This window comes from Streptomyces sp. NPDC048295, from assembly GCF_040652135.1.
Lineage (GTDB): Bacteria > Actinomycetota > Actinomycetes > Streptomycetales > Streptomycetaceae > Streptomyces.
In genome coordinates this window covers 1-434,813 of record NZ_JBEZLL010000004.1, presented here as the reverse complement: position 1 = coordinate 434,813, position 434,813 = coordinate 1, and the positions used below count along the sequence as shown (strand labels likewise).

Below are 434,813 nucleotides of genomic sequence, written 5' to 3'. Positions count from 1 at the left end.
CAAGGAACGGACGCTTCCTTTGTACTCACCCTCTCGGGCTTTCCTCCGGGCTTTTCCCTTCGGTCTTGCGTTTCCGACTCTATCAGACTCTTTCGTGTCCGATTCCCGGTCGAAGCGGGTTGCGCTTTCCAGTTCTTCGCTTTCGCGTTTCCCTTTCCGGCGAGTCCGACTCTATCAGATCCTTTCGGGCCTGATTCCCAGTCAGCGGGGTTTGTCTTCCCGGCCGTTGGGCCGTTCCGACGTTTCAAACTCTAGCGGATTTTCCCGGCGACTCATAATCGAGTCTTCGAAATCAATTTCGGCATGCCGAAATTGCTCCGAGTGGGAGATCGTGCTGAGTTTTGGTTGCCGCATTCGCGGCGGGATCGGTTGTCGCAGAACCGTTCCGGCTCCGTGACAACTCGAAGAACCTTACGGACCGGTGGGGAGTGTGTCAACCCCGCCAGGTCAAGCCCTTTTCCCACGTGTCGGACGGGGGTTCAGTCCAGGTCGGTGAGGCGGCCGCCGGCGTCCGGCTGGGCGTGCTCCACACGGCGCAGGAGGCGGATCAGCATGTCGCCGAGACCTCCTCGCTCATCGGCCGTGAGGTCCTGGAGCAGGTCCTCCTCGAAGTCGGTGGCCATCCGCATGGCCTCCAGCCACTTCGTACGGCCCTCGTCGGTCAGCTCGACGATCACGCGCACCCGGTTGTTCTCGTCGCGGTCGCGCGTGACCAGACCCTCGCCCGCCATGCGGTCGATGCGGTGGGTCATCGCCGCCGGGGTGAGTCCCAGGCGCTTGGCCAGCTCTCCCGGGCCCAGGCGGTACGGGGAGCCGGCCAGGACCAGGGTCTTGAGGACTTCCCACTCGGCGTTGCTGATGCCGAGGGCGGCGAGCTGGCGTCCGTACGCCACGTTCATCCGGCGGTTCAGCCGGCCCAGGGCCGAGACGACCTGTTCGACCTGGGGGTCCAGGTCGCGGAATTCGCGCTGGTAGGCGGCGATCTGCTCGTCGAGGCCCGGCTCCTGCGGTCCGGGCTGCTCGGTGGTGTCAGGCATGGCGGGCAGTATGGCACGCCCTCCAAAGCCGTCGAAGTCCTTAGAGCTGAATTGTTGAGCTTCTAACTTTAGTGCTAAAGTCTTCGGGTTCGAGTCGTTCGGATGGCTCGGCATGTCGCTTCGAGACCTTGAGGTAGGTGAGTGTGACCAGGGAGATGGGTGCAGCACTGCGGCGGATCCAGCTGGGGAGCGCGCTGAGCGCGTTCGGGCTGGGGTTCACCGTTCCGTATCTGTACGTCTATGTGGCACAGGTACGTGATCTGGGTGCTGGCACCGCGGGAGTCGTACTGGCGGTCTTCGCCATGGCGGCGCTGGCCGTTCTGCCGTTCACGGGGCGGGCCATCGACCGGCGCGGGCCGCTGCCCGTGCTCGTCGTCGCCTCGGCCGTCGCTTCCCTGGGCGCCGTCGCCCTCGGCCTGTCGTCCGGCGTGACCGCCTCCGTGCTGTCGGCCGCGGTCCTCGGCGCGGGTACGGCGGTCATGCAGCCGGCGCTCGCCACCATGCTCGTCTGGTGCTCCAGCACGGCCACCCGCACGCGCGCCTTCGCCATGCAGTTCTTCCTGCAGAACCTCGGGCTCGGCATCGGCGGGCTCGTCGGCGGGCAGATCGTCGACACGAGCCGGCCGGAGACCTTCACCCTGCTGTTCCTCATCGAGGCCGCGATGTTCGTCGTGCTCGGTGTCATCGCCTCCACGGTGCGGCTGACCCGTACGCCGTCCTTCTCGGACGCCAGGCCCACCGACGGGTCCAAGGCGCCGGGCGGGCTGCGGACGCTGCTCTCGCACCGGGCCATGGTGCAGCTGTGCGTGCTGGGCTTCGTGCTGTTCTTCGCCTGCTACGGACAGTTCGAGTCCGGGCTCGCGGCGTACGGCACCGAGGCCGCCGGGATGCAGCCGTCGACGCTCGGGATCGCGCTGGCCGCGAACACCGCCGTCATCGTCGTCGCGCAGTTCGTCGTGCTGCGGTTCGTCGAGCGCCGCAGGCGCAGCCGGGTCATCGCCTCGGTCGGTCTGATCTGGGCCTTCGCCTGGATCGTGGCCGGATACGCGGGGCTCGGGCACGGCAGCCAGACCATGGCGACGGCCGCGATGATCTCCACGTACGCGCTGTTCGGACTCGGCGAGTCGATGCTGTCGCCGACCGTGGCCCCGCTGGTGGCCGATCTGGCACCGGAGTCGATGGTCGGGCAGTACAACTCCGCGTTCGCCCTGTGCAAGCAGCTCGCGCTGGCGGTCGGTCCGGCCGTGGGCGGGCCCATGGGGGCGACGCTGCACGGGCCGTACATCGTGACGTTCGTGCTGTTCTCGCTGGGCATCACGGCGCTGGCGCTGCGGCTCGGCCGCCGGCTCACCCCCGTGCAGGACCAGCCCTCGCTGGAGACGGTGCCCTCCCGGGTGGTGGCCGTGTCACTGCCGGAGGCCGAGGCCGGCTCCGCTGCCGCCACCGCTGCTGCCTCTGCTCGCTGAGCGGCCGGGCCCTGTCCCCCGCAGGGCCCTCACCGCGGCAGGGCGAATTCGCACCAGACCGCCTTGCCGCCGCCCGGTGTGCGACGGCTGCCCCAGGACGAGGCGATCGTCGCGACGATGGAGATGCCGCGGCCCGCTTCGTCCGCCGGGTCGGCCCGCCGGCGGCGCGGCAGGTGGTCGTCGCCGTCGGTCACCTCGATGATCAGCCGCCGGTCGGTACGGCGCAGCCCCAGGCGCATCGGCGGGGTGCCGTGCTTGAGGGAGTTCGCGACGAGTTCACCGGCGGCCAGGACGCCCAGGTCGCAGAGTTCGACCGGGAATCGCCACGAGGTCAGGACCCCCGTCGCGAAGGCGCGGGCGCGCGGGGCCGCCTCGATGCCGCCGAGCAGATCGAGCGAGGCGTTGTGGAACAGCTCCGCGTCCGGACCCGTGCGGGCGGGGTGCTGGACCACCAGCACGGCCACGTCGTCGTCGTGTTCCGCGGTGACACCGAGGGAACGGATCAGCCGGTCGCAGACCACCTGCGGTGAACCCTTGGCACCGGACAGGGCGCGTTCCAGTGCGGCGACACCTTCGTCGATGTCCTCGCTGCGCCGCTCCACCAGGCCGTCCGTGTACAGGACCGCGGTGGAGCCGGGCGGCAGCGGGATCGTGCCCGAGGTGTGGATCCAGCCGCCGGTGCCGAGCGGCGGTCCCGTCGGGTCCTCGGCGCGGTGGACCGTGCCGTCCTCGTCGGACACCAGGATCGGGAGGTGGCCGGCGGAGGAGTAGACGAGCCGGCCCTCGTTGGGGTCGTGGACCGCGTAGGCGCAGGTGGCGATCTGGCTGGCGTCGATCTCGGCGGCGAGACCGTCCAGGAGCTGAAGCACCTCGTGCGGCGGGAGGTCGAGGCGGGCGTAGGCGCGTACGGCCGTACGGAGCTGGCCCATGACGGCGGCGGCCCGCACCCCGCGTCCCATCACGTCCCCGATGACCAGGGCGGTGCGGCCCGCGCCGAGGGTGATGACGTCGTACCAGTCGCCGCCGACCGCGGCGTCGGTGCCGCCGGGCTGGTAGGTGGCGGCGATCCGGAGGTCGTCGGGCTGCTCCAGCTCCTGCGGGAGCAGGGAGCGCTGGAGGGTGACGGCCGTTTCACGGTGCCGGCGCTCGCTGGCCCGGAGCCGTTCGGCCGCTTCGGCATGGTCGGTGACGTCGGCGGCGTACACGAGCACGCCGCCTTCGCTCCCTCGGCCGCTCCCTCTGCCCTTGTTGTTCCCGCTCTGCTTCTTGAGGCCGCCCTTGCCGACCTCGCCTCCCTCTTCGTCGTCCCGGTGCACGGGAGTGCAGGTGACGGTGTACGAGTTGCCGCTGCGGACCTTGCGGGACTTGACCGTGCGGGGGGTGCCGCTGCGCAGGACCTGGTCCATGAGGGGCAGCAGGCTGAGTTCGTGGAGCTCCGGCATGGCCTCGGCTGCGGTGGCACCGGCCGGGCGGGGCCCGAAGGCGGCGGTGTAGGCGTCGTTGACGTACGCGATCCGGTGGTCGGGGCCGTACACCAGGGCCACCAGGGCGGGCAGCTGGCCCAGGATGTCCCGGGCGGAGAGATCGTCCGGGGTGGGGCCGCCCGGCCGGGTCCCGCCGCGCGAGTCGTCCCGGGAACCGCGGCTCGTCCCGCCGCGCGTGTCGCCGTCCGGCGGCCGGGGCCCGGCCTCGGGCTGTGCGTACTCGGCGCGGGCCGGGGGCACGGAACTGCGGTCGTCCCGTGCGGCGGCGCGGCGCTGCGTTCCGGGTAGGCGGGCGCTCCAGCGCGTGAAGTTCACGGAATTTCTGGCCTCGTGTGTCGGTCTGGTCCGCTCTTGCGGGCTGCTCACTGTCGGTCACTGCCGGCCGGGTCACTCTGTGCAGATGTGGGCCCACCTATGGTCACACGTCCAGTGTGGCGGACCGCACTGACTGTTGTCGGTACGGTCCTCCCCCCGGCGGACGCACGGGCGGGTCGACGGTCCGTCAGCCGCCGTTCGGCGGCCGTCCGTCGGGCCCGGAGGGAACGTCGGGCCCCGGCGCGTTGCCCGGGCCCGGCGGGCCGTTCGGACCGGGGCGCCCGCCGCCTGCGGCGAGCTCGAACTCGGCGCGCGGGTGTTCCAGCGAACCGAGGGAGACGATCTCGCGCTTGAAGAGCCCGGCAAGGGTCCATTCGGCAAGGACACGGGCCTTCCGGTTGAACGTCGGGACACGGCTGAGGTGGTACGTGCGGTGCATCAGCCAGGCCGGATATCCCTTGAGCTTACGGCCGTAGACATGGGCGACGCCCTTGTGGAGGCCGAGCGAGGCGACGGAGCCCGCGTAGCTGTGCCGGTACTCCTCCAGGGGCTTCCCGGCCATCGAGGCGAGGATGTTCTCGGCGAGGACCTTGGCCTGGCGCACCGCGTGCTGGGCGTTGGGCGCGGTCTCCCTGCCCGCCTCCTCGGCGGTGAGGTCGGGTACGGCCGCGGCGTCCCCGGCGGCCCAGGCGTGTTCGACGCCCTCGACGGTGAGCGCCGCCGTGCACCTGAGCCTGCCGCGTCCGTCGAGCGGCAGGTCGGTCGCGGCGAGGACCGGCGCGGGTCTGACCCCCGCGGTCCACACGAGGGTGCGGGTCGGGAACCTGGAGCCGTCGCTCAGGACGGCGATCCGGTCCTCGCAGGACTCCAGCCGGGTGTCGAGGCGTACGTCGATGTTGCGGCCGCGCAGCTCACGGATGGCGTAGGTGCCCATCTCCTCGCCGACCTCGGGAAGGATGCGGCCGGACGCCTCGACAAGGATCCATTTCAGGTCCTCGGCCTTGATGTTGTGGTAGTACCGCGAGGTGTAGCGGGCCATGTCCTCCAGCTCGGCGAGGGCTTCGACGCCCGCGTACCCGCCGCCGACGACGACGAAGGTGAGCGCGGCGTCGCGGATGGCGGGGTCGCGGGTGGCGGAGGCGATGTCCATCTGCTCGATGACGTGGTTGCGCAGGCCGATGGCCTCCTCGACGGTCTTGAAGCCGATGCCGTGGTCGGCGAGGCCGGGGACCGGGAGGGTGCGCGAGACGGAGCCGGGGGCGAGGACGAGTTCGTCGTACCGGATCTCGACCGCGCCGGTGCCGTCCTCCCCCGTGGCGAGGGTGGTGACGGTGGCGGTGCGCTTGGCGTGGTCGATGTGCTGCGCCTCGCCGATCACGATCCTGCAGTGCGCGAGGACGCGGCGGAGCGGGACGACGACATGGCGCGGCGAGATCGAGCCGGCGGCCGCTTCGGGCAGGAACGGCTGATACGTCATATAGGGCTCGGGTGTGACGACCACGATCTCGGCATCGCCGCTTCTGAGTCTCTGCTTCAGCTTCCGCTGGAGGCGCAGCGCTGTGTACATCCCGACGTAGCCACCACCGACGACGAGAATGCGTACGCCCGGCGGGGGTCCTGGGGGTGTTCCCCCGGATTCTGAAGCCATCACCACCCCATGACGCAACGTGCTCAAGGGTTTGTCCACAGGCTCGGCAAATTGTGTGACCGGAGGTTTTGGGCGGGGGGTTGCCGCGGGACTCGGCGGTGGTGCGCAAGCCGTGCAGGTCAGGGGTCGGGGTGGGGGCCGTGGGCGGGGGTCGAATCAGTGACCAACCGGTCCTTGCTCCGATCGGGGGGCGCTCCATGCGGAACTACCCCCTTCTGAATTGAGCCGGGCTCAACTATGTTCGTATGTCGCCGGGGTGTCGGGTGGGGACCATGATCCGCTCCCTGGCTCAAACGGCGGGAAGTCTCCGGGGGGAGACGTCATAACCGGGGGAACAGTTATGCACATTCAGGATTCTCATTGGCCGACCGCTGCCGCGGTTTCGTCCCATTCGTCCGATGGAACGGGACGAAACGGAGCGGTCGGCACGGTCGGAGCGGTCGGAGCGGTCGGAGCGTCGTCGACGAGCCCGGTCGCCACGGTCGCCACGGTCGGGGTGAACGGGACGAACGGCGCGAACGGCGCAGCCGGGACGGCCGGCGTGAACGGCCGTACGGCTCCGCTCCGCGTGGACGCGCAGCGCAATCTGGAACATGTCCTGCGGGCCGCGCGCGAGGTGTTCGGAGAGCTGGGATACGGGGCTCCGATGGAGGACGTGGCGCGTCGCGCCCGGGTCGGGGTCGGCACGGTGTACCGGCGGTTCCCGAGCAAGGACGTGCTGGTCCGGCGGATAGCCGAGGAGGAGACCTCCCGGCTGACGGACCAGGCCCGGACCGCGCTCGGCCAGGAGGACGAGCCGTGGTCGGCGCTGTCGCGCTTCCTGCGGACGTCCGTGGCCTCTGGCGCGGGGCGGCTGCTGCCGCCCCAGGTGCTGCGGGTCGGCGTCGATGTCGATTCCGATGGCAGCGGTGACGGCAGAGGCGATGGTTCGGCGGCGGCCGTGTCGGGCTCTGCATCGGGCTCTGCATCGGGCTCTGCATCGGTTTCGGGCAGTGGCCGGGACGAGGCCCGGGTGCCTCAGCAGCGCCAGGGCGCCGGCCAGGCCGACCTCCGGCCGGCCGACGAGCGGCTCGCCGCGGAGACCGGCGTCGAGGACGACGACGCGGGAGCCGGTGAGTTGCTGGAAGTGGTCGGCCGTCTGGTGGATCGTGCACGGGCAGCCGGTGAACTGCGCCGCGACGTGACGGTCGCGGACGTACTGCTGGTGATAGCGACGGCGGCACCTTCGCTGCCGGACGCCGCCCAGCAGGCCGCCGCTTCGAGTCGGCTCCTGGACATCCTGCTGGAGGGACTGCGCTCCCGGCCGGCCGCCTGAGCGGAGTCCGGAGTCTTTGGGGTCCGTGGGGTCTTTGGTCCGTGGGGCCTAAAGGCTCCGCGGGCCTGAGGGCTCGCAGGACCTGAGGGCTCGCAGGACCTGAGGGCTCGCAGGACCGGTAGACGGTCTGCGGGGTCCGTGGGGTTCGTGGGGTCTTTGGTCCGTGAGGCCTAAAGGCTCCGCGGGCCTGAGGGCCCGTAGGGCCTGAGGGCTCGCAGGACCGGTAGGACCTGACGGACCGGTAGGGCCCGCGGGATCTGTGGATCCCGGGGAATCCGCGAGATTTTCGGGATGCGTGGGCGCAGTGGCGTGTGATGCCGCTGCGCCTACGTGTTGCCTGCGCGCGGGTGTCTGGTCGACCCGCTGGGTCCACTTCCGTTCGCGTTGGTCGATGTGGCCCGTTTTGATGGGGTCTCGGTCGACCGCCCGTCATCGTTCTTCCGGCCGTCGGGTCCGGCGTCCGCGAACGTCTCGACCGCCGCCGAAACCCGTATCGCCCTCCGGCCGCAAGCCTGTAGCTCCCCAAACGCGTACCGCGGCTCCACCTCGGCCTCACAGAAGAGGCTGTCGAGCTTTCCCCGAATGAATGGCCGTTAGTACTCACATTCGGAAAAACGCCCCGGATGAGTGGTTGCGGAGGCTGAGGGTCCGTCGTGATTGCGCCATGTGGCACTCTTGCCCGATGTTCGGGTCCGACAGCGCATACGGGGGCTTCCGCGATGAGCGGTGACGGGCAGCAGGAAGAGTCGTTCGACGACGTCTCCGCCGTGGGCGGTGTCGCGGATGCCGATGGGCCTTCCGCCCGGCAGGTACCGAGTCAGGCCGGACGGGGCCGGTCGAGCGGTGCCGCCGAGGGCGGCACCCTACTGCCGGGTCCGTGGCCAGCACCGGCCGATCCCGGCCCCGGGGCCGACGCCGCGGTGCCGATGCAGCGGGAGGGCGGCAGCACCGGCGCCACCGATGCCTCGGGCAACGCACCCTCCGACGCCGAACTGATCCGGCAGATGCGGGACGGCGACGACCTCGCGTACGAGGAGCTCTTCCGGCGCCACTCCGCCGCGGTGCGGCGCTACGCGCGCAGCTGCTGCCGGGACGCCCACACGGCCGACGACCTGACGGCCGAGGTCTTCGCCCGCACCCTGCAGGCGGTACGCCGTGGCAAGGGGCCAGAGGAGGCCGTACGGGCCTACCTCATGACGGCCGTCCGCCACGTCGGCGCCGCCTGGACCAGGACCGCGAAGCGGGAGCAGCTGGTCGACGACTTCGCGGTGTTCGCCGCGCAGGCGGCCCGGACCTCCCAGGTGTCGGACGCGGACACGCTCGACCTCGGTGCCGATGTGCTGGCGATGCACGAGGCCGAGCAGTCGATGGCGATGGAGGCGTTCCGCAGCCTGCCGGAGCGCTGGCAGGCCGTGCTGTGGCACACCACCGTCGAGGAGGAGTCGCCCAGCGAGATCGCCCCGCTCTTCGGCCTGACCGCCAATGCCACGGCGGTACTGGCCAGCCGGGCTCGTGAGGGCCTCAAGCAGGCCTATCTGCAGGCGCATGTGAGCCAGGCGCTCACCGCGGGCGGCGACTGCGCGCGCTACGCCGACCGGCTCGGCGCGTACGCCCGTGGCGGGCTCCGGATGCGGGCCGAGCGCGGCCTGCGCGGACATCTGGAGGAGTGCTCGAAGTGCCGGCTCGCCGCGGGCGAGCTGGCTCATGTCAACGCCGGGATTCCCGCGCTGCTGCCGGTCGCCGTCATCGGCTGGTTCGCCGCCGGGTACGCGCTCAAGGCTGCCGGAGTCGTCGCCGGTGGCGCGGCGGGAGCCGCGGGTGCGGGTGCCGCCGCGGCGGCGTCCGGGGGCGGCTCCACCGGAGGTTCGGCCGGTGGTGCCGCGGCCTCGGAGGGGCTCGGCGCCCCGGCGAAGGCCGGTATCGCGGCGGCGGTCGTCGTGGCCGCGGCGGCCGGACTGGCCTGGGCTCTGGTCGGCGACGACCAGCCGAAGCCCGAGGCCAAGCATGTGGCGAAGCCGGCCGTCGTGGCGCCCCCGGCACCGACACCGCCGCCCGAGCCGAAGCCGGCCGCACCGAAGCCGTCCGCACCGAAGCCCGCGCCGCCGGCTCCGCCCGCGCCCCCGGCACCCACGCCGCCCCCCGAGCCCAAGCCAAAGCCCGAGCCCAAGCCGACGCCCACCCCGACACCGCCGCCGAAGCCCGCTCCCGAGCCGACGCCGCCCGCGCCGACGCCCAAGCCGGAACCGACGCCCACTCCGACACCGACCCCGCCGCCTCCCGCGCCGACCGTCTACCAGGTCAGCGAACTCCGCTACTCGCTCCTGGGCGACCACACCGAACCGGAGGTGGTGCTCGGCGAGAGCACCTGGGTCTGGCAGCGCTCCGGTGTGTCGGTCGGCGGCACGAGGTACGCGCACGGGGTCACCGTCAACAGCAACTCCTCGGTCACCATCCAGCTGAACAAGGAGTGCACGCGCTACGAGGCGATGGTCGGGATCGACGACATGACGATGGGGCTCGGCTCGGTACGCTTCTCCGTCTTCAACGGCGACGGGGCACGGCTGTGGCAGTCCCCCGTGATGAACGGCAACGACCCGGCCGTGCCGGTGGGCGTCGGTATCGCCGGCCAGGAGCGCATCCGGCTGGTGGTCGAGCGCGCCCGGCACGGTGGCGTCATGGCGCTCGCCGACTGGGCCAATTCGACGATCAGTTGCCGGTGATCCGGTCCGGGGTGAGGCCGGAGGTGAACCCCGGCGGTTCCGCGTGGGCCGGAGCGTCCGCGCGGATGAGGTCCGCGCATCCCGGCGGCTCCGGGAGCTCCTCGGTGATGCGGGTCAGGAGCTCGATGACGTCGTCGAGGGTCAGCGCGCGGCCCGCGGCGCGCTCGGCCTCGTACAGCTGAGGTCCCAGCTCCTCGCGCGCCTGCCGCTCGGCCTCCTCCACCTCGGCCTGTTGCGCCTCGGTCCTGGGGCCGAACGGGCGCCAGCCGTCCGCCGCCGCCAGGATCCGTACCGCGGCCCGGTGGTGGCCCACCTTCGGCAGCACGGACGCCACGCAGTCCGCCAGATGCCCGGTGACGAGCTCGGCGCACTGGGCGTCCCGTGCCCCGCGGAGTGCCGTCATCAGGCCCCGCACACCCGCCGCCGGACCGCGGTCGGGTCCCGGCTCGTGCACCGCGATCCGGGCGGCCAGCCCCTCGACCACGGCGCTGAAGTGCGACGGCGGGCTGCCCCGCCCGATCGCGTGCGCCGCCTCGGTGACCAACTGCCGTGCCCGGTCGATCTCCCCCCGCTCCAGGGCCGCCGTGGCGCGCAGGAAATGGATGTAGGCGCGGGCGTCGTGCACCTGGTAGCGGTCCGCCTCGCGCTCCGCCACGCCCAGGGTCCGCTCGAACTCCGCCATGTCACCGATCCGGTAGGCGAGATCCGCGAGGCGGGCCAGGAGGAACGGCGCCTCGGCATGCGCGCCGACCTCGCGGGACAGCAGCAGCGCCTCCTCGTACGCCGTCCGGGCCTGCGGGAACCGCCCGCGCATCACGCTCGCCTCCGCGGCCGCGCTCGCCACCTGCGCGCGGATCCAGCGGTCGCCGACGCGGCGGCTCAGCTCGCGCAGTTCCGCGAGATCGGCGTCGACCCCGGGCATGCCGCCCGGCATGTCGACGACCACGTGGGTACGGAACATCAGGGCGAGGCAGTACTCCCAGGCGCCGCCGTGGGTCCGGGCGTTGTCGGCCACCGAGTCGATCAGCGCGTGGGTCTCGGTGGTCGTCCGGGTCGCGAACAGGGCCATCGGCCAGAGCATGCCGGGGAAGCGGGCGGACTGCGGTCCCGAGGACCTGAACGCCTCGGCCACCCGGTCCATCACCGCCCGGTAGCGATCGTCACCGTGGACGGCCTCGGCGGGCCCGGCCTCCACGGCGAGGAAGTACCGCAGCATCTCCAGATGCATGCGCGGCCAGTAGCGGGGGTCGTCGGCGTCGGCCGGTTCCGGGCCCAGCGCCACGGCACGCTCGGCCCAGGTGAGGCCCTCGGAGCGGAAGTTGCGCAGCCACCAGAACCACCCCATGCCGAGAACCAGCCGTACCGCTTCCGCCTCGGACGGGCCGGTGACGACGGTCCGGTGGAGGGCGGCCCGGATGTTGTCGAGGTCCGTCTCCAGGCGTTCGATCCAGGGCAGCTGGTCGCCGGAGCGGATGCGGGGCTCGGCCCGCTCGACGAGCGCGAGGAAGTACGCGGTGTGCGCGCTCGCGGCGGCGGCACGCGTCTCCGGGACCTCGGCGGCGCGTTCGGCGGCGTACTCGTGGATGGTCTCCAGGAGGCGGTAGCGCATCTCGCCGGTGGCGGTCGGCGCCGCGACGACGAGGGACTTGTCGACGAGGGCGCCGATCAGGTCGGCCGTGGAGAGCCGGGCGGGGACGGGCCCGCGGGACACGGCTGCGACGGGGTCCGCTCCGGGCGTGATCACAGCGGGCGCTCCGGGCGTGACGGCCCCGGATGTTCCAGGTGCGAGGACTCCGGGCGCTCCACTCGTGACAACCCCCGGCGCTCCAGGCGTGACGGCCCCGGACGCTCCGCTCGTGACGGCCCCGGGCGTGACGACGGCTTCGGCGGCCCGCAGGTCCCAGCCGCCCGCGAAGACGGAGACCTGCCGCAGCGCCGTGCGTTCGTCCTCGTCCAGGAGGTCCCAGGACCAGTCGACGACGGCACGCAGCGTCTGCTGGCGCGGCAGTACGGTCCGGCTCCCGCCGGTCAGCAGGAGAAAGCGGTCGTCGAGCCGGTCCGCGATCTGGCGCGGGCCGAGCATCCGCAGCCGGGCGGCGGCGAGCTCGATGGCGAGCGGCTGCCCGTCGAGCCGCCGGCAGATCTCGGCCACGGCCTCCGCGTCGCGCCCGGCCTCCTGCCCGGGGTCGAAGTCGGGGCGTACGGTGCGGGCGCGCTCGGCGAACAGCCGGTGGGCGGGGTCGGCCGGGAGCGGGCCGACCGGGCGTACGGACTCGCCGGGCACGCCGAGGGGTTCGCGGCTGGTGGCGAGGATGCGCAGCTGCGGGCAGTGGGTGAGCAGGGTCTCGGCGAGGGTCGCGGCCGCCTCGATGACGTGCTCGCAGTTGTCCAGGATGAGCAGGAAGGGGCGGATGCGGGAGCAGTGCGCCAGGTGCTCGACGAGGAGGTCGGTCGGGTCGGTGCGCGGCGGCTGTCCGTCGCGGTTGCTGTCACGGAGGAGCGCGGTCTCGCGCAGCCCGAGGGCGGAGAGCACGGCTCCGGGTACGTCGACGGGGTCGTCCACGGAGGCGAGTTCGGCTATCCAGGCGTCCGGGTCGGCCGCGTGCCCGCCGCGCGCGGCGGCCTCCTCCGCCAGCCGGGTCTTTCCGGAGCCACCGGGGCCGGTGAGGGTGACCAGGCGGGAACGGGTCAGATCGGCGCGTATGGACCGCAGTTCCGGCTCGCGCCCGACGAACGAGGTCAGCCGGGGCCGCAGATTGCCGTGCCCGGCGGCGGGGCCGGACGCGTCGAGCGGACGCTGCGGGCGTATCGCCGCCGGCCCGGACGGCGGCTGCGGCGGGGCGAGCAGTTCCCCGTGCAGCGCGCTCAGTTCCGGCCCGGGATCGGCCCCCAGGCCCTCGGCGAGAGCGCGGCGGGCGTCCTCGTAGGCGGCCAGCGCATCGGCCTGACGGCCCTCGGCGCGCAGGGCGCGGATCAGCTGGGCGCGGAAGCGTTCGTCGTACGGGTGGGCGGTCGTCAGCTCCATGAGCTCGGGCACCAGGGTCCGGGGCCCCGCGTCCGGGCCCGCGCCGCCGTCCCGGCCCGTCGCCACGCACCGCAGGTCGGCCTCGATACGGCGTTCCAGCGCGGCCAGGCGGTGGCCTTCGGGGCGCAGGCCGTGGCCGTGGTCCCGGTCCGGCAGATCGGCGAGCGCGGGGCCGCGCCACAGGGCGAGCGCGGTACGGAGGGTACGTGCCGCAGTCGCGGGGTCGCCCGCGTCGAGCTCCTCGGCCCCCTGGCGGGAGAGCCGCTCGAACACGTACAGGTCGACCTCGTCGGGCCCGGCCGTCAGGCGGTAGCCCCCGTGGGTACTCGCGATCGCGTCCCTGCCCAGCACCCGGCGCAGCCGGCCCACCAGGGCCTGGAGAGCGGCGGGGGCGTCGTGCGGGGGGTCGGCGGCCCATACGTCGTCGACCAGATCGGCGACGGGGACGGCGCGTCCGGCGCGCAGCGCGAGGGCGGCGAGGAGAGCGCGCAGCCGGGTACCGCTCACGGGCAGGGCGGTGCCGTTCTCGTCTCGCGCCTCGGTGACGCCCAGGATCAGATACCGCACCGGGCCATTGTGTCCCGCGCCCGCGGCGAGCGCCCCACCTCTCGGCGCGCGCCGCAGCGGCCGTTGCGCCCCTACGCCTACCGTTGCAGCGTCCGCCTGGCCGGGACGACTCCGCCCGCGACCGCGCGCTGGCGGGGCGCCGCCGTGCCCGTCCAGCAGGTGCCGCGCCGCGACACGAGGCGGCGGAGCCAGAGCTCCGTGGAAGCCAGGTGCGCGAGGCCGTCCAGCGGGAGCGGTTCGCCCTCGGAGGCCGCGCGCAGGGCCTTGCGTACGACGCGGGCCTCGACCAGCCCCGCGTCGGCGAGCAGCGGGGCGTCGAAGAGGGCGATCAGCTCCGGGAGGGCGGCGCGCAGACCAGTGCGGGCGGTCGCGTTCGACGTGGCTAGGGAGGGCGTGCCCCAGCCGGGCGGCAGTTCGTGGACACCCGCGCCGGCGAGGACCCGGCGCAGAATCGCGGCGCGGGCGCCCGGCTGCACCCGGAGCGATTCGGGGAGCGCACGGGCGGCACGTACGACCTGGTTGTCGAGGTACGGGGCGTGCAACCGCTGGCTGCGGTTCTCGGCGGCCTGCTCCAGGATCCGGTGGTCGGCGGCGTACCGGGCCAGGGCCGCCCTGGCGCGGGCCTCGCCGGGGCGCTGGACGGAGACGGGGCGGACGGCCGCCTCCTGGAGCCGGACCGACACCTCGGCGAGCGCCTCCCCGGTGAGCCAGCGGGCGGCGGGTCCGGGCCGTGACCAGGCGAGGGCGGCCAGCGAGGCGTCGGCGGGGGTGTCGAGGTCGGGGGCGTTCCGGTTGGCGTCCGGCAGCCGGTCGGCCGCCGCCTCCAGGCCGGTGCGGTACGAGGTACGGGACAGGCGGCGGGCCACGCGGTAGACGGTCAGCGGCACGAACAGGGAGTGCGCGCTCGGGCCCTCCGCCCTGGCGAGCGCGGTGACCGGGCGCAGCAGATGGCGTCGGCGACGGTCCATCAGCAGGTCGGCCAGGCGGGCCGGGTGGGCGTCCAGGACCTGCCGGGCGCCGCCGCCGACGAAGTGGTCGGCGCTGCCCGCCGCGAGGCGCCGGCGGTGGCGCTCGGCGACGACGAGCGAGGGGGCGGGTTCGTCGGTGAGCGGGCCGCTGCCCAGGTCGGCGTAGGGCAGGGCCTCCTCCCCGGCCGCGACGACCACATGGTGCAGGCGCGGGTTGGCGGCGATGACACGGGCGCGTTCGAGTTCGTCCTCGTGTCCGTGCGCGGTGAGGTCGTTGAGGGTGACGGCGAGCAGCCGCTCCCCCGCTTCCACGCGGTGGCCGAGGAGGGTGCCGGGCAGACCCGGGAGTCCGGCGGCGAGCAGGGCGAGGGTGGCGGAGGCGCTGCCTCCGGACAGGTCGGCGCCGATGCCGGGGACCGGTGCGCCACGGGCGGCGCGCCGCTCGGCGGGGCCCATGCCGGGGACCGGGCCGGGGTCGGGCGGCAGGGTCTCGGGCGCGTGGCGCGGGGCCAGGAGTCTGGCGCGTACCGCTTCGACCAGTGCGTCGCGTACGCCGTCGACGGCGCTGACCGGGTCGAGCTGGGGTGCGGCGACGGCCAGGGAGGCCACCGCCTCGTAACCGGTGATCTCGCGCGAGCCCTCGCGGAGGATGAGCGCGTGGCCCGGCGGGATGCGCTTCACCCCGGCGTAGGGGGTGCCGTCGCGCAGCGCCTCCGGGGTCTCGGGGCAGGCGAGCAGGGCGGCCAGGTGGCCGATGTCCAGCTGGGCCTCGATGAGGTCGGCGAGCGGGAGCGCGGCGGTGGCATACGCCGTGCCGCCCGCCCAGGGTGTGTAGAAGACGGGGCGGGCACCGGCGAGGTCCCCGATGACGGTGATCCGGCGGCCGATCTGGACGACGGTCGTATAGCTGCCGGGCCAGGAGGTGAGGTGGCGCAGGGCGCCGCCGCGGGCGGCGAGGAGGCCGGAGCGCAGCTGTTCGTCGGTGGCGCTGCAGCAGCCGAGGACGGCCATCCGGGCGGTGGGCGCGCCCTCGGTGGTCTCGACCGTGGTGATCCGGATCTCGTCGGGACGCCAGTCGCCCACGGCCCAGAGCGGATCCGGGTCGCCCCACAGGAGTTGGGAGCCCACGGGGTGCATCGTGCGCCCCTCGTCGCCGGGGCCGACCGCGCCGGCCGTGCCGAAGCTCGCGGCGATACTGCTCCACCCCACCAACCAACGCATCGCCGCCTCCACAGGCTGTGGACAAAACGGCGCGGCAGGGCGGTAGCGGGAGAACTCCGGTAACGCGCGGCGCCGTTGCGAACATGCTGCCACGACAACGGCGCACAGGAGGGGCTGCGTAGGGCGCACGTCGGAAGGGCATGCGCCCCTGGCAAAGGCCGGGCGGGGTGGGAGGCCGGCAGGAGGCCGGACCTGGTGCGGGCGGCCGCGCGCCGGGCGGCCCCTGAGGCGGAACGGGGCCGCGCACGGACCGCACCGGATTCAGCGCTCGCCAACTGACCTAAGCACCGGGCGTGTTGGCTTCCCCGTACGAGCCGGATCAACCGGCCGAAATCCAGCCACCCGGGAATCGCCCGCGGGGCGTCCGGGAGCCGTCGGGGGGCGACTGCCGGACGGTCGGCGAGATGTCCGCGAGATGGACGGCCCAACCTCGGACGACCAACGACATTCGGCCATTTTCAAAGCAGGTGGCAACCACGCACCGATCAACTCACCGCATCAGAAGTCCGCTTTCGCCCCACTTGATTCCCTGGATCCTCCCGAATACCTCCTGGAACCCCGGGCGGCCGCGGCCGGCCCCCACCGGGACCGCCGACGCACAGTCCGGGAGGCGTCGTCCACCTCCCGGACCGGTCCGCCGCCTGCGGGGAATGAGGCGGCAGTGTCCCCCAGCCCACTGAGTTCTGTGCAGTGGGCCGACCCACGCAGCACCCATGGAAACGCCTCCGAAACGGCCGGACGAGAGCGCACGGCCGGGCGCACGGCCACACACGAGGAGCACGTACGGGGCTCCGCGCGCGGGTGCCGGCACCACGTACGAACAGGGCTTCCACGTGCTGTTCCCGTGCGCCGCCGAGCAGCTCCGCGGGCCCGGTCCACCCGGCTTCCGGACCGCGCGCGGACCACCTCCGGACGGCGCCCGGTCCGCGGCCGGTCCGCGCCCCGGCCGCCGTCCGCGTCGGCACGGACAACAATCCCGCCATACGGACGTCTGCCCCTTAACGGTAGGGATGCGGCGAACTACGCTGGGTTTACTGAGGTTCTCTGCAGGAGGCATATTCCTCGGGGCTCGGCCATATGCGTGTGCGGCCGGAGTGCCGGGGCCCGTCGCTGGGGAGGACACGGTACGAATGCCGCGCGCCGCAACGGTGACGCGGCGGCTGTCTGTGTGTCGAGGGGTGGCGCATGTCCAGGGAGCAACGCGGACCGAACGAGAAGCTCGGAACCGTTCTCGCCCTCGCGGGAATCAGCAATGCCGGGCTCGCCCGGCGGGTCAACGACCTCGGGGCGCAGCGCGGTCTGACACTTCGGTACGACAAGACCTCGGTGGCCCGGTGGGTCGCCAAGGGCATGGTGCCGCAGGGCGCCGCGCCCCATCTCATCGCCGCGGCGATCGGCGCCAAGCTCGGCCGGCCGGTCCCGCTGCACGAGATCGGGCTCGCGGACGCCGATCCGGCGCCGGAGGTCGGGCTGGCCTTCCCGCGCGACGTGGGCGAGGCGGTCCGCTCGGCGACCGAGCTCTACCGGCTGGATCTGGCCGGGCGGCGGGCGGGCGGCGGGGGGATCTGGCAGTCGCTCGCGGGCTCCTTCTCGGTGAGCGCCTACGCGACCCCCGCGTCCCGCTGGCTGATATCCCCCGCCGACGCGACGGTGGCACGGGACGCGACGGCGATCGGGGCGGCCGCCCTCGACACCCGGGGCGCACAGGGCGGTGCAGGGGCGCAGGGCCCGTCGGGCAGGGCGGCGAGGGCCACGGAGCCGGTGCCTGTCACTGCGCCGGCGTCCGGGGCGCAGCCGACACCCGGCGGCCGGGCCGCGCCGACCGCACAGGCGGCCCGGACCGCGCTCGGCACCCTGGGAGCACTGGGCGCCCGGCAGGCGCCCTCCATCCCCGCCCAGCCACGCCCCGAATCCGCGGCCCCGCCCGCCCCCGTCACCGCCCCCAGCGACATCTCCCCGCTGCGGGTGGGCCACAGCGACGTCTCCAAGCTGCGGGAGGCGGCCCAGGACGCCCGGCGCTGGGACTCCAAGTACGGCGGCGGGGACTGGCGCTCCTCCATGGTTCCGGAGTGTTTACGGGTGGACGCGGCACCGCTGCTGCTCGGTTCGTACAGCGACGAGGTCGGCCGGGCGCTCTTCGGCGCGGCCGCCGAGCTGACCAGGCTCGCCGGGTGGATGGCCTTCGACACCGGCCAGCAGGAGGCCGCTCAGCGCTACTACATCCAGGCGCTGAGACTCGCCCGGGCCGCGGCCGACGTGCCCCTCGGCGGCTATGTCCTCGCGTCGATGTCGCTGCAGGCCACCTACCGCGGCTTCGCCGACGAAGGGGTCGACCTCGCGCAGGCCGCCGTCGAACGCAACCGGGGCCTCGCCACGGCCCGCACCATGAGCTTCTTCCGCCTGGTGGAGGCCCGTGCCCACGCCAAGGCGAACGACGCGGCCGCCGCGGGCTCCGCGCTGAAGGCCGCCGAGGGCTGGCTGGAGCGCTCCAGGGACGGCGACGGGGACCCGTCCTGGCTGGGCTTCTACTCGTACGACAGGTTCGCGGCCGACGCGGCGGAGTGCCACCTCGACCTCAAGGCGCCCCGGCAGGTGCGGCGCTTCACCGAGCAGGCGCTCTCCAGGCCCACCGAGGAGTTCGTCCGCTCGCACGGGCTGAGGCTGGTGGTCTCGGCGGTGGCCGAGCTGGAGTCGGGCAATCTGGACGCCGCCTGCGCCGCGGGCACCCGGGCGGTGGAGGTGGCGGGCCGCATCTCCTCGGCGCGGACCACGGAGTACGTACGGGATCTGCTGCACCGGCTCGAACCGTACGGGCACGAGCCGCGCGTCGCCGAGCTGCGCGAGCGGGCCAGGCCGCTCCTGGTGGCGCCCGCGTAGACGGAATCCGACGTGCCGGGAGCCGGGCCGTAAAAATTCGGCGCCACGCTGGGCCGCACTGGTTTGAGTGCGTTGTCAGTGGGCCAGTGCACTATCGGGGTGGGAGGTGGCGTGATGATGACGCACGCGGCGTACGACTGCGACGTGCTGGTGATCGGCGGCGGGATCGTCGGTCTGTCGACGGCCTACGCGATCACGCGCACCGCTCCGGGCACCCGGGTGACGGTCCTGGAGAAGGAGCCCGGCCCGGCCCGGCACCAGACCGGACGCAACAGCGGAGTGATCCACAGCGGCATCTACTACCGCCCCGGCTCGCTCAAGGCCCGCTACGCGGTGCGCGGTGCCGCCGAGATGGTCGACTTCTGCGCCGAGCACGGCATCGCGCACGCGGTGACCGGCAAGCTGATCGTCGCGACCGAGCGGTCCGAGCTGCCCCGGCTGCACGCCCTGGTCCAGCGCGGCCGGCAGCACGGGCTGCCGGTGCGCGAGCTGGGCCCCGCCCAGATCACCGAGTACGAACCCCGGGTCGGCGGCCTCGCCGCGATCCGGGTCGGGTCGACCGGGGTGTGCGACTTCGCGGCGGTCGCGGCCCGCTTCGCCACCGAGGTGAGCGGCGCCGGCGGAGTGATCCGGTACGGGGCGGAGGTCACCGCGATCGACCGGCGCCCCTGGGGCGTGGCGGTGCGCACGGCGGACGGCGTGGTGGTGCGGGCCCGGGCTCTGGTCAACTGCGCGGGGCTGCACTGCGACCGGGTGGCGCGGCTCGCGGGCGACGACCCGGGGATGCGGATCGTTCCGTTCCGCGGGGAGTACTACGAGCTGGCGCGGCCCGAGCTGGTGCGCGGCCTGGTCTATCCGGTGCCCGATCCGGCGTTCCCGTTCCTGGGGGTCCATCTGACCCGGGGCCACGACGGCAGCGTCCACGTCGGGCCGAACGCGGTGCCGGCGCTGGCCCGCGAGGGGTACGGCTGGCCGGTCGTGCGCCCGCGCGAGCTGGCGGACACCCTGGCCTGGCCCGGCACCTGGCGGATCGCGCGCAGACACTGGCGGTACGGGGCGGGCGAGGTGCACCGCTCGCTGTCGAAGCACGCGTTCACCCAGGCCGTGCGGCGGCTGCTCCCCGAGGTCACGGAGGCCGATCTGAGACCGGCCCCGGCCGGGGTGAGGGCCCAGGCCGTGCTGCGGGACGGCACCCTGGTGGACGACTTCCTGATCCGCGAGGCCCCGCACACCGTCCACGTACTGAACGCGCCGTCGCCCGCCGCCACGGCCTCGCTGCCCATCGGGCGGGAGGTGGCACGCAGGGCGCTGCTCCGGGCACGGGAGACGGGGTGGAGGCCGCCCGCCGTAGAATCGGGGCATTGTGTCTGAGCCCATGAACCCCTCCGAGAGTCTCCCCGGGAAGTCCTCCGAGAACCTCTCCTCGCCCGCTGCCGGAAACACGTCCGCTGCCGGGAATCCGTCCGCTGCCGGGAGCACGCCCGCTGCCGGGATTCCGGATACCGCCGGGATTCCGGACGATCTGCGCGCCGCCTCCTTCGAGCGGCAGCGCCGGCTGCGCCAGGAGCCGCGCTTCCCGGGCGGGCCCGCCATCGACCCGGCCGGTTCGCACCACGAGCGCCGGATCCGCAGCTTCCAGCCGCGCCGCAGCCGTGTCACGCCCGGCCAGGAGGACGCCCTGCTGAGGCTCTGGCCGAAGTGGGGCCTGGACATCGACGGACAGCGCGTCCTCGATCTGCCCGAGCTCTTCGACGGACTCCCGGTCGTGCTGGAGATCGGCTTCGGGATGGGCGAGGCGACCGCGCAGATGGCCGCCGCCGACCCGGGCACGGGCATTCTCGCCGTCGATGTGCACACCCCCGGCCAGGGCAATCTGCTCGGTCTCGCCGACCGCAACGGCCTGTCCAACGTCCGGGTGGCCAACGGCGACGCGATCATCCTGCTGCGCGAGATGCTGAAGCCCGACTCGCTGGACGGACTGCGGGTGTACTTCCCCGACCCGTGGCCCAAGAAGCGCCACCACAAGCGGCGGCTGATCCAGCCGGAGTTCCTCGATCTGGTGGCACAACGGCTGAAGCCGGGCGCGGTGATCCACTGCGCGACCGACTGGGAGCCGTACGCCGAGCAGATGCTGGAGGTGCTGACCGCGCACCCCCTCTTCGAGAACACCGTGGCGGCCGGCGGCTACGCGCCCCGTCCCGCGTTCCGGCCGCTGACCCGGTTCGAGGGACAGGGCCTGGACAAGGGCCATGTCGTGCACGACCTGCTCTTCGCCCGCAGCTGAGACGCGGGCGCGGCCCGGGTGACCGTGGCCGGGGCGCGGGCGCCCCATGGTCAGGTGTCAGTGCCGCTGGTTAGGGTCATCGCGTGGTGTCCGACGGGTCTGTCCAGCAGCGGCAGTCACAGCCGGCCGTCCCGCTTCTCGAGGAGCAGCGGGTCGGCGAGATCCTGGCTGCCGTGCCGGAGCGCCGGCACTGGCGCTACCGGCCGCGCCGCGTCGGCATGGTGTGGCGCAGCCGGACGTTCCGCATCTCGGCCGTGTTCACGGTGCTCGCGCTCTGCGGTCTGGCGATCCTGGCCCTGGTCCGTGACCAGACGGGCACCCACGGCTTCCTCGTGGGCCTCGGTCTCGCCGTGCTGCCCGTGCCGCTGCTGATGACGGCGTTCCGCTGGCTGGACCGGGTCGATCCGGGGCCCTGGCGGAATGTGCTGTTCGCCTTCGCCTGGGGTGCGTTCGCCGCCGCCCTGGTCGCGATCCTCGCGAATTCCTTCGCCACCCGCTGGATAGCGACGGCCACCGCCGACCCGTCGAACGCCGACACCCTCGGTGCCACGGTCATAGCGCCGGTCGTCGAGGAGAGCGCCAAGGCCGCCGCGGTCCTGCTGATCTTCCTGTTCCGAAGACGGGAGTTCACCGGGATCGTCGACGGCGTCGTGATCGCCGGGATCACCGCGAGCGGCTTCGCCTTCACCGAGAACATCCTCTACCTCGGCAACGCCTTCGGGGAGGATCAGCAGATCGGCACCTCGGGCGTCGTGTCGGTGACGGCCGCGACGTTCTTCGTACGGGCGGTGATGTCACCGTTCGCGCACCCGCTCTTCACGGTGCTGACCGGCATAGGCTTCGGGCTCGCCGCGGCCGCTCCACGGCGCCGGCGCATCCGCCGGATCCTGCTGCCGCTGCTCGGACTCGTCCTGGCCATGGGCATGCATGCGCTGTGGAACGGTTCGGCGGTCTTCAGCCCCTACGGCTTCTACGCCGTGTACGGGGTGTTCATGGTCCCGGTCTTCGGCCTGGTGACCTGGCTGGCGATCTGGTCGCGCGTGCGGGAGCTGCGTACGCTCTCGGCCGAGCTGCCCGCCTACGCGGCGGCCGGCTGGCTGACCCCGGCGGAGCCGCTCGCCCTCTCCTCGATGCGGGCCCGCGGCCTGGCCCGCGACGCGGCCCGCCGACGGTACGCGGTCGAGGCCCGGGAAACCTGGCAGAGCCCGTACGGCCCCGCCCCCGCGCCCTCCGCCCGGGCCAGGGCCGCGGCGAAGGCCAACGGGAAGGCGGCGGCGCGGGCCGTCGCCGAGTACGAGTCGTTCGCGACCTCGCTGGCCTCGCTGCGTCTGCAGGCCCGCCGCGGTACGGCCGGCCCGGACTTCGGCGACCGGGAGCTGGAACTGCTGCACCACCTCTGGCAGCGCAGGGAAGTAGCGGCCCCCGCCCTGGCCTACGCGGCCCAGGCAACGGGCCGCCTGCGCCCCGCGTATCCGCCGCCCCCGTGGCCGGCCCCGGGACCGCACCCGCAGTACGGCGGCTACGGCTACGGCCCCGGCCCCGGCCCCGGCTACAACCCGTACCTGCTGCCGCGGCAGCAGCCACCGCAGTAGGCCCTGCCGTCAGGCGGACGCCTCGGTGAGCTCGGCCAGCTGCTGCTCGGTCAGCGAGAGGTCCGCGACGGCCACCAGCGCGGGCAGCTGCTCGACCGTACGGGCCGAGGCGATCGGGGCGACCACGGTCGGCCGGGAGGCGAGCCAGGCCAGGGCGACGGTCGCGATCTGCGCGTCGTGCTCCTGGGCGACCTTGTCCAGGGCGGCCAGGACCTTCTGTCCCCGCTCCGATTCCCGGTACTCGCTGACGCGCTCGGCCCGCGCGCTCTCCACCGTCACGCCCGGACGGTACTTGCCGGTGAGGAAGCCGGAGGCCAGGGCGAAGTACGGCACGGCGGCGAGCCCGGCGCGGGCGGCCGTGTCCTGGAGTTCGCCCTCGTACGTGTCGCGGGAGACCAGGTTGTAGTGCGGCTGCAGCGCGACGTAGCGGGCCAGCCCCTCGCGCTCCGAGAAGTCCAGGGAGGCCCGGAGCCGCTCGGGGCTGATGTTGGAGGCGGCGATCTCCCGGACCTTGCCCTCCTTCACCAGCTGGTCGAGGGCGGTGACGATGTCCTCGACCGGGACGGTCTCGTCGTCGAAGTGCGTGTAGTACAGGTCGATGTGGTCCGTGCCGAGCCGGCGCAGCGAGGCCTCGGCCGCGGCCCTGATGTTCGCGGCGGAGAGCCCCTTGTACGAGGGGTGGGCGCCGACCTTGGTGGCGATGACGATGTCGCGGCGGTTGGAGCGTGCCGCGAGCCACTTGCCGATGACGGTCTCCGACTCGCCGCCCTCGTTGCCCGGGACCCAGGCGGTGTAGGCGTCGGCGGTGTCGATGAAGTTGCCCCCGGCCGCGGTGTAGGCGTCCAGCACCGCGAACGACTGTGCCTCGTCGGCGGTCCAGCCGAAGACGTTGCCGCCGAGGGCGAGCGGGAATACCTGGAGGCCGGAGGCGCCCAGCCTGCGAAGAGAAGTCATGAGTGGATCAACGAAATCCGGTCCGCCCGCTATTCCGGATTCCGGCATTGCGGTGAGTCCTCAGGGCCCGCCATGACCGGATTGCGGCGCATCCGCCGTCGCGTGCACCCGCTCCTCCGTGCACCCGCTCTCCGTGCCCTCTCAGCAGACCGGCAGCCCTGACGTCGGGGGGTGAGCGTCAGGGCTGCCGGGGTTCATCGGGGCGGGCGTCGCCTCAGGGGTTGAGGCCCTTGCCGCGGAGCCAGGCCATCGGGTCGACGCCCGTGCCGCCGGCGGTGTGGACCTCCAGGTGGAGGTGCGGGCCGGTCACGTTGCCGGTCGCGCCGACCCGGCCGATCGTCTCGCCGGTGGTGACCTTCTGGCCGACGCTGACGCCGATCGAGGACTGGTGGCAGAACCACAGTTCCGTGCCGTCGTCGAGCTCCAGCACCGTGCGGTAGCCGTACGAACCGGACCAGCCCGCCGACTTGACCGTGCCGCCGTGGATGGCCTTGATCGGGGTGCCGGTCGGAGCCGCGAAGTCGAGACCGGTGTGGTAGCCGGAGGACCACATCGAACCGGCCTGGCCGAAGGTCGAGGTGATCGTGTACGAGGAGGTCGGGATGGCGTAGCTGGCGGCGAGCTTGGCGAGCCGCAGGGCCTCGGCCTTCTTCTTGGCCTCCTCCTCCGCCTTCTTCTTCTCGGCGGCGGCCTTGGCCTCGGCCTCGTCCTGCTGCTTCTTGGCCTCGGCGGCGGCCTTCTCCGCGGCTTCCTTCTCCTGGGCCGCCTTGGCCTCGGCGTCGGCGGCGTCCTGCTGCTGCTCGGCCTGCTGGAGGATGCGGGCGCGGAGCGCCTCGCCCGCGTCCGTCGTGCCCTGCTCGACCTCGGCGGTGGTGATGCCGGCGGTGGTGAGCGGGGCCTCGGCTGCCGCGACCTCCGCCTTGTCCGCCCCGGACCCGTCGGAGAACAGGGAGCCCACACCGGGAAGCGACTTGGCGTCGGGAAGGTTGTCCGTGATGGCGTCGGGCACGGAGATGGAGACCGGGGGCTTGCCCTGCGCGGTGGCCATGCCACCCGCGCCGACCGCCGCTATGACACCGACACCCAGCACCGTGGAGCTGCGGGCGAGCCCGTTGCGCTGCTTGGCGACGCGGTGCCTGCCGCGCACCGGGCGAACCGATTCCTCGGTGGGGTTCCACTCGTCCCAACCGCGTTCCGGCTCAACGCTGTTGCCGTCGGTGCGGAGGTCGCCGCCGAACTCTCCGGTGAACTCGGCACCGTAGCCGGTGCCGTAGTCGGGATCGAACCGGGACGGGGCCTCGGGGGCAGGCTTGTTGGACGCCACGGGGGCGCACTCCTTTCCTTCCTTCTCGCCTACCGGGTTAGCTGACGGGTTCGGAGCAGGAAGGTCTCCTACGGGCCCCTCCGTCTCTCACGAGACACAGGTGTCCGATTCACCCCATGTAGGTGGTTCCCCGGTTCCCTTGCGGAATTCGGCGCTCGCGCACGGTGCCGCCACTGACGACGGCTGGGACGACCGCGCTGCGTTATCGAACGTTAATAGACACCGGGGCCGTATTCCAAGCTGTTCCCACTGATCGTTCACGTCTTTGGCCTGGACTTTACGGGACACAAGCGGGTGCAATCGGACGAGTTGACCGCCCTTCAGTCACTACCCTGTTTCTGACGTTGCGTCAAACGTTATGCGGAGCGACTCCTTTCGATTACGCACGGTGGCATCGCGCGCTCCGCCCCTCGCGCCGTCTCCACGCGCCGTCCCCTCACCTCGCCCCCGACGCCTTCTCCGCGCCGACGATCCGCACGGTCCTGCGCCGGTCCGGCTGCCCCTGCGCGGGACGTACGACCGCGAGCAAGGCCATGTCGTCGGTCGTCTCGCCACCCGTGTGCAGGCGTACGTCATCGGTCAGCGCGGACAGCAGCTCCTCGGGCCCCGGGAAGATCCGCCCGCGCAGCCGGGCCGCCGGGTCGTAGAACACCCCCTCGGCGTTCCGTGCCTCGGAGAGCCCGTCCGTGTAGAGGAGCAGGGTCGTCCCGGCCGGCAGATCCCACTCGTCCGTCCGCTCCGGCCACACCCCCAGGGACATACCGAGCGGCAGCGCCGGCACGGAGGGCCTCAGCACCTCCAGCGCACCGTCCGGGTGCAGCAGGATCGGCTCGGGGTGACCGTGGTTGACGATCCGCACCCGGGACAGTCCGGACGGGATCTCGGCCAGCACGGCGGTGATGAAGCCTTCGAGCACGTCGAGCCCGCCCCGCCGCGCCTCCTCCCGGGCCAGCGCCCGCTCCAGCCGCCCCGCCACCCCCGCCAGCGAGGCCTCCTGCTCGGCCGCCTCGCGGAACGCCCCGATGACCACCGCCACCGTCTCCACCGTTTCGAGCCCCTTCCCCCGCACGTCCCCGACCACCAGCCGCACCCCCCACGGGGTGTCCGACACGGCGAACAGGTCACCGCCGACGAACTCGTCCGCCTGCGCCGCCTCGTACCGGGCCGCGACCTGCAGTCCGCCGATCCGGTCGGCCGGCTGCGGCAGCACCGCGCGCATGGCCGTCTCCGCGATGTACCGCGCCGAGGCCAGCTGCTCGTTGCTGCGCCGCACGACCCCGTTGATCACCACCGCGAGGACCGAGACCGTGGCCAGGGTGAGCAGCTCGATCAGCGGCACGGCCTCCGGCAACGTACTGCTGGACAGGCGCAGCGCGATGACGGCCAGCATCGAGGCGACAGCGGTGCGGATGGTGCTGGCCAGCGAGAAGAACGGGGCGGCGATCAGCGGAGCGGCCACGAACAACGGAATGGCGGTGAAGGGCTCCGGGGTGAGGGCGTCGAACACCAGCCCGCCGAGAATCATCAGGGCGGGCAGCGCGCGCACGAACTGCCGGGTACCGCTCCCGGCGTGCTTGCCGCGACGCTTCTCCCGCTTCCACACCTGTGGTCTCCTGCCCGGTACGCGCGCGGCTGCGGACGGTACCGCGCCCCACCCCAGGCTCACCGGCACGGACGGGGGCGGCGACTCCGCATCGGCCATTGGAGGGACGCGCGCGGCGCGGCGCGAAACGAATCAGGCCCGGCACGCGATATGCGTGCCGGGCCTGATTCTTCAAGTAGCGGGGACAGGATTTGAACCTGCGACCTCTGGGTTATGAGCCCAGCGAGCTACCGAGCTGCTCCACCCCGCGTCGGTGAACACAACTCTACGGCATCTCCGGCGCTCTTTTGACCACTCGGGTTCGCCGGGCCTTCACCCCGGCCCGTTCAGGACGGGTTCGTCCCGGAGATGCGCGGCGCGGAAGCGGCCTTCCCGTCGACCGCCGGCTGCTTCATCGGGTTCGCGCCGCGCTGCAGCGCGTGGAGGATCGCCAGCCCTTGGCCGACGACGCCCGCCGCCATCTCGTTGACGCCGTTGGTGCCGTTGAGGACGGTGAGGTCGGCGCCGGACATGCCCCGGGCTGCCGCGTCGGCCAGGGCGGGCAGGTTCTCCACGATGCGGTTGGCCGCGATGAGTTCCTGGTTGCCGTCACGCAGCGAGGCGGCGCGCGCACTGTTGGCGTCGGCCTGGGCCTGGGCGAGGGCCCGCTCCGTGTACGCGTTGCCGTCGGCCTCGAACTTCACCCGGTCACGGGCCGCCTCCGCCAGGGTGCGCTGCCGGTAGGCCTCGGCGTCCGCGGGGCGCCGGACCTCCGCCTCCAGCCGTTGCGCGGCGAGCGCGGCCTGCCGCTCGGCGAGTGCGGTCTGCTCCTCGATGACCTCGTGCGAGGCCCTGGCCTGGGCGAGCGGCCCGGCCTGGGCGGCGCGGGCGTTGGACTGCTCGGTCTCGGCCAGGAAGCCGGCCCGCTTGATCGCGGTGTCGCGTTCGTACTCCGCCTTGAGCGCGGCGGCCTGCTGCTCGCGCTGGCTGGCCTCCTGGTCGGCCTTGGCCTCGGCGATCCGGGCCTGGCTGGCGACCGCGGCGGCGTGCGGGGCGGCGAGGTTCTTGATGTAGCCGGTGGCGTCGTCGATCTCCTGGATCTGGAGGGCGTCCACGACGATGCCGAGCTTCTCCATCTCGCCGTGGCTGCCCGCGATGACCTCCTGGGAGACCCGGTTGCGCTCGCGGATGATCTGCTCCACGGTCAGCCCGCCGACGATGGAGCGCAGGTGCCCGGCGAAGATCCGCCCGACGAGCTCCTCCATCTGCTCCTGCTCGGTCAGGAAACGGCGGGCCGCGTTGGCGATGGACACGGCGTCGTCGCCGACCTTGAAGACGGCCACGGCCCGGACATTGAGGCGGATGCCCTGCTGCGTCACGCAGTCCTCGGTGATCTCCGCCTCGCGCAGTGCCAGGGAGAGCATGCGCGCCTTCTGCTTCACGGGGAGCACGAAACTGCCGTGCCCGGTGACGATCCGGAACTGGGTGTCCAGGGTCTGTCCCTTGGAACCGGATATGAGCATCGCCTCGTTGGGGGCGGGAACGTGCCAGAAGAACATCGGAAGACTCCTGCCGTACGTCCTGCTTCCATGGGTAGCTGCTCGGGCTCAGGACGGCAGACGTTCCACGATCACGCCGCGCGCCGAGACCGAGTCGACGACAACGACGCGCACGTCCCTGTCGATCGACGTCGCCGACCATGCGGTGTAGGCCTCGGACCCACCCCGCACGGCCACCAGTACTTCGCCCGGCCCATCGGACGGAATCGGCACGGTCACACGGCCGATCGCCCCGACCGGGCTTCGGGCGGACTCATCTGCCCTGTGCATGCACCACCGCCTCGATGTTTCCACGGTACTCCGCACCAAACGCCACAGAAGGGACCATAAAGCCCCTGAACGACAACAAGCGAGCGCACATATGTGGTGATATGACTGGTTTACCCGTCACCTGCCGTCGCGATGAACTCGCGCCGATCTAGGAGCGATCCGTGGACGACTACACGTTGCTCGACCTCTTCTGGACCATGCTCTGGTTCTTCCTCTGGATCATGTGGCTGTTCCTGCTGTTCAAGGTCATCACGGACATCTTCCGCAGCCACGACCTCGGTGGCTGGGGCAAGGCGGGCTGGCTGATCCTGACGCTGCTGCTGCCGTTCATCGGCGTGCTGGTGTACGTGATCGTGCGTGGCAAATCCATGAGCAAGCGGGACATCAAGGAGGCCCAGGATCGCGACGCCGCCTTCAAGGCGTACGTGCGCGAGGCCGCCGGCACCTCCGACGCGGGCGGCGGCGACGCCATGAAGAAGGGCAGCCACGTCGACGACCTGGCGAAGCTCGCCGAACTCAGGGACCGGGGCGCCATCACGGACGAGGAGTACCAGCGGGCGAAGACGAAGCTCCTCGTCTGACCGGCCCCGCCCCCCGCCCCGCCCTCGCGTGGCGCGTATCCCCCGCTCCGCCCGGACCGGCGGACTGGCAGGGCGCCAGGACCCCGAGGAGGCTTGAGACATCAGCCACGGCGGGGGGCCGAGGGGCACGGCCCCCATCTCGGAGCGCGAGGAGATGGCCCGGCCATGAACGGCACCACGCTCAAGGACCTGGACGCGATGCGGAGGGCGCTGCGCGGCCCCGTCATCGGCCCTCAGGACCCGGAGTACCGCCGGGCCCGCACCGTCTACAACGCCATGGTCGACCGGCGTCCGGCGGCGGTGGTGCGCTGCACCGACACGGCGGATGTCATGGCCGCGGTCGACTTCGTCCGGGACGAGGGTCTCGCGTTCGCGGTCCGCGGCGGCGGGCACAGCGGCGCGGGCCTGTGCCTGGTGGACGACGGCATCACCCTCGACCTCTCGCCGATGCGCTGGGCGCACATCGACCCCGGCGCACGGACCGCCACGGTCGGCGGCGGCACCACCCTCGGCGACCTCGACCACGCCGCCCACGCGTTCGGGCTGGCCACGCCCTCCGGAATCCTGTCGTCCACCGGCGTCGGCGGCCTCACCCTGGGCGGCGGCCACGGCCACCTCACCCGCAGATACGGCCTGACCATCGACAATCTGCTGGCCGCGGACGTGGTCCTGGCGGACGGCACCGCGGTGACGGCCGACGGCACCCGCCACCCCGACCTCTTCTGGGCGCTGCGCGGCGGCGGCGGGAACTTCGGCGTCGTCACCTCCTTCACCTTCCGGCTGCACCCGGTGGACACCGTGGGCGTCGCCCTCACCGTCTGGCCGGTCGACCGGATCAAGGACGTACTGCGCTGGTACCGCGACTTCCTGCCGCAGGCACCCGAGGACCTGAACGGCTTCTTCGCCGCGCTCACCGTGCCGCCCGGCCCGCCGTTCCCGGAGGAGATCCACGGCCAGACGATGTGCGGTGTGGTGTGGTGCTGGACGGGCGACCCCGAACTCCTCGAAGCCGCTCTCGGGCCCGCCGAGGACCCCGGCCCGCCCGCCTTCCGCTTCACGGCTCCGATGCCCTACACCGCCCTTCAGTCCATGTTCGACGAGCTGCTCCCCACCGGTCTCCAGTGGTACTGGCGCGGCAACTTCTTCGACCGGATCACCGACGACGCCATCGACGTACACGCGAAGTACGCCGGGAACCTCCCCACGACCCTGTCGACCACGCACCTGTACCCGGTCGACGCCGCCGCCCACCGGCCCGGCCCGGACGACACGGCCTGGGCCTACCGGGACGCGGTCTGGTCCGGCGTCATCGCGGGCATCGACCCGGACCCGGACAACGCCGGGAAGCTCAGGCAGTGGTGCGTCGACTACTGGGAGGAGCTGCACCCGCACTCCATGGGCGGTACGTACGTGAACTTCATCGGCGCGGGCGAGACCCCGGACCGGGTGCACGCCACCTACCGCGACCACTACGACCGCCTCGCGGCCGTCAAGCGGACCTACGACCCGCACAACTTCTTCCGCGCCAACCAGAACATCCAGCCGGCCGCCTGACCGGCGCGTACCGGGCGGGTCCGCGGCGACCACACCCCGGGAAGAGGCGTCCGCATCATCCGGTCGGCCGACCCGGCCGTCGTCCGTCGAGGGCCGGGAACGGAGCCCGCAGGCCGACCGGTGCGGGCCGGGTCCGATCCGAGGATGGACGCAGAGCGGGAAACGCAGCGCTTCCCGAACCTGCCGGGCCCCTGGCCGAACCCGAGGAGTCGTTCACCAGGACGAAGCTGTCGCGCGCGCCCGTGTCCTGACCGGTGCCCGCTTCCCCGCCGACTACGGCGGCGCCAGTCTCCCCCGCACGGGTGCAGCCGGCCTCCCCCGCGAACGACGAACGCCCCGACCGGGCAGAACCGGTCGGGGCGTTGTCGTGCGGGTCGCGGAGGCGGACTCCGCCCTCGCCAGGGGTAGGCCGTGTGGGACTCGAACCCACAACCAACGGATTAAAAGTCCGCTGCTCTGCCAATTGAGCTAACGGCCCTCGGCGAATCACCCCTGAGCATAGCCCGCCGGGGCCCGGCAGCCGATCGGGTATCGGTTACCGGGCCCCGGCACGGTGAATTCCCGGTCCGTCAGAGGGATTCGTCCGGGGCGATCGTGCCCTTGTGATCCGGTTTGAGGAACCAGTGCCTCGCCGACGCCAGCCACCATGTCGCCGCGAAGCCCAGGACCACCAGCACCGCGACCGGCGCGTAGTTGAACGTCTCCCAGGTGACCGGTGAGACCTGCGGCAGCATGAAGAGCACCGTGATGATCAGTACCCAGGCCACCGCCACGATGCCGACCGGCCGGGACCAGCGGCCCAGATGCCAGGGGCCCGGGGTGAAGTCGCCGCCCCGGAGCAGCCGGAGCAGCGTGGGGACGACGTAGGCGATGTAGAGCCCGATCACCGCGATCGAGGTCACCGCCGCGTACGCCGTGACGTTGATCAGGTACGGCAGCCCCAGCGCCAGGGCGCCGGCGGCGGCCAGCCAGACCGCGGCGACGGGGGTGCGGGTGCGTGGGCTGACCGTGTGCCAGACGCGCGAGAACGGCAGGGCCCCGTCCCGCGAGAAGGCGTAGATCATGCGGCTGTTGGCGGTCACGGACGCCATGCCGCAGAAGAGCTGCGCGCCGATCACGATCAGCAGCAGGAGCTTGCCGGTGGTGGCGCCGAGGGCGTCCAGGAGGATCTGCGCGGGCGGGGCGCCGGTCGGCGAGTTCAGCGCCCCGTCGTACGACTGGATGGCGAAGGTGAAGCCGAGGAGCAGGACGAAACCCGCGATCCAGGAGGTCCAGATCGAGCGGACGATGCCCTTCGGACCGGCCGTCGCCGCGTCGTGGGTCTCCTCCGTCATATGGGCGGAGGCGTCGTAGCCGGTGAAGGTGTACTGCGCCATCAGCAGCCCGATCATCACGACGTAGAAACCGCTGCCCCAGCCGGTGTTGTTCACGAACTCGGTGAGGACGAACGACGCCGACCGGTGCGAGTCCGGTACGAAGGTCAGGGCGCCGACGATGACGGCGACGCCGACGACGTGCCACCAGACGCTCACGCTGTTCAGGATCGCGACGATCCGCACCCCGAAGGTGTTGAGCAGACCGTGCAGCAGCAGGATCGCGGCGAAGAGCAGGATCGTACGGGTGGGGGTGACCCCGAAGCCGAACTGGAGATTCAGATACGCGCCCAGGAAGGACGCCGCCCCGAAGTCGATCCCGGCGGTGACGGCGACCTGGCCGAGGACGTTGAACCAGCCCGTGAACCAGGCCCAGGCCGCGGCCGAGCGCGGCGGGGCCAGCCGGTGGGCCCAGAAGTAGAGGCCGGCGGAGGTCGGGTACGCCGAACAGATCTCGGCCATCGCCAGGCCGACGAACAGCGTCATCAGGCCGACGCCGACCCAGCCCCAGGTGATGACGGCGGGGCCGCCGGTGTTCATGCCGAAGAGATAGAGCGTGAGGCAGCCGGAGAGCACCGAGATGATCGTGAACGAGACGGCGTAGTTGGAGAACGCGGACATGCGCCGGGCCAGCGTCTGCGTGTACCCGAGCTGCGCCAGACGCTCCTCGTCGGAGATGCCCGGTGGTGGTCGGTCCTCGCCTGTATCTGTTGTCATGGACCCAGCAATTCCCGTGTGCCGGGGCACACATGCGGTCGCCGTGGTCACGACTGGGAAAACCCGCCCCTGCGGGGCCCGGACACCGGAAAGCGGGCCCGCTCGTGAAGAGCGGGCCCGCTTTCCGCAGACCTTTCAGCGGACCTTCAGCAGGTCCTCACCGCGTTCAGCCGTTGCGCTTCCAGCGCGGCTTGTCGTCGCGGCGGCCGAAGGAACCGGTGCTGGTTCCGGAGCCCCGGTGGTCGTCGCGGCGGCCGGTCGGACGGTCGCCGCCACCGGAGCGGAAGCCGCCGGAGGGACGGTCGTCACGACGGTCGCGGTTGAACGGACGGTCGCTGCCGCCGGAGCGGAAGCCGCCCGACGGACGGTCGTCACGACGGTCGCGGTTGAACGACGGACGGTCGTTGTCACGGCGGTCGAAGGAGCGGCCACCACGGTCGTCACGACGGTCGTTGGAGCGGAAGCCGCCCGACGGACGGTCGTCACGACGGTCCCGGTTGAACGACGGACGGTCGTTGTCACGGCGGAAGCCACCGGACGGACGGTCGTCACGACGCTGGAAACCGCCACGGTCGCCACCGCGGTCGTCACGACGGTCGCGGTTGAACGACGGACGGTCGTCACGGCGGTCGCGGCTGAAGGACGGGCGGTCGTCACGACGCTGGAAACCACCGCGGTCGCCACCGCGGTCGTCACGACGGTCGTTGGAGCGGTAGCCACCGCGGTCGCCGCCACGGCTGTCCCGGCGGTCGAAGTTGCCCCGGTCGTCGCGACGGTCGTCACGGGCGGCGGGCTGCTCCGGCACGGAGACGGCGGCCTCGATCGCGGCCTCCGCCTCGGCGGCGACCTCGGCCACCGCGGCCTCGGGGTCGTCGCCCCGCTCGCGCGCGGCACGGGCGACGAGGCGGTCGGCCTCCTCGCGCAGCTCACCGGCGCGGCGCTGGACACGCTCCAGCTGCTTGGTCAGATCGGCGACCTCGCGCTCGGCCTGCTTGGCGGCGTTGTTCGCGGAGTCGGCCTGGACCTCGGTCAGCGAACGGGCACCGGTGATCTCGGCGACCTCCGGGTCGAACGCGCCAGCGCCGCCGACGATGTGACGCGAGGCGTCGACGCCCGCGTCCTCCATCAGCCGGAAGATCTGACGGCGCTGGTGCGGCAGCGCCAGCGAGACGACGACACCGGACTTGCCGGCGCGGGCGGTACGGCCCGAGCGGTGCAGGTAGTCCTTGTGGTCACCGGCCGGGTCCACGTTCAGCACCAGGTCGATGCCGTCGACGTGGATACCGCGGGCGGCGACGTCGGTCGCGACGAGCGCGTTGACGTAACCGTCCTTGAAGTCGGCGAGCACCCGGGTACGGGCACCCTGGGTCATGCCGCCGTGCAACGCGTCCGCCTTGACGCCCGCCTCGACGAGCTGCTCGGCGATGCGGTCGGCGCCCAGCTGGGTGCGGACGAAGATGATGGTGCGGCCCTTGCGGGCGGCGATGGCGGAGGTGACCGGCGCCTTGTCCTTCGGCTTCACGACGAGGACGTGGTGCGTCATGGTCGTGACGTTGCCCTGGGCGCTGTCGACCTCGTGGCTGACCGGGTTGTCCAGGTAGCGCTTGACCAGCGTGCCGATCTCGTTCTCCATCGTGGCGGAGAAGAGCATGCGCTGACCGCCGACCGGAACCTGGTCGAGCAGCTCGGTGACCTCGGGCAGGAAGCCCAGGTCGGACATCTGGTCGGCCTCGTCGAGAACGGCGACCTGGACGTTCTCCAGGGAGCAGGCGCCCCGGTTGATGATGTCGCGCAGCCGGCCCGGGGTGGCGACGAGGATGTCGACACCGCGCTCCAGCGCGTAGATCTGGTTGCCCATCGACGTACCGCCGCAGACGACCTTCATCTTCAGGCCGAGCACGTCGCCGTACGGCTGGAGCGCGTCCGCGACCTGCATCGCGAGCTCACGGGTCGGGGTGAGGATGACCGCGCGGGGCTTCTTCTTCTCGGTGTGACCGCCGGCCAGCGTGGCCAGGGTCGGCAGACCGAAGGAGAGGGTCTTGCCGGAGCCGGTACGGCCGCGGCCCAGGATGTCCTTGCCGGCCAGGGCGTCCGGGATGGTCGCGGCCTGGATCGGGAAGGGCGCCGTCACACCGTTCTGCGCGAGCTTGCGGACGATGCCCTCGGGCAGGCCCAGGTCGGCGAAGGTGATGGTCGGCTCGGCGTCCGCGTCCGCATCCGCGGAGTCGGAGTCGGTCTGCTCGGCCAGGGGGGCGTCGGCCTCGACGGAGTCGGCGGACTCGGCGACGACGGCCTCCGCGGCCTCGACGATCTCGTCGTTCTCGATGCTCTCGGGCATGACGGTGTGGTCAGAACTGGAAATTGACATGCGAAATGCGAAACCTTCCGGAGTCTCGGCACGCGCCCGTAACTCCGTGATTCGCAATTTCGACCGCCTCAATGCGGTCCAGCCACGGCAAGGGAGAGTACGCGCCACACGGCGCGCTTCTGTTTCGGCGCCGGGCAATGGGATCAAACGATCTACTACCATACGCACTCCTCCCCACATCGCGCAAACCGGCCCCTCCCCGGCCCCTCGCTACACCGGCCCCACCTGCGGCGACACCTCGGGCGTCCGCAGCGGAACCGACCGGGCCGACGCCCCCGCCACCTCGCTCCGCAGCTGCGGAGCGGGCGAGGCGGACGGCTGCGGCGCCGGGGGTCCGGACGGCTCCGGCTCGGGCTCGGGAGAGCTCGGCGGTCCGGAGGGCGGCGGCGTGGAAGGCGCCGGGGACTCGGGCTGCTGAGGCACCCCGGGCCCGGGGTGCGAGGCCGAGGGCGCCGGCGGCGCGGTGCCCCGGGGCGGCTCCGTCCCGCCCGGCTCCGCACCCGGGCGCACGCCACCGGGGGCGGCCGACGGCCCGGCGGAGTCGCCCGGCTCCGGCGATTCGACGGCCTCCCGCTCGGAGTGCGCCTCGGCCCGGCCGCCACCGGTGCGGACCCGGCCGGTGCCCGCCACGGTGCCGCCGTCCGGCCGGGCGGCGCTCCCCCCGTGCTCGGGCGACGACGACGGCTCCGGTTTCCCTTCGCCGTCGCCGACGCTCATGCAGCCGGTGGACGCGGCGACCGTCGCGGCGACGACGGCCGCCCATCGGACAGGGACGGACAGCTGGCGCACGAGAGGCACCTCCGGGGTACGGGGAAGGAGCGGAGCGGTACGGAAGAAGTGGGGGCACCGTGCCCAACTCCCGTTGCCCCGCCGGGGACACGCCCCGGTCTCCGGCCCGCACACCACCCGCACCCCCTGCACGCCCCGTCCGCACGCCGCCGGGCGGCCCCGGGGCGTGCCCGCGGGCACGCTCACCCGTAGCCGAGCGCGTGCAGCCTCGCGTCGTCGATACCGAAGTGGTGGGCGATCTCGTGGACGACCGTGATCTCGGTCTCCGCCACGACGTCCTCGCGGGACTCGCACATCCGCAGCGTCGGCCCGCGGTAGATGGTGATCCGGTCCGGCAGCACCCCCGCGTACCACTCGCCGCGATCGGTCAGCGGCGTGCCCTCGTACAGCCCGAGCAGCTCCGGATCGCCCGGGTCGGGCTCGTCCTCGACGAACACCGCGACGTTGTCCATCAGCCGCGTCAGCTCCGGCGGGATCCGGTCCAGCGCCTCGGCGACCAGTTCTTCGAACTCTTCGCGCGTCATCTCCAGCACCCCGCCATTGTCCCGTACTACCGCTCGCGGCGCCCCGGCCCGGACCGCCCGTCCGACCGCCTCCGCGAGGGTGCGCGCACCCTCGCCCCGCCCCCGCCGTAAACCGTTTTGGCGATAGCCGTCGGCATCCCATATGCTTCTCACGTCCCCGACGCGCTGGAAAGCGCGCAGGTGGGCCCTTAGCCCTCATCGTCTAGTGGCCCAGGACGCCGCCCTTTCAAGGCGGTAGCACGGGTTCGAATCCCGTTGGGGGCACGCTTTACCGTGTGCGAGACTCGTCTCGCACACTAGCTTGGTCCTGTGGAGCAGTTTGGAGTGCTCGCCACCCTGTCAAGGTGGAGGCCGCGGGTTCAAATCCCGTCAGGACCGCTGCAGCTTTCACGAGCTGCGTGGCTGGGTAGCTCAGTTGGTACGAGCGATCGCCTGAAAAGCGATAGGTCGCCGGTTCGATCCCGGCCCCAGCCACCACCCGAAGGCCCCGTCCGGTGGACGGGGCCTTCGTCGTGTCAGGCCTCTTCCCGGTCCGCCGAGTTCACACCGTCCCGGCCGCGCCACGCCCGTACCGCCAGGACCAGCAGCACCACCGCGACCACGGCCACCAGCGCCATGGCGTCCGGTACATGCTCACCGATGCGCTGGGCCCACTGCTCCACGGCGAACGAATCGTCCACGTCCAGCAGTCCGGGCAGCGCCGTCGTCCCGTCGTACGCGAGGAACAGCGCGCCGAGACCGATGAAGAAGAGCCCGGACAGCAGGGTCGTGGTGTGCAGCTCGAAGCGGCCGAGCCGGAAGGTGCGACCGCGCAGCCAGGCCCGGCGGCCCAGGTCGAAGCGTTCCCAGAGCAGCGCGAGCAGGAAGAGCGGGACCGCCATGCCCAGGGCGTAGACGGCGAGCAGCAGCCCGCCGTAGACCGGGCTGCCGCTGACCGCCGCCACCGTGAGAACGCTGCCGAGGATCGGGCCCGCGCAGAAGCCGGCCAGCCCGTAGACGGCGCCCAGCGCGTAGACCGATACGGCGGTGGTCGGTCGGATCCGGCCGCTGAGGGCGGCGATCCGGCGTGAGGCGAAGCCCAGACCGACGATCTGGGCGATGCCGAGCGCGATGATCAGCCAGCCCGCGCCGAGGACGAGCGCGTCGCGGTGGCGGTAGAAGAGCCGCCCGGCGTACGAGCCCGCGGCGCCGAGCGGGACCAGGGTGGTGGCCAGTCCGGCGTAGAAGATGCCGGTACGGGCCAGAAGGCGTGAGGCGGAGTCGATGGAGTAGGCGAAGAAGGCGGGCAGCAGCAGCGCGCTGCACGGGCTGACCAGGGCGAGCAGCCCGCCGAGGAAGGCCGCGAAGTAGCCGATGTCAGCGGTCATTTCGCGTCGTCCCCCGAGCCCTGGGAGCCCTTGCCGCTCTTGGCGTCCTCGGTGTTGCGGGCCTTCTCGGCCGCCGCCTCGACGGCCGCGGTGAAGGTCTCCATCGGCTGGGCGCCGGCGATCGGGCGGCCGTTGATCAGGAACGACGGGGTGGAGGTCGCGCCGATTCCGTACCCCTGTTCCTGGTCCTTGCCCACGGCGGCGGAGGCGGCGGCGCTGTCCGCGTCGCGGGCGAACCGGTCGAGGTCGGCGACCCCGGCCTGCTGGGCGAGCGCCTTCAGCCGGTCCTTGCCGAACCCCTTCTCCTTGACCCCCTCGGCGTACGCGGCGGCGTGGAACTGCCAGAAGCGGTCCTGCTGCCCGGCGGCCCACGCGGCGCGGGCGGCGGCCTCGGACTCGGCGCCGAAGATCGGGAAGTTGCGCCACTCGATGCGCAGGGTGCCGTTGTCGACGTACTTCTTGACCAGGGCGGGTTCGGTGTCGCGGGCGAACTTCCCGCAGTAGCCGCACTTGAAGTCGGCGTACTCGATCAGGACGACGGGCGCGTCGGCGCGGCCCTGCGCGAGCTTGTCGCCGGCGTCGCGGCGGGCGAGCTTCGCCAGCTCCGGATAGACGCCGGCGTCCGGGTCGGCGGTGACGTCGGCGACCGAGGAGGAGCCGGAGCCGGAGTGGTCGGGGGCGGTGGCCCGGTAGGAGACGAAGCCGAGGAGCGCGGCGGCGAGGACGACTCCGGCGCCGTAGACCAGGGGCTTCCGGTTCCTGGGCGAGGGCTTGCGTGCGGACGTGGACATGGACTCGGGCATGCGGGACTCCGTGCTGGTGAGGCGGAAGGAATAGGGAGCGGCCGGGTGGGGACGGCCGGCTACACCCTCAGCACGGAGAGCTCGACGGGAGTGGGAGCGGCAGGCGCGGGGGCGCGCAGTTTCAGCCGCACGGGTGGGTGGACCGGGCCCTGTCCGGTTGCGGCGGGCAGGCCCCACCCGGCGAGGCCGGGGGCCTGGTCGTACGCGGCACGGGCCCGGCCCGGGAGCGCGGGTGCGCCGTCGTGCTTCCTGGTCCTGCCGCAGCCCGGCGTCGGGGGCCGGTCGGAGTCCGTCGCCACCACCGGGGTGTCCGGGTCCGCCGCGGGGGCCGCGACGGCCGTCGCGGACGCGGTCGCGGTCGCGCTCTCGGCGGGGACGGTCCTCCCCGGCCCGCAGAACAGCCCCAGTACGACCGCGAGCACCGCCATCAGGCAGCACCACTGCGTACGGGACACGGCGACCGGCCTTTCCGGACAGGGGCAACGGGTGGTCAGCTGCCCGAAATGGTACGTGCTGTGATCCCGCGCCTCCGCGCGGTGCCCAGGGGGTGATCCGGACCGCACGAAATGTGTTCGCCCTTCCTCGGGCCCGGGTGAGATCCTGGGCTCCGTATGTCTACTTCCTTCGCTGATCTCCAGAACCGGCTCGGACAGATCTCGCTCCGCGACGCGCACCGGCTCGGCCGCCGTCTCGAAGGGGCGCGCCGCATCCGTAAGCCCGAGGCCCGGCAGTCCGTGCTGGACGAGATCGCCGCCGAGGCCGGAAAGGCGGCCGAGCGGCTTTCGCTGCGTGCCGCGCGGATGCCCGCCGTGTCGTACCCGGAACAGCTCCCGGTCAGTCAGAAGAAGGACGAGATCCTTGAGGCGATACGCGACCACCAGGTCGTGATCGTCGCCGGGGAGACCGGCTCCGGCAAGACCACGCAGATCCCGAAGATCTGCATGGAGCTGGGGCGCGGCGTCCGGGGCATGATCGGGCACACCCAGCCGCGCCGGATCGCGGCCCGTACGGTCGCCGAGCGTGTCGCGGACGAGCTGAAGACGCCGCTGGGCGAGGCGGTCGGCTGGAAGGTCCGTTTCACCGACCAGGTGAACCCCGAAGCGACGTTCGTCAAGCTGATGACGGACGGCATCCTGCTCGCCGAGATCCAGACGGACCGCGAGCTGCGCGCGTACGACACGATCATCATCGACGAGGCCCACGAGCGGTCGCTGAACATCGACTTCCTGCTCGGCTATCTGGCCAGGCTGCTGCCCGAGCGCCCGGACCTGAAGGTCGTCATCACCTCGGCGACGATCGACCCCGAGCGGTTCGCCCGCCATTTCGGCGAGGCGCCGATCGTCGAGGTCAGCGGGCGTACGTACCCGGTCGAGGTGCGGTACCGGCCGCTTCTGGAGGAGGAGGGCGACGACTCCGACCGCGACCAGATCACCGCGATCTGCGATGCCGTCGACGAGCTCCAGACCGAGGGTCCGGGCGACGTCCTGGTCTTCCTCTCCGGCGAGCGGGAGATCCGTGACACCGCGGACGCGCTGAACAAGCGCAATCTCCGCCACACCGAGGTGCTCCCGCTCTACGCCCGGCTCTCGCACGCCGAGCAGCACCGGGTCTTCCAGCGCCACACCGGCCGCCGGATCGTCCTGGCGACCAATGTCGCCGAGACCTCGCTGACCGTCCCCGGCATCAAGTACGTGATCGACCCGGGCAACGCCCGGATCTCCCGCTACAGCCACCGCACCAAGGTCCAGCGGCTGCCGATCGAGCGGATCTCGCAGGCCAGCGCCAACCAGCGCAAGGGCCGCTGCGGCCGTACGTCGGACGGCATCTGCATCCGGCTGTACTCCGAGGACGACTTCCTGACCCGTCCGGAGTTCACCGACCCGGAGATCCTCCGTACCAACCTCGCCTCCGTCATCCTCCAGATGACCGCGGCCGGCCTCGGCGACATCGAGAAGTTCCCCTTCATCGACCCGCCGGACCACCGCAACATCCGTGACGGCATCCAGCTCCTCCAGGAGCTCGGTGCGCTGGACCTGGAGGAGAAGTCCCCCCAGGAGGGGAAGAAGGGGAAGCGGCTCACCCAGCTCGGCCGCAAGCTCTCGCAGCTGCCGGTGGACCCGCGCCTGGCCCGCATGGTCATCGAGGCCGACCGCAACGGCTGTGTCCGCGAGGTCATGGTCATCGCGGCGGCGCTCTCCATCCAGGACCCGCGCGAGCGGCCCGCGGAGAAGCAGACGCAGGCCGACCAGCAGCACGCCCGCTTCAAGGACGAGACGTCCGACTTCCTGGCGTTCCTGAACCTGTGGCGGTACATCCGCGAGCAGCAGAAGGAGCGCGGCTCGTCCAGCTTCCGCCGGATGTGCAAGCAGGAGTATCTGAACTTCCTGCGCATCCGCGAATGGCAGGACATCTACGCGCAGCTGCGCACGGTCGCCAAGCAGATGGGCATCCAGCTCAATGAGGAGGACGCGCCGGAGCAGTCGGTGCACACCTCGCTGCTGGCCGGGCTGCTCTCGCACATCGGTCTGAAGGACACCGAGAAGAACGAGTACCTGGGCGCCCGCAGCGCCAAGTTCGCGATCTTCCCCGGATCGGCGCTCTTCAAGAAGCAGCCGCGGTTCGTGATGTCGGCCGAACTGGTCGAGACGTCCCGGCTGTGGGCGCGGGTCAACGCCAAGGTCGAGCCGGAGTGGATCGAGCCGCTGGCCCAGCATCTGCTGAAGCGCACCTACAGCGAGCCGCACTGGGAGAAGGACCAGGCGGCGGTGATGGCGTACGAACGGGTCACGCTCTACGGGGTGCCGATCGTCGCCCAGCGCAAGATCAATTTCGGCCGGATCGACGCCGAGGCCTCCCGCGACCTGTTCATCCGCAATGCCCTGGTCGAGGGTGACTGGCGGACCCACCACCAGTTCTTCCACGACAACCGCAAACTGCTCGGCGAGGTCGAGGAGCTGGAGCACCGCGCCCGGCGCCGCGACATCCTCGTGGACGACGAGACGCTCTTCGACTTCTACGACCGGCGCATCCCCGAGCACGTGGTCTCCGGGGCGCACTTCGACTCCTGGTGGAAGCACAAGCGCCGGGACGAGCCGGACGCGCTGGACTTCGAGCGCTCGATGCTCATCAACGAGAAGGCCGGGGCCGTCACCAAGGACGACTATCCGGACTCCTGGCGCCAGGGGAAGCTGAAGTTCAAGGTCACCTACCAGTTCGAGCCGGGTGCGGACGCCGACGGTGTGACCGTCCACGTCCCGCTCCAGGTGCTCAACCAGGTCACCCCCGAGGGCTTCGACTGGCAGATCCCCGGTCTGCGGGAGGAAGTGGTCACCGAGCTGATCCGCTCGCTGCCCAAGCCGATCCGCCGGCACTACGTCCCCGCGCCGAACTACGCGGACAAGTTCCTGGACCGGGCCGTTCCGCTGCAGGAGCCGCTGCCGGTCACGCTGGCCCGGGAGCTCCAGCGAATGGTCGGCGTCCCGGTCTCGGCCGACGACTTCGACCTGGGCCGCGTCCCGGACCATCTGAAGATCACGTTCCGGATCGTCGACGAGCGGCGCCGCAAGGTGGCCGAGGACAAGGACCTGGAGGCGCTGAAGCTCCAGCTGCGCCCGAAGGCCCGTCAGGCGCTCTCCAAGGCCGCCGCGGCCACCGCCGGGCCCTCGGGCGAGTCCATCGAGCGTTCGGGGCTCACGGACTGGACGATCGGCACGCTGAACCGCGTCTTCGAGACCCGCCGGGCCGGTCAGCCGGTCAAGGCGTACCCGGCGCTGGTGGACCAGGGCGGGACCGTCGCCGTACGGCTCTTCGACACCGAGGCCGAGCAGCAGCAGGCGATGTGGCTGGGCACCCGGAAGCTGATCATGCTGAACGTTCCGGTGAACCCGGCGAAATTCGCCTCCGACAAGCTGACGAACCAGCAGAAGCTGGCCCTGTCCCGCAATCCGCACGGCTCCATCCAGGCGCTGTTCGAGGACTGCGCGACGGCGGCCGCCGACCGGCTGATCGGCGCGCACGGCGGCCCTGCCTGGGACGAGGAGTCGTTCCGGAAGCTGTACGACAAGGTGCGCGCCGACCTGGTCGCCCTGACCGAGCACACGGTCAAGCAGGTCCAGCAGGTGCTGGCCGCCTGGCAGGCCTGCGAGCGGCGCCTGAAGGCCACCAACAGCCTGGTCCTGGTCGACAACGTCACCGACGCCCGGGACCAGCTCGCGGCCCTCGTCCCGCCGGACTTCGTCACGAGGACCGGACTGCGCAGGCTGCCCGACCTGATGCGCTATCTGGTCGCCGTGGACCGCCGGCTCCAGCAGATGCCGACGGCCGTCCAGCGCGACACCACACGCATGGAGAAGGTCCACGAGATGCAGGACGAGTACGCCTGGCTGCTCGAACAGATGCCGCAGGGCAGGCCCGTACCGCAGGAGGTGCTGGACATCCGCTGGATGATCGAGGAGCTCCGGGTCAGCTATTTCGCCCATGCGCTGGGGACGGCCTACCCGGTCTCCGACAAGCGGATCGTGAAGGCGATCGACGCGGCGGCGCCGTGAGAAACGGACCGTACGGACCGGACCGGACGGTCCGTTCATGCCCTGTCGGGCCGTGACGGGCCGCGACGGAGCCGCCACCTTCGGTGAGTTCGACCTGACCCTCTGACCTGCTGTACAGTCTGGTTTCGCAGCCAGCCGCAAGGCAAGCAGCGAAAACCTGGTCCTGTGGAGCAGTTTGGAGTGCTCGCCACCCTGTCAAGGTGGAGGCCGCGGGTTCAAATCCCGTCAGGACCGCAGTAACGAAAGCCCGGATCCTTCTGGATCCGGGCTTTCGCGCGTCTTGACTCCGGTGACCGCCGACGAGTAGTCAGACAGCAGAGGCCGTCCCTGTTCTCCCACTGCGGGGCGGCGGTCCACCGGGAGGTGGCGCGTATGGCGGCGTCCGCCGTGCACGAGACCCGCGCGCTCCTGCGCGCCCATCTGGCAGCCGCTTCCGGCCGCCGCCATCTCACCCGCCGCTGTCCGACCTGCCATCTGCTCCTGCGGCTCGCCATGGAGCCCGTGGCGGCCTGCCGGACCGATTCCGCCCCCGAACCGCCGGCCCTGCTTCCAGGGCGCCAGGACGGCCTCCTGGAGGCCGAGGACGAAAGTCCCCCGGAAGGGTGACCAATGGCGGGGCTTTCCGCTTCCCGGTGGTGGCAGGCTCGTATCCGACAGGGCTTGCGCGGTGTGACGGGAGTCACTGAACGAGTTTTACGAAGGGGTGACTTTACACCCTTCCTACAACTGGCGAATTTAATATGTGCAATTGCACCGCCCCCGCGAGAGCGTTCGAGAACCATTCCGATCACCCCGGTCCGGCCTTCCCGGGCAGTCCGGAACACTCTCGAACAGACCCGCTCAAGCCCGCACGGCACCCCGGCCACACCCGACCGGACGCGCGGTTTCCGGCACCTCCGGCGGCCGAGCCCGGCCCCCGGGGTCGCGTGGGCACCGGCACATGGGCACAAAAAAGATCGCGCTGGACCCGGCGGAGTCCAGCGCGATCGAATGACGCACCCGTATTGCACAGGTATGGCGCCCGTTGGGGCGGGCGCCCGTCATTTGGAGCCATGGGTGGGCGTGTACGGGTTGGGGGACCCGGAAGCCCGGTTGTTGCGGCGTGACAGGGGTGTGTCAGGCCTCGCTGCGCTGCTGCGGAATACCCGCAAGCAGTGCGCGGACCTCTGCCTCGCGGTACCGGCGATGTCCACCGAGCGTGCGGATGGACGTGAGCTTGCCTGCCTTGGCCCAGCGGGTAACCGTCTTCGGGTCCACGCGGAACATCGTGGCAACCTCAGCCGGGGTCAGCAGCGGCTCGGCATCAGGGGTGCGAGCGGTCATGAGCGGCCTCCTCGGGAGAACCGAACCATCTCGGTTCTTTCCTCTAAATTCTGCACCTTGACCCGCGTTGCCCGAAATGGCGGACGCGGGCCGAGTCGGTTATAGGACGAACGGCTTGTCCTCGGCACTACAACTACACCATCCGTCCAGCCACGTCGGCCAAACCGATGGAATTGCCCTCCCAGGTGTTCATCAGCGACGGAAGCCGATGGACCATGCCATAGCGGACAGTCACCCCGCCGTGACGATCAGTCACAGAGCGATCAGGAGCCATCAGACCCCCCATAGAGTGCAATGCTGAGCATTCCGCCCTTAGTTGGACGGACAGAACCCTCCCCGGGCTCCTTGTCCTATTTTGGCATGAGGGGTGGGGAAGGGCGCAAGGGCCCAGTTAGTGCTATCCATCACGCTTGAGGCAAAGGCCCGGTTCGGGACGTAGGTCCCGAGATCACAGGAGTACGCTTCCGCCTCTTCGTTCCCACATGTCACACAGGACACACGGAACAGACGCCGATATCGCCCCGTCAGTTCGCGAACTGACGATCCCTTACGGAACGCCAGCGCTCCGCCAGCCGCCCGTACGCCTCGCTCGCCCCCTCGGTGTCGCCCGCCTGGAGTGCCGCGATGCCCTCGGCCACATCGGCGGCCGACCGGTCCCCGGCGAGCTGCTTCGCGGGCAGCGCGTGCACCAGACCGCCGTAGTCCAGCTCGACCAGCGCACGCGGATGGAACTCCTCCAGCCAGCGCCCCACGTCCACCAGCCCCTCGGCCAGCCCGCCCCCGTCCACCGACTCCCGCAGCGTCTTCAGTCCCCGGGCCAGCCGGCGGCGGGCCTGGACCATCGGCGTCCGGTACCGCAGCACGGGCCCCGCACCGTTCTCGCCCGCCGCCACGTACTCCCGCTCCTCGTCGGAGAAGAGCACGAACCACCGCACCGGCACCTGCCACACCGAGGTACGGATCCACGGCCGGGCGTCCGGATTCCGCTCCGCCCACCGCTCGTGGTCCACCACCGCCTGCCCGAGCACCACCGGCGGCAGCACCGCGTCGAGCACCGGCGCCGGGAACATCTCCGTCAGCCCCTCCAGTGCCAGCCAGCCGCGCAGCCTGGTCCGCCACGGGCAGACGCACACCACCCCGTCGACCTCGGCGACGAACGCGTCCGCGCTCTCGTGCACCGGCACGACGGCCGGCGGGGTGGCCGCCAAGTCGGCCAGCGAACGGCGCAGTTCGTCCTGTGCCGTGGGCATCCGGGCACGCCCGGCGTACCGCGCCCAGTGGGCGCGTTCGGGCTCCGGGAAGGCGGCCAGCGGCTCGTACACCCGGAGATAGGACGCATAAGGGACGAGCACCGAAGACACCACCGACATGCAGCAGATCGTGTCACGCCCGTACTCCGCCGGGGGGTGATCCTGGGCACTGAAACGGATCTACGGCCGCGTAGGACTTACCCTCGTGCCCAGTCGGACCGGCCGTAGCGGCCGGTCCGCGGCCCTCCCCACCTTCAGGAGGGTCTTCGCCGCTTCGTACTTGGGAGTCACCACAGTGACCGATGTGACCGGCGCGCCTGTTGATGTACTGCACACCCTGTTCCGGTCGGAGCAGGGGGGCCACGAGCAAGTCGTGCTCTGCCAGGACCGTGCCAGCGGACTCAAGGCCGTCATCGCCATCCACTCCACCGCCCTGGGCCCGGCCCTGGGCGGCACCCGCTTCTATCCGTACGCCTCCGAGGAGGAGGCCGTCGCGGACGCGCTGAACCTCTCGCGCGGCATGTCGTACAAGAACGCCATGGCCGGTCTCGACCATGGCGGCGGCAAGGCCGTCATCATCGGCGACCCCGAGCAGATCAAGTCGGAGGAACTGCTGCTGGCCTACGGCCGGTTCGTGGCCTCGCTCGGCGGGCTGTACGTGACCGCCTGCGACGTCGGCACCTATGTCGCCGACATGGACACCGTCGCCCGCGAGTGCCGCTGGACCACCGGCCGCTCCCCCGAGAACGGCGGCGCCGGCGACTCCTCGGTCCTCACCGCGTTCGGTGTCTTCCAGGGCATGCGGGCCTCCGCGCAGCACGTCTGGGGCGACCCGACGCTACGTGGCCGAAAAGTGGGGGTCGCCGGAGTCGGCAAGGTCGGCCACTACCTCGTCGAGCATCTGCTCTCGGACGGCGCGGAGGTCGTGATCACCGATGTGCGGGAGGAGTCCGTACGCCGGATCACCGAGAAGCACCCCGGGATCGCCGTCGCCGCGGACACCGACGCGCTGATCCGTACCGAGGGCCTCGACATCTACGCCCCGTGCGCGCTCGGCGGCGCGCTGAACGACGAGAGCGTCGCGGTGCTCACGGCGAAGGTGGTGTGCGGTGCGGCCAACAACCAGCTCGCGCATCCCGGCGTGGAGAAGGACCTCGCGGACCGGGCGATCCTGTACGCGCCCGACTATGTGGTGAACGCAGGCGGTGTCATCCAGGTCGCCGACGAGCTGCACGGCTTCGACTTCGACCGGTGCAAGGCCAAGGCGTCGAAGATCTTCGACACCACGCTGGCCATATTCGCACGTGCGAAGGACGACGGCATTCCGCCGGCCGCCGCGGCCGACCGGATCGCCGAACAGCGGATGGCCGAAGCCCGCCGCCGCTGACGGTGGCGGACGCGTCACCCCGCGTCCGCACCACCGTGGACAGCCGACCCGCCGACCGGCGAGACAAGACTCACGCCGGTCGGCGGGTCGCATGCCAAGAAGAGGTTAAAATCGCAGTTGACCAGCGAGGACGGGGCTTCTCGCCGGTCTCCTTCCGGGGCGCGTGATGCGGGCGGCGTACCGTATGGCCGCGGAAGCAGGTACCGTTAAAGCCCTACGGGCACGGTCTCTCAGCCGAGAGTCCGTCCTGAAACATGAACGCGTGTCAAGACTCTGGGGCCGTCGAGCCCCGTCACCGAGGGGGTCGAGCCATGGGGCGCGGCCGGGCAAAGGCCAAGCAGACAAAGGTCGCCCGCCAGCTGAAGTACAGCAGCGGCGGGACTGACCTGTCGCGTCTGGCCAATGAGCTGGGCGCATCGCCTTCGAGTCAGCCACCGAACGCAGAGCCGTTCGAGGACGACGACGAGGAAGATGACCCGTACGCACAGTACGCGGATCTGTACAACGACGACGAGGACGAGGACGAGGACGACAAGTCCGGTCCGTCGTCACAGCGCCGCGGCGCTTGACCTCGCGCTGACACATCAACCCGGTCCGGGCCTGTCCCGGACCGGGTTCTGTGCTGCCCCGGCCCGGTCCGGCCGCCTGTGCGGGAGCCGGTTTCCCCGATGCCTTCCCCGGCCGCCGGACGTGCTGTGATCCCGGCGGCCGAGGAGGTGGCGGACACCGGGTTCGGCCCGGTGTGCCCGCCCGTGTCTATCGCGCGTACCCGCCGACGAGCTCCGCGCCCGAGGTGTGCGCCCCGCGCTCGGTGATCTCGCCCGCGACCCAGGACTCGACCCCGCGGTCGGCCAGCGTCGTCAGTGCCGCGTCCACGGACTCGGCCGGGACGATCGCGATCATGCCGACGCCCATGTTCAGCGTCTTCTCCAGCTCCAGCTGCTCGACCTGTCCCGTGCGGCCGACCAGGTCGAAGACCGCGCCGGGCGTCCAGGTGGAGCGGTCGACCCTGGCGTGCAGTCCGTCCGGGATGACCCGGGCCAGGTTGTTGGCCAGGCCGCCGCCGGTGATGTGGCTGAAGCCGTGCACCTCGGTCGTGCGGGTGAGCGCCAGGCAGTCCAGCGAGTAGATCCTGGTGGGCTCCAGGAGTTCCTCGCCGAGCGTGCGGCCGAACTCCTCGATCTGCCGGTCCAGCGACCAGCCGGCCCGGTCGAAGACCACGTGCCGGACGAGCGAGTACCCGTTGGAGTGAAGACCGGACGACGCCATGGCGATCACCACGTCACCCTTACGGATACGGTCCGGGCCCAGCAGCCGGTCGGCCTCGACCACACCCGTACCGGCGCCGGCGACATCGAAGTCGTCCGGGCCGAGGAGGCCGGGGTGCTCGGCGGTCTCGCCGCCGACCAGGGAGCAGCCCGCGAGGACGCAGCCCTCGGCGATGCCCTTCACGATGGCCGCGACACGCTCGGGGTGGACCTTGCCGACGCAGATGTAGTCGGTCATGAAGAGCGGCTCGGCACCGCAGACGACCAGGTCGTCGACGACCATCCCTACGAGGTCGTGGCCGATGGTGTCGTAGACGCCCATCTTGCGGGCGAGGTCGACCTTCGTGCCGACGCCGTCGGTGGCGGAGGCGAGCAGCGGACGCTCGTAGCGCTTGAGGGCCGAGGCGTCGAAGAGGCCGGCGAAACCGCCGAGGCCGCCGAGGCCCGCGACCTCGGGGCGCTGCGTCTTCTTCACCCACTCCTTCATCAGCTCGACGGCGCGGTCGCCGGCTTCGATGTCGACGCCTGCTGCCGCGTAGGAAGCACCTGTTGTCTCAGACATTGCCTGGGATCTTTCGTGTGGAAATACGGGGCTGGTGGCCAGAGGTGTGCGGCCGGGCCGTCACGGACGACGCAGTGCGTCGGACGCGGCGGTCGCCGCCGGGCCTGCCGCCAGCTCGGTCTCCAGCAGCTGCTTGCCGAGCAGCTCCGGGTCCGGGAGCTCCATCGGGTACTCGCCGTCGAAACAGGCGCGGCAGAGGTTCGGCTTGGCGATCGTCGTCGCCTCGACCATGGCGTCGAGCGAGATGTACGCGAGTGAGTCCGCGCCCATCGACGTGGAGATCTCGTCGACGGTCATGCCGTTGGCGATCAGCTCGGCGCGGGTCGCGAAGTCGATGCCGAAGAAGCAGGGCCACTTCACAGGCGGGGACGAGATCCGGATGTGGATCTCGGCGGCACCGGCCTCGCGGAGCATCCTGACCAGTGCGCGCTGGGTGTTGCCGCGGACGATCGAGTCGTCGACGACCACCAGGCGCTTGCCCTTGATGACTTCCTTGAGCGGGTTCAGCTTGAGGCGGATGCCCAGCTGCCGGATGGTCTGGGACGGCTGGATGAAGGTCCGGCCGACGTACGCGTTCTTCACCAGGCCGGCGCCGAACGGAATGCCGCTGGCCTCCGCGTAACCGATGGCGGCGGGGGTGCCGGACTCCGGGGTCGCTATGACCAGATCGGCCTCGACCGGGGCCTCGGCGGCCAGCTTCCGGCCCATCTCCACCCGGGAGAGGTAGACGTTGCGCCCGGCGATGTCGGTGTCGGGGCGGGCCAGGTAGACGTACTCGAAGACACAGCCCTTGGGCTTCGCTTCCGCGAACCGCGAGGTGCGCAGGCCGTTCTCGTCGATGGCGACGAGCTCGCCCGGCTCGATCTCGCGGACGAAGCTGGCACCGCAGATGTCGAGGGCGGCGGACTCGGACGCCACCACCCAGCCGCGCTCCAGCCGGCCGAGGACCAGCGGGCGGATGCCCTGCGGGTCACGGGCCGCGTAGAGGGTGTGCTCGTCCATGAAGACGAGGGAGAAGGCGCCCCTGACATCGGGGAGCACCTTCGCGGCGGCCTGCTCGATGGTGAGCGGCTTGCCGTCGTCGTCGGTCTGGCCGGCGAGCAGCGCGGTCACCAGGTCGGTGTCGTTCGTCGCGGCGACCTGGGTGGCGCGGCCGTCCTTGCGGGGAAGCTCTGCGACCATCTCGGCGAGCTGGGCCGTATTGACCAGATTGCCGTTGTGACCCAGGGCGATCGAGCCGTGCGCGGTCGCACGGAACGTCGGCTGCGCGTTCTCCCACACCGAGGCACCGGTGGTGGAGTAGCGGGCATGACCGACCGCGATATGGCCCTGGAGAGATCCCAGAGACGTTTCGTCGAAGACCTGCGAGACCAGTCCCATGTCCTTGAAGACCAGGATCTGGGACCCGTTGCTCACTGCGATGCCCGCGGACTCCTGTCCACGGTGCTGCAGGGCATACAGTCCGAAATAGGTGAGCTTGGCGACCTCTTCGCCCGGAGCCCAGACACCGAAGACGCCGCAAGCGTCCTGGGGGCCTTTCTCTCCGGGGAGCAGGTCGTGGTTGAGTCGTCCATCACCACGAGGCACGCCACCGAGTGTAGGCGAGATCGACCACTGGTCCGAATTCGGGATACCGGCCCGGACCACCGGGGAAGCGCTCCCAGGGGCGGTTCGGGGACCACTCCGGGCGGTTACGAGGAGTGATCATCCGCGGGTCGCTGCGGAGTCCGGATCGAGCCACAGGGCGGCGGCCGCCCGGATCAGCGCCCGGTTACCGTCGGATTCAGGCCATCTGGGCCGAGCGGTCCGCCGGGCCGGACGGTGGCGCTCGGTGAGGCGGTCGGCGGCCCGGCTCGGAGTCGGACCGAACGCGCGTTTCGTGGCGAGCCTCACACCGCGATGCCGGGGATGCGGCCCCGGGACCCCTCGGCCCGGCGTCGTCGGCCGGGGCGGAGGTCCGCAGTACGAGACCGCCGTTGACAGGCGCATGGCCGGTTGGCAGGCTCCTGCACCATGCAGCCGCAGCCTCTCGGTGACCGCTCGGTCACGCTCGTGGAGCGCCGGCACGTCGATCTGGGACGTGTCGCGAGCGCCATCTGTCGCCGCGCCTGATTCCGGCGCGCCCTCGGCTGCCCCCGCTTCCCCGGTCCACCGCCCGTCCGGCGGCCGATGCCGCTTCCGGCGCCCCGCCGCGCGCCGGTCTGCGTACGCGTACCCCTTCCTCCCCCTCCCACAGCCCTGCGCGCAGCCGCGCCGGCAGGCCGTAGCCACGGCCGTGTCCGGCGCCTGACCGGCCTGTCCGCCCCTCGCCGCCGCGCGCGGCCGAGCCCTGCCCTGGAGCAGCCATGTCTTCTCGCGATGCGAACAACAGTTCTGAAACCTCTCTGACCAGGCGGGCCTTCGGGACCGCCGTCGGCGCGACCGCCGCGACCGCCGCCGTCGGCCTCCCGGCCGCCTCCCCCGCCGCGGCCGCGTCCGCGGCCGACAGCGTCCGGGAACGGCCCTTCCGGGCTGCCCGCGGCAAGCACGCCCGGCGGCCCAACATCCTCTTCATCCTCGGCGACGACCTCGGCTGGGCCGACCTCTCCTCGTACGGGTCGCCGAACATCCGCACCCCCCACCTGGACCGGCTCGGGCGGGAGGGAGTGCGATTCACGGACGCCTACGCCGGGTCCGCCACCTGCTCCCCCACCAGATTCAGCCTCTACACCGGCCGCTATCCGGGCCGTACGAAGGGCGGGCTCGCCGAGCCCATCGCGGACCGGTCGGTGGGACTCGAACCCACCCACCCCACGCTCGCCTCGCTGCTGCGCGGCGCCGGATACGCCACCGCGCTGATCGGCAAGTGGCACTGCGGCTACCTGCCCGACTACAGCCCCACCCGGTCCGGCTGGGACGAGTTCTTCGGGAACTTCGGCGGGGCGCTGGAGTACTACTCCAAGCTCGGCCTCGGCGGCGAGTACGACCTGTACGAGGGCGACGCCGAGTACAAGGACCTGCGCTACTACACCCGGATCCTGACCGAGCGGGCGAGCGAGTACGTACAGCGCGACCACGAGCGGCCGTGGCTGCTCAACCTGAACTTCACCACCCCGCACTGGCCGTGGATCGCGGAGGGCGACACCGCCGAGAGCGCGGAGATCGTCCGCAGGATCAAGGAGGGCGGGCTCTCGGGGCTCTTCCACTCCGACGGCGGCTCGATCGAGAAGTACCGGCAGATGGTGGAGGACCTGGACCGTTCGGTCGGCGAGGTGCTGAAGGCGCTGAAGCGGTCCGGGCAGGAGGAGGACACGCTCGTCTTCTTCGCCAGCGACAACGGCGGCGAGCGCTTCTCGTACCAGTGGCCGCTCTCCGGCAACAAGAGCTCGCTCCAGGAGGGCGGCATCCGGGTTCCGGCAGTGCTGCGCTGGCCCGCCAGGATCGATCCGCACCAGGTGAGCGATCTGCCGGTGTTCTCGCCCGACTGGACGGCGACCCTGCTGGAGCTCGGCGGCGCCCGGCCCGACCCCGCCCATCCGCTGGACGGCATCAGCCTCGCCGGATATCTGCTGCGGGACGAGCGGCCCCGGGAGCGTGATCTGTTCTGGCGGGTGCGCGGGGAACGGGCGCTGCGCCGCGGCGACTGGAAGTACTACCGGGGCAGGAGCGGGAAGGACCAGCTGTTCCAGCTCGCCCACGACCAGCGCGAACAGGCCGACCGGGCGGCCGCCGAGCCGGAGCTGCTGGCCGAGCTGAGGGCGTCCTGGGAGCGGACCGACGCCGGACTGCTGCCGTACCCGACGGGGTCCTGAGCCATGGTCCGACGGGGTCCTGAGCCACGGCCCGACGGGGTCCTGAGCCACGGCCCACCGGGGTCCTGAGTCACGGCCCGACGCAGATCCTGGCTCTCAGGTGCCGGGTGCCGGAGCTCCTCCCCCTGTGCCCGGGTCACCTGCCGGGTGCTCGGGTCGCGTCACCTGCCGGGTGCCGGGGCCGTAGCGCCGAGTCCCTCGCCGTTCACCGCGGTGAGGGACAGCGTGCGGTGGTCGATCCGGTACGTCGTCCTCCCGTCCAGGACCGCCAGCAGGGCACGCTCCAGCTCCATCCGGGGGTCCGGGCACATCATCCTGGTGCCCTCGGCCGGTCCGAACGTGATGGTGGATCCGGTGACCGTCGCGGTGGAGCGGAACCGGTTGCAGCCGAGGGTGCCCCGTACCGAGCCGTCCTCGCCGAAGGTCAGCCGCGCCTTCTTCTCCGTACCCGCGGGCAGCGACGAGGCGGTCGAGCCGGAGACCAGGGAGGTGACGGTCCAGGTGGTGCCGGTGAGCGGGGCCGGGGGCTCCGAGGTCAGGGCGATGGAGTCGCCGGTCCTCGTGGTCAGGGTCAGGGTCCTGCCCGTGACGGCGGCGGTGAGTTCGCCGCTGAACGCGCGGGACATGGCCGTCTCGAACCGCTGGACGTCCTTCGCGCAGCCCTTCGCCGTGGTCGTGGTCCGCCGCACGGTGATCGTGTCGCCGTCCGTGCGGGTCTCGGCGGTGAAGCTGTTGCAGCCGAAGTTCCCCCTGGCTGCGCCCTCGGGGCCGATCACCACATGGGCGCCGTCCGGGGCTTCGGTCCGTTGCCCGCCGGACGTCACCGAGTCGACGTTCCAGTGGACGCCGGTGACGCGCGGGCCGGTCCGTACCGAACCGCTGCCGTCACCGGTCGTCGTCCCGTTCCCGCAGGCGGCAAGGGTGAGGGGGGCGAGGAGGGTCAGCGCTCCCACAGCCGTCCGTCGGTTCCGCATGGGCCGGTTCCGCTTCCGCGTGGACTGATTCCGCATGGCCCTGGGACGGTGCGGCTCGGCGTCCGGTTCCCGCTCACCCCATCAGGGGCAGCAGGGCGGCCAGGTCGGCCCGCTCCCCGCTCGCGGCGACCTTCGCCCCGTCGAGCGCCCGCGCCCACTCCGTGCGCCCGGTGGCGAGCCGGATCCAGGTGAGTGGGTCGGTCTCGACGACATTGGGCGGCGTTCCGCGGGTGTGCCGGGGGCCCGGCACGCACTGGACGACGGCGAACGGCGGGACCCGCACCTCGACCGAGCCGCCCGGCGCCTTCTCCGCGAGGGCGTCGGCGAGCAGCCGGGTGCAGGCGGCGAGGGCCTGCCGGTCGTACGGGATGTCGAGGCCGGCCGCCTCGTTCAGGTCGTCGGTGTGCACGACGAGTTCGACGGTACGGGTGACGAGGAAGTCGGCCAGTCGCATCACCCCGAGCCGCGTCGGCAGCAGCCGCTCGTCGCCGGCCCCGGGCACCAGCTCCTCGAACCGCCCCGCGACCTCCCCGTACAGCGCGTCCAGGTCGGAGCGGTCCACGGCGAGCGCTTTGGTGTCGTCCGCGATGCGCGCGGCCCGGTCCGCGGTCCTGAACGGCCACTCGACGAGTGTCAGGTCGGGCTTCTCCGCAGCGGGTTCCGGCAGCTCCAGATTCCGGGTGACGGCCGAGAGCGCCATGGTCAGGTGTACGGCCAGTTCACGCACGGTCCAGTCGCCGAGCCGGGTCGGCAGCGCGAGCTGTGCGGGCGTCAGGGTACGTACGGCTGCCCGGACATGGGCGAACTGTGCCAGGACCGCGGTGCGGGTCCTGGCCGGGTCGTAGCGGCGGGCACGTTTCTGGGACGGCGGCATGTCCGGGAGCCTAGGACACGGCGGACGGCCCCGGCGGTCTCAGGGGCGGGTCGCGAAGTCGGCCAGGCCGTCGGCGAGCAGGCCGAAACCCCGCTCGGCGAGCGCGACGGCGTCCGGTGCGACCACGTCCGCCGACTCCCCCGCCAGCAATCGCAGTTGGTTCACCTGGATGAGCGCGTTGCGGGTGCCGATCAGCTGGACGGCCACGACCCGGGCGATGGCCGGCTCCTCCCCCTCCTCGACCAGGGCTTCGGCGAGCAGGTCGAAGGAGCGCATGGAGAACGCGTGGGCCCGGGTGAGCAGCGCCGGGGTCTCCACGATCAGCCGGCGCACCCTGAGCACCACCGGCGCGTCACTCATCCCGACCGAGGGATCGCGGCGTTCGACGCAGGCCAGGAACTGCCCGCGCACGGCGGCCAGGACGGACTCGCCGGGGGCCCGGTCCCGCACCGCGCGCGCGACATCGCCGATGTGCTCCTCCATGGGAGCGAGGACCAGGTCCTCCTTGCCGGCGAAGTAGTTGAAGACAGTCATCTTCGACACCTCGGCCGCCTCCGCGATCTCGGCGACCGAGACCTTGTCGAAGCCGCGCTCGGCGAAGAGTTCGGTGGCCGCGGCCAGCAGGCGGTGCCGCGTCTGGAGCTTCTTGCGCTCGCGCAGGCTCATCCCCTCGGTCATGGCGTCACTGTACCAGGATGAATGTTAATCCCAGATTAATTCTTGACTCGGTACATTCTCTTGGGTCATGGTGGTGCCCGGCCGCGGCGGCCTCACGCCGCCCGGGAGGGGAGCTCCGCCATGTCAGCAGCCAGACCCGCAGTCATGACCGACCGTCAGCGCGTCATCGGACTCGTGCTCTGCATCGCCACGATCCTGCTGGCCGTGCTCGACACGAACATCGTCTCCGCGGCGACCGTGCCGATCGTCAGCGATCTCGACCCGGTGCACGGCGTCGACACGATCCCCTGGCTGATCGCCGCCTATCAGCTCGCCGCGACCGCGGCACTTCCGCTGTACGGGAAGCTCTGCGACGTACTCGGCGCCAAGAAGGTCTTCATCGGGGCCGTCGCCTCCTTCCTCGCCGGTTCGGCGCTGTGCGGAATGGCCGGCTCCATGGGCTGGCTGATCGCCGCCCGCGCGCTCCAGGGCATCGGCGGTGGTGGACTGATGAGCGTCACCATGGTCGTGCTGCGTGAGCTCGACGACCCCGAGAAGAAGGATGGCGGCAAGGGCGCCGGCGTCGGCGGGATCGTCGCGGGGGCGGGGATGGCGCTCGGGCCGTGGCTCGGCGGAGCCCTCGCCGACCATGCCGGCTGGCGGTGGATCTTCTACGTCAATCTTCCGGTCGGCCTCGCCGTCCTGGCCGCGGCGGTCCGGGTGCTGAAGCTGCCCGTCCACACCACCCGCCGCACGATCGACTTCCTTGGCGCCGGGCTCGCGGCCGCCTTCTCCACCATGCTGCTGCTGGTCACCGAGTGGGGAGGCAAGGATCACGCCTGGTCGTCCCCGCTGATCGTCGGCCTCCTCGTGGCGACCGTCGCCGCGCTCGCCCTCTTCGTACGCCGCCAGGCCACCGCGGCCGAACCGGTGCTGCCGCTCGGCCTGTTCAGGATCCGTGGGCTCCGCTACGGCTTCGCCGTCCAGGGCCTGGTCGGCGCGGCCATGATGGGCTCGATGGTCTACGTGATGATCTATCTCCAGGTCGTGCGGGGGATCGCCGCCTCGTCGGCCGGGCTCCATCTGGTCCCGATGGCGATCGGAATGGCGGCCGTCGGCCTGCTCTCCGACCGGCTCGCCGCGGCCGGCTGGTCGCAGAAGACCTTCGTCCTCAGCGGCACCGTCTGCGCGTCCGCCGCCCTGGCCCTGCTCGCCACGCTCTCCACCGGCACCAGCCTCTGGACGGTCCGCGCCGCGCTGCTGCTGATGGGGATCGGCTTCGGACAGCTCGTGGGCCAGCTGATCCAGCTGGTCCAGGACACCGCACCGGCCGGGCAGTTGGGTGTGGCCACGACCGCCATCCGGTTCTTCCAGACCCTCGGCGGCGCGCTGGGCGCCGCCCTCTTCGGCACCGTACTCAGCAGGGTCTACGCGGCCCGCGGCCCCGGCGGCACGACCAGCGGCATCGGCCGGCTGACCGGCCACGCCCACCAGCAGGCACTGGACGCCTTCGTCGCCTCGACGAACGCGGTCTTCCGGGCCGCGACCGGAGTGATGATCCTGGCGACGGTCCTGGCGACCCGGCTGCCCTCCCGGCGGGAACCGGAAGCGGCGGACGTGAATGCCGTCGAATTCACCACACCTCGGTCACGCACGCCGCTCCACCGATGAAACGGAATTCCGCCGGAATTCCGCACCCGGACCGTACGAGGACGGCCCCGCCCATGAACAGGGCGGGGCCATCCTCGTCAGGAACAGGTACGTCAGGCGAGCAGAGCCGGAATGGTCGCCTCGTGCGCCGTACGCAGCTCGCTCAGCGGAATGCTGAACTCGCCCTGGATCTCGATCTCCTCGCCGTCCACGACACCGATCCGGGCGACGGGCAGACCCCGCGCACCGCACATGTCGTTGAAGCGCAGTTCCTCGCTCCGCGGCACCGAGACGACCGCGCGCCCCGCCGACTCGGAGAAGAGGAACGTGAACGCGTCCAGACCGTCCGGCACGACCAGCCGGGCACCCTTCCCGCCGCGCAGGCAGGACTCGGTGACCGCCTGGACCAGACCGCCGTCGGAGAGGTCGTGCGCCGCGTCGATCATGCCGTCGCGGGAGGCCGAGATCAGGATCTCGCCGAGCAGCTTCTCGCGGCCCAGGTCCACCTCGGGCGGCATGCCGCCGAGGTGGTTGTGGACGACCTCGGACCAGGCCGAGCCGCCGAACTCCTCACGCGTGTCGCCCAGCAGGTAGAGGAGCTGGCCCTCTTCCGCGAAGGCGACCGGCGTACGCCGGTTGACGTCGTCGATCACACCGAGCACGGCCACGACCGGCGTCGGGTGGATCGCCGTCTCGCCGGTCTGGTTGTACAGCGAGACGTTGCCGCCGGTGACCGGGGTGCCCAGCTCCAGGCAGCCGTCCGCGAGACCACGGGTGGCCTCGGCGAACTGCCACATGACGTCCGGGTCCTCGGGCGAACCGAAGTTCAGGCAGTCCGAGATGGCCAGCGGCTTGGCGCCGGAGGCGGCGACGTTGCGGTACGACTCCGCCAGCGCGAGCTGCGCACCGGTGTACGGGTCGAGCTTGGCGTACCGGCCGTTGCCGTCGGTCGCCATGGCCACGCCCAGGTTCGACTTCTCGTCGATCCGGACCATGCCGGCGTCCTCGGGCATCGCGAGCACGGTGTTGCCCTGCACGAACCGGTCGTACTGGTCGGTGATCCAGGACTTCGACGCCTGGTTCGGCGAGGCGACCAGCTTGAGGACCTGCTCGCGCAGCTCCGCGCCGTTCGCCGGCCGGGCCAGCTTGCCCGCGTCGTCGGCCTGGAGCGCGTCCTGCCAGGACGGGCGGGCGAACGGACGGTGGTACGTCGGGCCCTCGTGGGCCACGGACCGCGGCGGCACGTCGACGATCTGCTCGCCGTGCCAGAAGATCTCCAGCTGGGAGCCCTCGGTCACCTCACCGATGACGGTGGCGATGACGTCCCACTTCTCGCAGATCTCCAGGAAGCGCCCGACGTGCTGCGGCTCGACGATCGCGCACATGCGCTCCTGCGACTCGCTCATGAGGATTTCCTCGGGCGAGAGGGAGGAGTCGCGCAGCGGCACGGTGTCCAGCTCGACGCGCATGCCGCCGGATCCGGCGGAGGCCAGCTCGGACGTGGCGCAGGAGAGCCCGGCGCCGCCGAGGTCCTGGATGCCCGCGACGAGCTTCTCCTTGAAGATCTCCAGGGTGCACTCGATGAGGAGCTTCTCCTGGAACGGGTCGCCGACCTGGACGGCCGGGCGCTTGGCCGGGCCGGTCGACTCGAAGGTCTCCGAGGCCAGCACGGAGACGCCGCCGATGCCGTCGCCACCGGTGCGGGCACCGTAGAGGATCACCTTGTTGCCGGGGCCGGAGGCCTTGGCCAGGTGGATGTCCTCGTGCTTCATCACGCCGATGCAGCCGGCGTTGACCAGCGGGTTGCCCTGGTAGCAGGCGTCGAAGACGACCTCGCCGCCGATGTTCGGCAGACCCAGGCAGTTGCCGTAGCCGCCGATGCCCGCGACGACGCCCGGCAGGACGCGCTTGGTGTCGGGGTGGTCGGCCGCACCGAAGCGCAGCGGGTCGACGACGGCGACCGGGCGGGCGCCCATGGCGAGGATGTCGCGGACGATGCCGCCGACGCCGGTGGCCGCGCCCTGGTAGGGCTCGATGTACGAGGGGTGGTTGTGCGACTCGACCTTGAAGGTGACCGCGTACCCCTGGCCGACGTCGACCACACCGGCGTTCTCGCCGATGCCGACGAGCATCGCGTCGTTGACGGGGACCTTCTCGCCGAACTGCTTGAGGTGGACCTTGCTGCTCTTGTACGAGCAGTGCTCGGACCACATCACGGAGTACATGGCGAGCTCGGCGCCGGTGGGACGGCGGCCCAGGATCTCGCGGATCCGGGCGTACTCGTCCTCCTTGAGGCCGAGCTCCTTCCAGGGCTGCGCGACGTCCGGGGTCTCGGCCGCGTGCTTGACCGTATCCAGGCTCATGCGTTGACCAGCTTCTTGATGATCGAGGTGAAGAAACCGAGACCGTCGGTGCGACCGGTTCCGATCAGCGGCTCGACGGCGTGCTCCGGGTGCGGCATCAGGCCGACGACATTGCCCGCGGCGTTGGTGATGCCGGCGATGTCGCGCAGCGAGCCGTTGGGGTTCATGTCCAGGTAGCGGAAGGCGACCCGGCCCTCCGCCTCCAGCTCGTCGAGCACGCGCTCGTCGGCGACGTAACGCCCGTCCATGTTCTTGAGCGGTACGGAGATCTCCTGGCCCGCGGAGTAGTCCGAGGTCCAGGCGGTCTCCGCGTTCTCGACGCGCAGCTTCTGGTCGCGGCAGATGAAGTGCAGGTGGTTGTTCCGCAGCATCGCGCCGGGCAGCAGATGCGCCTCGGTCAGGATCTGGAAACCGTTGCAGATGCCGAGGACCGGCATCCCCGCCTTCGCCTGCTCGATGACGGTCTCCATGACCGGCGAGAAGCGGGAGATGGCGCCGGCCCGCAGATAGTCGCCGTAGGAGAAGCCGCCCGCCAGGATGACCGCGTCGACCTGGTGCAGGTCCTTGTCGCGGTGCCACAGCGATACGGGTTCGGCGCCCGCGACCCGTACGGCCCTCAGGCTGTCCTGGTCGTCGAGCGTGCCGGGAAAGGTGACGACTCCGATACGAGCAGTCACTTCGACTCCTCGGCCTTCTCCACCTTCACGGTGAAGTCCTCGATGACGGTGTTGGCGAGGAAAGTCTCGGCCATCTCGTGAATACGGCTGAGGGCGGCGTCGTCGACCGGCCCCTCGACCTCCAGCTCGAAACGCTTTCCCTGACGTACGTCCGCGATTCCCTCGAAGCCGAGACGGGGCAGTGCACGCTGCACCGCCTGTCCCTGCGGGTCGAGGATCTCGGGCTTGAGCATGACGTCGACTACGACGCGTGCCACTGGCACTCCCGGTTTGGTGTGGTGCGGCTGTTTCTCCGGGGGGTTCCCCAGACCCCCGCAGGTCCCCTCAGCCTACCTGGCCAGAAATTCTACGCGGGTAGATATCGAGAACCCTTGATCACACCCAGATATCGGACGGGACAACGCACGGGGAAAGTCCTGCAAAAAAAATCCTCACCGGCAGCACACATAGAAGGCTGACACGCGGAGGTAATTGGGCGGGCTTCACCATACGGCTCCCACCGCTGTACAAATGATTACCGGGGAATGCAGCATTGACCCTAAACAGTCGGCAACCGTCGACGCCGTATCCGCCCGGCAGCCGGAAGGCCGGTATCGGCGCACATCGGACATGCCGATACCGCAGGAAAGGACCGATATCCGTGGCTCAACGCGTAGTGGTCACGCTCTCCGACGACATCGACGGGGGAGACGCGGCGGAAACGGTCAGCTTCGCCCTGGACGGGAAGTCGTACGAGATCGACCTCAACCCATCCAATGCAAAGAAACTGCGCAAGGCCCTCGCGCCGTACATGGCGGCAGGCCGAAAGCGGACGAACGTCGGCAAGCGCGGCAAGGCCCCCGTCTCGTACCGGCACACTTCGCTCGCACCCGACCCGGCGGCCGTGCGCGCCTGGGCCCGCTCGCACCGGATGGAGGTACCGGCCCGCGGCCGGATCCCCAAGAAGGTCTACGAGGCGTTCCGCGAAGCGAGTTGACCGGCCGGCCCGGTCCGGCCCCCGTCCGCACCGTCCGCCGGAGGCCGCCACGGACCCCTTCGGCGACACCCTGCGGGCACCGACTTGCGCTACACCCCTGCAGGTCGGCTAAAGTCTGGAGCACGCCGAGGGGCAAGGCCGAAAAGCCGAACCCCACGCAGCGTGCGGGTGTAGTTCAGTAGCAGAACATCCCCCTTCCAGGGGGAAGGCGCAGTGTGCAATTCCTGTCACCCGCTCTGCATCGCTCTTACCGACCACTCCGGTGGATCGGGTAGAGTAATGCTCGCACCGCCCGATGGATCTCCTCCCGGGGAGTACAATGAGCGGCAGCAATGCGGACGTGGCTCAGTTGGTAGAGCATCACCTTGCCAAGGTGAGGGTCGCGAGTTCGAATCTCGTCGTCCGCTCTTGATCGAAATGAAGGCCCTGGTCGATATCGACCAGGGCCTTCGTCGTGCTCTCCATCACATGACGTTTGTCATGAGCAGTGATGACAGCTCGCACTGATCCCGTCGCCGATCCCGCGGAAATCTGTAGGCATGACCAGCGACGACTTTCCAGGCAACCGCGCGGACCGGGCCGTGGCACCCGCCACAGCCGCTTCCGCGACCGTCTCCGCGGCCATCTCCGCATCCACTTCCGTCTCCGCGTCCGCGTCCGCGTCCGTCTCCGCTTCCGTCCCGACGTCCGGTGCGGTGATCGAGGCGGCCGGTGTCCGGCGGCGATATGCGGGCGGCTTCGGGGCCGTGGCCGGTGTCTCCTTCTCGGTGGCGCGCGGTGAGCTCTTCGCCCTGCTCGGTACGAACGGCGCCGGGAAGACCTCCACCGTCGAGCTGCTGGAGGGCCTGGCCAGGCCCGACGCCGGCACGGTCCGGGTGCTCGGGCACGACCCGTTCCGCGAGCGCGCCGCCGTCCGGCCGCGGATCGGGGTGATGCTCCAGGAGGGCGGCTTCCCGTCCGAGCTGACGGTCACCGAGACGGTACGGATGTGGGCGGGCTGCACCAGCGGCGCGCGCCCGACCGGTGAGGCACTGGAGCTGGTCGGGCTCGGCCACCGGGCGCGGGTGCGGGTCAAGCAGCTCTCCGGCGGCGAGCGGCGCCGTCTCGACCTGGCGCTGGCCCTGCTCGGCCGGCCCGAGGTGCTGTTCCTGGACGAGCCGACCACCGGGCTCGACGCCGAAGGGCGGCGGGACACCTGGGAGTTGGTGCGCGAGCTGCGGGACGGCGGCACCACCGTCCTGCTCACCACGCATTACCTGGAGGAGGCCGAGACGCTCGCCGACCGGCTGGCGATCATGCACCGGGGGCGGATAGTGACGGCGGGTACCACCGCCGAGGTGACGGCCGCCCGCCCCGCCCGCATCCGGTTCGAGCTGCCCCGGACAGTGCCGCCGGCCCGGCTTCCGCTGGGACTGCGGGCCGCCGCCGAGGATCACCGGATCGAGATACGCACCCACCGCTTGCAGGAGTCCCTGGACGAACTGCTCACCTGGGCAAGGGAGTCGGACGTCCGGCTGCTCGGCCTCGATGCCCGCTCGGCCTCGCTCGAAGAGGCATTTCTCGATATCGCGCAGAGCGCTTCGGAGTCCGAAAGGGTGGCTGCGTGATGACGACGACGACCACGACAACGACCACGACAACCGGCACAACCGGCGCGCCTGGTACGACGACTGGTACGACCGGCACGCGCACGGCGGCCGGCACGACGCTCCGGGGCCGGCTGACCGCCCTCGGGCGCGCCGAAGTCGCCCTGCTCGCCCGCAACCGGACTGCGGTGTTCGTCTCGCTGCTGATGCCCGCCGCCATGGTCCTGGCGATGAAGTCGACGCTGAAGCAGTCCGTTCTCGACGGGACCGGCCTGTCCGTCGCGGCGGCGGCGCTCACCGGTGGCATAGGCATCGTGCTGATGCAGGCCGTCTACATGAACCTGGTCTCGTCCTATGTGGCGCGGCGCGAGGACCTCGTCCTGAAGCGACTGCGTACCGGTGAGGTCACCGACCGGGAGATCCTCATCGGGACCGCCCTGCCGTCGGTCGCGCTGGCTCTGGCCCAGACCGTGGTGATCGTGGTGGCGGGGACGGCCTTCTTCGGCCTTGCCGCACCGCAGCGGCCCGAACTGCTCCTGGCGGGCCTGCTGCTGGGCGTGGTGCTGCTGGCGGCACTGGCCGCGGCCACCTCCGCGGTGACCCGCACCGTACAGACCTCGCAGCTCACCACCCTCCCGCTGTTCTTCATCTCGATGATGGGATCGGGGCTCTTCGTACCGCTGGAGATCATGCCCGACCCGATGGCATCCGTGTGCGAACTGCTGCCGGTGACCGGGGTGATGACGCTCGTGCGGACGGGCTGGCTGGGCGAGGCCGGCGGCTCCGACCTGCTCGTGGCCGCTCTGACCGGGCTGGCCTGGACCGGGTTCGCCGTGTTTGCTGTGCAGCGGTGGTTCCGCTGGGATCCGCGACGCTGAGGAGGGACGTGCCGTGTCGGTGCTCGTGCGGGGCTGGCGCCGCAGCTGGCAGAAGCGCAGCAAGTTGGAGCGGATCGACCTCTACTCGCGGCTGACCCTCTCGGTGATCCCCTGGCTCTTCACCCTGTCGTGGCAGCTGGCCCCCTTCAAGTCGGACATCCGCCATGAGCCGCTCCCGATCGCCCTGGGCGTGGCCCTGCTCCTCGTGAGCCTTGCTCAGTGCCTGCTGAGCAACCGCAACGTGGAGCCGTCGTACGCGCACTACCTGGGCACCGCCGTCTTCCCCCGGCGGCGGCAGCTGCCGCCCCTGGTGCTGCTGCTGGTGAACCTGGGGCTGCTGGTAACGATGGCCGCGGTGGACGGGATCGACAAAGCCGGGCTGCTCCTCATGATCACGAACGCACCGGTGGCGTTCGCGATAACCCAGACCCTGCTGGTGCCGGTCCGCACCTTCCTGATCCAGTCGTTCGCCATCACCGCGCTGAGTGTCTGCGCCTTCGCCGCGGTCGGAGTGCGGGACGGGACACTGGCCGGGGTGGTGCCGACCTCGCTCTTCGGCTGCGTGCTCGTCCTGATCTCCGTACGGCCCAGTGCCTGGAGCCTGGCCGTGATGTGGCAGGCCGAGGAGGCCCGGGATCTTCAGGCCCGGCTCGCGGTCGCCGAGGAACGGCTGCGGTTCGGACGGGACCTGCACGACGTGCTGGGCCGCAATCTCGCCGTGATCGCGCTCAAGAGCGAACTGGCCGTGGAGCTGGCCCAGCGCGGCAGACCGGAGGCGGTGGACCAGATGGTCGAGGTGCAGCGGATAGCCCGCACCTCGCAGCAGGAGGTGCGCGATGTCGTACGGGGATACCGGGAGGCCGATCTGAGTACGGAACTGGCCGGCGCCCGTGGGGTGTTGAGTGCGGCCGGGATCACGTGCGAGGTGACGGGCGACAGCGGCGACCGGCTGCCCGCGCCCGTGCAGTCGGCGCTCGGCTGGGTCGTGCGGGAGGCGGCGACCAATGTGCTGCGGCACGGCGACCCGCGCCACTGCACGATCCGGCTCAGAACCTCGGCGGAGGCGGCCGTGCTGCTGGTGGAGAACGACGGGGCGGCGGCCGCCACGGGAACGGACGGGAATTCCGGGGCGAGCGGCTCCGGGCTGGCCGGACTGCGGGAGCGGCTGCGTGTGGTCGACGGTTCGCTGGACGCGGGCCCGGAGGGGGACGGCCTGTTCCGGCTCACGGCGACGGTCCCGCTCGGCCCGGTGGCGTCCTCGCCCCGCCTTGAGAAGCCACCTGCCGCCCGGGATGCACCCGCCCTTCAGGAGGAACGACGATGACGACGACCGTACGGGTGCTGCTCGCCGACGACGAGCATCTGATCCGGGGCGCGCTGGCCGCGCTGCTGGCCCTGGAGGACGACCTCGTGGTGGTCGCGGAGGCTGCGACCGGCCCGGAGGCGCTGGCGATGGCGCGGGCCCACCGGCCCGATGTGGCGGTTCTCGATCTGGAGATGCCGGGCGCCGACGGTGTGAGTGTCGCCACATCGCTGCGGGCCGAACTGCCCGGCTGCCGGACGATGATCGTGACCAGCCACGGCCTGCCCGGACACCTCAAGCGGGCACTCGCGGCGGGCGTGCGGGCCTTCGTTCCGAAGACCGTCAGCGCCCGGCAGCTGGCCGGGATCATCCGCACCGTGCATGCCGGAAACCGTTACGTGGACCCGGAGTTGGCGGCCGACGCGATCTCCGCCGGGGACTCTCCGCTGACCGCGCGCGAGGCCGAGGTGCTGGAGCTGGCGGCGGACGGGGCACCCGTCGCGGAGATCGCGGAGCGGGCGTCGCTGTCGCAGGGAACGGTGCGGAATTACCTCTCCGCGGCCGCTTCGAAGCTCGGTGCGGAGAATCGCCATGCCGCGGTGCGTCTCGCACGGCAGCGCGGATGGGTATAGTGGTCCTCGCGCTTCGGCGCTTGCGGACGTAGCTCAGTTGGTAGAGCGCAACCTTGCCAAGGTTGAGGTCGCCAGTTCGAACCTGGTCGTCCGCTCGGTTCAGCAAGAAGCCCCCAGCCTTCCGGCCGGGGGCTTCTTCGTGTTCCTGCGGCGGGCCCTACTGCCAGGGCGTGCCGGTGAGGAGTTCGTACGCCTCCAGGTACTTCGCCCGGGTCGCGTCCACGATCTCCTGGGGCAGTGCCGGCGGCGGCTGCTCGCTCCTGCGGTCCCAGCCGGAGGCCGGCGAGGTCAGCCAGTCCCGGACGAACTGCTTGTCGTAGCTGGGCTGGGCCCGGCCGGGCTCCCAGGCCGCCGCGGGCCAGAAGCGCGAGGAGTCCGGCGTCAGCACCTCGTCCGCGATGATCAGCTCCTCGCCGCCGTCGGCCGTGGGCGCGAAGCCGAACTCGAACTTCGTGTCGGCGAGGATGATCCCGCGCTCGCGCGCGATGTCGCGTGCCCTGCTGTAGACGTCCAGCGTGGTGGCGCGCAGCAGGTCGGCGGTCTCCTCCCCGACCTGGCGGGCCACCTCCTCGAAGCTCACGTTCTCGTCGTGGTCACCGACGGCCGCCTTGGTGGCGGGGGTGAAGATCGGCGCCGGGAGCTCGGAGCCGTCGACGAGCCCCTCGGGCAGCGCGAGACCGCAGACCGTGCGGGACTCCTTGTACTCGACGAGACCGGAGCCGGTGAGGTAGCCGCGGGCGACGCACTCGACCGGGACCATCCGCAGCGACTTGCAGATCAGGGTGCGGCCGGCCCAGTCCGCGGGGGCGCCGGCGGGGAGCTCCGTGGACAGGACGTGGTTGGGCACCAGGTCGGCGAGCTGGTCGAACCACCACAGCGAGAGCCGGGTGAGCACGCGGCCCTTGTCCGGGATCTCGGTCGGCAGGACCCAGTCGTACGCGGACATGCGGTCACTGGCGACCATGACGAGGTCGCCCGCCTCGTTCCGGTACAGGTCGCGCACCTTGCCCGTGTGCAGGTGGGTGAGCCCCGGGACCTGCACTGGCTCGGGCTTTTCTACAAATCCGGACACGCTGCCTCCGCGTAGGTTGATCCAGGAGTCGTTCCGATTCTCCCGTATCGAGGTGCGGTGGAGTGGAGCGGGGGCGTCCGTGGCGCCGACTGCCGCGGGCCCAGGAGCGGTTCGGTCGCGGTGGCCGGGGCGGTCGACGGGGCGGTGGCCGGGGCGGTTCGGCACGGCGGCCCGGGTGCGGTTCAGTCGCGCTTGCAGATGCGGTCGAGGAGGTTGGCGGTGGCCCGCTGGATGCGGGTGTCCACATGGCCGGGGCGGTCCAGCGCCGGGGACCAGGCGAAGGTGCCGGAGGCGAAGACGATAGCCCCGGACGGGGCCCGGTACACGGATGTCTCCTGGTGGCGCTTGGCGCCTTCGCTGTCCAGATACGGGGAGTGGGCGAGCAGGATGCGACTCTCGTGCTCGGGGAGCACGGTGCGCGGGAAGTAGCGGTCGGCCTCGCCGGCGACCAGGCCGTCGAGCTCGTCGCCCTCGCCCGCGCCCGTCGCCTCCCAGAGCCAGTGCTCGGCGTTCCGTACGACCAGGGGGTGGGGGTCGGGGACCCGGCCCGCGTACTGGATCCCCAGGAGCTGCTGCTCGGGGCGGTCGATCTCGCGCCAGAGGGCGGGCTTCCCCGGGCCGTGCCGCTTGCGGCAGGTGAGCAGGCGGTCCGGGACGCCGGACGGCGACGGGGCGAGGCTGACCTGCCAGTACATGGTGTTGGCGGAGAGGAAGACCAGCGAGGTGCCGCCGTCGCGGGCGCGTTCGACCGTGCGGCGCATGGGCACCGACCAGTACTCGTCGTGGCCGGGGAAGACCAGGCCCCGGTAGCGGGCCGGATCGACGCGGCCCGCGTGCAGGTCGCGGGTGTCGGCGTACGCGATGTCGTAGCCGTAGCGCTCGGCCCAGCGGATGAAGTCGTAGGCGTGGCCGACGTGGAGGGGCAGACCGGCGCCCGCGTAGGGACGGTCGAAGGAGACGGTGACCGCGGCGTCCTCCTCGCCCAGGAGGCAGCCCTGCTCGTCCCACGCGTGGTACAGGCTGGCGCCGGTGCGGCCGTCCTCCGGATAGAGGTTGTACGCCTGCCAGGTGATGTCCGGCAGGACCAGCAGCAGATCGGCCGGCTGGTCGTCGCGGACCGTGAAGGGGATGTGGGAGCGGTAGCCGTCCATCGTGGTGAGCACGGCGACATACGCGCCGATCGACCAGTAGCTCGGGATCTGCAGCCGCCAGGACTGCCACCAGTGGTGGCAGGAGACCGTGCGGTCGGCGGTGAGCGGCGCGGGCTGCACGATGCCGGAGAGCCGGGGGCTCGTGGTGATCTGGGCGGCGCCGTCGCCCCCGTAGTGACCGATGCGGTAGATGTCCACGGAGAACTGCTGGGGCGGGTCCACGGTGATGTGGAAGTCGATCGCCTCGCCGGGGGCCGCGGCGCCCGTGGAGATGAAGCCCTTGATCTGGCGGTGCACGTCGTCGGCCGTGCGCGTGCCGCCGTCGGTGGAGCGGGCCAGGGCGGGGTCGGCGTACCAGGGAACGACCTGCCCGGTGTCGTCGAAGTAGTTCTCGCTGCCGCGCAGCCAGGGCAGGGGGCCCTGTCCGAAGGGGTCGGAGACGGCGTGCGCGAGGGCACCCGACTCCCATCGCCGAATGTGGTCCGCCCCCATACCGTTTCCCTCCCTCGAGTCCCCCGAGACAACAGTCGATGGTCGGTGGCCGACGGCCGGTCTCCGGTCGGTCTCCGGTGGTCGATCACCCGTGGTCATGCGTCATCAGCGCGCCGGCAGCGGTGCGCCGACTGTCAGCGTCGATCCACAGCACATCACATAACGCATGCAGTCCGTCACCGTTCGTCGCGAATTGACGTGAACGGAACGTACCGTTCCGGGTGTTCGATGTGACGGACGGGACCGGTGGGTCAGACGAGGCGCACGGGCTTGTCGGTGCGTACACCGATCGAGGCGAGCCAGGTGCACAGCGGTTCCGCGTCCCCGTCCTCCACCAGACTGAGGACGGGACTGCCCAGGTCCGCCCGGCGCTCGCCGTCGATGAGCAGCGCGGGGCCGTCGAGCCAGTCGAGGCCGGGCGCCGCGCCGGCCGTGTCCACCGCCGCGCAGCAGACCATCGCCGCGACGTGGTCGGCGAGAAGCTCCGTACCCGTACGGGGCGGCTGGAGCGGGAAGAGCGGGAGCGGGTCGGGGCCCCAGGGATCCTGGACGTCCCCGCCGGTGCCCGCGGCGGCCGGGGCGCTCGCCGGGCCGGACGCGCCACCGGTCCGGTGCTGCTGTGCCGCCTCCTCCTCGCGGGCCACCGCGGCGCTGATCCCGGCGGCGAGCTCCTCGCCGCCCCCGACCCGGCCCGCCAGATGTTCGACGACACGGGCCAGCGTGGGCACCCCCATGGCGGGCTCCGCCGGTGGGGCGGGCGGGGCGGCCATCGAGTCGAGGACGCGGTGCAGACGCGCGGCCTCGGTGCGCCACTTCCGGTCGACGACCTCGTCCGGGTACTGCTGCCAGTCGACCGGCGACCAGTCGGGACCCGGCCGGGCCGGGCCGCCGTGGAACAGCCGGGCCGCCAGCAGCGAAGCCGCCTCGTCGGCCGCGCCCGGCTCCTCCAGGAGGTCGCAGGCGGGGCGCTCGCCGAGCCGGGAGGCGAATCCGTCGGCGAGCCGGTCGCGCCGGGACAGCTCGGTGAGCGCGGACACCACGCCCGCGTCCAGCCGGGACGGCCAGCGGCCCATTCGCCAGGCGGGCAGGGCGACCCTGGTGAGCAGCCGGTCCCAGCCCGCGTAGGCGAGGCCGACCTGCTCCTGGGCGACGATCCGCAGCCCGTAGTCCACACCCTGCGCGCGGACCGACGCGGCGGCGGCGACGCTCCGCTCCATCTCCGCCGCATGGCTGCGACAACTGCGTAGCAGCAGCCGGGCGATCCATCCGACGAAGGCACGGGGCACTCCGCGCACCCCGGCCAGCGGTCCCGGCAGGGGTGCGGCGGCGTCGGCGACCACGCCGTCGAGCCCCCGTACGAAACGACGGGCCGCGGCTATGTCGGGGTGCGCGGACGGGCCCGTGCCCGCGACGACCGGGGCGAGCACCGCCCGTAGCTCCGCGACCCGCATCCACCACAGGAACGGCGATCCGATGACCAGCACCGGGGCCGCCTGGACGCGGCGGCGGGTCCGGGCCGCGGATTGCGCCGCCGGATCCGCGCCGGGGCCTGCCACGGGCTGCGCCGAGGGGTGGGTGCGGTCCTCGAGCCAGCTGTCGCAGTCGGGCGTCAGCGCTATGGCCGAGGGCGCGGGAACCCCCAGCCGGTCGGCGAGGTCCCTGACCAGGCGGTAGAGATCGGGGGCGGCCTTCTCGGGGAGCGGGACGGTCGGGCTGATCGCCGGTCTCGCCCGTACGATCGCGACGGCGACGGCCGCGGCGAGCAGGAGCACGACGACCGCGCAGGCCGACACGGCCCAGCGCGCCGCGTCCCAGCCGCTGCCCACGGCGAGGCCCTGGGCGCCCGCCACGAGCAGCACGACGGCCACCGCCGCCGGCAGGATCGCCACGGCTGTCGCCCTGCTGCGGATGCGCAGCAGAGCATGAGCCCGGGCACGCGCACTCGGCACACCCAGCTCCTCACTTGTACCGGTACCGGACACGGCCGGACGTCACCCCCTCTGCCCCCGCGGCGGTGTTGTTCACTCCCCCACTGTGGCACCCGTCACTGACATCGCAATGCCAGTGGGCCAAGTGCCGGAATGCTTGCGCCGCACCCTAGTTGGGGCCTCGGCGGGCGTCATCCGGATGGCTCAGCCGTCACTCGATGGAATGGCTTTGGGCAAAGGTGCTGACGCGCCGCCGTCCTTGAGGCAGCGGCGCGTCGGGGCAGGTCGGGGCGGATGGGCGAGAGTGAGGACGGGATGCGGATACGGGATAGCGGAGTCGGGAAACGGAGTCGGGCTTCGGAATTCGGAATTCGGACGGTCTCGGCCCACCGCGGCCGGTCCCAGCCCTCCGCGGCCCGTTCGACCACCGCAGCCGGTCTCAGCCCTCCGCAGCCCGTCCGACCACCGCAGCCGGTCTCAGCCCTCCGCAGCCCGTTCGACCACCGAGGCCCGTCCCACCCCTCCGCAGCCCGTCCGACCACCGAGGCCCGTCTCAGCCCTCCGCAGCCTTCCGGGCGATGTCCGTGCGGAGCTGCGAACCGTCGAGCCGGATCCGGGCCGCCGCCGCGTAGGCGCGCTCCCTGGCGCTCGCGAGGTCCTTGCCGGTCGCGGTCACGGACAGCACCCGGCCGCCCGCGCTGACGATCGTGTCGCCCTCCCGCCTGGTGCCCGCGTGCAGGACGTACGCGTGCGGGGCGTCCTGCGCCGCCACCTCGTCGAGCCCCTCGATCGGGTCGCCCGTGCGCGGCGTACCCGGGTAGTTGTGCGAGGCGATGACCACGGTCACCGCGGCCTCCTCGCGCCACTTGAGCGGGGGCAGTTCGTCGAGCGTGCCGTTGGCGGAGCCGAGCAGGACACCGGCCAGCGGGGTCTTCAGACGGGCCAGGACCACCTGGGTCTCGGGGTCACCGAAGCGGGCGTTGAACTCGATCACCCGGACGCCGCGCGAGGTGATCGCGAGGCCCGCGTACAGCAGCCCGGAGAACGGGGTGCCGCGGCGGCGGAGTTCGTCGACGGTCGGCTGGAGCACCGACTCCATGACCTCGTCGACCAGCTTGGGGTCGGCCCACGGGAGCGGGGAGTACGCGCCCATGCCGCCGGTGTTCGGGCCCTCGTCGCCGTCCAGGGCCCGCTTGAAGTCCTGCGCGGGCTGGAGCGGCAGCACGGTGGTGCCGTCCGTGATCGCGAAGAGGCTCACCTCGGGGCCGTCGAGGAACTCCTCGATGACCACGCGGTCGCAGGCCAGGGCGTGGGCCCGGGCCGCCTCGACGTCATCGGTGACGACGACGCCCTTGCCGGCGGCGAGGCCGTCGTCCTTGACGACGTACGGGGCGCCGAAGGCGTCGAGGGCGGCGTCGATCTCGGCCGGCGTGGTGCAGACGTAGCTACGGGCGGTCGGAACGCCGGCCCCGGCCATCACGTCCTTGGCGAACGCCTTGGAACCCTCCAGCTGGGCCGCCTCGCCGGAAGGGCCGAAGCAGGGGATGCCCGCGGCGCGCACGGAGTCGGCGACCCCGGCGACGAGCGGCGCCTCCGGGCCGACGACCACCAGTTCGGCGCCCAGGTCGGTCGCGAGGCGCGCGACGGCGTCGCCGTCGAGGGCGTCGACCGGGTGCAGTTCGGCCACCTCCGCGATACCGGCGTTGCCGGGAGCGCAGTACAGAGCGGTGACATCGGGGTCGAGGGACAGAGAGCGGCACAGGGCGTGTTCGCGGGCGCCGCCGCCGATGACGAGGACCTTCACGGGGTGCAGCCTAGCCGCCGGGGCGCGGCGCCCTTGACGGGACGCCGCTCCGTGGACACTCCGGGAAGCCGCGGCGGACGCCTCGGGCCGCCGGGCGCACCTCCGCGGTCGCCCGCTATTCGTTGGTGAACTCCTCGACGACCGTGGCGCCGAGCTCGCGCACGATCAGCTCGTGCCCGGAGAGCGCCGAGTCGACGAGGTCCGGGTCGTCGGCCTCGGGGGTGTCGTCCTCGGGGGCGACCGCACGCGGCGGCTCGGGCGCGGAGTACGACTGCGGTGCGGAGTAGGACTGCGGTGCGGGCTCCGCGGCGGAGGCGGCGCCCGACGACTGGTGACCCGGCTGTTGCTGGTGGCTCGGCTGCTGTTGCTGCGGAGAAGCGGCCGGCCGGGGTTCGTGGCTCTGCTGGGGCGCGGGGGCCTGGTACTGCTGCGCGGGCGGGGCGGCGGGGCGGCCGCCACCGGTCTGCGGAGGTGTGCTGGCGCCGCCCGAGGGGTCGACGACGGCCTCGATCTTCCACTGCGCGTTGAACCGCTCGGCGAGGGCCTGCCTCAGCACGTCCTCGCTGCCGCTGCTCGCGAAGTTGTCGCGGGCGCCCGCGTTGAGGAAGCCGATCTGCAGGGTGCTGCCGTCGAAGCCGGTGACCTGGGCGTTCTGGCTGAGCAGGATCCAGGTGAACCGGCGGCGGTTCTTCACTGCCTCCAGGATGTCCGGCCACATGTTCCGCACCTGGCCGGCGCCCTGGGCCATGCCCGGACCCGGCTCGGCGGCGGCCGGCCCCGGCCCCGGCCCCGGGGCCGGGGGCGCGGCCTGGGCGGGAGCGGCAGCCGGGGCGGCCTGCGGGACGGGCGACTGGCCCGGGGCGGAAGCGGTCGGCCAGCCGCCGGGACGCCGGCCCGATTCCGGCGCGGCCGCGGTGGGCCAGGCACCGGGACGCTGACCGCCCGCAGGAGCCGGGGCCTCGGCCGGCGGCTGCGGGGCGACGGGGGCCGCGGCCGGTGCCACGGCGGGGGCGGGGGCGGACGGCGGTGCCTGGACCGGCGCCGGCGTCTCGCCCCGTACCGCGGCTCGCGCGACGGCGGGTCCCGCACCGGGCTGCACGACGGGTGCCTGCGGTGCGACGGGCGCGGGTGCGTGGGCCAGGGCCTCGGGACCGGGTACATACCCCATGGCGGGCCCCGGACCGGTGGTCGCGAAGGAGGCGCCCCGCTCCAGCCGGTCGAGCCGGGCCTGCAGCGAACGCTCGTCGTCGAAGGCGGCGGGCAGCAGCACCCGGGCGCAGATCAGCTCGACCTGGAGGCGCGGCGAGGTCGCCCCGCGCATCTCCGTGAGCCCCTCGTTGACCAGGTCGGCGGCGCGGCTCAGCTCGGCGGCACCGAAGACGGATGCCTGGGCCTGCATCCGCTCGACGACATCGGCGGGGGCATCGATCAGCCCCTTCTCCCCGGCATCCGGCACGGCGGCCAGGATCACCAGGTCGCGCAGCCGCTCCAGAAGGTCCGCGACGAAGCGGCGCGGGTCGTTGCCGCCCTCGATCACCCGGTCCACGACCTCGAACGCCGCGGCCCCGTCGCCCGCGGCGAAGGCGTCCACGATCGAGTCGAGCAGCGAGCCGTCCGTATAACCGAGCAGCGAGGTCGCCATGGCGTATGTCACACCGTCGTCGCCCGCGCCGGCCAGCAGCTGGTCCATCACCGACATCGAGTCACGCACGGACCCGGCCCCGGCCCGCACGACGAGCGGCAGGACGCCGTCCTCGACGTGGCTCTTCTCCCTGCCGCAGACCTCGGCGAGGTAGTCGCGCAGCGTCCCCGGCGGCACGAGACGGAACGGGTAATGGTGGGTACGCGACCGGATCGTGCCGATGACCTTCTCGGGCTCGGTGGTCGCGAAGATGAACTTCAGATGCTCCGGCGGCTCCTCGACCACCTTCAGCAGGGCGTTGAACCCCGCCGACGTGACCATGTGCGCCTCATCGATGATGTAGATCTTGTAACGACTCGACGCGGGCCCGAAGAACGCCTTCTCCCGCAGATCACGGGCGTCGTCCACGCCACCGTGCGACGCGGCGTCGATCTCGATGACATCGATCGACCCCGGCCCGTTGCGCGCGAGGTCCCGGCAGGACTGGCACTCCCCGCACGGTGTGGGCGTCGGGCCCTGCTCGCAGTTCAGGCAGCGGGCCAGGATGCGCGCGCTGGTCGTCTTGCCGCAGCCGCGCGGACCACTGAACAGGTACGCGTGATTGACCCGGTTGTTCCGCAGCGCCTGCTGCAGCGGGTCGGTGACATGCTCCTGCCCGATGACCTCGGCGAACGACTCGGGGCGGTAGCGGCGGTAGAGCGCAAGGGACGACACACATACGAGGTTATCCGGGCGGACCGACAACCGGCCCCGGACCGTACGAAGCACCGCCCCGGAAACGCAAGGGCCCCCCACGCACCCGCCAGAGCCGACCTACCCTTGCTGCCTTCCGGCCCTGGGGGAGTTCAGTCAGATAGCGCCACGTGAGGGGCTGACGCCCACCTTAGCCGATCCCCACCCCCGCCGGTCCACTCCCCCACCCACCGGGGACCCCGCGAGGGAGCCCGCGAGAGACCCGCGAGAGGTCCGAAGGGGGTTCGGAGAGGGTCCGAGGGGAACGGGTTCGCGAGCACTCCTCAACGTCTTGTATTGTTTGCCGCGGAGGATTCGCCTAGTGGCCTAGGGCGCACGCTTGGAAAGCGTGTTGGGGGCAACCCCTCACGAGTTCGAATCTCGTATCCTCCGCCATTGCTCTCACCGGGCAATACGTCGAAGGGCCCCGCAGCTTGCTGCGGGGCCCTTCGACGTTGCGTGGTCTCAGTTCTGGTCTCAGTTACGCAGGGCGGACAGTCGTGGACACACACGGACAGGCTTCGTCCGCGCTCTGCCGCATCGGGTCCTGGACGGCCCGCATAGGGCTCCGAGGCAATGTGCACGGCCTCCAGCCCAAGTCGGCTCCCTGACCCGGGCAGCAGCAGAGGTCGACCACGGCCTCACTGTCAGAGGGACAAAATAGGATGCCCCGCGGAGGCTCCACGGCCCTGAGATCGCCACCCGGACACGAGCAAGGACACCCCCAACTGATGGCAGTGACCCAGCAGGAGATCGAGAACCGGTTGTGGGACGCCGCCGACGAGCTGCGCGTGGCGATGCCCGAAGCGCAGTACTCCTCGGTCGTCTTCCCTCTGATGTTCTGGAAGTATCTGTCGGATACCTGGGAGCACACCCACCAGACCTTCCTCAAGGAGAACGAGGACCTCGGCCTCTCAGCCGAGGAAGCCCACGAGGTCGAGTACAGCAACTACCAGACATTCAAGATTCCCTTCATCTTCCCTGGTACCGTCGCCGAGAGCCGCGCCTCTTGGTCATCCATCCTCGCCACCGTCGCCCAGCACGGCCTCGGCCAGCGGGTTCGCGCTTCTCTCCAGGCCATCGAGTCGGCCAACCCTGACAAGTTCTCCCGTCTGTTCGGGTCCATGACCTGGACCTCCGAAGCGGTGCTGCCAGGGGAGGTGCTGGCGTCGGTCATGCGGGCGATGGACCGCACTCCCAAGATGCACGAGGGCAACATGTCCCACGACGTGCTCGGTGGAGCGTACGAATACCTGCTCAAACGGTTCTCGGACGGATCCGGTACCCGTGCTGGCCAGTTCTTCACGCCGCGCGAGGTTGTCGAGCTGATCATCGAACTGCTGGGCCCCAAGAACCACGAGTCGGTGTACGACCCCACCTGCGGGTCAGGCGGCATGCTCATCGCCGCCGCAAACCTTCTGAAGGCCCACGGCGGGCGGGGATACACGCTCAGCCTGAACGGCCAGGAGGCGGTAACGGACACTGCTGGTGTGGCCCGCATGAACCTCTTCATGCACAACCTGACCGAGTTCAAGGTCGAGGTCGGCGACACCCTGAGGGACCCGCGCTTCAAGAAGCCGGACGGGTCCGTCAAGCAATTCGACATGATCGTCGCCAATCCGCCCTACAGCCTGAAGTGGAAGCCCTGGACCAACGACCCGCGCGCCATCGGAGGGGTTGCCCCACAGTCGTCGGCGGACTGGGCATTCGTGCAGCACATGATCGCCAGCATGGATCCGAAGAAGGGCCGCGCCGGCGTCGTCCTGCCGCATGGCGTCCTCTTTCGAGGCGGCCAGGAGGCAGCCATCCGTCGGCGCGTGCTGGACAATGACCTCCTGGAAGCCGTGATCGGGCTGCCTGCGAACCTCTTTTACAGCACAACGATTCCGACCTGCATCCTCGTGTTCCGTGTCCCCGGCACCAAGGCCCTGGAGCGACAGGACGGCGTGCTGTTCATCGACGCCTCGACACGGTTCACCAAAGCCAAGAACCGCAGCGTCCTCACGGATGTAAACATCAACGACGTCGTGACCACCTACCGCTCGGGCTCCGAGGCCGACGGAGGGGCTGGTCTCTCGGCGCGGTTCGTCACCACCACAGAGATCATGGCGAACGGGTACGACCTCAACATCGGCCGCTACATCAAGCAGGCCGCCGCCGAGCAGGAAGACCTCGGCACTCTCATCGACGCTTACAACATCGCCCGAGCCGAGCGTCAGAAGACCGAGCAGCGCATGCTCGCGGTCCTCTCTGCCGCAGGGATCGAGGGCTTCGATGAGTGACTGGCAGCAGATCAGCCTCGGCGACCTGGAGGCTCCTGTGCGCCACAAGGCAGCCGTTCCGCGGCAGGGATCGAGGGCTTCGATGAGTGACGGCTATCCGCTACGTCCGCTCGGGGAGGTGATGCGCCTCGACATCCAGCGCACACCGATGAAACCTGCAACTACCTACCGTCTAGCCGGGGTCCTGAATGCAGGAAAGGGGGTTATTGCCAAAGGCGAACTCGACGGCGGAGATACAGAGTACGCAGCAATGAACGTGCTGCGCGTTGACCAGGTCGTCATGCGAAAACTGACCGCCTGGGAAGGTCCGATCGCTGTAGTACCTGCCGAGTTCGATGGATTCGTCGTCAGCAACGAATTCCCGACGTTCACACTTGGCCCAGAACTGACGCCCGACTGGATGAGACACATCTGCGGCTCACCGCGACTGTGGGTAGAAATGAAGAACCGAGTGAGCGGGACAGTTCAACGGCGTAAGCGTCTCGCCCCAGAGCAACTATTGCAGATCCAACTGCCGATCCCACCCCGTGAAGTACAAGCGCAGATCGTCGAGATGCTCGACGCAGTCGACAGCCAGATCGCAGCACTCGAAGCCGAGTCTGCCGCCCTCATTAGGGTCCGTACGGGCATGGTCGGAAGGTCTTCCGATACCGAGCAGACACTCATTAGTAGCCTAGGAGTTGTGTCCCAGGGGCGAGGGCTTCCGAAGGAGATTCAGGGCAAGCGGACGGGGGACGTTTCTTGGTACAAGATTGCGGACATGACCGGCCCCGGGAACGAGTTCGGTTACACACTGGCTGACACGAGGCTCACGCTCTCAGAGGTAGCTGAGAACGGCGGGGTTGTGGCCGAGGCTGGCGCGGTGACATTTCCGAGGGTAGGGGGAGCAGTTCTCACCGAGAAGAAGCGGATCGTGGATACCCCTGGAGCGCTGGATGAAAACCACCTGATCATCACGCCCGGGGAAAAGACGAACTCGGAATACCTGCTGGCGGTCATGGAGAGCTTCGCGCTCTCGGAGCTGGTTCGTCCAGGCGCCGTGCCTTCGTTGAACATGGGCCTGATTCGTTCGACGCCACTTCCTTGGAGCTGGTCGGAGAATAAGTCCTTCGGGACTGCGCTAGGCGTGCTCCGAGCTGAATCTCGTGCGCTGGCAGCTGAGGCTGGCAACCTTCGTGCCACTCGGGCAGCCCTACTTTCAGGTCTGCTGGACCGCACCATCGACATCAAGTCCGCCAAGTTGGAGGTCTGAGCCGTGGCGAAGGGTGTTCGGGAGCGCGAGTTCCAGAACCTGATGATCCAGTGGTCCCTCCCCATGGGTTGGGGCTACACAGCGGCCAGGTCGCTGTCGCGCGAGACGACACAGACGGTGGTCGCCGGCCAGCTGCGAGACGCCATCGTGCGGCTCAACCCCGGGGTGATCGACGGATTCGACGTGGATGCCGTGGTCGAGGAGATCATCGCCACAGTCAACGCCGTAGGCGGCGGGCTGGTGCGAGCCAACGAGCAGGTCCTGGAACTGCTGCGTGGGCAGAAAGAGTTCCGGGGCGCCGACGGCGTGTGGCACGCCCTGAAGGTCATCGATTTCGAGCACCCGACCGCCAACACCCTGGTCGTGTCGGACGAGGTGACCATAACCATCCCCGGCAAGACCCCCCGCCGGTTCGATCTCGTGTACTGGGCCAATGGCCTGCCACTCGTTGTCGTAGAGGTGAAGTCACCGACCGCTAAGTCAGGGTGGGCCGACGCCGCACGCGAGATCAACGACGTGTACGCCACCGAATATCCGTGGTTCTTCACCCCCAATGTCTTCGCTGTCGCCTCCGACGGGCTGAAGCTGCGGTTCGGTGCCGCTGGTGCGCCCCTGAACCTGTGGCAGCCGTTCCGATCCACGGATGACGACGAGAACCTGTCCGGGCAGGCCGACGTGCAGCGCTCCGTCGAGCTGCTGCTCAACCCGGCCACGGTCCTGGACATGCTCGCCAACTTCGCCCTCTTCGACACCTCTGGAGGCGGGGCGGACAAGAAGTACCTCCCCCGCTACCCGCAGATGGAGGCCGCCCATCTGATCCACAGGCGGGTCCTGGCCGACGGTAAGAAGGGTCTGATCTGGCACCACCAAGGCAGCGGGAAGACCCTGCTGATGGTGTTCGCTGCTTCGCTGCTGCTGGCTGACACCCGCACCGAGTCGCCCACGATCATCTTGCTCTCGGACCGAACCCAGCTCGTGCGGCAAACCTCCGGGGTATTCACCTCCGCCATGGGCGACGCCTACTTCCACCAACCCTCCACCAGCAAGGAGTTGCGTTCCCTGCTGGCTGACGATGTGCGCGGCGTAATCTCCACGACTGTCCACAAGTTCGCCGACGCTGGCAAGAACCTGTCGACCCGCCGCAACATCATCGTGCTGGTCGATGAAGCACACCGCACCCAGTCATCCGAGGAGGAGTCCCTGGCGGGGCAGATGCGCGCAGCGTTGCCGCACGCGAAGTTCTTCGGCATGACCGGCACACCCATCAGGAACCTCGCCACCAACACCTTCGCTCTCTTCGGTGAGGAGACCGACCCGAACAGGGTGCTGCACCGGTATTCGGTGTCCCGGTCTCTCCAGGACGAGGCAACCGTTCCAGTCATGCTGGACCCGCACCCGGTCACCTTCGAGATGAACGATCGGGCCCTACAGGCCGAGTTCGACCAGTTCGCCGACGAATTCGACCTCGACGACCCCGACCGTGAAACCTTGTCCCGCAAGTTCGGGCGCCTCACCTCGGTGTTTGCCAACCCCGAACGCATCCACACGGTCTGCCAGGACATCGTGGACCACTACCTGGCCGGCACCTATCGCAACGGCCTCAAGGCGCAGGTCGTCGCCTACAACCGTGAGCTGGCCGTGGCATACACGGACAAGATCAACGAGCTGCTGGCCGGCTTCGAGGCGTCGCAGGTACTCGCCGAGGTCGGCAAGCACGATCGGATCACCGCAGAGGTGAATATCCACGTCTCGGACGCCAAGACCGAGGAAGCGGCCATGCGGCCCTACCGGCTCTCCGAGGTCGACGAGGAGGACCAGAAGCGGCGATTCCTCACTCCCGATGACCCACTGTGCTTCCTGGTCGTGACAGCCAAGCTGATGACTGGGTTCGATGCCCCCAACGAGGGCGTCCTCTACCTGGACAAGCCAATGAAGGCTCACAACCTGTTCCAGACGATCACCCGCCCGAACCGCACCTGGGTGTCCCCGGCCGGATTCGTGAAGACCACCGGCGTGGTCGTGGACTACATCAGCTTGGCCGAAGAGGTCCAGCGTGCGGTCGTCGACCCCACCTCGGAGGGGTCCGCCGGCAAGGGCGGTGGGTTCGTCACCGACCTGACCGACCTGGTCGCCGAGTTCCGCACCACCTTCGCCCGCATCGAAGACCTCCTCGCAGACGTGGACGGCCTCGACCTCACGGCCCACGGATACGAGTCCGTACGTGTCATCAACGGCTTCCTGGACGCCAACCCTGACGCCGCCGAGGTCTTCAGCAAGAACTACCGGCTTCTGGCCCGCCTGTACCCACTCATCAACACGGACAAGCGGGTCGCCAAGTACCAGGACGGGTTCGGGCTCTTCGGGTCTGCGTACACGACCCTGTTCAAGAAGTCTTCCGACGAGGAAAGGCAGGAGCGACTGGGCGAGCTGGGGCCAATGGTCCTGGAGATAATCAACGCCCACGTCCACTCCTTCTCGGTGGCCGCCTCTCAGGAAGAAGCCCTTGTCCTGGATGCCCAGGGCATCACGATCCTCAAGGAGCTGCTGGCCCTCGTCCGTCCCAAACCCGGCAAGGACGACAGCGAGGACAAGAGGCCGCCGTCTGCGGCGGAGATCCTGGACCACATCAAGGCCGCCCTCGAGAAAGGCGTCGAACCGGGGTCCGCGAAGTACACCGCCCTGGCAGAGCGGATCAGGCAGCTGCGGGACCGGATCATCCAGAACGCCCAGGATGCCCTGGAGTTCCTGGCCGAAGCACTCCGGGTCGCCAGTGCCATCGTGAACGTCGAGAAGCACCCCGACGAAGCCGTCGTACTGGACGACGACCACGTGGGTGTCCTGTCGCGGATCATCCACGACCACGCGCCGCCCGGCCTCACCGTCACGGAGCAGAACCTGGCCGAGGAGATCGACCAGGTAGTCAAGCGCACTCTCGCGCAGTCATGGGACAACGCTGAGGCCCGCAACCGCGGCGTCCGCCGTGCCACCGCCGCAGTCTTCCGCCGATACATGTTGAAGCCGGTGGGAGAGCCCTACGGCTCCACCGTCGCCTACGTCGAAGCCCACTATCTCGTCGACTGATGTACGCACTGAGGCCCGGCAACCTGTGGGCGGTTGCCGGGCCTCACTCGCGCGTGGGCCCGATGTACAACCCTGGCATCACCTGGCCGGCACTCCATTGATTCGCCTCGGCGGGCGGCAACCCGGGGCATTACCAGTCGTCAGTGTCCCCGTATTTCCCTGGATGCCGCGCGCGATCCACAGCCTGTGCACACGCTTCGGCGAAGGCCGCCCCGACGGCTGTCTTGTCCGTGCCTCGCACCTGGGCCTCAACCTCCTGCCCCGTACTGGGGCGTCGGGCCGTGCGCCAAACCGAGGCGCGGTCGGTGTAGCGGTTGGTCTCGAAGTCCCAGGCCAGCACCGACCACTGCTCTGGGACGGCGGTTGCCGCGCGTTCCCCACCGGGGAGGAAAAGAGCTCGGGCGTGGAAGACCACGGCTCGCTCCGGCATGCGATCTCGGATGGCGCTCGTGCCGCCGGGGCCCTGGTGCTCCCACCGCCAGCGGTCCCATTCCTCGACCTCGGCAGTATGGTCGGGCCAGTCCTCGCTCCACCGGGCGACGACCTCGTCGGCGTGTTCGCGGTAGAGGAAGGGAACGCGCCGCTCGCCGAGGCGGGCGACGTGGACCATCAGCTCGACGGGGACCGGACTCTGGCCAGCGTCCGGCGCGGCGCCTTCCACCGCTTGGTCCGTGCCCCACAGGAGGCCGCCGACCTTGGCGGCGGTGTCCTTGAGGACGCGGCTGGTCAGATGCTGGTAGCGGCGCCGCATCCGGGCGGACTTGCCGGGCTCCCAGCCCATGATGGAGTCAACGACCGCGTCAGAGACGCCGAGAATGAGCAGGACCGTCGCCGCAGTGTGGCGGGCGTCGTGAAGGCGGGCATCGCGGACGCCCGCCGCCTTTAGAAGCTCCTTCCACTTGTGGTAGTCGGTGTTCGGGTTCAGGGGCTCGCCGGTGGGTGAGGTGAATACGTACCCCTTCTCCGTCCACAGGTCACGGGCCCGGGCACGCTCGCGGGCCTGCTCCTCGCGGTGCTGCCGGAGGAGCTGGAGCAGCTCGTCAGGGGCGCCGATGGGGCGCTGGCCGGCGCGGGACTTGGCGTTCTTGGTCTCGCGGCGAGTGTTGATCTTCTGGGGGCAGAAGCCCGGCTTGCGTCCGCAGCGATCGCCGCAGCCGTGCTTGTAGCGGGGCCGCAGCCGGCCACGGCGTACGCGGATGACGCCGAGCGCGAAGTCGACGTCGTCCCACTGCATGCCGAGCACTTCGCCCTGGCGCAGGCCGAGGGCGAGCGCGATGACCCAGCGGGCGGTGTTGCGATGCTTGCTCGCTTCGGCGAGGAGGTGCTGGACTTCCTCGACCGTGTACGGCTCGACCTCTTCCTCTTCGATCTTGGGGGCTTTGGCTATGGAGGACGGATTCGAGTTGAGGTGCTGGCGGCGCACCGCCTCGTTCAGCGCCGTGCGGAGCGTGCGGTGGGTCTGGTGGGCGGTGCCGGCAGCGCTGCCGTTGTCCTGCATCTTCTTGTAGAAGCGCTCCAGGTGTTCGGGGTCGAGCTTCTCCAGGCGGTGGGCGCCGAGGCCGGGGATGAGGTGGTGGTAGACCGCCACCCGGTAGCCGTCGATCGTGTTTTCCGAGACGTGCGCGGCGGCGATGTTCTCGACCCAGTGGGTGAGCCAAGTCTTCACGGTCCACGACTGACCGGCCTTGCGGACGGCGCCCTTGTCGCGCTGGCGTTCCAGTTCGCGGACGACCTTGGTGACCTCGGAGCGGGCCTTGCGGCTGACGTGACGCCGGTCCGGAGTGCCGTCGTCCTTGACTCCGACGGTGACGCGGCCGTGCCAGCGGCCGTCCTTACCGAGGTAGATGGACGAGGCGCCGTTGGGCTGGCGGGTCTTGGGCGCGGAGGTTCGCGTCATGCGGCGGCCCCGAAGTCGGTCGCCGACAGACGGCGGGCGAGGAAGTCGTTCACCGCCTCTGCTGGGATGCGGCGCAAGCTTCCGATCTTGACGGAGGCGATCTCGCCAGAGGAGACGTACTCGTACAGCTTGGTGCGGCCGATGCCGATCCTGCGGGCGGCCTCGGCGACGGTGAGGGCGACCAGGGTCGTGTCGCCGGCGGATCGCCGCTCGGCCATCAGGGTGCGCAGGGCGTCTTCGGGAACGTCCAGGATCTGGGCTATCTGGGAAATGGGCAGGCCGGGCTGCGGCATGGGGTACTCCTCCCGCCGGCATCGCGGCGTCGCGGGAGCGGCAACTCCCGTCGGCCTGGCCGGTGGTGTCGTTCAGGGATGGATGGGTTGATGGATGATCGTCGGCGGCGGGGTCGCCGCACGTGAGGTTTCTCGGCGTTCGTAGCGCCGCGGGAGGGGCGGCGGCCGGCTATTCGCCGGTGGGTGGCTGCCCCTGGTTTCGCAGGTGCGCCCGGGACGGGTGCAGGCTCCTCTGCAGGGCTCGTTCTTCGAGCCGGAGGAGTTCGTCGACCTGCCCTCTCTGCTCGGGTCCCTTGTCCCCGTAGGCGTCGAGTTCCATCTGAATCTCGTGCAGGTGCATCTGGTTCCGGTCGATCGCCGCTCGCAGTTGGCGGTACTCCAGCGTCATCTGGACGTACTCATGGGCGAGTTGGCGGATGCGGGGCGTGGCCAGCTCGCCTGGCGGTCCGGTCAGGTCCTGCATGGTGAGGTCGAAGACCTTGCAGAAGCCGAGCGCCTCGTCGAGGTTGACCCTGCGACGGGGTTTGCCGCTCTCGATGCGCCAGATCGCCGACTGGTTGATCGGATGGCCGGCGGCGGCCATCTCCTCGGCGAGCTTCACCGTGCTCCAACCGCGGACCTCGCGTTCCAGCTTGATGCGTGTGGCGACGTGATCCTCCGGCACCGGACGACCGGGGCCGGCGCGCTCCGCGCCTTCCTCGCTGCTCACTCGCACCTCCCTTCACGCGACAACGGGTCCACTGGGGCCAGCGTCCACAACTAAACATCGTTGCGGAGTGAAATGCAAGGCGTTGCGTTGCCGAAAATCTCGGCTATGGTCGTGTTCCGCCGTGCAGCGGTGGACGGATCCGCACACGCAAGCGGCCCCGGTGCTACGAACACCGGGGCCGAAGTAGAGGCTCCACCACATAACCATCCATCCCTGAACGATCGAAACCGGAGGCCGGGGTTGCCGCCCCGTAATGGCCTGCCGGGTGAGGAGCTCTATGCCTCAGGGTACGACCCTGCCGACCCAGACGCCATCCCGCTTCAACGAGGGCCCCATGCCGATGGGGCCTCCGTTCAACATGGACGCCGAGTGCGCGGTCCTCGGCGCCTGCATGCACAAACCCGACATCATCGACGCGGTCCGGCCCATACTCGGGGACGACGCCTTCTACCGGCCCGCGCACGAGACCATCTGGCGCGCGCTCCTCACCCAGCACCGCGAGGACAGGCCGACCGACCCGATCGTCCTCACCGAACTGCTCCGGCAGCAAGGTGACCTGCAACGCGTGGGCGGTCCCGCCTATGTGTCCCAGCTCGCCAACGTGCCCTACGGCACCGGCAGCGCGGAGTACCACGCGGAGATCGTCCGCGAGAAGGCTGACCTGCGCCGCCTGGTGACCTCAGCCCTACGCACCCTCCAGCGGGCCCAGGAGCCCGGCGCGGATCCCGAGGCAATCCGCAGCGAGGTCGAAGCGGACGTACGCGCCGAACGCGAGCGCGCACTCGCCTCGGGACAGGGGCGCCTGTCGCGCTTCGCCACCGACGGGTGGTCGTTCGTCAAAGAGAGCGGCGCGGATACCGAGCCGCTGTGGGGCACCCGCGAGAAGACCGTCTGGGCCCCCGGCGAGAGCCTGATGATCGTCGGCGCGCCGGGCGTCGGCAAGACCACCCTGGCCCACCAGGTGATCTTCGCCCGCCTTGGCCTTCAGGAGACCGTCCTGGAGATGCCCGTCGCCCCCAGCCGACGCGTGCTCTACCTGGCGATGGACCGGCCCAAACAGATCGCCAAGGCCATGGCCCGCCGCGTCTTCCCCACCGACGAGAAGATCCTGCGCGAGCGGCTCGTGGTCTGGGAGGGGCCGCTGCCCGCCACTCTCGACAAGGAGCCCGACCTCCTCGCCGACCTTGCCGCCGCCCACCAGGCCGACACCATCGTGATCGACAGCCTCAAGGACGCGGTCAGCACGATGGTCGACGACAGTCTTGCGGTCGCCTTCCACAACGCCCGCATGCGCGCCCTGCGCAACGGCGTGGAGATCATGGAGCTGCACCACCAGCGCAAGGCCACCGCCGACGCACCGCGCGGCCAGCGCCCCAGCCTGGACCAGGTCTACGGCTCCACCTGGTTCACCGCCGGCGCGGGCAGCGTCCTGTTCGTCACCGGCCGCGCAGGCGATCCCGCGGTCACCCTGCACCACCTCAAGACTCCCACCGGTGAAGTCGGACCCCTCGACGTCACGCACGACCACGTACGCGGCACCACCATCGTCGACCCCACCAAGGACCCCGCCGTCCTGCTGCGCAACGCCCCCAACGGGCTGACCGCACGAGACCTGGCGACCATCCTCATCGGTGGCGGTGACCCCGAACGAGCCGACATCGAGAAGGCGCGACGCCACCTCAGCCGCCTCGTCGACAGCGGCCTGGCCACCAAGGCCGACGGCATCGCCGGAGGGGTCGGAGGCGGCCAGCAGGCCCGCTACTACGCCTCCGCCCGCCACCTCTCCTCCGTCGGCTGACCTCCCCGCCGACGCTCTTGAAGCGTTCACGAGGGCGTACACGCGGCCCCCACGCCCACGCACCCTCGCGAACCGCTCACAGCGCACACGCTCACCGTAAAACCGCAGGTAGAGCGATCACGCGAGCGTCCACGCCGTACACGCTCCCAAGCGATCACGCGCGGGGCCCCCTTTAGAAGGGGGCCCGCGTGAACGCCCCCCTCCGTGAACGCCGTGATCGTCTCCCCAGCCTTTCCTCGGAGTAGACCCGCACATGCCGCCCGCAATACCCGAAACACTCGCCGCCGCCTCGCTCCCGTACACCGACAGCCCGCTCCTGCCCGCAGCCGTCCTGGCCGTCGTCGCCGGCGCGCTGCTCGCGGGCCTGAGGGCCCGACGCGGCCGACACCTCCCCCGTGATCGGCAGCGGCGTCTCTCGGCTGCCGTCGTCACCGCCACCGTGGCGGCGCTCGTGTGCACCGCCTACAGCGCGGACACGAGCTGGCGGTTCGCCGCCCACTACCTCGACATGCGCAACACCGCCGAGCGCGCCGCGATGTTCGCCGCCGCTGAACTCGCCCTGTTCTCGATGGCCCTGATGGCCCGGCAGAACCTGCACGGGCCGAGGCAGGCGGCCGGTCTGCCCGGGGCCCTCGTCTGGGTGATCACCGCCATGCAGACCATTCCCGCCTACGCCGAGTCCGGCCCGATCGGCGGCACCGTACGCGCCTTCACCGGCCCGGTGATGGCAGCCGTGCTGTGGCACCTGGCCATGGGAATCGAGCTGCGCCAGCGGACCCCCGACGCTGCCTCCCTCGGACTCGCCGCCGTCCTCACGCGGCAGGCCCGCGAGCGGCTGCTCGCCCGCCTGGGGATCGTCGAGCAGGACCAGGGCGCCGCCGACATCGTCCGTGACCGGGCCACACAGCGAGCCGTCGCCCTGGCTGCCCACCTTGCCGAGATGACGCCCAGGCAGCGAACAGAACAGGCAGGTCGGCGCACCGTACGCCGCCTGTCCAAGGCCCTCGCCCGCTCCGGCATCGACGCCGACCCGCTCCGCAACGAGCAGCTGCTGCGCCAGCTCGCCACCCGCCGTCAAGCAGCCGCCCTGGCCACTATCGACCTGCCCGAGCGCTGGGCCCCGCCCGTCGGGCAGCCCGTCAACCTGCCCGCCGCGCAGCCCGGACCCTCTCGGGCAGAAGCCGACGGGCAGGCAGACCGCAACGAGCTGGCGGACTGCAACGGGCAGACAGACCGCGACAGGCGGGCAGAAGACCACGCCCGCCCGCACCCGTCAGATCTGGCCGACGGGGAACCCCACTCGGGCACCCGCCCGAATCCCACAGCCCGCTACGGCCCGAAAAACGCGGCCCGCCCGAGTCTGGCCACCTGCCCTCAGGAAGCAGTTCCGCGGCCCACGGGCAGCGCCTCACACGCACCGGCGCCCAAGCGCCACACGCCGAAGCCGAAGCGGTCCGGCCGCAAGTCCAGCGCCTCCGACGAAGTCATCCTCAAGTTCGCCCGCCGCGTGTACGAGGAGACCGGCAGCGTCGGACGGGACCGAGTGGAGGACGCCGTACGCGACGCCGGCTACAGCATCTCCAGCAACGACGCAGGCCGAGTCGTCCGCGAGTTCAAGTCCCGACTCGGAGCCACGCCAGGTTCCTGATCTCCGAAACCGCAACAACTCACCGCAGCGATGACCTGAGACGGAGATTCAGTGCACGTTCCCCACCACGAACCCGCCGTGTCCCAGCAGCAGCCGACCACCACCCCAGCAACAGGCGGAGCAAGTTGTCCCGGGAGCAATGCTCCCGGAGTTCCCGCCCCAGAGGTTGCGGGACCAGTCCTGCGCCAGGGGGCACCGGACCGGCAGGCTGCGGCCGAGGGCGGACCGCAGCCTGGAGAGGGACGGCAGGCCGAATCCCTTTCGCGGCGGCGTCAGCGCGCCCGCCAGCCGAAGCCCCGCAAGCGCCTGCACCAGCCCAGTTGCCGCATGAACGACGCCGAATACAAGCGCTTCACCGACGCAGCAGCTACGTGCCAGATGACCAATGCCGCCTTCCTCGCCTACGCCGTCGACAAGGCCGCCCGCGACCTGACCCGCACCGCCGCCGAGATCGCCACCGAACGGGAAGTCCTCAACGAGGTGTTCGCCGCCCGCCGACACCTGGGTCGCATCCACGGGCTGTTCAACCAGGTCGCCAAAGCCCTCAACTCCGGCGCCGACGCACCCCACCTCGACGCCACCGCCCAGGCCGTCCTGAGCGCGGCCCGCCGGATGGAGGATGCGGCCGATACCCTGCTCGCCCACCGGGACGGCGGTGCCCCGGCGTGATCCCCCGCATCCACAAGCGCGGCAGCGAGACGATCGGCCTGATCCGCTACCTGTACGGTCCCGGCACCCACGAAGAGCACACCGACCCGCACCTGGTGGCGGCTTTCGACCCGCTCACTCCCGACCCCGGCCGCGACCCGCAGGTCACCCACGGGCAGCTTCAGCGGCTGCTCGACCAGCCCGTCAACGTCCTGCCCGCCGGCCGGCGTCCCAAGAAGCACGTGTGGCACCTGTCCGTACGTGCCAGCCCCGAAGACCCGACGCTGTCGGACGACGACTGGGCAGCGGTCGCCCGCCGCATGGTCGCTGCCACCGGCATCGCCCCCGACGGCGACGATGCCGCCTGCCGGTGGGCGGCCGTCCGGCACGCCGACGACCACATCCACATCATCGCCACCCTGGTTCGCGACGACGGCCGACGGCCCCGCCTGCACAACGAAGCCCGCCGCGCCCAGACCGAGGCCCGCCTCATCGAAGCGGAATACGGCCTGCGCCGGATCACACCCGGCGATGGCACTGCCGCCAAGCGGCCCACCAGCGCCGAGCGCCACAAAGCCGAACGCCGCGGCCGGCAGCGCACCCCGCGCGAGGAACTGCGGGAGGCGGTCCGTCGCTCGGTGGCCGGTGCGGCGGGCGAGAAGGAGTTCTTCGACCGCCTCGGCGCGGCCGGCCTGCTCGTCCGGCACCGTATCGCGCCATCGGGCGACACCCTCGGCTACACCGTCGCCCTACCCGGCGACCGTAACGGCATAGGCGAGCCAGTCTTCTACTCCGGCTCCAAGCTCGCCCCGGACCTCTCCCTGCCCCGCATCCGCGAACGCTGGACCCAGAACCCGGACGACCCCACCCAGCAGCCTGCCTTGCCGTCGGTGACCGGGCCCGCGTCCGCACGTCGACGCACCACCGGCGCCGCCTGGCGGGCGTTGCTCATCATCGACCACGGTGACGACGGCATCATCGCCGCACAGATCGCCGCCACCGGCGAAGTCCTCGACGCCCTCGCCCAGACGTCCGCCGCCCATACCCGCCACGAACTCCAGGCAGCAGCCACCGCGTTCGAACGCGCCTCCCGTTCCCACGTCCGCGCCGTACGCGGCCACGACCACGCCCTGCGCCGAGCCGCCCGCGACCTCGTCCACAGCGGCCCGGCCCTCGGCCGAGGTGAAGACGGCGCCACCACCGCGATGGTCATCGACATGCTGGTCTTCCTGATCACCGCCACCGCGCACTGGTACGCCAGGAAACAGCACGCCCAGCAGGCCGAAGCCGCCCACCGAGCCGCCGCGCACCTTCGCGCCGCCTACCCGGCCGCCGCCGGCCACCCCATGGCCCTGCTCCACCAGCAGGGCAGCCGCCTGGCCCCCTCCTGGCAACACCACCACGCCACCGCCGTACGCCACGCCCTGCCCGAACAAGCCGACCGCATCCTGGCCGAACCCGGCTGGCCCGCCCTTGCAGCAACCCTCCAGGAAGCCCGAACCACCGGCCACAACCCCACCACCCTGCTCACCCAGGCAGCTGCCCTACGAGAACTGGACACGGCGGAACACATAAGCGACGTGCTCGTGTGGCGGCTGCGGCAGATGGCCGACCTCCCCGCTGATCCCCAGAATTCCCAGGACCGGCGCGCCAGCGGCGCCCGCGCCGTCTCCGCGCCAGGACACCCCGCCCACATGGGAACCAGGCCCGCGAACGGTTCCCCGCGACAGCGCTGAACCATAAAACCGAGCGGTACCGCTTGTCGCTGCCTCGCCATCATGGGCGGATGACGCGCAGCGATGCCGATCTGAACGCTCTCCTTCGCCGCCGTACCGCACTGCCGTGGTCAGCCCTTGGCAGGCAGCTCCCGAGCCGCGTAGTAAGCGTGTAGTGCGGCCTCGCTTCCGGAGCCCAGGGCGGTCATGATCCGTTGGAAGCGGGCGGAGCGGAGGTCGCCGGCCACGATGACGCGGGAGTGCTGGTCGGTGGGCGGGCAGTATCCGTCCGGGCCACGGGTCAGGTCTCCGTGTGGGGCGGTGGGCGCGTTTCCGATGCTGAGGTAGGCGGCATCCGCCGTGGTCGTCTGCCGTGCACCGTTCTGGCCCACCGCTTCCGCTGACACCGAGGCGCCTTCTCCGCGGTTCAGCGTCAGGTGCTCAACGGGGAGGAGCGTGACGCGGGGGTCTTCTCGGATCTCCTCGATCTTGTACGCGTCGGCGGCCGGGTACGCCACAAGCAGGCGGGTGTCGGTGGTCGGGTTGGCGCGCAGGAAGGTGCCGATCGGGCGGTCGCCGCCGAGGACGAGGAGGGTGCGGCCTTCGGCGTCATCCGCCTCGGCCTGCCAGAGCGGGGGCAAGGTCAGGCCGTCGGGGGCGGTGATCCAGGCGGCGTCGCGGGGCTGGAGGGGGCCGACGCCGGTGGCGACGATGACGTACGGGGCGGTGAGGCGGGTGCTGGCGTCGACCGTGGCGGTCACCTGGTCGTCATCGGCGCGGAGTTCGGTGACGTGTCGGCCGAGTTCGAGGCGGCACAGCTCCGTGCTCTTCAGTTCCGCGACGATGGAGTTGGCGAGCTCGGCGCCGCTGGTGTAGCCGCCGAGGACGTTGTTCAGGGCCGGGATCCGGTAGAGGTTGCGGCACAGCCGGTCCGGCTCGATCAGGATCGAGCGCATGCCGACGCTGGCGGCCATGCGGGCGGCGGCGCAGCCGGCCGGGCCGCCGCCGATGATGATCAGGTCGGTGTCGTACAGCGTTTCGGCCATGGGGCTATTCCAGCACCGGGGCCCCGGCGTACGCAGTGAGTTGGCCGATCACGTGGTCGCTGGTGACGAGTTGGCCGGTTCCGATCAGGCGGCGGGCGACGAGGAGGCCAGCGTCGTGGACGTCGAGTCCGGCGTCGCTGGCGCAGGCATCGGTGACGATCCAGGGCGCGTAGCCGTGTTCGAAGGCGTCGGCGGCGGACTTCAAGACGCAGCTCTCGGTGGCGATCCCGCAGAAGAAGAGGTCGGTCCAGCCAGCCCGGCGGATCAGTTCGGAAGCCTCCGGAGTGAGGAGCGTGTATCCGGTCTTGTCGACGACCGTGTGTGCGTGGGCGGCAGCCTCGGCGAGCTCGGGGACGATGTCGGTCTCGGGCGCTTTCTGGAGCCGGTGCCACTGGAAGAAGCGCTCGTAGGGGCTGTCCGGATAGTTGAAGTACCGGGTGAAGATCACGGGTCGGCCGGCGGCGGACCACTGGGCGACCAGCTCGGAGACCGCGGGCACGGCGTGGCGGCTGTGGTGGTTCACGAAGCCGTTCTGCATGTCGATCACGACCAGCGCGGCGCTGTTGATGTCCATCCGGTCTCTCCTGCCCAGGGTTCTCAGCCGACGCTCTCGCGCAGAGCGTCCTGTGCGGCGCGCAGCCGTTCGGCCAGCCCGCTGGTCTTCATAATGGCCTCCCGCATGAGGACGTGTTGCGCGGTCTCCTGGGCGCGGGCGGTGGTGAGCCGGGAGGTGGCGGCGCGCAGGAAGCGCCAGCCGTACTGCTCGGGCATGGAGGGGTCCTGGCTGTCCTCGATCATCTGCTGGACCTGGCGGGTGAAGCACCACAGGGCCTGGACGGTCAGCTCGCAGGCGACCAGCTCGTCGATGGTGAGGCCGCGCTCACGGGAGTGGGAGGCGTAGGCGACGCCGGACCAGCCGGCGTAGCCGGTGGAGACTCCCCGTACGCCGAAGGACACGATGTCCGGGTGGTCGAAGCCGGTGGCGAGGAGCGATGCCTCGACCGTGCCGTCCAGGGGCGCGGGCCCGCCCGGGGCTCCGCGGTCGACCAGGACCGAGGGTGTGGACAGCAGGCGCAGGGCGGTGTCGTAGGCGTCTCCGGTCCAGGGTGCGGAGGCAAGCCAGTAAAGGGAGAGGACGTACTCGGGGTTGGGGATGCGGTCGTGGTCCTCGTCCAGGAGGTCGCGGAGCTTGTTCCGTGCCCAGGGCAGGTCGGAGGCGTACGAGCGGTAGCGCCAGACGGCGAGGTCGGTGAGTGCGGGAGGCTCGTGCGGTTGGACGAGGTGAAAGACGGCGGCTCCGCACGCGAAGACGTGCAGAACGCAGTCCTGCGATTCGGGGTGGTCCACGCGGGCCGAGGAGGACTCCAGCCACTGGTCGTCCGCGCTCGGCGTCATGTGCGCGCGGAGCCGGCCAGCGCGCTCGACGCCGATGAAGACCGGCAGGAACTTGTGGGAGTCGACTCCGATCCGGCCTGTGACGGGTGGGCCAGCGCCGTTCGTTCCCAGGGCTGCCTCGAACCGGGCCTTCACGTCGTTCGATGCGCGGCCGAGCGCGGTGTCTAGGACGGCTTGAGATTCACCGCGAGGCTGGTAACTCGCCCCGCCACCTTCCCAGTTCGATACAGTCCGGTCGCTCACGCCCAGGTAGGCGGCGAAGTCCCGCAGGCTCATGCGCAGGGCGTCGCGTAACAGCCGGGCTTCCCGGCCGGACCATCGCTGCACCGTGACCACCGTCGTACCCCCTGTCCGTCACCCGGTGGAACGCCGAAACGCCCAGCGTAGCCAGCTGCGTTCAGCAGTGGTGCGGCATTGCTGCAGCACGCCTACGTCACACCCCGTCACCGACTTGCATCATGCTGAGTTCACCGAGCCGGAGAGGCGCCGGACGCGACCAGGCGGCCCTCCGCCCGATCTCTCCTGTACCACCACCTGAAGGAGCAAACGGCATGACCGACATCGTCAAACGCAACGCCCGCGCCATCCTCCTCGACGGCGACGAACTCGTCCTCATCAAGCGCACCAAGCCCGGGAGGGAGCCGTACTGGGTGTCGGTCGGCGGAGGGGTCGAGGAGGACGACGCGACCATCGAGGCAGCTCTGCACCGGGAGGTGTTCGAGGAGCTGGGCGGCAAGCTGGAGCGCGCCGAGCTCGTCCACCTGATCACCGACGAGCTGGAGTGCGGCGTCGGCGTGCAGCACATCTTCGCCGCGCGCCTGGAGTCGATGGACCTGACCGCGCGTACAGGGACGGAGTTCTCCAAGCCGGAGCGGGGCGGGTATGAGGTGGTCCGCGTGCCGTTCACCGTCGAGGCCGTCCGCGAGCTGAACCTGATGCCGCCGCAGCTCGCCGACTTCATCGCCGCGAACACGGACGCGATCGTCTCCGTCCTCGACACCCCGATCCGCGAGGCGTGAGCAATGGCGCAGGTCCCGGACTTCGTCAGCCTCAACGGCCCTGACAACGTGGGCAAGACGACCCACCTGGTGCGGCTGGCCGGGCGCTGGGCTGGCTTCCAGCCGCTGGGGTCGGTCCACGAGCACGACCCCGAGCCGTGGGCACGGGTGGCGGCCGGCGACTACGCCCGGTGGTGGTTCGAGACTTCCACGACCGTCGAGCTGACTGAGATGCTGCTCGCCGGCCACGCCAAGCGGGCCGCCGCCCGCGAGGCCGGCCGTACGGGGCTGCTGGACAGGGGCCTGCCCATGCTCCTCGCTGTGGCCACCGCGACCTGCGTGGTCAAGGACGGGCTGACGGTCGGCGAGGCGTTCACGACCGTGATGGGCATCGCCGGTTCGCGGGCCACCGTACCGGAGACCGCGTTCCTCCTGCTGCCGTCCCTCGACGCCGAACGCGGCTACGCCATCACGAGCGCCCGCGAGGGCCGCCCTTGGACCGGGGTGTACCCGGCCTATCAGAAGACGCTGCACGCGGTCCTGCTCCACCAGGTCGACCACGGCGCATACACCGCGGTCGTGGACTGCGAGGGCCTCTCGCTGGACGACGTCCACGCCGACGTACTCGGCCATGTCGGCCTTCCACGACTCACCGACGGGAGTCCCCGATGACCCAGAACTCTCCGCCCCTGGTCCTGCCACCTGGTCTGTCACGGGCCATAGCCACGCTCCAGGACAAGGACCGGCATCGCCTGGACGACACCGTCACCTGGCTCCACACCGTCAACGGACGCCTGTGGAACGCCGAGGACCGGGTGCGCGGCGCCTTACTCTCCGCCGCCCAGGTCGCCGACTGCAAGCGGGAGATCGATCAGCTCAACGCCGAACGCAACGCGCTCGCCGAGCGGGCCGACGAGGTCCTCGGCTCGCTGGCGGACGCGGGCCGCGCCGACGCGCCGCTGCACACCGAGACGCTCGCCTCCGTCGTCGACCGCTTGTCGGTCCTGACGCTGCGGATCTGGCACAGCGAGCGGGCGGCGGCCCAGGACGAGCTGGCCCGCCGGCGCGTCCCCGCCCTCCACGGCCAGCAGGAGGAGCTGTGCGCCGCCCTCGACGCGCTGGTCGCCGATGTCGTGGCCGGCCGCCGTCGGCTTCCCGTACCGGCCCGCTTCAAACTGTACGGTCGGGACGACGCCGCCCCGACGGAGGTCAAGCCGAGCCGGCACCTGCGCCGGGTTCTCGCCTTCGGTGGGCTGAGCGAGTGTGGCAAGAGCACCAGTGCCGAGTTCGTCCAGCGCACGTGTGGTGCCCAGCGTCTCAAGATCGGCTTTCTGTTGCGGCAGGCGGCCCACCGGGAGGGCCTCGCGGACCCGTACGCGCTCTCGGCCCACCGGCAGGCTGAACTGCTGCTCGGCGAGCTGAACCGCTTCGCGGACGCCCACATCGACATGAGGCTGTTCACCATCGAGTCCGTCCACGACGACGCCTCGATCGCCGCGCTCAAGCAGCTCATGGGCGACACGCTCCAGATCGTCTATCTGGATGCCTTCTTCGCTGTACGCGTCGAGCGGTCTGGCACTCCGGCCCAGGCCGTTGCCGCGAAGGACGAGATCAAGATGAGCCGCGGCGCCCACCAAGTCGCCGCGCTCGCCGACCACGTCATCGACAACACCGGCAGCATCGCCGCCCTCCGCGCCCGCCTCCGGCGCATCGCCGCCCCGCCCGTCGCCACAACACTGCGTGTGGCCACCCCGTACGGGCTGGGCCTGCCGGCCGCCGTCGCCTCGGCGACGGCCGACTTCACCGACGCGGTACGGGAGTACGGTCTCGGCGTCCGGCTCGTCGCCCTAACCGGAAGCCCCGGCGAGGGCAGCTGGATCGCTGGCTGGTCCGACCTGGACCTCCTCGTGATCGCCGAACACGAGGCCATCGGGCGGGTCCACGAGGCCCTGGAGCAGTACCGGACCGCCCTGGGCGGTGCGGCCTCCGTCGGCCCCACCCTCGTCACCCCTGGCGAACTGACCGCACGGCGCCTCACCCCGCGCCTGGCGTTCGTCCTCCACCAGCTCCAGCAGGGCAGCCCCGTCCTGCACACCGCACCCGGCCTCGAACTGCCGACCATCGGCCGAGACGAGCTCGCGTTCGCCGCCGTCCGCGAACTCCCGCAGGTCATGCTGACCATGCGCCGCCTGCGCGCCGACGCGGAGCCGACCACCCTGCGGCAGCTCTACAAGCACCTGGTGCTCGCCTGCCGCCTCCTCCTGCGCGAGCACAACCAGTGGGAGTCCGGTCCCGACCGGATCCTCGCAGCGGCCTCCCGCCTGCCGGGCCTGCCCGCTGTGTCGGTGCCTTTCCTGGCCGAGATTGCCAGTGCCTGGCGCGACGGCGACGCCGAGATCGTCCTCAAACCCGTCACCACGGCCGTCGATCAGCTCCTCACCTGGTACGCCTCCCAGCTCACCGCCTGAACGGCCTTCCTTTCCTTCCTCTTTCTCCGTCCGACAGGAGCTTCGCCATGCCCGAAACCATCGCCGCGCCCTCGTTCTCCGCCCGGATCGTCGAGCGCCTCAGCGTCGGAGCCACGAGCCGCCGCGAGCGCGTCATCCACTCCTTGGACGGCCTGGAGCACCCGGTCCACCCCGACACCCTGGCCCACACCGGGGCCGACCTATGGCGTCTGCTCCAGGAGCAGGTGCCGGACGGACTCGACTCCGTGGACTTCCTCCTCGGCCTGGACGCCGGCGGCATCCTGCCGACCGTCTCCCTCGCAAGCGCCGCCCACCTCCCGTACAAGATCGCCTGGAAGCTCCACCTCCCCCTCGACGGCGCGGTCCGCTTCAGCGAGCCCCACGCGATGCGCACCGACGTTTTCGCGTACGGCATCGCCCCTGGCCAGCGGATCGTCATCGTCGACGACGAGATCACCACCGGCCGGACCCTGGCCGACCTCACCTGCCGCCTCCGCGAGGCCGGCGCCGTCCCGCTGGCGGCGGCCTGCCTGGTGGAGGACACCACCCGCGGAGCCCGCGACCTGCTCACCGACCTCGGTCTGCCGCTGGTCTCGCTCACCACGATCGAGGGCGTGGCATGACCACGGTCGCCCCGGCGGGGATCCGGTTCCACCCCGGTTCCCTGGTCGTCCCTGCCGAGGCCGTCCACACCACCCCACTCGGGTACGACCGGGATGGCGTTCCCATCGGCGCACCGCTCCCGCTCGCCGCCTCCGCCGAGCTCGTCCAACGCCTGAGCGGGTGTGGTGAGGTCGTGGTGGCTTTCGAGGGGAAGCTCGGCGATACCCTCCTCGCGCTGTCGGGGGTGCGGGCGGTCCTCGACTGGCTGCGGCTGCGCTCGGTTCGCGTGGCCGTCCGGACAGTGGGTCCGTACGTGGGGCTGATCGCCCGCACCGGGCTGCTCACGCGGCCCCAGGCCACCGCGCCCAGCGGCTGGCGGGCCGTGATCGGCGACCGCGCGGGGGTTGAGGCACAGGGCTCGACGTCGGCGGTGAGCCTGGTGCTCGATCCGGCCGCCCCGCCCTGCTGGTTGACCGACGGCCGTGCCCACCCGGACCTGCCCGCCCGTCACTACCTGGCGATGGAGCGCCGCCTCGGCATCCGCCTGCCCGCAACGGCCCCCTTCGCTCCCGCCCTCGCGACCGGCCCGAACAACCTCGTGGAGGAACTACGCTCGGTGGGCTGGCTGGGCGACCTGAACATCGCCGCCATCACCGCCACCAGCTGGCCGGAGCGCAAGGACTACACCGCCCAGCGCTACATCACCCTGGCCGAGCACATCGCCGAGGCCCACCAGGCCCAGGCCCGGTTACTGCTCATTGGCGGCAACCCGGGCGACGGCCTCCGCATCACCGCAGAGGCGCCTCGACGCCACGTGCAGGTGCTCCGCCTCGACGGGATGCTGGCCGACCACCTCGCCGACCTCTTCCCGCACTGCCACCTGATCGTCGGCAACGACACCGGCCTCACCCACCTCGCCGCGATGGCGCGCGGCGGGGAGTGCAGCGGCCCGCCGGTCATCGGCCTGTACGCGCGCCACAGCCACAGCAAGTGGCGCACCGGCCTGCCGCACCATCACGCCGTCGCCACCGACCTGTCCAACCGCATGCACCAGGGCGACCTCTGCCCCGTCCGCGACGCCATCGCCCCGGACACGGACGTGCATATGGACGCCTTCCCGCCCGCTGCGCTGGCCCAGGTCGGCCTGGAACTCCTCGACGGGGTGAGGCCATGACCATCCGGCTTCCCATCCGGCTCGGTCCGGTACGGCGCTTCACCCGCAACCTGCTCTGCCCCGTCGACTTCCTCGGCCGCCCGCTGCTCCTGAAGTACACCCGCAATGCGACCGAGGCCCGCGAGGAGATCCGCGGCCATGCCCGCCTGGCCCGGCACTACCGCGTCCCTGCCCTCCACACCCACCTGCGCGTGCCGGGCGGGCACCTCCTCGCGTACGAACGCCTCCCCGGCGGCACCGACCAGGGCCTCCTGCTCGACCTCCTCAACACGGACCAGCCGAGCAGTGACCTCCACACATACATGGACCGGCTCACGACCGCATACCGCGAGGTCATCCTCGCGACAGCATGGCCGGCCGATCCGGCGCACGTCGTCCGCAAGCTGTACTGGGACCGCGCGGCACCCGGCGGCCGGCTCGACACGTACTACGCCGGCAAGGACTTCCTGATCGCCGACGGCCTCATCGACGTCCCGGTCTCCCGCCTCGACACCTACACCCTGAACATCAACGGACTCCGACACCACCTGGACTGGGCCGCCACCCTCCGCTGGCTCCGAGCCCACTTCGCCACGGCCGAGCCGGTCTGGGTGGCCCTCACCCAGGGCGATCCCACCGACGTCAATCTGGCCCACCCGCTCGCCTGGTTCGACTACGACACCGCCGGAATGAACAGCATCCCCGGCGAGTTCGCCAACTTCCTCTGGTACGCCTCCACCCTCGGCGGCTGGCTCGTCCCCACGTACAACCCGACCGCCTTCGCCGACCACCCCGCCACCTTCACCCACGTCCCGGCCAACACCCCCGAGCTCCGGCGAGCGGACATCGACCACACCACGAGCACCATCCACATCGGCTACGCCCCGCGCCTCTCGGCTCGCCGGCGAGTCGCCGTGACCGCGTACTGGAACCAGCTCGTGCAGCCGGTCGCCGACCGGCTCTGGCCGGGCGCGGACCTGAAGAATCTGCTCCGCCCCTACCTGGCCATGCGCATCCTCGGCGTCTACAACCTGGCCGACCTGGCTCCCGAGGACCGGCTCGTCCTCCTCGCCCGGCTCGCCGAGGCCGTGAGCCCCACGTTCGACCCGACCACCTACTTCTGCCCGCTGGAGTCGCCATGCCCGGCCCCTTGAACAGCCGCATCGCCCTGGTCACCGGAGCCACCGGCGGCCTCGGCTTGGCCATCGCCCGCCGCCTCGCAGCCGACGGCGCGAACGTCGCCCTTGCCCACTTCAACGACGACCAGGCCGCAGCCGAACTCACCGCCCACATCACCGACAGCGGCGGCACCGCCGTCCCCCTGGGAGCCGACCTCCGCGACACTGAGTCCGTACGCGCCCTCTGCCACCGAGCCCGAGACGCACTCGGCCCGATCGACATCCTGGTCAGTAACGCCGGTGCCTACCCCCGCCGGCCGTGGCCGGAGACGACGCCGACCCGCTGGGACGAGGCCCTGGCCACCAACCTGACCAGCCACTACCTCCTCGCCCACGAACTCACTCCCACCATGATGGCCGCCGGCTGGGGCCGGATCATCACCATCGGCTCCGTCCTCGCCACGGCGGGCCGCCACAACCTGTCCGGCTACATCAGCGCCAAGGCCGGCCTCGAAGGACTCACCCGCGCCCTCGCCCGCGAACTCGGCCCCGCCGGCATCACCGCGAACTGCGTCGCCCCCGGCTCCATCCGCGTCCCCGCCGAGGACACCGTCGTCGACGACCCGGAGGCCATGACCGCCCGGCAGCTCGCCCGCCAGTGCGTCCAGCGCCGAGGCCGCCCGGACGACGTCGCAGCCGCCGTCGCCTTCGTCGCCACCAACGACGCCGGCTTCATCACCGGCCAGACCCTGCGCGTCGACGGAGGCTGGATCCTTGGCTGACATCTGGCTCATGCGCCACGGCGCCTACGAAGGCCACCGCCCCGGCTACCACGCCCCGCACGAGGCCGCCCTCACGCAGGAGGGCCGCGACCAGGTACGCCGCTCCCTCCCCCTCCCCGAGGGCATCACCGCGATCGTCACCAGCCCGATCCCCCGTGCCCGTCAGACCGCCACCCTCGTCTCGCACCTAACGGGCCTGCCGATCGTTGCCATCTCCGGCCTTCTCGCCGAATGGCGCGCACCCAGCATCGTCCTCGGCCGCACCGCCGAGACCTACCCGCCGGCCTACCGCGCCTGGCGAGCCCGCCGCCTCGCCAACCCCTCCCTACGCTGCGAAGACGGCGAAAGCCTCACCGACCTCCACACCCGTGCCCGCCACTGCGCCGCCTTCCTCCACCACGCCGCCCAACGCCACGGCCCCCTCCTGGCCGTCTCCCACACCCTCCTCCTCGGCGTCCTCTCCCACCCCCAGGAAGGCCCCGCCGCATTCACCACCGCAGCGAAGGCGCCCTGGCAGTTCGCCGAGATCCGTCTCCTGCCCGCCCACCAACGTGGCCTGGTCCAGGGATTGGAGAAGGCCGTCTTGGAGAGTCTGCGATCGAGCTTTTCCACACACGTCGATGTGCTAGCCGAATGATCTGACACCGGGACGGGGACATGCCCTGCAACGCGGCCGCGGGCACGGGGACCGGCGGCTGACACCAGCGTGTAGCAGGGCGCGCGGGGCCGCACCACGAACGAGGCACGGGGTAACCGAAACGAACACCGGTTTCCGGGTGGCCCTACTCAGATGCCTTCCGAATGGGTGTCTACGGGGAGCATGCAGCTGGCTCCATACCTTTCGCGTCTGGATGGTGGTTGCTCCGGCCCGTCGACTGCGTTTTGCTGGGAGGCATGGCACAGTCCCTCACTCCTCAGGCTCTGGAACAGCAGCGTGGGTTCCGAGGTATGAGCGTGAAGGAGCTGGCCGAAGCCACTGGTGTCTCACCTGCGTCTGTACGCCGCTGGGAGGCCGGAACACAAGCGGTAAGCGACCGAGCTTTCGGGCGCCTACTGAAGGTGCTGCGCTGTGATGCGCAAGACTTGACTGCGGGCGAACGGGGGACTGAGACGCTGCAGGATCTGCGTCGTCGGGCGGGTATGAGTACCGCCGAGGTCGCTTCGCTGCTTCGCCGTAAACGAGCGTCGCAAGGTCTGCACATCAGCGCTGAGAAGATACGTGACCTTGAGCGTGGCCGCCCGGTACGGGGGCGGACTTGGCTGTCGCCCGAAACCCAAGGTCGAGTGGCACGGATGCTGGCACAGGTCTACGGAATTCCTGACCGCGTAGTCATTGATGCCTGGCGCCGCACGCGCCCGAACGACGCGGCCCCCGCGCTTCCAGCTCGTCGACCTCGCAACGCGTCCGAGAGAGCACTGACAACCTGGTGTGAGCTCAACGAGCGGCAGCGCAGCTACCTGACGTGCATCTTCCATCAGGATCAGGAAGCAGAAGAGGAACAGCGCCAGAGCCGCTATGCAGGGGAGGCCCAGCGGCCCGCTGCAGCGTGGCGACGGTTGACCTTGGCACTCAGTGCGCCAGCCGACCTTGTCGGCTTCACCCGCATCCAGGAGCGGCTCCGGGAGGCCGGCATTCACGATCCGGGGACCGGGTCCTCCGTGAGCGCACTGGACAGGCGGGGCCTGATCACGGTCTATCGGGATCGCCTGTACGTCGATGGACTGGGGGATGTTCCGCGTACGCGCGTAGAAATGACTCGGCACGGCCGAGCGGTCGCACGCGCAGCGCTCGGGGTTAATCCCGCTCCAGCACCGCCCGCAGCACTACTGTCGCCGTGGCTATGGAAAATCGTGGTTCGCGTCGCACGGGCAGGGACGCAAGGTGTGGACGGCAGCCTCGCTGGGCGGGGACCGCACTACCTTGCCGTGGGTCAGAGCCCCGACGGGCGCACACCCAGCCGCGGCTTCATTGTTCTGCGTCTCCCTGACGGAGCGGACCACGGACCGTACCGCTGGTTCCTCACCGATTCCGGCCAACGCCATATCAAGGACCACATCGATACCTACCGCTCTTTGTATCCAAGCGTCGACACTGATCCGATCGCACCAATGTTCACCTGATCACACGATGGAGTGAGACCGAAGCCCATTGTCAGTGCAGTGTCGTAGCCTCCCCACCGATGACGCGAAACGGAGACACGACCACGGTCCAGCAGACCCATGTCCTGCTGGAAATCGTCAAGGCATTCGCGGTGTGTGAACACGCGATGGCTGCCGGGGAGCTGACCAGCCCCCGGCGTCTGGACCGCCTCATGGAAGCCCACGGGATTCTGATGGCTGCGTGTGGCCCCGGCCACCACATCCCCTTCGACGAATTGATGGGCAGACTCATCGGTGAACGGGCGGGTTCCCTTGAGCGGCTGCTGCCCGAGTGGCTCAACACCGAGGAGCTCGCGGGCGTAAGGCTCTTGGAGAGCGACGGCGTCGCAACCGAGGACGGCTTCGACTTCCGGCACGAAGCTCAGCGTGTCATGCGCGCCGCGGAGAAAGTCGGGAAGTTCAGCGGCCAGGTCACCAAGCCCAAGTTGGATGACGAGTACAGCCAAGAGTCCGTCTTCAGCGCGATCAAGGGCCCCTTCTACGAGAGGCACCGCAGGACGCTGGTCGAGAACCCGACCGTGCCGAGGAAGGATCTGGCTACCCTCAACCTGCCTTCCCGGGCTAACGACTTCTACCACCCTATCGCTCAATACGCGCAGTACAGCGGCTGGTGGTGGCCCTGTCCGGCCTGCCAGTGGCCGATGAAGGTGACGACAGACCGATCCAGCGGGCGTATCCGCGGCCAAGTACGCTGCCTGTACCCCTGGCACGATGAGACAGGCGCGTCATACGAGTTCGTCGTGACCACTCGCCGGAAAACGGCTCCCGAGCTGCACCCGACGTTCGAGTGCCGAGTGCCGTCGGGCCGATTCGCCCCGCTGTGGACCGGTGCTGTTCCGCTCGTGCCGGAGGCCAGAGCGGTGGCGGAGACGGTAGCGCTGGTGCGACCGGTGTGGCGATACACCGTTGTGCCTGGGCTTCCCGAACTGGCTCTGCATTGGGCCGTGTCAGCCAGCCTAGACAGCACTCCCTGGACGTCGCATCTGTGGCCCAACGGGGATCAGTGTGACCTGTGGGTGACTCATGAGGACAACGATGAGCCGCGCTTCATGGCCGACTTCAAGGACTACACCTGGCCAAATCACCTGGTCAGCAAACTCGACATGGATGGCGGCGACCGGGGCGGAGCCGAGTATCTGGTGGTGCCCGACCATCGTAGGGAGCAGGTGGATCAGCTCAACGCGGTGTGCCGCAGACACGGGATGAAGGCAGCAATGACCGCGACGGACTACCTGGAGATGGTCGTCAAGCACGTCAAGAGAGGCCAGGCATGAGCGGGGACATGACAGGGACGGAGGCCGGCCTCGCCGGAGCGCTCGCGCTGGCAGCGCACTACTTCCCGCGCAAGGACGACGAGGGACATGTTCTGGCCGGCTTCGAGGAAGCCACGTTCTTCGCTCACCGCAAGCCGCAAGCCTGGTCGGAATGGCCGAACTTGCCCGCCGCCGAGCGGAACCTGATCCGCCAGGTGATGACCTTGATGGCCCAGGAATGGACGGACCCGAAGAAGCTCAGGACTTCAGTGCTCGCCATGCTCGGAGTGCTGTCGTCCGAGCCGGACATCGCAGACCGATCGGGAGGCTCGCTGCGTTTGCCGCCCGGAGACCCGCACCTGGCAGACGCAGCGATCCCCCGGATGGGAGGTGACTTCCTCGGATACGTGCAACGCGTCACCGGCCCCTTCTTCACCTTCGGTAAGCGCCCCAAGGCCCAGGCATTCGCCGGCCCCGGAAAACTGAAGACGAGGACTGCCTACCTGGGCCCGGAGCACGGCACAACCAGCCGGGAGATCCATATCCCGGCAACGCCGGGCTTCCTGGAAGCACCCGGACACGAAGTTCTGCCTCAGGTGCACACCCGCCCACAGCGCGACCGGGTCGCACCGACCGTGGATCAGCTGTTGGAGGTCGCCAAGACGCTCAGCGGGCAGGACAAGAGCGTCCGCTACCTGCACAAGGTGCTTAAGCGGTTCTTCAAGAGCATGAAGACGACGACGGGGACGCTGACCGAACTCGACCTGACTGCTGGCGATCTGCAGCTGCTGAACGCTCCCACAGGAAGCGGCAAGACCGTCCTGGTGAGGGTTCTGGCCTCCTGGGCTGCCCTGAACGACCGGCGCATCGCTCTCGCCGTCACAGACGTCCGGGCCACCTTGGAGATGGCCTGGGACATCAACAACGACCTAGCCTATCTCCACAAGATCAAACGTCTTACCGAGCGTGCTCACTGCACGCCGTTGATGTCCCCGTCAAGCATGCACCGGCGCGCCATGGATTACGCAGCCCTGGGCACCTCCACCCAGATCGACGAGTGGGACCGTCGCGCCAAAACGGACATCGGCCTTCTGTCGACAGGATGCGCGCAGCGGGCGCTGATGGACCCGCCCACCCTGTACCCCTACGGGGAAGAGAACTGCACCTCGCTGACCTCTGAGGCCACTGGCTCCAATCGGCTGACCTGCCCGTTCGCACCGACGTGCGGCAAGTTCCAGCAGTTCTATCGAGCCACCAACGCGGCCGTCATCGTCACCAACCATGCAAACCTGCTCGAAGGACGCACTCGCATCGGTGTCGTGCTGGACGGGCAGGAGTTCCGCGGTCAGGCGCGCGGCACCCGGGGCATGAGCGTCCTGGAGATGACCCTGCGCTCCTGCGATGCCCTGGTGATCGACGAGATCGACGCCTTCCAGACAGCAGCGATCAGCCGCTGCACTTCGGAAATCACTCTCGCCTCCCGGAAGAGGACAACCGCACTGCGGGAGATCGACTCCGACGCGAAGAACCTTCCCGTTGTCCACGAGATGGGGCTCGTCTCACCAGTCAGCCATGCCCGCATCATGGCCGAGATGCTGCTGCTGTGGCTCTGCTCCGGACGTGGGCTGAAGTTGAATCCCGGCAACGAAACGGACGGCCCCGACGGCGCCGGCCGCGACAACACCGGCTGGCGTCTGGCCCACTCACGGGACCGCGAGATCCTCCAGATCCTCTTTCCCGAAGCGACTGCGGCCGAGGACATCCCGCCCGAGCTGTTCGCCTTCCTCAACGAGATCATGCCTGCCCGCTGGTACGGCTCCGAGCCGGACGAGGAGGAGTTCGATCTCCCCGAAGGCGCGGACTGGGACGCCGTTCAGACCGCCCTGATGACGCTCACAGCGCAGCGCGGCCAGGACCATCTCACGGACACCCGCGACGAGATGCGCAAGCTTCTCCTCGGGCTCGTGCCCGACGCGCACCGGCAGGCTGCGGTGATCAACCTGCTGGTCACCCGGACGGTGCTGCGTGAACTCGACGGCGCACTCGACGAACTGCGCGCGCAGGCACAGACCCTGCGTTACCTGGACCTGGGCTCTGTCCGCAAGATCCTTGAGACCATGCGCAGCAGCACGGTGGCCACTCTGTACCCCCTGGCAATGCTGGGCCGCTCCATTCACGGCTATCAGGTCAAAGGCATGGACAACAAGGAGAAGGAAGCCGAGCTCCTCTCCCGGTCGTTCGGAGGTGATCCGCATACGTTCGTTTCCGAACTAGGCGGCCTCACATCGTTGTTGATGGCCGGCGTACAGCGACCAGTCATGGGGCTGTCGGCCACCGCCTACCTGCCACAGGCCGTGCAAGAGCACATCCACGCCCCGGTGCGATGGTGGCTGCCCGATACACGCCCCGAATCCATCGTCACCCTCGCAACCCCCGTACGCAGTGGCGCCGGCGACGCGATGCGCATCGGTGGTCTGCCGCCGGAACTGAAGCCCAAGGCCCTGCGAGATCTCGGGCGGGGTCTTTACGAGCAGCAGCTCGCCCGACGCCTGACCCACCTGGAGAAGCGGGAGCCGGAACGAGCTCGTGTCATTCTCACCGTCAACTCCTACGAGCAGGCCGCCCACCTCGCTTCCGGAGTGGCGCAAGCCGACGGTCTGAACCACCGAGTCTGCCTGCTCGTGAAGAAGGCAGAGAAACAGAACTACGAGGAGAACCTGCCTCCTCACGTGGACAGGATGGTCCGCGAGGAACTGAAGGATTTCCCCGACCGCGGGGAAATCCTGATTGCCCCCCTCGCTGTCATCGGACGAGGTCTGAACATCGTCGTGGGCACACGCTCCGCAGTCCGCGACATCTACCTCTGTGTCCGGCCCGTCCTGAGCATCGAGGACACCGACTGGATGCATGCGAGCGTCAACGCCGCTGGCGTCAACACCCTCCCGGTAGGCGGCAGCGATACTCCGCTGGCCGAGTTGCGCAGCGCCGGCGAAGCCTCCTGGAAGCAACTCTCCAAGATCCTCCGCTCCCCGGCCCGGTTCTCCAATATGGACCACGACCTGCGCAAAGAACTCGTCGCAGGAATGCTCGTCTTGCTTATCCAGCTCGCCGGCCGAGCCCGCCGCGGCGAAACCGACATGACCCTGCACATCGTGGACCACGCCATCCACGACCAGAAGTTCAGCTCCGACCTGGCGACGATCATCAAGCAGATCTATGCAGACTGGAACCCCGAGCAGCGCGCAATTATGAATGAGCTCTACGGTCAAGCACTTCAGGCATTCCTCACCTACGCAGGACTCGATCGCGAGATGCTCTGAACGAGCTACATCTGCCCCCGCCCTCCTCCGGTGCAGGCGGGGGCTGCTTTCCCTGTTCGGGAGAAAAGCCGAGAGAAGAGGTAAGACCGTCCATGGGGCGTCGCAGCACGCAGCGGGATCTCACCGCACACACCACATCGATCAAGTGCACCCCACAGCTCCTGGACGGCATGACCGCCCTGGTCTGGGACTTCGGTGACTACCACTCGCCAACGCGCAGAGCCTGGCGCGACCTGGGCAGCACGGCCACCCGTAACAGCAAGCGGATCGCTGGCGTACAGGACTCCGACCCCTTCCTGATTCCGTACTCCATCGCGGTCACCGTTCTCCAGCAGATCACCGACGGGTACGTGTACCTGGACAGAAACCTGGCGTTCATGGTGACGCTCAGCCCCGTGGAACCCGGCGTCCTCAAGAACGTCTTCACCTACCTGGAAGGGATCGTCCGCAGGATTCCTCTCGACGAGATCCCGTTCATGGACGAGCCCGCCCTGGCGAAACTGGTGGCCGGCGTCACGCCGCAGTCGCTCAGCCTCGCCGAGAACATCCTCGCCCAGCAGGACGGCAGGCCAGCCAGCCCTGACAGCTGGGCTTATCAGGCGGTGAAGTGGCATATCGCGAAGAAGCTGGCCGCTAAACCGCTCTTGGACACGGAAGTGGAACCGGTCCGTGAGCCGTACGAGACGAAGGACGGCGTGGCGAAGGAACGCATCGTCGACTGGCAGCCGTCCACCAACACCGCGGCCGTGCATTACCGACCCGACAGCGACGGCGATCTGATCGCATGGGATCACCCCATCGGCCCGCTGTTCGCCTCCCTGGCCCACCCCGTCAACATCAGTGAAGCTGCCACCGCCCGTCCCAAGGACCCCACGCGGGCGCAAGTCCAATACGCCATGTCCCGCGTCTCGGTGAAGATGGCCACCTACACCGCCGAGCCCAACCCCGTCCTGAACCTGAACGCACACATCCGCCGTGTCAACAACACCGTGGTCCACGCGCGCACTGCCTTGCTCGATCAAGGGACGCAGCGCCCCCTGCTGTCCCTCTCTCTGGACGGATGGGGCCTGCGCCAGGCGAACAAGCACGCGCTGGAGATCCTGGCAAAACTCGACGCCGACCGGACAGCGCTCACGACGTTGGAGGAACGCGTTGCCGACGAACGCCACCGCCTGAACCTCAGGGACGAAAACGGCAAGAGGATCGACATCCTCACACCCGCGCCCGGCACCATCCGGCCGACCATGCCCAAAACGGACTCCTTCGCCGTCGGTACCGGCGCCGGCATCTACCAGCTCTCTCTTCTCCAGGACCAGATCCGGCGCGCCTTCGGCGACGTCGTCTCTCTGCTCGAACTGAAGTCGAAAGGGAACGTCTTCGGCAAGCGGCACCACGAACCCGTCACCTCGACGCAGGAGAAGGAGAAGAAGAAGCGAAAGAGCGACGGGGATTACATCGACCTCATCGGCAATCCCTCGCCCGACAGCATCCGGCGCTCCATCGAAGCAGCCGGCTACACCAAACTCCGCATCCTGTGCCTCTGGTACCGGGACGAGACCCTCACGCGCATGATCCATGGTCTCGCCCACCCCTACGGCCTCGATCCGGAACGCATCGACCCCGACCCCAACGGAAAGGACACCACGCCCCTCGCGGAGGGCATCGAGGCAGTCTTCTGCAACGCCGAGACTCTGCTGAAGCACGGCCCTGGAAAGGAGAGGGCCTCGGACGCCGATGCCCTCATCAGCCAGTTCGCGGAACCGGACGTGCTCCTCGCGGCCTGGTGCGAGACGGAGCTCCCCGTCCGCGGAGAAGAGCACGAAGGCATGAAGCCCGCCGAGGTGAAATCCGCCCTCGCCGAGAATGACGCCAAACACCAGGTAGTACGGGAGCTCGCAAAGGCCGCAGTGCCGTCTCAGTTCTTGGTCGGCCGCACCTACGACCCGTTCACCAAGTCGTTCAGCATCGTCAAGAAGCCCGCTGCGGCGTTCGAAGACCACCGCGTCTACATGGGCCAGCTGGACTTGTACCGATCGTGCGGCGTGATCGACGACCGGTTCGAGCGTGCTCTCTACCCTGAAGACGACCCCTATCCGTTGCCCCGCATGGCCTTTGTGGGCATCCATATCCGCAAGCAGGCCACCGATCGCAAGTACAAGGGACAGCCCAAGAGGATCATCACCGTCACCGCGGTGATCCCGTCCCGCAAGGCCGGCGAGACCTGGCGCATGCTCGGTTGGAGCAACATCCACCCGCAGTGGGAGCACTACGCGCGGGCGCAGAGCAATTTCCATGCCTCCAACTACCCTCTGCACACGCAGGACGGCCAAGGTGAAATGCAGCGTTGGGCACAGGCCGGCGAGGACGTCCGTACCGCCCTCCAAGACCTCAGCGACGAGCTCGATGGGCTCCCGTACGCCCTGATGATCGACGGTCATGCCAGCCGCCGCGTGTGGCCGGGCCTGCATAACAACAAGCAGGGCCTCACCCCGGACCCGGACGACCCGCGCCTGTGGCTTCCGGGGAGTGGCCTGCCCGCTTCCTGGAACCCCGTCAGCATCATCCGCATGAATTGCGCACAGGCCGAGATGCCGCGACTCGTATCCGTCACCGAGAAGCTGAAGAACGGCACCACCAAGCCGCTCAAGACCTCCAGCGACCTCTACTACCCGGAAGAACGTCCCGAGGGGCATCCCTGGTTCCTGTTTACCGAGCCCCGCAACTACGGTAAGAAGCGCCACGGACAGTGGAAGACCCGATGGCGCGCGGATCCCGGCAAGGCGTCAAAGAACGCTGACGAGCGCAAGGAAAACGAACTCAACTCCCCCTGGTACAGCATGACCACGCGCGAAATCACTCCGATGTACACACGCAGCGGGTACGAGCGCGAAGCCCTCGCCGTCGCCGCAGCCCGACTCAGCCACCAGGCACTCTCGTGGTCCGACCGAACCCGCTACCCCGCGCCACTTCACGCCGCACTGCAAATGGACCTTGGTCACCCTCAATTCCGACGCTCCGAACCAAAAGACCAAGAGAGCATCGAGATCCTCAAGGAAGCCTGCGGCACCGACGCATAATCCGACGTCGGCCCAGCCGTCGAGATCCTGATCACGAATGACCATGCTGAATTGGAACTGCTGCTCCACGGACGCTGGCAGAATCGGTGCGCTGCTTCAGTCGAGACACGTACCAGTTCTGGTCGGACGACGGCAGGCCACGGAGCATGCCGGGCTGCAAGAACACGTCAGAAGCATCGCCGACATCGCGGAGCAAGCACTTTCAAGGCCCGGATCCCCCACTGGCCTGACGTGCTCCGAGGGCTCCTAAACGATCACCGAAGGCCGGAGCTGGCTGGTCTCAGTCCCGGTCTCATTCACCTCTGTTCAGGAGCGTTCGGACGGGGCTGTCCCAAACGATCCGCCGCAGGTCAGGACACCCATGACCTCCGCCGGACATCCATACGAACATTTGGACGTGTTGGGGGCAACCCCTCACGAGTTCGAAATCTCGTATCCTCCGCCATTGCTCTCACCGAGCAATACGTCGAAGGGCCCACCGTTTCGGTAGGGCCCTTCTTCGCTTCCTCAGGCCCCGTTGTCCTCGTTCTTGTCCACAGGCCCGGGTTCAGAAAGCCGAGGCACGCGGGCACGTCGCGCCGGTGCGGTGGGCTTCGTGGAGCGACGACAAGCCCGCCGAGGCCCAGATCGGCGGAGTCTCCCACCGCATCGTCGGCTTCTTCACCATCGACTGGTCCTCGGCGGACTCCCCGGTTCGACCTCGTGTAGTTCGTCTTCGGTGACCAGGGCGACGACCCCGCATCCCGCTTTTGTGGAAATACAGCCATGAGCGGCCAATTCAGCGCCCTATGGGGAAAGGTATCTGCATCCGCATGGCCTGAATCACACTCTTGTCGTCGATATCAGCGATTCCTACCGTCCTGTGCCATGGACTCAACGGCCTTCAACGTGATCAAGCGTCTCGATGACCCCCTGACCGTGCAGGTGCACTCATCACCCGAGCTCATCGTCGGAGTGGGGAAGGCGGCCGCAGCCATCGACCGCGAGCGGGCGAAGAGGAAGACCACGGGCGAAGGCCACGGCCCCCGCAAGGCGGACGTGTGTCACCTTCCCCGAACCGAGCGTGGCCTGCTACAGATAACTCCTTGGGACATCCTCGCGACGTTCGCACGCGCTACGACCTTGGCTCGACAGGGTCGGGGCAGAGGGCTGGCAGAGCATTGGCAGGGCCTGAAGTACTGCCGGGCCTTCGCCGCCGACCGACACGGAAGCCTGCGCCTCACTGAGGAAGGGAAGGCCCCCGAACTGTCCTATCGGGGTATGCAGGCGAGAGAGCTGGGCCGGGCGTTCGGGCTCGCTGTCGCGGAACGAACGCTGCGCGAGCGGTATCCGGACCACCTGATCAGCATCGTCGACACGGACACCGTGCTGCTCCCCGGCTTCGCGCGGACCAAGCCGGCCGCAACTCTCGGCGCGAGAGCGCGGCCGGACTTCCTGCTGGAGGCATGGCGCCCCGGGGAAGGATCGCGGGTCTTCGTGGTGACCGTGAACGGCAACCACCAGGCCGTGAAGCCGAAGACATCCGCAAGCTCTCGCACGACGTACAGACAACTGGACCGGGGCAGCGAGCGGGTGGAGCGATTCCATCTGGGACAGGGCAACGAAACCCCCGCGCTCATCACTTCGACCGAGTTCCTGGCGTCCGCCGGTGTGACCGTCCACGTCCTGCACGCGGAAGGGGACATCAGGCTCCCGGTACGGCCGTCGTCGGGTGCGTATTCAGCCGATGTGGCCATCGGACGCCGAGCCCTGCCGTACGTGAACTCGGTAGCCGACTCGACACAGGGCAGGGAGGACCGGCACAACTCCTTCCTGATCCCCGAGAAGGAGTTCTCGTGGTTCGGCCGAGTGATCGCCCGCGCCCATGCCGCCGGGCAGCTCTCGCTGGCCGGCGGCGGTGGAAAGGTTGGCCAATACTTGATCGACGACCAGGGCCGCAAGCACTTCAGTGAGACGACCTTCGCCGGGACTGCCAGTGTCCACGACGCGAAGGCCAGTTTTGCGGGGGAACCATACGTGGGCACTGACCAGGTCTTCCGTATCAACGGCACGCGAGTGGAGGCGTTTTCCGGCATGGCCGCGGATCTGTACGACCTGCTCGCGGACGGCAAGGTCGAGGAGTACCGCCGACGGGCATACGAGCGGCGCAAGGACTGGCCGAAGCCGGACGACATCGGCGACTGGGGAGCGAGTTCCTTCCGGCCGGACGGCACCGCACTGGCGATACGGGTGGTGCCGAAGAGGGCATCGTCCGGCGACCCGTCCCTCAGCTGACTCACATCCACTCGGGAGGCGACGGAGCCCGCAGAGATTCGCGGTGGGGTCAGGGGCTCAACCGAAAGCCTCTCGACGTAGCTGTCCCCGTACTGGTCTGCCCTGCTCCAGTCGCTGCCGAGCTGCCTGATCCTCGTCGGCGGTGGTTCTCGTCAGTACTCGGCCATATCGTCGTCCCCCAAAGGCCCCAACGGGCCGAGGCGACGGAGGACGGACACCAATATGCGGGCTGAGGAATCACACTTCGCCGACCTGGTGCAGGGGCGTGCCCAGCAGTTTCAGATCCCGCTCTACCAACGGACGTACTCCTGGACCGAGAAGCAGCTCGCCCAGATGTGGGGCGACATCCTGGACCAGTCCGAGCTCGTGGGCACGGACGTCGCGGCGAGTACGCACTTCCTCGGCTCAGTCGTGCTCGCCCCCTCCCCGCAGACCGACGCCACGTTCCCCCGCTGGCTCGTCGTCGACGGTCAGCAGCGAATGACCACCCTCTCGCTCGCCCTCGCGGCTATCCGTGACCATATCGCCGACACACAGCCGGACGAGGCGGAGCGCATCGACGAGGAATACCTCATCAACAAGCGCAAGAAGGGCGGGGACCACTTTCGTCTCCTGCCGACGCAGGCTGACCGGCCGCAGTACGCCGCGCACGTGCGTGCGGTGCGGTCGGAGCAGGTATCGGGAGACAGGATCGCGGGGGCCTACCGTTACTTCCGCCGCAAGCTCGTGGAACTCGCGGAGGCGGATGCCCCCGCGGCATCCCGGGACGCGCTACGGATCGAACAGGCCATCACGTCCCGGCTGTCGCTGGTCACTGTCACCGCGGAGCGCGGCGACAACGTTCACCGCATCTTCGAATCTCTCAACAACACCGGCCTGAAGCTCAGCCAGGCCGACCTGCTGCGCAACTACCTGTTCATGCGGCTGCCGACCCGCGGCGAGCAGGTGTACGAGAGCCATTGGCTGCCGCTGCAGAGCAGTCTGAGCAACAACGAGCTCGAACAGCTCATGTGGCTGCAGTTGGTGCTTGACGGAGACGACCGGGTACGTCGCCAGGACCTGTACACCGCGCAGCAACAGCGCTTCGAGCGCGGAGTGGCGACCGAAGTGCCCGCCGAGGCGGACATCGAGTCGTACGTCGAGGAGCTCCACCGGCGCAGCAAGCACTTCCGGAGGATCATCCGCCCCGAAGAGGAGCCCGACTCTCACCTCCGCGCGCACCTGAAGCGGTTGCAGGACTGGCAGGCGGTGGTGACCTATCCGGCGCTCATGGTGGTGCTCGACATGCACGACCGCAGAAACATCGATGCCGTCGAAGCAGCGCGCGCCATGGCGTACATCGAGAGCTTCCTTGTGCGGCGCACCATCTGCCGGGTCCCCACCGCCAACCTCAACAGGATCTTCCAGTCCGTGCCTGCGCAGCTTCCCCAGGCGCAAGGAGTGGCTGAAGGGCTGCACCAGCTGCTCTCCGCCGAGAACCGGTCCTGGCCCGACGACGAGGAACTGCGGGACAAGATCCGTTCCGCGCCGTTCTACCAATACGGTCGGCCGAACCAGCGCAGGCTCGTACTGCAGCGGATGGAGGAGAGCTACGACCACCCCGAGCCGGTCGACTTCGCATCGGCGCAGCTGACCATTGAGCACGTGATGCCGCAGTCACCCGGCGCAGAGTGGCTGCGGATGCTCGACGCGGACACCACGGAGGGTGAAAGCACGGAAGATCTGCACAAGCGGCTTCAGCACACACTCGGCAACCTGACGCTGACCGGCATCAACTCCGAGCTGTCGAACCACCCCTTCGAACGCAAGCAAGGACTCCTCGAGGGCAGCCATCTGGAAATGAACCGGCGTATCGCCGCCACGGAACGCTGGGGCGCCGAGGAGATCCTGGCGCGGGCCGACGACCTCGCCGACCGGGCCATCCGTATGTGGCCCGCACCTCTCAGGAATGCAGGACGCGCCGAGCGCAGCCGGGACTGGCGCCTCGCCCATCAGGTACTCGCCGCCCTTCCCCACGGCACTTGGACCTCCTACGGAGACCTCGCCGCCTTCATCGGCTCGGGGGCACAGGCCGTTGGCGTTCACCTGGCCAACACCGAGGGGGTGGCCAACGCCTACCGAGTCCTCAACGCCGACGGCAAGATCGCGGACGGCTTCCGGTGGACGGGATCGGACGGCGGAGACGTCCGCGCTCGGCTCAGCGCCGACGGCATCGACTTCACGGTCACCGGAGCTGCCGATTCAGCGCAACGCCTCAACGTGGATGACCTCTCCTTGCTCCTGGGCAAGGCAGAGGGTGAATTCACGGAGGAGGCTTCGTCGGCCGGGCCGGAGCAGACCGGTAAAGAGACCCGAGCCGCGCGGTTCCTTCACCAGCTCGTGGCGGACGACGTCCCGGCAACCGTCTCCGCCGTCCGCGAGCTCCTCGCCCGGTGGGAGAAGCTCGGAGGATGGATCGGCTACGGCGCCGGCGAAGTCACCACCAGCGCGTTTCTCATGCTGGGCCAAGCGGGAGCACCAGGTCGGGGCATCTGGCCGCTCACTCTGTATCCCGGTAGCGGGCGGGGCGGCGTAGCGGAGGTCGTCTTCGCACACATGGCGAACCGCGAGCCCTTCATCGACCGCGCGCAGCGCATGGAGCTGCTGAACCGGCTGAACGCGATGGACGGCGTTTCCCTCCCAGAGGGCAAGCTGGAGCTGCGGCCCAGCATCCGCCTGTCCGTACTGGAGGACGACGCGAATCGAGAGCGTCTCTACGCGACGCTGGCCTGGTTCCGGGATCGCTGGGAGGAACGGGACCTTGCCTGATGGGCCTCGCCCTCGGACGGACGAGCCCACGCCAGCCCGCTGAGTTCCCGCGGCCGGAAGTACCAGCGATCCAGGTCTCAGTTCTGGTCTCATTCGCCCTCGTCCGAGGACGTCCGTACATGACCACCACAGCCACTCCCCCGCAGGTCAGAACGCCTGCGGCCGTCCCCGGACCCCCGGGCGAACATTTGGAAAGCGTGTTGGGGGCAACCCCTCACGAGTTCGAATCTCGTATCCTCCGCCATTGCTCTCACCGGGCAATACGTCGAAGGGCCCCGCAGCTTGCTGCGGGGCCCTTCGACGTTCGTGGTCGTGAGTGACGGGTTCGAACCGTTTGCGGCCCGGACAGCGTTGCCCTTCCGGGCCTTTGGCGTTCTGCTCGCTGTCCAGCCGGGTACCGAAGGCCGTGGTCAGCCCCCCGAGGCGCAGGACCATGCAGCCGGCGAACCCCGTGCCGGCTACGAAGACAGCCTCGGATTGTCCTGTCCCTGAGCAGCTTTTCAGCATGAAGGCCGGCAGGGCGACGACCACGGACGCCAGTACGGCCGCAACGAGCCAGGTGATTCGCGTCGCAGCGGGCAGGTCACGGTCCGCCGCACGGACGTCGGACCGCCGCTCCGGGCCAGAAGCCCTCGACCAGCGGACCGGCCCATGACTCACCGGCCCATGACTCCCGTCCGGCTCCCGTCCGCGGCTCCTGTCAGATTCCTGTCAGATTCCTGTCAGGTTTCCCCAGGTGGGACAACCGGTGACGACACGTCCCCCTCTCTCAGGCGCGAGGGGCCCCTGGGATTCCTGGGGCGCTGAAGCACGACCAACGACGAGGAGACACCATCGTGAGACAGGTCTCACGCGCGCTGACGGCTGCCTTGGCGGCCGTGGCGCTGGCGACGGGTGCGCCGGCGCACGCGCAGCCGGCCGCCGATTCCATACCCGGCGCGCCGCCGGGCGCCTCCGGGGAGCGGCTGCCGGAGGGGTGGCGTATCGAGGGCGGGGAGCTGATCTGGAGCTCGCCCGAGCCCGTGGGCATGGGCGGCGCCCTGGTCGAGTTCCGCTCGGGGAAGCGGACCCTCGGCGTCCCGGAGCCCTCCCCCGACCAACGCACTTTCCGGCTCCGCCTCGACGGAGCGAGGGTCGGACCGGTGAGCGAACTCCAGGTGGTCGCCGGTTCGCGGCGACTGGACGACACAGGGGCTGACCAGGCACCCGGTCAGCGGCGCTCGTCGGCCGCGGCGGCGCCCCAGGACCCGTTCCCCGCCAACCCGGTCGACCCCGGTGTCGCCGGTAAGTACCGCACCAGCAGCGGTGAGTACGTCCTGAAATCGGTCAGGCTGCCGGGCTACGCCGAGCCCGTCGAGATGCGCGCCACGGTCGTCGGCCCGACGGACGCACCGGGGAAGCGGCCGCTGGCGCTCTTCCTCCACGGCCGCAACGCCACCTGCTACGAGCCCGGCAAGAACAACCCGAGCATGCAGTGGCCGTGCAAGCCGGGCAACAAGGAGGTCCCGAGCTACCGCGGCTTTCTGCACGACCAGAAGCGCCTGGCGTCCCAGGGCTATGTGACGGTGTCCATCTCCGCGAACGGTGTCAACGCGCAGGACGGCCGCACGGCCGACTCCGGGGCGCAGGCCCGTTCGTCTCTGGTGCGCCAGCACCTCGCCCGCTGGGCGGAGTGGGGCGCGAACCCCGCGAAGGCTCCCGAGGCCGTGCGCGCGACGGAGCCCGCGGACCTCTCGAAGGTGCTCCTGGTCGGCCACTCCCGGGGCGGCGAGGGCGTCAACCGGGCGGCCCTCGACAGCGTCTCCCCGCCGCCGCCCGCCGAGGACGGCTACCGGGGGCCGGTGGCCTGGCGGATCCGGGGCACCGTCCTGATCGGCCCCACCATCTTCGGCCAGAACCCCACGCCCGACGTGCCCTCCATGACCATTCTGCCGGGCTGTGACGGCGATGTGAGCGATCTTCAGGGCCAGATCTACGTCGACGGCACCCGGGGCATCGGCCGGGGCACGGCGCTGCACAGCGCGGTGTACATGGTCGGTGCCAACCACAACTTCTTCAACACGGAGTGGACGCCCGGCCAGGCCGAGGCCCCGGCCGCCGACGACTTCTGGGACGACAAGAACAACCCGGACCCGGTCTGCTCGGCACAGGCCAAGACCCGGCTGAGCGCCAAGCAGCAACAAACGGCGGGCACCACCTACATCGCCGCCGCCGCGCGCCTCTTCCTCGCGGGCGACGACCGGGTCCGCCCGCTGCTCGACGGCTCCGACCGGCGCGCGCCCTCGGCCGGCCCCGCCCGGGTGCTGACCCACGCCGTCGGCGGCAACCGCACCCCGGCGATCCGGCCCGACGGCCCGCTCTCGGTGACGAACGGGCGCGTGTGCCGGCAGATCACGACGAGCGCCACCCGGGCCTGCAGGCCGGACTCCGAACCCGGTAGGTCGCCGCACTTCGCGTCCTGGGCGGACACCACCAGTGAGCCGGGCCGCAACGCGGTCACGGCCCGCTGGACCAAGCCGGGCACCCCGGTCCGGCTGACGCCGGAGCGCGCCTTCTCGCTGGCGGGCTCCGACGCGCTCGCCCTGCGGGTGATGGTGCCCCCGAACACCCGGGGCACCCGGCTCGACGTCGCCCTCACCGACGCCTCCGGCAAGCGGGTGAGGCTCGGTCAGGTCACCGTCGACGGCCTTCCCGGCTCCGCAATGACGGCCGCACACTGGGCGCGTGAGGTCCGCGTCCCGCTGAAGGCCGCCGTCAGCGCCGGTGTCGACCTGAAGCGGACGCAGTCGCTGGAGCTCACCCCGCGCAGCACCTCCGGCGAGCTCTGGCTGATGGACGCCTGGGGCTGGCGCCCCGGCACCCCGGCGGTACACCCCGTCGCGCTCCCGCGCGTCGACATCGGCAGACTGACGGTCAAGGAGGGCGACTCCGGCACCCGCACCTACCGCGTGCCCGTCCGGGTCACCGGCAAGGGCACCGGCGTGATCAAGCTCGCCGTCCGCGACCCGGAGACCTACAAGTCCACCGTCCGCACCGTGACGGTGAAGGCCGGTGGCTCCGTGGACGTGCCGATCACGGTCACGGGCAACTCCCGCTTCAACTACGACCTCCGACACGAGGTCGCGGCCAAGGCCGTGCGCGGCACGGCGGTCGGCGGCGCCTTCGGGGGCGTGCTCGTCGAGAACGACGACCCCATGCCCACGGTCACCGTCACCCCGGTCGCCGACTCGGTCACCGAGGGCCAGAAGCTCACCTGGAAGGTGGAGCTCTCCCAGCCCGCCGACACCAGCATCGAGACGCGGTTCGACCTCCTGCCGGTGCGCGAGGGTACGGAGCTGTCCACGAAGGACGTCGACGAGGAATGGCTCTCCGAGCTCGGCGAGGCCGCCGACCCGGAGCGGCCCCTGTCCACGGACAGTCCCTCCCTCTGGGTGTCCGTCCCCAAGGGCAGGACGAGCACCGAAGTGTCCGTGCCCACGGTCACCGACGCGCTGACCGAGCCGGAGGAGTCCCTGCGGATGCAGGTGTACATCCTCAAGGGGGACGAGTGGATGGATGGCCCCCTCCTCACGGGGAAGGTCACGGACGCGCGCCAGGGCTGACGCCCAGGGTCCATGTCCCCGCTGACGGTGCCTGAGCGCACCACCTGGCCGATCGCCCCGGCCCCCGCCACGGGGCCGGGGCCATCGGCGTGAGGGGGCCGTGGAGGGGACGCGGAAACCCGATTCACCCTCGACGGCCGCTGCGGCTCCCCACGGGGCGACCGACAAGAACGGCGCCGGGACCGGACTCGACCACTCGGCCTTGTCCCTGGCCGTGCCCGGCGACCGGAAGACGACCGCCTGGCTCGACCTCGCGGCCCGGGGTGAGGCGGAGGTGGTGACGGCTCCGATGGTGACGGCTCCGGTGACGGCGGTCGAGGCGTACGACGGCGGAACCACCGAGCAGCGCTGGGGCTGGGTGCTCTCCGGGCTCAAGGCCACCGCCATGGAAAGGACGAGGCCCGCCGGGCCCGCCGCCACCTGGCCGATGCCAAGTCGCACGGCCACAAGCACGCGATCGACGCGGTGCTCGCCGTCATCGCGCGAGAGCAGAAGGGGCAGGTCGCTGTCTGCGCCCCGGACGGGACGACCTGGAGAGGCCGGTTCCGAGTCGATCGTCGTCAAGACGGCGTGAGCCGGCACTCGGTCTCGGTTCTGGACTCGCCCACCCCCGTCCACCACCTACGTATTGCCGTCGGCACGGCTCAGTGGCCACCGGTCGGTGGGTCGTCGCGGGTCCCGCGCCGGTTTTCCGCGAGCGCCTGTTCGAGCTGTTCCTGTGCTCGCCGTTCGATGCCTTCACTGTCGTGCAGCAGCTCGTCCGTCTCCGTCGCCGTGGGCCGGACAGGCGGCGAACTCTCGTCCGTGAGGCGTTCGTAGAGCCATGCGCAGGCCCGGCTTTCATCGGCGAAGGTCTCCAGTACCTCGCGTCTGCCGCGCTCGTGGACTCCCACGATCCACGCGCCCTCGCGCCGAGCCAGGTAGTAGCCCTCGCGCGAAGGATGGCCGCCCGGGCAGCCGGGGATCTCGTAGAGGGCATCGGGAACCCCGGCTGCCCGCAGTGCCTCGCACAGCTGGTGAAGGTTCACGGAATCGGTCTCCTGCTGTGCGAGGCGTGCGCCGGCCGCCGTGGCCGGGAAGCTAGGGGGTCGCGAGCCGCACCAGGGTCCCGTTGCGCACCAGGTCCAGCACGGAGGTGCGCGGAATGTTCGGGCAGTACGAGCTCGACGTCACGTACTGGACGCCCAGGCCGGGCTGCTCGAACGCCGGGGCGATCGGCCCCGCGCACACCTTGACGTCCCTGGTCACCCGGTACAGGTAGTAGTTGTACGGGTGGCGCGGATCGGCGGTGTTGAGGCTGGACGGCGGGATGCTCCGCTTCCCGTACTTGGTGCCGGCGGGTGCCAGGTAGCGGCCCGCCTCATTGCCGTAGCGGTCGACCTTCTGGCCCGCGTGCAGCACGAGTTCGGCGGCGATCGGCTGACCCTGGGGGTTCTTCGCGTAGCCGTCGGCGTCCGGGTAGCGCCAGTCGCCCTGGCCGGTGTCGGCAGCCGGGTCCCACCACCGGTTCAGGAACTGGACCGCGGTGAGGCGGCCGAGGCGCTCGTAGCCCTTGAGGGTGTTCGCCACCAGCCCATGGGTCGGCAGCTTCTTCGGGCCGAGCCGCCAGTCCTCGCAGAAGTAGTCCGAGCGCAGGGGGTACGGGATGGGGTCCGGTACCAGGCCCCGGCATACGTAGGGCCGGTGCGTGTCACTGGTGACCGTGGCGGCCGTCGTGGCCTGTGCCGCCTGGGCGGCCGGAGCGCCGAGGAACAGCGAGCCCAGCAGGGCGGCGGCAAGCCCGGCACACCGTCGTGATGATGTCACTACAACTCCTGGAGATCGTGTCTGGGGACGCCGTCACCGTGCGGGGTGGCACGGGAAGGGGACCGTGCGGACCAGCCCCGGAATGACGGATGACGACGTACGGAGATCACTCAAACCACAGGGGAGAGTGAGAGGTGGTGACGGCGCGGGTGATGCGCCCGAATGCGTGCGCGCCGCGCCCCAATGGGCGATGCCCGCCGGTGCCTCGCCGGGCACATTGCCGAAGGGCCCCTGAATTCGCCGTTCGCGGTGGGGTCCTTTCGGCATGTGGCTGCTCCGGGCCGGATCGGCAAGCGTCCTTCACCGTCGGCTCAGGCTCCGTCTGCCAAGTCCCGCACGGTGGAGGTCGGGGTGCACAGGACGGCGTCGAAGGCGTCGAGGACCGAGGTGCGCAGGTAGGTGCCCTGCAAGCGGGTGCGGTCCGGTCCGGTGTGCGGGCCCGTGGCAGCGATCGCCGGGCGCGCCCGGCGCAGATCGGCGACGGCGAGCCCGAGATCCGCGTCGGCGAAGGCGGCTTCCACGCTTCCCGGCTCGGGCGGTTGGAGCGCGGTGTTGTCGACCGTGAATCCGAAGGGCACCTTCTCGTCGCGACGCATGTCCGCCGTGTGTCCGGAGACGCTGGTCAGGCCGAGGGCGAGGTACTGGTCGCCGAGGCGGCGCCGGAGATGCTGCCCCATCGGCAGTCCGGTCAGCCGGCCGTCGAAGGAGATCGGGGTCGTATGGATGTGGGCGTTGTGGGCGGCCAGCACGATCCTGGTGCCGGGCTCGTACCGCTCGATGTGCCAGAGCAGGGACTCGGCCATGTAGAGGTCGCGGGCGGAGGTGTCGGCGATCAGGCCTTCCCCCGCGAACAGGGCGGCCATGGCGCGGAAGGTGTAGTCCCCGGCGCAGGCGCCTTCGAGGCGTCGCAGGGCGATGTCGTAGGTGTGCTGGTCGCTGCGGGAGACGTAGAGCGGTTCGACCGAGCGGAACCGGATCAGCAGGCGGGACAGCAGTGCGCTGAGTGCGTCCTGTTCGGCGACGGGCAGGCGTGCCCAGGCGGGGGCCGCGTCGGCCGCGGAGCCGCCGGCGAACGAGTCGGCGATCCGAGCGGCGGACTCCGCCAACGGCAGGGTCTCGGAATCGACTTGGCGCAGGTAGTCCGCCACCGGGCCGAGGGCGGGCAGCAGGGATCCGCCGGCGGCGGGGATGTCGATTCCGGCGAAGCGCACCGGCTGCGCGGCGCTGCGGTTGTGGCTGCGCATCCAGCGCAGCGGTTCGGCCACTCCCACCGGGATGGTCGAGGCGAGGTGCGCGGACAGATCGCCGTCGGCCCCCTCGCCCCGGGCCCAGGCCTCCAGGGGGAATCCCTCGCTGAAGCCGTACTCGAAGGCCAGGACGGTGAAGCCGCACCGTTCGACGAGGAACCGCAGGATGCGCTGTCGCAACCGGGCGAACTCGTCGATGAAATGGGAGTTCTCGCCGATCGCTACGACACGGGCGGCGCCGATGATGTCGCGCAACGGCTCCAGATCGTCCAGCGATGCCCGGCTGTCCAGGTGGGTGAGGGGGACGGCATGACGGCGAAGCCAGTCGGTGAACGGGGCGGGGTGGGGCGCGGGTGGCATGGTGCTGACTCGATTCCTGGTGCTGAGGTTCGTGGACCCGGACCTGACTCGCGATACCTGGTGCTGAGGTTCATGGGCCCGGACCGGACGGGTTGGGCCGCGGTGATGTCTCAGGGGCGTTCCGTGGCCCATTCGACGAATTGGACGACGACACCGTTGGGGTCGGTGATCTGGAAGAGCCGCTCCCCCCACGGCTCCTCGCACAGCGGCATGGTGATCTCCACGCCCTCGGCGCGCAGGCGCTTCTCCTCGGCCTCGATGCCGGTGATGGTGAAGGCGAGGATCAGGCCGGAGACGTGCTGGTCCCGCTGGGGGGACAGCAGCACATGGGTGCCGCGGGCGAGCAGGACGATGTCGGCCGCCGCGTCCGGGCGTGCCAGGGAGGCGAAACCGTCGGCCGCAGCCTGTTCGGTGTAGCCGAGGTGGGCGGTGAAGAACTTCTGGGACGCGGTGACGTCGTCGACGGTGAGCGAGACGGTCGTCGTGGTGATCTGCACAGCTGCTCTCCTCGGAGACTCGGCGACTCATGGGATCGGGCGCTCGGGTGCTGGGGCGGAAGCAGCCTTCACCCCAGCATGAAGAATTTACTACGAGGGTAGATTTACCCAGAGGGAATGTGAGTGTCAACATAAAAATACTACGAGGGTAAGATTGCGTCATGGATACCCACACCACGCCACCGGCCCCGATCCCGGACCCGCCGCTCGGTCTGCGCGAGGCGAAGAAGCAGGAGAGCCGGCAGCTCATCTCCGACGCCGCCACCCGTCTGTTCCTCGCCCAGGGCTTCGAGCAGACCACCGTCGCCGAGATCGCCGCCGCCGCCCGGGTGGCGAAGAAGACCGTCACCAACTACTTCCCGCGCAAGGAAGACCTGGCCCTGGACCGGCAGGACGCCTTCATCACCTCGCTGGCCGGTACGGTGTCCGGTCGCCTGCCGGGTGAGTCGGCGCTGGCCTCCCTGCGCCGTGCCTTCACCGAGGCTCTCGACGCCACCGACCCGGTCGCCGGATTCTCCGGCCCCGGCTTCGCCCGCATGATCGCCGACAGCCCCACCCTGACGACCCGGCTGCGCGACCTGCACGACCTGCGCGAAGCCGCCCTGGCGGAGACCCTCGCCGAGGCCACCGGCGCACCCCGCGACGACATCACCGTGTGCACCGCCGCCGGGCTCATCGGCACGGTCCACCGCGTCCTCTTCGACCGGATCCAGCAACTCACCCTCGCCGGCCGGAGCGCCGCACACATCCGCACCGAGGTCGCGGCAGCCGCCGAGCGCGCATTCGACCTGCTGGAACCCTCCCTCGCCGGTTACGCCACCGCCTGATCCGGCGGATGCGGTGCAGCGCGGGCCCGTGGCCCCCTCGGCCCATGAGCGTGCCGCGGCGGATCACCGTCGGCCCGGCACCCTCCCGACGGCCTCGCTACGATCGCCGGTCATGGACTGGGTCGAGCGTGCCGCGAAGCTGAGGCAATGGACCGGAAACGGAATACGGGCCCCGCACAAACCTCTGCTGCTCCTGTACGCCCTCGGCCGGTTCCAGGAGGACGCCGACGGCGAGTTGCGGTACAGCGCGGTGGAGGAGGATCTGAAGCGGCTGCTGGCCGAGTACGGGCCGGTCAACAGGACGACGCCCGCCTATCCCTTCCACCATCTGGTCAGCGACGGGGTGTGGGAAGTACGCACCGATCGCGGGCCCGGCAGCCCCGGCACCGGGGTGCTGGAGCTGCGGGCGGCGGGTGCGACGGGCCGGCTGGCACCGGAGCTGCGCGCCGCGCTGCGACGTGAGCCGTCGCTGCTCGGCCGGATCGCCGGGGTGCTGCTCGCCCAGCACTTCCCGCCGTCGCTCCACGGCGAGCTCCGCGAGGCGGTGGGCCTGGAGCAGGTGCCGGTGGAGTCCGAACCGCTTCCGGCCGGGCGGCGCCAACGGGACCGGCGGATGCGGGAGATGGTGCTGACCGCGTACGAGTACCAGTGCGCGTTCTGCGGTTACGACGGCAGGATCGGTGCGGTGCCCGTCGGGCTGGAGGCCGCGCACGTGCGCTGGTGGGCGTTCGACGGCCCGGACGACATCGACAACGGGCTGTGCCTGTGCGCACTGCACCACAAGCTGTTCGACAAGGGCGCCCTCGGTGTCGGCGAGGGCCACCGCATCCTGGTCTCGCAGAAGTTCGTCGGTCGGAGCCCGGCAGCCCGCGAGCACGTGACAGCGCTGGCGGGCCGCCCGTTGATCGGCCCGCAGCCGGGGACGGACCCGGTAGCGGAGCGCCACCGGTCCTGGCACACCGGTCAGGTCTTCCACGGCACCCCGCGACCCGCGTCCGGAACGTGATCGCCCGCCCCCGTGTTCCCGTCCCCGGGCGGCGGTCGTTATCGGACAGGCTCGCCCGGATCGCAGCGGGAGCGGCCGGGGCGGCGTAGAACTCATGGAGGCGGGCGAGGACAACGCACCGGGGGACGGGGAAGGCGAGAGGTGCTGTCGGACGAGACGTGGCGCGAACTACGGGGCCAAGGGACGATCCGCACCTTCCGTGAGCGCAGTGTGATGCTGAGGCAGGGGTCCGCCGGCACGCATCTGCTCGCCCTTACCGGCGGGCTCGCCAAGGTCGTGTGCCGGGAGCCGGGTGGAGTCGTGACCTGGTTGGCCTTCCGGGGGCCGGGCGATCTGCTGGGCGAGGTGTCCGTGTTCCATGGCACCTCGCGTACCGCGGAAGTGGTCGCGCTCACGCCCTGTACGGCCGTAGTACTGGAGGCGGAGCGGTTCCGCCGGTTCATCGAACAGCGCGGGCTCATCATGGACTTGATGCGCCAGGCGCTCTCCCGGCTGCGGGAGTCCGACGCACACCGCACCGAACTGCTGACCCTCCCGCTGGTCGCCCGGCTGGCGCGGGCCCTGCTGAGACTGGTCGAACTCACCGCGCCCGGAAGCGATTCGGATGTCGTTCGGCTGACCGGCCTGAGTCAGGAGGAGATCGCCCAGGCGACCGGGGTCACCCGCAACGCGGTCATCACCGGCCTGCAACGGCTGCGCGAGTCCGGGGCGGTCGAGACGGCCCGCAGAACGATCGTCATCAAGGACATGAAGACGCTGCGCGACTGGGCGATGACCGGCCCGGGAACCACTCCCGCGTCGCCGCTCCCGCCGCCCCCGGCCCCCTGAACGCGTCAACGTTGTGACGCGGGACACCCGTGAACCGCCCTGCGCTGTGCAGTCGGACGGACGGATCCGACGGAGTCTCGAATCAGCCGGCCTTCGGCTCCGTATCCGTCCCACCGCCCACAAGGAGCTCACGCATGTCCAGCCCGAGTCCTGTTCCCGCCCCGTACACCGAGAGCCGCACGTTGCCTCCCTACCGTGCGCTGTTCGCCGTCGACGCGAAGGACTTCACCGGTCTTCCCGCCGTGCAGCACGGTCCGGTGAGCCAGTTGATCCCCGAACTCGTCGACCAGGCGCTGGAGCGCGCCGGGCTGCACGATCTGCGCGACTCCAAGCGGTTTCCCGCCAACACCGGGGACGGCGTGGTGTTCGGCTTCGACCCGGCCCTGCTGCCCTTCGTCCTCTGGCCCTTCCTGGGTGTGCTGGACGACACCCTCGGTGCGTACAACAGGCAGTGTGTGGGCCCCCGCATCCGGCTCCGGGCCAGCGTCCACGTCGGACCGCTGCCGGACGCGGACGGTCCCGGCGACGGCAACGGCACCCCTCGCAACGACACCCACCGGCTGCTGGACTCCCGTCCCGTGAAGGCGATCCTGGCCGCGGCGAGCGAGGAGGTCACTCACCTGGCGGCGGTCATCTCCCAGCGCGTCTACGAGGACGTGGTGCTCGGCGCGTACACCGGACTGCACCCCGACCGCTGTGTGGAGGTCCCGGCCACCGTGGAGGGGAAGAACTTCTCGCAGCGGGCATGGCTGTACGTACCGTCGCCGTCCGGAAACCTCGTACAGGCCGGTGTGCGGCCGCGCGAGGAATCCGCGGCGCCGGCCGACACCGCCGCCGGCCGGGAACAGGAACCGGCGACCCCGCCCGGCACGCACTACAGCGGCAACACACAGCACGTGGGCGAGGGCGCCGCCGTGATGGGGAGCGTCGGACGGGACGTCTCGTACACCGGCGGCGCCACCACGTATCACGGCACCAACCAGCACTGGGGCGGCGGCGACAACGTCTCGGGCGACAAGCGGGTCGACGGCTCCGGGGACCACCGGTGAGCGCCGACCCGGGCACCACCGGCCCCGGCCCGGACGACGAGGCCCCCGAAAGCGGTCCCGGCCCGGGAAACTCCTACCGCGACAACCAGCAACGGGTGGACCAGGGCCTCGCGGTCATGGGCGGGATCGCGGGCGACGCCAACGTGTTCATCGGCGTCCAGCCCGACGAGGACATCAGCGAGCGCATCCCCAAACCCCGTCTGCGGGAGGGCCCTTACCCCGCGGAGGACGTGCGCGCCCGCCTGTACGGATTCGTCGAACCGCCGACCCATACCCGGTGCCGCAAGGTGCTGGACAGCCACCTCCTGCTGCTGCGGGCCGGGAGCGGCACGGGGGCGGGCACGGCCGCGTTCGCGCTGCTGGCGGAGCGGTACGGGGCCGACGGGGTCACCGGTCTGGACTCGCCCGACGGCCTGTCGCGGTGGCGCCCCAAGGAGCGGCGCGGCTATCTGCTCCAGGGCCTGTCCCCGGAGGCCGCCGGCGCACTCGGCGAAGTCGGACTCACTGCGCTGGCCGGCCAACTGCGCTCTACGGGCGCCCATCTGGTCGTCACCGTACGGATGGAGACCGCGCTGCCCGGCGACACGGTGCCCTGGCAGGTCACGCACCGCCCGCCACCGGCGGGCGAGGTGGCTGTGAAGCGCCTGCGCGCCATGGCCGAGGCGGGTGAACTCACCGCCGGTCAGGAGGCCGACGCCCTGAGGCACCTCGCCTCGCCGGACTTCACCGGTCAGCTGGACGCGCACCCACTGCCGGGGGACGGTGTCGCGGTGGCGGAGGGGCTGCGCGGCCTCGTCGTGGCGGGGAAGTCCGCCGCTTCCGTGCTGGACGACCTGCGCACCGGTAGCCCCGAGGCGGCCCGCAAGGCCCTCGCGGAGGCGCGCGACCGTGCGGATCTGATCTCGCTGATGGCGGCGATCTCGCTGCTGCCCGACCAGGACCGTACGGTCGTCGAGCGGTTCGGTGCGGTTCTGCGCCGCCGCATCGACGGCCGCGCCGGCCCGGTACCGGCCGCTGCCGGCGGGCCCGGGCCCGCCGAGGGGTCGTCGGCCCGGCACGGCGTACTCGGGCCTGCCTTCGAGGACCGGCTGGCGGCCGTCGGCGCACGCCTGCTGCCGACCCGATACGGAGCGGCGCAACGCTATCCGGTCCAGCCGGTCGACTTCTCGGGACGGCACCGGTCGGAGGCCCTGCTCCGGTCGCTGTGGCTGGAGTACGAAGGCATGGCGGAACTGCTGTGGAAGAGCCTGGACGAGGCGCCCCACCACCCCGGCGTCGAACTGGCGGCAGGTGAGGCGATCGGGAAAGTACTGGCGCATGCGACCGGGCCGGACACCCTGCGCCAGCTGTACCCCTTCGCTTCGTCGGACAAGCGCTGGCGCCGCCGCCTGGTGGCCAACGCGCTCGGCGAGATGGTCCAGCACCCCGCCCTCAGCGCAGCGGTACGGGAGCAGTTGCGGCAATGGAGCGGAGCCGCGCCCGTCGCTCTCCGCTGCACGGTGGCCGAGACCTGCGGGGGCAGTTATGGACTGGCCCGCCCCGCCGTCGCCTTGAGGCTCCTGGACACGGCGCTCGGCAGAGCGGACGAGAAACTGGGCGTCCCCCTGCGCACCGCGGTGTCCTTCGCGCTCAGTGTCCTTCTTTCCGAGGACGCCAATCACCCCCTCGTCCTCGACCTCCTGCGGAAGTGGCAGGACGCCGGTCCGGGCTCACCACGTCACGGTCTGGCCGTTCACGCCGTCGAATCGATGAGCAGGGATTCCTTCCCCCTGCCCGGGGCTCCGGGCGTACGGCGGGTGCGTCTCGCCGATCTGCTCGCGGTCCACCCCGAACGGGCCCGCGGCCTCGTGGTCGCGGGCCTGGACGACCCCGCCACCCACGCGACGGTGGCGGCGGGGCTGTTCCTGATCGAGGGCGATCCGGAGCTGCGGCGGCGGACCGCCTTCCCGCGCCTCCTCGCCGACCTCGCCGCGGTCGCCCGGAACCACCGCGGTGTCCTGCGCTTCGTCCTGCGTCACCACCGTGCCCGTACGGCCTCGACGGAAAGGCTCGCTTCATGACCGGCCCGCTCATCTCGCCGCTGGGCTCCTCGGCGTCCTGGCAGTTGTTCCGCCTTCGGTTCGGTGCCCCGGAGGGCCGGGCCCTGGTGTTCCTCGCGGACGGCGGAACGGACGCGATGGTGCCGCCCCGGGACGGTGACTACTGGGGCTATCCCCGACCCACCCGGCGCGAGGTACGTGAGGGGGAGTACTTCGACATCGTGTGGGTCTCGCTCGCGGAACGGCGGATCTCGGTCGATGTCCCGCGCCGGCCGCCGAAGCCCCCGGCCCGATACGGAGTCGCCTGGAGGATCAGCAACCCGGTCCTCGCGGCGCGGAACCGGATCACCGAGGCGCTGGCCCGGCAATTGGTCGTCGGCCACATCAACGAGAACGCCACGCTGCCAGGCACCCCCGACCCGTTGCGGACGCCGCCTCCCCACTTCGGTACGACCGAGGTGGAGCCGCCCGGCCTGCTGCGGGTGATCGAGGGCTACGGTCTCACGTACTGGTTCCTGGACCCGCCGGCCGCGCTGCTGCCTGCCTCCGGCGTCGGCGCGGGGCCGACGCTTCCGTCCGGCTTCGGCGAAGGCCACCGTGAGGCGTACCGCTTCTACCGGGAGGTCGTCGCGGGCGGCCCGGTCGGCCTGGCGGCCCTCTGGCTGCTGCACCGGCCGGAAGAGGCGAAGGACGTGCTCGACTGGACGGTGACCCATCGCGGTCTGCTCTCCGACCGGAACGACTGGGAACACACCCTCGCGGCGGCGCTCCAGTCGCTGACACCGGAGGACCGGAGCTTCGTCGGCGCCAACATGGCACGGGTGCTCAGCGACGTGGGCATCCCGCAGGGCGACGAGGTGTTGCGCCGGATCGGCCACACCGGTACGACGGGGAACGGCAACGGCCTGTACGAGGAGACCCGTTGACCCTTGCCTGCGCTTCGCCCACAGGCCTACCTCGGCCCATGTCCGGGCTGGTCACATCGTCGTCCCCGGGGAGAGCATGAGCCCCACCCCGTTCCTCCATGCTTGCCCGGTGCCCGGGATCAGTCATGGGAAGACGTGTCGACAACTGAAATGACGTGCCGTTCGGCTGGTGCGATCACTGCGCCGGAGTCTTCGTGGGCAGCCCCGCTCCTGGGTTGAGCCCGCGACTGGCGCACGCACCTGACCGTGCTCCGACGCAACATTGCCAGAGGCGCGCCGCGACTGCGTTCGCGCGGGGATGCACACATGCAGTCCCCGGTAGTCCGTCTCGGTACCGGGACTTCCAGCCGTCGCTGAATGTTCCGGGCCCGGAGGAGCTGCCGGGGGCCTGGCCAGAGCCGACGAGGGGGTCACTCGGTCGGCGAACGTCTCCGTCGACGGTGCGGCTCGCTCTGGTTTTCTGGTGTATTGACGATTCTCCTCCCAATTTCTCGTCGGTCAAGGGGTTTGGTACCTCTTTCTCGTGTATGCCCGGATCCGGATCCGGCTTCGGTCCGAGGGGGTGTGTGATCACCGTCACCCAGGTTCTTCGGGTCCGGTGTCGTCCGGATGCGGGGTGCCGGGCGTATGCCCGGTGAGACCGAGGAGATCCAGGAGTTGTTTGTTGACCGTCGAGGAGTTCGAAGAGTTCTACGCGCAGACGGCGGCCCGGCTGACCGGGCAGCTGTTTGTGATGCTCGGCGACCAGCACGAAGCGCAGGACGTGGTGCAGGAGGCTTTCGTCAAGGGCTGGAGCCGGCGGCGGCAGCTCGATCGTGACGGGCAGCCCGAGGCGTGGATCCGTACGGTCGCGTGGCGGCTGGCGGTGAGCCGGTGGCGGGTGCGGCGTCGTGCGGCGGATGCCTGGCAGCGCAGTGGTGCCCCGCCGCAGGTGGAGGCGCCCGGGCCGGAGTCGGTGGCGCTGGTGGAAGCGCTGCGGGAACTGCCGCCCAAGCAGCGGCGCACGCTGGCGCTGCACTACGTCTGCGATCTGACCGTCGAGCAGATCGCCGCGGAGACCAATCTGGCGGCCAGCACCGTCAAGACGCACCTGGCCCGGGGCCGGGCCACGCTCTCTCATCGTCTGCAGGATCCGCGTACCGAGGAGGGGCCCTGTGTCTGAAGCCCATGACCCGTTGAGGTCCCTGTTCAAGGAAGCCGCAGCCGCCGGGCAGTCCCGCGCGTGTTCCGCTCCGCCCTCGTACATCACCGAGCGCGGGGAGCGGGCGCGCAGGCGCCGGATCGTCGCGCTGGCCGTCGGGGCCTGTCTGGTCTTCTCGGGTACGGGCGCGGCCGTGGCCTCGCTGGTGCCGGACGGCACGGGCACGACCGTCCCCGCCACCACGCCCTCGCCCGTTCCCTCGCCCCGGCTCTCGCCCTCCCCCACCTCGCCGGGCTCACCGACCTCGCCGAGCTCCACGCCCTCCTCGCCGCGGACCACTCTGCCGCCGACGAGTTCCTCTTCCGAGACCCCGTCGACGCCGCCGCCGGTGTCACCGACGGCGCCCAGCGGGAGCATCACCTTCCCGCCTCCCTGACCGCCCCGGCCTCCTGACCGACCGGATCTGCCGCCCGTTCCCGACCGGGCCATTCGGTGTGCGCTGAACCGACGCTGGAGATTGTGCTGTGAGCCTTTCCACCCCCCAACGGCCGCGGCCGCCGCGCGAGCATCCGCCCCTCGGGGCCGGGTCCGCTCCCGGCGCGCCCCGCGACGCCCCGGCGCCGGGCAGGAGGCTCGTCGCCCGGCTGTCTCGGCGGATCGGGCCCGCCGACCGCGAAGTGCTCTGGCTCTACCTGCTGACCCGGGTGGGCATCTGGACCACCGCCTACTGCACCCGCTGGCTCTTCCCCGACCAGGACGGGACGCGTCACGCGGGCTCCTTCTTCTCGTCGTGGCAGCGGTGGGACTGGTGGCACTACCTGCACATAGCGCAGCAGGGCTACTTCCCGGACGGGTCCGGTCCCTGGACGCCCGACTGGGACAACAGGGAGGCCTTCTTCCCCGGCTTCCCGTTCCTGCTGCGGGCCGTGCACACCGTCGTGCCGAGCTGGGCGGCCGCCGGTGCGCTGATATCCCTCGTCGCGGGCGGCGTCGCCGTGCTGGCCCTGGCCCGTATCGCCCGGCTGCACCTGCCGCAGGCCGCCGGGCAGCGCGCGGCCCTGTTCTTCCTGCTCTCCCCGTGTGCGGTCTTCCTGGCCGCCGGTTACACCGAGGCGCTCTTCCTCGCCCTGGCCCTGCCCGCCTGGCTGGCCGCCCAGCGCCTCGACTGGCCGGTGGCGGCCGTACTGACGTGCCTGGCCACCACCGTCCGGGTCAGCGGCCTCTTCCTCGCGGCGGCGCTGACGGTGCACTTCCTGGTGACCACGCGCAGCCCCGCCCAGTGGCGCCGTCTGCCCTGGCTGGCGCTGCCCGCCCTGCCGCCGTTCCTCTACAGCTGGTACCTGCACGCGCACACCGCCGACTGGATGGCCTGGAAGCACGCCGAGGAACGCGGCTGGTACCGCGACTTCCACGCCCCCTGGGAAGCGTGGCGGAACACCTGGCACGCCGCCTTCGGGCACTCCCAGGCCACCGGCTACGCCCTGATGTGCCAGGCCGAACTCCTCACCATGCTGGTCGGCGTCGTCCTGTGCGGCCTGCTGCTGCGGCGGCGGCGCTGGGCGGAGGCCGCGTACATCGCGCTCAGCCTGTGGGCCCTGGGCACCTCGTACTGGTACACCTCCATTCCCCGCGCGACCCTCCTGTGGTGGCCGCTGTGGACCGGTCTCGCCGCCTGGAGCCTTCAAAGTCCCCGCGTCAGGACCGCGTACCTCGTCGTCGCCGCCCCGCTGATGACCGTCTTCGCCGTCACCTTCCTCTCCGGCCGCTGGGCCGGCTGACGACGCGCCGCCGAAGCACGGCCCGGCCGATCTCGCGTGCCGGGCCGGCGGCGGAACCCGCGGCCGGCCGCAACTCACCCTCCCGCCCGGTCCGGGTGGCACCGGGGCCCGGGCGGGTGCTTGCTGGTCCCGGGGTGTGCCGGGCCGTCGGCCGCCCCGGAGCCGCAGGAGGTGAGCGCCCGCCCATGGAGCCGCGACCGGAGACACCGCCGAAGGCGCGAGACCGGGCTCTGCGCACACCGCGGGCCGCGGGAACGGCCGGGGTCGTCTTCGCGCTGCTGCTCGCCGCCGCCATCGTCATGATCCGGCTGGCGATCCCGTTCGAGCAGGGCAGGGGCACCGGCGAGTGGCTCACCAACCCCGCGCGCCGCCGCGCGGTGCGCACCGCGCTCGAACTCGTCCCGTTCGCGGGCATCTCCTTCCTGTGGTTCATGGGCGCCGTACGCGCACGCATCGGGGACGCCGAGGACAAGTTCCTCGCGACGGTCCTCCTGGGCAGCGGCCTGGTCTTCGTGGCGACCCTCTTCGGGGCCGCGGCGGCGGCCGGGAGCCTGCTGGCCACGGCCGACGCGGCCGGGCCCGGACCCGGCAGTCAACTGTGGCTGCTCGGCGGGCACTTCACGTACGGCCTGCTGACCACCTACTCGATGCGCATGGCCGCGGTCTTCGTCTTCTCGACCTCCGCCATCGGGCACCGGCTCGGCGTGCTGCCGCGCCCGCTGACGGTTCTGGGCGCCCTCGTCGGCCTGACGCTGCTCTTCGTGTCGGGCAGCGTCGCCTGGTCCGAGCTGGCGTTCCCGCTGTGGGCCCTGGCCGTCGGCGTCCACATCCTCGTACGCGCCACCGCGAACCCGCCGGGCGGCCGGTGACCCCATAACTCCATCGGGCCGCCTGTGCTCGCGGATCCGGAGCGGCCCTCGCACGCTGAGGCGGGGGTACTACTGGAAGGGCGGCCCCTTGATGAGGCTTGTCGTCGATCTCAACCGGTGTCAGGGGTACGCACAGTGCGCCTTCCTGGCGCCCGATGTCTTCGCCATGCACGGCGAGGAATCCCTGCTGTACAACCCGCACGCCGAGGCGGCGCAGCGCGAGCAGGTGCTGCGTGCCGCCACCGCGTGTCCGGTGCGGGCCATCCTGGTGGAGGACTCGGACGGGGCATCGGACGGGGCGGGAGAGGAGCTGTCCCATGTCCGCTGACGGTGCTCTGGAGCAGCTGAGGCGCGAGGGGCGGATCGTGATCGTCGGCGCCTCCCTGGCGGGCCTGCGGGCCGCGGAGACACTGCGGAAGGAGGGCTTCACCGGTTCGCTCACGCTGATCGGCGACGAGCCCCACGAGCCGTACGACCGTCCGCCGCTCTCCAAGCAGGTGCTGCTGGGCCATGCCTCCGCCGACCGCACCGAACTGCCCAGGATGCGCGGGCTCGACGCCGAGTGGCGGCTCGGAGCCGCCGCCACCGGGCTGGACATGGCGGCCCGTCGGGTGCGGCTGGCCGACGGGGACGAGGTGGAGTACGACCGGCTGCTGATCGCCACCGGTGTACGCGCCCGGCCGTGGCCGCATCCGACGGAGGCCGAGCTGGACGGGGTCTTCGTGCTGCGCACCCGCGAGGACGCGGCCCGGCTCCAGCGGCGGCTGGCCGCGTCGCCGCGGCGGGTGCTCGTCATCGGCGCGGGCTTCACCGGCTCGGAGATCGCTTCGGCCTGCCGCGAGCGCGGGCTGCCGGTGACCGTCGCCGAACGCGGCGCGGCACCCCTCGTCGGCGCGCTCGGCGGGGTGATCGGGCAGGTGGCCGCGGAGCTGCAGCGCGAGCACGGGGTGGACCTGCGCTGCGGGATCATGGTCACCGGCCTGGAGGGCGACTCGGCGGGGCGGCTGCGGCGCGCCCATCTGTCCGACGGCACCACCCTCGACACCGATGTCGCCGTCGTCTCGCTCGGCGCGACCCGGAACACCGAGTGGCTGGCCGGGTCCGGGCTCGGCGCCGGCCCGCGCGGAATCGCCTGCGACGCGGGGTGCCGGGCCTTCGACGTCCGCGGCATCGTGACCGACGACGTCTTCGTGGCCGGTGACGTCGCCCGGTCCCCGCACGCGATCTTCGGGTACCAGTTCCTCTCCCTGGAGCACTGGGGCAACGCCGTCGCGCAGGCCGAGACCGCAGCGCACAACATGATCAGCAGCAGTTCCGAGCGCCGCCCGCATCTATGGGTGCCGGCCTTCTGGTCCTCCCAGTTCGGGGTCAACATCAAGTCGGTCGGCGTCCCCTCGCTGGGCGAGGAGGTCATCGTCGCCCAGGGCTCGCTCGCCGAGCACCGCTTCACCGGTGTGTACGGGTACCAGGGCCGGGTCATCGCCGCGGTCTCCTTCGACCAGACGAAGTGGCTGGAGTTCTACCAGCGGCAGATCGAATCGGCCGCCCCGTTCCCGCCCGAGTACTCCTCGGTGGACCGCCGCCCCGAAGGTCTGCGACCGGTCCCGGCCGACTTCCCGGACCCCTCCCTGCCCACCCATGGGCCGTCCGTCACGGTCAGCGGCTACTCACCGACCGACCAGCGGATCACCTTCACCCCCGCCCGGGCCTGACCTCCAGCAAGGACCCCGCCACCATGACGCAAGACACGCTCCTGCGGCAGATCATCGACTACTCCAACCGTGCCGACCCGTACCCGCTGTACGCCGAGCTCCGCAGGGAGCCGGTGCGCCAGGAGGGGGACGAGCTGTTCGTCGTCAGCACGTACTGGGAGATCAAGAGCCTGCTGCACGATCCCCGGATCAGCTCGGACGCCCGCAACCTCTCCCCCAGTGCCGCCGGCACCCTGCTCCAGGAGGAGGAGGCCTCGCCGCTGCCGCCCGCCTTCCTGCGGCTGGACCCTCCCGAGCACGACCGTCTGCGCCGGATGACGATGCGCCCCTTCGGACCGCCGGAAACGCCCCGGCGGGTCCACAACATGCGCGGCGAGCTGGCCCGCATCGTCGCCGACCTCATCGACGGCTTCGGGGACCGGAAGGAGGTCGACATCGTCGACGACTTCTCGTACCCCTTCCCCGTCACCGTGATCTGCCGGCTGCTGGGCATTCCGCGTGAGGACGAGGCGCTCTTCCACTCCTGGGCCGACACCATCGCCGCCGGCCTCGACCCGGACCCCGGCCAGGACCCCGGCGAGCGGCGCCGCGCCACCCAGCAGGCCCGCACCGAGCTCGGGGCGTACCTGTCCGGGCTCATCGACGAACGCAGCGGGGCACCCGGCGACGACATGCTGTCCGAGCTGGTCACCCAGCACGGCCCGGACGGGGGGATGACCCGGATGGAGGTGCTCAGCACCGCCGCCCTGCTCCTGATCGCCGGTCACGAGACGACGGTCAACCTCATCACCAACGGGATGCTCACCCTGCTGCGCAACCCCGAGGTCCTCGAACGGCTGCGCAACGACTCCCGGTTGGCCGTCCCGCTCGTGGAGGAGCTGCTGCGCTTCGAGCCACCCGTGCAGTTGCTCCCGCAGCGCACCACCCTCGCCGACATCGACATCGCGGGCGCCACCATCCCCAAGGGCGCCTCCCTCTGGCTCGTCCTGGCCTCCGGCAACCGGGACCCGAAGCGGTTCGACGATCCCGACCGCTTCGACCCCGACCGGCAGGACATCCAGCATCTCGGCTTCGGCAGCGGCATCCACAACTGCTTCGGCGCACCCCTGGCCCGGCTGGAGGCACAACTCGCCCTGACCGAACTCGCCCGCAGACTCGACGGCCCGCGCCTGGTGGAGGACCCGCCCCCGTACCGGCAGAACGCCGTGCTGCGCGGCCCCCGTCATCTGAACGTCGCCTTCGACGGACTCCGTCCACGTCCCTGAAGCCGGTCGGTCCGGACCGTGACGGGCGGATGCCGGCCATGAGAGGCGGACCCTGACCATGACTGCCGGACCCTGACCATGACGGGTGGATGCGGACCATGATGGGCGGATGCCGACGCACGAACCGGGCCGGCGCGACACCGGCCCCTCGCTGGAGCAGATCCTCGATCTGATCGCCCCCGGGATGCTCGATGTCGTCGTGGCCCCGCGCGGTACCACCGTGCCGGTGGCCGGTGTGGCGCTGCACGACCCCGGCGAGGAGCGGGACGACGGGACCTGGTCGGCGACCGGGCTGATCCTGCTCGTGGTCGGCGTGGAGGTCGCCTCGCCCGAGGCCGTCGATGTACTGCGCGCCGCCGACCGGGCCGGGGCCGCCGCCGTGGTGATGCGGCGGGGCGGCCGGGGCCCGCGGGCGGCGCTGGTGGAGGCGGCGGGCCGGGGGCGTACGGCGCTGCTGGCCCGGCGGCCGGGGCAGGGCTGGACGGAGGTGCTCGGCGGCCTGCGGACCGCTCTGGCGCACAGCGCCCCGGCCGGGGCCGACGGGGTGGCCGGGATGGCGGGGCTGCGGCTCGGCGATCTGTCCGGGCTGGCCAATACGGTGGCGGACCTGGTCGGCGGAGCCATCACCATCGAGGACCCGCAGTCACGGGTGCTGGCCTACTCACGCCTGGACCACGAACCCGATCCGATGCGCCGACTGACGATCCTGGGCCAGGAGGTCCCCCGCTGGCGGGTCGTCGAGCTCCGCGAGAGCGGCTTCTTCCAGACCCTGTGGAGCAGCGAGGACGTGGTGCGGCTGCCCGCCGACGCCCGGTACGCCGAACGGCTGGCCATCGCCGTGCGCCACGGGCCCGAGGTGCTCGGCTCCATCTGGGCCGCCGCCGACGGACGGCCGCTCGCCGAGGACGCGGCGGCCGCGCTGCGCACGGCGGCACGGGCCGCGGTGCCGCATCTGTCCCACCACCAGACCTGGGGCCGGGCCGCGGCCCGGGCCCGGGAAGACGCCGTGCACGCGCTCCTGAAGGGCGACGTCCGGGCCGCGCACGAGGCCGGGGTCGCGACGGACCGGCCGTACGCGGTGGTGGTCGCGGAGGCGTACGACGGACACGAAGGGCGCCACGGGTACGACGGGCGCCGCGAGTACGACGGGTACGACCGGTACGACGGGCGGGCCGGGTCCGCCGTCACCGCCGGGCAGCGGGTGCTGGATGTGCTCGCGCTGCAGGCCGCCGCGTACCGGCCGGGGTGTGTGACCGCGCGGTCCGGGCGGCGGCTGTACGTCCTGGTCCCGGCCGGGGACGGGGAGACCGGCCCGGCCCGCACCCTGCTGGCGACGGCGCGCTCGGTGCCGCGCAGCGTGGTCCTCGCGGGCGCGGGTCCGGTGGCGGCCGCGTTGTCGGGGCTGCCCGCCTCTCGGGAGACGGCCGAGCTGGTGGTGCGGGTGCTGCGGGAGCGGGCCGGGGGGAGGCCGGCCGGGGAGGTGGTGTCGGCGGTCGCGGCGTACGACGAGGTGGTCCCCGAGACGACGGTGCTCCGGCTGCTCGACCGGGTGGAGCCGGTGTGGGATTCGCTGTCGGGGCCGGTGCACGCGATGGTGGAGCACGACCGGGCGCACGGTTCGGCGTACGGCGATTCGGTCGCCGCCTACCTCGACGCCTCCTGCGACACGGGCACGGCCGCGCGGCGCCTCAATGTGCACCCCAACACCCTGCGGTACCGGCTGCGCCGGGCCCGGGAGCTGTTCGGCGTCGATCCGGCCGACCCCGCCATGCGGCTGCTCGCGGAGATCGGGCTACGGCTCGCGGCCCGCCGGCCGCCCGGGAACGTCGGGCGTTGACCGCTCGGGGCGCTGCCCGTCGACCGTTCGGGGCGCTGCCCGTCGACCGTTCGGGGCGCTGCCCGTTGATCCTTCGGCTGTCCTGCACGGCAAAGGAATCGGCCGAGCGTCGTCGTGTCGGTCGAAGACGCGCCGTCCCCTGCGCGCCGAAGCTGTTCGTACATGACGGCGTGGCAGACGGAGGGGTGTTGTGGTGGTTGGCATGACTTCAGGCTCGGCGGCCCGGCAGCGCGGTGACCGCCGTACTGCGGCACTGGCGCGTGCCGTCGAGGACGGGCTCCTCGGTCCGCATGCGCCCGTGATCGGTCTCCTCGACGTGGACGGTGTGCTGGCGGCGGTGGAGGCACTGAACGAGGCGTTCGAGGGGCCCGCCCCGGTACGGCACACGTTCGCCGCCAAGGCGTGCGGCCTGGTGCCGGTGCTGCGGCTGCTGGCGGACGCGGGGATGGGGTGCGAGGTCGCCTCGCCCGGAGAGCTGGAGCAGGCCCTCGCGGCCGGGTTCACGTACGACCGGCTGGTCTTCGACAGCCCCGCGAAGACGGTCCAGGAGCTGGAGTTCGCGCTCGCCCACGGCATCGCGATCAACCTGGACAACTTCCAGGAGATGGCCCGGGTGGACCGGCTGCTGGCCGGCCGGGAGGCCGCCGGACCCATCGGGCTCCGGGTGAACCCGCAGGTGGGGGCGGGCGCCATCGGCGCGATGAGCACCGCGACCGAGACCTCGAAGTTCGGCGTCGCACTGCGCGACCCGGGCGCCGAGGACGCGGTGATCGAGGCCTTCGAGCGCCGGCCCTGGCTCAACCGGCTGCACGCGCACGTCGGTTCCCAGGGCTGCCCGCTGCCGCTCATCGCCGAGGGCATCCGCGCGGCCTACGAGCTGGCCGAGCGGATCAACGCCCGCCTGGGCCACCCCCGGATCACCGGGATCGACATCGGCGGCGGCCTGCCCGTCAACTTCGCCGACGAGGACGACCGGCCCACGTACGCCGACTACGTGGCCGCACTCCGCGAAGCCGCGCCGGGTCTCTTCGACGGCCGCTACACCCTCGTCACCGAGTTCGGCCGCTCCCTGCTCGCCAAGAGCGGAACGATCGGCACGGTCGTCGAGTACACCAAGTCCGCCGGGGGGCGGCGGATCGCGGTCACGCACGCGGGGGCCCAGGTCGCCACCCGTACCGTGTTCATGCCCGGATCCTGGCCGCTGCGCGTCGGCGTCTTCGACGCCTCGGGCCGCCCCAAGCAGGGACCGGCCGAGGTCGTCGACATCGCGGGCCCCTGCTGCTTCGCCGGGGACCTCACCGCGAGTGCGCGCGAACTCCCCGCCGTCGAACCCGGCGACGTGGTCGCGCTGTACGACACCGGGGCGTACTACTTCTCCTCGCACTTCTCGTACAACTCACTGCCCCGGCCCGCGGTGTACGGCTACCGCACCGGCGCCGACGGGCAGGTGCGGTTCGCGCCGGTGCGCGAGGCGCAGAGCGTGCGCGGGGTGGTCGAGGAGAGCGGCCTCGCGCAGGCGGACAACCTGGTGGCGCTGAAACGTACGGAGTGAGTTCTCGTCCGGGGCTCCCCGTTCCGGTGCTTCTCCCTGGAGGCGCCTCTCCCCGCCGGTGCTTCTCCCTGGAGGGGCCCCTCGCCGCCGGGGCCCCTCGCTCAGGACCTTCGGCCGAAGAACTCGATCTCGGCCACGGCGAGTCGGCGGCCGGGGCCCGCTCCGTAGGTGGTGTCGGTAGTGAGCCGGGCCCTGACGATCTCCGATCCGCGCAGGTCGAAGGTCTGCTGGCCCGGCTGGTCCTTGACCCGCAACTCCTTGCTGACGCTGGTGCCGTCGGCGGAGGTGAGCAGGACGGTGATCCTGGCCGGGCGGGCCTGGGTGAGGAACTCGTCCATCTTGGTCGACGTACCCGAGAAGACGACCAGCTTCAGCACCCGTACGGGCTGCTCGAAGTCGCACTCCAGGTACTGGCCCACCCCGGTGTCGGCCCCGGCGGCCGAGGGCGCCCAGTAGCGGTTGTTGAAGCCGTCGAACGCCGCACCCGCCGGATGCCCCGGGGCTCTGCTGGAGGCCCGGAACCGGGTGGGGGGCACCGCCTCCGGCGTCCCCGTCTCGTCCTTGGCGAAGCCGAGCCAGCCGGACAGGTGCGGCAGGGCGAACCAGACCCCGCACGCCAGCACGATCAGCACGATCGGCAGCGCCAGACCGGGGCGGCGCCACAGCCGGCGCTTCGGCCGGGTGCCCGCGATGGGCGCCTGACGCGGTCGCCGCCGAAAGATCCGGCGCCACCAGGGAGGCCGGACATCGGGCGGCGGGCCCGGGTCCAGGAGCAGTGCGCAGCGGATGCACAGGGTGCGGTCCGGGGCGTTCTCCGTACGGCAGTTGGGGCAGCGGACCGGCGGAGCAGGGGCCGGGCCGGGGGGTGTGTTCGCCGGGCCGGGCGGTACGTCGGGCAGCGCCTCGGGCCCCGGGACCGGCTCGTCCGGGTCGTCGCCGGGGCGACGCGGGGCGGCGGTCGGGGCAACGGGGGGCGGCGGGGCGGGCTGCGGCGCGGGGGCGACCGGCGGAACGTGGGGAGCCCAATGTGCCCGAGGCGGCCGGATGGTGGAAGGCGCCGGGGTCCCGGCCTCCGGCTCCTCCCACTCCAGGAACGCCTGGCACGACGTACAGAACTGCGTCCCCGGCGCGTTGTTCTGCCCGCACGACTCGCAGATCACAGGACCTCCAGGTCGAAGCCCACATGCGCCGGGATCTCCGTACGGATCAGCTCCTCCAGCCGCACCCGGTCGACCTGGTACGGCTGCGCGGCCCGGACTCGGACCGTCACCCACGGCCGCGGGCCGCCCGGGAACCGGGTTTCCGGCGTCGTCGACCACGCCGTGCCGCCGCTCTCCACGATCTCCGGCTCGATCCCCGTCTCCAGGAACACCGCCTCCGAGAGACCGCGCCGGGTGCCCCGCCGGCTGTGCCGCTCGACCGCGCCGCGCACCGTCGCGCGCCGCTGCTCGACCGGGTGGTCCGCGCGGGTGTCGACGGCCACCCACTGGGCCAGCCAGGCCAGGAAGTCCTCGGGCGCACTGCGGGGGTCGAGGTGGGCGGGCAGATTGTCGATGGAGAGCAGGACCGGGGCGAGTACGTCGTCGAGCGCCGCGAGGAACCGGCGCAGGAAGTCCTGCTCCAGGTAGACCGCCGGGAGCTGTTCGATCAGCGGGTGCGGGGTCGGCAGGCCGGTCACGGCAGTGCGCATGGCGGTCAGGCCTCCCGTACCCGGAGCTGGTGCTCGTAGCTGAAGACCAGCGCGTGCCGGTCCAGCTCGATCTTGGTGGTGGGTTCGCCGCGCTGCCCGTTCACGGGGTCGGCGGGAAAGAGGCGTACGTCCTCCACCAGGTCCACGCCCGGCACCTGTTGCAGTACGGCGAACGCCTCGCCCGACTGGATCGGCCGGCCGAACGGCCAGCCGTCGCGGCCCGGTCCGCCGCTCAGCGGGTTGAAGTAGCTGTAGAGCGCGGTCAGCGCCTCCTCGCGCACCTGCTCCAGCACGACACCCCGGCGGGCCTGGACCGTGGCGACCACGGTGACCCCCTGGTAGAAGGGCCGCTCGACCACCAACCGGGCCCCGATGGGCCTTCGTTCGTCCAGATGGCCCGCGATCAGGGCGAGGGTCTGCTGCGGCGGGACCAGCTCGTCGAACTGGATCCGGCCCTGCTCGTCGCTGCGCCCGGCCGGTACGACGAGCAGCCGCACCCCGCCCGCCTCGACGTCCGAGTCCCCGCCGGCCGGGATGCACTGCACCCGGGCCGCGTCGGGTGCGACCTCCCGGGCGAGCAGTTCGTAGTCGTGCGGCACGACGGCCCGGCGCAGGGTCCGCAGTGTCATCGGCCCGCGCACCCGGGCGTTCTCCACCGTCTCGCCGTCGACCCCGCCGAGCGCGGGCCGGCGGTTCTCGACCCGGGCCACGTACGGGATGGCGCTGCGCAGCACCCGGAGCGTGGAGGTGGCCACATTGCCGCGCAGTCCGCCGCCGGTGCGGTACGAGCGCACGCGCACGGTGGCGCCCTTGGGCGGCACCTTGCCGTAGTGGCGGATGGAGCCGTCGCGCTCCCGTACCGCCGGCCCGAATTCGACCCGCCCCGAGTTGGGGTCGAGGGTGATGTGCCGGTCCTCGGGGCCGGAGTGCGCGAAGTCGTCGACCCGGGTCCACTCCGTGCCCTGCGGGCCTCCCTCGGGGTCCGCGACCTCGACGACGAAGTCGCCGGGGACGACCGGCGGGCGGCTCACCATGAAGATCTGGCCGGGTACGCCCTCGGCCGGGCCGAGCACCTCGTCGGTCACCGTCTCGGCGTGCACGGCGCCGACGGTCGCGCCGATCGTGAACGCGGTGATCCGGCGGACCACCGGGGGCGCCATGTAGGTGGGCTGCCCGGGGACGGCCTCCACCAGACGGCAGCGCAGCCAGCCGCCGGTGCGGCGTACGACGACGGCGGGCGTGTGGCCCTGGGGCAGGTGCAGGATCAGCTCTCCGGACCGGTTGAAGCCGCCCGTGTCGTCCTTCTCGATCTCGCAGGCCTTCCAGGCGCTGCCGTCCCACGCCTCCCAGACCAGCGGCGGCCGCAGCGGGTCCACGCCGACGCCCTCGACCGCGCAGTCCAGCCGCAGCGCGACGACCCCCGACGGTACGGCCGCGGACAGGCCCACGTAGAGGGCGTCGCCGGGCGCGGGCGTGGCGCCGAAGCAGGGCACGGACCGGCCGAGCGCCAGTTCCTCGGTACGGTCCAGGGCGTCGCCGGAGGTCGGCCAGGTGGCGAGGTGGGCGAACTCACAGGGCACTACGGACAGTTCGCCGACGGTGGTGAAGACCACCGCCTCCTCGGTCTCCGTGCGTACGGTCGCGACCTCCGTGCCCGCCCGCACCCGTACCGGTTCCGGCTGCGGCGCGGAGAGCCGGAACGTCACATCGGTGCGGGCGGCCGTGGGCTGGTGGAGCCGGACCCCGATCAGGTCGAGGAAGGTCAGATAGCTCTTCTCCGGGACCCGGTTCACCCGGTAGACGAGCTGGTCGACCATGGTCGCGAAGGCCTCGATGAGGGTCACGCCCGGGTCGGACACGTTGTGGTCGGACCACTCCGGGCAGCGCTGCTGGACGAGCCGTTTCGCCTCGTCGACCAGGCCCTGGAAGCGGCGGTCGTCCAGATACGGGCTGGGCAGCGTCACGCGCCGTCCACCTCCTCGTGCTGCGGGATCACATAGAACGGGAAGACCAGGTTCCGGGGGTCGTTGGCGCCCCGGACGGTGTAGCCGATGTCGATGTACAGGACGCCGTTGTCCACCTCGTCGAAGCGGACGACGACCTCGGTGACCTCGATCCGGGGCTCCCACCGGTCGAGCGCGAGGCGCACCTCGTACGCGAGCTGCCCGGCCGTGCCGGCGTCCGCCGGGGCGAACACGTAGTCGTTGACGGCGCAGCCGAACTCGGGCCGCATCGGCCGCTCGCCCGGTGACGTCGCCAGGATCAGCCGGATCGACTCCTCCAGCTCGTGCTCCCCGCGCACCAGGGCGATGGAACCGGTGGCGTCGGTGCGCGGCGGGAAGGCCCAGCCCGCGCCGATGAACTCCTGGCCCATGGACGCTCAGCCTCCGATCAGTACCGTCGGGCACCCGGACACGATGGGCGCGCCGCAGGCGGACCGGTCCCCGACGCGTGCGGCGGGCTGTCCGCCGATCAGCACCGTGGTGCTGCCGGGCGGCGTGATCACGGACGGGGCGTGCACCGCGGGCGGCGGCATCGCGCACAGGTGCGGGGTGCCGACCGTGGCGGCGGGGAGCCCGCCGATCAGCACGGTCGGGACGCCGGGGGGCCCGACCGTGCCGGGGTGTCCGGTGGGGTCACCGACCCGTGCGGCTGCCGCCGCGGCTGCTGACATGGAAGTCCGTTCCTCTCGATCGGCGCGTCCGCGCGGTCAGTTGATCCTCACCATGGGTGCGTTGATGGCGAGGGAGCCGCCGCCCTTGATGTCGGTGCGCTGTGTTCCGTTGACCGCGACCTGGGCGCCCCGGACGTCGACCGTGCCGCCGGTGGAGAGCTTGACCTCGCCGTTCCCGCCGTCGACGTTCACTCCGCTGCGGGACTTCAACGTGACGCTGTCGCCGCTGAGTTCGAGCGCCCCCTGCCCGCCGTCCAGCGCGACCCCGCGGGCCGCCTTGATGGACACCTGCTGCTTGGCCTCGATGTTCACGCTGCCGTCGCTGTTGATCACGATCACGGTGCCCCGGCGGTCCAGGTCGATCTTCAGCTTTCCGTCGCCGGTGAGCAGGCGTACGCCCTGCGGCCCGTTGGCCTCGTCGAGGATCTCCAGCTGGTCACCGCTCTTGGCGGCGACCGAACGCCGGTTGACGGCCCCGCTGGTCGGGTCGACCAGCGAGCCTCCCGGGGCGGAGGAGGAGGGCGTGCCCGAGGCGGGCGCTCCGGAGGCGGGTGTTCCCGAGGGGGATGTTCCTGAGGGGGATGTTCCTGAGGGGGACGACTCGCCGTTCCCGCCGCCACCACCACCGCCACCGCCACCGCCGCTGCCCTGCGACGGCCGGTCCTTCCCGTTGTACAGCCCGGCGAGGACGTACGGGCGGTCCAGGTGCCCGTGCTCGAATCCCACCAGCACCTCGTCCCCGACCTCGGGGATGAACGCCTCGCCGCCGCTCGTCCCGCCCGACTGGGCCGTGCGCGCCCAGTCGCTCGCGTACTCGTCCGACAGCCAGGGGAACCGCACCTTGACCCGGCCCGAGCCCTCCGGGTCCTGGGTGTCCGTGACCGTCCCGCTGACCAGCCCCACGCAGCGCGACCCGCCCGGGCCTCCAGCACCGGACCCGCCGGAACCCGGACCTCCGCCGGTCAGCCCGAACAGCGAACGCTCCTGCTGACCGGAGACGGTGAGCCAGGTCTCGTACCCGCGCACCGGGTCGAAGACATGCCGCGACGTCGTGACCGTGTACCGCCCCTCGAACGGCGCCCCCACCGCGTTGAGCGCCACCGCGCTGCCGGCCCGCACCTCCGGGTTCCCCCGGATCACCGCCTCCAGCTCCGCGAACGACCCGGCGATCCGCTCGGCCAGGGCCTTCGCCGCCTGGTCCACCTGGGCCTGCGCCCCGTACGCCGTGTCCGTGACCACGAAACGCGCCTCGCCGAACGGGGCGGACACCTCGGCCGCGCTCACCCCCAGCTCCAGGGTCGCCGACTTCCCGGCGGGCGCCCGCCCGACGAGCGGCTGCTTGGTCTTGACGTCCCAGCCGCGCACCTCGACCTCGGAGACCTGCTCGGCGGACGACACCCCGGCACGGCAGCGCAGCAGGTTGCTGCCCATCTCCAGGACCAGAGGATTACGGTCGGCGCGCGCCGAGCCGTCCGGTGCGCCGCTCGCCTCCGCGGGCCGGGTGATGTGCAGCTGTCCGTCGAGGACGTACGCCTGGGCGCCCGCCTCCTCCGCCAGGTCCCGGACGAACTCCCAGTCGGTGACGTTGGGCTGGGCGATGTGTTCGAGCACGGGACCGGCCACGTCGACCTTTCCCGGCTTCAGTCCGGCGCGCTGGGCGACCTGGGCGCAGATGTCGGCGAGCGTCATGTTCTGGTAGCTGGCCACCCGGCGGCCGCGGAACAGCCGGTGCGACTCGTCGAGCCCGCGTACGACGGTGAAGGTGCCGGTCTCGTCGAGCTCCACCTCCAGGGCGGTGACCACGCCCTTCAGCAGCGGTTTCGGTGCCGAGTCGCCGCCTGCCCGGGCCAGCAGCCTGATCTCGCTGCCGATCTTCAGCCCGGTCTGGCCCAGCAGGACCCGGTCCGGGTCGCGGAAGCGCAGCAGGAACAGGTCGGGCAGCGTCCGGCTGTCGTCGACGTACCCCTCGACCAGGGTGTTCACGAACTTCGGCGGCAGTGGACTGCCGCCGAGCTCCACCACCAGCGCCGTCGCGACGCCCGGCTGCGCCATCAGGACCGCCCTCCGTCCCGGCCCTCTTCGAGCCGGCCCAGCTCGTCGAGCGCGGGGAGCAGCAGCTGCCGTCCGGGGGCCAGCCGCATCGGGTCGTCGATCCCGTTCGCCTCCGCGATCACCCGCCAGGCGGCCGGGTCGCCGTACTCGCGCTGGGCGAGCGAGGGCAGCGAGTCCCCGGCGCCCAGCCGGTGCACCCGGCGGGCCGCGAGGGCGCCCGAGGTCGGGTTCTGGCCCGGGGTGTCGCCGCTGATCTCCTCCATCGTCACCTGGCAGACAGCCCGGATCGGCACGCCCGACGTGGTGAACAGGGTGTATTTCGCCTGCACTTGACTGACATAGCCGGGGAACCCGGTCAGGCCGCCCCAGTGGAAGACGACCCACGGCGGCGAGGAACGCTGTTGCTGCCGGGTCTCGTTGGTCGGCACGCAGCACGCGAAGAGCTGCTCCACGGAGGTCACCACGCGGGTGTCCTGGGTGTCGCTGGCGTCGAAGAACATCTCCACGGTGAGCTTGCTGGGCTGCGAGCCCTGGTACTCCGGCGGGCCGGAGCTCTTCGCGCCCTTCGCCGGACTCCGCTTCCAGGAGGCGGCCTTGGTGAGGCTGAGTTCCTTGGGGTTGAACTGGAAGTCGATCCGCCCGCACGGTCCGCCCGGGGTGAGGCCGCCGCCGGTCGGCGGGGTCCGCAGTTCCAGGTAGGCGTGCTCCAGCTTGGGCCTGGCCGAACCTCCCTTGCCGGCCTTCGCGGCCGATGCCCCCGACGTACCGGCGGCACTGAAGGCGATGGGACCCGCACCGCTCACGACGCTCAGCCCTCCATCACATAGCCGTGATGGGCGATCTCGATCGTCTCCATCGCGACCTTGGGCGATTCGGGGGTGAAGGAGGGGCCGGTCCAGCGGACGGGAACGACCTCCAGCAGCCCCCACTGGGCCACCTTCTGCCCGTCCCCGGTCCGCGCCTCGATGTGGGCCGTCTTGCGGCTGAACCCGGTCGTCATGGTGGCGAACCAGCGCGCCACCTTCTCGGTCTCCTTGGTGAGCGGCCGCGACAGCTTGACGTTCGAGTACTTCAGGCGGGTCGGCAGCTGCCACAGATGCCCGTTGTTGCCGCCCTCCTCCCGTGTTTCGAGCACCACTTCACAGCCCAGCCCGTCGCATGTGTTGAACGATCCGAGCTCGATGTCGTCGATCGTGACGACGAAGCAGACGCTGACGGCGGGATCGTTCTCCTGGGCGGTGGCCATGGCGCGTACCTCTCACTTCCCTTGTTGTCGCTGCCGTTCTCAGTGCCTGGTGTCTGCCTCGGTGCCTGATGTCGGACTCGGGGCTTGGTGTTGACCTCGGGGCTTGGTGTTGACCTCGGTGCCTGGTGCGTCGACTCAGTGCCTGGTGTTGATGAGGAATCCCGCCCGTTCGCGTTCCAGCCGCAGATCCGCCTTGAAGAGCCTGCTGAGCGGCGGGTACAGGGCGCGTACCAGCTCGTCGGTGACGACGGGCGCACCTCCTGGGGCGGCGCCGTGGCCGGGCGCGCCGGTCGCCGCGTGTTCCCCGGTCGCGGCTCCGGGTTCCGGTCGGGGCTCCGGCTCGGGTTCGGGCGCGGCCTCCTCGGGCGGGTCCGGTGGCGGTGGCTCCTCGGTCACGGTCTCGCGCTGGACGACGGGCGGCGCGTACGACGGGGGCGGCGACCCGAAGACGACGCTGCCGTCGGCCATCCGCTGTGCCACCCCGGCCGCCACGGCGACCGAACCGGCCGGGACGAAGGAGGACCCGGACGCCGAGGAGGCGGGGGCGCCGGACGGTGCGGTACGGCTACCGGATCCCGGCAGCGAACGGGGCACCGGCGGCCCCCCGGCCGCCTGCCGCTGAAGGGCGGGAAGCGGCGGAGAAGACGCGCCCGTCCCCTGCCCCGCGGTCGTGACGGCAGTACGTTGCAACGCCGCCGGTACGGAGGGGGTCGCCGCCGCCATCGACGACGTACCCGCCCCACCGGACGTCCAGCGCACCGGTACGGCATCGGCCAGGGAGACCGGTTCCGCACCCGGCACCGGAATCGGCCCCGTACCGGCCGGCGGGGACGGTGCCACCCCGTCCACTGCGGAACGCTGTACGGCCCCCGGCCCACCACCGCTCACGTTCTGCAGCGTCACGGGACGGTCGGCGAGCAGCGGCGCGACCGGCGCGGTGCTCGGGGGCGGCGCGAGGGGACCTTGCGGCGGCACGGCGGGAGTCCGCTGCACCGCGGGTGCGGGGCCCGTCGGTGCGGAGTCCGACGCGGCGGGGAGCAGGGGGGAGTCGCCGAGCAGCGGCGCGGTGGGCCCGCCGGAGCCGGGCTCCGCATCCGGGGCCATGGGCACCTGCGCGGCCCCGGAAACCTCGCCGCCCCCGCCGTCCCCGCTGTCCGCCGCACTCCGGGCAACCGGAATCCCGCCGGACACACCGGACTCCGCACCAGGACCCTCGACGGCGGCCTGTCGCTGCGCCGTTGGCGGCAGCGCGGACATGGGCGCGCCAAGACCGGGCGCACGCCGGGCCGGGCCGGGCGCGGGCGGCATCACCGATCGCTGAACGGGCGGAGCCGGGGCTGGATGCGGGTGCAGGTGCGCGTTCGGCGTCGTGGGCCCGGGCCCTGGCTCGTGCTCGGGCTCGGGCCCGGTCGAGGCTGATCCGGACGCCGCCACAAGGGGCTGCTCGCCCACCAGTTGGCGTACCGGCAACTCCGCCACGGCCGCCTCCCCGGCCGACGTCATCGCAGGTGCGTCACCCGGAACGACACGCTGCACGGGCAGGGACAGAGGCACGGACAAGGAGACGGGCCCGGCCCCGGCCGACAGCCCCGCCGAACGCTCCACGGACCGCTGCACCGGCGACGGACGGTCCGCGGTGACCGGGGCGGCCGGGGCGGTGATCCCGTGCACCAGCCCGGTGGGCGCGTCCGGGCTGACCAGATGGCCGAGGGGAGTCCCGAGCGAGGTGTCCTGCCGGGTGGAGAGCGACCCCTGGAATCCGGAGGGGTCGATGACCAGGCCCTGAGTCCCCAGGGTCCGCTGGATCGGCGGCAGTTCGGACAGATCGACCCGTTCGCGCAGCGGAGCAGGCGGAGCGGCGACGTTCTCCGCCCCCGCACTCGTCTCCGTGCGCCCGCCACCGCGCAGCCAGGACATCAGGCCCATGGATTTTCCCGCCCTCCCTGCGCTGTTCGCTACTGCCCGTTGAGGCGAGCGATCTGTGCGACGAACCTCAGTCGTTCCGGGTGCTCCAGGTCCAGCAGCTCATCGAGCGGCCAGTGGAAGTGATAGGCGAGGTACGCGACCTCCTCGTAGAGCAGGTCGGCCGCGTACGTCACGATTCCCCCAGGCGGCCACCGGCGAGATTCACCGCGAACTCCTCCTGGCAGGCCGGACAGGTGACGGCGGCGCGGGTGTGCCCCTCGGCGTTGATCCGCCGGTAGAAGTCCTGGAGGAAGGCCAGGTCGGAGGCGAAGAGGTCCTCGATGATGCCGGGGTGGATGTCGTCGATCGTGCCGATCCGGGTGACGACCCGGGCGATGAGCACGACCGAGAGGTACGCGGAGTTCTCCCGCACCCGGTCGTCCCGCAGCGGCACGAGTTCGTCGCGCGCGGTCGCGAGCCGCATGACGCCCGTATGGTGCACGACGCCCGCGTCGTCGACGTACCCGCGCGGCAGCTCGAAGGTGAACTCGGTACGCAGCGGCTCCCGTTGACCGGAGCGCCCGTTCCCACCGGCCGGGAGGCGCGCGTCCGGCCGCTCAGGGGCCTCCGCCGGAGCCGTACGCCGCATCAGTCGAGTTCCATGCTCTCGTAGGTGATCGCGAGCTTCTCCGTCAGGACCGAGGTGTCACCGGCCTTGAGGGTGCCGATCTCCAGGGACTTCGGCCAGGCGTTGATGAGCTTGTAGCGCTTGATGGCGATGCCCTCGTGGTCGTACACGATCACCGCCCCGTTGCGGCGGGCCGCGGTCATCCGGCCGAACCGGGAGTCCTTGATCCACCGTTCGAAGCTGTTGTCCTCGGTGAGGCCGCGGGTCACGGTCACCTCACCGGCCTTCGGCCTGCCCGGGAGCTTCTTGATGGCGTAGCGGCCGTCGGCGGTGTTCTGCTTCAGCTCGATGACGTCCTGTTCCATCTTCAGACCGCTGACCTCGGTGATCTGCTTGATGACGACGCTGTCGAATTCGAGGCCGAAGGAGGCCCCGACGGTGCTGTCGAGATCGGGAAGTGGCACAACAGGCTCCTTTACCGCTTTTACCGCTTGGTGGACCTCAGGACGGCCGCGCTGCCACGGCCCGGCGCCCGGCGGCGCTACTCGTCGACACCGCCGGTGCCCCCGGTCAGCTGGGAGAGGCGGAAGACGACGAACTCGGCCGGCCTGACCGGTGCCACCCCGATCTCGCAGATGACCTGACCTGCTTCGATGCTCTCCGGCGGGTTGGTCTCGCGGTCGCACTTGACGTAGAACGCCTCTTCCGGGGTGAGCCCGAACAGCGCCCCCTTGCGCCACTCGTTGACCAGGAATGCAGATACGGTGCGCCGGATACGGGCCCACAGGGCGTCGTCGTTCGGCTCGAAGACGACCCACTGCGTCCCGGCGAGGATCGACTCCTCCAGGTAGTTGAAGAGGCGCCGTACGTTCAGATAGCGCCAGGCGGGGTCGGAGGCCAGCGTGCGCGCGCCCCAGACCCGGATGCCGCGCCCGGGGAAGGAGCGGATGCAGTTCAGCCCGATCGGGTTGAGCAGATCGTGTTCGCCCTTGGTCAGCTGGGTCTGGAGAGCGACCGCCCCGCGCACGACCTCGTTGGCCGGGGCCTTGTGCACCCCGCGCGACTCGTCGTTGCGGGCCCAGACCCCGGCGATGTGGCCGCTCGGCGGGACGAGCCGGGCGCGCCCGGACGAGGGGTCGGCGACCCGGATCCAGGGGTAGTAGAGCGTGGCGTACTTGGAGTCGAAGTTGGCGCTGCCGGTGCGCCACGCGCGGATCTGCTGCGGGCTCAGTCCGGGCGGCGGGTCGAGAATGGCGACGCGGTCGCCCATCAACTCGCAGTGGGTGATCAGCCCCTGCTGCACGGCGACGACCGACTCCAGGTCCAGCAGCCCGCGTTCGTACGCGCTCATCAGGTCCGGCACGGCGATGGTCGTGACTTCTTCGACCGCTTCGAGCCCGCCGAGACCGGTCCGGCGGTCGGGGTCTCCGACGTACAGCTCGGGGGTCAGCGCACCTGCCCCGGGCGACGCGGGCGCGGCGGGGGCCAGGGTCACGCTCTGCGGCTCGGGTCTGGCCGGGGCGGCACCGCGGGCCGTCTCGCGTATCTCGATGAGCTCCGACTTCGCGTTGACCCGGGTGGCGACGTTCTCCTTGCTGCGCTTGGTCGTGACGCCCGGGTACGTCTCCGCGACCTGCCCGTCCCGCTTCACGATCAGCTGGAAGACGTCGGAGGGCGGATCGTCCCCCTCCGCCTCGGTCACCTCGACGGTGACCTCGCCCGTCACACCGGGGCGGGGCTTCACCGCGTACGGCCCGAGCTGCGTCTCCGAGCCCGCGGGAAGCTGGCCGGCGCTCGGTTCGTCGTCCCCTTCGGCCGGCGGTTCGCTGCCGTCACCGATACGCACCACATAGCAGACGCCCCCGCCGTTGGCGAAGAACCCGTACACGGCCGAGGCCAGATACGTACCGTCGACGAAGTCACCGAACGTGCCGGCGAACTGGCTCCAGTTGGTGATCAGCGTCGGCTCGTCGAACGGGCCCTTCTGGGCGAAGCCGACGAGGGCGGCGACCGAGGTGCCCACCCCTTCGATCGGCCGGGACCCGGACTCGATCTCTTCGACGTAGACGCCCGGGGACAGGTACGACGGCATGTGAGTCTCTCCTTGGCCGGGGAACGCCCGCAATTCTCGCGAGAGCGGCGATCACCGGGAACGGACACTCGGCCGCCCGCCCGTGCACCGGCCGCTGCCCGATCAGGCAATGCGCCGACGCCGTACGTACTGCCGGTAACTGCCCCGATCACGGCGCGCGCGCCCTGCGTACGGCGTCGGCACTGCCCACACCCTGGGACGTCGACGGAGCATATGCGCGCGGCCGGGAGGACGGATGAAGGCGGTTCCTGACAAGAACCCCGCCGCTGCTCACCCGTCTCCCGCTCACCCGGCTGTCTCCCGTACGACGGCGACGGCCGCGCCGGCGAGATTACCGGGCGACCGCCCCGTCCCCGATCGCCCCGTCCCTGATCGGCGCGGACTGGTCGGCTTGCAGCGGGCGGCGGGCAACAGGGCCGTCTCCCGCCTGGTCGCGCAGCGCTACACGGCCCCGGTGAAGCCGTCCCCCGCCCAGGCCCCCGGCTTCCGCAAGGTCAAATCCGATGTCGCGGCCAAGAGAATCCGCCTGTCCCACCACGCCCCCGCCGCCACCGAGTCGAAGTCGGCCCAGGACGCGGCCGTCGCGCCCCCCGACGACAAGGAGGCGCAGGGCAAGGCGGCCAACGCCGAAAAGATGAACGCCGCGAAGCCCGGTGAGTTCAACAAGCAGGCGTTCATCGACGCGGTGAACAAGGCCATCGACGCCCAGGCCCCGAAGAACCTCGACCAGGCCGACAAGTTCTCCAAGTCCGGCAAGGCCGATCAGATCAAGGGTGAGGTCGACGGCAAGGTCAAGGACGGCAAGGATTCCTCGGCCAAGGACATCGACACGGCGACGAAGGCCCCACCGGACACCTCGGCGGCCAAGGACAAGCCCGTCACCCCGATGACCCCCGACCAGCCGCCCGCCAACCCGGGCGCCCCCTCCGCCGCGGACGCGATCCCCGCCCAACAGCCCGCTGCCGTGACGGACTTCTCCGGGGGCCCGGCGGCCAACGACCAGGCGATGGCGGACGCGGAGGTCACCGAGGACCAGCTGGCCAAGGGCAACGAACCAGAATTCGACGAGGCCCTCTCGGCGAAGAAGACGGCGGAAACGGACTCCGCGAAGGCCCCCGCGAAGGGCAGGGCGGCCGAGGCCCAGCAGCTGAGCACCGCGAAGGCCGGGGCGGCCGCCTCCGGCGCCCAGGCCATGAACGCGCTGACCGCGACCCGGGCTTCGGCGGGCAAGCAGGTCGACGGCGGCAAGGGCGAGACGAAGTCGAAGGACGAGAAGAAGCGCGCCGAGGTCACGGCGAAGCTCCAGAAGGTCTACGACGGCACGAAGAAGGACGTCGAGACCACCCTCTCCGACCTGGACAAGAAGGTCGACACCGCCTTCACCCAGGGTGAGAAGGCGGCCCGTGACGCGTTCACCGCCGACCACAAGCGCCGTATGAAGAAGTACAAGGACAAGCGCTACTCGGGCATGTTCGGCCCCGCGAAGTGGGCCAAGGACAAGTTGATGGGCATGCCGAAGGAGGCCAACGACCTCTTCCAGGAGGCCCGGAAGCTCTACGTGGCGAAGATGCAGACCGTCATCTCGTCCGTCGCCGACATCATCGGCACCGAACTGGGCAAGGCCAAGGCCCGCATCGCCAAGGGCCGCACCGAACTCAAGGCCGAGGTCGACAAACTCCCCGCGGACCTGCGCGAGTTCGGCCAGGAGGCCGCCACCGACTTCGCGGGGAAGTTCGACGACCTCGAAGCCACGGTCAACGAGAAGTCCGAGCAGCTGGTCCAGGACCTCGCCACGAAGTACACGGCGGCGCTGAACAAGGTCGACGAGGAGATCAAGAAGCTCCAGGAGGCCAACAAGGGCCTGGTCGACAAGGCGAAGGACGCGATCGTCGGCGTCATCAAGACGATCAACGAACTGAAGAACCTTCTGCTCGGGATCCTGGCCAAGGCCGCCTCCGCGATCATGAAGATCATCAAGGACCCCATCGGGTTCCTGGGCAACCTGGTCAAGGCGGTCGGTGCCGGGCTCAACCTCTTCATCACCAACGTCGCCGAGCACCTCAAGACCGGCGTCGTGTCCTGGCTGCTGGGCACTGCGGTCAAGGCCGGGCTCGAACTCCCGCAGAGGTTCGACCTCAAGGGCATCATCCAGCTCATCGGCTCCCTCCTCGGCCTGACCTGGGCCAACATCCGCGCCCGCATCACCCGCAAGGGCATCCCCGACCAGGCCATGACCGCCGTCGAGTCCTCCGTTCCCGTCGCGAAGAAACTCGCCACCGAGGGCCCCGCCGGCGCCGTCAAGGAAATCGAGGCCGAAGCCGGCGACCTCAAGGCCACCATCCTCGAAAAACTCACCAGCTACCTGATCCCCACCGTCATCATCGCCGGGATCACCTGGATCATCTCCCTCCTCAACCCCGCCTCCGCCTTCGTCCGCGCGGTCAAGGGAATCATCGACATCGTCACGTTCATCGTGAACCAGGGCGCCCAGATAGTGGAGTTCGTCAACTCCGTCCTCGACGCCGTCATCGCCATCGCCAACGGCGGCGCAGCAGGCGTCCCCAAGATGGTCGAAGCCGCCCTCGCCACCAGCGTCCCGCTCCTGATCGGCTTCCTCGCCTCACTCCTCGGCATCGGCTCCCTCGCCAACAAGGTCAAAAGCGTCTTCCACGCCGTCGCCCGCCCCGTCAACCGCGCCATCGACAAAATCGTGGGCTTCATCGCCAAAAAAGGTAAAGCCCTCTGGAACAAGTCCAAAGAGAAGGACCACAAGACTAAGCCCGAGGGCGAAAAAAATCAAAGCCGCGAAAAGGATAGCCCCCAAAAGAAACAAGAAGATCTCAATCGAATAGTAGCCGCCCTAACGCCAAAAATTGCCAAGTATGTAGGATCAGGAAAGTCTCGTAAAGCCCTAGAAATAAGGCTAGGGATTTGGCGCCGCCAGTACCGCCTCGCAAGTCTGACGGTATCGCAGGACGGTTCGATCACCGCTAAGATCAACCCCTCGATCACTATAGGAAATATCAGCGTCAAGGATCGAGAATTAGCACTCCTCATCATTCCGGCCTTGGCGCAAGTTGAGCAGGAATATTTCGCTCACCTCTTGCTCACCGGAGATCGCGGCCCGGTTATAGCGAAGGCAATTTCTGGCTGGACAGGCGGGCAAGCAAACTCTCTCGCTAAACTCTCATCTTTCGAGAGAGCCATGGTCATGGCATACTTCCGCCCCGGCGCTAAAGTACTAGCAATCGAAAAGTCCGTTTCGATATTCACTCCGGACAGCCAACGAAGCAGTTCATCCGTAGGAGTGATCGGGAGAGTCAACTCTGTTGGCGCCTATGCCGCCAAGCAGAAAATGAACAAAAAGAGACAAATTGTCGACATATTGAGCGTATCGGATGACTTGCGAAGGAAGTCACAAAAGGCATATGGGACACCTCTGCCGGATCAAGACATAGCGAAATCCTTGAGCTCTTCAGAATTCAATGAAACGGTGCTGCGCAGTCGCGCCACACGAACCACAAAGACTGCACAGAAATCCCTAGAGGTATTCATACGTGCCATGAGGAGGAACCACAGACTCGTGCAGTCCGTGGAAACAGGGCGCATGCATGGTGTACCAAGTGCGACCACCATGAGGAACTCACTAGTTCAATCCGGTACCGTAACGGGGTTGGATCCGATCCTTGGGATGGATGGCAGCATGAATATCATGGCACCGCTCGCCCAGGACCCCGCTCAGCAACAGAAGCGCGAGGAGCGACTTGGCACCGTTCTCATCGAGATGGTCAAGTCTGCTCCCACAGCTGGACAATCACAGATTGCAGGACAGAGTTTAATCTCCTCAGTTCACATGCTGGTGGCGGATGGTTACAGTGTTAACCCGCTCGCAGAGCAGATCGAAAGGTATGCCGAGTCCAAAATATCTGGAGCTCCCCCCTCACAGATAGAACATGAATTCCGATTACTTAAGATCGGGATACGCGACATGCTAGAGAACACAAATAAGTGAACGATGTGGGTCATCGAATCAACCAACGGATCATCACATAGCTGAAGGTGACTAATGCGCCTCAACGTGATATTTCGAGACTCCATCGACCCTCAAACATTCGCCAGATTCGCCGAGGGTCAGCATTGGGTGTTCCAGGGTACTTATCCAGCCGCCGAATCGGCACCGGCAGAATGGGTCTGGGCTACGCCAGCGGGAGCTGGGCTGCACTTGATCGAAGACGAAGCACTGGACTTGATCTATCTCTCTGTCGAGAACTACTCCATCAAGGGGACCTCCCCGGACGCCGTGCGATCGACACTTAATTCAATTTCAAGAGAATTCGAAACAATATCCACCCAGGAGTTGATCGACCTCTACTATGCCGAGCCAGAATGGAATGCACGCGTTCTCACACTGATGATGATCGCTGCGGCAGCTGGCGAAGATTTCGCACCCGACATTTGCCAGGTCATCGAGCACGGAATCAGATTTCATCAGCCGGATGTCAGGAAGGCTGCTGCAATTGCCTCCATGTATGCTCCCTGGGCCGATCTCAAAGCAGCCATCTCAGCTGCAGCGAGCAACGATTCTGATGAACAGGTCCGAGATCTGGCATCGATGTCGCTACTAAATTTCAAATAGGGCCCACGAAGCAATTCTCTACCCATCCACGAAACCTGACAAATAGATCCAGGTAGAGACGTAGAACACGTCAAGTGACGGCGTGCATTGGGTCCTGGCAATTCTCACCATCAACGCACCTCCTCCTCAGTGTTGTGCATGCGGCCCCTTCAATCGAAATGGGAATACGAGGCTCGGAGCTACCGACCAAGCACATCCATCAAATGGTCGTCCAAGTCCGCCACGAAGTCCTCCCGGCGCCACGGTCGAAGCTCCTGGTGGGCCCTCCGTAAGCGGATCATTGGCACCCTCCCGCCCGTTGAAGCTGCCGCTGCGATGCACTCGTGCAGCAGATCGGCTGCCGCATGCGGCTCGCCGAGCCGGATTCTCGCCAGCGCTTGATCCGTTGTGACGATGACGCGTTGCACCTTTTGCCGAGGGGATCCGAGAGAGCCCACCGAGGCCGCAAACTGATCATGTGCGACGGCCGGATCACCCACGTGTAGCTGGCACACACCCTCGAAGCCGCGCAGGTACTCCGCAGAGAACGCGCCGGGCTGGGGGTCGTCGGGGAACTGCCGCTCCATGTCGTACCAGGCCAGTCCAAGTGCCGCGCCGGCTTGCCGGTCCTGGCCCGACCGAGCAGCGACTTCCGCCTGCAGTGCATGCGCTCGCGCACGGACCAGACGGCTTTCTCCACTGCTGGCAGCGCGGACCGCCTTCTCAACGAGCACATCCGCGTTCGCAATATCGGGCGACGCGTACAGGACAGTGAGAGCGTGGCTCAGGTACACCGAGGCCCGTCGCCAAGGCTGCCCCAAGCCGGCGGCTTCCCTGGTCGCCTCTTCATACAGAGCCCGGCTGGCGGCATCGTCACGCGTCTCGAACGCGAGGCGGCCTGCCAGCATCGCCGCCTCCACCCGCGTGCACCGCAAGTGCTCACGCACCGGCTCCGGCGATCCATCGGCCATCAACCGACGACACGCTTCCAACGCCGGAGCGAGCATCAACTGCAGACGTACGAACGGAAGGCTCCCTACCTGCGCATTGACGCCCGCGACAACGGAGGCAAGCCCAGCGACGGTCTCCGAGTCCAGGAGAGAGGAATCCGTGAGGATCTTCCCCAAACCCACACCAGCAGCCTCTGGTACCAGCAGCGTCAGCAGGCTGCCACTGTCATCCGTCATTGCTCGGACCAGCATGCTTCGCAGTTCCGCGATCCGAAGTTCGCTCTCCCCGAGCTGTCCCAACGCATCGAGGAACTGAGCGAAGTCCGAACCTTCTCCGAGCGCGCGGCTGCCACCGGGCGTAGTCGCGTACAGATGAGCAAGCAGCAGTTGGTAGCGCTCGTCCGGCATCGTCGGCGACCTCGACTCCCAGCGCGCAAGCGAGCGCTGGACACTCGCGATCTGCGGCAGCCTGGGCACGCCCAGACCCTGAGCGATCTGCGTCAGAGCCCGTGCCATGTCGGCCAGGGACAGGCCCCGCCGAACCCTCAGCCTCTTCAGCGCCGCGCCCGCGGTCGAGTTGTCCATTCCGTCATCGTGACGCAGACCGGCGCTAGACGGGGATGATCAGCCGCGGCTTCTCCTGCTCTGCTGTGTAGTTGATGGTCTGCCACGTACCCGATGACGGCTCAGTCGCGCGGGGAAACCCAATCGTCAGTGCGGACCGATCGACCATCCATCGGTTCCGTGCGTGGTACGCCTCGACGGACAGGCGGGGAGCTCCGAGTTCAACGATTTCCTTGATGCGGTTGCCTTTGCGGGCACGGGAGATGGCCTGCTGAGCCTCTTCCGGTTGCTGGGCAACTGTGCCCGGAACGACGATCGTGATGTCCACGGATGTACGGTCCGCCAGCCACAGCAAGGCCCATGAATCAATTCCCTTCGCACCACCGATGTAGAAGGCGCTGTGGGCGAATGCACCGAGGTACGTGGCGAAGAGCGTCATGTACTCGTCTCGCGGCCGGTGATCTGTGGACCGAGTGCCCGTAATCGCCACGGCGTGCATGATCAACTCCGTGTCATAGATTGTCGTCTCCCGTCAGACTCCCACGCTTGAGACTGTCAGTGCGTGGACACCTACAAGGCGAACAGCGATACGCGCGGATCCAGGATGCTTCCGGACCCTGACTACCTCTCGCAGGCCCAGCAGCGCGGCACACACTGCGTGTGGTGCGATGTCCTCCTGACCCCGCACACAGCGGTGAGCCTTGGCCCGAGGCGTAGGGGCGGTCGCTATTGCACGACGGTCTGGTTCCCCCGTTGTTGCAACGCCTGCGGGAAGCGAGCGGCATCATGAAGATCTGCTGTCGCTGCCAGGAAGTCACCACCGGCGAGGCCGAGGCAGTCGGCGACGGCTTCTCGATGAGCGGGGCACGGGCCAATGTCCACGCCCATCCGGCATGCGTCCCGTTCACGGTCTCTCGCGCAGATGGAGTTCCCCCGAGCTCGCCAGAGCGTGACTCAAGCGCACGTCGATCATGAGTGCTGCGGCCCGGCTGGGTTCCAATACCGCGTACCGCTCACCGGAGTGCAGGGCTGCAAGCAGCGAATGGCCCGAAGCACACCGGCTCTGCCACGGCGAACAGGTCATCCGCATCAGGCCCGACGAGACACCGGTCGAGTACCTGCGTTGCGCGTGCAGCTGCCACCGTGAAGGATGGCTGCCCTCGACCTGAAGAGGTGTTCTGCGACAACGAGGGTTGCGGAGTGTCGCAGGAGCTTGAACGATCGGCTCGCTGACGACCAATGAAGGTAGCGGCAGCACGCGGGGATGTCATGGACGCGTGCGAAAACGTCTCACCAGCGGTGGTCGGCAGATCTGTCACTGGTCCTCCATACTTCCTGGAACGGTGGCCGATGGCTGGCAGATCTCTACCTGGTCACGACCAGGTCAGTCGGAGGCCATCCGCTCCGATCGCGTAGGCGGCCGGTCCCTTCTTCGCGGCCACGCGGTGGATCTCATCCCTTGCCGCGTGGATTCGGCGCACCATTTCGGCAATCGGTAACTGCTGGTTGTCCAGGTAGAAGAGGACACCAGCCTCATCCACAAGCGGTTGCCGCTCATGGGCGCGGGTCTTGATCCGACCGTCCTTGCACAGTGGATGCCAACCGTGTTCGAGGCCGTACGCGATCCACGCCTCGTCAGGGATGTCCTGGGCATCGTCCGGGAACTCCTCGGCGATCAAGTGAATGCGCCATCCGAGCTCGACCAGCCGAGCCGGCACCGTCTTGCCGAGGTTGCGGTCCAGCAGGAACTCAGGCTGATTGGGCGGCTCGGAGAATGGCCTCGACCTCGTCACGCGACATGCCGAACTCGTCGCCGACGACCTCCAACGGCTCGCCCGCTCGCCAGAGGCCGACGATCGCATCCACCTGAACCTTGTTGGACGCGACCACCGGTGCTCCCCAGCCGAACCGTGGATCGATGATCACCGGGGCGACATCCGGATACTGCATCAGGCGCAGTCGCTGCGGGGTCCGCCCGTCGGCTTCCCAGGTGATGTAGCGCAAGTAGTCCTCGATGACTTCGCGGATCGGCCGTTGCCCATCGCGAGCCCGTGCCAGATCGCCTGCGTGGTCCACGAAGATTTCGACGCCGTCGGTCGCGATCCTGCGCGTGGCCAGCCCATAGGGTTCGCCGAACTCCCGCCGAACAGCTTCCGCTGCCTCGCGGATCTTGTGAAGGCTGAGCCCCAGATCCCGAAGCGCGTGCAAGACGTACGCCTCGACCACGGCGACGAAGGGGACCGACGGCCCGCCTCTCTTCTCGGCCTCGACAGCGTGGACCAGCGGCTCGCCGGCTGCCTTCTCGTGAAGCCAGCGGTACAGCGTTCTCTCGTTGATTCGAAGATGCCGTGCGGTCTCCAGCGGCGTCATGATCGGGTCCCGGAATTTGTTCACCATCAGCGGCACCTCCCTCAGGCCCAGCGTTACACATCGAGTGGCTCACCCCCAGACTCAAGCGGTTCAGGAACCGTACGTTTGGTCTGAATGCCACCGGACGGCTTTCTCCGTCCGGTCACCCGAGGGGGTGAAACCAGGGCCGGGACCAGCTGTCAGACGCCGCCCACCCGCACCGGCAGCGACTTCAGCCCGTTGATGAAGTTCGACACCAGGCGCCCCGGTGAACCCGCCGGTTCGAGCGACGCCGGAAGGACGCGGCACACCTCCTCGTACAGCACCCGCAGCTGCAAGCGCGCGAAGTGCGCGCCCAGGCAGACGTGCGGGCCGTCGCCGAAGGAGACGTGGGGGTTGGGGGTGCGGGTGAGGTCCAGGGTGAACGGGTCGGGGAAGACGCGTTCGTCGTGGTTGGCGGAGGCGTGGAGGACGACCACCTTGTCGCCGGTGCGGATACGGGTGCCCGCCAGCACCGTGTCCTCGCGGGCCGTGCGGCGGAAGGTCAGGACCGGGGGGTGGCGGCGGAGGAGTTCGTCGACGGCGGTCGCGAACCCCACCTCGCCGTTGCGCAGGCGGCGGTACGCCTCGGGGTTCTCCGCCAGGAGGTGCAGGCCGCCGGGGGCCGCGCTGCGTACGGTGTCGTTCCCGGCGATCACCAGCAGGAAGAAGAACATCTCCAGCTCGGGGGCGGTCAGTTCGGGGTCCGTGGCCAGGGACGTCATCACGTCGTCGGCGGGGTGGCGGCGTTTGTGGGCGGCCAGGGTGTGGGCGTAGTCGAACATGTCGCGCAGGGCTGACGGGGAGCGGGGGTCGAGCGGCTTGCCGTCCGGGCCCGGCGTCGGTGTTCCGGCCTCGTCGGGGTCCTGGTAGCCGATGACGCGTCGGGTCCAGTGGAGAAGGAGCGCGCGGTCGGTGTCCGGCACGCCGAGCAGGTCGGTGAGATTGAGCAGGGCGTAGTCGTCGGTGACCCGGGTGACGAGGTCGCAGGTGCCGTCGCCGGCCCGCGCCTCGGCCACCGCCCGGGTGAGCAGGGCGCGGGCGCGTTCGCGGACGACGGTGTCGAAGCGTTCGATGCGCTTCGGGGTGAAGGCGCGGCTGACGAGTACGCGCAGGCGCCGGTGGTGCGGTGGGTCCTGGTTGAGCATCATGCGGCGGATGAACGGGAGGTCGGCGGGGTCGGGGTCGCGGATCTGGGTGGCGCCCAGGTACGAGGAGTACGTCGAGGAGTCCTTCAGGACCCGGACCACGTCCTCGTGCCGGGTGACCGCCCAGAAGCCGGGGCCCGCCGGCCAGCCGAGCACCTCCGGCTCCTCCTGCCACGCCACGGGGTGGTGGTCGCGCAGGTGGCGGTAGTGGTCGTGGGGGATGCCTCGCCCGTACTGCCTGGGGTCGAAGACGTCCGGCACGGTCCCGGACCCGACCCCGGACCCGGTCGTCATGCTTCCGCGCCCTCGGCTTCCTCGGCGTCCGCCCTCAGGAAGTCCTCCATCACGCGGATCAGGTCGAGCGGAGTCTCGTCCATCGCGTAGTGGCCGCACGCCGGCAGCTCCACCAGTTCGGCCCGGGGGAACCAGCGCATCCAGGTGGCGCGCTGCAACTCGGCGGAGAGGGCCGGGTCCAGCGCGCCCACGACGGCGAGGGCGGGCACGGGCGAACCCTCGATCCGGTCGTGGAAGTCCTCACCCGCCCAGGAGTCCAGCCAGGCCCGGAACGCCTTGGCGTCGCTGCAGTCGACCGAGCGGCGCACCATGCGGTCCAGCCAGCCCGCCGGACGTCGGCCTCCGGTGGTGGTGTCGAGGATGACGCGACGGTTCTGCGGGGTGTGCGCCGCCCCGGCGAAGAGTTCCCACTGCTCGGGCGGGAGCGGAAGACCGGACGCGGGGACCGGCGACACCCCGACGATCCTGCGCACCCGCTCGGGCGCGGCAGCCAGTGTCCGCTGGATGACGGAGCCGCCCATCGAGTGGCCGATCAGCGAGAACCGCTCCCAGCCGAGCCGGTCGGCCAGCGCGAGCACGTCCTCGGCCCCCTCGGCCGTGGTGTACGAGCCGCCCGCGTCCCGCGCCTCGCCGTATCCGCGCAGGTCCACCACCGCGTACTGGAACGAATCGAGATCGAGGTCCGGCAGCACGGGGGCGTACGCGGAGCGGTCGGCGAGCCAGCCGTGCACCGCGATCACCTTGTGCGGGCCGTCGCCGTGCAGTTCGTGGGGCAGAACAGATGAAGCGGTCACACCGGCTCCCGTCAGCGAGTGGAGTGGCCGGTCGGTCACCGGCCGGCCCACGGACCACGGTCGCGCCAACTCCCGTCCCGCGCAAGGGACCGGACGGAGGACCGGGCTCGGTGGCGGGCTCAGTACCGGGCGGAGGGACGGGGCCGGGACACGAAGCCGCGAGACGGGGCCGGGGCCGGGGCTGGTGATCATTTTTGCGGTGCGGAGAGAGCGTACGGAAAGCGTGCGGAGGAAAATCGAAATAAGTTGTCGTCGGATGTCGAGCGCTCGCTCGCGGCGCCGACTGAAGGGTGACAGCGCGCCGACGGGGCGCGCGGGACCGAGAGGACACCCGAGATGAAGTACGTCGCGATGATCTACGGCAACCAGGCCAAGTGGGACTCCTTCCCCGCCGAGGCCTGGCCGGAGGCGATCGCCAAGCAGGATGCGTTCAACAAGAAGTACCAGGAGAGCGGGGAGCTGATCGGCGCCTACGGCCTGGCGGACGCTGCCAACGCCCAGCTCGTACGCCGCAAGGACGGCGCCCCGGCGGTCACCGACGGACCGTACCTGGAGACCAAGGAGTACATCGCCAGCTTCTACATGCTGGACTGCGAGAGCGAGGAGCGTGCCCAGCAGATCGCCGCAGACATGCCCTTCGCCGATGTGGAGCCGGTCGAGCTGTGGCCCGTACTGCACGAGTCCGCGGCGGACATGTGAGCGTGGCTCCCGGCGTCGAGGACCTGCTGCGCGAGCTGGCGCCGCAGGTCCTCGGCGCGCTGCTCCGCCGGTACGACGCCTTCGACGCGTGTGAGGACGCCGTACAGGAGTCCCTGCTCGCCGCGGCTCTCCAGTGGCCCTCCGAGGGGACGCCTGACAATCCGAGGGGCTGGCTGGTCACCGTCGCCTCGCGCAAGCTGGTGGACCAGGTGCGCAGTGAGCAGGCCCGGCGGAGCCGTGAGCACCGTATGGCCCTGGCCACCCCGCAGTCGGAACTGTTCAGCCGGGCCGCCGACGCCGAGCCGGAGGCCGACCGGGACGACTCCCTCGCGCTTCTGTTCCTCTGCTGCCACCCGGCGTTGTCCGCACCGAGCCGGATCGCCCTGACACTGCGCGCGGTCGGCGGCCTGACCACCGCTCAGGTCGCGGCGGCCTTCCTGGTGCCGGAGCCGACCATGGCCCAGCGCATCAGCCGGGCCAAGCAGACCGTCAAGGCCTCCGGCGCGCCGCTGCGCATGCCGGAGGCGGCGGACCGGGCCGAGCGGCTGGGCGAGGTCCTGCACGTGCTGTACCTGATCTTCAACGAGGGGTACACCACCACGGACGGCACCGACCTGACCGCGCCCGCCCTGTCGGCCGAGGCGATCCGGCTCGCCCGGCTGCTGCACCGCCTGCTGCCCGAGGACACGGAGACGGCCGGGCTGCTGGCACTGATGTTGCTCACCGATGCGCGCCGCCCCGCCCGCATCGGCCCGGACGGCGAGCTGGTACCGCTGGCGGAGCAGGACCGCGGCCGGTGGGACCACCGGCTCGTCGCCGAGGGGATCGAGCTGATCAGCCGGACCCTGCCGCGGGGGCAGGTCGGCCCGTACCAGCTGCAGGCCGCCATCGCCGCCGTCCACGCCGAGGCCGGGCATGTCGACGCCACGGACTGGCCGCAGATCCTCGCCCTGTACGAGCTGCTGGAGCACCTCGCGCCCAATCCGATGGTCACCCTCAACCGCGCGGTCGCCGTCGCCATGGTGCACGGTCCCGCCGCCGGACTCGACCTGCTCGCCACCCTGGAGCCCGTCAAACGCATGGCGCGCCATCATCGGCTGCTCTCCACCAGGGCCCACTTCCTGGAGCTGCTCGGCCGGTGCGCCGCTGCGGCGGAGGACTACCGCGAGGCCGCCCGGCGTACCACCAGCGCACCAGAACGCCGCCACCTCACCTCCCGAGCGGCACGCCTCGCATCGGCGCCCCCGGACCGCGTCGGCGGCACCACGTCGTACCGGCGCCCCACATCACACCAGTAACGCCACGCGGCCCCAGCAGCGCCGCCTCACGCCAGCAGCTCCAGATACGGGCCGAACTCCGACGCCAGGGTCAGCCGTCCCAGCTTCTGGTACTCGCGCTGGATCGCGTGGATCAGCGTCGGCATCGTCACCGGCTCGCCCGTGTCCGCCGCCAGGTACGCGGACGTCACCGCGACCGAGCGGATGTTGCCGCCCGCCAGCTCGAAGTTCTCCGCGCAGAAGGCGAGGTCCAGGTCCTCGCCCCGGGGGAGTACCGGGCCCAGGCAGCGCTCCCAGAGGACGAGGCGCTGTTCGGGGTCCGGGACCGGGAAGTCGATGACGAGGTCCAGACGGCGGGTGAACGCGTCGTCCAGGTTGGCCCGGAGGTTGGTGGCGAGGATGGCCAGGCCGTCGAAGGACTCCATGCGCTGGAGGAGGTACGCGCTCTCGACGTTCGCGTAGCGGTCGTGGGCGTCCTTCACGTCGGAGCGCTTGCCGAAGATCGCGTCCGCCTCGTCGAAGAGGAGGACTCCGTTCACGCCCGCCGCCTCCGAGAAGATGCGTTCCAGGTTCTTCTCCGTCTCGCCCACGTACTTGTCGATCACCGTCGCCAGGTCGACCGTGTAGAGGTCCAGGCCCAGGTCCGCTGCGATGACCTCCGCGGACATCGTCTTGCCGGTGCCCGAGTCGCCCGCGAAGAGGGCGGAGACGCCACGTCCCCGGCCGCCGCCGGGGCGCATGCCCCACTCCCCCAGGACCCGGTCGCGGTGTCTCGCACGGGCGGTGAGTTCGCGGAGCTGGGCGTGGGTGTCGGGCGGCAGGACGAGGTCGTCCCAGGTGACGGTGGGTTCGATACGGCGGGCCAGGCGGTCCAGGCCCGCCGCGTTCTGGGCGCGCGCGCCCTGGCGGACGTGGTCGGGGGTGAGGGTGCCGCCGTCCAGGTGGGTGGTCTGGGCGGCGCCCCGGGCGGCCCGGGTGATCTGCTCCGGGGTGAGGAGGAACGGCGAGAGCAGCCGGTCCACGTCGACGGTTTCGGGGACGGGGGCCTCGTACGCGTCGGTCCACAGGGCCGCTCTGGTCGAGGGTTCCACGCGTGGCGCGTGCAGGAGCAGGGGCGGGGCGGCGGACCAGGACGCGTCCCAGGGGGCCCGGCCCACCAGGATCGTGGGGACCGGGGTGCCGGTGAGCAGCCGGAGGAGCTCCGGGTGTTCGCGGGAGACCGCGTCGAGGGGGGCGCAGACCACGCCCGCGCCGGTCAGCCGGGCCTCGCGGACCAGGGAGCGGACCGCCTCGGCCGGTGTCGGATCCTCGGCGAGGCGTGCCAGGTCCAGGCCCAGCACCTGGTGGCCCGCACAGGTCAGCGCGGAGGCCGCGAGTGCGGTGCCCGCGCCGCCCTGGTCCTCGCGGAGGTAGGCCAGCGAGGCGCCGTGGGCGAGCGCCCCGGCGAGCGGGGCCGGGTCGCCGACGCCCGGGACGGCGCGCCAGGGGGCGAGGAGGTCGGCCAGCCGGGGGTCGGGGGTGTCGTCTCCCAGCAGGTGCGCGGTGACCCGGTCGGGGACGCGCAGTGCCCGGCTCAGGAAAGGCCGGTCCAGGTCCTCGACCAGGAGGAGGCGGCCCTCACGGAGCGGGGCGCGGGCCGACAGCCGGCCGCGCGCCACCTGGTCTGCGGGGGACAGCCCGCACAGGCCCAGCGCCAGGCCGATGGACGGACGGCGGCGGGTGACGTCGTCGTTCAGGTAGCCGTAGAACGCCTCGAAGCGGTCGTCGAGATCCGGTACGAGCGAGATGAGGAGGATCTCGACGTCGAGGTCGGTGAGGCCGAACTCGCCCGCCAGGGACGTCAGTCTGGACCGTTCCGCCGGCGCTTCGCCGGAGCCCGGTGCTTCGCCGGATTCCGGTACGGGGTACGGGAAGGCGCGGGCCTCGGTCTCGTCCAGCAGCCGGGCGACGTTCTCGTCCGTGAGGTAGAGGCCGCGGAAGGCGTCGTCCGGGTCCGGATCGGTGAGCTGCCGGGCCTCGACCGCCCGTCGGATGCGCTGCTCCACCGCCACCGCGCGGGCGAGGAGATAGCGCAGGTTCGGATCACCCGCGGTCGTCATTCGGCGCTGTCCTCCGTACGTGCCCTCCCGGTCCCGGGGCGGGTCTCCCCGGCACCCGTACCGGCCTCCCCGGTCCCGGTACCGGCCTCCCCGGCACCCGTACGGGCCTTCCGGGTTTCCGTGCGCGTGTCCCGGGCCTTCCGGGTCTCCGTGATGCGGAGGGACAGACCGCGTCGCCGTTCCGCGTCGGGGATGCGCGAGGCTGCGCCCCCGCCCGGCCGCCCCGGACGGCCGCCGTACACCGGGAGACCCCCGCGCCCCGGCATCGGTTCCGACACCGGCTCGGCCCCCTCGGGTACGTCCCCGAAGCGGGTCTGCAGCCCCTCGTCCCCGACCGGTGGCCCGACCACATAGCTCGGCGACGCCGTCACCGGCACGCTCACGACCAGGTCGAGCGAGGGTTTCAACTCCCCGCCCAGCGCGCTCCACACATCGGCGAACGAGCGGTCCTCCGGCGGCGGCAGCGCGATCGACATCGGTACGGGCGCCCCGATCTCGGCCAGGGTGCCCGCCAGCCGCTCCGGCGGCAGCGCCTCGTAACGCAGCAGACAGCCGAGCAGCGAGGAGAGCAGCCGGTGCTCGTCCTCCGGGCGCTTCGTCCATGCCGTGATCAGGTACGACAGCTTGAAGAACCGGGGCGGGCGGCGGCGCGCCACGATCGTGCCCCGCTCGTCGTAGTCGTTGTGCAGACCCCGCTCGCGCCTGCGCATGTCCTCGCGGATGTCGTAGAGGTACAGGTTGACCATGGGCGCGTTGACCTTCGCCGCCCACTCCCGGGTCGGGGCGTCGAAGACCACCGCGATCTGGCCGCCTCCGAGCACCTCCGCCCTGATCAGCGCCCTCAGTACATCGTCGACCTCGTGGATCACCCGATCACTCCCCTGCGATCACCGGCGCTCATGCGCGGCCCGCGAAGTCCGGCGGCTGGAGGTTCCGCTGCACCACCAGGACCGGTTTCTTCAGACGGTCGAGGTCGCGCGCGTCCGCCCTCAGCTCGCGCGGGCCCAGCTTGTCCTTGCGCAGGACCAGGACCTGCACCTCGAAAGTGCCGTCGCGGCCCACCGTGGCGGTCGCTCCCCCGGGGGTGATGCCGGTGTTCCACGTGAAACGTACCGTCGTGCCCGGCGGGTAGTCCTTGCCGCGGGCCAGCACCGGCTGGCCCGGCTTGGCCACCTGCGGGGTGACGGTCAGCGAGGGCTTCAGCACGCGCAGCCGGTCGGTGTCCTGGTTGTCGGCCTCGCGGCGGTCCGGCAGCGTGCCGCGCACGGTGGCCCTTACGTCCCCGGTGACCGCCGCACGGTACGTCGCGGTCTGGATCACCTCGATGCGGCCGCCGGCCGGGATGGTGCACGGTTTCGCCGCCGTGCAGCGGGTCAGGGCGGGCAGGCTGCGGTCCTCCCCCTTGGGGGGCTTCGGCCAGGCGGAACCGATGACCACACCGGTCGCCGGGTCCGGACCGGCGTTGGTGACGGTGAAGCGGGCGCGGGCCGGGCGGCCGGTGTACGTACGGTCCGGGCTGACGTCGACCTTCATCGCCACATCCGCCGAGGGCGGGACGGGGGCCTCCAGGACCTCGATCTGTGCCGTGTCCGTCCCCGTATTGCCCACCGAGTCGGTCGCCGAGCAGGTCACCGTGGTGCGGCCTACCGGGAAGAGAGAACCGGAGGCGGGGCTGCAGGTCGCCGGGAGCGTGCCGTCGGTGGCGTCCTCGGCGGTGGCGGTGTACGTCACGCGCGCGCCGTTCTTGTCCTTGGCCCGGACGGTCAGATCGTCCACGGTGACGACGGGTGCGTCGATGTCGTTCACGTCGATGTTGATCTGTTCCTGGAAGTCCGGGTCGGCGGCCGCGGCCGGCCCGATCGATTCCGCGCCCGGGACCTGGGTGCCCATCAGGAACTGGACGGTGCAGCTCAGCCGGGTCCCCTGGGGCGCGTCCGCGGACACGTCGATGTTCTCCGCGAAGTGCGCGGTGTCGCCGCTCGTGAGCTGCTGCGTGGGTGGGTCGAGGCTGACGGAGAGATGCGGATCGCAGTTGTCCAGGCGGTAGCTCACGTTGGTGGGGAGGTTGTTGAAGCCCTCGATGATGGCGTCGGTGACGCCGTCGCCGGGAATTCCGTTCAGCATGCGGCCGTTGGTGGCCTCGGCGATCCGCTTGGCCTGGTCGGGCTCGTGGTACGGGTCCTGGTAGGTGGGGCTGCTGTATCCGTCGCCGTTGAGCCCGTCACCGTTCTCGGTCGTCACGTCGACGGCGATGACCCGTACCCCCTTGTCCTGAAGCGCGATCACCGCTTCCTCGTAGGGGATCTTGTTGCTGGGGTTGTGGCTCGACGCGTCGCCCACCAGGACCACGACCGGGCTGGCGCCCTCGCGGAAAACCGTGCCGCCGTCCGCCCCGTTGGCCACTTTCCACAGCGCGTAGATCCAGTCCTCCGACGGACCCTTGCTCTTGTATCCGCGGGAGGTGTCCAGTTTGCCGACACCCTTCTGTACGTCTTCCAGGTTGGTCGTCAGCCCTTGGAGGACAGCGAACTCCGCCGTCGGGTCGTCCTTCTCGTCCCCGTAGGTGGCCACCGCGAAGCGGGAATCCGGCTGCTGTGCACGGACCTTCGCCGTGATGTACCTCAAGCCCGTCTGCACATCGCCGATCGGGTCGCCCATGCTGCCCGTGCCGTCCACCAGCAGGACCACGTCCGGCCTCGGCGGAATCGCCGGCGTACGCACCTGCTTGGCCACACCCGTGGAGCCGCCCGGGTCGACCGCGTCGGTGAACTCGGCGGGCGTGACCCAGGGTTCGGGCACCGCGACCTCCGGCGCACCGGTGGTGACGGCCGAACCGGGCGCGATGCCGGTGGCCACGAGGATCAGCGCGAGCGCCGGGACACGGAGCGCGGTGAGAGCGCGGCGCGGACCGGACGGCCGGGCCCGGGCCGATCCGTCCCGCCGCGACCGCGGCACCCGCCCGAGCGGCTGGAACCAGCGCACGGAAGTCCTCCCCACCCTCGCCCGATCGGCACACCGGACGTCAGGGTCCTGCACCGGCTGCGGACGCACAGCGGTGCGGGAGTCACATCCTCGGGAAGGCCCCGCTGCCCGAAAGGGCAGCCGGGGTCTAGCGAGGCGACGTGCGCAACCGCGCCGTGGACACCCGCGCGGGCCGGTTCAGATCAGCCCCTGCCGCATCGCGTACGCCACCGCGTGCGACCGGTTCCGCAACTGCAGCCGGGTCATCACCGAATGCAGCACGTTCTTTATGGTGCGCTCGGAGTAGGCCAGCTTCGTCGCGATGTCCGCGGTGTCGTACCCCTCCGCGACCAGCCGCAGCACATCCACCTCGCGCGCCGCGAGACCGGTGAAGTGCAGCCCGCGCGGGCCGAGCACCTGCCCCTGGAGGCGGCCCACCTCCTCAAGGAGCCTTCCCAGCAGGTCGGAGGGAAGATGACCCTCGCCCCGCGCCACCGTGCCTATGACCTGCACCAGATGTTCCGGGGTCGATTCGGAGCGCCTGACCACACCGGCGACACCGCACTCCGCGGCGCTCACCAGCTTCTGCTCGTCGATGTCCGTGGTGACCAGGACGGTGCGCGAGGCGCTGGTCCGCTGGATGTGACGCAGCATCGTCAGCACCGCTTCGTCGACCGTGTCCACGACGACGATCACGATGCGAGGGGAGTCGTCGCCCTCCCCCCACTCCGTCACACTGACTTCGGGGCGGGTACGTAACTGACTGGCCACGCCCGCTTGCGAGATCGGATCCTGGGCCCTTAATGCGACAGTGATGCGCTCCATGGCAATGCTCCCCCTGGGCAACAGCCGATGGCGTCACGTCGATCACAACCAACACGGCTGTTTTCGTATGCCTCACTCGTCTGAGGCGGTCAAAAGATGCCCGTGTTTCCTTACAGGGAAACAAAAAAGCCGATCCGGGCACGGAATCTGCCCGGAAGTGTTCCTTCACGGCCGATGTCGACCTTCAGTGGCGAACCTACGGTGCGCCGTATGAGTCTCACGGCAAGCCTCGACGATTCGTCCGTCACCGCCGCACCGGGCGAGCAGACGGCCATCCCCCTGCGGATCCTCAACTCCGGCAGCACCGTCGAGGAGTACCGCTTCGAGGTGATCGGCGCGTGTGCCGCCTGGTCGGCGGTAGAGCCGGCGACGCTGTCCCTGTATCCGGGCGACTCGCAGACGGTCTCCCTCATGCTGCGTCCGCCCCGGGACTCGACCGTGCTCGCCGGGGAGACGCCCTTCGGGATACGGGTGGTGCCCACCAGCGAACAGGGCGACACGGTGGTGCCCGAGGGGCGGGTGACCGTACTGCCCTTCACCGAGACCACCGCCGAACTCGTACCGCGCAGCTCGCACGGCGCCTGGCGCGGGCGGCACCGGCTCGCCGTCGACAACCGGGGGAACGCCCCGGTCACCGTACGGCTGGGAGCCCAGTCGGGTACGGAGCGGGCGCGCGTCTCGTTCGCGGCGGACACCTTGCGGATCGAGCCCGGACGGGCCGAGTTCGGGACGGTGCGGATCCGGCCCGCGAAGCGGGTGTGGCGGGGCATCCCGGTCACGCACCCCTTCCAGCTGGTCGCCACCCCGGACGTGGCCGAGGACCAGGCCCCGGTCGCACCGGTGGTCGTGGACGGCTCGTACCAGCAGGAGCCGATCCTGCCGCGCTGGCTCCCCCGGGCACTGATCACCGCGGCCGTGCTGCTGATCGCGCTGGTGGGGCTCTGGTACGCGCTGCTGCGCCCGGCCGTGAAGTCGGCGGCCAGGGAGGCGGTCACACCGGACGTGGTGCGGTCCGCGGCCGCGGCCGAGAAGAGCAAGGCGCCCGACAAGAGCGGCTCGGGGGGCGCGAGTTCGGGCGGTGCGAGTTCGGGCGGTGGCGACTCCTCCGGGGCGAACGGCGGCTCGCCGAAGCCCAGCCCGTCAGCGAGCCCCGGCACGGGCTCCGACGCGGGCGCCGCGGCCCCGACCAGTGCGCAGGTGCAGGTCAGGGACTCGGTGGGCGGCGGGTCGAACACCTCGACGGCCCTCCAGGTGCCCGCCGGGCACACCTTCCAGCTGACCGACATCGTGGTCCAGAACCCGCAGGGCGACGCGGGCACGCTCGTGGTCTCCTCGGGCCGGGACGCGCCCGTGCTCCGGCTGGCGCTGGAGAACTTCCGCGACTCCGACTACCACTTCGTCACGCCGATCCTGGTGCCCGCCAAGGGCAAGGTCACGATGACCGTCGACTGCCGGAAGGTGGGCAAGCCGGTGAACGCGCCCACGCCCTCGCGGTGCTCGGAGTCGCTGTTCCTCGGCGGCACGATGAAGACGGACACGGCGGACTGAGCGACGAACGGACAGGCGCGGCGGAGTGTGCGACGGTCGGAGCGGCGGACCGGACACGACCGGCGGACGGGCGCGACGGAAGGGCCGCGAGGCGCCATCCGCCGAAGGCCGGCCAGCCGCCGAAGGCCCGCCCGTTCGCCGAAGGCCCGACCGGCCGCAGGAGGCCCGGCCGTCGGCCGAGTGCCCGTCCGCCGAAAGCCCCGTCACTCGGGCGGAGCCTCTTCCTCCTCCTCGGCGCCCGACTCCGCCCGCTGCACGAAAGAGCCCTGCACATCGGCCGGTTGCTCGTCCTCGTCCTCCGTCGCGGCCCGCTGCACGGACGCCGCCGGGGCCGGGGCGGGAGCCGCGTCCGAAGCGGGAGCCGGAGCCGGGGACGGGTCCGCGAGCACCCGGTCGGCGTTCGCGACGGCCTCCCGCTCGAACCGGTCGGAGGGGTCGCTGACCCGGATCCCGCCCGGCGCCTCCGTGCCCTCCACCGGGCCGTTGCGCTGCTGGATCACATGGGTCAGCTCATGGGCCAGCGTGGTGCGGCCCTGCGGCGAGGACGGATCGTAGGCGTCCCGCTGGAAGACCACGTTGTTGCCGACCGTGTACGCGTGGGCGCCCACACCCTTCGCGGACTCGTGGGCGGCGGAGTCCGTGTGGATGCGTACGTCGGAGAAGTCCGCACCCATCCGCCCCTCCAGATCGGCCCGGGTCCCGGTGTCCAGGGGCTGCCCTCCGCCCGACGAGACCACATCGTGCACGGGGGAGCGCTCTTCCTCCTCCTTGCGCTGGAGCATCGACCCCACGGCGCTGTTGCCGACCGCCCGCTGGAGCACGCTCATTCCGCCGGCCCCGACCACATCGGCCCGCCCGGCCGCCGCCGCCCGGAAGAGGTGCGGGGTGTCCGCCGGCTCCCGGCCCTCGGACGCCCCCGACGCGTGCACGGGTTCGTCGTGCTCGTGCCCGTGTCCGTGATCCCGCTCGTGGTCGTGCTCCTGGTCCCATTCCTGTGCGTGCATCGTCATCTCCCCTGCCCGCATCTCCCTGCCCGCGCCCCGGTCGAAGGCGCGTCGTGATGGCCTCACCACTCCACCTTCACGACGCCCCGCTGCCCCGTCCAGCCCGGACTCCGCCGGCCGGGGGCAGCCGGTCCTGCCCCTTCGGGCACCCGGTCCGTCCGTACGGCAAACGGCTGCACCGGCGGGCAGTGGGGTGGCCGGGCCGCACCGCCGTCGGGATGATCAATGGCATGACCAAGAGCAACGAGGACCAGCCCGTCGCCGTGCGGATCGCCCAGGAGCCGGAGGCGGACGAGCTCCTCGGGCGCAGCCCGCTCGCCGCTCTGGTGGGCATGCTGCTGGACCAGCAGGTGCCGATGGAGTGGGCCTTCTCCGGCCCGTACTCCCTGGCGCAGCGCATGGGCGGGGACGACCTGGACGCACATGAGATCGCCGCCTACGACCCGGAGGCGTTCACCGAGCTGTTCACCACGAAGCCCGCCCTGCACCGTTACCCCGGCTCGATGGCCAAGCGGGTCCAGCAGTTGTGCCAGTACCTGGTGGCGGAGTACGACGGCGACGCGAGCGCGGTGTGGAGCGATGTGTCCGACGGGGCGGAGCTGCGGAAACGGCTGAACGCGCTGCCCGGCTTCGGCACCCAGAAGGCGCAGATCTTCCTGGCGCTGCTGGGCAAGCAGTTCGGGGTCCGGCCGACCGGCTGGCGAGAGGCGGCGGGGCCGTACGGCGAGGCCGGCTCGCACCGCTCGGTCGCCGACATCACGGGCCCGGAGTCGCTCGCCGAGGTCCGCGCGTACAAGCAGCACGCGAAGCAGGCGGCCAAGGCGGCCAAGCGCGCCGCCGAGCGGTAGCACCACCGAGCGGTAGCACCACCGGGCAGTCGCGCCGCCGGGCAGCAGCACCGCCGGGCACCAACGGCTCCGTGCGGCAGTCGTCCCCCGCGGCCCCGCGCGACAGCCGTCCCAGCGGCCCCGCTACCGCCGGCGGCGGGCCGTGCCGAAGAGCGACCGCGAGATCTCCCGGCCCAGCTGCGTCCCGACGGACCGGGCCAGCGACCGGAACATCCCGCTCTCCACCACCTGCTCGACCAGCGAGGCGTCTTTCTCCCCGGCCGCCTTCCCGGGACCGCGCGCCCGCTCCCCGCGCACCGCTTCCTCCACCGCCGCCCGGTCCGCGGCCTCCGCCTCGGCGGCCCGTCGCTCCGCCTCCTGACCGGCGCTCAGCTTCTCGTACGCCGACTCCCGGTCCACCGCCTGCGCGTAGCGCCCGTACAGCGAGGAGCCCCGCACGGCCGCGTCGAGCTCCGCCGCCGGGAACGGCCCCATCAGCGACTGCGGCGCCCGCAGCCGGGTCGCGGCGACCGGCGTCGGCGCGCCGTTCTCGCTCAGCACCGTGATCACGGCCTCGCCGATGCCCAGCCGGGTCAGCAGCTCCTCCAGGTCGTAGGGCGAGTCCGGGAACGTCTTCACCGTCGACCGCAACGCCTTCGCGTCGTCCGGGGTGAAGGCCCGCAGGGCGTGCTGCACCCGGTTCCCGAGCTGCGCCAGCACCTCCGCGGGCACATCGCGCGGCGTCTGCGTGACGAAGAAGATTCCCACGCCCTTGGAGCGGATCAGCCGCACGGTCCGGGTGATCGACTCCAGGAACGCCTTCGAGGCCCCGTCGAAGAGCAGATGCGCCTCGTCGAAGAAGAAGACGAGCTTCGGCCGGTCGAGGTCGCCGACCTCCGGCAGATCGTGGAAGAGGTCGGCGAGCAGCCACATCAGGAAGGTGGAGAAGAGCTGGGGCTTGTCCTGCACCGCCGCCAGTTCCAGTACGGAGACGAGCCCGCGCCCGTCCGGTGCCTGGCGCAGCAACTCGGCCGTGTCGAACTCCGGCTCACCGAAGAAGTCGCCCGCGCCCTGCTGCTCGAAGGCGGTGATCGACCGCAGGATCACCCCCGCGGTCGCCGTGGAGAGGCCGCCGATCTCCTTGAGTTCGGCCTTCCCGCTGTCCGAGACGAGGAACGCGACCACGGCCCGCAGGTCCTTGAGGTCCAGCAACTCCAGGCCCTTGGCGTCGGCGTAATGGAAGATCAGGCCGAGCGACTGTTCCTGCGTCCGGTTGAGCTGGAGGACCTTGGACAGGAGTACGGGTCCGAAGCTGGTGACCGTCGCGCGCAGCGGGATGCCGGGGCCGATGCCGCCGAGCGCGTAGAACTCGCACGGAAAACCCTCGGCCTCCCAGCTCTGCCCCACCTGCCCGGCCCGTGCGGTGACCCGGTCCCCCGGCGTGCCGGGGGCGGCGATGCCCGAGACATCGCCCTTGATGTCGGCGAGGAAGACGGGGACACCGCCCGCCGAGAGCTGTTCGGCGATCAGCTGGAGCGTCTTGGTCTTCCCGGTTCCGGTGGCACCCGCGACGAGTCCGTGCCGGTTGAGCATCGCCAGCGGAATCCGGATCTGCGCGTCCGGCAGGCAGTTGCCGTCCCAGAGCAGCGCGCCCAGATCGAGGGCGGCCCCGGAAACGGCGTATCCGGCGGCGATCTCCCGGGCCGGCTCCGGCAGAACACCGCCGCCGGTACGGCCGGCCGGGCCTCCGCCCGTGCGGCCGCTGTCCGTACCGCCGCTGCCCGTCAAGCTGTCCGTCAAGCTGTCGCTCGGATTGTCACTCGGGCTGTCACTCATCGGTGCCCCGTTCCGGAATGCCTGCGTTTATGGCGTTCTCGACAGCATCGCAGTCCCGCCCCATGGCTGCGCCCGGAGGCTCTTGCCCGGTAGGCTTTCCGTGTGATCTTCAAGCGCATCGGAAATGGGCGGCCATATCCCGACCACGGCCGGGAAAGCACCCGGCAGTGGGCGGATGTCGCGCCGCGCCCGGTCCGCCTCGATCAGCTGGTGACCACCAAGGGCAACCTGGACCTCGAAACCCTCCTCGCCGAGGATTCGACGTTCTACGGGGACCTGTTCGCGCACGTCGTGAAGTGGCAGGGCGACCTCTACCTGGAGGACGGACTGCACCGCGCGGTCCGCGCCGCGCTTCAGCAGCGCCAGGTGCTGCACGCCCGCGTGCTCGAACTCGGCTGACCGAAGCGTCTGTCCACGGAGCCGCGGTGCTTCCGGCCCCCAGGGACCGGCAGGACCGACGGGACCCCGCGAGGCCCAGGGCCCGTCCGGGGTTCGTTCGGGTGCATTCGCACTCGGACGGGTGCGATCCGTTGATCATTTAGTAGGCATCATCACCGGGTCGCACTACGCTGCGCCCATGAGCATGCTCACTCCCCCCGGCATGGGCGGAAAGTACCGCATCACAGGCGACAAGTACCCGCGGATGCGCCGCCCCCCGCGCCGCGGCAGACTCATCCTCGCTGCCACCGCTTCCGTGGTCGCCCTCGGGCTGGCCGGATGGGGCACGATGCAGCTCATCGACGTCTTCACCGGCGGCGACCGGAAGGCCAGCGCCGCCGACCAGAAGACGGACTGCCCCTCCGCGAAGCCGTCCGCGCCCGCGAAGGCGCTGCCGGCGCCCGCGAAGATCACCGTCAACGTCTACAACGCGACGCCGCGCAGCGGGCTCGCCAAGCAGGCCGCCGAAGAGCTGAAGAAGCGCGGCTTCACCATCGGCAAGGTGGGCAACGCCCCGGCCGCGTACGACAAGAAGGTCCCCGGGCCCGGGGTGCTGCTGGGCGCCCCTTCGGCCACGAACGGCTCGTTGCCGGTCCTGGGTACGCAGTTGGTGGGCGCCACCCCGAAGACCGACGCCCGCAGAACGGCGGACGTCGATCTGATTCTCGGTACGAAGTTCAAGACGTTCGACACGCCCCGGTCGGCGGCCGCGGCGCTCGCCGCCCTGACGAAGCCGGCGCCCGCGCCCTCGGCGTGCTGACGGCTGCCGGGACGTCCCGGCAGCCGTACGCGCAGGGCCCGCTCTAGTCGACCGTGCCGTACATCCGGTCGCCCGCGTCACCGAGGCCCGGGACGATGTAGCCGTTCTCGTTGAGCCGCTCGTCGACCGAGGCGGTGACGACGGTCACCGGCGTACCGGCGAGCTCGCGCTCCATCACCTCGACGCCCTCGGGCGCCGCGAGCAGCACGACGGCGGTGACATCGTCCGCACCGCGCTCGATCAGTTCCCTGATGGCCGCGACCAGCGTGCCGCCGGTGGCCAGCATCGGGTCCAGGACGTACACCTGGCGGCCCGAGAGGTCCTCCGGCATCCGGGTGGCGTACGTCTCCGCCTTGAGCGTCTCCTCGTTGCGGATCATGCCCAGGAAGCCGACCTCGGCGGTCGGCAGGAGCCGCACCATGCCGTCGAGCATGCCGAGGCCGGCCCGCAGGATCGGCACGACCAGCGGCCGCGGGTGCGACAGCTTCACACCGGTCGTCGGTGTGACCGGGGTCTCGATGTCGACCTGTTCGGTGCGCACATCCCGGGTGGCCTCGTAGGCGAGCAGGGTGACCAGCTCGTCGGCGAGCCGCCGGAAAGTCGGGGAGTCGGTGCGCTTGTCGCGCAGGGTGGTGAGCTTGTGCGCGACCAGTGGGTGGTCGACGACGTGGATCCGCATGGGTTCAACAGTAACCGTGCCTCCCGCACCCGTGCGCTGGCATCAACCGCATGTTCGGGGGGAAGGTGGGGGCAGACGATCCAGCCTTGGGGTGATGAGCCGATGCCGGACGGCGAAAAGCGGAAGCGGGACCAGCCGGTCCCGCAGGAAGCGGAGGTCCAGCAGGACCCGGAGGAGCGCGACGCGGCACGCCGAAGGCGGCGCGCCCAGTTCCTGCGCGAGCTGCACGAGGCGAAGGCGCTCCGCGACCGGGTGCAGCCCCGCCGCGCGAGGGCCGCCCGGATGCGCCAGGCCATGCGCATGCGCACCTTCCGCTGGTAGCCGGACGGCCCCCCGGCATCCCCCTGGTGGCGGCGTCCAGGAGAACTGATGGCCGACGCAACGGCCGAACTCCTCTCGCGGAGCCGTTGTTTCTGCCACGATTCCGATGGGCGGGACCCAGGACGGCCGGACCACCGGCCGTTCTCCCGCCGGACCGACACCCCTATGACCAGTGGGAGAGTCACGGTGTACTTCGCCGCACTGCTCGCGCGCACCGAAGACGGGTGGGAAGCGAGCGACACGGAACTCGACGATGTGGAGACCCTGTCCGACCTGACGGATCTGGCCCGTGATGCCTCGGTGGACGAGGACACGGTGCTCGTCTTCATCGAACAGGAGGACGCCTGGTTCGGCGTCGTCCGGGTGGACGGTGAGGACGACCCCCGCATCTTCGTCTCGGACGCCACCGCCGCCGCCCGTTCCTCGTACGGAGAGATCCTGCTCACCGACGAACTGCTCGGCCGCGAACCCGGGGCCGAGGACACGATCGCCGCCCTCGAAGAGCTCGTCGGCCTCGACGGCACGGAGGACGGCGATCCGGACACGACCCCCGACAACGACACAGCCACCGACGACGATGACGACGGACTCGACGCCGATGCCGACGCCGTACCGGCCGGCCCGCTCGGCGACACCCGGATCCTGGCCGATCTCGGGCTCCCCGAGGCCGAGCTGCTGATGCTGCGCTCGGACGCCATGGCGGAGATCGCGGACGCGCTGGGCGCGGCCGAGGTCCTGGAGGCCGTCCGTTAAGGTCCGCGGGTGAGCGAACCACCGCACCCGCAAGGACCGCAGGAACCGTACGACCCCGTGCGAGACCCGTGGCGGGCGCACATGCGCCACGCCCTGGCCGAGGCCGATCTGGCGGCGCCGGCCGGCGATGTGCCGGTCGGCGCCGTCGTGCTCGGCCCGGACGGCACCGTGCTCGCCACGGGCCACAACGAACGCGAGGCGACCGGTGACCCGACCGCCCACGCCGAGGTCCTGGCCCTGCGCAGGGCCGCGGCGGTCCTCGGGCGGTGGCGGCTGACCGGCTGCACCCTGGTCGTCACCCTGGAGCCCTGCACGATGTGCGCGGGCGCCCTGGTGCAGTCCCGCGTGGACCGGGTGGTCTACGGGGCCCGCGACGAGAAGGCCGGCGCGGCGGGGTCCCTCTGGGACGTCGTACGCGACCGCCGGCTCAACCACCGCCCCGAGGTCGTCCAGGGCGTCCTGGAGGACGTCTGCGCCGACCGCCTGACGGCCTTCTTCCGCACCCGCTGAGAACCGATTTCTGTCCACGGCCCGCGATGGTCTAAGCTCTCTCTCGGTAGCGTGTCCGAGCGGCCGAAGGAGCTCGCCTCGAAAGCGAGTGTGGGGAAACTCACCGAGGGTTCAAATCCCTCCGCTACCGCCATCGACGCCCTCCCGAACTGCGGAAACGCAGACCGGGAGGGCGTTCGTGTTTCCCAGGACCGCGTTTCCCAGGACCGCGCGGACCGCGCCATGCCGGAGTGGTCCGGAGGAGCCCTGCACACGACCGTGGCCCCGGCACGACGGACGTCGTGCCGGGGCCACGGTTCACCCACGCTCGGGTCGGGGGAAGCGGCATCGGGGGGACAAGCCGCTTCCCCCGGTGAGAACAGGGCCTCCGGTCCTCGTCGCGGTCAGGGGGGTGACCCGCGGCGGGGACCCCACAGTGGGGCCCGTTCCGAGCCCTTCGGATTCCTGCCGTGTCCGCCGGGCTCACCGTCCATCCTGCTCCTGCTCAGAGGCGGTGCGGGCGGGCAAAGGGCCTCGATCGCCGGGTCCTTGGTCCCTAAAGACCGTGTGAGTGGTCGGAAACCTCCCAGGGGTGCGGCCATACGTGTGGATAGACTCGCCGGACTGCACAAAGGATCGAAACAGGGGACCGAAGGGGAGGCGGGGGCTGTGGTGCAAGCGAAGAAGATAGTTCTCTACGTGATATTCGTCTTCGTGGCGTACACGATCATCACCTCCCCGGAGCGGGCGGCGGACCTCGTCCAGGTAGGGTTCGAGGGCGTTTCGAGTGCCGCACAGGGCGTCGGCGACTTCATGTCCGAGCTCGTGAAGTAGGAGTACACCGTGATCCGCCATCTGGTCCTGTTCAAGCTGAACGACGGCGTCGAGCGGGACGACCCGCGGGTCGTCGCCGGGGCGGAGGCCTTCCGGAAGCTGGAGGGGCAGATCCCCGAGCTGGAGTTCTGGGAGTGCGCCTGGAACATCACCGACCGGCCGATCGCGTACGACTTCGCCATCAATTCCGCCGTCGCCGACCAGGACGCCCTGAAGCGGTACATCGAGCACCCCGCCCATCAGGCCGCGGCCGGGCAGTGGCGTGAATTCGCCAGCTGGGTGATCGCCGACTACCCGTTCTGATCCGGACGGCATCCAAGCCCCTCACCATCACGGTGAGGGGCTTTTTTGGTGTTTAAACCAAGTTGACCCCAACACGGCGCTATACGGTGCTTGCACACAGTGGACATGTCTTGTGATGCTATGACCGCTTTTGACGGATGAGTTGACCGAAGTTGACTGCAAAGGGGTGGCCTCATCGTGCCGGCCAGTACAGCGCCTCAAGTGCCTCCCCAGTCCGTCCAGACCGAGGCGCCCGACAGTACGACGACACCCGCCAGGACCAGGGGCGCGGACACCCGGGCGCTCACCCAGGTCCTTTTCGGACAGCTCAAGAACCTGGAGCCGGGAACCCCCGAGCACGGCCGGGTGCGGGCCGCCCTCATCGAGGCGAACCTCCCGCTGGTCCGGTACGCCGCGGCGCGGTTCCGCAGCCGCAACGAGCCGATGGAGGACGTCGTCCAGGTCGGCACGATCGGCCTGATCAACGCCATCGACCGGTTCGACCCCGAACGCGGCGTCCAGTTCCCCACGTTCGCGATGCCCACCGTCGTCGGCGAGATCAAGCGGTACTTCCGGGACAACGTACGGACCGTCCACGTGCCCCGGCGGCTGCACGAGCTGTGGGTCCAGGTCACCGGCGCCACCGAGGACCTGACGACCGCCCACGGCCGCTCACCCACCACCGCGGAGATCGCCGAGCGGCTGAGGATCTCCGAGGACGAGGTGCTCGCCTGCATCGAGGCCGGCCGCTCGTACCACGCGACCTCGCTGGAGGCCGCCCAGGAGGGCGACGGGCTGCCCGGACTGCTGGACCGGCTCGGCTACGAGGACCCGGCGCTCGCCGGGGTCGAGCACCGCGACCTGGTCCGGCATCTGCTCGTACAGCTGCCCGAGCGCGAGCAGCGCATCCTTCTGCTGCGCTACTACAGCAACCTGACGCAGTCCCAGATCAGTGCCGAACTGGGTGTGTCCCAGATGCATGTGTCAAGGCTGTTGGCGCGAAGCTTCGCGCGACTCCGATCCGCAAACAGGATCGATGCCTAACCGGATCGGGTAGAGCGCTCGAAGTCCGTTTCGCGCGGCCCGAATGCCTCGCACCCCCTGTTAACTGCGCATACTCCACAAAGACTTGTCGACATGTCACTACAGCGTGTTGCCGACATGTGACATTCTGCGGAAACCGCGTTTGCCGTGGCCCCGCCTCCGGTATTCAGGTGGAGGCTGCGTTCCTCCGATGGTCGCGGCTCAACGCGACCGTCCGCGACCTCAAGGGGGTGGCATGTCCGCAGAACAGGGCAGCTCGAAGGTGCTCACGCTCACGAAGAGCGAACCCGCACCCGTCGTGCTCACCGGCTCGTCGGAAGCCATCGACACCCGCACTCTGTCCCGCTCCCTGTTCCTGCGGCTGGCCGCACTGGGGCCGGCACCAGGCCCCGAAGGAACGGACAGCCCGGAGCGTGCCTATGTACGGGACACGCTCATCGAGCTCAACCTCCCACTGGTGCGGTACGCCGCGGCACGGTTCCGCAGCCGCAACGAGCCGATGGAGGACATCGTCCAGGTCGGCACGATCGGCCTGATCAAGGCGATCGACCGGTTCGACTGCGAACGGGGCGTGGAGTTCCCGACGTTCGCGATGCCGACCGTCGTCGGCGAGATCAAGCGGTTCTTCCGCGACACCTCGTGGTCGGTGCGCGTCCCGCGCCGCCTCCAGGAGCTGCGGCTCGCGCTGACCAAGACCAGTGACGAGCTCGCGCAGAAGCTCGACCGCTCGCCGACCGTGCCCGAGCTGGCCAAGGCGCTCGGGGTCTCCGAGGAGGACGTGGTCGACGGGCTGGCCGTCGGCAACGCGTACACCGCCTCCTCGCTGGACTCCCCCTCGCCCGAGGACGACGGCGGAGAGGGCTCCCTCGCGGACCGGCTCGGCTACGAGGACTCGGCACTGGAGGGCGTCGAGTACCGCGAATCGCTCAAGCCGCTGCTGGCCAAGCTCCCGCCGCGCGAGCGTCAGATCATCATGCTGCGGTTCTTCGCGAACATGACCCAGTCGCAGATCGGCGAGGAGGTCGGCATCTCGCAGATGCACGTCTCGCGCCTGCTGACCCGTACGCTCGCCCAGCTCAGGGAAGGGCTCATCGCCGACTGACACCGTGGACTCCCGTACCGGAGCAAGAGGGTTCCGATTTGACGGACCGTCAGCCACACTGGCGCGATGCGACGTCAGATGCTCGGCTCGAACGGCCGCCGGGGCACCGTGATCGCCGCCTCGGCGGCCGTGCTGTGTCTGGGTGGGGTACTGGCCGCCTGCGGCGGCGGTGCGACGGACGAGGGCTATGTGGCGCTCGGCGCGGCGGGCACGGACCCCGGGAGAGCTCCGACGGGGGCCGTGGCGCCGTCGGGGAAGGTGACGCTGGTCCCGCTGGACCGGGGCGGGAGGAGCCACGCCCCGGGTGATGACGGAGGCCGTGGTTCCGGCGAGGGGCGCCACCCCGGCGGGAGCCGTGATCCCGGCGGTGGTGACGGCCGTGGCGGTGGAGGCCCGTCCCGTGGCTCCGGGGCCACGCCCGGCGCGACTCCCGGACCGTCCGGCCCGCACGCCGCACCCGGTACATCCGCCGCACCCGGCCCCACGGGCTCCACCGGGCCCGTGACCCCCTCGGCGCCCGGATCCGGCACACCCGCCGGGCCCGCCGCGCTGGCGGTGGGCGACCCCGTGCGGGCGGCGGCGGACGAGCGCTGGTGCGAGAAGGTGACCGTGGAGTTCCGGAACACCGGAGGATCACCGGCGCGGGCGGGAACCGTCACCTTCGCCACGCATGTGATCGGCGCGCTGGGGGTCGACTGGGCGACCATCGAGTCGACCGGGCCGCTGCCCGCGCCGATCGGCGCGGGAGCGGCGCGGACGGGGGCGTACACCGTCTGTGTGGACGCCTGGCGGGTGCCCCTGGGCATGCATGTCGAGACCCGGGACGTCACCGCCGTATTGAAGTGACAGATGGACTGGGGCCGTGTGCGGCGCCGGTCAGCCGAGCGCGAGCCAGCCGACCGCCGCGAGGACGACGACCACCACGACGACGGCGGCGATCACCCCGACCTTCGGTCCGGACGAGGCGGCCGGCTGCTGCCGGCGCTGCGGCTCGCCCTCGTCGACGAAGGCGCGGAACATCTGGGTGCTGCCGGCCGGGTCGTGGTTGCCCTCGGGGCCCTGCGGGGCGTGGGGGTTGTGTGCCATGGGCCAGGACCCTAGCGAACTCGGCCCTGCGGCCCAACCCCCGGGTCGGGGAAGGGCCGAGGCCGGGGCCGGGGACCGGCGGGCAAAGGGCCGGCGCACGGCGGTGGAGCGGAGGGCGGGCGGCCGGATCCCGGGAGCGTATAGGGGAGGAATCAGCTGTCCACTCACGTGAGTTGCGCGGTTCGAGGAAAGGCCCGCCCGTCAACTCACCGTTTCCGCACGGCATTTGTTCGACCGGTCGGCTCCGGAACCGTGTCCCGTGCACGCGGCGTACACGTCTCCTCACGCAGTCGCCGTCGCCCCCGGAGCGGAGTCCCACCCTTCTCGACTGTGGCGCGACACACACCCCGTACCACCCGCACCCCACACGCTGGGCCTTTGACCCGAGCCGTACGCAGCCTTTTGCTTTCCTTTACTTCTGCAAGCCCCATTTCGTTTGCCTGCAGCAACCAACGGCTTCTATGGTTGCCCTAAGCAACAAGATGAACCGGTGAGATGTCTGGGGGTCCCGTGGCCGCACGGAGTCAGTACGAAGAACTGGCCCGGCAGCTCAGTGCCGTCGGGGCCGTCAAACGAGGTCTCGCCCGGATCCTGCCCGCCGAATGTCCGGGCGGCTCCGCCGCCGTGCTGGCTCTTCTCAGGCAGCACGGCGAGATGCGGATCAGCCGACTGGCCGAGCTACTGGACGTCGATATGTCGGTGACCAGCCGTCATGTCGCCCATGTGGCCGAGCGTGGCTGGATCGAACGGTCCCCGGACCCGGCGGACAAGCGGTCCCGCATCCTGCGGCTGACCCCCGACGGACGTGACGTACTCGGAGACCTGAACCGGCGGACCACCGAGATGTTCGCCCACAACCTCTCCGACTGGTCGGACGACGAAGTCCGACAGCTGAACACGCTGTTGGCCCGGCTGCGCGACAGTTTCGCCTGTCGCGGGCCCAGCGCGTGCGGTCCCGGAAAGCACAGCGGCGACTGCCGTTCCCGGCATGCCGACAGCGACAACGACTCGCACACCCGTACACCCGTGTAACAGAAGCAAAGACAAGGACTTAAATGGCTACGACCACACCGACCGGTGTGCGGGGCGGCCACGCCAAGCACGGGGGATCCTCCGATCCCTCGTCCGGCGCGCCGATGACACACCGGCAGATCATGGAGGCACTGGCCGGGCTGATGCTCGGCATGTTCGTCGCGATCCTGTCGTCGACGGTCGTCTCGAACGCACTGCCCGAGATCATCTCCGACCTCGGCGGCGGCCAGAGCGCCTACACCTGGGTCGTCACGGCCTCGCTGCTGGCGATGACCGCCACCACTCCCTTGTGGGGCAAGCTCTCCGACCTGTTCAGCAAGAAGCTGCTGGTCCAGATAGCCCTCATCATCTACGTCGCCGGCTCGGTCGTCGCCGGTATGTCGACCAGCAGCGGCATGCTGATCGCCTGCCGTGTCGTCCAGGGCATCGGCGTCGGCGGTCTCTCCGCCCTCGCGCAGATCGTGATGGCGGCGATGATCGCCCCGCGCGAGCGCGGTCGCTACAGCGGGTACATCGGTGCGGTGTTCGCCGTCGCCACCGTCGGTGGTCCGCTGCTCGGCGGTGTCATCACCGACACCAGCTGGATGGGCTGGCGCTGGTGCTTCTACGTCGGTGTGCCGTTCGCCGTCATCGCGCTGATCGTGCTCCAGAAGACGCTGAAGCTCCCGGTCGTGAAGCGTCAGGTCAAGGTCGACTGGTGGGGCGCGTTCTTCATCAGCGCCGCCGTGTCGCTGCTGCTCGTCTGGGTGACCTTCGCGGGCGACAAGTACGACTGGCTGTCCTGGCAGACCGCCGTGATGGTCATCGGTTCCATCGCGCTCGCCGGGATCTTCATCGCCGTCGAGTCCAAGGCCAGCGAGCCGATCATCCCGCTGCGCCTCTTCCGTAACCGCACCATCACGCTGGCCTCGCTGGCCTCGCTGTTCGTCGGTATCGCGATGTTCGCGGGCACCGTCTTCTTCAGCCAGTACTTCCAGCTGGCGCGCGGCAAGTCACCGACGATGTCGGGCGTCATGACGATCCCGATGATCGCGGGTCTGTTCATCTCCTCGACCGTCTCCGGCCAGATCATCACCAAGACCGGCCGCTGGAAGGCCTGGCTGGTCAGCGGTGGCTTCCTGGTCACCGCCGGGCTCGGCCTGCTGGGCACCATCCGGTACGACACGGAGTACTGGCACATCGCGGTCTTCATGGCCGTCATGGGTCTCGGCATCGGCATGATGATGCAGAACCTGGTGCTCGCCACGCAGAACCAGGTCGCTCCGTCCGACCTCGGTTCGGCCAGCTCCGTCGTCACCTTCTTCCGTTCCCTCGGTGGTGCGATCGGCGTCTCGGCGCTGGGCGCCGTCATGGCGAACCGCGTCACCCACTACGTCAAGGACGGTCTCGCCGAGCTCGGCCCCAAGGGCGCTGCCATGGGGCACGGCGGCACCGGCGGCGGGGGCATCCCCGACCTGGACAAGCTGCCCGCGCCGTTCCGTACGGTCGTGGAGAGCGCCTACGGGCACGGTGTCGGCGATGTCTTCCTGTACGCGGCTCCGGCCGCGCTGATCGCCTTCCTGGTCACGATCTTCATCAAGGAGGTCGCCCTGAAGACCAACGCCGTGAGCGAGACCCCGGCCGCGGCCACCGAGGCGGTCGAGGCTCCGGCCGTCGTCGCCGAAGCCCCGGTCTCCCCGGCCACGGCCACCTCGGTCGACACCCTGGAGGCCCCGGTCGCCACCCTGCACGGCACGTCCGTGCACGGTGTGGTGCGCGGCGCCGAGGGCGCACCCGTCGCCCGTGCCGCCGTCACGCTGATCTCGCTGGCCGGCCGGCAGCTGGGGCGCTCCGTCGCCCAGGCCGACGGCAGCTACGGTCTGGACGCGCCGGGCTCCGGCTCCTACGTCCTGATCGCCTCCGCCGACGGCTTCCAGCCGCAGGCGTCCACGGTGGTCGTCACCGACGAGCCGCTCGCGTACGACATCCTGCTCTCCGGTACGAGCGGACTGGCCGGCGTCGTGCGGGCCGCGGAGTCCGCCGCACCGGTGGAGGACGCCATGGTCATCGTGACCGATGTGCGCGGCGATGTGCTGGCCACCGGCAAGTCCGGCGAGACCGGCGAGTTCACCTTCGGTGAGCTGGTGCCCGGTTCGGTGACCGTCGCGGTGAACGCCGCCGGGTTCCGTCCGCTGGCGCTGCCGGTGGAGATCGGCGGCCAGGGCGTCACCCGGGTCGAGGCCGCGCTGCAGTCCGGTGCGCTGGTCCAGGGCACCGTGCGAGCCGGTACCGCGCGGCGACCGCTGCCGGACGCCCGGGTCACACTGGTCGACGCGGCGGGCAATGTGGTCGCCACCTCGACGACCGGGGAGGACGGGGCGTACGCCTTCGCCGACCTGGACGCGGGCGAGTACTCGGTCATCGCGACCGGCTACCCGCCGGTGGCGAGCGCGCTGACCGTGGCGGGCCGCGGGGCCGACGGTCACGACATCGAGCTCGCCCACCCCGGCGAGTAGCCACAGACCCCTGGCGGGGCGGCGTCCCGAGCGGAGACGCTGTACCGGCAGGTGGAAATGGGCCCCGGTGGCGGGGACGGCAGGCAGGGGACGGCCTGCCGTCCCCGCCCCGGGGCCCGACTCATTGAGTCATGGAGCAAGGAGAGAGAACGGGATGGGACTTCGCGCACAGGTACGGACGCGGGACGGCTGGGCGGTCCAGCACGCGGTCGTGACGGTCACCGACATGACCGGCACGCAGGTGCTGCGGGCCGCCGCCGACGAGGACGGGGCGGTGCGGACCGACACCCGCCTGGAGGCCGGCGCGTACACGGTGATCGTCACGGCGGTCGGGTACGCCCCCGCCGCCTCCACCGCCCTCGTCACGGCGAGCGGGCGGGTCGAGGCCGGCACGGTGGTGCTGGCCCGCCAGGGCGGTGTGGAGCTGCCGCCGCCGGGTGCCTGGTCGCTGGACCCGGCGCACTCCTCGGTCGCCGCGGTCGCGCAGCACCTGGGCATCTCCAGCGTGCACGGCCGGTTCACCGAGTTCAGCGGCCGGATCGAGATCGCGGAGGAGGTCCACCGCTCGCGGGTCGACGCCGTCATCAGCGCGGCGAGCATCGAGACCGGCAACAGCATGCGCGACAAGCACCTGCGCTCGCCCGACTTCCTGGACTCGGACCGGTTCCCGGAGATCACGTACCGCTCGAACGGGCTGACCCCGGCCGGACCGGACCGCTGGCTGGTCCACGGCGAGCTGACGATGCACGGTGTCGTGCGGCCGGTCGACCTGAACCTGAGCTACCTCGGGACGGGCCCGGACCCGTGGGGCGGCGTACGTGCGGCGTTCAGCGCCACGGCGGAACTGCGCCGTGAGGACTTCGCCATGAACTACAACCAGGTGGTGCAGGCCGGCATCTCGGCGATCGGTACGACGCTGCGGGTGGAGCTCGACGTCCAGGCCGTGCAGGGTGAGTCCCTGCCGTCGTAGTCGCCGCGCGGGGTGAGCCCCTGCCGTCGTGGTCACCGCGCGCGGTGGGTCCCTGCCGTCGTGGTCTGCGGACATGGCACCCCTTGTCGCGACGAACACAGTGGTGGAACTCGACGAGTTGCCGGCCTTCGTACGGCCCAGGCACCGGGCGATCCTGCTGACCTCCCGGTCCGACGGCCGCCCTCGGGGTTCCCCGCTGACCCGCGGGGTCGACGACTCGGGCCGGATCGTCGTCCCGTCCTGCCCCGGGCGGGCCAGGACCCGCAACGCGAAGCGGGACGAGCGGGTCGGCGTGATCGTCCTGCCGGACGACATCGAGCAGGGGCAGCGCGGTGGGGGCCGGTGGCCACGGGCGGCTTCCCGGCCCGTCCGGCGTCCGACGGCTGACCAGGGACACCGCTGAGGGGTGACGCGGGGCACCTCGCCCCGCATCACCCCTCAGCGGTCCCGCATCGCCTCGATGCCCGCTATCAGCAGGTCCAGAGCGAAGGTGAAGTCCCGGTCGCGCATCTCCTCGACCGTGTCGCCGCCGCGGGCGTCCATCAGGTCCTGCGAGGACTCCACGATCTCCTTGAGCTGCGGCTGGCTCCGGATGGTGCCCAGCGCCTGCTGGAAGAACTCGTCCTGGCCGACCCCCGACTCCGCGCTGCGCTGTACGAAGTGGGCTTCGATGGTGCCGAATCCGTACACGAACTGGAAGACCGCGGAAAGCGCTCCCGTCTGCTGGTGCAGCGGCAGCCCCGTCGCCCGGACCACGTCCTGCGTGGCGTGCGAGAACAGCATGGAGTAGGGGCCCATGTTGAGGAAGTGGCCGGCCAGCGGCGAAACCCAGCGATGCCGGACCAGCAGTTCCCGGTAGGACGTGGCCAGGTCGCGCAGCCGGTCGTGCCAGTGCGCGTCCTCCTCGCGAGGAGGCGCGATCTCGCTGTAGACCGAGTCGAGGGCCAGCTCCAGCAGATCGTCCTTGGTGTCCACGTACCAGTAGAGGGACATCGCGGTGACGTCCAGCTCGGCGGCGAGCCGGCGCATGGAGAACTTGGCGAGGCCCTCGGCGTCCAGCAGCCGGACGGAAGCCGCGGTGATCCTTTCCCGGTCGAGACCTGTCGGCTGGTCCGTCCTGCGCGTGCGCGACGGTGTCCTGCTGTCCAGCCACACGCTGGTCCTGGCGGGGCTCTTCACACGGTCGGCCGCGGACACCATGGCACTCTCTCCTCGTCTTGCCTGCGGGACGGACCGGATGCGTACCCGAACGCACGGAGCGAATGCGTACGGTCCGGTGCGCCCCGCCTCGATGCTATGCCGCTGCCGCTGTCCCGGCCGAGTCGGCCGGAGCGGATTCCGCCCGCTCCGCACGGCGCAGAAGCACCGCTGCCAGCAATCCGCCGACCAGCACCGCGACCGCCCCGAAGAACTGGCTGGTCTCCAGTCCGGAGGCGAAGGCGTCCGTGATCCGTGCCCGCTCGCCGGCGTCGGTGGCGGAGGCGAGCGCGGCGGGCAGCGACGCCGCCCCGACGGCCGCCGGCACCAGCGCCGAGAACCGTGAGCCCAGCACCGCGCCGAGGACGGCGACCCCCAGGCCGTTGCCGAATTCGGCGAGCGTGCCGTTGACCCCGGCGCCCACGCCCGCCTTCGCCGGCGGGATTGCGCTCATGATCGCGTTGGCCATGGCGGGCATGGCGAGCGCGATGCCCGCGCCCATCACGACCAGGCCGAGCAGCATGCCGCCGTAACCGTCGCCGCCGAGCAGCGCGATCGCGGCGAGCCCCGCCGCCAGCAGGCTCATCCCGGCCGCGATGGTGACCGGCGTGCCCAGCTTGGGCACCAGCCTGGCGCCCAGTCCGGTGAGGTTGAGCGCGACGACGCTCAGCGCCAGCGGAGCCGTGCGCAGACCGGCCTCCAGCGGCCCGTAGCCGAGGACGAACTGGAGCTGCTGGGTGAGCAGGAAGAGCGAGCCGCCCATCCCGAAGGCGACCAGGACCGCGCCCGCGACCGCCCCGACGAACTTCTGGTTCCGGAAGAAGTGCATGTCCAGCATCGGGTACGGGATGTGCAGCTCCCACAGCACGAATCCGGTGAGGACGACGACCCCGACGAAGGCGATCAGCAGCACCCGGCCCGACGCCCAGCCGTGCTCCGGGCCGGAGATGATCGCGTACACCACAGAAGCCATGCCGATGGTGGAGAGCAGTGCGCCGAGCAGATCGGGGCGCTCGCCTCCGGCGTTCCTGGACTCCGGGACGAGCCGGGCCACGGCGACCAGTCCGAGCACCGCGACCGGGATGTTGATCAGGAAGATCGCGCCCCACCAGAAGTGGTCGAGCATCACTCCGCCGATCAGCGGCCCGACGGCGAAGCCGAGCGAGCTGACGGTCGACCAGATTCCGATCGCCTTGACCCGCTCGGTCTCGTCGAAGATCTGCACGACGACGGCCAGGGTCGTGGTCATCAGCAGCGCACCGCCGACGCCCATGCCCGCGCGGGCGGCGATCAGCTGTACGGACGTCTGGGCCAGTCCGGCAACCAGCGAGCCGATGCCGAACAGGGCGAGCCCGGCGATCAGCATCTTCTTGCGGCCGTAGCGGTCGGCGGAGCTGCCGGCCGTGAGAAGCAGACCCGACTGGACCAGCGAGTAGGCGTTGATCATCCACTGCACATCGGCGGTGGAGGCGTCCAGCTCCCGGGTGAGGGAGGGGATCGCGACATTGAGGACGGTGTTGTCGAGCAGCACGGTGAGCTGGGCGAGACAGATGACGCCGAGGATCAGCCAGCGTTGCGGATGGCTCGGCGACGAGAGGTCTTGCTGCTCGGCGGCGGTCGCCGTCATACGGACTCCTGATCCCTTATACGGTGTACGAGTAACTGGCGTTGTACACCGTAAGGCAAGTCCTGTACGGCGTACAACGCATTTCCGCTTCCGGCGCGGTACGGTGCTCGCCGCTGATCCGACAAGGGCTGGAGTGGTATGTCACTGCGTCGTCGTACGGTGGAAGTGCTGGTCGCGGCAGGGCTGTTGGGGACCGCGCTCGCGCCTCCCGCAGCGGCCGCCACGGAGGGGCAGGGGCGCGCGGTGCCGCTGCGCGTGGCCACGTACAACATCCATGCGGGTGCCGGCATGGACAATGTCTTCGATCTCGACCGGCAGACCGCCGAACTCCGCTCGCTGGACGCCGATGTGATCGGGCTCCAGGAGGTCGACGTCCACTGGGGCACCCGCAGCGAGTGGCGCGACCTGGCGGGCGAGCTGGCGCGGCGGCTGGACATGCGGGTGTCGTTCGCCCCGGTCTACAGCCTCGACCCGGAGACACCGGGGGCGCCGCGACGGGAGTTCGGGGTCGCGGTGCTGTCCAGGTACCGGATCGTGAGCGCCGAGAACCACGAGATCACCCGGCTCTCCACGCAGGTCCCGAACCCCGTTCCGGCCCCGGCGCCCGGCTTCGGCGAGGTGGTCGTACGGGTGAAGGGCCTGCCCGTGCACGTCTATGTGACGCATCTGGACTACCGCGCCGACCCGTCCGTACGCAGCGCCCAGGTCGCCGACACCCGCCGGATCATGGCCGAGGACAGGGAACCGGGAGCGGGCCGCGGGCCGGTGCGGCAGATCCTGCTCGGCGACTTCAACGCGGCGCCGTCCGCTCCCGAACTCGCCCCGCTGTGGCGGGAGCTGACGGACGTGGAGCCCGGCGGGCCCACCTTCCCGGCGCAGGATCCGGTGCAGCGGATCGACTACGTGGCGGTGTCGGGGGATTCCGTGCGGGTACGCGACGCGGCGGTGGCCGAGACACTCGCCTCGGACCACCGCCCGGTCGTCGCCGATCTGCTGCTGCGGCGCTGAGCCTCAGCCGCTCTTCTTCTGCTGGGTCAGGTCGTAGAAGGTGACGCTGCCGGCCGTGACCTCCTTGAAGTTCTCCTCCACCCAGGAGGAGATCTGCGAGGAGGTGCCGTTGCCGCCGCCCCCGCCCATGCCGCCCGCGATGAAGTAGTGGATCTTCCCGTCCTCGACGTACCGCTTGAACTGGGCGAGCGTCGGGGACGGGTCGCTCCCGTTGAAACCGCCGATCGCCATCACCGGTTCCTCGGTGGCGAGTTGGTAGCTCGCGGCGTTCTGGGAACCGATGGCGGCGGCGGCCCAGGTGTAGTGCCCGGCGTTCTCCTCCAGGAGCTTCTCGGCCTCGGCGCCGACGGACGCCCCGTCGAGGAGCCCGCCCATGCCGCCGCCCTGCTCGCCGCCGCCCCCGAAGCCTTCGCCCGTGCCGGGCATGGCGGGCATGGTGCCGGGCTGCTGCCCGTTCTGCGAGGTGCCGGGCCCGCCCGGCATCTGGCCCTGACCCTGGCCCTGGCCCTGGCCTGGCGGGGTGCCGGTCGGAGGCTGCCCCATGCCGCCGCCCTGCTGATTGCCCTGCTGGTTGCCCTGCCCGGGGGGACGCATTCCGCCACCGGGACCACCGCGTCCGCCGCCGCCCATGCCACCGGGGCCGCCCATGCCGCCCGAGGACGGGCCGGCCGTGACGATCGAGCCCTGGTGCCCGGTGTCCAGCGTGCTCGCGGCGTACGCGGACGGCCCGGCCAGCGACGCGGCGAGGCCTAGCCCCACGGCGACGAGCGCGAAGCGGCGCCCCAGCCGGGACACGAACAGCAGGCCCAGCGCACCGGCGAGCCCGGCGACCAGCACGGCCGTGCGCAGCCACGGCAGGTAGTCCGGGGTCCGCCCCAGCAGCACGTACGCCCAGTACGCCGTCACGGCGGCCGTGACGGCGAGCGTGGCACCCGCCCACCAGCGGGACCGTTCCTCCCACAGGACCATGGCGCCCATGCCGATCAGCGCCGCGACGTAGGGGGCCAGGGCCACCGTGTAGTACTGGTGGAAGATGCCGGCCATGAAGCTGAACACCGCCGCGGTCATCAGCAGCGAACTGCCCCAGGCGAGGAAGGCCGCCCGGGCCGTGTCGGTCCGCTCGGCCCGCCAGGTCAGCCAGACGCCCGCGGCCAGCAGGATCAGCGCGGCGGGCAGCAGCCAGGAGATCTGGCCGCCGATCTCGGAGTTGAACATCCGGCCGATGCCGGTCTCGCCCCACTGACCGCCCGAGCCTCCGCCCGGCCCCCCTCCGCCGCCGACGCTGCCGGTCTCGTCGCCGTTGATCCGGCCGAGCCCGTTGTAGCCGAAGGTCAGCTCCAGGAAGGAGTTGTTCTGCGAACCGCCGATGTACGGGCGCGACGAGGCGGGCCACAGTTCGACGATCGCGACCCACCAGCCGCCCGCGACGACCGTCACGAGGCCCGAGAGCGCGAGCTGGCCGAGCCGCTTGCGTACGGGGACCGGCGCGAACACCGCGTACAGCACGGCCAGCGGCGGCAGGATCAGGAACGCCTGAAGGGTCTTCGCCAGGAAGGCGAACCCGACCGCGACCCCCGCCCACACCAGCCACTTGGTGCGGCCGTGCTCCATCGCGCGCAGCACGCAGTAGACGGTGACGGTCATCAGCAGCGCCAGCAGCGCGTCCGGGTTGTTGAAGCGGAACATCAGCGCGGCCACCGGGGTGAGCGCGAACACCACCATGGCGATCAGCCCGGCCACGGCGTTGAACCGGCGGCGTACGCCCGCGTACAGCACCCCGGCCGTGGCCACCCCCATCAGTACCTGAGGCGCCAGGATCGCCCAGGAGTCGAGGCCGAGGACCCGTACCGACAGGGCCATCGGCCAGAGGGCGGCCGGGGGCTTGTCGACGGTGATGGCGTTGGCCGCGTCCAGCGAGCCGAAGAAGAAGGCCTTCCAGCTCCGGCTGCCCGCCTGGGCGGCGGCGGAGTAGAAGGAGTTGGCGTACCCGGAGGCGCTGAGATTCCACAGGTACGCGGCCCCGATGACCAGCAGCAGGGCGAGAAAGGCCGGCCGCGCCCAGCGCGGGTCCTCGGGCCTGCCCCGCCACACGCGGTGCGCCAGGGACCTGTTCGGGCGCCCGTGGGCCGGTGCGGTGGACGGCACGGGGGCCGGCGCACCCGGCGGGGCCGGGAGGTGGTCGGGATGCAGCGTGGTCATCGGGCGTTCCCCAGTTCGTGGTGGGTGTCGTCGGCGTGCCGGGCCGGTGGAGCGGCGGATTCGGCCCCGGGTGCCGCGGGGCCCCGGTCCTGGCGTTCCGGGAAGACCCAGGCGCGGAAGAGCAGGAAGCGCAGCACTGTCGCCGCGAGGTTGGCCGCGATCAGCACGGCGAGTTCCGTGGAGTGCGAGGGCGATCCGGAGGCCGCTCCCAGCGCGGCCAGCGAACCGCTGGTCAGCGCGAGACCGATGGCGAAGACCACCAGGCCCTGTGCCTGGTGGCGGACGGCCCCGCCCCGTCCGCGTACGCCGAAGGTGAGCCTCCGGTTGGCCGCCGTATTGGCGACCGCCGACACCAGCAGCGCGCCGCCGTTGGCGAGCTGCGGGCCGACGCCCAGCCGGAACAGCGAGTACAGGGCGAGGTAGCAGAGCGTGGAGAGGGCGCCGACGACGCAGAACCCGACGAGCTGCCGGGCCAGTCCGCCCGGCACCCCGCTCAGCGCCCGGTCGCGCGGATCGTCCCCGAAGGGCCGGGCCAGCCGGTCCAGCGGCAGCGCGCCGACCGCCAGCGCCCGCCCCACCCGCCACACACCTTTCAGGTCCTCGGTCGCCGTCCGCACGATGTGGACGGTGGAGTCGGGGTCGTCCACCCAGTCGACCGGCACCTCGTGGATGCGCAGCCCGGCGCGTTCGGCGAGCACCAGCAGCTCGGTGTCGAAGAACCACCCCGAGTCCTCCACCATCGGCAGCAGCCGCTCCGCGACCTCGCGCCGGATGGCCTTGAACCCGCACTGCGCGTCGCTGAACCGGGCCGCCAGCGAGGAGCGGAGGATGAGGTTGTAGGCGCGCGAGATGAACTCCCGCTTCGATCCGCGCACCACCCGCGCGCTGCGGGACAGCCGGGAGCCGATGGCCAGGTCGGAGTGGCCCGAGATGAGCGGCGCGACCAGCGGCAGCAGCGCGTTGAGGTCGGTGGACAGGTCGACGTCCATGTAGGCCAGCACCGGGGCGTCCGAGCCCGACCAGACGGTACGCAGCGCCCGCCCCCGGCCCTTCTCCTCCAGCCGGTGGGACCGCACCCGGGGCAGCCGGGCCGCGAGCCGGGCCGCCACCTGCGGTGTCCGGTCGGTGCTGGCGTTGTCCGCGACGGTGATCCGGAAGGCGTACGGGAAGGTGCGCGCCAGATGGTCGTGCAGGCGCAGCACACACGGTTCGAGGTCCTTCTCCTCGTTGTAGACGGGTACCACCACGTCGAGTACGGGCGCACCTGCCGCATCGGCCCCTCCGGCGAGAAGGTGGTCCCGGGCCGGCAGGGTGCTCCATGGAGTGTCGGTTCGCATGGGAACGACACTCGCCATCCCCGCTGTCACGCCGATGTGCTGAACCTGTCCCCATGCTGTGAGTACGGCGCGGCCGGGCGAAGGGCGGGCAGCCGGACCGCGAACACCGTGCGCCCCGGCACCGATTCGACCTCGACCCGGCCGCCGTGCGCGGCGACGACGGCCTGCACGATGGCGAGCCCGAGCCCGGTGGAGCCCGCGCTGCGGGAGCGTGAGGCGTCACCGCGCGCGAACCGCTCGAAGACGTGCGGCAGCAGCTCGGGCGGAATGCCGGGCCCGTCGTCCGCGACCTCCAGCACCACCCAGGGCATGGCGGCCGCGGACCGCACCCGGACGGTGACGGTGGTCCCCGGCGGGGTGTGGGTACGGGCGTTCGCCAGCAGATTGACCAGCACCTGATGGAGCCGGGTCGGATCGCCGAGCACGGTCGCGGGCTCGTCCGGCAGTTCCAGACGCCAGCGGTGGCCGCGCTCCCCGGCGGCTCGGGCATCGCTCACGGCGTCGACGACGACCGGCGAGAGGTCGGTGTTCTCCAGGCCGAGCGGGCGTCCGGCGTCCAGCCGGGCGAGCAGCAGCAGATCCTCCACCATGCCCGTCATCCGCTCCGCCTCGGACTCGATCCGCCCCAGGGCGTGCCGGGTGTCGGGGCCGGTCTCCTCGTGGCCGCGCCGGGTCAGTTCGGCGTATCCGCGGATCGAGGCGAGCGGGGTGCGCAGCTCGTGGCTGGCGTCCGCGACGAACTGCCGTACCCGCGTCTCGCTCTCCTGCCGCGCCTCCAGTGCCGAACCGACGTGGCCCAGCATCCGGTTGAGCGCCGCGCCCACCTGGCCGACCTCGGTCCGCGGATCGGCCTGGGCCTGCGGGACCCGTTCCAGGGGGGCCACCTCGCCGCTGTGCAGCGGGAGCTCGGAGACCAGGGTCGCGGTCGCGGCGACCCGGCGCAGCGGACGCAGCGCGACGCCGACGATGGCGGCGCCCGCGAGCCCGGCCGCGATCAGGCCGGCGCCGGTGACACAGACCTCGACAACGATCAGGGTGGTGAGCGCGGAACCCACCTCGGCGGCGGGGATGCCGACGAGGACGGTCGTCCCGTGCGAGTCCGTGACCGCCTCCACCCGGCTGGAGCCGAGCCCGGGCAGATCGACGGTGCGCGGGTCCTCCCCGACGGAGAGGCCGGCGGCCTCCAGCGCCCTGCTCTGGGCCGCGGTCATCGGCTGCCCGCTGTCCTCGGCCCCGGGCCCGGGCGTGGTGGTGGTCTCCACGACGACGCGCGAGTCGGTGACCGCGCCGTCCGTCACCACCGCCCCGAAGGCGCCGACGGGCAGCCCGCGCGCGTCCACGAAGGCCAGCGGGTCGAGGCTCTGCGGCACATCGCCGCCGGGCATCGGTCCCCCGCCGGGCGGCTTCGCGGCCCGTACGGCGATGGCGGCCAGCTGGTCGTCGAGCTTGCCGTACATGTAGCTGTGGAAGGCGATGGTGGTGACCGTCCCGATGACCGCGGCGACGACGGCGATCAGTGTGACCGCCGAGACCACCAGCCGGGTCCGCAGCGTCCACGGCCCCCGCCACCGGCTCCGGCGCCTACTCACCGGGCTTGATGAGGTACCCCGCCCCGCGCCGGGTGTGGATCATCGACGACCGTCCCGCGTCGATCTTCTTGCGCAGGTACGAGATGTACAGCTCGACGACGTTCGCCTGCCCGCCGAAGTCGTAGTTCCAGACCCGGTCGAGGATCTGCGCCTTGCTCAGCACCCGCCGCGGATTGCGCATCAGGAAGCGCAGCAGCTCGAACTCGGTCGCGGTGAGATGGATGGACGTCCCGCCCCGGCTCACCTCGTGGCTGTCCTCGTCGAGGACCAGATCGCCGACGACGAGCGTCGACTCGCCGCGCACGGCCGCCGTGCCGGACCGCCTGATCAGCCCGCGCAGCCGGGCCACGACCTCCTCCAGGCTGAACGGCTTGGTCACGTAGTCGTCGCCGCCTGCCGTGAGACCGGCGATCCGGTCCTCCACCGCGTCGCGCGCGGTCAGGAAGAGGACGGGGACCTCGGAGAGCTCCCGCCGCAGCCTGCCGAGCACGGCGAACCCGTCCGTGTCGGGGAGCATCACGTCGAGGATCACCGCGTCGGGCCGGAAGTCGCGCGCCATCCGCACGGCCCCGGCACCGTCCCCGGCGCTGCGCACCTCCCAGCCCTCGTAACGCAGCGCCATGGACAGCAGCTCGGCGAGCGGGGCCTCGTCGTCCACCACCAGCACACGGACGGGGGTGCGGTCCGCCCTCAGCAGTTCGGTACGCCCCTGGGGCGAGGTCGTCGTCGTCATGCCCCAACCCTGTGAGGCTCCCCTGAAAGCGTCCTTACCCGAATCTGTGAATTCCCTGAGAAAGCAGCAGGGCCCGCCGGACCGTCAGCCGACCTCGAACAAGGCGGCCGCGTTCTCGTAACAGACCGCCCGCAGCCAGTCGTCGCCCAGCTCCAGCCGTTCCAGCGCGTGCAGTTGGTGGGCGTAGGGATACGGGATGTTCGGGAAGTCGGTGCCCAGCAGGATCCGGTCCCCGAGCGCGGCGAGCCGCCCCCGCCCGGCGGGCGGGAACGGGGCGAAGTCCTCCGTGAAGTCCGTGAACGCCATCGTCGTGTCGAGCCGCACCCGGGGGTACGTCTCCGCCAGCGCCAGGAACTCCGCGTACTCCGGCATCCCCATGTGCGCCACGATCAACGGCAGCCGAGGGTGCCGGGCGAGCAGCCGGCCGACCGGTTCGGGGCCGGTGTGCTTGCCGGGCGCCGGTCCCGAACCGCAGTGCATCACCACCGGGATCCCGGCCTCCGCGAGCAGCCCCCAGACCGGCTCCAGGAGCGGGTCGTTGGCGTCGTACGCGCCGACCTGGAGGTGCGACTTGAAGACCCGCGCCCCCGCCTCCACGGCCTCGCGCACATACCGCTGGACGCCCTCCTCCGGGAAGAAGGTCGCGGTGTGCAGGCAGTCCGGCACCCGGCGCGCGAAGTCGGCCGCCCAGCCGTTCAGCCAGGCGGCCATCCCCGCCTTGTGCGGGTAGAGCATCGAGGTGAACCGGAGCACGCCGAACGAACGCAGCAGCGCCAGCCGTTCGTCCTCGTCGTGGCGGTACTCGATCGGCCACTCCATCCCGGTCAGCGGCCCCGCCGAGTCGAAGTAGGCCCAGACCTTGGCCAGCACCCGCTCCGGCATGAAGTGCGTATGGACATCGATGATCCCGGGCAGCCCCAGCCGCTCCCGGAACCGCACGACGTCGTCGGCGTCACCACTCATCCCACGCACCCCTCTCACCGTCCGGCCGGTCCGACGATCTCAGAACAGCCCGTCCTGCACGCCACCGCCCCCGATGTCGGCCAACGGCACCCCCACCCCGGCCCACGCGTCCGCCGCCACCAGCTCCCACCCGGTCATCAGCCGGGTGTCCAGCACCACGACCCCGCCGGCCGTCGCCAGATGCAGATCGGGCCCGGCCGCCGCCACCAGCCGCCCCGCGACCGCGCCCCCGGCCACCAGCTCCGTGACCGCCGAGGCCACCTCGACCACGCCGTCGAGCCCGAACAGCCCGGTGTGGTCGACCGCCTCGAACGGCAGCCGCTCCAGCGCCTCCGGCCACCCGGCCCCCTCCAGCGCCACGGCCCGCCCGTACAGCTCCGCCACCTCGGCCCCGCGCTCCGCCGCCCCCGGCAGCGCCCCGCGCACGGCCCGCTTCCTCGCGTACGGAATCCGGTCCGGCACCCCGAGCGCCGATCGCAGCAGCTCCTCGGTCCGCCGGCACGCCATCAACGGCCCCCGCCCCAGCCAGCTGAACACCACGGCCCCCTGCTCGCGCAGCCGCGCCGCCTTCCGCTCCTCGGCGGTGATCCCGACCTTCACCATCCCCGGCCCGAACCAGGCCAGATACACGCGGTACGTCCTCGGGTCGTCGGCGATCGTGTCGGCGGCCACCGAGTGCGCCCGGTCCAGCCGCGCGCACTCCGGACAGCGCGCGCCCGTGCTCCGCCCCGACACCACGGCCCCCACCGGACACACGTTCCCGCGCGCCCCGATACAGCGCCGCTCCCCCTCGGCCCGGAACCCGAACTCCGTCCCGTACTCCTGCGCACTCACCCGCACGGCCCCACCCCGCCGCCAGCCGAGCACGGGCGGGCCCTGCACGTCGGGCCACCGCAGCCCGGTGCACTGCCACCGCACAGCCATGAACGCCCTTCTGAGAGACACCGAGTCACCACACCGACTTCTCTGCCGTTCCACGCACGGACGGGTCAGAACGGTCTGTACGCCTCGGGGGATGTGCCGGGTGGCAGGGAGCGTGCCGGCACCACGTGCACGGGGCCGGACGCCGTCTCGCAGTACCGGCGGACGAGATCCCGAAACCGGTCGGACTCCAGGTCTGACGGAGGACCCTCGGGCCGGACGGGAATATCCATGACACGCAGGCTAGTGCGTCGCGGAGTCCGTCCCCACGCGACGCCATCCGGGCCCCCTCCCGGGAACCGGGCCGGGCGATGCCGGGTGATCAAATCGTTGCCGCACCGCGTACAACCGCGTACAGCCCTCTCCTGTCCCACAGTCAACCGCGACGGTGCGCCTACGCGTTCGGTCCGGGCTGCAGAGGAGAGGACGAGCTCGAAGATGGGGAAGACGATGTGGAAAGCGCTGGTGGCCGGTGGAGCCGCGGTCGTGTTCACAGGGGTGGCGGCGGTGCCGGCCGGGGCGGCGGAGGGCGGGGTCTCCTTCAGCCGGGTCTCGGTGAACGGCGGGAAGGCGATCGTGATCGGGGTCAAGGAGGAGGTCGAGGTGCATGCGACCTTCCGGATGACGACCGGACTCAGATACGACTCCGGGCCGGCGGTGTTCCCCTACCGGGGGAAGCCCGACACCGGGGACACCCTGCACAGCTCCGTCATCACCAGCGACTGCAAGGTCGTGGACAGGGCGAAGGGAATCTGTGACTTCGAGGAATGGCTGTACATCGACCCGCGGAACCTCGACTTCGGCAACGAGGACGCCGGCACCTGGCGAACCGCTGCTCGGGTCTTTCTCGCCGGCGATGCCCACGACACCGACGACAAGGACCTCCCGTTGCAGGTCAAGCGGGCCACACGCGTCACTGCCAACGCCTCGCCGGAACCGGTCGCGAAAGGGAAGACGATCACCGTGACCGGGCGGGTCACACGGGCGAACTGGGACACCCACACGTACCAGGGGTACGCGGGCCGGACGGTCAGCCTCCAGTTCAAGGCGGCGGGCGCCTCCTCGTACACGACGGTCAAGAAAGCGACGTCGAGCAGAACGGGGGCGCTCAAGACCACGGTGAAGGCCACCGGGCCGGGGACATGGCGGTGGACGTACTACGGGAACTCCACGTCCGGGGCGAAGTCGTCGACCGGGGATTACGTCGCCGTGCGGTAGGCGACGTGCGCGGCGCGGAACCCTGAGCGCGCTGCTTGGCCGGACCGGCGAAGCAGCGCGCTCGGTCACAGCCGGCTACGCCTTCCGGTTTCTCGGTCGTCCCGAGGTACCGAACACGCGTCGCGTCCGCCTCCGGCGAACTGTCGATCAGCGTGACGCGGGCGGGATGCTCTGCTCGTACTGGAAGACGTTGCCGGGGTCGTACTTCGCCTTGATCTGGCGCAGCCGCTCGAAGTGGCGTCTCCCCCAGTAGGCGGTCTCCCACTCCTGCATGCCGACGTTCGGCACGTTGACGTAGGCGCCGTCCACGAAGCTGCGCATCGCCTGGCTGAATTCGGCGGTCCAGGCCTGGCAGGTCGAGGTGAGCGGGTCGCAGACGCCTGGTGTCGTTGAAGGAGTCCCCCAGGCTGCGCCGATCTCGCCGTAGAAGATCGCGTCGCGGTGCACGAACGCGGTGCCGCCGCGGGGCTCCTTCTTGATCGCCCCGCCGAAGGCATCGACGAAGTAGTTGCTGTCCTCCGTGGGAGCGTTTCGCATGTAGTGGCCGATGACGTCGATCGCCTTCTTCGGGAACAGCTTCTTGGCGAACTGTGAGAAGAACTTCACGTTGGCGGGCTCCTGCGAGCGCGGGACCTGGGCTCCGGCAAAGATGGGGCCCCAGTTACCGACCTGCACCTTCACATCGGGCGTGCCGATCGACAGGATCGGGGCCAGCATCTCTCTGGCCTCTGCCGCCGTGCCCTCCGCGAGCCACGCGAACAGCAGGATCTGGGACTTGTGGATCTCGACTTCGGATCCGAGGCGGTTGTCGGCGAACGGTACCGTACGCTGCCATGCATCGAAGATCCCATGCAGGTCCGTAAGGCCGTCCCAGGTCGCCTGCACATAGGCGATGCGCTTGAGCGGGTGCACCTTGTAGGTGAGTTGCGTGACGATTCCGAAGTTGCCGTTTCCCGCCCCACGGAGCGCCCAGAGCAGGTCTGAGTGGTCCTTCAGGTCGGCATGGATCACCTCGGCGCAGTCGCGACCCGACGGGACGACGACCTCGGTCCCGATCAGGCTGTCACAGGCCATGCCGAGCCAGCGGTTGAGGGGGCCAAGGCCGCCGCCGACCGTCGCGCCGACCAAGCCGACGCTGCCCTCGCTTCCGGTCGTGACTGCGAGGTCCTGCTTGGCGAGCGCCGTCACCGCTTCCAACTGGGTCAGGCCGGCGCCGACCGTCGCGATACGAGCGTCGGTGTCGATGTGGACCGACTTGAGCTGGCTGACGTCGATCACGATGCCGTTGTCGATGTTCGACCAGCCTTCCAGGGCATGGCGGCCGCTGCGTACCCGCAGTGCGACGTTGTGCTGCCGCGCCCAGGTGAGGGCGTTCACCACGTCCTGGGTCTTCTGGGCGAAGACGATGACCAGCGGGTAGTGAGAGAACAGCTGGTCGTAGTCGATGCGATCATCCGTGTACGAGGCGTCACCGGGGCGGACGACGCGACCGGTCAGCTTCGCCGGCGGACATCCCGACGGCCCTTTGGTCGGGTCACTCGCGGCCAGAAGGCCCGAGGTGCTCGCGGCCGCGATGTCCGGCGCGCCTGCGGCCCTGAGGCCCGGGACGACGATCGCCCCGGCGCCGGCGGCCGCTGACGCCCTGAGCAGGTAGCGGCGGGAAAAATCGCTCAAGGTCCAGATCCTCTCGATCGGGCTACGCCGAGACGCGGCTGAGGGAGCCCTTACCCGCCAGCCGCCGGGCAGTCCTTTGTGGTCGACCCCCGCACGGTAATGGGGCGACCATGCGGTGTTTCCCGACACGCCAATCGAGGACGATGGCGACAGCCTGAAGGAGTAACTGCCTGCAGATCAGGAAGGATCTCGTCCACCCTCTGATCAGTGATCACGGTGTAGCCGTCCTGGTCATCGAGGACGACGGGTGGGTCTGCGAGCACAAGGTGATCGAGGACCCCGTGCCTGTGCCGCAGGACCGCGACCGTGGCCGGCGGTGTGCCCGGATTGCTGAGATCCGCAGGCGGGTGCGTCCATGCGTCACTGGGTCGAACACGGCCACCAGAACCCTCCTGGCGTGTACTGCTCGCCGCCGCCCCGGACCTGGCCGCCCACACGGTCCCCGTGCTGCCCCTGCGGGCGGAAAAGCGCCCGGTCGGCAACTGCACCACCTGCGCGGCGAACGAGTGCGGCGGACGCCCGAGCCTGAAGACGCCGGGCCCCTGCCGGTGCCCGACACAGATGACGCGGTGACGCAGAAACTCGCACCCCGGACACACGCGGCCCGGACCGCCCCGAATATCTCGCCCTTGGAGGCCGCAGTGAGTTCTGCCCTGCCCACCACTCACGTCGCCGTCATGGTCCCCGAGGCCATGGCCGCACCGAAGCTCAGCCGCTCCAAGATCTACGACCTGATCCGCCCGGGTGCCCTGCCCTGCTACACCGAAGGCCGTGCACGCCGCATCCCGCTCGGCTCCCTGCACGCGTACATGCGCAACAAGCTTGAGGAGACTGCCTGATGGCCAAGAGGCACGCCAACGGCGAAGGGACCATCACGAAGCGTGGACGGCCGCTGTCGGGCCGCCGCGTACGTCTCCCGGCCGGACGGCACCCGGACGCGAAAGATCGTCCACGGCAAGACCCGGGACGAGGTCAGCGACAAGCTCATCGAGATGCAGAGCAAGACCCGGCAGGGCATCCCCGCAGCCACGTCAGCCATATGCTGCGCCGTACGGAAGCGCTGCGAGCGTCGGCCATCAGCCCGGACCGTGCAGTACGTCCACGCGGCGCTCCGGTCCGCCTTCCAGCAGGCAGTCCGCGAGGAACTGATCGCCCGTAACGTCGCCAAGATCGTGGAAACCCCCACCGTGCAGCGTGAAGAAGTGCGTCCGCTGGACGCGGGTGGGGCCCGGCACCTCCTGAAAGCAGCCCGGGGCCACCGGCTCTATGCCCTGTGGCTGCTTCTTGTCTCCACGAGTCTCCGGCGCGGGGAAGTCCTCGGGCTCACGTGGTCGGACGTCGACCTGGCGGCCGGGCACCTCCGGGTCCGCCGGAACCTTCAGCGGATCAAGCGGGAACTTCTCTTCAGCACCCCCAAGACCGCCCGGTCCATCCGTACGGTCTCGCTCCCGAAGCGGTGTGTGGACGCTCTCCATGCCCACCGGGCCACGGAGAAGGAGCGGATGGTGGCCGGAGCGACTTGGAAGCCGCTGGACCACCAGCCGGCCGAGCTCATCCTCACGACGTCCACGGGACGGGCCACCGGCCCCCGCAGTCCGAACCGCATGCTCACGATCCTCTGCGCAAAGGCCAAGGTGCGGCGCGTCCGCGTCCACGACCTCCGCACACCTGCGCTTCACTGCCGCTCGCCCAGGGCGTGGACGCGCGGGTCATCATGGAGACGCTCGGACACAGCACCATCACGATGGCCCTCGACACCTATGCGCACGTCATGCAGACGACGTTGCGGACAGCTGCGGATCGGATGGACGACGCCCTGGGGCTGGATTCCATCGACCCGGACGGGGGACAGCAGTCCGAGAAAAATCCCGCCGCCTGATCGGTTGATCGGTTCGGCCGTAGCCGTTGATGTCACCCGCTGATGTCAGAAGGCCCCCGGGATGTTCCCGGGGGCCTTCTGATCTGTGTGCACTCGGCAGGATTCGAACCTGCAACCTTCTGATCCGTAGTCAGATGCTCTATCCGTTAAGCTACGAGTGCTTGTGCTTCCCGGTTTTTTTCTCCCCGGTCGGCGTTGCGAGAACAACATTACATGACCTGCGCCGTAGCGCGAAATCCATTAGCCGGACCCGCCCCGACCTGCGGAAACACCATGATCGGCGGTTGCGCGGGCGGGTCGCCGGGCGGTCGGCGGACGGGTCGGGTCCGCATGCGGCCGGAGCCCCTCGCCTGCGGGCGAGACCCGGGGTGCGCGTCAGCGGCCCCCCTCTCCACGGACGTTCACACGGTCGCCGCCGCGGCGCCGGAGGCGTCAACTCAGACGGTGACCGATTCACCCTGCGCAGGGGTGGGCGCGGGAGGCGCAGCGCAGGCTTCCGGCCATGACAGGGCGGACGGGAGAGAACCAGGAGGCGGGTGCGACGGGCGCGGCGCGCCGGCGGCGGCGCGGGTGGCGGCGTGGCGGGGGGCGTAAGGGAGCGGGGCCCGCAAACCCGCCGCGCGGGGTTGGCCGAACCACCCGGTCCATCGCTTTACGCGATCACGCGGATGCATTGCGCTACTGGGTGTCCCGGCTCCGTCGCGGCGCGCAACTGCGCGGCCCGACGCCGGTGCGTTCCAACAGCGTCGACCTGAGGGGAAGAACCTTGTCCACACCTCCTGCTCCGCTCCGGGTTGCCCTGGCCAACGGCAGCTTCGAACAGCCCGCCGTCACCGCTGTGGAGATCCTGCCGGACGCCTCGCAGACACAGGCGCCCAAGCGGGTCCCGGGCTGGCTCACCACCGCCTCCGACCACATGATCGAACTGTGGCACTCGGGCTTCAACGGAGTACCGGCAGCCGAAGGCGCCCAGTTCGCCGAGCTCAACGCCAATCAGGTCTCCACGCTCTACCAGGACCTGCCCACCACACCCGGTACGAAGCTGTACTGGCGGCTGTACCACCGCGGCCGCCAGGGGGACGACACCATGGCGCTGGACATCGGCGCGCCGGGCGCCGCGGTGCAGCAGAGACGCTTCACCGACGGCAACACCGCCTGGGGCTACTACACCGGCACCTACACCGTCCCGGCAGGCCAGACGCTGACACGCTTCGCCTTCCGCTCCGTCTCCGCCGCCGGCGGCAACCAGAGCATCGGGAACTTCCTGGACGGCATCTTCTTCGGCACCGCCCCCTACGTGGTGCTCACCAAGACCGCCGCTCCCACAGGGCCGCTGGAGGTGGGCGACGTCATCACCTACCGCATCAACGCCAGGAACGAGGGCGGCGGCTCGGCCGAGAACCTCGTCCTGACCGACGCCGTCCCGCAGGGCACGACGTATCTGCCCGGTTCCCTGCGCATCGTCGACGGCCCGAACGCGGGCGCGAAGACCGACGCACGGGACGCCGACCAGGCGTACTACGACGCCGGGGCCGGCCAGGTCGTCTTCAGGCTCGGCAACATCACCACCGCCGGGGAAGGCGGCAGTCTGCCGAACACCGAGCCCCTCCCGGCGGGGACCACGGCCGAGTACCGGGTCACCATCGACCGGGCCGCCGGTGGCGAGCAGATCAGGAACACCGCCACCGCCTCCTACGAGAACCGGCTCGGAGAGACCCCGGAGCCGCTGACGTCCACCTCCAACGAGCAGGTCACACAGGTCAACCCGGCCGCCGACCTGAGCGTGGTCAAGGCAGCCGACGCGACCACCGTCACCGTCGGCCAGACCGTGACCTACCGCGTCACCGTCCACAACGCCGGCCCGAACCGGGCCACCGGCGTCACCGTCACCGACCGGCTCCCGGACGGTCTCGCCTTCCTGTCCGCCGACGGCCCCGGAAGCTACGACCCGGCCACCGGACGGTGGACCGTGGGCGACCTGGCCGACGGTGCCGGAGCCACCCTCGTACTGCGGGCCAAGGCCACCGAAGCCGGCCCGGTCGACAACACCGCGACCGCCACCGCCAACGAAAAGGATCCCGACACCACCGACAACGCCGACACCGTCACCGTCTGCGTCGAGCCGGCGCCCTCCTGCTGCGACCCCTGCGCCGGCCGGAAGTAGCCGGGAACCGGCCGCCGGCCACCGGAGCGGCTCCGGAAACGACTCAGGGAGTTCAGCCGAAACGGGCTGAACTCCCTGGTCAGAGAGCGGAGGCGGAGGGATTTGAACCCTCGATGGGCTTTAAGACCCAAACCGCATTAGCAGTGCGGCGCCATAGACCGGACTAGGCGACGCCTCCATACACACCTCGCGCGAGCGCGAGTGCTGCGTGCAGATGATGACACAGCCGAGCGGTGCGTCACCAATCGATGCCTACGGTACTAGGCAGGCGGGCGCGAGGGCAAAGCGTCTGCGGTCGCGCAACGCCGTGGCGTGCGGAGCGTTAGTGATGGCGGAGGCGCCGCCCTCCCGTCCTTCCGTCCATTGCGCCGGCACTCCGCCGAGTGCACGAGCACAGGAGTCCGCATGCCGCGCCGCCTCGTCCTCACCGCCGTCGCGTCCCTCGCCGCGCTGTCCGCCGCCGCGCCGGCCGCGACCGCCGCCACCGGACTGCTCCCGCTGCCGCTGCCCGTGCTGCGGGACGACGCCCGCACCCGGCTGACGATCACGGTCTCCGGCTCGGGGAACTCCGCGGCCGAGGGCACCTTCGAGCTGCGGTGCGGACCGGCGGGCGGCAGTCACCCGGTGGCGGCGCGGGCCTGCGGCCGGCTGGACGAGCTGGCGGGCGAGGGCGCGGACCCGTTCGCCCCGGTGCCCGGGGACGCGCTGTGCACCCGGCAGTTCGGCGGCCCGGCAAGTGCCCGGGTCACCGGGACCTGGCAGGGACGGCGCGTCGACGCGGCCTTCAGCCGCACCGACGGCTGCGAGATCTCCCGCTGGAACACTCTGCGTCCGGTGCTCCCGAACGTCCGCTGACCTGGCCGACCCGGACGGAGTCGTACACCGTATGCACAGAACCTTGGTGAGAGCTCCCCCTCATCCGCAGCCTCTTGTCCCCTCGCTGCCTTTAGACTCCTCCAGTGACAGCCCGCGTCCCGAGGGGCAAGATGGGGCCCGCTGTCGGCAAGGTGCGGTAATCAGGGAGGAAGCGTCGTCGTGAGCAGCAGGCCATCCCGGGGCGCTGCTCGCCTCGCAGCCATACTCGATGCACTCCCCGACGGGCTGCTGCTCGTCAACTGCAACGGCACGGTCGTCAACGCCAACACCATCGCGCTCGAAATGTTCGAGACGCCGGGCACCGCGCTCGTCGGTCGCGGGCTCCTCGACCTGCTGCCCGAGTTCGACTCCAAGCTGATCCCGGGGTCGATGCGCCGTCCCGAGGCCGCCGACGACCGAGGACGTACGAAGCCGACCCGGATGACCGCGCGGCGGACCGACGGCACCGAGTACCCCGTCGAGGTCACCAGCGCCAGCCTGGAGGACGGGCAGGCCGCGTACAACGACTTCCAGAGCACCTACAGCGGCAGCTACACGGGTGACGAGCTGCTGATGCTCGTCGTGCGGGATCTGTCGGGCACCGTGGACACCGAGGCCGAACTGGCCCGTTCGCAGCGGCAGACCGAGATGATCCTGCGGGCGGCGGCCGAGGGCGTGGTCGGTACGGACACCGACGGCCGGGTCGTCCTGGTCAACCCCGCAGCCGCGCAGATCCTCGGCTTCCGCGCCAGCGATCTGGGCGGCCAGGAGCTGCATCCGCTGATCCTGCACTCGCGGGTGGAGGGCGAGCCGTTCCCGTACGAGGAGTCGCCGCTCGCCGACACCCTCAGGTCCGGGCGCAAGCACCGGGTGCGCGGCCAGGTCCTGTGGTCCAAGAGCGGCGCGCAGGTGCCGGTCGATCTGACCACCGCACCGGTCCGGGACGGCGACCAGCTGGTCGGCGCCGTCATGACGTTCACCGACCGCAGGCCGTACGAGGAGCTCGGTGCCCAGCACCGGGCCGAGATCGCCGAACTGACCGGGAGCCACACCGCCGAGCTCGCCGAACTGACGGAACGGCACAGCACGGAACTGGCCGACCGGACCGAGCGGTACGCGGCCGAGCTGGAGGCGCAGACCGACGTGCTGGCGGCGCTGACCGCCCGGCACACCCAGCTCACCGCCGTGCTCGGCGAATCGCTGCGCGGCCCGCTGGAGGAGCTGCGCGGCGAACTCTCCACGCTCGCCGCCGACCCGGCCGGGCAGCTGTGGCCCGAGGCGAACCAGATCCTGCACCACCTGGCCGCGGGCTACGCCCGGATGACCACCCTCGTCGACAACGTGCTCGGCTACCAGCGCCTGGACGCCGGTTCCGAGAAGCTGGTCAAGGCGAACGTGCTGCTGGACTCGGTCGTGACGGCCGGTATCGACGCGGCCGTCGAGCTGATCGGTCCCGGGCGCGCCCAGTTCGCCGTGCACGCGCCGCCGATCGAGGCCGAGGTGGACGCGGCCCGGCTGGTGACCGCACTCGCCCATCTGGTCGCGGACGTCGCCGGGGTCGACTCGACCGGCAAGGCCCGGGTGGTGCCGGGCGGCGGGTACGTCGACTCCACGGTCGTCGTCGCGGCGGCGCAGCGCGGCGAGGTCGTACGGATCGAGGTGCGCGGACCGTTCGCCGGGGGAGACCCGGTGCACGAGCCGATCGTGCGCGGGATCGTGCGGGCGCACGGCGGCGTGCTCCAGACGCACGAGGTGCCGGGGATGAGCGGCAGCGCGTATGTGCTCGAAGTGCCGTTGGGCGCGGGTTCGGGCACGGTGACGGCGCCCGCGTCCGAGCCGGAGCCGGAGGCCGGCGCGCAGCCCGCTCCCGGGCCCGGGGCGGCCGGGCAGCAGCCGGGCGGCGGTCGGCGGCGGGCCCGCCGGGCGTCCACGGACGCGTTCCTGGAGAGCCCGGTGGGCGGTTCCGGGGCCGGTGACGGGTCCGGTGACACGGCGGCGGCCGAGCCGACGGGGCGGCGGCGGGCGCGTCGTGAGCCCGGTGCGCAGGAAGAGCACACGGCGCCGGGGGCGCAGGACACACAGGGCGGCGGTTCGGGACGCAGGCGGGGGCGGCCGAGTCCGGCCGAGGCCGGGGTCCAGCTGCCCGAGCAGGCACAAGGACAGGGCGCCGGGCAGGCGTTGGCGCTGCCTGCGGCCGCGGCACCGTCCGAGGGGGCCGTGGTGACGGCTGCCGAGGGCGCGCAGGGCGGCGGTGGCCGGCCGCAGCTCGGCCGGGCCGTTCCGCCGCAGGGCGTTCCGGCCGAGGGGCCGATGCCGGTGCCCGCGGGCGGACACCGCGCGCGTCAGGGCGCCGAGAACCAGCTGGCCCTGCCGGCTCCCGCGTCCGCTCCGGCGGCCGGCTCCGAGCCGGGCCCGCAGCCCGGTGACGGCTCCGGACCCGCGCAGGCGGCTCAGCCCGCCGGGCGGCGGGCCCGGCGGGCGCTGGCGGCCGCCCAGGAGCGGACCGCCCAGGCCGAACCCGCAGGGCCCCGTACCGCCTTCGCGCTCCCGCCCGCGGAGGCCGACCGGTCCCCGGCCCCGGCTCCCGAGGCGCCGGCCGACGCGGACGCCGCGCTGCCGGGCCGCCATGACGCCGTACGCATCGCGCCCGGTGAGGACCACACACCGCCCCAGGCGCACCCCGTACCGACCGGCCGTCGCCGGGCCCGGCACTCCGAGGCGCCCGCCGTCCCGGACGAGCGGGCCGAGGAGCTGACCGACGACGAGGCGGACCGGCCCGCGGCCGGGCCGACGACGCACGCCACCGGCACCACGGCCGTCCCGGGCTCCCCGGAGAACGCGGAGGGCCACCCGCAGAGCGTCTCGCCCGTGGCGGACGCGCGCAGGCAGCCGCTGCCCGCGGAGGCGCCGATGCCCGGCGGTTCGTCGGACTCGACGCAGGGGCGCGCGTTCAGTGTGCGGACGCTCGGGCAGGGTGTGCCCTTCGCCCAGCACCTCGCGCACCAGCAGAACCAGACGCTCGGCGGTGCCGGGCGGCGCCGCAAGCTCGCCGCGCCGCCGGAGGGCGAGCGCACCGCTCAGGCCGCGCCGTCCCCGTCCGCCCCGGCGCAGGTCCCGGGCCAGCTGCGCTCCGCGCCGGAGGCCGAGGGGCGCGCGTACGCGATAGGGGCGCCCGACGAGGGCGCCGAGGGGCCGGAGCCGCTGGACGGTCCCGGTGGCGCGGTCGAGGTCGCCAACCGTCCGTCGCCGCGGCCGGTCGACGACGAACTGCCCCCGGAGCCGCTGGACAACCCGCGCCGGCTGCTCGTCTGGCCCGCGCCCGATGTCTCCACCCAGCAGGCGCTGAGCGACCGCGGCTACCGGCCGGTGATCGTGCACTCGCGCGAGGAGGTCGACGCACAGATCGCGGCGTTCCCCGCCGCCCTCTTCGTCGATCCGCTGACCGGGCCGATCACCCGCAAGGCCCTGCAGTCGCTGCGGCAGGCGGCGGTGGCGGCCGAGGTCCCGGTGCTGGTGACGGCCGGGCTCGGGCAGGCCTCGCGGGAAGCGGCGTACGGTGCCGACCCCGCCGTGCTCCTCAAGGCGCTCGCCCCGCGCGACAGCGAACAGCATCCGCCCCGGGTGCTGTTGATCGAGGAGCACGAGGAGATCGCGCTGGCACTGACGGAGACCCTGGAACGCCGCGGGATGCAGGTGGCGCGGGCCGCCACCGACAGCGAGGCGGTGTCGCTCGCCACCCGGATGCGGCCCAATCTGGTGGTGATGGACCTGATGCAGGTACGCCGCCGCCGGGCCGGGATCGTCGACTGGCTACGTGCGAACGGTCAGTTGAACCGGACCCCGCTGGTCGTCTACACCTCCGCCGACATGACCGGGTCGGAGCTGCCGAAGCTCGGCTCGGGCGAGACCGTTCTCTTCCTGGCCGAGCGGTCCACGAGCGAAGAGGTCCAGTCGCGCATCGTCGATCTGCTCGCGAAGATCGGGACGAACTGAGACGCGGGACGAACCGGTACGCGGAACACGAGGAGGGCGGTACGGGACGACTCCCGTACCGCCCTCCTCGTTCCCACCGGCCCCGGTTCAGAGCCGGGTGATGTCCAGCTCGCCCTCCGCGTACTGCCTGCGGATCACCTTCTTGTCGAACTTGCCGACGCTGGTCTTCGGCACGGCCGCGATGACCGTCCAGCGCTCCGGCAGCTGCCACTTGGCGATGCCGGACGTGGCGAGGAAGTCCTTCAGCGCCTCGTAGTCGGCGCTCGTACCGTCCTTGAGGACCACGGTCGCCAGCGGGCGCTCGCCCCACTTCTCGTCCGGGACGGCGACGACCGCCGCCTCGGCCACATCGGGGTGCGCCATCAGGGCGTTCTCCAGTTCGACGCTGGAGATCCACTCCCCGCCGGACTTGATGACGTCCTTGGCCCGGTCGGTGAGCGTGAGGAAGCCGTCCTCGCTGATCACACCGACGTCACCGGTCTTCAGCCAGCCGTCCTCGCTGAACTTGTCCTCGGGGCGCAGGGTCTCGCCGTCCCTGCCTCCGTAATAGGACCCGGCGATCCAGGGGCCGCGCACCTCCAGCTCACCGGCCGACTCGTTGTCCCACGGCAGGTGCTCGCCGCCGGGGCCGACCAGCCGCGCCTCCACGCCGGCCGGGAAACGGCCCTGGGTGATGCGGTAGGGCCATCCCTCCTCCTCGGTCAGTCCGGCGGGCGGGTGGGCGATGGTGCCGAGCGGCGAGGTCTCCGTCATGCCCCAGGCCTGGCAGAGCCGGACGCCGAGCTTGTCGTACGCCGCCATGAGGGAGGGCGGGCAGGCGGCGCCGCCGATGATGACGCGGGCCATGGAGCTGATGTCGCGCGGGTTGGCGGTGACCTCGGCGAGCAGTGCCTGCCAGATGGTGGGGACGGCGGCGGCGTGGGTCGGCCGCTCGCGCTCGATCATCTCGGCGAGCGGGGCGGGCTGCAGGAACCGGTCCGGCATGAGCATGCTGACACCGGACATGAACGCCGCGTGCGGCAGCCCCCAGGCGTTCACATGGAACTGGGGGACGACCACCAGCGTGGTGTCGTTGTCGGTCAAGGACATCGATTCGGCCATGGTGACCTGCATGGAGTGCAGGTAGATGGAGCGGTGGGAGTAGACGACGCCCTTGGGGTCGCCGGTGGTGCCGGAGGTGTAGCACATGACGGCGGCCCGGCGTTCGTCCAGTTCGGGCCAGTCGTAGTGGGCGGGCCCGCCGGCGATCAGCTCCTCGTACTCGTGCACCCGGGGCGTGGCCCCGTCGAGGAGCGAACGGTCGCCCGGACCGGTGACGATCACGTGCTCGACCGATGTCAGCCGGGGGAGGACCGGTGCGAGCAGCGGCAGCACGGAGCCGTTGACGATGAGGACCCTGTCGTCGGCGTGCCCGACGATCCAGGCCAGTTGCTCGGCCGGGAGGCGGAGGTTGAGCGTGTGGAGGACCGCGCCCATCGAGGGGATCGCGAGGTACGCCTCGACGTGCTCGGCGTTGTTCCACATGAGGGTGGCCACCCGCTGGTCGGCCTCGACACCCAGCTCGTCGCGGAGCGCGCCCGCGAGCCGCGTCGCCCGCCGGCCGATCTCGGCGAAGCTGCGCCGCTGCGGCTCGGATTCGCCGGTCCACGTCGTGACCTGCGACTTCCCGTGAATGGTCATCCCGTGCTTGAGGAGGCGGGTGACAGTCAGCGGTACGTCCTGCATGGTGCTCAGCACGGCGTCCTCCCGGTGGGCGCTACGCGGCAGTAAGGTTGGCCTGATTCTGCGCACATACCATGCGGTATGTCACTAGTTCCGGGGATACGAATCAGCCTCGGTCGGCAAAATCACGCCGGGTCGGCGTGGCCGGACCGCCGGGGGTCAGCGCACCGGAGCGAGCTCCGGGTCCTCCCTGAGCTTGCCGAGCGCCCGCGACACCGCGCTCTTCACCGTGCCGACGGAGACCCCGAGCACCTCGGCCGTCTGGGCCTCGCTCAGGTCCTCGTAGTAACGCAGGACGACCATCGCCCGCTGGCGGTCCGGCAGCTTCAGCACGGCACGCCACATCGCGTCGTGCAACGACTGCTGCTCGGCCGGATCGGGGCCGGGGACGGCCGCCTGCTCGGGCAGTTCGTCGCAGGCGAACTCGTCGACCTTGCGCTTGCGCCACTGCGAGGTCCGGGTGTTCAGCAGGGCCCGGCGGACATAGCCGTCGAGCGCCCGGTGGTCCTCGATCCGCTCCCAGGCGACATAGGTCTTGGTGAGCGCGGTCTGCAGCAGGTCCTCGGCATCGCTCGGGTTGGCGGTGAGCGAGCGCGCGGCGCGCAGCAGCACCGGCCCTCTGGCCCGGACGAAGGAGGAGAAGGACGGATACGGGTCGTACGGCGTCCGCGAGCCGTACGCGGGGCGCGCGCCGCGTGATCCGTGCTGGCCGGGTGAGCCGTGCCCCGTGGTGTGCAGGGTGTGCGACATGTGTCCCGGGTGCGGCGTGTGCGGCGCGTGTCCGGTGGTGGCGGCTCCCCCGGAGCTGCCCGTGCAGACTGGCGTGGTCATGGCTCCACGCTAGGAGCGGGCGCGGCTCCGGGGATCGGCCCCAGGTCCCGAAACCGCGTCCGCCTCAGGGTGTAGGGGTGGGGCCCGCTCCACCTCCTGTAGGTGGAGTCGTCGTCCTGGGGGCTCAGGGGCGCCCCTGACATGGCGCCCGGCCGGGGACGCCGCTCCCGGCCGGGCGCGCTCAGCCGTCGGTGCCGAGGATCAGACCCGAGGTGGGGACGCCGGTGCCCGCCGTGACCAGGGTCCTGGCCGCCCCGGGCACCTGGTTCACCGACGAGCCCCGGATCTGCCGGACCGCCTCCGCGATGCCGTTCATCCCGTGCAGATACGCCTCCCCCAGCTGGCCCCCGTGGGTGTTCAGGGGCAGCGCGTCCGCCTCGACGAAGCCGGCCGCCTCGCCCGGCGCGCAGAAGCCGAACTCCTCCAGCTGCATCAGGACGAACGGGGTGAAGTGGTCGTAGAGGATCCCCACGTCGATGTCGGAGGGGGCCAGGCCCGAGCTGCGCCAGAGCTGCCGGGCGACCACCCCCATCTCCGGCAGGCCGGTCAGGTCGTCACGGTAGAAGCTCGTCATCTGTTCCTGCGCCCGCCCGGCGCCCTGCGCGGCGGCCACGATCACGGCGGGCGTCCGCCGCAGGTCCCGGGCCCGCTCGGCGCTCGTGACGACGATCGCCTGTCCGCCGTCGGTCTCCTGGCAGCAGTCCAGCAGCCGCAGGGGTTCGACGATCCACCGCGACGCCGCGTGCTCGGCCAGGGTGATCGGCTTCCCGTAGAAGTACGCGGCGGGGTTCCGGGCGGCATGGCGCCGGTCGGTGACCGCGACATGGCCGAAGACGTCCGGCGTCAGCCCGTAGGCGTGCAGATAGCGCTGGGCCGCCATGGCGACCCAGGAGGCCGGGGTGAGCAGACCGAAGGGCAGGTTCCAGCCGAGCGCCGCGCCTTCCGCGGTGGGCTCCCGCTGCTGCACCCCGGAGCCGAATCTGCGCCCGGAGCGTTCGTTGAACGCGCGGTAGCAGACCACGACGTCGGCCACCCCGGCCGCCACGGCCAGGGCCGCCTGCTGGACGGTGGCACAGGCCGCCCCGCCGCCGTAGTGGACGCGGGAGAAGAACGACAGCTCGCCGATCCCGGCGGCCTGGGCGACGGTGATCTCCGGGCTGGTGTCCATGGTGAAGGTGACCAGGCCGTCCACGTCGGCGGGGGTCAGCCCGGCATCGTCGAGGGCGGCCCGCACCGCCTCGACGGCCAGTTTCAGCTCGCTGCGCCCGGAGTCCTTGGAGAACTCGGTCGCGCCGATGCCCACGACCGCCGCCCTGCCGCCGAGCGAATCGGCCCTGCGCACACTCATGCCGCCCCCTGCGAAACGCCCACGGTCACCGTGCCGGTGACATGCCGGCCCAGACCGTTGGACCCGACGACCTCCACCTCGGCCGTCCCGTCGTCCCCGACGGCGGTGACCGTGCCGCTCAGGACCATGGTGTCCCCGGGGTGGTTGGGCGCGCCCAGCCTGATCACGACCCTGCGGAGCACGGCCGAGGAGCCGAGGCGGTCGGTGACGTACCTCCCGACCAGGCCGTTGGTCGTCAGGATGTTCATGAAGATGTCCGGGGAGCCCTTCTCCCGGGCGAGCTCCGCGTCATGGTGCACGTCCTGGTAGTCCCGGGAGGCGATCGCGCCCGCCACGATCAGGGTGCGGGTCACCTCGATCTCCAGCGGCGCCAGCTCGTCACCGGCCTTCACCTTCACTCCGTTTCCTCCTTCACCAGCGACTCACCGAGTTCCTGGAGCACTTCGCCGCCGCAGCCCAGATAGGCGTCGAGCTGCCGGCCCCAGAGGAAGTGACGGTGCACGGGGTGGTCGAGGTCCGCGCCGGTGCCGCCGTGCAGATGCTGTCCGGTGTGCACCACCCGCTTCCCCGCCTCCGACGCCCACCAGGCCGCGGTGAGCGCCTGGGGCCCGTACGGCAGCCCCGTGTCATGGCGCCAGGCCGCCTCGTACGCGGTGACCCGGATCGCCTCGGTGTCCATGTGGGCGTCGGCGGCGCGCAGCAGGACGCCCTGCTTGGTGGAGAGCGGGCGCCCGAACTGCTCGCGGGTGTTCGCGTGGGCGACGGCGCGGGCCAGCGAGCCGGCGCACACCCCGGCCTGGAGCCCGGCGAACGCCGTCCGCCCCGCGGCCAGCACCGCCTCGTACGCGCCGGCGCCGCCGAGCCGCTCCCCGGGCGCCCCGTCCAGGACCAGCCGCGCCGCCGACCACGGCGCCGTGGTCTCCACCGGCTCGGTCAGCACACCGGGGCCGGCGGTCCGGACGATCCACAGCCGCCGTTCCCGGTCCGGGACGAGGACGAGGTCCGCGTCCCTCAGCCATGGCACGTACGGCACACCGCCGCTCAGCCGCCCGGCGTCGTCGGCCCGTATCCCGCCGCGGGCCGGAAAGGCCCCGGTGGCGACGGCGGTGCCGTCCCTCAACGGCGGCAGCAGCCGCTCCCGCTGTTCGTCCGTGCCGTGCCCGGCGACGGCCAGCAGCCCGTACAGGCAGCTCGCCGCGAACGGCACCTGCGCCGTCGTGCGCCCCTGCTCCTCCAGCAGGAGCACCAGACCGAGCAGCCCGGTCTCCTCGACGGCCGCGGTCAGCCCGGCCGCGCAGAGCTCCTTCCACAGCTCGGCGTCCGTCCCCGTGCCGGCCACGGCCAGCCGTTCGGGCGTCGACAGATCGCCGAAGATCCGCGCCGCGAGCCCCTGCGCCGCGGCCTGCTCCTCGGTGGGTGCGAAATCCATCTCAGCCCTCGCCTCCCCGGAAGACCGGAAGCTCCAACTCGTCGTCCGTACGCAGGAATTCCAGCCGCACCGGCATGCCTGTCCGGACCTTGTCGCACGGCACGCCGATGACGTTGCTGACCATCCGCACCCCCTCCGTCAGCTCGATCAGCGCCACTGCGTAGGGCCCGCCCGCGCCGTCGGCGCCGAAGGCGGGGAAGGGCGGGTGGTGCATCACCACATGGCTGAAGACGGTGCCCTCGCCGCTCGCCTCGACCGTGTCCCACTCCTGGCAGCCGCACGCGTTGCAGCCGGGCAGCCAGGGGAAGCGCAGCGTGGCGCAGTCGCCGCAGCGCTGGATCAGCAGCCGGTGCTCGGCGACGCCCTGCCAGAACCCGGCGTTGTCCCGGTTGATCACCGGCCTCGGGCGCAGCTTCCGGCCGCCGTCGCGCGCCGCCCGTTTCGGCGCCGCCGGGGCGTACTTGAGGATCCGGAAGCGGTGCGTCCCGGCGAGTTCCCCGTCCGCCCGGACATCCATGCGGGTGGTGACGAAATAGCCCGTGCCGAGCTTGGTGGTCTTGCGCTCCGATACGGATTCGATGACCGCGTCGAACGTGATCCGGTCCCCGGGCCGCAGCGGCCGCAGGTACTCCTGCTCGCAGTCGGTGGCGACCACCGAGGTGCAGCCCGCGCCGTCGAGCAGGCCGAAGAGTTCCTCGTACGCCGCGGAGCGGTCGGTGTGCCCCGACAGGCCGCCCATCGTCCACGCCTGGAGCATCGTCGGCGGGGCGATCGCCTCCGGCCCCGAGTACGCCGGGTTCGTGTCCCCCATCGCCTCGCACCAGTGTCTGATCATCGGCTCGTTGACCGGGTCCTTGCCGGTGCCCGCGGTGGCGGCCGCCCGCCCCTCGAACGCCTTGAGCCGCCCGTACAGCCCGTCCGGCTCCCCGGACGCCTGCCGCCGCTCCTCGGGTATCTGTCGCACCTCCGACGCCTCCCGCCCCTCGGGCCCTTTCCGCCCCTCCCGCACGGCCGTCACCGCCTGCCCCTCTTCATGCCGAGCCGCATCGTCGCGACGATCTCCCGCTGCACCTCGCTGACCCCGCCCCCGAAGGTGTTGATCTGCGCCGCCCGGTTCATCCGCTCCAGCTCCCCGTCCCCGAAGCAGCCGGGCGAACCGCCCCGGACCAGGGCCGCCTCCCCGGTGATCTCCTGGCACATCCGGTACACCTCGACGGCGCTCTCGGTCCCCGCGAACTTCACCCCGCTCGCCTCGCCCGGGGCCGGCGAACCCGCCCCGACATCCCCCACCAGGCGCCAGTTGAGCAGGCGCGTCGCCGCCAGCCGGGCATGCGCCTCGGCCAGCCGGGCGCGCACCCACGGCTCGTCGGCCGGGCGACCGCCCGTCACGGGGTCGGGGGTGCGGGCGTGGGCGAGGGCCGCGTCGTAGAAGTCCTCGGCCTGCATCCCGATCGCGGCGAGGGCCACCCGTTCGTGGTTCAGCTGGTTGGTGATCAGCCCCCAGCCGCCGTTCTCCGGACCCACCAGGTTGGTGGCGGGCACCCGGATCCCGTCGTAGTACGTGGCCGTCGTCGTGAGCCCGCCCACGGTCTCGATCGGCGTCCAGGAGAAGCCGGGGGCCTCGGTCGGGACGAGGACGATCGAGATGCCCTGATGCTTGGGCGCGTCCGGGTCCGTACGGCAGGCGAGCCAGATCCAGTCCGCGTTCTGGGCGTTGCTGGTGAAGATCTTCTGCCCGTCGATCACCCAGTGACCGCCGCCCTCGCCGCCATCCGGGCCCCGGGTGCCCCCGCTCTCCCGCACCGCCCTGGTGCGCATCGAGGCGAGATCCGTACCGGCCTCGGGTTCGCTGTAGCCGATGGCGAAGACGAGCTCGCCGCTGAGGATCCTGGGCAGGAAGTACGCCTTCTGTTCGTCGGTCCCGTACTTCATGAGCGTCGGGCCGACGGTGTTGAGGGTGACCATCGAGACGGGTGCGCCCGCCCGGTACGCCTCGTCGAAGAAGATGAACTGCTCGTCGGCACCGCGTCCCCGGCCGCCGTACTCGACGGGCCAGCCGAGCCCGAGCATCCCGTCGGCGCCGATCCTGCGCAGCACGCGCCGTTGCACGGCCGGATCCCCGTCCCCCGGGGCCGTGCCCGCCTCCCTCCCGGGCACCACCTCGCGGAAATACGTGCGGAGTTCGGCGCGCAGCTGTCGCTGGCGTTCCGTCTGGGCGAGGTGCACGGCGGCTGCCTCCCGGACACGGGGCTTACGGATCAGGATTTCTGACTGTCCGTCAGATACGGATCCCTGTCAAGGTCACCGACGCCCGGCCACATCCCCGCCCCCACACCTCCCGCAACGCGAAACGGCCCGCGCGAGGGCACCGAATGCCCTTGCGCGGACCGCTGTTCCCGCCGACCCTGGCCCGGCCCCCCGACCGGCCCATGACCGGCCACGGCTCACCAGAGGTTGGTGAAGTTCACCGCGACGTTGTCGCTGTGCTGGTCGATCACCGTGAACGCCGAGCCGTTCACCTGCGCGGAGTTGCTCTGGTTCGACGCCCCGGAGCCGGCGGCCTGCTGCTGGGACGTGGACGAGTTGCCGGTGTTGTTGCCGCCGACACCGCTGCCGACGACCGTCGCAACGGCCGCGTTCGATCCGTCGTTCGCGTACGAGCCGTTGTCGGCCTGGGCCACACCGCCGAAGAGCGCGGCGGCGAGGGGCAGGGCGGCAACAGCGGCGAGAGCGCGAGCGGTACGGATGCTTGCCATGTCAATTCCTCCAGGAACCGGAAGTACGGCTTGTCCGAGGCAGTTGGCCGACCGCCCCGGTGTTGGTCACGACGTCGCGAGACCAGAGTTGCCCGCCGATTCCCCGGTGAACCACCCGTGCGACCCGATTCCCCCGCAGGCGTGAGGAAGCGCCGGTAAACCTCTGCGCTCCCCAGAAGCCCCAGCTCACGCCCCGTACGCCCCCCGCACGGGACCGCCCGGCCACCCGAGCCCCCCACCGAGAGGGAAGAAGCGTTCCGGCACCCGGCCCGCCCGGACCACGCCCCCTTCCCCTTTTCGAACACCTGAACGAAAATGGAACCATGGCCATCACCGACCGGCGGACCGCCACCCTGGCCCTCGCCCACGCGCTCTCCGCAGCCGAGCGCGGGCTCCCCGTCATCCCGCTGACCGCCCGCAAGCTCCCCGCGCTGCCCTCTCCGCACCGGGACGACAAACACCGGTCCACCTGCCGGGGCGCGTGCGGCCTTCCCGGTCACGGCGTCCACGACGCCACCACCGACCCGGCCGCCGTACGTGCTCTCTTCGCCGCCGCCCCCTGGGCCACCGGCTACGGCATCGCCTGCGGGCGCCCCCCGCACCACCTCATCGGCATCGACCTGGACATCGACGCCGGCGGCAGCGACGACTCCGCCGCAGCGCTCCGGCGGCTGGCCCTGCACCACCTGTTCACGATCCCGCCGACCGTCGTGGTCCTCACCCCCAGCGGAGGGCGGCACATCTGGCTGACCGGCCCGCCCGGCGTCCCCGTACCGAACTCCGCGAGCCGCCTCGCTCCCGGAATCGACATCCGCGGCACCGGCGGCTATCTGGTGGGCCCCGGCTCGGTCACCGCGCACGGCCGCTACCGGGTCGCCCCGGGCACCGCCCACCTGCCTCCGGCGCCCTGCCCCCGCGCTCTCCTGCGCCTGCTCCTGCCTCCCGCGCGTCGCCCGGTCCGCCCGGGCCGGCCCGACCGGGGCCGCGGTCTGGTCCGCTTCGTGCTCGCGGCACGCGAGGGCGAGCGCAACGCCCGGCTCTTCTGGGCGGCCTGCCGCGCCTACGAACACGGCTACGGCGACGCCCTGGCCGACGCCCTCGCCCACGCCGCCGTCCGCACCGGCCTCACCGAGCACGAGGCGCGCGCCACGATCGCGTCGGCCGCCCGTCTCACCACAGCCGCACCGGACGAGCCCGGCGGCCCGCCCGGCAGCCCGTCCGGCGGATCAAGCCCCTAGCCGGCGGTGCTGAGTTCCCAGAACCGGAAGACGGTCGAGGTGTCCAGACAGTTCTGCAGACCCCGGACGTTGTCCTTGGCGACCGCGTACTGCTTGCCCTGCCAGAGCGGCAGGAGCGGCAGCTGACGCGCCACGATGTCCTGGAGCTTGATGAACGGCGTCCGGGTGTTCGAGCGGTCGGTCATGGACGAGGTCTGCGGGATGATCTGCTTGATGATGTCGTGGTTCTCGTAATTGTTCGACAGGACATTGCCCTCGCCGAAGAACGGCTGGGTGAAGTTGTCGGGGTCGGGATAGTCCGGCACCCATCCCTTCACGTAGACGCCGTACTTGCCCTCCGAGATGCCCTTCTCGTATTCGTTGAAGGGGACGGACCTCATGCTGGCGTCGAAGAGCCCGCTCTCGTTCAACTGGTCCGCGATGGTCTGGAGTTCGTCATCGGTGGCGGGGCCGTACCGGCTCGGCGTGGACCAGAGGGTGATGCGGACCTTGTCGGTGATTCCGGATTCCCTCAGGACTTCCTTCGCCTTCTGCGGCTGCGGGCTGTCCCCGTACGTATTGAAGAAGGAGTTGCCGTGCCCGGTGATGCCGACCGGGACGATCGAGTAGAGCGGAGTCGCCGTGGACTGGTAGACCTTGCTGACCAGGGCGTACCGGTCGATGAGGTAGGCCATCGCCTTGCGCACGGCGAGCTTGCCGACCACCGGGTCGGAAACGTTGAAGACCATGTGCTGGACTTCCGCGCTGCTGCCCTGGACGACGTCGAGGCCGTCCTTCTCGGCGGTGGGCGAGGTGTCCAGGGCGGCTATCGTCTTCGCGGTGAGACCGCGGTACGCGATATCGACGTCGCCCTTCTCCAGAGCGGTCTTGAGCGCCTGCTGGTCACCCTGGAAAAGCTTCATCGTCACACCGGAGTTCTTCACCTCGGCGGTGCCGTGATAGCCGGAATAGACCGAGAATTCGGCCTCCGACTTGTCTATGGAGTCCAGCTTATAAGGACCGGAGCCGACCGTTTTTCCGCCCTTGAGCAGACTGTCCTTGGGGTACACCCGGCGGTCCACGATGGAGCCGGCACCCGATGCGATCTTGCTGGGAAACGTCGCGTCGGGCACCTTGAGCCGGAACACGACGGTCTTGTCGTCCGGGGTGCTGATCGACGAGATGGTGGAGAGCAGCGGCGCGGGGCCCGCCGGGTCGTTGATCTTGATCGCCCGGTCGAAGGAGTACTTGACGTCCGCCGAGGTGAGGCTGTGGCCGTTGCTGAACTTCAGCCCGTCGCGCAGGGTGCAGGTATAGGTCTTGCTGCCGTCCGAGAATCCGCACTCGTCGGCGGCCTCCGGCACCGGTATGGAACCCCCGGGCGGGAAGCTCATCAGCGACTGGAAGACGTTGTTGAACAGCAGCCAGGAGCCCGGGTCGTACCCCGCGGCCGGATCCGTCGCCAGGATGCCGTCGGACATCCCGACGACCATCGTGTCCTTGCTCTCGAACGGCCAGATCTGGTCCTCGGAGCCGCAACCCGCCAACAGCACCGCCGCCAGTCCCCCGCAGATCAAGGTGGCCGACCGCTTCGTACGAACCTTCACAGAACGTGCCTCATACTCTCGGCCGGGAACGTGGGGGCCCCCGGACAACCGGATCAGGTCAGGAACAACTGCGAACGTCGCGGCCGTCCAGCACTGTCAGCCCGGCCGTGCGCGGTGGTGCGGTCCGACAGCCTGCCTGGACATGGTGTTCACCAGGGTTCTTCGTAGTGACGGACTACCAAATGGCAGTTGATGATCGATGGAGCGCAAATCATGATCGGTCTCGTGGTGCTTTGACAATCTAGTAGGAGGGGCCACCACGTGGTGCCACATCCCGCGACAAAAATCGTCACCCACAGCCCGTGTCACCGGCGTAAATGGCTGGTATCGATCCATGCCGATCGACCGGCCGTACCGGCCGTCACTACTGCACCGCTGGTCAGCGAACACCCCCCGGATAAACGGGACTTGGGTCACACCCGCTCGGGGCCCCCGATCTTCCCCAGTCCGTCCGGAACAGTGCGTACCGCAGCGCCACCCATACACGGACAACGCGCAGCGCAACGACCCTCGACCGGCATTCCGGTCGGGGGCGTTCATCTGCGGTGCGTGGTGGGAGTGGTCCTCCTGGACGATCTGGAGGCCAACGGAAACGCCCCTTCGCGGAAACGCCGAAGGGCCCGGTCTGCCGGGCCCTTCGGTTCTCTCGCCACCGCGCGCTGCGGGACTACTTCACGTCGACGAAGTCACCGGTGGCGTTGACGGCGGGAGTCGAGGCCGTACCGGCGAAGCTCCAGCGCCAGTAGCCGTCCTCCACCGCCTTGACCGTGGTCCTCAGCGTTCCGGTGCTGGACCCCTTCACCGTTTTGACGGTGGTGTATGCGCTGCTGTTCTTCTTCCGGAACTGGAGTCCGACCGACTGGGACGCGTAGCCCGCGTACTTACGGGTGTCCCAGTTGGCCCGGTCCAGCTTGCCCGTGACCGTGATGGTGCCGCCCTTCTTCACGGGCTCCGGGGAGGCGTTGACCGTCAGCCGCGACAGCCGCTGGAACCTGACCGAGGAGAACGTGTCCCTCTCCGTGAAGCTCCCGTCCTTGCCCCATGCGCCCGCGTAGACCCGCCAGTTCGTGGCGTTGGTGTTCCACAGGTATCCGGGATCGACCGTGATGGTGAGGGTGCAGATCGAGGTCGTGGCGTTCGCCGCCTTGCACTTGGCCCTCTCCGCGTCCGGGTGGAACCCGAAGCCATACAGGTTCGGGTTGCTGTCACGGCCCCGCCAGACGTAGGAAAGAGCGTCGTCGATACCCGAGGAGTGGGACGCGGTGACGGAGACCGTCACCTTCTTGGTGGCAGTGGTACCGAGCACGATCGGCTTTCCACCGTTGACAACGACCTTGCTGATCACCGGGTCGGCGTTCGCCCGCGTCAGCGCGGAGGAAGGGCTGCTCGCCTGAGAGACCGGCACGGCGAGGGCGGACAGGGCCAGGGCGCCGGAGACGGCGGCAACAGTGGCACGAACACGCATTTGTTCCCCAACTCTGCTCTGTGGGTCTGCTGACCCGACAGACCAGACCTGGGGCGAACGTGAAAGGTTGCACACGAAGTGAAATCTTCGCGAAGATCGATTCGAGACGGCCGGCACCCCGTTCCGCCCCGTGAGCCGGACCGACGGTCCCCGGCAGGCTCCGCCGCCCGCGACGGATCCGCCGAGTGCTTGCCGTACCGCTCCGCTCGGCACCGTGCGGGGGTCGGCAGAGGCCACCTCACCCGCATGCCCGGCCGCGGCTTCAGGACATGCCTCCGGCGAGGGCGCCCGGACTCCCGGATGGACGGGTCACCGTTCGCGGGTGCCGGACGGAGCGTGGCGAGCGTTGCGGAGCCGGGGAAAGCGGTGGGTCGAGGGGGCCTGCGTCCGGTGTCGACGACGTGGAGGGGCTAGCCGTCGACGGGCTCCGCGTACTCAAGGACGTGTTCGAGCCGCCCCCTGCCGAGTCCCCCGCTCTCCAGCTGCTCGGTCTCGACACAGGTGACATCGCCCGCGGTGAACACCCCGGTCACCCGGAAGCAGAAGTCGTGCTGCGGAGCATCCGGGAAGCGACGAGCCCGGACGGAGCCGACCTGTGGCTGTGCGGTCATGCGGTCAGTATGTCCACCGCCTCTCCACGAGCGTGCCCCGCCCGTGCCCGACGGACCGGGGAGTCACGGGGAGTCGCGGGGAGTCGCGGCCACCGGCGGGCAACGTGCATGGCGAAGGCCCCCGGCCGATGTTGCTGGTCGGGGGCCTTCAACCTGGGCGGTGGGTGTGGGATTTGAACCCACGGTGACATCGCTGCCACGACGGTTTTCAAGACCGTTCCCTTAGGCCGCTCGGGCAACCCACCCCTGCTCCGTCCACCTGTGACGGAGCGCCTACAGCGTACCGGTAGTCGGCCGTCGTCCGGATGCGCGGGAGGGCCCCGCGGGTGCGGGGCCCTCCCGGCACCGGGTGCTGTGGCCGATCGGCCGGTCAGTTGTCGCCGCTGCGCTCCCCGAGGGTGACCTCGGCCGTCGCCGTCCGGCCGTCGCGCTCGTAGGTCAGCGTCACGTGGTCGCCGGGCTTGTGGGTCCAGATCTCGCCGATCAGGGTCGGGCCGCTGTCGATCACGGTGTCGTTGAACTTCGTGATGACATCGCCCGCCCTGAGGCCCGCCCGGTCCGCGGGGCCGTCCTTCGACACGGCCTGCGTGCCGCCGGCGCCCCGGTCGGAGATGACCGCGCCGCCGGTCTTCTCGTCCATGGTGACCGTGGCGCCGATCACCGGGTAGACCGGCTTGCCGGTCTTGATCAGCTGCTGGGCGACGTTGGTCGCCTGGTTGATCGGGATCGCGAAGCCGAGGCCGATGGAGCCCGCCTGCGTCTGGCCGACACTGCTGCCGGTCGACTGGATGGCGGAGTTGATGCCGATGACCGCGCCGCGCGCATCGAGCAACGGACCGCCGGAGTTGCCCGGGTTGATCGAGGCGTCGGTCTGCAGGGCGCTCATGTACGAGTTGCTGCCGCCGGAACCGTCGCCGGAGGCGACCGGGCGGTTCTTCGCGCTGATGATGCCCGTGGTGACCGTGTTGGACAGGCCGAACGGGGCGCCGATCGCGATCGTGGAGTCACCGACCGCGACCTGGTCCGAATTGCCGAGGGCCAGCGGGGTGAGCCCCGACGGCGGGTTCTTCAGCTTCAGCACGGCGACGTCGTAGCCCTGCGCCCGGCCGACGACCTCGGCACCGTACTTCTTGCCGTCGGAGAACGTCGCCGTGAGCTGGCCGCTGTCCGCCGCGGAGGCCACCACGTGGTTGTTCGTGAGGATGTGGCCCTCCTTGTCGTACACGAAGCCGGTGCCCGTACCGCCCTCGCCGTCGCCGCCCTGCGCGTCGATCGTGACCACGCTGGGCAGCGCCTTGGCCGCCACGCCCGCGACCGTGCCGGGGTCGCGCTTGAGGTCCTGCGGGTTGACGGAGGCCGAGACCGTGGTCGAGCCGGAGGTGTTGCGGTCGGCCGCCCAGTAGCCGAGGGCGCCGCCGATGCCGCCGGCGACCAGCGCCGCGGCGGCCACCGCCGCCACCAGGCCGCCCATGCCCCGCTTGCGTCGCGGGGCGTCGGGACCGTACGGCTGGGGCGGGGGCGGGGCGCCCCAGACCGGACCGCCACCGCCGCCGCTCGCACCGTGGGAGGCGTACGCGGGCACTGCGGGGGGCGGCGGCCAGTTGGCCTCGGCGGCCGACTGGGGTCCGTGGGGCGCCTGGGGTGCGTGCGGAGTGTGCGGTGCGTGGGGAGGCGTCGCCGGGACGGAAGCCATGGGCGTGGTGGCCTGGGTCGTCGGTTCCTCCGCCGGGGCGGGGGCCGGCGCGGGCGCGCTCTCGGGAGACCCCTGAGGAGCGTCGGCCGGCACGGGAGGTACGGACGGAACGGACGGAGCGGCCTCGGCCGCAGTGCCCTCGTTGCCCTCGTTCTCTGTGCTCACAGCTCTTTACTCCTCGGTTCCACATCAATGTTCGGCAAGAGATCCGCTGTGCACGTGTCCGGTGACAGCTTTTCTCAAGGCCCGTCAGGCCACTGTAAGCAGGACCTGTGCATCCGCACACCAATCTTTACATCGGGCAAAACGATCCCCCGGTGCAAGACGCACCGCAGTACGCGGCGCAGTACGCGGCGCGGGGGCGGCACACGCACGGCGCAGGGGTACGCGGATCCGTCCCGCGACGAGTGCACAGTGGCCGCCCGGCGGTGACACGATGAATCGGTGACCCACGCACGACAGCAATCCACGCACCGTCCCGCCCAGGTCGTCGCACACCGGGGCGCCTCCGACGACGCCCCCGAGCACACCCTGGCCGCGTACCGGAAAGCGATCGAGGACGGCGCCGACGCCCTGGAGTGCGACGTACGGCTCACCGCCGACGGCCACCTCGTATGCGTACACGACCGCCGGGTGAACCGCACCTCCAACGGCCGCGGCGCCGTCTCCGCCCTGGAGCTCTCCGCGCTCGCCGCCCTCGACTTCGGCTCCTGGAAGGACCGCGAGGAGTCGGAGTCCCCGGACTGGGATCCGGTGCCGGGGGAGCTCACCTCCGTACTCACCCTGGAACGGCTGCTCGAACTCGTCGTCGAGACCCGGGCCGCCGGGCGCCCGCTCCAGCTGGCCATCGAGACCAAGCACCCCACCCGCTGGGCGGGCCAGGTGGAGGAGCGGCTGCTGCATCTGCTCAAACAGTTCGAGCTCGACGCCCCGCCGGCCGGCGGCCCGTCCCCGGTACGCATCATGAGCTTCTCGGCGCGCTCCCTGCACCGCGTCCAGGCAGCGGCCCCCACCCTGCCCACCGTGTATCTGATGCAGTTCGTCTCGCCACGGCTGCGCGACGGGCGGCTGCCGGCCGGGTCGCGGATCGCGGGGCCAGGGATGCGGATCGTACGCAACCACCCCGGATACATCGAACGGCTGCACCGCGCGGGGCACCGCGTCCATGTCTGGACGGTGAACGAACCGGAGGACGTCCAGCTCTGCGTCGATCTGGGGGTCGAAGCAATCATCACGAACCGCCCGAAACAGGTTCTGTCACAACTGGGACGCTCTTAACATCAGTTACACGGAGTGCACCGGCGCATTCGAACCGTATTCGATCGTTACGAGTGCGTCACCGGCAGTCCACTGGCCGGTTTCCGGTCCAGTCCAGGAGGGCATCCACTCCGTGGCGTGGGGCAAAGGAGGTCTCGGGGGTGGCGTTGGTGGTGGCACAGGAAGTGCCCACGTCGTCGAGCATGGCCGTTCCCCATGGCCCTGCGGGCGTGGGCCAGGCGCGGCACCGGATGCGCGAGCAGTTGCGCAGCCACGGGGTGTCGGATTCGGTCGTCGACGATGCTGTACTGATTCTTTCCGAACTGCTCAGCAACGCCTGCCGGCACGGCAGGCCGCTGGGCCGGCACACCGATGTGGGTGACGGCGACGTCCGCGCCGCATGGCGGGTCGACAGAAAGGGCGGGCTGACCGTCGAAGTGACGGACGGCGGCGGGCCGACCCGTCCGGTTCCGGCCACACCGTCGGTGACGGCGCGCGGCGGTCGCGGGCTCAACATCATCAACGCGCTCGCCGACGAGTGGGGCGTACGCGACAGCTCGTCCGGTGAAGTGACCGTCTGGGTCCTCGTCAACGAGGGGCACGGGACGGTGTCCGGGGTGCCGGGCAGACCAGCCTCACCGGCCGTTTCGAGATCGGCCGTTTCGAGATCGTCCGTGTCCGGGGCGGGCTTGTCCGGGGCGGGCGTGTCGCTCGACGGGCTCGGCTTCGCAGACGCCTTCGACGACGTGGGCTGACCTTCCGGCACGGACACCGGCAGCGGTGGCGGTGGCGGTGGTGGTGGCGGGATGACGGTCACGGTCACGGCATCGTCGGGGCATCGGGCATCTGCCATCAGCCTCGCCGGGGCATCGGGGCTTGTTCGCGCGGAACGGTGCGTTCCGCACTCCGTACCACCGGACGTGCGGGCGCATGTGTCCCACACGCGACAGGGGCGGCTAGGCTCGCGGCCCAGACCGCACTGTCGCAAACGGGAGAAAGCCCACCATGGCCAAGAAGCGCCCTCAGACCAAGGCCGGGAAGCAGCAACTCAAGGACGGCGAGATCCCGGTGGTCGGGGCTCGCGAGCCCTGCCCGTGCGGTTCGGGCCGCCGCTACAAGGCCTGCCACGGCCGCGCCGCCGCCCAGGCCGTGACCGAGCTCGTCCACCGCCCCTTCGAGGGTCTGGCCGGCGAGTGCGACTGGGTCGCGCTGCGCGAACTGGTGCCCGCCGCCACGGTCGAGCTGACGCTGAAGGGCGGGCTGCCCGAGGGCGTGCCCTCGGTGACGCTCGCGACCGTCCTGCCGATGGCCTGGCCGGCGCTGCGCCGCGACGACGGTTCGGTGCTGCTCGCCCTGCAGAACGACACCCCCTCCGGTGACCTCAGCCGGGACCTCGCGGACATCCTGCGGCGGGCGCTGGAAGCGGATCCCGGTTCGCCGGTGGCGGCGCAGCGTGTGCCGGCCGACGCTCCGCGGCTGCAGGACGTGCTCGACCCCGGCGCGGCGTTCGAGCCCGTCGTCCACTCCGGCTTCGAGTTCTGGGTCCCGGACGCGGAGAACGCCGCGCCCGAGGTGTCCGCCTCCCTGGAGCGCGCGAACGAGGCGGCGATCCCGACGACGCGGCTCACCGGTGTGGACGCCGCCTACTGGTGCGAGACCCCGGAGAAGAACCACCTGCGCTGGGTCATGCCGCACGCCGAGGAGCAGCTCCTGGACGCGCTCGCCCGGCTGCACGCCGCCGGCACCTCCTCGCTGGGCGAAGGCACCAGGCTGGTCGGCTCCTTCCGGGCGCACGGGCTGATGGTCCCGGTCTGGGACCTGCCGAGCGGGATGGGTGCCGAGGAGTGCGAAAAGCCCGCGGCCGAATTCGCGGAGCGGCTGGCCGGGGCGCTCGCCTCGGACGCACCGCTCACCGCGGAGGAACGGCGGGCGCGCGGCGGTCTCACCAACCGCCAGGTGACACTCAGCTGACAGTGACAACCCCCGGGCCCATCGGACCCATCGGGTGACTCGCGTCACAACTCGCAGTACTCGCAGGTAAATCCCTGTCCGAATACGCGAGATCGAATTTGCGAACGGCAGATCTCTTGTTACCGTTCTAGAAGCCCGGTCGCTGGTGCATCCCCCGTCGCCAGCGATCGGGCATCCTCATTTCCGGATACGGCGCACAGCGCGCAACGCGGCGCACGAGCCCGCGCACGAGCCCCTCGCCGGTACGCCCCCGCCTCATCGGGCACTGCGGGCCCATGACCGTCCCGCCGCCACCGGCACCCTGGCACGCACTCCGACCACCACCGGAGCCCCGACACCCGCCGCGTCGGCGAGCCGGGGCGGGACCCGACCGGCCCCGGACAGATGCCGGGACCCGGAAGATCTCCACGGAATATCCCGCCCTGAACTCACTCGAATGCATATTCGATAAATCGCCCCCGGGTGCTCCGGAAAGGCCACCAGAAAGCCTTCCGCCGCCGGACTTTGCAGCGGCAGGCTTTGCATTGCGCGAGATGGACCGGGATCGCACAAGGATCACATCCGGATCACCGCCGAAGCCCGGACCCGCCACCCGGATAACGAACTCCGGATATCGATCACCCGGCCAATCGCGTGAGCCCGTCCGTCGACTTCGCATGCGTTTCTGACGGTCCGCCGGAGATTCCGACGGAATGCGGGACCGGACGGCTCGCCCCATTGCTCCGATGGCGGGCACGCCGCGCGCCCGCCATCGCCCACCACCGTCCCGTCAATACGCCAGCCGGCTGCCGCCGTCCGGGGCGCCGCTGCTCGCCTCGACCAGCGCGTCCAGCACCACGCCCACGTCCGGCAGCCACGGCGCGGCGGCTGCCGCGGCCGGGCCGCCTCCGCGCGGACGCGGCCCGGGTTCCGGCGAAGGAGCCCGCTCCCAGCGCACCTGCCCCGCCCCCACCTCGGACGGCGGAAGGACGAGATAGCCGCCCTCGCCGTGGAAACGCAGCGAACTGGGCACCCAGTCCTGGGCGTACAGCAGCTCACCGAGCCGTTCGAGGTCGTACGGGGCGACCAGCAGGGACCACCGGGTGGGCGTCGCCACCACGGGTCCGAGCCGTACGCCCATCCGGTCCAGCTCGACGAGCGCCCGGGCAGCGGCCACGGCCGGCAGGCTCAGCGCGCACGGGGCGCGCCCACCGGTGGCCAGGAGGATCGGAGCGGTGGGCCGGTTGGCCCACCACCAGCGCACCATGCGCTCGTCGGTGGTCGCCGCGAGGAGACCGGGATCGAAGGGGTGTGCGCCGGGCACGGCGCACTCGGGATCGGGACAGGCGCAGCCACGGCCGCGGCCCCCGCGGCCTCCGGCCGCCTCCGATCCCACTCCGGGAAGCACGGGCCACTGCCATGCGGTGGCACAGGTCAGGGCCGCGTCGAGCCGGGCGGGCCTTCCCCTGCGCCGGAACCGGAGCCTGCGTCGCCTTCCGAGGATCTCGCGCATGAGCGCTCGTTCCTTTCCGTTGAACGCCGAGGGTCCACATCACACCACGTGTGAGTTGCTGTACGTGTGCATCACTTCACTGTGCGTACATGCTCTTCAAGTCTGCGGTACGGGTGGGTCGTCGGTACCGAGCATGGGCCTGGCCGGGTCGAGCGGTGCGAGACGGGTCCGGACGAGCGGGTCCGGACCAGCATGGCGAGGAGCGGCGCAGAGATCGCGCCTGCTGTCCCGAGGTGCAAACCCCGCCACTCGGGGGTGGGGGCGTGGCCGTCACAAGAGAGGACGTCCGGGCCGTCTGCCGGGTTCCAGGGCGATCAGAACTGCCCCTGGCCTTCATCGATTACGTACCCAGCATGCCCGAGATGACGCTCTCTCCAGGACTTCACCCCGAGAACACCCCCTGGCGAGCACGCCCAGTCGACCGCAAATACCCGTCGCAGGGTGCAATTTTTGGCCAACTTGACGGTCTCTTGGACACCATATTTACCGTGGGGACAATGCTGGACATCGCCTCACTTGTGCGTGTACATGTGGTGCACGTGTACATGCGGATGCACTGATAGCGGCGCAGAATGACATGGGGGTTTGCGATGCTATTCGACAGAAAGCACTGGTCGGAAAGCCGACGACCATGAGCGCCCCACACCTGCCGAAAGTGGCTGGAATCAATCCCACAGTTCCGGTTTCAGATCACACTGCCGGGTCCCTGCCCGAAGTGGCGTCCGCCCCGGGAGCCTTCATCCAGGACCGGCTCGCCGGCTGGGTCTCCGACCTCACCACGCTGCACGAGCTCACCGAGCGGCTGGCCGGAACCGGCACGCTCGACGACGCGCTCCATGAGTTCCTGGACGCCGGGGCCACCCTGGTCGGCGCCCGCCGCGGCCTTGTCGTCCTCGAACCGTCCGACCGCCGCGGCCCCGTCAGCACCACCGGCCTCGGGCTCGCCCACGCCGAACTCGGACTGATCGAGACGGTGCCGCGTACCGCCACCTCCTACGGCCGGATCCTGGAAGGGCTCCCGGACACCGAAGGCGCGCTGACCACCCCCGACCTGCCCGGCGACACCGGCCTGGACCCCCGCCGCCGCGAAGTCGCCGCCCGGCTCGGATACGCCGCCAGCTACGCCGTACCGATCACCGCCGAGGCGACCGGCAGGCTCGGCGCCGCCGTCTGGCTGTACGACGAACCCGCCGAACCACTGGAACGCCAGCGCCATCTCGCCGGCCTCTACACCGGGTACGCCGGTGAACACCTGGCCAGGCTGCTGGAGCTGGAGCGGGCCAGGGCCGATGTCGCCACCATCACGGAGGAGCTGCTGCCCAGCCGGCTGCCCCGGGTCGCCGGTGTACAGCTGGCCGCCCGCCACCGCCGGGCGCCGCGGGGCGGCGGCGACTGGTACGACGCGCTGGCGCTGCCGGAGGGGGCGCTCGGTCTCGCCGTGGGTTCGGTGAACGGCTCCGGGCCGAGCGCCCTGGCCGCCATGGGACGGCTGCGGGCCGGGCTACGGGCGTACGCGGTGATGGAGGGCGAGGACCCGGTCGCCGTGCTCTCCGATCTGGAACTGCTGCTGCGGCTCACCGAACCGGCCCGCACGGCGACCGCGCTGTTCGCCTACTGCGAGCCGGCCGAGCGCAAGATCCTGCTGGCCGGCGCGGGCCACACGCCGCCGCTCCTGATCGGCGACCGGCGGACCGAGTTCGTCGAGACCTCGGTCTCCGCGCCGCTGGGCATGCTCGCCTGCTGGGAGGCGCCCAGCGTGGAGATCACCCCGGCGCCCGGCGAGACCGTACTGCTCTGCACCGACGGACTGCTGCGCCGTACCGGCGACTCGACGGACCGGGCGTTCGCCCGGCTCCACTCCGCGGCCGCCTCCGTGCCCAAGGCGATGCGCCAGGACGCCGGAGCCGTGGCCGACCATGTGCTGCGCACCGTCCTGCCGGACGGACTCGACCGCGGCGAGGACGCGGAGGACGTGGTCGTCCTGGCCGCGCGTTTCGACTGACGCCCCGCGCGATTCCCGGGCCCGGCCGTGTAACAGGTCTTCCGGCCCTGTGCCCCCTTCCGTACGCCCGTACGATGGACGGGGTCCAGTGTCGTATCAAGGAGACAAATCGTGGCTGAGGAGCTCACCCCGGAGAACCCGGAGACCGAGGAAGAAGAAACGGTCAAGCAGCGGAAGAACGGCCTGTACCCGGGCGTCTCCGATGAACTCGCCGCGAACATGAAGTCCGGTTGGGCCGATACCGAGCTGCACGGCCTCGAACCGATCGCCCAGGCCGCGCACACGGCCGCCCGCCGCGCCGCACTCTCCGCGCGCTTCCCCGGTGAGCGGCTGGTCATCCCCGCGGGCAACCTGAAGACCCGCTCCAATGACACCGAGTACGCCTTCCGCGCCTCCACCGAGTACGCGTACCTCACCGGCGACCAGACCCAGGACGGCGTCCTCGTCCTGGAGCCGGCCGAGGACGGTCACGAGGCGACCATCCACCTGCTGCCGCGCTCCAACCGCGAGAACGGCGAGTTCTGGCTCGACGGCCAGGGCGAGCTGTGGGTCGGCCGCCGCCACTCCCTCGCCGAGGCCGAGCAGCTGCTGGGCATCCCGGCGAAGGACGTGCGCGAGCTCCCCGCCGCGCTGACCGAGGCCACCGGCCCGGTCCGCAACGTCCGCGGCCACGACGCCGGCATCGAGGCCGCACTGACCGACAAGGTCACCGCGGAGCGCGACGAGGAGCTGCGCGTCTTCCTCTCCGAGGCCCGCCTGGTCAAGGACGCCTTCGAGATCGCCGAGCTGGAGAAGGCCTGCGACGCCACCGCGCGCGGCTTCGAGGACGTCGTGAAGGTCCTCGACAGGGCCGAGGCGACGAGCGAGCGCTACATCGAGGGCACCTTCTTCCTCCGTGCCCGCATCGAGGGCAACGACATCGGCTACGGCTCGATCTGCGCGGCCGGCCCGCACGCCACCACCCTGCACTGGGTGCGCAACGACGGCCCGGTCCGCTCCGGCGAGCTGCTGCTGCTCGACGCCGGCGTGGAGACCAACGACCTCTACACCGCCGACGTGACCCGCACCCTTCCGATCAACGGCACGTTCACGCCGCTCCAGCGGAAGATCTACGACGCCGTGTACGAGGCCCAGGAGGCGGGCATCGCCGCCGTCAGGCCCGGTGCCGACTACCGCGACTTCCACGACGCCGCGCAGCGGGTGCTCACCGAGAAGCTCGTCGAGTGGGGCCTGCTGGGCGACCTGTCCGTGGACAAGGTCCTGGAGCTGGGACTCCAGCGCCGCTGGACGCTGCACGGCACCGGTCACATGCTCGGCATGGACGTCCACGACTGCGCCGCCGCGCGCACCGAGACGTACGTCAACGGAACGCTGGAGCCCGGTGTCTGCCTCACGGTCGAGCCCGGTCTGTACTTCCAGACCGACGACCTGACCGTGCCCGAGGAGTACCGGGGCATCGGCGTCCGGATCGAGGACGACATCCTCGTCACCGAGGACGGCAACCGGAACCTCTCCGACAAGCTGCCGCGTCGGGCCGACGAGGTCGAGGAGTGGATGGCCCGGCTCAAGGGCTGATCCGCAACGCGCCGGAGGGCGCTCTGCTCAGGACACCATGAGCAGGGCGTCCTTCCGCCATTTCAGGACCTTGTCGAAGCTGACGACGGCACCGCTGCCGGGGCGGTTGCCGAAGTGCACATGGTCGGCGAGCTGCTCGATCAGACACAGACCCCGCCCGTCCTCGGCCGTGAGCGGCGGGTACTGCTGGGGTCCGTACTGCCGCGCCGCGGCGCGAAGGGGGCCCCGGGCGGGAAACCCGGGGCCCGAGTCGGCGACCTCGATACGGCATTTCTCGCCGTCCAGGTAGGCGGTGACCCGGTACTGCCCGGAGGCGGCCCCGGGCAGCTCGTCCCACACGTCCCACGGGTCCTGCGGAGCGCCCTGGTCGGCCCAGTCGTCCCCGGCCCTGTGGTCACCGCCGTGCTCGACGGCATTCGCACAGGCCTCGCTGAGCGCGAGCGACAGATCGAAGGAGATGTCCGGGTCCACGCCCGCGGTCTCCATGGTGCCCAGCAGAAAGCGGCGGGCGAGCGGAACGCTCGCAGCCTCGCGCCGCAGTTGGAGGGACCACCAGATGCTCATGCTCCAGCCTCCTGGCCGCGGCTCGACATACCGATACCTATTGCCGCCCGGCGCCACGAGTAAGCACAGACCGGATGTGAGACCGCTCATTCGGCGGATACCAGCTCTCCGTACACCCGTGTATGCCCGGCCCGGCGGCCCCCTCGGACGAATGGCGACCTTCCGGACCTGCCGTACCGGGCCCGGGGGCTCGGTGCGATGATGGCCCCGCCATGTCTATGCCTGTCGCACGCGCCGGAGCCGGTCTGCGGCTCCTGAGGGCCGCGGTGTTCACCGCGGTCTGCGTCGCGCTGTCCGCGGCAGGTCACTCCCTGGCCTCCTGCGCGGCCGTCCCCTGGTGGACCCTGCTCGCGGGATTCCTGGGAATGCTCGCGGTGGTGGCGCCGTTCGCCGGACGCGAGCGCTCGCTGCCGTCCATCGCCGCCGCACTGGCCGGCGGACAGATCGCCCTGCACGCCCTGTTCGGCATGGGTACGCACGGCACCCCGGTGAACACCGTGGCGGGCGACGACTCGTTGATCCGGTTCGCGGCGAGCCTCGTGTGCGGGGCCGGGCCGGCGCAGCTGAGCGCCGCCGAGGCACACCGCATCGTCACCACCGCGGGCATCGACCCGGCGTCGGTGACGGCCGGCGGCCACCACCACGTGGCCGCCGCGTCCGGCACGGATCCGGCCGCCCTCGCCGCCCTGCTGCCCGACCTGCCCATGCTGCTCGGCCACCTGCTGGCCGCGGCGGCCACCGGCTGGCTGCTGCGGCGCGGCGAGGTCGCCCTGTTCCGGCTGGTCCGGCTGTCCGCGCACGGCGCCCAGCAGATCGCGGCCGGGGCCCGGCTGCGCGCGCTGCGCGCGGCACTCGCTCTCGTCGCCGCCCTGCGCGCCGGGCTTCCCGGCAACCCGACGACCGGGCCGCGCACCCTCCGTACGGCGGTCGACGCCCCGCCCCCCGCCACCGGGGACCCCCTGCAGCACCAGGTGATCAGGCGCGGTCCGCCGGCCGCGTACGCGCTCGCGGCCTGACGCGACACCCTCCACCCGGCGTACGGATCACTCCGTGCGCAGCCCGGTCGGCACATGCACGCCGTTCGAGGGGAAGAGGTGTCGTGATGCCGGCGCGCACCCGCGCGCCGGACCACCTTTCCTTCGTGCTTCGTGGAGTGATCCCTGTCATGAACGTTTCCCGCATCGCCCTCGCCGGCGGCGTCGCCGCGTCCACCGTCCTGCTCCTCGCCGGTACGGCCTCCGCACACGTCAGCGTGCAGCCGCAGGGCGAGGCCGCCAAGGGCGGTTACGCCACCGTCAACTTCAAGGTCCCCAACGAGCGCGACAACGCCTCGACGACCAAGGTCGAGGTCAACTTCCCGACCGACCACCCGCTGGCCTCCGTCATGCCGCAGGCCGTACCCGGCTGGGACATCGAGGTCACCAAGAGCAAGCTCGCCAAGCCGATGGAGATGCACGGCCAGAAGATCAACGAGGCCGTCTCCAAGGTCACCTGGACCGCCACCGGCGACAAGGACGGGCGTGGCATCCGCCCCGGCGACTTCCAGCAGTTCCCGCTCTCCATCGGCCAGCTCCCCGAGGACGCCGACCAGCTGGTGTTCAAGGCCATCCAGACGTACGACAACAAGGAAGTCGTCCGCTGGATCGAGGAGCAGAAGGCCGGCGCCGAGGAGCCCGAGAGCCCGGCGCCCGTCCTCGCACTGACCGCGCCGGCCACCGGCGAGCACGGCTCGGCCGCCGACGCCAAGGGCGCCGGCGCCGAGGCGGCGGACAAGCAGACGACGGCCGCCGCGGACACGTCCTCCAGCGACACCACGGCCCGCGTCCTCGGCATCGTCGGCATCGTCATCGGCGTGGCCGGGGTGGCCTTCGGTGTTCTCGCCGGCCGCCGACGCACCGCGTGAACCACAGCTCCACCCGTCCCACCGACCCTCAGGAACCAGTGCTCCATGCCTAAGAAAACGGTGCTGGCCGCGGCGTTCGTCGCCGCGGCCGCGCTCACCCTGTCCGCCTGCGGCAGCAGCGACGACAGCGCCAAGAAGCCCATCGCCGACGTATCGGTCGAGGCGAAGACCAAGGCGGCGACTGTCCTGGACCAGCCGTTCACCAAGCCGGATCTCGTCCTCACCGACACCCACGGCAAGAAGTACGACCTCCGGGAGCAGACCAAGGGCAAGCCGACCCTGATCTACTTCGGCTACACCAACTGCCCCGATGTCTGTCCGCTCATCATGAGCAACATCGCCATCGCCAAGAAGTCGCTGCCCAAGGCCGACCAGGAGAAGCTCCAGGTCGTCTTCGTGACCACGGACCCCGAGCGGGACACCCCGTCCTCGCTCGGCAGCTGGCTCAAGTCCCAGGACCCCTCCTTCATAGGCCTCACCGGCGACTTCCCGGCCATCCAGGCGGGCGCACGCCAGATCGGCATCGGCATCGACGCTCCGAAGAAGGAGAAGGACGGCACGGTCGTCTCGATGCACGGGTCCCAGGTCATCGCGTTCTCCCCGAAGACCGACAAGGGCTACCTCGTCTACAGCGAGGACACCTCCCCCGACGACTACACCAAGGACCTCCCCAAGATCCTCAAGGGGGAGAACCCGTGAACCGCCGCACCACCCTCGCCGGCGCCGTCGTCCTCACCGCGGGACTGACGCTGGCGGGTTGCTCGTCCTCGGACAGCAAGCCGGAGCTGAAGGTGACCGGCGCTTTCATGCCGCAGCCCGTCAGCGACATGGCGGCCGGGTTCCTCGTCGTCAAGAACAGCGGCGGGGCGTCCGACCGGCTCACCTCCGTCACCAGCACGCTCTCCGACGACGTCACGATCCACGAGACGAAGAACCAGACGATGCGCATGGTGACGTCCTTCGACGTGCCCGCGGGCGGCGAGCTGGATCTGCGGCGCGGTGGGAACCACATCATGTTCATGAAACTCAAGCAGCGGCCCAAGCAGGGCGAGAAGGTGTCCCTGGAGCTGCACTTCGAGAAGGCCGACCCGATAAAGGTCGACCTTCCCGTGAAGGAGACCACCTACAACCCGAAGAAGCAGTGAGGGACTGACTCGTCATGACAGCCACCGCCCCGCACTTCGGACCGCCCCCGCCCGCTCCCACGACACGCCGTCCACCCGCCGCGGCCGCGCTCCTCGCCGCCCTCGTCGGCCTGGTGTTCGGCGTGCTGCTGGGAGGCGCGGGCCCCGCGTCCGCGCATGCCGCACTGACCGGGAGCGATCCGCAGGACGGGGCGGTGGTCGCCACCGCCCCCAAGGAGGTCACGCTCACCTTCTCCGAGCAGGTCGCTCTCGGCGACGACTCCATCCGGATCCTGGACCCCGCCGGCAAACGCGCCGACACCGGCGCCGCACCGCGTGATCTGCAGAGCGGTTCCACCGTGAAGTACGGCGTATCGCTGCACTCCGGACTGCCCGACGGGACGTACACCGTCGCCTGGCAGGCCGTCTCGGCGGACAGTCACCCCGTGTCCGGCGCCTTCACCTTCTCCGTCGGTGCACCCTCGAAGACCGCCGTGGCGCTCCCGGAGGACCAGGCCGGCGGCGGCCTCGTCGGCACGCTGTACGACATCGCGCGCTACGCCGCGTACGCCGGTTTCATCCTGCTGGCCGGCGGCTCCGCCTTCGTACTGGCCTGCTGGCAGCGCGGTGCGGGAGCCCGTCCGCTCCAGCGCCTGGTGGCACGCGGCTGGATGACCCTCACCGTCGCCACCCTGGCCATGCTGCTCCTGCGCAACCCGTACACCGGATCCGGGAAGCTCGCGGACGCCTTCGATCTCGACGGGCTGAAGGCCGTGCTCGACACCAAGCCCGGCGCCGCACTGGTCTCCCGGCTGCTGCTGCTCGGCGCCTCCGCGCTCTTCGTCGCCGTGCTCTTCGGGGCCTACGCCAAGCGCGAGGACGAGCGCGAGAAGAGGGACCTCACCTTCGGACTGGCCATCGGCGGCACGGTGATCGCGGCCGGGATCGCCGGGACATGGGCGCTCGCCGAGCACGCCTCGACCGGGATCCAGCCCGGCATCGCCATGCCGGTCGACGTGCTCCACCTGCTGGCCGTCGCCGCCTGGCTCGGTGGTCTCACGGCCCTGCTGGTCGCCCTCTACCGGACCCCCGACATCGATGCGACGGCGGTGCGGCGCTTCTCCGGCATCGCGTTCGGCAGCGTGATCGTGCTCGCCGCGACCGGCGTCTACCAGTCCTGGCGCCAGGTCGGCACCTGGTCCGCGCTCACCGGCACCGGATACGGGCAGCTGCTGCTCGTGAAGGTGGGGCTGGTCGCCGTCCTGATCGTGATCGCCTGGTTCTCACGGCGCTGGACGGCTCGCCTGGTCACGGGCGGGGGCAGCGCGGCGACGGAGCCCGGGGACGAGGACGGAAAGCGGTCTTCCGCCAAGGCGCCCGAGAAGGCCGGGGACGACCCCGCGCGGGCGGCCCAACTCGCCCGGCAGCGGGCCGCCGTGGCCACCGCCGAGAAGAAGCGGATCCGCGACGCCGACCCCGACCGGTCCGGGCTGCGCCGGTCGGTGCTGGCCGAAGTGGGCGTCGCCGTGGCGCTGCTGGCGGTGACGACCGTACTGACCTCGACCGAGCCGGCGCGCACCGAGGAGGAAGCGGCCCGCGCGTCCACTGCGGTGGCCGCCCCCGCGAACGAAGGCCCGGTCAGCCTGAAGCTGCCCTTCGACACGGGCGGCGAGAAGGGGAAGGGAACGGTGCGGATGGAGATCACGCCCGCCCGTCCCGGCGCCAATGAACTCCACCTCTGGGTCGACGGTGCCGACGGAAAGGCCATGGACGTCCCCGAGGTGAAGGTCGCCTTCACCCTGGAGTCCAAGGACATCGGCCCGCTGCCCGTACTCCCCGCACGGCTGGCCGAGGGCCACTGGACCGCCGACGGCGTCCAGATCCCGATGGCGGGCAACTGGAAGGTCGCCGTGACCGTACGTACGTCGGACATCGATCAGACGACCATCGACAAGAACGTGAAGATCGGTTGAGCAGGATCGTGAGCGCAGACAACAGCAGCAAAGCATCCCGCGGCGGGGACGACGGTGTCCGCGGCAGCGCGGGCATCTCCCGGCGCCGGCTGATCGGCAGCGCGGGCGCGGCAGGTGCGACCGGGCTGGTGCTGGGCGCGGCGGGCGGCGCCACCGGCTACGCCGCGACCAGGCCCGTCGAGCCCACCGCACTGACCGCGGTCGGCTCCACCCGGGTGATGTTTCACGGGAAACATCAACCGGGGATCACCACTCCGCTTCAGGCACGCGGCCATCTCGTCGCCTTCGACCTGGTGCCCGGCGCCGGGCGCAAGGAGGCCATCGCCCTGATGCGCCGGTGGTCGGCCGCGGCCGGGCAGCTGATGGCCGGCGAGCCCGCCGGGAGCGGCGCGGCGGACGGACCGGACCACGACACCGGGATCGCGCTGGACGCCGGACCGTCCTCGCTGACCGTCACCTTCGGCTTCGGCCGGACCTTCTTCGAACGCACGGGCCTGACCGACCGCCGCCCGCCGGGGCTCGACCCGCTGCCGCCCTTCTCCTCCGACCACCTCGACGCCGAGCGCTCCAACGGTGACCTCTGGGTCCAGATCGGCGCGGACGACGCCCTCGTCGCCTTCCACGCACTGCGTGCCGTGCAGAAGGAGGCCGCCCCGGCGGCCAGGGTCCGCTGGCAGATGAACGGCTTCAACCGCGCCCCCGGCGCCACGGCCCAGCCGATGACCGCCCGCAATCTGATGGGCCAGGTCGACGGCACCAACAACCCGAAGCCGGCCGAGAGCGACTTCGAGCGACGCGTCTTCGTCCCGGGCGGAACCGAGGCGGCGTACGACTGGCTCGCGGGCGGCTCGTACGCGGTCGTGCGCCGGATCAGGATGCTGCTCGACGACTGGGAGAAGCTCCCGGTGGCACGGCAGGAGCAGGTCATAGGACGCCGGAAGAAGGACGGCGCACCGCTGAGCGGCGGCACCGAGACCACCGCGATGGACCTCGACCGGGCGGGCTCCGACGGCAAGCTCCTGATCCCGGATAACGCCCACGCCCGGATCTCGTCCCCCGAGAAGAACAGCGGTGCGGCCATGCTGCGGCGCCCCTTCTCGTACCACGACGGCATCTCGGCGGACGGCACCCCGGACGCCGGTCTGCTGTTCATCTGCTGGCAGGCGGATCCGCTGCGCGGGTTCGTTCCGGTGCAGCGGAAGCTGGACCGGGGCGACGCCCTGTCGCCGTTCATCCGGCACGAGGCGAGCGGCCTGTTCGCGGTACCGGGCGGCGCGTCGGACGGCGAGTACGTGGGGCAGCGGCTGCTGGAGTCCTGAGCCACCGGGGCGCATTAGGGTGACGGTATGTCCGCCACGCGCTACGCATATCTCGGCCCCGAAGGCACCTTCACCGAGGTCGCCCTCCGTACGCTCCCGGAAGCCGCCACCCGCGAACTCGTCCCGATGGTCTCCGTACCGGCGGCCCTGGACGCGGTACGCAGCGGGGCCGCCGCGGCGGCCCTCGTACCGATCGAGAACTCCGTCGAGGGCGGCATCACCGCGACGCTCGACGAGCTGACCACCGGCGAACCGCTGATGATCTACCGCGAGGTGCTGCTCTCCATCACCTTCGCGCTGCTGGTGCGGCCCGGCACGAAGCTGTCCGACATCAAGTCGGTCACCGCCCACCCGGCCGCGCAGCCGCAGGTGCGCAACTGGATGGCCGCCCATCTCCCGGACGCCGTGTGGGAGTCGGCGGCCTCCAACGCGGACGGGGCCCGGCTGGTCCAGGAAGGCCGGTACGACGCCGCCTTCGCAGGTGAGTTCGCGGCCGCCACCTACGGCCTCGAACCGCTGGTGACCGAGATCCATGACGCGGTGAACGCGCAGACCCGCTTCGTCCTGGTGGGCCGCCCGGCCCGGCCCGCGGCGCCGACGGGCGCGGACAAGACCTCGGTGGTGATCTGGCTGGGCGAGGACCACCCCGGTGCACTGCTCGAACTGCTCCAGGAGTTCGCCGTGCGCGGGGTGAACCTGATGCTGATCCAGTCGCGGCCGACGGGGGCCGGCATCGGGAACTACTGCTTCGCGGTGGACGCCGAGGGGCACATCGCGGACCGCCGGGTCGGCGAGGCGTTGATGGGGCTGAAGCGGATCTGCCCGAAGGTGCGGTTCCTGGGTTCCTACCCGCGGGCAGGGGTGGCGTTGCAGGACGTACGGCCGCTGCGCGCGGGCACGTCGGACACGGAGTTCACGGAGGCCTCCGACTGGCTGGCCAGGAACCTGGACGGCCGGGGCTGACGGACGGAGCCGGGGAGACCGGGCCCGCCGGAGGCTGACGAAGTCGGTCAGGAGCCGGGCCCGCCGGGAGTTTCCGGCCTCAGCGCACCCTCGCCGCTGGTCCTATCTCCCGATTTTCGGTATCCACAGAGTTATCCACAGGGATGGTTCTCGACCTGGGGACAAGTCGACACCCTCATGCGACATGGTCGACATATTGCTCCAGTCGGCCCAGATGCATCCACAGGCCGACAGGCCACCCGGGCCGGCCCGTCTCACTCCAATTCCATTGATCAACTCTTTAGGACGGTAAATTCCCACCCGAACGAGCGTCTGAAGCGGGTTTGAACCGGAAATCCGCGAGCCATCGGACGACTTCCGGAATGACCTCTTCCGGCATCCACAGGCCTTCCTCACAGCCTGTGGATAACTTTCGGAAGTCCGGGAGCCTGTGGACAAGTAACGGCCAACTGCCGCCCGAGGCACGGGGGATGCGTCAAGACGAGTGAAGCCATCTGCCCCATTTAGGCGAGTAGGCTCTTTTTATTGACGATCGAGATCCACCCCGGCCGCACAATCTCCCCCAGCATTACCAATTCAGGCAATTAGGGCAAAGTGACACGCTCGGCAATATCGGTTCGAGCGGAGTAAGTGCACACCGGTAGCCTGGAGGGGTGATTGACCTTCGCCTGCTCCGTGAGGACCCCGACCGTGTTCGCGCCTCCCAGCGCGCCCGTGGAGAGGACGTCGAGCTCGTCGACGCCCTTCTCTCCGCCGACGAGCGGCGCAGGTCGTCCGGTGTCCGCTTCGACGAACTCCGCTCCGAGCAGAAAGCGCTCGGCAAACTCATCCCCAAGGCCTCGCCCGACGAGCGCGCGGAGCTGCTCAAGCGGGCCGAGCAGCTGAAGGCCGACGTCAAGGCCGCCGACGCCGCGCAGGACGAGGCCGACGCCGAGGCCAAGAGCCTGATGCTCCGGATCGGCAACATCGTCCACGAGGACGTGCCGGTCGGCGGCGAGGAGGACTTCGTCGTCCTGGAGACGCACGGCACGATCCGTGACTTCGGGGCCGAGGGCTTCGAGCCCAAGGACCACCTGGAGCTCGGCGAAAAGCTCGGCGCCATCGACATGGAGCGCGGCGCCAAGGTCTCCGGCTCGCGCTTCTACTACCTGACGGGCGTCGGCGCGCTGCTGGAGCTGGCCCTGGTCAACGCGGCGATCGCCCAGGCCACCGAGGCCGGTTTCATCCCGATGCTGACGCCGGCGCTGGTCCGCCCGCGCGCGATGGAGGGCACCGGATTCCTCGGCCAGGCCGCGGAGAACGTGTACCACCTGGAGAAGGACGACTACTACCTGGTCGGCACCTCCGAGGTCCCGCTCGCCGCGTACCACATGGACGAGATCATCGACGCCGAGAAGCTGCCGCTGCGCTACGCGGGCTTCTCGCCCTGCTACCGCCGCGAGGCCGGTACGTACGGCAAGGACACCCGGGGCATCTTCCGGGTGCACCAGTTCGACAAGGTCGAGATGTTCTCGTACGTCGACCCGGCGGACGCCGAGGCGGAGCACCGCAGGCTCCTCGACTGGGAGAAGCAGTGGCTCACCGCTCTTGAGCTGCCGTTCCAGGTGATCGATGTCGCCACCGGCGACCTGGGCGCATCGGCCTCCCGGAAGTTCGACTGCGAGGCGTGGATCCCGACGCAGGGCAAGTACCGCGAGCTGACGTCCGCGTCGAACTGCAACAGCTTCCAGGCCCGCCGCCTGTCCGTCCGGATGCGTGACACCCGCGACGGCAAGAAGGTCCTCCAGCCGCTGTCGACGCTGAACGGCACGCTCTGCGCCGTACCGCGCACGATCGTGGCGATTCTGGAGAACCACCAGCTGGCCGACGGTTCGGTGCGGGTGCCCGAGGTGCTCCGGCCTTATCTGGGCGGGCGCGAGGTTCTGGAGCCGGTCGCCAAGTGACCTTTCCGTACAGGCTCGTCGCGACCGATCTCGACGGCACGCTGCTGCGTGGCGACGAGACGGTCTCCGAGCGCACCCGTGAGGCACTGGCCGGGGTCACCGCGGCCGGTGCCGCGCACATCATCGTCACCGGCCGGTCGGTCCCCTGGACCCGCCACATCCTGGACGACCTCGGCTACGAGGGGCTCGCCGTGTGCGGCCAGGGAGCGCAGGTCTACCACGCGGGCGAGCGCAAGCTGCTGACCTCGCTGACGCTGGACCGGCAGCTGGCCGGTCTCGCGCTGTCCAAGGTCGAGGCCGAGGTGGGTCCGCTGGCCGTGGCGGCGAGCCGCGACGGGCTCGACGGCGAGGTGATGGTCGGCCCCGGCTACCGGGTACAGGAAGGTCCGCTTCCGTACGTCTTCGTGGAGGACCCGGCCGAGCTGTGGTCCGCGCCCCTGAACAAGGTCTACCTCCAGCATCCCGACCTGGACGACGACGCACTGGCGAAGGCCGCACGCGCTGCCGTCGGCAATCTCGTGGACGTGGTCATGGCCGGTCCGGGAGTGGTGGAGATCCTGCCGCTGGGGCTGAGCAAGGCGACCGGGCTCTCGCTGGCCGCTCGCCGGCTGGGCATGAAGGCCGCGGACACCCTGGCCTTCGGCGACATGCCGAACGACATTCCGATGTTCGCCTGGGCGCGGCGGGGCGTGGCGATGGCCAACGCGCACGAGGACCTGAAGGCCGTGGCCCAGGAGATCACCGCGTCCAACGAGGACGACGGCATCGCTGTCGTGCTGGAGCGGCTGCTCCAGTCGTAGGAGTGCGGACACGGGGTCGCGTGCCGGTGCGCGGCCCTGGTGCTGCGGAGGATGCGCGGATCGAACGCGCGCGGGGTCAACGGCCCCGACGACGGCTTAGCAAGCCGCTGCCTTACCACTCGGCCAATCCTCCGGGTGGGCGGCCGCGCGATGCGCTGGGAAGCCGCCCCGGGCGTTCTGCTCCGAGCGGCACGGTGGAGTCGTCGGTGACTACTCCGGCGCCTGCTCGGGTCCGCCCTGCGGGGAACTCGACGGACTCGGACTCCTGGTCATCGTCGCGCTCCTCTCCCGGTCGGTGGCGTGCCTGTCGGCATGTGCTGTTCCTGTCGGCGTGCGCCGCACCGACCACTGTGCCGGGGGCGGCCCTTCGGCGCCACCCGTTTTCCGGGCGGTGCCGAAGGGCCGCGAACTCCTGCGGGATCAGCGCTGCCTGGTGTTGCGGCGGCTCAGATCCTTCAGTGTGCGGGCGAGTTCATCCATCCTGCCGTCGATACGGACGATGTCCTCGGACATGTGGCCCAGCCGCACGCTCATGGCTCCGACGACCTGATGCGTGACGTCCAGCCTCCGGTCGAGGCTGTCGAGCCGGTGCGACATCCGGTTGAGGACGGGGCCGAGCTCCTGGAGCGCGGCACCCACTCCGGCCAGGCAGCTCTCCACCCGGGTGACGCGGTGTTCGAGCGAGGCGTAGCCCGCGCGCAGGTCCTGCTCGGCGTCGAGCAGATAGGTACGGACGCATCGGGCGATGTCGCTGTCGCGAAGGAGCATCGCGATGTCGAGGACGGTCCTGCGGGTGTAGACCCTGAGCTGCGTCGCCGCCTGTGGATAACTTTCCGGCACCTCCCCTGCCCATAGCGACATCATGTCGCTATGGAAGGAGCGCAGGTCAACGCCGCGAAGAACGCGCATTCCGTTCTCCATCAGCTCGTCCTGATGGCGGTCGGTGAGCCTTCTGACGGCGACTGTGGATACTTCGAAGTACCGGGCCACATCCTCTGTGCGAAGGTGAATCCCGTCCGGGAGCATGACAAGGCTCTTGACCTTGTCGAGGACATCGACGCGCCCCATCTGCTCCAGGCGCAGCGCGCGCGATTCGAGCAGGGCGACTTCTGTGGGCATGGGCATGCCTTCCGATCGTGAACCGACGACGGGCAGCCCTGTCCCGGGCTGGAGGGGCGGAGGACGCTCACGGTTGCCACTCACTCAATGACCGACCCGGCGGGTACTCCCTCGCCGGCATCGGCAATCCCTGTTTCACGAAAGCCACGACGCCACAGATCCCAGTTGCCTCCACGCACCTTGCTCAACGAACCGATAACCGTACAGTTACGCGTACGACTGTCCGAAATGCGTCAACCCCCGTCCGAAGGACGAGGGTTGACGGGTACCGGAGCGGTCAGGAACGAACCGCTCGGGGGAAGCGGCCGGGAGGCGGGCCTCCGGTCACTCGTCGCCGGCCAGCTTCAGCGTGCGCAGCTTCTGGCCCGCGTACCAGGTCGCCACCACCGTGACCGCCGCCAGCAGGACCGTCGCGGTCGGCAGCCCGACGTCGGAGGTGATCGCGCCCGACCCGCCGACCTTCTCGGCGACCGCGAGGGACCACTGCTGGACGCTGAGCGTGCGCGCCCCGGGCACCAGGGTGCCGAACAGGGCCTCCCACACCAGCGCGTAGACGAGGCCGAAGACGACCGCGTGCCGGCTGACGGTGCCCAGCAGCAGGAACAGCGCGCTGTACGCGATCGAGGCGACCAGTGCCGCGATGGTGTAGGCCACCGCGATCTGCTGGCCGTTGCCGTTGAGGATCAGGCCCGCGATCAACGTGGGCAGCGCGGAGAAGACCATCGTCACGGCGATGGCGACGATCAGCTTGGTGAAGATGATCGTCGGCCGCTTCACCGGCTTGGCCAGCAGATAGACGATCGAGCCGTCGTCGATCTCGGGACCGATCGCCCCGGTTCCGGCGATCACTCCGATCAGCGGCACCATCGTGGCGATGGCGAAGCCGCCCAGCACGTCCGAGGCCACCTGGTCGTCGGACCCGGTGAGCACCCGTACCGCGAAGGCGATGACCACCAGCAGTGCGGGCAGGGCGAACAGGATGGCGGCCCGGCGCCGGCCGAGCAGGGCCCGGTAGGTGAGCCGGGCGACTGTGGGGTCGTACATGACGCTTCACAGCTCCTTTCAGGCCACTACTCAGGCCGCTACGAGATAGGAAAAGACCGATTCGAGGGACTCGTCGGACGGCGAAACGGTCAGAAGACGAATTCCGTGTTCCCGTGCGACCTTCGGCAGCAGCTCGGTGAAGCGTCCGAAGTCGACCGCCTGGATCCGCAGGGCCTGTTCGCCCAGGTCCACCTCGATGCCGGCCGTCGACGGGTCGGCGATCAGCGCGGCGGCGAGGGCGCGGTCGTCGCTGGAACGTACGAGATAGCGGTGCGGGCGGTCCGTCATCAGCCGGCGGATCCTGCGGAAGTCGCCGGACGCCGCGTGCCGTCCCGCCACGATCACCTCGATGTGGGAGGCGAGCTGCTCGACCTCTTCGAGGATGTGGGAGGAGAAGAGCACCGTACGGCCCTGCTCCCCCATCTGCCGCAGCAGTTCCATCAGCTGCATCCGCTGGCGCGGGTCCATGCCGTTGAACGGCTCGTCGAGCAGCAGCACCGACGGTTCGTGGACCAGCGCGGACGCCATCTTCACGCGCTGGCGCATGCCCTTGCTGTACGTCGAGATCTTGCGGTCCTGCGCGTACTCCATCTCGACCGTGGCCAGCGCCTTCCGCGCCTCCGCCTCGCCGAGTCCCTGGAGTTCGGCGTTGGCGACGACGAACTCGTAGCCGGTCAGGAAGTCGTACATCGCCTCCCGCTCCGGCACGATCCCGATCTCCCTGTACACGGCTTCGTTGCGCCAGATCGCCCGGCCGTCCAGCGTGACCGCGCCCGTCGACGGGGCGAGGAAGCCGGCCATCATGTTGATCAGCGTGGACTTTCCCGCACCGTTGGGGCCGAGCAGACCGGTGACACCCGGGCCCACCGTCATGCTCACGTCGTTGACGGCGACCACATTGCCGAACCAGCGCGAGGTGTGGTCGATCTCGATGGTGGTCACAGCCCGACCCTCCGGTAGCGGCGCATCAGTACGGCGTACGAGCCGGCGACGAGCGCGAGAACAACGATCAGATAGACCAGTCCGGCCCCGGCTCCCGGGCCTTCCCCTCCGGGGAAGGCCGAACTGGCCCCGAGGAACGCGGTCTGCACTCCGTCGATCAGCGTGATGGGGGAGAAGAGCCCCAGCCACTCGATGGCCCCGGAGGAGCCCGTCTGCCAGGCGATGGCCTGGACCGTGGAGACCGCGCCGTAGGTGATGGTCAGTACGGCGATCACCGCGGCGACGCCGAAGCCGCGGCGCGGTGTCAGCGCGGCCATCACCAGACCGAGTGCGGCGAAGAGCACCGAGAGCAGTGCCACCGATACCAGCCCCTGTCCGAATCCCTTGGTCTGGTCGGCGAAGTCGAACTTCCCGAGCAGCGCGCCCACATAGAGGATGAGGAGCGGTGTGCCGGTGAGAATGAAGAGCGCAGACGCCATGGCGGCCAGCTTGGCCAGGACGTAGTCGACCCGTTCGATCGGCCGCGAGAAGTACAGCGGCACACTCTTGAACCGCAGGTCCCTGGAGACCGACTGCGGTGCCTGTGCGGCGAGGAAGAGGCCGATCAGGGCCTGGAGATAGATCGCGAACGAGGTGTACTTGATCGGCAGGGCCGTCGTTCCGGGAGCGGCGATGGCGACGGCGACGATGATCGCCGCGACCATGCACATCACGCCGGAGAGCAGCATCGGCAGCACCTTGGACTTGGCGGAACGGCCGAGTCCGAACGCACCTCGCAGGGACTGCGAGTAGAGCGAGCGCCGCGCGTAGCCGCGGCCCAGCCGCGGGCCGTCGTAGGAGCGGTACCCGATGTTGTGGATGCGGGAGGTCTCGCTCCCGGCCACGGTCCCGGTCTCGGTACTCATCACGACCGCTCCCCTTCTGCTGTACTGCGTTCTGCGGACGCGGACGCGGGCACGGACGCGGGCGCGTTGTGCGCCACGGCTGCGGACGCAGGCACCCCGTCGGTACGGAAGACCTCGGCGATGTGGTGGCGCCGCTGTTCCATCCGTACGAGGCCCAGTCCGAGCCCCGCGACACTGTCGCGCACGATGTCGTACGTCTCCTCGCCGGTCGCCTCGACCAGCAGGATGTGGCCCGCGCCGGGCAGCCCCTGTGCGTCGAGCCCGTCCTGGCCGATGAACGTCACGCCGGCCCGGGTGAGGACCTGGCGCAGCGCGTCGGTGCCGTCCGGGTGGGTGTCGGTGTCGGTGACCTCGACCGCCAGGGTCGCGGTGGTCTGGGTGAAGTCGCTGGTGGAGCTGGAGCGCAGGAGTGTGCCGCCGTCGATGACGACGACATGGTCGCAGGTGCGCTCCAGCTCGCCCAGGAGGTGCGAGGTGACCAGGACCGAGATGCCGAAGTCGGTGTGGACGCGGCGGATCAGTCCGAGCATCTCGTCGCGGCCGACCGGGTCGAGGCCGTTGGTCGGCTCGTCGAGCAGGACCAGTTGCGGGTCGTGGACCAGCGCCTGCGCCAGCTTCACGCGCTGCTTCATGCCGGTCGAATATCCGCCGATGGGGCGGTAGCGCTCCTCGTAGAGGCCCACGTGCCGGAGCGTGTCGGCGGTGCGTTCGCGCGCCGCCGTCGGAGGCAGTCCGGACATCCGCGCCATGTGGACGACGAACTCGGTGGCCGAGACGTCCGGCGGCAGGCAGTCGTGCTCGGGCATGTAGCCGACCCGTTCCCGGATGGCGGCACCACTGGTGGCGACGTCGAGCCCGAGCACGGCGGCCCGGCCTTCGGTGGCGGGGGACAGACCCAGCAGGATCTTGATCAATGTGGACTTGCCGGCTCCGTTGGAACCCACCAGGCCGGTCACACCGGGGCCGATGTCCAAGGAGAGCCGGTCAAGTGCGGTCACCCGGGGGAACCGCTTGCTCAGGCTTTCGGTCGCGATCACAGTCACAGTCCGAAGGTAGTGGCGCGGGCCACATCAGTCGTCAGCCCTGGCGGCTGGATCGGCCTCCGACTCCAGATGTACGGACCCGTAGGGGGCCACCACGGGGTATGACATCCGCGACCGGCAAGGGGTCCGGCCGGGTTGTCCACAGGTCTCCGCACACCTCTTGACGTAGCCGTCGGACATTGTCACATTCATCAGTGTCACGTTACGGGCACGTACCGCACACGGCAGGGAACGGACGGTGGCATGGCTTCGGCGGTGAAGGACGAAAGGGCCCCGGATCTGCGGGGGTTCAGAGAAGTGCAGAGCCTCGCCTACGCCTGCGCGGAGGCGGTCGCGGGCCGGCTCCGGCCAGGGGTGACCGAGCGCGAGGCGGCCCGTATGCAGCGCGACTGGCTGCGTGAGCGCGGGGTGCGGGACTGGTTCCACCTCCCCTTCGCCTGGTTCGGGGACCGCACGGCATTCGCCGGCTTCAGGATTCCCCTGCAGTTCTTCCCGACCAACCGGAAGCTGGAGCCGGGGATGCCCTTCGTCCTCGACATGGCTCCGGTGTACAAGGGCTTCACGGCCGACATCGGCTACTCCGGCTGCCTGGGGCTCAACCCCCTGCACGACAAGCTGCTGGCCGACCTGGAGGCCCACCGCGAGCTGATACTGCGCGAGGTGCGCGAGCGGCGTTCCCTGCGCGAGATATACGAGGACGTCGACCGCCTGATGATCAGGCAGGGCTACGCCAACAGGCATCGCGCCTATCCCTTCGGTGTCATCGCCCACAAGGTCGACCGCGTTGCCGAACGCCGTTGGTCCCCCCACGTGTTCGGCTTCGGCACCCAGTCCCTCAAGGGGCTGATGAGCGACGCGCTGCACGGGCACCGGGACGGCTGGTCGCCGCTGTGGAGTCCGTACCGCTTCTCCGACCATCCGCCGCAGCCCGGCCTGTGGGCGGTCGAGCCGCATCTCGGATTCCGGGGAACGGGGGCCAAGTTCGAGGAGATCCTGGTGGTCACCGACTCCAAGGACCCCGAAGAGAGCGCCTTCTGGCTGGACGACGATCTGCCGCATGTGCGGCGCTGGGCCGAGGAAAGGGTGGCGGCATGAGTCTGCTGGATCTGCCGGGGGCGCGCGAGCGCCGGGTGCGTACGGGCGGAATCGAGCTGTGCGTCGCCGAGTTGGGCGAGGAGGGACGGCCGACGGTCGTCCTGGTGCACGGCTATCCGGACAGCAAGGAAGTCTGGACGGAGGTGGCGAGCCGACTGGCCGACCAGTGGCACGTCGTGCTGTACGACGTGCGCGGTCACGGCCGGTCCACGGCCCCGAAGCCGTTGCGCGGCGGCTTCACCCTGGAGAAGCTCACCGATGACTTCCTGGCCGTCGTCGACGCGGTGAGCCCGGACCGGCCGGTGCATCTCGTGGGGCACGACTGGGGTTCGGTGCAGTCCTGGGAGTTCGTCACGGTCAAGCGGACCGAGGGGCGGATCGCCTCGTTCACCTCGATGTCCGGCCCCTCGCTGGATCACTTCGGGCACTGGATCAAGCAGCGGATGACCCGGCCCACCCCGCGCCGGGTCGGCCAGCTGCTCGGCCAGGGCGCCAAGTCCTGGTACGTCTACATGCTGCATACGCCGGTCCTGCCCGAGCTCGCCTGGCGCGGCCCGCTGGGCAAGCGGTGGCCGCGGATGCTCCAGCGACTGGAGAAGGTACCGGCGGGCGACTACCCGACATCCTCGCTGCCCGACGACGCGGCGCACGGCGCCTGGCTCTACCGCGACAACGTCCGCGCCCGGCTGAGCCGGCCGCGGACCGACGCCTACGCGCATGTGCCGGTCCAGCTGATCACGCCGACCGGTGACATCTTCCTCTCGGAGAAGCTGTACGACCAGCTGGAGCTGTGGGCACCGCAGCTGGTACGCCGGTCACTGGACGGCAAGCACTGGGTGCCGCGCACCAGGCCGGACCAGCTCGCCGCCTGGATCGGCGAGTTCGTCGCCGCGAACGAGGCCGCGAGGGAGAACGGCGGCCCGGTGCAGGACACCGCCCCGACCGGGGCGTACGCGGACAGGTTCGGCGGGCGGCTGGTCCTGGTGACAGGCGCGGCAGGAGGCATCGGCCGGGCCACCGCCTTCGCGTTCGCCGAGGCGGGTGCCCGGGTGGTGGCCGTGGACCGGGACGCGGAGGGAGCGGCCAGGACGGCCGAGATGGCCCGGCTGATCGGCTCCCCGGCCGCCTGGGGCGAAGCGGTCGACGTCAGCGACGAACAGGCGATGGAGAAGCTCGCCGAGAAGGTCGCCGCCGAGTACGGAATCGTCGACGTCCTGGTCAACAACGCCGGGATCGGCCTGTCCGGCTCCTTCCTGGACACCACGAGCGAGGACTGGAAGAACGTCCTCGACGTCAATCTGTGGGGGGTCATCCACGGCTGCCGGATCTTCGGCAGGCAGATGGCCGAGCGCGGCCAGGGCGGCCATATCGTCAACACGGCTTCCGCCGCGGCCTATCAGCCGTCCCGGGCGCTGCCCGCGTACAGCACCTCCAAGGCGGCCGTGCTGATGCTCAGCGAATGTCTGCGGGCCGAGCTCGCCGAGCGGTCGATCGGGGTCAGCGCCATCTGCCCTGGCATCGTCAACACGAACATCACCGCGACGACGCGCTTCGCCGGTGCCGACGCCGCGGAGGAGAAGCGCCTGCGGAAGCGGACCAGCCGGCTGTACGGCCTGCGCAATTACCCCCCGGAGCGGGTCGCCGACGCGATCCTCAAGGCGGTGGTGCGCAACCAGGCCGTGGTGCCGGTGACCCCGGAGGCCCGCGGTGCCCGGCTGCTGTCCCGGTTCAGCCCCGGTGCGCTGCGCGGGATCGCCCGGCTGAAGCCGCCGCTGTGAGCGGCCCCGGGCGGTCGTCGGCGGCGGACCGGCAGGCCGCCGCCGAGTACCGGATCGAGGACCTGGCGCACGCGAGCGGGGCCACGGTCCGCACGATCCGCGCCTACCAGGACCGCGGCCTGCTGCCGACACCGGAGCGGCGCGGCCGGGCCAATGTGTACCGGGACACCCATCTCGCCCGGCTCCGGCAGATCGCCGATCTGCTGGACCGCGGTTACACCCTGGCCAGCATCAAGGAGCTCCTGGACGCCTGGGACACCGGCCGTGGGCTGGGCGGGGTGCTCGGGCTGGTCGCCGAGGTGCACGGCCCCTGGACGGACGAACAGGCCGACCGGATCACCCGGGACGAGCTGGATCTGAAGTTCGGCGGTACCTCGGACGACGAGGCGGTCGCCGAGGCGGTGGAGCTCGGTGTGCTCGAACCGGTCCCGGGCAGGGACGGGGAGTTCCTGGTACCGAGCCCCCAGGAGCTGGCCGTGGCGGTCGAGTTGCATGCGGCGGGTGTACCGCTGGGCGCAATCTCCGCTCATCTGCGGGAACTTCGCGGCCAGGTCGAGCAGATAGCCTCGCGCTTCCTGGAGTTCACCACCGAACACGTCTTCGCGCGCTATCTGGGCCATCGGCCGCCGACCGAATCGGACGCGGCCGAGGCAGCCGCCATGGTGCGCAGGCTGCGTCCGCTCGCCCAGCAGACCGTGGATGCCGAACTGGCCCGCGCGATGCGGACGTTCGCCACTCTCCACCTGCATCACCACCTCGGCGCCGACACCCCGTTCAGTGCGGATTCCCCGACACCCGCGTCCCAGAGGGTAGAACTCCCGCCGGAGACGATCCGGGCCGTTCAACAGCTGGTTGGCTCGGAGAACGTCTCGGCGTTCGTCGCGGCGGCGGCGGAACGTGAGGTACAGGCAAGGGCATTGGACTCACTCGTGTCATCTAGTATAAAACTGGGGCAAGTTGATCAAATCGGTTGATTTTGCGCTGACTTGTCCACAGAAACGCCAATTAGCTTGTGGATAAGTCAAACTGACTGTGGATCAAACCTGTGGACGAAAATTACTTCGACACATCGTGAGCAAAACCCGGATGCACCGGGGAGGTCCTCGCGGGCACCCTGGCCAGATGGATGAAAGACGCACCGTCAAGGTGTCCAAGTACCTCTCGAAACACCTGCGCCATCAGCCGGAACGGATCGGCATCACGCTCGATGCCAACGGCTGGGTGCCGATCGACACGCTGCTGCGCGCCACGGCCCGTAACAACTTCCCCCTCACCCGGGCCGAGCTCGACCATGTCGTCGCCGTCAACGACAAGCAGCGCTTCGCCGTCGAGAACGACCGGATCCGCGCGAGCCAGGGCCATACGGTCCCGGTGGACCTCGCCCTGCCGCCGTCCGAACCGCCCGCGTACCTCTACCACGGCACGGTGGGACACGCGCTGGACTCGATCCGGGGCGAGGGCCTGCGGCCCATGAACCGCACGCACGTCCACCTCTCGCCCGACCGCGAAACGGCGACCAGGGTCGGCGCCCGGCGCGGCCGCCCCGTCGTCCTGTCCGTGGACGCGGGCGCGATGCACCGCGCGGGCCACATCTTCTACGTCAGCGCCAACGGCGTCTGGCTCACCGCCGCCGTGCCACCCGAGTTCCTGCGTTTCCGCGACTGACCGGCGACCCCTGCCCGGAACCCTGCCCGGGCCCCGTGCCGCGCCCTGTCGCGCGCCCGTGCCCTGCTCCACCGGAAAATCGCACACACGCACGGACCGACCCAGGTGCTTTCCGGCCCCGTATGGTCGTATCCATGCGTCTGAGCACTGTGATTCTGCCGATCCACCGCTGGAGCGAGGGCCAGAAGCTCTGGCAGCGCGCCGAGGAACTGGGGTTCCACGCCGCGTACACCTACGACCACCTCGCCTGGCGGACCTTCCGCGACGGCCCCTGGTTCGGCGCCCTGCCGACCCTCGCCGCCGCCGCCACGGCGACCGAGCGCCTCCGCCTGGGCACCCTCGTCACCTCCCCCAACTTCCGGCACCCCGTCACGCTCGCCAAGGAACTCATCACGCTCGACGACGTCTCCGGCGGGCGCCTCACCCTCGGTATCGGCGCCGGCGGCAACGGTTTCGACGCCACGACCCTGCGCCGCCGCGACGAGGAGCCGTGGACGCCGCGCGAGCGGGCCGACCACTTCGACGAGTTCGTACCGCTGCTCGACCGGCTGCTCCGTGAGCCCTCGGTGACGTACGAGGGCACGTTCTACTCGGCGCACGAGGCCCGGAACATCCCCGGCTGCGTGCAGCGGCCCCGGCTGCCGTTCGCGGTGGCGGCGACCGGCCCGCGCGGGATGAAGCTCGCCGCCCGGTACGGCCAGGCCTGGGTCACCACGGGCGACCCGAAGCTGTACGAGACGGGGACCCCTGCGCAGTCCGTGGAGGCCATCCGGGGCCAGCTCGCCAAGCTGGACAATGCCTGCGAGTCCATCGGCCGGGATGCCACCGAGCTGGACAAGATCCTTCTCACCGGCTTCACCCCGGACCGCCCGCTGCAGTCCTTCGACGCCTTCGTCGACTTCGCCGGCACCCACTTCGCGCTCGGCTTCACCGAGATCGTCATCCACCTGCCGATCCCCGACTCCGACTTCGCGGCGGACGAGAAGGTCTTCGAGCGCATCGCCACCGAGGGTCTGGCCCAGCTCGGACGCTGACCAACCCGCCCCGGGAACCGCTGGCATATGCACCAGGCATGTTCGCCTGGTCAGGGGCGTGCATCCTCAGATGTGCGCCCCTCCGCACGCCCGTGCACCCTCGTGCGCGAGAATGGGCGGGTGACCTCAGCTATCGACTCGCCTTCGCCTGCCGCAATCCGGCTGATCGCCACCGACCTGGACGGCACCCTGCTCCGTGACGACAAGACGGTCTCCGACCGTACGGTCGCCGCGCTGGCCGCTGCTGAGGAGGCCGGTATCGAGGTCTTCTTCGTCACCGGACGCCCGGCACGCTGGATGGATGTCGTCAGCGACCATGTGCACGGCCACGGCCTGGCGATCTGCGCCAACGGCGCGGCGGTCGCTGACCTGCATGCCGGCGGCGAGCTGGTCGAGGTCCGGCCGCTGGAGCGCCCCATCGCCCTCGATGTGGTCCACTCGCTGCGCGCCGCCGCCCCCGGCACCACCTTCGCCGTCGAGCTGGCCACCGGCATCCACTACGAACCGGATTACCCGCCGTTCCACCTGGACCCGTGCGCCTCGGTCGCCGCAGCCGAGAAGCTGCTGCACGAGGAGGCGCCCGGCACCGGCGTCCCGGTGCTCAAGGTCCTCGCCCACCACGCCGAACTGACCCCGGACGACTTCCTCGAACTGGCCCGTACGACGGTCGCGGACCGGGCCTCCATCACCCGGTCCAGCCCCACGGCCCTGCTGGAGATCAGCGGTCCCGGGGTCTCCAAGGCCAGCACGCTGGAGCTCTGCTGCGCCGAGCGCGGCATCTCGCCCGCCGAGGTCGTCGCCTTCGGGGACATGCCCAACGACGTGGAGATGCTGAGCTGGGCGGGCACCTCGTACGCGATGGGCAACGCCCACCCGGCCGCGCTCGCCGCCGCCACCGGCCGGACCGGCACCAACGGCGAGGACGGCGTCGCGGTCGTCATCGAGCGGATCATCGCCGCGCGCCTGGCGTCCGGCGCCGGGCGCTGAGCCACTCCGGAGAAGGACAGCCGCCCGGCCCGTCTCCCCGGCCACCCTCAGAGGGGCGCCTCCCACACCACCGTCGTACCGCCTCCGTCCTCCCCGATCCCGGGGCCGAACCAGCTCGCGCCGCCGAGCGACTCCGCCCGGCGCGCCAGGTTCCGCAGCCCGCTGCGCCGGCCGCCCTCCGGGATGCCCACCCCGTCGTCGGCGACCGACAGCCGCACCGCGTCCCGCCCGTCGGGCAGGGTGACGGTCGCGTCGACGACCACGTCGATCAGCGACGCCTCGGCGTGCCGGAAGGCATTGGACAGCGCCTCCCGCAGCGCCGCGATCAGGTTCTTGCCGGTCAGCTCGCCGACCAGTGAGTCGACCGGGCCGAGGAAGCGGTGCGAGGGCTTGAAGCCCAGCGGGACCGCCGCCATGTTGATCTCGCGCAGGACGCGGGTGCGGAGCCCCGACGGCGCCTCGGCGGGTTCCTGCTGCAACGCGAAGATGGCGGTCCGGATCTCCTGGATGGTCACGTCCAGTTCGTCGACCGCCCGGCCCACCCCGGTCTGCACCTCGGGCACCACCGACCGGCGCTGGGCGCTTTCCAGCATCATCCCGGTGGCGAACAGCCGCTGGATGACCAAGTCGTGCAGATCGCGGGCGATCCGGTCCCGGTCCTCGTAGACCGCGAGCCGCTCCCGGTCCCGCTGTGCCTCGGCCATCATCAGCGCGAGGGCGGCCTGCGCGGCGAACTGGGTGGCGAGGGTCCGCTCCGCCTCCGTGAACGGTCTGCCGCCCCGGCCGCGGGGGGTGGCGAGCGCGCCGAGCACCCGCCCGCCGCTGTGCAGGGGCAGCAGCATGCTCGGTCCGTACCGATGGGCCAGACCGGTGACCATGCGGGGGTCGTTGGCCGAATCGTCCACGAAGACCGCATCGCCGCCCAGCAGCTTCGCCGCCACCGAGCTGTCGGGCCCGATGATCACCCCGAGCAAGGAGGAGGGGTCGTCCGCGGAGACGGCGACGATCTCCAGCCCGCCGTCCTCGGCGGGCAGCAGCACGATCCCGGCGGCGGCGTCGGCGAGCCGCCGGGCCTGTTCGGCGACGACGGAGAGCGCGTCGTCGGCGTCCCCGCCGGAGAGCAGGGCGGTCGTCACGGCCACCGATCCGTCGATCCACCGCTCTCGCTGGCGCGCCGCCTCGTACAGCCGGGCGTTGCCGATGGCGATCCCGGCCTCCGTGGCGAGCACCCGCACCATGTGCAGGTCGTAGTCGTTGAACTCGCCGCCCGCCTTCTCGGCGAGGTAGAGGTTTCCGAAGATCTCTCCTTGTACGCGGATCGGGACGCCGAGAAAGGTCCGCATCGGGGGGTGGCCGGGCGGGAAGCCGGCGAACCTCGGATCGGCCGTCAGATCGGCGAGCCGCACCGGGACCGGGTCATGGATCAGCGCGCCCAGCAGCCCCCGGTGCCCGTCGGGGCGGTGGCCGATCTCCTCCGCCACCTCGTCCGGCACCCCGTACGTGACGAAGTCGGAGAGCCCCTCGCCCTCCTCGTCGACGACGCCGATGGCGGCGTAGCGGGAGTGGGTGAGCTCGGCGGCCGTCTCACAGATCCGGTCGAGGGTGGAGTGCAGTTCCAGGCCCGCGCCGACGGAGCGCATGGCCTCCAGCAGCTGCGGGATGCGAGCGGTGATCTCGGTGGACAGGCCCTGCAGGCTGCGGGTCGCCTGGGTGGCGGCTTCGAGTGAGTCCTTCGGGTCCTGCTCCGGCATACCCCGAGAGTAGTTAGTCCGGATTAGGGAGGAAAGTCGGCTGCTGTGCCGCCCGTCACGACCTCGACGACAGCCGCGCCACCCGGCTCACCCCGACGACAGCCGCGCCACCCGGCTCACCCCCACGCGCCCACGGCTTCCTCCGGCACCCGCGCGATCTCCCGCGCACCCATCGCTCCGCCGGGCAGCCGCCCGGTCTCCCGCTCGCGCTCCAGCATCCGTCGCAAGGGGCCTTCCACGGCGGCGAGATCGGCGTACGGGCCGCGCTGCACGATCCGGCCGGCGTCCAGCACCAGCACCTCGTCGACGGCTTCGAGCCCTTCCAGACGGTGGGTGATCAGCACGGTCGTGCGCCCCTCGGTGGCGGCCAGCAGATCCGCCGTCAGGGCGTCCGCGGTCGCCAGGTCGAGATGCTCGGCGGGCTCGTCCAGGACGAGTACGGGAAAGTCGGCGAGGATCGCCCTGGCCAGGGCGAGGCGTTGGCGCTGTCCGCCGGAGAGGCGTGCGCCGTGCTCGCCGACGAGGGTGTCGAGCCCGTCGGGCAGTGCCTCGGCCCAGTCGAGCAGCCGGGCCCGGCCGAGAGCGGCGCGCAGTTCCTCGTCCGTCGCGCCGGTACGGGCCAGCCGCAGGTTCTCCCGGATGGAACTGTCGAAGACATGGGCGTCCTGGGCGCACAGCCCGACGTACCGCCGGACCGTGTCCCCTTCCAGCGCACCGGCCTCGACCCCGCCGATCCGGTACGTCCCCGCCCGCGCGTCCAGGAAGCGGACCAGGATCTGCGCGAGGGTCGTCTTCCCGGAGCCGGAGGGTCCGACGACGGCGATGCGCCGACCGGCCGTCAGCGTCAGGTCGACGGTGTCGAGAGCGTCCCGTTCCGCTCCCGGGTAGCGGGCCGACAGCCCCCGTACCTCCAGCGGGAAGGGCGATGCGGGTGCCTCGGCCGGGCTTCCGGGTTCGCTCACCGGCAGTGGCGCGTCCAGCACCTCGAACACCCGCTCCGCGCTCCGCTCGACCCGCCTGCGGTACTGCGCGGCGAGCGGCAGCCCTGTCACGGCCTCGAACGCGGCCAGCGGGGTCAGCACGACCACCGCGAGTTCCACGCCCGCGAGCCGCCCGTCGTGCACGGCGGGCAGGGCGACGAGTGCGGTGGCGACGACGGTGAGGCCGGCGATCAGGGTGATCAGGCCGGCGCCGAGTCCCGTGGCGGTGGCCGCGCGGGCGGCGATGCGGGTCAGCACACCGTCGGCCTCGCGGGTCCGTTCCGCGCGGGCGGGCAGGGCACCCGCGACGGTCAGTTCGGCGGTCCCGCCGAGCAGGTCGGTGATCCGGGTGGCCAGTTCGGCGCGGGCGGGGGCGAGCCGGCGTTCCGTGTGGCGGGAGCACGCGCTGCTGACCAGCGGCACTGCGACCCCGGCCAGCAGCAGACCGGCGGCGAGCACGACGCCTGCGGCCGGCAGCAGCCAGCCGATGAAACCGGCGGCCGCCGTTCCGACGACCACGGCGGTCCCGGCAGGCAGCATCCAGCGCAGCCAGTAGTCCTGCAGGGCGTCCACGTCGGCGACGAGCCGGGAGAGCAGGTCGCCGCGCCGGGTCCGGCGCAGTCCGGCGGGCGCGACGCGCTCCAGCCCCCGGTAGACCGCGACGCGCAGCTCGGCGAGCATCTTGAGCACCGCGTCGTGCGACACCAGGCGCTCGGCGTAGCGGAAGACGGCCCGCCCGAGTCCGAAGGCGCGGGTCGCGGTCACGGCGACCATCAGATAGAGCACCGGGGGCTGTTCGGAGGCGCGGGAGATCAGCCAGCCGGAGACGGCCATCAGCCCGACGGCCGAGCCCACGGCGAGGCTGCCCAGCAGCAGCGCCAGTGCCAGCCGGCCGCGCTGTGCGCCCGCGGCCTCCCGGACCCGTGCCAGGACCCGGCCGGAGCGGGCCGCGGTGTCCCGCAGCGCCTCGGGCTCTGGTGCCTCCTCGTTCCGGCCGGATCGGGCGCCCGCCGGGCGCGGCGCGGTCGAGGCCGCCCCGGTCCTCGCCGACGGCGGCGTCGTGGACGGTTCGAGGGTCACCACCCGGTCGGCCACCGAGAGCAGCGCCGGGCGGTGCACGACCAGCAGCACGGTCCGTCCCGCCGCCAGCCGCCGTACGGCCTCGACGATCCCCGCTTCCGTCTCGCCGTCCAGGCTCGCCGTCGGCTCGTCGAGCAGCAGCAGCGGGCGGTCGGCGAGGAAGGCCCGCGCGAGCGCCAGCCGCTGCCGCTGTCCGGCGGAGAGGCCGGCGCCGTCCTCTCCGATCAGCGTGTTCTCCCCGTCCGGGAGTTCGGCCACGAAGTCCTGCGCCCCGGCGTCCCGCAGCGCGGCCGTCACCGCGCCGTCGTCGGCGTCCGGCCGGGCCAGTCGCACGTTCTCCGCGATGGTGCCCGCGAAGAGATACGGGCGCTGCGGCACCCAGGCGATCCGCTCCCGCCACTTCTCGGGCGCGAGCGTCGCCAGATCGACGCCGCCGATCCGTATCCGGCCCTCGTCGGGTGCGGTGAAGCCGAGCACCACATCGAGCAGGGTGGACTTCCCGACGCCGCTGGGGCCGACCAGGGCCACGGTCTCCCCCTCGTCCACCACCAGCGAGGCCCCGTCCAGCGAGGGTTCGGTCCGGCCCTGGTGCCGTACGGTCACCCCTTCCAGCTCCAGCCGCAGCACACCGGGTACGTCCGCCGTGCCGGCCTGCCGGGGCTCGGTCTCCAGGACCGCGAAGATCTCCTCCGCGGCCGAGAGTCCCTCGGCGGCCGCGTGGTACTGCGCTCCGACCTGACGGATCGGCAGATAGGCCTCGGGCGCCAGGATCAGCACCACCAGGCCGGTATAGAGGTCGAGTTCGCCGTGGACCAGCCGCATGCCGATGGTGACGGCGACGAGGGCCACCGACAGCGTCGCCAGCAGTTCCAGGGCGAAGGACGACAGGAACGCGATCCGCAGGGTCCGCAGCGTGGCGCGGCGGTACTGCGAGGTGATCGTACGGATGGACTCGGCCTGCGCCTTGGCGCGGCCGAAGACCTTCAGCGTCGGCAGTCCGGCGACCACGTCGAGGAAGTGCCCGGAGAGCCGGGACAGCAGCCGCCACTGGCGGTCCATCCGGGACTGGGTGGCCCAGCCGATCAGGATCATGAAGAGCGGGATGAGCGGCAGCGTGACGACGATGATCGCCGCCGAGACCCAGTCCTCGGTGACGATCCTGGCGAGGACCGCCACCGGGACGACCACTGCGAGTCCGAGCTGCGGCAGATAGCGCGCGAAGTAGTCGTCGAGCGCGTCGACGCCACGGGTCGCGAGCGCCACCAGGGAGCCGGTGCGCTGTCCGCTCAGCCAGCCGGGGCCGAGCGCCGCGGCCCGCGCCAGCAGTCGGCCGCGGAGTTCGGACTTGACCGCCGCGCTGGCCCGGTACGCGGCCAGCTCGGTCAGCCAGGAGACCAGCGCCCGGCCGAGCGCGACCGCGGCGAGCAGGATCAGCGGGGTCCGCAGCCCGGAGACCGTCAGCCCGTCCTCGAAGCCGCCCACCACCACTTCGGCGATGAGCATGGCCTGGGCGATGACCAGCGCGGCGCCGACGACTCCGAGCGCCACCACGGCTGCCAGGAAGAGGCGGGTGGCGCGGGCGTAACGGAGCAGACGCGGGTCGATCGGTTTCACGTGAAACAGCCCCTAGCGAGCTCGGTCGTCGGATCGGGGTCCGCCCGGCGGATCAGGGTCGGCGTCGCGCACCGTCCGTGATCCGCCGGTCAGGTCCCGGCTGCGTTCAGTGCGCTTCGGCGATGTGCTGCGTACCGATGCGCTTGCGGAACACCCAGTACGTCCAGCCCTGGTACAGCAGGACGACGGGGGTGGCGATCCCCGCACACCAGGTCATGATCTTCAGTGTGTACGGGGTGGACGAGGCGTTGGTGACCGTGAGGCTCCAGGCGTCGTTCAGCGAGGACGGCATGACGTTCGGGAAGAGCGTCAGGAAGAGCATGGCGACCACGGCCGCGACGGTCACCCCGGAGAACGCGAACGACCAGCCCTCGCGTCCCGCCGCGATCGTGGCCACCGCGGCCACCAGTGCCACCACGGCGATGATCATCGCCAGCAGGCTCCAGCCGTCCCCGTTGTCGAGCTGGGTCCAGATCAGGAAGCCGAGCGCGAGCACCGCGGTGACGATCCCCAGCTTCAGCGCCAGTCTCCCGGCCCGCTCCCGGATGTCCCCGACCGTCTTGAGCCCCGCGAACACGGCACCGTGGAAGGTGAAGAGGGCGAGCGTGACCAGTCCGCCGAGGATGGCGTACGGGTTGAGCAGGTCCCAGAAGGTGCCCACGTACTCCATGTCGGCGTCGATCTTCACGCCGCGCACGATGTTCCCGAAGGCCACGCCCCAGAGCACGGCCGGGATCAGCGAGGTCCAGAAGATGGCGTGTTCCCAGTTGGTCTGCCACTTCTCACCGGAGCGCTTGGCCCGGTACTCGAAGGCGACCCCGCGCACGATCAGACAGACCAGGATGAGCAGCAGCGGCAGGTAGAAGCCGGAGAACAGGGTGGCGTACCACTCGGGGAAGGCGGCGAAGGTCGCGCCGCCCGCGGTGAGCAGCCACACCTCGTTGCCGTCCCAGACGGGCCCGATCGTGTTGATCAGGACCCGCCGTTCCTTGCGGTCGCGGGCCAGGAGTTTGGTGAGGACGCCGATCCCGAAGTCGAATCCTTCCAGGAAGAAGTAGCCGGTCCAGAGGACGGCGATGAGTACGAACCAGACGTTGTGGAGTTCCATCTCTCAGCTCCTCTGCTCTCAGTAGGAGAAGGCCATCGGCCGGTCGGCGTCGTCATGGTCGCCGCCGATCTTGGTGGGCGGGTTGAGGTCGGCCTCGGTGAGCTCCGGCGGACCTGCCTTGATGTACTTCACGAGCAGCTTGACCTCGATGACCGCGAGCACGGCGTAGAGCAGGGTGAAGCCGATCATCGAGGTCAGCACCTCGCCCTGCGAGACACTGGGGGAGACCGCGTCGCGGGTCTGGAGCACTCCGTAGACGACCCAGGGCTGGCGGCCCATCTCGGTGAAGATCCAGCCCCAGGAGTTGGCGATCAGCGGGAAGAGCAGCGTCCAGAGCGCGAGGATCCAGTAGCACTTGGCGAACTTCGGGCTGAGTGCCTTGTTCTTGAAGAGGACCAGGTTCGGCACTTCGTCCTCACCGGTGCGCAGTCCCGGCGGCAGCATGAACTTCTTCCGGGTCAGCCACAGCCCGAGGATGCCGAGGGCGAAGGAGGCCATCCCGAAGCCGATCATCCAGCGGAAGCTCCAGAACGCGACCGGGATGTTGGGCCGGTAGTCGCCGGGGCCGAACTTCTCCTGCTCGGCCTTGTTGATGTCGTTGATGCCGGGGACGTACGAGGTGAAGCTGTCGTCCGCGAGGAAGGACAGTATCCCCGGGATGGAGATCTCCACGGTGTTGTGGCCCTTGGCCACGTCGCCGACGGCGAAGACCGAGAACGGCGCACCCTCCTGGCCCTCCCAGAGGGCTTCGGCGGCGGCCATCTTCATCGGCTGCTGCTTGAACATGACCTTGCCCAGCTGGTCGCCGCTGATGGCGGTGAGCAGTCCGGCGATGACCACGGTGACCAGGCCGAGCCGCAGCGAGGTCCGCATCACCGGAATGTGCTTCTTGCGCGCCAGATGGAAGGCGGCGATGCCGACCATGAACGCGCCACCGACCAGGAAGGCCGCGGTGATGGTGTGGAAGAACTGGGCGAGCGCGGTGTTCTGGGTGAGCACGTGCCAGAAGTCGGTGAGCTCGGCGCGGCCGCGTTCCTTGTTGATCCGGTAGCCGACCGGGTGCTGCATCCAGGAGTTGGCCGCCAGGATGAAGTAGGCGGACAGGATGGTCCCGATCGAGACCATCCAGATGCAGGCGAGGTGGATCTTCTTCGGCAGCTTGTCCCAGCCGAAGATCCACAGCCCGATGAAGGTGGACTCGAAGAAGAACGCGATCAGTGCCTCGAACGCGAGCGGAGCACCGAAGATGTCACCGACGAACCGAGAGTAGTCGGACCAGTTCATGCCGAACTGGAACTCCTGGACGATGCCGGTGACGACGCCCATGGCGATGTTGATCAGGAAGAGCTTGCCCCAGAACTTCGTCGCTCTGAGGTACTTCTCGTTGTTCGTGCGGACCCAGGCGGTCTGCAGGCCGGCGGTGAGCGCGGCGAGAGAGATCGTCAGGGGGACGAACAGGAAGTGATAGACGGTAGTGATACCGAACTGCCATCGCGCCAGGGTTTCCGGCGCCAGAGCCAGCTCCACGTCGTCTTCTCCTTACGTCGCCGTAATCACATCGGCAGTTTGCCCTTTAAATCCGACCGATCACGGGAGGAACAGGACACGCTTGTGAACGCGTTCACATTCACAAGCATTATGACGCACAGACTTTCGGGACGTTCGGGCGGGGTACCCCTCTTGGGACGTTCCGATCAATCCACCCGAACCAGACGCCCCTGGAGCACCGCGGACCCCAGGGAACGAGAAGGCCCCGTACCTCGTCGACGAGGTACGGGGCCCGGATCCCCTGATCGCGCGGACGGACCGCGCGACCGCCCTACAGCTCCTTGCGGTACGACTCGGCCACCTTCAGGAACAGGTCGTTCGCCTCGTCCTCCCCGATCGTGACCCGCACACCCTCACCCACGAACGGCCTGACCACCACTCCGGCCCGCTCGCACGCCGCGGCGAAGTCCGCGGTGCGGTCCCCGAGCCGCATCCAGACGAAGTTCGCCTGGGAGTCCGGTACGGTCCACCCCTGACCGGCCAGCGCCCGCTGCACCCGCTGACGCTCGCACACCAGCGAGCCCACCCGCCCCAGGAGTTCGTCCTCGGCACGCAGTGAGGCGACCGCCGCGTCCTGCGCGAGCTGGCTGACCCCGAAGGGCACCGCCGTCTTGCGCAGCGCCGCCGCCACCGGCTCGTGCGCCACGGCGAAGCCGACCCGCAGCCCCGCCAGGCCGTACGCCTTGGAGAAGGTCCGCAGCACCGCCACATTGGGCCGGTCCCGGTAGATCTCGATGCCGTCCGGCACCTCGACGTCCCGGATGAACTCCCGGTACGCCTCGTCGAGCACCACGAGGACATCGCCCGGCACCCGGTCCAGGAACCGCTCCAGCTCGGCCCGGCGCACCACGGTGCCGGTCGGGTTGTTCGGGTTGCAGACGAAGATCATCCGGGTGCGGTCCGTGATCGCGTCCGCCATCGCGTCGAGATCGTGCACCTCGTCGGTCAGCGGCACCTTCACCGAGGTCGCACCGCTGATCTGCGTGATGATCGGGTACGCCTCGAAGGAGCGCCAGGCGTAGATGACCTCGTCACCCGGGCCCGAGGTGGCCTGGAGCAGCTGCTGCGCCACACCGACCGAGCCGGTCCCGGTGGCGAGGTGCGACAGAGGCACACCGAAACGCTCGGCCAGCTCGTTCATCAGGCCGGTGCAGGCCATGTCCGGGTAGCGGTTGAAGTTCCCGGCCGCGGCCAGGGCGGACTCCATCACCCCAGGCAGCGGCGGATAAGGATTCTCGTTGGAGGACAACTTGAACGCGACCGGTCCGCCGGCCGCGGCCGGCTTGCCCGGTACATAGGCGGGGACGCCGTCCAGCTCGGCGCGCAGCTTGGGGCTCGTCTCGCTCACCGCAGGTCCTCCTCGACCGTCTCTGTACACATCAATACTGCTCACCTTATGAGGATTGAGCGCCGCTGCGAATGGCCCCGGGCGCCCAATCGTCCGGTGCGACCGGGAATGGGGGGAGCGCTTCCCCTTACGGCGCGCGCCGGTGGCTCACTCCGTGGCGCGCGTCCCTCGAAAAGGTGAGATGAGACCTCTTCGAGACATCGACCATTTAGTAGGCCCATCGACTTCGGCACATGACACACTACGGTCAGGCCCATCAACATCCTTGGTTTTCAAGGCATTTGACCATTAACGATCATGCAAAAACGTGCCTGTCAACGAGTGAATATGCGACCGGGCCTACCGCCCCTCCGAGCCCTACTATCGGCTCGCCATGACAGCAGCAGGGAAGCACCAGGTGAGCCGGACGGACACACCCCGGCGCGGCGGCCGGCAGGGACGAGCGGGAATCCGGGATGTGGCCGCCGCCGCCGGAGTCTCCATCACGACCGTCTCCGACGCGCTCAACGGCAAGGGCAGGCTCCCGGACGCCACCCGCCGCCATGTCCGCGAGGTCGCAGAGCGCCTGGGCTACCGCCCTTCCGCCGCGGCCCGCACCCTCCGTACCGGCAAGTCCGGCCTCATCGGCCTGACCGTGACGACCTACGGGGACGAACCCTTCACCTTCACCGAATTCGCGTACTTCGCCGAGATGGCCAGAGCGGCCACCTCCGCCGCGCTCGCCCGCGGCTACGCCCTCGTCATCCTGCCCGCCACCTCACGCCACGACGTCTGGTCGAACGTCGCGCTCGACGGCACCGTCGTGATCGACCCCTCCGACCAGGACCCGGTCGTCACCGAGCTCGTGCGCCAGGGGCTGCCCGTCGTCTCGGACGGCCGCCCGGCCGGCACCCTCCCGGTCACCGCCTGGGTCGACAACGACCACCGGGCCGCCGTGCTCGACCTGCTCGACCATCTCGCCGCCGCCGGGGCCCGCCGCATCGGTCTGCTCACCGGCACCACCACCGACACGTACACCCGCCTCTCCACCAGCGCGTACCTCCACTGGTGCGAGCGCGTGGGCCAGGACCCGGTGTACGAGTCGTACCCCGCCCACGACCCGTGCGCGGGCGCGGTCGCCGCCGACCGGCTGCTCGCCCGCCCGGACCGGCCCGACGCCGTCTACGGGCTCTTCGACCCCAACGGCACCGATCTGCTGGCGGCGGCCCGCAGGTACGGCCTGCGCGTCCCGGAGGACCTGCTGCTGGTCTGCTGCAGCGAGTCCACCGTGTACGCGACGACCGAGCCCCCCATCACCACCCTCTCGCTCAAGCCGCGCAGAATCGGCACGGCAGTCGTCCAGCTCCTGATCGATGCCATCGAGGGCGTGGCTCAGGACGGACCGGTGGAGCAGGTCATACCGACCGAACTCATCGTGCGGACCTCCTCGCAACGCCGTCCACCCCGCACCACGGTCAGCGCGCCCCGTTCCCCGGCAGGGGATTGATCAGGCGATTTCGGACCAATCGGCTGGTGAACCCGACGTGCGTCCGGATTCACCACCCCTGGTGCGTCACACAGCACGATCCGCATTCCTATGATGGGCGCACGACACCGCGGACCGCCCCGACCAGCAGGGCCCGTCAGGTGTACGGCGGCGCGACGGTGGTGGAGGGGTCGATGACACAGGGGGCCGGTCAGGAACCCGTGGTGCGGACTGCGACGTTGCGCGACTTCCGCGTACCGCCCTATGCCCAGACCCCGGTGCCGCCATCACCACCGCACCCGGGCAACGCCGTGCCCGGCGGCGAGCCGCCGGAGGGGTACACCCCCACCGAGCGCGACCTTCCCGTGATCAACCGCGGCGACACCCTGCAGGTGACGGCCGTCCCCGACCCGCGGCCCGTACCGGACCAGGGCCTCGGACCGCTGTACGTGGTCGGCGACGTCCACGGCTACCTGGACGAGCTCCACGCCGCCCTCGCCGAGCAGGGCCTGATCGACGCCGACGGCAAGTGGTCGGCGGGCAATGCCCGGCTCTGGTTCCTCGGCGACTTCACCGACCGGGGCCCCGACGGCATCGGGGTCATCGACCTCGTGATGCGCCTGTCCGCCGAGGCCGCGGCCGCCGGGGGCTACTGCAAGGCCCTGATGGGCAATCACGAACTCCTGCTCCTGGGCGCCAAGCGGTTCAACGACACCCCGGTCAACTCCGGTGCGGGCACCGCCACGTTCCAGGCCGCCTGGCTGCTCAACGGCGGTCAGAAGAACGACATGGAGCGGCTCCAGGACGTCCACCTCCAGTGGATGTCCCGGCTCGACGCGATCGTCGAGGAGGACGGGCATCTGCTGATGCACTCCGACACGACGGCCTACCTCGAATACGGCACCACCATCGAGGACGTCAACGACACGGTGCACGCCATCCTCACGCGTAACGACGCCGATGAGTGCTGGGACCTCTTCCGCAAACTCACCAAGCGGTTCGCCTTCCGCGACGAATCGGGTCCGCAGGCCGTCCGGGAGCTGATGGCGGCCTACGGCGGACAGCGCATCGTCCATGGTCACAGCCCCATTCCGTACCTCCTCGGAGAGGTCGGTTCGGAGGACGGCGAGGACAGCTCCGGCCCCGTGGTCGAGGGTCCGCACGTGTACGCGGACGGGCTCGCCATCGCCATGGACGGCGGAGTGACCATGGCCGGAAAGCTGCTGGTCGTCCAACTGCCCCTGCATGACTGACGTTCTTCCGGGAAGACGCTCCCAGGAACTGAGCACGCCGAACACCGGGCCTATTTGCGGAAACCCCCTGTCACCCCGTGCCGTGAGCGCTCTACCATCGGCGTATCAGTAGCAGGCTCTCCTCCGTTTCCGCCCAACTGCCAGTCCTGAGCGGGCAGTCAGGCTCGACGGAGCATCGGGGGATGCACATGAACAGCGCTCCGCACCTGCTGGCCGAGGACCGACCCGAGTACGAGCGGATCCTCGACGACGCACTGCGCCATGCCCATGAACGACCAGATCTGGCCGCGGTCGGCGAGCGGCTCAACGCCGTACAGCTGCGCACCATGGCGCTGGACGCCACCGAGTTGATCACCTCCACGGCCGCCACCGAGTACAAGCACTATGTACAGGCCCGAGAGGAACTGCGCGGCCCCGCCGACGGGGAGGACCAGGACCCGGGCCCCGGGTTCACCGCCACCCGTCCGCATCAGTCGGGCGCCGGCATAGGAGCCGTGATCACGGTCCTGGCGCCGGTGCTCGCCGGTACCGCCGCGTTCATATTCCTGCTGGCCGGCTATCTGCTGAGACTGCTCGACCCGCCTCCTTCGTTCGCCTCCACCATGGTCTCCGCCGGCTGGTTCTTCGCGGCGGTCACGGCCGCAGCCATCCTGGCCGCCGCCGCCGGGCTGCTCATCACCGCGCTGCGCAACGGACCGGACTCGCAGCCCGTCGACGAGGAGGAGGACGAGCTGCCGGAGGACGTGGCACGGGCCAGGGAGGCGTGGCGTCATGCCCTGCTGGAGCGCGGCATACTGCCGTTCCTGCGGGACGCACTCGCCGACCCCGAGGCCGCTCCCGCCGCGCGCACCCCGCTGCCCTCGGCGAACCGCATCCCGAAGGTCGGCTACAGCCGGCCGGACTTCTCCAGCCCGGGCGACGGACCGGCGGCGGGCCCCCGCCCGACGTTCACCTCACCGGACTTCACCAGCCCCGACTTCGGCGGCCCCGAGCACGAACTGGACTGACCGGCTCCGCACGGCTCGACGGCGGGGCCGGTCGCCTCGACGGCGGAACCGGTCGCCCGGAAGCCGGAGCCTTTGGAGCGACCGCCCGGGCCCGTCCGGCCGTGATCCGCCGGACGGACCCGAGTCCCGGATCAGTCCGCGATCGGCAGATAGACCCGGTTGCCGGACGCCGCGAACTCCTTGGACTTCTCCGCCATGCCCGCCTCGATCTCCGTCTGCGAACCGCCGTGCTCACGCCGGATGTCCTGGGAGATCTTCATAGAACAGAATTTCGGTCCGCACATCGAGCAGAAGTGCGCCGTCTTCGCCGGCTCGGCAGGCAGCGTCTCGTCGTGGAACTCCCGCGCGGTGTCCGGGTCGAGAGCCAGATTGAACTGGTCCTCCCAGCGGAACTCGAAACGGGCGTCCGAGAGCGCGTCGTCCCAGTCCTGCGCCCCCGGGTGGCCCTTGGCGAGGTCCGCAGCATGCGCCGCGATCTTGTAGGTGATGACGCCGGTCTTCACATCGTCCCGGTTGGGCAGGCCGAGGTGCTCCTTCGGCGTGACGTAGCAGAGCATCGCCGTCCCCCACCACGCGATCATCGCCGCGCCGATGCCCGAGGTGATGTGGTCGTACGCCGGCGCGACATCGGTGGTCAGCGGGCCGAGCGTGTAGAACGGCGCCTCCTCGCAGATCTCCTGCTGGAGGTCGATGTTCTCCTTGATCTTGTGCATCGGGACATGGCCCGGGCCTTCGATCATGGTCTGTACGCCGAACCGCTTGGCGACCGCGTTCAGCTCGCCCAGCGTGCGCAGTTCGGCGAACTGCGCCTCGTCATTGGCGTCGGCGATCGATCCGGGACGCAGCCCGTCGCCCAGCGAGTACGTCACGTCGTAGCTCGCGAGAATCTCGCAGAGCTCCTCGAAGTGCTCGTACAGGAAGGACTCCTTGTGGTGCGCGAGGCACCACGCCGCCATGATCGAGCCGCCCCGGGAGACGATGCCGGTCTTGCGGCGGGCGGTCAGTGGCACGTACGGCAGGCGCACGCCGGCGTGGACCGTCATGTAGTCGACGCCCTGCTCGGCCTGCTCGATGACGGTGTCCTTGTAGATCTCCCAGGTGAGTTCCTCCGCCCGGCCGTCGACCTTTTCGAGGGCCTGGTAGAGCGGAACGGTGCCGATCGGCACGGGGGAGTTGCGCAGAACCCACTCACGGGTGGTGTGAATGTTGCGGCCGGTGGACAGATCCATGACGGTGTCGGCGCCCCAGCGCGTCGCCCACGTCATTTTTTCCACCTCCTCCTCGATGGAGGACGTCACCGCGGAGTTGCCGATGTTGGCATTGACCTTCACCAGGAACCGCTTGCCGATGATCATCGGCTCGGTCTCGGGGTGGTTGACGTTGGCGGGCAGCACGGCCCGGCCGGCCGCGATCTCCTCCCGCACCACCTCGGGCTCGACGTTCTCCCGGATCGCCACGTACTCCATCTCCGGGGTGATCTCGCCCCGGCGGGCGTACGCGAGCTGGGTCACCGGCTGCCCGTCGCGGCTGCGGCGCGGCAGGCGCGGGCGGCCGGGGAAGACCGCGTCGAGGTTGCGCAGCCCGCCGCGCGGCGAGGTGTGCTTGAGCCCGTCGTCCTCCGGACGGGCGGGGCGGCCCGGGTACTCCTCGGTGTCGCCGCGGGCGACGATCCAGTTCTCCCGCAGCGGTGCGAGACCGCGGCGGACATCGGTCCCGACGGCGGGATCGGTGTACGGACCCGACGTGTCGTACAGCGTCACGTCCTTGCCGTTGGTGAGGTGCACCTGACGGACCGGCACCCGGAGGTCCGGGCGCGAGCCCTGGACGTACCCCTTGTGCCAGCCGATGGACTTCCCGGCCTCGTCGCTCTGGTTCGAGGCAGGCGTGCGTGCGTCCGCTGTGGTCATGAGACCTACTCCCTACGCCGGCATTACCCGGTAACAGGTTCGGCGGTCGGCGCAGCCCTTCCCGTACGGACGTACGGATATCAGCGCCCTCTCAGCCCGGTGCTCCGAGCTCCCGCGTGTGCAAAGGTCCCTCCACGCTAGCGCCCCGTCCGGCGTGATGAACAGAGGGCCCGTCCCTTCTTGCGATGATCGGCCGGTGACGTCCCTCCATATCGACCACGAACCGCAGGGCCATCAGCAGGGCCATCAGCACGGCCACTCGCACAGCCACGGCCCTGCCGCACCCGTCTCCAAACATCTGCGCAAGGTCATCGCGGCCGTACTGATCCCGTTCGCCGCCGCCGTGCTCGTCGGCCTGGTGGCGCTCTGGCCGGGCGGTGCGCCGGCGCACGAGAGAACCGGCGTCGGATTCGACCGGCAGACCCAGCAGGGAAAGGTGGTGAGCATCGACATGGTGGACTGCAAGGAAGTGAACGCGGTCCAGACACCCCTGGGCGGAGACACCACACCGCCCTCGGGAAGCGGAAGAGGACCGTGCAGGAAGGCCACGGTCGAGGTGACGAGCGGTCACGACAAGGGCCGCACCTTCGTCGAGATCGTCCAGCCCGACTCCCCGCGCCAGTTGCGCCAGGGGCAGGGCGTGGTGGTGTCGTACGCACCGGACGCGCCCCACGATCTGCAGTACTCGGTGACGGACGCCAACCGGAAGTTCCCGATGGCTCTGCTGGCCGGGATCTTCGCCCTGGTCGTGGTCGCGGTGGGCCGCATGCGCGGGGTGATGGCACTGGTCGCGCTCGCGGTGTCGTTCGCCGTGCTGACCCTGTTCATCCTCCCGGCCGTTCTCCAGGGTTCGAATCCGCTGCTCGTCGCGGTGGTCGGGGCCAGCGCCATCATGCTGATCGCGCTCTACATGTGCCACGGCCTGACCGCCCGCACCTCGGTCGCGGTGATCGGCACGCTGATCTCACTGCTGCTGATCGGACTGCTCGGGTCGCTCTTCATCGGCTGGGCGAGCCTGACCGGCAACACCGATGACAGCACCGGCCTCATCCACGGCCTGTACCCGCACATCGACATGAGCGGTCTGCTGCTGGCCGGTGTCATCATCGGTTCGCTCGGGGTGCTCGACGACGTGACAGTGACCCAGACCTCGGCGGTCTGGGAACTGCACCAGGCGAACCCGACGTTGGGTGTGCGTGGCCTCTACCGGGCAGGGATCAGGATCGGACGCGACCACATCGCCTCGGTCGTCAATACGCTGGTGCTCGCATACGCGGGCGCCGCGCTGCCGTTGCTGCTGCTGTTCTCCATCGCGCAGAGCAGCGTGGGGACGGTGGCCAACAGCGAGCTGGTGGCGGAGGAGATCGTACGAACGCTGGTCGGCTCGATCGGACTGGTCGCCTCGGTGCCGGTGACGACGGTGCTCGCCGCGCTGGTCGTCTCCGCGGACCGCACAGGGCTCGGCGCGGAAGCCGGAGCTTCGGCACCCGTACGGGCCGGGAAAGGCCGTCGTCGTAGGACGAAGCCCTGATCGTCTCAGCCAGGTGAACAATTCACCCATTCGGCAGGTACCGTGTTCGACCGGCGAGCCGGTCGGCGGCGCCCGTTCCCGTCAGCCGGCGTTCTGTTCCTCGGCGAGGATCCGGCCCAGGGCGTCCTCCAGGTTGCCCTCGAAGTCACCCAACGTGCACTCCTGCCCCAGCGGCACAAGCTTGTCGGTCCGGTCGAGAAATGCCACAAGCGGCGCCGTACCGGCCCGGAAGAGGGCTCGGTCCTCGCCGACCTGAAGCCGGATGTGTACGTCGGAAAGTCCCTCGGGCTCAGTGGGTCCGATGTGCACATCACCGTCACCACTGGGGCTGTTGAGGCCGTCGAGCAGCAGCTCACGGCCGAATGCCCAGGTGACGGGGGCGTCACCTGGCAGATGGAAGGTCATCCGGATCGCATACGGATCGCAGACCTCGTACCGGAGCTCCACCGGGATCCGGAAAGAGAGTTCCTCGGAAACGAGGAAGCTCATCATGACCTCAGCTTGAACCGACTCGCGCATCGTTCAACCCCGCAGTAGATGAATCTGGCCAGGAATGATCCCCCGTGGCCCTATTGACGCCATCGTGGTGCACGCGATAGCAGATCACAAGGAGTGATTTTTCAGATACTGATAGAGAACACGAACGAACGCAAGAGGTTGGCCACTTCGCCACGTAGTTGTTCGACTGCGGGGAGCAACCGGTTCTCCTGCTCCAGGGGTACGGAAATCGCCATCGCGGCGGCGGTGAATCCGGCTGTGATCGGGATGGCCGCGCAGACCGTGCCCAGGGCGTACTCCTGCCGCTCGATGACAGGTTCCATCCGCCCGAGCGAACGCAGTCGTTCGAGGAGTGCCGCGCGGTCCTTCACCGAGTAGCGGGTCAGCGGACGCACAGGGTGACGGTCCAGGTGGTCCTCGCGGGCCTTCTCGTCGAGCTGGCTCAGCAGGCACTGGCCGATCGCATGGGCGTGCCCGGTCTCCCGGAAGGACGCCCATTCGTCGACGGCGGGATTGGCGGGGGTGTCGGCGACCGCGACGAGTTCGATCTCGCCCTCGCGGTAGACGGCGCAGTACACCGGTGCGCCGATGATGTCCCGCCAGCGGCCCAGCGACTCGGCCATCCTGCCGCGGCGATTCTGCAAGGTCCCCTCGCCGACCAGGCGTTCCGCCGCGGTTCCCATGAGGAAGACGCCGTTCTCCCGGCGCAGATAGCCCTCGTGCGTCAGGGTGCGCAGCAGATGGTAGGCCGTGGGAAGAGGAAGCCCCGCCTCCCTGGCCAGCTGCTTCGCGGGCGCCCCGTCGCGATGGGCGACCACGGCTTCCAGCAACCGCAGCGCTCGCTGCACCGAACCGATCAGCGTCGGGGCAGCAGTGCTCGATGCCGTGGTCAACAGTCACCCCCAGGCATGGTGACGGGTGGTCAGCCCGCCTGTGGGGGCCGCCCCCACGGGCTGCCGCACGGCTGGGGCCCGGAGACCGGACGCCGTACAAACCACTGGTCACTGTGGTGACAGTCTGTTAACTCCCAGGCGCTGGCAGCGAACTTCCACTGTATCGGCCGGGTCCGCGGGGGACGTCGTTTCGCCTTCCGCTTAGCTCACCTGGGCTAACGCCCCGGCCGGTCTCCGATCGTCCTACCAGTCGCCGCGCGAGGAGGACGACGACATGAACTTGCGTACGACGAAAATGAGCCCACCGACCAGGATCACGAAGACCAGGACCTTGAAGAGCACCTCGATCACGAACCCGAGCACGCTGACGATCAGGCCGCCGAACACGACGATCGCGATGACCGGCACCGCGATCCACTTCACCCACCAGGGCATACCGGCGAATATCTCCCGCACGGCCATCGTCCCTACCTCGTCTCCTTGAGTTCCTGCTTCGATGCCTTGAATTCCTGCTTCGATGCTAGAGGCGCGGAGGGGGCCGACGGGGGCCGCGCAGCCCTTGAAGTCCCCTGACCGACCCCTGAGGGATCCCTGAGACCGGCCCCCCGCCCCCAGGTGGACCGGCTCGGCTCTCCGGCGGACCGGCTCAGCTCTCCGGCGGGGAGAAGACCACCATGACCCGCAGATCCTCGGTGATGTGGTGGAACTTGTGGGCGACACCGGCCGGTACGTACACCACGCTTCCTCTGCCCACCTGCGTGGTTTCCATGCCGACCGTGATCGAGGCACGGCCGCTGACGACGAGGTAGACCTCGTCCTGGTTGTGCGGCTGCTGCGGGTCGAGCTCACCGGCGTCCAGCGCGTACAGGCCGACGGACATGTTCCGTTCCTTCACGAACTGCAGATACGCGCCGTCGTTGGCGGCCCGCTCCGCTTCCAGCTCGTCCAGTCTGAATGCCTTCATGGCCTGTGCGCCCCTTGCCTCTGTACTGCCGGTGTCCGCCACCGATCACGTCTGCCACGATCAGACACATGAAGAATTTCGTAGTCAAGACGATCGCCAACGCAGGTGCGCTGGCCGTGGCCATCTGGCTGATCCAGGACATCACGCTGACCGGTGGCAGCACCGGCCGCAAGGCGCTCACGCTGATCGTGGTCGCCCTGCTCTTCGGCCTGGTGAACTTCGTGGTCAAGCCGGTCGTGAAGCTGCTGACCCTGCCGCTCTTCATCCTCACGCTCGGGCTGATCACGCTGGTGGTCAACGCGCTCATGCTGCTGCTGACCTCGTGGCTGGCCGGGCTGTTCGACCTGAGCTTCCACGTCGAGGGCTTCTGGACCGCTGTCCTCGGCGGCCTGATCATCTCGATCGTGTCCTGGGCGCTGAACGTGGTCCTGCCCGACGAGGACTGATCCGAGGCCTGCTGAAACAGTGCGGGCAGGACCGGCGGCACACCGAAGAGAGAAGTGAGGGAACGGTATGAGCACCATGGGTGACGGAACCCGGGCGGTACGGGCCGGGCTGCCCGAACCGGAGCAGTTCGAGCCCACTCTGCCCGGTCCGGTCTTCGCCGCGCACTTCCATCTCTCCGGTGAACCGACCGGTCCGTACACCTACGGCCGGGACACCAATCCGACCTGGACCCATCTGGAGCGCGCCATCGGCGAGCTGGAGGCGCCGGGGGAGCCCGTCGAAACCACGGTCTTCGCCTCCGGGATGGCGGCGATATCGGCCGTGCTGCTGTCCCAGGCACGCACCGGCGACGTGGTGGTGCTGCCCGACGACGGCTATCAGGCCCTGCCGCTGGTGCGTGAGCAGCTGGAGGCGTACGGGGTCGAGGTGCGGACCGCGCCGACCGGCGGCGATGCCCAGCTGGCGGTCCTCGACGGTGCCAGGCTGCTGTGGATCGAGAGCCCGTCCAATCCGGGACTCGACGTCTGCGACATACGCCGGCTCGTCGAGGCGGCGCATTCGGCCGGCGCTCTGGTGGCCGTCGACAACACCCTCGCCACACCGCTCGGCCAACGCCCGCTGGAGCTGGGGGCCGACTTCTCGGTGGCCAGTGACACCAAGGGGATGACCGGACACGGGGACATCCTGCTCGGGCATGTGACCTGCCGCGATCCGGAGCCGGCAGCGGCAGTGCGGCGCTGGCGCAAGGTGGTCGGCGCCATTCCGGGCCCCATGGAGGCCTGGCTCGCACACCGCTCGCTGGCCACGCTGGAGCTGCGGATCGACCGGCAGTGCGCCACCGCCCTGACGCTGGCGGAGACGCTGGGCAAGCGGCCGGAGGTGACCGGGCTGCGGTACCCCGGGCTGCCCACCGACCCTTCGTATCCGAAGGCCGTACGACAGATGCGGCGCTTCGGCTCCGTGGTGTCGTTCGTACTGCCCGACCGTGAAAGGGCCGAGCGCTTCCTGACCGAGCTGCGGCTGGTCGAGGACGCGACGAGCTTCGGCGGTGTGCGCTCCACCGCCGAGCGCCGGGCCCGCTGGGGCGGTGACGCCGTGCCCGAGGGCTTCATCCGTTTCTCGGTCGGCGCGGAGAACCCGGCGGACCTGGTGGCCGATGTGGAACGGGCGCTGGACGCGGCACTGGGCTAGGCAGAGGCCGGACGGTCCGAGCCTCCCCCCTCGTGGCTCGGACCGCCCTGGTTCCTCCTGCGAAGAACCGCCCGAACAAGGCTAGTTGACTCTCCGTCAGTGTCCAATCACGGTAGCGACAGAGACCTATCGACATATTTATAGTTGTACGGGTCCGAAGCGTCGTGAGGGTAGGAGGGCAGGACATGGACCTGGCCCTGCTGCGCACGTTCGTCACGGTGCACCGGGCCGGCTCCTTCACCAGGGCCGCCGCCCTGCTCGGCCTGTCCCAGCCGGCGGTCACCTCTCAGATCCGGACGCTGGAGCGGCAGCTCGGCCGCCCGCTCTTCCTGCGCAGGGCCCGCGGCGTGACCCCGACGTCCATCGGCGACGAACTCGCGCACCGGGCGGCGCCCCATCTGGACGCGCTGATCGAGATCACCGAGACGGAGCTCGACGAGGAGTCGGGCGTACGGACCCTGCATCTGGCCGGACCGCCCGAGTTCATCTCGACGCGCGCCCTGCCCGCGCTCGCCCCTCTCGTCGGCCAGGGGCTGGCGCTGCGCAGCTCCTTCTTCACCGGAACCGAGGAAGTACTGGAGGGGCTGGCCGCCGGACACCACGACCTGGCCATCGCGACGGCCCGCCCGCGCGGCGGGCTGTTCTCCGCGACTCCGCTCTGCGACGAGGAACACGTGCTGGTCGCCGCGCCGCGCTGGGCCGGGCGCCTCGGGCCCGGGACCCTGCGGCGCAAGGGGCCCGTGGTGCTGGACCAGTTGCCGGTCGTGGAGGTCCACGAGAGCCTGCCGCTCGTCGTCCGTTACTGGGCCTCGGTCTTCGAGAGCCGGCCCGCCGTCGCGGGGGCCGTCATCGTGCCGGATCTCCGGGCGGTCCTGGAGTGCGCCGCGGCGGGCGCCGGACTCGCCGTGCTGCCGCGCTATCTGTGCGAGAGAGCTCTGGAGCGGGGCGAGGTGGTGGCGCTCCTGGACCCGCCCGTGCCTCCCCTGCGCACCTACTTCCTGGCCGTCCGGACCGGCACGCTCGCGCTGCCCCACATCGCGCGGGCGCACGAGTGGCTGCTGCGGGCCGCCGCCGACTGGTGAGCGCAGGACGGCCCGGCACCCGTCCGGTGTTTCAGAACCGGTTCCGCGGGCCACGCTCTTGCCATGACCGAACGTCCTGTGGTCAAGCGCACCGCACGTGCCATCCTGCTCGACGGCGACGACCTGATCCTCATCAAGCGCACCAAGCCCGGGGTGGATCCCTACTGGCTCACGCCCGGTGGCGGGGTCGAGCCCGAGGACGCGACCGTGGTCGACGCCCTGCACCGCGAGGTGGACGAGGAACTCGGCGCCAAGATCACCGACGTGGTCCCCTGCTTCGTCGACACCGTGGAGCACATCGAGGGCGGCGGGGTGAAGGGCGTGAAGGTCCAGCACTTCTTCGTCTGCCGGCTGGAGTCGATGGACCCGGCCCGGCGGCACGGGCCCGAGATCGACGATCCCTGCGGGGAGTACGACATCGTGCGGGTGCCGTTCAGCCGGATGGGGATCGCCGCCGTCCACCTGGTGCCGCTGTCGCTGCGGCACTACCTGGACGGCAACATCGAGGGCGTACGCGCGATGCACGCGCCCGACCTGGGCTGACCGCAACCGCTCCGGGCGTGACGGCGGCCGTGGTCTGGTGGCCGGGTCGTGGTCAGGTGGCCGGGTCGTGGTCAGGTGGCCGGGTCGTGGTCAAGCAGGCGGGCGGGCGGGTCGTGGCCAGGCGGGCCGGTCGTGAGCGGGCGGGCCGGGGTCGTGGTCAGGCGGGGCCGGTCGCGATCAGGTCCTCGATGGAGTCGTGACGGATGCGCTCGGCGGGCATGCCGGTGTCCCTGAGCGCGTCCACGCCACTGCGGATCATGCCGGGCGGGCCCGAGAGGTAGGCGTCGTACTCGTGCCATGGGCCGCGCTGCCGCACCGCCTCGGGCAGCAGTCCCCTCATCAGGCCCCTTCCCGTTTCCGGACCGGTGGCGACCACCGGCCGCACCGCGAGCCAGGGAAAGGTTTTCTGGAGCCGCATCATCGTGTCGATGTCGTACAGGTCGTGATCGCTGCGTGCCCCGTAGAAGACCTCCACGGGACGCCGGTCGCCATGCTCCGCGACGTCCTCGACGAGCGCCTTGATGGGGGCGATGCCGGTGCCCCCGCCTAGGCAGAGCAGGCCGTTGTGGGTGGAGTGGTCGACCGTCATCGAGCCCGTGGGCGGGCCGAGGCGCAGGACGTCCCCGGGCCGGGCCCGGTGCACCAGGGCGTTGGAGACCCAGCCGGCCGGGACCGCCTTGACGTGGAAGGTGAGCAGGCCGTCGGGGCGGGGGGCCGAGGCGAAGGAATAGTGCCGCCAGATCCGTGGCCACCACGAGGTCTCCACGGCCGCGTACTGGCCCGCGAGGAAGGGATAGGCCTGGTCGGGGCGGAGTGTGAGCACCGCTATGTCACGGGTCCTGAGGTCGTGGGACACCACCTCCGCGTGCCACAGAGCAGGGGCTCGCTGCTCGTCCTCGGCGGCCGCGTCGATCATGATCTGCGATATCGCGGTGTAGGCGCGCACCCAGGCCGCTTCGGTCTCAGCGTCCCAGGTGGTGGTCGCGTAGCGGCTCAGAGCGCCCATGAGCGCCTCCCCCACCGCCGGATAGTGCATGGGCAGCGTGCCGTACTTGCGGTGTCCCCGGCCCAGTTCGCCAAGGTACTCGGCCAGCGCACCCGGATCGTCCAGCCGGTCGGCCGCGGTGAGGATCGCGCGGAGGAGCCGGTCGCGCTGGACATCCATCGCGACCGGGAACAGGTCACGCAGTTCGGGGTGGCGTATGAAGAGCAGCGCGTAGAAGTACGAGGTCGCCCGGTCCGCGACGGGAGAGATCTCGGTCAGGGTGCGATGGATCAGGACCGCGTCGGCAGATCTGTGCGTTCCGTCTTCGGTCCACCCGGTGGCCGGAGCATCCATACTGTGCCTCGCCTCGTACGTCTCGTGGTCGCCTTACGCACCGGAACGGCCCGCGGTTGCTTGTCCGCGGACGCGATCGGGTCCTGCTGACGGTCGCCGGTCGGCCACTGCCCGCGGTACCCGGGCCCAGCATGCCTTGCGGGGGACCCGGGCGGGCCGTGAACCCATGACAGCCACCCCTGAGCGCATCCGTACCCGCCGGGACGGCAACTCACCTGCCGGTCCAGGCGGCGGAGGAGAGCGTGCTGTACTCCGAGCCCAGTACGCGCGATTACTCCCGTCGTCGGACGCCCGATCGCCCCGCTCCCGGCACCGTGTTTCACGTGAAACCACTCAAACGCTCCGCCCGCCGCAGCCTCCTCGTGGCGCATGTCGCGGTATCCGTCGGCTGGCTGGGACTGACCGTCGGACTGCTGGCCCTCGCCATCACGGCCTTCTCCACCGCGGACCCCGCCACCGCACGGGCCGCGACCCGCGCCATGAAGGTCTTCGGGGACTGGCTGATCGTGCCGGTCGCCCTGTTCTCGCTGTTCAGCGGTCTCGTTCTGGCGCTCGGTACGCCATGGGGGCTGGCCAGGCACCGATGGGTCTGGACGAAGTTCTGGCTCACCCTGATCACCGTGGCGCTGTCCGTCTTCTCCCTGCGGCCCGGCATCGACGAGGCCGCAACGCGTGGCACCGTCGATGCCGACCTGGTGGTCGCGCCGTCAGTGGCAACGGCGGCCTACCTCTTCATCACCGCGATATCGGTACTGAAGCCCTGGGGACCGACCCGGCGCGGCCATCGGCTGCGCCGCTCGGCCGGAGCCGGTAAAGGGGTGGACGAGCGAACACCGCGTCGGACAGCCTGACCTCCATGCCCAGCTCACTGCCCCGCTCGTCAGCCGAATTGCCTCTCCGGCGCCTCACCCAGAATGACCTGGTCGCCTGCGCCGATCTCTGCGAAGACCGTGGCTGGCCACGCGATGAGCACCGGTGGGGCCTGCTCCTCGCCGCCGGAACCGGCTACGGCGTGGACGATCCCGAGGGCAAGGGGCTGATGGCCAGTTGTGTGGTGACCTCCTACGGCCCGCGGCTGGCCGCCATCGGCATGCTGCTCGTCGCGGAGCGATACGCGCGGCGGGGGGTCGCGCGGCAGCTGATGAACCGGGTGATCGCCGAGTGCGGTGACACACCGCTCAGCCTCTACGCGACAGCCGCGGGGCAACCGCTCTACGAGCAGCTCGGCTTCTCGGCCGTGGGCCGCTCCCAGCGGGTCACCGGCTTCCTCCGGCCCGCCGACGACGGATCCGCCGTGGCCGTCCGCCCGGCCACGGCGGAGGATCTGCACGCCATGGTCCGGCTGGACACGGATGTCTTCGGTGGCGACCGGACCCATGTCCTCGCCCGGCTGCCCGCGTACGCGGACCACATCCGGGTCGCCCAGGACGAGGGACAACTCATCGGGTACGCGGCGGCCTGGCCGAGCGACGGGGCCCATGTGGTCGGCCCGCTGATCGCGCGCGACACCGCCACGGCTCAGGCACTCGTCGCCTCTCTCGCGGAGGCGACCGACCGGCCCCTGCGCGCGGACATCGACGCGCGCCACACCGAACTGCTCGGCTGGTTCGAGGAGCGCGGTCTGCGGCCCGGCTCCGTGACCACAGTGATGACCCATGGGATCTCGGACCTGCCTGGCGACTGGACCCGTCGCTACGCCCCGCTGACCGTGGCGACGGGCTGACCGCGGAGACCTGCGCGGCCCGAGGAGTGCGTCAGACGAGCTCCTTCACGGCGGACGACGCAAAGGCGTGATCCTGGTCGGGGGCGCCTCCGCCGACACCGATGGCGCCGATGAGCCGGCCGTCGCGGTGGACGGGAACGCCTCCGGCGATGAAGAGCAACGGCCGGTCGAGGGCCGTGGGCAGTGTGTGGAAGAGCCCGCCGGGCCGGACCGCGTCGACGAGGTCGGCCGTGGGAGCGTCGAGCTGGAGGGCCGTGTACGCCTTGCGGGTGCTGGTCTCGCCGGCGATGAGGACGGCCCGGTCGTCCCGGCGGAACGCCAGCAGGTGGCCGCCCGCGTCGAGGACGGTGACGGCAACCGCGATGCCTGCGACCTCGGCGGCGGCACGGGCCGCGTCGACGAGCGATTCGGCGTCCGCGGTCGTCAGCGGGGCGACGGCGAAAGTGGTGGTGCTCATGAGGGCTCCTTGGTGCGATGCGGCGCGGTGAGGCGGCGCGCTCTGCGGGAAGGGACGTCGGCGTGGGAGGGAATGTCGGCGTGGGAGGGGGATCTCAGCGCCGGGACGCGGGGGCGAGGGCGGGCTCAGGGGTATGCCGGGCAACGATCCGGCCGGTCGTGACCGTGCGGCGTTCCAGCACACCGGAGACGACCGCGAGGGCCAGGGCGGAGGCCGCCAGAGCCGCGCCGATCCAGTTGGGAGCGGTGTAGCCGAGGCCCGCCGAGATGGCGAGGCCACCCAGCCACGCCGAGAGCGCGTTACCGAGGTTGAAGGCACCGATATTGGCCGCGGAGGCGAGGGTCGGGGCTTCGGCCGCCTGGTCGAGCACCCGCTTCTGCAGCGGCGGCACGGTCGCGAACCCCAGGCCGCCGATGAGAGCGATGGTGACGGCCGCGGTGATCTTGTTGTGAGCGGTCAGGGTGAACAGGGCGAGGACCACGGCGAGGGCGCCCAGCGACACGTACAGCAGGGGCATCAGACGGCGGTCGGCGAACCTGCCGCCGATCAGATTGCCACCCACCATGCCCAGTCCGAGGAGGACCAGCAGCCAGGTGACGGACGACGCGGAGTATCCGGCGATCCCGGTCATCATCGGAGTGATGTAGGTGATCGCGGCGAAGACTCCGCCGAAGCCCAGGACGGTCATCGCCATGGCGAGCAGCACCTGCACATTGCGGAACGCGGCCAGCTCGTCGCGGAGCCGTACGCCCTCGTGCCGTGACTGTTCGGGGACGAGCCTGGCGACGCCGAGAAGGCCGATGACCCCGATCGCGGCGACGGCGAAGAACGTGGTCCGCCAGCCCGCGCTCTGTCCGATGTAGGTGCCCAGCGGTACACCGACGAGATTGGCCACGGTGAGGCCGGTGAACATCATGGCGATCGCCCCGGCCTTCTTCCGGGGAGCCACCAGGTCGGCCGCGACGACCGTTCCGATGCCGAAGAAGGCGCCATGGGCGAGTGAGGCGATCACCCGGCCGACGACCATGACGCCGAAGACCGGGGCAACCGCGGAGATCACATTGCCCACGACGAACAGGCCCATGAGCAGCATCAGCATGCGCTTGCGGGTGACCCGGGTGCCGAGGGCCGTCATCAGCGGGGCGCCGAGGACGACGCCGAGCGCGTACCCCGTGACGAGGAACCCCGCGGTCGGGATCGAGACCTGGAAGTCCGCGGCAACCTCGGGGAGCAACCCCATGATCACGAACTCGGTGGTCCCGATACCGAAAGCCCCGATGGCGAGGGCCAGGAGCGCGAGCGGCATGAATTTCACCTTCCCTGAAGATTGCGCCTGCACCTTATGAGCGTCCACAATAATTGCAGACGCCGATTAATTGCAAGCGCGGGCTATTGCGGTAGTCGCCTATCCTGGGGGCAAGCGGCTCCTACACGGAGGAGAGACCCCATGACAGCGACAGACCCCGCACTGACCGCCCTCTCCCAGGGCTGGTGCGCTCTCTCCTTGCTCCACGGAAAGATCGAGGCCCGCATCGAGCGGGCGCTGCAGTCCGGGCACGGGCTCAGCGTGCGGGAGTTCTCCCTGCTCGGCGTCCTGAGCAGGCAGCACAACGGCCCTGGTGGACATCTCCAGATGAAGCAGGTCGCGGATGCGGTCGTGCTCAGCCAGAGCGCCACCACCCGCCTGGTCACCCGCCTGGAGGACCGCGGGCTGCTGACGCGGTACCTCTGCGACACCGATCGCCGTGGCATCTACACCGATGTCACCGAGGCCGGCCTCGCCCTGCTGGCCGAGGCCCGGCCGACCAATGACAGCGCGCTGCGCGCCGCGTTGGACGAGGCCGCGAAGTCCCCCGAACTGGCCCCGCTGGTCAGGGCGGTCGAGGAGCTGAAGGCCCCCGTGCAGGTCGCCTGAGTCACCGCGTGGTCGCGAGCGGCCCGCGGGACAGGACTAGATCCCGCGCCGCCCGGACGATCTGCGTACCCTGCCGACCATGAGCGATCTGGAAATACGGCCGGCCGCCCTCGCCGACATCCCCGCGATCGTGGCCATGCTCGCCGACGATCCGCTGGGCGCACAGCGTGAGTCACCGGACGACCTGGCCCCGTACCACGCCGCCTTCCGGCGGTTGGTGGACGACCCGAACCAGCACCTGGTCGTCGCCGTGCGCGAGGGCCGCGTCGTCGGAACCCTGCAGCTGACCGTGATTCCCGGACTTTCCCGGCGCGGCTCGACCCGCTCGGTCATCGAGGGCGTACGCATCCATGCCGACGAACGCGGAAGCGGCCTCGGCACCCTGCTGATCGAGTGGGCTGTGGACGAATCCCGGCGCCAGGACTGCCAGTTGGTCCAGCTGACGTCCGATGCGACCCGGACCGATGCCCATCGCTTCTACGAGCGACTCGGCTTCACCGCCAGCCATGTGGGTTTCAAGCTCGCACTCTGATCACACTCCGGAGCCCGGAAGGGGGTCGTCCATGCACCGCATCAGTGACGAGCAACGCAGGATCAGGCTCGGCCGGCGCCATCTCCTGGCCCCGTCCCTGCGAACCGCTTCCCCGGTCTCCGTGGCCGATGCGGTCGTGGCGCTGCACGCGACCGATGCCGCCACCGTCTTCCTCTCCACCTGTGCCCGCCTGTCCGAGGCGGGCGTCGCCCCGGTGGAACAGGCCCTCTACGGGGACGTCTCGCTGGTCCGGCAGCTCTCCATGCGGAACACCCTGTTCGTCGTCTCGCGGGAACTCGCCCCCTTCGTCGACGCTTCGAACGCCCGGGCCGTAGCCGCCAAGGAACGCCGGACCTTCCTCAAGCACCTCACGGACGACGGGAACGGCCTGGACGAGCGCTGGCTCGCCGGTGCCGAACAGCAGACCCTGGCCGCTCTCGCCGACCGCGGTACCGCAACCGGCACCGAACTCTCCGCCGCCGTGGCCGCTCTGCGTACGAAGATCACCGTCTTCCCCGGCAAGAAGGCCGAGGGCGTGCAGGGCGTAGCCTCCCGTGTCATCCGGATCCTGGCGGCCGAAGGCCTCATCCGCCGGGACCGGCCACGCGGTTCCTGGACCTCCAGCCAGTTCCGCTGGACGTCCTCCGATCCCTGGCCGTCCGAGGACCCCGCACGGGCACGGGCCGAGCTGGCCCGGCGATGGCTCCGCTCCTACGGCCCGGCGACCGAGACCGATCTCAAGTGGTGGACGGGCTGGGGGCTGGGACCGACCCGCAAGGCACTGGCAGCCGTCGAGGCCGAGGAGGTCCGGCTGGACGACGGAGCCGTGGGGTGGGTGCTGCCGGAGGACATGGAGCCGGAACCGGCCCCGGAGCCCTGGGCCGCACTGCTTCCGGCTCTCGACCCCAGCGCCATGGGATGGTCCGATCGCGGATTCCATCTGCCGGGCGGGCACCGGGAGGCTCTCTTCGACCGGTCCGGCAACATCGGTCCGACCGTGTGGTGGAACGGGCGGATCGTGGGTGGCTGGGCCCAGCGGGCCGACGGCGAGCCGGTCTGGCGGCTGCTGTCCGACGTCGGCCGGGACGCCTCCGCCGCGATCGAAGCGGAAGCGTCCCGGTTCTCGCGATGGGTGGGTCAGGCACGGGTCACTCCGCGCTTCCGCACCCCGCTGGAACGGGAGCTGACGGCCTGAACCGGCCCGCCCCCTCCCGTTTCACGTGAAACGGGAGGATCAGGCTCCCAGGCCCCGCCATCCACCCTCGTCCACCCCGCCGGGAACGGCCGCAGCCGGGTCGTACGGCTCCCGTGTGAAGACGAACGAACCCAGATCGAGATGGTTCACGCTGCCGTCGCTGTTCCGGATCACGCGCAGCGTCTCCCCCGCGTAGTAGCCGTCGAGACCGGTCCAGGTGCCATCGGGCTGTGCGGTGAACCGGGCGCCGCGGCCGGCGCCCTGCAGGGGCGCCAGCTCCAGCCCGCCGCCCGAGGTCATCCGCAGGACATTCGGGCGCGTGCCCCAGTACCAGAGGCCGGTCAGCGCGAGAAGCCCGGCATCCACCTCCGGCAGCGGGCGCCAGGGCTCGGGGATGCGGGGCTCGGCCTCGGCCACGATGCTCACGAGGTCGGCGGCAAGCCCACCGATCAGCAGACCCGATGTCGTGTTGGTCAGCGCGACGGCCACCACGTCGTCCTCGACGTCGATCCACAGGGCGGCCAGGAATCCGGGCAGCGATCCCGTATGTCCGACGAGTGTGCGTCCGCCGATGTGCACCACCTGGAGGCCCAGACCGTAGACGAAGTGCCAGTCGCCGTGCTCTGCGGGTGCGGACGGCTCACGCATCTGCTCCACGGAGGCGGCGCAGAGAACCCGGTCGTCCCCCTCGGTCAGGAGGGTCGCAAAGCGCAGTAGATCGTCGTTGGTGGACCAGAGCTGGCCGGCCGGGGCCATCAGCCCGAGATCCTCGGCCGGTTCGGGCAGCATGACATCGGCCCAGGGATGCACGGCCCAGCCGCCCGCGTGCGGCGCCTGCGGGTGGAGGCTGGTGCGGTTCATGCCGAGCGGTTCGAGGATCTCGTGTCGCAGCACCTCCGCCCAGCTCGCCCCGCGCACCTTCTCGACCAGGGCGCCCAGCAGCGTGTAGCCGGGGTTCGAGTAGTGGTGCCGTTGCCCCGGACTGTGCATCCGCGTCTGCTCACCGAGCACATCGGCCAGCTCTGGCCGGAGCGTGCCCGGGGTCCGCTCCCACCAGGGCCCGGGCGCCTCGGCGCCGAGTCCCGCGCTGTGTCCCAGCAGTTGGTGGATCGTCACATCACCGACATCGGTGCCGGGCAGATGCTTCTCCAGCGGATCGTCCAGGTCGAGCAGGCCCTCGTCACGCAGGCGCAGGACCAGCACCGCGGTGAAGGTCTTGGTGAGGGACCCGATCCTGAACTGTGTGTCGTTGTCGGGAGCATGGCCGTCCACGCAACTGCGGGATCCGCTCCAGACGGTCCGCCCCTGCCGCTGCACCGCGGCGACGAGCGAGGGCGCGCGGCCTTCCGACTGCGCGGTGGCGATGCGGTGCAGCAGAGCACGCTGCGTCCCTGGAAGCAACTGTTCGGATGAGTAGGTCATGCTCACACAACTACCCGCAGAACCAGGCGGTGGCGACTCCATTTCACCGCCCGCGGGCCCACACCCACCCTCTGTTCTGCCGACGGTGAGGACCGGCCCGACCGGGACCGGCCGCCGCTACGGTCCGGTCTCATGACGACGATCACCACACACTCGGTCGCATACCGGCCGACGGCCTGACGATGACCGGGCACCTCCCGCTCCCCGCCGGTACCGGCCGCCGGGATGCAGGCCGCGGGCGTCGACCGGCGCCTGGTGGTCTACGGCGGGGCCCGGCACGCGTTTCACCACCCGTCGGTCGACCAGACCGTGCTTCCCGGCGTCGCCCACCTTCCTCAGCACGCACGGCGGGCCTGGCACGACGTCGGGATCTGCTCGCCGAGTGGCTGCCCGTGGCGGAGTGAGCCGGAGCGTCAGGACCGCCGTCGCCGTGACACGGCAGCGGAGAAGGCGACACGGAGCCCGAGGACCTGCAAGCCGTCAGGTCTGCGCCATGTCGACGAAGCGCGAGTAGTGGCCCTGGAAGGCCACCGTGATCGTCGCCGTCGGGCCGTTACGGTGCTTGGCCACGATCAGGTCGGCCTCACCGGCGCGGGGGGACTCCTTCTCGTACGCGTCCTCGCGGTGCAGCAGGATCACCATGTCGGCGTCCTGCTCGATGGATCCCGATTCACGCAGGTCGGAGACCATCGGCTTCTTGTCCGTGCGCTGTTCGGGGCCACGGTTCAGCTGGGAGAGCGCGATCACCGGGAGCTGCAGCTCCTTCGCCAGCAGCTTGAGGTTTCGGGACATGTCCGAGACTTCCTGCTGGCGGCTCTCGGCACGCTTCGAGCCGCCGGACTGCATCAGCTGGAGGTAGTCGATGACCACGAGTTTGAGGTCGTTGCGCTGCTTGAGACGGCGGCACTTCGCCCGGATCTCCATCATGGAGAGGTTCGGGGAGTCGTCGATGTAGAGCGGGGCGGCCGAGACATCCGGCATCCGGCGGGCCAGCCGCGTCCAGTCCTCGTCGGTCATGGTGCCGGAGCGCATGTGGTGCAGCGCCACCCGCGCCTCGGCGGAGAGCAGACGCATCGCGATCTCGTTGCGCCCCATTTCGAGGGAGAAGATCACACTGGGCAGGTTGCTCTTGATCGAACAGGCCCGGGCGAAGTCGAGAGCCAGCGTGGACTTACCCATGGCGGGGCGGGCCGCGATGACGACCATCTGGCCCGGGTGCAGGCCGTTCGTCAGAGCGTCGAGGTCGGTGAAGCCGGTCGGCACCCCGGTCATCTCGCCGCTGCGCGAGCCGATCGCCTCGATCTCGTCGAGCGCGCCCTCCATGATGTCGCCGAGCGGCAGGTAGTCCTCGCTGGTGCGCTGCTCGGTGACGGCGTAGATCTCGGCCTGCGCGGAGTTCACGATGTCGTCGACATCGCCGTCGGCCGCGTATCCCATCTGCGTGATCTTCGTGCCGGCTTCGACGAGCCGCCTCAGGACCGCCCGCTCGTGGACGATCTCCGCGTAGTACGAAGCGTTGGCCGCGGTCGGTACGGACTGGACGAGGGTGTGCAGATACGGTGCCCCGCCCACCTTGGTGATCTCGCCGCGCTTGACCAGCTCGGCCGCCACCGTGATCGGGTCGGCCGGCTCGCCCTTGGCGTAGAGGTCGAGGATCGCCTGGTAGACGGTCTCGTGCGCGGGACGGTAGAAGTCGTGGCCCTTGATGATCTCCACGACATCGGCGATGGCGTCCTTGGACAGGAGCATGCCGCCGAGTACCGACTGCTCGGCATCGAGGTCCTGGGGCGGCACCCGTTCGAAACCGGGGGAGCCGCCGTCCCATCCGCCGCCCTCCCTGCCGCGCTCGTGCTGCTCGCCGCGGTCCCGGCCTTCACCCCGACGCTGCCGGGAGACGGGCAGACGGTCACTGGGACCGGTATCGGCCCAGGGGTCGTCCAAAGGCTCGGGAATGCTCACCGGGCCACCTCCTCCCGTCCGCTCCGCGGACCTCGCCATGCCACTCTTTCTTACGGCACAGCACCGACAAACAAGACGCCCGACTCCGGTTCCGGCACGTCGAGTTCCGCGTGGTTCCGAGACGGGAACGGGGTGCGGGTGCCGGTCCACGGTAGGCCGCTCGGCACCGTCAGCCAATCTGGTTATCCACAGGGCATGTGGACGACCGACCAGATGCTGTGGAGAACTCCACAGAACCTGTGCACGGAACGGGGGACAGCACTGTGGACAAACTCATAGCGACTGGACCATCACTGCGCTGACCTGGCCTTTCCCCATCCACGGGCTGTGGGGGAGAAAAACTTTCCACCTCAGTTCAAGATCACGACAAACGACACACAGGAGAACGCCGGACCTTCGCAAATGTAAGGACTACTAAGCCATTGCATCCATTACCTGTGGAAGATTAGATTGACCCCCATGATCCAGGCCCCGGCACCACCGCCGCCCAGTCGCCGACGGCACGACCGCGAGATCATCTCGCTCGCCGTCCCTGCCTTCGGCGCACTCGTCGCCGAGCCGCTCTTCGTGATGGTCGACAGCGCCATCGTCGGCCATCTCGGCACCCCGCAACTGGCCGGCCTGGCCGTCGCAGCCGCCCTGCTGACCACCGCCGTCAGCATCTTCGTCTTCCTCGCGTACGCCACCACCGCGGCGGTGGCACGACGGGTCGGGGCGGGCGATCTGGCCTCCGCGATCCGGCAGGGCATGGACGGCATCTGGCTGGCGCTCCTGCTGGGCGTCGTCGTCATCGCCCTCGCTCTCCCCACGGCCCCCTGGCTGGTGGACGTCTTCGGAGCTTCCGACACGGCGGCCCCCTACGCGACCACGTATCTGAGGATCTCCAGCCTCGGCATCCCGGCCATGCTCGTGGTGATGGCCGCGACCGGTGTCCTCCGCGGCCTGCAGGACACCAGGACTCCGCTGTACGTCGCCGTCGGAGGCTTCGCGGCCAACGGAGCCCTCAACGCGGGACTGGTCTACGGCGCCGGTCTCGGTATCGCCGGATCGGCCTGGGGCACCGTGATCGCACAGGTCGCGATGGCCGCCGTCTATCTGATCGTGGTGGTACGGGGAGCGCGACGGCACGGCGCCTCACTGCGCCCCGACGCCGCGGGCATCAGGGCCAGCGCCCAGGCAGGCGTTCCCCTCCTGGTCCGTACCCTGTCGCTGCGCGCCGTCCTGCTGATCGCCACGGCCGTCGCCGCCCGCCTCGGCGACACCGAGATCGCCGCGCACCAGATCATCCTGTCGCTCTGGAGCCTGATGGCCTTCGCCCTCGATGCCATCGCCATCGCCGGCCAGGCGATCATCGGCCGCTACCTGGGAGCCGATGACGCCGGGGGCGCACGCGAGGCATGCCGCCGCATGGTGCAGTGGGGCATCGTTTCCGGGGTGGTGTTCGGGGCATTGATCGTCCTCGCCCGACCGCTGTTCGTGCCCTTGTTCACCGGCGACCGGTCCGTACAGGACGCCCTTGTCCCGGCGCTGCTGGTAGTCGCACTGTCCCAGCCGATCGCCGGCGTGGTCTTCGTCCTGGACGGAGTGCTGATGGGTGCCGGTGACGGCCCGTACCTGGCCTGGGCCATGCTCGTCACGCTCGCCGTCTTCGCCCCGGTCGCGCTGCTGGTGCCGGTGATCGGTGGTGGCCTGACGGCGCTGTGGTGGGCGATGACCCTGATGATGGCCGTCCGCCTGGTGACGCTCTGGCTGCGCACCCGCTCCGGTAAATGGATCGTCACCGGGGCCACGCGCTGAGCCACCGGCCGTTGCCGCGTTTCACGTGAAACCGGGCAACGGGGGACACGGCAGAAGGGGCAACAGAAGCGGCAACAGAAGGGCCACGAAACCCGGCCGGAACCGCACGGCCGGAAACGACGAAGGGCCGCACCCCGTGGGGTGCGGCCCTTCAGCTGCTCAGGTGAGCTGTGCCCTTAGGCAGCAACGACCTCGATGCCGAGGTTCGCAGCGACCTCGGGGTGCAGACGCACGGACACCTGGTGCCCGCCGAGCGTCTTGATCGGCGAGCCCAGCTCGACGCGACGCTTGTCGACGTCGGGGCCACCGGCGGCCTTGATCGCCGAGGCGATGTCGGCCGGGGTCACGGAGCCGAAGAGACGGCCGGCGTCGCCGGAGCGAACGGCCAGACGGACCTTCACGGCCTCGAGCTTGGTCTTGATCTCGTTGGCCTGCTCGATCGTGGCGATCTCGTGGATCTTGCGGGCGCGGCGGATCTGCGCCACGTCCTTCTCGCCACCCTTGGTCCAGCGGATGGCAAAGCCACGCGGAACCAGGTAGTTACGGGCGTACCCGTCCTTGACGTCGACGACGTCGCCCGCAGCACCGAGGCCGGAGACCTCGTGGGTGAGGATGATCTTCATGATTCGGTCACCCTTCCCTTATCGCGCGGTGGACGTGTAGGGCAGCAGCGCCATCTCACGGCTGTTCTTGACTGCCGTGGCGACGTCACGCTGGTGCTGCGTGCAGTTGCCGGTCACGCGGCGGGCACGGATCTTGCCGCGGTCGGAAATGAACTTCCGCAGCATGTTCGTGTCCTTGTAGTCCACGTACTGGGTCTTGTCCTTGCAGAACGCGCAGACCTTCTTCTTAGGCTTGCGCACAGGCGGCTTCGCCATGGTGTTTCTCCTGTGTGATCAAGAAGTGGGGGTACGAGCTTCCCTAGAAGGGGGGCTCGTCCGAGTAGCCGCCGCCGGAACCGCCGGAGCTTCCGCCCCAGCCGCCTCCGCCGCCCTGCTGGCCCCCGCCCTGCTGACCGCCGGACGGCGCACTCGTGGCCCACGGGTCGTCGGCGGGAGCGCCGCCACCACCCTGCTGGCCACCACCGGGACCGCCGCCCCAGTTGCCGCCGCCCTGCTGGCCGCCGCCGTATCCACCCTGGCCGCCCTGGCCACCGCGACCGGTGGTCTTGGTGACCTTGGCCGTGGCGTTCTTCAGGCTGGGGCCGACTTCCTCGACATCCAGCTCGTAGACCGTGCGCTTGACGCCCTCGCGGTCTTCGTACGACCGCTGCTTCAGCCGGCCCTGCACGACGACGCGCATGCCTCGCTGGAGCGACTCGGCGACGTTCTCCGCCGCCTGCCGCCAGACCGAGCAGGTGAGGAACAGGCCTTCGCCGTCCTTCCACTCATTGGTCTGCCGGTCGAAGATGCGGGGAGTGGACGCGACACGGAACTTCGCGACCGCCGCACCGGACGGGGTGAAGCGCAGCTCGGGGTCGTCGACGAGATTGCCGACGACCGTGATGACGGTCTCGCCTGCCATGGATGAACCTCTCGGCGGGGATTGCTTCTGGCTGCTTGCTGCTACTCGAACCCGATGACCACTGAGCTAGATGCTCAGTGGGACTCGGGACGGAGGACCTTGGTCCGGAGGACCGACTCGTTCAGGTTCATCTGGCGGTCGAGCTCCTTGACGACCGCAGGCTCGGCCTGCAGGTCGATGACCGAGTAGATGCCCTCGGGCTTCTTCTTGATCTCGTAAGCGAGACGACGACGGCCCCAGGTGTCGACCTTCTCGACCTTTCCGTTGCCCTCACGGACGACGGAGAGGAAGTTCTCGATCAGCGGGGAGACAGCGCGCTCCTCGAGATCGGGGTCGAGGATGACCATCACCTCGTAGTGACGCATGTGGAACCCACCTCCTTTGGACTCAGCGGCCACGGTCGTTCCGTGGCAGGAGGGTCGTGATGCGTGAGCATCGGTGTCTCCGAGTAGAACAGCCGCCACTGACAACGCCCTCCATCAGAGGGGGGTCGACGTGCTGGTCCGGGCAGACACCGGTGCAGACCGTACAGAGTACCCGCACACCCGCTTCCGGTTGAAATCCGGTGCTCAGGAGACGCAATCTGGACACATCGGGTGTGACCGGCGCCACCGCGCGCCCCATCTCCGCCAGGAGGTACTCCATGGCACAGGCAATACGACCCCGTCCCCCCGTCTCCCTTCTCGCCACGGACGGCAAGCCCCATCCCCGCCAGGAGGTCCTGGTGGCGGTGACGCTGATCCTCGGTGTGCTCGCCTTCGTGACGGCGATGTTCCACAACCTGCATCTGATCAGCTCGTGGGCCGGACTCATCGGGATCCTCACGGGTGCGTACGGGCAGTACATCTCGGTGACCACGCGTGAACGGTTCCCGCTGATCATCGGCATGGGCGCAGCCGCCATCGGCTTCTTCCTGGGCATGGCCCACGGCGGCCTCTTCGGCGGCGTGGTGGGCTGACGCACGGCGGACGGCAGGTGATCCGCGTCCGGTACAGGACGGACGGAACGGCGCGAGGACCCGCACAGGGACCTCGCGCCGTTCCCCGTGCCGGTGACCTCGCGCCGTTGCCCCGTACAAGGCCCGGAAACCCGGGGCGCGGCGGTGGCCCGGCGGCAAGGTCCCATAGGGCCAGACGGCGTGCTGGTCGGTCACAGTAGGCTTCGGCGCGAGAGCCGGAGCCCCTGGACCGATGGGGACACACCTGCCGAGGAGCGCCCCGCATGAGCCTGACCCTGAGGACCATCAGCCGAGAGCAGCATCTGGCATACATCCAGAGTCTGCCTGCGGCGAGTCACATGCAGGTCCCGGCATGGGCTGATGTGAAGGCGGAGTGGCGCTCCGAGAGCCTCGGCTGGTTCGACAAGAGCGGACAGCTCGTCGGCGCCGGCCTGGTGCTCTACCGGCAGCTCCCGAAGATCAAGCGCTATCTCGCCTATCTGCCCGAGGGCCCGGTCATCAACTGGTTCGCCCCGAACCTGGACGACTGGCTGCGGCCGATGCTGGCGCACCTCAAGCAGCAGGGCGCCTTCTCCGTGAAGATGGGCCCGCCGGTCATCATCCGTCGCTGGGACGCGCCCGCCATCAAGTCGGGCATCCAGGACCCGGAAGTGAAGCGTCTGCGCGACATCGAGGCCACCCACATCGAGCCGCGCGCCTTCGAAGTGGCGGACCGGCTGCGGAAGATGGGGTGGCAGCAGGGCGAGGACGGCGGCGCCGGTTTCGGTGACGTGCAGCCGCGCTACGTCTACCAGGTGCCGCTGGCGAATCGTTCGCTCGAAGACGTCCACAAGGGCTTCAACCAGCTGTGGCGACGCAACATCAAGAAGGCCGAGAAGGCCGGCGTCGAGGTCGTCCAGGGCAGCTACGCCGAGCTCGACGAGTGGCAGCGGCTGTACGAGATCACGGCGGAGCGCGACCACTTCCGGCCGCGTCCGCTGGGCTACTTCCAGCGCATGTGGACGGCCCTCAACACCGAGGACCCCAACCGGATGCGGCTGTACTTCGCCCGGCACGAGGGCGAGAACGTCGCGGCCGCGACCATGCTGATCGTCGGCGGGCACGTCTGGTACTCGTACGGCGCGTCCGCCAACCACAAGCGCGAGGTCCGGCCCTCGAACGCGATGCAGTGGCGGATGCTGCGCGACGCGTACGCCATGGGGGCCACCGTCTACGACCTGCGCGGCATCTCCGACTCGCTGGACGAGACCGACCACCTCTTCGGTCTGATCCAGTTCAAGGTCGGCACCGGCGGGCAGGCGGCGGAGTACCTCGGCGAGTGGGACTTCCCGCTCAACAAGCTGCTGCACAAGGCGCTCGACATCTACATGTCGCGCCGCTGATTCGCGTCGTCCGATACGCGTCGTCCCGGTGACGAAACCGGCTTCATTGGTTTCAATGGGGACTTCGGCTCCACACATCTCCCACACAGCAGCCACCAGAAGGGTTCCGGACCGGCCATGGCGCTCTCCCTCTACGTCGACACCGCGCGCTGGCGGGCGCACCAGAAATCCGTCCTCGACCAGTTCCCGGGCCTCGTCCCGGTCTGCAAGGGCAACGGATACGGCTTCGGCCACGAACGGCTGGCCGACGAGGCCATCCGCTTCGGCTCCGACATGCTCGCCGTCGGAACCACCTACGAGGCGGCCCGCATCAAGGACTGGTTCAGCGGCGACCTCCTGGTCCTCACCCCGTTCCGCCGGGGCGAGGAGCCGGTGCCGCTGCCCGACCGGGTCATCCGGTCCGTGTCCTCCGTGGACGGCGTGCACGCCCTGGTGGGCGCCCGGGTCGTCATCGAGTGCATGAGCTCGATGAAGCGCCACGGCGTCAAGGAGGAGGAGCTCGGACAGCTGCACGCGGCCATCGAGGACGTACGGCTCGAAGGCTTCGCCCTGCACCTTCCGCTGGACCGCACGGACGGCTCGGACGCGGTCGAGGAGGTCATCGGCTGGATGGACCGGCTGCGCGCGGCCCGGCTGCCGCTGCACACGATGTTCGTCAGCCATCTGCGCGCCGAGGAGCTGGGCCGGCTCCAGCAGCAGTTCCCGCAGACGCGTTTCCGTGCCCGCATCGGGACCCGCCTGTGGCTCGGCGACCACGAGGCGACGGAGTACCGGGGCGCAGTCCTGGACGTCACGCGGGTGGTCAAGGGCGACCGCTTCGGCTACCGGCAGCAGAAGGCCGCCTCGGACGGCTGGCTGGTGGTCGTCGCCGGTGGTACGTCGCACGGAGTAGGCCTGGAGGCCCCGAAGGCCCTGCACGGTGTGATGCCGCGCGCCAAGGGGGTCGCCCGCGCGGGCCTGGCCACCGTCAACCGCAATCTGTCGCCGTTCGTCTGGGCGGGCAAGCAGCGCTGGTTCGCCGAGCCGCCGCACATGCAGGTGTCGATCCTGTTCGTCCCGTCGGACGCCCAGGAGCCGAAGGTCGGCGACGAGCTGGTGGCCCATCTGCGCCACACGACCACCCAGTTCGACCGCCTCGTCGACCGCTAGGACGGCGCCGGGTCCCTCCGTACGGGAGGAACCCGGCCCTCAGTCGGCGACCGGGCCGCGCCCGGCGCCCCACTCCACCCGCGGTCCTTCCACCGCGGCGTGGGCGTGGTGCGGCGCATGCGCCGCCCGCCCCAGCACGAACGCGTCCGGGGCCCCGTCGAGCACCCCGCCGGACGGATCGTCCGACCCGTCGCGCCGAACGACGTCCCGCTCCGGCATGAGGATGTCCCGTACGACCACGGCACAGAGGTACAGCGTGCCCAGCAGGTGCAGGGCGATCGCCAGCTGGTACCCCTCCGTGGGCAGCCCCTGGTGCTTGTCCCCGCTGGTCGTGTACGCGAGATACATCCAGATCCCCAGGAAGTACATGACCTCGCACGCCTGCCAGATCAGGAAGTCGCGCCAGCGCGGCCGGGCCAGGGCGGCCAGGGGGATCAGCCACAGCACGTACTGCGGCGAGTAGACCTTGTTGACGAGGATGAACGCCGCGACGACGAGAAAGGCCAGCTGGGCGAAGCGGGGCCGGCGCGGCGCCATCAGGGTGAGCGCGCCGATGCCCGCGCACAGCAGGACCGTCGTCAGGGTCGAGACGGTGTTGACGGTCGAGACCTCGATGCTCTCGCCGGTGCGCTGGGTGATGATCAGCCAGAAGGAGCCGAAGTCGATGCCCCGTTCCTCGCTGAACGTGTAGAACTTCTTCCAGCCCTCGGGGGCGAGCGCCATCACCGGCAGATTCACCACCAGCCAGGACACCACCGCCCCGAGCGTCGCCCTGCCGAACTCCCGCCATGCGCCCGCCCGCCAGCACAGGACGAACACCGGCCCCAGCAGGAACACGGGATAGAGCTTGGCGGCCGTGGCGAGCCCGATGAGGACGCCGAACGCCAGCGCCCTTCCCCGGGACCACATGAGCATCGCGGCGGCCGTCAGCGCGACGGCCAGCAGGTCCCAGTTGATCGTGGCGGTGAGCGCGAAGGCCGGCGCGAGGGCGACCAGCAGCCCGTCCCAGGGGCGGCGCCGGTGCGTGCGGGCGACACAGACGGCGATGACCACGGCGCAGATCATCAGCATGCCCGCGTTGACCATCCAGTACATCTGCTCGCGGTGCTGGATGGAGCCGCCCGGCGTCAGCCAGGCGGCGACCTGCATGAACACGCCCGTCAGAACGGGGTACTCCAGGTACTGCATGTCGCCGGCCAGCCGGTCGAAGTACGGCACGAGGCCGTCGGAGAATCCACGTGCGGCGAAGAGATGCGGAATGTCCGAGTAGCAGGCGTGCGTGTACTGCGAGCCCGCGCCCCTGAACCAGGCCCAGTTGTAGCAGGGCAGCTTCTGCACCATGCCCAGCGCGAACATCCCGAGGGCCACCAGCGCGACGACGCCCACGGGGGTGAGCGCCGTGCTGCCGAGCCGGGTCCAGCGCCCCGACCGGCCGCCGATCAGCTCGCTGCCGGCCGCGGCGACCTCGTCCTGGTGCGTGGGCCGCACGACGGACCGTTCCTGGTGCTCGTGCACGCTCGTGTCTTCTGCGCTTGGCATGCCGCTCATCCTGCCGTACGGGGCTGTGGAAACGACGAGGGCCGCCGCACCGTGCGGTGCGGCGGCCCTCATGACCGGGTCGGCCCGGCGGGCCGTGCGGGCGCTATCCGGCCGGTCCGCCGAAGATTGCGCCGTTTCCGTTCCCGCCGTTCCCGTTCCCGCCGTTCCCGTTGCCGCCGTTCCCGTTCCCGCCGGTCGGTGGATCGGGGGTCGTCGACGGATCGGTGCCACCACCGGTGTCTCCGCCGTTCGCACCGGTGCTGGTCCCGCCGTTGTTGTGCTGGCAGTCCCAGTCCCACGTGTCGCAGGTCTCGGTGGGGGTGACGGGCGGCGACGGGGTCGTGGGCATCGAGGGCGACTTGTCCACCGACGTGGTCGGAGACGGGGTCGTCGGCGGGCTGGGCGTCGGCGTGGGGCTCTGCGCACCGCCGCCGTAGACCTTGTCCCCGATCGGTCCGGGCTCCGGGAAGGTCAGTACCGGCTTCCCCTTCAGCGCATCCGCCATGTAGTCGTGCCAGATCTGGGCCGGGAACGACGCACCGTGGATCGTCTTCTCACCACCCGTGCCGTACATCTTCTCGAACTTGCGGTTCTTGTTCGTCGCATCGTCGTCGAGTCGGTACATGCTGATGGCCGTGGACAGCTGCGGCGTGTAGCCGACGAACCAGGCCGACTTGTTGTCGTCCGTCGTACCGGTCTTGCCGGCGACGTCCCGGCCGGGGAGCTGGGCGGGGGTACCGGTCCCCTTCTCGACGACGTTCTTCAGGACGTCGGTGACGTTGTCGGCGATCGCGGCATCGAAGGCGCGCTTGCGGGCGTCCTTGTGCCGGTAGATCACCTCGCCCTCGTGCTTCACCTCGGAGACCGAGTACGGCTCGCGCTGCATACCGCTGTCGGCGAAGGTCGCGTACGCGCCGGCCATACGGATCGCGCTGGGCGAGGACGTGCCGATGGAGAACGACGGCACATGCGAGTCCGCCATCTGTTCGTCGTCCTTGAGCCCGGCGGCCATGGCGATGTCCTTCACCTTGTCGGTGCCGACGTCCATGCCGAGCTGCACGTACGGGGAGTTGGCGGACCACTGCATCGCCTCGCGAAGGGTGATGTTGCCCTTCGACTCATGGCCGTCGTTGGCCTGCAGCCACTCCTTGCCGTTCTCGTCGGTCCAGATCTCGCCGTTGTACTTCTTGATCTTCAGCTTGTCATCGGCGTTGTAGATGCTGAGCGGCGAGACCTTCGTACGGTCCGACGGGCCCTGGTCCTCCGGGAGCTCGGGGTTCCGCTTGCCGTACTCCATCGCCGCCGCCAGCACGAACGGCTTGAAGGTCGAACCGACCTGCGCACCGGTGGGGTCGGCGTTGTTGGTGAAGTGCTTGGTCGCGTCCTGGCCGCCGTAGATCGCCACGATGGCCCCGGTCTTGGGATCCACCGAGCCGCCGCCGAACTGGACGTGGGTGTCCGTCTCCGGCCGCTGCTTCGGCTTGATCTTGCTGTCGTAGACCTTCTTGACCGCGGCGTTGAGGTCGTTGACCTTCTTCTTGTTGAAGGTGGTGTGGATCTGGTAACCACCCTGGGCCAGCATCTCCGCCGTGACACCCTCGGTGTTGTTGGCGAGGAAGTACTTCTTGGCCAGGTCCACCAGGTATCCGGTCTGACCGCCCAGCTGGGCGTTCTTCTTCGGCTCGAGAGGGGCCGGGAACTTGGTGTACTTGTCCCGCTCCGCCTTCGCGAGACGCCCGTCCTTCACCTCTTCGTCGAGGATCCACCGCCAGCGCTTCTCGGCCCGCTCGGTGTTGAGCTTCGCCGTCGCCTGCTTGGGATCGACCTCGGGGGCGCCCGCCGGGTCGTAGTAGGACGCGCCCTTGAGGAGTGTGGCCAGGAAGGCGCACTCGCTCGGATTCAGGTCCACGGCGTCCTTGCCGTAGTACGTACGGGCCGCCGCCTGGATCCCCGAAGCGCCTCGCCCGTAGTACGAGACGTTGAGGTAGTCCGTGATGATCGCGTTCTTCTTCATCTTGTTGGTGACCTTGAGCGTGATGAAGAGTTCCTGGAACTTCCTGCTCAAGGTCTGTTCCTGGGAAAGGCGCGAGTTCTTCACGTACTGCTGGGTGATCGTCGAACCACCCTGGGTCTCACCACCGGTGGCCATGTTGAACAGCGCCCGGCCGATGCCCATGGGGTCGATGCCCCGGTCGTGCTCGAAGGACTTGTTCTCGGCGGAGATCACGGCGTTCCGCATGGCGTCGGGAATCTGCGCGTACGTGATGAGCTGGCGGTTCACCTCACCACCGGTGGCGACCATCTGCGAACCGTCGTCCCACAGGTAGACGTTGTTCTGCGCCTTTGCGGCCTCGTTCACATTGGGCAGGCCGACCATCGCGTACGCGATCCCGCCGATGCCCATCAGTATGCCGAGGAAGCCGATGCAGAGGCCGGAGAGCAGCTTCCACGACGGCACCCAGCGCCGAGCGCCGTACTTCCCGGCGCGCGGGTAGTCGATGAAGCGTTTCTTGGCAGGGCGCTGGCCGGCGCGGCCACGGCCCCTGCCGGGACCCTCCTGACCGCCGTCGCCACCGCCACCGCGGCGACGTCCACCGCCACCGCCGCCGCGGCCCGACGAGCCGCCGCGCTGGGCGGCTCGTCGGGCCGCCGCGCGTCCGCCGTACGGACTGTCCCCACCATTCGAATCAGAAGGTGATTCGGAAGTTACTCCGCGTGACGGAGCGGCTCGGCGTCCTGTGGACTGCTGGGCAGCTCGTCTGGCCGCTGCACGCCCGCCCCCTTGCGGTTGCGGCGTTTTGCGACGGTGCTCGCTCATCGAACGACTACTCCTCGGGCAGGCGAGAGCGCCTGGAAGCGGCAGTTGAGATCCGGTCCCCCGAATTACGGACCAGCCCTGCGACAGGCTCGTCCGCCATGCGTCCGGCTGGTCCGCGAAGGCTGACGCGCGCGGGCGTCACGCGGTTCCCGGTGGTCTGCATGCCGCACAGACTACGCACGGTCAAAACCCTCCTAGGACCGAACTTCACCTCAAACAACGCAAGTCGGTGCCTATGAATTCGCGATGTGACGCCGTTCACGATGGCCCCTCTTGTCGCATCGCGACGACCGATCTATCGTCGTGATGTATCGAGTCGATACATCAGCTCGGTACATCAGCCCGGCACAGAGCTCCGCAGGAGCCCTTGGACGTGCTCGAACGCACTCGGACGCACGCGGAGAAGGAGGAGGCGAAGTTGAGCAGACGCTCCGGCATCCTCGAATTCGCCGTTCTCGGCCTGCTCCGCGAGTCCCCGATGCACGGCTACGAGCTGCGCAAGCGTCTCAACACCTCGTTGGGAATCTTCCGTGCCTTCAGCTACGGCACCCTCTACCCCTGCCTCAAGACGCTGGTCGCCAACGGCTGGTTGATCGAGGAACCGGGGGCCGCCCCTGCCGACCTACCGCCCGCCACCGGCCGTGCCGTCGCCCCCGCCTCGTCGCTGGCCGGGCGCCGCGCCAAGATCGTCTACCGGCTGACGGCGGAAGGTAAGGAGCACTTCGAGGAGCTGCTCTCGCACACCGGCCCCGACTCCTGGGAGGACGAGCACTTCGCAGCCCGTTTCGCCTTCTTCGGGCAGACGGAGCACGAGGTGCGGATGCGAGTGCTGGAAGGCCGGCGCAGCCGGTTGGAGGAGCGGCTGGAGAAGATGCGGGCCTCTCTGGCCCGTACTCGCGAGCGCCTCGACGACTACACACTTGAGCTGCAGCGACATGGCATGGAGTCCGTGGAGCGCGAAGTGCGCTGGCTGAACGAGCTCATCGAGAGCGAGCGGTCGGGACGGGATCAGCGACGATCCTCGCCCGGGGGCGAAGCTCAGCAGAACACCGCAGGAGAGACGGGCGGCCTGCCCCGGCGCAGGGGTGACACCCCGCCGGATCCGTCCGACGACACCGCAAAGTGAGGTCCCCGCAGATCCGCGGGGCCTTCGGGAACATCCAAAACACACAGGGAGCAACCGGAATGGGTTCGGTTCGCGTAGCCATCGTCGGCGTGGGCAACTGCGCCGCCTCGCTGGTCCAGGGCGTCGAGTACTACAAGGACGCCGATCCGGCCGGCAGGGTGCCCGGTCTGATGCACGTCCAGTTCGGCGACTACCACGTGCGGGACGTCGAGTTCGTCGCCGCCTTCGACGTCGACGCGAAGAAGGTCGGTCTCGACCTCGCGGACGCCATCGGTGCCAGCGAGAACAACACCATCAAGCTCTGCGACGTGCCGAACTCCGGCGTCACCGTCCAGCGCGGCCACACCCACGACGGCCTCGGCAAGTACTACCGCCAGACCATCGAGGAGTCGGCCGAGGCCCCGGTCGACATCGTCCAGATCCTCAAGGACCGCAAGGTCGACGTTCTCATCTGCTACCTGCCCGTCGGCTCCGAGGTCGCTGCGAAGTTCTACGCGCAGTGCGCCATCGACGCCAAGGTCGCGTTCGTCAACGCTCTCCCGGTCTTCATCGCCGGCACCAAGGAGTGGGCGGACAAGTTCACCGAGGCCGGTGTCCCGATCGTCGGCGACGACATCAAGTCGCAGGTCGGCGCGACCATCACGCACCGTGTGATGGCGAAGCTCTTCGAGGACCGGGGTGTCATCCTGGACCGCACGATGCAGCTGAACGTCGGCGGCAACATGGACTTCAAGAACATGCTCGAGCGTGAGCGCCTGGAGTCCAAGAAGATCTCCAAGACGCAGGCCGTCACCTCCCAGATCCGGGACCGTGAGCTCGGCGAGAACAACGTTCACATCGGCCCGTCGGACTACGTCGCGTGGCTGGACGACCGCAAGTGGGCGTACGTGCGCCTCGAGGGCCGCGCCTTCGGTGACGTTCCGCTGAACCTGGAGTACAAGCTCGAGGTCTGGGACTCCCCGAACTCCGCCGGTGTCATCATCGACGCCCTGCGCGCCGCGAAGATCGCCAAGGACCGTGGCATCGGTGGCCCGATCCTCTCCGCGTCCTCGTACTTCATGAAGTCCCCGCCGGTCCAGTACTTCGACGACGAGGCCCGCGAGAACGTCGAGAAGTTCATCCGCGGCGAGGTCGCCAACTGACGCAGCCGGACACGGCACGTCCATGCGGCCGGGTGATGAGCGGCAACGCTCCGCCCCTTCCGCACCGTTGAGGGTCCCCGGGCAATCTGTCCGGGGACCCTCAACGTATGTGACTCTTGATCGCATGGCCGTCGTGGGTGATCTGCGCGTTCTTCTGCGCCTTCGGAACTTCCGTCGTCTGCTGGCCGTACGACTTCTCTCCCAGTCGGCCGACGGTGTCTTCCAGGTGGCGCTGGCGGCTCATGTCGTCTTCTCGCCGGAGAAGCAGGCTTCGGCAGGGGCCATCGCCTCCGCGATGGCGGTGCTGCTGCTGCCCTACTCGCTCATCGGCCCCTTTGCAGGCGTCCTGCTGGACCGCTGGCCGCGCCGCCAGGTCTTTCTGTACGGGAACCTGCTGCGCGCCGCGCTCGCCTGCTGCACGGCGCTCCTCATCCTCGGCTCCGTACCCGACTGGCTCTTCTACGCCTCGGCGCTGTGCGTCACCGCGGTCAACCGCTTCGTCCTGGCCGGCCTCTCGGCCGCGCTGCCGCGTGTCGTCGACAGCGACCGGCTGGTCCTGGCCAACTCGCTCTCACCGACCGCCGGAACGCTCGCGGCCACGGCGGGCGGCGGCCTCGCCTTCGTCGTACGGCTGCTGTTCGCGGACTCCGATGCCGCAGTGGTACTGCTGAGCGCGGCGCTCTATCTCGCTGCGGCGCTGGCCTCCCTGGCCCTCGCCACCGGACTCCTGGGGCCGGATCGGGACGGGGACCGGATCGAGCTGAGAAAGGCCCTGGCCACCACGGCACGGGGGCTGGTCGAAGGCTTGCGCCATCTGGCCGAACGGAAGCAGGCCACCCGGGTGCTGGCCGCCATGACCCTGATGCGTTTCTGCTATGGAGCGCTGACCGTGATGGTGTTGATGCTGTGCCGGTACGCCTGGACCGACAGCGAGTCCGAAGGCCTGGCCCTCCTCGGGCTGGCCGTGGCTGTCTCGGGTACGGGGTTCTTCGCCGCGGCCGTACTGACACCCTGGGCGGTGGGCCTGCTCGGCAGGTTCCGCTGGATGGCGGTGTGCGCGGCGGGGGCCGCCGTCCTCGAACCCGCGCTGGGGCTGTGGTTCGCCCTCGTACCAATGCTGGTCGCGGCGTTCGTCCTCGGGCTGGTCACCCAGGGGGCGAAGATCACGACCGACACGGTGGTGCAGACCGCGGTGGAGGACTCCTTCCGTGGCCGTGTCTTCTCCCTCTACGACGTGCTGTTCAACGTCGCTTTCGTAGGAGCCGCCGCGGTCTCCGCCCTGATGCTGCCTCCTGACGGGCGATCGGTCGCGGTGGTGATCGGGGTGGCGGTTCTCTACGCGGTCGTCGCAGTGCTGATGTTCCGGTGGGAGGGCACCGGAGAGGCTCGCTAGCGTCCCGGGCACGGCAGAGCGAAGGGCGCTGTTTCACGTGAAACAGCGCCCTTCGCCGGAGCGGATGAGGGGCGGGTCATGTTTCACGTGAAACATGACCCGCCCCTCCTGGCGGCAGACCGGCTCCAGCAGCCTCAGCCCTGCCCGGCCCACCACTCCTTGAGCTTCTCCACCGCCATGTCGTGCTCCATCGGCCCGTGCTCCAGGCGCAGCTCCAGCAGGAACGCGTACGCCTTGCCGATCACCGGCCCGGGGCCGACACCCAGGGTCTTCATGATCTCGTTGCCGTCCAGGTCGGGGCGGATGGCATCCAGCTCCTCCTGCTCCTGCAACTGCGCGATGCGCTCCTCGAGCCCGTCGTAGGTCCGCGAGAGGGCGGCGGCCTTGCGCTTGTTCCGTGTGGTGCAGTCCGAGCGGGTCAGCTTGTGCAGCCGCTCCAGCAGGGGGCCGGCGTCGCGCACATAGCGGCGGACCGCGGAGTCCGTCCACTCACCGTCGCCGTAGCCGTGGAAGCGCAGATGAAGCTCCACCAGCTTCGAGACGTCCTTGACCATGTCGTTGGAGTACTTGAGCGCGGTCATCCGCTTCTTGACCATCTTGGCGCCCACCACTTCATGGTGATGGAACGAGACGCGCCCGTCCTTCTCGAAGCGCCGCGTCCTCGGCTTCCCGATGTCATGAAGGAGAGCGGCAAGGCGCAGCACCAGATCGGGGCCGTCCTGCTCCAGGTCGATCGCCTGCTCCAGAACGGTCAGCGAATGCTCGTAGACGTCCTTGTGACGGTGATGCTCGTCACTTTCCAGACGCAGCGCGGGGAGCTCCGGCAGCACCTGCTGCGCCAGCCCGGTGTCGACGAGCAGCGCCAGACCCTTGCGGGGGTGGGTGGAGAGCAGCAGCTTGTTGAGCTCTTCCCTGACCCGCTCGGCGGAGACGATCTCGATGCGTCCGGCCATCTCCGTCATCGCGGAGACCACGTCCGGAGCGACGTCGAAGTCCAGCTGGGCCGCGAAGCGGGCGGCGCGCAGCATGCGCAGCGGATCGTCGGAGAACGAGTCCTCGGGTGTTCCGGGGGTGCGCAGTACGCGCTCCGCCAGGTCCTCGAGGCCACCGTGCGGATCGATGAATTCCTTCTGCGGGAGCGCGACAGCCATCGCGTTGACCGTGAAGTCACGGCGGACGAGGTCTTCCTCGATGGAGTCGCCGTAGGACACCTCGGGCTTGCGTGAGGTCCTGTCGTACGCCTCCGACCTGTATGTGGTGACCTCGATCTGGTAGCCGTCCTTCTGGGCACCCACGGTGCCGAAGGCGATCCCTACCTCCCACACCGAGTCGGCCCACGGCCGGACGATCTTCAGTACGGCCTCGGGGCGGGCGTCGGTCGTGAAGTCCAGGTCGTTCCCGAGCCGGCCCAGAAGCGCGTCCCGGACCGAGCCGCCGACCAGGGCGAGACTGAACCCGGCGTCCTGGAAACGGCGAGCGAGGTCGTCGGCGACCGGGGACACCCGCAGCAGTTCGCTGACTGCGCGGTGCTGCACCTGGGTCAGGGCACGGGAGCTGTCTTCATTGGCGTTCGACACAACAGAAAAGGGTACGTGCCCGGACCGGCCCGGTCGCCCTGGTTTCGTCCCGCCCTGCAAGACTCTTCCGATCATGTAGCAGGCTCCCCAGCACTTGGCACCCGCGCACATCGTTACCATGCGTGGACGCAACAACCGACAACCATCGACACCAGCTGACGACGACGAGGGACGGGTAGGGCGCGTGGCCGAGGCGGCAGACATTCAGAGGATCGATCCCTCTCCTGCCCGCCGGTGGCTGCGGCGCACATCAGCCCTGATCATCGGGGTGCCGCTCGTCGCGGCGCTGCTGGCCGGAACGACCGCTCCCGCGGCGCAGGCCGGCGGGACCGGCAAGGCCCCCACCGGGTCCGAGACCGTCGATGTGTCCCTGAACAGCCTGGCTCCCAGTGCGCCGGTCAAGGGGGACACCCTGACCGTCTCCGGCACCGTGACCAACAGGGGCAAGGACACGATCACGGAGGCCACGGTCGACCTGCGCGTGGGCCCGGAGCTCGTCAGCAGGACGGAGATCGACACCGCGGCCAAGCGCACCGGATACGTACCCGGCAGCGGCCCCGCCCCGCTCGGCGGCAAGTACACGGTGAAGTTCGCGAAGCTCCCTTCCGGGATCGGCCAGGACTTCACGCTGTCCGTCCCGGTCGACAAACTCGGGCTCGGCGACGACGGCGTCTACCAGCTCGGTGTCTCGCTGTCCGGGCAGACCTCCCGGGCCCCGTACGACCAGGTCCTGGGGATCGAGCGCACCTTCCTGCCCTGGCAGGAGGACGAGCGTGACTCCAGGACGAAGGTCACCTATCTCTGGCCGCTGATCGCATCGGCCCATGTCACCGCCGAGACGGGCACCGACGACCAGCAGACACCGGTGTTCGCGGACGACGACCTGGCCGCCGAGCTGGCGCCTGGCGGACGGCTCGAACAGTTGGTCTCACTGGGCAGCGAATTGCCGGTGACCTGGGTGATCGACCCGGACCTGCTGGCCAGTGTCGACGCGATGACGGGGAACTACCGCGTCAAGTCCGGCGACACCACCGTCGCCGGGAAGAACCAGGACGTCGCCAAGAAATGGCTCACCTCGCTCGAGGCCGCGGTCTCGGACGGGAAGGTCGTCGCGCTGCCGTTCGCCGACCCCGATCTGGCGTCCATCGCGCACCGCGGCAAGAACGTCTCCGGCACCCTCAGCCACCTGCAGACCGCCACCGAAGCGGCCGGGACGACGGTGCAGACCGTTCTCCACGTGAAGCCGTCGACCGACTTCGCGTGGCCCGTCGACGGGGCGCTCGACCCGTCGGTCGTCGATGTCGCCACCTCCGCCGGGGCCCACAAGGTGATCGCCCGCAGCGACAGCCTCCAGGAGACCGGCGGTCTGCAGTACACGCCGACCGCCGCCCGGCCGATCGGCGGCGGCACCACCGCGGTCGTCGCCGATGCCCGGCTCTCCACGGCCTTCCAGGGCGACATGTCGAAGGCGGGGAAATCCACCCTCGCCGTACAGAAGTTCCTCGCTCTGACTCTCGCCCTGACCGAACAGGACACGGACATCGAGCGGAGCATCGTCGTCGCTCCGCAGCGGATGCCCACCGTGGCCCAGGCCCAGTCGATGGCGCGTGCCCTGCACGGACTCGACGACGAGCGCTGGACACAGCCTCTCGGGCTGGTGGAAGCGGCCGCCGCGAAGCCGGACGCGGACGCGACGACCAGCGTCCCCAGGGCCTCCCAGTATCCGAAGAAGCTCCGCAGTCAGGAGCTGCCCACCCAGGCCTTCCAGGACATCAAGTCCACCCAGGTCTCGCTGAACAACTTCCAGGTCATCCTCACCCAGCCCGAGCGGGTGGTGACCCCCTTCGGCAATGCGCTCAACCGGTCCATGTCGACATCGTGGCGCGGCAGGCCGCTGGAGGCCCAGCAGTACCGGGACTCGGTCCGCAGCTATCTGCAGGACCTCGTCGGTGAGGTCCAGCTCATCTCGAAGTCGGACGTCACCCTGTCCGGCCGCAGCGCCACGATCCCGGTGACGGTGCAGAACAGGCTGCTGCAGGGCGTGGACCATCTCGTCCTCCGGCTGAAGTCGGAGAACGCGACGCGTCTCAAGCTGAACGACGGCGGGGCCGTGGCGGAGCAGCCGATCCGGATCGGTGCCGGCCACAGCCAGTCCGTGAAGTTCGACGCGGCGGCCAACGTCAACGGCCAGGTGCAGATGACGGCGCAGCTCTACACCGAGGACGGCACGCCGTACGGCGAGGAGATGACCTTCACCGTGAAGGTCTCCGAGCTCACGCCGACCGTGCTCCTGGTCATCGCGGGCGGGCTGCTGCTCCTGGTCCTCGCGGGCATCAGGATGTACACCCACCGCAAGCGCACCAACACGGGCGGCGCGCCCGGGGACGACGGCGGTGAACCCGAGCAGCCGAGTGACCCGACTCCGGACACCGGTCCGGAAAGCGGGGAGTCGCCTGCCTCGGGTGAGAAAGTGGAACGTTGAGCGATGTCTGTCGTGGCCGGTCGGCCGGGGACGATGAGGTGGGGTTTCGATGAACGCGCCGTACGACGGTGACCGCGGTCAGGGTGCGGGCGGAGCCGGGCCTTCCGGCGGGCCCCCGATGCCTCCGGGGCCGGGTCAGGGCCCGCAGGCGCCCGATCCGTACCTGCAGGACGCCTACGACCGCGATCCCTACCGCGCCCAGGATCTGTCCGTCCAGGACCCGGTGACCGAGGCGCTGTACGACCGTGCCGCGCACCCGCCGCCGCCCCCGGGCACCTACCAGCAGCCCCAGCCGCTCTACCAGCAGCCGCCCGCTGCCCAGTACCCGCCCGATCCCCGTCTCTGGGCACAGACCCCGCCCCCCGAGCCCGGCGGCCCGTTGCGGCACCTGCCGTACGGCGACAATCCGGCGTCCAGCCAGTTCGTCGGGGTGGACGACCTCGTCAGCCAGGCTTCCCGGGACGACGAGCAGCCGGACGCCTTCGCGCATCTCTTCCGGGACCAGGAGGGCCCGGCGGGATCCACCCCCGTCTCTCCGGAGCCCGAGCCGGCCCCGGCTCCCGAGCCGCCCAAGGCAGGCGGTCGGGCCTCCGGAATACTGAAGTCCAGCGCACTGATGGCGGCCGGCACGCTGGTGTCCCGCCTCACCGGATTCGTCCGCAGCCTCGTGATCACGGCCGCGCTCGGTGCGGCCCTGCTCGGCGACAGCTTCACCATCGCCTACACCCTGCCCACGATGATCTACATCCTCACCGTGGGCGGCGGCCTGAACTCGGTCTTCGTGCCTCAGCTCGTCCGTTCCATGAAGGACGACGAGGACGGCGGCGAGGCCTACGCCAACCGGCTGCTGACTCTCGTCATGGTCGCGCTCGGTGTGATCGTCGCGATCGCGGTCTTCGCCGCTCCGTTGCTGATCCGCATGATGTCGCCGACGATCGCCAACGACGTGGCGGCCAACAGCGTCGCCGTGACCTTCGCCCGGTACTGCCTGCCGACCATCTTCTTCATGGGCGTGCACGTCGTGATGGGCCAGATCCTGAACGCCCGCGGCAAGTTCGGCGCGATGATGTGGACCCCGGTCCTCAACAACATCGTCATGATCTTCACGTTCGGCATGTTCATCTGGGTCTACGGCACGTCCGCCGAGTCCCAGATGGGCGTCCAGACCATTCCGGCGGAGGGTGTCCGGCTCCTGGGCATCGGCACACTGCTCGGTCTGGTCGTGCAGGCCCTGGCCATGATCCCGTACCTGCGCGAAGCCGGTTTCCGTTTCCGCCCGCGCTTCGACTGGAAGGGGCACGGGCTCGGCAAGACAATCAAGCTGGCCAAGTGGACCGTCCTGTTCGTGCTGGCCAACCAGGCGGGCGTGCTCGTCGTCACGCAGCTCGCGACATCGGCGGGCAAGCTGTCCGGCAAGGACGGCACCGGCTTCCTCGCCTACTCCAATGCCCAGCTCATCTGGGGCATGCCGCAGGCGATCATCACCGTCTCCGTCATGGCGGCCCTGCTGCCCCGTATCTCCCGAGCCGCCCATGACGGCGACCCGGGCGCCGTACGCGACGACATCTCCCAGGGGCTGCGGAACTCCGCCGTCGCGATCGTGCCGGTGGCCTTCACCTTCCTCGCACTCGGCCTGCCGATGTGCACCCTCCTGTACGCCTCCGCGGGCACCGAGGCCGCCCGCTCCATGGGCTTCATCCTCATGGCCTTCGGTCTCGGCCTGATCCCGTACTCCGTGCAGTACGTCGTGCTGCGCGGCTTCTACGCGTACGAGGACACCCGCACGCCCTTCTACAACACGGTGATCGTCGCCGCGGTCAACGCGGCCGCCTCGGCCCTCTGCTACGTCGTTCTGCCCGCCCGCTGGGCGGTGGTCGGCATGGCCGCCTCGTACGGGCTCGCCTACGCCGTCGGCGTGGGCATCGCCTGGCGACGGCTGCGCAACCGTCTGGGCGGAGATCTGGACGGTTCCCATGTCGTGCGTACCTACGCCCGGCTGTGCCTGGCCGCGACCCCGGCAGCGGTGCTCGGTGGTGGCGTGGGCTTCGCTGTTCTCCAGGGCCTCGGCGAGGGCGCCTTCGGCTCACTCGCCGCTCTGATCTGCGGTGGGGCCGTGCTGCTGGGCGTCTTCTTCGTCGCCGCCAAGAAAATGCGGATCGAGGAGATCAACGGCATGGTCGGCATGGTCCGAGGGCGACTCGGACGCTGAGCATCATCGGCCGCACAACCATCACTGCCCCTTGCGTGTCGTGCATAACGCCGGAGTGTGGGCACAATTGGCGTGACTGTGCAGAGGCTGGCTGGCATCGCGCAACGGATGGGGAGGCAGGAACGACGGTGGCGGAACGTAGCACGGCTGCCGTCGACGTGGCCGACAACAGCGGTGATGAGCCGCTGGCCGCCAAGGCGGACGAGGCCACGACCGACGGGACGGCAGAAGCTCAGGACACCACAGGCACGAAGCCGCAGGACACGGATGGTGAGCGCATCGGTTCCGAGGCCACTCTGCCGACCCCTGATCTGCACAGCGGGCACAAACTCGCCAGACGCTACCAGCTGGAGGAGTGCGTCACCCGTCTGGACGGCTTCAGCAGCTGGCGAGCCGTCGACGAGAAGCTGCGCCGCGCGGTAGGCGTCCATCTGCTGCCGGCCGATCACCCGCGTGCCCGCTCCGTACTGGCTGCGGCCCGGTCCTCCGCACTGCTCGGTGACCCGCGCTTCGTGCAGGTGCTCGACGCGGTGGAGGAGGACGACCTCGTCTACGTCGTCCACGAATGGCTCCCCGATGCCACCGAGCTCACCTCCCTGCTGGCCTCGGGGCCGATGGACGCGCACGACGCGTACCAGCTCGTCAGCCAGGTCTCCCAGGCCATGGCGGCAGCACACCGAGAGGGCCTCGCCCACCTGAGGCTCACCCCGGGGGCGGTGCTGCGCAGCTCGACCGGGCAGTACAGGATCCGCGGCCTCGCGGTGAACGCAGCCCTGCGCGGCATCACCGCCGAGGGCCCGCAGCGGGCGGACACCGAGGCGATCGGGGCCCTGCTCTACGCCGCGCTGACGCAGCGCTGGCCGTACGAGAGCGACGCGTACGGACTGACCGGGCTGCCCAAGGGCGTGGGGCTGATCGCCCCCGACCAGGTGCGGGCCGGCGTCCACCGCGGTCTCGCCGAGCTCGCCATGCGCGCGCTCGCCAACGACGGCGCCACCGCCTCCCGGCAGGAACAGCCGTGCACCACGCCGGACGAGCTGGCCAAGGCCGTCGCCGCGATGCCCCGCATCCGTCCTCCGGAGCCCGCCTTCACGGCGCCGCCCGAGTACCAGCGCACCACCTACCAGCAGGGTTCCTACGGGCGTCCGCCGGCCGGGCCCGTCGCCGCGCAGCCCCCGATCGTCGTACCTCCGGCACCGCTTCAGAGCCGCACCGGCAAGGCCCTCAAGTGGGCCGTGTCCGCGCTGCTCATCGCCGCGCTGGGCCTCGGCAGCTGGCAGCTCGCCGAAACGCTGCTGGACCACAGCAAGAGTTCCGACCCCGGGGACAGCACACAGACCGACCCGGAGAACGGCGACGACAAGCCTCGGCGGCCGGCCGAGCCGCTGCACATCTCCGGAGCGACGGAGTTCATGCCCAGCGGCTCGGGCATCAAGCCGAACGAGGTGTCGAACACCATCGACGGGGATGCGAGCACGGCCTGGGTCACCCCGCGCTATGTGGGCTATGCGAACTTCGGCAACTACCCGAACCGCAGGGACGGCAGCGGCATAGTCGTCGATCTGGGCAGCGTCCAGGACGTCGCGGGCATCACGGCCAAGATGTACCGCAGTGGGCAGAAGGCCGAGGTGCTGGCGGCCGATCCGGGTGCCTCCGCCCCGTCGTCCCTCTCGGACTTCCCCCAGCGCCTCACCCCGCTCGCAACGGCGGGGAACGAGCTGAAGGAGACTCTCTCCAAGCCGGTGCGGACCCGCTACGTCCTGATCCATCTCACCGAACTGCCGTCGGACGGAACGGGTGGCTACCGGGGCGGGATCTCGGAGATCTCCGTACTCAAGTGACGCAGAGGCCGGCGGGGCATCCCCGCCGGCCTCCCGCACATCCGGTGCCACCGCACCGGATGTTCTCGTTCTCTCCTCGTACGTGCACCTTCCGCCCCCTGCCCCGGCCCGCTCGAATCGTGATAGACAGACGCACCTTGACGCAGCGAAAGGGAGGGAGGGGGAGGGAGGTGGCCGCCGAGCCGTCGGAACCACTCAGCGACTCAGACCTCCTCGCTCGCCATGTGGCCGGCGAACCGGACGCCTTCGGTGAGCTCGTACGGCGCCACCGCGACCGGCTGTGGGCCGTGGCGATACGGACCCTGGGCGACCGCGAGGAAGCCGCGGACGCCGTCCAGGACGCGCTTGTCTCCGCCTTCCGGGCCGCCCACACCTTCCGCGGCCAGTCCGCCGTCACCACCTGGCTGCACCGCATCACCGTCAACGCCTGCCTCGACCGGGTCCGCAAGGCGGCCACCCGCAGAACCGCGCCGGTCGACGACACCGAACGGTTCGAGCAGCTCCTCGAACCGCATGAATCCGCCGAGGCACCGGCGGAGCGCCAGGACCTCCACCGTGAACTCCTGGCCGCACTCGCCACTCTTCCCGCCGAGCAACGGGCCGCACTCGTCCTCGTGGACATGCAGGGCTACCCGGTGGCCGAGGCGGCACGCATCCTCGACGTACCGACGGGCACCGTGAAGAGCCGCTGTGCACGGGGCAGGGCCCGGCTGGCCCCTCTGCTCGCCCATCTCCGCAGCGAAGGCGCGAGAACCGACGGGACAGCCACGAAAGGGAACCGGACGCCGCGCGCATCCGTCCCACCGGCATCGGGGCCGAGAGATGCGGGCACAAGCGATCCCGCTGCAGTGAAGGGCGGAGGTGGGCGCACATGACATCAACGGCCGACACGACCCAGCATCCGGATGTCACGGAGATCTCCGACTTGACGGAGGGGCTGCTCCTGCCGTCACGTGCGACAGAGGTCCGTGACCACGTGGACGGCTGCGAACTCTGCGGTGAGGTCCATGCCTCTCTCACGGAGATCCGCGAGCTGCTCGGCGCCGTACCCATGCCACAGCGCATGCCGGACGATGTCGTGGACCGCATCGATGCCGCACTCGCCGCCGAAGCGGCCCTCGGCACCGAGGCACCATATGACTCGGTGCCCGTTTCACGGGACTCGGCGCATGTTTCACGTGAAACAGAACCAACGGCCCCACAGAAGCCGAGCGCGGAGCCCAACCCCTCGGACCGTCCCGCAGGGCGTCCCCGGGCAACCACAGGCCCCGGCCGCCGCACAGCCCGGCGCCGCCGCCGCACGGCCGTGCTCGGAGCCGCTCTCGGCGCAGCCGTGGTCGGCGTGAGTGTCCTCATCCTGCAGAGCGTCCAGCCATCCCAGGAATCCGCGAGCCTCAAGGCGGCGGACAGCAGGGCCGGCTCCGCGGAGGGCGGCAGCGCGGACTTCGCGGAGTCCACGCTCGAAGGCCAGGTGCAATCGCTCCTCACAGGCACCGGTGCAAAGCCGTCGAGGTCAGCAGATGGCATGGAGGCCGGGAAGCAGGCCCCGTCCGTCGATTCGCATTCGACGCCGAAGAACGCCTCGTCCGGGTCACCCCAGACGCCGCTGCGCGCACCCACCGTGCCGGTCCCGCCCTGTGTCGAGCAGGGCACCGGCCGCGACGCCCCGGCCCTCGCCATGGAAGAGGGCACGTACAAGGGCACGGACGCCTTCCTCGTCGTCCTTCCGCACCCGTCCGACGCGACCCGCGTACAGGCGTACGTCGTCGACGCGGCCTGTGTCCGGGAGAGCCCCTCGGACAAGGGCGAGCTCCTGCTGACCCGCACCTACGCGCGCCCCTGAGGACCACGCCGGACGCTGCCCCGGCACGGCGGGAATGCATCCCCCGTAGGATCCGTTGGGTGGGGTGAGAGTCGTTGAACCGACCCCAGTAGGCGTGGACAGTAGGCAGTCTGCAGAGACGAGGAAGAAACCCGTGAGCGACGTCCGTAATGTGATCATCATCGGCTCCGGCCCCGCGGGCTACACGGCCGCCCTTTACACCGCACGCGCCTCACTGAAGCCGCTGGTGTTCGAGGGTGCCGTCACCGCCGGTGGCGCGCTGATGAACACCACCGACGTAGAGAACTTCCCGGGCTTCCAGGACGGGATCATGGGCCCCGAGCTCATGGACAACATGCGGGCCCAGGCCGAACGCTTCGGCGCCGAACTCGTCCCCGACGACGTCATCTCCGTGGACCTCACCGGAGACATCAAGACGGTCACCGACACGGCCGGCACGGTGCACCGCGCCAAGGCCGTCATCGTGACGACCGGCTCCCAGCACCGCAAGCTCGGCCTGCCCAACGAGGACGCTCTCTCCGGACGCGGAGTCTCCTGGTGCGCCACCTGTGACGGCTTCTTCTTCAAGGACCAGGACATCGCCGTGGTCGGCGGTGGCGACACCGCAATGGAAGAGGCGACCTTCCTCTCCCGCTTCGCCAAGTCGGTCACCATCGTCCACCGCCGTGACACGCTGCGCGCCTCCAAGGCGATGCAGGAGCGCGCCTTCGCCGACCCGAAGATCAAGTTCGCCTGGGACAGCGAGGTCGCCGGGGTGCACGGCGACCAGAAGCTGTCCGGTCTGACCCTTCGGAACACCAAGACCGGCGAGACGTCCGAGCTCGCCGTGACCGGTCTGTTCATCGCAGTGGGCCACGACCCGCGCACCGAGCTCTTCAAGGGCCAGCTCGACCTCGACGACGAGGGCTACCTCAAGGTCGACGCTCCCTCGACGCGAACCAACCTGACCGGTGTCTTCGGCGCCGGTGACGTCGTCGACCACACCTACCGACAGGCCATCACCGCTGCCGGCACCGGCTGCTCGGCCGCACTCGACGCCGAGCGCTTCCTTGCCGCGCTCGCCGACGACGAGAAGGCCGCTGCGGCCGCCGTCTGACTCACGACTCTCACCCCACACACCCCAAGAAGTTAAGGAGGTCGCCGTGGCCGGCGTCCTGAAGAACGTGACCGACGACTCCTTCGACGAGGTCGTCCTGAAGAGCGGGAAGCCCGTACTGGTGGACTTCTGGGCTGCCTGGTGCGGCCCGTGCCGTCAGATCGCCCCCTCGCTGGAGGCCATCGCCGCCGAGCACGGCGACCAGATCGAGATCGTCAAGCTCAACATCGACGAGAACCCGGCCACGGCCGCCAAGTACGGCGTCATGTCCATCCCGACCCTGAACGTCTACAAGGGCGGCGAAGTCGCAAAGACCATCGTCGGCGCCAAGCCGAAGGCCGCGATCCTGCGCGACCTCGAAGACTTCCTCGGCTGAGCAGGACCGCAGCTCACTGTTTCACGTGAAACGGGCCCATCCCCGGGGGATGGGCCCGTTTCACGTTTCCATGGGCTCTCGGATCACAGCGGCCTCAGAGCCGGCTCCTTCTGCACTGCCCCCAGCAGCCGGTCCAGTGCCAGTTCGACATCTTCCTTCCAGGACAGCGTCGTACGCAGTTCCAGTCTCAGCCTCGGATGAACGGGATGTGGTCGTACGGTCTTGAAGCCGACCGCCAGAAGATGATCCGCGGGAAGCACACAGGCGGGCTCCTTCCACCGGGCATCACCGAACGCCTCGATCGCCTTGAACCCCCGGCGCAGCAGATCCTTGGCGACCGTCTGCACCATGACCCGGCCCAGCCCCTGCCCCTGGTGACCCGGCACGATCCAGGCCGTCATCAGCTGTACGGCATCAGAAGAGACCGGGCTGGTGGGAAACGCGGTCGAACGCGGCACATAGGCGGGCGGGGCATAGAGAACGAAGCCCACCGGCACATCGTCGACATAGACCACGCGGCCGCACGACCCCCACTCCAGGAGAACGGCCGAGATCCAGGCCTCTTTCTCCAGCCCGGGTGTTCCCGCCTTCACCGCAGCTTCCCCACTGACCGGATCAAGCTCCCAGAAGACACACGAGCGGCAGCGTCTGGGGAGATCAGAAAGGTTGTCCAGTGTGAGCGGTACGAGCCGACGCCCCATGAAGGCTGTTCCTCGCTTCCTTCGCCCGTCGCGTCGCATACGACAGTCAGTGCGCTCCGTTCGAGGAGCAGGCTGCCGGCGACCCCTCCGACAGCCCCAGCCCTACTGTCATCAGTCGGCTGTGGCTCACTGATCGCATGGCCCTCCCTACCGAGTGACTCAAGCCGGATGTGCCATACCAGAACGAATCGTATCCACCGCGGGATGAAGCCGACACCGAGAGGAAGCAAAGGGCGGGCTGTGTTCCGGTAACCACCGGAACACAGCCCGCCCCACAGCCTCATCGGCAGGGTCAGCCGTCGTCCTCAGCGGATTCCTCGGAAGGTTCCCGGTCCAGCACGCGCCCCTCACCCGGAGCCAGGCTGCCGAGAATGCGGTCCAGATCCTCCATCGACGCGAACTCGACGACGATCTTCCCCTTCTTCTGACCGAGGTCGACCTTCACCCTGGTCTCGAAGCGGTCCGAGAGCCGAGTGGCGAGGTCGGACAGCGCAGGCGACACCCGGCCACCGGCCCGGGGCCCCTTGGACTTGGCAGGGCTCTTGGGATCGGAGCCCATGAGGGTCACGATCTCTTCGACCGCGCGCACCGACAGCCCCTCGGCCACAATGCGATGAGCCAGCTTGTCCTGCTCCTCCGAGTCGTCCACGGACAGCAGCGCCCGCGCATGACCGGCGGACAGCACCCCGGCCGCCACCCTTCGCTGCACCGGGGCCGACAGCCTCAGCAGACGCAGCGTGTTCGACACCTGCGGCCGGGAACGCCCGATACGGTCGGCCAGCTGGTCATGCGTGCACTTGAAGTCCTTGAGGAGCTGGTCGTACGCAGCCGCCTCTTCCAGCGGGTTCAGCTGAGCCCGGTGAAGGTTCTCCAGGAGCGCGTCCAGGAGAAGCTTCTCGTCATCCGTGGCACGGACGATAGCCGGAATCCGCTCCAGCTCCACCTTCTGGCAAGCCCTCCAGCGCCGCTCGCCCATGATGAGCTCATAGCGCTCCGGCCCCACCTTCCGCACGACGACAGGCTGGAGAAGACCCACCTCCTTGATGGAGGTCACCAACTCCGCGAGCGCGTCCTCGTCGAACACCTCCCGCGGCTGGCGAGGGTTCGGCGTGATGAAGCCGAGAGGAATCTCGGCAAAATACGCCCCGGCAGGTCCCACCGATTCGGCGGCCGCTCTGGACTCCGCAACCGGCGCGCTCGGCTCCGGCACCACCGGAGTACCCGTGAGGCCGGCCACCTTTGCCGCAGCCACCCCCCGCTCCGCCGTCATCACGGAATCCGCCCCAGCAGAGGTCGATCCCACCCTCGTGGACGTCACCTGCTTCTCCTGCGGAGCGGCGGGGATCAGGGCACCCAGCCCACGCCCCAACCCTCTTCGACGCTCGCTCACTGAATCCCCTCCGAAATGCTCTGCTGGCTGTTCCCGCTGCCCGTCTGGGCATGCTGGGGCTCGTAGTGGACCCCGACACCCCTCAAGGCGATCTCACGCGCCGCTTCAAGGTACGACAGCGAGCCACTCGAACCCGGGTCGTAGGTCAGCACGGTCTGCCCATAACTGGGCGCCTCCGAAATCCGCACCGATCGCGGAATGTTCGTCCGCAGCACCTCCTTGCCGAAGTGGCTGCGCACCTCCTCCGCGACCTGCGAAGCAAGCCTGGTCCTGCCGTCGTACATGGTGAGCAGAATCGTCGACACATGAAGATCGGGATTGAGATGCCCCCGCACCAGATCCACATTGCGCAGTAGCTGCCCCAGCCCTTCCAGCGCGTAGTACTCGCACTGGATAGGAATCAGCACCTCGGCGCCGGCGACCAGGGCATTGACCGTCAGCAGCCCCAGCGAAGGCGGGCAGTCGATGAGGATGTAGTCCAGCGGCTGCTCATACGCCTGGATCGCTCGCTGCAGTCGACTCTCCCGCGCCACCAGCGACACCAGCTCGATCTCCGCACCGGCGAGATCGATGGTGGCGGGAGCGCAGAAGAGACCTTCGACGTCCGGTACGGGCTGGACCACCTCGGAGAGCGGCCTGCTGTCCACGAGGACGTCATAGATGGAGGGGACTTCGGCATGGTGGTCGATCCCCAGAGCCGTAGAGGCGTTCCCCTGCGGGTCGAGGTCGACCACCAGAACCCGTGCGCCATGAAGCGCGAGCGAGGCAGCAAGATTGACTGTCGTGGTCGTCTTGCCCACTCCGCCCTTCTGATTGGCCACCACCATGACGCGCGTCCGGTCAGGGCGGGGCAGACCCTCGCCGGCGCGGCCAAGGGCCTCAACCGCCAGCTGGGCCGCGCGACCGATGGGGGTGTCGTCCATCGGCGGTGGTGTTTCACGTGAAACACCCTCCCCCGCCGATTCGGTTCGGGGACCGGGGACCGGATCGGTCATCGGTCCCGCGATGTTGGCGTCGGACCGCAAGGATTCACTCTCCTCGACTTCAGGCTCGCAATGAACAGAGCCTGCCATGCTTTCGGGGTCGTGAACCAGCGAGGCCCGCTCTTCTGTGGATGAATCCACTTCTGTGGAGAACTCCGTAGCCCTAACGGGCCTGCGATGCCGCGGCGCGGCAGCCGTGCGGCCGCGGCCGATGATGCCGTGCAGCAGAGAGCGACGTTTCACGTGAAACACGATGCCCCTGCAGCCTAGCTACAGGGGCACGACACTCCGCACCGGGATGTACGGCTACATACCGGAAGAACGGCCGGCGGACGGCGCGTACCGCACGCAGCACTCTGCACCGCTGTACGGCCGGACGAATCCGGAGGTGTCAGCGACGGCGCCTCGTACGACTCGTCCTGGCAGCCTTGGCCCTCTTCGCGGCGAACCTCACACCGCCCGGACTCTCACCGACCACCACACGCACCACCGTGGACATCGGATCGACGACTCCCTCCCCGACGTGCAGCACCTCGGTCTCCACCACACCGAGCTTGCCCAGGGCCGCACGCGCCCCGGCGATCTCCTCCTCGGCGGTGTCCCCCTTGAGCGCCAGCATCTCTCCGTACGGGCGCAGCAGCGGAACGCCCCAACCGGCCAGCCGGTCCAACGGGGCCACCGCGCGAGCCGTCACCACATGCACCGGCTGAAGCGAGCCCAGCACCTCCTCGGCCCGGCCACGCACCACCGTCACATGGTCCAGGCCCAGCAGCTCCACGACTTCCTGGAGAAAATTCGTGCGCCGGAGCAGCGGCTCCAGCAGAGTGATCTTGAGATCCGGACGCACCAGTGCCAGCGGGATACCGGGAAGGCCCGCACCCGAACCCACATCGCAGACCGTGACCCCCTCGGGCACGACCTCGGAGAGCACCGCACAGTTCAGGAGGTGCCGCTCCCACAGCCGCGGCACCTCACGCGGGCCGATCAGCCCCCGCTTCACCCCGGCATCCGCCAGCAGCTCCGCGTAGCGGACAGCCTCCGGGAAGAACTCGCCGAAAACCGCCCGCGCCCCTTCGGGCGCCTGGGGAAGCTCTACTTCCTCCGTCACGGGAACCGTCCTTCCGTACCGCACTACCGCGCTGTGGGTGGCTGACTATCAGGCTGACAAAGATCGGCCCCGCCTGTGAACAGACGGGGCCGACAGAACTAAGGGTCCGGTCAGGCCGGGAGGACGACGACGAAGCGCTCCGGCTCCTCGCCCTCGGACTCGCTGCGCAGACCGGCGGCCGCTACCGCGTCGTGCACGACCTTGCGCTCGAACGGCGTCATCGGGGCCAGCTTCACCGGCTCGCCGGTGCTCTTGACCTCGTCCGCGGCCTTGGCGCCCAGCTCGGCGAGCTCCGCCCGCTTCTTGGCCCGGAAGCCCGCGATGTCCAGCATCAGCCGGCTGCGGTCCCCGGTCTCCCGGTGAACAGCGAGCCGCGTCAGCTCCTGGAGCGCCTCCAGCACCTCACCGTCGCGGCCCACAAGCTTCTGCAGATCACGTGCCGAGTCGCTGATGATCGAGACCGCGGCCCGGTCCGCCTCGACATCCATGTCGATGTCGCCGTCGAGGTCGGCGATGTCGAGCAGACCCTCGAGGTAGTCCGCTGCGATCTCGCCCTCCTGCTCAAGGCGGGTCAAGGTGTCGCTGCCCTCAGCGGCCGTGGAGGTGGTGCCTTCCGTCACGGATGGACTCCTTCTTACTTCTTGGACGGGTGCTTGGGCCGCTGCGGACCCTTGCGCTGTCCGGACTTGGCTTGGCGTGAGGAGCCGGACGCGGGCTTGCCCGCCGGCTTGGGCTGTGCGTCCTGCGCGTCCGACTTCTGCAGCGAGGTCTTGGAGCCGGATTCGGTGGAATCGGCGTCCTTGGCCCCTGCCTGCGCGGCACCGGTCTGGCGCTGGGCCTTGGTCTGGCGCTTGGGCTGCTGACGCCGCTGCGCGGCTCCGCCCTCGGCCTCGGCCGCAGCGGTATCGCTCTTGGCCACCGTGCCGTCCTCCTGGGCGGCGAGGCCCAGCTTGGCCAGTCCGGTGACGAACTTCCGCTCGATGTCATTGCGGTCCGGGCCCTTGGCCACGATCCGCTTGACGGTGTTGCGCCGGGTCCTGCCGCGAACCTCGCCATGAGTGGTGACGCTCTTCAGCAGACGTGTCAGGTACTGGTCCTGCGCCTTGCTGCCCGGGGTCGGGTTCTGGTTGATCACGTACATCTGCTGACCCATGGTCCAGACGTTGGTGGTCAGCCAGTAGACGAGCACACCGACGGGGAAGTTGATGCCCATGACGGCGAAGATCACCGGGAAGATGTACATCAGCATCTTCTGCTGCTGCATGTACGGCGTCTTGACCGTCAGGTCGACGTTCTTCGTCATCAGCTGGCGCTGGGTGAAGAACTGCGACGCGGACATCATCACGATCATGACCGCGGTGACGACCCGGACGTCGGTGAGAGAAGCACCGAGCGCCGCGACTTCCTCCGGGCTGTTCATGAATTTGGCGGCGAGCGGAGCACCGAAGATGTGTGCCTGACGGGCGCTGTCGAGCAGCGACTGGTCGATGACACCGATCTTCTTGTTCGAGGCGATGGCCGACAGCACGTGATACAGGGCGAAGAAGAACGGCGACTGCGCCAGGATGGGAAGGCACGAGGAGAGCGGGTTGGTGCCCGTCTCCTTGTACAGCTTCATCATCTCTTCGGACTGACGCTGCTTGTCGCTCTTGTAGCGCTCCTGGATCGCCTTCATCTTCGGCTGGAGCACCTGCATGTTGCGGGTCGACTTGATCTGCTTGACGAAAAGCGGGATCAGGCAGATCCGGATCAGCACCACCAGGGACACGATGGACAGGCCCCAGGCCCAGCCCGTGTCGGCCCCGAAGATCGCCCCGTACAACTTGTGGAACTGGACGATGACCCATGAGACGGGCCAGGTGATAAAGCTGAACAGACTGGCAATCGTGTCCACTAATCAGGCTCCTTGAGCATTGGGCGAAGTCTCTGCGGCCTGGTTCGGGGGTTCGGAGACCGATCCCCGGACAGGCGCATCAGCGGCGGAGTCCCCGCCCTTGCCACCGCGCATGGCATTACGCAGGAGCTCATGCCAACGCGGACGTTTGCGTGGTGGAACGTAATCCACGCCACCGGGTGACCACGGATTGCACCGCAGGATGCGCCAGGCCGTCAGCGCGGTTCCCTTGATCGCTCCGTGCCGGTCGATCGCCGTATATCCATAGTGGGAACACGACGGGTAGTAACGGCAGACAGGCCCGAGAAGTGGGCTGATCGTCCACTGATACAGCTTGATAAGAGCCAGCAGCGGGTACTTCATCGCGCGCCCCCTCCCAGCAGCCGCTGAAGAGCGGCGTCCAGGTCTCGGGCCAGCTGTTCATGGTCGGCGTCGCCCGCACCGGGCAGCGCTCGTACGACAACCAGGCTACCGGGGGGCAGCAGGGCAAGCCGTTCGCGGACCAGATGGCGAAGCTTCCGCTTCACCGCTGTGCGCACAACCGCTCCACCCACGGCTTTGCTGACAACGAAACCCGCACGCGGCGGGGGAGCATTCTCCCCAGTCACGTGCGGGTCCGTTGCACCGCTGCGTAGATGAACGACGAGTAGCGGGCGGCCGGCCCGGCGTCCTCGACGTACTGCGGTCGCGAAGTCCTCGCGCCGCCTCAGCCGATTCTCGGTAGGCAGCACGTCATGACCTGTAAGCGATCAGGCGGACAGGTTGGCGCGACCCTTGCCACGGCGGGACGCGAGAATCGCGCGGCCGGCACGGGTGCGCATACGCAGCCGGAACCCGTGGGTCTTCGCGCGGCGACGGTTGTTCGGCTGGAAGGTGCGCTTGCTCACTAGGGGGCTCCAGAAATGACTCGTGTGTTGGCGGGACATCGCCTGGCTGTCACCGTGCGCCCACGAGAGACTCGCGTAAACGCTCTAGTGCACCGCTTCACAATCACAGATCGTGATCTTTGCCCATCGGAGGCAGGCGGCAGCAGCCATCGACAACTCGACCTGGTCACGGTACGCGCGGCTACGCCATCCGGTCAAACCGGCTCCACAACGCCCCCCGCTGTGCACAGGCTGTGGACAACAACTTGAACCACGCGGGTCGCCCTGACTACCGTGGCTGAATTACCGGCCTTTTCTTCCTGCCTGCCGGTCCCCACCCATCCCGTCCCGAGAACCACACATTCGTGGGACCAGCGAGAGAGCGTGCCCTGTGGCTGACGTACCTGCCGATCTTGCCGCAGTGTGGCCACGAGTGCTGGAGCAACTCCTCGGGGAGGGCCAACAGGGCATCGAGCCGAAGGACAAGCAGTGGATCGAACGCTGCCAGCCGCTCGCCCTGGTCGCCGACACCGCGCTGCTCGCCGTTCCCAATGAGTGGGGCAAGCGCGTCCTGGAGGGCCGGCTCGCGCCGCTCATCAGCGAGGCACTGAGCCGTGAATGCGGCCGGCCGATCCGTATCGCGATCACCGTCGACGACTCCGCGGGCGAGCCTCCGAGCCCGCCCGCGCCTCCGATGCACCAGCCCCAGCAGCAGCACCGCTACCAGGGGCCGCAACACGACGAGCGGCAGCACAACGACGCGTACGACGGCTACGGGCACCGGCCCTCCGACGACGGCATGCCGACCGCCCGGCCGGCCTACCCCGACTACCAGCAGCAGCGCCCCGACCCCGGTGCGTGGCCGCGCACCCAGGAGGACCTCTCCTGGCAGCAGCCCCGGCTCGGCGGGTTCCAGGACCGCGAGGCCCCCGCGGAGCAGTGGCGCGAGCCCTACCCCGGCGGCCGCCCCCACCAGCCGCAGCACGACTACCGCCCGCAGCCGCCCGAGCGCCAGGGCTACGAGCAGCAGCGCCCCGAGCACCTCGACCTGCAGGAGCAACAGCCGCAGCACCGGCAGGGCGGCGCCGGCACCGGACGGCCCGGCGGCGCCTCCGGACCGATGGGCTCGCAGCCCGCTCCCACGCCCGGCCCCGGCGAGCCGGCGGCGCGGCTGAATCCGAAGTACCTCTTCGACACCTTCGTCATCGGCGCCTCCAACCGGTTCGCGCACGCCGCGGCGGTCGCGGTCGCCGAGGCCCCCGCCAAGGCGTACAACCCGCTCTTCATCTACGGGGAGTCCGGGCTCGGCAAGACCCATCTGCTGCACGCCATCGGGCACTACGCCCGCAGCCTCTACCCGGGCACCCGGGTGCGGTACGTGAGCTCCGAGGAGTTCACCAACGAGTTCATCAACTCGATCCGCGACGGCAAGGGCGACACCTTCCGCAAGCGCTACCGCGATGTGGACATCCTGCTCGTCGACGACATCCAGTTCCTCGCGAGCAAGGAGTCGACGCAGGAGGAGTTCTTCCACACCTTCAATACGCTGCACAACGCCAACAAGCAGATCGTGCTCTCCTCCGACCGGCCGCCCAAGCAGCTGGTGACCCTGGAGGACCGGTTGCGGAACCGTTTCGAGTGGGGCCTGACCACCGATGTCCAGCCGCCGGAGCTGGAGACGCGGATCGCGATCCTGCGCAAGAAAGCGGTGCAGGAGCAGCTCAACGCCCCGCCGGAGGTGCTGGAGTTCATCGCCTCCCGTATCTCCCGGAACATCAGGGAGCTGGAGGGGGCGCTGATCCGGGTCACGGCCTTCGCCAGCCTCAACCGTCAGCCGGTGGACCTCGGACTGACCGAGCACGTGCTGAAGGACCTGATCCCGGGCGGCGAGGACTCGGCTCCGGAGATCACGGCGACGGCCATCATGGCCTCGACCGCGGACTACTTCGGCCTCACGGTGGACGATCTCTGCGGAACCTCGCGCAGCCGCGTGCTGGTGACGGCCCGCCAGATCGCCATGTATCTCTGCCGGGAGCTCACCGATCTCTCCCTGCCCAAGATCGGTGCGCAGTTCGGCGGCCGTGACCATACGACGGTGATGCACGCGGACCGGAAGATCCGCGCGCTGATGGCGGAGCGCCGCTCCATCTACAACCAGGTCACCGAGCTCACCAACCGCATCAAGAACGGCTGACGGACCGCCGCCGCACGCGCCCCAGGGGCGCCCGAAGGACCTCACAGGGCTCCTCGGGCGCCCTTTTCCTTGCCTGGAAACCGCCTGGAGACCGCCCAGAGGCTGTCCGGAGACCGCCTGGAAGCAGTCCGGAGACCGTCCAGCTGCCGCCCGGAGGCCGCCTGGGGCCCCTCGTAACCCGCGCGCAGGCACCCGGAGGCCGTCCGAGGCCCCCTCGAAGACCCCTCGAAGACCCCCGCGGAAACCGCCCGAAGCCCGTCCGAGGCCTGCCCTCGCCCCCGCACCCAACACTTCGCCGCAGCCGCGGTGTTCGAATACCTGCCGCCGGCCGTCCGTTCTCCACAGATCTGGGGAGTTTTCCTCCTCCACAGCCTGGGGATCCGGAAGTTGTCCATATTGCTTCCACAGGGGCGACTGCCGATACTCCATCAGGCCAGGTCAAGCGCCTGGGGATTTGTGGTCAACAGTGATCCACAGCCTGTGGACAAAATATTTGTCCACAGGGGGCGGATGATGTTGTCCACCGGCAGCCCACAGCCCGAGCCGTGTTCTCCCCAGCTTCCCGTCGCTTCTCCACACCTCTGTCCACTGTTCGGCAACGCGGGACCGCCTTTCACCGCGCCGAGTGAAAGGCGTCACACCAAGAGGGTCGGTTGGGCTGTGGGGAACCTGGGTAAAGCTGGGGACAGCCCTGGGGAGAAACCCCCCTGTCCTGTGCATCGGGTGTGCAGAACTTTCCGGTGTCCACAGAAGCGCCGGGTTGTCCACCGGTGCCACCCACAGGGTCGGTGGACAAAAAACCGGACTTGACCTGCGGAAACGACGTTATCCACGGTTTCCACAGGCCCTACTACTACTGCCACATAGAGTTAGCCCGGAATCCGCTTCGAAGTGGGGCCTGTGCACAACTCGGCGCCGGAGCTCTCCGAACCTCTTGTCGCGACTTGACCCCGAGCAGCACCGAGTGTCGGTGCCGTACGTCAGACTGGTCCCCGGCGTCCTCCCTGCCTCGTCGGCGGGAGACGCGATCAGACGACGAAGGCCAGCAGGGCGAGCGAGCAACAGCAGGAGGCGGTTCCGGTGAAGATCCGGGTGGAGCGCGATGTACTCGCGGAGGCTGTGGCCTGGGTGGCCCGTAGCCTCCCGGCCCGTCCGCCGGCGCCCGTTCTTGCGGGCCTTCTGCTGAAGGCTGAGGACGGGGCCCTCAGCTTCTCCAGCTTCGACTACGAGGTCTCGGCCCGGGTCTCGGTGGACGCCGAGGTCGAGGAGGACGGCACGGTGCTGGTCTCCGGCCGGCTGCTCGCCGACATCTGCCGCGCCCTCCCCAACCGCCCGGTGGAGATTTCCACAGACGGTGTACGGGCGACCGTGGTCTGCGGCTCCTCGCGGTTCACACTCCACACCCTTCCTGTGGAGGAATACCCGTCGCTTCCCGAGATGCCGACCGCCACGGGCACCGTCCCCGGCGAGGTCTTCGCCTCGGCCGCCGCCCAGGTCGCCATCGCCGCGGGCCGTGACGACACGCTGCCGGTGCTGACCGGTGTGCGGATCGAGATCGAGGGCGACACCGTCACCCTGGCCTCGACCGACCGTTACCGCTTCGCGGTCCGCGAGTTCCTCTGGAAGCCGGAGAACCCGGACGCCTCGGCCGTCGCCCTGGTGCCCGCCAAGACGCTCCTGGACACCGCCAAGGCTCTGACCAGCGGTGACACGGTGACCCTGGCGCTCTCCGGCTCGGGTGCCGGTGAGGGGCTGATCGGTTTCGAGGGCGCGGGCCGGCGCACGACCACGCGACTGCTCGAAGGCGATCTGCCGAAGTACCGCACGCTCTTCCCCACGGAGTTCAACTCGGTCGCGGTCATCGAGACCGCCCCGTTCGTCGAGGCCGTCAAGCGCGTGGCTCTCGTCGCCGAGCGGAACACCCCGGTGCGGCTCAGCTTCGAGCAGGGCGTGCTGATCCTGGAGGCGGGTTCCAGCGACGATGCACAGGCTGTGGAGAGGGTCGACGCGGTGCTGGAGGGCGACGACATCTCGATCGCCTTCAACCCGACCTTCCTGCTGGACGGGCTGAGCGCGATCGACTCCCCGGTCGCCCAGCTCTCCTTCACGACGTCCACCAAGCCCGCGCTGCTCAGCGGCCGCCCGGCTGTGGACGCCGAGGCGGACGACGCCTACAAGTACCTGATCATGCCGGTCCGCCTCTCCGGCTGACCCGGTCATCGGTCCTGTCACGACGGATTCCGACGGGCACGCTCGACGCCGAGCATGCCCGTCGGTCCGTCCCCGGCCGGGCGTAGGCTCGTCCTTGGGTACGAATCGGCACAACGCTTAAGGAATCTCTGATGGAGCTCGGTCTCGTCGGCCTCGGCAAGATGGGCGGCAACATGCGCGAGCGCATCCGCCGCGCAGGCCACACCGTCATCGGTTACGACCGCAACCCGGACGTCTCCGATGTCCACAGCCTCGAAGAGCTTGTGGGCAAGCTGAAGGGTCCCCGGGTCGTCTGGGTGATGGTTCCGGCCGGAGCGCCGACCCAGGCCACCATCGACGAGCTCGCCGGTCTCCTCTCGCCCGGCGACATCGTCGTGGACGGCGGGAACTCCCGCTGGACCGACGACGAGAAGCACGCCGTCGAGCTGGGCATCAAGGGCATCGGTTTCGTGGACTGCGGTGTCTCCGGCGGTGTCTGGGGCCTGGAGAACGGCTACGCGCTGATGTACGGCGGCGACGCCGAGAACGTGGCGAAGGTCCAGCCGGTCTTCGACGCGCTGAAGCCCGAGGGCGACTTCGGCTCCGTGCACGCGGGCAAGGTCGGCGCCGGCCACTTCGCGAAGATGGTCCACAACGGCATCGAGTACGCCATGATGCAGGCCTACGCCGAGGGCTGGGAGCTCCTGGAGAAGGTCGACTCCGTCACTGATGTGCGCGAGGTCTTCCGCTCCTGGCAGGAAGGCACGGTCATCCGTTCCTGGCTGCTCGACCTGGCGGTCAACGCGCTGGACGACGACGAGCACCTCGACAAGCTCCGGGGCTACGCCGCCGACTCCGGCGAGGGCCGGTGGACGGTGGAGGCCGCGATCGACAACGCGGTGCCGCTGCCCGCGATCACCGCGTCGCTCTTCGCGCGTTTCGCCTCGCGCCAGGACGACTCCCCGCAGATGAAGATGATCGCCGCGCTGCGCAACCAGTTCGGTGGCCACGCGGTCGAGAACAAGAAGTAACCGCAACGGGAAGCGGGCCGGCCCCAGCCGACCGGCCCGCTCCACGAAGCACGGAGCAGGAAGCCGGGAAGGTCGGCGTACACCATGCATGTCACGCATCTCTCGCTGGCCGACTTCCGCTCGTACGCCCGGGTCGAGGTGCCTCTCGAACCGGGCGTCACCGCGTTCGTGGGGGCCAACGGCCAGGGCAAGACGAATCTGGTCGAGGCGGTCGGCTATCTCGCGACGCTCGGCAGCCACCGGGTCTCCTCCGATGCGCCGCTGGTGCGGATGGGAGCCGACCGGGCTGTCATCCGTGGCGCCGTGACGCAGGGAGAGCGTTCGCAGCTGATCGAGCTCGAACTCAACCCGGGCAAGGCCAACCGGGCGCGTATCAATAGATCGTCGCAGGTCAGGCCGCGTGACGTGCTGGGGATAGTGCGTACGGTGCTGTTCGCGCCGGAGGATCTGGCGCTGGTCAAGGGAGACCCCGGGGAGCGTCGGCGCTTTCTCGACGAGTTGGTCACGGCTCGTTCGCCGCGGATGGCGGGGGTGCGCTCGGACTACGAGCGGGTGCTGAAGCAGCGCAACACGCTGCTGAAGTCGGCGGCGATGGCGCGCCGGCACGGCGGCAGGTCGATGGACCTGTCCACGCTCGACGTGTGGGACCAGCATCTGGGCCGGGTGGGCGCGGAGCTGCTGGCGCAGCGGCTGGATCTGCTCGCGACCCTGCAGCCGCTGGCGGAGAAGGCGTACGCGGACGTCGCGCCGGGCGGCGGCCCGGTGGCGCTGGAGTACCGCAGCTCGGTCGGGGCCGGTGTGGAGTCGGCCGGTACCCGCGAGGAGCTGTACGAGCTGCTGATCGCCGCCCTGGCGGAGGTCCGCAAGCAGGAGATCGAGCGGGGTGTGACCCTGGTCGGTCCGCACCGCGACGATGTGCTGCTGGGGCTGCGCGGGATGCCGGCCAAGGGGTACGCGAGCCATGGCGAGTCCTGGTCGTACGCGTTGGCGCTGCGGCTTGCTTCGTACGATCTGCTGCGCAGCGAGGGCAACGAGCCGGTGCTGGTGCTGGACGACGTCTTCGCGGAGCTGGACGCGCGGCGCCGCGAGCGGCTGGCGGAGCTGGTGGCCCCGGCCGAGCAGGTGCTGGTGACGGCTGCCGTGGACGACGATGTTCCCGGTGTGCTGGCGGGGACGCGGTACGCGGTGTCCGCGGGTGAGGTGGAGCGGCTGTGAGCGGCCGCGGCCAGGGGCCCGGAGAGCCGTCGCGGGAACGTTCCGGCGCGGCGAGGGCTCCGGAGCCCTCGGGTGTCGATCTGGCGCGGGTGGCGTTGCGCGCGGCCAAGGAGCAGGCGCGGGCGCGTGGTGCCGCCGCGCAGCAGAAGAAGCAGGCCAGGCGGGGTGGCGGGCTGCGCTCCGGTGCGCGTGCCGATGGGCGCGATCCCCTGCCGCTGGGCTCTGCGATCAACCGTCTGATCACCGAGCGCGGCTGGGAGACGCCTGCGGCGGTGGGCGGGGTGATGGGGCGCTGGCCGCAGATCGTCGGTGAAGATCTGGCCAATCATTGTGTGCCGCTGCGGTACGACGAGGACCCGGACGAGCGGGTGCTGACGGTGCAGTGCGACTCGACGGCGTGGGCGACGCAGCTGCGGTTGCTGGCGCCTCAGCTGGTGGCCCGGCTGAACGCGGATCTGGGGCAGGGCACGGTCCGGTTCATCAAGGTGCTGGGGCCCGGTGGCCCGCAGCGCAGGTTCGGTCCGCTGCGGGCGCCGGGGAGCACGGGTCCGGGCGACACCTACGGCTGAGCTGGGCTTTTCCGTGATCTCGGGCTGCTGCACAGCCCTTTCCGGTCCGCTCCAACGCCCTCCTCCGGGCCGTTCCCGGGCTGTCCGCGGGCCGTTTCCGGGCCCTGTGGGGGCAGTGTCCGTCGGGTCCGTGTCGTACAGGTATGCGGTAGTTGAAACCACGGGCTGGGAATGGGGCGTCCCTCACGGTAGCTGGAGGTTGACAGGCCGAAGCGCTCAAGGCCCGCGTGAGCCTCCTGAGGGCCCTTCCTGAATATGGGGAGTCGTCAGCCGCTCATTCAGGGCGGCACATGCGTACTCAGGTACCGGCAAACCCCCATTCATGTCAGCGCTACCGGTAGACTGGGGGCAATCCCGCGTCCTTGCGGGATTCGTCGATACAAGCCGAACGACGCAGCCGCTCCCGTTTGCCCGGAGAACGGCCTGTGCTGTGCCAGAAAGGGCGCTTCGTGGCCGATTCCGGCAACCCCAACGAGAACATTCCGTCCACACCCGGTGAGAGCGCCGAGGCTGTCGCCGCGGGCGAGTCCGCCGGCAGCGGCGAGGTCACGGCCTCGTACGACGCCAGCGCGATCACCGTCCTCGAGGGTCTGGACGCGGTCCGCAAGCGACCTGGCATGTACATCGGTTCGACCGGTGAGCGCGGCCTCCACCACCTCGTGCAAGAGGTTGTCGACAACTCGGTCGACGAGGCCATGGCCGGACATGCGGACACCATCGACGTCACGATCCTCGCCGACGGCGGGGTGCGCGTGGTCGACAACGGCCGCGGTATCCCGGTCGGCATCGTGCCGTCCGAAGGCAAGCCGGCCGTCGAGGTCGTGCTCACCGTCCTGCACGCGGGCGGAAAGTTCGGCGGCGGCGGTTACGCCGTCTCCGGTGGTCTGCACGGCGTCGGTGTATCCGTCGTGAACGCCCTGTCCTCGCGGGTCGCCGTCGAGGTCAAGGCGGACGGCTACCGCTGGACCCAGGACTACAAGTTCGGCGTCCCGACGGCCCCGCTGGCCCGTAACGAGGCCACCGACGAGTCGGGCACATCCGTCACCTTCTGGGCCGACGGGGGCATCTTCGAGACCACCGAGTACTCCTTCGAGACCCTGTCGCGCCGCTTCCAGGAGATGGCGTTCCTCAACAAGGGCCTCACGATCAAGCTCACCGACGAGCGCGAGTCGGCGAAGGCGACGCTGGGCGCGGAGGTCGCCGAGGTGGCCGAGGTCGCCGAGGCCGAGCAGGTGCGCACGGTCACGTACCACTACGAGGGCGGCATCGTCGACTTCGTGAAGTACCTCAACTCCCGCAAGGGCGATGTCATCCACCAGTCGGTGATCGACATCGAGGCCGAGGACAAGGAGCGTCTCCTCTCGGCCGAGATCGCGATGCAGTGGAACACGCAGTACAGCGAGGGCGTCTACTCCTTCGCGAACACGATCCACACGCATGAGGGCGGTACCCACGAGGAGGGCTTCCGCGCCGCGCTGACCACGCTGGTCAACAAGTACGCGCGCGAGAAGAAGCTGCTGCGCGAGAAGGACGACAACCTCACGGGCGACGACATCCGCGAGGGTCTGACGGCGATCATCTCGGTGAAGCTGGGCGAGCCGCAGTTCGAGGGTCAGACGAAGACCAAGCTGGGCAACACGGAGGCGAAGACCTTCGTCCAGAAGGTCGTCCACGAGCAGCTCACGGACTGGTTCGACCGCAATCCGAACGAGGCGGCCGACATCATCCGCAAGGGCATCGCGGCGGCCACGGCCCGGGTCGCGGCCCGCAAGGCGCGTGACCTGACCCGTCGCAAGGGGCTCCTGGAGAGCGCCTCGCTGCCGGGCAAGCTGAGCGACTGCCAGTCCAACGACCCGACGAAGTGCGAGATCTTCATCGTCGAGGGTGACTCCGCCGGTGGTTCGGCGAAGTCCGGCCGCAATCCGATGTACCAGGCGATCCTGCCGATCCGGGGCAAGATCCTGAACGTCGAGAAGGCCCGGGTCGACAAGATCCTGCAGAACACCGAGGTCCAGGCGCTGATCTCGGCCTTCGGTACCGGGGTCCACGAGGACTTCGACATCGAGAAGCTGCGCTATCACAAGATCATCCTGATGGCGGACGCCGATGTCGACGGTCAGCACATCAACACCCTGCTGCTGACGTTCCTCTTCCGTTTCATGCGTCCGCTGGTCGAGGCCGGGCACGTCTACCTCTCCCGTCCGCCGCTCTACAAGATCAAGTGGGGCCGGGACGACTTCGAGTACGCGTACTCGGACCGCGAGCGCGACGCCCTGGTCGAGCTGGGCAAGCAGAACGGCAAGCGGATCAGGGAAGACTCGATCCAGCGCTTCAAGGGTCTCGGCGAGATGAACGCCGAGGAGCTGCGCGTCACCACGATGGACATCGACCACCGGGTCCTCGGCCAGGTCACGCTGGACGACGCGGCGCAGGCCGACGACCTCTTCTCGGTGCTGATGGGCGAGGACGTCGAGGCGCGGCGCTCGTTCATCCAGCGCAACGCCAAGGACGTCCGCTTCCTCGACATCTGAGTCGGCCGTACCAGCAAGCCGCCGCTCGAAAGGACTTTGACCAGCAATGGCCGACGAGAACAACCCTGTGACACCTGAAGAGGAGCCGGCCGCCGCCGGTGTGGGCATGCGTGTCGAGCCCGTGGGGCTCGAGACGGAGATGCAGCGCTCCTACCTCGACTACGCGATGTCCGTCATCGTCTCGCGTGCGCTGCCGGACGTACGGGACGGTCTCAAGCCCGTGCACCGCCGGGTGCTGTACGCGATGTACGACGGCGGCTACCGGCCCGAGAAGGGCTTCTACAAGTGCGCCCGTGTCGTCGGTGACGTCATGGGTACGTACCACCCGCACGGTGACTCGTCGATCTACGACGCACTGGTGCGTCTGGCGCAGCCGTGGTCGATGCGCATGCCGCTGGTGGACTCCAACGGCAACTTCGGTTCTCCGGGCAACGACCCGGCCGCGGCGATGCGGTACACCGAGTGCAAGATGATGCCGCTGTCCATGGAGATGGTCCGGGACATCGACGAGGAGACCGTCGACTTCCAGGACAACTACGACGGCCGCAACCAGGAGCCGACGGTTCTGCCGGCGCGCTTCCCGAACCTGCTGGTCAACGGTTCGGCGGGCATCGCGGTCGGTATGGCGACCAACATCCCGCCGCACAACCTGCGTGAGGTCGCGGCCGGTGCGCAGTGGTACCTGGAGCACCCGGAGGCCTCGCAGGAGGAGCTCCTGGAGGCACTGATCGAGCGGATCAAGGGCCCGGACTTCCCGACCGGCGCGCTGGTCGTGGGCCGCAAGGGCATCGAGGAGGCGTACCGCACCGGCCGCGGCTCGATCACGATGCGCGCGGTCGTCGCGGTCGAGGAGATCCAGAACCGGCAGTGCCTGGTCGTCACGGAGCTTCCGTACCAGACCAACCCCGACAACCTCGCGCAGAAGATCGCCGACCTGGTGAAGGACGGCAAGATCGGCGGGATCGCCGACGTCCGTGACGAGACCTCGTCGCGCACCGGTCAGCGTCTGGTCGTCGTGCTCAAGCGGGACGCGGTCGCCAAGGTCGTTCTGAACAACCTGTACAAGCACACCGATCTGCAGACCAACTTCGGCGCCAACATGCTGGCGCTGGTCGACGGTGTGCCGCGCACCCTCTCGATCGACGCGTTCATCCGGCACTGGGTGACGCACCAGATCGAGGTCATCGTCCGGCGTACGAAGTTCCGGCTGCGCAAGGCGGAGGAGCGGGCGCACATCCTGCGCGGTCTGCTCAAGGCGCTGGACGCGATCGACGAGGTCATCGCGCTCATCCGGCGCAGCCAGACGGTCGAGGTGGCGCGCGAGGGCCTGATGGGCCTCCTTGAGATCGACGAGATCCAGGCCAACGCGATTCTGGAGATGCAGCTGCGCCGGCTGGCCGCGCTGGAGCACCAGAAGATCACGGCCGAGCACGACGAGCTCCAGGCGAAGATCAACGAGTACAACGCGATCCTGGCGTCGCCGGAGCGGCAGCGGAAGATCGTCAGCGAGGAACTGGCGGCGATCGTCGAGAAGTTCGGCGATGACCGGCGTTCCAAGCTGGTGCCCTTCGACGGTGACATGTCCATCGAGGACCTGATCGCCGAGGAGGACATCGTCGTCACGATCTCGCGCGGCGGCTATGTGAAGCGCACGAAGACGGACGACTACCGCTCGCAGAAGCGCGGCGGCAAGGGCGTGCGCGGTACGAAGCTCAAGGAAGACGACATCGTCGACCACTTCTTCGTGTCGACGACGCACCACTGGCTGCTGTTCTTCACGAACAAGGGCCGGGTGTACCGGGCCAAGGCGTACGAGCTCCCGGACGCCGGCCGTGACGCCCGTGGTCAGCACGTCGCCAACCTGCTGGCCTTCCAGCCGGACGAGCGGATCGCCCAGATCCTGGCGATCCGCGACTACGAGGCCGCGCCCTATCTGATCCTGGCCACGAAGGGCGGTCTGGTGAAGAAGACCGCGCTGAAGGACTACGACTCGCCGCGATCCGGTGGTGTCATCGCGATCAACCTGCGCGAGACGGCGGACGGCGCCGACGGCACCGCCGACGAGCTGATCGGTGCGGAGCTGGTCTCGGCCGAGGACGATCTGCTGCTCATCAGTAAGAAGGCCCAGTCGATCAGGTTCACCGCGACGGACGATGCGCTGCGCCCGATGGGCCGTGCCACCTCGGGCGTGAAGGGCATGAGCTTCCGCGAGGGCGACGAACTGCTCTCGATGAATGTTGTCCGGCCGGGTACGTTCGTGTTCACTGCCACCGACGGCGGGTACGCGAAGCGGACTCCCGTCGACGAGTACCGGGTTCAGGGCCGTGGCGGTCTGGGCATCAAGGCTGCCAAGATCGTCGAGGACAGGGGCTCGCTGGTCGGTGCGCTGGTGGTCGAGGAGACGGACGAGATCCTCGCCATCACGCTCGGCGGTGGTGTGATTCGTACGCGAGTCAATGAAGTCAGGGAGACGGGCCGTGACACCATGGGCGTCCAACTGATCAATCTGGGCAAGCGCGATGCCGTCGTCGGTATTGCCCGTAACGCCGAAGCCGGTCGTGAGGCCGAAGAGGTCGAGGGGTCCGAGGACTCCGAGGCCGCGACGGCGGAGGGTGCCGAGAGCACGGTCGAGGGCAATGCCGAAGGCACGTCGCCTTCGGCCGGGGAGCACGAGGAGTAGAGCGTGAGTGGAGCCACGGGCGCCGGTTCGGCCGCTTCCGGAGCAGGAGCGAACGGTGCCCGTGGCCCCGCCACGGACTCCCAAGGGGGCATTGTGACGGACACCCGGGGGCCTCAGCCCCAGTACGAGGGCTACGCGACCGGGCCGTTGCCGGGTGAGCGCGAGCCCGCACAGAGCCAGGCGAGCGGGCCGTACCACCCGCCGCAGGCGTATCCCTCGCCCGCGGGCGAGGGCCAGGGCGGCCGGCCGCACGGCACACAGGGCGGCGCGCAGGCGGCCCGGCGGCCGCGGACGGGGGCGCGGACGACTCCGCGTACCCGCAAGGCACGGCTGCGGGTGGCCAAGGCCGACCCGTGGTCGGTGATGAAGGTGAGCTTCCTGCTCTCCATCGCGCTCGGCATCTGCACCGTGGTGGCGTCCGCGGTGCTGTGGATGGTGATGGACGCGATGGGCGTCTTCTCCACCGTGGGCGGGACGATCAGCGAGGCCACCGGTTCGAACGACAGCAACGGCTTCGATCTCCAGTCGTTCCTGTCGCTGCCGCGGGTTCTCATCTTCACCTCGGTCATCGCGGTGATCGATGTGGTCCTGGCGACCGCGCTGGCGACGCTGGGCTCCTTCATCTACAACCTGTCGGCGGGTTTCGTGGGCGGTATCGAGCTCACGCTGGCCGAGGACGAGTAGAGCGCCGGGTATCGATTTTGGGACTGGCCCCGACGTGCGCTAATCTTCAGAAGTCAGCGCAGCAGCGCGGCGGGGCTATAGCTCAGTTGGTTAGAGCGCATCCCTGATAAGGATGAGGCCACAGGTTCAAATCCTGTTAGCCCCACCAGCACGAAAGCCCCTCACCGGAAACGGTGGGGGGCTTTTGGCATCTACGGCCGGCATCAGCCGATCAACGGTTCTTCCAGAAGTTCCGCGAGCATCGTCACGGCTTCCCGTTCTCCATCGCTCACGACGTGGGTGCGGACATCCACGGTCATGCTGATCCGGCTGTGCCGGAGGATCGCCTGAGCGGCCTTCGGATGCACCTTCAAGAAGGGCGGCAGGGTTGCCGCAGGTGTGCCGGTCGAGCCGCACCGTGATCCGGCCGGACCCGGATCGTTTCACGAGCACATCGAAGCTCCTGGAGAAGCCCACGGGGCCGATCATCCCGCCACGCTCAGAGGAGAGGAGCGGGTCCCGGTCATCCGGCTTCACGATGCGCTCGAACCAGTAGGTCGGCCACTCACCGGGGGACGAGGTCCGCGAGGACACCGGGACGCCGTTGCGCTCCCTGCTCCTGGGGCGTGCCCAGCTTCTCGGCCGCCTCGCCAACTGGGCTTCGCCGTGACGGCCTACGGTGTGCACATGAACGAACGTTCCGGCAGAGTGCCGTCCGAGCTCTATCCGGAGCTGGTTGCCCCAGGCGGCCTGGGAGAAGCATTGGCTCGCGAGGCGGCTCGCCGGGGGTACGGTGCCGAGCCCATGGATCCCGTTGAGGGGTACGGTCCCGCGGTCGCTGCGTGCTGCGCACGTGGGGAGGCGCGGTTCGTCGTGTACGCCACCAATGAGGACGAACGCGAGTTCCGTTTCGAGATCTCCGCGGACTCCGGGTGGCCTTGGGGTGCCTTCGGCAGTACCGATGACCTCGCGGTGGTGGCCGCCGTCCTGCAGGCCTGGCGTGATGGGGCGTCGATCGGTCAACTGCGGCGCGAGTGGACGTTGCTCGCGGCGAGCCCGCTGGAGGCGGCACCTCCCGGGAGGGTGGTGTCGACCGCTTGGCGGCTGACTCTGGAGCGCTCGCGGGTGATCAGGCTGGGCGATGCCGAACTGGCCGAGGCCCTGTATGCGCAGCCGGCTCTGCGCGTCTTCTTCCCGTTTCCGTCGCACGGCGAGTTCAGCCTGCTCAGCAGCACCGCTGATCCGTTCTACGAGGAGGTTCCGCGTGTGGTTCCGGCTGGGCAGGGTCTGTGGAACGTGGTCACGGCTTGGTCGCGTTGGTCGCCGGGGATACCGTCACGCGTGCTCGGTTCCCGCCTCGGCGCTCGCGAGGCCGCGGCACTGGTGGCCGCGAACGTTCCTGCAGGAAGTGGCCCTGCCATCGAGGGAGGCTGGGCGCACCGGCCGGCCGCCGAGCCCCCGGTCATCGGTGACATCGACGGCTGACACCGACGGCACCGGTCACCGCCGGTCAGCAGCGGATGCCGAACCAGGATCTTCATGGGCGACGAGAGCGCCCACCGGCACCAGGCCGGGCCACGGACCGCCCTGATACGGATGGGGCCAGAGGTTCAAATCCTGTTGGCCCCACCAGTGCGAAAGCCCCACACCGCCTGCGGTGTGGGGCTTCGGCGTATCCGGCCGACGGTTGGGACGGGGGCGGGGCCCGTATGGCCTATGCGTGTGCGCGGGACGTACGTGTTGCGGGTGCGGCCGATGTGTGCGGCACGATCCGGCCGGAGCCGGTCGGGCCGTGGATCCGACCCGCCGCCAGGCGCCCGGGACCGTCGTGTGCCCGGGACTGTCGTATGCCCGGGACTGTCGTACGCCCGGAGCCGCCGGACATACGACAGTGCCGAGGAGGTGGTGGCCGGCGTCGGCTCCTGCGGACGGGAAGAGCCCCTGGACAGCACGGGGAAGCCCCCGTCCGGTGTGAACCGGCCCGGGGGCTCCGTACGTCAGTTGAGCGGCTCTCAGGGCGGAAGGAGGGACGCGTCCCCCGCCGGGGCCCCGTGGATGGTGCGGGCGGCGTTCCTGGAGTTCGTGATGTCCGTGGTGTCGACGGACAGATGGCGGGTCGCGGGTGAGGAGCCGTGTGCCTCGGCGCGGATGCGCTGCTTCATCGTGGGTGGCAGCGCCCGGTCGCGCGGAAGGGTCCATCGCACCGACGGGGTGGTCGCGGTTGCCGCGGTCGCACCCGTGTGCTCCTGGGGCGTGGTGGTCGGCTCCGTGACGCTCTGCTCCGTGGCCGCCGCCGGGGTGCTCATGAGCCCCAGCGCGGCGAGCAGTGCGAAGAAGGCGGTGACGAAGGCGGTCCAGATGTTCTTGGGCTTGAAGGTGCTCATGGCGCCCCTCGCTTTCGGGTGGTCCGGTTTGCTTACCTTTCTGATGATGTGGATGTGGCTCGCGATTTCATGGACCGACGCCACCGATCCGCCGATCTTCGGATGAACACCACTCGTATGGTTCAACCGGTCCCGACGGGCTTGTGACGGGCGGCGGATCACCGCCGGATCTCCAGGTCGGAGCGGTCCCGCGAAGGCCGCTCTTCTCCGGGCGCCAGTTGGGTTGCGGGCAGGTCACCGGTTGATATCGGCCGGTGTGTATAGTCGGGCGGCAGAAGTCCCCTACGTCAAGGAAAGACGAGGTCGCGCGGTGAAGAAGCTTCTCCTGGTCGCACTGGCCGCCATCGGCGGGCTCCTCGTGTACCGCCAGATCCAGGCGGATCGCGCCGAGCAGGATCTGTGGACGGAGGCGACTGACTCCGTGCCCGCAGGTTCGGGTGTGTGAGACAGAACAGTCTGATTGCGGGCCCCGGTCGCTGAGCGGCCGGGGCTTCGTGCTGTTGCGGGACCATGGCGCCCGTGCTCGTGGATTCGCTTCAGTAAATAAATACGTTGCTTGAGTAAAGCTTCCGGGTTCTGTTCGAGGGGGCACGGGCGAAGGTACGGAACCGCCGCCGTCGTGGCGCGGGCGCGGGGCATGGACCGGCGGGGTGCTGCTCGCCCTGGTGGCGGGCGCGACGCCGGCCGCCGACGCCCGCGGACAGTGCGCCAGAGCCAGAGGTGTCCGGAGGCGGTCCGAACGGCAGCCTGGTCATGGTCCTCGATTCGTCCGGCTCCATGGCGGACGACGACGGTACGGGGCGCACCCGGTCGGAGAGCGCCCGTGAAGCGGTCGGGACCGTCGTCGGCGGTCTTCCCGACGGGTATCCGACCGGACCTGCGGGTGTGCGGAGACCGGGCTCGTGCGGCCGGTGTCCGCGCTCGACCGGGCGGCCGCGAAGCGGTCCGTGGCGGCCGTACGGCCGCGGGGTGGCACACCCATCGGCCCTCTCGCTGCGGAAGGCGGCCCAGGGCCCTCCGCGGCCCTCCGGCGGCGCCGTCGGTACGGGCACGATCCTGCTGATCTCCGACGGCGAGGACACCTGCGGTGCGCCACCGCCCTGCGAGGTCGCCGAACCGAACGGCTCGGCAAGGAGGGCGTCGGGCTGCGGCTCGGCGTCGTGGGCTTCCAGGTGAAGGGCGCGGCCCGCGAGCCGCTCGAATGCGTAGCTGCGGCGGGCAACGGCCGCTCCTGCGACGCACCGGACGCCGATGCGCCGGCCAGGCAGCTGCGGCGGGCGTCCCAACTCTCCGTGGACGGCCACCGGTTCAGGGGCGAACGGATCGCGGGCATAGCGGCGGGTACGGGGGTGCTCGTGCTCGCGCCGGGGCAGTACCTCGACACCATCGGGCAGGGCGAGAAGCGGTACTGCGCCGTGGACCTGGACGCCGACTCGGCGGTGGACTTCTCCGCGACGGCGGTGTCGCAGCCCGGGGCCGCCGTCGACGCCCTCGATGCGATGCGTACCAGCATCGCGTACGGCACTGACAGTTCCTGCGGGTCGGAGACCGCGCGCTTCTCCCGGAAGGAGGGTGCGACTCCGCTGACCTCGGCGATCGCCCGTATCCCCACCGCGCGGGGCACCCACTCCTGCGACCGGGCGGGGCGGTACCGGCTGGTGGTGGAGCGGGAGAGCAAGAAGGGCTCCGGCGCAGCGCGTTGGCCGCTCGAACTGGTCCACGGGACGGAGGTGCCGTTGCCCGAGGACGTCGCGCCGGGCCAGTGCCGGTCGGAGTACGGCAAGAGCGGCAAGGACGCGGTGCCGCCCACCGGCGACCCTCGCGACGTACGCGGTGGCACCGAGCCGGCCGGCCCTGAGCACCGCGCTCCGCCGCGGCCAAGAAGGCGGACAAGAAGGGCAATTCGATCAAGGTCGAAGACAGCAGCGGTACGGGCGGGGCAGGATGGACCGGCATCGCGGCCGCTGCCGGGGCGGGCGCCGTGGTGGTGGTGCTCGCGGGGCTCGTGTTCGTACGCGGGCGTCGCGCGCGGGCCGCACAGACGACGAGGGGGAGCGCGTGATGAGGCAGCGCAACAGGGGCCGGGTGGCGCTGGCCGCGGTCGCGGCGATGTGCGCGGCGGCGGCGCTGCCGGGGCAGGCGTTCGCGGCCGGGGAGCCCGCCGCGTACACCTTCGATCCCGGGGCGAAGGAGATCAAGGGTGCGGAGGCCAGTACCGATGCGTCGGCGCTGACGCCCGGATCGGTCTACAAGAGCTCGATCAAGCCGGGCGAGAAGCTCTACTACCGCCTCGACCTCGACGCGAAGACGAACGCGTACGTCTCGGCGGTGGCCGTGCCCAGCGGCGGCGCGCTGGTCGCCTACGGGGACGGGATCACGGTCAGCATCCGCGACAGCACGGACCTCCAGTGCAGTTCGGACAACGCGCGGTTCGAGTCGGCGGAGTTCGCCCGTCCGATCGCCACGTACGCCTACCGGATCATGGAGAAGGACAGCAGCACCTGCCAGGAGGCCGGTGCCTACAACGTCCTGATCGAGCGGGAGAGCAAGGACACCTCGACGCCCGACGCGTGGGACCTGGAGCTGCGCTACGCGTCGGAGCCGCAGCTGAAATCGGCCGGCTCGATGCCGACCGACGCGCCGGAGGACTGGCCGTCCGCCTCGCCCGTGCCGCCCACCACGGCCCCGCAGAAGCGGTCGGGCGGCACCAGCTACTACGACGCGACCGGTCTGGAGACCGGCGAATGGCGTGAGAAGGACGGCATCAAGCCGGGGCAGACCCTCTACTACCGGGTGCCGGTGGACTGGGGCCAGCAGATCTACGCCACGGCGGACCTGAGCAACAACAACGCCTCGGACGATTTCATCGGCAACGCGCTCGCGCTCTCCCTCGACAACCCGGCGCACGGCCACGTCGACTCCGCGACACCGCTGTCGTATTCCGGGAGGCCCGCGTCCGTGTCGCTGGACCCGCTGCCCCCGGTGGCGTACGAGAACCGATACGACTCCAGCGGCAGCGCCGCCGCGATGCGGTTCGCCGGCTGGTACTACCTGTCGGTGACGCTCAGCCCGAAGGTCGCGAAGTCGTACGGCGACAAGGCGATTCCGCTGACCCTGAAGATCAAGGTCGAGGGGAAGGCCCGGAATTCGCCGTACACGGGGGACGCCGGGATCTTCTCGGTCACGCAGGACGACAGGGACATGGCGCGGAAGGGCCAGGCGGCCCCGCAGGCGGCCAGGAGCGACAGGATGAAGACGATCGGTATGGCCGGGATCGGCGCGGGCTCGGTGCTGGTGCTCGGGCTCGGGGTGTGGACGCTGCTGGCCCGGCGCCGCGCCGCGAGCACCGCCCCGGCGGGCCCGACCGCCGACGCGCAGCCGTACGGAGGACCGCCGCAGACCTGGTGACCGGGGGGGAATCCCGGGCCCGTACGGCAGGAGCCCGGGCGACCGGATTCAGCTCTGGGTCAGCGCCCAGATGCCCACCGCGAAACAGATCAGCGCCACCACCAGCACCGGGACCGCCACCTTCGGGGACGGTCCCGGACGCCTCTGCGGGGCGGGCGCCCCGGCGGCCGCCGGGGCGTGCGGGGATGCCCCCGCGCCGGGCGCGGCGGCGGGAGCCTGCGGCTGCCCGACGGTGTACGCGCGGGTGAGGGCGGGTTCGTGCTGCACGGCGGCCGTCGGGGCCTGCGAGGGATTCGGCGCGTGAGCGGGCGCGGCATAGGAGGAGGCCGCGTGCGGTGCGTCCGGCTGAGCCTGCTGGGGCGGCGGCGTGGGCTGCGGAGGCGGCGGGAGGTGGAAGCTGCCCGTCTCCGACATGGGGACCGGCGGCTGGGCGTACGGCTGCTGTACGGGCTGCTGGGCCTCCTGGACGCTCTGCGGGCTCTGCGGGCTCTGCGGGCTCTGGAGGTCCTGAACGGGGGCCGTGACCGGTCCGGTGGGGCCGAAACCGGCCGGCAGCGGCCCGATCTGGTCGAAGACCTCGACCGGCTCGTCCTCGGCCCCGGGCTCCGGCAGCATCTCCACCGCGGCCGTCAGTGCCTTGCGCGCACCCGTGGCCGTACGGAACCGGGCCTGCGGATCCGGCTGCAGCAGCCCCGCGAGGACCTGCCACAACGGCTCGGGTATCCCCTCCGGGGCGGACGGCGTGCCGTACGAGGCGAAGTGCTCGACGAGCGCCTGCGCGTCGGGCTTCCTGCCCTGGAGCAGATACAGCGCGACAAGACCGACCGCGAACAGGTCCGCGGGGAAGTCGGGCTCCGCGCCCATCATTTGTTCGGGGGCGAAGTAACCGGGCGTTCCCACCACGTAGTTGGTCTCGGTGAGACGCGGCTCCCCCTTGCGCATGGAGATCCCGAAGTCGGACAGCCGCAGATGCGGACGTCCGGTTCCGGTCGCCTCCATAAGGATGTTGGCCGGCTTGATGTCCCGGTGCACGACGCCCTCCGCGTGCACCGTGGACAGCCCGGACAGCAACTGGTCGAGGAGCGTGCAGACGAAACGGGGCGGCAACGGCCCGTAGTCGCCGATGACATGGGCCAGCGAACCGCCGCTCACCAGATCCATGGTGAACAGGACCTTGTCGTCGTCCGCGGCCCAACTGGCGGGCGCGAGCACATGCGGATGCTCGATCCGCAGTGCCTGCTCGCGGACGAAGCGCAGCAGCGTGTGCGCGTCGCTCTGCTGGAGGACCTTGGCCGCCACGTAGCGGCGGCGCCGGTGATCCCAGGCCCGCCAGACGGCGCCGACTCCACCACGTCCGATCGGATCGATCAGTTCGTACCGACCGGCGAAGACCTCACCCATTGCGCTGCGCCCGCTCCCAGTTCCTGTTTCGGCCCACGGTCGGCCTTCGGAGGTAGTGCCCGGCCCGATCCGAACGAGAGGTCCTAGCTCTGGTGCCCCTCGTAGTGCGCCACCGCGTCCGCGGTGCGACCCGCGCCGTACACCTTGAGGAACTCTGCCAGTTCCGGGTGGGTCGGGGCGAGGGAGTCGGCGGCATCGATGATGTCACCGGCGGCCGCGACCGACCGCAGCAGCGACTGGATCTCGCGGACCACGCGTCGGACGGTGGGGGCGCCGCCGGTGGTCGAGGTCTGGCCGGTGCCGGTGAGGACGGAGCCGCCCTGGGACTTCTTGATCTCTTCCATGCGGTCGGTGGCCTCACCCGCGCTGACGCTGCCGTCCGCGACCTGTCCGGCCAGCTCCTGGAGCGCCTGGACGCGCTGGACGACCGCGGGATTGCCGATCTTCGCCCGCTGGCCGCTCATCAGCTGGGAGAGCATGGGGGCGGACAGCCCGAGGACAGCGGCGAGCCGGGCCTGGTTCAGGCCGAGATCATCGATCAGCCGGCGGAAGAGCGCTCCGAGAGGCTCTCCGTACCAACTGCGCTGAAGCTCCCTGGCCCTTGCCGTTGCCTCTTGCTGCGCTGCGTCCATGGCGTCTCCCCTTCGCTGCGGCTTCGCTGCTGCGAACCTCGCCGAGCATCTTACGGAGAGTGGTCGCCTACCGGGAGACCCCATCTTTTTGCAGGATTCCGGGGAGTACCCGGTACTCTGGTCTGCGGCGGTGGCCAAGACGCTGAAGCGTCCGGAGCTGTCGTCTTTCGGGGCCTTAGCTCAGTTGGTAGAGCGCTGCCTTTGCAAGGCAGATGTCAGGAGTTCGAATCTCCTAGGCTCCACATGATGAACACCCTCTGACCTGCGAAAACGCGGTTTCGGAGGGTGTTTTTCCATGCCCGTCGGTGGGAGCGTCCGTGCCCGCCGGTCCTGGGGGATTCCTTGGCCCCCTGCGCCTTCCCCGGGCGGACCTCGTTCTCCACCCACTCGGCGACGGAGAGGCCGCCGAGAGCCGGCACGCACTCGAGCACCTCATGTGCCACCTGCGAGGGGCGCCGCCCGCCTGAACGATCACGCCCGGTGCGGTGTGCCGGATGCCGCGGCCGACCTGGAGACGGGCGCATGCCTGGGCACACACAAACCCCCTCCGGCCGGTACATACACGGTCGGAGGGGGTTTTACGTGCTGTCGTCGCCTGTTCGGCGGCGGTCGTCCGGGAGCCGGTTCAGCGGCGCTCGTCCGGTCCGGTGCCGTCCGGGCCCTCCGGGCCGTCGGTTTCCGACTCGTCCCGGTCGGCCCGGAAGTCGGGGTCGAGCGAGGTCGGGCCGCTGCCGTCGACCGAGGTCAGCGGGGCACGGTCGGAGACCTCCGTGGCGGCGGGCGGTTCGACCAGCCAGTCGGGGTTGGCCTGCTTGTCCCACCACCGCCAGGCGGCGTAGGCGCCGCCCGCCACGAGGCCGGCCACGACGAGCCCCTTGAACAGCCGCCCGGCCTTCGCCCGCCGTTCGTGCTTTCTGGCCAGCTGCCGGATCTCCGCCGCCGTGACCGTGCTGCGCAGTGCGGCCAGCGCGGCGGCGCTGCGGGCCGTGGCCTCCTCGGCCACGGGCTGGGCGACGGCCATCGCGTGCTCGACCCGAGGCACCGTGAAGTCCGCGGCGCTGCGGGCTGCCCGGCGGGTGTGGAGGGCGGCGCGCCGGCCGGCCTCGTCGACCTTGGGCGGCACATGGGTGAGGGCCAGTTCGATACGTGGTGCCAGATGCGCGTCGTACTGGACGCGGGCCTGCTGGGCCGCCTTGGACATCTTCGGCGCGAGCCGCGTGCGGGCTTCGTGCGCGAGATGTGCGGCCTGGTCCTTGGCCGTGTCGGCGTAGGGCGCCACCACTTCCGCGGCGTGCTGCACGCTGTCCTTCGCCGAGTCGGTTGCGGCGCGCACGCTGTCGATGCGGGTCACGGGATCCTCCTCCTTGGTGGCGGGTAGACACTCCGCCTTTCCACCCATTTCGAGATCATGCCCCCCGGAGCCCTGTACGGCATGCGGGGCGGGCATCCGGGTCATTCAGGTCATGAGTGACACCTGCGGGCAATGCGGTGCAAGGGGAGCTTGCCGACGACAATGCCACGGTTCGCTCCAGCCCGCGCCGCTGCGTCACGCACTTGGCCGCATTTGTTCCTGCGGGGAGCGGCACGGAAGCGGTGGCTCCGCGCCGAGCTCGCGACGGTGCGGAGGATGTGAGCGCCACGCGTTCGCCGACGGCGGCGGAACGGCCGGGACGCGACGTCCGTGCGAGGATCGTCGGACGTCACTGAAGACTTACGGAAGGCAGATCGTGGCCGAGCAGCTTTACGCCACCTTGAAGACCAACCAGGGCGACATCGAGATCCGGCTCCTGCCGAACCACGCCCCCAAGACGGTCAAGAACTTCGTGGAGCTCGCCAAGGGCGAGCGTGAGTGGACGCATCCCGAGACCGGTAAGAAGTCGACGGACAAGCTGTACGACGGCACCGTCTTCCACCGCGTCATCAGCGGCTTCATGATCCAGGGCGGCGACCCGCTGGGCAACGGCACCGGTGGCCCGGGGTACGAGTTCGCGGACGAGTTCCACCCCGACCTCAGCTTCAACAAGCCGTATCTGCTGGCCATGGCCAACGCGGGTCCGGGCACCAACGGCTCGCAGTTCTTCGTGACCGTTTCGCCGACCGCCTGGCTGACCGGCAAGCACACCATCTTCGGCGAGGTCACCGACGAGGCCAGCAAGAAGGTCGTGGACGCCATCGCCGCCAAGCCGACCAACGCCCGCACCGACCGCCCGGTGCAGGACGTCGTGATCGAGTCGGTCGTCGTCGAGACCCGTTGATCACCTGAGGTCATCGGTCGGTCACACGCTGATCGTCCGTTCGGGAACCAACCGCCCTGCCCGTCCGTACTGATACATAGCGGACGAGCAGGGCGGCGTTGTGCGTGCCCGTGTCCGTCATGACGAGGACCGAAGGGACCTGGAAGCGATGGGACCGATGGACCGGCAGCCGCCGGGAGGCACGGACCGGCCGGCCGCCGCGGACGGCTCGCTCAGCTGCTACCGCCACCCCGGTCGCGAGGCGAACATCCGCTGCACCCGCTGCGAGCGCCCGATCTGCCCCGAGTGCATGATCAGTGCCTCGGTCGGCTTCCAGTGCCCGGACTGCGTACGCCAGGGATCGGGTACGGGACACGGCCCGGCCGCCAGTCAGCCGCGCACCGTCGCGGGCGGCACCCTCACCGCCGATCCCCGCCTCGTCACCAAGATCCTGCTCGGCATCAATGTCGCGGTGTACCTGGCGGTGCTGGCGAGGGGCACCGCGCTGGTCGACGAGCTGATGATGCTCGGCCGTGCCACGACCCACTACGGCGGTCCGCTCGAAGGCGTCGCGGAGGGGCAGTGGTACCGACTGGTGACGTCGATGTTCCTGCACCAGGAGGTGTGGCACATCGCGTTCAACATGCTGGGGCTGTGGTGGCTCGGCGGTCCGCTGGAAGCGGCGCTCGGCCGCGCCCGCTATCTCACGCTCTACATGATCTCCGGCCTGGCCGGCAGTGCCCTCACCTACTGGCTCTCCGCGCCCGTGCAGGGCTCGCTCGGAGCCTCCGGGGCGATCTTCGGACTGCTGGGCGCCACCGCCGTCCTCATGCGCCGGCTCAACTACGACATGCGCCCGGTCTTCGCGCTGCTCGCGGTGAACCTGGTCATCACCTTCAACCCCTGGGGCGGAATCGCCTGGCAGGCACATGTCGGCGGCCTGATCGCGGGCACGCTGATCGCGATCGGCATGGTCCACGCACCCCGCGAGCGGCGCGCACTGGTGCAGTACGGCACCTGCGCCCTGGTCCTGGCGGCCGTGATCCTCGTGGTCGTCGCCAGAACGGCCGCGCTGACCTGAGCGGGCATTGCCCCCGGGGCGGTCGCCCACAGCCGTAGTTGTCCACAGCGGGTGCCGGATCTTGTGCATTCTGTGGGAACAACTGTGCCCCTTGTCGCTGAGCTGGGTTTTTCCAGCCAGGACAAGGGGCGTGCCATCCCCCGATGGGGGAGGCTGCAGTCACATCGGCGTCAACCGTCAGGGAGTTATCCACAGATCGTCTGACCTTTTCCCCCGCCTGTGGATAACGCTGTGGGTAACTCGGGGCAAGGCTTGCGGGACGGGGTCCCGCTGTGCACCTACGAGTGCCGCGGTACTACTTCCACTGAGTGGAGACACCGAAGCCGCCGGCGATGAAGCCGAAGCCGACGACGATGTTCCAGTTCCCCAGGTCCTTGATCGGCAGGTCACCGTCGGTCACATAGAAGACGACGATCCAGGCCAGACCGATCAGGAAGAGCGCCAGCATCACCGGCGCCACCCAGCTGCGGCTGGTCAGCTTTATGTTGGTTGCCTGCTTCGCCGGAGGGGGCGTGAAGTCGGCCTTCTTGCGGATACGTGACTTCGGCACGAGGAACTCTCCTGTCGATGCGCTGCGTGACCGCGCAGGGAACTGTGGCTGGCGCCGGGGCGGGCTCGAGGGGGAATGCTGCCTCCCACGGGCGTCCGTTAGCGTAGTGCTTCCCTGGCGCCGAAGGAGATAAGGGTACGTTGAGCAATTCTGCCGACTCCCCCCAAGGGCCCGTCCGGCGTACCTTCCGGAACCCGGCCCGTGTGCTCACCGCTGCCGTCTTCGCGCTCGCCGGGCTGATCTTCGTCACCAGCGCCAACACGGCCAAGGGCACCAACATCCGCACCGACTCCTCGCTGCTGAAGCTCTCCGACCTCATCCAGCAGCGCAGCAACAAGAACGCCCAGCTGGACGAGACCACCGCGGCCGTGCGCAAGGACATCGACGCCCTCGTCCGGCGGGACGACGGCAGCACCGAGGCGGAGGACGCCCGGCTCAAGGAGCTGGAGCGGGACGGCGGCACCACGAAGCTCACCGGCCGCTCGGTGAGCGTCACGCTCGACGACGCCCCGCCCAACGCCACCGCCAACCCCGGCTACCCCGACCCGCAACCCAATGACCTGGTCATCCACCAGCAGGACCTGCAGGCGGTCGTCAATGCCCTCTGGCAGGGCGGTGCCCGGGGCATCCAGGTCATGGACCAGCGGCTGATCTCCACCAGCGCGGTGCGCTGCGTCGGCAACACCCTGATCCTCCAGGGCCGGGTCTACTCCCCGCCGTACAAGATCACCGCGGTCGGCGACCCGGGCAAGCTCAAGCAGGCGCTCAACAACTCCCCGGCGATCAGCAACTACCTGCTGTACGTGAAGGCGTACGGGCTCGGCTGGAAAGTCGACGAGCACAAGGCGGTGACTCTTCCCGGCTACTCGGGCACAGTGGACCTCCACTATGCGGAGCCGGTGAAGCAGTAGCGAGCGGTTGTGGGGAGGCCGGCCAGGTGTCGGTGCGACTGATCGTCAGGACGCTCAGCGAACTCTTCATCACCGTCGGTGCCCTGATCGTGCTCTTTGTGGTGTACGTGCTGTTCTGGACCGGAGTGCAGGCGGCCGACGCCACCGAGGGGCAGATCGACTCCCTGCGCAGCCGGTGGGCACAGGGGGCGGTGTCCGCTCCGGGGCCGCAGGCCTCTCCGACGCCGAATCCGTCGAAGGCGTCGGGGGCATCGAAACCGTCGGGGTCCCCGGAAGAGCCTCCCGCCTCCGCCGCGTACCGGGACGGCAAGCCGTTCGCGATGCTGTACATACCTCGCTTCGGCAAGGGCTGGGAGTGGCCCGTCCTGGAGAACACCGAGGTCAGGACCTTGCAGAAGGGCCTCGGTCACTACACAGGGACCGCCCGCCTCGGTGCGACCGGCAATTTCGCGGTGGCCGGACACCGCCGTACCTACGGGGATCCGTTCAAGGACTTCCCGAAGCTGCGTCCGGGCGACGCGGTGGTGCTGACGGACGGGACGACGTGGTTCACGTACCGCATCGACAAGAAGCCCTACCGGACGGTGCCGAGCGACATCGGGGTCATCGACCCCGTACCCCGCAAGTCCGGCTTCGACGGGCCGGGCCGCTATCTGACGCTGACCACCTGCGACCCCGAATGGGGCAGCAGTCACCGGCTGATCGCCTGGGCGCACCTCGACGCGACCCAGCCCGTGACCAAAGGCAGGCCGGCAGCTTTCCACAGCTGACCCACGCTTCTGCCCCCGCCCTTTAGTCTGGTCCCGTACCGAATGGAGGGGACAGCATGTACGGCTGGATCTGGCGGCATCTGCCGGGCAACGCATGGGTGCGTGCGCTCATCTCGCTCGTGCTGGTGCTGGCCGTCGTCTACGCGCTTTTCCAGTACGTCTTCCCGTGGGCGGAGCCGCTGCTTCCGTTCGGTGATGTGACGGTGGACGGCTCGACCGGAACGGGGGGCGGCCAGTGAGTGCCCGCATTCTCGTCGTGGACAACTACGACAGCTTTGTCTTCAACCTCGTCCAGTACCTCTACCAGCTCGGCGCCGAATGCGAAGTGCTGCGCAACGACGAGGTGACCACGGCGCACGCCCAGGACGGCTTCGACGGCGTCCTGCTGTCGCCCGGTCCCGGCACCCCGGAGCAGGCGGGCGTCTGCGTCGAGATGGTGCGTCACTGCGCGGCGACGGGCGTCCCGGTCTTCGGGGTCTGCCTGGGCATGCAGTCGATGGCGGTGGCGTACGGCGGCGTGGTGGACCGTGCCCCGGAGCTGCTGCACGGCAAGACCTCGCCGGTGATCCATGAGGGAGCGGGGGTCTTCGCCGGCCTGCCGTCCCCGTTCACCGCGACCCGCTACCACTCGCTCGCCGCCGAACCGGACACCGTCCCGGCGGAGCTGGAGGTGACGGCGCGGACCGCCGACGGCATCATCATGGGGCTGCGCCACCGCGAACTGCCGGTGGAGGGTGTGCAGTTCCACCCGGAGTCGGTGCTGACCGAGTACGGGCACCTGATGCTGGCCAACTGGCTGGCACAGTGCGGTGACACGGGGGCCGTCGCGAGATCGGCGGGGCTCGCGCCGGTGGTGGGCAAGGCCGTCGCGTGACCGCACTCCGCCCCGAACACGACGCCGGACAGGACGGCCCGTACGAGCAAGGAGCGTACGAGGCCGCAGGCGCGTTCGAGGCGGCGGTCGACCGGCTGGCGGACCCGTTGAACGATCCGCTGCCGGGGCGGCACGCCTCGCCGTGGTTCAGGGCGGACAGCATCCCGGCCGAGGCGTCCGGGGCACAGGCGGAGCGTCCGGCACAGGTACAGGCACAGACGCAGGCGCCACAGGGGCCACAGAGCCCCGAGGAGGCTCCGCGGGAGTGGTATGACCCCGAGGGGTTCGAACGGGACTGGTACGGGCAGCAGGCGCCCGCTCCGGCCCCCGTACCGGCCCCTGTCCCGGAGCCCAGGGTGCGGCCCGCACCTCCTCCCCTGCCACCCGACGACCAGACGATCGGCCTGCGGACGGGCCTTGAGCCGGATCCGGCGGGCGGTGCGGAGGGATTCCGGGAATCCCGACCGGACGCGGAACCGGACTCCGAAGGCACCGATCCGGAACCGCGCACCGGAGGCCGCGCCGAACGTCGCCGCGCCGCCAAGGGGCGGGGCCGCCGCCGTGTCGAACAGCGGCCGGACACCGCGGCCCCGGCTGCCGCGCAGGCCGACAAGCCGATGTCACGCGTCGAGGCGCGGCGCGCGGCGCGCGCGGCCAAGGACAGTCCGGCCGTGGTGGCCAGCCGGGTCACCGGAGAGCTGTTCATCACGTTCGGTGTGCTGATGCTGCTGTTCGTCACGTACCAGCTGTGGTGGACGAATGTGCGCGCCGACCAGTACGCCGGCAAGGAGACGCACAAGATCCAGGACGACTGGGCGAAGGGCGACCGCAACCCCGGAGTGTTCGAAGCGGGGCAGGGGTTCGCCATCATCCACATCCCCAAACTGGACGTGGTCGCTCCGATCGCCGAGGGCATCAGCAAGGAGAAGGTCCTCGACCGGGGCATGGTCGGTCACTACGGAGAGGGCGCGCTCCGCACCGCGATGCCGTCGGCCAAGCAGGGCAATTTCGCCCTGGCCGGTCACCGCAACACGCACGGGGAGCCGTTCCGCTACATCAACCGGCTGAATCCCGGCGACCTGATCGTGGTCGAGACGCAGGACGCGTACTACACGTACAAGACGACGAAGACCCTGCCTCAGACCTCGCCGTCCAACGTCTCGGTGATCAATCCCGTTCCGCAGGGTTCCGGGTTCACCGGGCCGGGCCGATACATCACTCTGACGACCTGTACGCCGGAATTCACGAGTACGTACCGTTTGATCGTCTGGGGCAAGATGGTTGACGAACGACCGCGCAGCAAGGGGAAGCCCGACGCGCTCGTGGGCTGAATCATCATCACGACAGGGACGGGTGCGGTGACAGCGAGGACCGAGCACGAAGAGCGAACCGGAGAATCCGCGCCCCCGCCCCGGCGCCGGGGCCGCCATCCCGTCGCGACCGTGGTCAGTGTCTTCGGTGAACTGCTGATCACCGCGGGCCTGGTGCTGGGACTCTTCGTCGTCTACTCCCTCTGGTGGACGAATGTGCTCGCCGACCGCGAGGCCACCAAGCAGGGCCACACCGTCCGCGACCGCTGGGAAGGCGGACCGGGGGCGCTGGACACGAAGGACGGCATCGGCTTCCTGCACGTTCCGTCGATGAAGAACGGCGAGGTGCTGGTCAAGAAGGGCACCGACACCGAGAACCTCAACAACGGCATCGCTGGCTACTACACGGACCCGGTGAAGTCGGCCCTCCCGTGGGACGAGAAGGGCAACTTCACCCTGGCCGCGCACCGCGACGGGCACGGCGCCAAGTTCCACAACATCGACAAGGTGAAGACCGGGGACGCGGTCGTCTTCGAGACCAGGGACACCTGGTACGTCTACAAGGTCTTCAAGGAGCTTCCCGAGACGTCGAAGTACAACGTCGACGTTCTGCAGCCGGTACCGAAGGGATCGGGCACGAAGAAGCCCGGCCGCTACATCACGCTGACGACCTGCACGCCGGTCTACACGTCGAAGTACCGCTACATCGTGTGGGGCGAGCTGGTACGCACGGAGAAGGTGGACAAGGACCGCACGAAGCCGGCGGAGCTGCGCTAGCTGATCCGATGAGCCCGGCCCGAAGTCGCGACCAGTCCTCGCGACTTCGGGCCTTCTCCGTCCGGCTCCGGCTGTTTCAGGATCGGGAGCAGTACTCCGGCGCTCCACTTTTCCGGGTGAGCGCGGTCGACGAGGGTGATGCCACGGGTCCCGGAGATGGCGCGCGCGTCGGGTGCGACGGCGGTCGTGGCGACGAAGAGAACGACATCGGCCCGCGCTGGACCACGGAGGCGCCGAGGAGCTCGAGGGCGTCTCAAGGGCGTTGAGCATGGGGACGACGGTCTTGCCGAGGATATGTGCGACGTGGCGGTCGAAGCGCTCGCCGAGGGCATCGGTTTCCCCGTGGACGGAGATGTTCACGGGGAAAGTCCGTGCCGCGTACTCCGTGCCGAGCAGGTATGCACATACCTGACGTGCGACTTCGCTGTCCCGGACAAGCATGACGACGTCGAGTGCCGTACGTCGGGATCTGCAGTGGCGCGCACGGCGAAGGGCCCCGGTCGCCGTGTGGCGGCCGGGGCCCTTCGGGGATCGGATGGAGCCGGGGTCAGTTCCGGTGCGAGCCGGACGGGCCGCCGAAGATGTTGCCGTTTCCGCCGCCCGGCAAGGTCTGGACGTTGACCGCGCTGTTCTTGTCGACCTGCTGGCCGGTGTTGGGCTGGAAGGCGACGACCTTCGCGTTGTCGTCATTCGGCCCCTGCACCTGGCCGAGCTGCAGACCCGCCCCGGCCAGCAGGGCCTTCGCCTCCCCGAGGGTCTTGCCCTGCAGATCGGGAACCGTGGTCTGTTCCGGCTGCTGCGGGCCCTTGGAGACCTTCAGGACGATCTGGACGTCCTTCGCCTGCTTGCTCGGGCCGGCCGGGGTCTGGTCGATGACCGTACCCGCAGGTTCGCTCGAATCCACCTGCGTCTGGGAGATGTTGGTGAAACCGAGGGGGGAGAGCTGCGCCAGTGCCTGATCGACGGTCCGTCCGCGGACGTCCGGAAGATCCGGCATCGCCTGCTTGGCGACCGTGATCGTGACCTCGGAGTTCTTCTCGGCCTTCGAGTTGCCCTCGGGGTTCTGGTTGATGACCGTGCCTTCGGTCTTCTCGGACTCGACCGAGACGACCTTGACCGTAAAGCCCTTGTCCTCGAGGTTCTTGCGGGCGTTCTCCTCGGACTTCTCTATGACGTCCGGGACCTCGACCTTCGGGGCGCCGGTGGAGACGACGACCGTGACGGTCTCCTTCTTCGCCATCGTCTCGCCGACGTTCGGGGTCTGGCTGCAGATCATGCCCTTCGGCTGGTCCTCGCATGGTTCGCGCGAGCCGATCTTCAGGACGACGTCGGAATGCTCCGCGAGTTTCTGTGCTTCCTTCACGGTCGAGCCGACCATGTTCGGCACATCGACCTTGTTGTCGCTGTCGCTGCTGCTGAAGACCACTTTGCCGATCAGGATCGCGCCGATCAGCACCAGGACACCCGCGACGATCAGCAGGATCGTCGAGGTGTTGCTCTTCTTCTGGCGGCGGCGGTCCGGGCGGTCGTCGTAGCCGTAGCCGCCGTCGTCCGGGTTGACCGGGGGCAGCATGGAGGTGGGTGCGCCGTTCTGGTCGGCGGCGTGCAGTGCGGTGGTCGGCTGGTCGTTGCCGTATCCGTTGTAGCCGCCGTAACCGGCGGCACCCATCGACGCGGTGGCGGCGACCGGCTGGCCGTCGAGGCACGCCTCGATGTCGGCGCGCATCTCGTCGGCCGACTGGTAGCGGTAGTCGGGGTCCTTGACCAGGGCCTTCAACACGATCGCGTCCATTTCGGGCGTGATCTCGGGGTCGAAGTTGCTGGGCTTCTGCGGCTCTTCCCGTACGTGCTGGTAGGCGACCGCGACCGGTGAGTCCCCGATGAAGGGCGGCCGGACCGTCAGCAGCTCGTAGAGCAGACAGCCGGTCGAGTAGAGGTCGGAACGCGCGTCGACCTGTTCGCCCTTGGCCTGCTCCGGGGAGAGGTACTGGGCGGTGCCGATGACGGCCGCGGTCTGCGTCATCGTCATTCCGGAGTCGCCCATGGCGCGGGCGATGCCGAAGTCCATGACCTTGACCTGACCGGTGCGCGTCAGCATGACGTTCGCCGGTTTGATGTCGCGGTGGACGATGCCGGCGCGGTGCGAGTACTCCAGCGCCTGGAGGATGCCGACGGTCATCTCAAGGGTGCGCTCGGGCAGCAACTTGCGGCCGGAGTGCAGCAGTTCCCTGAGCGTCGACCCGTCGACGTACTCCATCACGATGTACGGGATGGAGACCCCGTCGACGTAGTCCTCGCCGGTGTCGTAGACGGCGACGATCGCCGGGTGGTTGAGCGAGGCGGCGGACTGGGCCTCACGGCGGAACCGGGCCTGGAAGGACGGATCGCGGGCCAGATCGGCCCGGAGCGTCTTCACGGCTACGGTGCGGCCGAGCCGGGTGTCGTGTGCGAGGTAGACCTCGGCCATGCCACCACGGCCGAGTACCGAGCCCAGCTCGTACCGGCCGCCGAGGCGACGCGGCTCTTCCATAACAGTTCCAGCCCTCTCCGTCAGTCCCGACCGCACCGGTGTGTGGTCCGGCGGTGTGCTGCTCGCGCATACGCTACCGGCCGCGCACTACCTGATCGGCCCGGAGTCCGGACCTGATACCTGACCGGTATCCCGATGTGCAGGTAGGGCACCCGATGTGATGGGCGTCACTTCTTGCTGTCGATGACCGCCTTCATCACGTCCCGCGCGATCGGGGCGGCCAGGCCGCCACCGGAGATGTCGTCGCGGTTGGCCTGGCTGTCCTCGACGACCACGGCGACGGCGACCGGGGAGCCGCTGTCGGTCTTCGCGTACGAGATGAACCAGGCGTACGGGTTCTCACTGTTGTTCAGGCCGTGCTGGGCGGTACCGGTCTTGCCGCCGACAGTGACGCCGTCGATGAGGGCGTTGGTTCCCGTGCCGTTCTTGACGACGGTCTCCATCATCTGCTGGAGCTTCTGCGCGTTCTCACCCGAGAGGGGCTGGCTGAACTGCTCCTTCTCGTGGGTGTAGATCACGTCGAGGTTGGGGGCCTGGCGCTGGGCGACCATGTACGGCTGCATCAGCTTGCCGTCGTTGGCGACGGCCGCGGCGACCATGGCCATCTGGAGCGGGGTGGCGCGGTTGGACGCCTGGCCGATGCCGGCCATGGCGTTCTGCGGCCGGTTGTCCTTGGGGTAGACGCTGGCGTCGGCGCGTACCGGGGTGAAGATCTCCTCGTTGAAGCCGAACTTGTTGGCCTCGTCGATCATCTTCTGGTTGCCGAGATCGTCACTGATCTTGCCGAAGACGGTGTTGCAGGACCACCGCAGCGCCTCCCGGAGCGAGGCGTTCTCGCACGGGATGTTGCCCTCGTTCTCGAGGTTGCCGGTGGTCAGCGGGAGCCGCCACGGCAGCGGGGAGTTCGTCTTGTCGTCGATGCCCTGGTACAGCCCGTTCTCCAGGGCCGCGGCGGCGGTGACGACCTTGAAGGTCGAGCCGGGCGGGTAGGTCTCGCGCAATGCCCGGTTGAGCATCGGCTTGTCCTTGTCCTTCAGGAGCTGCTGCCGGGCATCGGCGTCCTTGAGGGAGTTGCCCGCGAAGACCGAGGGGTCGTACGAGGGGGTGCTGACCAGGGCCAGGATGGCGCCGGTCTGCGGGTCGAGCGCGGCGACGGCGCCCTTCTTGTTGCCGAGCCCCTTGAAGGCGGCCTTCTGGGCGGCGCCGTTGAGGGTGGTGACGATGTTGCCGCCGGTCTTCTTGTCGCCGGTGAAGAGGGAGAGCGTACGGTCGAAGAACAGCTGGTCGCTGTTGCCGGTGAGGATTCCGTCCTCGATGCTCTCCAGCTGCGAGGCGTCGAACGCCTGCGAGGAGTAGCCGGTGACGGGGGCCCACATGGGGCCGTTCTTCCAGACCCGCTTGTACTTGAAGTCGCTGCCCTTGGTCTCGACGGACCCGGTGACGGGGTTTCCGTCGACGATGATGTTGCCGCGCTCGTGGGCGTACCGCTCGATCTGGACGCGGCGGTTGTGCTCGTTCGCGTTGAGCTCGTCGGCGCGGACGTACTGGAGCCAGTTGACACGGACCAGGAGAGCGAGGACGAGCAGCCCGCAGAAGACCGCAATCCTGCGCAGGGGCTTGTTCACGGTCGGACCACCTGGGTCATCTCGGCGTCGGGTGACGGGGCGGGGGCCGGCGCGGGGCGGCGCGCCGTGTCGCTGATCCGGAGCAGGATGCCGATCAGGGCCCAGTTGGCGATCACCGACGAACCGCCCGCCGCGACGAACGGCATGGTCATACCGGTCAGCGGAATGAGCCCCATGACACCGCCGGCGACGACGAAGACCTGAATGGCGAAGGAGCCGGAGAGCCCGATCGCGAGGAGCTTGCCGAAGGGGTCGCGGGCGGCGAGGGCGGTGCGGACACCGCGCTCGACGATCAGACCGTAGACGAGGAGGATCGCCATCATTCCGGCGAGGCCCAGTTCCTCACCGACCGTGGCGAGGATGAAGTCGGAGTTGGCGGCGAAGCCGATCAGGTCGGAGTTGCCCTGCCCGAGCCCGGTGCCGAGGGTGCCGCCGGAGCCGAAGGCCATCAGGGACTTGGCCATCTGCTCGCTGGCGGCCAGCTTGCCCCATCCGTCGAACGGGTCCAGCCAGGCGGTGACACGCTGCTGTACGTGGGGTTCGAAGGTGGCCACACCGACGGCGCCGGCCGCGGACATCAGCAGACCGAAGACGATCCAGCTGGTGCGTTCGGTGGCCACGTACAGCATCACGACGAACATGCCGAAGAACAGCAGGGACGAGCCCAGGTCGGTCTCGAAGACCAGGATCAGGATCGAGAAGGCCCACACCATGAGGATGGGGCCGAGGTCCCGGCCCCGGGGAAGATAGAGGCCCATGAAACGGCGGCTGGCCAGGGCCAGCGCGTCCCGCTTGACCATGAGGTAGCCGGCGAAGAACACCGCGATGATGATCTTTGCGAACTCTCCTGGCTGGATCGTGCCGACGCCGGGGATCTTGATCCAGATCTTGGCGCCGTTCACCGCGGGGAAGAACATCGGAAGGATCAGGAGGAACAGCGCCACCAGCATGGAGATGTAGGTGTAGCGCTGCAGGATGCGATGGTCCTTGAGGGCCAGCAGAACGATGACCAGCAGTGCGATGCCCGCTGCCGAGAACAGCAGCTGCTTCGAGGCGGCCGGCGCGAAGTTCTCGGTGGCCTGGAACCGTTCGGACTGGTCCAGACGCCAGATGATGGCCAGTCCCAGTCCGTTCAGCAGCGTCGCCAGCGGCAGCAGCAGCGGGTCCGCGTACGGAGCGAATCTGCGGACGGCGAGGTGGCCGATGCCGCCGAGCAGGGCGAGTCCGAGCCCGTATCCGAGCATGCCGGAGGGCAGCTTGCCGTTGAGGGCGAGCCCGACATTGGCGTAGGCGAACACCGAGATGGCGACGGCGAAGACCATCAGCATCAGTTCGGTGTTGCGGCGGCTCGGTGCGTCGATCGCGCCGATCGTGGTCGTATTGGTGACAACGCTCATGGTGCTGAAGGCCCCCTACGGCTTACTGCTTACCGCACTGCGGGACCAGCTTTTTCTCTTCCTCCGAGAGGCTGGGACCAGGAGCGGGAGTTTTGGTCGGCTTGGTCTTGTCGGCGTCGGACGTCTTGGCGCCGCTGGATGTCTTGGCGGCATCCGTACCCGGTGCCTGGGCCTCGTCGGCGCTGGCCTTCTCGGCGGCACGTCGTTCGGCGTTCTTCCTGCAGGCGGACGCCTGGACGGAGAGTTCGCCGATCTTCTCGCGGGCGGCGGCGATGTCGCCCTCGGCGATGGTGGCCTCGACCTGCTTGCGCTGGTAGGCCGGGAGGTACTTGAGTTCGATCTCGGGGTGGTCCTTCTCGACCTTCGAGAGCGAGACCCAGGCCAGGTCCTGGCTGATGCCGCGGAACAGCGCGACGTGTTCGTTCTTCGCGCCCACGTAGAACTGGTTCTGCGTCCAGCGGTAGCCGCCGTAGAGGCCGCCGCCGATGACGGCGAGCGCCAGCACGGAGTAGAGCGACCGCTTCAGCCACTTGCGGCCGCCGCCGGGCTTGACGAAGTCGTCGTCGGTGTAGGAGTCGAAGGAGCCGTCGGGCGTCGCGCCGTAGCCGACATCGTCGCCGCTTCCGGGCGGGCCGAAGCCTCCCGCGGGCGGCGGCACGGGGCGGCCGAGGCCGGCTGCCCGTCCGGCGGGGGTCTGCATGGCGGCCGTGCTCTCGGCCGCGGACATCTGCGCGGCCTGGTTCTCGGCGACCGCACCGACGATGACCGGGGTGTCGTTGAACTGCGAGGCCAGGGTGTCGTTGCTGTCGACGTCGAGGACGTCGGCGACGATGCAGGTGATGTTGTCGGGGCCGCCGCCGCGCAGGGCGAGCTGGATCAGCTCCTGGATGGTCTCCTGCGGGCCCTGGTAGCTGGCGAGCGTCTCTTCCATCGTCTGGTGGGAGACGACGCCGGACAGCCCGTCGGAGCAGATCAGATAGCGGTCGCCGACCCGGACCTCACGGATGGAGAGATCGGGTTCGACGTGGTCGCCACTGCCCAGTGCGCGCATCAGCAGGGCGCGCTGCGGGTGGGTGGTGGCCTCTTCCTCGGTGATCCGGCCCTCGTCGACCAGCCGCTGCACCCAGGTGTGGTCCTGGGTGATCTGGGTGAGTACGCCGTCGCGCAGCAGGTACGCGCGGGAGTCGCCGACGTGGACGAGGCCGAGGCGCTGGCCGGTCCAGAGCAGGGCGGTGAGCGTGGTGCCCATGCCCTCCAGCTGGGGGTCCTCCTCGACCATCATGCGCAGCTGGTCGTTGGCCCGCTGGACCGCCGTGCCGAGCGAGGTGAGGATGTCCGAGCCCGGGACGTCGTCGTCGAGCTGGACGAGCGTGGAGATCACCTCGGAGCTGGCGACCTCGCCGGCTGCCTGGCCGCCCATGCCGTCGGCGATGGCGAGAAGGCGCGGTCCGGCATAGCCGGAGTCCTCGTTGCCCTCCCGGATCATGCCCTTGTGCGATCCGGCGGCGAAGCGCAGGGAAAGACTCATGCGCACCTCTCCCGTCGGCTCGGGGTACAGCCGGTCTCGAGCCACACTGCCCACCCTCCGGTCGGGAGCCGGGCGGGGTCCGTTGCCCGGACCGCCGCGGCTCGCTCGCTCCGCTCGCTCATTGTCGTACTACTTCCGCAGCTCGATGACGGTCTTGCCGATCCGGATCGGCGCGCCCAGCGGAACAGGTGTCGGGGTGGTGAGCCGGGTCCGGTCGAGATACGTGCCGTTGGTGGACCCGAGATCCTCGACGATCCACTGGCCGTCACGGTCGGGGTAGATCCTGGCATGCCTGCTGGACGCGTAGTCGTCGTCCAGCACGATCGTTGAATCGTGCGCCCGGCCCAGCGTGATGGTCTGCCCCTGGAGCGCCACCGTGGTGCCGGTGAGGCTGCCCTCGGAGACGACCAGCTTCGTGGGTGCCCCCCGGCGCTGGCGACTCGGCTGCTGGCGTTGCTGCGGCGGTGCCGCAGCGTTCTGGCGTGCCTGTGGAGGCCGTGCGTCGTTCGCAGTGCGGCGTGAGCCGCGTTGCGTGACGCGCGTTCCGAACAGGTCACTGCGAATGACCTGGACGGCCACGATCACGAACAGCCACAGAACAGCCAGGAAACCTAGCCGCATGACCGTCAGGGTCAGCTCTGACATTGCCCCCGCTTCACCCTTCGGCTTGCCGGTAAACGATGGTGGTGCTGCCCACGACGATCCGCGAGCCGTCGCGGAGCGTAGCGCGGGTGGTGTGCTGCCCGTCTACCACGATGCCGTTGGTAGACCCGAGATCCTGGATCGTCGAGGGCGTTCCGGTCCGGATCTCACAGTGCCGACGGGATACGCCGGGGTCGTCGATCCGCACGTCGGCGTCGGTGCTGCGTCCCAGCACCAGCGTCGGGCGGGAGATCTGATGGCGGGTGCCGTTGATCTCGATCCAGCGTCGCACCTGCGCGTTCGGCAGGGGGCTGGGCCCGGCCGGCGGGTGCCGGTCGGTGCTGGATGCTCCGGGCCTTCCGGCGCCCGGCGGCGGGGCCGCGGGCATGGGAGGAGCGGAGCTGGGCGGGTAGCCGTAGCCGCCGCTGGGCTGCGCGGACCGGCCGGGGCCGGAGCCCGGTCCCGGGTAGGGAGGCTGGCCCTGCGGTCCTTGGCGGCCCTGGCCGTCCTGCTGTGACGAACTCGACGCCAGGGTGCGGCTGCGTACCCGGTAGAGCCCGGTGTCGAGGTCGTCGGCCTTCTCCAGGTGGACCTTGATGGGGCCCATGAAGGTGTACCGCTGCTGCTTGGCGTAGTCGCGGACCAGCCCGGAGAGTTCGTCGCCCAACTGGCCCGAGTACGGGCTGAGTCGCTCGTAGTCGGGGGTGCTGAGCTCGACGATGAAGTCGTTGGGGACGACGGTCCGCTCGCGGTTCCAGATCGTTGCGTTGTTGTCGCACTCGCGCTGGAGGGCTCCCGCGATCTCGACCGGCTGGACCTCGGACTTGAAGACCTTGGCGAAGGTGCCGTTGACCAGACCTTCGAGACGCTGCTCGAAACGCTTCATGACTCCCATGGGGCACCTCCTCCGTCGTTGTCGTCCCTGTACTGCTTACTGATCGTATCCACGCGTCGGGAAATCGGCTGGTTCCCCTTGTCTGCCCTGTGGATGAGTGTCACCTCTCACACGGATCGTAGAGGCGCCCTCCTCACAGTGTCCCGCACCCGGGGTGCACAGAGGAGGAGTGGGGGCGATCGCTCGGCGTTCCCGCTTCCCCTCAGTCGGTCGGTCAAACAACGGATGTGAATCCACCCTGTCCAGCGTGCTAATGTTCCGCATGTCGCCAGGCAATCGCACCAAGCGGTGAGAGAGTCTGGAAACACCACTCTTGCGCGAGTGGCGGAACGGCAGACGCGCTGGCTTCAGGTGCCAGTGTCCTTAGGGACGTGGGGGTTCAAATCCCCCCTCGCGCACAAGAAGGAAGCCCCACAGGCCAACGGTCTGTGGGGCTTCTTCGTTCCCGGCTCCGGGATTCCGACTCCAGGGCTCCCCAGGACTCCGGCTCGCGGGTTCCGGTTCCGGTCTTGCGGGTTCCGGTTCCGGTTCCGGTTCCAGCTCCGGCTCCGGGTCCGGTTCGGCGTTCTGATTCCAGATTCTGGTTTCTGGTTTCACGTGAAACGCCTGATTCCGGTTGTTCTGTGAGTTCTTGGGGCTTAGGGGTCGTACAAGCTGTAAGTGATGTACGGGTCTTGCAGGACCTATCGGGCCTATGGGGCTTCTTGTTGTGGCTCAGGGGTTGATCAGACCCTCGGTGTCTGTTGGGTGGGCGGAACGGTGTCGCCCGCCGAGTTGTAGCGCAGCAGGTAATCCGCGAACCGGGCGAGATCTTCCTCCGTCCAGTCCGCGAGGCGTTCCTGGTAGGCCATACGGCGGCTGGCCTGCGTGGAGGCGAGGGCCTGGGTTCCGGCCGTGGTGGGGTGCAGCACCTGGATCCGGTGGTCGTCGGGGTCCGGGTGACGTTCGACCAGTCCCAGTTTCTCCAGGGCTCCGATCTGCCGGCTGACCGTCGATTTGTCCAGCATGTAGTGCGCGGCCAGGTCGGTCGCGCGGCAGCCGTGCCGGTCCTCGATGTGCGCCAGCAGCGTGTACGAGACCAGGGGGAGCTCCGGGTGGAGGCGGGCCGCGGCGGCCCGTGCGCGGCGCGCGAAGGCGGTCAGTTCGCGCTGGATGACGTCCAGCGACTCTTCGCGTTCCTCGGGGGTGTCCGGCACTGTCTCGCCTTCCGTCTCGCGGACCTCGACTTTCAGTTGTATAGTACAACGAGTTAAGAGTTGTAAAAGCCAACTATTGGAGTGTTCCGCATGTCCGCAGGCCCGAGTGCCGCCACCGGCTCCACCGCCGCCGCTCTCCGCCATGTGCTGGGCCATTTCGTCACGCCGCTGCTGATGTGCATCGGCATGGGGCTCGCCTACCTCGGTGCCTTCCACGCCCCGGAGCCGCACGATCTGCGGGTGGATGTGGTCGGGTCGGGGCCGAGCGCGCAGGTGCTTGCGCAGACGCTGCAGGACAAGAGCGGTGGGGCGCTGAGCGTACGTACCGTTCCCGACCGGGCCGCGGCGGTGAACCACCTCGGGACACAGGCGAGTTACGGCGCCTACCTGCCGGGGAAGCACCCCGAACTGCTCGTGGCCAGTGCGTCCTCGGACACCAGCGCCACGGTGGTCGAGAAGGTGTTCACCAAGGTCGCCGCCGAAAAGGGGCACCCGCTGAAGGTGACGGACACGGCACCGACCGCGGACGGCGATCCGACCGGTCAGGGCATCTTCTTCCTGCTGGTCGCGGTGAGTATCGGTTCGTACGCATCGGTCGCGGTCATCGGTGGCGCCGGCGCCGTGCTGGCGCTGCGGATCAGGGCCGCGCTGGCTGTTGCCGCGTCGCTGGTGGTGAGCGTGATCGGGGTGGTGTTCGCGGGGCCGCTGTTCGGTCTCGTCGATCACGGGCTCGGCGGTCTGTGGGCGATGGCCTGGCTCTACTCGGCGGGCATCCTGCTGATCGGCGTCGGACTGCACACCTTCCTCAAGCGCTGGACGACGCTCGGCCTGATGGTGCTGTTCGTGATGCTCAACTTCACCAGCTCCGGCGGCATCTTCCGGCCTGAACTCCAGCCCGGCTTCTTCGCTTCGCTGCACTCCTTCTGGAACGGCGCGGGCTTCGTCGAGGGCGTACGCAGTCATGTGTACTTCGATGGATACGGGCTCGGCGGACATGTCCTGGTGCTCGCGCTCTGGTTCGTGGCAGGCCTGGCCGTGCTGGGTCTGGCGGGGCTGTCCGAGTCGAAGCGGCGGAAGGCCGCGGCGCCGGTGGCAGAGGCCGGCACCGACGCCGGTTCCGTCGAGGGCGGTGGAGCCCACGGGCCGAAGCACGCCGCCCGGACCGGGGTCGGAGCCCGGATCGGGGCGGATGCCGAGGAGGAGATCGAGGAAGAGATGGAAGAGACCGTCGGCGTCTGACTGTCGGCGTCCAGCCGTCCAGCCGTCCAGTCAGCCAGCTGTCCAGCCGTCCAGTCCCAGCTGTTTGGCTGTCTGCTGCCCAGCCGTGTGACCAGGGCGGATCGATGCCCGCAGGCCGCCAAGGCGTTGTCCACAGGCCGCCGAGCGAGTTTTCCACAGGGGCAGACGGCTTTCGGCGGACGACGGTACCTTCGTCGCAATTGATCTGCGACAGGCGTCGGGCCGGGAGCGCAGGGCGAGGGCGGGGGAGGCTGCGCGCCATGGGTGACATCGAAGCGACAGTGCCGGTTCAGCGGGCTGTGACGGGTGATCCGCGTATTCCGGTCGTGCCCGGATTCGCACGGAGGGCAGCCGTGGCGGGCGGGGGCGCGACGCGGTCGCCGAGGGCGGCGGGCAAGGCGCTTCGGGAGCGGGTGCCCAGGGCCTCGCACACCGTCCTGGACCTTCCGGTGGGGCGGCCCGATGCGGTGCGGGCGGTCGAGGAGTCGAGCCGGGGCAGAGTGCCCTCGCTCGCCCCGATCCGGGTGGGACGGATGGCGGCCACGCCCTTCGCCTTTCTGCGCGGCTCGGCCGGGCTGATGGCCCATGACCTGGTGGGCACCCCGGTCAGCGGGGTGGGCGCCCAGCTCTGCGGCGATGCGCACGCGGCCAATTTCGGGCTCTACGGCGATGCGCGGGGCAGCCTGGTCATCGATCTGAACGACTTCGACGAGACCGTGTTCGGCCCGTGGGAGTGGGACCTCAAGCGGCTGGCCACCTCGCTGGTGCTCGCGGGGCGCGAGGCCGGGGCGGACGAGGAGACCTGCCGGCGGGGTGCGTACGACACGGTGGGCGCGTACCGGCGGACGATGCGGCTGCTGGCCAAGCTGCCCGCCCTCGACGCCTGGAACGCCATCGCGGACGAGGAACTGGTCTCGCACACGGATGCGCGGGATCTCCTCGGCACGCTGGAGCGGGTCTCGGAGAAGGCCCGCAACAACACCAGCGCCCGGTTCGCGGCCAAGTCCACCGAGGGCTCCGGGGACGGCGGACGCCGTTTCATCGACGCGCCGCCGGTACTGCGCCGGGTGCCGGACGAGGAGGCCGCGGCGGTCGCGGCGGGACTCGGCGACTATCTGGGCACGATCTCGGAGGACCGGGTTCCGCTACTCGCCCGGTACGCGATACACGACGTGGCGTTCCGGGTGGTCGGCACCGGGAGCGTCGGCACCCGGTCGTACGTGGTGCTTCTGCTCGATCACCGCGGTGAGCCCTTGGTGCTGCAGGTGAAGGAGGCGCGGCCCTCCGTGCTGGCGCCGTATCTGCCGACGGTCGGCTTCGATGTGCCGGAGGTGGCGCACGAGGGGCGCCGGGTGGTGCTCGGGCAGAAGCGGATGCAGGTCGTCAGTGACATCCTGCTGGGCTGGGCGACGGTGGACGGACGCCCGTTCCAGGTACGGCAGTTCAGGAACCGCAAGGGCAGTGTGGACCCGGCGGCGCTGGCAGCCGATCAGGTCGACGACTACGGCCGGATGACCGGTGCGCTGCTGGCGCGGGCCCATGCGCACAGCGCGGATCCGCGACTGATCGCGGGATACTGCGGCAAGAACGAGGAACTGGACGAGGCGGTGGCGGCGTTCGCGGTGACCTACGCGGACCGTACGGAGGCGGACCACGCGGAGTTGGTGCGGGCCATCGGTTCGGGGCGGATAGCCGCCGAACTGGGCGTCTGAGGGGGCGCCGGGCCGACCGCGGGTCCTCGGGAGGCGGGCCGTGGCCATACGCTGGACGGGTGACCCACGAAGCCGCCGGGGTGCCGACCACCCGGAACGACGATGACCGGCAGGACAACGACCGGCAGGACAACGGCCGTCAGCGCGAGCAGCATGCCCGAAGCGAGCAGCACGAGCAGTACGGGCCGGGCGAGCCGCTCGAGCAGCAAGGCCGGACGGCCGGTGACGCACCGGTGAGCGGTGACGTGCCTGAGAACGGTGCTGGTGGGGGCGCGGGCGGTCGTGCTGAGGGGGAGCGGCCCGAGGCCCGGCTCGCGAGGGCGGTCCGGGTGGCGGAGCAGGCGCTGATCGAGTTCGAGATCGCGGTGGAGACCTTCCGGGTCGAGGTCGAGAACTTCTCCCGGCTGCATCACCAGAAGCTCGGGCCCATGTACACCCGCCTCGACGAGCTCGATGCGCAGATCGCGGAGGCCCGGGCCGCCAGGACGGGTGATCCGGAGGACATCCGCAAGGCGCAGGAGGCCCGGGCGATCGTCATGCCGATGCCGGGTGTCGACGAGTTGTTCCACGACTGGATGGACTCCGAAGGGCTGTCCCCCGAGGCCGCGGCGATGCTGACCGAGCAGCCGGTCCGGCCGCCCAAGCGGGTCCGGCCGACCGAGGAGGCGCGCAAGCTCTACCGTGACCTGGCCCGCCAGGCCCACCCGGACCTGGCGCAGGACGAGACGGAGCGGGCCCGCCGGGACGAGTTCATCGCCCGGGTGAACGCCGCTTACGGGCGGGGGGACGAGGCGCTCCTGATGGAGCTGGCGCAGGAGTGGGCGGCGGGTCCGGTGGCCCCGGAGACGGAGCTCAGCGAGAGCGAGGAGCTCTACGCCCGGCTGAACTGGCTGACCCAGCGCAAGGAACTGCTCACGGTGCTCGCCCAGGAGCTGGAGGAGAGCGCGATCGGGGCCATGCTGCGGATGGCGCCGGACGATCCGGACCGGCTGCTCGGCGAGATCGCCGAGCAGCTGCTGGGCGAGGTCGCGCAGCGCGAGGCAGAGCTGGCGGGCCTGGTGCAGTAGCGTTCCGGGTGACTCAGGAGCGTACGTACGAGAGAAGGCATGACCCATGAATTTCGCACCGCTGCCCTCGGTGGATGTCGCGGCGGTTCCGTCGGACGGCTTTGTGCTGGACGTCCGGGAGGACAACGAATGGGCGGCCGGCCATGTCGAGGGCGCTCTTCACATTCCGATGAGCGACTTCGTGGCCCGCTTCGGTGAGCTGACCGAGGCCGCCGACGACGGCCGGCGCGTGCACGTGATGTGCCGGGTCGGTGGCCGGTCCGCCCAGGTCACCCAGTACCTGGTGCAGCAGGGCATCGACGCCGTGAACATCGACGGCGGGATGCTGGCCTGGGACGGTGCCGGACGCCCGATGGTCACGGACAACGGCACCCCGGCCTTCGTGCTCTGAGCCGGACGGCCGCTCTGCCGGGGGTTTGATCGCTGCCCGCGACCGCCGTTCGTGGCCGGTGTCAGCCGAGGAGGTGTGCGGCCAGCAGGTCGCCCAGTACCTCCTCGTGTGCCGCCGCCGGGCCGAGGGACAGCTCGATCTGCTTCGCCCAGGCGTGGAAGCGGTGCAGCGGGTAGTCCGTGTCCGCCCCGAAACCGCCGTGAAGGTGCTGTGCTGTCTGCACGACCCGGCGGACGCCGTCCGACGCCCAGATCTTCGCCACGGCGATGTCGCCCTCGGCGGGAAGTTTCCCGTCGGCGCCGGTGGAGATCCGCCAGGCCGCCTGCCAGAGCGTGACTTCCATGGCCCGTAGGTCGATGTACCGGTCGGCGGCCTGTACCGCGACGGACTGGAACGTCGCCACCGGGAAGCCGAACTGCTCGCGCTTGCCGGTGTATTCGCTCGTCATGGCGAGCACGGCCTCGCCCAGGCCCAGTGCGAGCGCGCAGGTCCCGGTGGTGAGGAGGGCGCGCAGCCACTCCCAGGCCCCGGCGTCGGCGATCAGTGCGCGGTCGTCGATCCGCACCGATTCCAGCCGGACCTCCGCGAACCGTTCACCGCTGGTGGAGACCTGCTCGGCCAGGGTGACGCCGTCCTGGGCGGGCTGGATCAGGGCGATGACCGCCCGGCCCCCGTCCGTATGGGCCGGTATCGCGATCCAGTCCGCTGCCTGCGCCCACGGCACCGCCGACTGCACCCCGTCGAGCACCCAGCCGGCAATGTCCCCGTCGCGGTCCGCCGGGACGGTTCCGGCTGTCGCTTCCAGGCGGGCGGCGACGGCCAGTTCGGCCGGATCGTGACCGGAACGTCCGTTGGCCCCGACGGTGAGGACCAGCTCGCCCCGGCCGGTCCGGGGCAGCAGTTCGGCGGCCAACTGCCGGTCGCCGTAACGCTGGAGTGCCATCGCGACCGCGCATGTCTCCAGCAACGGCACTCTCGCGAGCACCTTGGCGGACTCGCGCAACACCAGGCAGAGCGCGACGAGATCGAGCCCGGCCCCGCCGTGTTCCGGCGAGAGTGTCAGGCTCAGCAGATCGCTTGAGGCGAGCCCGGCCCACAGCGGGCGGTCGATGTCCTCGGCCACCGCGCCCGGCACGAGAGCGGGGCTGGGAACCCCGTCCGGTACGACTCCCGAGAAGACTGCTCGCGCTGCCTCCACGGCTGCCTGCTGTTCCTCGGTGAAGGTGAAGTCCACTGTCCTGGCCTCCCGCTGACCGATGCCCCATGCCTGAATCTGACGGGTCGTCAAGATAGAACAGGTTCTACAAGAAGGGAACAGCGGAGGAGCGGGAGACGGGCAGACCGAGGGGCAGAGGTGGCGGGGTGGTGCGCTCAGCGGTCGAAGTCGAGCTCAACCTCCGGGGTCGCGGGATGTGACTGGCACGCCAGCACATAACCCGCATCCGTCTCTTCGGGCTCCAGCGCGAAGTTGCGGTCCATCCGCACCTCGCCCGAGACCAGGAACGCCCGGCAGGTCCCGCACACCCCGCCCTTGCAGGCATACGGAGCATCGGCGCGGCTGCGCAGCACGGTCTCCAGCAGCGATTCGCCCTCCTCCACCGGCCAGGTGCCGGAACGGCCGTCCAGAGTGGCGGTGAGTCGGCTGTGGGCGGGCGATTCGACTCGGGGGCGGGCGGATGTGTCCGGGCCGTCGTCCACATGGAAGATCTCCTGGTGGATACGGGCACGGTCGACGCCCAGTCCGCGCAGCGCCCGGTCCGCGGCCTGGACCAGTCCGAAGGGTCCGCAGAGGTACCAGCCGTCCACCTCGGTCACCGGAAGCAGCGCGGGCAGCAGCTCTGTGAGACGGTCCCGGTCCAGGCGGCCGGAAGGGAGACCTGCCTGCTGTTCCTCCCGGGAGAGCGCCGTGACCAGCTGGAAGCGGTCCGGGTAGCGGTCCTTGAGGTCGGCGACCTCGTCCAGGAACATCGTCGAAAGCGCTGTCCGGTCGCTGCGGATCAGACAGAAATGGGCATCGGGCTCCTGCGCCAGCAGCGTGGCCGCGATGGACAGGACCGGTGTGATCCCGCTGCCACCGACGATCGCCGCGAAGTGTCCGGCACGGGGCGCCAGCACGAAGCGGCCCATCGGAGGCATCGCCTCGACCAGGTCACCGACGGCGAGCTCCTTCAGCGCGTACGTGGAGAACGCGCCGCCGTCGACGAGCCGGATGCCCACACGCAGCACCGGATCGTTCTGTTCCGCGGCGGTGACCGGGGAGCAGATCGAGTACGAGCGGCGGATCTCCTCGCCGCCGACCGTGTACCGCACATTGAGGTGCTGGCCGGGCTGGTGGCGGAAGGTCTCGCGCAACTCGGGCGGCACGGCGAGGGTGACGGCCACCGAATCGTCCGTGAGCCGTTCGATCGTGCGGACCCGGAGCGGATGGAACATCTACAACTCCTTGAAGTGGTCGAACGGTTCGCGGCACGTCACGCAGCGGCGCAGTGCCTTGCACGCGGTGGAGGAGAACCGGCTCAGCAGCTCCGTATCGGTCGAGCCGCAGTGCGGGCAGCGCACCGAGAGTGTGAGCGGCACCGGACCGTTCGCGGGGACCGTGGCATCGTGGGGACGCGGGGGCGCTATGCCGAACTCGGCCAGCTTGCGCCGCCCCTCCGCGCTGATGTCGTCCGTGGACCAGGCCGGTGAGAGCACGGTGACCACGGAGACCTCCGGTATGCCGTGGTCGTGCAGCACCCGCTCGATGTCGGCGGACATGGCCTCGATCGCGGGGCAGCCGGTGTAGGTCGGGGTGAGCCGCACGGTGACCTTGCCGGGGGCGAGAACATCCACACCCCGGACCACCCCCAGCTCGTCCAGGGTCAGCACCGGCAGTTCGGGATCGGGTACGGAGCCCGCGAGGCGGTGCAGCTCCTCTTCCAGGAGTGTCCCGGTCACCATGACGCCCCCGGGTGGCTGCGATGCAGATGCTGCATCTCGGCGATCATGCGGCCGAAGGGCTCGGTGTGGATGCCCTGGCGTCCCGCGCCCGCCGTCCACGCCCCGGACTGCGGGCCGGCCGGCAGTGTCAGCGTGGCCCGCTCCAGCACTGCCGGGACGGACTCCAGCCAGCCGCTCCGCAGCGACTGCCAGTCGACCTCCACCCCTTCGACGGGTTCGAACAGCTCACCGGTGAAACGCCACAGGGCGTCCACGGCGCTCTGCATCCGGTCGTGGCTCTCGTCCGTGCCGTCGCCGAGCCGCAGGGTCCAGTGCTCCGCGTGGTCCTGGTGGTACGCGACCTCCTTGACGGCTTTCGCCGCCAGCCCGGCGAACGGGCTCTCGCCCGATGCCAGCTGCTCGTACAGCAGCCGCTGGTAGGAGGAGAAGTACAGCTGGCGGGCGATGGTGTGGGCGAAGTCGCCGTTCGGCTGCTCGACCAGCTGGACGTTGCGGAAGGCGCGCTCCTCGCGCAGATACGCCAGCTCGTCCTCGTCGCCGGCCAGGGAGAGGAGCACCCGGGCCTGTCCCAGCAGGTCCAGGGCGATGTTGGCCAGGGCCACTTCTTCTTCCAGCACGGGCGCATGGCCCGCCCACTCCCCCAGCCGGTGCGAGAGCACCAGCGCGTCGTCGCCCAGGGCGAGGGCCGCGGTCACAGGTGCTTCACCCCTTCCGGGATCTCGTAGAACGTCGGATGCCGGTACGGCTTGTCGCCGGCCGGTTCGAAGAAGGAGTCCTTCTCGTCCGGAGAGGAAGCCGTGACCTGGGCGGACGGGACCACCCAGATGGAGACGCCCTCGGAGCGGCGCGTGTACAGATCGCGCGCGTTGCGCAGGGCCATCTCCGCGTCCGGGGCGTGCAGGCTGCCCGCGTGGGTGTGGGAAAGGCCGCGGCGCGAACGCACGAACACCTCCCACAGTGGCCATTCGGTCGAGCTGCTCATGCTGTCGCCTCCCCGTTCCTCGCTGCTGTGTGTGGTGCCGCGTGCCTTTGTGCCGCGGTGTGCTTCTCGGCGTAGGCAGCCGCCGCGTCCCGGACCCAGGCGCCTTCCTCGTGCGCCTGGCGGCGCTGGGTGAGGCGCTGCTCGTTGCACGGGCCGTTGCCCTTGAGGACCTCCTGGAACTCCTTCCAGTCGATCGCCCCGAAGTCGTGCTGTCCGCGCTCCTCGTTCCACCGGATGTCCGGGTCGGGGAGGGTGAGCCCCAGCGCCTCGGCCTGCGGGACACAGATGTCCACGAAGCGCTGCCGCAGCTCGTCGTTGGAGTGGCGCTTGATCTTCCATGCCATCGACTGCGCGGAGTGGGCGGACGCGTCGTCCGGAGGGCCGAACATCATCAGGGACGGCCACCACCAGCGGTTCACCGCGTCCTGCGCCATCTCGTGCTGCTCCGGGGTGCCGCGGCTGAGGGTGAGCAGCAGCTCGTATCCCTGGCGCTGGTGGAAGGACTCCTCCTTGCAGATGCGGACCATCGCCCGGGCGTACGGGCCGTAGGAGCAGCGGCACAGCGGCACCTGGTTGGTGATCGCGGCGCCGTCCACGAGCCAGCCGATCGCGCCGACGTCCGCCCAGGTCAGCGTCGGGTAATTGAAGATCGATGAATACCTCTGGCGGCCCGCGTGCAGCTTGTCGAGCAGCTCCTCGCGGCCGGTGCCGAGCGTTTCCGCCGCGCTGTAGAGATAGAGCCCGTGGCCCGCTTCGTCCTGCACCTTGGCCATCAGGATCGCCTTGCGGCGCAGCGAGGGCGCACGCGAGATCCAGTTGGCCTCCGGCTGCATGCCGATGATCTCGGAGTGGGCATGCTGGGCCATTTGCCTGACCAGCGAGGCACGGTACGCATCGGGCATCCAGTCGCGTGGCTCGATGCGCTCGTCCGCTGCCACCGCGGCGTCGAACACCGCCTCCAGGGCCTTGTCCGCCCCTTCGGGCCTGTCCGCTCCCGCCTGCGCTGTCTGGTCCGCAGTCACTGCCGCCATCCCGGGCTCCCTACCGACCGATCGTTCGGTTCAATGTCTTCAATGGTGAGTCGACGGCCCGTAGGGTGTCAACCCTGTGGATAACTGACCGGGGATCGACGGGGATCGGGGCGGGATGGATTCGTACGGCGACAGGGGTGCCGACAGCGGGGGCGGAAGTTCCGAGCCGGGGCCCGACCAGCGTGCACAAGTGGCTTTCGACGCTGGTCAGGCGCAGGAATCGGGATTTCGTGAATCGGATTCCCGGGAATCGGAGCCTCGCGAATCGGAGCCGCCTCAGGGATCGGAGCCGCCTCGCGATTCAGGGCCCCGTGCCGGAATAGCCGCCCTGTCGCTTCCGTACCAGATCGTCGCCGCAGTCGCGCTGTCCGTCATCGGGCTGGTCGCCTGTGGGCAACTGGCCATGGTGTTTCTGCACGTCGCCCCGTCCAACACCATGACCAAGCAGCACGGCGAAGCGGTCGACGACTGGATCTATCCCGAGTTCGAGCAGAACTGGAAGCTCTTCGCCCCGAATCCGCTCCAGCAGAACATCGCCATCCACGTACGGGCCGAGATAGCCGGCCCCGACGGGCGCCGCACCACTGCCTGGATGAGCCTTTCCGGCGAGGACGGCAAGGCGATACGCGGCAGTCTTCTCCCCAGCCACGTCCATCAGAACGAACTTCGCCGCGGCTGGGACTTCTACCTCGGCTCCCACGACAACGAGAACCGGGCCATCGGCCTTCGCGGGGAGCTCTCCGAGCGCTACATCCGCCGGATCGCGATGCTGCGCCTGGGCGAACACGACTACGGCGGCACCGTCGAGCGCATCCAGATCCGATCCGAGACGCGGTCCGTCGCGGCGCCCGCATGGAGCCAGGAGAAGATCAGTACGAGGCCGTCCTACCGGGTGCTGCCGTGGTGGACGGTGACCGCGGCGGATCTTCCCGCCGGCGCCGAGGGGGCGGACAAGTGAGTGCACCTGCCCTCGACCGCAAGATCGAGCCAAAGATCGACCAAAAGATCGCCCGCTCCGTCCAGCGCATCACCTCCACACCCTTCGGCCGGTATCAGAGTGCCGTCATCCGCATCGGTTTCTCGGCCACCTACCTGTTCTTCCTGCTGCGCGAATTTCCGCACCGCCACGAGATGTACGGCCCCGACGCCCCCTGGCGCTGGGACATGGCGCAGCAGCTCATATCCGGGAACCAGGCGTTCACCGCGCTGATGTGGTCGGACAACACGGTCTGGTTCGAGGTCGTGTACGCGGTCGCGCTGATCTCCGCGGCGCTGCTGATGGTCGGCTGGCACACCCGGGCCATGTCGGTCCTCTTCATGGCCGGGGTGCTCTCCCTGCAGAACCGCAGCATCTTCATGGGCGACGGCGGCGACAACGTCATCCATCTCATGGCGATCTATCTGATGCTCACGCGCTGCGGGCGGGTCTGGTCGTTGGACGCCCGGCGCGCGGCGCGACAGGCGCGTGCGGGAGCGGGCGATTCCGGTCACCCGGCGAGGGGGACCGTGGCCGGCACGGTCCTCTGGGCGGTGCTCGGCCTGGTGCTGATCGTGGCCAGTGCGACCGACGGGCTCGGCGGCACCTGGTGGCTGCCGACCCTTCTCTGGATCCTCTGGGTCGGCGAGGGCGCCTGGTGGGCTGTGAACCGTTACGCACCGCACAGCGAATCCCGCACCCTGCTCGATGTCATCGCCAACCTCGCCCACAACGCGACCCTCGTCGTGATCATGGCCGAGGTCTGTCTGATCTACGCCACCGCGGGGTGGTACAAGATCCAGGGTTCGCGGTGGCAGGACGGCACGGCGCTGTACTACCCGCTCAAGCTCGACTACTTCACGCCCTGGCCCTGGCTGTCGGACATCCTCGCCTCCAGCGGTGTCATGGTGATGCTGATCACGTACGGCACGGTCGTGGTCCAGGTCGCGTTTCCCTTCACCCTGTTCAACCGGCGGGTCAAGAACGTGCTGCTCGTCGCCATGATGTGTGAGCACGCCGGTATCGCTCTGCTGCTCGGACTGCCCTTCTTCTCCATGGCGATGATCGCCGCCGACTCCGTCTTCCTGCCGACCGTCTTCCTGGTGTGGCTCGGCGGCCGGGTGACCCGCGTCCGGGGACGGCTGTTCCCGGGCCGGGGCACAGTGCCCGGGCAGCGGCGTGGCACCCATGACGAGGAGGTCCCGCAGCACAGCGGCGACGAGGGCCATACGCTCGTCGGGTGAGCAGCAGCAGTGAGAGTGGCAGTACGCGCAGCACGGGCAGCGCAGGCAGCAGCGGCGTGGCGTCGTCGGCCGGGGAGTCCGGTCGGCCGGAGGAGACCGGGCGTTCCGCGGAGCCGTTGCAGTACGACGACGGCTTCGGGACGGAGATCGGCGTCGGGCCCCACCCGCTGCCGTGGCCCGAGGGCGAGCGGTACGACCCCGAGCTGCTCGCCCACGGCGACCGGCGCAACGTGGGCGACGCCTACCGGTACTGGACCCGGGAGGCGATCGTCGCCGATCTGGATCTGCGGCGGCACGACTTCCACGTCGCGGTCGAGAACTGGGGCCACGACTTCAACATCGGCTCCGTGGTGCGCACGGCGAACGCCTTCCTCGCCAAGGAGATCCATATCGTGGGGCGGCGGCGCTGGAACCGGCGCGGCGCGATGGTCACCGACCGGTACCAGCACGTGCGGCACCACCCCGACACGGAGTCGCTGACCGCGTGGGCGGAGGCGGAGGGCCTGCCGATCATCGGGATCGACAATCTGCCGGGGGCGGTGCCCCTGGAGCGGACCGAGCTGCCGCGGCGCTGTGTACTGCTCTTCGGGCAGGAAGGGCCCGGGCTCACCGAGGAGGCCCGTAAGCACGCGGTGATGGTGTGCTCCATCGCGCAGTTCGGTTCGACGCGGTCGATCAACGCGGGCGCCGCGGCCGCCGTCGCCATGCACGCGTGGGTGCAGCGGTACGCGGAGATCCCTGATCCGGCCTGATCCGAACGAAATCCTGGACGCCCGGTCCGGGGGGCGGGGCTTCGCCCCCCGGACCCTGGCCGGATCATGCCTGGCGGCGTACTTCCACCATGCGGAAGCGGTTGGACACAAAGGCTCCGTCGCACAATGCCGCGTTCGCCGCCGGGTTGCCGCCCGAGCCGTGGAAATCGGAGAAGGCGGCGGTCTGGTTGACGTACACCCCGCCGGTCAGGTTCAGCGACAGCTGCGCCGATTCGTCCAGGCAGACGTCTTCCACCGCGCTCTCCACCTCGGGTGAGGTGGTGTACGCGCCGACCGTCATCGCGCCCTTGTCGCGGACCGTGCGGCGGAGCAGCTCGACGGCATCGGCCGTCGAGTCGACCGCCACCGCGAAGGCGACCGGGCCGAAGCACTCCGACAGGTAGTGCTCCTCGTCGTCCGGCTTGGTGGCGTCCAGCTTGACGACGACGGGAGTGCGGACCACGGCGTCGGGGAACTCCGGGTTGGCCACCTCACGGGACGGCAGGACGACCTCGCCCAGATCCGCGGCTGCCTCCAGGCGGGCCTTCACATCGGGGTTGACGAGTGCGCCGAGCAGGGCGTTCGCCCGGCTGTCGTCGCCCAGCAGACCGCTGACCGCGGCGGCGATGTCGGCGACCACTTCGTCGTACGTCTTGTCGCCGGCGTCGGTGGTGATGCCGTCCCGGGGGATCAGCAGGTTCTGCGGGGTCGTGCACATCTGGCCGCTGTACAGGGAGAGGGAGAACGCCAGGTTGGACAGCATGCCGCGGTAGTCGTCCGTGGAGTCGAGGACGATCGTGTTGACCCCGGCCTTCTCCGTGTAGACCTGGGCCTGGCGGGCGTTGGTCTCCAGCCAGTCACCGAAGGCGGTGGACCCGGTGTAGTCGATGATCTTGACCTCGGGGCGGAGCGCGAGGGTCTTCGCGATGCCTTCGCCCGGTCGCTCGGCGGCCAGGGCGACCAGGTCGGGGTCGAAGCCCGCCTCGGCGAGCACCTCGCGGGCCAGCTGAACCGTGAGCGCGAGCGGAAGCACGGCGCGGGGGTGCGGCTTCACCAGGACGGGGTTGCCGGTGGCCAGGGAGGCGAAGAGGCCGGGGTAGCCGTTCCACGTGGGGAAGGTGTTGCAGCCGATCAGGAGCGAGATGCCGCGTGGTGCCGCGGTGAACGACTTCTGCAGCCGGAGCGGGTCGCGCTTGCCCTGCGGCTTGGACCAGTCGGCGCTCCGCGGCGTACGGATCTGCTCCTCGTACGCGTACGCCACGGCCTCCAGGCCGCGGTCCTGGGCGTGCGGGCCGCCCGCCTGGAACGCCATCATGAAGGCCTGGCCGCTGGTGTGCATCACGGCGTGAGCGAACTCGTGGGTCCTGGCACTGATCCGCGCGAGGATCTCCAGACAGACCAGAGCCCTGGTCTCGGGGCCCGCCGCACGCCAGGCAGGCATGGCCGCGCGCATGGCCGGAAGCAGGACGTCCAGGTCGGCGTGCGGATACTCGACGCCGAGCTCCGGGCCGTACGGCGAGACCTCCCCGCCCGTCCAGCCGTCGGTGCCGGGCTGGCCGAGGTCGAGCCGGGTGTTCAGCACGGCGTCGAACGCGGCCTTGCCCTCGGCGGCGCCCAGGCTGCCCGGGGCGCCGCCCTCGCCGTATGCCTTCGGGTGCTCGGGGTGCGGGGACCAGTAGGCGCGCGTACGGATCGCGTCGAGGGCCTGGTCGAGCGTGGGACGGTGCTTCTCGGACAACAGATGCGGGGAGAGCTCGGCGGCCATGACGGACCAACTCCTCATCGAGCTGGGCAGGGACGGGCGGACAGAGTTAGAGTAACCGAACGATCGGTCGGGACAAGGGGGCCCGCCAAACCTGTGGACAACTCGTAGGGGAGGATCGCGGACATGACCACGGCCAAGCGGGACACGTACACCCCGGAGACTCTGCTCACCGTTGCCGTCCGTGTCTTCAACGAGCGCGGCTACGACGGCACGTCCATGGAGCACCTCTCCAAGGCGGCAGGCATCTCGAAGTCGTCCATCTACCACCACGTCGCGGGCAAGGAGGAGCTCCTGCGCCGTGCGGTCAGCCGGGCGCTGGACGGGCTCTTCGGGATTCTCGACGAGCCGGGGGCGACGCAGGGGCGTGCGATCGAGCGGGTCGAGTACGTCACCCGTCGCACCGTCGACGTACTGATAGCCGAACTGCCCTACGTCACGCTGTTGCTGCGCGTGCGGGGCAATACGAAGACCGAGCGCTGGGCCATGGAGCGGCGGCGCGAGTTCGACCAGCGGGTGACCGATCTGCTCAAGGCGGCGGTCGCGGAGGGTGACCTCCGCTCCGACGTCGACATACGGCTGGTGACCCGGCTGCTCTTCGGAATGGTCAACTCCCTGGTGGAGTGGTACCGGCCGCTGCCCGACGGTGGGGTCGACGGGCAACGGCTGGCGGACACGCTCGTCCGTGTGGCCTTCGAGGGGATGCGGTCCAGCCGCTGAGCCGCTGAGCCGATGGGTCGATGGGTCGCCGAGTCGTCGGCCGGTGGCCGGGCAGTCGTCAGGTGAGCTCGGTGGGCCTGTCCGGGCCCTGGGCCAGGTCTGTCTCCTCGAACACCAGGAGCGTGCGGGTGGAGAGGACCTCGGGAATGGACTGGATCCGCGTCAGGACCAGTTCGCGCAGCGACCTGTTGTCCCGGGTGTGCACCAGCAGCAGTACATCGAAGTCGCCGCTGACCAGCGCGATATGAGTCGCACCCGGCAGGGCCTGGAGCTGTTCGCGCACCGTGCGCCAGGAATTCTGGACGATCTTGAGAGTGATGTAGGCGGAGGCCCCCTGTCCCGCCCGCTCGTGGTCCACGCGCGCGCTGAAGCCGCGGATCACGCCGTCGTCGATGAGCCGGTTGATCCGGGCATAGGCGTTGGCCCGGGACACATGGACGCGGTCGGCCACCGAACGTATCGAGGCGCGGCCGTCCGTCTGGAGCAGTCGCAGGATGCGGCGGTCGATGGCGTCGAGCGGGCGCGCGGGCGGAACCTGGCCGGCGTCCTCGCCCCCGTCGGCCATTTGTTCAGCTGACATGTGCCCCCGCCTCCCTGTCCTGGACGACCTGCCTCTATCCCAGGCTGTGGAGAACCGTTTGTCCACAGGCTGAAGGCGCCTGTAGCCAAAATGCGCTCGCGACCGAACAATCGGTAGGTGAGGGGCACCACACTCGTGCCTCGGACAGCGCTCGACATTTCGATGTATTTCGACACCCCTCGGCATCGGACGATCCCTGATGCCGACAGACGCCGCTCGAAACCCCTCGATGCCAGGAGGTGCTTGTCATGACGGTCCAAGAGCTGCCCGGCGCGGCTGCTTACCGGCCCACGCCGCCCCCGGCCTGGAAGCCGCTCACCGATCCCGCGCCGCTGCTCCCGGACCCCGAGCCGTACCGCGTGCTCGGTACGGACGCCGCGGCCGACGCCGATCCCGAGCTGCTGCTGAGGCTCTACGCGGAGCTGGTCCGCGGCCGGAGGTACAACGCGCAGGCCACCGCCCTCACCAAGCAGGGCCGGCTCGCCGTCTACCCGTCGAGCACGGGGCAGGAGGCCTGCGAGATAGCGGCCGCCCTGGTGCTGGAGGACCGGGACTGGCTCTTCCCCAGCTACCGGGACACCCTTGCCGCGGTGGCGCGCGGACTGGACCCGGTCGAGGCGCTGACGCTGCTGCGCGGTGACCGGCACACCGGTTACGACCCGCGCGAACACCGCATCGCACCGCTCTGCACCCCCCTCGCCACCCAGTTGCCGCACGCCGTCGGGCTGGCACACGCGGCGCGCCTCAAGGGCGACGACGTGGTGGCGCTCGCCATGGTCGGTGACGGCGGGACCAGCGAGGGCGATTTCCACGAGGCGCTGAATTTCGCGGCCGTCTGGCGTGCCCCGGTCGTTTTCCTCGTGCAGAACAACGGCTTCGCGATCTCCGTACCGCTGGCGAAGCAGACCGCCGCGCCGTCCCTGGCGCACAAGGCCGTGGGGTACGGGATGCCGGGCCGGCTGGTGGACGGAAACGACGCGGCCGCGATGCACCAGGTTCTCGGCGAGGCGGTGGCGCGGGCCCGGAGCGGCGGCGGACCGACGCTCGTCGAGGCGGTGACGTACCGCATGGACGCCCATACGAACGCCGACGACGCCACTCGTTACCGCGTCGACAGCGAGGTCGAGGCCTGGCGCGCGCACGACCCGATCCGGCTTCTGGAGCGCGAGCTGACCGGGCGGGGTCTGCTCGGTGACGACGGGATCGAAGAGGCACGCCAGGCCGCGGAGCGGATGGCAGCCGCGCTGCGCGAGCGGATGAACGCCGATCCGGTGCTGGACCCGATGGATCTGTTCTCCCATGTCTATACGGAGCAGACCGCACAACTGCGGGAGCAGGCGGCCCGGTTGCGTGTCGAGCTGGAAGCCGAGCAGGACCAGCAGGATCAGCACGGCCATGACGACGGGGAGGACGGGCGATGACCACCGCAGCGGCGACAGCCGGGGAGCGGGCGGTGAAGGCCAAGCCCGCCACGATGGCGCAGGCACTCGGGCGGGCGCTGCGCGACTCGATGGCGCAGGACCCGACGGTGCACGTCCTCGGTGAGGACGTCGGCACGCTCGGCGGGGTCTTCCGGATCACCGACGGTCTGGCGAAGGAGTTCGGCGAGGACCGCTGTACGGACACGCCGCTGGCCGAGGCGGGCATCCTCGGGGCGGCCGTGGGCATGGCGATGTACGGACTGCGGCCCGTGGTGGAGATGCAGTTCGACGCCTTCGCCTATCCGGCGTTCGAGCAGCTCATCAGCCATGTCGCGAAGATGCGGAACCGGACGGCCGGCGCCATGCCGCTGCCGATCACGGTCCGGGTGCCGTACGGCGGCGGGATCGGCGGGGTCGAGCACCACAGCGACTCCTCGGAGGCGTACTACATGGCGACGCCCGGCCTCCATGTCGTCACGCCCGCCACGGTCGAGGACGCGTACGGGCTGCTGAGGGCCTCGATCGCTTCCGACGATCCGGTGGTGTTCCTGGAGCCGAAGCGGCTCTACTGGTCGAAGGCGGACTGGTCGCCCGATGCGCCGGTGGCGGTGGAGCCGATAGGCCGGGCGGTCGTCCGCCGGACGGGCCGCAGCGCGACGCTGATCACGTACGGGCCGTCGCTGCCGGTCTGCATGGAGGCGGCGGAAGCGGCCGTCGAGGAGGGCTGGGACCTGGAGGTCGTGGACCTGCGCTCGCTGGTGCCGTTCGACGACGAGACCGTTGCCGCTTCCGTACGGCGTACCGGGCGTGCGGTCGTCGTCCACGAGTCCTCCGGTTTCGGCGGTCCGGGCGGTGAGATCGCGGCCCGGGTCACCGAGCGCTGCTTCCACCACCTGGAGGCGCCGGTGCTGCGGGTCTCGGGGTTCGACATTCCGTATCCGCCGCCGATGCAGGAGAAGCACCATCTGCCGGGCGTGGACCGGGTGCTGGACGCGGTCGCCCGCCTGCAGTGGGAGGCGGAGAGCTGATGCCCCAGGTACTCGAATTCAAGCTGCCGGACCTCGGCGAGGGGCTCACCGAGGCGGAGATCGTGCGCTGGCTGGTGGAGGTCGGCGATGTCGTCGCCATCGACCAGCCGGTCGTCGAGGTCGAGACGGCCAAGGCGATGGTCGAGGTGCCGTGCCCCTACGGGGGCGTGGTGACCGCGCGGTTCGGCGAAGAGGGCTCGGAACTGCCGGTCGGGGCCCCTCTGCTGACGGTGGCGGTCGCGGTGGGGTCGGACGACGAGGGGGCCGGGTCTGATTCCGGTTCCAGGTCCGGTTCCAGGTCCGGGGCTGGCTCGGTTTCCGGCGCTGGTTCCGGGGCCGTTTCCGGGTCCGCCTCAGGTTCAGGATCTGGTTCAGATTCCGGTTCCGGGGCCGGCGAGGTGGAGTCGTCCGGCAATGTGCTGGTCGGGTACGGGACGGGCGCACCGGTGGCGCGCCGTCGTCGGGTCCGTCCTGCTGCCGTGACGGCAGCTGTTCCCGCGCGGGTGGCTGTGGCTCCGACGCCGGCGCCCGATCCCGTGCCGGATGCGGCGACGGGGCCGGTGGCGGTCGTCTCCCCGCTGGTACGGAAGCTGGCGCGGCAGCATGAGCTCGATCTGCGACAGCTGGTGGGCTCGGGTCCGGACGGGCTGATCCTGCGGGCCGATGTCGAATCCGCGATCAGGGCGCTGGCCGAGGCGACGGCGGCTCCCCGACCGGTTTCGGCACCGTTGCCGGAGGTGGCGGTGGAGCCGGTTTCCGGGGCGGTGCCGGCGGGACCGGCCGCACAGCGGATTCCGTTGCGCGGTGTACGGGGCGCGGTCGCCGACAAGCTGGCTCGCAGCCGACGGGAGATCCCGGACGCCACGTGCTGGGTCGATGCCGATGCCACCGAGCTGATGGCGGCCAGGTCCGCGATGAACGGCGTCGGTGGTACGACCGGCGGGCCCAAGATTTCGGTGCTGGCCCTGCTGGCGCGTATCTGCACCGCGGCGCTGGCCCGGTTCCCCGAGCTCAACTCCACGGTGGACCTGGAAGCGCGGGAGATCGTGCGGTTGCCGGAGGTTCATCTCGGGTTCGCGGCGCAGACCGAGCGGGGCCTGGTCGTCCCCGTCGTGCGGGACGCGCAGGCCAGGAACGCAGAATCGATCGCGGCCGAGACAGCCCGGTTGACCGAGGCGGCGCGGGCCGGGCGGCTGACCCCGGCGGAGCTGACCGGTGGCACGTTCACGCTGAACAACTACGGGGTGTTCGGAGTCGATGGATCGACCCCGATCATCAACCACCCCGAGGCGGCGATGCTGGGCGTCGGCCGGATCGTGCCGAAGCCCTGGGTGCACCAGGGGGAGCTGGCCGTACGACAGGTGGTCCAGCTCTCGCTGACCTTCGATCACCGGGTCTGCGACGGCGGCACGGCGGGCGGCTTCCTGCGCTACATAGCCGACTGTGTGGAACAACCGGCGGTGCTGCTGCGCACGTTGTAGGCGGTACGGCAGGCGCGGCAGGCGCGGCAGGCGCGGCAGGCGCGGCAGGCGCGGCAGGCGCGGCAGGCGCGGCAGGCGCGGCAGGCACGGCAGGCACGGCAGGTAAGGCGGGCGGCGGGTACGGCGGGAGCGCCCGTGGGCTCCTGTTCGCCTGCCCCACCCGATCCTCCCGATCGGCTCGACCAGTTCGATCGCCGACCGGGAGGATCAACGGGATTCCGCGGCCCGCATACTCGGATGCATGACCGTGTATGACGCCATCATCCTTGCCGGAGGGGCTGCCAAGCGGCTCGGCGGTGCCGACAAGCCCGGGATCCGGGTCGGTGGCCGTGCGCTGCTCGACCGGGTCCTCGCGGCCTGCGCCGACGCCTCGACGACGGTGGTGGTGGGCGGGCGCCGGGGCACCGTAAGGCCGGTGATCTGGACGCGCGAAGAGCCCCGGGGCAGCGGTCCGTTGGCCGCGCTCGACGCGGGGGTCCGGCGGACTGCGGCGGACCGGGTCCTCGTGCTCTCCGCCGACCTGCCGTTCCTCGGTCCGGGCGCCGTCGGAGCGCTTCTGGACGCAGCTGGGGAAGGACAGCGGGACGGGGCCCTGTGCATCGATCAGCAGGGTCGCGACCAGCCTCTCGTCGCCGCCTACCGTGCCGAACCGCTGCGCCGTGAGCTCGCGCTGCTCGCCGCCGAGCACGGCGGTCTGTCCGGGCTCCCCCTGCGCCTGCTGACGCAGGAACTGGACCTTGCCCGGGTGGAGGCCGACCCGCTCGCCTCCTTCGACTGCGACACCTGGGAGGACATCGCGTCGGCCCGGGCCCGTATCAGAGAGCATGGGGCCGTGCTGGATGAATGGATCACCGCAGTCAAGAACGAACTCGGCATCGACCTCGACGTCGACACTGGCGTGCTGCTCGATCTCGCCCGTGACGCCGCCCATGGTGTCGCCCGGCCCGCCGCGCCGCTGACGACCTTCCTCGTCGGGTACGCGGCGGCCAAGGCGAGCAGCGAAGAAGGGGGTGACGGAGCTACGGCGGTGGCCGAGGCCGCCCGCAAGGCTGCCGCGCTCGCCCTTCGTTGGGCGGACGAGAACGAGACGCAATGACCGCGCGTAGTGATGGGTCCGATCGGCCCCCGGGCGCGGACATCGCGTCGATGGACATCGGGCCGTCCCCGGCCGAGGGTTCTTCCCCGGCCGCCAGCCTTTCCGGAGCTGCCGGTTCTCCCCCGGCTGGCGGTTCTTCCCCGGCCGTCGGTTCTCCTGCGGCTGGCGGTTCTTCCTCGGGCGGCGGGTCACTCCCAGGGAGCGACCGTACGCAAAGCGGGGAGCGAAGCCGGACCTCGGTGGACCGGGCCGTTGAGCAGGCCCTCGCGCTGGTCGGAGGTCAATCGTCCGGTGCACCGCACTCCCCGGATCAGCCGCACTCCGCAGATCAGCCGCATTCCCCGGATCAGCCGCACTCCGCAGATCAGCCGCACTCCGCAGATCAGCCGCACTCCCCGGATCAGCCGCACTCCGTAGACCAGCCGCACTCCACCAGGCGGCCTCGTCCTGGGGACGAACGCGCTGAACCTGCGGCGGCACCCCGTTCGCTGCCCCCGGACCGGGACGCCGGCGCGGCCGATGCGCATGGCCGTGGCGGGCGCCGGCAGGAGCACCGGCAGAGGCACTCGGCCTCGGTCCCCTGGCGGGAAGCGCGGGCGCTCGCCGTCCGGGCGGGACAGGCCATCGAGGTCCGAGCAGGCAGACTCCCGCTCGACCGGGCGCTCGGGCATGTACTCGCCGAGCCGCTCGTCGCCCTCACCGATCTGCCGTCCTTCAACACCTCTGCCATGGACGGCTGGGTCGTCTCGGGACCGGGTCCGTGGAACATCCGCGAGGTCGCCGGGGCCGGAGACGAGAAGCGGGCCGGTGCCGGCCCGGGCAGGGACCTGGGCATCCTCGCCGGGCGGAGCACCGCCGCCCCGCTGCGCGACGGAGATGCCGTACGGATCGCCACCGGCGCCCGTGTTCCGGCGGAAGGCGATGCCGTGATCCGCAGCGAACACGCGCACGTGGACGAGGCCAGGAGGCTTCTTCACGCGAAGCAGCAGGTGCTGCCCGGGCAGGACATCAGGTCCCGTGGCCAGGAGTGCCGTGCCGGCGATCGGCTCATGCCCGCCGGAACGCTGGTGACGCCCGCCGTTCTGGGGCTGGCAGCCGCGGCCGGGTACGACGCACTCGTCGTGGTGCCTCGTCCCCGCGTCGACGTCCTCGTGCTCGGTGACGAGCTGCTGACCGGCGGTCTGCCGCACGACGGGCTGATCCGTGACGCGCTCGGCCCGATGATCGGTCCCTGGCTGCGCGCGCTGGGCGCCGAGGTATCGGCCCCGCAGCGCCTCGGCGACGACGCGGCGGCCCTGCGGCGCGTGCTCACGACGTCCGAGGCCGATCTGGTCATCACCACGGGCGGTACGGCTGCGGGCCCGGTGGACCACGTCCACCCGGTCCTCGCCGAGATCGGGGCCGAGCTGCTCGTCGACGGGGTCGCTGTCCGCCCCGGCCACCCGATGCTGCTGGCCAGGCTCAGGAAAGAGGACGCAGCGGCGGTGCCATCCGGCAGCCGGGGTGGGGCGCGGGGCGGGGAACCGTATCTCGTCGGATTGCCCGGCAATCCCCTGGCCGCCGTCTCCGGGCTCCTCACCCTCGCCGAGCCCCTGCTCCGGGGCCTGTCCGGCCGGGCGCCGGAGGCGCCGTACCGGGCCGTCGTGCGCGACGAGGTGCACGGGCATCCGCGTGACGCCCGGCTGGTCCCCGTCGTCCACCGGGCGGGCGGAAGGAGCGGCGGACCGGGAAGCGGGTGCGGCGGCGGAGGGGCGGGAACCGGGAGCGGCGCCGAGCACGTCGTACCGCTGCAATACAACGGTCCGGCGATGCTTCGCGGGGTCGCCGCTGCCGACGGGCTGGCCGTCGTACCGCCGGGCGGGGTACGGTCCGGCACCGAGGTGGAGATCCTCGATCTACCGTGGGCCTCGGCGATGCCGTGGACGGAAGGGTGTTTCACGTGAAACTTCCCGGCCACGATGCGATGGCCAGGCGCGCCGACGAGCACGTCGTACCCACCCGGGTACTGCTCCCGCGCAGAGTTGTCGACGGACCGGCACGGCAGGTCGCCAAGCGGCTGCTGATGGCGCTTCTGGTACTTGCCGCGACGGTGCTGATCGTCTGGCTGGACCGCGGCGGGTACCACGACGCCGCCGACAACAAGGTCGACCTGCTGGACGCGGTGTACTACGCGACCGTCACCCTCTCCACCACCGGCTACGGCGACATCACCCCGTACGGGGACACCGCCCGGCTCACCAATGTGGTGCTCGTGACACCACTGCGGGTGCTCTTCCTGATCATCCTGGTCGGCACCACTCTCGAGGTCCTTACGGAACGGACCCGGGAGGACTTTCGGCTGAAGCGTTGGAGAACCAACTTGCGTGATCACACCGTTGTCGTCGGCTTCGGGACGAAGGGCCGCTCGGCCATCCAGACCCTGTGTGCCACCGGCCTGAAGAAGGAACAGATCGTCATCGTCGACCCGGCGACGAAGGTGATCGAGATCGCCAACGCCGAGGGCTTCGTCGGTGTGGTCGGTGATGCGACGCGCAGCGAGGTGCTGTTGCGGGCGGAGCTCCAGAAGGCGCGGCAGATCATCATCGCCACCCAGCGGGATGACACGGCGGTACTGGTGGCGCTGACGGCCCGGCAGCTCAACCGTGGCGCGAAGATCGTCGCGGCGGTGCGCGAGGAGGAGAACGCCCCCTTGCTCCGGCAGTCCGGCGCCGACGCGGTGATCACCAGCGCCAGTGCGGCGGGCCGGCTGCTGGGTCTCTCCGTGCTCAGCCCCAGCGCGGGCACGGTGATGGAGGACCTGATCCAGCAGGGCAGCGGGCTCGATCTCGTCGAACGCCCGGTGATAAAGGCGGAGGTGGGCAAGAGCGTCCGGGAGACCGATGACCTCGTGGTCAGCGTGTTGCGGGGGCATCGGCTGCTGGGTTACGACGATCCTGCGGCCAGCCCGCTGCAGTTGACGGACCGGTTGATCACCATCGTGCGCGCCTCGAACGAGTCGCCGCTGGACGGCCCGCACTCAAGCGCACCGCGCCCACTCGACTGATCCGGCCGGCCCGCGTGCGGCCGGCCTCGGCAACGTACCGCCGGTTTCGGCGATGTACGGTCGGCCCGGTCGACGTACGGTCGGCCTGGTCAACGTGGGACCGGCCCGGTCGACGTACGGTCAGCCCGGTCGACGTGGGACCGGCCGTCCGTGTGGCGCCGTTCGCGGTACTTCACCTGCCGCGGAGTAGCCTCGCCGCCATGTATGCGATCACGATCCCTGAACCCGGCGGTCCCGAGGCGCTCGTCTGGGCCGAGGTGCCCGATCCGGTGGCCGGCGAGGGCGAGGTCCTCGTCGATGTCGTGTCCAGCGCGGTCAATCGCGCCGATGTGCTGCAACGGCAGGGGTTCTACAACCCGCCGCCCGGCGCGTCCCCGTACCCCGGCCTGGAGTGCTCGGGCCGTGTCTCGGCGATCGGTCCGGGTGTCACCGGCTGGGCGGTCGGCGACGAGGTGTGTGCGCTGCTCGCGGGCGGCGGATACGCGGAGAAGGTCGCCGTGCCCGCCGGGCAGCTGCTGCCCGTACCGGACGGCATCGACACGGCTCTGGCGGCGGCGCTCCCCGAGGTTACGGCCACGGTCTGGTCCAACGTCTTCATGGTGGCCCATCTGCGCCCCGGCGAGACGCTGTTGGTGCACGGCGGGTCCAGTGGCATCGGCACGATGGCGATCCAGCTCGCCAAGGCCGTGGGCGCGCGGGTCGCGGTCACCGCCGGGGGACCGGAGAAGCTGGCGCGCTGCGCGGAGCTCGGGGCCGACATCCTGATCGACTACCGGGAGCAGGACTTCGTCCAGGAGCTGCGCAAGGCGACCGACGGGGTCGGCGCGGACGTCATCCTCGACATCGTCGGCGCGAAGTACCTGGACCGGAACGTGCAGGCGCTCGCCGTCAACGGCAGGCTGGCCGTCATCGGCCTTCAGGGCGGCGTCAAGGGCGAGCTGAATCTGGGTGCCCTGCTGAACAAGCGGGCCGCCGTCACCGCGACCTCGCTGCGCGGCCGCCCGCTCGCCGAGAAGGCCGCCATCGTCGCCGCCGTGCGCGAGCACGTCTGGCCGCTGGTTGCGGACGGTGTCGTACGGCCGGTCGTGGACCGCACGGTGCCGATGCCGGACGCCGCCGAGGCCCACCGGGTACTGGAGTCCAGCGCGCACATCGGAAAGGTGCTGCTGCGGGCCCCCGCCGTCTGACGCCGGCTCGGCCCGGCCGGCTCGGGGCTGCGGGCGCCGTGGTCTGGCGTCGGTCCGGTCCGGGCTTGTGGGCGTCTGTGGTCTGGCGCTGGTCCGGTCCGGCTCGGGCCTGCGGCCCCTGCGGCCCTGCGGTCCGGCGTCGGCCCGGTCCGGGCTTGCGGGCGCCTATGGTCTGACGCTGGCCGGGCCCGCTCGGCCTGGCCGCCTGGCCGCCCGGCCGCCCGCTCGGCCTGGCCCGCCCACCCGGCCTGGACTGGCCCACCCGGCTCACCCGGCCCGGCCCACCCGGCCCGGGCTGACGGGCCCCGCAGCCTGACCCCGGCCCAGGCCCGCCCCAGGCCCCTGCTTCCTCCGCCCCACCGCACGAAAAGGCCCGGCGCACCGGTCATGGACCATGTGCGCCGGGCCTTGGTGCCGCCCGCTGTCGGGGGGCGTACGTATGGCGTACGTATGGCGTACGTATGAGGGATCAGGAACCAGGGATATCGGAGGCGCAGGGGCCGAGGGCTACAGGTAAGGGCCCGACCTGAGGGCCCCGTGCGGGTCCCCGCTGCCGTCCTCGTCCTCGTGGCCGCTGCCCGGCGGAAGGGCGCGGCGCATCTGCTCCAACTGGGCCCGGGCCGCCATCTGCTGGGCGAACAGCGCCGTCTGGATGCCGTGGAACAGGCCCTCCAGCCAGCCCACCAACTGGGCCTGGGCGATCCTGAGTTCCGCCTCGGAGGGCACCGACTCGTCGGTGAACGGCAGGGAGAGCCGCTCCAGCTCCTCCACCAGCTCCGGCGCGAGGCCGTCCTCCAGCTCCTTCACGGAGCTGGCGTGGATCTCCTTGAGCCTGACCCGGCTCGCCTCGTCGAGAGGAGCCGCCCTGACCTCCTCCAGGAGTTGCTTGATCATGCTGCCGATGCGCATGACCTTCGCGGGCTGCTCGACCATCTCCGTCACCGGGACCTCACGCGATTCGTCGTCAGTGCCACCGCCGCCGATCGCCATGCCGTCCTGCCCCACCACGAGGACTTGGGGGTGCTCCTGCGACCGTTCATTCCTCGGCATCTCCATGGCGCCATTGTCTCGCACACCTGCCGTACAACACCGTGGTGCCCCCGCAAACGGTTGATCCACCGTCCACGGGGGCACCAAGTCAGCCGGTCAGCCCACCGGCCGCACCACCTCTGCGGCCTCCGGGATCACCCGGCCCTGCGCGCCAGCGCGAGGCGGGAGCGGGTGAGCGCCGTGGCGAGCAGACCGGCCAGCAGCGGCACGCCCACCACGAGCAGGCCGAGGGTGGCCCAGGGCAGCACGATCGGCGTGTACGCCGACTCCGTGGGCTGCGTCCGCATCATCTCCAGCGCCTGGCGCAGATCGACCATCCGCAGGGCCACCGCCGGCACCAGTCCGGCCAGCGTGCCGAGCACCACACCCGTGAGCGCCACCACCACGCACTGGAAGCCGGACAGCTTCCGCCGTACGCCCGGGGGTGCGCCGACCGCGCTGAGCGTGTTGAGGTCGGCCTCCGCGTCCGCCTTGGCCAGGCCCGTCGTGATCGCGGCGGCGCCCAGCGTCACCATTCCGGCGAACAGGGTCAGGATCAGCAGCATGGAGTTGTCGGTGCGGCCGGGGCCGGAGTCGGACTGTGCCCAGATGCCGCCGCCGGCCTGCTCGATCGCGCCGTAGGTCCGCTGCTCCTCGGCGTCCGTGGGCGCGTGGGTGACCGCGTACACGCTTCCGCTCGCCTGGGTGTGCAGGCCGAGCCGTTCCGCGGTCCGCTGCGGCAGGATCATGTTGATCCCGGGGGTGGCGGCGTACTTCTCGGGTGCCACGTACACCTTCAGGCTGTCCGTGCTGGTGCGGGCCTTGCCCGGGTGCAGCTTCCGGCCCTGCTTGTCCTTGTCGCTGTAGTGGTGGACGGCCTTGATGGTGACTTCGCCGTTCTTCGCGAACACCGGGTTGAGCAGTACCGGTGTGCCCGCTGCCAGCGCCTTGGCGGCGGCGGGGTCGTCGAGCTTCACATAGGTGCTGAGCATGGCTTCGTCCGCCACGACGATGCCGTGTTCACCGGCGTTGAAGACGCCGGACGTCATGATGCCGACGAGGCAGGCGGGGGAACGCATCAGCTTCTTGTGCTCGTCGGCGGTGAGCCGCGCGGCGAGTTCCTTGGCGCCCTTGCCGGTGAGCGGGCAGGAGGCTGCCTTTCCGGCGGGCTTGACCAGCTCGACCGAGCCGCAGGCGTTCTCCGCGTCGCCGTAGACGTTGCAGTCGCTGCCCGCCCATACGTGCCGGAAGTCGGCGTGCCCGCCGGTGACGGCCATGTTCCGCTCGACGGCGGCCCGTGCCTGCGGGAGCCGGGCGGCAGTCTTGTCGTCGAAGGCGGAGATGACGACGGTCCCCTCGTTCAGGGAGGGAACGTAGTTGTACTCCGCCTCGGCCATGGCGCTGGACATGTACGTGGCGATGGCGACCGAACCGGCGACCGCCGCCATGACGGCCGCGACCGCGGGTGCGGTACGGCCGCGGTTGCGGGCCGCGTCACGCAGCGCCAGCCGGGGCGAGAGCGGCAGCCTGCTGCTGAGCCGCCCGAGGAAGCCGACGATCACCGGGATGCAGGCGAGCAGTCCGAGCTCGGCGGTCACCGAGCCTCCGGCGACCAGCGCCGAGTCCCCGGCGGTGCCGCCGTAGACGGCGACGGCGCATCCGATGGCCAGTACACAGGCGCCCAGAACGGGCAGCACCCGCGAGGAGCACCGGACGCCGCGGCGTCCGGTGAGCGACTCCAGCACCGACTGCCGGCTCGCCACGATCGCCGGGGCGAACGCCGCCAGCAGCCCCGTGATCAGGCCGATGACCGCGATGACCAGCAGTTCCGTGGGATTGAGGGCAAGCGAGACGAAGCGGTTCCCGGCCCACTGCTCGATCATGGGGCGGAACACCGCGGTGGCTGCCAGCCCGACCGCCACACCGGCCACGGCCCCGACGCCGCCGAGCACCAGGCCGCCGCCGAGCACCACGGCCCGGACATGACGCCGGTCCCCGCCGCAGGTGCCGAGGAGGCCGAGCTGACGGCGGGAGCGGCGCGCGCCGACGGCGAAGGCCGGTCCGGCGAGCAGCACGATCTCCAGGACCGCCATGGCGACCACGGTGACCAGCGCCGCGCTCATCTTCCCGGAGCTGTCCGGGTACTCCTCGACACCCTTCCTGGCCAGCGGGACCTCGGAGTCCGGAGGCGGGTCCAGGACGACCTGACGGGACTTGACGAGGACGCCCGACTCATTGGCCGCCATGACGTCCGGCCAGGTCACCCCCACTCCCTCGGGACCCTTGACCAGCCACTGCTGGGAGCCGGTGTTCGGCGGCAGCACCTTCTTGTCCTGGTCGGCCCTGGCCTGCCACGGGGCGATGACCGCTCCCGGATCGGCGTACAGAGCCTCGGAGCTCAGCTGGTCCGGCTGCTCGACCACGCCGGTGATCGTGTACTTCTTGCCGAAGTTGCGCACGGTGGTGGTCGAACCGACGTGCAGGCCGGTGGACTTCAGGAACGGCTCGGTGGCCGCCACCTCGTCCTTGCCGTGCGGGAAGGCACCGCGTACGAGGTCGATCTTGCCGCGGGCCAGCTCGTCCGAGGTCCGGAATTCGTAGATCTCGGTGTTGGCGATGCCGTAACCGGTGGTGATCCCGGCCGGGACGGACTGGATGCTGATCGCCCGCGAGCCCTTGGGGAACGTGGTGCTGATGTCGATCGGCGGGGCGTCCTCGTCGATCGGCGCGTTCTCGTCGACCCGGTCGTACCTCTGCCCGTCGGGCAGCTGCTGGATGGGGCCGATCTGCTCGTCGCTGAAGAGCGCGTCGGCGGAGCCCATCGAGGCCGTCAGCTCTTCGGCCGTGGTCGGTGTCACGCTGCGGTACGTCACGTCGAGGGCGGTGACGCCGAGGACGGGTACGGCGATCATCGCGACCACCAGTGCGCTGCGGCCCTTGAACCGCATCGCGTCGCGCCGGGCTATCCGCAGGGCGGCGCGCCAGCCGGTGAAGAGGCTCACTTGGCGGCCTCGGGGGCGAGCAGCGATTCCGCGTCGGCGTGGCCGGTGAGCGTCTGGTCGACGACCGAACCGTCCCGGAGGAACACGACCCGGTCCGCCCAGGCCGCGTACCGCGGCTCGTGCGTCACCATCACACCGGCGGCGCCCTGGTCGCAGCGGCTGCGCAGCAGCGCGAGGACCTGCTCGCCGGTCTCGGAGTCGAGAGCTCCGGTCGGTTCGTCGGCGAGCACCAGGCGCCGGTCCCCCACCAGCGCACGGGCGATGGCGACGCGCTGCTGCTGGCCGCCGGACATCTCGTCCGGGAACCGGTCGGCGATCTCCAGGAGCTTCATCTCCTCCAGCGCCGCCCTGGCCTCCTTGCGGGCCTTGCGGACGGAGACGCCGTCGAGTTCGCGCGGCAGGGCGATGTTCTCGGCGGCGGTGAGGGCGGGGATCAGGTTGTAGTCCTGGAAGACATAGCCGACGCTGCGGCGGCGCAGGGCGGCGACGCCCTTGCGGCCGAGCCCGGCTATGTCCTGGCCCTCGATGACGACCTGGCCGCTGGTCGCGGTGTCGAGACCGCCCGCGATGGTCAGCAGGGTCGACTTGCCGGAGCCGGACGGGCCCATCACGGCGATGAGTTCACCGGCGTACACGGACAGGTCGATGCCGCGCAGGGCGTGCACCTCGGCGATGCCGGAGCCGTGGGTGCGGGTGAGCGCCCGGAGTTCGAGGACCGGCGCACCGGCCGGTGTCGCGGATCGGGACGGGACGTGCGAGGACATGGTGAGTGGTTCCCCCTCGGAACGGGTGTGGAGTTACGGGCCCGCGGCCCTGCGGTCCGTGGCGGGGCGGGCCTTCTGGTCTGTGGCCGTGCGGCCCTGGTCCGTGGCCAGGTGGACCTTCTGGTCCGTGGCCGTGCGGCCCTGCGGTCCGTGGCCGTGCGGCCCTGAGTCCCCGAGGCCCTGAGCTTTCGCGTTCAGCGCCGGCTGCGCGGGCGGGCGATACGGGACATGACGCGGCCGGTCGTACGGGCCTCGGGTTCCGGCTCCGTGGCGGCGGCGTCGGCGAGGCGGACCAGCCGGGTCTCGCAGTGGTCCAGCCAGCGGGCCTCGGCCTCCGCCTGGAAGATCAGCTGCTCCAGTACGAGCAGCCAGGCGACCTCGTCGCGGTTGGCCGGGACGTCGCTGAGCGACTGCGCCTTGAGGCGGGTGTAGTCCTGCATCGCCTTGAGGGTGTGGTGGCGCTGGGACTGGATGACGGCACGGATGTCGACCCCGGGGGCGCCTACCGCCATGGCGAGCTTGATGGCCAGTTCGTCGCGGGGCGGGTTGCTGCGGTCGACCGGCGTCTCGAACCAGTTCCGCAGCTCGGCGCGTCCGTCGTCGGTGATCGCGTAGAGAGCGTGCCCCTGGTCGTCCTCGTCGTCCTGCACGACCAGGCCGTCGCGCTCCAGCCGGCTGAGCGTCGTGTACACCTGGCCGACGTTGAGCGGCCAGGTGGAGCCGGTGCGCGACTCGAATTCGGTGCGGAGCTGGGAGCCGTACCGGGGCCCCCGTTCCAGAAGGGCCAGCAGCCCGTGGCGGATCGACATACCCAGTATGTATACCGAGTATGTTCCTCGATGCAAGTCTCCGCCGGGCCCACGGGTGGGGTGGGGCCCCGGTTCGTCAAGAGTCCGTGGGAGGTGTGCGAGCGGCTCAGTCCGCCCGGCGCATGCGGAATGCCAGGAAGCCCAGCCCCAGTCCTATCAGCGCGATTCCCGCGCCCAGTGATACCCGCTTCACCCGCTGTACGGTCGACCCGTCCAGAGCCTGCTGCGGGAGCCGGTCGCTTCCGGAGGAGGTGTTCGCCTCGGGTATCGCGGCAGGCGCCGGCCCCGGATCGGTTGGCGCGGGGGGCGCGTCGGGCTCTGGGAGCGAGCTGTCCACGTGCGCGAACTCCCACGGCGAGAGCTGCCGCCCGGGCCGCAACCGCCCCTCCCCGGCCTCACGCCCGGCGAGCGGGGGCTGCACCTCGGTACCCGGCGGCTCCTCGTCGGAGCCGGAGGAGGGGTCCGGCAGGGGTGTACGGGACGGCGACGGCGACGACGTGGGCGAGGCCGACGCCGGGTCGGCGGGGGAGCCGGAGGCCGGGACAGTGGGGTGCGGAGAGCCTGGAGGCGCTGGGGCGGCGGATGCGCCGTCCGGGGGAACGGCCGTCGGTATGGACGAGGGTTCGGCCGAAGGAGTGGCCGGGTCCGCGGCCGACGGGTCGGCACCCGGAACACCGGAAGGCCGGGCGGTGGCTCCGGCCGAGGTGCGCGAGGGCGGCGTCACCGGGGAGCTCAGCGGCCCTGTCGACCGACCGGACGCCCCCTGTCCGGCCTGCGCCTCTCCCGCCGCGGCCCCCAGTGCCGCCCCCGCCGTCAATATGAGGCAGGCCACACACCTTGTGGGCCGTGAAGGGAGATGTCCTGAAGCCATGGACATACCGTCACATGTGATGGTATGTCCGGCATCTCGAATCCATGCTCAGCTGTATCCGGTGCCGGCACCGGCGCATGAGCGGGACGTGCGAATGTGCTCCGGGAACGCTTGGCCACTGCTCGGGTCGGAGTTTCTGATTCCGACCCGAGCCGGGCGGCATGGATTCGCGCGTGAAAGCATTCCGGGGTACCGGCGGAATACCGGTTGAAATCGGTGGGCCGATGAAGGTATCTGTTCCCCGGCCCTCCGGAGCCCCGGAGGTGCTATGTCGACCTAGATATAGGGGTTGGTGATGGAGCGATCGTTGCACATTTCGAGCGAATCGCTTCCCTCCATCAGGTTGACTTCGACGTAGACATACTTCAGGCCTCTGGTGTCCGTGGCTGATGTCGTCCACGTGTGCGAGGAGCCCTTGCCGTCGTACAGGTGATGCATGGTCCAGTTGTGCGACTTCAAGTTGCGGTCGACCGTGGTCAGTCGGATGGCCACGTGGTGCCCGTCAGCGGCGGTGTCCGTGACTGTGAGGTTCACGTTCTTGATGGTGTTGGCGTTGACGAACTCCCACGAGCCCTTGCCCTTGGCGCCGGAAACGCTGCACGACGCCCCGACAGGTTCTGCTGCTGCCGGTGATGCGGCAACAGGGATGGCAACCGCTGCGGTGACACATGCAGCGGTGAGGCCGAGCAGATTCCTGCGTACGCGCATTCCTTTTACATTGATCATTGCCATGTGGGCAACGTACGTAATTTATTCATGTCGAAGTAGTCGATTTCGAGTCGTTTCGACTGCTTGCGTTCAGGAAAGCGACCTTGAGCCGGGACGGACGATGACAGACCGGCTCTCGGTGAAAATCCTCTGTGATGCTAGGCCGGGTCGCCCGTCGCGATGCGGAGTTCGAAGTGGGCGCCGGTCTTGGGCACGGCGGTGCCCGGAGTGGGGAACTGGTCGATGACCTGGTCCTCCGCGTAGGTGTTGCCCGGTACCTTGATCGGCTTGATGGTCCAGCCCGCCTTGTCCGCACACGCCCGCGCGGACAGGATGTCCTTGTAGAGGAAGTTGGGGGCGTCGACCTTGTTCGGGTCGTCGTTGTCCTCCATGGCGTCGGTGCACTTCTCGGTGTCCATCGTCCGGTTCCGCTCCGGATCCTTGTGCTCGCTCGCGGCCGGGGACTCGTTCGCGGTCGTGCCGCCCTTGTCGTTGTCCTTCAGCGCGAGCACCGTGATCAGGCCGCCGATCGCGATCAGCGCGACCACGATCGAGCCCACGATCACCGGCATGCTCCGCTTGGAGCCGCCTCCGCCCGAGCCGGAGTGCGACTGGGTCTGCGTCTGCGGCGAGACCGTGTAGGGCGGCGGGGTCTGCTGCGGCACCGGGGCCTGGCTCTGGTACGCCGGGGCCGACTGCGGGTAGCCGTACGAGGGGGCCGGGGTCGCCGGTCCGTACGGGCCCGGCTGGGCGCCCGACTGGTACGGGCCCGGCTGGTACGGCGTCTGGACGCTCTGGGGTATTCCGCCGGACTGGTCGACCGGCGGGAAGACCGTCGCGCCGACGCCCGAGCCGCTGTTCGCCGGGTTGCCGCCGCCCGCGACGATCACCGGCGCGCCCGTGGTGCCGCTCGCGGCCAGCACGCGGGCGATCTCGTCCTGCATCGCCGCCGCGCTGGGGAAACGTTCGTTCGGGTTCTTCTTCAGCGCGCGGGCGACCAGCGCGTCCATCGCCGGGGTGATCGACCGGTTGATGGTGGAGGGCGCGACCGGCTCCTCCTGGACGTGCGCGTACGCGATGGCCAGCGGGGAGTCCGCGTCGAAGGGGATCCGCCCGGTCAGAAGCTGGAAGAGCATGATGCCGACCGAGTACAGGTCGGAGCGGGCGTCCACGCCGCGGCCCAGGGCCTGCTCGGGGGAGAGGTACTGCGGGGTGCCGACGACCATGCCGGTCTGCGTCATCGACGTGACGCCCGACTGCATGGCGCGGGCGATGCCGAAGTCCATGACCTTCACGACACCGCGCTTGGTCACCATCACGTTGCCGGGCTTGATGTCGCGGTGGACCAGACCCATCTCGTGGCTGGTGTCCAGCGCCGCCAGCACGTCGGCCGTCACCTTCAGCGCCCGGTCGGCCGGCATCGCGCCGTGGTTCTGGATGTCCGCCTGGAGCACGGAGCCCAGCGGCTGCCCCTCCACGTACTCCATGACGATGTACGGCATCAGCGCGCCGCCGAGCTCGTCCTCGCCGGTGTCGAAGACCGAGACGATGTTGGTGTGCTGCAGTTTGGCGACGGCCTGCGCCTCGCGCCGGAACCGCTCGCGGAAGGACTGTTCGCGCCCCAGCTCCGTGTGCAATGTCTTGATCGCGACCTGGCGGTCCAGGGCGGTGTCGTACGCCAGGTATACGGACGCCATCCCGCCCTCGCCGAGCAGGTCGCGAAGCTGGTAGCGCCCGCCGGCGACCGAACCGCCCGCGTAGCGACCCTGAGCGCCGTGTGCGCCGTCCTGGCTCATGACTTGCTTCCCCCTCGGCGCGCGACTCACGCGATCATCCCTATTACGCGCCAAGTCTGCCCGAGGGGTACGACACGTCAAGCCAGGTGCCCGTTCCGTGACCCTACGCACAAGAAGCGTCTCGGAAGCGTTACAGGACCCGCATGAAATTTGCGTGGACGGCACGCCGGGCGGTTGGATGACCGGTCCCTCTCGGAAACGGTGCGTCCGAAAGAGGCTGTAGCGTGACGTGGCAATGCAGCTAGACACCGTGAGAACCCGCGGACGCGCGGACAGATACGACGGCGAGGACTGATGGCACCCGATTCCGAAGCAAACGGCGGCGGAGTTTCGGATGGCACCGACTCCTGGGGCATCGGCGGTGTTGTCGGTGACGGGCGTTACCGGATGACCCACCGCCTCGGCCGGGGCGGCATGGCGGAGGTTTTCGCGGCCGAGGACGTCCGGCTCGGACGTACCGTCGCGGTGAAGCTCCTGCGCTCCGATCTCGCCGAGGACCCCGTCTCCAAGGCCCGGTTCACGCGCGAGGCGCAGTCGGTCGCCGGGCTCAACCACCACGCGATCGTCGCCGTGTACGACTCCGGCGAGGACATCGTGGGCGGGGCGACCGTCCCCTATATCGTGATGGAGCTGGTCGAGGGCCGCACCATCCGCGACCTGCTGATCAGCGCCGAGCCCCCGCCTCCCGAGCAGGCCCTGATCATCGTCTCCGGCGTGCTCGAAGCACTGGCGTACTCGCACCAGCACGGCATCGTGCACCGCGACATCAAGCCGGCCAACGTGATCATCACCAACTCCGGCGCGGTCAAGGTGATGGACTTCGGCATCGCCCGCGCGCTGCACGGCGCGCAGTCGACGATGACCCAGACCGGCATGGTCATGGGCACGCCGCAGTACCTCTCGCCCGAGCAGGCGCTCGGCAAGGCCGTCGACCACCGCTCCGACCTCTACGCCACCGGCTGCCTGCTGTACGAACTCCTGGCGCTGCGGCCCCCGTTCACGGGCGAGACGCCGCTGTCGGTCGTGTACCAGCATGTCCAGGACATTCCGGTCCCGCCGTCCGAGGTCCTGGGCGCGGTGCCGCCGGAGCTGGACGGGCTGGTCATGCGCTCCCTCGCGAAGGACCCGGACGACCGGTTCCAGAGCGCCGAGGAGATGCGCGGCCTGGTCCAGTACAGCCTTCAGATGCTTCAGGTGCAGGGCGGCCACACCGGTACGTGGAACACCGGCCCGGTCGCGGTGCACGAGGGCGGGCACACCCCGGCCATGGGCGTCGCCGGGGCCACGATGGCGATGGGGCACCCGCCGCACGGGGACACCTCGCAGGGCCCGATCCTGCCGCCGATGAACCCCGACGACGGCGGTTACGAGGGCGGGAACAACGGCGGTGGCGGCCGCGGCAAGCTGTGGCTGTTCGTCGTGCTCGCGCTGATCGCCATCGGGGCGGGCGTCGCCATCGCGGTCAACGCCGCGAACGACACCGGCTCGAAGCCCGAGAAGAAGCCCGACAAGGTCTCCAGTTCGCCGTCGCCGGAGAAGAGTCCGTCCGGGCCGACCGACGACCAGAGCGATCAGACCCAGGAGCCGGAGAACTCCTCCGGCAACCAGCAGGACACCTGGCCGTCGCGGACCCACTCCCCGTCGACCACCCCGACCCAGCCGACGGAACCGGCGACGAACCAGCCCTCCACCCCGGCGACCGGCGGCACCACGGACAACGGCGGTACGGGTACCGACAACGGCGGCACCACGGACAACGGCGGTACGGGTACCGACAACGGCGGCACCACCGACAACGGCGGTACGGGCACGGACAACGGCGGCACCACCGACAACGGCGGTACGGGTACCGACAACGGCGGCGCCGCCACCACCGGTACGTCCGCGGCGGCCGGGACCGGTACGGGCACCATTCCGTGACCCGGAGCTGACCCGGAGCTGACCCGGAGCTGACCGGGGCCGACCCGGCAGCACCCCGGCCGTTCACGAGCGGAATCAGCCCGTGAACGCCTCGCACACCGTCTCGTACTCGCGCGTCCACCAGACCGCCAGGGCCGACACCGCAGGGAACTGCGGGTCGGCCCTTTGGTCGTCCAGGCAGTACCGCCAGCGCAGTATCCAGAAGTCGTTGAGCCGCTCCCACCACACCCGGTGCACCGCGGCGGCCAGTTCCGCCGCCCCCGCCCCGGCCGCCCGCCGGTAGGCCCGCGCGTACGCCCGTACCTTCTCCAGCTCCAGCTTCCCGGCCGGCAGCACGAAGAAGATCGCCGCGGCCCGTACCGCCTCCTCCGCCCGCGGCTGGACCCCCAGCCGGTCCCAGTCGAGGATCGCGACCGGGTCGCCGCCCCGGTACAGGACGTTCAGCGGGTGGAAGTCGCCGTGCACCCAGCCGGTGGCCGGAGCGCCGGGTGTGGGGGGTCTGCGGGCGGCGTGCTGTTCCAGCAGGGTGCGCCGCTCCAGGAGGCGGTGCTCGGCCAGCTCGTCGAAGGCGTCCCGGGGGCGGCGCCGGCGCGCGGCCGTCAGCAGGTCGTCGATCAGCGCGAAGGTGTCGGCGGGGTCGGGGCTCCGGTACCCGACGGACCCGGCGGGCCGGTGTGCGGGCCCGGTGCCCGACCCCATGACCTGTTCGAGCCCGGTGTGCACGGCCCCGAGCAGCGCCCCGAGCCGCTCCGACTGGGCGGTGCTGAGCTGGGCGCCCGCCCGGTGCAGCCCGTCCACCCACGGGTGCAGGGCGTAGCACCGGCCGCCGATCTCGGTGACCGTGTCGCCCTCGGTGTCCTGCACGGGCGGGGCGACGGGCACGCCCAGCGACTGGAGCCGCTGGGTGGCGCGGTGCTGGCGGACGATCGTGGCGCGGTCGCCGGTGGAGTCGTCGAGATGGTGCTTGAGGAAGTAGGAGCCGCGGGTGGTCGATACGCGGTAGCCGTGGTTGAGCAGGCCCTTGGTGATGGGCTTGCAGCTCAGGGGCTCACCGGCGTCCGGATAGCGGCGCAGCACCTCGTTCACCGGAGGCACGGGCGGCCGGGGCACGGACGGCCGGGGCACGGACGGGAGGAGCACCTTGTCCACCGGCGACATGGGTGGGAGGAGCACCCTGTCCACCGGCGACATGGGTGGAGCGGGTACGGACGGGAACAGCACCTCGCCGGCCGATGGAACGGGCGGAAGGGTGACAAATGAGCGCGGCACTCACCAGATGTTAGATCACGCTGTGTGGCCGATCGGCTGACTTGCGTCGAAGCCCAGAGTGTGCACAGAGACGAAGTGCGGTTCGAGCCTGAGGTACGCCGGATCGAAGGGCTCGCCGTTCACCCGCGCGGGACCGTCGCCGAACAGTTCGCGCTGGCCGGGCTCCGGGTGCACGATCTCGGCGGTGCCGGTGAACTGCACCGCCCACAGATCCCCGTCGCCCCCCGGACCGGCGCCGCCCGGACCGGCGGTGCTGAAGTTGTCCGCGCCGTACGCCACGACCGTGCCGTCGCACGCGTTGTGGTACCCGAAACCGCTGTGCATCCGCAGGACCACGCGACCGTCGATCACGACATGGCGGGCCACCGACAGAAACGGGAGGGCCCGCATGCTCGTCGCCAGCCGGCCGTACCGGACGCGGGCGAGCAGCTCGATCGCCTGGAGTTCCTCGGAGGACATGACCTCCACTCTCCGTCACCCCGGAGGTCACAGAAAGAGGCCGCGGCCCCGGTTGCTCCGGGACCAAAGTCCCGAAGACCGCCGGGGCACGCGGCCCCTTCGTCCCCGTTCCCGCGCCGTCCCGGCCGGCCCGGTGCGGCGCCTCAGCGCTTCTCCGCCTGCAGCCTGGCCACGTACGCGGCGGCCTGCGAACGCCGCTCCATGCCCAGCTTGGAGAGCAGGCTGGAGACGTAGTTCTTGATCGTCTTCTCGGCGAGGTGCAGCCGCTCGCCGATCACCCGGTTCGTCAGCCCCTCGCCGATCAGGTCGAGGATCTTGCGCTCCTGCTCGGTGAGGCCGGAGAGCTTGTCCTCGTCCCGGCCCTTCTTGCCGTCGCGCAGCCGCTCCAGCACCCGGGCGGTCGCCACCGGGTCCAGCAGCGACTTCCCGGCCGCCACGTCGCGCACCGCGCTCAGCAGTTCGTTGCCCCGGATCGCCTTCAGCACGTAACCGGACGCACCGGCCATGATCGCGTCGAAGAGCGCCTCGTCGTCGGCGTACGAGGTGAGCATCAGGCATTTGATGTTCTCGTCCCCCGAGCGGACCTCCCGGCAGACCTCCACCCCGCTCCCGTCCGGCAGCCGGACGTCGAGGACCGCCACATCGGGCCGGGTCGCGGGGATACGGACCAGGGCGTCCGCCGCGGTGCCGGCCTCGCCGACGACCTCGATGTCGTCCTCGGACGAGAGCAATTCATGGACTCCGCGTCGGACGACTTCGTGGTCGTCCAACAGAAAAACGGTGATTTTTCCTTGTTCGCGCACAAAACGCAGTCTCACACACTCGCCTCTTCCCTGCCGCCGAACGGCGGGATAACGTGCCGTTGTTCCGGCGGCCTGCGAGGCTGTTACCAGTGCTGTGACCAGCGAGAGTTCCCGACTTTTTCGATTTACTTGGAAATCCAAGCAAAATCGCAGGTCAGATAGGGTTTCGCAGTTATGCGGCGTACTGGGTAACGTGCTTTTGGCAGGGCGCTCGCCGGGGCACCTGTCACGCCTGTTCCCGGACCGAGCGGCACCCACCCCGTGCACGGGTGCGGACACAGGCGAGCCGCACTGGCTTCCCGGCAGACCCCGGGGGCCGGACCGACGGAGGAGCACGCACGTGACCGTGGAGAGCACTGCCGCGCGCAAACCGCGACGCAGCAGCAAGCGGACCAGCGCCGTGAAAACGACCGCGAAGACGCCACAGAGTTCCGAGCCCGAGCTCGTACAGCTGCTGACGCCCGAGGGCGAGCGCGTGGAGCATCCGGACTATTCGATCGACCTGACCGCGGACGAGCTGCGCGGTCTGTACCGGGACATGGTCCTGACCCGCCGCTTCGACGCCGAGGCCACCGCCCTCCAGCGTCAGGGCGAGCTGGGCCTGTGGGCCTCGCTGCTCGGCCAGGAGGCCGCCCAGATCGGCTCCGGCCGGGCGCTGCGCGACGACGACTACGTCTTCCCGACGTACCGCGAGCACGGCGTCGCCTGGTGCCGGGGGGTCGATCCGACCAATCTGCTCGGGATGTTCCGTGGCGTGAACCACGGCGGCTGGGACCCGAACAGCAACAACTTCCACCTGTACACGATCGTCATCGGCTCGCAGACCCTGCACGCCACCGGCTACGCCATGGGCGTCGCCAAGGACGGCGCCGACTCGGCCGTGATCGCGTACTTCGGCGACGGCGCCTCCAGCCAGGGAGACGTCGCCGAGTCCTTCACCTTCTCCGCGGTCTACAACGCCCCGGTCGTCTTCTTCTGCCAGAACAACCAGTGGGCGATCTCCGAGCCGACCGAGAAGCAGACCCGCGTCCCGCTCTACCAGCGGGCGCAGGGCTTCGGCTTCCCCGGTGTCCGGGTCGACGGCAACGACGTACTCGCCTGCCTGGCCGTCACCAGGTCGGCGCTGGAGCGGGCCCGCCGGGGCGAGGGGCCCACCCTCGTCGAGGCGTTCACCTACCGGATGGGCGCGCACACCACCTCCGACGACCCGACGAAGTACCGGGCGGACGAGGAGCGGGCCTCCTGGGAGGCCAAGGACCCGATCCAGCGGCTGCGCGCGTACCTGGAGAAGGAGGGCGCCGCCGACGAGGCGTTCTTCACCGCGCTGGACGAGGAGAGCGAGACCCTCGGCAAGCGGGTCCGCGAGGCGGTACGGGCGATGCCCGACCCCGACCCGATCGCGATCTTCGACAACGTCTACGCCGACGGGAACCCCCTCGTCGACGAGGAGCGCGCCCAGTTCGCCGCCTACCAGGCATCGTTCGCAGACACCGCCGAGGAGAGCAAGTAGCCATGGCCATGGAAAAGATGTCCATTGCGAAGGCTCTCAACGAGTCGCTGCGCAAGGCCCTCGACACCGACCCCAAGGTCCTCATCATGGGTGAGGACGTCGGCAAGCTCGGCGGCGTCTTCCGGATCACCGACGGGCTCCAGAAGGACTTCGGCGAGGACCGGGTGATCGACACCCCGCTCGCCGAGTCCGGCATCGTCGGCACGGCGATCGGCCTGGCCCTGCGCGGCTACCGGCCCGTCGTGGAGATCCAGTTCGACGGCTTCGTCTTCCCCGCGTACGACCAGATCGTCACGCAGCTCGCCAAGATGCACGCCCGCGCGCTCGGCAAGATCAAGCTGCCGGTCGTCATCCGGATCCCGTACGGCGGCGGCATCGGCGCCGTCGAGCACCACAGCGAGTCGCCCGAGGCGCTGTTCGCGCACGTCGCGGGGTTGAAGGTGGTCTCGCCGTCGAACGCGAGCGACGCCTACTGGATGATGCAGCAGGCCGTCCAGAGCGACGACCCGGTCATCTTCTTCGAGCCGAAGCGCCGCTACTGGGACAAGGGCGAGGTCGAGACCGACTCCATTCCCGGCCCGCTGCACAAGGCCTCGGTGGCCCGCACCGGCACCGACCTCACCCTGGTCGCGTACGGCCCGATGGTGAAGGTCTGCCTGGAGGCCGCCGCGGCGGCCGAGGAGGAGGGCAAGTCGATCGAGGTCCTGGACCTGCGCTCGATGTCCCCGATCGACTTCGACGCCATCCAGACCTCGGTCGAGAAGACCGGCCGGCTCGTCGTCGTCCACGAGGCGCCGGTGTTCTACGGCTCCGGGGCCGAGATCGCCGCCCGGATCACCGAGCGCTGCTTCTACCACCTGGAAGCACCGGTGCTGCGGGTCGGCGGCTACCACGCCCCGTACCCGCCGGCGCGTCTGGAGGACGAGTACCTGCCGGGTCTCGACCGTGTGCTCGACGCCGTCGACCGCTCGCTGGCGTACTGAGGACTGGGACGTGACAACGATGACCGACACTTCCAACGCTGCTCGCTTCCGTGAGTTCAAGATGCCCGACGTGGGCGAGGGACTCACCGAGGCCGAGATCCTCAAGTGGTACGTCCAGCCCGGCGACACCGTCACCGACGGCCAGGTCGTCTGCGAGGTCGAGACGGCGAAGGCGGCCGTGGAGCTGCCGATCCCGTTCGACGGGGTGGTGCACGAGCTGCGCTTCCCCGAGGGCACGACCGTCGACGTCGGCCAGGTGATCATCGCGGTGGACGTGGCACCGGGCAGCGGTGACGCGGCCCCGGCGCCGGTCGCCGTGCCGGTCGCGGAACCGTCGGAGCCGGAGGCCCCCAAGGGACGCCAGCCGGTCCTGGTCGGGTACGGCGTCTCCGAGAGCTCGACCAAGCGGCGCGCCCGCAAGGGTGCGGCGGCTTCCGTACCGGCCGCCGCGGCGGCGATCCAGGGTGAGATGAACGGCCACGCCACAGTGGTCCCGGAGAGCCGCCCGCTGGCCAAGCCGCCGGTCCGCAAGCTGGCCAAGGACCTGGGCATCGACCTGGCCACGGTCGTCCCGACCGGCAAGGACGGGATCATCACCCGCGAGGACGTGCGCGCGGCTGCCGCGCCCGTACCGGCACAGGCTCCGGCGCCCGTCGCCGCCGCCCCGCTGGCGGCCGAGGCCGTTCCTGAAACCCCGGCTCCGGCCGTGGTCACCACGGTGGGCGCCCGCGAGACCCGTATCCCGGTCAAGGGCGTACGGAAGGCCATCGCCCAGGCGATGGTCGGCAGCGCCTTCACGGCCCCGCACGTCACCGAGTTCGTCACCGTCGACGTGACGCGCACGATGAAGCTGGTGGCGGAGCTCAAGGAGGACAAGGACATGGCGGGGGTGCGGGTCAACCCGCTCCTGATCATCGCCAAGGCCCTCCTGGTCGCGATCAAGCGGAACCCGGAGGTCAACGCCGCCTGGGACGAGGCCAACCAGGAGATCGTCCAGAAGCACTACGTGAACCTGGGCATCGCCGCCGCCACCCCGCGCGGTCTGATCGTGCCGAACATCAAGGACGCGCACGACAAGACCCTGCCCCAGCTCGCCGCCGCACTGGGCGAGCTGGTCTCCACGGCACGGGACGGCAAGACCTCCCCGGCCGCGATGGCGGGCGGCACGGTGACCATCACCAACGTCGGTGTCTTCGGCGTCGACACGGGCACGCCGATCCTGAACCCCGGCGAGTCCGCGATCCTCGCGGTCGGCGCGATCAAGCTCCAGCCGTGGGTCCACAAGGGCAAGGTGAAGCCCCGTCAGGTCACCACGCTGGCCCTGTCGTTCGACCACCGCCTGGTCGACGGCGAGCTCGGCTCCAAGGTCCTGGCGGACGTCGCCGCGATCCTGGAACAGCCGAAGCGCCTGATCACCTGGGCGTAGCTGTACGAGATGGGCCCGCGCGAAGTTCGCGCGGGCCCATCGGCATGTCCGGCTTCTGCCGCAGGGCGAGTTCGGCGAACACCGTCTTGCCGACGGTGCGCGGCTCGACGCCCCAGCGGTCCGCGAGCCGCGCGACGATCAGGAGCCCGCGGCCGTAGCACTCGTCGTCCCCGGCCTCGCGCAGACCGGGCAGCCGCTCACCGCGTGCGTCGCTCACCGCGATACGGAGCGTGGTCGCGGTGAGCGTGAGGTGGACGCGGAAGAGGCGGTCCTCGATGGCGCCGTGCAGCAGTGCGTTGGTCGCCAACTCGCTGACCAGGAGCGACGCGTCGCCGGCCAGCTCCGGATGGCCCCATTGGAGGACGAGCCGGGCGGCGCGATGACGGCACAGGGAAACGCTGCGCGCGGTGGGGGTGTAGTCGAGCCGGTCCTCGCGGAGGACGGGTTCGGGGACGGAGATCTGTTCGGCTGCGGTCATGGACGCGTGCCTCCGTGGGATGCGGGCGGTGGCGATGCCGCGCCTGCGGGGCGCCGGTTCCGGCGCGGGGCAGGGCGGTGCACTTCCGCCATTTCGGCTCCGCTGCGTGAGCGGTGGAGAGCCGAACGTAGCGCTTCGTATATCCAGGGCTCAAGGCTCCGGGAGATATATTCCCCATACGAGCTACTGGCCCCGAGGCTGCGGCGCTTGCTGCGACACTTGGGGTTCGCAGGGATGGGAGGTCCGCATGCAGGCAATGGGCAAGAGGGCGAATGGCAACCGAGTCTCCACTGTTCTCGGTCGGCGCCTGGGTGGGGAGCTTCAAGTCCTGCGGGTTGCAGCGGGCATGACTCAACGTCAGGCAGCAGAATCGCTCAGCGCGACTCCGACGAAGATCGTGAAGATGGAGAGCGGGTGGGTTCCGATGCGGGACCCGGACATCGCGGCGCTCTGCACCCTGTACGGAGTCAGCGAGGCGCGGATTCTGGCCCACTTGCTGGAGCTGGCGAAGACTGATCGCGAGAGACGTAAGGTCAAGGGGTGGTGGAACGAGACCCCGACTCTCGCGACGCAGGTGGAGTACATCGCGATGGAGGATGCCGCCGTCAAAGTGCGGCAGTGGCAGATGGCTCTCATCCCCGGCCTGTTTCAGACCGCTGAGTACACGCGAGCCATGGGCGTGGCTGACATGTCGTGGAACGACATCGACAGGATCGAGGATGTTGTCGCAGGCAGAATGAAGCGCCAGGCCAGGTTGCACGGCGACGCACCCCTGCGGATCCACGCTGTCATCTGGGAAGCCGCGTTTCGTCAACTGATGGGCGGGCCTGCGGTGATGGCACGCCAGCTTGAGCATTTGTGCGGCTTGGCTGAACTTCCGAATGTGCACATTCAGGTGTTGCCGTTCCGTGCCGGTGGCCATCCCTGCATCGGCGGCCCGTTCAACGTTCTGTCATTCGGGGAGGACGAGGCGGTGGATGTCGTGCACATGGACACCCCGCGGTCCACCATCTGGGTCGAAGACGCGGACGAGAGCCAGGTGTTTGTCAGCCTTTTCGACCAGGCTTCCCGAATGAGCCTGTCGCCCTACGACTCGATCCAGTTCATCGACAGCATTGCGAAGGAGATGAGCAAGTGACTGTGTTCCGCTTCTCCAAGTCCAGCTACAGCGCGACGTCCAGTGAGTGCGTCGAAGTAGCCTGCAATGTCCCCCACACCATCGCCGTCCGCGACTCCAAGCGTCCCGACAGCCCCGTCATCGTCCTCGGCCCCGCCGCCTGGGACGCCTTCCGGGCCGGGCTGGTCCGGTCGTCGGGCTGACCCGGGCCGTCCGGCCGGAGCCTGTCGCGAAGGCCGCTGTTCACCGGCCCTCGGGCTGTGTTTCCCTGCCGCAGTGAAGAGCGAGAGCGCGTCCGGCGCGGATGTACCCCCTGGTGTCCGACAGCGGACTGACCGCGACCTCGGCGACTGTGCTCGGGTGCTGGCAGAGGTCCATGAGCACGACGGCTATCCGGTGAACTGGCCCGACTCCCCGGGCGCATGGCTCACACCGTCATCGCTCATCGCCTCATGGGTGGCGGAACTGGACGGCCGTGTGGCCGGTCATGTCGGTCTGTCCCGGAGCGGCGCGGGAGACGCGGCTCCCGGGCTCTGGAGCGCTCGTGCGGGGGTGAGTACCGACGCGACCGCCGTGGTCAACCGACTGTTCGTCGCCCCGTGGGCCCGCGGCCACGGGATCGGTGCCCTGCTGATGGGGCGGGCTGTCGCGGAAGCACGGGATCACGGCCTGCATCCGGTGCTCGACGTGCTGGCTTCGGACACTGCGGCAGCAGCTCTGTACGAGCGGCTGGGCTGGCAGCTGCTGGCCACGGTCGAACAGCAGTGGAGCCCGGAGCAGAAGGTGACCGTCCGGTGCTATGCGGCGGCGGCCCGGTCCGCGCGTGCGCAGCCGCCGGCATACCCGGCCTCTTGTCGGACACCGCCACTACGTTGACGCGAGGATCTCGCTTCGACCTCTGGAGAGGGCACATGTACGACGAACGGCTCGCCGCGTTTTCCGCCGAGCGGCTGGACGGCCGTCCGATACCCGACGATCTGCGTGTGCTGCTGGTGGCGCAGTGGGGAGGCCGCACCGACTTCACCCGCCTTCTCGACCTCGACTTCTTCGAGGCGGGAGAGGTCCACCCGCTCCTGGACACCAGTTACCTGAGCGAAAAGGAACTCGCGGACCCGGAGATGCAGGCCGTCAATGCCGGAGCCGCGGAGATGGCCAAGTACGTCAAGCTCGTGGCGAAGGGGGGAAAGGGGTGGATCGGCTACTGGCTGCACCCCGACGAACCTGCGGATCGTGCCTGGCACCTCGTCGAGCTGGACACCGAGTTCAGCTTCTGGGGCCTGTCGGGCCTCACTCTGACCGAGGGGGTCGCCGCCGAGCGGGCCGGCTACCAGGACGAGCCCGACGAGCGAATCGCGTTCACACGACTGGCCGCCGAACTCGCCGGGCTCGGCCTGCCGCTGAGCACCGAGGACTACGACGCCCTCGATGACACCGAGTACACGGTGGACCCGGAGGAACTCATGGAGGAGCTGACCGAAGCCGAACGAGAGAAGCGCGGTCTTCGCTGAGCGGGGAGATGCCGGCCGTCGGCGTCCGGAAGGGCGCTCGGAATTGCGGGCCCGAAAAATAGGAACTGGCTGGCGAAGACCCGCTGTTAGGGTGACCGAATGGCATCGGTCAAGAAGTTCCAGGTCACGTTCGACTGCGCAGAGCCCGAGCGCGTCGCCCGCTTTTGGTGCGAGGTGTTGGGGTACGTCGTGACGCTGCCTTCCGAGGGACAGGGATCATGGGCTGTGTGCACCGATCCCACGGGTGAGGGCCCGCGCATGTATTTCCAGCAGGTTCCCGAGGGCAAGGTCGCCAAGAACAAGGTGCATCTCGACGTGCGGGCAGGCACCGGGCTCGTGGGTGCGGAGCGGCTGGCCGTGCTCGAGGCCGAACGCGATCGGCTGGTGGCGCTCGGGGCGGTGTGCACGAAGGTGCTGTATGCCGACGAGGAGAACGAGTCGTGCATCAACATGCAGGACGTCGAGGGCAACGAGTTCTGTCTCGACTGAGCATGCTCTCCGGTACGGCGAGAGGGGGCCCGCGTGATGCGGGCCCCCTCTTTGTGCGTGCTGCTGTGAAGCGAGTGGGCTACTTCTTGAAGGAGTAGTCCATGATCTTCTTCATGTCCGCCGAGCGGTTGGTCGCGTTGGTGGAGGCGAGCACCGTGCCGACGATCGTCTTGCTGCCGCGGGTCGCGGCGAAGACCAGGCAGTACTTGGCCGTCGGACCGGAACCGGTCTTGATGCCGATGGCGCCGCTGTAGCTGCTGAGCATGGTGTTGGTGTTGGACCACGACATGTAGCGGTAGCCGCCGGACTTCGTGGTGACCTTCTGCTTGGTCGACTTGGTCTTGACGACCGTGCGGAAGGTGGAGCTCTTCATCGCGCTGCTGGCGAGCTTCGTCAGGTCGCGCGGCGTCGAGTAGTTGGAGCCGTTCCCTATGCCGTCGAACGAGTCGAAGTGGGTGTTCTTCAGCCCGAGGGACTTGGCCTGGGCGTTCATCTTGCCGACGAACGACTTCACGCGGGCCGCGCGGGTGGAACCGGAGCCGAACTTGTCGGCCAGCGCGTAGGCGGCGTCGCAGCCGGACGGCAGCATCAGGCCGTACAGCAGCTGGCGGACCGTGACCTTGTCGCCCACGATCAGGCGGGCCGACGAGGCGCCCTTGGAGACGATGTAGTCGCTGTACGCCTTCTGGATCGTGACCTTGGAATCCAGGTTCAGGTTCTTCTGCGCCAGCACCACCTTGGCCGTCATGATCTTGGTGGTGGAGCCGGTGGAACGACGGGTGTCCGCGGCCTTGGAGAACAGGGTCTTCGCGGAGCCGTTGTTCATCGTGAAACCGCCGGCGGCGGTGATCTTCGGGGTGGCGAGCGTGGCGGCCTGTGCGGTGGAGGCGAAGACGCTGCCCGCGATGACGGCACCGGCCGTGAGGGCCACGGTGGCCGTGGCGGTGGCGCGGCTTATGCCCTTAATGCCGATTTTCAACTTGAATACTCCAAATGCCCCTGGAATGCGGCCACATGAAGGTGCCGCTCGGTGGTGAGACTCATGAGCCTGCCGGATGGATGTGCTGATTCCTGAGGCAATTCAGGGATACGGGTGATTCCTGCCACGGCCGGGTGAAGCGGGGCGGGGCGGAAGGCGTGCGTTCCGTATCGCGGACTCGTTCGCCATGTACGCATCTTGTATCTATGCTGTGTGCATGCCTGCCGCACCCCCAGCCGTGAAGCCTGTCGCGAAGTCGTCCGTGAAGTCCGCCGTCAAGCAGCCGCCAGCCGCCGAGCGCGTCTACACCCACATCAAGGAGGCGGTCCTGCACCGCCGCTACGAGGGCGGCACCCTCCTGACCGAAGGAGACCTCGCGGAGGCCGTCGGCGTCTCCCGTACGCCGGTGCGCGAGGCGCTGCTGCGGCTGGAGGTCGAGGGGCTGATCAAGCTCTACCCGAAGAAGGGCGCCCTCGTCCTCGCCGTCTCCGCCCAGGAGATCGCGGATGTGGTGGAGACCCGGCTGCTGGTCGAGGAGTTCGCGGCCCGCAAGGCCGTGCCCGCCTCCGCGCAGCTGATCGGCCGGCTCGAAGAGCTCCTGGAGGAGCAGCGGCAGCTGGCCGAGGCCGGGGACCTGGCGGAGGTGTCCGTGAAGGACCGCTGCTTCCACGCCGAGATCGTGCGCAACGCGGGCAACGACATCCTCTCGCGCCTCTACGACCAGCTGCGCGACCGGCAGTTGCGGATGGGTGTCGCCGTGATGGAGGCGCACCCGGGGAGGATCGCCGCCAACATCACCGAGCACGGCGAGCTGCTGGAGGCGATCAGGGCCGGGGACGCGGAGGGGGCCGCGCAGGTCGTGCGGCGCCATGTCAGCCGGGTCAAGGTGCTGGTCAGGGGTGAGGACCGGTGAGCTCTGCCGCCGCTCCCACCCTGTCCCTGCCCGGCGATCCACCCGGTGGCCGGCGTGCCGCGTGGGTCTGGGGCATCGGGGTCGCCGTCTACTTCGTCGCGATCATCTTCCGCACCAGCCTGGGTGTCGCCGGGCTGGACGCCGCCGACCGGTTCCACGTCAACGCCTCCGCGCTCTCCACGTTCTCCATCCTCCAGCTGCTCGTCTACGCGGGCATGCAGATACCCGTCGGCCTGATGGTCGACCGGCTGGGCACCAAGAAGGTCCTCACCCTCGGGGCCGTGCTGTTCACCCTCGGGCAGCTCGGCTTCGCGCTCTCCCCCTCGTACGGCATGGCGCTGGCGTCCAGGGCGCTGCTCGGCTGCGGGGACGCGATGACGTTCATCAGCGTGCTGCGGCTCGGCGCCCGCTGGTTCCCGGCCCGGCGCGGCCCGCTGATCGGCCAGGTCGCGGCGCTCTTCGGGATGGCGGGCAACCTCGTCTCGACGCTCTTCATCGCGCGGGCCCTGCACGGATTCGGCTGGACCAACACGTTCGTCGGCAGCTCCGCCGCCGGGGTCGTCGTCCTCGTTCTGCTGCTGCTCTTCCTGAAGGACCACCCCGAGGGCCACGAGCCCCCGCCCGCGGAGCACGCGGGCGCCGCCTATGTGCGCAAGCAGATCGCCGCGGCCTGGCGGGAGCCCGGCACCCGGCTCGGCATGTGGGTGCACTTCACCACGCAGTTCCCGGCCATGGTGTTCCTGCTGCTGTGGGGGCTGCCGTTCCTGGTGGAGGCGCAGGGGCTCAGCCGGTCCACCGCCGGTGAGCTGCTCACCCTGGTGGTGCTCTCCAACATGGCCTTCGGGCTGGTCTACGGACAGATCATCGCCCGCCACCACGCGGCCCGCGCCCCGCTGGCCCTCGGCACGGTCCTGGTGACGGCGCTGCTCTGGGCGTCGGCCATCTTCTACCCCGGCGACCACACGCCGATGTGGCTGCTGATCGTGCTGTGCGTGGTGCTCGGCGCCTGCGGCCCGGCCTCGATGATCGGCTTCGACTTCGCACGGCCGGCCAACCCGCCGGAGCGGCAGGGCACCGCGTCCGGCATCGTGAACATGGGCGGCTTCATCGCCTCGATGACCACGCTGTTCGCCGTCGGTGTGCTGCTGGACGCGACCGGCGACAACTACCGGATCGCGTTCGCCTCGGTCTTCGTGCTGGAGGCGCTCGGCGTCGTACAGATCCTGCGACTGCACTCCAGGGCCACGCACCGCGAGCGGAACCACCATGTGGTCAGCCGCGTGGAGGCCGTGCACGTACCCGTGTGACCGCTCGTCGTGCCGGATCGGCGGCGCGCCCGTCCCTCGTGCGACGGGCGCCGCCGATCATGACGTCACGGCGCTGAGCCGTCACACCGTCATGCCGTCACACCGTCACGGCTCACGGCGTCACGGCGAAGTTCTGCAGGATCGCCGTCGCCAGGTCCTCGTCGCCCTCGACCTTGACCCGCTCGGCGACCGCGGACGCGCGCACCCGCCCGCAGGCGAGGAGGAAGTACGTCTCCCAGTCCATCGCCAGCGTCACCACGGGCCCCAGCGACGGCGAACCGTCCACCGAACCCCGGCCCTCCGCGTCGACCCTGACGGTGCGCAGGAACTCCAGCGGCCCGTGCACATCGAGCACGATCGCCGAATTCGTCGGCGCTCCCGCGTCCTTGGCGACCACCTTCGGTAGCGCCTCCAGCAGGATGTCCCGCACGATCGTGGCGCCGGGGGAGTCCAGATTGCCGGGCTGCCCCAGCGTCGCCCGCAGGTCCTGCTCGTGCACCCAGACGTCGAAGGCGCGCATCCGCAGCGCCAGTTCGAGGGTCTGCTCGGCACCGAGCGGCGCCCGGACCATGGTCTCGGGATCACGTGTCTCGTTGCGCAGCTGACGCGCCCGGCGAATGATCGTGTACTCCAGCTCGGAGGTCATCTCCGGCGCGGTGTGGTGCCGCCGCACATCGACCTGCATCTCCATGTAACGGGCGAAGTCGCTCTGCACGTGGTAGAGATCGCGGGGCAGGGAGTGGATCGGGCGCGGGTCGCCGAGCTGCTCGGACTCCATGCCGATGACGTGCGAGACGATGTCACGCACCGACCAGGCGGGGCATGGCGTACGGCGGTTCCACTCTCCCTCGGCGAGCGGCTTCACCAGCTCCGCTATCGACTCGATGGAGTGGGTCCAGGCATCGGCGTAGGTCTGGAGGCTGGGATGGACGGTCACGGGACCCCTCGTGCGGTTCTGCGGTGCATGGGCTGGAGAGCTGGGCGCGGGCGGCGGTCTGCGGGCGGCGGTCTGCGTGGGAGGTTCGGTCGCTAAGTTACGCTGCGAGCAGGCACCCCGGCAGTGCTTTCGTGTGACGATCGTAGGCCCGTGTTGACGGCTCGAATGCCAGGACGGTGGTAGTGTGCGCGCCTCCCTCATCCAGATCGCAGTAGACCCGGACGAATCCGTCAGTGCCCGGAGAGAGCGTGCGGCTTCCCTGATCGCGGGCCGGCGAGGCGCTGATCTGGTGGTCCTTCCCGAGCTCTGGCCGGTCGGCGCGTTCGCCTACGACTCCTTCGCGGACGAGGCCGAACCGCTCCAGGGGCCCACCCACGACATCATGGCGAAGGCCGCGGCCGACGCCGGGGTCTGGCTGCACGCGGGCTCCTTCGTCGAGCGCGCCGCCGACGGCACCTTCTACAACACCTCGCTCGTCTTCACGCCCGAGGGCGAGCGGGCCGCCGCGTACCGCAAGATCCACCGCTTCGGCTTCGACCAGGGCGAGGCGGTCATGATGGGCGCCGGCGAGGAGCTGGTCACGGTCGCCCTGCCGCAGACCACGCTGGGCCTCGCGACCTGCTACGACCTGCGTTTCCCGGAGATGTTCCGCGGCCTGGTCGAGGCGGGCGCCGACACGCTGATCGTCTCGGCGGGCTGGCCCGAGCGGCGCCGCGCCCACTGGACGCTGCTGGCGCAGGCCCGCGCCGTCGAGAACCAGTCGTACGTCCTGGCCGTCGGCTCCGCGGGCACCCATGGCGGAGTCCAGCAGGCCGGGCACAGCATCGTGGTCGACCCGTGGGGCGAGGTGCTCGCGGAGGCGGGCGCGGACGAGGAGGTGCTCGACGTGGAGTTCGACCCGGCGAAGGTGGCGGCGACCCGCGAGCAGTTCCCGGCCCTCAAGGACCGCCGCCTGGGACTGGCCCCGCCCGGGCTCCGGTAGGACCGCTTCGTTTCACGTGAAACCGGGGCGGATCAGTCCTCGCGCTCCTTGTCCGCGAGCACGATGACACAGACCGACACGGCGATGAGCAGTGCCGTGTCGGCGTCCTCCCGCACGACGTCGATGCCGTAGGTGTCCCGGACGGTCAGCCAGCGCCTAGAGATCTGGGCCAGCAGTTCCCCGTCGTACTCGATGGCGAACTCGCGGTCCAGGATCTTGCCGCTGACATCGAGTTCGGTGCCGTCGACCAGTGTGACCCGGTAGTGGTTGCGCAGCAGCGACAGCCGCTTGCGCTTGATCCTGGCGAGCTGTTCGCCGTCGCGCTCGATGAGCATCGTGTCGCGCAGGCTGAGCAGCTTCTGCCGGATCTCGACCAGGATCCGGCCCCGCGCGTCCTTCAGCTCGAAGGTGTCCCGCAGCCGCATGGCCTTGCCGTCGACGAGGAACACCTTGCGGCCGTCCGCGTCCTCGATCCAGTAGTCGTCACCGACGGAGAAGAGTCGTTCACGCACCAGGAATCTCATGGCTCACAGGTTCCCCGAGGTCCCTGCGGAATGCGTGGACGCCACGGTGATGTTGACTGTTCACATGGCAACACGTGCGCGCGTCAGGGCCCCCGAGCTGATCGGCAAGGGCGGCTGGCTCAATACAGGCGACCAGCAGTACACCCTCGCTGACCTGCGAGGACGCATTGTGGTCCTGGATTTCTGGACCTTTTGCTGTGTGAACTGTCTGCATGTCCTCGATGAGCTGCGCGAGCTGGAGGAGAAGCACCGCGACACCCTGGTGATCATCGGGGTGCACTCGCCGAAGTTCGTCCACGAGGCCGAGCACCAGGCCGTCGTCGACGCCGTCGAGCGGTACGAGGTCCACCACCCGGTCCTCGACGACCCGGAACTGGCGACCTGGAAGCAGTACGCCGTACGGGCCTGGCCCACGCTCGTCGTCATCGACCCCGAGGGCTATGTCGTCGCCCAGCACGCCGGCGAGGGCCATGCGCACGCGATCGCGAAGCTGGTCGAGGAGCTGGAGGCCGAGCACGCGGCGAAGGGCACGCTGCGCCGCGGCGACGGCCCCTATGTCGCGCCGGAGCCGGTCGCCACACATCTGCGCTTCCCCGGCAAGGCGCTGCTCCTGCCGGACGGCGGCTTCCTCGTCTCCGACACCACCCGCCACCGCCTGGTCGAGCTCGACCGTGACGGCGAGACGGTGCGCCGTCACTTCGGCACGGGGGACAGGGGCTTCGCCGACGGCGGTCCCGACGGGGCCCGGTTCTCCGAGCCGCAGGGGCTCGCCGTGCTGCCCGACGGCCGGATCGCGGTCGCCGACACGGTCAACCACGCCATCCGCGCCCTCGACCTCGCCACCGGGGAGACGACGACGCTCGCCGGCACCGGCCGCCAGTGGTGGCAGGGCTCGCCGACCTCCGGGCCGGCCCGCGAGGTCGACCTCTCCTCCCCCTGGGACGTGGCCTGGTTCGCCGGCCGGCTGTGGATCGCCATGGCGGGGGTGCACCAGCTGTGGACGTACGACCCCGCGACGCGGACCGTCGACGTCGCGGCGGGCACCACCAACGAGGGCCTGGTCGACGGACCGGCGGCCGAGGCGTGGTTCGCCCAGCCGTCCGGGCTCGCCGCCTCCGCCGACGGGGAGCGGCTCTGGGTCGCCGACTCGGAGACGTCCTCCCTGCGCCACGTCGAGCGCGACGGGGACGGCTTCGCCGTCCGTACGGCCGTCGGCACCGGGCTCTTCGACTTCGGGCACCGTGACGGCGCCGCCGGACAGGCCCTGTTCCAGCACCCGCTGGGGGTGGCCGCGCTGCCCGACGGGTCCGTCGCCGTCTGCGACACGTACAACCACGCGCTGCGGCGTTACGACCCCGCGAGCGGCGAGGTCACCACGCTGGCCACGGATCTGCGCGAGCCCAGCGACGCCGTACTGGTCGACGGAGATCTCGTGGTCGTCGAGTCCGCCCGGCACCGGCTGACCCGGCTGCGGCTGCCCGAGGAGGCCGTACGCGTCGCCGACCGGGCGCACCGCACACAGCGCGCGGCCACCGAGATCGCCCCGGGCACGCTCCGGCTCGATGTGGTCTTCCAGGCACCGGCCGGGCAGAAGCTGGACACCCGGTACGGCCCCTCGACCCGGCTGCTGGTCTCGGCGACCCCGCCGGAGCTGCTGGTGGAGGGCGCGGGGCCGGGGACGGACCTGTTCCGTGACCTGGTCCTGGCCGAGGACGTCACCGAGGGCGTCCTGCATGTGTCGGCGATGGCGGCGTCCTGCGACGACGACCCGGCGAACGAGTACCCGGCCTGCCATGTCCACCAGCAGGACTGGGGCGTCCCCGTCCGCGTGGACGCGGCGGGAACGGCCCGGCTGCCGCTGGTGCTGGCGGGAATGGACGAGCAGGGCTGAGAGGCGGTCGGGCCCGGTCGCGCGACCGGGCCCGGAGCGGCTCACCCGTCGTCGGTGAGCCGGCGGACCGCTTCCTCGTACCGCTTGCGGTACTCCGGCTCGGCCGTCACCCGCAGCAGCGCCTGGAGGGCCTGCACCGCGCCCTCGTCGTAACCGGCGCTCTCCGCCTCCCCGGCCGCCCGGTCCAGCAGCCGGATCCCGTCGTTCTCCTCGCCCAGCGCCAGACGGGCCTCGCCGCTGGTGGTCAGCAGCAGCACCCGGCGGGCGATCTCCTCGTGCTCGGGCCCCAGGTCGAGCGCCGTCCGGGCGGATTCGAGGGCTTCGTGCGGCCGGTGCGCGGCCAGTTGCATCCGGGCGAGGTGCTGGAGCGCCAGCATCTCGGTGTGCGCGTCCTGCGCCTCACGGGCCAGCGCGACAGCCCGCCCGCATCCCTCCAGAGCGGTGTCGAGTTCCCCCTGCTCGGTCTGGACGACGGCGAGGTTGATCAGCGCGGTCGCCTCGCCGAGCCGGTCGCCGGCCTGCCGGGCCAGGCCGGGCGAGCGCTCCAGCAGGGCGACGGCCTCGGCGGCCCTGCCCTCCTCGGCCAGCACCCAGCCCAGCAGGTTGATCACCCTTGACTCGGCGTACGCGTCGCCGAGGGCGCGGGCCGAGTCCAGCGCCAGTTCCAGCAGCGGGGCCCAGTTGTCCCGCACCCGCCACACCACCCGCGGCCACTGGAGCAGGATGATCCGCCACGCCCGGTCGTGGAATCCGGCGGTCCGGGCGGCGTCGGCGGCCAGCGCCAGATCGTCGCGTTCGGCCGCCAGCCAGTGCATCGCCGTCGCCCGGTCGACGAAGTCCCGTACGGCGACCGGGCGGTGGTAGTCCTCCGGCAGGACGAAGCAGGGCTCGCCGCCGGGCTCGGCCGTGTCGGCGGCGGCCAGCGCGGTGGCGATGTAGTGGTCGAGGACCCCGATGAGTGCCTCGGACCCGCTCCCGGGGTCCATGCCGTGGGCGTAGAGGCGCACCAGATCGTGCAGCACCCAGCGTCCGGGCGCCGTCTCGGTGACGAGATGGGCGGCGGCGAGCTGTTCCAGCGCCGCCGTGGCGACGACCGGGTCGGTGCCGGCGAGCGCGGCGGCCGTGTACGGGTCGAAGTGGCTGCCGGGGTGGTGGCCGAGCCGGGCGAGCTGGTGGACGGCGTCCTGCGGCAGCTGCTGCACGGTCAGCCGCAGCGCGGCCGAGACACCGGTGTCGTCCACGTCGAGGTACGTCAGCCGGCTGCGTTCGTCGGCGAGTTCATCGGCGAGACCGGCCAGTGTCCACGTCGGGCGCCCGGCCAGCCGGGCCGCGGTGACCCGCAGCGCGAGCGGCAGTCCTCCGCAGAGTTCGGCGAGCCGACGGGCCGCGACCGGTTCGGCGAGCACCCGGTCCTCGCCGAGCACACCGGCCAGCAGGGCCGTGCCGTCCGGCGGTTCGAGGACGTCGAGCGGTACGGGCCGGGCCGCGTCCGAGGCGATGAGGCCCTCCAGCCGGTGCCTGCTGGTGACCAGCGTGACGCAGTCGGTTCCGCCCGGCAGCAGCGGCCGGACGGTGGCGGAGTGGCGGGCGTTGTCGAGTACGACGAGCAGGCGGCGCCGGTCGGTCAGGGAGCGGAAGAGCGCGGCCGCGGCCGCGACGGACTCCGGGACGCGGCGGGGCGCGACGCCGAGCGCCAGCAGGAACTCGCGCAGGACCTCGATGAGGGCGGGCTCGCCGGTGTCGCTGAACCCGCGCAGATCGGCGAAGAGCCGCCCGTCCGGGAAGGCGGCGGGGGTGCGGTGCGCCCATTGCAGGGCCAGCGCGGTCTTGCCCACGCCGGCCGGTCCGGTGACCAGGCAGACGGGTGCCTCGCCTGCCGCGGCCCGGGTGAGCGCGGCCAGCTCGGCGGTCCGCCCCTGGAAGCCGCGGGGTGCGCGGGGCAGCAGATCGGTGGGGTGCGGCTCGCCGGCCAGGGACGGCACGGGGAGGGGGCGGGGCGGCGCGCCGGTCGTGCCGCCGCCCGTTCCGCCGGTCGTACCGTTGCCCGTTCCGCCGGTCGTACCGTTGCCCGTTCCGCCGGTCGGGGCGGCCGGTCGCGCCGCGGATCCGTCGTCCGTTCCGGTCCGCGGGTCCGCCACCGGACGGGCCGGGGGCACGGTCCCGTTGCCGGAGCCGCCCCGGCCGCCGTTTCCGTCACCGCCGCCGGTCCGGACCGGGCCACGGGCCGTGGCCCCCTGTCCGTCGGGTGCGTTCCGTCCGCCCTCCCGCCCGGCGTCCGGCCCGGGGTCGCCGCGCAGGATCAGCGCGTACGCGTCGGCGAGCTCATGTCCGGGATCGATCCCCAGCTCGTCGGCGAGCAGCCGCCGCGTGCGGTGGAACCAGTCCAGCGCCTCCGACTGACGCCCCGCCCGGTACAGCGCCGTCATCAGCGCCGCCGCCAGCGACTCCCGCATCGGATGCGCGACGGCCTCCGCCCGCAGCACCGACGCCGCCCGGTTGTGCTCCCCCAGCGCCGCGTAGGCGTGTGCCAGTTGCTCGACGGTCGCCAGCCGCGACTCCTCCAGCGAGTGGGCGGCGGCCTGGAGCGGCCGTCCGGTGAACGCGCCGCTGAGCGCCGGCCCCTGCCACAGGGACAGGGCCTCCTTGAGCATCAGCACCGCGTCGACGGGGTTGCGCTGCCCCCGCGCCAGTGTCAGCAGTTCCTCGAAGCGCTGCGCGTCCAGCAGGGTCTCCGGCAGCCGCAGCACATAGGCGTCGCCGAGGGTGACCAGCTCCACCCCGTACGCCTCCGCGTCCGCGCCCACCAGCAGGGCGCGCAGCCGGGACACATGGCCCTGGATGACGCTGCGGGCGTGCAGCGGCGGGGTGTCGTCCCAGAGCGAGTCCGTCAGCCTGGCGATGGAGACGGGGGTGTTGGCGGACAGCAGCAGCGCGGCGAGCAGGCTGCGGCGCTTGGCGGGGCCGAGCGGCAGTGGCCCGGTGAACGTGTCGACGGAGACGGTGCCGAGCAGCCGGAACTCCACGAGCGGCTTCCCTTCCGGGCGGGATGCGCCCGGGGGGCGGGCACGGGAAAGTCCCAGGATATCGGGGGTGCCGGGGCGCCGACGACGGGTTGTGCCCGATCGGCGGGGTGCGCGCGCAGCGGCCGCCGGACGACGGCGGGCCGGCGTTTCCGGAGCGTCTCGCGCACCGGAACGCCGACCCGCCGACGGCCCCGCGGCAGGCGGGGTCAGCCCGCCAGGAACGCCGTCAGCGCGTTGGCCAGCAGATACGGGTCGTCCGCCCCGCACAGCTCACGGGCGCTGTGCATCGAGAGGATCGCCACACCGATGTCCACGGTCTGGATCCCGTGCCGGGCGGCGGTGATCGGGCCGATCGTGGTGCCGCACGGCATCGAGTTGTTGGAGACGAACGTCTGCCACGGCACGCCCGCCTTCTGGCATGCCGCCGCGAACACGGCCCGGCCGCTGCCGTCGGTCGCGTACCGCATGTTGACGTTGGTCTTGAGGATCGGTCCGCCGTTGGCCACCGGGTGGTGGGTCGGGTCGTGGCGCTCGGCGTAGTTGGGGTGGACCGCGTGACCGGTGTCGGAGGAGAGGCAGATGGTTCCGGCGAAGGCCCGGGCGCGGTCCTCGTACGTACCGCCGCGCGCGAAGACCGAACGCTCCAGGACCGTGCCGAGCAGTGGCCCGTCGGCGCCGGTGTCGGACTGCGAGCCGTTCTCCTCGTGGTCGAAGGCGGCCATGACCGGGATGTACGGAAGCTCCTCGTCCGGCTGTCCGGCGACGGCGCCGAGCGCGGCGGTCGCCGCGTGCACGGAGAGCAGGTTGTCCATCCGGGGCCCGGCCAGCAGCTCACGGTCCCGGCCCAGGTAGGCGGGCGGCTCGACGGCGTGCGGCATCAGGTCCCAGCCGGTCACGTCCTCCGCGTCGACGCCGGCTTCCTCGGCGACGAACCGGATCAGGTCGCCCTCCTCGACGTCCCCGAGGCCCCAGATCGGCTGCATGTGCTTCTGCCGGTCGAGCTTGAGCCCGTCGGGGTTGGCCGACCGGTCCAGATGCACGGCCAGCTGCGGTACGCGCAGCAGCGGGCGGTCGATGTTCACCAGCCGGTGGCTGCCGTCGCGCAGGGAGATCCGGCCGGCCAGGCCGAGGTCACGGTCGAGCCAGGTGTTGAGCAGCGTCCCGCCGTAGATCTCCACGGCGACCTGCCGCCAGCCGTACGCCCCGGTGTCGGGCAGCGGCTTGACCCGCAGGTTCGGGGAGTCGGTGTGCGCGCCGACGATCCGGAACGGGGTGTGCGCCTCGGCGCCCTCCGGCACGTACCAGGCGACGATCGCACCGCCGCGCAGGACGTACCTGCCCCCGGCGGTCCCGTCCCAGGCCGCGGTCTCCTCGACCTGCCGGAACCCGGCCTTCTCCAGCCGGGCGGCCGCGGTGGCCACGGCGTGGTACGGGGAGGGGGAGGCCATCAGGAAGGCCATCAGGTCGTCGGTGTGACCGCGGTCGAAGCGGAGGGAGGAACTCATGTTCCTCACTGTAACGAGACCGGGCCGGGTGGCTTGACCGCCGTCGGGCGGGGGCGTCCGCTCAGCTTCCCGGGATCGCCGCCGAGGGCTTCTCGCCGCTCTGGGCCTGCTGCGCGCGCTCCGCGAACATGGCCGCGAACGCCTTGACCTCCTTGTCGGGGACCGCTGCCCTGCCCGTGGTGCCGGTGCTGATGCCCAGGACGGTCGTCCCGACCCGGATCTGCGCGATCGTGGCCGGACCGCCCATGGTACCGACCGCCGCGCGGCTGGCCTCGCGCTCGGCGCCCGGGCTGGCGAGGTCCACCTTCTCGGCGTCCTGGCCGACCCGGTCCCCGCCGTACCACTCGGCCAGGATGTCGTAGGCGGCGTCCGCGGCCTTCTCGTCCTTGTAGGCGAGGGCCCAGAAATTGAGCGTGGTCATGTCCGCCTTGCGAGAGAAGGCCGAGACGCCCCAGGACGTGACCGGGTCGCAGGCCGTTTTCCGCTGCTCCTTCGTCCTGGCCGCGCAGACCGACGGCGGGTACTCGGCAATTGGCTTCTGGGCCTCCGGCTTCATGTGGTTCCGCCAGCCCGGGACGGCTTTCGCGTCCGGCAGCACCGAGGCGACCTGCCCGTTGTCGAGCTCCGCAGCCCCGGTGTCCCCACCTCCGCCCCCGCAGCCCGCGAGCAGCAGCACCGCCGTCCCGGCCGCCAGCAGCCCCTGAACCGCTCGTGTACCCGCGAAACCCTTGGAACCCATGAGTGAACCCGCCCCCTCCGGCTTGCTGGACAGCCGATCCTAAAGAAGGCCGGTGCGGCGGGACGGGCCAGGTCTACAGGCGGTCGATGGCGGTCAGGTCGATGTCGATGTCGTACGGGACGGAGAGCTTCAGCCGGTCGTGGTGGACGCCGGTGGAGACGTACTTCTTGTTGACCGGGTCCAGTGCGTACGTCCAGACCACGGGCCGGCCACTCGTGGACATCTCGACGAGCCAGAAATTCTGGATGCCGGCCCCGGCGTACTTGTGCGGCTTGGTGTCGCGGTCCCGGGCCTCGGAATCGGGCGAGACGACCTCGACGGCGAGCCGGACATCGGCGGCCTGGTAGCGGGTCTGGAGCTGGTCCCCGTCCGCTTCGGCCGTCACCACGACGAGGTCGGGTTCCGGTGCGTTGCGCTTGCCGAGGACGACGGCCATTTCGCGGCGTACCCGCAGATCTTCCGGGACGTTGCCGCGCAGTCCCTGTTCCAGCAAATACATCGCCAGCGTGTGGAACTTCCGCTGCGGACTCACGAAAACCAGACTCCCGTCGATCAGCTCTGTGTGCGGCGGGAGGCCGTGAAGAGTGAACAGGTCGTCCACGGTGTAGCCGTCCGACGGCGGGACCGGCCACTTGGAACCGTCCGGCTGGCGGTGCGACGCTTCGGGCAGTGCCTCGGCGGTCATGGTTCCTCCCATGGACGAGATTCTGAGCCCTGCGGCCAGCGTACCCAGCCGATACGACAGCACCGTCACCCGAAAGCGTGTCCGGGTGACGGTGCGTGTCGACGATCTTGAAGGGGAGCCTAGAACGCGGCCTCGTCCAGCTCCATCAGCGAGTTGTCGACGGACTCGGCGAGCGCGCGCTCGGCCGAGACGCCCGGCAGGACGTTCGCGGCGAAGAACTTCGCGGCGGCGATCTTGCCCTGGTAGAAGGCGACGTCCTTCGCGGAGGCGTCTCGCAGCTTCTCCGCCGCGACGGCCGCGCCCTTGAGGAGCAGATAGCCGACGACGACATCGCCGGAGGCCATCAGGAGGCGGGTGGTGTTGAGGCCCACCTTGTAGATGTTCTTGACGTCCTCGCCGGTCGCGGTGAGGTCGGTGATCATCGTGCCGACGATCGCCTCCAGGTCCACGGCCGCCTTGGCGAGCGAGTCCAGCGCGCCGGCCAGCTCCTCGTTGCCCTGGGCGCCGGAGAGGAACTTCTTGATCTCCTCGGAGAGGGCGTTCAGCGAGGCGCCCTGGTCGCGGACGATCTTCCGGAAGAAGAAGTCCTGGCCCTGGATCGCCGTCGTGCCCTCGTACAGCGTGTCGATCTTGGCATCACGGATGTACTGCTCGATCGGGTACTCCTGGAGGTACCCGGAGCCGCCGAAGGTCTGGAGCGACTGCGCCAGCTGCTCGTAGGACTTCTCGGAGCCGTAGCCCTTCACGATCGGGAGCAGCAGGTCGTTGAGGCCGTGCAGCGCCTTCGCGTCCTCGCCCGCGGCCTCCTTCTCCTGGATCGCGTCCTGGACGGTGGCGGTGTACAGCACCAGGGAGCGCATGCCCTCCGCGTACGCCTTCTGCGTCATGAGGGAGCGGCGCACGTCGGGGTGGTGCGTGATGGTGACCTTGGGAGCGGTCTTGTCCATGAACTGCGACAGGTCGGTGCCCTGCACGCGCTCCTTGGCGTACTCCAGTGCGTTCAGGTAGCCGGTCGACAGGGTGGCGATGGCCTTCGTGCCGACCATCATGCGGGCGAACTCGATGATGCGGAACATCTGGCGGATGCCGTCGTGCCTGTCGCCGATCAGCCAGCCCTTGGCGGGGTGCTGGTCGCCGAAGGTCATCTCGCAGGTGTTGGACGCCTTGAGGCCCATCTTGTGCTCGACGTTCGTCGCGTACACGCCGTTGCGCTCGCCCAGCTCGCCGGTGGTCCAGTCGAAGTGGAACTTCGGGACCATGAAGAGCGAGAGGCCCTTGGTGCCGGGGCCGGCGCCCTCGGGGCGGGCCAGCACGTAGTGGATGATGTTCTCGGACATGTCGTGCTCGCCCGAGGTGATGAAGCGCTTCACGCCCTCGATGTGCCAGGAGCCGTCCTCCTGCTCGACGGCCTTCGTGCGGCCCGCGCCGACATCGGAACCGGCGTCCGGCTCGGTCAGCACCATCGTCGAGCCCCACTGCTTCTCGACGGCGATCTCGGCGATCTTCTTCTGCGCCTCGTTGCCCTCCTCGAAGAGGATGCCGGCGAACGCCGGGCCGGAGGAGTACATCCACACGGCCGGGTTCGAGCCGAGCAGCAGCTCCGCGTAGCCCCAGATCAGGGAGCGCGGCGAGGTGGTGCCGCCGATCTCCTCGGGCAGGCCCAGGCGCCAGTACTCGGAGTCCATGAAGGCCTGGTACGACTTCTTGAAGGCCGCCGGGACCGGCGCGGTGTTGGTCTCCGGGTCGAAGACCGGCGGGTTGCGGTCGGCGTCCGCGAAGGAGTCGGCCAGCTCGTTCTCCGCGAGGCGGTTGACCTCGTCGAGGATGCTCTTCGCCGTCTCGACGTCCATCTCGGCGAACGGGCCGGTGCCGTACGTCTTGTCGCGCCCGAGGACCTCGAAGAGGTTGAACTCGATGTCGCGGAGATTCGACTTGTAGTGCCCCATGGAAGGCTCCGTAATCAATAGCAGTGGCGCGCAGTGCCCCGGGACGGGGTGTGGGCCGGGCGGGCGACGAGCTGGCGGTGCGTATATCAGCTGACCTCCATGATGATGCTACCCGTCAGTAATAAGGCGCAACCCCTCAAGGCCCCGATGTGTCCGATTACTCTTTGCGCTATGTACGGCTACGACCAGAACCCGGGTGCACAGCAGCAGATGGGTGGCGGCTACGGCGAGCAGCCGCTGTATCCCGAACCCTCGCCGCCGTCCCTGGGTGACGCGGTACGGGCGTTCACCACCGGCTCGCTGTCCGCCGAGGACTTCCAGCAGATCTTCGCGACGTCGAAGGTGTACTGCCCGCGCGGTGACAACCCCGGGTTCCTGGCGCTGCACAACACCCAGCAGCCGGTGATCCCGATGTTCACCACGCTCAAGGAGCTGCGGCGGTACGCGGGCAAGGAGTCCAAGTACTTCGTGATCACCGGGGCCGAGGTGATCGACCTGCTGCCGACCGGCTACGGCTTCGTCCTCGACATGGAGGGCGAGCACCGCATGGTCTTCGACGCGAAGGCCGTGGAGCAGATGGTCGACTTCGCGATGCGCCGCATGTACGGCTGAGATCCGATCCTTCGCAAGGGGCCCGCACCGCTCGGTGCGGGCCCCTTGCGTTGCTCCGGACGGCTGAGGGAATGGATCCCCCCTTGCAAGATGTTCACCATTCAACTAAATTGAAGGCAGAACGATCCCGGAGGTGGCTTCCATGCCCGCAGTGACTGTCGAAAACCCGCTGACCCTGCCCAAGGTCGCCGCCAAGGGCGACGCAGCGGACCGTCCCGTGCTCGCCGTCACCACGGCGCCGAGCGGATTCGAGGGCGAGGGCTTCCCGGTTCGCCGCGCGTTCGCCGGGATCAACTACAAGTACCTCGACCCGTTCATCATGATGGACCAGATGGGCGAGGTGGAGTACGCGGCCGGTGAGCCGAAGGGCACCCCCTGGCACCCGCACCGCGGCTTCGAGACGGTCACGTACCTGATCGACGGAACCTTCGTCCACCAGGACTCCAACGGTGGCGGCGGCACCATCCGCAACGGCGACACCCAGTGGATGACCGCCGGCTCCGGCCTCCTGCACATCGAGGCCCCGCCGGAGTCCCTCGTGATGTCGGGCGGCCTCTTCCACGGCCTCCAGCTCTGGGTGAACCTGCCCAAGGCCGACAAGATGATGGACCCCCGCTACCAGGACATCCGCGGCGGCCAGGTCCAGCTCCTCGCCTCCCCGGACGGCGGCGCGCTGCTCCGCGTCATCGCCGGTGAGCTCGACGGGCACGAGGGCCCCGGCATCACCCACACCCCGATCACGATGATCCACGCCACCGTGCGCCCCGGCGCCGAGGTGACCCTGCCGTGGCGCGAGGACTTCAACGGCCTCGCGTACGTGCTGGCCGGCCGCGGCACCGTCGGCGCGGAGCGCCGCCCCGTCCACATGGGGCAGACCGCGGTCTTCGGCGCCGGTTCCGCGCTGACCGTCCGGGCGGACGAGAAGCAGGACGGGAACGCCCCGGACCTGGAGGTCGTGCTGCTCGGCGGCCGTCCGATCCGTGAGCCGATGGCGCACTACGGACCGTTCGTGATGAACAGCCAGGCCGAACTGAAGCAGGCCTTCGAGGACTTCCAGGCCGGACGCCTCGGCACCGTGCCCGCCGTCCACGGGATGTGACCGCCGCCGTCGTATGACGGACCGTCACCCGTACGGCCGCGCAAGCGGGACACGGCTCCCGCGCCGTGATCGGGTGGGAGGGTGCAGACCGACAAGCCCCTCCTGCCCGACGGCGCGCGCCGTGTCGCCGCCTGGTGCGGTGTGGTCCTCCTCGTCACCGGGGTCGCCGCAGTCGCCATCTGGCTGTGCATCGCCCTCAAGACCGCGGTCACCCCGGTGCTGCTCGCGCTGCTCGGTACGGCGCTGCTCGGTCCCGTCCACCGGTGGCTGACCGGCCGCGGGCTGAAGCGCTCGCTCGCCGCGGGGCTCACCTGTGTGCTGCTCGTGGCGGTGGTCGGCGGCGCCGGGTACATCGTCGTCACCGCGCTCGTCGACACCGGTGACCAGATCGTCCGGTCGCTCAAGGACACCGCGCAGTGGGTCGTCGACCACTTCGGGATCGGCAAGAACACGAGCGTGGACGACCTGGCGGCCAACGCCCAGAAGCTCGTCGAGAAGTTCGGCGCGAGCGCCGCGGGCGGGCTGCTCTCCGGACTCAGCCTGATCGGCTCGCTCATCGCCACCAGCGTCCTCGCCCTGCTGCTGACCTTCTTCTTCCTGCGCGACTCCGACCGGGCCGCGCAGCTCGCCCACTCGATCGCCCCGCGCGGGACCGGGGAGCTGGTCGAGGCGATGGGGCGGCGGGCCTTCGAGGCCGTCGAGGGCTTCATGCGGGGCACCACGTTCATCGCGCTGATCGACGCCGTCTGCATCACCGTCGGGCTGCTGATCCTGCGCGTTCCCGGTGCGGTGGGGCTCGGTGCGCTGGTCTTCGTCGGTGCCTACATCCCGTACCTGGGGGCCTTCATCTCGGGCGCCGTCGCGGTGCTGGTCGCGCTCGCCGACCGGGGGTTCGTGATCGCGCTCTGGGCGCTGGGGGTGGTGCTCGCCGTGCAGGTGCTGGAGGGCCATGTGCTGCAGCCGCTGATCCAGAGCCGTACGGTGCAGATGCACCCCGCCATGATCATGATCGCGATCACCGCGGGCGCCAGTGTGGCCGGGCTGCTGGGCATGCTGCTCGCGGTCCCGATCTGCGCGGCCGCCTTCGGCGTGCTCGGCGAACTGCGCGGTGACCGCCCGGGGCCGACGCCCGGGGTCGAGCCGCCGGGCGCCGCGTCGGGGGCCTGAGGGCCGGTTCAGGCCGCGGGGACGTCTTCCGTTCCGGCCTCGGCCCGCTCCGGCCCCTGTGTCTCGTCGGGCCCCTGTGCCCCCTGTGCCCTCTGCGCCTCCTCCGGCCCCTGTGCCCCCTCGGGCCCCGCCTCGTTCAGCTCGAACCAGATCGACTTCCCCGCGCCCCGCGGATCCACCCCCCACGCGTCGGCGAGCATCTCCATCAGCACCAGGCCCCGGCCGCTGGAGGCCATCTCCCCGGGGCGCCGCTTGTGCGGCAGCTCGTCGCTGCCGTCCGAAACCTCCACGCGCAGCAGCCGCTCGCCCTGCTCCCCCGTCGCCTGGGCGAGCATCAGCGCGTCCCCGTCCGTGTGGACGAGGACGTTGGTGGCCATCTCGGAGATCATCAGCACCGCCGCGTCGACCTGCTCCGGATCCGCCCAGTCGTGCAGCAGGTCCCGCAACTGCTGCCGGGCCGAGGCGATCCGCTCCGGCTGGGCCTGCGCGATGGTCAGCGCGATGCGCCGCGCCGCCGGGCGGCGCACGGTCCCTCCGTCGCACCGGAGCAGCAGCAGCGCGATGTCGTCCTCCCTGCGGTCCGCCAGCGGCCCCGTCGTGTAGTGGGACGTCGGCCCGTGCACGGCCTGGACGAGGGCGTCGGCGAGCTTCTCCAGGTCGGTGGTGTGCTCCTCCAGGACGGGCCGCAGCCGGTCCCAGCCGGAGAACATGTCGTGGCCACCGGTCTCGATCAGCCCGTCCGTGCAGAGCATGATCGTTTCGCCTGGTTCCAGGGTGAGCCGGCTCGTCGGATAGTCGGCGTCCTCCTCGACGCCGAGCGGCAGTCCGCCCTCGGTCTGACGGATCATCGCGGTCCCGTCGGCGGTGGTCACCACGGGGTCGGGGTGGCCGGCCCGCGCGATGTCCAGGGTGCCGCTCTCCGGGTCGACCTCCGCGTACAGGCAGGTGGCGAAGCGCGGTCCGGTCGCCTCCCCGTCCTCGTACGCGTCCGTCAGCCCGGAGAGGAAGCGCGAGGCGCGCGAGAGCACCGCGTCCGGGCGGTGCCCCTCGGAGGCGTACGCGCGCAGGGCGATCCGCAGCTGTCCCATCAGCCCGGCGGCCCGCACGTCGTGGCCCTGGACGTCGCCGATGACGAGGGCGATGCGGCCGTTGGGGAGCGGGATCATGTCGTACCAGTCGCCGCCGACCTGGAGGCCGCCGCCGGTCGGGATGTAGCGGGCGGCGACCGTCATCCCCGGGATGTCGGGGCCGAGCGTCGGCATCATCGAGCGCTGGAGCCCCAGCGACAGCTCCCGTTCGGTCTCGGCGACCCCGGCCCGGGTCAGCGCCTGCGCGAGCATCCGCGCCACGGTCGTCAGTACGGACCGCTCGTCCGGCGAGAACGACACCGGGTGCTTGAAGCCCGCCATCCAGGCGCCCATGGTGTGCCCCGCGACGGTCAGCGGCAGGAAGGCCCAGGACCGGCGGCCGAAACCGCTGGCGAGCGGCCAGGTGACCGGGTAGCGGCGGCTGTAGTCGTCGGGCGACGGCAGATAGATCGCCCGCCCCGTCCGTACCACCTCGGCGGCCGGGTAGTCGGTCTCCAGCGGCATGTCGGTGAACGGGTCCTCGTCGCCCACGCTGTGCCCGTGGTGCCCGATGACCGTCAGCCGCTCGCCCGAGACGCCGAAGACCGCCAGGCCGTCCGGCGAGAAGCCCGGCATGGAGAGCGAGGCGGCGACCCGCAGCACCTCCGTGGTCGACCGGGCCTCGGCCAGCGCCCGGCCCGCGTCCAGCAGGAAGGCCTCGCGGGAGCGGCGCCAGTCCCCGGTGATGGGGGTGTGCGCCCCGGTGGTGCCGGGCTGCGGCTCGGCCACCTCCTGGAGGGTGCCGACCAGTACGTAGTTCGCGCGGTCCGCCGGATCGGCCGGGAGCGGCTTGGAGCGGCTGCGCACGATGCGCAGTACCCGGCCGTTCCCGTCCACGATCCGCAGCCGGGCCTCGGCGAGGGTGCCCTCGGCGCGCGCCAGGTTCACCACCCCGTAGATCTCGTTCCAGTCGACGGGGTGGAAACGGGAACGCACCGCGGACTCGCGGAAGACACCGGCCGCGGCGGGCAGCTCCAGGAGCCGGGCCGCCTCCGCATCGAGCGTGACGGTCCCGGCTGCGTTGTCCCAGCGCCACAGACCGGTCGCGGTCGCGGCCAGGATGTCCTCGGTGCGCATTGCCCCACTTTAAGAAGATCTGCTCCGTGAACGCCACCGAGGGGTGGCCTCTCCGGCCTCCGGATGATCTTGAAATGTCAATGTCAATGATTCGGTGCGGGTGCGGGCGGTAGCCTGGGGAGGCTGAATCCACCCCGAACCGCGAAGACTGGATGAACGACGATGCATCGGTACAGGTCCCACACCTGCGGCGAGCTCCGCGCCTCTGACGTCGGCACCGACGTCCGGCTGAGCGGCTGGCTGCACAATCGCCGAGACCTGGGCGGCATCCTCTTCATCGATCTGCGCGACCACTACGGTCTGGTGCAGCTCGTCGCCCGCCCGGGCACCCCCGGCAACGAGGCGCTGGCGAAGCTCACCAAGGAGACCGTCGTACGGATCGACGGCAAGGTCTCCGCGCGCGGCGCCGACAACGTGAACCCGGAGCTCCCGACCGGCGAGATCGAGATCGAGGTCACCGAGGTCGAGGTGCTGGGCGAGGCCGCCCCGCTGCCCTTCACGATCAACACCGAGGACGGGGTCAACGAGGAGCGGCGCCTGGAGTACCGCTTCCTCGACCTGCGCCGCGAGCGCATGCACCGCAACATCATGCTGCGCTCGGCGGTCATCGCCGCCATCCGCGCCAAGATGGTGGCCCTCGGTTTCAACGAGATGGCGACCCCGATCCTCACCGCGACCTCCCCCGAGGGCGCCCGTGACTTCGTCGTCCCGTCCCGTCTGAACCCGGGCAAGTTCTACGCCCTGCCGCAGGCCCCGCAGCAGTTCAAGCAGCTGCTGATGATCTCCGGCTTCGACCGCTACTTCCAGATCGCGCCGTGCTTCCGCGACGAGGACGCCCGCGCGGACCGTTCGCCCGGCGAGTTCTACCAGCTCGACGTCGAGATGTCCTTCGTCGAGCAGGAGGACGTCTTCCGGCCGATCGAGAAGCTGATGACCGAGCTCTTCGAGGAGTTCGGCAACGGCCGCCACGTCACCTCGCCGTTCCCGCGCATCCCGTTCCGCGAGTCGATGCTGAAGTACGGCAACGACAAGCCCGACCTGCGCGCCAAGCTGGAACTGGTCGACATCTCCGACGTCTTCGCCGACTCGGAGTTCAAGGCCTTCGCCGGCAAGCACGTCCGCGCCCTCCCGGTCCCGGACACCGCCGGCCAGTCCCGGAAGTTCTTCGACGGCCTCGGCGACTACGCCGTCCAGCACGGCGCCAAGGGCCTGGCCTGGGTCCGCGTCGGCGAGGACGGCACCCTGGCGGGCCCGATCGCCAAGTTCCTCACCGAGACGGACGTCAAGACCCTCACCGAGCGTCTCTCCCTCGTCCCCGGCCACGCCGTCTTCTTCGGCGCGGGCGAGTTCGACGAGGTCTCCAAGATCATGTCCGCCGTCCGCGTCGAGGCCGCCAAGCGCGCCGGCCACTTCGAGGAGGGCGTCTTCCGGTTCTGCTGGGTCGTCGACTTCCCGATGTACGAGAAGGACGAGGACACCGGGAAGATCGACTTCTCCCACAACCCCTTCTCGATGCCCCAGGGCGGCCTGAAGGACCTGGAGGAGAAGGACCCGCTGGACATCCTCGCCTGGCAGTACGACATCGTCTGCAACGGCATCGAGCTGTCCTCCGGCGCCATCCGCAACCACGAGCCCGAGCTGATGCTCAAGGCCTTCGAGATCGCCGGTTACGACCGCGAGACCGTCGAGCACGAGTTCGCGGGCATGCTCCGCGCCTTCCGTCTCGGCGCCCCGCCGCACGGCGGCATCGCCCCGGGCGTCGACCGCATCGTGATGCTGCTGGCAGACGAGCCCAACATCCGCGAGACCATCGCCTTCCCGCTCAACGGCAACGCCCAGGACCTGATGATGGGCGCCCCGACGGAGCTGGACGAGACCCGTCTGCGCGAGCTGAACATCCAGCTCCGCAAGCCGGTGGCGACGGCCAAGGAGAAGGCCGACGCCAAGGACTCCGTGGCGAGGGACACCGGCGCGAAGTAGGAGCGACCGGCCATCGGGGCGCGGCCCGAGCGCCACCGGTTCCGCTCCGGTTCCACGTGAAACATCCCCCGGCCGACCCCGGCCGGGGGATGTTTCATGTCCGGGGCCCGCTCAGGTCGCGTTCAGGGCCACCGTCGGATGGAGACGGGAGGCACGGATCGCCGGGTAGAGGCCCGCGACCACGCCGATCAGGAGGGTGGCGGCCAGGCCGCCCGCCAGGGACCAGGGCGGGACCACCGCCGTCCACCCCTGGAACCACGCGAATCCGTAGGTGGTCGCCGCGCCCAGCAGCGCGCCCGTCGCCCCGCCCAGCGCCGACAGCAGCAGCGACTCGGTGAGGAACTGGAGCCGGATCGCTCCCCGGGTCGCGCCCAGCGCGCGGCGCAGGCCGATCTCCTGGCGGCGCTCCAGGACGGAGATGACCATGGTGTTGGCGACGCCCACACCGCCGACCAGGAGGGCCACCGCGCCCAGGCCGAGCATCAGGGTGGTCAGGCCCTCGTCCGTGGCGGCCTTGGCGGCCAGCGCGTCCGAGGGCCGGGAGACCTTGATGCCCAGCTCGTCGCCGGGGCTGATGGTGCGGGCCAGGATCGCCCGTACGTCCGCCACCGAGGCGTCCGTGGAGCGCTCGAAGACGGTGGTGGGGTGTCCGTCGAAGCCGAAGTAGCGTTCGGCGGTGGGGAATCCGACCATGGCCACCCGGTCCAGGTTGGGGACCAGCTCGATCGGTTCGAGGATGCCGACGACGGCCACGCGGGTGTCGTTCATCATGATCGTCTCACCGGTGCGGGTGATGCCGAGGCGCTCCGCGGCCACCGCGCCGAGCACCGTCGTCGGGAGGCGTTCGCCGGCCGGGGTCAGCCAGGTGCCCCTGCCGACCTCGCCGCCGAGCGCGGAGAGCAGGTCGGCGCGGACCGCCTGGGCGGTGACGCCCGCGGTCCGCTCCTCGGGGACCACGTCGCTGCGGCGGATGCGGGCGTCGACGTCGGCGCTGGCCGTGGCGTGCCGTACCGGGCCGATGCGCTCGACCATCGCGACCGCGTTCCTGGGCAGCTTGATCTCGTTCCCCATGGCGTCCTTGCCCGCCTCGGCGGTGAGCAGATTGGTGCCGAGGCGGTCGAGACGGGCCATCAGGTCCGCACGGCTCGACTCGGACAGCCCGACGACCGCGACCACGGTCGCGATGCCGATGGCGATGCCGAGCGCCGAGAGCACCACACGCGCACGCCGCGCGCGCAGGCCGACCGAGCCGACGCGCAGGACGTCACGGGGGGAGAGGCGGGCGGGCCTGAGATCGTTCTTCATGAACCGGCCTTCCGCGTCCGTGGGCCGAGGCGCTCGCCGGAGCGCGTGTCCGAGACGATCTCGCCGTCCCTGAAGCGGACCCGGCGCGGCAGCGAGTCCGCGATCTCGTGATCGTGGGTGATCACGCAGACGGTGGTGCCGGCCGCGTTCAGCTCGTGCAGCAGCTCCATGACGATCCCGCCGGACGCGGTGTCCAGCGCCCCGGTCGGCTCGTCGGCCAGCAGCAGCCGGGGCTGGCCCACCAGGGCGCGGGCGATGGCCACGCGCTGCTTCTCGCCGCCGGACAGCTCGTTCGGCGTGTGCGAGCCGCGGTGCTCCAGCCGCACCCCGGCGAGCGCCTCCCTCGCACGGGCACGCCGTTCCTTGGGCGGGACGCCCGCGTACAGCAGCCCGTCGGCGACGTTGTCCACCGCGTCGCGCCCGGCCGCCAGGTGGAAGTGCTGGAAGACGAAGCCGATGTGGCGGGCGCGCAGTGCGGAGAGCCGGGCGTCGGAGAGCTCGGACACGTCGTACCCGGCGATCCGGACGGTGCCGGTGGTGGGCCTGTCGAGGGTGCCCATGATGTTGAGCATCGTGGACTTGCCGGAGCCGGACGGGCCGACGACGGCGAGGAGCTCGCCCTCCTCGACGGTGAGGCTCACCGAGCGCAGGGCGTGGACGCCGCCGGGATACGACTTGCCGGCGTCCCGCAGTTCGATGACCGGGACCGTGGTCATGACTTCGCCACTCCGACCTTCAGACCCTCGCGCACATCCGGTCCGGAGACCTCGATCTGCCCGTCGGCGGTCATGCCCGTCTCCACCCGCACCATCCTCGACGTGGCGCCCTCGACGACCTGGAGGCCGTAGCCGCCGTTCTCGCCGCGCAGCGCGACGACCGCCTCGACGGGGACCGCGAGGACCCCCTTGTGCGCCTCGCTGACGAACTTCACGCTCGCCGATGCCCTGGTGTCCTCGCCGGAGGCGGCGCCCGGCCCGCCGTCCAGGACGACCTCGACGGTGATGCCGTCCTCGGAGCCCGCCCCGCCCCCGGCCGCGGACGCCTCGGGGCGCACCGTCCCGGAGACATGGCCGGCGACGGTCTTCCCGCTCGGCAGGGTGACCTCGACCTTGGTGCCCCGTGAGGTGAGCGCGCCGTCGCTCTGGTCGAGCTGCGCCCGTACGACGGGTCTGGTGGAGGCGACCGTCAGGACCGGCCCGTCCGGGCCGACCTGGTCGGCGAGCGCCGCGTCGGCGGAGACCACCTTGACCGGGCCGGGCTGGAAGACGACGTCGCCCTTGCCGACCCTGCCGGTGGGCTCGCGGTTGAGGGACTTCTGCCACTGCTTGACGGCGGCCGCGGTGTCCTCGTCGTACCGGACGTCGACGTAGAGCCGCGATCCGTACCCCAGGTCGCGCAGATTGCGCTCCAGCTGGAGCACGTCGCTGCCCCGGTCGCCGGGCTTCATCTCGCGGAACATCGGGACCGGCCCGTAGAGGAGGGTGACGGGCTTGTCGTTCAGCTCGTACAGCGCCTGCCCCATGGTCAGCGTCTTCCCTTCGGGAGCGGCGACCGTGACGGTGCCCTCGACGGCGGACTTGACAGCGCGGCGCTGCGCGAAGTCGAGCCTGCCGTCGACCGTCCTGGACTGCACGAGGTCGGTGCGTACGACGGCCGCGGTGGCGGGCGGCAGGTCGCCGCCCTTCCCCGAGGCGCCCGCGTCCCCGTCGCCGCCGAGGAACAGGACGCCCCCGGTGACGGCGGCGGCGACGGTCACCGCGCCGAGCGCGAGGAGTGCGGTGCGGTGCTTCACTGCATGCCGTCCAGACCGTCGAGCAGCTTCGACCTGCACGCCTCGCGGGCCTTCTTGTACGTCGACGAGTTCGAGTCGATGACCGGGGACGCCGGGTTCGGGTCGCCGCCCGGCTGGGCGTTGCCGCCGCTCATGGTCGGGTTGGTGAACCGGGAGACGCCGTTGTCCCGCATGCACTTGGCGTGCGCGAGCATCGACTCGTAGGCCTTCTGCTCGTCGCGTTCGGGCTCGGCCGCCATGGCGGCCCGCAGCTCGGTCACGCAGGCACCGTTCCTGCCGCCCTTGATGCCCTCGTTGCGGCCCGGCTGGGAGCCGATCTCGTTGACCTTGTCCCAGTCGAGGTAGCCGCTGAGCGTGGGGTCGGGGAAGTCCTTGTAGCCGCCCTTGGCGCGCATGCACTGGACGTACTTCATCTGGGCGTCGTAGAAGGCGCTCTTCGCCGCGGGCGGGGCGCTCGGCCCGCCCGCGTCCTTCGTGGCGCCGGCCGACGGCGTCCGCGGCACGTCGGCGATCGCGTCGTCCTTCTTCGTGCTGCTCCCTCCGTCGTCCCCGCCGCAGCCGACGGCCAGGGCGAGTACGGGCAGGGCCACGAGGGCGGCCGTGCGCAGCCCGGCGGTGGCGGGGCGGGTCGTGCGGTGTTTCGTCCTGAGGAAGGTCATGCGCCGCACGCTCGCCGCCACAGATGATGGCCCGTACATGACCACATGATGGGAACGTAACAATGCCCCCGCCTGCGCATCCGCCCCCGTGCACAGCCGACGGGAACGGTCCGGACATGCCCATAATCGGCCCCATGCCGCATGTGTTGCTCATCGAGGACGACGCGTCCGTACGGGACGGGATGGAGCTCGTGCTGCGCCGGCACGGGTACGGCGTGGACACCGCCGCCACCGGCGAGCAGGCCCTCGCCCTGCTGGCCGGGGAGCGGGGCGCCCGGGTCGAGCTGGCCGTGCTCGACCTGATGCTGCCCGGCATGGACGGCTTCGAGGTGTGCCGCCGCATCCGCGCCCGCTCGGCGACCCTGCCGGTCATCATGCTGACCGCGCGCGGCGACGACCAGGACATCGTGACGGGCCTGGAGGCGGGCGCCGACGACTACGTCGTCAAGCCCGTCACCGCCCCCGTCCTGGAGGCCCGCATCCGGGCCGCGCTGCGGCGCGCGGAACCGTCCGTACCGGCGCAGGGGGCCGGCCCCGACCTCGCCGGGCTGGTGATCGACCGCGCCGGACTGACCGTCACCAAGCACGGCACCCCGATTCCGCTGCCGCCCACCGAGCTGCGGCTGCTGCTGGAGCTCTCGGCCTCCCCCTGCCAGGTCTTCAGCCGCGAACAGCTCCTGGAATCCGTCTGGGACCACACCTTCCTGGGCGACTCCCGGCTGGTGGACGCGGCGGTCGGCCGGCTGCGCGCCAAGCTGGAGGACATACCGTCCAGGCCCCGCTACGTCCAGACGGTGCGGGGCTTCGGCTACCGCTTCGGACCGCTGTGAGCCGTACGGATCGCGCCGGGCGCCCCGCCGCCCCGAGGAGACGCTCGCTGCGCCTCGTCGGCGGGCTGCGCACCCGGCTCGTCGTCACCTTCGTCGTCGTCGCCCTCATCAGCGCGGTGACCGCGACCGCCCTCGCCTACCGGGACGCCCGCACCGCCGTCCTCCAGCGGACCCAGAACGCGGCCGTGAACGACCTGCGGGAGCGGGTCGGCGCGGTGGCCGCCGACTTCGACCTGCCGCCCGACCAGCGCTCGCTGGCCCGGTTCGCGGCGAAGGTGTCCGAGGGCATCGGCGGGAACATCGTGGTCGTCCGCTACCAGGACCTGTCCGCCGTCTCCGACTCGCTCGCCGACACCACGTCCCGGATCACCGTCGAGCTGCGCACCGCCGTCATGACCGGCGGCGCCGCCGAGTTCCAGCGGGTGCGGTGGCGGGGCGAGCCCTATCTGGTCGTCGGCATGCCCGTGACGTACGCCGACGGGGACCGCAGCACCTCCGGGCTGGAGGTCTACGCGATCTCCGACCTGCGGGCCGAGCGCGACGACACGGCCGCGCTGCTGGACTCCGTACGGACGGGCATCGTGCCGGTGGTGCTGCTGGCCGCCGTCCTCGCGCTGCTGGCCGCGGGGACGGTCCTGCGGCCGGTACGGAAGCTGGGCCGGGCCACCCGCGAACTGGCGGCCGGGGACCTCGGCAGCCGGGTCGCCGTCACCGGGCACGACGAACTCGCCGACCTGGCAAGGACGTTCAACGAGACCGCGGACGCGCTCCAGGAGTCCGACGCGGGTCTGCGCGAGCAGGAGGCGAAGGCGCGCCGCTTCGTGGCGGACGTGTCGCACGAACTGCGCACACCCCTCGCGGCGATGACGATGGTCGCGACGGTGCTGGAGGAGGACGCCGACCAGCTGCCGCCGGACGCGGCGCGCGCGGCCCGTACCGTCGGCGCGGAGACGGCCCGGCTGTCCCGGCTGGTCGAGGAGCTGATGGAGATCTCCCGCTTCGACGCCGGGGCGGCCCGGCTGAACGCGGCGGAGACCGATCTCGCCGGCACCGTACGGGCGTCCCTGGCGCTGCGCGGCTGGACGGACCGGGTACGGACGGAGCTCGACGAGGGCGTACGGGCGGTGGTCGACCGGCGCCGGATCGACGTGATCGTTGCGAACCTGGTGGGCAACGCGCTGCGGCACGGCGCCCCGCCGGTCACCGTGACCCTCACGACGGCCCCCGCGGTGGACGGCGTACGGGTGGTGCTGTCCGTCGCCGACCACGGCCCGGGGCTGCCGCCGGAGGCGGGGGAGCGGGTCTTCGACCGGTTCTACAAGGCGGACACGGCCCGCACGCGCGGTGCGGCCGACGACAGCGGACAGGGCAGCGGCCTGGGCATGGCGATCGCGCTGGAGAACGCCCGCCTGCACGGCGGCACGATCGACGCGGCGGACGGGCCGGATCGCGGCGCGGTCTTCACCCTGCGGCTGCCCCTGCGACGTACGGGAGAGGACACGGAGTGAAGCTCCGACAGGGCATCGCGGTCGCCGCACTGGGCGCCGTTCTCGCGGGCTGCGGGGTCCAGCCGACCGGGGTGATAGGCGCGGGCGAGCCCGCGTCCGGGCTGACGCGCGGCATGCGGCTGTACTACGCGTCGGCCGGCGGGCTGCGCGCGGTACCGCTGATCGACCAGGAGGCCGACGACCTCAACGACGTGCTGAAGCTGCTCGGCGCGGGGACGCCGCCCGCCGATCAGGGCGGGCTCACCTCCCTCGTCCACCTCGGCGGCTACTCGGCGACCGGCTCGGGCACCCGGGTCACGGTGCGGCTGGAGGGTTTCTACGGGGAGTCGGGACGCGACCAGGCCACCGGTCAGCTGGTGTGCACGCTGGCGCGCGCCCAGTCCGTATTCGAACCGAAGGTCAGGACCGACGACGTCGAGGTCACCCTGCGCCCGTCCGAGGGCCCCGCGATGGGCCCCTACCGGTGCGCGGAGTTCCTCGACGGGTGAGCTGTGCGTTGCTGTGAGGTGCGGGCCCCCGTTCGGCAAGTTCGGCCTGGCCACCGCGTACACCCGCGGCAAGATGCTCGCCAACGTGGCCAACACCGTGGTCGAGCAGAACCAGTTCTATCTG

General features: G+C 70.2%; 359 protein-coding genes, 18 tRNA genes, 1 other RNA gene, 5 pseudogenes and 2 riboswitches. Of the genes and pseudogenes, 204 read left to right on the top strand and 179 right to left on the bottom strand.

Annotation, left to right across the window (positions count from 1 at the left end; translation table 11 throughout):
- Positions 1-479 precede the first annotated feature (479 nt).
- Positions 480-1,037, bottom strand: a complete 558-nt coding sequence (locus tag AB0D53_RS08545) for a MarR family transcriptional regulator (RefSeq protein ID WP_093549590.1) — start codon at positions 1,035-1,037, stop codon at positions 480-482.
- A gap of 155 nt (positions 1,038-1,192) precedes the next feature.
- Here AB0D53_RS08545 and AB0D53_RS08540 point away from each other — a divergent pair, with 155 nt between their 5' ends.
- Positions 1,193-2,503, top strand: a complete 1,311-nt coding sequence (locus AB0D53_RS08540; protein WP_362442039.1) for an MFS transporter — start codon at positions 1,193-1,195, stop codon at positions 2,501-2,503.
- Positions 2,504-2,532: 29 nt separating this feature from the next.
- On the opposite strand, the gene AB0D53_RS08535 is transcribed toward AB0D53_RS08540, so the two are convergent.
- On the bottom strand, positions 2,533-4,302 hold the full coding sequence (locus tag AB0D53_RS08535; protein ID WP_362441955.1) for a SpoIIE family protein phosphatase: 1,770 nt from the start codon (positions 4,300-4,302) through the stop codon (positions 2,533-2,535).
- A 187-nt stretch (positions 4,303-4,489) separates the two neighbouring features.
- Entirely contained in the window at positions 4,490-5,950 is a 1,461-nt protein-coding gene (locus AB0D53_RS08530; protein ID WP_362441952.1) for an FAD-dependent oxidoreductase, read from the bottom strand.
- A gap of 340 nt (positions 5,951-6,290) precedes the next feature.
- On the opposite strand from AB0D53_RS08530, the gene AB0D53_RS08525 reads away from it, so the two are divergent.
- Both AB0D53_RS08525 and AB0D53_RS08520 read left to right on the top strand, forming a co-directional pair.
- Complete coding sequence (locus AB0D53_RS08525; protein ID WP_362441949.1) at positions 6,291-7,265, top strand: helix-turn-helix domain-containing protein; 975 nt, start codon at positions 6,291-6,293, stop codon at positions 7,263-7,265.
- A gap of 719 nt (positions 7,266-7,984) precedes the next feature.
- Positions 7,985-9,985, top strand: coding sequence for a sigma-70 family RNA polymerase sigma factor (locus AB0D53_RS08520; RefSeq protein WP_362441945.1), 2,001 nt, complete (start codon positions 7,985-7,987; stop codon positions 9,983-9,985).
- Here AB0D53_RS08520 and AB0D53_RS08515 read toward each other — a convergent pair.
- The gene (locus tag AB0D53_RS08515; RefSeq protein WP_362441942.1) at positions 9,972-13,577 is read right to left on the bottom strand and encodes a BTAD domain-containing putative transcriptional regulator; all 3,606 of its coding nucleotides are present in this window, start codon (positions 13,575-13,577) and stop codon (positions 9,972-9,974) included. The two genes, AB0D53_RS08520 and AB0D53_RS08515, sit on opposite strands and share 14 nt — an antisense overlap.
- Before the next feature lie 77 nt (positions 13,578-13,654).
- Positions 13,655-15,766 (bottom strand): asparagine synthase-related protein, encoded by a 2,112-nt coding sequence (locus AB0D53_RS08510; protein WP_362441939.1) that lies wholly within the window; start codon positions 15,764-15,766, stop codon positions 13,655-13,657.
- Positions 15,767-16,951: 1,185 nt separating this feature from the next.
- On the opposite strand from AB0D53_RS08510, the gene AB0D53_RS08505 reads away from it, so the two are divergent.
- The 4 genes from AB0D53_RS08505 to AB0D53_RS08490 all read left to right on the top strand — a co-directional run bounded on the left by AB0D53_RS08505 (position 16,952) and on the right by AB0D53_RS08490 (position 22,519).
- Complete coding sequence (locus AB0D53_RS08505) at positions 16,952-18,643, top strand: sporulation protein (RefSeq protein WP_362441936.1); 1,692 nt, start codon at positions 16,952-16,954, stop codon at positions 18,641-18,643.
- A 114-nt stretch (positions 18,644-18,757) separates the two neighbouring features.
- Positions 18,758-20,014, top strand: a complete 1,257-nt coding sequence (lhgO, locus tag AB0D53_RS08500) for an L-2-hydroxyglutarate oxidase (protein ID WP_362441933.1) — start codon at positions 18,758-18,760, stop codon at positions 20,012-20,014.
- 4 nt (positions 20,015-20,018) lie between these two features.
- Positions 20,019-20,927, top strand: a complete 909-nt coding sequence (gene trmB / locus AB0D53_RS08495) for a tRNA (guanosine(46)-N7)-methyltransferase TrmB (protein WP_362442035.1) — start codon at positions 20,019-20,021, stop codon at positions 20,925-20,927.
- An 86-nt stretch (positions 20,928-21,013) separates the two neighbouring features.
- Entirely contained in the window at positions 21,014-22,519 is a 1,506-nt protein-coding gene (locus AB0D53_RS08490) for a PrsW family intramembrane metalloprotease (protein ID WP_362442031.1), read from the top strand.
- A 9-nt stretch (positions 22,520-22,528) separates the two neighbouring features.
- Here AB0D53_RS08490 and AB0D53_RS08485 read toward each other — a convergent pair whose 3' ends face one another.
- The 6 genes from AB0D53_RS08485 to AB0D53_RS08460 all read right to left on the bottom strand — a co-directional run bounded on the left by AB0D53_RS08485 (position 22,529) and on the right by AB0D53_RS08460 (position 28,157).
- The gene (locus AB0D53_RS08485; RefSeq protein WP_362441930.1) at positions 22,529-23,473 is read right to left on the bottom strand and encodes an aldo/keto reductase; all 945 of its coding nucleotides are present in this window, start codon (positions 23,471-23,473) and stop codon (positions 22,529-22,531) included.
- A 214-nt stretch (positions 23,474-23,687) separates the two neighbouring features.
- A complete protein-coding gene (locus AB0D53_RS08480; RefSeq protein ID WP_362441927.1) occupies positions 23,688-24,797 on the bottom strand; it encodes a M23 family metallopeptidase in 1,110 nt (369 codons plus the stop codon).
- 11 nt (positions 24,798-24,808) lie between these two features.
- Positions 24,809-24,961, bottom strand: a riboswitch (cyclic di-AMP (ydaO/yuaA leader).
- Between the two features lie 272 nt (positions 24,962-25,233).
- Positions 25,234-26,400, bottom strand: a complete 1,167-nt coding sequence (locus AB0D53_RS08475; RefSeq protein ID WP_362441923.1) for a PP2C family protein-serine/threonine phosphatase — start codon at positions 26,398-26,400, stop codon at positions 25,234-25,236.
- A 176-nt stretch (positions 26,401-26,576) separates the two neighbouring features.
- A tRNA-Met gene (locus AB0D53_RS08470) sits at positions 26,577-26,650 on the bottom strand.
- Positions 26,651-26,726: 76 nt separating this feature from the next.
- Positions 26,727-27,938: an SPFH domain-containing protein gene (locus AB0D53_RS08465; RefSeq protein ID WP_362441920.1), complete on the bottom strand. Its 1,212-nt coding sequence runs from the start codon at positions 27,936-27,938 to the stop codon at positions 26,727-26,729.
- Between the two features lie 48 nt (positions 27,939-27,986).
- On the bottom strand, positions 27,987-28,157 hold the full coding sequence (locus AB0D53_RS08460; protein ID WP_362441917.1) for a hypothetical protein: 171 nt from the start codon (positions 28,155-28,157) through the stop codon (positions 27,987-27,989).
- Between the two features lie 212 nt (positions 28,158-28,369).
- On the opposite strand from AB0D53_RS08460, the gene AB0D53_RS08455 reads away from it, so the two are divergent.
- Both AB0D53_RS08455 and AB0D53_RS08450 read left to right on the top strand, forming a co-directional pair.
- Positions 28,370-28,789, top strand: a complete 420-nt coding sequence (locus AB0D53_RS08455; RefSeq protein ID WP_362441914.1) for an SHOCT domain-containing protein — start codon at positions 28,370-28,372, stop codon at positions 28,787-28,789.
- A gap of 165 nt (positions 28,790-28,954) precedes the next feature.
- Positions 28,955-30,343, top strand: coding sequence for an FAD-binding oxidoreductase (locus AB0D53_RS08450; protein ID WP_362441911.1), 1,389 nt, complete (start codon positions 28,955-28,957; stop codon positions 30,341-30,343).
- Between the two features lie 405 nt (positions 30,344-30,748).
- Here the strand turns inward: AB0D53_RS08450 and AB0D53_RS08445 are convergent.
- From AB0D53_RS08445 to AB0D53_RS08425, 5 genes are all read right to left on the bottom strand, one after another.
- Positions 30,749-30,821: transfer RNA gene (locus AB0D53_RS08445), tRNA-Lys, on the bottom strand.
- A 91-nt stretch (positions 30,822-30,912) separates the two neighbouring features.
- Entirely contained in the window at positions 30,913-32,433 is a 1,521-nt protein-coding gene (locus tag AB0D53_RS08440) for an amino acid permease (protein ID WP_362441908.1), read from the bottom strand.
- A gap of 166 nt (positions 32,434-32,599) precedes the next feature.
- Positions 32,600-34,771, bottom strand: coding sequence for a DEAD/DEAH box helicase (locus AB0D53_RS08435; protein WP_362441905.1), 2,172 nt, complete (start codon positions 34,769-34,771; stop codon positions 32,600-32,602).
- A 240-nt stretch (positions 34,772-35,011) separates the two neighbouring features.
- Positions 35,012-35,590: a hypothetical protein gene (locus AB0D53_RS08430; protein WP_362441902.1), complete on the bottom strand. Its 579-nt coding sequence runs from the start codon at positions 35,588-35,590 to the stop codon at positions 35,012-35,014.
- Between the two features lie 182 nt (positions 35,591-35,772).
- On the bottom strand, positions 35,773-36,123 hold the full coding sequence (locus AB0D53_RS08425) for a metallopeptidase family protein (RefSeq protein ID WP_206433537.1): 351 nt from the start codon (positions 36,121-36,123) through the stop codon (positions 35,773-35,775).
- 182 nt (positions 36,124-36,305) lie between these two features.
- Between AB0D53_RS08425 and AB0D53_RS08420 the strand changes: the two genes are divergently transcribed.
- The 3 genes from AB0D53_RS08420 (at position 36,306) to AB0D53_RS08410 (ending at position 36,591) form a co-directional block, all read left to right on the top strand.
- A tRNA-Glu gene (locus AB0D53_RS08420) sits at positions 36,306-36,378 on the top strand.
- Positions 36,379-36,417: 39 nt separating this feature from the next.
- Positions 36,418-36,492 (top strand) — tRNA-Asp (locus AB0D53_RS08415).
- A gap of 22 nt (positions 36,493-36,514) precedes the next feature.
- Positions 36,515-36,591 (top strand) — tRNA-Phe (locus AB0D53_RS08410).
- A 38-nt stretch (positions 36,592-36,629) separates the two neighbouring features.
- Here AB0D53_RS08410 and AB0D53_RS08405 read toward each other — a convergent pair.
- The 3 genes from AB0D53_RS08405 to AB0D53_RS08395 all read right to left on the bottom strand — a co-directional run bounded on the left by AB0D53_RS08405 (position 36,630) and on the right by AB0D53_RS08395 (position 38,739).
- Positions 36,630-37,481, bottom strand: coding sequence for a cytochrome c biogenesis CcdA family protein (locus AB0D53_RS08405; RefSeq protein WP_362441899.1), 852 nt, complete (start codon positions 37,479-37,481; stop codon positions 36,630-36,632).
- Positions 37,478-38,272: a DsbA family protein gene (locus AB0D53_RS08400; protein ID WP_362442028.1), complete on the bottom strand. Its 795-nt coding sequence runs from the start codon at positions 38,270-38,272 to the stop codon at positions 37,478-37,480. Before AB0D53_RS08400 ends, AB0D53_RS08405 begins: the two co-directional genes overlap by 4 nt.
- Before the next feature lie 71 nt (positions 38,273-38,343).
- A complete protein-coding gene (locus tag AB0D53_RS08395) occupies positions 38,344-38,739 on the bottom strand; it encodes a hypothetical protein (RefSeq protein ID WP_362441896.1) in 396 nt (131 codons plus the stop codon).
- A 156-nt stretch (positions 38,740-38,895) separates the two neighbouring features.
- Here AB0D53_RS08395 and hrpA point away from each other — a divergent pair, with 156 nt between their 5' ends.
- From hrpA to AB0D53_RS08380, 3 genes are all read left to right on the top strand, one after another.
- On the top strand, positions 38,896-42,831 hold the full coding sequence (gene hrpA, locus AB0D53_RS08390; RefSeq protein ID WP_362441893.1) for an ATP-dependent RNA helicase HrpA: 3,936 nt from the start codon (positions 38,896-38,898) through the stop codon (positions 42,829-42,831).
- Positions 42,832-42,990: 159 nt separating this feature from the next.
- A tRNA-Asp gene (locus AB0D53_RS08385) sits at positions 42,991-43,065 on the top strand.
- A gap of 138 nt (positions 43,066-43,203) precedes the next feature.
- Positions 43,204-43,437 (top strand): DUF6274 family protein, encoded by a 234-nt coding sequence (locus AB0D53_RS08380; RefSeq protein WP_362441890.1) that lies wholly within the window; start codon positions 43,204-43,206, stop codon positions 43,435-43,437.
- Between the two features lie 510 nt (positions 43,438-43,947).
- Here the strand turns inward: AB0D53_RS08380 and bldC are convergent.
- Positions 43,948-44,154 carry a developmental transcriptional regulator BldC gene (bldC, locus tag AB0D53_RS08375; RefSeq protein WP_003949541.1) on the bottom strand — a complete coding sequence of 69 codons (207 nt, stop codon included), beginning with the start codon at positions 44,152-44,154 and terminating at the stop codon, positions 43,948-43,950.
- A 524-nt stretch (positions 44,155-44,678) separates the two neighbouring features.
- A complete protein-coding gene (locus AB0D53_RS08370; RefSeq protein WP_362441887.1) occupies positions 44,679-45,524 on the bottom strand; it encodes a hypothetical protein in 846 nt (281 codons plus the stop codon).
- Between the two features lie 175 nt (positions 45,525-45,699).
- On the opposite strand from AB0D53_RS08370, the gene AB0D53_RS08365 reads away from it, so the two are divergent.
- Positions 45,700-46,791, top strand: a complete 1,092-nt coding sequence (locus AB0D53_RS08365; protein ID WP_362441884.1) for a Glu/Leu/Phe/Val dehydrogenase dimerization domain-containing protein — start codon at positions 45,700-45,702, stop codon at positions 46,789-46,791.
- A gap of 311 nt (positions 46,792-47,102) precedes the next feature.
- A complete protein-coding gene (locus AB0D53_RS08360; RefSeq protein WP_072488579.1) occupies positions 47,103-47,360 on the top strand; it encodes a DUF3073 domain-containing protein in 258 nt (85 codons plus the stop codon).
- A 187-nt stretch (positions 47,361-47,547) separates the two neighbouring features.
- Here AB0D53_RS08360 and purM read toward each other — a convergent pair whose 3' ends face one another.
- On the bottom strand, positions 47,548-48,621 hold the full coding sequence (gene purM / locus AB0D53_RS08355; protein ID WP_362441882.1) for a phosphoribosylformylglycinamidine cyclo-ligase: 1,074 nt from the start codon (positions 48,619-48,621) through the stop codon (positions 47,548-47,550).
- A 60-nt stretch (positions 48,622-48,681) separates the two neighbouring features.
- Entirely contained in the window at positions 48,682-50,208 is a 1,527-nt protein-coding gene (gene purF, locus AB0D53_RS08350; protein ID WP_362441879.1) for an amidophosphoribosyltransferase, read from the bottom strand.
- A 426-nt stretch (positions 50,209-50,634) separates the two neighbouring features.
- Between purF and AB0D53_RS08345 the strand changes: the two genes are divergently transcribed.
- Positions 50,635-50,733 carry a putative leader peptide gene (locus AB0D53_RS08345; RefSeq protein WP_362441875.1) on the top strand — a complete coding sequence of 33 codons (99 nt, stop codon included), beginning with the start codon at positions 50,635-50,637 and terminating at the stop codon, positions 50,731-50,733.
- A 233-nt stretch (positions 50,734-50,966) separates the two neighbouring features.
- The gene (locus AB0D53_RS08340) at positions 50,967-52,412 is read left to right on the top strand and encodes a sulfatase-like hydrolase/transferase (RefSeq protein ID WP_362441872.1); all 1,446 of its coding nucleotides are present in this window, start codon (positions 50,967-50,969) and stop codon (positions 52,410-52,412) included.
- Between the two features lie 161 nt (positions 52,413-52,573).
- Here the strand turns inward: AB0D53_RS08340 and AB0D53_RS08335 are convergent, their stop codons facing one another.
- The 3 genes from AB0D53_RS08335 to AB0D53_RS08325 form a co-directional block, all read right to left on the bottom strand.
- The gene (locus AB0D53_RS08335) at positions 52,574-53,386 is read right to left on the bottom strand and encodes an META domain-containing protein (RefSeq protein WP_362441869.1); all 813 of its coding nucleotides are present in this window, start codon (positions 53,384-53,386) and stop codon (positions 52,574-52,576) included.
- A 73-nt stretch (positions 53,387-53,459) separates the two neighbouring features.
- Positions 53,460-54,260 (bottom strand): sterol carrier family protein, encoded by an 801-nt coding sequence (locus AB0D53_RS08330; protein WP_362441866.1) that lies wholly within the window; start codon positions 54,258-54,260, stop codon positions 53,460-53,462.
- Positions 54,261-54,299: 39 nt separating this feature from the next.
- The gene (locus AB0D53_RS08325; RefSeq protein WP_362441862.1) at positions 54,300-54,938 is read right to left on the bottom strand and encodes a helix-turn-helix domain-containing protein; all 639 of its coding nucleotides are present in this window, start codon (positions 54,936-54,938) and stop codon (positions 54,300-54,302) included.
- 120 nt (positions 54,939-55,058) lie between these two features.
- Between AB0D53_RS08325 and AB0D53_RS08320 the strand changes: the two genes are divergently transcribed.
- On the top strand, positions 55,059-56,588 hold the full coding sequence (locus AB0D53_RS08320) for an MFS transporter (RefSeq protein ID WP_362441859.1): 1,530 nt from the start codon (positions 55,059-55,061) through the stop codon (positions 56,586-56,588).
- 92 nt (positions 56,589-56,680) lie between these two features.
- On the opposite strand, the gene purL is transcribed toward AB0D53_RS08320, so the two are convergent.
- The 3 genes from purL to purS are packed head-to-tail and all read right to left on the bottom strand — an operon-like array spanning position 56,681 to position 59,864.
- On the bottom strand, positions 56,681-58,930 hold the full coding sequence (purL, locus tag AB0D53_RS08315) for a phosphoribosylformylglycinamidine synthase subunit PurL (RefSeq protein WP_362441856.1): 2,250 nt from the start codon (positions 58,928-58,930) through the stop codon (positions 56,681-56,683).
- Positions 58,927-59,607, bottom strand: coding sequence for a phosphoribosylformylglycinamidine synthase subunit PurQ (gene purQ, locus AB0D53_RS08310; protein ID WP_362441853.1), 681 nt, complete (start codon positions 59,605-59,607; stop codon positions 58,927-58,929). Before purQ ends, purL begins: the two co-directional genes overlap by 4 nt.
- The gene (gene purS / locus AB0D53_RS08305) at positions 59,604-59,864 is read right to left on the bottom strand and encodes a phosphoribosylformylglycinamidine synthase subunit PurS (protein WP_176729353.1); all 261 of its coding nucleotides are present in this window, start codon (positions 59,862-59,864) and stop codon (positions 59,604-59,606) included. Before purS ends, purQ begins: the two co-directional genes overlap by 4 nt.
- A gap of 383 nt (positions 59,865-60,247) precedes the next feature.
- Here purS and AB0D53_RS08300 point away from each other — a divergent pair, with 383 nt between their 5' ends.
- The 8 genes from AB0D53_RS08300 (at position 60,248) to AB0D53_RS08265 (ending at position 65,077) form a co-directional block, all read left to right on the top strand.
- Positions 60,248-60,583, top strand: a complete 336-nt coding sequence (locus AB0D53_RS08300; protein WP_329814903.1) for an Lsr2 family protein — start codon at positions 60,248-60,250, stop codon at positions 60,581-60,583.
- 164 nt (positions 60,584-60,747) lie between these two features.
- Positions 60,748-60,819, top strand: a tRNA-Gly gene (locus AB0D53_RS08295).
- A 98-nt stretch (positions 60,820-60,917) separates the two neighbouring features.
- A tRNA-Gly gene (locus AB0D53_RS08290) sits at positions 60,918-60,990 on the top strand.
- Positions 60,991-61,122: 132 nt separating this feature from the next.
- Positions 61,123-62,190 (top strand): ABC transporter ATP-binding protein, encoded by a 1,068-nt coding sequence (locus AB0D53_RS08285; RefSeq protein ID WP_362441849.1) that lies wholly within the window; start codon positions 61,123-61,125, stop codon positions 62,188-62,190.
- Positions 62,190-63,047 carry an ABC transporter permease gene (locus AB0D53_RS08280; RefSeq protein ID WP_362441845.1) on the top strand — a complete coding sequence of 286 codons (858 nt, stop codon included), beginning with the start codon at positions 62,190-62,192 and terminating at the stop codon, positions 63,045-63,047. Before AB0D53_RS08285 ends, AB0D53_RS08280 begins: the two co-directional genes overlap by 1 nt.
- Before the next feature lie 19 nt (positions 63,048-63,066).
- Complete coding sequence (locus AB0D53_RS08275) at positions 63,067-64,371, top strand: histidine kinase (protein ID WP_362442025.1); 1,305 nt, start codon at positions 63,067-63,069, stop codon at positions 64,369-64,371.
- Positions 64,368-64,982 carry a response regulator transcription factor gene (locus AB0D53_RS08270; protein ID WP_362441842.1) on the top strand — a complete coding sequence of 205 codons (615 nt, stop codon included), beginning with the start codon at positions 64,368-64,370 and terminating at the stop codon, positions 64,980-64,982. Before AB0D53_RS08275 ends, AB0D53_RS08270 begins: the two co-directional genes overlap by 4 nt.
- Positions 64,983-65,004: 22 nt before the next feature.
- Positions 65,005-65,077 (top strand) — tRNA-Gly (locus AB0D53_RS08265).
- 62 nt (positions 65,078-65,139) lie between these two features.
- On the opposite strand, the gene AB0D53_RS08260 is transcribed toward AB0D53_RS08265, so the two are convergent.
- From AB0D53_RS08260 to ffs, 6 genes are all read right to left on the bottom strand, one after another.
- Positions 65,140-66,054: a phosphoribosylaminoimidazolesuccinocarboxamide synthase gene (locus AB0D53_RS08260; RefSeq protein ID WP_362441839.1), complete on the bottom strand. Its 915-nt coding sequence runs from the start codon at positions 66,052-66,054 to the stop codon at positions 65,140-65,142.
- A gap of 182 nt (positions 66,055-66,236) precedes the next feature.
- Complete coding sequence (locus AB0D53_RS08255; protein WP_362441836.1) at positions 66,237-67,697, bottom strand: N,N-dimethylformamidase beta subunit family domain-containing protein; 1,461 nt, start codon at positions 67,695-67,697, stop codon at positions 66,237-66,239.
- Between the two features lie 251 nt (positions 67,698-67,948).
- The gene (locus AB0D53_RS08250; protein ID WP_362441833.1) at positions 67,949-69,679 is read right to left on the bottom strand and encodes a hypothetical protein; all 1,731 of its coding nucleotides are present in this window, start codon (positions 69,677-69,679) and stop codon (positions 67,949-67,951) included.
- A gap of 499 nt (positions 69,680-70,178) precedes the next feature.
- Positions 70,179-71,429 carry a phosphoribosylamine--glycine ligase gene (gene purD, locus AB0D53_RS08245; RefSeq protein WP_362441830.1) on the bottom strand — a complete coding sequence of 417 codons (1,251 nt, stop codon included), beginning with the start codon at positions 71,427-71,429 and terminating at the stop codon, positions 70,179-70,181.
- 115 nt (positions 71,430-71,544) lie between these two features.
- Positions 71,545-73,785: a DNA polymerase III subunit gamma and tau gene (locus tag AB0D53_RS08240; RefSeq protein WP_362441827.1), complete on the bottom strand. Its 2,241-nt coding sequence runs from the start codon at positions 73,783-73,785 to the stop codon at positions 71,545-71,547.
- A gap of 65 nt (positions 73,786-73,850) precedes the next feature.
- An RNA gene (gene ffs / locus AB0D53_RS08235) (signal recognition particle sRNA small type) lies at positions 73,851-73,947 on the bottom strand.
- Between the two features lie 164 nt (positions 73,948-74,111).
- On the opposite strand from ffs, the gene AB0D53_RS08230 reads away from it, so the two are divergent.
- The 4 genes from AB0D53_RS08230 to AB0D53_RS08215 all read left to right on the top strand — a co-directional run bounded on the left by AB0D53_RS08230 (position 74,112) and on the right by AB0D53_RS08215 (position 80,418).
- Positions 74,112-74,199 (top strand) — tRNA-Ser (locus tag AB0D53_RS08230).
- Between the two features lie 335 nt (positions 74,200-74,534).
- Positions 74,535-76,085 (top strand): N-6 DNA methylase, encoded by a 1,551-nt coding sequence (locus tag AB0D53_RS08225; protein WP_362441824.1) that lies wholly within the window; start codon positions 74,535-74,537, stop codon positions 76,083-76,085.
- Positions 76,078-77,337 carry a restriction endonuclease subunit S gene (locus AB0D53_RS08220; protein WP_362441821.1) on the top strand — a complete coding sequence of 420 codons (1,260 nt, stop codon included), beginning with the start codon at positions 76,078-76,080 and terminating at the stop codon, positions 77,335-77,337. The genes AB0D53_RS08225 and AB0D53_RS08220 overlap by 8 nt, the downstream gene beginning before the upstream one ends.
- Positions 77,338-77,340: 3 nt before the next feature.
- Positions 77,341-80,418, top strand: a complete 3,078-nt coding sequence (locus AB0D53_RS08215) for an HsdR family type I site-specific deoxyribonuclease (protein WP_362441818.1) — start codon at positions 77,341-77,343, stop codon at positions 80,416-80,418.
- A gap of 130 nt (positions 80,419-80,548) precedes the next feature.
- On the opposite strand, the gene AB0D53_RS08210 is transcribed toward AB0D53_RS08215, so the two are convergent.
- The 3 genes from AB0D53_RS08210 to AB0D53_RS08200 all read right to left on the bottom strand — a co-directional run bounded on the left by AB0D53_RS08210 (position 80,549) and on the right by AB0D53_RS08200 (position 83,317).
- Positions 80,549-82,315 carry a tyrosine-type recombinase/integrase gene (locus AB0D53_RS08210; RefSeq protein WP_362441815.1) on the bottom strand — a complete coding sequence of 589 codons (1,767 nt, stop codon included), beginning with the start codon at positions 82,313-82,315 and terminating at the stop codon, positions 80,549-80,551.
- Positions 82,312-82,608: a helix-turn-helix domain-containing protein gene (locus AB0D53_RS08205; RefSeq protein WP_362441812.1), complete on the bottom strand. Its 297-nt coding sequence runs from the start codon at positions 82,606-82,608 to the stop codon at positions 82,312-82,314. The genes AB0D53_RS08210 and AB0D53_RS08205 overlap by 4 nt, the downstream gene beginning before the upstream one ends.
- Before the next feature lie 169 nt (positions 82,609-82,777).
- A complete protein-coding gene (locus AB0D53_RS08200; protein WP_362441809.1) occupies positions 82,778-83,317 on the bottom strand; it encodes a helix-turn-helix transcriptional regulator in 540 nt (179 codons plus the stop codon).
- A 277-nt stretch (positions 83,318-83,594) separates the two neighbouring features.
- On the opposite strand from AB0D53_RS08200, the gene AB0D53_RS08195 reads away from it, so the two are divergent.
- The 4 genes from AB0D53_RS08195 to AB0D53_RS08180 all read left to right on the top strand — a co-directional run bounded on the left by AB0D53_RS08195 (position 83,595) and on the right by AB0D53_RS08180 (position 89,147).
- On the top strand, positions 83,595-85,115 hold the full coding sequence (locus AB0D53_RS08195; RefSeq protein ID WP_362441806.1) for a DnaB-like helicase N-terminal domain-containing protein: 1,521 nt from the start codon (positions 83,595-83,597) through the stop codon (positions 85,113-85,115).
- 253 nt (positions 85,116-85,368) lie between these two features.
- Positions 85,369-86,763, top strand: coding sequence for a hypothetical protein (locus AB0D53_RS08190; protein ID WP_362441803.1), 1,395 nt, complete (start codon positions 85,369-85,371; stop codon positions 86,761-86,763).
- Between the two features lie 327 nt (positions 86,764-87,090).
- Entirely contained in the window at positions 87,091-87,432 is a 342-nt protein-coding gene (locus AB0D53_RS08185) for a plasmid mobilization relaxosome protein MobC (protein ID WP_362441800.1), read from the top strand.
- A complete protein-coding gene (locus tag AB0D53_RS08180; protein WP_362441797.1) occupies positions 87,429-89,147 on the top strand; it encodes a mobilization protein in 1,719 nt (572 codons plus the stop codon). Before AB0D53_RS08185 ends, AB0D53_RS08180 begins: the two co-directional genes overlap by 4 nt.
- Before the next feature lie 110 nt (positions 89,148-89,257).
- Here the strand turns inward: AB0D53_RS08180 and AB0D53_RS08175 are convergent, their stop codons facing one another.
- From AB0D53_RS08175 to AB0D53_RS08165, 3 genes are read right to left on the bottom strand one after another with little or no spacing between them, the layout of a single operon-like run.
- A complete protein-coding gene (locus tag AB0D53_RS08175; RefSeq protein WP_362441794.1) occupies positions 89,258-90,172 on the bottom strand; it encodes an FAD-dependent oxidoreductase in 915 nt (304 codons plus the stop codon).
- A 4-nt stretch (positions 90,173-90,176) separates the two neighbouring features.
- On the bottom strand, positions 90,177-90,746 hold the full coding sequence (locus AB0D53_RS08170) for an isochorismatase family cysteine hydrolase (protein ID WP_362441791.1): 570 nt from the start codon (positions 90,744-90,746) through the stop codon (positions 90,177-90,179).
- 23 nt (positions 90,747-90,769) lie between these two features.
- Positions 90,770-91,843: a hypothetical protein gene (locus AB0D53_RS08165; RefSeq protein ID WP_362441788.1), complete on the bottom strand. Its 1,074-nt coding sequence runs from the start codon at positions 91,841-91,843 to the stop codon at positions 90,770-90,772.
- Between the two features lie 275 nt (positions 91,844-92,118).
- Here AB0D53_RS08165 and AB0D53_RS08160 point away from each other — a divergent pair, with 275 nt between their 5' ends.
- The 16 genes from AB0D53_RS08160 to AB0D53_RS08085 all read left to right on the top strand — a co-directional run bounded on the left by AB0D53_RS08160 (position 92,119) and on the right by AB0D53_RS08085 (position 117,757).
- Positions 92,119-92,586, top strand: a complete 468-nt coding sequence (locus tag AB0D53_RS08160) for an NUDIX domain-containing protein (RefSeq protein ID WP_362441785.1) — start codon at positions 92,119-92,121, stop codon at positions 92,584-92,586.
- A gap of 3 nt (positions 92,587-92,589) precedes the next feature.
- Entirely contained in the window at positions 92,590-93,237 is a 648-nt protein-coding gene (locus AB0D53_RS08155) for a hypothetical protein (protein WP_362441782.1), read from the top strand.
- The gene (locus tag AB0D53_RS08150) at positions 93,234-95,033 is read left to right on the top strand and encodes a DUF4254 domain-containing protein (RefSeq protein WP_362441779.1); all 1,800 of its coding nucleotides are present in this window, start codon (positions 93,234-93,236) and stop codon (positions 95,031-95,033) included. Before AB0D53_RS08155 ends, AB0D53_RS08150 begins: the two co-directional genes overlap by 4 nt.
- 47 nt (positions 95,034-95,080) lie before the next feature.
- A complete protein-coding gene (locus AB0D53_RS08145; protein WP_362441776.1) occupies positions 95,081-95,656 on the top strand; it encodes a phosphoribosyltransferase family protein in 576 nt (191 codons plus the stop codon).
- Positions 95,653-96,810: a glycosyltransferase family 9 protein gene (locus AB0D53_RS08140; protein WP_362441773.1), complete on the top strand. Its 1,158-nt coding sequence runs from the start codon at positions 95,653-95,655 to the stop codon at positions 96,808-96,810. The genes AB0D53_RS08145 and AB0D53_RS08140 overlap by 4 nt, the downstream gene beginning before the upstream one ends.
- Positions 96,807-97,943, top strand: coding sequence for a hypothetical protein (locus AB0D53_RS08135; protein WP_362441770.1), 1,137 nt, complete (start codon positions 96,807-96,809; stop codon positions 97,941-97,943). The genes AB0D53_RS08140 and AB0D53_RS08135 overlap by 4 nt, the downstream gene beginning before the upstream one ends.
- Positions 97,928-98,689, top strand: coding sequence for an SDR family oxidoreductase (locus tag AB0D53_RS08130; protein ID WP_362441767.1), 762 nt, complete (start codon positions 97,928-97,930; stop codon positions 98,687-98,689). The genes AB0D53_RS08135 and AB0D53_RS08130 overlap by 16 nt, the downstream gene beginning before the upstream one ends.
- Positions 98,682-99,326 (top strand): histidine phosphatase family protein, encoded by a 645-nt coding sequence (locus AB0D53_RS08125; protein ID WP_362441764.1) that lies wholly within the window; start codon positions 98,682-98,684, stop codon positions 99,324-99,326. Before AB0D53_RS08130 ends, AB0D53_RS08125 begins: the two co-directional genes overlap by 8 nt.
- A gap of 257 nt (positions 99,327-99,583) precedes the next feature.
- Positions 99,584-100,810 (top strand): helix-turn-helix transcriptional regulator, encoded by a 1,227-nt coding sequence (locus AB0D53_RS08120; protein WP_362441761.1) that lies wholly within the window; start codon positions 99,584-99,586, stop codon positions 100,808-100,810.
- Positions 100,811-100,869: 59 nt separating this feature from the next.
- Positions 100,870-102,123 (top strand): hypothetical protein, encoded by a 1,254-nt coding sequence (locus AB0D53_RS08115; RefSeq protein WP_362441758.1) that lies wholly within the window; start codon positions 100,870-100,872, stop codon positions 102,121-102,123.
- Positions 102,120-105,422: a hypothetical protein gene (locus tag AB0D53_RS08110; RefSeq protein WP_362441755.1), complete on the top strand. Its 3,303-nt coding sequence runs from the start codon at positions 102,120-102,122 to the stop codon at positions 105,420-105,422. Before AB0D53_RS08115 ends, AB0D53_RS08110 begins: the two co-directional genes overlap by 4 nt.
- A 92-nt stretch (positions 105,423-105,514) precedes the next feature.
- Positions 105,515-108,499, top strand: a complete 2,985-nt coding sequence (locus AB0D53_RS08105) for an RNaseH domain-containing protein (protein WP_362441752.1) — start codon at positions 105,515-105,517, stop codon at positions 108,497-108,499.
- Between the two features lie 765 nt (positions 108,500-109,264).
- Positions 109,265-110,773 (top strand): hypothetical protein, encoded by a 1,509-nt coding sequence (locus AB0D53_RS08100; protein ID WP_362441749.1) that lies wholly within the window; start codon positions 109,265-109,267, stop codon positions 110,771-110,773.
- Between the two features lie 222 nt (positions 110,774-110,995).
- Positions 110,996-113,581: a DUF262 domain-containing protein gene (locus AB0D53_RS08095; protein WP_362441746.1), complete on the top strand. Its 2,586-nt coding sequence runs from the start codon at positions 110,996-110,998 to the stop codon at positions 113,579-113,581.
- Positions 113,582-114,417: 836 nt separating this feature from the next.
- Complete coding sequence (locus AB0D53_RS08090; protein ID WP_362441743.1) at positions 114,418-117,183, top strand: hypothetical protein; 2,766 nt, start codon at positions 114,418-114,420, stop codon at positions 117,181-117,183.
- A 100-nt stretch (positions 117,184-117,283) separates the two neighbouring features.
- Positions 117,284-117,757 (top strand): hypothetical protein, encoded by a 474-nt coding sequence (locus AB0D53_RS08085; protein ID WP_362441740.1) that lies wholly within the window; start codon positions 117,284-117,286, stop codon positions 117,755-117,757.
- Positions 117,758-117,827: 70 nt separating this feature from the next.
- Here the strand turns inward: AB0D53_RS08085 and AB0D53_RS08080 are convergent, their stop codons facing one another.
- The 4 genes from AB0D53_RS08080 to AB0D53_RS08065 all read right to left on the bottom strand — a co-directional run bounded on the left by AB0D53_RS08080 (position 117,828) and on the right by AB0D53_RS08065 (position 121,093).
- Positions 117,828-118,211 (bottom strand): hypothetical protein, encoded by a 384-nt coding sequence (locus AB0D53_RS08080; protein ID WP_362441737.1) that lies wholly within the window; start codon positions 118,209-118,211, stop codon positions 117,828-117,830.
- 52 nt (positions 118,212-118,263) lie between these two features.
- Positions 118,264-118,989 (bottom strand): TNT domain-containing protein, encoded by a 726-nt coding sequence (locus AB0D53_RS08075; RefSeq protein ID WP_362441734.1) that lies wholly within the window; start codon positions 118,987-118,989, stop codon positions 118,264-118,266.
- Positions 118,990-119,300: 311 nt separating this feature from the next.
- Positions 119,301-120,596, bottom strand: a complete 1,296-nt coding sequence (locus AB0D53_RS08070) for an erythromycin esterase family protein (RefSeq protein ID WP_362441731.1) — start codon at positions 120,594-120,596, stop codon at positions 119,301-119,303.
- A 110-nt stretch (positions 120,597-120,706) separates the two neighbouring features.
- The gene (locus tag AB0D53_RS08065; RefSeq protein ID WP_362441728.1) at positions 120,707-121,093 is read right to left on the bottom strand and encodes a VOC family protein; all 387 of its coding nucleotides are present in this window, start codon (positions 121,091-121,093) and stop codon (positions 120,707-120,709) included.
- 161 nt (positions 121,094-121,254) lie between these two features.
- Between AB0D53_RS08065 and AB0D53_RS08060 the strand changes: the two genes are divergently transcribed.
- From AB0D53_RS08060 to AB0D53_RS07990, 15 genes are all read left to right on the top strand, one after another.
- Positions 121,255-121,920 (top strand): TetR/AcrR family transcriptional regulator, encoded by a 666-nt coding sequence (locus AB0D53_RS08060; protein WP_362441725.1) that lies wholly within the window; start codon positions 121,255-121,257, stop codon positions 121,918-121,920.
- A gap of 112 nt (positions 121,921-122,032) precedes the next feature.
- Positions 122,033-122,926, top strand: a complete 894-nt coding sequence (locus AB0D53_RS08055; protein WP_362441722.1) for a phosphorothioated DNA-binding restriction endonuclease — start codon at positions 122,033-122,035, stop codon at positions 122,924-122,926.
- Positions 122,927-123,067: 141 nt separating this feature from the next.
- The gene (locus AB0D53_RS08050; protein WP_362441719.1) at positions 123,068-123,754 is read left to right on the top strand and encodes a Crp/Fnr family transcriptional regulator; all 687 of its coding nucleotides are present in this window, start codon (positions 123,068-123,070) and stop codon (positions 123,752-123,754) included.
- 134 nt (positions 123,755-123,888) lie between these two features.
- Positions 123,889-124,803 carry a hypothetical protein gene (locus AB0D53_RS08045; protein WP_362441716.1) on the top strand — a complete coding sequence of 305 codons (915 nt, stop codon included), beginning with the start codon at positions 123,889-123,891 and terminating at the stop codon, positions 124,801-124,803.
- On the top strand, positions 124,800-126,863 hold the full coding sequence (locus tag AB0D53_RS08040; protein ID WP_362441713.1) for a hypothetical protein: 2,064 nt from the start codon (positions 124,800-124,802) through the stop codon (positions 126,861-126,863). Before AB0D53_RS08045 ends, AB0D53_RS08040 begins: the two co-directional genes overlap by 4 nt.
- Complete coding sequence (locus tag AB0D53_RS08035) at positions 126,860-127,768, top strand: hypothetical protein (protein ID WP_362441710.1); 909 nt, start codon at positions 126,860-126,862, stop codon at positions 127,766-127,768. The genes AB0D53_RS08040 and AB0D53_RS08035 overlap by 4 nt, the downstream gene beginning before the upstream one ends.
- Positions 127,769-128,432: 664 nt before the next feature.
- Positions 128,433-128,930, top strand: a complete 498-nt coding sequence (locus AB0D53_RS08030) for a SigE family RNA polymerase sigma factor (RefSeq protein ID WP_362441707.1) — start codon at positions 128,433-128,435, stop codon at positions 128,928-128,930.
- Positions 128,923-129,345: a hypothetical protein gene (locus tag AB0D53_RS08025; protein ID WP_362441704.1), complete on the top strand. Its 423-nt coding sequence runs from the start codon at positions 128,923-128,925 to the stop codon at positions 129,343-129,345. The genes AB0D53_RS08030 and AB0D53_RS08025 overlap by 8 nt, the downstream gene beginning before the upstream one ends.
- A 208-nt stretch (positions 129,346-129,553) precedes the next feature.
- Positions 129,554-130,687 carry a mannosyltransferase family protein gene (locus AB0D53_RS08020; RefSeq protein ID WP_362442022.1) on the top strand — a complete coding sequence of 378 codons (1,134 nt, stop codon included), beginning with the start codon at positions 129,554-129,556 and terminating at the stop codon, positions 130,685-130,687.
- Between the two features lie 185 nt (positions 130,688-130,872).
- Positions 130,873-131,556 carry a hypothetical protein gene (locus tag AB0D53_RS08015; protein WP_362441701.1) on the top strand — a complete coding sequence of 228 codons (684 nt, stop codon included), beginning with the start codon at positions 130,873-130,875 and terminating at the stop codon, positions 131,554-131,556.
- Between the two features lie 91 nt (positions 131,557-131,647).
- Positions 131,648-131,884, top strand: a complete 237-nt coding sequence (locus AB0D53_RS08010; RefSeq protein ID WP_362441698.1) for a ferredoxin — start codon at positions 131,648-131,650, stop codon at positions 131,882-131,884.
- Complete coding sequence (locus tag AB0D53_RS08005; protein WP_362441695.1) at positions 131,874-133,268, top strand: FAD-dependent oxidoreductase; 1,395 nt, start codon at positions 131,874-131,876, stop codon at positions 133,266-133,268. The genes AB0D53_RS08010 and AB0D53_RS08005 overlap by 11 nt, the downstream gene beginning before the upstream one ends.
- A 23-nt stretch (positions 133,269-133,291) precedes the next feature.
- Positions 133,292-134,533 (top strand): cytochrome P450, encoded by a 1,242-nt coding sequence (locus AB0D53_RS08000; protein ID WP_362441692.1) that lies wholly within the window; start codon positions 133,292-133,294, stop codon positions 134,531-134,533.
- Between the two features lie 109 nt (positions 134,534-134,642).
- Positions 134,643-136,370 (top strand): helix-turn-helix domain-containing protein, encoded by a 1,728-nt coding sequence (locus tag AB0D53_RS07995; RefSeq protein WP_362441689.1) that lies wholly within the window; start codon positions 134,643-134,645, stop codon positions 136,368-136,370.
- A gap of 202 nt (positions 136,371-136,572) precedes the next feature.
- Positions 136,573-137,922, top strand: a complete 1,350-nt coding sequence (locus AB0D53_RS07990) for a diaminopimelate decarboxylase (protein WP_362441686.1) — start codon at positions 136,573-136,575, stop codon at positions 137,920-137,922.
- Positions 137,923-138,023: 101 nt separating this feature from the next.
- Here the strand turns inward: AB0D53_RS07990 and AB0D53_RS07985 are convergent, their stop codons facing one another.
- The 13 genes from AB0D53_RS07985 to AB0D53_RS07925 all read right to left on the bottom strand — a co-directional run bounded on the left by AB0D53_RS07985 (position 138,024) and on the right by AB0D53_RS07925 (position 150,209).
- Complete coding sequence (locus tag AB0D53_RS07985) at positions 138,024-139,082, bottom strand: discoidin domain-containing protein (RefSeq protein ID WP_362441683.1); 1,059 nt, start codon at positions 139,080-139,082, stop codon at positions 138,024-138,026.
- Positions 139,079-139,612, bottom strand: coding sequence for a phage tail protein (locus tag AB0D53_RS07980; RefSeq protein WP_362441680.1), 534 nt, complete (start codon positions 139,610-139,612; stop codon positions 139,079-139,081). The genes AB0D53_RS07985 and AB0D53_RS07980 overlap by 4 nt, the downstream gene beginning before the upstream one ends.
- 5 nt (positions 139,613-139,617) lie before the next feature.
- Positions 139,618-141,576, bottom strand: coding sequence for a putative baseplate assembly protein (locus AB0D53_RS07975; RefSeq protein WP_362441677.1), 1,959 nt, complete (start codon positions 141,574-141,576; stop codon positions 139,618-139,620).
- Positions 141,573-141,986 (bottom strand): GPW/gp25 family protein, encoded by a 414-nt coding sequence (locus AB0D53_RS07970; protein ID WP_072488546.1) that lies wholly within the window; start codon positions 141,984-141,986, stop codon positions 141,573-141,575. The genes AB0D53_RS07975 and AB0D53_RS07970 overlap by 4 nt, the downstream gene beginning before the upstream one ends.
- A gap of 6 nt (positions 141,987-141,992) precedes the next feature.
- Positions 141,993-142,286: a PAAR domain-containing protein gene (locus AB0D53_RS07965; protein ID WP_329814858.1), complete on the bottom strand. Its 294-nt coding sequence runs from the start codon at positions 142,284-142,286 to the stop codon at positions 141,993-141,995.
- 36 nt (positions 142,287-142,322) lie between these two features.
- Complete coding sequence (locus AB0D53_RS07960) at positions 142,323-144,338, bottom strand: VgrG-related protein (RefSeq protein WP_362441672.1); 2,016 nt, start codon at positions 144,336-144,338, stop codon at positions 142,323-142,325.
- Positions 144,338-145,123, bottom strand: coding sequence for a peptidase M23 (locus tag AB0D53_RS07955; protein ID WP_362442018.1), 786 nt, complete (start codon positions 145,121-145,123; stop codon positions 144,338-144,340). The genes AB0D53_RS07960 and AB0D53_RS07955 overlap by 1 nt, the downstream gene beginning before the upstream one ends.
- A gap of 23 nt (positions 145,124-145,146) precedes the next feature.
- Positions 145,147-145,584: a phage tail protein gene (locus AB0D53_RS07950; protein ID WP_072488542.1), complete on the bottom strand. Its 438-nt coding sequence runs from the start codon at positions 145,582-145,584 to the stop codon at positions 145,147-145,149.
- A gap of 135 nt (positions 145,585-145,719) precedes the next feature.
- Complete coding sequence (locus AB0D53_RS07945) at positions 145,720-147,510, bottom strand: hypothetical protein (RefSeq protein ID WP_362441669.1); 1,791 nt, start codon at positions 147,508-147,510, stop codon at positions 145,720-145,722.
- 29 nt (positions 147,511-147,539) lie between these two features.
- The gene (locus AB0D53_RS07940) at positions 147,540-147,683 is read right to left on the bottom strand and encodes a DUF6760 family protein (protein WP_093896703.1); all 144 of its coding nucleotides are present in this window, start codon (positions 147,681-147,683) and stop codon (positions 147,540-147,542) included.
- A complete protein-coding gene (locus AB0D53_RS07935) occupies positions 147,680-148,138 on the bottom strand; it encodes a hypothetical protein (protein WP_329814854.1) in 459 nt (152 codons plus the stop codon). Before AB0D53_RS07935 ends, AB0D53_RS07940 begins: the two co-directional genes overlap by 4 nt.
- Positions 148,138-148,581, bottom strand: a complete 444-nt coding sequence (locus AB0D53_RS07930; RefSeq protein WP_072488539.1) for a phage tail protein — start codon at positions 148,579-148,581, stop codon at positions 148,138-148,140. The genes AB0D53_RS07935 and AB0D53_RS07930 overlap by 1 nt, the downstream gene beginning before the upstream one ends.
- Positions 148,582-148,658: 77 nt before the next feature.
- Positions 148,659-150,209 (bottom strand): phage tail sheath family protein, encoded by a 1,551-nt coding sequence (locus AB0D53_RS07925; protein WP_362441665.1) that lies wholly within the window; start codon positions 150,207-150,209, stop codon positions 148,659-148,661.
- Positions 150,210-150,444: 235 nt separating this feature from the next.
- Between AB0D53_RS07925 and AB0D53_RS07920 the strand changes: the two genes are divergently transcribed.
- Together AB0D53_RS07920 and AB0D53_RS07915 are read left to right on the top strand one after the other, a co-directional pair.
- Positions 150,445-154,221 carry a hypothetical protein gene (locus tag AB0D53_RS07920; RefSeq protein ID WP_362441662.1) on the top strand — a complete coding sequence of 1,259 codons (3,777 nt, stop codon included), beginning with the start codon at positions 150,445-150,447 and terminating at the stop codon, positions 154,219-154,221.
- A 54-nt stretch (positions 154,222-154,275) separates the two neighbouring features.
- Positions 154,276-154,845, top strand: coding sequence for a hypothetical protein (locus AB0D53_RS07915; protein WP_362441659.1), 570 nt, complete (start codon positions 154,276-154,278; stop codon positions 154,843-154,845).
- Between the two features lie 179 nt (positions 154,846-155,024).
- On the opposite strand, the gene AB0D53_RS07910 is transcribed toward AB0D53_RS07915, so the two are convergent.
- The 6 genes from AB0D53_RS07910 to AB0D53_RS07885 form a co-directional block, all read right to left on the bottom strand.
- Positions 155,025-156,359, bottom strand: coding sequence for a hypothetical protein (locus tag AB0D53_RS07910; RefSeq protein WP_362441656.1), 1,335 nt, complete (start codon positions 156,357-156,359; stop codon positions 155,025-155,027).
- A gap of 25 nt (positions 156,360-156,384) precedes the next feature.
- Entirely contained in the window at positions 156,385-156,777 is a 393-nt protein-coding gene (locus tag AB0D53_RS07905) for a hypothetical protein (RefSeq protein WP_362441653.1), read from the bottom strand.
- Positions 156,778-157,711: 934 nt separating this feature from the next.
- Positions 157,712-158,131, bottom strand: a complete 420-nt coding sequence (locus AB0D53_RS07900; RefSeq protein WP_362441650.1) for a toxin-antitoxin system, toxin component, PIN family protein — start codon at positions 158,129-158,131, stop codon at positions 157,712-157,714.
- Complete coding sequence (locus AB0D53_RS07895; protein ID WP_362441647.1) at positions 158,088-158,735, bottom strand: DUF433 domain-containing protein; 648 nt, start codon at positions 158,733-158,735, stop codon at positions 158,088-158,090. Before AB0D53_RS07895 ends, AB0D53_RS07900 begins: the two co-directional genes overlap by 44 nt.
- Before the next feature lie 152 nt (positions 158,736-158,887).
- On the bottom strand, positions 158,888-160,168 hold the full coding sequence (locus tag AB0D53_RS07890; protein ID WP_362441644.1) for a cytochrome P450: 1,281 nt from the start codon (positions 160,166-160,168) through the stop codon (positions 158,888-158,890).
- Positions 160,165-160,962, bottom strand: coding sequence for an alpha/beta hydrolase (locus AB0D53_RS07885; protein ID WP_362441640.1), 798 nt, complete (start codon positions 160,960-160,962; stop codon positions 160,165-160,167). Before AB0D53_RS07885 ends, AB0D53_RS07890 begins: the two co-directional genes overlap by 4 nt.
- A 336-nt stretch (positions 160,963-161,298) precedes the next feature.
- Between AB0D53_RS07885 and AB0D53_RS07880 the strand changes: the two genes are divergently transcribed.
- Together AB0D53_RS07880 and AB0D53_RS07875 are read left to right on the top strand one after the other, a co-directional pair.
- Positions 161,299-161,661, top strand: coding sequence for a YciI family protein (locus AB0D53_RS07880; protein ID WP_362441637.1), 363 nt, complete (start codon positions 161,299-161,301; stop codon positions 161,659-161,661).
- 2 nt (positions 161,662-161,663) lie between these two features.
- On the top strand, positions 161,664-162,959 hold the full coding sequence (locus AB0D53_RS07875; protein ID WP_362441634.1) for a DUF6596 domain-containing protein: 1,296 nt from the start codon (positions 161,664-161,666) through the stop codon (positions 162,957-162,959).
- Between the two features lie 26 nt (positions 162,960-162,985).
- Here the strand turns inward: AB0D53_RS07875 and AB0D53_RS07870 are convergent, their stop codons facing one another.
- The 4 genes from AB0D53_RS07870 to AB0D53_RS07855 all read right to left on the bottom strand — a co-directional run bounded on the left by AB0D53_RS07870 (position 162,986) and on the right by AB0D53_RS07855 (position 168,823).
- Positions 162,986-165,037, bottom strand: coding sequence for an ATP-binding protein (locus AB0D53_RS07870; RefSeq protein ID WP_362441631.1), 2,052 nt, complete (start codon positions 165,035-165,037; stop codon positions 162,986-162,988).
- Positions 165,034-165,906 carry a DUF4255 domain-containing protein gene (locus AB0D53_RS07865; RefSeq protein WP_362441628.1) on the bottom strand — a complete coding sequence of 291 codons (873 nt, stop codon included), beginning with the start codon at positions 165,904-165,906 and terminating at the stop codon, positions 165,034-165,036. Before AB0D53_RS07865 ends, AB0D53_RS07870 begins: the two co-directional genes overlap by 4 nt.
- 28 nt (positions 165,907-165,934) lie before the next feature.
- Positions 165,935-168,019 carry a VWA domain-containing protein gene (locus AB0D53_RS07860; protein ID WP_362441625.1) on the bottom strand — a complete coding sequence of 695 codons (2,085 nt, stop codon included), beginning with the start codon at positions 168,017-168,019 and terminating at the stop codon, positions 165,935-165,937.
- A 177-nt stretch (positions 168,020-168,196) separates the two neighbouring features.
- The gene (locus tag AB0D53_RS07855) at positions 168,197-168,823 is read right to left on the bottom strand and encodes a response regulator transcription factor (protein WP_362441622.1); all 627 of its coding nucleotides are present in this window, start codon (positions 168,821-168,823) and stop codon (positions 168,197-168,199) included.
- Between the two features lie 210 nt (positions 168,824-169,033).
- Here AB0D53_RS07855 and AB0D53_RS07850 point away from each other — a divergent pair, with 210 nt between their 5' ends.
- On the top strand, positions 169,034-170,371 hold the full coding sequence (locus tag AB0D53_RS07850; RefSeq protein WP_362441619.1) for a hypothetical protein: 1,338 nt from the start codon (positions 169,034-169,036) through the stop codon (positions 170,369-170,371).
- A 203-nt stretch (positions 170,372-170,574) separates the two neighbouring features.
- Here AB0D53_RS07850 and AB0D53_RS07845 read toward each other — a convergent pair whose 3' ends face one another.
- Positions 170,575-171,381 (bottom strand): DUF4157 domain-containing protein, encoded by an 807-nt coding sequence (locus AB0D53_RS07845; RefSeq protein WP_362442015.1) that lies wholly within the window; start codon positions 171,379-171,381, stop codon positions 170,575-170,577.
- Between the two features lie 224 nt (positions 171,382-171,605).
- Between AB0D53_RS07845 and AB0D53_RS07840 the strand changes: the two genes are divergently transcribed.
- Entirely contained in the window at positions 171,606-172,223 is a 618-nt protein-coding gene (locus AB0D53_RS07840; RefSeq protein ID WP_362441616.1) for an HhH-GPD-type base excision DNA repair protein, read from the top strand.
- Positions 172,224-172,346: 123 nt separating this feature from the next.
- Here the strand turns inward: AB0D53_RS07840 and AB0D53_RS07835 are convergent, their stop codons facing one another.
- A complete protein-coding gene (locus AB0D53_RS07835; protein WP_362441614.1) occupies positions 172,347-174,038 on the bottom strand; it encodes a helicase HerA-like domain-containing protein in 1,692 nt (563 codons plus the stop codon).
- Positions 174,039-174,140: 102 nt separating this feature from the next.
- Between AB0D53_RS07835 and AB0D53_RS07830 the strand changes: the two genes are divergently transcribed.
- Positions 174,141-174,437, top strand: coding sequence for a type II toxin-antitoxin system VapB family antitoxin (locus tag AB0D53_RS07830; protein WP_072488263.1), 297 nt, complete (start codon positions 174,141-174,143; stop codon positions 174,435-174,437).
- Positions 174,438-174,639: 202 nt separating this feature from the next.
- A complete protein-coding gene (locus AB0D53_RS07825; RefSeq protein WP_362442012.1) occupies positions 174,640-175,236 on the top strand; it encodes a LytR C-terminal domain-containing protein in 597 nt (198 codons plus the stop codon).
- Between the two features lie 43 nt (positions 175,237-175,279).
- Here the strand turns inward: AB0D53_RS07825 and upp are convergent, their stop codons facing one another.
- Positions 175,280-175,915 carry a uracil phosphoribosyltransferase gene (upp, locus tag AB0D53_RS07820; RefSeq protein WP_189546299.1) on the bottom strand — a complete coding sequence of 212 codons (636 nt, stop codon included), beginning with the start codon at positions 175,913-175,915 and terminating at the stop codon, positions 175,280-175,282.
- Positions 175,916-176,017: 102 nt separating this feature from the next.
- Here upp and AB0D53_RS07815 point away from each other — a divergent pair, with 102 nt between their 5' ends.
- From AB0D53_RS07815 to AB0D53_RS07775, 9 genes are all read left to right on the top strand, one after another.
- Positions 176,018-176,236, top strand: coding sequence for a hypothetical protein (locus tag AB0D53_RS07815; RefSeq protein ID WP_362441611.1), 219 nt, complete (start codon positions 176,018-176,020; stop codon positions 176,234-176,236).
- A 186-nt stretch (positions 176,237-176,422) separates the two neighbouring features.
- Entirely contained in the window at positions 176,423-176,989 is a 567-nt protein-coding gene (locus AB0D53_RS07810; protein ID WP_362442009.1) for a hypothetical protein, read from the top strand.
- Positions 176,990-177,070: 81 nt separating this feature from the next.
- Complete coding sequence (gene tadA, locus AB0D53_RS07805) at positions 177,071-177,499, top strand: tRNA adenosine(34) deaminase TadA (RefSeq protein ID WP_362442006.1); 429 nt, start codon at positions 177,071-177,073, stop codon at positions 177,497-177,499.
- Between the two features lie 45 nt (positions 177,500-177,544).
- Positions 177,545-177,632: transfer RNA gene (locus tag AB0D53_RS07800), tRNA-Ser, on the top strand.
- 452 nt (positions 177,633-178,084) lie between these two features.
- Positions 178,085-178,312, top strand: coding sequence for a hypothetical protein (locus AB0D53_RS07795; RefSeq protein WP_329820496.1), 228 nt, complete (start codon positions 178,085-178,087; stop codon positions 178,310-178,312).
- A 9-nt stretch (positions 178,313-178,321) separates the two neighbouring features.
- A complete protein-coding gene (locus AB0D53_RS07790; RefSeq protein WP_072488257.1) occupies positions 178,322-178,615 on the top strand; it encodes a Dabb family protein in 294 nt (97 codons plus the stop codon).
- Positions 178,616-178,792: 177 nt separating this feature from the next.
- Positions 178,793-179,638: an RNA polymerase sigma factor SigF gene (locus AB0D53_RS07785; protein WP_329819948.1), complete on the top strand. Its 846-nt coding sequence runs from the start codon at positions 178,793-178,795 to the stop codon at positions 179,636-179,638.
- A gap of 235 nt (positions 179,639-179,873) precedes the next feature.
- Positions 179,874-180,740, top strand: coding sequence for an RNA polymerase sigma factor SigF (locus AB0D53_RS07780; protein ID WP_329819949.1), 867 nt, complete (start codon positions 179,874-179,876; stop codon positions 180,738-180,740).
- Between the two features lie 66 nt (positions 180,741-180,806).
- On the top strand, positions 180,807-181,586 hold the full coding sequence (locus tag AB0D53_RS07775) for a hypothetical protein (protein WP_362441606.1): 780 nt from the start codon (positions 180,807-180,809) through the stop codon (positions 181,584-181,586).
- Between the two features lie 30 nt (positions 181,587-181,616).
- Here the strand turns inward: AB0D53_RS07775 and AB0D53_RS07770 are convergent, their stop codons facing one another.
- On the bottom strand, positions 181,617-181,826 hold the full coding sequence (locus AB0D53_RS07770; protein WP_329819951.1) for a hypothetical protein: 210 nt from the start codon (positions 181,824-181,826) through the stop codon (positions 181,617-181,619).
- A 510-nt stretch (positions 181,827-182,336) separates the two neighbouring features.
- On the opposite strand from AB0D53_RS07770, the gene AB0D53_RS07765 reads away from it, so the two are divergent.
- The 4 genes and pseudogenes from AB0D53_RS07765 to AB0D53_RS07750 form a co-directional block, all read left to right on the top strand.
- The gene (locus tag AB0D53_RS07765; protein WP_362441603.1) at positions 182,337-182,858 is read left to right on the top strand and encodes a MarR family winged helix-turn-helix transcriptional regulator; all 522 of its coding nucleotides are present in this window, start codon (positions 182,337-182,339) and stop codon (positions 182,856-182,858) included.
- 23 nt (positions 182,859-182,881) lie between these two features.
- A complete protein-coding gene (locus tag AB0D53_RS07760) occupies positions 182,882-185,353 on the top strand; it encodes a DHA2 family efflux MFS transporter permease subunit (RefSeq protein ID WP_362441600.1) in 2,472 nt (823 codons plus the stop codon).
- A gap of 154 nt (positions 185,354-185,507) precedes the next feature.
- On the top strand, positions 185,508-186,323 hold the full coding sequence (locus tag AB0D53_RS07755; protein ID WP_362441597.1) for a YceI family protein: 816 nt from the start codon (positions 185,508-185,510) through the stop codon (positions 186,321-186,323).
- 73 nt (positions 186,324-186,396) lie between these two features.
- Positions 186,397-186,636: pseudogene (locus tag AB0D53_RS07750) on the top strand (pyridoxamine 5'-phosphate oxidase family protein); the annotation flags it as partial.
- A 125-nt stretch (positions 186,637-186,761) separates the two neighbouring features.
- On the opposite strand, the gene AB0D53_RS07745 reads toward AB0D53_RS07750, so the two are convergent.
- The gene (locus tag AB0D53_RS07745; protein WP_362441594.1) at positions 186,762-187,523 is read right to left on the bottom strand and encodes a TetR/AcrR family transcriptional regulator C-terminal domain-containing protein; all 762 of its coding nucleotides are present in this window, start codon (positions 187,521-187,523) and stop codon (positions 186,762-186,764) included.
- 94 nt (positions 187,524-187,617) lie between these two features.
- The gene (locus tag AB0D53_RS07740; protein ID WP_362441591.1) at positions 187,618-189,147 is read right to left on the bottom strand and encodes an MFS transporter; all 1,530 of its coding nucleotides are present in this window, start codon (positions 189,145-189,147) and stop codon (positions 187,618-187,620) included.
- A gap of 138 nt (positions 189,148-189,285) precedes the next feature.
- Here AB0D53_RS07740 and AB0D53_RS07735 point away from each other — a divergent pair, with 138 nt between their 5' ends.
- Positions 189,286-190,155, top strand: a complete 870-nt coding sequence (locus tag AB0D53_RS07735) for an endonuclease/exonuclease/phosphatase family protein (protein WP_362441588.1) — start codon at positions 189,286-189,288, stop codon at positions 190,153-190,155.
- Between the two features lie 3 nt (positions 190,156-190,158).
- Here AB0D53_RS07735 and AB0D53_RS07730 read toward each other — a convergent pair whose 3' ends face one another.
- The 6 genes from AB0D53_RS07730 to AB0D53_RS07705 form a co-directional block, all read right to left on the bottom strand.
- Positions 190,159-192,354, bottom strand: coding sequence for a glycosyltransferase family 39 protein (locus AB0D53_RS07730; protein WP_362441585.1), 2,196 nt, complete (start codon positions 192,352-192,354; stop codon positions 190,159-190,161).
- Positions 192,351-193,691, bottom strand: a complete 1,341-nt coding sequence (locus AB0D53_RS07725) for a bifunctional glycosyltransferase family 2/GtrA family protein (protein ID WP_362441582.1) — start codon at positions 193,689-193,691, stop codon at positions 192,351-192,353. Before AB0D53_RS07725 ends, AB0D53_RS07730 begins: the two co-directional genes overlap by 4 nt.
- Before the next feature lie 26 nt (positions 193,692-193,717).
- Complete coding sequence (locus AB0D53_RS07720) at positions 193,718-195,280, bottom strand: ATP-binding protein (protein ID WP_362441579.1); 1,563 nt, start codon at positions 195,278-195,280, stop codon at positions 193,718-193,720.
- The gene (locus AB0D53_RS07715) at positions 195,273-196,013 is read right to left on the bottom strand and encodes a response regulator transcription factor (RefSeq protein WP_362441576.1); all 741 of its coding nucleotides are present in this window, start codon (positions 196,011-196,013) and stop codon (positions 195,273-195,275) included. Before AB0D53_RS07715 ends, AB0D53_RS07720 begins: the two co-directional genes overlap by 8 nt.
- 84 nt (positions 196,014-196,097) lie before the next feature.
- Complete coding sequence (locus AB0D53_RS07710; RefSeq protein WP_329819963.1) at positions 196,098-196,976, bottom strand: amidohydrolase family protein; 879 nt, start codon at positions 196,974-196,976, stop codon at positions 196,098-196,100.
- A 39-nt stretch (positions 196,977-197,015) separates the two neighbouring features.
- A complete protein-coding gene (locus tag AB0D53_RS07705; RefSeq protein WP_362441572.1) occupies positions 197,016-197,900 on the bottom strand; it encodes a DUF2797 domain-containing protein in 885 nt (294 codons plus the stop codon).
- Positions 197,901-198,335: 435 nt separating this feature from the next.
- On the opposite strand from AB0D53_RS07705, the gene AB0D53_RS07700 reads away from it, so the two are divergent.
- On the top strand, positions 198,336-199,115 hold the full coding sequence (locus AB0D53_RS07700) for a hypothetical protein (RefSeq protein WP_362441569.1): 780 nt from the start codon (positions 198,336-198,338) through the stop codon (positions 199,113-199,115).
- Between the two features lie 147 nt (positions 199,116-199,262).
- Here AB0D53_RS07700 and AB0D53_RS07695 read toward each other — a convergent pair whose 3' ends face one another.
- Positions 199,263-200,918 (bottom strand): FAD-binding oxidoreductase, encoded by a 1,656-nt coding sequence (locus AB0D53_RS07695; RefSeq protein WP_362441566.1) that lies wholly within the window; start codon positions 200,916-200,918, stop codon positions 199,263-199,265.
- 273 nt (positions 200,919-201,191) lie between these two features.
- Here AB0D53_RS07695 and AB0D53_RS07690 point away from each other — a divergent pair.
- The 4 genes and pseudogenes from AB0D53_RS07690 to AB0D53_RS07675 form a co-directional block, all read left to right on the top strand.
- Positions 201,192-201,344 (top strand): annotated as a pseudogene (locus AB0D53_RS07690) (DNA primase); the annotation flags it as partial.
- 86 nt (positions 201,345-201,430) lie between these two features.
- The gene (locus AB0D53_RS07685; protein ID WP_362441563.1) at positions 201,431-201,628 is read left to right on the top strand and encodes a helix-turn-helix domain-containing protein; all 198 of its coding nucleotides are present in this window, start codon (positions 201,431-201,433) and stop codon (positions 201,626-201,628) included.
- 153 nt (positions 201,629-201,781) lie between these two features.
- Positions 201,782-202,396, top strand: a pseudogene (locus AB0D53_RS07680) (tyrosine-type recombinase/integrase); the annotation flags it as partial.
- A 107-nt stretch (positions 202,397-202,503) separates the two neighbouring features.
- Positions 202,504-202,668 carry a hypothetical protein gene (locus tag AB0D53_RS07675; RefSeq protein ID WP_362442042.1) on the top strand — a complete coding sequence of 55 codons (165 nt, stop codon included), beginning with the start codon at positions 202,504-202,506 and terminating at the stop codon, positions 202,666-202,668.
- A gap of 88 nt (positions 202,669-202,756) precedes the next feature.
- Here the strand turns inward: AB0D53_RS07675 and AB0D53_RS07670 are convergent.
- Positions 202,757-202,829: transfer RNA gene (locus tag AB0D53_RS07670), tRNA-Arg, on the bottom strand.
- A gap of 605 nt (positions 202,830-203,434) precedes the next feature.
- Between AB0D53_RS07670 and AB0D53_RS07665 the strand changes: the two genes are divergently transcribed.
- Positions 203,435-204,832, top strand: a complete 1,398-nt coding sequence (locus AB0D53_RS07665; RefSeq protein ID WP_362441560.1) for a hypothetical protein — start codon at positions 203,435-203,437, stop codon at positions 204,830-204,832.
- A gap of 87 nt (positions 204,833-204,919) precedes the next feature.
- Here AB0D53_RS07665 and AB0D53_RS07660 read toward each other — a convergent pair.
- Positions 204,920-205,010 (bottom strand) — tRNA-Ser (locus AB0D53_RS07660).
- 227 nt (positions 205,011-205,237) lie between these two features.
- On the opposite strand from AB0D53_RS07660, the gene AB0D53_RS07655 reads away from it, so the two are divergent.
- Together AB0D53_RS07655 and AB0D53_RS07650 are read left to right on the top strand one after the other, a co-directional pair.
- Positions 205,238-205,687, top strand: coding sequence for an SSI family serine proteinase inhibitor (locus AB0D53_RS07655; RefSeq protein WP_362441557.1), 450 nt, complete (start codon positions 205,238-205,240; stop codon positions 205,685-205,687).
- Positions 205,688-205,867: 180 nt separating this feature from the next.
- On the top strand, positions 205,868-209,680 hold the full coding sequence (locus tag AB0D53_RS07650) for a PAS domain-containing protein (protein WP_362441554.1): 3,813 nt from the start codon (positions 205,868-205,870) through the stop codon (positions 209,678-209,680).
- Between the two features lie 87 nt (positions 209,681-209,767).
- Here AB0D53_RS07650 and AB0D53_RS07645 read toward each other — a convergent pair whose 3' ends face one another.
- The 8 genes from AB0D53_RS07645 to AB0D53_RS07610 form a co-directional block, all read right to left on the bottom strand.
- Positions 209,768-211,417 (bottom strand): long-chain fatty acid--CoA ligase, encoded by a 1,650-nt coding sequence (locus tag AB0D53_RS07645; protein WP_362441551.1) that lies wholly within the window; start codon positions 211,415-211,417, stop codon positions 209,768-209,770.
- Positions 211,418-211,561: 144 nt separating this feature from the next.
- Positions 211,562-212,233: a SigE family RNA polymerase sigma factor gene (locus tag AB0D53_RS07640; RefSeq protein ID WP_362441548.1), complete on the bottom strand. Its 672-nt coding sequence runs from the start codon at positions 212,231-212,233 to the stop codon at positions 211,562-211,564.
- A 181-nt stretch (positions 212,234-212,414) separates the two neighbouring features.
- On the bottom strand, positions 212,415-213,581 hold the full coding sequence (locus AB0D53_RS07635; RefSeq protein ID WP_362441545.1) for a lipid-transfer protein: 1,167 nt from the start codon (positions 213,579-213,581) through the stop codon (positions 212,415-212,417).
- Positions 213,578-213,973, bottom strand: coding sequence for a MaoC family dehydratase (locus AB0D53_RS07630; RefSeq protein ID WP_362442003.1), 396 nt, complete (start codon positions 213,971-213,973; stop codon positions 213,578-213,580). Before AB0D53_RS07630 ends, AB0D53_RS07635 begins: the two co-directional genes overlap by 4 nt.
- A gap of 2 nt (positions 213,974-213,975) precedes the next feature.
- Positions 213,976-215,010 carry an acyl-CoA dehydrogenase family protein gene (locus tag AB0D53_RS07625; protein WP_362441542.1) on the bottom strand — a complete coding sequence of 345 codons (1,035 nt, stop codon included), beginning with the start codon at positions 215,008-215,010 and terminating at the stop codon, positions 213,976-213,978.
- 1 nt (position 215,011) lies between these two features.
- Positions 215,012-215,974: an OB-fold domain-containing protein gene (locus AB0D53_RS07620; protein ID WP_362441539.1), complete on the bottom strand. Its 963-nt coding sequence runs from the start codon at positions 215,972-215,974 to the stop codon at positions 215,012-215,014.
- Between the two features lie 50 nt (positions 215,975-216,024).
- The gene (locus tag AB0D53_RS07615; RefSeq protein ID WP_362441536.1) at positions 216,025-217,236 is read right to left on the bottom strand and encodes an acyl-CoA dehydrogenase family protein; all 1,212 of its coding nucleotides are present in this window, start codon (positions 217,234-217,236) and stop codon (positions 216,025-216,027) included.
- Positions 217,237-217,454: 218 nt separating this feature from the next.
- Complete coding sequence (locus tag AB0D53_RS07610; protein WP_362441533.1) at positions 217,455-217,766, bottom strand: hypothetical protein; 312 nt, start codon at positions 217,764-217,766, stop codon at positions 217,455-217,457.
- A 323-nt stretch (positions 217,767-218,089) separates the two neighbouring features.
- Between AB0D53_RS07610 and AB0D53_RS07605 the strand changes: the two genes are divergently transcribed.
- Positions 218,090-219,004 carry a bifunctional DNA primase/polymerase gene (locus tag AB0D53_RS07605; RefSeq protein ID WP_362441530.1) on the top strand — a complete coding sequence of 305 codons (915 nt, stop codon included), beginning with the start codon at positions 218,090-218,092 and terminating at the stop codon, positions 219,002-219,004.
- Here AB0D53_RS07605 and AB0D53_RS07600 read toward each other — a convergent pair.
- The 5 genes from AB0D53_RS07600 to AB0D53_RS07580 all read right to left on the bottom strand — a co-directional run bounded on the left by AB0D53_RS07600 (position 219,001) and on the right by AB0D53_RS07580 (position 224,524).
- On the bottom strand, positions 219,001-220,590 hold the full coding sequence (locus AB0D53_RS07600) for an ABC transporter substrate-binding protein (protein ID WP_362441527.1): 1,590 nt from the start codon (positions 220,588-220,590) through the stop codon (positions 219,001-219,003). The two genes, AB0D53_RS07605 and AB0D53_RS07600, sit on opposite strands and share 4 nt — an antisense overlap.
- 667 nt (positions 220,591-221,257) lie before the next feature.
- On the bottom strand, positions 221,258-222,055 hold the full coding sequence (locus tag AB0D53_RS07595; protein ID WP_362441524.1) for a DUF5707 domain-containing protein: 798 nt from the start codon (positions 222,053-222,055) through the stop codon (positions 221,258-221,260).
- Between the two features lie 410 nt (positions 222,056-222,465).
- Entirely contained in the window at positions 222,466-222,666 is a 201-nt protein-coding gene (locus AB0D53_RS07590) for a hypothetical protein (protein WP_362441521.1), read from the bottom strand.
- 158 nt (positions 222,667-222,824) lie between these two features.
- Positions 222,825-222,911 (bottom strand) — tRNA-Ser (locus tag AB0D53_RS07585).
- Between the two features lie 125 nt (positions 222,912-223,036).
- Complete coding sequence (locus AB0D53_RS07580; RefSeq protein ID WP_362441518.1) at positions 223,037-224,524, bottom strand: trypsin-like peptidase domain-containing protein; 1,488 nt, start codon at positions 224,522-224,524, stop codon at positions 223,037-223,039.
- A gap of 279 nt (positions 224,525-224,803) precedes the next feature.
- Here AB0D53_RS07580 and AB0D53_RS07575 point away from each other — a divergent pair, with 279 nt between their 5' ends.
- From AB0D53_RS07575 to AB0D53_RS07565, 3 genes are all read left to right on the top strand, one after another.
- Positions 224,804-225,637, top strand: a complete 834-nt coding sequence (locus AB0D53_RS07575; protein WP_362441515.1) for a glycerophosphodiester phosphodiesterase — start codon at positions 224,804-224,806, stop codon at positions 225,635-225,637.
- Between the two features lie 53 nt (positions 225,638-225,690).
- A complete protein-coding gene (locus AB0D53_RS07570) occupies positions 225,691-226,371 on the top strand; it encodes an ATP-binding protein (protein ID WP_362441512.1) in 681 nt (226 codons plus the stop codon).
- Positions 226,372-226,621: 250 nt separating this feature from the next.
- On the top strand, positions 226,622-227,587 hold the full coding sequence (locus tag AB0D53_RS07565) for a DUF5926 family protein (protein WP_362441509.1): 966 nt from the start codon (positions 226,622-226,624) through the stop codon (positions 227,585-227,587).
- 769 nt (positions 227,588-228,356) lie between these two features.
- Here AB0D53_RS07565 and AB0D53_RS07560 read toward each other — a convergent pair.
- Positions 228,357-229,079: a bifunctional DNA primase/polymerase gene (locus tag AB0D53_RS07560; RefSeq protein ID WP_362441507.1), complete on the bottom strand. Its 723-nt coding sequence runs from the start codon at positions 229,077-229,079 to the stop codon at positions 228,357-228,359.
- 631 nt (positions 229,080-229,710) lie between these two features.
- Between AB0D53_RS07560 and AB0D53_RS07555 the strand changes: the two genes are divergently transcribed.
- The gene (locus AB0D53_RS07555) at positions 229,711-231,081 is read left to right on the top strand and encodes a PP2C family protein-serine/threonine phosphatase (RefSeq protein ID WP_362441504.1); all 1,371 of its coding nucleotides are present in this window, start codon (positions 229,711-229,713) and stop codon (positions 231,079-231,081) included.
- A 111-nt stretch (positions 231,082-231,192) separates the two neighbouring features.
- Complete coding sequence (locus AB0D53_RS07550) at positions 231,193-232,656, top strand: aminopeptidase P family protein (RefSeq protein WP_362441501.1); 1,464 nt, start codon at positions 231,193-231,195, stop codon at positions 232,654-232,656.
- A 27-nt stretch (positions 232,657-232,683) separates the two neighbouring features.
- On the opposite strand, the gene AB0D53_RS07545 is transcribed toward AB0D53_RS07550, so the two are convergent.
- On the bottom strand, positions 232,684-233,220 hold the full coding sequence (locus AB0D53_RS07545) for an ATP-binding protein (RefSeq protein WP_362441498.1): 537 nt from the start codon (positions 233,218-233,220) through the stop codon (positions 232,684-232,686).
- A 212-nt stretch (positions 233,221-233,432) separates the two neighbouring features.
- Between AB0D53_RS07545 and AB0D53_RS07540 the strand changes: the two genes are divergently transcribed.
- The 9 genes from AB0D53_RS07540 to AB0D53_RS07500 all read left to right on the top strand — a co-directional run bounded on the left by AB0D53_RS07540 (position 233,433) and on the right by AB0D53_RS07500 (position 243,245).
- Positions 233,433-234,236: a hypothetical protein gene (locus AB0D53_RS07540; protein WP_362441495.1), complete on the top strand. Its 804-nt coding sequence runs from the start codon at positions 233,433-233,435 to the stop codon at positions 234,234-234,236.
- A gap of 149 nt (positions 234,237-234,385) precedes the next feature.
- Positions 234,386-235,123: a YcnI family protein gene (locus AB0D53_RS07535; RefSeq protein WP_362441493.1), complete on the top strand. Its 738-nt coding sequence runs from the start codon at positions 234,386-234,388 to the stop codon at positions 235,121-235,123.
- 45 nt (positions 235,124-235,168) lie between these two features.
- The gene (locus AB0D53_RS07530; RefSeq protein ID WP_362441491.1) at positions 235,169-235,822 is read left to right on the top strand and encodes an SCO family protein; all 654 of its coding nucleotides are present in this window, start codon (positions 235,169-235,171) and stop codon (positions 235,820-235,822) included.
- Positions 235,819-236,268, top strand: coding sequence for a copper chaperone PCu(A)C (locus tag AB0D53_RS07525; RefSeq protein ID WP_362441488.1), 450 nt, complete (start codon positions 235,819-235,821; stop codon positions 236,266-236,268). Before AB0D53_RS07530 ends, AB0D53_RS07525 begins: the two co-directional genes overlap by 4 nt.
- Before the next feature lie 14 nt (positions 236,269-236,282).
- Positions 236,283-238,220 carry a copper resistance protein CopC gene (locus AB0D53_RS07520; RefSeq protein WP_362441485.1) on the top strand — a complete coding sequence of 646 codons (1,938 nt, stop codon included), beginning with the start codon at positions 236,283-236,285 and terminating at the stop codon, positions 238,218-238,220.
- Positions 238,221-238,294: 74 nt separating this feature from the next.
- Positions 238,295-239,539: an iron uptake transporter deferrochelatase/peroxidase subunit gene (efeB, locus tag AB0D53_RS07515; protein WP_362442000.1), complete on the top strand. Its 1,245-nt coding sequence runs from the start codon at positions 238,295-238,297 to the stop codon at positions 239,537-239,539.
- 27 nt (positions 239,540-239,566) lie between these two features.
- Complete coding sequence (pheA, locus tag AB0D53_RS07510; RefSeq protein ID WP_362441482.1) at positions 239,567-240,502, top strand: prephenate dehydratase; 936 nt, start codon at positions 239,567-239,569, stop codon at positions 240,500-240,502.
- 653 nt (positions 240,503-241,155) lie between these two features.
- The gene (gene serS, locus AB0D53_RS07505) at positions 241,156-242,445 is read left to right on the top strand and encodes a serine--tRNA ligase (RefSeq protein WP_362441479.1); all 1,290 of its coding nucleotides are present in this window, start codon (positions 241,156-241,158) and stop codon (positions 242,443-242,445) included.
- Positions 242,442-243,245 (top strand): HAD family hydrolase, encoded by an 804-nt coding sequence (locus tag AB0D53_RS07500; protein WP_362441476.1) that lies wholly within the window; start codon positions 242,442-242,444, stop codon positions 243,243-243,245. Before serS ends, AB0D53_RS07500 begins: the two co-directional genes overlap by 4 nt.
- Positions 243,246-243,290: 45 nt before the next feature.
- On the opposite strand, the gene AB0D53_RS07495 is transcribed toward AB0D53_RS07500, so the two are convergent.
- The 6 genes and pseudogenes from AB0D53_RS07495 to AB0D53_RS07470 form a co-directional block, all read right to left on the bottom strand.
- Positions 243,291-243,378, bottom strand: a tRNA-Ser gene (locus AB0D53_RS07495).
- A 287-nt stretch (positions 243,379-243,665) separates the two neighbouring features.
- Positions 243,666-244,364, bottom strand: a complete 699-nt coding sequence (locus tag AB0D53_RS07490) for a hypothetical protein (protein ID WP_362441997.1) — start codon at positions 244,362-244,364, stop codon at positions 243,666-243,668.
- Between the two features lie 324 nt (positions 244,365-244,688).
- Positions 244,689-245,408, bottom strand: coding sequence for an ABC transporter permease (locus tag AB0D53_RS07485; protein WP_329820018.1), 720 nt, complete (start codon positions 245,406-245,408; stop codon positions 244,689-244,691).
- Between the two features lie 30 nt (positions 245,409-245,438).
- Positions 245,439-246,350: an ABC transporter ATP-binding protein gene (locus tag AB0D53_RS07480; protein ID WP_362441994.1), complete on the bottom strand. Its 912-nt coding sequence runs from the start codon at positions 246,348-246,350 to the stop codon at positions 245,439-245,441.
- Entirely contained in the window at positions 246,347-247,255 is a 909-nt protein-coding gene (locus AB0D53_RS07475; RefSeq protein ID WP_362441472.1) for an ABC transporter permease, read from the bottom strand. Before AB0D53_RS07475 ends, AB0D53_RS07480 begins: the two co-directional genes overlap by 4 nt.
- Positions 247,248-248,253, bottom strand: a pseudogene (locus AB0D53_RS07470) (ABC transporter ATP-binding protein); the annotation flags it as partial. The pseudogene AB0D53_RS07470 and the gene AB0D53_RS07475, both read right to left, overlap by 8 nt.
- A gap of 288 nt (positions 248,254-248,541) precedes the next feature.
- Between AB0D53_RS07470 and AB0D53_RS07465 the strand changes: the two are divergent.
- From AB0D53_RS07465 to AB0D53_RS07440, 6 genes are all read left to right on the top strand, one after another.
- Complete coding sequence (locus AB0D53_RS07465; RefSeq protein ID WP_362441469.1) at positions 248,542-249,393, top strand: M24 family metallopeptidase; 852 nt, start codon at positions 248,542-248,544, stop codon at positions 249,391-249,393.
- Positions 249,394-249,398: 5 nt separating this feature from the next.
- A complete protein-coding gene (locus tag AB0D53_RS07460; RefSeq protein ID WP_362441991.1) occupies positions 249,399-251,171 on the top strand; it encodes an SDR family oxidoreductase in 1,773 nt (590 codons plus the stop codon).
- Positions 251,168-252,145 carry a MerR family transcriptional regulator gene (locus AB0D53_RS07455; RefSeq protein ID WP_362441466.1) on the top strand — a complete coding sequence of 326 codons (978 nt, stop codon included), beginning with the start codon at positions 251,168-251,170 and terminating at the stop codon, positions 252,143-252,145. Before AB0D53_RS07460 ends, AB0D53_RS07455 begins: the two co-directional genes overlap by 4 nt.
- A gap of 148 nt (positions 252,146-252,293) precedes the next feature.
- On the top strand, positions 252,294-252,836 hold the full coding sequence (locus AB0D53_RS07450; RefSeq protein ID WP_362441462.1) for an RNA 2'-phosphotransferase: 543 nt from the start codon (positions 252,294-252,296) through the stop codon (positions 252,834-252,836).
- 122 nt (positions 252,837-252,958) lie between these two features.
- The gene (locus AB0D53_RS07445) at positions 252,959-253,870 is read left to right on the top strand and encodes an LLM class flavin-dependent oxidoreductase (RefSeq protein WP_362441459.1); all 912 of its coding nucleotides are present in this window, start codon (positions 252,959-252,961) and stop codon (positions 253,868-253,870) included.
- A 120-nt stretch (positions 253,871-253,990) separates the two neighbouring features.
- Complete coding sequence (locus AB0D53_RS07440; protein ID WP_362441456.1) at positions 253,991-254,857, top strand: Cof-type HAD-IIB family hydrolase; 867 nt, start codon at positions 253,991-253,993, stop codon at positions 254,855-254,857.
- Between the two features lie 47 nt (positions 254,858-254,904).
- On the opposite strand, the gene AB0D53_RS07435 is transcribed toward AB0D53_RS07440, so the two are convergent.
- The 5 genes from AB0D53_RS07435 to hisC form a co-directional block, all read right to left on the bottom strand.
- On the bottom strand, positions 254,905-256,608 hold the full coding sequence (locus AB0D53_RS07435) for a GAF domain-containing protein (RefSeq protein ID WP_362441453.1): 1,704 nt from the start codon (positions 256,606-256,608) through the stop codon (positions 254,905-254,907).
- Positions 256,609-256,724: 116 nt separating this feature from the next.
- Positions 256,725-260,282, bottom strand: a complete 3,558-nt coding sequence (gene cydD, locus AB0D53_RS07430; RefSeq protein WP_362441450.1) for a thiol reductant ABC exporter subunit CydD — start codon at positions 260,280-260,282, stop codon at positions 256,725-256,727.
- A 106-nt stretch (positions 260,283-260,388) separates the two neighbouring features.
- Positions 260,389-261,390: a cytochrome d ubiquinol oxidase subunit II gene (gene cydB / locus AB0D53_RS07425; RefSeq protein WP_362441447.1), complete on the bottom strand. Its 1,002-nt coding sequence runs from the start codon at positions 261,388-261,390 to the stop codon at positions 260,389-260,391.
- A gap of 18 nt (positions 261,391-261,408) precedes the next feature.
- The gene (locus tag AB0D53_RS07420; protein ID WP_362441444.1) at positions 261,409-262,917 is read right to left on the bottom strand and encodes a cytochrome ubiquinol oxidase subunit I; all 1,509 of its coding nucleotides are present in this window, start codon (positions 262,915-262,917) and stop codon (positions 261,409-261,411) included.
- A gap of 292 nt (positions 262,918-263,209) precedes the next feature.
- Positions 263,210-264,286: a histidinol-phosphate transaminase gene (gene hisC / locus AB0D53_RS07415; RefSeq protein ID WP_362441441.1), complete on the bottom strand. Its 1,077-nt coding sequence runs from the start codon at positions 264,284-264,286 to the stop codon at positions 263,210-263,212.
- Positions 264,287-264,659: 373 nt separating this feature from the next.
- Between hisC and AB0D53_RS07410 the strand changes: the two genes are divergently transcribed.
- From AB0D53_RS07410 to AB0D53_RS07400, 3 genes are all read left to right on the top strand, one after another.
- Entirely contained in the window at positions 264,660-265,772 is a 1,113-nt protein-coding gene (locus AB0D53_RS07410; RefSeq protein WP_072488202.1) for a LacI family DNA-binding transcriptional regulator, read from the top strand.
- A 173-nt stretch (positions 265,773-265,945) separates the two neighbouring features.
- The gene (locus tag AB0D53_RS07405; protein WP_362441437.1) at positions 265,946-267,004 is read left to right on the top strand and encodes a metallophosphoesterase; all 1,059 of its coding nucleotides are present in this window, start codon (positions 265,946-265,948) and stop codon (positions 267,002-267,004) included.
- Between the two features lie 182 nt (positions 267,005-267,186).
- Complete coding sequence (locus tag AB0D53_RS07400) at positions 267,187-268,011, top strand: hypothetical protein (protein ID WP_362441434.1); 825 nt, start codon at positions 267,187-267,189, stop codon at positions 268,009-268,011.
- A gap of 131 nt (positions 268,012-268,142) precedes the next feature.
- Here the strand turns inward: AB0D53_RS07400 and thiC are convergent, their stop codons facing one another.
- The gene (gene thiC / locus AB0D53_RS07395; protein ID WP_362441431.1) at positions 268,143-269,918 is read right to left on the bottom strand and encodes a phosphomethylpyrimidine synthase ThiC; all 1,776 of its coding nucleotides are present in this window, start codon (positions 269,916-269,918) and stop codon (positions 268,143-268,145) included.
- Positions 269,911-270,044: riboswitch (TPP riboswitch) on the bottom strand. (Overlaps the previous gene by 8 nt.)
- Before the next feature lie 70 nt (positions 270,045-270,114).
- Between thiC and AB0D53_RS07390 the strand changes: the two genes are divergently transcribed.
- Positions 270,115-271,449, top strand: a complete 1,335-nt coding sequence (locus tag AB0D53_RS07390; protein ID WP_362441428.1) for a YibE/F family protein — start codon at positions 270,115-270,117, stop codon at positions 271,447-271,449.
- Positions 271,450-271,530: 81 nt separating this feature from the next.
- On the opposite strand, the gene AB0D53_RS07385 is transcribed toward AB0D53_RS07390, so the two are convergent.
- The 4 genes from AB0D53_RS07385 to AB0D53_RS07370 all read right to left on the bottom strand — a co-directional run bounded on the left by AB0D53_RS07385 (position 271,531) and on the right by AB0D53_RS07370 (position 273,804).
- On the bottom strand, positions 271,531-271,968 hold the full coding sequence (locus tag AB0D53_RS07385) for an SsgA family sporulation/cell division regulator (protein ID WP_072488197.1): 438 nt from the start codon (positions 271,966-271,968) through the stop codon (positions 271,531-271,533).
- Positions 271,969-272,069: 101 nt separating this feature from the next.
- Positions 272,070-272,840, bottom strand: coding sequence for a helix-turn-helix domain-containing protein (locus AB0D53_RS07380; RefSeq protein WP_362441425.1), 771 nt, complete (start codon positions 272,838-272,840; stop codon positions 272,070-272,072).
- Between the two features lie 243 nt (positions 272,841-273,083).
- Positions 273,084-273,296, bottom strand: coding sequence for a DUF5326 family protein (locus AB0D53_RS07375; RefSeq protein ID WP_362441988.1), 213 nt, complete (start codon positions 273,294-273,296; stop codon positions 273,084-273,086).
- A 190-nt stretch (positions 273,297-273,486) separates the two neighbouring features.
- Positions 273,487-273,804, bottom strand: a complete 318-nt coding sequence (locus AB0D53_RS07370) for a cupin domain-containing protein (RefSeq protein ID WP_072488196.1) — start codon at positions 273,802-273,804, stop codon at positions 273,487-273,489.
- A 68-nt stretch (positions 273,805-273,872) separates the two neighbouring features.
- Here AB0D53_RS07370 and AB0D53_RS07365 point away from each other — a divergent pair, with 68 nt between their 5' ends.
- From AB0D53_RS07365 to AB0D53_RS07350, 4 genes are all read left to right on the top strand, one after another.
- Positions 273,873-274,250, top strand: a complete 378-nt coding sequence (locus tag AB0D53_RS07365; protein ID WP_362441421.1) for a phage holin family protein — start codon at positions 273,873-273,875, stop codon at positions 274,248-274,250.
- 67 nt (positions 274,251-274,317) lie between these two features.
- Complete coding sequence (locus tag AB0D53_RS07360) at positions 274,318-275,442, top strand: cystathionine gamma-lyase (protein WP_362441417.1); 1,125 nt, start codon at positions 274,318-274,320, stop codon at positions 275,440-275,442.
- Positions 275,443-275,627: 185 nt separating this feature from the next.
- Positions 275,628-276,524 carry a LysR family transcriptional regulator gene (locus AB0D53_RS07355; protein WP_362441414.1) on the top strand — a complete coding sequence of 299 codons (897 nt, stop codon included), beginning with the start codon at positions 275,628-275,630 and terminating at the stop codon, positions 276,522-276,524.
- 63 nt (positions 276,525-276,587) lie between these two features.
- Positions 276,588-277,067, top strand: coding sequence for an NUDIX hydrolase (locus AB0D53_RS07350; protein ID WP_329820042.1), 480 nt, complete (start codon positions 276,588-276,590; stop codon positions 277,065-277,067).
- Between the two features lie 157 nt (positions 277,068-277,224).
- Here AB0D53_RS07350 and AB0D53_RS07345 read toward each other — a convergent pair whose 3' ends face one another.
- Positions 277,225-278,406 (bottom strand): globin domain-containing protein, encoded by a 1,182-nt coding sequence (locus tag AB0D53_RS07345; protein WP_362441410.1) that lies wholly within the window; start codon positions 278,404-278,406, stop codon positions 277,225-277,227.
- A gap of 323 nt (positions 278,407-278,729) precedes the next feature.
- Here AB0D53_RS07345 and AB0D53_RS07340 point away from each other — a divergent pair, with 323 nt between their 5' ends.
- Together AB0D53_RS07340 and AB0D53_RS07335 are read left to right on the top strand one after the other, a co-directional pair.
- A complete protein-coding gene (locus AB0D53_RS07340; RefSeq protein ID WP_362441407.1) occupies positions 278,730-279,257 on the top strand; it encodes a DUF2269 domain-containing protein in 528 nt (175 codons plus the stop codon).
- Positions 279,258-279,262: 5 nt separating this feature from the next.
- Positions 279,263-280,129 carry a GNAT family N-acetyltransferase gene (locus AB0D53_RS07335; RefSeq protein WP_362441404.1) on the top strand — a complete coding sequence of 289 codons (867 nt, stop codon included), beginning with the start codon at positions 279,263-279,265 and terminating at the stop codon, positions 280,127-280,129.
- Between the two features lie 31 nt (positions 280,130-280,160).
- On the opposite strand, the gene AB0D53_RS07330 is transcribed toward AB0D53_RS07335, so the two are convergent.
- Both AB0D53_RS07330 and AB0D53_RS07325 read right to left on the bottom strand, forming a co-directional pair.
- Positions 280,161-280,586, bottom strand: coding sequence for a heme-binding protein (locus AB0D53_RS07330; protein WP_362441401.1), 426 nt, complete (start codon positions 280,584-280,586; stop codon positions 280,161-280,163).
- 94 nt (positions 280,587-280,680) lie between these two features.
- A complete protein-coding gene (locus tag AB0D53_RS07325) occupies positions 280,681-281,892 on the bottom strand; it encodes an MFS transporter (RefSeq protein WP_362441398.1) in 1,212 nt (403 codons plus the stop codon).
- A 141-nt stretch (positions 281,893-282,033) separates the two neighbouring features.
- On the opposite strand from AB0D53_RS07325, the gene AB0D53_RS07320 reads away from it, so the two are divergent.
- The 3 genes from AB0D53_RS07320 (at position 282,034) to AB0D53_RS07310 (ending at position 284,228) form a co-directional block, all read left to right on the top strand.
- Positions 282,034-282,501 (top strand): MarR family transcriptional regulator, encoded by a 468-nt coding sequence (locus AB0D53_RS07320; RefSeq protein WP_362441393.1) that lies wholly within the window; start codon positions 282,034-282,036, stop codon positions 282,499-282,501.
- 79 nt (positions 282,502-282,580) lie between these two features.
- Positions 282,581-283,033, top strand: coding sequence for a GNAT family N-acetyltransferase (locus AB0D53_RS07315; RefSeq protein WP_362441390.1), 453 nt, complete (start codon positions 282,581-282,583; stop codon positions 283,031-283,033).
- Positions 283,034-283,064: 31 nt separating this feature from the next.
- The gene (locus tag AB0D53_RS07310) at positions 283,065-284,228 is read left to right on the top strand and encodes a winged helix DNA-binding domain-containing protein (protein WP_362441387.1); all 1,164 of its coding nucleotides are present in this window, start codon (positions 283,065-283,067) and stop codon (positions 284,226-284,228) included.
- Between the two features lie 39 nt (positions 284,229-284,267).
- Here AB0D53_RS07310 and AB0D53_RS07305 read toward each other — a convergent pair whose 3' ends face one another.
- A complete protein-coding gene (locus tag AB0D53_RS07305) occupies positions 284,268-285,650 on the bottom strand; it encodes a serine hydrolase domain-containing protein (protein WP_362441384.1) in 1,383 nt (460 codons plus the stop codon).
- 216 nt (positions 285,651-285,866) lie between these two features.
- On the opposite strand from AB0D53_RS07305, the pseudogene AB0D53_RS07300 reads away from it, so the two are divergent.
- Positions 285,867-286,054, top strand: a pseudogene (locus tag AB0D53_RS07300) (dienelactone hydrolase family protein); the annotation flags it as partial.
- Between the two features lie 76 nt (positions 286,055-286,130).
- Here AB0D53_RS07300 and dnaB read toward each other — a convergent pair.
- The gene (gene dnaB, locus AB0D53_RS07295) at positions 286,131-287,591 is read right to left on the bottom strand and encodes a replicative DNA helicase (protein ID WP_362441985.1); all 1,461 of its coding nucleotides are present in this window, start codon (positions 287,589-287,591) and stop codon (positions 286,131-286,133) included.
- A 477-nt stretch (positions 287,592-288,068) separates the two neighbouring features.
- Between dnaB and AB0D53_RS07290 the strand changes: the two genes are divergently transcribed.
- Positions 288,069-289,406: an MATE family efflux transporter gene (locus AB0D53_RS07290; protein ID WP_362441381.1), complete on the top strand. Its 1,338-nt coding sequence runs from the start codon at positions 288,069-288,071 to the stop codon at positions 289,404-289,406.
- Positions 289,407-289,582: 176 nt separating this feature from the next.
- Here the strand turns inward: AB0D53_RS07290 and rplI are convergent, their stop codons facing one another.
- The 4 genes from rplI to rpsF all read right to left on the bottom strand — a co-directional run bounded on the left by rplI (position 289,583) and on the right by rpsF (position 291,295).
- On the bottom strand, positions 289,583-290,029 hold the full coding sequence (gene rplI / locus AB0D53_RS07285) for a 50S ribosomal protein L9 (protein WP_072487612.1): 447 nt from the start codon (positions 290,027-290,029) through the stop codon (positions 289,583-289,585).
- An 18-nt stretch (positions 290,030-290,047) separates the two neighbouring features.
- Positions 290,048-290,284 carry a 30S ribosomal protein S18 gene (gene rpsR / locus AB0D53_RS07280; protein WP_003967857.1) on the bottom strand — a complete coding sequence of 79 codons (237 nt, stop codon included), beginning with the start codon at positions 290,282-290,284 and terminating at the stop codon, positions 290,048-290,050.
- A 43-nt stretch (positions 290,285-290,327) separates the two neighbouring features.
- Entirely contained in the window at positions 290,328-290,930 is a 603-nt protein-coding gene (locus tag AB0D53_RS07275) for a single-stranded DNA-binding protein (protein ID WP_329820054.1), read from the bottom strand.
- A 74-nt stretch (positions 290,931-291,004) separates the two neighbouring features.
- The gene (rpsF, locus tag AB0D53_RS07270; protein WP_072487610.1) at positions 291,005-291,295 is read right to left on the bottom strand and encodes a 30S ribosomal protein S6; all 291 of its coding nucleotides are present in this window, start codon (positions 291,293-291,295) and stop codon (positions 291,005-291,007) included.
- A gap of 278 nt (positions 291,296-291,573) precedes the next feature.
- Here rpsF and AB0D53_RS07265 point away from each other — a divergent pair, with 278 nt between their 5' ends.
- From AB0D53_RS07265 to AB0D53_RS07255, 3 genes are all read left to right on the top strand, one after another.
- The gene (locus AB0D53_RS07265; protein WP_362441376.1) at positions 291,574-291,888 is read left to right on the top strand and encodes a hypothetical protein; all 315 of its coding nucleotides are present in this window, start codon (positions 291,574-291,576) and stop codon (positions 291,886-291,888) included.
- A 263-nt stretch (positions 291,889-292,151) separates the two neighbouring features.
- Positions 292,152-293,270: a peptidoglycan bridge formation glycyltransferase FemA/FemB family protein gene (locus tag AB0D53_RS07260; protein WP_362441373.1), complete on the top strand. Its 1,119-nt coding sequence runs from the start codon at positions 292,152-292,154 to the stop codon at positions 293,268-293,270.
- Positions 293,271-293,387: 117 nt separating this feature from the next.
- Positions 293,388-294,419 carry an alanine racemase gene (locus AB0D53_RS07255; RefSeq protein WP_093895066.1) on the top strand — a complete coding sequence of 344 codons (1,032 nt, stop codon included), beginning with the start codon at positions 293,388-293,390 and terminating at the stop codon, positions 294,417-294,419.
- 39 nt (positions 294,420-294,458) lie between these two features.
- Here the strand turns inward: AB0D53_RS07255 and AB0D53_RS07250 are convergent, their stop codons facing one another.
- The gene (locus AB0D53_RS07250; RefSeq protein WP_362441368.1) at positions 294,459-295,958 is read right to left on the bottom strand and encodes a glycosyltransferase 87 family protein; all 1,500 of its coding nucleotides are present in this window, start codon (positions 295,956-295,958) and stop codon (positions 294,459-294,461) included.
- Between the two features lie 103 nt (positions 295,959-296,061).
- The gene (locus AB0D53_RS07245; protein ID WP_362441365.1) at positions 296,062-298,776 is read right to left on the bottom strand and encodes a transglycosylase domain-containing protein; all 2,715 of its coding nucleotides are present in this window, start codon (positions 298,774-298,776) and stop codon (positions 296,062-296,064) included.
- A 418-nt stretch (positions 298,777-299,194) separates the two neighbouring features.
- On the opposite strand from AB0D53_RS07245, the gene AB0D53_RS07240 reads away from it, so the two are divergent.
- The 3 genes from AB0D53_RS07240 to AB0D53_RS07230 all read left to right on the top strand — a co-directional run bounded on the left by AB0D53_RS07240 (position 299,195) and on the right by AB0D53_RS07230 (position 302,437).
- The gene (locus tag AB0D53_RS07240; protein WP_329820058.1) at positions 299,195-299,902 is read left to right on the top strand and encodes a helix-turn-helix transcriptional regulator; all 708 of its coding nucleotides are present in this window, start codon (positions 299,195-299,197) and stop codon (positions 299,900-299,902) included.
- Positions 299,903-299,961: 59 nt separating this feature from the next.
- The gene (locus AB0D53_RS07235; protein ID WP_362441362.1) at positions 299,962-301,044 is read left to right on the top strand and encodes an inositol-3-phosphate synthase; all 1,083 of its coding nucleotides are present in this window, start codon (positions 299,962-299,964) and stop codon (positions 301,042-301,044) included.
- A 124-nt stretch (positions 301,045-301,168) separates the two neighbouring features.
- Positions 301,169-302,437 (top strand): MFS transporter, encoded by a 1,269-nt coding sequence (locus AB0D53_RS07230; RefSeq protein ID WP_362441359.1) that lies wholly within the window; start codon positions 301,169-301,171, stop codon positions 302,435-302,437.
- Between the two features lie 134 nt (positions 302,438-302,571).
- Here the strand turns inward: AB0D53_RS07230 and AB0D53_RS07225 are convergent, their stop codons facing one another.
- Positions 302,572-304,014, bottom strand: a complete 1,443-nt coding sequence (locus tag AB0D53_RS07225; RefSeq protein WP_362441356.1) for a CCA tRNA nucleotidyltransferase — start codon at positions 304,012-304,014, stop codon at positions 302,572-302,574.
- Positions 304,015-304,198: 184 nt separating this feature from the next.
- Here AB0D53_RS07225 and AB0D53_RS07220 point away from each other — a divergent pair, with 184 nt between their 5' ends.
- From AB0D53_RS07220 to trxA, 7 genes are all read left to right on the top strand, one after another.
- Positions 304,199-306,496, top strand: coding sequence for a DUF6049 family protein (locus AB0D53_RS07220; RefSeq protein WP_362441353.1), 2,298 nt, complete (start codon positions 304,199-304,201; stop codon positions 306,494-306,496).
- A gap of 49 nt (positions 306,497-306,545) precedes the next feature.
- On the top strand, positions 306,546-308,705 hold the full coding sequence (gene murJ, locus AB0D53_RS07215) for a murein biosynthesis integral membrane protein MurJ (protein WP_362441350.1): 2,160 nt from the start codon (positions 306,546-306,548) through the stop codon (positions 308,703-308,705).
- Between the two features lie 128 nt (positions 308,706-308,833).
- Complete coding sequence (locus tag AB0D53_RS07210; RefSeq protein ID WP_362441347.1) at positions 308,834-310,546, top strand: serine/threonine protein kinase; 1,713 nt, start codon at positions 308,834-308,836, stop codon at positions 310,544-310,546.
- Between the two features lie 170 nt (positions 310,547-310,716).
- Complete coding sequence (sigM, locus tag AB0D53_RS07205) at positions 310,717-311,421, top strand: RNA polymerase sigma factor SigM (protein WP_362441344.1); 705 nt, start codon at positions 310,717-310,719, stop codon at positions 311,419-311,421.
- Positions 311,418-312,389: a hypothetical protein gene (locus AB0D53_RS07200; protein ID WP_362441341.1), complete on the top strand. Its 972-nt coding sequence runs from the start codon at positions 311,418-311,420 to the stop codon at positions 312,387-312,389. The genes sigM and AB0D53_RS07200 overlap by 4 nt, the downstream gene beginning before the upstream one ends.
- Positions 312,390-312,522: 133 nt before the next feature.
- Positions 312,523-313,485, top strand: coding sequence for a thioredoxin-disulfide reductase (gene trxB / locus AB0D53_RS07195; protein WP_072487593.1), 963 nt, complete (start codon positions 312,523-312,525; stop codon positions 313,483-313,485).
- Between the two features lie 46 nt (positions 313,486-313,531).
- Positions 313,532-313,861, top strand: a complete 330-nt coding sequence (trxA, locus tag AB0D53_RS07190; protein ID WP_329820071.1) for a thioredoxin — start codon at positions 313,532-313,534, stop codon at positions 313,859-313,861.
- Between the two features lie 83 nt (positions 313,862-313,944).
- On the opposite strand, the gene AB0D53_RS07185 is transcribed toward trxA, so the two are convergent.
- The 9 genes from AB0D53_RS07185 to rpmH form a co-directional block, all read right to left on the bottom strand.
- Entirely contained in the window at positions 313,945-314,562 is a 618-nt protein-coding gene (locus tag AB0D53_RS07185) for a GNAT family N-acetyltransferase (RefSeq protein ID WP_362441980.1), read from the bottom strand.
- A gap of 292 nt (positions 314,563-314,854) precedes the next feature.
- Complete coding sequence (locus AB0D53_RS07180) at positions 314,855-315,952, bottom strand: ParB/RepB/Spo0J family partition protein (protein WP_362441336.1); 1,098 nt, start codon at positions 315,950-315,952, stop codon at positions 314,855-314,857.
- On the bottom strand, positions 315,949-317,025 hold the full coding sequence (locus AB0D53_RS07175) for a ParA family protein (protein WP_072487589.1): 1,077 nt from the start codon (positions 317,023-317,025) through the stop codon (positions 315,949-315,951). The genes AB0D53_RS07180 and AB0D53_RS07175 overlap by 4 nt, the downstream gene beginning before the upstream one ends.
- Positions 317,026-317,326: 301 nt before the next feature.
- A complete protein-coding gene (gene rsmG, locus AB0D53_RS07170; protein WP_124719875.1) occupies positions 317,327-318,043 on the bottom strand; it encodes a 16S rRNA (guanine(527)-N(7))-methyltransferase RsmG in 717 nt (238 codons plus the stop codon).
- A gap of 110 nt (positions 318,044-318,153) precedes the next feature.
- Complete coding sequence (locus tag AB0D53_RS07165) at positions 318,154-318,663, bottom strand: R3H domain-containing nucleic acid-binding protein (protein WP_362441333.1); 510 nt, start codon at positions 318,661-318,663, stop codon at positions 318,154-318,156.
- Between the two features lie 14 nt (positions 318,664-318,677).
- Positions 318,678-319,937 carry a membrane protein insertase YidC gene (gene yidC, locus AB0D53_RS07160; protein WP_362441330.1) on the bottom strand — a complete coding sequence of 420 codons (1,260 nt, stop codon included), beginning with the start codon at positions 319,935-319,937 and terminating at the stop codon, positions 318,678-318,680.
- Between the two features lie 3 nt (positions 319,938-319,940).
- Entirely contained in the window at positions 319,941-320,300 is a 360-nt protein-coding gene (yidD, locus tag AB0D53_RS07155; protein WP_329820076.1) for a membrane protein insertion efficiency factor YidD, read from the bottom strand.
- A complete protein-coding gene (rnpA, locus tag AB0D53_RS07150) occupies positions 320,297-320,668 on the bottom strand; it encodes a ribonuclease P protein component (RefSeq protein ID WP_266416837.1) in 372 nt (123 codons plus the stop codon). Before rnpA ends, yidD begins: the two co-directional genes overlap by 4 nt.
- An 18-nt stretch (positions 320,669-320,686) precedes the next feature.
- Entirely contained in the window at positions 320,687-320,824 is a 138-nt protein-coding gene (gene rpmH / locus AB0D53_RS07145; protein ID WP_030930485.1) for a 50S ribosomal protein L34, read from the bottom strand.
- Positions 320,825-321,194: 370 nt separating this feature from the next.
- On the opposite strand from rpmH, the gene dnaA reads away from it, so the two are divergent.
- The 9 genes from dnaA to AB0D53_RS07100 all read left to right on the top strand — a co-directional run bounded on the left by dnaA (position 321,195) and on the right by AB0D53_RS07100 (position 334,045).
- Complete coding sequence (dnaA, locus tag AB0D53_RS07140; RefSeq protein ID WP_362441326.1) at positions 321,195-322,997, top strand: chromosomal replication initiator protein DnaA; 1,803 nt, start codon at positions 321,195-321,197, stop codon at positions 322,995-322,997.
- A 1,080-nt stretch (positions 322,998-324,077) separates the two neighbouring features.
- On the top strand, positions 324,078-325,208 hold the full coding sequence (dnaN, locus tag AB0D53_RS07135) for a DNA polymerase III subunit beta (protein ID WP_329820079.1): 1,131 nt from the start codon (positions 324,078-324,080) through the stop codon (positions 325,206-325,208).
- A gap of 131 nt (positions 325,209-325,339) precedes the next feature.
- Positions 325,340-326,218 (top strand): phosphogluconate dehydrogenase (NAD(+)-dependent, decarboxylating), encoded by an 879-nt coding sequence (gnd, locus tag AB0D53_RS07130; RefSeq protein ID WP_329820080.1) that lies wholly within the window; start codon positions 325,340-325,342, stop codon positions 326,216-326,218.
- An 84-nt stretch (positions 326,219-326,302) separates the two neighbouring features.
- Positions 326,303-327,433 carry a DNA replication/repair protein RecF gene (gene recF, locus AB0D53_RS07125; protein ID WP_362441322.1) on the top strand — a complete coding sequence of 377 codons (1,131 nt, stop codon included), beginning with the start codon at positions 326,303-326,305 and terminating at the stop codon, positions 327,431-327,433.
- Positions 327,430-328,002: a DciA family protein gene (locus AB0D53_RS07120; RefSeq protein WP_362441319.1), complete on the top strand. Its 573-nt coding sequence runs from the start codon at positions 327,430-327,432 to the stop codon at positions 328,000-328,002. Before recF ends, AB0D53_RS07120 begins: the two co-directional genes overlap by 4 nt.
- 425 nt (positions 328,003-328,427) lie before the next feature.
- Positions 328,428-330,533: a DNA topoisomerase (ATP-hydrolyzing) subunit B gene (gene gyrB, locus AB0D53_RS07115; RefSeq protein WP_362441316.1), complete on the top strand. Its 2,106-nt coding sequence runs from the start codon at positions 328,428-328,430 to the stop codon at positions 330,531-330,533.
- 46 nt (positions 330,534-330,579) lie between these two features.
- On the top strand, positions 330,580-333,213 hold the full coding sequence (gene gyrA / locus AB0D53_RS07110) for a DNA gyrase subunit A (RefSeq protein WP_362441313.1): 2,634 nt from the start codon (positions 330,580-330,582) through the stop codon (positions 333,211-333,213).
- A gap of 93 nt (positions 333,214-333,306) precedes the next feature.
- On the top strand, positions 333,307-333,897 hold the full coding sequence (locus tag AB0D53_RS07105) for a DUF3566 domain-containing protein (RefSeq protein WP_362441310.1): 591 nt from the start codon (positions 333,307-333,309) through the stop codon (positions 333,895-333,897).
- Between the two features lie 71 nt (positions 333,898-333,968).
- A tRNA-Ile gene (locus tag AB0D53_RS07100) sits at positions 333,969-334,045 on the top strand.
- 55 nt (positions 334,046-334,100) lie between these two features.
- Here AB0D53_RS07100 and AB0D53_RS07095 read toward each other — a convergent pair.
- Positions 334,101-334,250: a hypothetical protein gene (locus tag AB0D53_RS07095; RefSeq protein ID WP_362441307.1), complete on the bottom strand. Its 150-nt coding sequence runs from the start codon at positions 334,248-334,250 to the stop codon at positions 334,101-334,103.
- 313 nt (positions 334,251-334,563) lie between these two features.
- On the opposite strand from AB0D53_RS07095, the gene AB0D53_RS07090 reads away from it, so the two are divergent.
- The gene (locus tag AB0D53_RS07090; protein WP_362441303.1) at positions 334,564-335,361 is read left to right on the top strand and encodes a DUF6193 family natural product biosynthesis protein; all 798 of its coding nucleotides are present in this window, start codon (positions 334,564-334,566) and stop codon (positions 335,359-335,361) included.
- Positions 335,362-335,888: 527 nt separating this feature from the next.
- Here the strand turns inward: AB0D53_RS07090 and AB0D53_RS07085 are convergent.
- Positions 335,889-336,260, bottom strand: a complete 372-nt coding sequence (locus tag AB0D53_RS07085; protein ID WP_362441299.1) for a DUF6344 domain-containing protein — start codon at positions 336,258-336,260, stop codon at positions 335,889-335,891.
- Between the two features lie 310 nt (positions 336,261-336,570).
- On the opposite strand from AB0D53_RS07085, the gene AB0D53_RS07080 reads away from it, so the two are divergent.
- From AB0D53_RS07080 to AB0D53_RS07070, 3 genes are all read left to right on the top strand, one after another.
- Positions 336,571-336,705: a DLW-39 family protein gene (locus AB0D53_RS07080; RefSeq protein WP_003958712.1), complete on the top strand. Its 135-nt coding sequence runs from the start codon at positions 336,571-336,573 to the stop codon at positions 336,703-336,705.
- Between the two features lie 524 nt (positions 336,706-337,229).
- Positions 337,230-337,436 (top strand): hypothetical protein, encoded by a 207-nt coding sequence (locus tag AB0D53_RS07075; RefSeq protein ID WP_362441296.1) that lies wholly within the window; start codon positions 337,230-337,232, stop codon positions 337,434-337,436.
- 885 nt (positions 337,437-338,321) lie between these two features.
- On the top strand, positions 338,322-339,668 hold the full coding sequence (locus tag AB0D53_RS07070; RefSeq protein WP_362441293.1) for a hypothetical protein: 1,347 nt from the start codon (positions 338,322-338,324) through the stop codon (positions 339,666-339,668).
- Positions 339,669-339,716: 48 nt separating this feature from the next.
- Here AB0D53_RS07070 and AB0D53_RS07065 read toward each other — a convergent pair whose 3' ends face one another.
- Positions 339,717-341,069, bottom strand: coding sequence for a serine/threonine-protein kinase (locus AB0D53_RS07065; RefSeq protein WP_362441290.1), 1,353 nt, complete (start codon positions 341,067-341,069; stop codon positions 339,717-339,719).
- An 83-nt stretch (positions 341,070-341,152) separates the two neighbouring features.
- On the bottom strand, positions 341,153-341,701 hold the full coding sequence (locus AB0D53_RS07060) for a DNA-binding protein (protein WP_189543011.1): 549 nt from the start codon (positions 341,699-341,701) through the stop codon (positions 341,153-341,155).
- A 169-nt stretch (positions 341,702-341,870) separates the two neighbouring features.
- Between AB0D53_RS07060 and AB0D53_RS07055 the strand changes: the two genes are divergently transcribed.
- Positions 341,871-341,943: transfer RNA gene (locus AB0D53_RS07055), tRNA-Ala, on the top strand.
- A gap of 383 nt (positions 341,944-342,326) precedes the next feature.
- Here the strand turns inward: AB0D53_RS07055 and AB0D53_RS07050 are convergent.
- The gene (locus tag AB0D53_RS07050) at positions 342,327-343,052 is read right to left on the bottom strand and encodes a DUF5324 family protein (RefSeq protein ID WP_362441286.1); all 726 of its coding nucleotides are present in this window, start codon (positions 343,050-343,052) and stop codon (positions 342,327-342,329) included.
- 376 nt (positions 343,053-343,428) lie between these two features.
- Between AB0D53_RS07050 and AB0D53_RS07045 the strand changes: the two genes are divergently transcribed.
- Both AB0D53_RS07045 and AB0D53_RS07040 read left to right on the top strand, forming a co-directional pair.
- On the top strand, positions 343,429-343,956 hold the full coding sequence (locus tag AB0D53_RS07045; RefSeq protein WP_362441283.1) for a peptidylprolyl isomerase: 528 nt from the start codon (positions 343,429-343,431) through the stop codon (positions 343,954-343,956).
- 157 nt (positions 343,957-344,113) lie between these two features.
- Entirely contained in the window at positions 344,114-345,016 is a 903-nt protein-coding gene (locus AB0D53_RS07040) for a rhomboid family intramembrane serine protease (protein ID WP_362441976.1), read from the top strand.
- A gap of 295 nt (positions 345,017-345,311) precedes the next feature.
- Here the strand turns inward: AB0D53_RS07040 and crgA are convergent, their stop codons facing one another.
- Positions 345,312-345,566: a cell division protein CrgA gene (gene crgA, locus AB0D53_RS07035; RefSeq protein WP_093548084.1), complete on the bottom strand. Its 255-nt coding sequence runs from the start codon at positions 345,564-345,566 to the stop codon at positions 345,312-345,314.
- A gap of 140 nt (positions 345,567-345,706) precedes the next feature.
- Here crgA and AB0D53_RS07030 point away from each other — a divergent pair, with 140 nt between their 5' ends.
- Genes AB0D53_RS07030 through AB0D53_RS07005 form a run of 6 tightly spaced genes read left to right on the top strand, consistent with a single transcriptional unit; the run spans position 345,707 to position 350,208 of the window.
- On the top strand, positions 345,707-346,477 hold the full coding sequence (locus AB0D53_RS07030) for a DUF881 domain-containing protein (RefSeq protein ID WP_362441280.1): 771 nt from the start codon (positions 345,707-345,709) through the stop codon (positions 346,475-346,477).
- Positions 346,478-346,503: 26 nt separating this feature from the next.
- A complete protein-coding gene (locus tag AB0D53_RS07025; protein ID WP_362441277.1) occupies positions 346,504-347,247 on the top strand; it encodes a class E sortase in 744 nt (247 codons plus the stop codon).
- A 56-nt stretch (positions 347,248-347,303) separates the two neighbouring features.
- Complete coding sequence (locus AB0D53_RS07020; RefSeq protein ID WP_093548079.1) at positions 347,304-347,486, top strand: hypothetical protein; 183 nt, start codon at positions 347,304-347,306, stop codon at positions 347,484-347,486.
- Positions 347,483-348,121, top strand: coding sequence for an aminodeoxychorismate/anthranilate synthase component II (locus AB0D53_RS07015; protein WP_362441274.1), 639 nt, complete (start codon positions 347,483-347,485; stop codon positions 348,119-348,121). Before AB0D53_RS07020 ends, AB0D53_RS07015 begins: the two co-directional genes overlap by 4 nt.
- Positions 348,118-349,452: a class E sortase gene (locus tag AB0D53_RS07010; protein WP_362441271.1), complete on the top strand. Its 1,335-nt coding sequence runs from the start codon at positions 348,118-348,120 to the stop codon at positions 349,450-349,452. The genes AB0D53_RS07015 and AB0D53_RS07010 overlap by 4 nt, the downstream gene beginning before the upstream one ends.
- A gap of 27 nt (positions 349,453-349,479) precedes the next feature.
- The gene (locus tag AB0D53_RS07005) at positions 349,480-350,208 is read left to right on the top strand and encodes a class E sortase (protein WP_362441268.1); all 729 of its coding nucleotides are present in this window, start codon (positions 349,480-349,482) and stop codon (positions 350,206-350,208) included.
- A gap of 547 nt (positions 350,209-350,755) precedes the next feature.
- Here AB0D53_RS07005 and pknB read toward each other — a convergent pair.
- From pknB to AB0D53_RS06975, 6 genes are all read right to left on the bottom strand, one after another.
- Positions 350,756-352,738 (bottom strand): Stk1 family PASTA domain-containing Ser/Thr kinase, encoded by a 1,983-nt coding sequence (pknB, locus tag AB0D53_RS07000; protein ID WP_362441265.1) that lies wholly within the window; start codon positions 352,736-352,738, stop codon positions 350,756-350,758.
- Positions 352,739-352,905: 167 nt separating this feature from the next.
- Entirely contained in the window at positions 352,906-354,363 is a 1,458-nt protein-coding gene (locus tag AB0D53_RS06995; protein ID WP_362441262.1) for a penicillin-binding transpeptidase domain-containing protein, read from the bottom strand.
- Entirely contained in the window at positions 354,360-355,760 is a 1,401-nt protein-coding gene (locus AB0D53_RS06990; RefSeq protein WP_329820101.1) for an FtsW/RodA/SpoVE family cell cycle protein, read from the bottom strand. Before AB0D53_RS06990 ends, AB0D53_RS06995 begins: the two co-directional genes overlap by 4 nt.
- Positions 355,761-355,782: 22 nt before the next feature.
- Positions 355,783-357,288 (bottom strand): Stp1/IreP family PP2C-type Ser/Thr phosphatase, encoded by a 1,506-nt coding sequence (locus AB0D53_RS06985; RefSeq protein ID WP_362441258.1) that lies wholly within the window; start codon positions 357,286-357,288, stop codon positions 355,783-355,785.
- 129 nt (positions 357,289-357,417) lie between these two features.
- Entirely contained in the window at positions 357,418-357,933 is a 516-nt protein-coding gene (locus AB0D53_RS06980) for an FHA domain-containing protein (protein ID WP_329820103.1), read from the bottom strand.
- A gap of 10 nt (positions 357,934-357,943) precedes the next feature.
- Positions 357,944-358,825, bottom strand: coding sequence for a DUF3662 and FHA domain-containing protein (locus tag AB0D53_RS06975; protein ID WP_362441254.1), 882 nt, complete (start codon positions 358,823-358,825; stop codon positions 357,944-357,946).
- Positions 358,826-359,140: 315 nt separating this feature from the next.
- Here AB0D53_RS06975 and AB0D53_RS06970 point away from each other — a divergent pair.
- Positions 359,141-359,223 (top strand) — tRNA-Leu (locus AB0D53_RS06970).
- Between the two features lie 327 nt (positions 359,224-359,550).
- On the opposite strand, the gene AB0D53_RS06965 is transcribed toward AB0D53_RS06970, so the two are convergent.
- The gene (locus AB0D53_RS06965) at positions 359,551-360,021 is read right to left on the bottom strand and encodes a MarR family winged helix-turn-helix transcriptional regulator (RefSeq protein ID WP_362441251.1); all 471 of its coding nucleotides are present in this window, start codon (positions 360,019-360,021) and stop codon (positions 359,551-359,553) included.
- 90 nt (positions 360,022-360,111) lie between these two features.
- Between AB0D53_RS06965 and AB0D53_RS06960 the strand changes: the two genes are divergently transcribed.
- From AB0D53_RS06960 to AB0D53_RS06945, 4 genes are all read left to right on the top strand, one after another.
- Positions 360,112-361,260: a hypothetical protein gene (locus tag AB0D53_RS06960; RefSeq protein ID WP_362441248.1), complete on the top strand. Its 1,149-nt coding sequence runs from the start codon at positions 360,112-360,114 to the stop codon at positions 361,258-361,260.
- Positions 361,261-361,520: 260 nt separating this feature from the next.
- Entirely contained in the window at positions 361,521-362,972 is a 1,452-nt protein-coding gene (locus AB0D53_RS06955; RefSeq protein ID WP_362441245.1) for a DUF2252 domain-containing protein, read from the top strand.
- Positions 362,973-363,031: 59 nt separating this feature from the next.
- Entirely contained in the window at positions 363,032-364,039 is a 1,008-nt protein-coding gene (locus tag AB0D53_RS06950) for a J domain-containing protein (RefSeq protein WP_362441242.1), read from the top strand.
- Between the two features lie 46 nt (positions 364,040-364,085).
- Positions 364,086-364,430, top strand: coding sequence for a rhodanese-like domain-containing protein (locus AB0D53_RS06945; protein ID WP_362441239.1), 345 nt, complete (start codon positions 364,086-364,088; stop codon positions 364,428-364,430).
- A 61-nt stretch (positions 364,431-364,491) separates the two neighbouring features.
- On the opposite strand, the gene AB0D53_RS06940 is transcribed toward AB0D53_RS06945, so the two are convergent.
- The 6 genes from AB0D53_RS06940 to paaA all read right to left on the bottom strand — a co-directional run bounded on the left by AB0D53_RS06940 (position 364,492) and on the right by paaA (position 369,383).
- Positions 364,492-365,664, bottom strand: coding sequence for an acyl-CoA dehydrogenase family protein (locus tag AB0D53_RS06940; protein ID WP_362441973.1), 1,173 nt, complete (start codon positions 365,662-365,664; stop codon positions 364,492-364,494).
- A 137-nt stretch (positions 365,665-365,801) separates the two neighbouring features.
- Entirely contained in the window at positions 365,802-366,863 is a 1,062-nt protein-coding gene (locus AB0D53_RS06935; RefSeq protein ID WP_362441236.1) for a 2Fe-2S iron-sulfur cluster-binding protein, read from the bottom strand.
- Positions 366,864-367,370 (bottom strand): 1,2-phenylacetyl-CoA epoxidase subunit PaaD, encoded by a 507-nt coding sequence (gene paaD / locus AB0D53_RS06930; RefSeq protein ID WP_362441233.1) that lies wholly within the window; start codon positions 367,368-367,370, stop codon positions 366,864-366,866.
- Positions 367,364-368,065 carry a 1,2-phenylacetyl-CoA epoxidase subunit PaaC gene (gene paaC, locus AB0D53_RS06925; RefSeq protein WP_362441230.1) on the bottom strand — a complete coding sequence of 234 codons (702 nt, stop codon included), beginning with the start codon at positions 368,063-368,065 and terminating at the stop codon, positions 367,364-367,366. Before paaC ends, paaD begins: the two co-directional genes overlap by 7 nt.
- A complete protein-coding gene (gene paaB / locus AB0D53_RS06920; RefSeq protein ID WP_093548044.1) occupies positions 368,062-368,352 on the bottom strand; it encodes a 1,2-phenylacetyl-CoA epoxidase subunit PaaB in 291 nt (96 codons plus the stop codon). The genes paaC and paaB overlap by 4 nt, the downstream gene beginning before the upstream one ends.
- Positions 368,349-369,383, bottom strand: a complete 1,035-nt coding sequence (paaA, locus tag AB0D53_RS06915) for a 1,2-phenylacetyl-CoA epoxidase subunit PaaA (RefSeq protein ID WP_362441227.1) — start codon at positions 369,381-369,383, stop codon at positions 368,349-368,351. Before paaA ends, paaB begins: the two co-directional genes overlap by 4 nt.
- Before the next feature lie 115 nt (positions 369,384-369,498).
- Between paaA and AB0D53_RS06910 the strand changes: the two genes are divergently transcribed.
- Genes AB0D53_RS06910 through AB0D53_RS06900 form a run of 3 tightly spaced genes read left to right on the top strand, consistent with a single transcriptional unit; the run spans position 369,499 to position 372,355 of the window.
- The gene (locus AB0D53_RS06910) at positions 369,499-370,341 is read left to right on the top strand and encodes a DUF5819 family protein (RefSeq protein WP_362441224.1); all 843 of its coding nucleotides are present in this window, start codon (positions 369,499-369,501) and stop codon (positions 370,339-370,341) included.
- On the top strand, positions 370,236-371,603 hold the full coding sequence (locus AB0D53_RS06905; protein ID WP_362441221.1) for an HTTM domain-containing protein: 1,368 nt from the start codon (positions 370,236-370,238) through the stop codon (positions 371,601-371,603). The genes AB0D53_RS06910 and AB0D53_RS06905 overlap by 106 nt, the downstream gene beginning before the upstream one ends.
- A gap of 56 nt (positions 371,604-371,659) precedes the next feature.
- Positions 371,660-372,355 carry a TrmH family RNA methyltransferase gene (locus AB0D53_RS06900; RefSeq protein ID WP_362441970.1) on the top strand — a complete coding sequence of 232 codons (696 nt, stop codon included), beginning with the start codon at positions 371,660-371,662 and terminating at the stop codon, positions 372,353-372,355.
- Between the two features lie 64 nt (positions 372,356-372,419).
- On the opposite strand, the gene paaN is transcribed toward AB0D53_RS06900, so the two are convergent.
- Positions 372,420-374,120, bottom strand: coding sequence for a phenylacetic acid degradation protein PaaN (gene paaN, locus AB0D53_RS06895; protein ID WP_362441218.1), 1,701 nt, complete (start codon positions 374,118-374,120; stop codon positions 372,420-372,422).
- A gap of 123 nt (positions 374,121-374,243) precedes the next feature.
- Here paaN and AB0D53_RS06890 point away from each other — a divergent pair, with 123 nt between their 5' ends.
- Positions 374,244-374,837 (top strand): TetR/AcrR family transcriptional regulator, encoded by a 594-nt coding sequence (locus AB0D53_RS06890; protein WP_362441215.1) that lies wholly within the window; start codon positions 374,244-374,246, stop codon positions 374,835-374,837.
- 58 nt (positions 374,838-374,895) lie between these two features.
- Here AB0D53_RS06890 and AB0D53_RS06885 read toward each other — a convergent pair whose 3' ends face one another.
- Positions 374,896-375,402 carry an Lrp/AsnC family transcriptional regulator gene (locus tag AB0D53_RS06885; protein WP_362441967.1) on the bottom strand — a complete coding sequence of 169 codons (507 nt, stop codon included), beginning with the start codon at positions 375,400-375,402 and terminating at the stop codon, positions 374,896-374,898.
- Positions 375,403-375,665: 263 nt separating this feature from the next.
- On the opposite strand from AB0D53_RS06885, the gene pdhA (AB0D53_RS06880) reads away from it, so the two are divergent.
- The 7 genes from pdhA (AB0D53_RS06880) (at position 375,666) to AB0D53_RS06850 (ending at position 384,673) form a co-directional block, all read left to right on the top strand.
- Positions 375,666-376,838: a pyruvate dehydrogenase (acetyl-transferring) E1 component subunit alpha gene (gene pdhA / locus AB0D53_RS06880; RefSeq protein WP_362441212.1), complete on the top strand. Its 1,173-nt coding sequence runs from the start codon at positions 375,666-375,668 to the stop codon at positions 376,836-376,838.
- Positions 376,835-377,866, top strand: coding sequence for an alpha-ketoacid dehydrogenase subunit beta (locus AB0D53_RS06875; RefSeq protein ID WP_362441209.1), 1,032 nt, complete (start codon positions 376,835-376,837; stop codon positions 377,864-377,866). The genes pdhA (AB0D53_RS06880) and AB0D53_RS06875 overlap by 4 nt, the downstream gene beginning before the upstream one ends.
- Positions 377,866-379,347 (top strand): dihydrolipoamide acetyltransferase family protein, encoded by a 1,482-nt coding sequence (locus tag AB0D53_RS06870; RefSeq protein ID WP_362441206.1) that lies wholly within the window; start codon positions 377,866-377,868, stop codon positions 379,345-379,347. The genes AB0D53_RS06875 and AB0D53_RS06870 overlap by 1 nt, the downstream gene beginning before the upstream one ends.
- Before the next feature lie 241 nt (positions 379,348-379,588).
- Positions 379,589-380,443, top strand: coding sequence for an NTP transferase domain-containing protein (locus AB0D53_RS06865; RefSeq protein WP_362441203.1), 855 nt, complete (start codon positions 379,589-379,591; stop codon positions 380,441-380,443).
- Positions 380,444-380,493: 50 nt separating this feature from the next.
- Positions 380,494-382,386 (top strand): molybdopterin-binding protein, encoded by a 1,893-nt coding sequence (locus AB0D53_RS06860; protein ID WP_362441964.1) that lies wholly within the window; start codon positions 380,494-380,496, stop codon positions 382,384-382,386.
- A complete protein-coding gene (locus AB0D53_RS06855) occupies positions 382,344-383,486 on the top strand; it encodes a potassium channel family protein (protein ID WP_329820125.1) in 1,143 nt (380 codons plus the stop codon). Before AB0D53_RS06860 ends, AB0D53_RS06855 begins: the two co-directional genes overlap by 43 nt.
- Before the next feature lie 200 nt (positions 383,487-383,686).
- On the top strand, positions 383,687-384,673 hold the full coding sequence (locus tag AB0D53_RS06850; RefSeq protein WP_362441199.1) for an NAD(P)H-quinone oxidoreductase: 987 nt from the start codon (positions 383,687-383,689) through the stop codon (positions 384,671-384,673).
- Between the two features lie 507 nt (positions 384,674-385,180).
- Here AB0D53_RS06850 and AB0D53_RS06845 read toward each other — a convergent pair.
- The 6 genes from AB0D53_RS06845 to AB0D53_RS06820 all read right to left on the bottom strand — a co-directional run bounded on the left by AB0D53_RS06845 (position 385,181) and on the right by AB0D53_RS06820 (position 393,652).
- The gene (locus AB0D53_RS06845; protein WP_329820127.1) at positions 385,181-385,729 is read right to left on the bottom strand and encodes a bacterial proteasome activator family protein; all 549 of its coding nucleotides are present in this window, start codon (positions 385,727-385,729) and stop codon (positions 385,181-385,183) included.
- 128 nt (positions 385,730-385,857) lie between these two features.
- On the bottom strand, positions 385,858-388,704 hold the full coding sequence (locus AB0D53_RS06840; RefSeq protein ID WP_362441195.1) for an FtsX-like permease family protein: 2,847 nt from the start codon (positions 388,702-388,704) through the stop codon (positions 385,858-385,860).
- Positions 388,701-389,468 carry an ABC transporter ATP-binding protein gene (locus tag AB0D53_RS06835; protein WP_362441192.1) on the bottom strand — a complete coding sequence of 256 codons (768 nt, stop codon included), beginning with the start codon at positions 389,466-389,468 and terminating at the stop codon, positions 388,701-388,703. Before AB0D53_RS06835 ends, AB0D53_RS06840 begins: the two co-directional genes overlap by 4 nt.
- Positions 389,469-389,662: 194 nt before the next feature.
- Complete coding sequence (locus tag AB0D53_RS06830; RefSeq protein WP_362441188.1) at positions 389,663-390,277, bottom strand: PadR family transcriptional regulator; 615 nt, start codon at positions 390,275-390,277, stop codon at positions 389,663-389,665.
- A gap of 1,147 nt (positions 390,278-391,424) precedes the next feature.
- The gene (locus AB0D53_RS06825) at positions 391,425-391,880 is read right to left on the bottom strand and encodes a hypothetical protein (protein ID WP_362441185.1); all 456 of its coding nucleotides are present in this window, start codon (positions 391,878-391,880) and stop codon (positions 391,425-391,427) included.
- Between the two features lie 134 nt (positions 391,881-392,014).
- The gene (locus AB0D53_RS06820) at positions 392,015-393,652 is read right to left on the bottom strand and encodes a protein kinase (RefSeq protein WP_362441182.1); all 1,638 of its coding nucleotides are present in this window, start codon (positions 393,650-393,652) and stop codon (positions 392,015-392,017) included.
- Between the two features lie 294 nt (positions 393,653-393,946).
- Here AB0D53_RS06820 and AB0D53_RS06815 point away from each other — a divergent pair, with 294 nt between their 5' ends.
- On the top strand, positions 393,947-395,572 hold the full coding sequence (locus AB0D53_RS06815; RefSeq protein ID WP_362441179.1) for a protein kinase: 1,626 nt from the start codon (positions 393,947-393,949) through the stop codon (positions 395,570-395,572).
- A gap of 75 nt (positions 395,573-395,647) precedes the next feature.
- Here the strand turns inward: AB0D53_RS06815 and AB0D53_RS06810 are convergent, their stop codons facing one another.
- The 3 genes from AB0D53_RS06810 to AB0D53_RS06800 all read right to left on the bottom strand — a co-directional run bounded on the left by AB0D53_RS06810 (position 395,648) and on the right by AB0D53_RS06800 (position 398,103).
- Complete coding sequence (locus tag AB0D53_RS06810; RefSeq protein ID WP_362441961.1) at positions 395,648-396,649, bottom strand: phosphotransferase; 1,002 nt, start codon at positions 396,647-396,649, stop codon at positions 395,648-395,650.
- Between the two features lie 207 nt (positions 396,650-396,856).
- Positions 396,857-397,300, bottom strand: a complete 444-nt coding sequence (locus AB0D53_RS06805; RefSeq protein ID WP_362441177.1) for a pyridoxamine 5'-phosphate oxidase family protein — start codon at positions 397,298-397,300, stop codon at positions 396,857-396,859.
- A gap of 143 nt (positions 397,301-397,443) precedes the next feature.
- A complete protein-coding gene (locus AB0D53_RS06800) occupies positions 397,444-398,103 on the bottom strand; it encodes a response regulator transcription factor (protein WP_362441958.1) in 660 nt (219 codons plus the stop codon).
- Between the two features lie 340 nt (positions 398,104-398,443).
- Between AB0D53_RS06800 and pdhA (AB0D53_RS06795) the strand changes: the two genes are divergently transcribed.
- From pdhA (AB0D53_RS06795) to AB0D53_RS06785, 3 genes are read left to right on the top strand one after another with little or no spacing between them, the layout of a single operon-like run.
- Entirely contained in the window at positions 398,444-399,613 is a 1,170-nt protein-coding gene (pdhA, locus tag AB0D53_RS06795) for a pyruvate dehydrogenase (acetyl-transferring) E1 component subunit alpha (protein WP_362441174.1), read from the top strand.
- 2 nt (positions 399,614-399,615) lie between these two features.
- Positions 399,616-400,596 carry an alpha-ketoacid dehydrogenase subunit beta gene (locus AB0D53_RS06790; RefSeq protein ID WP_072487522.1) on the top strand — a complete coding sequence of 327 codons (981 nt, stop codon included), beginning with the start codon at positions 399,616-399,618 and terminating at the stop codon, positions 400,594-400,596.
- A gap of 10 nt (positions 400,597-400,606) precedes the next feature.
- The gene (locus AB0D53_RS06785; RefSeq protein WP_362441170.1) at positions 400,607-402,022 is read left to right on the top strand and encodes a dihydrolipoamide acetyltransferase family protein; all 1,416 of its coding nucleotides are present in this window, start codon (positions 400,607-400,609) and stop codon (positions 402,020-402,022) included.
- Here the strand turns inward: AB0D53_RS06785 and AB0D53_RS06780 are convergent.
- Entirely contained in the window at positions 402,009-402,500 is a 492-nt protein-coding gene (locus AB0D53_RS06780) for an ATP-binding protein (protein WP_362441167.1), read from the bottom strand. The two genes, AB0D53_RS06785 and AB0D53_RS06780, sit on opposite strands and share 14 nt — an antisense overlap.
- 247 nt (positions 402,501-402,747) lie before the next feature.
- Here AB0D53_RS06780 and AB0D53_RS06775 point away from each other — a divergent pair, with 247 nt between their 5' ends.
- From AB0D53_RS06775 to AB0D53_RS06755, 5 genes are all read left to right on the top strand, one after another.
- Positions 402,748-403,638 carry a helix-turn-helix transcriptional regulator gene (locus tag AB0D53_RS06775; RefSeq protein ID WP_362441164.1) on the top strand — a complete coding sequence of 297 codons (891 nt, stop codon included), beginning with the start codon at positions 402,748-402,750 and terminating at the stop codon, positions 403,636-403,638.
- On the top strand, positions 403,635-403,820 hold the full coding sequence (locus AB0D53_RS06770) for a DUF397 domain-containing protein (RefSeq protein ID WP_362441161.1): 186 nt from the start codon (positions 403,635-403,637) through the stop codon (positions 403,818-403,820). Before AB0D53_RS06775 ends, AB0D53_RS06770 begins: the two co-directional genes overlap by 4 nt.
- 157 nt (positions 403,821-403,977) lie before the next feature.
- On the top strand, positions 403,978-404,493 hold the full coding sequence (locus AB0D53_RS06765) for a GNAT family N-acetyltransferase (protein ID WP_362441158.1): 516 nt from the start codon (positions 403,978-403,980) through the stop codon (positions 404,491-404,493).
- A gap of 35 nt (positions 404,494-404,528) precedes the next feature.
- Positions 404,529-405,125, top strand: a complete 597-nt coding sequence (locus AB0D53_RS06760; protein WP_362441155.1) for a hypothetical protein — start codon at positions 404,529-404,531, stop codon at positions 405,123-405,125.
- 99 nt (positions 405,126-405,224) lie between these two features.
- Complete coding sequence (locus AB0D53_RS06755; RefSeq protein ID WP_362441152.1) at positions 405,225-405,614, top strand: VOC family protein; 390 nt, start codon at positions 405,225-405,227, stop codon at positions 405,612-405,614.
- Between the two features lie 79 nt (positions 405,615-405,693).
- On the opposite strand, the gene AB0D53_RS06750 is transcribed toward AB0D53_RS06755, so the two are convergent.
- Entirely contained in the window at positions 405,694-406,593 is a 900-nt protein-coding gene (locus AB0D53_RS06750; RefSeq protein ID WP_362441149.1) for a serine hydrolase, read from the bottom strand.
- Between the two features lie 217 nt (positions 406,594-406,810).
- Between AB0D53_RS06750 and AB0D53_RS06745 the strand changes: the two genes are divergently transcribed.
- Positions 406,811-407,506 carry a GntR family transcriptional regulator gene (locus tag AB0D53_RS06745; protein ID WP_362441146.1) on the top strand — a complete coding sequence of 232 codons (696 nt, stop codon included), beginning with the start codon at positions 406,811-406,813 and terminating at the stop codon, positions 407,504-407,506.
- Positions 407,503-408,813 (top strand): MFS transporter, encoded by a 1,311-nt coding sequence (locus tag AB0D53_RS06740; RefSeq protein ID WP_362441143.1) that lies wholly within the window; start codon positions 407,503-407,505, stop codon positions 408,811-408,813. Before AB0D53_RS06745 ends, AB0D53_RS06740 begins: the two co-directional genes overlap by 4 nt.
- Before the next feature lie 112 nt (positions 408,814-408,925).
- On the opposite strand, the gene AB0D53_RS06735 is transcribed toward AB0D53_RS06740, so the two are convergent.
- The gene (locus AB0D53_RS06735) at positions 408,926-409,750 is read right to left on the bottom strand and encodes a maleylpyruvate isomerase family mycothiol-dependent enzyme (protein ID WP_362441140.1); all 825 of its coding nucleotides are present in this window, start codon (positions 409,748-409,750) and stop codon (positions 408,926-408,928) included.
- A 184-nt stretch (positions 409,751-409,934) separates the two neighbouring features.
- Here AB0D53_RS06735 and AB0D53_RS06730 point away from each other — a divergent pair, with 184 nt between their 5' ends.
- Positions 409,935-410,732 carry a carbon-nitrogen family hydrolase gene (locus AB0D53_RS06730; RefSeq protein WP_362441137.1) on the top strand — a complete coding sequence of 266 codons (798 nt, stop codon included), beginning with the start codon at positions 409,935-409,937 and terminating at the stop codon, positions 410,730-410,732.
- Positions 410,733-410,764: 32 nt separating this feature from the next.
- On the opposite strand, the gene AB0D53_RS06725 is transcribed toward AB0D53_RS06730, so the two are convergent.
- On the bottom strand, positions 410,765-411,256 hold the full coding sequence (locus AB0D53_RS06725) for an LURP-one-related family protein (RefSeq protein ID WP_362441134.1): 492 nt from the start codon (positions 411,254-411,256) through the stop codon (positions 410,765-410,767).
- Between the two features lie 64 nt (positions 411,257-411,320).
- Between AB0D53_RS06725 and AB0D53_RS06720 the strand changes: the two genes are divergently transcribed.
- Positions 411,321-413,147 carry an NHL domain-containing thioredoxin family protein gene (locus AB0D53_RS06720; protein WP_362441131.1) on the top strand — a complete coding sequence of 609 codons (1,827 nt, stop codon included), beginning with the start codon at positions 411,321-411,323 and terminating at the stop codon, positions 413,145-413,147.
- Between the two features lie 41 nt (positions 413,148-413,188).
- Here AB0D53_RS06720 and AB0D53_RS06715 read toward each other — a convergent pair whose 3' ends face one another.
- The 5 genes from AB0D53_RS06715 to AB0D53_RS06695 form a co-directional block, all read right to left on the bottom strand.
- On the bottom strand, positions 413,189-416,170 hold the full coding sequence (locus AB0D53_RS06715; RefSeq protein ID WP_362441128.1) for a BTAD domain-containing putative transcriptional regulator: 2,982 nt from the start codon (positions 416,168-416,170) through the stop codon (positions 413,189-413,191).
- A gap of 206 nt (positions 416,171-416,376) precedes the next feature.
- The gene (locus AB0D53_RS06710) at positions 416,377-417,675 is read right to left on the bottom strand and encodes a M18 family aminopeptidase (protein ID WP_362441125.1); all 1,299 of its coding nucleotides are present in this window, start codon (positions 417,673-417,675) and stop codon (positions 416,377-416,379) included.
- A 61-nt stretch (positions 417,676-417,736) separates the two neighbouring features.
- The gene (locus AB0D53_RS06705) at positions 417,737-418,414 is read right to left on the bottom strand and encodes a hypothetical protein (protein WP_362441123.1); all 678 of its coding nucleotides are present in this window, start codon (positions 418,412-418,414) and stop codon (positions 417,737-417,739) included.
- A 73-nt stretch (positions 418,415-418,487) separates the two neighbouring features.
- Positions 418,488-419,111: a Uma2 family endonuclease gene (locus AB0D53_RS06700; RefSeq protein WP_362441121.1), complete on the bottom strand. Its 624-nt coding sequence runs from the start codon at positions 419,109-419,111 to the stop codon at positions 418,488-418,490.
- Between the two features lie 107 nt (positions 419,112-419,218).
- Positions 419,219-421,045 carry an acyl-CoA dehydrogenase gene (locus AB0D53_RS06695; protein ID WP_362441118.1) on the bottom strand — a complete coding sequence of 609 codons (1,827 nt, stop codon included), beginning with the start codon at positions 421,043-421,045 and terminating at the stop codon, positions 419,219-419,221.
- Between the two features lie 171 nt (positions 421,046-421,216).
- Here AB0D53_RS06695 and AB0D53_RS06690 point away from each other — a divergent pair, with 171 nt between their 5' ends.
- From AB0D53_RS06690 to AB0D53_RS06680, 3 genes are all read left to right on the top strand, one after another.
- The gene (locus AB0D53_RS06690) at positions 421,217-421,657 is read left to right on the top strand and encodes an SseB family protein (RefSeq protein ID WP_148836880.1); all 441 of its coding nucleotides are present in this window, start codon (positions 421,217-421,219) and stop codon (positions 421,655-421,657) included.
- Between the two features lie 142 nt (positions 421,658-421,799).
- On the top strand, positions 421,800-422,756 hold the full coding sequence (locus AB0D53_RS06685) for a pirin family protein (RefSeq protein WP_362441114.1): 957 nt from the start codon (positions 421,800-421,802) through the stop codon (positions 422,754-422,756).
- Positions 422,757-422,837: 81 nt separating this feature from the next.
- Entirely contained in the window at positions 422,838-423,923 is a 1,086-nt protein-coding gene (locus AB0D53_RS06680) for an AI-2E family transporter (protein WP_362441111.1), read from the top strand.
- A gap of 8 nt (positions 423,924-423,931) precedes the next feature.
- Here the strand turns inward: AB0D53_RS06680 and AB0D53_RS06675 are convergent, their stop codons facing one another.
- Positions 423,932-426,127: a SpoIIE family protein phosphatase gene (locus AB0D53_RS06675; RefSeq protein ID WP_362441108.1), complete on the bottom strand. Its 2,196-nt coding sequence runs from the start codon at positions 426,125-426,127 to the stop codon at positions 423,932-423,934.
- A 162-nt stretch (positions 426,128-426,289) separates the two neighbouring features.
- On the opposite strand from AB0D53_RS06675, the gene aspS reads away from it, so the two are divergent.
- Positions 426,290-428,107, top strand: coding sequence for an aspartate--tRNA ligase (aspS, locus tag AB0D53_RS06670; protein WP_362441105.1), 1,818 nt, complete (start codon positions 426,290-426,292; stop codon positions 428,105-428,107).
- A 111-nt stretch (positions 428,108-428,218) separates the two neighbouring features.
- Here aspS and AB0D53_RS06665 read toward each other — a convergent pair whose 3' ends face one another.
- The 4 genes from AB0D53_RS06665 to AB0D53_RS06650 are packed head-to-tail and all read right to left on the bottom strand — an operon-like array spanning position 428,219 to position 431,863.
- Positions 428,219-429,412: an ABC transporter permease gene (locus tag AB0D53_RS06665; RefSeq protein ID WP_362441102.1), complete on the bottom strand. Its 1,194-nt coding sequence runs from the start codon at positions 429,410-429,412 to the stop codon at positions 428,219-428,221.
- Positions 429,409-430,128, bottom strand: a complete 720-nt coding sequence (locus AB0D53_RS06660) for an ABC transporter ATP-binding protein (protein ID WP_362441099.1) — start codon at positions 430,126-430,128, stop codon at positions 429,409-429,411. The genes AB0D53_RS06665 and AB0D53_RS06660 overlap by 4 nt, the downstream gene beginning before the upstream one ends.
- Positions 430,125-431,204, bottom strand: coding sequence for a peptidoglycan-binding domain-containing protein (locus AB0D53_RS06655; protein ID WP_362441096.1), 1,080 nt, complete (start codon positions 431,202-431,204; stop codon positions 430,125-430,127). Before AB0D53_RS06655 ends, AB0D53_RS06660 begins: the two co-directional genes overlap by 4 nt.
- Positions 431,201-431,863: a hypothetical protein gene (locus AB0D53_RS06650; RefSeq protein ID WP_362441091.1), complete on the bottom strand. Its 663-nt coding sequence runs from the start codon at positions 431,861-431,863 to the stop codon at positions 431,201-431,203. The genes AB0D53_RS06655 and AB0D53_RS06650 overlap by 4 nt, the downstream gene beginning before the upstream one ends.
- A gap of 134 nt (positions 431,864-431,997) precedes the next feature.
- Here AB0D53_RS06650 and AB0D53_RS06645 point away from each other — a divergent pair, with 134 nt between their 5' ends.
- From AB0D53_RS06645 to AB0D53_RS06635, 3 genes are read left to right on the top strand one after another with little or no spacing between them, the layout of a single operon-like run.
- Positions 431,998-432,693 (top strand): response regulator transcription factor, encoded by a 696-nt coding sequence (locus tag AB0D53_RS06645; RefSeq protein ID WP_362441088.1) that lies wholly within the window; start codon positions 431,998-432,000, stop codon positions 432,691-432,693.
- On the top strand, positions 432,690-434,201 hold the full coding sequence (locus AB0D53_RS06640; protein WP_362441085.1) for a HAMP domain-containing sensor histidine kinase: 1,512 nt from the start codon (positions 432,690-432,692) through the stop codon (positions 434,199-434,201). The genes AB0D53_RS06645 and AB0D53_RS06640 overlap by 4 nt, the downstream gene beginning before the upstream one ends.
- Positions 434,198-434,689: a hypothetical protein gene (locus AB0D53_RS06635; RefSeq protein WP_362441082.1), complete on the top strand. Its 492-nt coding sequence runs from the start codon at positions 434,198-434,200 to the stop codon at positions 434,687-434,689. The genes AB0D53_RS06640 and AB0D53_RS06635 overlap by 4 nt, the downstream gene beginning before the upstream one ends.
- Positions 434,690-434,813 lie beyond the last annotated feature (124 nt).

Excerpts from the sequence above, each read along its gene's own strand:
- AB0D53_RS08545 (WP_093549590.1), bottom strand. The coding sequence starts at position 1,037 with ATGCCTGACACCACCGAGCAGCCCGGACCGCAGGAGCCGGGCCTCGAC.
- AB0D53_RS08540 (WP_362442039.1), top strand. The coding sequence starts at position 1,193 with ATGGGTGCAGCACTGCGGCGGATCCAGCTGGGGAGCGCGCTGAGCGCG.
- AB0D53_RS08530 (WP_362441952.1), bottom strand. The coding sequence starts at position 5,950 with ATGGCTTCAGAATCCGGGGGAACACCCCCAGGACCCCCGCCGGGCGTA.
- AB0D53_RS08525 (WP_362441949.1), top strand. The coding sequence starts at position 6,291 with ATGCACATTCAGGATTCTCATTGGCCGACCGCTGCCGCGGTTTCGTCC.
- AB0D53_RS08520 (WP_362441945.1), top strand. The coding sequence starts at position 7,985 with ATGAGCGGTGACGGGCAGCAGGAAGAGTCGTTCGACGACGTCTCCGCC.
- AB0D53_RS08510 (WP_362441939.1), bottom strand. The coding sequence starts at position 15,766 with ATGCGTTGGTTGGTGGGGTGGAGCAGTATCGCCGCGAGCTTCGGCACG.
- AB0D53_RS08505 (WP_362441936.1), top strand. The coding sequence starts at position 16,952 with ATGTCCAGGGAGCAACGCGGACCGAACGAGAAGCTCGGAACCGTTCTC.
- lhgO (WP_362441933.1), top strand. The coding sequence starts at position 18,758 with ATGATGACGCACGCGGCGTACGACTGCGACGTGCTGGTGATCGGCGGC.
- trmB (WP_362442035.1), top strand. The coding sequence starts at position 20,019 with ATGAACCCCTCCGAGAGTCTCCCCGGGAAGTCCTCCGAGAACCTCTCC.
- AB0D53_RS08485 (WP_362441930.1), bottom strand. The coding sequence starts at position 23,473 with ATGACTTCTCTTCGCAGGCTGGGCGCCTCCGGCCTCCAGGTATTCCCG.
- AB0D53_RS08465 (WP_362441920.1), bottom strand. The coding sequence starts at position 27,938 with ATGTTCTTCTGGCACGTTCCCGCCCCCAACGAGGCGATGCTCATATCC.
- AB0D53_RS08450 (WP_362441911.1), top strand. The coding sequence starts at position 28,955 with ATGAACGGCACCACGCTCAAGGACCTGGACGCGATGCGGAGGGCGCTG.
- AB0D53_RS08440 (WP_362441908.1), bottom strand. The coding sequence starts at position 32,433 with ATGACAACAGATACAGGCGAGGACCGACCACCACCGGGCATCTCCGAC.
- AB0D53_RS08435 (WP_362441905.1), bottom strand. The coding sequence starts at position 34,771 with ATGCCCGAGAGCATCGAGAACGACGAGATCGTCGAGGCCGCGGAGGCC.
- AB0D53_RS08405 (WP_362441899.1), bottom strand. The coding sequence starts at position 37,481 with ATGACCGCTGACATCGGCTACTTCGCGGCCTTCCTCGGCGGGCTGCTC.
- AB0D53_RS08400 (WP_362442028.1), bottom strand. The coding sequence starts at position 38,272 with ATGTCCACGTCCGCACGCAAGCCCTCGCCCAGGAACCGGAAGCCCCTG.
- hrpA (WP_362441893.1), top strand. The coding sequence starts at position 38,896 with ATGTCTACTTCCTTCGCTGATCTCCAGAACCGGCTCGGACAGATCTCG.
- AB0D53_RS08380 (WP_362441890.1), top strand. The coding sequence starts at position 43,204 with ATGGCGGCGTCCGCCGTGCACGAGACCCGCGCGCTCCTGCGCGCCCAT.
- bldC (WP_003949541.1), bottom strand. The coding sequence starts at position 44,154 with ATGACCGCTCGCACCCCTGATGCCGAGCCGCTGCTGACCCCGGCTGAG.
- AB0D53_RS08370 (WP_362441887.1), bottom strand. The coding sequence starts at position 45,524 with ATGTCGGTGGTGTCTTCGGTGCTCGTCCCTTATGCGTCCTATCTCCGG.
- AB0D53_RS08360 (WP_072488579.1), top strand. The coding sequence starts at position 47,103 with ATGGGGCGCGGCCGGGCAAAGGCCAAGCAGACAAAGGTCGCCCGCCAG.
- purM (WP_362441882.1), bottom strand. The coding sequence starts at position 48,621 with ATGTCTGAGACAACAGGTGCTTCCTACGCGGCAGCAGGCGTCGACATC.
- AB0D53_RS08345 (WP_362441875.1), top strand. The coding sequence starts at position 50,635 with ATGCAGCCGCAGCCTCTCGGTGACCGCTCGGTCACGCTCGTGGAGCGC.
- AB0D53_RS08340 (WP_362441872.1), top strand. The coding sequence starts at position 50,967 with ATGTCTTCTCGCGATGCGAACAACAGTTCTGAAACCTCTCTGACCAGG.
- AB0D53_RS08335 (WP_362441869.1), bottom strand. The coding sequence starts at position 53,386 with ATGCGGAACCGACGGACGGCTGTGGGAGCGCTGACCCTCCTCGCCCCC.
- AB0D53_RS08330 (WP_362441866.1), bottom strand. The coding sequence starts at position 54,260 with ATGCCGCCGTCCCAGAAACGTGCCCGCCGCTACGACCCGGCCAGGACC.
- AB0D53_RS08325 (WP_362441862.1), bottom strand. The coding sequence starts at position 54,938 with ATGACCGAGGGGATGAGCCTGCGCGAGCGCAAGAAGCTCCAGACGCGG.
- AB0D53_RS08320 (WP_362441859.1), top strand. The coding sequence starts at position 55,059 with ATGTCAGCAGCCAGACCCGCAGTCATGACCGACCGTCAGCGCGTCATC.
- purL (WP_362441856.1), bottom strand. The coding sequence starts at position 58,930 with ATGAGCCTGGATACGGTCAAGCACGCGGCCGAGACCCCGGACGTCGCG.
- AB0D53_RS08285 (WP_362441849.1), top strand. The coding sequence starts at position 61,123 with ATGACCAGCGACGACTTTCCAGGCAACCGCGCGGACCGGGCCGTGGCA.
- AB0D53_RS08280 (WP_362441845.1), top strand. The coding sequence starts at position 62,190 with ATGACGACGACGACCACGACAACGACCACGACAACCGGCACAACCGGC.
- AB0D53_RS08270 (WP_362441842.1), top strand. The coding sequence starts at position 64,368 with ATGACGACGACCGTACGGGTGCTGCTCGCCGACGACGAGCATCTGATC.
- AB0D53_RS08255 (WP_362441836.1), bottom strand. The coding sequence starts at position 67,697 with ATGGGGGCGGACCACATTCGGCGATGGGAGTCGGGTGCCCTCGCGCAC.
- AB0D53_RS08225 (WP_362441824.1), top strand. The coding sequence starts at position 74,535 with ATGGCAGTGACCCAGCAGGAGATCGAGAACCGGTTGTGGGACGCCGCC.
- AB0D53_RS08220 (WP_362441821.1), top strand. The coding sequence starts at position 76,078 with ATGAGTGACTGGCAGCAGATCAGCCTCGGCGACCTGGAGGCTCCTGTG.
- AB0D53_RS08210 (WP_362441815.1), bottom strand. The coding sequence starts at position 82,315 with ATGACGCGAACCTCCGCGCCCAAGACCCGCCAGCCCAACGGCGCCTCG.
- AB0D53_RS08205 (WP_362441812.1), bottom strand. The coding sequence starts at position 82,608 with ATGCCGCAGCCCGGCCTGCCCATTTCCCAGATAGCCCAGATCCTGGAC.
- AB0D53_RS08195 (WP_362441806.1), top strand. The coding sequence starts at position 83,595 with ATGCCTCAGGGTACGACCCTGCCGACCCAGACGCCATCCCGCTTCAAC.
- AB0D53_RS08190 (WP_362441803.1), top strand. The coding sequence starts at position 85,369 with ATGCCGCCCGCAATACCCGAAACACTCGCCGCCGCCTCGCTCCCGTAC.
- AB0D53_RS08185 (WP_362441800.1), top strand. The coding sequence starts at position 87,091 with ATGAACGACGCCGAATACAAGCGCTTCACCGACGCAGCAGCTACGTGC.
- AB0D53_RS08175 (WP_362441794.1), bottom strand. The coding sequence starts at position 90,172 with ATGGCCGAAACGCTGTACGACACCGACCTGATCATCATCGGCGGCGGC.
- AB0D53_RS08170 (WP_362441791.1), bottom strand. The coding sequence starts at position 90,746 with ATGGACATCAACAGCGCCGCGCTGGTCGTGATCGACATGCAGAACGGC.
- AB0D53_RS08165 (WP_362441788.1), bottom strand. The coding sequence starts at position 91,843 with ATGAGCCTGCGGGACTTCGCCGCCTACCTGGGCGTGAGCGACCGGACT.
- AB0D53_RS08160 (WP_362441785.1), top strand. The coding sequence starts at position 92,119 with ATGACCGACATCGTCAAACGCAACGCCCGCGCCATCCTCCTCGACGGC.
- AB0D53_RS08155 (WP_362441782.1), top strand. The coding sequence starts at position 92,590 with ATGGCGCAGGTCCCGGACTTCGTCAGCCTCAACGGCCCTGACAACGTG.
- AB0D53_RS08150 (WP_362441779.1), top strand. The coding sequence starts at position 93,234 with ATGACCCAGAACTCTCCGCCCCTGGTCCTGCCACCTGGTCTGTCACGG.
- AB0D53_RS08145 (WP_362441776.1), top strand. The coding sequence starts at position 95,081 with ATGCCCGAAACCATCGCCGCGCCCTCGTTCTCCGCCCGGATCGTCGAG.
- AB0D53_RS08140 (WP_362441773.1), top strand. The coding sequence starts at position 95,653 with ATGACCACGGTCGCCCCGGCGGGGATCCGGTTCCACCCCGGTTCCCTG.
- AB0D53_RS08135 (WP_362441770.1), top strand. The coding sequence starts at position 96,807 with ATGACCATCCGGCTTCCCATCCGGCTCGGTCCGGTACGGCGCTTCACC.
- AB0D53_RS08130 (WP_362441767.1), top strand. The coding sequence starts at position 97,928 with ATGCCCGGCCCCTTGAACAGCCGCATCGCCCTGGTCACCGGAGCCACC.
- AB0D53_RS08120 (WP_362441761.1), top strand. The coding sequence starts at position 99,584 with ATGGCACAGTCCCTCACTCCTCAGGCTCTGGAACAGCAGCGTGGGTTC.
- AB0D53_RS08115 (WP_362441758.1), top strand. The coding sequence starts at position 100,870 with ATGACGCGAAACGGAGACACGACCACGGTCCAGCAGACCCATGTCCTG.
- AB0D53_RS08110 (WP_362441755.1), top strand. The coding sequence starts at position 102,120 with ATGAGCGGGGACATGACAGGGACGGAGGCCGGCCTCGCCGGAGCGCTC.
- AB0D53_RS08105 (WP_362441752.1), top strand. The coding sequence starts at position 105,515 with ATGGGGCGTCGCAGCACGCAGCGGGATCTCACCGCACACACCACATCG.
- AB0D53_RS08100 (WP_362441749.1), top strand. The coding sequence starts at position 109,265 with ATGAGCGGCCAATTCAGCGCCCTATGGGGAAAGGTATCTGCATCCGCA.
- AB0D53_RS08095 (WP_362441746.1), top strand. The coding sequence starts at position 110,996 with ATGCGGGCTGAGGAATCACACTTCGCCGACCTGGTGCAGGGGCGTGCC.
- AB0D53_RS08070 (WP_362441731.1), bottom strand. The coding sequence starts at position 120,596 with ATGCCACCCGCGCCCCACCCCGCCCCGTTCACCGACTGGCTTCGCCGT.
- AB0D53_RS08060 (WP_362441725.1), top strand. The coding sequence starts at position 121,255 with ATGGATACCCACACCACGCCACCGGCCCCGATCCCGGACCCGCCGCTC.
- AB0D53_RS08055 (WP_362441722.1), top strand. The coding sequence starts at position 122,033 with ATGGACTGGGTCGAGCGTGCCGCGAAGCTGAGGCAATGGACCGGAAAC.
- AB0D53_RS08045 (WP_362441716.1), top strand. The coding sequence starts at position 123,889 with ATGTCCAGCCCGAGTCCTGTTCCCGCCCCGTACACCGAGAGCCGCACG.
- AB0D53_RS08035 (WP_362441710.1), top strand. The coding sequence starts at position 126,860 with ATGACCGGCCCGCTCATCTCGCCGCTGGGCTCCTCGGCGTCCTGGCAG.
- AB0D53_RS08015 (WP_362441701.1), top strand. The coding sequence starts at position 130,873 with ATGGAGCCGCGACCGGAGACACCGCCGAAGGCGCGAGACCGGGCTCTG.
- AB0D53_RS08010 (WP_362441698.1), top strand. The coding sequence starts at position 131,648 with ATGAGGCTTGTCGTCGATCTCAACCGGTGTCAGGGGTACGCACAGTGC.
- AB0D53_RS08005 (WP_362441695.1), top strand. The coding sequence starts at position 131,874 with ATGTCCGCTGACGGTGCTCTGGAGCAGCTGAGGCGCGAGGGGCGGATC.
- AB0D53_RS08000 (WP_362441692.1), top strand. The coding sequence starts at position 133,292 with ATGACGCAAGACACGCTCCTGCGGCAGATCATCGACTACTCCAACCGT.
- AB0D53_RS07995 (WP_362441689.1), top strand. The coding sequence starts at position 134,643 with ATGCCGACGCACGAACCGGGCCGGCGCGACACCGGCCCCTCGCTGGAG.
- AB0D53_RS07990 (WP_362441686.1), top strand. The coding sequence starts at position 136,573 with ATGACTTCAGGCTCGGCGGCCCGGCAGCGCGGTGACCGCCGTACTGCG.
- AB0D53_RS07980 (WP_362441680.1), bottom strand. The coding sequence starts at position 139,612 with ATGCGCACTGCCGTGACCGGCCTGCCGACCCCGCACCCGCTGATCGAA.
- AB0D53_RS07970 (WP_072488546.1), bottom strand. The coding sequence starts at position 141,986 with ATGGGCCAGGAGTTCATCGGCGCGGGCTGGGCCTTCCCGCCGCGCACC.
- AB0D53_RS07965 (WP_329814858.1), bottom strand. The coding sequence starts at position 142,286 with ATGTCAGCAGCCGCGGCGGCAGCCGCACGGGTCGGTGACCCCACCGGA.
- AB0D53_RS07960 (WP_362441672.1), bottom strand. The coding sequence starts at position 144,338 with ATGGCGCAGCCGGGCGTCGCGACGGCGCTGGTGGTGGAGCTCGGCGGC.
- AB0D53_RS07950 (WP_072488542.1), bottom strand. The coding sequence starts at position 145,584 with ATGGCCACCGCCCAGGAGAACGATCCCGCCGTCAGCGTCTGCTTCGTC.
- AB0D53_RS07945 (WP_362441669.1), bottom strand. The coding sequence starts at position 147,510 with ATGGGCCTGATGTCCTGGCTGCGCGGTGGCGGGCGCACGGAGACGAGT.
- AB0D53_RS07935 (WP_329814854.1), bottom strand. The coding sequence starts at position 148,138 with ATGCGGCGTACGGCTCCGGCGGAGGCCCCTGAGCGGCCGGACGCGCGC.
- AB0D53_RS07925 (WP_362441665.1), bottom strand. The coding sequence starts at position 150,209 with ATGCCGTCGTACCTGTCCCCGGGCGTCTACGTCGAAGAGATCGAGTCC.
- AB0D53_RS07920 (WP_362441662.1), top strand. The coding sequence starts at position 150,445 with ATGAAGGCGGTTCCTGACAAGAACCCCGCCGCTGCTCACCCGTCTCCC.
- AB0D53_RS07915 (WP_362441659.1), top strand. The coding sequence starts at position 154,276 with ATGCGCCTCAACGTGATATTTCGAGACTCCATCGACCCTCAAACATTC.
- AB0D53_RS07910 (WP_362441656.1), bottom strand. The coding sequence starts at position 156,359 with ATGGACAACTCGACCGCGGGCGCGGCGCTGAAGAGGCTGAGGGTTCGG.
- AB0D53_RS07905 (WP_362441653.1), bottom strand. The coding sequence starts at position 156,777 with ATGACGCTCTTCGCCACGTACCTCGGTGCATTCGCCCACAGCGCCTTC.
- AB0D53_RS07895 (WP_362441647.1), bottom strand. The coding sequence starts at position 158,735 with ATGGTGAACAAATTCCGGGACCCGATCATGACGCCGCTGGAGACCGCA.
- AB0D53_RS07890 (WP_362441644.1), bottom strand. The coding sequence starts at position 160,168 with ATGACGACCGGGTCCGGGGTCGGGTCCGGGACCGTGCCGGACGTCTTC.
- AB0D53_RS07880 (WP_362441637.1), top strand. The coding sequence starts at position 161,299 with ATGAAGTACGTCGCGATGATCTACGGCAACCAGGCCAAGTGGGACTCC.
- AB0D53_RS07870 (WP_362441631.1), bottom strand. The coding sequence starts at position 165,037 with ATGACGACCGCGGGTGATCCGAACCTGCGCTATCTCCTCGCCCGCGCG.
- AB0D53_RS07855 (WP_362441622.1), bottom strand. The coding sequence starts at position 168,823 with ATGGAGCGCATCACTGTCGCATTAAGGGCCCAGGATCCGATCTCGCAA.
- AB0D53_RS07850 (WP_362441619.1), top strand. The coding sequence starts at position 169,034 with ATGAGTCTCACGGCAAGCCTCGACGATTCGTCCGTCACCGCCGCACCG.
- AB0D53_RS07845 (WP_362442015.1), bottom strand. The coding sequence starts at position 171,381 with ATGACGATGCACGCACAGGAATGGGACCAGGAGCACGACCACGAGCGG.
- AB0D53_RS07840 (WP_362441616.1), top strand. The coding sequence starts at position 171,606 with ATGACCAAGAGCAACGAGGACCAGCCCGTCGCCGTGCGGATCGCCCAG.
- AB0D53_RS07835 (WP_362441614.1), bottom strand. The coding sequence starts at position 174,038 with ATGAGTGACAGCCCGAGTGACAATCCGAGCGACAGCTTGACGGACAGC.
- AB0D53_RS07825 (WP_362442012.1), top strand. The coding sequence starts at position 174,640 with ATGGGCGGAAAGTACCGCATCACAGGCGACAAGTACCCGCGGATGCGC.
- upp (WP_189546299.1), bottom strand. The coding sequence starts at position 175,915 with ATGCGGATCCACGTCGTCGACCACCCACTGGTCGCGCACAAGCTCACC.
- AB0D53_RS07815 (WP_362441611.1), top strand. The coding sequence starts at position 176,018 with ATGCCGGACGGCGAAAAGCGGAAGCGGGACCAGCCGGTCCCGCAGGAA.
- tadA (WP_362442006.1), top strand. The coding sequence starts at position 177,071 with ATGCGCCACGCCCTGGCCGAGGCCGATCTGGCGGCGCCGGCCGGCGAT.
- AB0D53_RS07780 (WP_329819949.1), top strand. The coding sequence starts at position 179,874 with ATGTCCGCAGAACAGGGCAGCTCGAAGGTGCTCACGCTCACGAAGAGC.
- AB0D53_RS07775 (WP_362441606.1), top strand. The coding sequence starts at position 180,807 with ATGCGACGTCAGATGCTCGGCTCGAACGGCCGCCGGGGCACCGTGATC.
- AB0D53_RS07770 (WP_329819951.1), bottom strand. The coding sequence starts at position 181,826 with ATGGCACACAACCCCCACGCCCCGCAGGGCCCCGAGGGCAACCACGAC.
- AB0D53_RS07760 (WP_362441600.1), top strand. The coding sequence starts at position 182,882 with ATGGCTACGACCACACCGACCGGTGTGCGGGGCGGCCACGCCAAGCAC.
- AB0D53_RS07755 (WP_362441597.1), top strand. The coding sequence starts at position 185,508 with ATGGGACTTCGCGCACAGGTACGGACGCGGGACGGCTGGGCGGTCCAG.
- AB0D53_RS07745 (WP_362441594.1), bottom strand. The coding sequence starts at position 187,523 with ATGGTGTCCGCGGCCGACCGTGTGAAGAGCCCCGCCAGGACCAGCGTG.
- AB0D53_RS07740 (WP_362441591.1), bottom strand. The coding sequence starts at position 189,147 with ATGACGGCGACCGCCGCCGAGCAGCAAGACCTCTCGTCGCCGAGCCAT.
- AB0D53_RS07735 (WP_362441588.1), top strand. The coding sequence starts at position 189,286 with ATGTCACTGCGTCGTCGTACGGTGGAAGTGCTGGTCGCGGCAGGGCTG.
- AB0D53_RS07730 (WP_362441585.1), bottom strand. The coding sequence starts at position 192,354 with ATGACCACGCTGCATCCCGACCACCTCCCGGCCCCGCCGGGTGCGCCG.
- AB0D53_RS07725 (WP_362441582.1), bottom strand. The coding sequence starts at position 193,691 with ATGCGAACCGACACTCCATGGAGCACCCTGCCGGCCCGGGACCACCTT.
- AB0D53_RS07715 (WP_362441576.1), bottom strand. The coding sequence starts at position 196,013 with ATGACGACGACGACCTCGCCCCAGGGGCGTACCGAACTGCTGAGGGCG.
- AB0D53_RS07710 (WP_329819963.1), bottom strand. The coding sequence starts at position 196,976 with ATGAGTGGTGACGCCGACGACGTCGTGCGGTTCCGGGAGCGGCTGGGG.
- AB0D53_RS07705 (WP_362441572.1), bottom strand. The coding sequence starts at position 197,900 with ATGGCTGTGCGGTGGCAGTGCACCGGGCTGCGGTGGCCCGACGTGCAG.
- AB0D53_RS07700 (WP_362441569.1), top strand. The coding sequence starts at position 198,336 with ATGGGGAAGACGATGTGGAAAGCGCTGGTGGCCGGTGGAGCCGCGGTC.
- AB0D53_RS07675 (WP_362442042.1), top strand. The coding sequence starts at position 202,504 with ATGGAGACGCTCGGACACAGCACCATCACGATGGCCCTCGACACCTAT.
- AB0D53_RS07655 (WP_362441557.1), top strand. The coding sequence starts at position 205,238 with ATGCCGCGCCGCCTCGTCCTCACCGCCGTCGCGTCCCTCGCCGCGCTG.
- AB0D53_RS07640 (WP_362441548.1), bottom strand. The coding sequence starts at position 212,233 with ATGACCACGCCAGTCTGCACGGGCAGCTCCGGGGGAGCCGCCACCACC.
- AB0D53_RS07635 (WP_362441545.1), bottom strand. The coding sequence starts at position 213,581 with ATGAGTGTGCGCAGGGCCGATTCGCTCGGCGGCAGGGCGGCGGTCGTG.
- AB0D53_RS07625 (WP_362441542.1), bottom strand. The coding sequence starts at position 215,010 with ATGGATTTCGCACCCACCGAGGAGCAGGCCGCGGCGCAGGGGCTCGCG.
- AB0D53_RS07610 (WP_362441533.1), bottom strand. The coding sequence starts at position 217,766 with ATGGCAAGCATCCGTACCGCTCGCGCTCTCGCCGCTGTTGCCGCCCTG.
- AB0D53_RS07605 (WP_362441530.1), top strand. The coding sequence starts at position 218,090 with ATGGCCATCACCGACCGGCGGACCGCCACCCTGGCCCTCGCCCACGCG.
- AB0D53_RS07595 (WP_362441524.1), bottom strand. The coding sequence starts at position 222,055 with ATGCGTGTTCGTGCCACTGTTGCCGCCGTCTCCGGCGCCCTGGCCCTG.
- AB0D53_RS07590 (WP_362441521.1), bottom strand. The coding sequence starts at position 222,666 with ATGACCGCACAGCCACAGGTCGGCTCCGTCCGGGCTCGTCGCTTCCCG.
- AB0D53_RS07565 (WP_362441509.1), top strand. The coding sequence starts at position 226,622 with ATGGCCAAGAAGCGCCCTCAGACCAAGGCCGGGAAGCAGCAACTCAAG.
- AB0D53_RS07560 (WP_362441507.1), bottom strand. The coding sequence starts at position 229,079 with ATGCGCGAGATCCTCGGAAGGCGACGCAGGCTCCGGTTCCGGCGCAGG.
- AB0D53_RS07555 (WP_362441504.1), top strand. The coding sequence starts at position 229,711 with ATGAGCGCCCCACACCTGCCGAAAGTGGCTGGAATCAATCCCACAGTT.
- AB0D53_RS07545 (WP_362441498.1), bottom strand. The coding sequence starts at position 233,220 with ATGAGCATCTGGTGGTCCCTCCAACTGCGGCGCGAGGCTGCGAGCGTT.
- AB0D53_RS07540 (WP_362441495.1), top strand. The coding sequence starts at position 233,433 with ATGTCTATGCCTGTCGCACGCGCCGGAGCCGGTCTGCGGCTCCTGAGG.
- AB0D53_RS07535 (WP_362441493.1), top strand. The coding sequence starts at position 234,386 with ATGAACGTTTCCCGCATCGCCCTCGCCGGCGGCGTCGCCGCGTCCACC.
- AB0D53_RS07530 (WP_362441491.1), top strand. The coding sequence starts at position 235,169 with ATGCCTAAGAAAACGGTGCTGGCCGCGGCGTTCGTCGCCGCGGCCGCG.
- AB0D53_RS07520 (WP_362441485.1), top strand. The coding sequence starts at position 236,283 with ATGACAGCCACCGCCCCGCACTTCGGACCGCCCCCGCCCGCTCCCACG.
- pheA (WP_362441482.1), top strand. The coding sequence starts at position 239,567 with ATGTCCGCCACGCGCTACGCATATCTCGGCCCCGAAGGCACCTTCACC.
- AB0D53_RS07490 (WP_362441997.1), bottom strand. The coding sequence starts at position 244,364 with ATGCCCACAGAAGTCGCCCTGCTCGAATCGCGCGCGCTGCGCCTGGAG.
- AB0D53_RS07485 (WP_329820018.1), bottom strand. The coding sequence starts at position 245,408 with ATGTACGACCCCACAGTCGCCCGGCTCACCTACCGGGCCCTGCTCGGC.
- AB0D53_RS07475 (WP_362441472.1), bottom strand. The coding sequence starts at position 247,255 with ATGAGTACCGAGACCGGGACCGTGGCCGGGAGCGAGACCTCCCGCATC.
- AB0D53_RS07465 (WP_362441469.1), top strand. The coding sequence starts at position 248,542 with ATGGCTTCGGCGGTGAAGGACGAAAGGGCCCCGGATCTGCGGGGGTTC.
- AB0D53_RS07450 (WP_362441462.1), top strand. The coding sequence starts at position 252,294 with ATGGATGAAAGACGCACCGTCAAGGTGTCCAAGTACCTCTCGAAACAC.
- AB0D53_RS07445 (WP_362441459.1), top strand. The coding sequence starts at position 252,959 with ATGGTCGTATCCATGCGTCTGAGCACTGTGATTCTGCCGATCCACCGC.
- AB0D53_RS07435 (WP_362441453.1), bottom strand. The coding sequence starts at position 256,608 with ATGCCGGAGCAGGACCCGAAGGACTCACTCGAAGCCGCCACCCAGGCG.
- cydB (WP_362441447.1), bottom strand. The coding sequence starts at position 261,390 with ATGGAACTCCACAACGTCTGGTTCGTACTCATCGCCGTCCTCTGGACC.
- AB0D53_RS07410 (WP_072488202.1), top strand. The coding sequence starts at position 264,660 with ATGACAGCAGCAGGGAAGCACCAGGTGAGCCGGACGGACACACCCCGG.
- AB0D53_RS07405 (WP_362441437.1), top strand. The coding sequence starts at position 265,946 with ATGACACAGGGGGCCGGTCAGGAACCCGTGGTGCGGACTGCGACGTTG.
- AB0D53_RS07400 (WP_362441434.1), top strand. The coding sequence starts at position 267,187 with ATGCACATGAACAGCGCTCCGCACCTGCTGGCCGAGGACCGACCCGAG.
- thiC (WP_362441431.1), bottom strand. The coding sequence starts at position 269,918 with ATGACCACAGCGGACGCACGCACGCCTGCCTCGAACCAGAGCGACGAG.
- AB0D53_RS07385 (WP_072488197.1), bottom strand. The coding sequence starts at position 271,968 with ATGCGCGAGTCGGTTCAAGCTGAGGTCATGATGAGCTTCCTCGTTTCC.
- AB0D53_RS07370 (WP_072488196.1), bottom strand. The coding sequence starts at position 273,804 with ATGAAGGCATTCAGACTGGACGAGCTGGAAGCGGAGCGGGCCGCCAAC.
- AB0D53_RS07365 (WP_362441421.1), top strand. The coding sequence starts at position 273,873 with ATGAAGAATTTCGTAGTCAAGACGATCGCCAACGCAGGTGCGCTGGCC.
- AB0D53_RS07360 (WP_362441417.1), top strand. The coding sequence starts at position 274,318 with ATGAGCACCATGGGTGACGGAACCCGGGCGGTACGGGCCGGGCTGCCC.
- AB0D53_RS07355 (WP_362441414.1), top strand. The coding sequence starts at position 275,628 with ATGGACCTGGCCCTGCTGCGCACGTTCGTCACGGTGCACCGGGCCGGC.
- AB0D53_RS07350 (WP_329820042.1), top strand. The coding sequence starts at position 276,588 with ATGACCGAACGTCCTGTGGTCAAGCGCACCGCACGTGCCATCCTGCTC.
- AB0D53_RS07345 (WP_362441410.1), bottom strand. The coding sequence starts at position 278,406 with ATGGATGCTCCGGCCACCGGGTGGACCGAAGACGGAACGCACAGATCT.
- AB0D53_RS07335 (WP_362441404.1), top strand. The coding sequence starts at position 279,263 with ATGCCCAGCTCACTGCCCCGCTCGTCAGCCGAATTGCCTCTCCGGCGC.
- AB0D53_RS07330 (WP_362441401.1), bottom strand. The coding sequence starts at position 280,586 with ATGAGCACCACCACTTTCGCCGTCGCCCCGCTGACGACCGCGGACGCC.
- AB0D53_RS07325 (WP_362441398.1), bottom strand. The coding sequence starts at position 281,892 with ATGCCGCTCGCGCTCCTGGCCCTCGCCATCGGGGCTTTCGGTATCGGG.
- AB0D53_RS07320 (WP_362441393.1), top strand. The coding sequence starts at position 282,034 with ATGACAGCGACAGACCCCGCACTGACCGCCCTCTCCCAGGGCTGGTGC.
- AB0D53_RS07315 (WP_362441390.1), top strand. The coding sequence starts at position 282,581 with ATGAGCGATCTGGAAATACGGCCGGCCGCCCTCGCCGACATCCCCGCG.
- AB0D53_RS07310 (WP_362441387.1), top strand. The coding sequence starts at position 283,065 with ATGCACCGCATCAGTGACGAGCAACGCAGGATCAGGCTCGGCCGGCGC.
- AB0D53_RS07305 (WP_362441384.1), bottom strand. The coding sequence starts at position 285,650 with ATGACCTACTCATCCGAACAGTTGCTTCCAGGGACGCAGCGTGCTCTG.
- AB0D53_RS07290 (WP_362441381.1), top strand. The coding sequence starts at position 288,069 with ATGATCCAGGCCCCGGCACCACCGCCGCCCAGTCGCCGACGGCACGAC.
- rplI (WP_072487612.1), bottom strand. The coding sequence starts at position 290,029 with ATGAAGATCATCCTCACCCACGAGGTCTCCGGCCTCGGTGCTGCGGGC.
- rpsR (WP_003967857.1), bottom strand. The coding sequence starts at position 290,284 with ATGGCGAAGCCGCCTGTGCGCAAGCCTAAGAAGAAGGTCTGCGCGTTC.
- AB0D53_RS07275 (WP_329820054.1), bottom strand. The coding sequence starts at position 290,930 with ATGGCAGGCGAGACCGTCATCACGGTCGTCGGCAATCTCGTCGACGAC.
- rpsF (WP_072487610.1), bottom strand. The coding sequence starts at position 291,295 with ATGCGTCACTACGAGGTGATGGTCATCCTCGACCCCGATCTCGAGGAG.
- AB0D53_RS07265 (WP_362441376.1), top strand. The coding sequence starts at position 291,574 with ATGGCACAGGCAATACGACCCCGTCCCCCCGTCTCCCTTCTCGCCACG.
- AB0D53_RS07260 (WP_362441373.1), top strand. The coding sequence starts at position 292,152 with ATGAGCCTGACCCTGAGGACCATCAGCCGAGAGCAGCATCTGGCATAC.
- AB0D53_RS07255 (WP_093895066.1), top strand. The coding sequence starts at position 293,388 with ATGGCGCTCTCCCTCTACGTCGACACCGCGCGCTGGCGGGCGCACCAG.
- AB0D53_RS07250 (WP_362441368.1), bottom strand. The coding sequence starts at position 295,958 with ATGCCAAGCGCAGAAGACACGAGCGTGCACGAGCACCAGGAACGGTCC.
- AB0D53_RS07245 (WP_362441365.1), bottom strand. The coding sequence starts at position 298,776 with ATGAGCGAGCACCGTCGCAAAACGCCGCAACCGCAAGGGGGCGGGCGT.
- AB0D53_RS07235 (WP_362441362.1), top strand. The coding sequence starts at position 299,962 with ATGGGTTCGGTTCGCGTAGCCATCGTCGGCGTGGGCAACTGCGCCGCC.
- AB0D53_RS07230 (WP_362441359.1), top strand. The coding sequence starts at position 301,169 with ATGGCCGTCGTGGGTGATCTGCGCGTTCTTCTGCGCCTTCGGAACTTC.
- murJ (WP_362441350.1), top strand. The coding sequence starts at position 306,546 with ATGAACGCGCCGTACGACGGTGACCGCGGTCAGGGTGCGGGCGGAGCC.
- AB0D53_RS07200 (WP_362441341.1), top strand. The coding sequence starts at position 311,418 with ATGACATCAACGGCCGACACGACCCAGCATCCGGATGTCACGGAGATC.
- AB0D53_RS07185 (WP_362441980.1), bottom strand. The coding sequence starts at position 314,562 with ATGGGGCGTCGGCTCGTACCGCTCACACTGGACAACCTTTCTGATCTC.
- AB0D53_RS07175 (WP_072487589.1), bottom strand. The coding sequence starts at position 317,025 with ATGGCAGGCTCTGTTCATTGCGAGCCTGAAGTCGAGGAGAGTGAATCC.
- yidD (WP_329820076.1), bottom strand. The coding sequence starts at position 320,300 with ATGAAGTACCCGCTGCTGGCTCTTATCAAGCTGTATCAGTGGACGATC.
- gnd (WP_329820080.1), top strand. The coding sequence starts at position 325,340 with ATGGAGCTCGGTCTCGTCGGCCTCGGCAAGATGGGCGGCAACATGCGC.
- recF (WP_362441322.1), top strand. The coding sequence starts at position 326,303 with ATGCATGTCACGCATCTCTCGCTGGCCGACTTCCGCTCGTACGCCCGG.
- gyrA (WP_362441313.1), top strand. The coding sequence starts at position 330,580 with ATGGCCGACGAGAACAACCCTGTGACACCTGAAGAGGAGCCGGCCGCC.
- AB0D53_RS07090 (WP_362441303.1), top strand. The coding sequence starts at position 334,564 with ATGAACGAACGTTCCGGCAGAGTGCCGTCCGAGCTCTATCCGGAGCTG.
- AB0D53_RS07085 (WP_362441299.1), bottom strand. The coding sequence starts at position 336,260 with ATGAGCACCTTCAAGCCCAAGAACATCTGGACCGCCTTCGTCACCGCC.
- AB0D53_RS07070 (WP_362441293.1), top strand. The coding sequence starts at position 338,322 with ATGAGGCAGCGCAACAGGGGCCGGGTGGCGCTGGCCGCGGTCGCGGCG.
- AB0D53_RS07065 (WP_362441290.1), bottom strand. The coding sequence starts at position 341,069 with ATGGGTGAGGTCTTCGCCGGTCGGTACGAACTGATCGATCCGATCGGA.
- AB0D53_RS07060 (WP_189543011.1), bottom strand. The coding sequence starts at position 341,701 with ATGGACGCAGCGCAGCAAGAGGCAACGGCAAGGGCCAGGGAGCTTCAG.
- AB0D53_RS07040 (WP_362441976.1), top strand. The coding sequence starts at position 344,114 with ATGGACCGGCAGCCGCCGGGAGGCACGGACCGGCCGGCCGCCGCGGAC.
- AB0D53_RS07020 (WP_093548079.1), top strand. The coding sequence starts at position 347,304 with ATGTACGGCTGGATCTGGCGGCATCTGCCGGGCAACGCATGGGTGCGT.
- pknB (WP_362441265.1), bottom strand. The coding sequence starts at position 352,738 with ATGGAAGAGCCGCGTCGCCTCGGCGGCCGGTACGAGCTGGGCTCGGTA.
- AB0D53_RS06990 (WP_329820101.1), bottom strand. The coding sequence starts at position 355,760 with ATGAGCGTTGTCACCAATACGACCACGATCGGCGCGATCGACGCACCG.
- AB0D53_RS06985 (WP_362441258.1), bottom strand. The coding sequence starts at position 357,288 with ATGAGTCTTTCCCTGCGCTTCGCCGCCGGATCGCACAAGGGCATGATC.
- AB0D53_RS06980 (WP_329820103.1), bottom strand. The coding sequence starts at position 357,933 with ATGTCAGAGCTGACCCTGACGGTCATGCGGCTAGGTTTCCTGGCTGTT.
- AB0D53_RS06975 (WP_362441254.1), bottom strand. The coding sequence starts at position 358,825 with ATGGGAGTCATGAAGCGTTTCGAGCAGCGTCTCGAAGGTCTGGTCAAC.
- AB0D53_RS06960 (WP_362441248.1), top strand. The coding sequence starts at position 360,112 with ATGTCCGCAGGCCCGAGTGCCGCCACCGGCTCCACCGCCGCCGCTCTC.
- AB0D53_RS06955 (WP_362441245.1), top strand. The coding sequence starts at position 361,521 with ATGGGTGACATCGAAGCGACAGTGCCGGTTCAGCGGGCTGTGACGGGT.
- AB0D53_RS06945 (WP_362441239.1), top strand. The coding sequence starts at position 364,086 with ATGAATTTCGCACCGCTGCCCTCGGTGGATGTCGCGGCGGTTCCGTCG.
- AB0D53_RS06935 (WP_362441236.1), bottom strand. The coding sequence starts at position 366,863 with ATGTTCCATCCGCTCCGGGTCCGCACGATCGAACGGCTCACGGACGAT.
- paaD (WP_362441233.1), bottom strand. The coding sequence starts at position 367,370 with ATGGTGACCGGGACACTCCTGGAAGAGGAGCTGCACCGCCTCGCGGGC.
- paaB (WP_093548044.1), bottom strand. The coding sequence starts at position 368,352 with ATGAGCAGCTCGACCGAATGGCCACTGTGGGAGGTGTTCGTGCGTTCG.
- paaA (WP_362441227.1), bottom strand. The coding sequence starts at position 369,383 with ATGGCGGCAGTGACTGCGGACCAGACAGCGCAGGCGGGAGCGGACAGG.
- AB0D53_RS06910 (WP_362441224.1), top strand. The coding sequence starts at position 369,499 with ATGGATTCGTACGGCGACAGGGGTGCCGACAGCGGGGGCGGAAGTTCC.
- AB0D53_RS06905 (WP_362441221.1), top strand. The coding sequence starts at position 370,236 with ATGGAGCCAGGAGAAGATCAGTACGAGGCCGTCCTACCGGGTGCTGCC.
- paaN (WP_362441218.1), bottom strand. The coding sequence starts at position 374,120 with ATGGCCGCCGAGCTCTCCCCGCATCTGTTGTCCGAGAAGCACCGTCCC.
- AB0D53_RS06890 (WP_362441215.1), top strand. The coding sequence starts at position 374,244 with ATGACCACGGCCAAGCGGGACACGTACACCCCGGAGACTCTGCTCACC.
- AB0D53_RS06885 (WP_362441967.1), bottom strand. The coding sequence starts at position 375,402 with ATGGCCGACGGGGGCGAGGACGCCGGCCAGGTTCCGCCCGCGCGCCCG.
- pdhA (WP_362441212.1), top strand. The coding sequence starts at position 375,666 with ATGACGGTCCAAGAGCTGCCCGGCGCGGCTGCTTACCGGCCCACGCCG.
- AB0D53_RS06875 (WP_362441209.1), top strand. The coding sequence starts at position 376,835 with ATGACCACCGCAGCGGCGACAGCCGGGGAGCGGGCGGTGAAGGCCAAG.
- AB0D53_RS06870 (WP_362441206.1), top strand. The coding sequence starts at position 377,866 with ATGCCCCAGGTACTCGAATTCAAGCTGCCGGACCTCGGCGAGGGGCTC.
- AB0D53_RS06865 (WP_362441203.1), top strand. The coding sequence starts at position 379,589 with ATGACCGTGTATGACGCCATCATCCTTGCCGGAGGGGCTGCCAAGCGG.
- AB0D53_RS06860 (WP_362441964.1), top strand. The coding sequence starts at position 380,494 with ATGGACATCGGGCCGTCCCCGGCCGAGGGTTCTTCCCCGGCCGCCAGC.
- AB0D53_RS06850 (WP_362441199.1), top strand. The coding sequence starts at position 383,687 with ATGTATGCGATCACGATCCCTGAACCCGGCGGTCCCGAGGCGCTCGTC.
- AB0D53_RS06845 (WP_329820127.1), bottom strand. The coding sequence starts at position 385,729 with ATGGAGATGCCGAGGAATGAACGGTCGCAGGAGCACCCCCAAGTCCTC.
- AB0D53_RS06835 (WP_362441192.1), bottom strand. The coding sequence starts at position 389,468 with ATGTCCTCGCACGTCCCGTCCCGATCCGCGACACCGGCCGGTGCGCCG.
- AB0D53_RS06830 (WP_362441188.1), bottom strand. The coding sequence starts at position 390,277 with ATGTCGATCCGCCACGGGCTGCTGGCCCTTCTGGAACGGGGGCCCCGG.
- AB0D53_RS06825 (WP_362441185.1), bottom strand. The coding sequence starts at position 391,880 with ATGGCAATGATCAATGTAAAAGGAATGCGCGTACGCAGGAATCTGCTC.
- AB0D53_RS06820 (WP_362441182.1), bottom strand. The coding sequence starts at position 393,652 with ATGAGCCAGGACGGCGCACACGGCGCTCAGGGTCGCTACGCGGGCGGT.
- AB0D53_RS06815 (WP_362441179.1), top strand. The coding sequence starts at position 393,947 with ATGGCACCCGATTCCGAAGCAAACGGCGGCGGAGTTTCGGATGGCACC.
- AB0D53_RS06805 (WP_362441177.1), bottom strand. The coding sequence starts at position 397,300 with ATGTCCTCCGAGGAACTCCAGGCGATCGAGCTGCTCGCCCGCGTCCGG.
- AB0D53_RS06790 (WP_072487522.1), top strand. The coding sequence starts at position 399,616 with ATGGCCATGGAAAAGATGTCCATTGCGAAGGCTCTCAACGAGTCGCTG.
- AB0D53_RS06780 (WP_362441167.1), bottom strand. The coding sequence starts at position 402,500 with ATGACCGCAGCCGAACAGATCTCCGTCCCCGAACCCGTCCTCCGCGAG.
- AB0D53_RS06775 (WP_362441164.1), top strand. The coding sequence starts at position 402,748 with ATGCAGGCAATGGGCAAGAGGGCGAATGGCAACCGAGTCTCCACTGTT.
- AB0D53_RS06760 (WP_362441155.1), top strand. The coding sequence starts at position 404,529 with ATGTACGACGAACGGCTCGCCGCGTTTTCCGCCGAGCGGCTGGACGGC.
- AB0D53_RS06755 (WP_362441152.1), top strand. The coding sequence starts at position 405,225 with ATGGCATCGGTCAAGAAGTTCCAGGTCACGTTCGACTGCGCAGAGCCC.
- AB0D53_RS06745 (WP_362441146.1), top strand. The coding sequence starts at position 406,811 with ATGCCTGCCGCACCCCCAGCCGTGAAGCCTGTCGCGAAGTCGTCCGTG.
- AB0D53_RS06725 (WP_362441134.1), bottom strand. The coding sequence starts at position 411,256 with ATGAGATTCCTGGTGCGTGAACGACTCTTCTCCGTCGGTGACGACTAC.
- AB0D53_RS06720 (WP_362441131.1), top strand. The coding sequence starts at position 411,321 with ATGGCAACACGTGCGCGCGTCAGGGCCCCCGAGCTGATCGGCAAGGGC.
- AB0D53_RS06710 (WP_362441125.1), bottom strand. The coding sequence starts at position 417,675 with ATGAGTTCCTCCCTCCGCTTCGACCGCGGTCACACCGACGACCTGATG.
- AB0D53_RS06705 (WP_362441123.1), bottom strand. The coding sequence starts at position 418,414 with ATGGGTTCCAAGGGTTTCGCGGGTACACGAGCGGTTCAGGGGCTGCTG.
- AB0D53_RS06700 (WP_362441121.1), bottom strand. The coding sequence starts at position 419,111 with ATGGGAGGAACCATGACCGCCGAGGCACTGCCCGAAGCGTCGCACCGC.
- AB0D53_RS06695 (WP_362441118.1), bottom strand. The coding sequence starts at position 421,045 with ATGGGGCACTACAAGTCGAATCTCCGCGACATCGAGTTCAACCTCTTC.
- AB0D53_RS06690 (WP_148836880.1), top strand. The coding sequence starts at position 421,217 with ATGTACGGCTACGACCAGAACCCGGGTGCACAGCAGCAGATGGGTGGC.
- AB0D53_RS06685 (WP_362441114.1), top strand. The coding sequence starts at position 421,800 with ATGCCCGCAGTGACTGTCGAAAACCCGCTGACCCTGCCCAAGGTCGCC.
- AB0D53_RS06675 (WP_362441108.1), bottom strand. The coding sequence starts at position 426,127 with ATGCGCACCGAGGACATCCTGGCCGCGACCGCGACCGGTCTGTGGCGC.
- aspS (WP_362441105.1), top strand. The coding sequence starts at position 426,290 with ATGCATCGGTACAGGTCCCACACCTGCGGCGAGCTCCGCGCCTCTGAC.
- AB0D53_RS06665 (WP_362441102.1), bottom strand. The coding sequence starts at position 429,412 with ATGAAGAACGATCTCAGGCCCGCCCGCCTCTCCCCCCGTGACGTCCTG.
- AB0D53_RS06660 (WP_362441099.1), bottom strand. The coding sequence starts at position 430,128 with ATGACCACGGTCCCGGTCATCGAACTGCGGGACGCCGGCAAGTCGTAT.
- AB0D53_RS06650 (WP_362441091.1), bottom strand. The coding sequence starts at position 431,863 with ATGACCTTCCTCAGGACGAAACACCGCACGACCCGCCCCGCCACCGCC.
- AB0D53_RS06645 (WP_362441088.1), top strand. The coding sequence starts at position 431,998 with ATGCCGCATGTGTTGCTCATCGAGGACGACGCGTCCGTACGGGACGGG.